Below are 453,521 nucleotides of genomic sequence, written 5' to 3' on the forward strand. Positions count from 1 at the left end.
CGCCCGCAGCCACGTGGCGAGCGGCGTCGACCTCGTGGTGGCCCAGGGCTACGAGGCCGGCGGGCACACCGGCGAGATCGCCAGCATGGTCCTGGTCCCCGAGGTGGTCGACGCGGTGGGGGAGCGGGTGCCGGTGCTCGCGGCCGGCGGGATCGGCAGCGGCCGGCAGATCGCGGCGGCGCTCGCGCTCGGCGCGCGCGGCGTCTGGATGGGCTCGGTGTGGCTCGGCACGACGGAGTACCACAGCGGCCCCGCGCTGCGCGAGGCGCTGCTCAAGGCGCGGTCGTCGGACACCGTCCGCAGCCGGATCTACTCCGGCAAGCCGGCCCGGCTGCTGCGCAACCGCTGGACCGACGCGTGGAACGACGAGCACGCGCCGGGGCCGCTGCCCATGCCGCTGCAGAACCTGCTGGTGGCCGAGGCGCACGCCCGGCTGATGGAGTCCGGCGACCCGACCGTCGTGCCGATGCCGGTCGGTCAGATCGTCGGCCGGATGAACGAGGTCCGCCCGGTCGCGGAGGTGCTCGCCGACCTGGTGACCGAGGCCGACGAGACCCTGGCCCGCCTCGGCAAACTCGCCGGCTGATCCGACGGGCTAGAGCTGGGTGACGGTGAAGTCCTTGAATTCCGCCTCCGCACCGCGGGCCGAGGGGTGCATCTCGACGGCGACGCCGACCGTGCCGGACCGCAGCGGTGCGGTGCTGTCGGTGGCTTCCAGCACCGGTCTGCCATTGGCCCACAGCACCAACTTCGTCGCGTTGCCGGCGGGCGCGGTGGTGCAGTCGGCCTGCAGTCGCACGCCGGCTCGCAGGTCGACTCCCGGCACGCGCCCGTCCGCGAGCGCTGGGAACTGCGGGTTCTCATCGACCATCTTCACGATGTGGGCCTCGCCGTCGGTCAGAAGGAGGTGGTAGGCGTCCCGGTCGCCGACGACGCGGCACGTCACCCCGAACCAGGCCAGATCGTCGGGTGCCGACCACCGGGCCCACACCGAGATCCGGATGTTCGATGGCGCGGTGGGATACACCGCGGCCGCCGACCGTGGGCTGCTACCCCACAGCGATCCGGGTGTGCGGTTCTGGAAGCGGTAAGCGTCGGACATGTAATAGCCACCGTGGGAAGCGGCGGCGCCGTCGTCGGCCCAGCCGCCCTTCTTGGTGGTGAAATCGTCGTGGAACAGCACCGGACCCGCCGGGAGCGCTGACGCGGCTGCCGGTGCCGGCGAAGGGCTCGGCTGTGCCGAGTGACGCTGAGTGGCGGTGATGATGCCCGCGAGCAGTCCGCCGACGGTGAGGGCGGCAGCGGCCCACCGCCATCGCGTGCGGCGGGAAGGCCGTCCGGACACCGGCGGGGTCTCGGCGACCGGGCCGGTCGCGCGCCGTGCGATGTGCAGGCTGCCCTGCATGTCGAACATCCACTTGCTCGGCGTCTGGTGGGGGGTGATTTCCCGTACGCCCGTGTAGACGTAGTCGTATATCTCGTCGAGCGTCACGACGCCGTCGCCGTCCCGGTCGGCCGAACCGGTCTCCAGTCCGTGCACCAGCACGCTGGTGAAGACACTCGGGCCGGCCGTCCGGTCCGTCCCCTTGGTGAGCCGGTTCTCCTCGAAGGAGTACTCCATGGCGTTGGAGGAGGTGATCACCGCGCGCCCGCAGCCGCCGAACTGCTCATCGATGCCCACGTCCGCGGCGCCACGCGGTGTCAGGCCGCGCGCGAACGCGCCGGCGTAACAGCAGTCGAGAATCAGGACGATCCGACGAGACCGGCTACGGTTCATCTGCTGATTGAGGAACGCCGCGGACACACTCGTGGCGGCCAGGCGGTGCACCTTCGTGTTGGCGGCGGCCAGATGCAGCGTGCCGTCCTCGTCCTTGAGCCCGTGCCCGGAGAAGTAGACCAGTAGCACGTCGTCGCGGTCCCGGTCGGCGAAGAAGTCCTCCAGGGCCTCGCTGGCCGTGTGAGCCGGCTCGTTGCGCAGCTGCCGGACGTGAAATCCGCCGATGTCGCGGTCGCCCAGCACCCGGGCGAGCGCGTCCGCGTCGTGGCTGGGCGCTCGGAGACGACTCAGACCGGGGTCCTCGTACTCGTGGACGGCGATGATCAGCGCTTCCCGGCGGCCGCTCACTCGCCCGTCCCGTGACGGCGCACCCAGGCATCGACGATTTGCTGCTGCTGGGCCGACGTCGCCCTGCCGAGGTCGAGGACATCGCCGTCGATCTCGACGCGGACGGCGCGGCCGAGCCGGCCGACCCAGCCTTGCACCGCCTCCAGCACCGTGGCCAGCACGTCCGGATGCGTAATGGCCACCGACAGCGCGGCCACCAGACCGTCCACTGCCTTGCTGCCGGCCGGCGGCGGGACACGCGACAACGTCCTGGCGTCGGCAACGCCGGAATGGTCGAGCAACTCGCGCCGCAGACGGACCAGCGTCTCCTCGGCCTCACCCGGATCGGGATCCGTATCGACAATCGTCATCAACATCGGGCCGGCCGTCCTTTCCAAGACAACGTCGGCCAAGGTAACCAGGATCGGCGGAGGGTGTCGGGGATTCCGCCCAATTCCACCTTCCTGGTCCTCTTCACCGGGGCCGTCGGCACCCGGCGTCGGTACGGCGATGTACGAGGCCCTTCGTGGTGCGGGCGGCAGCCGGAGGAGTTGACATCCGTTGCGACGATGTGCGGGGTGACGACGGTGAACTCGTCACACGGCGCGCGCGGGGGCGGGGCGTCATCATCGCGGAGGTCGACATGATGGTCATGCGCCCATGGTGAACCGGTCGAGGCGAGAGGCCTCGCGGGAGGAAGAGCTCATCCGGGCTCTCCAGCGGCCGCCGGAACCCATCGACGTGCGCGCTGTCCGGCGGTGGCGATGGGCGGAGGAGGGCTGGCGGGAGTGGCTGCGCCGGTCCACCACCGCCGTGGAGTTGTTCACCCGGCGACACGAGAGCGACGAGTACGAACACCTCTTGGGCGCGGGTGCCTACCGGGACCAGCTGGTGGAGGTGCTGTCCCGCGCTGCGCCCAGGGACTGCGCGGCCGCCGGTCTCGGCTGCACCCGGCGCCTCGACCGCGCCTGCCGCGAACCGGAGATCTGCTCCCAGGACCGTGCGGAGGGCCCCGACGAGCAGGTCGGTAGGGAGGGGCCGCTCCCCGGGGCCTGTGACTCGTTCTACCTGTCGCACCGCCACAGCCAGGTCTGGATCCAGTTCAGCGCCGGAGCCCGGCACCGCGCCGTGCTGTGGTCCGAGAGCCCGCAGGGCGGGACGCTGTGGGTCGACGGCACGCGGGTCGGTGAGGATCAGACGCTCGACGTGTCCGGGCAGTGGCTCGATGATCGGTTCTACGCGGTGCGGGCGGACGGGCCCGTGGATCATCCGGCGCAGGACTACCAGATGGGAAACCTGGCTTCCCGGATCAAGTCCCTGCTGCTCCACGACGCCGAGCAGTCCAGAACGCGGCTGCTCGTGCCGGGTCCCGACGAGGCCTGGACCTGTCCCTGGATCGTCAGCGACGGGCGCACACTGCTGGTTTACGCGCACGACGACGACGTCAGGAGCGGAATCCCGCCGACCCGGATCCTGCCGGTCGGATGACCGACCTCTCCCGAGGGCGGCAGGCGAGCGTCAGCCCGGCCGCCGGCGTTCCGTCGGATGATCTCCGTGCGTGGCGTGCCGCTATTCAGCCAGCCACGACAGGGACGGCGCGGGGGACTCCCGCAGGGTCGCGTCGCGGATCTGCCAGGTGACCGCTCCGCCGCGCTCGTCGGTGATCAGGAACAGACCGCGAGGACGGTCACCGTCCTCGTCGACAGCGGGCAGGGCGGCCAGTTCGGCGAGCTGTGCGCGTAGCCAGGGCAGCTGACCTTCCCGGAGGTCACCGCCGTAGAAGAGGTACCGCGTCCAGTTGACCGGATGTGCGGGGAAGGCCCAGCCACCGGAGTAGTGCCCGTCCTCGTGCCGCCGGAGGACCTCCTCGGCGCTGGCCCGCTGCTCGGCATCGATTTCGATCCAGCCGCGAGCCGACACGTACATCCCCATGACGGACGACAGTACCGAGTCCTCCTCGGCGGCCGATCGTGCGCGCCGGGCGGGAGCGGCCCGCGCTCGGTTCGCCTTCGCTGGTTAAGCTGGGCCGGCCAGGCCGGCACGCGGTGGGAGGGCTGTGGAACAGAGCACGGCCCTCGCGGCCCGGGTGGACCATTGGGCTCGGGTCCGTCCGCTGCTGGTGGACGGGCTCCTCGCCGGCTTGATCTGGCTGGTCTTCGGCCTGTTGAGCGTTCTCGTCGGCGGGTTGACAGGTCTTGTGGTCGCCAGCGCGACAATCCTTCCGCTCGCCGTGCGGCGCCGATGGCCGACCGCCGTGCTGGCGTGGTCGGTCGCGATCTTCGTGATCCAGCTCGGGGTGCTGCCTATTCCGTTGCCGGGCAACATCGCCCAGGCCCTGGTGATTTTCACGGTCGCCGCGCACGTGGCGTCGCTGCCGGTCCGGCTGTGCGCGCTGGGCACGGCGCTGGCGGGCAGTCTGGCGGCCGGCTTCCGGTGGAGCACCGAGCCGGAGTACACCCGCAACGCCCTGGTCATCGCCGCGTTCCTGGCCATCTTCGCCGGCTTGATCTGGCTGATCGGGAACGTCGTGCGCGGTCGCGAGACCAACACGAGGGCGCTGCGCGAGGCCTACGCGAAGCTGGCGGAGAGTCAGCGGCAGCGGGAGCGGTTCCTGGCGCAGCGGGAGCGGGTCGCGGCCGCCCGGGAGATCCACGACATCGTCGCCCATTCGCTGACCGTCGTCATCGTGCAGGCCGATGGGGCCGAGTACGCCGCCGAGCATGCGCAGCCATGGGACCGTACGGATGCCCGGACGGTCCTCGCCACCATCGCGCGAACGGCGCGGACCGCGCTGAGCGAGGTGCGCGACGTCATCGACGTGCTCCGCGATCCGGAAGCGGCGGACGACCCGGCCGGGTCGTCGGTCGGGCTCGCCGACCTGGGGCAGCTCGTCGCGGCGGTCCGGGCGGCCGGGCTGCCGGTCGAGGTCCACGCCGACCCCGCGGTATTCGAGGAGACGCCGGCCGCGGTGGGCTTCGCCGTGCTCCGCGTGGTCCGGGAGGCGCTGACCAACGTGCTCAAGCATGCCGGGGCCCAGGCCACGGCGAGGGTGGTCGTCGAACGAGAACCGGCGGCCGTTCGGGTGCACGTCGAGGACGACGGTGTGGGCCGCGATGACGGCGTGGCCCCGGCCGGGCCTGGTCACGGCCTCGCCGGGATGCGGGAGCGGTTGCGCGCCCTGGACGGTGTCGTGCTGGCCGGTCCGCGCCCGAGCGGCGGCTTCGGTGTCGAGGCCACCATCCCGGTCGCGGCCCGGAGCGCCCGGCGATGAGGCCTGCCGAGCCGATCCGGGTCTTTCTCGTCGACGATCAGGAACTCGTCCGCGCCGGTTTCGCGATGATCCTGAGCGCGACCCCGGACCTGCGGGTGGTCGGGTCGGTCGGCGGCGGGCAGGCCGCACTCGAGGCGCTGCGGCAGCCCGAGCACCGCGCCGACGTCGTTCTGATGGACATTCGCATGCCCGGGCTCGACGGGGTGGAGACCACCAGGCGATTGCTCGCCGGGGAGGATCCGCCGCGGGTCGTCATGCTGACGACCTTCGAGTCCGACGACCTGCTCGTCGCCGCCCTGCGGGCTGGGGCGTCCGGATATCTGGTCAAGGACGCCGGCCCGGCCGAACTGCTGAGCGCGATCCGGGCCGCGGCGGCCGGCGACTCGCCCGTCTCCCCCCGGCTCGTCCGTCGGCTGATCGACTCGTTCGTCCTCGTGGCGCCGGCCGCGTCCCCCGGCGACCGGCCGTCCGCCGCACCGTCCACCCTGGCGCGGCTCACCGTCCGCGAGCGTGAGATCCTCGCGGCGATCGGGCTGGGACTGACCAACGTCGAGATCGCCGCGCGACTGCACGTGGCGGAGTCCACCGTCAAGACCCACGTCGGCTCGGTGCTGCGCAAGCTGGAGGTGCGCGACCGGGTGCAGGCCGTCATCCTCGCCCAGACGCTGGGACTGGCAGACGGTTCGCGCGCGCCCGGCTGACTCCGACCGCGACAGCGCACGCGGCGGTGCCGAGGAGCACGAACAGCCCCGAGTCGCCGCTGAGGTATTCGTCGACCACCACCGGCTGCTCGGTGGCGATCGGAATGGTCAGCGCGGCGAAGGTGGCATTGTGCGCGAAGTGGGCCAGCACGGCCGGCCACACGCTGGCGGACACGGTCCGCAGGTAGCCGATCAGGAACGAGAACGCGAGCACGGAGCCGCCGAACAACGTGAGAACCACGGCCCGGTTCCCGCCGCTGTGGTAGTTCGGCGTGAAGAGGATGTACGGCAGGTGCCAGCCGATCCAGACGACGCCGACGGTGAGCATCGCCGCCCGTTCGCCCAGAAAGGACAACCGCGGCTGCAGGTAGCCGCGCCAGCCGATCTCCTCCGCGAACGCCAGGATCGGGCCGGCGACGCACAGCGCGAGCACGTCGGCCAGCCACGGTCCCCGCGGGGCAGCGAACCGCGCGAAGCCGAACGCCACGACCCCCACGGTCGCGAGCAGGCAGACTCCGGCGGTGGTGGCGATCGCCACCGGCCAGTACCGCAGGCCGAGCCGGCCCAGCCCGAGCCGGCGCCAGCCGTCACGCGCATAGCCCTCGCGGGTGACGACCAGGAGCATGAGCAGCACCACGAGCAGCGGCGAGAACGCCAGGATCAACCCATCGGCGATGGTGGCGGTGCCCAGCGAGGCACCTAGGACCAGCAGGACGAAGACGATCGAAGCGGTGCGATCGGAGAGCGTGGCGAACACGGACGGACCTGCTTTCGGTAAGGGTCCGCCCAGTGTCGTGAAGTATCCGCTCACCGCCATCCACCTACGATCGGAACCCCGCGGGCTCGCCGCGCAGCGCCTCCGTCCCAGGTACTAGCACCAAGGTCGCACCCGGCGGTGGCCTCCTGCCGGCGGAGCGAGAGATCAGCGTCAGAGCAGGACGACGGCTCGGCCGTTCAGGGTGCCGGCCGCCAGGCTCTCGTACGCCTCGGCGGCCCTCTCGAACGGGAACTCCCGCACCTGATTGCGGATCAGCCCGGCATCGGCCAGCGCGATCACCTCCTGCGCGTCGGCGATCGAGCCGCCCTGGAAGGTGAAGACCTCGCCGTCGCGGGGCAGCGTCCCGAACCACTGCCGGTCCAGCCGGCCGCCGCCCGAGCCGACCAGCCCGTACGCCCCGCCGGGCCGGACCGCCGCGAGCCCGGCGGCGATGGTCTCGTCGGTGCCGACGAAGTCCAGCACGGCGTCGGCCCGCTCGTGCAGTTCCGCCGTCGCCTGGTGCGCGCCGACCGACTCCGCGTACGCCCGGCGGTGCGCGTCGACGTCGACGGCCACCACCCGGGCGCCGGTCAGGATCCGCAGGAACTGCACCGCGAACGCGCCGAGCCCGCCCGCGCCCAGCACCACCGCCGTGCCGCCCGGTGCGATCCGGGGCCGGGCCCGGCGTACCGCGTGGTAGGCGGTGGCGCCCGCGTCGGTCAGCGGCCCGGCGTGCCGCGGATCCAGCCCGCCCAGGGTCAGCACCGCGCGCCGGTCGGCGACGACGTAGTCGGCCAGCCCGCCGTCCGCGCCGTAGCCGCGCCCGGTCGTCCCGCGCGGGCAGGCGTTGTCCAGCCCGCGCACGCAGAGCCGGCAGGTGCCGCAGGAGGTGGCCGCGACCAGCGCCACGGCGGTCCCGTCGGGCAGCCAGCCGGCCGTCTCGTGGCCCAGGGTGAACGGCATCCGCCAGCCGAGCCGCTCGCCGGCCGCCCGGGGCATCTGCCGCATGGTGAGGTCGGAGCGGCACAGGCCGCACCCGGCGACCCGGACCAGCACCTGCCCGGGCCCGGGTACCGGCTCGGCCACCTCGCAGTGCTCCGGCGGGGCGCCCCAGGCCGTCATCCGATACGCGCGCATGCCCCTCAGAGTGAAACGTGTTCCACCTATGGTCAAGGCGACGATTGACCAGAAAATAGAACGCGTTCTAGCATGAGTCGTGATTACCCAGCCGTTCGCCGACGCCATCGCGCGGGCCGAGCGCGTCATCGCCGAGGCACCGCACGTCAGCGGCGCGCAGGACCTGATCGAGGGCTACGACTACCTGGCCGGCGGCATCCGGGCGTCCCTGCAGATGGCGTGGGCCTACGACCGCGACTATCCCTACTTCGTGCGCTCCACCGGGCCGTACACCAAAATGGGTCTGGATAATCCGGACACGCTCTACTTTCACGCGTGGCTGCGCGACGACGCCACATACGTGGTGACCGGCCGCCGGGGCAGCACCGCCGACCTGAGCTTCCAGATCCTCGACGGGTCCTACTCCCCGGTCGAGGTCCCGGGCAGCCTCGCCGCCTTCGACGACCGCGAGATCGACATCGCGCCCGACGGCACCTTCGAGATCCGGTTCGGGCCGGGCCTGTCCGGGCGCAACGCGGTCCCGCTGGCACCCGGCTCGGCCATGCTGGTGGTCCGCGAGGTCTTCAGCGACTGGGCGAGCGAGCAGCCCGGGACGCTGCGCATCCAGCGGGCCGACCGGATCGGTTCGGCGCCGCCGCCACCCACCGAGGACACCCAGACCAGACGGTACGCGGTGGCCGCCAAGATGCTCGTCGGCCGGATACACACCTTCCTGGCCTTCGCCGAGCGCTTCTACCTCAACCTGCCGGTCAACACGCTCACCCCGCCCCGGCTCACCCCCGGCGGCCTGGCCACGCAGTACTCCTCGGCCGGCCACTACGCGCTCGGCGACGACCAGGCCATGGTGGTCACCGTCCCGGTCGCCGGCGCCCCCTATCAGGGCCTGCAGCTGGGCAGCATGTGGTACGTCTCGCTGGACTACGCCAACCACCAGACCAGCCTCACCGTCCCGCAGGCGCGGGTCGACCCGGACGGCATGATCCGGTACGTGATCAGCGAGCGCGACCCCGGCGTGGCCAACTGGATCGAGCGCACCGGTCACGACCGCGGCTACGTGCAACTGCGCTGGCAGCGGCTGTCCCGCGCGCTCACCGAGGCGGACGGGCCGCGCACCGAGGTGGTCGCCGTCGACGACCTGCCCAAGCAGCTGCCCTACCACGAGCCGATCGGCCCGGCGGCGTGGCGGCAGCGGATCGCCGCCCGGCAGGCCGCCACCGCGGCCCGGATGCTGGGCTGAGCCGTGCTGGCCGACAAGGTGGTCCTGGTCGCCGGGGTCGGACCCGGCCTGGGCCGGGCGGTCGCGATCCGCGCCGCCCAGCACGGCGCCGACGTGGTGCTCGCCGCCCGCACCGAGTCCTGCCTGACCGAGGTGGCCGGGAAGGTGACCGCCGCCGGCCGCCGCGCGCTGGTGGTGCCCGCCGACCTGACCGACGACGCCGCCAGCGCCGGCCTGGTCCGGGCCGCGCTCGACGAGTTCGGCAGGGTCGACGGCCTGGTGAACAACGCGTTCGCGATGCCGCCGATGCGCAGCCTGGGCAAGGTCGACCTGGACGACCTGCGGGCCGGTTTCGACGTCAACGTGCTCGCCGCGCTGCGGCTGACCCGGCTGCTCACCCCGGCGCTGGTCGCGGCCCGGGGCGCGGTCGTGATGGTCAACTCGGCGGTGCTGCGCCACTCGCGGCGCCCGTTCGGGCCGTACAAGCTGGCCAAGGCCGGGCTGCTCGCGGTCGCGCAGAACCTGGCGAGCGAGCTGGGCCCGCAGGGCGTCCGGGTCAACTCGGTGGCGCCCGGCTGGATCTGGGCGGACAGCCTGCGCACCTGGTTCGACTACCAGGCCAACCAGCGCGGGGTGCCGACCCAGCGGATCTACGACGAGATCGCCGCCGGCACCGACCTGCGCCGCCTGCCCGAGCCGGACGAGGTGGCCGACGCCGCGCTGTTCCTGCTCTCCGACCTGGCCCGCGGCGTCACCGGCCAGTGCCTCGACGTCAACTGCGGCGAATTCCACCACTGAGGAGGCGGCATGCGCGGCACCCGCACCGACGTGGGGACCGTCGATGACCTGCACGCGTCGGCGACCCGGCTGACGGGACTCGACGACTTCGGCGAGGACGACTATCGCGAGGGGCTGGGGGTGCTGCTCCGGGCGTACCGTGAGCAGGCGGCCCTGACCCCGGTGGGCAGCAGGATGAGCCGGAGCCTGTTGCGTGCGGCGCTGGTGTCGCGACTGCTCAGCGAGGTCGGCTGGCGGCAGTTCCCGGAGCACGCCGGGGTCGCGGTGCGCCGGCCGGTGTTCGTCACCGGGCTGCCGCGGACCGGGACCACCGCGCTGCACCGGCTGCTCGCCGCGGATCCGGCGCATCAGGGGCTCGAACTGTGGCTGACCGAGGCGCCGCAGCCGCGACCGCCACGGGCGACGTGGGACGGCAACCCGGTCTACGCGATGCTGCGGGACGAGTACGCGCGGGTGAGCCCCTCGCTCATCGGCGCGCACCACATCGCCGCCGACCAGGTCGAGGAGTGCTGGCGGCTGCTGCGGCAGTCGATGATGTCGGTGTCGTTCGAGTGCCTGGCCTACCTTCCCAGCTACGCGGAATGGCTCGCCGGGCAGGACTGGACCGCCGCCTACCGACGGCATCGGCGCAATCTCCAGCTGATCGGGCTGCCCGATCGGGAACGCCGGTGGGTGCTGAAGAACCCCAGCCACCTGTTCGCCCTCGACGCGTTGCTGGCCGCCTATCCGGACGCGGTGGTGATCCAGACGCATCGCGCGCCGCGGACCGTGATCGCCTCGGTGTGCAGCCTCAACGCCAAGGCCACGGCCGGGTGGTCGTCGTTGTTCCAGGGCGAGGTGCTCGGGCGGGCGCAGCTGGCGTTGTGGTCGCGCGGGCTGCGGGAGTTCGCGGCGTCGCGAGCGCGCCACGACCCGGCGCACTTCATCGACGTCGACTACGACGACTTCGTGGCGGACCCCCGAGCAACCGTGGAGATGATCTACGAGCGGCTGGGCACGCCGCTGGACCCGTCGGTGGTGGCTGCCTGGCAGGCGCCGCCGCGCGGACCGGCGCACCGGTACGACCTCGCCGACTTCGGACTGACCGAGGCCGAGGTGGACGCGGCGTTTCCGGTGCGGGGTCGTTGAGCGGACGAGGGTCGTGCGGTTTACTGGGGACCGATTCCGGCTCCCTTCCGACAGGGCGGTTCCATGTCTGACGATCTCCCGAGCGCCGACGCCACGCTGACCTTCCTGGTCGCCGCCGACGACGATCCGGACGGGGGTAGCAAGGGCATCTTCAGCCGCGGCGACCGCGATGTGGCGCTCCGCCAGATCAGCGTGGAGACCGTCCAGCGCAACCTCGCATCGACGATCGCCGGCCTGCGGCAGGCGTTCGCCGGCCTGCGGGACGCCGCCGGCGACCTGCCTCTCAAGAGTGTCGAGGTGTCGTTCGAGGTGAGCGCGACAGGCACGATCACCATCCTGGGCACCGGGGTCGAGACGAGCGGGACCGGCGGAATCACGCTGACGTTCGAACGCGCGTAGCGCACATGGTCAGGCGACCGCGGCGCGCGCTGCTGATCGGCGTGTCCGAGTACGACGACTCCTCGATCGACTCGCTGCGCTTCATCGACGACGACCTGGACGATCTGGGTGAGGCCCTGACCTCGGTCGGCTACGAGGTCGTCAGGCATCCGCGGCAGCAGAACGACCGCGACCGGATCGACACCGCCATCGAGCAGTTCTGCCGGCAAGCCGAATCCGGCCAGCAACTGCTCATCTTCGTGAGTGGTCATGGCATCCACCGCGACGGCCGGGACTTCCTGCTGCCCTCCAGCGCGGACACGACCAGCCGGAAGTTCACCGAGAAGTGCCTGGAGATCGAGTTCGACGGGCACATCGAGAGCACCCGGTGCGGCGACGTCCTGGTGGTGGTCGACGCCTGCCGCGAGGGCGTGCGGCTGCAGGAGAAAAGCGGCTACAGCTATGTGCACAGCTGGGGCCAGCAACAGCGAAAGCGGTCCGCCGCCCGGACGATCGCCTACCTCTATGCCTGTTCCAGCGGTGAGTACGCGCACTGGAGGAAGACCGCGGACGGGACGTTCAGCCTGTTCACCCGGGCCTTCAGCCGGGCGCTCACGGACCCTTCGGTGCCGGGCACGCTGACCGGCGTACGCGAGGCGGTCCAGGTCCGCCTGGAGACCTTCAGCGCCGAGTTGGGTGTGCCCCTGCAGAAACCGCACCTCGACGGTGACGGTGATCGATGCGCGCGGCTGGTCCTGGTGGACCGGACGGTGCCCGTGCTGGTGTCACGAGGCGCGGCCGGCTGGGCCGACTACGCCAGGACCCACGCCGTCTGGGACCTGGTCCACGCCAAACCCGGTGCTCCCGAGCTGCCGGAGTCGGCCGCCGGCCTGCGTGACGCCACGGTGGAGTGCGTCGAGACCTGGTCACGGGAGTACCGGCGACTGCGCGAGTCGCTGAACGACGACCCCTGGTGGGACGAGGAACTCGCCAGCCGGATGCACGACCGGCTGTCGTGGATGATCAAGCACCTGCTCAACCGCGGCAAGCTGGCCGAGGCGGACAAGCCGCCGCTGAGTCCGGCCGAGGCCGCCGTTCTGGTCCTGATGCCGTTCGCGCAGCAACTGCACCGGGCGTCGGCCGCCGTCGCGTACCGGTCGGTGCTGGACGAGCCCGACCCGGCGGACGACAGGTGTGCCGAGTTCGCTCGTTACGTCGAGGGGCGCAGTCGCATCCGGCGCCGGCTGCGTCGCCTCGTCGCGGACGGCGACCAGGCGCACGCGAGCACCATCCGGTGGGCGGCCTACCACCGGTGGCTCGCGCAACGAGCCCAGCTCTATCGCACCGAGGTGATCGCGGAAAGCCTGCTGGCCCCGCTCGCGCCGCCGGGCAACCAATCCGCGTCGCTGCTGCGTGACGTGGCCTCCGCCGAGCGGCTGGCCCGGCTGCTGCGCGCCCTGCGCAGCGATCCGGAGGCGGCCGGCTCCGGCGATCCGGCGCTGGACGCCCTCGGTGGGACCGACATCCCGGCCGGTGCCCAGACGGTGGCCGGCGGATCGCCCGACGAGCAGACCGTACGGGACCGGCTCCTCGCGCTCATCCTGCTGGTCGCCGAGGAGTTCACCATCGACGCGACGGCGCTGCCGAGCATGGTGACCGACCACATCGGCCTCAACGACGGCATCGAGCCGGTCGAGGTGCTGCGCGCCGTCCAGGGCGCCCGGTGGTCGGCGCGCGGCCGCACCCGGGTGCTGGAGGCGCAGTGCCCGCACCAGGCGGTGGAGCTGGCGCTCGCCGAGCATACGAACGGGATCGCCGAGGTGCTGCGGCGCGTCGACGCCGCCGCGGAGGCCGACCGTACTCTGGAAGCGCTGCGGGATCTGCCCACGCACGTCGCGGCCGACGGCTTGCGGCCGCTGCCCGGACCCGACGGCCAGCCCCGGTACGACATGGTGGGCTTCCGCTTCCGCCTGGACGACGACCAGGTGCAGGAGCTGCTCATGGGCGAGCAACTGTACGGTGATCCGGCGCTGGCCATCCGGGAGCTGTACCAGAACGCCCTGGATGCCTGCCGGTACCGCCGCGCGCGAACGCAGCACCTGCGCAAGCAGGGACGGTGGACTGCCGACTGGGACGGCCAGATCGCGTTCACCCAGGGCGTCGACGAGCGTGGCCGGGCATGGCTGGAGTGCCGCGACAACGGGATCGGCATGTCCGAGCGGGAGTTGGGCAGCGTCTTCTCCCACGCGGGGGCACGCTTCGCGGACCTGCCGGAATTCCTCGAAGAGCGTGCCGTCTGGGACAAGGAGGACATCGAGTTCCACCCGAACAGCCGGTTCGGGATCGGTGTCCTGAGCTACTTCATGCTCGGTGACGAGATCGAGGTGACGACGGCGCGGTTCTCCCGGGACGGGTCCATCGCGGCACGGCTGCGGGTGGACATCGACGGGCCGGGCTCGCTCTGCCGGATCCGTACGGTCGATGCGGGTTCCGCCGAGTCCGGCACGACCATCCGCGTCTACCTGCGGCCGGACATCTCGGTGTCCTGCACGAACCTGCTGTCCCGGCTGCTGTGGGTCGCCGAGTTCCCGGTCACGGCCTCGGACGGGGCGACCACCCTCACCTGGGAGCCGGGGGAGCTGTCCCCCTACGCGCCGGCCGGCGGTGACCGGGTGATCGGCAGGAGCCGGGACTACGGCTACGAGCGTTCCGCCCGGATCCTCGATCAGGTTCTCCCGTCCACCACCGCACATGTCTGGTGGTGCAAGGGACCCGGCGGGATCCTCGCCGACGGTCTGTGGGCCGGAAACGCGCCTTTCGGGTACGTCGTCAACCTGGTGGGTCCGAAGGTTCCGCGGCTGACGGTGGATCGTCGTCGCATCCTGTCGATGGACGAGAGCCACGTGGAGCGTCTCCTGCGCGGTTCCCTGGACGACCTGTTCGCCGAGAACGGCCGCCTGCTCACCCTGGACTGGCTCAGCCGGGTCGCGGACAAGTATCTGGGGCTGGCCGACGAGATCGCGGAGCGGATGATCGATCGCGGCATCGAGCTCGCCGTCGGCTACGGCATCACGATCAAGACCGCTCTCGTCGGGGTCTTCCCGACCGATCGCCTGCTCTTCTCGACGGACGTCCCGTCGCGCGCGACGGACACCTTCGACGACGCCCTGCCGGAGAGCGAACGACTGTCGGTGGGCCGGTGGCGGCTCTACCAATACCTGCGGGCCGGATGCGTTGCCGGGGTCCGTCTCGCCACAGCGCAACCGGCCGTGGCGCCGGCCCGCCCCTCGGACGTCTGGGTCCTGTCGCTGGGTACACAAGGACCGCATCCCTGGCCGGATCCCGCCCGGCCGGTGCCCGTCCGGCACGTGTTGACGGCCGCCGCGCGGCTGGGCTGGCCCATCCGACGCGTTGTCGAGCGGCTGATCGAACTCGGACTCTCCGCCGCGGAATTCGACTGGCCGGACTGCACCCTCGGCACCGACGACGCCCGGCTGCTGGCGGAGTATCCCGCGGGCCAAGACGATCTCACCCGGCCGGCCCCACCCGGGTGTGTCTCGGTGGCCGCCATGCGGCTCGGGTGGTCACCCCGCCGGGTCGCCGAGCGACTGGCCGAGATGGGCCTGCCGGTGCCCGATCTCGCCTGGCCGGCCACCGCCCTCGGTGACGACGACGCCGAACTGCTGCCGATCCGACGTGTCGGCATCGCTCCCTGGCTCGATCCCGCGCAGCCGGCCCCGATCAGGCACGTGTTCGTCGCCGCGGCCAGGTCGCGCAAGTCGCCTCGGCAGGTGGCCCGGCGCATGACGGAACTCGGTCTGTTCGTACCCGAAGTCGACTGGCCGGACGTGGTCCTTGGCAACGACGACGTCCAGCTTCTGCCGCGGGAGCCCATCGGCCAGGAGTCATGGCTCGATCCCGCGCGGCCGGCCCCGATCAGGCACGTGTTCCTCGCCGCGGCGAGGTTGCGCACGTCGCCTCGACAGGTGGCCCAGCGGCTGACGGAGATCGGCCTGCCGGTCTCCGACTTCGCCTGGCCGAGCCTCGTCATGAACAATGCCGACGCTCGGCTTCTGCCTCAGGATTCCGACAGCACGTTCCCGTGGTTCGAGCTCGACGAGCCGGCGCTGCCCGGATACATCTCGGTAGCCGCCGCGCGCGTGGAGTGGTCCCCGCGCCGGGCTGCCGAGCGCCTGACCGAGCTCGGCCTGCCGGTGCCCGCGGGCGACTGGCCCGACCGCGCCCTGAGCATCGACGACGCCCGGCTGCTGTCGTTGGACCTCGACGGCCGGGGGCCCTGGCTCGATCCCGTGGAGCCGGCACCGCCGGGGCGTGTCTCGGTGGCCGCGGCCCGGTTGGGGTGGTCGCCTCGCCGGGTTGCCGAGCGCCTGATGGAGCTCGGCCTGTCGGTGTCCGGGTCGGACTGGCCGGAGACGCTGCTCAGCAACGATGACTGCCGCCTGCTGTCACAGGACCTCGACGGCGAGAGCCCGTGGCTCGATCCCGAGGTGCCGGCACCGCCGGGGCGTGTCTCGGTGGCCGCGGCCCGGTTGGGGTGGTCGCCTCGCCGGGTTGCCGAGCGCCTGATGGAGCTCGGCCTGTCGGTGTCCGGGTCGGACTGGCCGGCCGGCCCTCTCAGCAACGATGACGCCCGTCTGCTGTCCGAGGGCTTCGACGGTGAAGGCCCGTGGCTGGATCCCGAGCAGCCGGTCTCCATCGGTCACGTGTTCGTTGCGGCGGCGATCCTGCGGCGGTCACCCCAGCAGGCGGCGCTGCGCCTGCTGGAACTCGGCCTGGGCGTGCCGGATTTCGCCTGGCCGGATGTCACCGTCGGCGACGATGACCGCGCGTTCTTCGGTGGGATGCTCGCCGGGGACGAGGATGACCAGGAGGAGTTGGAGAACGCCCTCCGATCCCCGGTGAATCCCGGTGTCCTGCTGCCCGGCGTCAACGGTGGCCGCTGGTCCATCGGACGCGTCGCCCTGCGACTGCGGCATCTGGGGTTCCGGCTCCCGGAGGAGATCGAGGTCGTTCCGGCGGAGCTGCCGAGGACCGACCGACTGCGGCGCGCGCTCGACTGATCCGGTCGCCGGTGCCCGACTACTTGACGGCGGCCGCCGGTGGGTGCACCCGCAGGTCGCCGTGGCGGGACAGGGCCGCGGGCAGGTCGCCGGGGCGGCCGCGCAGGGTGGCGTCGAGGAACGCGGCGGTGGTCTCGGTGGTCATCCGGACGCTTCCGGTGCGGCCCAGCGAGCCGGTCAGGGCGGGGAGCGGCGGCAGGAAGAGCGGGGCGTCGGTGAAGGTGAGGTGGGCGCTGCCGGGCACGGTGAGCCGGTAGCTGGTCGCCGTGCCGCGGTCCAGGATTGCGGTCAGCAGCGCGAGGTAGTCGGTGTCGGCCCGGTCCTCGATCGGGTGGGTGAGGGCGAGCACCGGCTGGCGCAGGGGGCCCTGGTCCGGGTCGGGGCCGCCATCGAGGTTGATGACGGCGGTGAAGCGCGGGTCCCGCTCGGCGGCGCGCATGGCGGCGGCCCCGCCGACCGAGTGGCCGGTCGCCGCGGCCCGTGCGGTGTCGAACCGTCCGGTGAAGGGGCCGGGCAGCTCACCACGGTCGAGGCGGCCAAGCTGGGTGAGCACGAAACTGAGATCCGCGGCCCGCACGGCGACCCAGCCGGCCCGCCGGCGGTCGTCCTCGGCCCGGTTGCCGGTCGACGCGATCCGGGTCCGCAGGACGCGTCCGTCGGCGAGCACGACGGCTGCCGAGTCGTACGGGTGGTCGACGCCGGCGACGAGGTAACCGCGGCTGGCCAGGTCCTCAGCCCACGCGGTGTTCTGGGTGCGGGTGCCGCCCAGACCGGGGGAGAACAGCACCACCGGGAAGCGGCCGGCGGCCGGGGCGGCATCCGGCGCCGCGTGGCTGTGCGCGCGGGTCGGCCCGTCCAGCAGGAACGCCGGCGCTCCCAGGTAGCCGGCCTCCGCGCCGGCCACGATCTCCGCCTCGTGCCGGGTCCGGCCCAGGTACTGCGCTCGCGGCGCATCCGGGCCGGGCGACTGTGCCGGGTACCACAGTTGGACGACGACGGTGCGCCGATCCGGCTCGGTCCACTGCATGACCGTGGTGCCGACCGCGGACGGCCCGGACGGCTGCGGGAACTCCGGCACCGGCAGCGCCCATGCCGCGCCCGTACCCGAGGCGACCAGCGCGAGACAGGCCACGGATCCGGGCAGCGCCAGTCTCCAGCCGGCCCGGCCGCGGCGCCGGCGCAGCAGCCAGGCCACGCCGACCAGCAGGTCGGCGGCCAGCACCGGTAGCAGTTGCCAGCGTGGGTCGGGCAGGGTCAGGGCGGTGCCGAGCACCACCACACCGGCCGCGGTGAGGGCGGTGGGGCGGCGGGCGACGGCCGGCAGCCAGCGGCTCAGCACCAGGGCGACGGATCCCAGCACGACGACGATTTCCCAGACGGTCACGACAAGATCGTTCTATGCGGCTGCTGAGAGTCCGCTGAGGCGACAGTTACTCCGTCCGGGGTGACAGGGCCAGGAAGGTGAGTACCGCGCCGACGGTGGACAGGGCGGCCAGCACGAGGCCGAGAGTGTGGATGGCGCCGGTGAAGCCCACGGTCAGGCCGTGCTGATGGGCCGCGGCGACGTGGCCCTGGACGGCCTGCGCCGCGGTCCGTGCCATCTCGTCGGGGGTGAGGCCGTGGCCGCTCAGCCGGGTCGCGGTCAGGGTGCTGAGGAGGGCGGCGGTGGGCGGCCGCAGCGTCCTGGTCAGTGGCCTGCTCCTGCTGCCGATGACGGCGCCGGTGTTGCTGCTGCCGCTGGTGGCCGCCCGGCTGGCCTCGATCAGCTCGGTCCGGGCCGTGCTGACCGGGGCCTCCGCGTTGATCGCGGCGGGTGCGCTCCTGCTGGTGACGGTGCGCAGCACCGCGTCGTGGCCGGCGCTGGCGCTGCCGCTGCTGCCGTTCGGGGCCGGTGTCGGGCTGGCGTTCGGGGTGATGGACAACGCGGCCGTCAGCACCGTTCCCGTGACGAACGCGGGAGCCGCGGCGGGCATCTTCAACACCATGCGGATCACCGGAGAATCCGTCGCCGTCTCCGGGGCCGCCCCTGCAGATAGGCCGGCAGGTAGACCAGCAGCACCACGAAGCCGAGGGTGACGGTGAACGGCTGGCACACCACGGCGACGAACTCGGGCCTGCGGAACAGGCGGACGTCGAACATGGCGCGCTCGCCCCGGCGGGCTTCCACCAGGGCGAACAGGACGACCAGGAGGATCGCGCCGGCGAGCGGCAGCAGGGTGCTCGGTGCCGTCCAGCCGGCGGTGACAGCCCGGACCAGCGCGAGCGACAGGGCGGCGAGGCCGGCCGTGAAGCAGAACAGCCCGGCCACGTCGAAGCCGGGATGGCCGGGATCGCGGGACTCCGGCGCCCGGGTGGCGTACCACCACGCGGGTACCGACATCGCCGCCACCAGGAGGAACACCGAGCGCCAGCCGGCCACCTCGACCAGCGCGCCGGCGGCCAGCGGCCCGGCCGCCAGACCCGTACCGAAGCAGGTGCCGAGCACGCCGAAGGCCACCCGCCGGCGGCGCCCGGTGGTGGCGTGGGCGAGGACCGCCGCCCCGGAGGCGAGGACCGCCGCGGCCCCACAGCCCTGGACCGCTCTGGCGAGGTCCGCCACGACCATCGACGGGGCGAGCGCGACCAGCAGGGACATGACGCCTACCAGCGTGATACCGGTGCGGAACACGCGTCGCCGGCCGACCCGGTCGGCGAGGCTGCCGGCGGCCAGCGGCAGGGCGGCAAAGGTGATGTTGAAGGCGTTCAACATCCACTGGGCGGCGCCGACCGAGGAGCCGAGGTGGGTGGCCATGCTGGGCAGCGCCACCGCTGCCCCGGTCACCGAGAACGGCAGCATCATGCTCGCGCCGCCGACCGCGCTGACCGTGGCCCAGTAGTGCCGTTCGGGGCGGCGTACGACGTCGAGTGGAGGTGAGATGACCATGACACCGATCGTGAGCGGGCACCGGCCGGGCAGGAAGAGAGCTTGGTTCCCTGGGTATGACAGGGCCACCCAGCCGTCCGGCCGGCCACGCATACTGGAGCGCATGGCTGACGTGATCACCATCGCCGGTAGCCTCGGTGACTATCTCCGGACCCGGCGAGCACTGCTGTCGCCCGCCGACGCGGGACTGCCGCCGACCGGTCGCCGGCGAGTGCCCGGCCTGCGCCGCGAGGAGGTGGCGGAACTGGTCGGTCTCAGCACGGACTATTACGTACGCCTCGAGCAGGGGCGCGCGGACCGTCCCTCCGACGAGGTGCTCGACGCCCTCAGCCGGGCGCTGCGGCTCGACACCGCCGAGCGTGCCCACCTCTATGACCTGGCTCGTCCCTCCCGCCGCGCGGTGGTCGCCGGCCGGGAGACGCTGCGCCCCGCGGTGCGGCAGCTCGTCGAGGCGATGCCCGGCACGCCGGCCCTGATCATGAACGATCGCAACGACGTCCTGGCCTGGAACCGGTTGGCGGCAGTGTTGATCGCGGACTTCGCCAACCTGGCGCCGGCCGAGCGGAACATGGCCCGCCGGATCTTCCTGGACCCGGCCGCCCGCGACGTCCATCCCGACTGGGCGGACGCGGCCCGGACCACCGTCGGCATTCTGCGGATGGCCGCTGGCCGGCGACCGCGCGACCCGGAACTGGTGCGTCTGATCGGCGAGCTCGCCCTCGACAGTGCCGCCTTCCGTACGCTGTGGGCCAGTCATCACGTGCACGAGAAGACCCATGGGATCAAGCGGTTCCGGCACCCGGCCATCGGTGACGTGACGTTGCGCTACGAGACGTTGCGGATTCCCGGACCCGAGCGGCATCTCCTGGTCGCCTACGCGGCCGAGTCCGGGAGCCCGGCCGAAGACGCGCTGGACTTCCTCGCCAGCTACACCGGGTGACGGCGTCAGTTGACCTTGGACATCACCTCGTCGGCGAAGCGGCGGAGGCCGTCGCGTTTGGCGTTCAGGTCGCCGTCGAAGCCGGTGCCGTAGAAGCGCCATGGCACCACGATGGCGTCGGTCACGCCGGCCTCCGCCTGCTGACGGAAACCGTCGACGCCGAAGCGGTCGACGCACACCGCCTGGATCTCGAACGGCTGGTCGGCGCGGCCGTACTCGGCGCGCAGCCGGGTCAGGCGGTCGATGGTGGCGCGCAGCTCGTCGAAGCGCATCATCGCCGACGACCAGCCGTCGCCCACCCGGGCCGCGCGGCGCAGCGCCACGTCGGCGTGCCCGCCGACGTAGATCGGGACCGGCGACGTCGGCGCCGGGCTCATCTGCAGCCGGCCGAAGTCGAAGTGCTTGCCGTGGTACTCGACCATGCCGCCGCCGAGGATCAGCCGCAGCACCTCGATCGCCTCGTCGCCGCGCGCGCCCCGGTCCTCGAACGGCGCGCCGCACCACCGGGACTCCTCCGGTGACCAGCCGAGCCCGACGCCCAGCCCGAAGCGGTTGCCGGTCAGGTGGGCCACCGAGCCGACCTGCCGGGCCAGCAGCACCGGGTTGCGCGGGCCGAGCTTGAGCACCTGCGTGTAGAACCGGATGCGGGTGGTGGCCGCGCCCAGTGCCGCGGCCGTCACGAGCGGGTCCGACCAGGGCGTCTCGGCCGTCCAGAACCGGCTCCCGTCCGAGGTGTACGGATATTTCGCGCTGACCTGCTCGGAGTAGAACAGCGAGTCGGGCAGGGCGATCGACGCGAAACCGCACTCCTCGGCGGTCCGCGCCAGGTCGATGAGTTGGTCGAGCGGGCTGAGCGCGATGCCGAGGCTGAACTTCATCCCTGAACTGTAACGTGTTCTAATTCTGTCGGGAAGGTGCCGGCCAGGTCGAGGAGTTGCCGGGTCGCCCCGCCGAGCAGGAACTCGTGGTGCTTGGCGGCCAGGAAGTACCGGTGCAGCGGGTAATCCAGGTCGAGTCCCACGCCGCCGTGCACGTGGACCGCGGTGTGCAGCACCCGGTGGCCCGCCTCGGCCGCCCAGAATCCGGCGGTGGCGACCTCGGCCCGGCCCGGCCGGCAGGCCGCCTGCCACAGGGCCAGGCGCAACCCCTCGACATCGAGGTACGCGTCGGCGAGGCGTTGGGTGACCGCCTGGAACGAGCCGATCGGGCGGCCGAACTGCACGCGGGAACGGGCGTACTCGGCGGTCATCTCCAGGGCGCGCTCCACCACGCCGAGCTGGGCCGCGCAGGCCCCGACAGTGGTGTGCGCGGCGAGCCAGGCGGTGGCGTCCGGGCCGTCGGGAGCCTGTGCCGCGGTCAGCACGAGCCTGCCCTGCCCGGCCGGGACGGCCAGGGTGGCGACCTGCTCTTCGGTGCCGAACCGGGCGATGGCCGACGCCGCGCCGACGATCGACGACAGGTACGGCACGTCGGCGGCGGCGCGGCCCAGCTCGATCAGGATCGCGCACTGCTCGATCAGGCCGTAGCCCTCGCCGCCGGCGCGCTCGGGCAGCGCGGCGGCGAGCACGCCGGCGTCGGCGAGCGCCGGCCACAGCCGGCGGCCGGAGGCGGCCAGGTCGCGGGTGAGCGCGGCGAGGTCACGTGCCTCGTCGGTGAGTGTGAAGTCCATCGAGTCCCCTGACCGTACTCGGGTCGTACCGAAAGCGGGTTTGCTATCTCCTGACCGGCAGGCCGAGCGCGCCGGCCGCGATGATGTCGCGCTGCACCTCGTTGGCGCCGCCGCCGAAGGTGAGGATCAGCGAGGCGCGGTGCATCCGCTCGATCCGGCCCTGCAGCAGCGCGCCGGGCGAGCCGGCGCGGATCGTGGCGGCCGGGCCGAGCACCTCCATGAGCAGGCGGTACGCCTCCACCGCCAGCTCGGTGCCGTACACCTTCCCGGCCGAGGCGCGCACCGCGGCGGGCGGGCCGTCGCCACCGGCCGCCACCCGCCAGTTCAGCAGTTTGAGGACCTCGGTCTTGGCGTGCACGCGGGCCAGGTGCAGCCGCACCCATTCCCGCTCGATCGCCCCGGTCCCGACGGCCCACGCGGTGACCTCGTCGAGCGCGCGGCGCAGCGGGGCGGCCGAGGTGAGCGCGACCCGCTCGTGGTTGAGCTGGTCGGTGATCAGCCGCCAGCCGTCGTTCTCCGCGCCGACCCGCGCCGAGACCGGCACCCGGACGTCGGCGTAGTAGGTGGCGCTGGTGGTCGGGCCGGCCACGGTGCGCACCGGCGTCCAGGAGAAGCCGGGCGCGTCGGTCGGCACCACCAGGATGGACAGGCCCCGGTGCCGGGGCGCCTCCGGGTCGGTGCGGCAGGCCAGCCAGACGTAATCGGCGTACCGGATCAGGCTGGTCCACATCTTCTGCCCGTTGATCACGTAGTCGTCGCCGTCGCGGACCGCGCGGGTGCGCAGCGCCGCCAGGTCGGTGCCGGCCTCCGGCTCCGAGTAGCCGATCGAGAAGTGCGCCTCGCCGGCCGCTATCCGCGGCAACAGCTCGGCCCGCTGCCGGTCGGAGCCGTGCCGGGCGATGGTGGGGCCGACCGTGTAGATGGTCAGGAACGGCACCGGCACGCCGGCCATGGCCGCCTCGTCGGCGAAGATCAACTGGTCCATCCGGGAGCGCCCGCCGCCGCCGTGCTCGACCGGCCAGCCCAGCGCCAGCCAGCCGTCGCGGCCCAGCCGGCGCACCACGGCGCGGTACGCCTCGCCGTCGCCGTACTCACCCTCGTCGTCGATGAGCGCGGCGCGCAGTTCCGGCGTCATCAGGCCGGCGAAGTAGGCCCGCAGCTCCTGGCGCAGCTTCTCCTGCTCCGGTGTGTATCCCACGTGCATGACTGCCGCCCGGGGTCGTAGATTAGAACAAGTTCTAGCTTGGTCTCCGGGTGGAGGGGCGTCAACAGTGGAATCGGCTTACCTGGTGTCGGCGGCCCGCTCACCGGTCGGCCGGCGTGGTGGCGGCCTGTCCGGGGTGCACCCGGCCGACCTGGCGGGCCAGGTCATCGCGGCCCTGCTCGACCGGGCCGGCGTGGACCCGGGCGCCGTCGACGACGTGGTGCTGGGGTGCGTGGACACGCTCGGGCCGCAGTCCGGGGACATCGCGCGGACGAGTTGGCTGGCCGCGGGTCTGCCCGAGCACGTGCCCGGGGTGACGGTGGACCGGCAGTGCGGGTCCGGGCAGCAGGCGGTGCACTTCGCGGCGCAGGCGGTCATGAGCGGCACGGCGGACCTGGTGGTGGCCGGCGGGGTGCAGAGCATGAGCCGGGTGCCGATCGGCAGCGCTATGGCGCCCGGCGGGCCCTATGCCGGATCCGCCGGCTGGGCGGCCCGCTACGGCGACCGGGAGGTCGACCAGTTCCGCAGCGCCGACGAGATCGCGGTGAAGTGGGGTCTGCGGCGGGCCGAGCTGGAGGAGTGGGCGCTGGCCAGCCACCGGCGGGCGGTCCGGGCCATCGGCGAGGGCCGGTTCCGGGCGGAGATCGTGACGGCCGGCGTCGACGAGGGCCCGCGCCGGGACACGAGCGCCGAGCGGATGGCCGGGCTGGCCCCGCTGCGCCCCGGTGGGGTCACCACGGCCGCCACCTCCAGCCAGCTCGCCGACGGGGCCGCGGCCCTGCTGGTCGCGTCCGGCCGGGCGCTGCGCCGGCACGGCCTGCGGCCGCGGGCCGTCGTCCGGCACCTGTCCGCTCGCGGCGGCGACCCGGTGCTGATGCTGACCGCGCCGATCGAGGCGACCGCTCACGCGCTGGACCGGGCCGGCCTGCGGGTCGCCGACATCGACCGGTTCGAGGTGAACGAGGCGTTCGCCAGCGTGGTCCTCGCCTGGCTGCGGGAGACCGGTGCCGACCCGTCCCGGGTCAATGTGAACGGAGGTGCCATCGCTCTGGGGCATCCGCTCGGGGCGACCGGGGCCCGCCTGCTGACCGGCCTGCTGCACGAGCTGGAACGCTGCGGCGGTCGCTACGGTTTGCTGACCATGTGCGAGGGCGGCGGCCAGGCCAACGTCACCGTCCTCGAACGCTGTTGAGGGCGGCCAGCCGGGCGTCGGCCTCGGCCATGACCCGGTCGATCAGGTCGGCGCAGGACGGCAGGTCGTCGATCAGACCGGTCACCTGGCCGGCCGACATCACTCCGGCGGAGAGCCGGCCCTCCACCATCGACGCGCGCAGCATGGCCGGCGTGTTCGCGGCCAGCAACGACTGGGTCCGGCCGGCCCGCAGCAGATCCGGCCAGGACATGCCGGACTCGCGGCGGAACGCGGCGGCGTTCCGCACCGAGCGGATCAGCGTCGCCAGGCGGCCGGACCGCTCCAGGGAGTCGACGAACGGGGTGCGCAGGACCCGGTGCGGCACCCCGTCGATCCGGGTGGTGACCACCGTGCCGGTCACGTCGGCGGCCAGGTACCGCCGCTTCACCTCGAGGGCGACCGGGCTGTCCGAGGTGAGCAGGAACCGGGTGCCCATCGCGATCCCGGCCGCGCCGTAGGCGAGCGCCGCCACCAGCCCCCGCCCGTCGAAGAAGCCGCCCGCCGCCACCACCGGGATGTCCACCGCGTCCACGACCTGCGGCAACAGCAGCGTCGTCGGGACCGGGCCGGTGTGCCCACCGCCTTCCCCGCCCTGCACCAGGACGGCGTCGGCACCCCAGTCGGCCACCTTCTCCGCGTGCCGGCGAGCACCCACCGACGGCATGGTGAGCACGCCGCCGTCGGCGCAGCGGCGGAGCAGGTCGCGGTTCGGGGCCAGGGCGAACGAGGCGAGACCGATCCGCTCGCGTACCAAAAAATCGATCTTGTCGGGGGCGTCGGGGGCGTCGGCGCGGATGTTGACGCCGAACGGGGCGTCGGTGCGGGCGCGGATCTTGTCCACGGTGGCCCGGAGCTGGTCCAGGGTCATCGTGGCGGAGGCGACGATGCCGAAGCCGCCGGCCGCCGAGGTGGCCGCGACCAGGCCGGCGCCGGCCACGTAGCCCATGCCTGTCTGCACGATCGGATGCGGACAGCCGAGCAGCTCGGTGAGTCGGGTCCTCATCGGCGGCCGGCCGGGTCGAGCCTGTCGATGATCTCCAGCTCGGCCGGGGTCGGCTCCCGCGTGACGGGCACCTCGCCCGGCACGGCCAGCGGGAAGCCGGTCGCGGCCAGCACTTCGGCGACCGACACCCCGGGGTGCGTCGAGCGCAGCCGCATCGACCGGTCCGGGGTGGCGAAGTCGAGCACCGCCAGGTTCGTCACCACCACGCGGATCTCGGCGGCGCCACGGTCGTGACCGATCCCGGACACCATGTCGACGTGTTCGACGAAGACCCGCGGCTCGTGGCGAGGCACCCAGTAGCTGGTCGTGTGGTTGATCGTGTTGCCCGGCGCGCCGCGGACGCCGAGCAGCTGCCGGGTGGGCCGATGCCAGTCGCCCACACAGGAGATGTTCTGGTTGCCGAAGCGGTCGAGCTGGCTCGCGCCCATCATCACGTGCCGGGTGCCGGCCGCCACCACCCCGAACACCGCGCGATAGGGCAGCCACCCCTCCGGCTCGCCGCCGTGCAGCAGCGTGGCCTCACCGTCGGTGAGCAGCAGCGCGGGTGCGAAGGTGAGCTGGGCGAGCTGCGCGCCGAGCCGGGGGATCAGGCCGGTCGTGGACGCCAGCACCGCGCCGTCGCCGCGCCACGCCTCGGCGCACGCCACCACGCAGACGTCGGCGCGGCTCATCGCGCGGCCACCGCTTTCTGGTAATGCTCCTCGTCGCCGTCCAGGTAGGCGGCCCGGAACGTCGCCCAGTCGGCGGTCGCGTACTCCCGCTGGAAGGACTCGTCGCGGTCGTAGTCGGGGACACAGCTGGTGAAGTGCGCGCCGTGCGGCGTCTCCACCACCGCGTCGACCATCATCCGGTTCAGCAGCAGGCCCTGCGGCGGCCCCGCCGCGATCAGCTCCGCGGTGCTGACCAGCCGCTCGCAGGAGACGAACCGGCGCCGGGCGGCCAGGCAGAACAGGTCGTCGAAATAGGGGTCCGGGCCGAGATACCGCGCGTTGCCGCGCCGGTCGGCGCGATGCAGATGCACCAGGGCCGCGTCCAGCGTCACGGCGGGCATCGCCACCAGATCGCCACCATCGGCGTACGGCGACCGCACCGTCCGCAGCTCGGGGTTGACGCGCATCACGTCGGAGCCCAGCCCCGCCCGGATCGGCAGGAACGGCAGCCGGTTCGCCGCGGCGAGCAGGCCCCAGTGCAGCATGCCCTCGTCGTACTCGGTCAGCTCGATGGTGCCCTGCTCGCGGGCCCGCCGGAAGTGCGGCTCGAGCGGGATGCTGTCGAGCGACACGAACCCGGTGACCACCCGCCGCACGCAGCCGGACGCGACCAGCAGCCCCACGTCCGGCCCGCCGAACGAGACCACCGTCAGGTCGCGCAGCCCGGCCCGGCAGATCGCCCGGATCAGCGCCATCGGCTTGCGGCGCGACCCCCAGCCGCCGACGCCGACGGTCATCCCGTCGCGGAGCTCGGCGACCACGTCGTCGACGCCCACCACCGTCATCGCCCCTCCTCGAACCGCTGCCGGGCGCGGTCGCCGGCCCCGGCGAGGTTGAGCTCGAAGGTGAAACCCTGCTCGAACCGGTACGACCGCTTCACGTCGACCGGGTCGATGCCGTTGAGCGACTCCTTGGCCCGGCGGATCACCACCGGGTCCTTGGCCGCGATCGCGTCGGCCACGGCTCGCGCCGCCGCCGGCAGCTCGGCGGCCGGCACCACCTCGTGGACGGTGCCGAAGCGGTGCAGGGCGGCGGCGGTGACCGGGCGGCAGGTGTAGACCATCGCCCGCATCAGCTGCGGCGGCACCAGGCGGGCCAGGTGGGTGGCCGCGCCGAGGGCACCCCGGTCGACTTCGGGCAGGCCGAACGTGGCGTCGTCGGCCGCCACGATCAGGTCGGCGTTGCCGGCCAGGCCGACGCCGCCGCCGAGGCAGAAGCCGTGCACGGCGGCGATCACCGGGACCGGGCAGTCGTAGACCGCGGCGAACGCGGCGGCGCAGCCCCGGTTGGCCGCGAGCAGCGTCTCGTGGCTCGTGTCACGCCGCATCTCCTTGATGTCGACACCGGCGCAGAAGCCGCGGCCGCGCGCGGACAGCACCACGACCCGGGTCGCCGGGTCCGCTCCGGCCGCGATGATCGAGTCGGCGAGGGACTGCCAGCCGGCCGCGGGCACCGCGTTGACCGGCGGGAAGTCGATCACCACCTCGGCGATCGGGTTTTCGCCCATGGCCCGAGGCTAACCTAGCGCTTGCTTGGTGAGCTAGCCTCGCGTCATGGATCCACTGGACTTCACCGGCCGCGGTGTGGTCGTCACCGGCGGGACCCGGGGGATCGGCGCCGCCATCGCGTCGGCCTTTCTCGCGGCCGGGGCGCGAGTGCTGGTCTGCGGCCGCGGCTCCTACACGGGGCCGGCCGACTTCCTGCGCGCCGACGTCCGCGATCCCGAGCAGGCGGCCGCCCTGGTGGCCGCCGCCCGGGGCCGCCTCGACGTCCTGGTGAACAACGCGGGCGGCGCCCCGCCGGTGCCGGCCGCGGCGGCCTCGCCCCGCCTGCACGCGAAGATCGTCGAGCTCAATCTGATCGCCCCGCTGCACGTCTCGCAGGCGGCCAACGCGGTGATGCAACAGCAGCCGGGCGGCGGCGTGATCCTGATGGTGGGCAGCGTCAGCGGCACCCGTCCGTCGCCGGGCACCGCCGCCTACGGCGCGGCCAAGGCGGGCCTGCACCACCTCGCGACGAGTCTCGCCGCCGAGTGGGCCCCGGCCGTACGGGTCAACTGCGTCGTCCCCGGACCGGTCGCCGGCCTGCTCGACCCCGAGGCGGTGGCGCGCACCGTGCCCATGGGACGGCCGGCCACGCCGGAGGACGTCGCCGGTGTCTGCCTGATGCTGGCCTCGCCGCTGGCCTCCTACGTGACCGGGGCATCGATAGCGGTGCACGGCGGCGGCGAGTGGCCGGGGTACCTGGCGGACCCGCGCGATGCGGCGTACCGTGCGCAGAAATAGAACCTGTTTCAAAAAAGAGGTGCCGGATGGTTCTCTCGATCAAGACCAGGCGGGACGCGGTCGGACTGGCGACCGGTGAGCTGCTGATCGGCGGCTCCTGGCGGGCCGCGGCCGACGGGCGGACCTGGACCCACCGGCACCCGGCGACGGGGGAGCAGGTGGGCGACTTCGCGGTGGCCTCCCCGGCCGATGTGGACGCGGCGGTGCGCGCCGCCCGGCAGGCGTTCGACGAGGGCTCGTGGCCGCGCTCGCGGGCCAAGCAGCGGATCACCGTGTTGCGCCGGGCCGCCGAGCTGATCCGCGCACACACCGACGAGCTGCGCACCCTGCAGGCGCTCGACAACGGCGTGCCACTGACCTTCGGCGACGAGTACGCGATGTCGATCGAGTGCGTCGCCGACGTCTTCGACCACCACGCCGGCTGGGTCGACAAGCTGGCCGGCGAGACGCTGCCCGGCTACCAGGGCGGCGACCACCTGGTGATGACCCTGCGCGAGCCGGTCGGCGTGGTCGCCGCCGTGGTGCCGTGGAACGGGCCGCTGCTGCTCGCCGCGCAGAAGGTCGCACCGGCCCTGGCAGCCGGCTGCACCGTCGTGCTCAAGCCGTCGGAGTTCGCCACGTTCGCGGCGCTGCGCCTGGCGAGACTCCTGGAGGAGGCCGGGCTGCCGCCGGGCGTGCTGAACGTGGTGACCGGGCCGGGCGACCCGACCGGCGAGGCGCTGATCACCCACCCGCGGATCGACAAGATCACCTTCACCGGCAGCCGGGCCGTCGGCAAGCGGGTGCTGGCCGCCGCGTCCGAGCGGATGACCCGGGTCAGCCTCGAACTCGGCGGCAAGAGCCCGTCGATCGTCTTCCCGGACGCCGAGGTCTACGCGGCAGCCACGCTCACCATGGGCACCGTGACGCTCGGCCTGTCCGGCCAGGCGTGCGTGGCGCACTCCCGGGCCTTGGTCCACCGGGACGTGTACGACGAGTTCCTGGCCATCGCCGAGGGCATGACCACGCTGGTCACCTACGGCGACCCGTTCGACCCGGCGGTCACCGCCGCCCCGCTGATCAACGAGCGGCAGCTGACCCGGGTGCTCGGCTACATCGAGCGCGGGCAGGCCGAGGGCGCCCGGCTGGTGTGCGGCGGCGGCCGCCCGGACGGTGAGCTGTCGGCCGGCAACTTCGTCGCGCCGGCCGTCTTCGCCGACGTCGCCAACAGCGCCACCATCGCCCAGGAGGAGATCTTCGGGCCGGTGCTGGCGGTGGTGCCGTTCACCGACGAGGAGGAGGCGATCCGGCTGGCCAACGACACCTCGTACGGCCTGGCCGCCACCGTTTACACCTCGGACGTGAAACGCGCGATCCGGATGGCCCGGGCAGTCCGCGCCGGGACGGTCGGCATCAACGGCTACCAGCTGGAGCCGCACGTGGCGTTCGGCGGGTTCGGGCAGTCCGGGCTCGGGCGCGAGGGCGGGCGCACCGCGATCGAGGCGTACACCGAGGTCAAGACGGTGCTGATCCCGACCGGCGACGAGATGATGTGAGCGACCGGCGTCAGAACTTGCTGTTCTCCAGCCAGCGGCCGAGCAGCTCGCGGTCGCCGGCGGACGGGCCCGGTTCGCGGCGCCGGTTCAGCACCAGCAACAGGTCGAGCGCGGACGCCGCCTGGTAGACGACGTCGGCGGGCCCGGCGCCGTCCCGCCAGGTCACGCCGTCCGGGGTGAGCGTCACGTGCCAGGAGCGGTCACCCGCGCCGAACCGCAGTGTCTCCCCGGCGCCGCGCAGGCCGGCCATCGGCGACCCCGGCCCGCGCCCGCTGATCGTGGCGAAGCACAGCAGAATGTCCGCCACGCCGTCCACCGCCAGGTCGTCGTCCAGGTCACCACCGACGTGCACGGCCGCCACGCCGTCCACCGCCAGGTCGTCGTCCAGCTCACCACCGACGTGCACGGCCGGCACGCGGGCCGACGTCGCGTCGAAGCGGTGAATGATCAGATCATGGAGCATCCGGCGCACCCAGAAGCCGGCCGTCGGATACCGCGGCACCCACGTCCACACGTGAGCGCCGAACCCGTGCTCACGGACCGCGGCGATCAGCCCGGCCGCACCCGCGGTCAGCCAGCCGGGCCACTCGGCGGCCGCCTCCGGCGCGGCGACCAGCTCGTACGCCGGCGGGGCGGTCGCCTCCCGCTCGATCACCCCGGCCGACAGGCGATGACCGGTGCCCACGTGGCTGACCAGGTCACGCATGGTCCACTCGGGGCAGGTGGGCACCCGCTCGCCCGGATCACGACCGGTGACCGCGGCGGCCAGCAGAGCCGTCTCGGACTCCATGGCGGACAGATACCGGTCGGCGGTGAGCCAGTCCATCAGCCGATGCTAGCGGCATGGCCGCCGCGGCATCGACCTCACCGCCGCGCCGTTCGACCCGCCGGGACGGCGCCGGTCACGGCTGGTCGTGAACGGAGGTGTCGGATCCGGGCGGCATCGTTCGTAGGTTGGGTGAGCGGGCACCCAGCGAGGTGCCACCACGACTACGGGAGGAGCCGGCCATGCCGCACCCACCGGTCCAGGTCCACCGCGTGTTCGAACTGGTCGAGCCGATCGCCGCCGTCACCTTCTCCGAGGTGCCGAACGAGGCGTTCCTGGCGCTCGGCATGCGCAACTACTGGGACGGATACTTCGCCGGCCGGGCCGCGCCGCTGGGAGCGGCCCCGGCCGAGGTGGTGCACGCGGTCTTCTACAACTTCGCCGACGGCGAGGTCGCCCGCCACATCCCGTGGGTCTGGGGCAAGGTCACCCCGCAGGAGGCGATCAGGGTACGCGAGCGCGGCAGCACCGCGGCGCTGCGTCAACGGATCGGCGACCTCGCCGAGTCGCCCGGCCTGGCCCGGGCGGCCGACCTCGCCATCCGGGCGGCTGTCAGCGCCCCGACGGCGGGACGGGCCCTGTACGCCGGGCTCCGGACGCTCGACGTGCCCGAGGAGCCGGTGGCCAAGCTGTGGCACGCGGCGACGCTGCTACGCGAGCACCGCGGGGACGGCCACAACGCCGTCCTCCTCGCCCACGGGGTCGGCGGCACCGAGGCGCACGTCCTGCTCGCTCTCGCCCTCGGCATGCGGGCCGAGGAGTTCGGCCGGGTGCACCACCTGCCCAGGCAGCAGCTCGCCGCGGTGGTCGACGGGTTGCGCGGGCGCGGCCTGGTGGACGCGGACGGCGGGTTCACCGACGCCGGGCGGCAGCTGCGGGAGCGGATCGAGGCGCTGACCGACGAGCTGGCGGCGCCGGCTTACCAGGTGCTCAGCACGGCGGAGTTGGAGGAGCTGATCGCGGCACTGGAGCCGATCGCCGCCGCGGCCGGGGAAGCGTAGCCGGTCCATGTCCCGGAACCCGACCGTGTCTCGCACTCGGCCGGATTCCGGGCCACGTGCCGGCATGGTGGGTCATCGGGACTGCCGGAGTTCCTCCAGGGAGGCGCCGTTAAGGATGCGTGCCACGTTTGTCGTGTGGTCGTCGGTCACGAGTTTTCGCGCCAGGTCGTCCAGGTCGGGGAAGTCGCCGAAGCGGGTCTGGAGGAAGAGTTCCATCGAACGGATCAGCCCTTCCTCGCGTCCGCGCTCCCGGTTCTCCTGGGCGATCTCGCGGCCGGTCTCGGTTTCTGCCAGGTTGAATTTCATACTCTTGCTCCTCAACGCGTTGACTACTTGAGCTGCGATGGTGTGCTCGGCGAGCATGCTCAAGTCGATCAGGACGAGTCGTTCTTCGGGGTTGGTCAGTTCAGCGATCCGGTCGGCTACGTCGGGTGGGCGCCGGCTCGACCAGAGGGCGAGCGGAGCCAGGGGGCTGCGCAGTAGCGTGTCCGGGTCGAGGTCGTCGGGGACGTTCACCGAGTGGTATTCCAGGCGCAGGTGATCGCGCTGGAAGGAGCCGGGGTAGCCGCCGCCGGCGGGCCACACCACGGTTTGGTGGATCCGGTGGTGTGGCTCCTCGTATCGGCTGGCCAGTCCGGCCCAGTAGGCCACCATCCGGACTTGGAAGTCGTGGGTCCGTTTCACCTGTACTTCGATGTGGTGTACGTCGACGGTGCCGTCCGGGCCGGAGACGACGAACACCTTGTCGCGGTGCAGGCTGCGTAGCCGGACCTGTTCGGTGGGCCCGTCGACGATCACGGCGCCGTCGTCGACGTGGACCTGGCACAGCAGGCGCAGTGTGTCGTGGGGATGGGCTGTCAGCAGTGCCTTGTACAGGCCGTCGTAGTCCCGGGTGGCTTCTCGTGGTCGCGGTATCTCGGGGCGGTTGTCAGCCGGAGTGCGGGCCGTGTCCTTTGTTGTCCGTGCGTTCCCCGATGTGCTGGATGGCATGCGACAACTGTACGCACGTCAGCTGTCGCACGACAAGGGGTGGTGGGGTGCTTGCCCCGGCAGATCGCGGACGGCCTGCCGGTGATCACGCCACCACCGGCGCGGGATCGGCTGGGCCCGCGGCAGCGGTGCCGGCCCATCCTGCCTCGTCGGAGCACCACACCAGTTCAACGACCGGATTCACCGGGTGGCGCGGATCGCGGCGGCGGTCCTGCGGGGGTCATAGTCCTGCGGGACGCCGTCGACCAGCACGACGTCGCCGGAAAGGTGGTCGGTGCGCAGCGGCAGGATCTCCCGGTAGGCCGGGGAGGCATACCAGGCGCGGGCGTTCGCCCCGTCCGGGAAGGCGATGATGACGAGCGCGCCCGGCCACGTCCCCTCGACGACCTCGACCGGCGAGCCGTGCACCAGGAACCGGCCGCCGAACGGGTCCAGGGTGTCCTGGATCCGCTCGATGTAGGTCACCACGTCCTCGTGGCTGCTGGTGGTGTGCAGGTGGGCGACGGCGTAGGTGGTCATTCTCGGTCCCTCCGGCGGGCCGCTCCGGGGCGGCGGCGTTGTCTGCGGATCCGATCCTGTCGCCGCCAGGTCATCGTGACGATTACCTGCGGGGTAAAGGTCGCCGGAACGACCTGGTGCGGATCGCTGGGCTGCCGCTGGTGATCGAGGTGGGGACCGCTGTCGAGGCGGCTCCCCGGCAGGTGTTCGCGGTGGCGCGCGCCGCCACGGCCGGCCGGGTCGTCGCCGACGAGCCACCGCACCGTCTGGTGGCGGAGCGCGACGCCGGCCCGCTCGGCGTGGTGCGGCACGAGCGCGTGTCCGAGCACGCCGGGGACGGCAGCACGCGACTGGTCGATCGGGTGACGGTCGGGTCCGGGCTTGGCGGGTGGGTGCTCGGGGCGTACCTCAAGCGGGTCTGATCCGGCGGCCCGCGCGCAGCGGCGAACCGGGTGGATCGGGCGGGTCTTGCCGAGGTCGTCCGCGCGGCCGCGAACGAGACGGGCCGGCTCACCGGACGGGAATGGCAACAGGTCGCGGTGCGGGTGCGCGCGGCCATGATGCGGGAGGTGTGGGCCGAGCATCGCCTGGCCGGATCCTGCGCCGAGTTCGGCGGACACGGTGGTCCGGGCTACGACGAGGAGGAGCTGCGTGTCCGCGGCGATCGGCTGATTCCGGCGGACAGCGTCGACGGGCCGCTCGGCGTCATCCTGGCGGAGGTGCTGCACGGGTGACCAGCCGGCGATGGTCCCAGCTGATCACCCGGCGTGGCTCGACCAGGTAGGCGATCCGCTTGGTGGCCGCGTGCGCGACGTAGTCGTCGAGGGCGGCGTCGATCTCGCCGGCCGCCGGGCTGGGCATGCGCGCGGCGACCAGGCGTCCGACTTCGGTCACCCCGGCCAGGTCGCCGACCGGGTGCACCACCCCGGTGACCTGCACACCGCGCAGCTCGAAGTAGTCCTCGCCGTCCTCGACCAGGCAGGTCACCCGGGGATCGCGGGCCAGGTTGCGGGCCTTCTGCGACGCCCGGTAGGTCCAGAAGGCGATCCGCCCGTCCTTCATCGCGTAGAACATGCTGACCAGGTGCGGCGTGCCGTCCGGCTGGATCGTCGCGAGGTGCACCTTGCGACCCGCCGCCAGCAGCGCGACCACGTCGGCGTCCGGCATCGAGACGACATCGCGCTGTTTCACCGGATCTCCCCGAACGTCGCGTCGGCCAGCGGCAGGGTCTCCTCGCAGACGAACCCCGGGCGCGGCGGGTCGGCGGTGAACACCTTCCCCAGCGTCGCGTCCAACTCGTCCACCGTCCACCGCTCACCCGGGGCGCGGAAGGCCGCCCGCACACTGGGCGGTCCCAGCAGCGCCACCACGTCACCATGCGCCACGAACACCTCGCCGGTGATCCGCTCCCCGGCCGGCCCGGCCAGGTAGGTGACCAGCGGCGCGACGCACGCGGGCGAGAGCGGATCGGCTCCCCCCGGCGGCGGGCCCATGAGCGGGGCGGTCATCCCGGTCCGCGCCCGCGGACAGATCGCGTTGGCGCGCACCCCGTACCGCCCGCACGCCCGAGCCGTGGCGAGGGTGAGCGCCACGATCCCGCCTTTCGCCGCGGCGTAGTTGGCCTGCCCGGGCGAGCCGAGCAGGAACGCCTCGGAGGCGGTGTTCACGATCCGCGCGTAGACCGGCCCGCCGGCGGCCTTGCTCCGCTCCCGCCAATGCGCGGTGGCCAGCCGCGTCGTCACGAAGTGCCCGCGCAGATGCACCCGGATCACGGTGTCCCACTCCTGCTCGGACATCGAGAAGATCATCCGGTCCCGGAGCACGCCGGCGTTGTTCACCAGGATGTCGACGCCGCCGAACGCGGCCAGCAGCGCCTCGCCGGTCGACCACTCGGCGATGTCCCCGGCGACGACGGCGGCCCCGGCGATCTCGGCGGCGACCCGGTCGAGCGCGGGGCCGGGCAGGTCGTTGAGCACGACCCGGGCGCCCGCGGCGGCGAGCGCGCGCGCCTCGGCCGCGCCGAGACCCTGGCCGGCGCCGGTGACGACGGCGATCCTGCCGTCGAGGGAGGCCACGTCAGTACCCCGGCCCGGAGAGCAGCCCGCCGTCGGCCAGGAACTCGGCGCCGGTGGTGTAGGACGACTCGTCCGAGGCGAGGAACGCCACCAGCCGGGAGATCTCGATCGGCTCGGCGAACCGTGCGATCGGCAGCGCCTTGAGGAACGCGGCGGGGTCGACGTCGGTCAGCTGCCCGGCCGCCGTCATCACCATCGAGGTGAGCACGCCGCCCGGATGCACCGAGTTGACCCGGATGCCGGACGGCCCTAGTTCCTGCGCCGCCGACCGGGTGATCCCGCGGATGCCGAACTTGCTGGCGCTGTAGGCGGACAGCCCGGCCGCACCGGCGAACCCCTCGACCGACGACACGTTCACTATCGAGCCGCGCCCGGCCGCGATCATCGGCGGCGCCGCGAAGTGCACGCCGAGCCAGCATCCCACCAGGTTCACGTCGAGCACCCGGCGGAACTCGGCCGGGTCCATCTCGGCGATCCGCCCGTGCCGCAGGATCCCGGCATTGTTGATCAGAACATCCAGTCTCCCGTACGCGTCCAGCACCGTCCCGATCGCGCCGGCCCAGTCGTCCTCACTGGTCACGTCGTGGTGCACGTAGACGCCGCCGACCTCGCCGGCGACCGCCGCACCCCGCTCGTCGAGCACGTCCCCGATCACCACCCGGGCGCCCTCGGCGGCGAAGTGCCGGGCGTGCGACTTGCCCATCCCTCGGGCGCCGCCGGTGATGAGAGCAACCTTGCCGTCCAGCCGCATCGCCCCTCCTCACCAAGCGCTTGCTTGGTAGGCTACCGGTACGGCCCCCGATGCGAAATAGACCGATCGATGCCGGCCCGGGCGGGCCGCGGTGCATGCGGTCCGCGCGCCACCCTCCGGCCAGCCGAGATGCGAGGATTCAAAAGCGATTTCTGGTACGACTTGGCGTCCCGTGCCCGATCGGCTCGCGAGGCGGCGGCCACTGCGGACCGCAACGCGTGTCGTGCGGGCCCGCCGCGCGGTCTTGAGGGCGTCGCGTTCCTGCAACTCGGTGCTGGCCGCGACGGCCGCTTTCAGCCGGGGGCCGAGCTCGCGGTTGAGCGGGCCCATCGTGCTCGACGCGCGCTCCAGCCCGAGCGCCACCGCCGCCAGCGGGCTGGCCCCGGCCGGCGCCTCGGCGATGCCCTCGGCCAGCAGCCGGCTCAGCGTCTCCTGCCCAGCCACCAGCAGCTCCCGCTTGTCGGGGAAGTCTCACCGGGGGCACCGGCCTCGTGGGTTCCGCCGTCGTCGCCGAGCTGCTCGGCCACGGCCACACCGCGCTCGCCCTGACCCGTTCGGACGCCTCCGCCCGGGCCGCCGAGCAGGCCGGCGCCGAGACCGTCCGGGGCGGCCTGACCGACCTGGACACCATCCGGACCGCCACCGCCGATGCCGACGGCGTGATCCACCTGGCCTTCAGCAACGACTTCAGCAGCCCCGAGGCCCTCGCGAAGGCAATCGCCGAGGAGACCGCCGCCCTGACCACCATGGGCGAGGCTCTCGTGGGCAGCGACCGCCCGCTGGTCACCGTCTCCGGGACGCCGTGGGTGCCCGGGCGCCCGTCGACCGAGGCCGACCCGGCTCCGACCGACGGGCCGGTCGGCGGCCGCGGCCGTACGGTGAACGCGATCCCGGGGCTGGCCTCGCGCGGCGTGCGCAGCACCGCGGCGCGCCTGCCGCGCACGGTCCACAACAACGGCGAGGGCGGCTTCGCCGGCCTGCTGACCACCATCGCCCGCCAGCGCGGTGTCTCCGGATATGCCGGCGACGGCACCCAGCGCTGGCCGGCCGTGCACGCGCTCGACGCGGCGGTGCTCTTCCGGCTCGCCCTGGAGCGGGGCCCGGGCGGTACCGCCTGGCACGCCGTCGCCGACGAGGGCGACCAGGTTCGCGACATCGCCACCGTGATCGGCAAGCAGCTCGGCCTGCCGGTCGAGTCGGTGCCGGCCGAGACCTACGGCCCGCTGGGCGCGATCTTCGCGGCCGACCAGCCCTCGTCGAGCGCCCACACCCGCGCGGCGCTGGGCTGGGAGCCGACCCACCCGAGCCTGCTCGACGACCTGACCAACATCAAGTCCTGACGATGGCCCCGCCGGGTGCTGGGCGGGCGGACGGGCGAGCTTCCATCGCTGGCGGGATGTGACCATGGTCACGGAACTCATTGCCGCGGGCGGACAGGATCGGTAGTGAATCTCTCTCAGCGAGCCCGGATACGCGCCGGTGACACCGCGGCGTTCGGGCAGCTCTTCGAGGACCACGCGCACGAGGTGTATCGCCACGTCGTGCGCAGTTCCGGCAGTTGGAGCGCGGCCGAGGATGTGGTGTCACTGACCTTCCTGGAGGCGTGGCGGTTGCGCGCCAAGCTGCGACCTGAGGGTGACAGCGTGCTGCCCTGGCTGCTCGGCATCGCCACGAACGTGCTGCGCAACACCCGGCGTACGGCCCGCCGGCACGCCGCCGCGCTGATCCGGCTACCACCGGCCGAGGCGATGCCGGACTTCGCCGACGAGATCGTCAATCGCCTGCGCGACAGCGAGCAACTAGCCGCGGCGACTGCCGCACTGGCTCGGCTACGGCCGGCCGAGCGGGAGGTCTTCACCCTGTGCGTCTGGTCCGGGCTCGACTACGCCCAGGCCGCGGAAGCACTCGATGTGCCGATCGGCACGGTCCGGTCCCGGCTGTCGCGCGCCCGGACCAAGTTGCGGGAGATGACCGCGCACGTCCCGGGGCCACGGGAACCCGGCGCGGGCAGCGGACAGGAACTGGGTGGCCGTACTGGTATGGCCCGGTCGAATCAGGAGCGGAACCGATGAACCGAACCTCAGGGCCCGATCCTGCGGAGCGCGCCGAACTGGCCCGGATGCTGCCGGCACCGGGGGAACCGGAACTGTCCGCCGACCGCCACCTCCTGCTCAAGGACGCCTTCATGAAACAGATCACCGAACCGCCCGTCGTCACGCCCCGCCGCCGACTCGCCCTGCTCACCGTGCCGGTCGCGGCCGCGGTATTGGTCGCGACCCTCGTCGGGGTCACGGTGCTCCGCCATCGTGCGACCGGCGGGACGTCCATCGCCGCCAACAGCCCACGGGTGGCGGTCGCGGCCGGTGACGCGGCCGGAGTGGCACCGCTGATGGAACGGGTGGCGCTGGTCGCCGGCAAGAAGCCGCAGGTGCCGGTCGGCAAGGACGAGTACGTCTACATCAGGAGCAAGGTTGCCTTTCTGGACTTCGTCCAGGACGGCAACTCCGGTAACAAGGACGCCGGTATCGACCCGATGGCCCTCAGCCCGGTGCGCACCCGCGAAATCTGGATACCCGCGTCGCAGGGCGACGAGGGTCTGATCCACGACCGTGGCGAAACGTTCGGCCTGTCCGGCGCGGAGCCGAACAGCCACTATGCCGGCCTGCCCACCGACCCGACCACGCTGCTCGCGAAAATCCACGCCATCACCAAGGGCCACAGCCACAGCGATGAAACCGCGGCGTTCCTTTTCATCGGCGATGCATTGCGCGAGTCGCTGCTGCCCCCGCAGGTGGCTGCTGCTCTCTACCGGGCCGCCGCGAAGATCCCCGGGGTGGTCCTGGTGGCCGACTCCGTCGACGCGGTAGGTCGCCACGGCGTCGCGGTCGCCCGTACCGACGAGGAAGGCGAGCGACGCGAATGGATCTTCAACCCGGCCACCTTCGAGTACCTCGGCGAGCGGTCGTACCTGGTGCGTGACACCGACCTGGGCAAGGCCGGCATGCTCACCGGCACCACCGCCGTCCTGCAGCGCGGTGTCGTCCACAAGAAGGGCGACCTTCCCGAGTGACCGCCCGGCGGCCGGGCCCGGTTCAGCCGGCGCCCGGCGCGGCGCCGTATCCATGGACTCGGATGATCGGTGCGATCGGGAAATGTCGTGGGGTCGCCCATATCATCTGTCCCCCATCGAAGCGCCATCTGTCGCCCGTCGAAGCCCGGAGACAGATCGCGGTTGACCGCCGGCGGCTCTGATCCAACAATCAGCGTCAATATGCTGGGCGGGATCGGGGGATGGCGATGCGACGGTGGGTCCGGGGTTTGCTGGCCGTGGTTCTCGCGCTCGGCGGGGGCGCGGCGATCACGGTGGTGGCTTCGCCGGCGGCGGCGGCCGCGCCGCGGGCCGCCGGCGAAGCGGGGCGGGTGGAGGTCGGGCTCGCTCTCGTTCCCGGGCGCCGCCAGGTCGCGGTGACACTGCTGGCGGCGGGCGGGCAGCCGGCGGGACTGTTACGGCTGATCGCCTATCGCGGCACGCGGGAGCTCAGCCGGGTCGACCGGCCGCTCGCGGCGCTCCGGCCGGGCCGCGCGGTCCGGGTGGTGCTCGCGCTGCCGGCGACCGGGGAGGGCGACTTCGGCCTCACGGCGGTCGCGCTTCCCGGTTCATCGTCGAAGTTCCTGGCCGTACGCCCGCATGCCGGCTCTCTGATCCCGGCGCCGGCCTACGGCCTGCTGGACGACGCGGTGGCGGCCGCCGACCGCGATGCGGGGCGGATTACCGGGACCGCGTACGCGGCCGAGACAGGTCGCCGTCACCAGGTCGCCGGCTCAGTGGGCACGATCCGGCAGTCTCTCGCCGAGACGACCACGGTAACCGGGTCGGCCAGCTACCGGGACGCCGACGACAAGGTCCATCCGGTCCGCGGCGGCCTGGTCGAACTGGTGGACACGGCCGGGCTGACGTGGGCCAGCGCGTACACCCGGGACGCCGGCACCTTCACGATCAGCACGGCGACCGCGGCGGGCGGCAGCTACCGGGTCCGGTTGTCGACCAAGGGCACGTTCGGCTGGGTCAGCGCCGGCGGCGGCGACGCCACCTACAACGCCTTCAGCGCCGTTCAGACGCTCCCGGCCGGCGGCACCTGGGACGGCGTCACCATCGCCCTGACCCGCGACCCGCTAGCCGGCCGGGCCTTCGCGCTGTTCGACGCGTTGCGGTCGGTCGGCGGCTTCTACCAGAGCATCCGCGGCTCCTCCTGGCAGACGGCGCTGAGGGTCGACTACCCATCGGGCGACGAGGGCTCGCACGCCGGCGGCGGGACCATCCACACCAGCGGCGGCCTGACGATGTGCGACGGTGCGCTCTGCTCGGAGGACGGCTTCGACTGGGACGTCCTCGCCCACGAATCCGGGCACATCGTGGCCGACCAGGCCGGGCTGAACGGTCCGGCGGACAGCGGCCACCACTCCAGCTGCGTGCAGGCCTGGGGCTCGGACGGCGGCACCGGCACCGGCATCCGCGACAAGCAGGCCGGCATCCAGCTCGCCTGGTCCGAGGGCTGGGCAACCTTCTACGGGCTGAAAGCACTCGCGGCCGGCGTGCCGAACATCCGGAACGCGGGCGGCGTCACCTACGACGACGACTCCGGGCCGCCCGCGAACACGTCCGACCAGTCCTACAGCCTGGAGGAGAACAGCGACAGTTGCGGGGTGCGGGGCGACGACAACGAGCGGGCCGTGATGCGCGCGCTGTGGGACTTCTCCGACAGCGGCGAGGACGCACTGGGCGGTGGCGAGACCGACACGGTCTCGTGGACCTTCGCCGACATCCTCGGCAAGCTGGACGCGGCGAACGCCGTCACGTTCTCTGCCGCGTGGACGGCCCTGAGCGCCGGGCGCGGTTTCAGCGAGCTCGAGACGGCCAAGAGGATCCTCGAGGTGCACGGCATGGCGCCGACCGGGCTGCGGCCGACCGGATACATCCCCGCCGCGCGGCAGGCGTTCCAGTGGACCGCCGGCGGGATCCCCGGGCATCTCAACAACAGCTTCCAGCTGCGCGTCCGCAACGGCTTCACTGGCGCGGTGCTGCTCAACAAGACGAACCTCGCCACGACCAGCTACACCCCGACCACCGCGGAGTGGGCCGCGATCGTCGCCGCCAAGTCGGTGAACGTCGACGTGTTCGGCAGCCAGACCACGGCGCCGGCCACCGGGCCGTACCCGTCCGCCCAGGTGTCGATCCTGTTCGATCAGCCCGCCTCCCAGTCGCGGAAGATCATGGTGGTCGGCGACTCGATCAGTCAGGGTCTGGAGGGTGACTGGACCTGGCGCTACCGCCTCTACCAGCACCTCGTCGCGGCGGGCGCGGGCGCCGACTTCGTCGGGCCGTACACCGGAACGACCAAGACCCCGTCGACGCCGCCGGTGTTCAACGGCGCCTACCGCAACCACATCGGCTTCGACAGCGCCCACTTCGCTCAGTGGGGGCGACAGGCGCACCAGGCGATGAACGACGTGCGGGCCCAGGTCAGCACGTACCAGCCGGACTATCTGCTGGTCGAACTGGGCTTCAACGATCTCGGCTGGGGCGTCTCCAACCCGGACGGGCTGATCGCCGACATCAAGACGCTGATCGCCCAGGCCCGGGCCGGTCGCGCCGGCGTCAAGGTGCTGGTGGCGAACGTGCCGCACCGCAGCCCGCTGACGCAGTTGCCGCAGCTCGATGCCGTGATCAGCGAATACAACGGCAAGCTGGGTGCCGCGCTGGCGTCGGTGAGCACGGCGGCGTCGCCGGTCGCCCTGGTCGACATCTCCACCGGGTACGCGTACGCCACCGACGCGTACGACGGCCTGCATCCGAACAGCAACGGCGAATACAAGATCGCGCGGGCGTTCGCCAATGTGCTCGCGGGCACGTTCGGGGTCGGCACCACGTTCACCGCGACGTCACCGGGCCCCGACCTGCTCGTCCCGGCCGCGCCCACCTCGATCACGGCGACCCCGACCGGCACCGGCGTCCTGGTCTCCTGGAGTCACAGCTTCGGTGCGGGCGGATACTGGTTCGAGCAGCGGCTCAAGGACAGCGGTCAGGCCTGGCAACGCCTGCCGCTGCCGATCCCCGCCGACCAGTGGGACACCGGCTGGCTGTCTCGCGGCAGCACGTACGAGTTCCGGGTTCTGCCGGTCCGCGGCGACACCACCGGCCCCGCCTCCGCGGCCGCGAGCGCGGTTGCCGACCCGCTCACCGCCGACGGCCCGCCGAACATCACCACCACGTCCGGCCCCGGCTCGCTCACCGTCTCCTGGAGCCCGGCGACCGGCCTGTACAGCGACACCGTCAACGGATACGTCGTCTACTACCTGGACCGGAACGACCCGAACGCGTTCATCGCCAGCGTCAACACCAGCGGCCTGACCGCCACCATCACCGGGCTGACCAGCAACCACAACTACGCGATCGCGGTGGCCTCGGTGAACGCGGCCGGCGCCGGCTCGCCGGTGGGTGGCCCCGACATCAACGTGCCGCAGTGACCCTGTGGGGTGCGAGACTCCTCGACTCGCACCCCACGGGACACCCGGCGCACGGCCGCAGAACAGGCCCGCACCCGATTGTGGTCGTCGCCGCCGCCTCGGACAGCGCCTGGACCCGGCCGTGCTCTACTTCGACGGCGGCCCCGATCTGCGGACGCCGATGGACAACCCGACCGGTGTCGTGGACTCGATGACCATGGCGCACCTCCTCGTTCTTCCTGGTACCGCTGAGGAGTTGGCCGCCTTGGCCACTGCACTATCCCCGTCAGCTTCCTAACGCGCTCCGCGTGCGGCGCCCTCATCTGACCGCGATCCGCGCGTCCTGCGACCAGCGGCGGTCCGCCCGCTGAAGGCGTTGTGGCGGCGGGTGAGCCACCGGCCGGGAGTCGCATCCCGGGGCACGGCGGACCCGTCCGTGCGGGGCAGCGGACCCGCACGACACGCGCGGCGGTCGTGCGGGGGCCGGGCCTCGCGAGCCGACTGCCAGGGGACACCGAGTCGTACCGGAAAATGTCGGCGAATGACCCGCAGCGGCCCGTCAGCCGGTCCGGGCGGTGGTGAATCTCGACGGTGTTGTCAGCGGGCGACGATGCCGTCGAAGAGCAGCCTCAGCAGGCCGTCGACGATCTCGTCGGTGGTCCACGACCGGCCCCGCGCCTGTTTCCACGAGGTGGGGATCCAGAGGATGTCGCGCAGCAGCCGGTACGCCAGCCGGGCGTCCAGATCGGCCCGGAACTGCCCGGTCTGCTTGCCCCGCTCCAGCTGGTCGAGCCAGGTCTGCTCGATCTCCCGCATCGCGGTGCGCAGGTAGGCGAAGCGCTTCTGGGCGCTGAAGTACGCCCAGTCGTTCTGCAGCATGGTCAGGGCGGCCCGGTGCCGGCTCAGTGCCGCGGTACTGAAGCGGACCATCCGCTCGATCGCGGCGCGCGGGTCGTCGACGCCGGTGACCGCCTCGCGGTAGCCGCCGAGCACGTCGTCGAGGAAGCCGCGCAGGATCTCGTCGCCGATCGACTCCTTGGAGTCGAAGTGGTGGTAGAGGCTGCCGGAGAGGATGCCGGCGGCGTCCGCGATCTGCCGGACCGTGGTGGCCCGGAACCCCTGCTCGGCGAAGAGGTCGGCGGCCAGCCGGACCAGATGTGCCCGGCGCTCCGACGGCGGGGCGGCCTTCTTGGTGGTCGTCACCTGGCCGATTATCGCGCACTACCGGCCAATCGCTTGCTCGGGTGGCGGCCCGGCGCCTAACCTAGAACGCGTTCTATTTTTTCAGGAGGTGGCCAGGTGCGTGCCGCGGTACTCCACGATCTGGGCGAGAAACTCGACATCCGCGACGATGTGACGGTGCTCGGGCCCGGCCCGGGCGAGATCCGGATCCGCGTGCGCGCGGCCGGTGTCTGCCACTCCGACCAGTCCGCCCGCGACGGCGGCCTGCCCCAGCCGATGCCCGCGGTGCTCGGGCACGAGGCGGCCGGCGACGTCCTCGAGGTCGGCGACGGGGTGGACGACCTCGCCGCCGGCGACCGGGTGATCGTCAACTGGCTGCCGTCCTGCGGCACCTGCGCCGAGTGCCGGCGCGGCGAGCCGTACCTGTGCATGACCCACGTCATGGCCGGCTACGCGATGCCCCGCTTCATGGCCGGTGACCTGCCGATCTTCGGGATGGCCGGGTGCGGCGCCTTCGCCGAGGAGATGGTGGTGCCGCGGATCGGCGCGGTGCCGATCGAGCCCGACGTGCCCTACGAGATCGCCGCGCTGGTCGGCTGCGGGGTGATGACCGGGGTGGGCGCCGTCGTCAACACCGCCCGGGTCCGGCCGGGTGACAGCGTCGTGGTGATCGGCTGCGGCGGGGTCGGCATCTCGGCGATCCAGGGCGCCCGGGTCGCCGGCGCCGCGCTCATCGTCGCCGTCGACACCGTGCCGGCCAAGCTCGACGTGGCCCGCCGCTTCGGCGCCACCCACGCGGTGTCCCCGGACCGGCTCAGCGACCTGGTCACCGAGGTCACCGGGGGCGAGGGGTTCGACTACGCGTTCGACGTGGTCGCCCTGCCGCAGACCCTGCGGACCGCGTGGACCGCGGCCCGCCGCGGCGGCACCGTCGTCGTGGTCGGCGCCGGCCGGGCCGAGCACCAGGTGGCGTTCAACCCGTTCGAGCTGCTCTTCGAGGGCAAGAAGATCGTCCCTTCGCTGTACGGATCGGCCTACCCGCCCCGCGACTTCCCCCGGCTGATAGCGCTGTGGCGGGCCGGCCGACTCGACCTCGACGGCATGATCACCCACCGGCTGCGCCTGGATCAGGCCGACGAGGCACTGGCCGCGCTCGGCCGGGGTGACGTGATCCGGCAGGTGATCGTCTCCGGCGTGGACGCCTGAGATGCGGCTGGGCATCCAGCTCGGCTACAGCGGCGAGGGCTTCGCGACGGCGGTCGAGGAGGTCGCCGAGTTCGAGGCGGCCGGCGCCGACCTGGTGGTGGTGCCGGAGGCGTACAGCTTCGACGCGGTCAGCCAGCTCGGCTACCTGGCGGCGCGGACCCGCACGATGGAGCTGGCCTCCGGGGTCATGCAGCTCTACACCCGCACGCCGACGCTGACCGCGATGACGGCGGCCGGCCTGGACTACGTCTCCGGCGGCCGGTTCTCGCTCGGCCTGGGCGCCTCCGGCCCGCGGGTGATCGAGGGATTCCACGGGGTCACCTACGACGCGCCGCTGGCCCGGACCCGGGAGGTGGTGCAGATCTGCCGGACGGTGTGGCGCCGGGAACCGCTCGTGCACGCGGGGCGGCGCTACCGGATCCCGCTGCCGCCGGCCCGGCCACTGAAGCTGATCAACCGGCCGGTCCGGGACCGCATCCCGATCCTGCTGGCCGCCATGGGACCGCGCAACGTGGCGCTGGCGGCCGAGATCGGCGACGGCTGGCAGGCGCTCTTCCTCGACCCGGCCGCGGCGCCGGAGGTGTTCGGCCCGGCGCTCGCCGCCGGGCTGGCCCGCCGCGACCCGGCGCTCGGGCCGCTCGACATCCTGGCGCCGATGCCGTTCGCGCTGGCCGAGCCCACCGAGGAGCTGCTGGCCCGGCATCGCGCGCAACTCGCCCTCTACATCGGCGGGATGGGGACCTTCGCCAACGATCTGGTCCGCCGGTACGGCTACCCGGGTGAGGCGGCGACGATCCGGGAGCTGTTCCTGAGCGGGCGACGGGTGGAGGCGGCCCAGGCCGTACCGAAAGAGCTCGTCCAGGCGACCGCGCTGGTCGGCGGCCTGGACGAGGTGCGCGGGCGGGTGGCCGCGCTGGCCGCCGTGGGTGTGACGACGCTGCTGGTCTCGCCGTTGGCGGCGACCCGGGCGGACCGGGTCGACGATGTCGCCGAACTGAAACGTGTTCTCGTGTGAGGAGTTCCGATGCCCGGTCACCTCAATCGCCGCCAGGTCCTGACCGCCGCCGCCGTCGTCACCGGCTCGGCCGCGCTGGGCAGCCCGGCGCGGGCCGCCCAGCCGTCCTACGACGTGGTGGTCGTCGGGTGCGGCGCCGCCGGGATGACGGCGGCGCTGCGCGCGGCGAGAAGCGGCCTCAGCGTCCTGGTCGTGGAGAAGGCGCCGACCTTCGGCGGCTCGGCCGCCCGCTCCGGCGCCGGCATCTGGATCCCCAACAACCAGGTCATCCTCGCGGCCGGCGTGCCGGACACCCCGGCCAAGGCCGCCGCCTATCTCGCCGCCGTCGTCGACGGTGACGTGCCGACCGCCAAGCAGCAGGCGTTCCTGGACAACGGGCCCCCGATGATCGCGTTCGTGATGGCGAACAGCCCGCTGCGCTTCCGCTACATGGACGGTTACTCCGACTACTATCCCGAGCTGCCCGGCGGCATCGCGCGCGGCCGCTCGATCGAGCCGGACCTGTTCGACGGCAAGCTGCTCGGCGCCGAGCTGGCCCACCTCAACCCGGCGTACCTGCCGACCCCGGCCGGCCTCACCGTGTTCAGCGCCGACTACAAGTGGCTGAACCTGTCGCTGGTCAACGCCAAGGGCACGGCCGTCGCCGCCGAGTGCGTCGCCCGCTACACCGCCGCCGTGCTGGCCGGGAAGACCCCGCTCACCATGGGCCAGGCGCTGGCCGGCGCGCTGCGCGCCGGGCTGGCCGCCGCCGGCGTGCCGGTCTGGCTCGACACCCCGCTCACCGACCTGCAGGTGGACGCCGGCGGCCGGGTCACCGGGGTGGTGGTGACCCGCGACGGCGTCGCGACCGGCGTCACCGCCACCCGCGGCGTGCTGGTGGCGGCCGGCGGCTTCGAGCACAACCTGGCGATGCGCCTGGCCTACCAGCGGCAGCCGATCGGCGTGGACTGGACGGTCGGCGCCAAGGAGAACACCGGCGACGGCATCCGGGCCGGGCTGCGGGCCGGCGCCGCCACCGACCTGCTCGACGACGCCTGGTGGGGACCGGCCATCCCGCTGCCCGGCGAACCGTACTTCTGCCTGGCCGAGCGGACGCTGCCCGGCAGCATTCTGGTGAACTCCGCCGGGCAGCGGTTCGTCAACGAGGCGGCGCCGTACAGCGACGTCGTGCACGTCATGTACGACAAGAACGGCGTGACACCCGACATCCCGGCGTGGCTGATCTTCGACCAGAACTACCGCAACCGGTACCTGTTCCGGGACGTCGCTCCGGCGCTGCCGTTCCCCGACTCCTGGTACTCCTCGGGGGCTGTGGTCAGGGACCTCACGCTCGGCGGGCTGGCCGGCCGGATCGGGGTGCCGGCGGCAGCGCTGTCCGCCACCGTCGCCCGGTTCAACGGGTTCGCCCGGACCGGCAGGGACACCGACTTCCATCGGGGTGACAGCGCGTACGACCACTACTACACCGACCCGGCGGTCGTCCCGAACTCCTGCCTCGCACCGCTCTGGCTGCCGCCGTTCTACGCCTGCAAGATCGTGCCGGGGGACCTCGGCACCAAGGGCGGGCTGCGTACCGACCCGCGCGCCCGGGTGCTGCGGGCCGACGGCTCGGTCATCCCGGGGCTGTACGCGGCCGGCAACTCCAGCGCCGCGGTGATGGGGCACAGCTACGCGGGCGCCGGCTCCACCATCGGTCCCGCGATGACGTTCGGGTACATCGCGGCCGGCGAGCTGGCTTCCGCGGCCGCCGGCTCACTCGGTTCCCCGGCCGGTGGAGGTGCGCGATGACCAGCCGGCGTACCCTGCTGCGCGCGGCCCTGCTCGGCGTCCCGGCCGCCACGCTGCTCCCGGTCGACGACGGCGACCACGTGCCCGCCCTGGTCATCGGCAGCGGTTACGGCGGCGCGGTCACCGCGCTGCGCCTGACCCGGGCCGGCATCGCCACCGTCGTGGTGGAGATGGGCATGGCGTGGAACACCGCCGGCCCGGACGGCAGGATCTTCTGCGACATGCTGAACCCGGACCGGCGCTCGTACTGGTTGCGCACCCGCACCGACCAGCCGGTCGGCTACTTCCTCGGCATCGACGCCAACAAGCCGATCGGCAGGTACACCGGGGTGCTGGACGCGGAGAGGTTCGCCGGCATCCGCGTCTACCAGGGCCGGGGCGTCGGCGGCGGCTCGCTGGTCAACGGCGGCATCGCCGTGCTGCCCCGGCGCGACTACTTCGCCGAGATCCTGCCGTCGGTGGACGTCACCGCGATGTACGACACGTACTTCCCGCGGGCCACCGCCGCTCTCGGCGTCAACGCCATCGACACCGCCTGGTTCGAGACCGCCGACTGCTACCGGTACGCGCGGGTCAGCCGCGACCAGGCCAGGGCGTCCGGCTTCGCCACGACGTTCCTCGGCAACGTGTACGACTTCGACTACATGAAACAGGAGCAGGCCGGCACCGTCACCCGGTCGGCGCTGGGCAGCGAGGTCATCTACGGCAACAACCACGGCAAGCGGTCACTGGACAAGACGTATCTGGCCGCGGCGGCCGCCACCGGACGGCTGTCGATCACCGCCCAGCACATGGTCACCGCCGTCGCCCCGGCCTCGCTCGGCGGCTACGCGGTGACGATGAACCAGCTCGACACCACCGGCGCCACGATCGCGGTCAAGACCGTCCGGGCCGACCGGGTGTTCTTCGCCGCGGGCAGCGTCGGCACCAGCAAACTGCTGGTCGCCATGCGCGCGCAGGGCAGGCTGCCGGACCTGCCGGGCGCCGTCGGGCAGGGCTGGGGCAACAACGGCAACGTGATGGTCGCCCGCGCCCAGCACCTGTGGAACACCACCGGCGCCCTGCAGTCCGGCATGCCGGCCATGGGCATCGACAACTGGGCCGATCCGGCCGGCCCGGTGTTCGCCGAGATCGCGCCGTTCCCGGCCGGTGCCGAGCTGTGGATCAGCCTCTACCTGGCCATCACCAAGAATCCCAACAGAGCAGGATTCGCGTACGACTCGTCCACCGGCACCGTCGGGCTCACCTGGCAGACCGCGCAGAACCAGCCGGCCGTCACCGCCGCGAAACGGGTCTTCGACAAGATCAACAAGGCGCAGCTCACCGTGTATCGCAGCGACCTGTTCGGGGGCGACAAGGTGTGGGGCGACGACTTCACCTACCACCCGCTCGGCGGCTGCGTGCTCGGCCAGGCCACCGACGACTACGGCCGGCTCCCCGGTTACCCCGGCCTGTACGTGATGGACGGCTCGCTGATCCCGGGCAGCACCGGCGTCAACCCGTTCGTCACCATCACCGCCCTCGCCGAACGCAACATCGAGAAGGTGATCGCCACCGACGTCGGCTGATCGGCGCCACCTCCCGGTGGTGCGGCGGCCCGGCACCCCGCTGGTCGCAGGGCTCACCCGCACCCGTCGGGTGGGTTCGCCCGGCAGCGCGGCACGAGATCCGCAAGGATTGCTGATCCGCCGTCAGTGCCGTACCCCGGCGCTGAGACCGCACACGGTCCGGGCGGTACCTGATCGGTGTACCTCCGCGATACCGGCCGCCTGCCGAACTGTTCCGGGCTAACTTGGTCCCGAAATGTGGCTTTGTCGGCGAAGTGGAGAATGTGATGAGGAAGCCCGTATGGTCGGCGATCGCGGCGGCCACCGCATTGTCGGTCGCCTTCGGCGGCCCGGCCGCCGCGGCGCCCGATGTGGCGGACGACGGCTACTGGTGTCACGACTGCGAGGTGAGGTCGGTCGGGCCGGCCGCCGACAGCGACACCGTTTACGTTCTGCTCCGCGATCATTCCTCGGATCCCGGACATTTCGCCCGTGACATCTGGTTCGACGGGAAGCTGAATCCCGAACAGTTCCTCGCCACCGGTCTGGCCGCGCTGACATTCCGGAAACGGGTCGAGGTGCACCTGGCCAGCACGAGTGACTACAGCCTCGTCAACCGCATGTATCTCAAGCAGCCGTGACGAACGCGACCGTCCCCCGCATGTCGATGGTGAAAACGAGATTCGCAGCAGGCCTGCTCGCGGCCATGATCGTGGGATGCTCCCCATCGCCGGTGGCAGCGTCACCCGACCCGGCGACCGCGGCGGCGAAGAAATGCAAGAACGGTCTTCCGCTGCCCGGCGGAACCTGCATCCGCGTACTTCCCACCGACCCGATTCCCGGTCCTGCCGAAATCCTCCGGGAGGCGCAGAAGAGAATCGGCGATTACGTCGACAAAGTGGGGCAGGGCGGCCGGTTGCCGATGCCCGCGCTGATCGATGCGCTGAAAAATGGAAGAATTCCCGGGATCGACTTCACCGGCGCCCGCCTCGCCGACTGCGACCCGACCACCTGGCACCCCGTCTCGCCACAATTGGTCGACGACATCAAGAAATGCGGCGAGGCGGTGCAGCCATTCGTCGCCTTCCTGCCCGGAACCACAATCGACGAACAACTCGATCTGAACGCCGCACAGAAATTCGTCATCCACCTCGCAGAAACCGGAAAGGGTCTGATCGTACCTATCGCCGAAGTCATCCAGGCATGGAAGGACGACATCGTCCCGTACGCCGACCTGATCGACACGGGGCTGTCCAGCTGCGATCCGAGCGGGTGGCACGACTCCGGGGTGGAACTCGTCCTCGACATCGACAAGTGCCGGCAGGTGGTGCAGACCTATGCCGAGGTGCTGGCCGGAGCGTCGCTGACCGAGAAGATGGGGCTGATCGACTGCGTCGAGCATCCGGAGATGGCCGGCGACATCCGGTGTGACTGGCACTGAGCTTGTCGTTCAACCAGTTCGGCGGGGTTTGGTGCCCTTCTTGTGGTGGGTCGGTCGTTGGTGTGCCTGGCCGGTGACCAGGATGAGTCCTACGTCGTGGCGAGCGGCGGGCTGCCGGTTGCGGGAGCCTGGCGGCCGTCCGGGGCCCGGGCGGCTGGGTTCAGGTGCACGCGCTGGCGAGACGCTGGTCGCGCAGGTTCCGCCCGCCTGGTCCTGCATCGGTAGAGCTGCTCACGGAACCCCGCCAACACATCGATCGCATCCGCCCTGTCCGTCACGACCGCCACGACGAGCGTCGATCGGTGCCCGATACGCCCATCCTCATCGGATGGCGCGCGGTCACCGCCAGCAAGAGCGGAGGCGTGTCCTGCGAACGCACGGATTTGGCTCCTCTCTGTGTCAAGACGTGGTCTGGATTGAGGTTCTAAGATTGCTGTCGGCGGGTTCGGGAAGTGACTTCTCCGAAGAGCCGGTGTAGGGATGAGAGCCGGTCACGCTGGAGTTCGCTGACGTTCCCCGGTGTCCTCCCGGACCCGTCGCCATCGCCGCGGTGGCGTCGTTGATCATCTGTCGGTAGACGATGTCGGACAGGCGCCGTTTCAGTGCCCGCATGGCTTCCATCGACGTCTTCCCCGCTGCTTTCTTGCGGTCGAAGTAGGCGCGGCCTTCGGTCGGACGGCGTAGCTGGACGGTGGCCATGATGTGCAGGACTCGGTTGATCTGCCGATTGCCCGCCCGGGAGAGCCGATGGCGGACCTGGTCGCCGGAGGACGCGTCGATGGGTGCGGTGCCGTTCCAGGAGGCGAAGTGCCCGCGGTCCGGGAAACGGATGACCGCACCGACTTCGATCAGCAGCCGGGCTGCGCCGGACGGGCCGATGCCGTGCAGGTCCATCAGCGTGGTGCCGGTGGCGGCGACCAGATCCTTGAGCTCCTTGTCGGCCTGCTTGGACCGCTGGTAGATCCGCTCAAGGTCAGCGATCAGCTCCGCAGCCACCCGCCGGCGGGCTTTGCCGGCGGCGTCCCGCGGTCGGACGGTGGCCAGCAGTACTTTGGCCTGAGCGGCGGACAGGCTCTTCTTCGCCCCACCGGGGATCAGCTCCAGCAGCAGTTGGTGCAGCTGCGACACCATCCTGGTGTGGTCCTCGCCGAGGGAGCGGCGCCGGTCGGCCAGGATCCGTAGCACGGCCAGTTGTTCATCGTTGACCAGCGGACGCAGCCCGGCCATCCGGGTGCCGACCAGCGCGATGGAGTGCGCGTCGGTAGCGTCTGTCTTACGGCCCTGACCGGTGGCGAACACCCGGGCGCGGGCGGACAGTTTCGGTGGGACGTCGACGACCTGCTCGCCGTCGGCCAGGAGCCGGTTGGCGATGTGCCGGCCGATTCCTTGGCAGCCCTCGATGGCCCAGACCCGGTCTGGCCACTGTTTGGCGTACGTGACCATGTCCTTGTAGCCGTCTCGATCGGTGCCGAACCGGCCGGTGCCCAGGATGGTCTCGTCGCTGGTCATTACCTCGATGGTGGCAGAGCGCTTGTGCGGGTCCATGCCGATGACCACACGCTGCGACCGGTTCATGTATCCCTCCGGTGCTCGATCCGACGGTTCGTCGAGCTGGGAGGGCATCGCTACTTTGAGCTGTGCAAACCTCTCTTGAGCCTCTCCCTGCCCTGTGGCGACGCCCGGGACTGCGCAGGCCAAATGAGAGCCACACCTAGGTGGGCAGCCGAAATGAGAGCGACAGCCCGGACGTCTAGACCGAAGCCTGGCCGGGCCGCGGTCCTAGGGCAATGAAACAAGTAGCCGATAGCCGTGCGTTTGAGGGCGGCGAGCGCGTTCGTCGGGAGCCGGTCGACCGGCGTCGGGAACGTCGGTTACAGTGATCGCCTCAGGTGCTGAGGGGCGCCTGCCCGCGCAAGAGGCTCTCACCCTCATGGCGTACTCATCGTCTCCTCGACAGCCCAATGAGTCGTTTCCGGTCAACGCGGGTGGCCACAGAAGCGCATTGGAGTTGTCATGTCTTCCCTGTTGCCCCTTGCCGTGGTCACCGGTGCCGGCTCCGGTATCGGCTACGCCCTCACGCAGGACCTGCTCACCCGTGGCGTGGAGGTGGTGGCCGTCGACCGCGACACCAGCCGCCTGGACGAGCGCGTCCAGGCGTACGAGTTCGACGTCCGCGACGGTGCCGCTATGCAAGAGCTGGCAGAGTCGCTGTCATCGCGGCCGGTGCACTACCTGTTCGCGAACGCGGGTGTCGGCGTCTCCGGCGATGTGCTGTCCTCGCCGGAGCAAGCGTGGCAGTGGGCCTGGGACGTCAACGTGCTCAGCGTCATCCGTACCCTTCGTCTGTGGTGGCCCCAGTTGGTCGCCGGCCGCGGCAAGGCGGTGGTCACCGTGTCGGCGGCGGCCTTGCAGAGTTACCCGGGCGCGGGCCCGTACCGCGCTACCAAGGCGGCCTTGCTCAGCGCGCTGGAAGGTCTCTACTACCAGGCTCTCGGTGACGGTGTCGGTGTCCACGCCCTCTGCCCTGGTCTCGTACGGACCGACATCACCGAAGTGAACCGCTACGCCGAGGTTGCCCACGCCACGCCCGCCGAGCCCAACCCGTTTGAAAGTTTCATGAGAACCGCGATGCGCGAGGCTGAGCCGGCCGATGCGTTTGCCCGCCGAGTTCTCGATGGCCTCGACAGCGGCGCACCGTTCTACTGGTTCACCCATCCGGAAACCATGGACTGGACCGAAGCGCGCCACCGTGCCGTGGTCGGCGCCGGCACGCCGTTCACCGACTTCGGGGCACTGGCATGAACGCCCTGGTCACCGAACTCAAGACCCGAGCCCGCCTCGCCCTCAACGCCGCCCGCCGGGGCGACTCCAGCCTTCTCGGTCAGTTGCAGGCCCGCTTGGGGCCTGACCCGTTGCCGGTGACCGACTGGCGTCTACGGCACTGCCTGACCCTGGTCGCCAAGAACGCCGGCTTCGCCAGCTGGGACCAGGCGCGGAAAGTACTCGGCGGCGGCGCGCAGATCGGCGACGACCTGGGCACGTTCTGGCATGCGCCACGGTGCACCGGGCTGCTCAGCCACTGGTTTCCCAGCTATTTGCAGGCCAGGACGTTTCTCGCCGACAATGACACATTGGTGCTGTTGCCGTACCGCCGCCACTTCGTCCTCGCCGACCGTGAATACCTGCACGCCATCGGCGTACCCCCCGCCGCGGAACAATGGCGACACACGCGGCGCGACCTTGTCGCCGCCTACGGCACACCGCACTGGGTCGCGCTCGCCCAGCACCGCCTGCACGCTACCCGTAGGCCAGGCCCGTCATCGAGGGGCAAGGAAGGCGATATCGATAAGCCAGCCTGACGAATATCCGGATCCGCCGCAGATAACGCGCGCTCCGCTTCGGTCTCGACACGCACCGGGCCCGCCTACCGGCAGGGAGCGTAGCTGGCCTCGGTGACGGCAGCGGGTCGTCCGCGGCGACCAGGCCGGCTTCAAGGTGCTGCCCCGCCGGTGGATCGTCGAGCGGTCACTGTCCTGGCTGATGGGTGCACGGCGCAACGCCCGAGACTACGAACGCCTCCCGGAGCATTCCGAAGCCCACATCACCTGGGCAGACATCACCCTTATGACCCGCCGGATCACCCGTGCGGATGGTCGGCGGGCCGCCCTGCACAAGCTCGTTGCCGCCTGATCAGCCGGACATCCGAAGACGCGCGGATCGCAGCAGACCCGGACGCGAGCCGGCGTGCAAAGTCTCGGCCCCGGGCCGCCGAGCGTACGGACGGCCCTGCGTGACGCGCGTGGGCGGGTTCAATGGGGTGGCTTGCCGCGGGAAAGGAATTCGAGCACCGACTCGGCCACCGAGCCCGGCGCCTGCTCGGCCTGGTGGTGTCCGCTGTCGATCACGCGGTGCTGAAGTGGTTGGGCGAGCCACGGAGCCCAGATGGCGGCCGGATCGCCGTGGATGTCGAGGTCGTCGTCAGCGGATTCCAGGAGCAATGTCGGGCACATGACCTGCCGTCTGGCCACCCGGTCGGCGTCATCGTGCTCACGGTCAATGCCCAGGCCGGCCCGGTAGTCCTCGCACATTCCGTGGACGACCGCCGGATTGTGAAGGGCTTCCCAGAGATCAGCGTGATTACCGCTGCCCATCTCGGCGGGCTCGGGGGTCGAATACCACGCGTCCGGGTCGGCGCAGATCACGCGTTCGGCGGGCATGTCGGTCTGCCCGAGGAACCACCAGTGCCACCAGGTGCGGGCGAAGACGGCGTCCGTTCGCTCAAGGTGCTCAATGACGGGTAGCCCATCCATGACAACCAGGTGCGAAACCGCGTCCGGGTGGTCCATGGCCGCGCGAAACGCTACCAGAGCCCCACGATCGTGCCCGACCACAGCGAATCGGTCATGACCGAGGTGGGACATCAGTAGTACGACGTCGCGGGCCATCGCCCGCTTGCTCGACTGCGCATGGTCCGGCGCATCCTGCGGAAGCGTCGATCCACCGTATCCGCGCAGGTCGGGCGCCACGACGAGGTGGCTCTCAGCCAGTCTGGGAGCCACCTCGTGCCAGGTCGTATGGGTCCGGGGATGACCATGCAACAGGACTACCGGCGAGCCGGCACCTCCGTACCTGACTCGCAGTGTGACCTCACCCAGGTCCACGCGATCGAGACGGAATCGGTCAAACATCAGTCGGACGCTACCCGCCAGCCGGGCAGCCCGCATCCGCTCATCGGCCGCGCACCCAGCCGAGCCCGGGCGCTGACGCGGGCGTACGCCAATCGGGTTCTGATCCTGGGGTTTCGCCGACAGTGAACGCTGGAAGAGAGCGGGGATCTTTCTAGTTGAGCACGGCAGACTCAACTTTCGGAGGTGCCGGGTGACCAGCAAGCGACTCCCCGTATTGTTCCTAGAAGACATCGTTCTGCTTCCGGGCATGGTCGTCCCGATCGAACTCGACGAGGCCGCCCAGGCCGCCGTCGACGCGGCCCGCACCTCGGCCGGTTCGGAACTGCTCATCGCGCCGCGCCTGGAGGATCGGTACGCCTCGCACGGCGTGGTGGCCAGCGTCCGGCAGGTCGGCAAGTCCCGCGGCGGTGCCCCGGCCGCGGTGTTGCGGACCGGTGTGCGCGCCCGCATCGGCAGCGGCGTGACCGGTCCCGGCGCGGCGCTCTGGGTGGAGGCCGAACCGGTCGCGATCGGCGCGCCGAGTGAGCACGCCCGCGAGCTCGCCGCCGAATACAAGCAGCTGGTGGTCAACGTGCTGCAGCGCCGCGAGGCGTGGCAGGTGATCGAGTCGGTGAGCGCCATCGACGATCCCGGCGACCTGGCGGACACCGCCGGCTGGGCGCCCTACCTGTCCAACGACCGCAAACGCGAGCTGCTGGAGACACCCGATGTGGAGGCCCGGCTGCGGCTGCTGATCGAGTGGACCCGCGACTTCTTGACCGAGTCCGAGGTCAACGACACCATCGAGGCGGACGTCCGCGAGTCCGTCGAGAAGCGCAACCGCGAATACCTGCTCCGCGAGCAGCTCAAGGCGATCCGCAAGGAGCTCGGCGAGGGCGAACCGGACGGCAACGACGACTACCGGGCCCGGGTGGAGGCCGCCGAGTTGCCCGACGCGGTCCGCGAGGCGGCGCTGGGCGAGGTCGGCAAGCTGGAACGCGCCGGCGACCAGAACCCGGAGGCCGGCTGGATCCGGACCTGGCTGGACACGGTGCTCGATCTGCCGTGGACGGTGCGCACCACCGACACCACCGACCTCGGCGCGGCCCGCGCGGTCCTGGACGCCGACCACCACGGCCTGGACGAGGTCAAGGAGCGGATCGTCGAATACCTCGGGATCCGCGCCCGCCGCGAGGAGCGCGGCCTGTCCGTCGTCGGCGGCCGCGGCTCCGGCGCGGTGATCCTGCTGGCCGGCCCGCCCGGCGTCGGCAAGACCTCGCTCGGCGAGTCGGTCGCCCGGACCCTCGGCCGCAAGTTCGTCCGGGTCGCCCTCGGCGGCGTCCGCGACGAGGCGGAGATCCGCGGACACCGCCGGACCTACGTCGGCGCCCTGCCCGGCCGGATCGTGCGCGCCATCCGGGAGGCCGGCTCGATGAACCCGGTGGTGCTGCTCGACGAGGTGGACAAGGTCGGCAGCGACTACCGCGGCGACCCCGCGGCGGCACTGCTGGAGGTGCTCGACCCGGCGCAGAACCACACCTTCCGCGACCACTACCTCGATCTCGACCTGGACCTGTCCGACGTGCTCTTCATCGCCACCGCGAACGTCCTGGAGACGATCCCGCAGGCGCTGTTCGACCGGATGGAGCTGATCTCCATCGACGGGTACACCGAGAACGACAAGGTCGCCATCGCCCGCGACTTTCTGGTGCCCCGGCAGCTGGAGCGGGCCGCCCTCCGGGAGGGCGAGGTGACCGTCACCGACGACGCCCTGCGCGAGATCGCCGCCAATTACACCCGGGAAGCCGGCGTACGCTCGTTCGAGCGCCTGCTCGCCAAGGCGTTCCGCAAGGTGGCCCTCGGGCAGCTGCCGGCCACCGTCGAGGCCGGCGACCTCAAGGACCTGATCGGCCGGCCCCGGTTCACCCCCGAGTCGGGCGAGCGCACCGCGGTCCCCGGCGTGGCCACCGGTCTCGCCGTCACCGGGATGGGCGGCGACGTGCTCTACATCGAGGCGTCGCTGCTGCCCGGCGACAAGGGCGGGCTGTCGGTCACCGGGCAGCTCGGCGACGTGATGAAGGAGTCGGCGCAGATCGCCCTCTCCTACGTCCGGGCGCACGCCGAGGAGCTCGGCATCTCGCCGGAGCAGCTGGACCATCCGATCCACCTGCACGTGCCGGCCGGCGCGGTGCCCAAGGACGGGCCGTCCGCCGGTGTCACGATGACGACGGCACTGGTGTCGCTGCTGCTCGGCCGCAACGTGCGCGCCGAGGTGGGGATGACCGGCGAGGTGTCGCTGACCGGCCGGGTCCTGCCGATCGGCGGGGTGAAGCAGAAGCTGCTCGCCGCCCAGCGGGCCGGTCTCACCGAGGTGTACCTGCCGCGGCGCAACGAGCCCGACCTGGACGATGTCCCGGCCGACGTCCTCGCGGCGCTGACCGTGCACGTCGTCGCGGACGTGCGGGAGATCCTCGCCTCCGCGCTGGAGCCGGTCTCCACCGGCGTCGCCGCGGCGGCCTGACCGGCGGGTGCGCCGGAGCCGCACGGCTCCGGCGCACCCCGCCGTCAGGCGGCGTTGAGCCGGTAGGACCGCGGCTCCCGGTGGGTGATCACCCGGTCGGCGAGCCCGTAGGCGACCGCGTCCTGCGCCGACAGGGCCAGCTTGCGGTCGGTGTCCTCGCGGATCTTGGTGGCCGGATGTCCGGTGTGCTCGGCCAGGATCTGGTCCATCTCGGCCCGCACCCGGGCCACCTCCTTGGCCTCCACCGCCAGGTCCGGCAGGGTGCCCCGGGCCTGGCTGGACATCTGGTGCAGGGTGACCTTGGCGTGCCGCAGCACCGAGCGTTTGCCCGGCGTGCCGGCCGCCAGTAGCGCCGCGGCCGACGACGCGGCCTGCCCGACGCAGATGGTGGCGATGTCGCAGCGGACGAAGTTCATGGTGTCGTAGATCGCCGTCAGCGCGCTGAACGAGCCGCCGGGGGAGTTGATGTACAGCCCGATCTCCTGCTCCCCGCTGGACTCCAGGTGGATCAGCTGGGCGATCACCACGTTGGCGACCCCGTCGTCGATCTCGGTGCCGAGGAAGATGATCCGGTCCGCCAGCAGCCGTGAGTAGACGTCGAAGGCGCGCTCCCCGCTCGGCGTCTTCTCCACCACCGTCGGGATCGTGTACTGGCTCATGCGCTCAGTCCCATCGGCTGGCGGGCCATTTCCGGGCGTACGTCGTCCACGCTGTCGATGATGTGGTCGATCAGGCCGTACGCCCGTGCCTCCTCGGCGGTGAACCAGCGATCGCGGCGGCTGTCCAGCTCCACCGTGTCGTACGGCTGGCCGGTGTGCTCGGCGGTCAGCCGCAGCAGCATCTGGCCGAGCCGTTCCAGCTGGTTGGCGTAGATCTCCACGTCCGCCGCGGTGCCACCGAAGCCGGCCGAGCCCTGGTGCATCAGGACCTGCGCGTGCGGCAGCGCGAACCGCTTGCCGGGGGTGCCGGCGGTGAGCAGGAACTGGCCCATGCTGCCGGCCAGCCCGAGGGCGAGGGTGCTGACGTCGTTGGGGATCAGCCGCATGGTGTCGTAGATGGCCAGCCCGGCGGTGACCGACCCGCCGGGCGAGTTGATGTACAGGCTGATCGTGCTCTGCGGGTCCTCGGCGGACAGCAGCAGCAGTTGCCCGCAGATCCGGTTGGCGATCGGGTCGTCGACCTCGGCCCCGAGCACGATGATGCGCTGGTGCAGCAGCTGGACGGCTACCTGGTCGTCGACGGAACCACTGATGGCCTGTTGCATGGCCTTCTCCTTCGGATAGGTCGGACGGGCCGCCTTCACCCTCGCGGGGAAGGCGGCCGTCCGCCCAGCCGATCTGCGGTCAGCAGACCCGCTCTGCCCTCAGCAGAGGCCGGCGTGCCGACCAGGCAGTGGCGGCGCCGGTGACCGTGTCACCGGACCCACTTCTGGTTGTCGCCGCCGTTGCAGGTCCAGATCTCCAGCCGGGTGCCGTTGGCCGTGCCCTGGGCTGTCGCGTCCAGGCACTTGCCAGAGCCGACGCCGACGACGGTGCCGTCCGGGTTCACGTTCCACTGCTGGTTGGCGCCGCGGTTGCAGTCCCAGATCTGCACCTTCGCGCCGTCGGTTGTGCTCGCGCCGTCGACGTCGAGACACTTGGCGCCGTACACCTGAAGTTGCTTCGCGTCCGTCAGGGTGAAGTTCTGGTTGCTGCCGCCGTTGCAGTCCCAGAGGGCGACCTGGGTGCCGTTGGTCTGTGCGGCGCCGGGCACGTCGACGCAGCGACCGGACTGGACGCCGCGCAGGGTGCTGAGGACCGGGCCGGTGTTCGGGGTGACGCTCAGGTTGTCGAACTGGTCGGTCTGGTAGCCGACGACGCCCACGCCGGCCTGGCCGCTGCCGTAGGAGAAGTCGTTGGCCGTGCCGAGCGTCGTGTTGTCGATGCTCGCGGTGATCTGGCTGCCGGAGAAGCCGAGCTTGAGGTTGTGCCAGCTGTTGAGTCCGAGGGCGGCGCGGGTGCCGGAGGCGAGCGTGGTGTCGGTGTTGCCGGTGGTGTGCTTGACGATCGCCCAGCCGCCGTTGTTGTTGACCCGCAGCTGGTAGGCGGCCTGCCGGTTCTGCGGCCGGTTCTGGGTGTTGGCCCGGCCGAGCAGGGTGACGGTGCCGGCCTGCTGCATGTTCACGTCCAGGCCGACCGTGTAGTTCGTCCAGCCGGCGTCGCCGAACAGCGTGAACGCGTCGCTGTCGTCCTGCCAGTTGATCGGCCGCTGCGGCGTGACCTGCTGCAGGCAGATCCCGGACCGCCCGGCCGAGCAGGCGCGCGTCTCGAACGAGCCCTGCATGTCCTCGGTGTAGCGGGGCAGCTTGCGCACCGCGTACCCGTCGAAGTCATCGGTGTAGGGCAGGGCGAGACCGTGCGGGGCCGGGCCGGCCGCGGTGCCCTTGGCCTGCCCGGTCGTGGTGGTGACGGTGTAGATCCGGTTCGGCTGCAGGGTCAGCGTGTAGGAGCCGCCGGACGGCGTGACGTCGGCCTGCCTGACGAACCAGTCGGCGGTGTCCGGCGAGCCCATGTCGGTCGACCAGACGTGCACGGTGCCGGTGCTCAGCCCGCCCGAGACGGTGACGTTCACGGTCTGCGCGGCGGTGCTGCCACTGGTCTCGTAGATCGTGCTGTAGTCACTGTTGTTCGTCGACTTGAGCGACACGTAACTGCCGTTGGCCCGGTTGCCGCCGAGATAGCCGCTCGCCGAGCTGTTGAGGTAGCGCCAGCCGGGCTTGGTGAACTGGGCGTAGTGCGCGTTCGCCCAGAGGTTCCGGCCGACGCGATAGGCCCCGGACCAGGGCGAGCCGGCGTCCATCAGGCCCACCGTGGCGTACGGGAGATTGGGGGTGATGGCGGCGATCAGCGGCCAGTTCAGGTATCCGGTGATCTCCGCGTCGAGATAACCCCGATTGACGGTACGGATGTAGGGCACCACCCCGGCGTTGTCGTCCTGGGAGCCGAACTCGCTGGCCCACAACGGCTTTCCGCTGCCGCGCGCGTTGCCGGTGGTGCTGCACGAGTCGGCCTGCGACAGGTACCCGCACACGTAGTGGTTGCCGAGCACGCCGACCGCGTTCTTGAGCGCCAGATCCGCGGCGAACTCGTCGGCCATGCCCCAGCCGCTGTCGTCACCGACGATCCGCACCGACCCGTAGCCGGCGTTGTCCAGCCCGGTCCGCAGGTTCTTGTACCAGGTGCTGTCGTGCCCGCGCTCGTTCCAGCCACCCAGGTAGCTGATCGTGAGTCCGTGCCGCTTGGCGCAGTTCAGCCACGAGATGTCGTAGTCGATCATGTCCGAGGACCAGAAGTTCCCGCCGCCGATCCAGCCGGGCGCGGTCCACGGCAGGGCGACCAGCTTGAGGTCCGGATTGCGGGCGACGGCCTGTTCGCCCAGCCAGAACTCGTAGCCGGCGTCGCAGTTGACGTCGCCGCGCACGTGCTGGTGGCTGGGCTCGGAGCCGTCGGTGGAGTTCCCGTCGCCGCCGATCTCCAGCTTGAGCAGCTGGACGGCGGCGCCGTAGTCCGGCTTGAACAGGTAGTCCAGGATCTGGGTGCGTTGCGGCTCGGGGTAGTCGATGAGCAGGCGGGAGTTGCCGCCGCCACCGCTGATCGCTCCGACGCCGTCGAAGGTGCGACCGGCGACCGTGCCGTTGATCGCGATGGTGGTGACGGCGGCCGCGGCGGGGGCCGGAGCCGCCACGCTGCCGATGGTGACCGCGGCGACCACGGCCATGACCAAGTGACGCATGAGTCACTCCTCGGGGAAGCCCGCGTGTGATAACGATCGACAATGTCGCATCATGGTTGGTTGCGGGTATCCCGAAGCCTTTCGCCTCCGCATGCATCTGTCAACGTCGATGTCTTACGGAAGGTCGAGCGGTTCGCCACCGTCGCCGAACGGTCACTTCGCATCGTTGAGTGGTTGCGTTGAAGTGTGTGCAGTCAAGTCGGTACCGGCGGCCGATCGCTGCGCGCACGTCGGTCCGTGCCCGGGCCGGCCCGGCCCGCTCGGCGGTGACCGGGGCGCCTGATGCGAGCGTGCCTGTCCAGTAGCGGCTCCTGATGGCCGACCGAGATGGTTTGTGGGTTGCCACGGCTTCTTCGGACACGGTTCCCGGCCGGTGTCCACGTCCGCTTCGACAACGCCGGCGACGGACAGTTCCGCGGGCGGCAGCGGTGTGGACCAAATGGTGGCGCCGCGAATCGGGGCTTGACTCTCACCTCGTGTCAGGCCGGAAGGTACGAGCATGACGCGCACTGTCGAAGAGTTCGCCGGCCTGCCGCTGCTGACCGGCTGCACGGCGGAGATGGCAGCCGGGGAAGGGTCAATCATGCGCTGGACCGGGTGGCCTTCTTGATCGATGAAACGGATCTCGCCGTCGCCGGGAAGGCATCGTTGGTCGTCCCGGCGATCCGGTTTTCCGCGTCCATTCTGGTGGGGCTGCTGGCCGGCCTGGTGCTGCAGATCTTCACCCTGGCTTTCCTGGGCCGGCTGGGCGAGGACGCGCTCTACGTGCGTGCGATATATACCCCGATCGGATTTCTGGTCCTGGCCGTCACCGAAGGGCTCGTGGTCGCCACGCAGGTATCGGCGGGAATCGCGACGCGCTCGGGGCGGCGCGACACCCTCCGGCCGTTGCCGACCTTCCTGGTGCTGGGCGGCGGCGCGTTGATCCTCACCGCCGGGGTGTTCGCCGCCGCGGCGACCCCGATCCTGAACGCGCTCGAGGTCGATCCGGCGGACCGCGGGGCAGTGCTGATCTTCGTGGTCGCGGTCTGTCTGGCTACGGTGGTGAGTCTGGTGCCGCTGGCCGGGGGCGCGGTGCTGCGAGGCATGGGACGCACGGTCGCGTCGTCGGTCCTCGCGGTCGGATTCACCGTCGTGTCCATCGGGGCCATGGTGGTGCTGCGAGTCTGGACGGACCTGGGCATGCTCGCGGTGCCGGGCGGCACGCTGACAGCCGGCGTGGTCGCCGGCGCCGCGTCATGCTGGCTGCTGCGCGGGCACCCGGCCGCCAGTTCCTGGTTCCGGCGGGACGCGGCGGCGGAACTGTGGAGGTTCGGAGCGCCGGTGGCGGTCACTTTCCTGATGCTGTCCTCGGTGAACTTCGGTTACCTGCGGGTGCTCCGCGACGCCACCAGCGCGGACATCGCCGGATTCAATCTGGGGCAGGGCGCGAGTTCCCTCTTCATGGTGGTGGCGATCGCGGTCGGGTCCGGCACGGCCATCGTCGCGAACCTGCGACAGGGGGAGGTGCGGCGGCCGATCGACGCGGCCGGCCTGAGCGCCGCCGTGCGAATCTCCCTCCCGGCCTACGCGGGGATCGGCATCCTGGCCGTCGTGCTGCGCGATCCGCTGAGCCGGCTGCTCGCCGCGGACGAGGACGTGGCGCGGACGACCGCCGACTACTTCCTGTGGATGGGGCCGACGTACGCGGTCTTCGGCGGGACCCTGGCCGTGCTGACCTACCTGGAACAGGTGGGCCGGGCGCGGACCGCGCTCCTGCTCAACGCCGTCTACTTCGCGGTGCTGTTGGTGATCGCGTTTCTGCTTCCTCAGCCGGTCGGCAGCAACACGCTGACGAAACTGCTGGCGATCAGCAACGTCGCCGGGTTTCTGACGTGCTGGCAGAGTGCCCGATATCTGATCGATCGCGGCCGCCGGTAAGCGGGGAAGCGGGCGCTCACCGCCTGAACCTCACGGGTGGGTGGGCTCCGAGCTGACCGGGGAGAGGAAGAACTCGGCGAGGGCGTCGATCAGGTGTTTCGGAGCGCGATTCAGGGCGTCGTGATTCGCGCGCGGCACCACCAGGGTGCGGGCGTGCGGCATGACTGCGGCCAGGGCCTCGTTGGTCGGCGGCCAATAGGGCGGCCCGTCGGCGCCGCTGGCGAGCAGCACCTCCGCCTGGACGCCGGCCCACTGCCCCGGTGGACCGTCGAAACGGTGGATCAGCGCGGTCTCGTCGAGCGTGGTCGGCAGCAATTCGCCCATGGTGCGGCCGATGGGCGTACGCAAGAAGAGCTTGCACATGGCGATGCGCAGGGCGAGTGGCAGGCGGGAGGACGCCGATTCGGTGTGGACGCCGGCACCGACGATCGCCATGGCGCGGGCGATGTCGCCGGCGTCGGCTGCCTGCCGGGCGGCGGGCAGCCACCGGTACGAACCGATGCCGTCGACCTGGACGGCCGCGTCGTAGAGGGCGAGCCGGGCGATCGGCAGCCGGCGGGCGGCGGCGCGCAGAGCGATGAAGCCGCCGCCGCTGTGGCCGATCACGTTCCCGGCTCCGGTGTGCGCCAGCAGGGCCGCGAGGTCGTCGATGTCCTGCTCGCCGTCGTAGGGCTCGGCGCGGGCGGCGGCGTCGGCGCGGCCGCGGCGGTTGTAGAGGTGCACGGTGAAGCGGTCGGCCAGCCGGCGCGCGGTGCGCCGGTACATCTCGATGGTGACACCGCCGCCGTGGACCACGACGAGGCCGGGCCCGGCGCCGGTCGAGTGGAGCACGATCTCGGCGCCGTCGGCCGCCGGGACTCGCTGGATGGTCCAGTGCTGATCCATCTCACCCTCCCTAGAAACTGCGAACGTAGTTCGCGGTTTTAGAGTGTAGCGGTGACGACACCCGCTGAACCAGTGCGGCAGTCCGTGTGGACGCGACCGGCCAGAGGTACGCGTGGACCGGCGCCCGCGCACTCCCGGGACGAGATAGTGCGTGCCGCGATCGCGATGGCGGACGCCGACGGCATCGGCGCGGTCTCCATGCGGGCGGTCGCGGGCGCGCTGAACACCGGCGCCGGGACGCTCTACCGCTACCTGTCGTCCCGCGACGACCTGCTCGACCTGATGGCCGATCAGGCGGCGGGGGAGCTGCTGCCGTACCCGGAGATCTCCGGTGATTGGCCGGACCTGATGCTGCGGGTCGCCCGGGGGCAACTGGACCTGTACCGCAGGCATCGGTGGCTGGTGGAGATCATGCCGCGGCCGACCGCGTTCGGACCGCGTTCCCTGGCGTGGTTCGACCACTGCCTGGGAATTCTGCGGCCGGTCCCGGCCGCGACGGCCGCCAAGTTCGAGGCGATCGCGATGATGACGGGTGTGGTGACGCTCTTCGCCCGCGGTGAGTCGCGCGGTGAGTCCGGCGGATCGCCGGCCGGCTTCGGCGGGATGGACCTGGCGGCGTTCCCGAACCTGCTCGCCGCCCTCACCACGCCGTCACCGCCGCCGGCCGGACGCGATCTGTTCGACGTGACGGTGCGCGGCGTCCTGCGCGCAGTCCTGGGTCAGGGCTGAGCGCGCCGGGTGATCGTGCGGTGGTAGACAATGTGGCCGATGATCGCCGGCCTCGTCCCATCCCAGCCCGCGGGAGCAGATCGAGTCAAACCCTCTTCGCGTACGTGTCAGCGCGCCGCCCGCCGCACGAGCGGTCGGCCGGCGCGATCGGGACGCGCGATCGTACCGAAGCTCCGCGGTTGATCGAACCGCACCACCACAGCGCGGCCGCCGGCGGCGCGTACTGAAAGGCAGCACCAGCTCATGCCCAACCTCATGGTGATCATCGGCTCCACCCGCCCCGGCCGGGCGGGCCTGCCCATCGGCCAGTGGTTCGCCGACTTCGCCACCAAGCACGGCGGCTTCGACGTGCAGGTGGCCGACCTCGCCGAGATCGGCCTGCCGCTGCTGGCCGACCCGCACCACCCGCGGCTGAAGAAGTACGTGCACCAGCACACCTGGGACTGGAGCGCCAAGGTGGAGTCCGCCGACGCGTTCGTGATCGTGACCCCGGAGTACAACTACGGGTATCCGGCCGCGGTGAAGAACGCGCTGGACCACCTGTCGCAGGAGTGGGCGTACGCGCCGGTCGGGTTCGTCTCCTACGGCGGGATCGCGGCCGGCACCCGGGCGGTGCAGCAGCTCAAGCAGGTCGTCACCACGCTGCGGATGCTGCCGGTCTTCGAGAGCGTCAACATCCCGTTCCACGCGCCGTTGATCGCCGACGGGGTGTTCACGCCCGCCGGCTCCACCGAGGACGCGGCGACAGCGATGCTGGACGAGCTGGTCAAGGTGGAGGCCGGGGTGCGGCAGCTGCGGTCCGGGGTCCGGGCGGGCTGACCGTCACCTCGCGCGGGCGTGCGCACCGTACGCCCGCGCGAGCGTGCGGAACGCCTCCTTCGGCGCCCAGTGCCAGTCGGAGCCGGGGTCGCCGGGCCGGTCCCTGATCGGTTTGACGATGGCGTAGCTGGCCATGTCCAGGTCGTAGCGGCGCTCGCGGCGGTGCTCGGCCTCCGGGGTGACGAAGGTGTACGCCAGCGCGGCGTACAGGTTCAGCGACTCGAACGCGGCGAGGACGTTCGCCAGGTAGCGGGCCTGGGTGCGCTCGCTGCGTACCAGGCCGGCCTGCACCTCGGGCGGTTCCTTGGTGTAGTCGACGGCCTGCCATCCCAGGCCGCCCCGCTCGGGTGCGCCCGCGAAGGTGCAGGTGCCGAACTCCAGGACGGCCAGCGGCTTGCCGGGGCGCAGGTGGCGCCGGATGTCGCGCACGTAGCCGGCGTGGTCCGGGAAGTATCCGTAGTAGTCGAGGCCGACGATGTCGAAGAGGTCCCAGTCGACGTCCTCGTCCTCGGCGGCGGCGTAGGTCAGCCGGCCGTGGAACACCGCCCGGCCGGTGGCGGCGGCGCGTGCGGTGAAGCGCCGCAGGCGGCGGACCATCTTCTCCGGGTCGAAGGTGCCCTTGCGCAGGTTCTCGATGCGTTCCAGGGCGTTGTCGCCGGGGACGATCCCCGGTACGTACAGCACGAACTCGCAGCCGACGCTCAGGTGGACGGCGGCACCCTGGCGGCGCAGGCGTTCGGCGACGCGGCCGGTTTCGGCGAGGTGGTCGAGGATCTCCGCGGCCGGTCGGTCGCCGAGTGTCGGTTCCAGCCAGACGTGCAGCCCGCGCTGTGCGGCCTCGGTGGCGGTGGCGGCGAGCCGGTCGACGCCGGTGCCGGTCACCTTCACCGTGCCGGCGTGCAGATCGTGCCGGATGGCCCGGAGGTCGCGGCGCATGCGGTGGGCGTTCCAGGTGTCGTCGATCTCGTAGACGACGCCGCGCAGCCGCAGGCCGCGTCGTGTCGCACCGGTCGCGGCGGCGGACGGGAGCAGTGCCGCGCCACCCGCCGCCGCGGCCAGGCCGAGAAACTGTGCTCGATTAAGACCCATGCGTCACAGCCTCGGGTACGGCCCGGTGCGGCGGCGACGGCCGATGGTCTATCCGGCGCCGACCAAGGTATACGGCTCGGCCGCCCGGGAGGCATTCAGCGGCGATACATCGCCGGCGTGCTGCCGACGGCGTCGCGGGTGGGTCAGCGGGTCGCTCGGTGACGGGCCGGCACCCGGTCGTACGGTAGCGGAGTGACGCGTGCCGTGAGCATCGAGAACCTGGGGGCCTGGCTGCTCAAGGCCAACGGCGTGAGCTCCGACATCGCCCAGGTGGCCGCGCGCCGGCAGCCGGTCCGGACCTGGTGCGTGCGGCCGGGCTATCGCGCCGATCTGATGGCGGCCGGGCAGCCGGCGCTCCTCTGGGTCAGCGGTGATCGCCGCCGGGTGACCCCGGGCATCTGGGCGGTCGGCGAGTTGAGCGGCCGGCCGGCGGTGTCCGGCGGCAAGCTGCGCGTGCCGCTGGCGTTGCGCTGGCTGGACGAGGACCGGCGGGTGCACCGGGACACCGTGCGGGCCGACGGGGAGCTCGCCGCGCTGGAGGTGCTGCGGCAGCCGCAGGGTGCCAACCCGTCCTTCGTCACCGCCGAGCAGATGGTCGTGCTCCGGGCGTACCTGCCGGCCTGAGCCCGTCGGTCAGCTCCGGTCGCCGGCGGCCGGCGGACCGCGCGGACCGGGCAGCGCGGCTCGGCCGTTCGGGCGGCTTCGGTCGGCGGCCGGAGGATCTGAGGAGGGAAACGTTGCGGTTCGGGAGTGCCCTGCCGACGGTGCGGGCCGACTTCACCACGAGCGGCAACGCGAGGAGCCCCCATGTACCTGACCGGAACCGGTAGCAGCACCGCGATGCGTATCGCCGCCTACCAGGCGCAGGCGCTGATGGCTGTCGACCAGTCCACGGCCCGGATCGCCTCCAGCCGACGGTTCACCTCGTTCGCCGAGGACTCGGTGGCCGCCACCGTGGAGATCTCGCTGCGCACCCAGCGGGGCGCGGCCACCCTCTACCTGCGGGCGACGCAGGACGCGGTGACCACAGCGGACGCGGCGTCGGCCGGGCTGCAGACGGCGTCCGACCTGCTCATCGAGCTGCGCAACGACGTCCTAGCGCTGAACGCCGCCGACCCGGCCTCGGTCAGCGCGGTGCAGGAGCAGGTCGACACGCTGACCGCTGAGCTGACCCGGATCAGCGCGACCACCACCGCGGCGGACGGCACGAAGCTGCTCGACGGCTCGATCGCGTCGACCCCGCTGTCGTTCAAGGTCGCCGGCACCGGCAGCGCGTCGGACGACGTCCAGCTGACCGCGATCGCCGTCGACGCCGCCCACCTGGGCACCGGCCCGCTGAAGCTGGACTCCATCGACTTCACCGCCGGCTCGCCGACCACCCAGAGCGATGCCCTGGCGGCGATCGACGCGGCGCAGGCGGCGGTCACCGCGAGCCTCGCCTCGACCGGCGGCGTGTCGGCCGCGATGGGCTACCACGCCTCGGCGATCGGGAGCCAGATCAGCGGGCTCGACTCGGGGCTCGACACGATCAGCGGCCTGGACGTCGCCCAGGAGACCGTCACCCTGACCGCCGCCCAGCTGCGCGCCGAGGCGGCCTCGGCGATGCTGGCCCAGGTCAACAACCTGCAGCTGTCGATGGTGCGGCAGCTGCTGATGGCGCCGTGAGCGGTGGTCACGCCCGCTCGGCGGCCGGTTTCCGGCCGCTCTCGGGAAACAACAGCAGGGCGCCGACGAGAAAGCACAGCGCACCCAGCGCGGTGCCGGTGTTCACCACGGCCGGGCCGCGCTCGCTGCCGGCCGACGGGATGACGTACGACGCCACCGCTGCCGCCGCGAAGGCCAGGCAGCCGAGCAGGTTCACGCCGGCGATCGCCGACTCCAGCGTTCTGTCCGGCAGGGCCAGCAGGTGCCCGGTGACCTCGGCGTAGGCCAGGTAGCCGGAGAGCAGGAAGCAGAGCGAGCCGAGGGCGTCCGGCCGCCACACCAGGCGGTCGTAGCCGGGCGAGTCCAGCCCGACCGACAGCGCCCGGAACGTGGTCACGTTGAAGAACAGCGTCCCGGCCAGCTGCAGGCCGCAACTCCACCAGTCGATCCGGCGTGGCTCGAAGGTCAGCAGCCGCCACCGGTGCCCGGCCGCCGGCCGGCCGGGTGCGCGGCTGGTGTTGATCGTCTCCAGCCATTGCAGACCGGCCGCCGAGGTGAACAGCAGCGACCCCACGAAGAAGACCGTGCCGTCCGCGGCCGGGCCGGCGAGCCGGAGAAACGCCGGGAGCGGAGCGACGAGGAAACACAGCGACCCCGCGGCGAAGAGCACGGCGATCCACCAGGACGCCCCGGACAGCCGGGAGGCGTGCTTGCGGTGACCGCGGGAGGACCATACGACGGTACGCCCGTCGGAGCGCCGATAGGTGACGTGCGTGAGGAACGGGCCGACGTGGCGGTGCCGGGCCGTCGACCACTCGGCCGGCGTCGTCGGATAGCGGGTCGCGTCCATGGACAAGTCCATCCCGGCGGTGCCCGCTGCCGCGTCACCCCGGCCGGATGAGGCGCCGGCCCGCCCGGCGCGTGCCGCCGGCCGGGCCGGGCTCGGGCGTCACCCCTTGACCGCTCCGGTGAGCCCGCCGACGATGCGGCGCTCGAAGAGGCTGAAGAAGATCAGTGCCGGGATCATCGACAGCGAGGTGAACGCCAGCACCTTCGCGGTGTCCACCGAGTACTGCGAGGCGAACGCCTGCACACCCAGCGGCAGCGTGAAGGTGTCCGGGTCGTTGAGGATGAACAGTGGCAGCAGGTAGCTGTTCCAGCTGTTGACGAACGCCAGGATGCCGGTGGTGATCAGCCCGGGCACGGACAGCGGCAGCACCATCCGCCAGAAGAAGCCGAGCCGGCTGCACCTGTCGATGGCGGCCGCCTCCTCGATCTCCTTGGGGATCGCGCGCAGGAACGGGACCAGGATGATGATCGTCGTGGGCAGGCCGAAGGCGATCTGCGGGAGGATGACGCCGGGCAGGGTGTTCACCAGCCCGATGGTCTTCACCAGGATGTACAGCGGAGTGATGGCGACGGTGACCGGGAACATCAGGCCGGCGGCGAACAGCGCGTACATCGCGCCGCGGCCGCGGAAGCGGTATCGCGCCAGCACGTAACTGGCCATCACCCCCAGTACGACCACACCGGCGGTGGTGGCGAGCGCAACCATCGTCGAGTTGCCGACCTGGCGCCAGAACGTACCGCTGGTCAGTACGCCGGTGTAGTGGTCCAGCTGCCACGGGTCCGGCAGGCCGGCCGGGTCGGTGGTGATCTGCGAGTTGGTCCGGAACCCGCCGATGATGATGTAGACGACCGGCCCGAGCATCAGGCCGACCAGCAGCAGGGCGCCGACGTAGACGATCGGGTTGCCCCAGGTGCTGTCTTTCCTGCCGGCCATGCCTACTGTCCTCCGGTGAGCGCGCCGTCGGTGTCCCGGCGCAGAACGAAACGCTGGTACAGCAGCGCGATGGTCATGGAGACGGTGAACAGCACGACGGCGACCGCGCTGCCGTACCCGTAGTTGCTCGCGTTGCGGCCCTCGTTGACCATGTAGGTGACCATCGTCGAGGTGCCGGCGGTGGACGCCACGTACTGGCCCCAGATGATGTAGACCATGTCGAACAGCTGCAGCGCGCCGATGATCGACAAGAAGGCCCAGATCCGGATGGTCGGCCCGAGCAGGGGCAGCGTGATGCGCCGCTGGATCTGCCAGTAGGACGCGCCGTCCACCGCCGCCGCCTCGGCCAGTTCCTCCGGGATGTTCTGCATGCCGGCCAGGAAGAGGATCACCGCGAACCCGATGTACTTCCAGGTCAGGATCATTATCAGGGTCCAGAGGGCGAGTTTCGGGTTCGCCAGCCAGTCCTGTGCCAGCCAGCCGAGACCCATCGATCGCAGTACGCCGTTGACCGCGCCGTTGGCCTGTAGCAGCAGCGCCCACGCCGTCCCGGCGATGACCTCGGCGATCACGTACGGCACGAAGATCAGCACGCGGATCGCCGAGCGGCCCCGGATCCGCTGGTTGAGCAGCAGCGCGAGGCCGATCGCGATCGGCCCCTGGAACACCAGCGAGAGGACCAGGATCAGGCCGTTGTGCCACAGGGCCTCGCGGAACGCGGTGTCCTGCAGGATGGTCCGGTAGTTGTCGAGGCCGACGAAGTTGGTCGGCGGCCCGAAGCCCTTCCACTTGTAGAAGCCGTAGTAGGCGGCCAGCAGCACCGGGAAGATCACGAACGCGAGGAACACCAGGATCGCCGGGCCGGACAGCGCCGCGATCTCCAGGCGCTGCGCCCAGCCGATGCCGCGCCGGCGGGGACGCGCCGGAGGCGGCTGCTGGCCACCTCCGGCGCGTACCCGGTCGGCCACCAGGAAGCTGCCGGCCACTCTCAGCCCTTCTTGGCCGCGTCGTTCACGGCCTGGATGATCCCGGCGACGTCACCCTTGCCGGCCAGCAGGTTCACCACGCCGACGTTCAGGGCGTTGCCGACGTTCTGCCCGTAGAGGGTGTCGAGCCACTGCGAGACGTACGGCGCCTTGTTGTAGGCGTCGAGGACCGCCTTGAGGTACGGCTCGGTGACCGCCGCCTGGGCCTCCTTGTTGACCGGCAGCGAGTTGAAGCCCTTGTAGAAGCCCACCTGCACATCCTTGGTCAGGATGTAGTTGAGGAAGTCGGTGCACTCCTTCGGGGCGTCCGCCGCGCACGAGTAGCCGTCCGTGCCGCCCATCACCGCGGCCGGGTCGCCCTGCCCGCCGGGAACCGCCGGGAACGGGAAGAAGCCGAGGTCGGGCAGCGGCTTGGTGTCCTTGGTCAGCGACGCGATCACGCCGGGGTCCCAGGCGCCCATCAGTTCCATGCTCGCCTTGTGGTTGGCCAGCAGGCCGGCCGAGCTGCCCGCGCCCTGCTGCGCCGAGGTGGTCAGGAACCCCTCGTTGAACGGCTTGGTGTCGGCGAACGCCTTGAGCTGCTCACCCGCCTTCGTCCAGCACGGGTCGTCGAAGGTCTTGCTCTTGGCGGTGGCGTCCAGGGTGGCCTGGCTGCAGGCGCGCAGGGCGAAGAAGTAGAACCAGTGGGCGGCCGGCCAGGCGTCCTTGGCACCCAGGGCGATCGGTGTGCCGTTGGCCTTCAGCTTGGTCACCGCGGCGTTGAGGTCGTCGATCGTCGCCGGGGGAGTGGTGACGCCGGCCTTCTGGAACAGGTCCTGGCTGTACCAGAGCCCGCCGGGCAGGATCGAGACCGGTACGGCGTACGCCTTGCCGTCGATCTGCCCGGTCTTCAGGGCGGCCTCGCCCACCGCCTGCTTGCTCTCCGCGCTGATGTCGCCGGTGATGTCCTTGAGCTGGCCGGCCTCGACCATGGCGGCCATCTTGCCGCCGCCGCGCTGCAGGAAGATGTCCGGCGCGGACCCGGAGTTCAGGGCGGTCTGCAGTTTGCCGTCCAGGTCCTCGTTCTGGATCGACGACATTTTGATCTTCACGTTCGGGTGGGCGGTCTGGAAGTCCGCGACGGTCTTCTCCCAGAACGCCTTGCCCGGACCGGTGGTGGAGTTCTGCCACAGCTCCATGGTGACGTTGCCGCCCGCGTCGGCGTCGTCGTCGCCGCCCCCGCAGGCGGCCAGCCCCACAGCGCTCAACGCCAGCACGGTAGTGGCGACGGCGAGGGTCCTCTTCAATGCCATGAAAGTCTCACCTCTCGAAACCGAAAGTTTCGAAGTTGTTTCGGTAGATGGCGCTCAAGCTATGAAGCGGCGCATCGAGCTGTCAAGATATTGCTCTGATCAAGTTGGCGGCCGGCGTATGACGGAAGGCCTGTCCGGAAGGGGATCTTCGCCGTCGGTCGTCACGACGGTGCGCCGCGCCCCGCCGTCGTAAGTTGTGGAATTTTTACCGAAACTATCGGTGACTCTGGGAAAGGCAATTCGATGACCATCGACGCCGTCGTCAATCTGGACCTCGACGGACCCCGGATCAGCAGGCACCTCTACGGGCACTTCGCCGAACATCTGGGTCGCTGCGTGTACGGCGGGTTCTACGTCGGCGAGGACTCCGCGCTGGCGCACGAGGGCGGCATCCGCCTGGATGTGGTGCAGGCGCTGCGCGACCTGGGCATCCCGAACCTGCGCTGGCCGGGCGGGTGCTTCGCCGACGAGTACCACTGGCGCGACGGCATCGGCCCGAAGGATCGGCGGCCGGTCATGGTGAACACGCACTGGGGCGGGGTCGAGGAGAACAACCACTTCGGCACGCACGAGTTCATGGCGCTCTGCGAACTGCTCGGCGCCGAGCCGTACATCAGCGGGAACGTCGGCTCGGGCACGGTCCGCGAGATGAGCGAGTGGGTGGAGTACCTGACCCGCGGCGGTGACTCACCGATGGCCCGGCTGCGCGCGGCCAACGGGCGCGCCGAACCGTGGCGGGTCCGGTTCTGGGGACTGGGCAACGAGGCGTGGGGCTGCGGCGGGAACATGACGGCTGAGCACTACGCGCAGGAGGCCCGCCGGTACGGCACCTACTGCCGCGACCACGGCGACAACCGGCTCTACAAGATCGCCGCGGGTGCCAACGGCGGCGATTACGCCTGGACCGAGACGCTGATGCGGCAGATCGGGCACCTGGGCTGTCAGCACATCGACGGTACGCCCTACCACGCGCTGTCCCTGCACTACTACACGATCACCGGGCCCACCTGGGAGGACAAGGGTTCCGCCACGGCGTTCTCCACCGACGAGTACTACGCGACGATGGTGTCCGCGGCGCGCGTCGAGGAGCTGATCGCCGGGCACGCGGCGGTGATGGACTGTTACGACCGGGCCAGGACCATCGGGCTGGTCCTCGACGAGTGGGGCACCTGGTTCGACGTCGAGCCGGGCACCAATCCCGGCTTCCTGTACCAGCAGAACACCCTGCGCGACGCGCTGGTGGCGAGCGTGCACTTCGACGTCTTCCACAGGTACGCCGACCGCCTCGTGATGGCCAACATCGCGCAGACGGTGAACGTGCTGCAGGCCATGATCCTGACCGACCCCGACTCGGACGCGATGGTCCGCACCCCGACCTACCACGTCTTCGCGATGAACCGCGGGCATCACGACGCGACCTCGCTGCGCGTGGACCTGCGCACCGCGCCGCCGTCGCGCCGGGTCGGTGACGCCACGCTCACCACCGTGTCGATGTCGGCCAGTCGCAAGGACGGCCGGCTGCTGGTGTCGCTGTCGAACCTGGACGCCGCCGAGCCCGCCGACGTGACCATCGACCTGCGCGGCGGGACCGTCGAGGCGGTCGCCGCGCGGATCCTGACGTCCGGCGCGGTCCAGGACCACAACACGCCGCAGGCGCCCGAGACGGTCGCGCCCCAGCCGTACGACGGGGCGTCGGTGACTGGCGGCAAGCTCTCGGTGCACCTGCCGCCGCACTCGTTCGTCACCGTCAGCGGTGCGCTGTGAGCGCTGATCAGTCGATGCGGTACACGGCCCTGTCGAAGTCGGCGTAACCGCCCTCGGCGCCCAGATCCTGTACCCAGAGTCCGACGAAGGCGCCGGTGAAGCCCCACGCCTCGGGCTCGCCGGCGACCACCGTCGCGGCGTACTCGTCGGACAGGGTGGTGGCGTCGAAGGTCTGGCCGAGTTCGTGCCAGGCCGGCGTGCCGTCCGGGTCGAGGGTGTAGGCGAAGGTCAGCGCCGGGCCGTCCAGGCGGGCGCGCAGTCCGACCCGGCGTACGCCGCCGAGCGGGACCCGCAGGCCGGGCACCTCGCTGACCCGGCCGCTGTCGCAGCACAGCACGTCGAGCGCCGGAGTGCCGTCGTCGCCGGCCGTCACGTGCAGGTAGTACCAGTTGCGGGTGTTGTAGTAGGCGGTGATCCCGGCCAGCTGCCGGTAGTTGCCCGGCTCGAACTCGCAGGTGGCCTCGAACGTGCAGCGCTGCGCGGTGACCCGGCGGGCCACCAGGCTCGGCCGGTGCCGGGCCATCGGCGACTGGCCGCCGTGAATGCGCAGGTGCGAGGGGCGCGCGGCCAGGTCGATCCAGTCCGGCGTCGCCGGGCGGCGCAGCGTCGACCAGTTCGGGCCGAGCACCGGGGCGTCGAAATGGTCGTCCTCGGCCCGGTCGTCGCCGGGCGCCGCCACGGCGCCGGCCGGGGCCGGGACCTCCTCGGCCGGGACCCCGCCGGGAATTCGCGGCCAGTCGCCGGCCGGCCAGTCCACCCGCTGCAGGGCGCTCTCCCGGCCGAGCACGCACCGGCCGGTCGGCGGGTACGGCCGGGCGGCCAGGTGCGCCAGATACCACTGACCGTCCGGGGTCTCCACCAGACTGCCGTGCCCGGCCTTCTGCAGGGTCAGCTCCGGGCGTCCGGTCGAGGTGAGCAGCGGCCCGGCCGGATCCACCCGGTACGGGCCGAGCAGCTCCCGGGAGCGGGCCACGGTGACCTGATGCGTCCAGGTGGTGCCGCCCTCGGCGGTGACCAGGTAGTACCAGCCGTCCTTGCGGTAGATGTTGGGTGCCTCGGTGAGGCCGGCCTCGGTGCCCTCGAAGATGAGGTGCTCGGGGCCGGTCAGCCGGCGTTCGTGGCAGTCGTAGCGCTGGGCCGAGATGCCGGCGAAGCGGTTGCGGCCGGGCCGCCAGTCGGCGCGCATCGACAGCATCCAGGTGGTGCCGTCCTCGTCGTGGAACAGCGAGGCGTCGAAGCCGCGGCCGTGCAGCACCACCGGGTCCGACCAGGGTCCGGTGATGCTGGGCGCGGTGACCAGGTAGTTCTGCGGGTCCCAGTAGCCGCCCGCGAACGTCGCCACGTCGGTGAACAGCAGGTGGAACAGCCCGTGGGCGTAGGTCAGGTTGGGCGCCCAGATGCCGCACGAGTCGGCGGTCCCGGTCAGGTCGAGCAGCCGCCGCTCGGTCAGCACGCCGCCCAGCGGCCGCCAGGTGACCAGATCGGTCGAGTGGTGCACCCGCACGCCGGGGAACCACTCGAACGTCGACGTCGCGATGTAGTAGTCGGCTCCGACCCGCAGGATCGACGGATCCGGGTGAAAGCCCGGCAGCACCGGGTTCCGGATCACGGGATGGCCGGTCCCGCCGTCGTCGGTCGGGGCAGTGGCCGCGGTGATCGTCGTGGCGCCATCCAGGTCCGTCATTGCGAGATCGTGGCCCGCCGACCGACGGCGTGTCAACAACTATCGGACTGAAACCGGAAATACCGAGGTCATCCAGCCGTGGTGACGGCGCCGGGGCGGAGCCTTACTCCGAAAGTGACGCGGGCTGCCGCCGAAAGTTTCGGCGACAGCCCGGGATGCTCAGACGGCGTTACAGGTCAATGGTGGCGCGCTGGCCGACCCACCGGCGGCGATCAGGCCGAAGGTGGTCGTGGCACCCGGCGCGATCGAGCCGTTGTACGTCGCGTTGGCCACCGTCGCGGTGCCGCCGCCGGTGGTCAGCGTGCCGTTCCAGACCTGGCTGACCGACTGGCCGCTGGGCAGCGTCCAGGTCACCCGCCATCCGGTGACTGCCGCCGACCCGGTGTTGGCGACGGTCACCTCCGCCTGGAACCCGCCCGGCCAGTCGTTGACGACGCGGAACGTCGCCGTGCAGCCGCCGGGTGTCGTGGACGGCGAACTGGACGGCGAACTGGACGGCGAACTGGACGGCGAACTGGACGGCGAGGTGGACGGTGTCGTGGTGCTGGGCAGTTGCGAGAAGAACTTCCAGACCTCGCCACCGACCCAGGTCCGCGCGCCGCTCGTGCTCGTCGATCCGTCCACCGGCTCCGGGGTGTGGTCCCCGTCGAACGCCGCCCACTCCACCGGGTAGCCCGCCCGGCAGCCGGCGTAGGCGGTGACGATGTGGGTCAGACTGCCCCGGGCCGGTTCCGGCGGGTTCTGCGGGGTGCAGCCGTTGACCCGGACGAACGTGTCCCGCAGCGCGCGTCCCTGCGAGATGTCCAGGACGCTGTCGTGGGTGCCGTGGATGCCCAGGTAGGCGATCGGCTGGGTGGCACCGGAGCAGCCGCTGAGGTTGGCCCCGGAGAGCACGGCGACCGCCCGGAAGACGGCCGGGCGGGCGCACGCGACGGCGTAGCTCATGGCGCCGCCGTAACTCCAGCCGAGGGCGAACAGCTGCGAGGTGTCGACGCACAGGTCACCCTCGATCAGCGCGGTCAGGTCGTCGACCAGGGTCAGGTCCCGGCCGCCGGTGTTCGCCCAGCCGTTGTCGATGCCCTGCGGGGCGACCAGGATCGCGCTGTTGCCGGAGAGGCCCTGCAGCCCGTAGTAGCCGGCGCTGGCGACATTGCCGGCGGTGCCGTTCAGCCAGTGGAAGGCGAAGATCAGTTTGTACGGGCGGTTCCGGTCGTAGCCGTCCGGTACCCGGAGGATGTAGGTGCGGTTCTGGCCCCCGCTGCGGATGGTGCGGGTGCCGCTGGCCAGCGTCGGCGTCTTGCCGCATCCGGCGGTGGTGGCCGCGGCGCCGACCGGGGCCGCGGTTGCGGTTCCGCCCAGCACGCCGGTGAGCATCGCGGTGGCCAGTGCCAGCGCGGCCAGGACCGCGGTCAGCTGCGGGAGACTGCGTCGGTACGCCATCGCTCAGCCCGCCGCGCAGGTCGGTGTGGCGGCCGGCCCGGTGCCGGTGCCCTGGAAACCGAACTCGGTGCTGCCGCCGGCCGGGATCTGCCCGTTGTAGGAGACGTTGCGGAAGCTCACCGTGCCGGTGCTCGCGCTGTTGGTGGCGCTCCAGGCGTTGGTCACGGCGCTGCCCGCGGGTAGCGCCACCCCGACGGTCCAGCCGTTCACGGCGGCCGAGCCCGCGGTGACCTTGATGGTGGCGACGAATCCGCCGTTCCACGAGTTGAGCGACACCGAGGCGGTGCAGGCGCCGCCGGGCTGCGGCGAGGACGGCGACGGCGAGGACGGCGACGGCGACGACGGGGAGGGCGGGTTGGTGGTGCCACCGGCGTTCAGCGCGTTGAGCACCGCGGTGTACGCGGCCTTCTTGTTGCCGGAGTTGTCGAACAGCAGGGGATTCTCGCCGGTACGCCAGGAGTCGCTGTCCCGGATGCCCCAGACGGTGATGCCGGCGCACCGGGACACCGCCAGGCAGGCCCGGGTCACGCTCGCGTAGATGTTCGCCTGGTTGCCGCCCTGCGCCACGTCCAGCTCGGTGATCTGCACGTCGACGCCCAGGTCGGCGAAGCGCTGCAGGTTGGCCTGGTAGTCACCGGGGATGCCGGTGCCCAGGTGGGACTGGAAGCCCACGCAGTCGATCGGCACGCCGCGCGACTTGAAGTCGCGGACCATGTTGTACACGCCCGTCGACTTCGCGTTGATCCCGTCGGTGTTGTAGTCGTTGTAGCAGAGCTTCGCGTTCGGGTCGGCGGCCCGGGCGGCGCGGAACGCGGCCTCGATCCAGTCGTTGCCGGTGCGCTGCAGGTTCGAGTCCCGCCGGCCACCGCTGCCGCCGTCGGCGAACGCCTCGTTGACCACGTCCCAGGCGTAGATCTTGCCCTTGTAGTGGGTGGCGACCTGGGTGACGTGGTTGATCGCCGCGGTGCGCAGCGCGCTGCCGGACAACGACTGCGCCCAGCCGGGCTGCTGGGCGTGCCAGAGCAGGGCGTGGCCGCGGACCTTGGAGCCGTTGGACAAGCCCTGGTTGAGGATCCGGTCGCCGTTGGTGAAGGTGAACCGGCCCTGGGACGGTTCGGTGGCGTCCCACTTCATCTCGTTCTCCGGCGTCACCGCGTTGAACTCGCGGGTCAGGATGCCGGTGTAGGTGGCGTCGCCGAGGCGGCCGGCGGCGATCGCCGCGCCGAAGTAGCGGCCGGTCTGCGCCGCCGAGGCGCCGAGCGTGCTGGCCGCCTCGGCGGTGCCGACCACGGCCACGCCGGCCGCGACGGCGACGCCCACCGCGGCCGAGGCCAGCAGCACGGAGCGACTCTTCTTGAGCAGGGGCATGGTGAACGACCTTTCCGGATGGGGGAGTGCGCCGTGGGAGCGCTTCCATCAAGGGTGGCCAATGTTGCCAGCGCATTTCCCGCAATGACAAGACGCGACCATTGCCACAACGGCGACATAACAGGTTCGCCGGACCGGCGAATCGCGGCGCGTGAAATCTCGCGGCGCGAAAAGTGTTATGTGCGCGAGTGCCGGCGAGTCGGGATTTCGGCGGCACGGATTCTCGGCAAAAGACCTCTTGAATGTCTGGAAACATCCTGGCAATCTTCGGTTTCAGGCTGTTAGCGCTCCCATCACCAGCCGTCATCCCCCTTGGTCGTGGCTGGACCAGTGATCTTCGCGGTGTGAGCGATAACAGAACCCCCGCCGAGTCAAGGAGGCACCCCGATGCCCAGAAGCAGAGGGTGGATGCTCGCAACCGTCCTCGCCGTCGTCCTGGCCGCCGTCGGTGCCGTCGCCCGGCCCGGTGCCGCCGCCGCCGAATCCAACGGCGGTACCCGGGTCATGCCGCTCGGCGACTCGATCACCGAGGGCACCCAGGTGCCGGGCGGGTACCGGATCGGGCTGTGGCAGCGGATGGCAGCCGCCGGCTACCGGGTGGACCTCGTCGGATCGCAGTTCAACGGCCCGGCCGCCCTCGGCGACCACGACCACGAAGGACACCCCGGCTGGCGGATCGACCAGATCGACGCCAACGTCAGCGGCTGGCTGCGCACCACCGGCCCGCGCACCGTGCTGCTGCACATCGGCACCAACGACATCCTGCAGAACTACAACGTGGCGGGTGCGCCGGGCCGGCTGTCCGCGCTGCTGGACCACATCATCGCGGCCGCCCCGTCGGCCGACGTCTTCGTGGCCACCCTCATCCCGCTGGCCAACAGCGGACAGGAGGCGGCCGCACGTACCTTCAACGCGTCACTGCCCGGCATCGTGCAGGGCAAGGGCGCGCGGGTTCACCTGGTCGACATGCACGCCGCACTGACCGCCGCCGACCTGGTCGACGGCGTCCACCCGACCGCCGGCGGCTACGACAAGATGGCCGCCACCTGGTACGCGGCGCTGCGCACGGTCCCGGGATCGATCGGCGACCCGGGCACCGGCACCGGCGAGGCCCTGGTCGGCACCGCCTCCGGCCGGTGCCTGGACGTGCCGAACGGCACCACCGCCAACGGCACGCAGCCGATCATCTGGGACTGCAGTGGCGCCGCGAACCAGCGGTGGGCCTACGACGGGCAGACCCTGCGGTCGCTGGGCAAGTGCCTGGACTCGCCGACCGGCGCCACGGCGGGCGCCAAGGCGCAGCTGTGGGACTGCAGCGGCGCCACGAACCAGCGCTGGACGTTCGCGTCCGGCGGCACGATCCGCAACGCGCAATCCGGTCTGTGCCTGGACGTCAGCGGCAACGCCACCGCCAACGGCACCGCCGTCCTCCTCTGGACCTGCACCGGTTCCCCCAACCAGCTCTGGACAAGGCGATGATGAAGAAACTCAGGACGCTGCTCGCGACGGGACTGCTGCTGCTCGCCGGTACGGCGACGGTCCTTCCCGGCACCGCCGCCCAGGCCCTGGACAACGGCGTGGCCCGTACCCCGCCGATGGGCTGGAACAGCTGGAACACCTTCGGCTGCAACATCAGCGAGACACTCATCCGGCAGATGGCCGACGCGATGGTCAGCAGCGGCATGCGCGACCTCGGCTACCAGTACGTCGTCGTCGACGACTGCTGGTTCAACCCGAACCGCGACGGGTCCGGCAACCTGCAGGGCGACCCCACCCGGTTCCCCAGCGGCATGAAGGCCCTCGGTGACTACCTGCACGGCAAGGGCCTCAAGTTCGGCATCTACCAGGTCCCGCTGGACAAGACCTGCGCGCAGTACTTCAACAGCTATCCCGGCGCCACCGGTAGCGGCGGCCACGAGGCGCAGGACGCCCGGCAGTTCGCCGCCTGGGGCGTCGACTACCTCAAGTACGACTGGTGCTCGCCCACCGGCACCATCGACCAGCAGGTCACCACGTTCGCCAAAATGCGTGACGCGCTCGCGGCCACCGGCCGGCCGATCGTCTACAGCATCAACCCGAACAGCATCCACGCCAAGACCGGGCCGCAGCGCAACTGGGGCGACGTGGCGAACATGTGGCGCACCACCGAGGACATCAGCGCCGCCTGGGACACCGGGCAGACCAACGGCTATCCGATGGGCGTGAAGAACATCGTCGACGTCACGGTGCCGCTGGCCGGTTACGCCCGGCCGGGACAGTTCAACGACCCGGACATGATGGAGGTCGGCCGCAGCGGCCTGACCGACACCGAGCAGCGCAGCCACTTCGCGCTCTGGGCGATGCTGGCCTCCCCGCTGATCGCCGGCAACGACCTGCGCTCGATGAGCGCTGCCACCCAGACCATCCTGAAGAACCCGCGGCTGATCGCGATCAACCAGGACACCCTCGGGTTGCAGGCGACCCAGGTCGCCAATGACGGGACCCGTCGCGTGCTGGCCAAGCGGCTGGCCAACGGCGATGTCGCGGTGGCGCTGTTCAACCAGGGCGGCTCCACCACCACGGTGTCGACCACCGCCGCCGCGATCGGCAAGTCCGGCAGCTCGTTCACCCTGCAGGACGCGTGGAGCGGCGCCACCACGACCAGCACCGGTGGCATCAGCGCCAGCGTGCCCGCGCACGGCACCGTCGTCTACCGGGTCAGCGGCGGGACCAGCACCCCGCCGACCAGCACCACGCTCGTCAGCGCCGCCTCGGGACGCTGTCTCGACGTGCCGAACGGAGCCACCGCCAACGGCACCCAGCCGGTCATCTGGGACTGCAACGGTGGCACCAACCAGCGCTGGACCAGCACCGGCCAGACCCTGCAGGCCCTCGGCAAGTGCCTGGACTCACCGGTGGGGGCCACCGCCGGCAGCAAGGTCCAGCTCTGGGACTGCAACGGCGGCACCAACCAGCAGTGGACGCTCAACGCCGACGGCACCATCCGAGGCACCGCCTCCGGCCTGTGCCTGGACGTCGACCACAACCTGACCGCCAACGGCACGCCGGTCCTGCTCTGGACCTGCACCGCCGCCACCAACCAGCGCTGGAGCCGTGTCTGATGCGCAGCAGATCCCTCCTCGGCATGCTCTGCACGGCGGCCCTGGTGCTGCTGGGCGCCGCGGTCCCGACCGCCGCGCACGCCGACAACCCGATTGTGCAGACCGTGTACACCGCCGACCCGGCGCCGCTGGTGTACAACGGCCGCGTCTACCTCTACACCGGCCACGACGAGGACAACTCCACCTACTTCACGATGAAGGAGTGGCGGCTGTACTCGTCGGCCGACATGGTGAACTGGACCGACCACGGCTCGCCGATGAGCCTCGCCACGTTCAGCTGGGCGAAATCGGACGCCTGGGCCGGCCAGGTGGTCAACCGCAACGGCAAGTTCTACTACTACGTCCCGGTCACCAACCGGGCGACCGGGCGGATGGCGATCGGGGTGGGTGTGGCGTCCAGCCCGACCGGCCCGTTCACCGACGCCCTCGGGCATCCGCTCGTGGAGAACGGCGAGATCGACCCGACGGTGTTCATCGACGACAGCGGGCAGGCGTACCTCTACTGGGGAAACCCCAATCTCTGGTACGTGCGGCTGAACTCCGACATGATCAGCTACTCCGGCGGCGTGAACCAGATCCCGCTCACCACCGCCGGTTTCGGCACCCGCACCGGCAGCACCAGCCGCCCGACCCTGTACGAGGAAGGGCCGTGGGTCTACAAGCGCAACGGCCTGTACTACAACGTCTTCGCCGCCAAGTGCTGCTCGGAGTTCATCGGGTACTCCACAGCGCCCGGGCCGACCGGGCCGTGGACCTATCGCGGCACCGTGATGCCCACCCAGGGCAGCAGTTTCACCAATCATCCGGGAGTCGTCGACTTCAACGGCGGATCGTATTTCTTCTACCACAACGGTGCGCTGCCCGGCGGCGGCGGATACACCCGGTCGGTGGCCGTCGAGAAGTTCAGCTACAACGCGGACGGCACCATTCCGACGATCAACATGACGACGAATGGCGCTCCGCAGAACGGGACGCTCAATCCCTATGTGCGGCAGGAGGCCGAAACCATCGCGTGGAGCTCCGGTGTCGAGACCGAACCGGCGAGCGAGGGCGGCATGGACGTCGGCTATCTCAACAACGGCGACTACATCAAGGTGAAGGGTGTCGCCTTCGGGTCCGGTGCCACGTCGTTCTCCGCGCGGGTGGCCTCGGCTGCCGCCGGCGGCCGGATCGAGGTACGCCTGGGCGGCCCCACCGGCGCGCTCGCCGGGACGTGCACGGTACCGGCCACCGGTGGCTGGCAGACCTGGACCACCGTCAGCTGCCCGGTCAGCGGTGCCACCGGCACCCAGGACCTGTACCTGCGCTTCACCGGCGGCAGCGGCTACCTGTTCAACATCGACTGGTGGCGCTTCGCCGGCACGGCACTGGGATAGGGCAGGATCCAGGGTGCTCACGGTAGGAAAGCGGCGCGTGGTGGTGACGACGAACATGGCATCGACCCGGATCGGTGGCGCCGGCCTCGTGCGGGCGGCGCAGGCCGGTGACCGTGCCGCGCTCGACGAACTCGCCGCCACGCACCTGCCGATGGTCTACACGATCGTCCGGCAGGCGCTCGACGGGCATCCGGACGTCGACGACGTCACGCAGGACATCATGCTGCGCGCCCTGCGGCAGCTCCCGTCACTGCGGGCACCGGAGAGCTTCCGGCCCTGGCTGGCCGCCATCGCGCTGCGCCAGGTGGGCACCTACCAGCACCGGGCCGACCGGGCCGCGGCCCAGCTGGTGCCGCTCGACGAGGCCACCGGGATGCCGGACGCGGAGGCGGAGTTCGAGGGCGTCACCGACCTGCGCGCCGACCTGTCGGCGCAGCGCCGCCGGGTGCAGCGGGCCGGCCGCTGGCTGGACGCCGACGATCGCCGGCTGCTGGCGCTGTGGTGGCTCGAGGTGGCCGGCCGGCTGTCGCGAGCCGAGCTGGCCGAGGCCCTCGGCGTCACCGTGCTGCACGCGGGTGTCCGGGTCCAGCGGATGCGCGCCCAGCTGGAGATCAGCCGGTCCATCGTGGCGGCCCTGGACGCCCGGCCCCGCTGCCCGCTGCTCGCGGCCGAGGTGTCCGGCTGGGACGGACGACCCGGCCCGCGCTGGCGCAAGCGGCTGGCCCGGCACGTCCGGGACTGTCCGATCTGCGCCCGGGCCACCGGTGACCAGGCGCCGATCGATCGGCTGCTGCCCGCGCTGGCGCTGGTCCCGGTGCCGGCGGCGGTGCTGTCCAAGACCGTGAGCCTGACCGGCACCGCCGCCGCCGGGAAGGCCGGGGTGCTCGGCCACCTGATGGCGCTGGCGGCGGCGCACCCGGTGGTGACGGCGGTGGCCGCCGGAACCCTGATCGCCGGTACCACGGCCGGCGCGGTGGTGGTGTCCGGCCCGGCGACGTCGCAGCCGGCCACCGTCGCGCAGACCCCGCATCCGACGACCATCGCGGCGCCGGCGTCCAGCGCCCCGGCCGGCCGGGCGGCCACCACGAGCGCCGCGCCGAGCCGCTCGGCGACCAGTGCGGCGGCCCCGCTGCGCCCGGGCCCGGTGTCGCTGGAGCCGGCGAACACCACCGGCCGCTACGTCACAGTGGCCGGCGACTACGGCATGCTGACCCGGGTCGGCCCGGACGACACCCGGGCGGCCCGCCGGCAGGCCACCTTCCAGGCGGTGGCCGGGCTGGCCGATCCGGACTGCTTCTCCTTCCGGGCCGCCGACGGCCGGTACCTGCGGCACGCGTCGTGGCGGCTGCGGGTCAACCCGGACGACGGTACGAAGCTGTTCCACGGCGACGCCACGTTCTGCCCCGGGGCCGGGGACACCCCCGGCTCGGTGACGCTGGAATCGTCCAACTACCCCGGTTGGTTCCTGCGGCACCGCGGCGACGAATTGTGGGTCGATCAGTTCGACGGCACCGCCGATTTCCGAGTCGACGGCTCCTTTCTGATACGCCCCGCACTAGCCGGCTGACCCGACTCCGGCGAGGACCGCCGGATAACAGAAAAACGAAACCGCAAAACCGTTATGCGTACGGAATCAGCCGGGTCGTACGTAGAAACCTTTGAATCAGTGGTAACCGTCTGGCAATATCGCTCACGAATGTGAGCGCTCCCATTGGTGCCGGAACCGGCGCCGCCATTCGCGCGTATCCGATGCGAGGAGCTGACGATGGCACTACCCGTCCGATCATCCCGCCGGCCGTGGCGGCTGCTCGCCGCGGCCCTGACCGCCGTGCTCGGCGCGGCGCTCACCTTCGCCGTCAGCTCCGTGGCCCAGGCGGCGACGATCGACACGAGCGCCTCCTACGTGCTGGTCAACCGCAACAGTGGCAAGGCGCTGGACCTGTACAACCTGGCCACCAATGACGGGGCCAAGATCGTTCAGTGGGCGCGCAACGACCAGGCGCAGCAGCAGTGGCAGTTCGTCGACTCCGGTGGTGGTTTCTACCGGCTCAAGTCGAAGCTGTCCGGCAAGGTGCTCGACGTCTCCGGCGCCTCCACGGCCGACGGCGGCGCGGTTGTGCAGTGGACCGACAACAACGCCACCAACCAGCAGTTCAGCGTCCAGGACGTGGACGGTTACATCCAGCTGATCAACCGCAACAGCGGCAAGGCCGTCGAGGTGCAGGGCGCCTCCACGGCCGACGGCGGCGCCGTCGTGCAGTACGCCGACTGGAACGGCGCCAACCAGCAGTGGCAGCTCGTCAAGCTCGGCACCGGCGGCACCCCGTCCACCGGCACCTTCACCAACCCGGTGGTGTGGCAGGACTTCGCCGACGGCGACATCATCCGGGTCGGGGACGCCTACTACTACTCGGCGTCGACCATGCACTACTCGCCGGGCGCGCCGATCCTGCGCTCCTACGACCTGGTGAACTGGGAGTACGCGGGACACTCGGTGCCCCGGCTGGACTTCGACTCGGCGGCCTACGACCTCAACGGCGGGCGCGCGTACGTCAAGGGCATCTGGGCGTCCGCGTTCAACTACCGGCCCAGCAACAGCACCTACTACTGGCTGGGTTGCACCGAGTTCAACCGCACCTACGTCTACACCGCGTCGGCTGTCGACGGCACCTGGTCGAAGAAGGCCCGGATCAACAACTGCTACTACGACGCCGGCCTGCTGTTCGACAATGACACCCCGTACGTCGCGTACGGCAACGGGACGATCAGCGTCGCCCAGCTCTCCAGCGACCTCACCTCCCAGGTGCGCGCGCAGGCCGTCTACACCACGCCGTCGAGCATCGGCACCCTCGAGGGCTCCCGGATGTACAAGCGCGGCAACTACTACTACATCTGGGTGACCCGCCCGGCCAACGGCCAGTACGTGCTGCGCTCGACCAGCCCCTGGGGCCCGTACGAGCAACGCCAGGTCCTGCTCGACCTGCCCGGCCCGATCTCCGGCGGCGGGGTCCCGCACCAGGGCGGCCTGGTGCAGACCCAGAACGGCGACTGGTGGTACATGGCGTTCACCGACGCGTACCCCGGCGGCCGGGTGCCGACGCTGGCCCCGATCACCTGGAGCAACGACTGGCCGGTGCTGAGCACCGTCAACGGCCGGTGGGGCGCGAGCTACCCGAAGCCGGCCATCACCACGTCGAAGACGGTGCGCTCGATGATCGGGCCGGACACCTTCACCGGCGGCACGCTGGACCCGCGCTGGGAGTGGAACCACAACCCGGACACCAGCCGGTTCAGCGTCGGCAACGGGCTGCGGCTGGCCACCGCCACTGTCACCGGCGACCTCTACAACGCCCGTAACACGCTCACCCACCGGATCCAGGGCCCCACCTCGACCGCCACCATCGAGCTGGACTACTCGCAGATGGCCAACGGCGACCGGGCCGGGCTGGCGATGCTGCGCGACTCGTCGGCCTGGATCGGCATCCGCAAGGACAACGGCGCCACCCGGGTGTCGATGACCAACGGGCTGACCATGAACTCCAGCTGGGCGACCACCGGCACCGGCACCGAGGCGGCCGGCGCCGCGGTGAGCGGCGGCAAGATCTGGCTGCGGGTCAGCGCCGACATCAGGCCCGGCACCGGGCGCACCGCCACCTTCTCCTACAGCACCAACGGCAGCACCTTCACCACCCTCGGGCCGGCGTTCACCCTCACCAACGCCTGGCAGTTCTTCATGGGCTACCGCTTGGCCCTGTTCAACTACGCCACCCAGGCCCTGGGCGGCGCGGTCACGGTCAACCGCTTCGACCTGACCACACCCTGATGTACGCCCGCCGGCCCCGAACCGGCGGACATCCCCCCTCTGTAGGAGTTCACGATGACAGTGCACCTGCCCGCCGTACCGAAAGAAGAACCGGAAGCGAAGCCACCGGCGACGCGCCGCCGGACCTGGCGTGGTGCCCTCGCCGCGCTGGTCCTGCTGGCCGGCGCCGGAGTCGTGGCGGTGACCGCCTCGGCCGCGTCCGCCGCGACGATCGACACGAGCGCCTCCTACGTGCTGGTCAACCGCAACAGTGGCAAGGCGCTGGACGTGTACAACCTGGCCACCAATGACGGGGCCAAGATCGTTCAGTGGGCGCGCAACGACCAGGCGCAGCAGCAGTGGCAGTTCGTTGACTCCGGTGGTGGTTTCTACCGGCTCAAGTCGAAGTTGTCCGGCAAGGTGCTGGACGTCTACAACCTGTCGACGGCCGACGGTGGCGCGATCGTGCAGTGGACCGACAACAACACCACGAATCAGCAGTTCAGCGTCCAGGACGTGGACGGCTACATCCAGCTGATCAACCGCAACAGCGGCAAGGCCGTCGAGGTGCAGGGCGCCTCCACCGCCGACGGCGGCGCCGTCGTGCAGTACGCCGACTGGAACGGCAGCAACCAGCAGTGGCAGCTGGTGAAGGTCGGTAGCGGCACGCCGAGCTCACCGCCCCCGTCCGGATCGTGCACGCTGCCGTCGAGCTACCGCTGGTCGTCCACCGGCGCGCTGGCCACCCCGAAGTCCGGGTGGGCCTCGCTCAAGGACTTCACCGCCGTGCCCTACAACGGCAAGCACCTGGTCTACGCCACCACGCACGACACCGGCTCGTCGTGGGGCTCGATGAACTTCGGCCTGTTCACCAACTGGTCCGACATGGCCTCGGCGAGCCAGAACGGGATGAGCCAGGGCACCGTCGCGCCGACGCTGTTCTACTTCGCCCCGAAGAACATCTGGGTGCTCACCTACCAGTGGGGCGGCTCGGCGTTCTCCTACCGGACCTCGAGCGACCCGACCAACGCCAACGGCTGGTCCGCGGCGCAGCCGCTGTTCACCGGCTCGATCTCCGGCTCCGGCACCGGGCCGATCGACCAGACGATCATCGGTGACAGCACGAACATGTACCTGTTCTTCGCCGGGGACAACGGCAAGATCTACCGGGCCAGCATGCCGATCGGGAACTTCCCGGGCAGCTTCGGCTCGTCCTACACCACGATCATGAGCGACTCGACGAACAACCTGTTCGAGGCGCCCCAGGTGTACAAGGTGCAGGGCCAGAACCAGTACCTGATGATCGTCGAGGCGATCGGCAGCCAGGGACGCTACTTCCGCTCGTTCACCGCGACCAGCCTGGGCGGATCCTGGACCCCGCAGGCCGCCAGCGAGAGCAACCCGTTCGCGGGCAAGGCGAACAGCGGCGCCACCTGGACCAACGACATCAGCCACGGCGACCTCGTCCGGTCCACCGCCGACCAGACCATGACGATCGACCCGTGTCACCTGCAGCTGCTCTACCAGGGCCGCTCGCCGAGCTCCGGCGGCGACTACGGGCTGCTGCCGTACCGTCCCGGCGTGCTCACCCTGCAGCGGTAGGCGGCGTCCACGATGACTCCGTTTCCGATCAGCCGGCGCCGGCTCCTGCAAGCCGCCGGCGCCGGCGCGGTCGCCACCACCCTCGGCGCGGTCTCCCGCGCCGAGGGCGCGGTGGCGCCGGCCCGCCCCGACCTCGGCGTCGCGGCCTACCCGTTCGAGTTCGGGCGGGTCCGGCTGACCGCCGGACGCTGGCTGGACAACCAGGCCCGCACCCTCAACTACCTGCGCTTCGTCGACGTGGACCGGCTGCTCTACAACTTCCGGGTCAACCACGGCCGGTCCACCGGTGGCGCCGCCGCCAACGGCGGCTGGGACGCGCCGAACTTCCCCTTCCGTACGCACATGCAGGGCCACTTCCTGACCGCCTGGGCTCAGGCGTGGGCCGCACTCGGTGACACCACCTGCCGGGACAAGGCCACCTACCTGGTCGCCGAGCTGGCCAAGTGCCAGGCGTCCAACGGTTACCTCTCGGGCTTCCCGGAGTCCGACTTCGCCGCCCTGGAGGCGGGCACCCTGTCCAACGGCAACGTGCCCTACTACTGCGTGCACAAGACGCTCGCCGGGCTGCTCGACGCGTGGCGGCTGATCGGCGACACCACCGCGCGCGACGTGCTGCTGCGGCTGGCCGGCTGGGTGGACACCCGGACGGCGCGGCTCAGCGGCAGCCAGATGCAGGCCGTGCTGGGCACCGAGTTCGGCGGCATGAACGAGGTGCTGGCCGCCCTCTACCAGCAGACCGGGGACGCCCGGTGGCTCACCGTCGCCCAGCGCTTCGACCACGCGGCGGTGTTCAACCCGCTGGCCGCGGGCAGCGACCAGCTCAACGGGCTGCACGCCAACACCCAGGTGCCCAAGTGGGTCGGCGCGGTCCGCGAGTACAAGGCGACCGGGACGACCCGGTACCGCGACATCGGCGTCAACGCCTGGAACATCACCACCGGCGCGCACACCTACGCGATCGGCGGCAACAGCCAGGCCGAGCACTTCCGCGCGCCGAACGCCATCGCCGGCTATCTCACCAACGACACCTGCGAGCACTGCAACACCTACAACATGCTGAAACTGACCCGGGAGCTGTGGCTGACCGACCCGGACCGGGCCGCCTACTTCGACTACTACGAACGGGCGCTGTTCAACCACCTGATCGGCGCGCAGAACCCGGCCGACAGCCACGGCCACATCACCTACTTCACGCCGCTGCGGGCCGGCGGGCGGCGCGGCGTCGGGCCGGCGTGGGGAGGTGGCACCTGGTCCACCGACTACAACAGCTTCTGGTGCTGCCAGGGCACCGGCGTGGAGACCAACACGAAACTGATGGACTCCATCTACTTCTTCAGCGGGACCACGCTGACGGTCAACCTGTTCACGCCGTCGGTGCTGTCCTGGGCCGAGCGGGGCATCACCGTCACGCAGAGCACGTCGTACCCGGTCGGCGACACCACCACGCTGACGCTGTCCGGCACGATGAGCGGGTCGTGGAGCATCCGGGTCCGCATCCCGGGCTGGACGTCGGGGGCCACGCTCGCCGTCAACGGGGTGGCGCAGGACGTCGGCGTCACGCCGGGCAGCTACGCCACCGTCACCCGGACCTGGGCGGCCGGCGACGTGCTGACCGTGCGCCTGCCGATGCGAGTGATCATGCAGGCCACGCCGGACAACCCGGCGGTGCAGGCCATCACGTACGGCCCGGTGGTGCTGGCCGGCAACTACGGCAGCACGACGCTGTCCGGCAACCCGTCGCTGACCGTGTCGTCGATCGCCCGGACCGGCTCCGGCAGCCTGGCCTTCACCGCGACGGCGAACGGCGCCACCGTCAACCTCGGGCCGTTCCACGACGCGCAGGGCTTCAACTACGCGGTCTACTGGAACACCGCCGGCGGCACCGACCCGGTCTACAAGCTGGTGAACGTGGCCTCCGGGCTGGTCCTCGGCGTCAAAGACATGTCCACCGCCGACGGCGGGACGGCCATCGTCTGGGGAGACACCGGCACCGCCGACCACAACTGGGTGCGGATCGCCGACGGCTCGGCCGTCCGGTTCCGCAACGTCAACAGCGGCAAGGTCCTCGGCGTGGAGAACATGGCGACCGGTGACAACGCGCGCGTCCTGCAGTGGGCCGACAACGGGACCGCCGACCACCGCTGGACGCTGGTCGCCAACGGCGACGGCTCCTACCGGGTGCGCAACGTCAACAGCGGCAAGGTGCTCGCCGTGCTGGGCGCCTCCAGCACCTGGGGCACCCAGGTCGTGCAGGAGTCCGACAACGGCAGCGCCGACAACAACTGGCGCCTGGTCCAGGTCGGCTGAAGGGAGAGAACGTGACGAAGTCAAGAGTTCTGGTGTCGGCCGGCGCGGCACTGCTGGCCTCGACGGCGGTGGTGGTGGCGCTGCCCGCGGACGCCGCGGCGGCCGGCTGCTCGGTGAGCTACGCCGTGTCGTCGCAGTGGCAGGGCGGCTTCGGCGCCAACGTGTCCATCACCAACCTGGGCGACCCCCTCTCCGACTGGACGCTCACCTGGTCCTACGGCGCCGGGCAGACGGTGACACAGGCGTGGAACGCCACGGTGACGCAGAGCGGCGCCGCGGTGACCGCGAAGAACATGAGCTACAACGGCTCGGTCGGCACCGGCGGCACGGTGTCGTTCGGCTTCAACGGCTCGTGGACCGGCAGCAACCCGGCGCCGACCGGCTTCAGCCTCAATGGGGTGAACTGCACCGGCGGCACCGGGCCGACGTCGCCGTCGCCGTCCACGTCCCCGTCGTCGCCGTCCGCGTCCCCGTCCACCTCGCCGTCGACGCCGACCACCTGCGCGCTTCCGTCGAGTTACCGCTGGACCTCGACCGGCTCGCTGGCCAACCCCAAGTCGGGGTGGGTCTCGCTGAAGGACTTCACCAACGTCGTCTACAACGGCAAACACCTGGTGTACGCCTCGAACGTCTCCGGCTCGGGCTACGGCTCGATGAACTTCGGCCTGTTCACCAACTGGTCCGACATGGCCTCGGCGAGCCAGAACGGGATGAGCCAGGGCACCGTGGCACCCACGCTGTTCTACTTCGCCCCGAAGAACATCTGGGTGCTCGCCTACCAGTGGGGGCCGACCGCGTTCAGCTACAAGACCTCCACCGACCCGACCAACGCCAACGGCTGGTCCGCGCCGCAGACGCTGTTCACCGGCTCGATCTCCGGCTCCGGCACCGGGGTGATCGACCAGACGCTGATCGGTGACGGCACGAACATGTACCTGTTCTTCGCCGGGGACAACGGCAAGATCTACCGGGCCAGCATGCCGATCGGGAACTTCCCGGGCAGCTTCGGCTCGTCCTACACCACGATCATGAGTGACTCGACGAACAACCTGTTCGAGGCGGTCGAGGTCTACAAGGTGCAGGGCCAGAACCAGTACCTGATGATCGTCGAGGCGATCGGCAGCCAGGGACGCTACTTCCGCTCGTTCACCGCGACCAGCCTGGGCGGCACGTGGACGCCGCAGGCCGCGAGCGAGAGCAACCCGTTCGCGGGCAAGGCGAACAGCGGCGCCACCTGGACCAACGACATCAGCCACGGCGACCTGGTGCGTACCAACCCGGACCAGACCAAGACCGTCGACCCGTGCCACCTGCAGCTGCTCTACCAGGGGAAGGACCCCAGCGCCGGCGGGCCGTACGACCAGCTGCCCTGGCGGCCCGGCCTGCTCACCCTGCAGCGGTAAGGAGCAACCAAGACCATCAATCGGTGGGGAGCCGGCCCGGTGCGCTTTTGGGGACGCTAGCGCACCGGGCCGGCGCGTGTCCGGGCAATTTTCCGGTTTCTGTTATGCGCCGCCAATCCTGCGAGTCATGACGGGTGCAATTCTCGGATTTTTTGTCGAAAGTTTCGGAAGCGCTATTCCAGATAGTGTGGCGGAACTCGGTATCGGTGCTGCCGGCCGGTTGGGGAGAGGCTTAAACCCGCAGTTCAGAGCGCTGAGAGGCCCAATTCTGGCGATACCAGGCGGCTCTGATAGTTCCGGAAGTATTCCGGAACTACTTGTTTCAGGGATGTTGCCGTGCCAGCATTGCGTGGCATCGAGGTCCGTCTCTCAGTGATGGCTCTGCGTCCACCGAATCCCCACCCCCCACGCGAACGGAGATCCCCCGTGGCAACCAGATCCCCTGTCCCACGCCGATCGTTGCGGGCAGCCCTGACCGCCGGCGTGGTCGCCGCCGTCGCGGCGACCGGCGTCCTGCTGGTGGCACCCGACGCGAGCGCGGCGAGCACGCTGGGTGCCGCCGCCGCCCAGTCGGGCCGCTATTTCGGCACGGCGATCGCCGGCGGCCGGCTCAACGACAGTACGTACAGCTCGATCGCCGCCCGCGAGTTCAACATGGTCACGGCCGAGAACGAGATGAAGCCGGACGCCACCGAGCCGCAGCGGGGCCAGTTCAACTTCAGTGCCGGTGACCAGATCTACAACTGGGCGACCCAGCGCGGCCTGAAGGTCCGCGGGCACACCCTGGCCTGGCACTCGCAGCAGCCCGGCTGGATGCAGAGCCTCTCCGGCAGCAGCCTGCGCCAGGCGATGATCGATCACATCAACGGCGTGATGGGCCATTACAAGGGCAAGCTCACCGCCTGGGACGTGGTCAACGAGGCGTTCAACGAGGACGGCAGCCGCCGGCAGTCCAACCTGCAGGCCACCGGCAACGACTGGATCGAGGTGGCGTTCCGGACCGCCCGGGCCGCCGACCCGTCGGTCCGGCTCTGCTACAACGACTACAACATCGAGAACTGGTCGTACGGCAAGACGCAGGGCGTCTACAACATGATCCGGGACTTCAAGTCCCGCGGCGTGCCGATCGACTGCGTCGGCCTGCAGACCCACTTCACCGGGGGCAGCTCGCTGCCGGGCAACTTCCAGACCACGCTGTCCAGCTTCGCCGCGCTCGGCGTCGACGTGGCGCTGACCGAGGTCGACGTGACGAACGCGTCGACGTCGCAGTACGCCGGCCTCACCCAGGCCTGCCTCAACGTGCCGCGGTGCATCGGCATCACGGTCTGGGGCGTGCGGGACAGCGACTCGTGGCGCTCCAGTGAGAGCCCGCTGCTGTTCGACGGCGGCGGCAACAAGAAGGCGGCGTACACCTCGGTGCTGAACGCGCTCAACGCCGCCGGCCCGGGCCCCTCGTCGCCGGCCCCGAGCGACCCGTCGCCCTCAGTCACCCCGGGCGGCGCCAAGCGGATCGTCGGCGCCCAGTCCGGCAGGTGTATCGACGTGCCGAACGCGTCGCAGAACAACGGCACCCGGGTCCAGCTCTACGACTGCAACGGCCAGGCCAACCAGGCGTGGACGCTCACGTCGAGCAAGCAGCTGACCGTGTACGGCTCCAAGTGCCTGGACGCGGCCGGTTCCGGCAACGGCGCCGCTGTGCAGATCTACAGCTGCAACGGCCAGGCCAACCAGCAGTGGAACGTCAACAGCAACGGCACCATCACCGGCGTGCAGTCGGGACGCTGCCTTGACGTCTGGGGCACCGGCAACGGCCAGCAGGTGCAGCTCTACGACTGCAACGGCCAGGCCAACCAGCGGTTCAGCCTGAGCTGACCGGTCCCCGGCCGGTGTGGGGCAGGTGGCGCCCCGCACCGGCCGGCCCGGCCCGGATCACGCCGCGGTCAGACGGCCGATCATCGCGTGCGCGGCGGCGGTGACCAGCGTGCGGTCGTAGGTGACGACGAACTCGAACTGCCGGTCCGGGTCCGGGCCGCTGTCGCCCAGGTCGCGGGCCATCAGCGCGGCAGCGGTGTGCGCGCCGAGGACCACCACCGTCCATTCGGTGGCGAGCGGGTCGTGCGCGGACAGGCCGGCGCCCCGTACGCCGGGAGCCGGCTCGGCGGGCATGTCCACGCCGAGCGCCGCGACGAACGGCAGCCGGGCGGCGAGCTGGGTGAACCGCCGGGTGGTGGACGGCCGGAAGAACCGCACGTGCTCGAAGGCGGCGAACAGCACCGGCGGCACGGCGGCCTGCTCGGCCATCAGTTCCAGGGTCTTCGACACCGGCACCAGCAGGTGCTTGGGCGCGTGCCGGATGTGGCGGCCGGCGCCGATCAACCCGTACGGCGTGGTCCGCAACGTCGCGCCGATCGGCCGGGCCGCGAACCGCTCCGGCCGGAACGTCGACGGCGTGAACCGGCGCTCCCCACGGCTCCACAGCCAGCCCTGGCCCAGCGTGGCGCCGAGCACCAGCGCCCGGGTCAGGTCCTCCGGCGTCTCGATGCCCTCCGCGACCACCTCGGCCCCGGCCTGCTCGGCGTAGGCGCGTACCGCCCCGGCCACCGTCACGGTGAGCGGGTCCTTGACCGTACGCAGCAGCTTCAGGTCGAGCTTGACCACCTCGGGGCGCAGCAGCGGGATGAAGGCGAGCGACTCGGGGTGCACGCCCACGTCGTCCAGGGCGATCGCGCAGCCCGCCGCGCGCAGCCGCTCGGCGCCGGTCAGCACGCCGGACAGGTCCTCGGCCAGCGCCCGCTCGGTGATCTCCACGACCACCTGGACGTGCGGGGCGCGCTCGGCGAGCGCGTCCAGGACGACGTCCGGGCGCTGGGTCAGGGTGCTCGGTTCCAGGTTGACGAAGAGGGTGACCGGCCGGCCCCCGGAGAAGGCGGCGGCGTCGGCGAGCGACGACCGCAGCGAGGCCCGTTCCAGGTCGGCGAGCCGGTCCGCCGAGCGCGCGGCGTCCAGCAGCGCCATCGGCGACTGCCAGGGGGAGTCCGCGGGACCGCGCAGCAGCGCCTCGAAGGCCAGCACCGCCCCGGAGTCCACGTCGACGAACGGCTGGTACACGCAGTGCAGGCCGTCCCGCAGCACCTCGTCCAAGCTGGCGACCTTCATGATCAGCCCTTCGGCAGCCACGCCGCCGAACTGAGCCAGCGACGCCGCGAACTGAGCTAATGCCCTGACCAAGAACGTTCACGGTGTTGGGTGACACGCCGTCCGGGATGACGGGCGGTCGGCGTTGTGGCGTTCAGGCTGTGGTGGTGGCAGAACCAGTACGCGTGCGGCGGCTGACCGATCATGAAGGTCAGACGCTGCTGCGTATCACTCGCCGGGGTACCGGCTCACCGATCCGATTACGCCGGGCCATGGTCGTGCTCGCGTCCGCCGGTGGGAACACCGTGCCGGCCATCGCCCGTCTCGTGCAGGCCGACGAGGACACGATCCGGCAGGTCATCCATCGGTTCAACGAGACAGGGATGGCCAGCCTGGACCCTCGGTGGGCGGGTGGCCGTCCCCGCCAGATCAATCCTGACGACGAGCAGTTCATCGTCACGACGGCCACGGCCTGCCCCGAAACGCTGGGGCGGCCGTTCACCCGGTGGAGCATCCGCAAGCTCGCCGAGTACCTGAACCTGCAGCCCGCCCGGTCGATCGAGGTCGGGCGGGAACGGCTGCGGCAGATCCTGCACCGCAACGGCATCACCTTCCAGCGGACCAAGACCTGGAAGGAATCCACCGACCCGGGCCGCGACGCCAAACTCGCCCGTATCGAGTACGTGAGCAGCCACATGCCGCAGAGGGTGTTCGCCTTCGACGAGTTCGGGCCCCTCGCCATCCGCCCGCACGGCGGCGCCGGCTGGGCAGCCGCCGGGCATCCCGACCGGCTGCCGGCCAACTACCACAAACTGCACGGGGTGCGGCAGTTCCACGGCTGCTACAGCGTCGGCGACGACCAGCTCTGTCGGCACTAGCTCAAGGGCAGCGCGGCGTCGACCACCCAGCCGCCGTCCACGCCGGGCCCGGCCGACATCTGCCCACCGACCGCACGGATCCGCTCGGCCAGCCCCGCCAGACCGTATCCCGAGCGATCCCGGGACGCGGGCGGGCGGGGCGGGCCATCGTTCGCCACCCGCACCAGCAAAACCTTCGGGGTACGCCGGAGCAACACCTCCACCGCCGGGGCGCCCGGAGCGTGCCGCCGCACGTTGGTCAGCGCCTCCATCACCACCCGGTACGCCGAGGTCGACACCTCCACCGGCAGCCCGTGAGCGTCGCCGTCCAGGTGCAGCCGGGCCACCGGGCCTCCGGCCGCGGTGAACTGCTCGACGAGCGCGGGCAGGTCCGGAACCCCGGCGATCGGGGCGAGCGGCGCGTCGGGCCGGGAATGGGGGTCGCGCAGCACGCCCACCATCCGCCGCATGGACGCCATGGTCTCGGCGCCCGCCTTCTCGATCTGCTCCAGCGCCAGCAGCACCTGCGGGTTCTGCCCGGCGATGAAACGGGCGCCCTGTGCCTGCACGACGATCCCGGTCACGTGGTGGGCGATGAAGTCGTGCAGGTCACGGGCGAACTCGGCGCGCTGTTCCGCGCGTACCGACTCGAGACCTAGCCGCCGGTTGGTCTCCAAGTTGCGCAGGATGAAACCGACGCTGATGGCGGCGGCGCCGCCGAGCGCCTGGACCAGGCAAAACGTAATGAGAACGGGATCGGTGCCGCTGCGCAGCGGCATGAGGCTGACCGCCACGAGGCTGACCAGGACGGCCGCGGCCGCCCAGCGGGCCGGCGCGTTGCGGGTCATCACCCCGAGCATGCCCAGCATCCCTACGGTTTCGGCCAGTCCCCACAGCGAACTGCGCGTCTCGTCGAGCACTAGGACCGCCGTGATCAGCAGCGAAACCAAGGAGACCACGATCGCGCCGACCGGCAACACCAGCGCGCCGGGCGGGCGCAGCGGCAGCCAGACGACGGCCACCGCGATGGCGACGGCCACCTGCAAACCGATGAGCGGGCTCGAACGCAGCCCGCCGGATGTCATCTCGACGAGACCGAGGAGCGCCATGGTGCCGAGCACGCCGATCTGACCGGCCCGCAACAGAAGACGATTCAACATCGTCACCTAGCGTAGGCGCAGGCCAGCCCGGCACCATCGGCCGATAGTAGATAGAAGTCATCCCCCGGCTGAGCCGGTCCTGGGCGGATGTGGCCCGCCGGACGGATCGAACAGGGTGCCCTCTGCCAGTTCCCGGTTGCGCATCGTGTCCGCCCAGCGGATGCGGCAGCCCGCCGGGCCACACCGGGTGGCCATTCAACATCGGGTTCGGCCGTTGCTAGTCCCATTCGGCGGCGAGCCGGCCGATCTGGGCTAGCTGGTGAGGATCCGCACCCGGGCCTGGCAGCCAGGCGTGCAGCACGTCGAGTTGCTCGGCGGGTTTGCCGTCCTGCCGGGCCGTCCAGGACAGCCTGCCGGGACCGCCTCGCCCGGAGCCCGGACCTCGACGAGGTGGGCGTCCCAGAGCGGGAAGCCGAAGGTGCCGAAACGGAACATGATCCCGTCGCCGAACTGCGGTCCGCCTCCGCCGGGAAGGATTCCCAGTTCACGCCGCATGGCTCCTCCTGTCCTCGGGCCGCGACGGTCCGCGGCGGTGACAAGACACTGTCATGCGACGGTGTGCCACCGCCTCTGACCAGAGACGGACTGGGGAAGTGCCGCCACTAAGCCCTTCGGCAGAGGAGCACCGGCCGGGATCCCGCCGCAGGCCGGTTCCCGACCACGCCGCGTGACCGGAGCGCCCTTACCTCCGGCATCACCAGGCTGACGGCAGGAAACTCAATCCGAAGCAACGCCAGTTTCGGCGCTACGACGCCTGGTACGCCCACGGCCTCGTCTAGTTTCCAGGGAAAACAATGATCCATACCTGCTGGCGCAACCAGCTGCCGTACGATCTCCGCCGGCGCCAACTCGCGCCCGCGTGAGGCCCGCGCGTCTGCGAGGTACCGTGTTCCCGTCGGCCGAAGCGAGCACGACAATCGCCCGCCGTAATCGGATCGGTGAGCCGGTTCCCCGGCGAGCAATGCGCAGCAGCGTCTGACCTTCCTGGTCACTGAGCCGCCGCACGCGTACTGGATCTGCCACCACCACAGCCTGACCGCCGCATCGCCGCCCAGCTGTCAGCCCCGACGGCGTGTCATCCAACACCCTGAACGTTCTTGGTCAGAGCACTAGCGGCGCCGCGAACTGAGCCGGCGGCGTCGCGAACTGAGCCGGCGGCGTCGCCGAGCCGATCAATTACGCCGCCGAGCTGAGCGGATCACCGCGGGATCAGGTCGGCGACCTCCTCCGGCAGGCCGGGCGAATAGCGGACATGACCCATTTCCGGTACGACGTGCAGCCGCGCCCCCGGGATCGCCGCGGGCCGGGACGGATCGCCGAACCGTTCGGTCCACAGCCGCAGCGGTCCGGAGGTGACGAATCGTTCCTCGGTCGCCAGCGCGCCCGGCACGCTGGCGTGCCGGGCGATGGAAAAGCGACCCCGCCAGAATCAGCGGATGCTGTTGCAGACCGTCTTCCAGGTCTTCACATAGTCGCGTTCCTGCGAGAAAAGTGTCGCGCAGTGCTGGCCGAACCGGGGTGCCGAGTAATATCCCCGGAAACCCCAGGCCTGCCCGGCGACGCTGAAATCGCCGAATTTCTTTGGGCCCTGGATGTGGTACACCCGTTTGCCGTCCGAGTCGTAGAAGTCGTGGTCGATCCAGAGGTTGTGGATCTGCCCGAAGTAGGTGAAGTTCGCGTCCACCGAGACGAGCCGGTTCCCGTGGCCGCCGAGGCTGCGGGTCTCCAGGGTCATCGTGCCGCGCGGCAGGCAGATCCCTTTGGCCACGTAGCAGGGGCCGAAGCCCTGCGTACGCTTCGCGTTCGCGCTCGCCGGCTGCCCGGCCGAGACCGCGGCGATCGCGACGGCGGCCGCGAGAACACCGATCCGCCGGCCCCAGCGTAGTTTGCCACCCATTGATCCACTCCCCATAGTCGATCGCACAATCGCGAGTGCGGCTGTGCTGGAAACAACCATATGGGCGTCGGCCAGAATCGAAATCGTCGGCGCAGTTCGAGGGCGCTGACCGGCGCGTCAGGACCGCCGTCATTTCGGTTTACCCCGTTGGTGAATGGCGCCGCCCGAAAAGTGAACGGCGCATTCACCGACGTTTCGCGTTACCGCTGCGAGAAAAGCTCGGCCCGGGTCGGCGGGGCGGCTCCGGCGCGGGCGACGGTGAGCCCGGCGACCAGCGCCGCGTGGGACAGCACCGCCCGCACCTGGTCGCCGGTCATGGTCCGCAGCCGGGGACGGGCGGCCGCGCCGAGCAACCCCCGCTCGCCCAGGGCGTCGAGCAGGCCGGACATGAAGGCGTCGCCGGCGCCGACGGTGTCGACGACGGTGACGGCCTCCGGTGGGACGGTCACCCGGGTGGTCCCGGTGACCGCCAGCGCGCCCTCCGCGCCCAGCGTCACGCAGACCAGGGCCGGCCCCAGGGCGAGCAGGTGCCGGGCGGCGCCCAGCGCCGGCATCTCCGGGTAGAGCCAGGCCAGGTCCTCGTCGCTGGCCTTGACCACGTCGCTGCCGGCCGCGATGGCCTCCACCCGGAGCCGGCAGCCGGCCGCGTCGCCGACCAGCGACGGCCTGATGTTCGGGTCGTAGCTGATCGTGGTGGTGGCCGCACGGTCGCGCGGCAGCCGTGCGACGTCGTCGCCGCCGGGCGCCATCAGCGCCGCGATCGACCCGGTGTGCAGGTGCTCGGCGGCCTCCTCCGGTGCCGGGCCGCCCGGCCAGCGCGGCCAGTCGACGGTGAAGTCGTAGTGCGCCGACCCGTCCGGCCGCAGCCGGGCGAGGGCCCGCGACGTCGTCCCGGCGACCGGGGCCAGCAGCTCGACACCGGAGCCGGTGAGGTGCTCGCGCAGCAGGTCGCCGGCCGGGTCGTCGCCCAGGTGGGTCCAGAGCCCGACGTCGTTGCCGAGCCGGGCGAGCCCGGCGGCGACGTTGGCCGGGCTGCCGCCGGGCAGCTCGCGAGGCGCGGCGCCGGGTTCCGCGATGACGTCGAGGATCGACTCGCCGACGACCAGGAAGCGCCTCATCGCACGGCTCCCGTCGCGCACGCCGCGGCCAGTCCGGGGGCGAGCGGAGCGCGGGGGATCAGGGTCGCCTGCACGGCGTGGTAGAGGTCGGGTTTGCCCGGCCAGGTCGAGGTGGCCGGCCGGTTGGCGGTGTCCAGCTCGTGCCACCACGAGCCCTGCCGAAGATCGAGGAAATGCTCGCGTACGTACGCCGACCAGGTCCGATACCACTGGGCGAAGTCCGGATCGCCGGTGCGCCGGTACAGGGCGGCGGCCGCGGCGATCGCCTCGGCGGCGACCCAGTGCATCCGCTGCCGCACCACCGGGGTGCCGTCCCAGTCGGTGGTGTAGACGAAGCCGGCCGCGCCGTCGGCCGCCCACCCGTCGGCGACCGCCCGCCGGAACAGCGCGGTCGCCGCGGGCAGCAGCCAGTCCGGTGCCCGCTCGCCGAGGGCCGCCTCCACGTGCAGGATCAGCCGCGACCATTCCAGGGCGTGGCCGACCGTCGCGCCGAACGGCTTGAACGGGTCCCGCGGGCGGTCCCGGTGCTGGTCCAGCCGGGGCTGCCATGCGGCGTCGTAGTGCTCCGGCAGCCGCCAGCCGTGCTCGCGGCCCCAGCCGATGGTCCGTTCGGTGATCGCCAGTGCCCGGTCCAGGCACTCGCGCTGCCCGGTCGCGTCGAAGGCGGCGAGCATCGCCTCGACCGCGTGCATGTTGGCGTTCAGCCCGCGATACTCGTCGAGCCGCTGCCAGCCGGTGTCCCACTCGTCGGCGAACATCCGCTGCGCCGGGTCCCAGAACCGCCGCACCAGCGTGTCGATCGCCTCGGTCAGCAGGGCCGGCGCGCCCGGGCGGCCGGCGAGCGTGGCCGACGCCGCGGCCAGCACCACGAAGGCGTGGTCGTAACAGGACTTCCCGGCGGCCGGCACCCCGTCGGCGGCGACCGAGGGATGCCAGCCGCCGTGGCGGCCGTCGTGCAGCACCCCGGTCAGCCCGGCCAGCGCGGCGTCCGCGAGCGCTGCGGCGCCGGGGACGCCGAGCAGCTCGGCCAGGCTGTAGACGTGCGCCATCCGCGCGGTGATCCAGGTGTGCACCGGCGCGCTCGTGTCCGGCGTGCCGTCGGCGCGCAGCCAGGCGGCGCCGCCGAGCGGATGCGCGAAGTCGCGGCCGAAGTCGAACAGCCGCCCGGTCTCCGCGGCGAGCCAGCCGGTGTCCGGCAGGGGTGTGGCCGAAGGCATCACAGATCTCTTTCTCTCAGAGGATCGAACACGATTCCGGTACGGTCGCCCGTGCTGTCCCGCTCCACGATGTGGGCCTGCGGAGCCTCGTACACCTGGTGCGCGGCGTGCTCGCGCATCGCGTCGAGCACGGCGTGCGCGGCGATCTCGCCGATCCGCCCGACGTCGTGACTCATCGCCGACAGCGCCGGCACGGCGAGCTGGCACTGCGCCGAGTCGTCCCACGCGACGACGGAGAGGTCCGCGGGCACGCTCAGCCCGTGCCCGCGGATCGTCGCCACGCCGCTGAGCGCCATGACGTCGTTGTCGTAGACGATCGCTGTCGGCCGTGCCGGCCCCGTGGTCAGCAGCCGTGCGGTGGTCACCCGCCCGGACTCCTGCGAGTAGTCGCCCTCGGCGCTGATCAGGGTCACCCCGCGCGCGGCGGCCTCGGCCCGGAAGCCGCCGAGCCGCAGCTGCGTGTGCGCCAGCGTGAGCGGCCCGCTGACGTGCCCGAGCACGGTGTGCCCGCGATCGGCGAGGAAGCGGACCGCCTCGCGGGCCGACCCCGCGTCGTCGGTCCAGACGGTGGGCAACCCGCCCGCCGTCGACGGGTCGCCGATCACCACGGCCGGCAGGCCGAGCCGGCGGACCAGCTCGACCCGCTCGTCGCCGGGGCTGAGGTCCACCATGATCACCCCGCCCACCCGCCGCCCGGCCGACCACTGCCGGTACGTGGCGCTCTCCGCCGCGTGGTCGGTGACCACCTTGACCAGCACCGAGATCCCGGCCCGGATCAGCAGCCGCTCCAGCCCCTCGAGGAACTCGTGGTAGTACGGCTCCTCGCCGAGCACCTGGGAGGCGCGGGCCAGTACCAGCCCGACCCGTCGTGGCGGCGGTGCCGCCGATTCCGTCACCTGGGACTCCTTTCTCATGGGGTGCGCCCGGGGGTGTGGCCGGGTGCGACGGACGCCTGGATCACCAGCACCGCCGCGCCGATCCCGGCGGCGTCGCGGGGCTGGGCGGAGATCTCGACGGTCACCCGGTGCTGCCGCCGGGAGTGCGCGGTGCGGTCCAGGTGGGTGCGCAACCGGCGGGCGAAGATCGACCCGGCCAGGGCCACGCCGGGGCCGGTGAGCACCAGCCGGCCCAGATCGAGCAGGTTCACCACCGACGTGGCGGCCACGCCGAGCCGGCCGGCTGCCTCGTCCAGCACCGCGTACGCGTCAGCGTCGCCGTTCACCGCGGCCCGGGCGATCGCCTCGTACGCGCTGGACTCGCTGCCGTCCAGGGCCAGCCGGTCCCGCAGCGCCGGGTTCCGGCGGGCGGCCAGCACCGTGGCACCCATCGACGCGTACTGTTGCACGCAGCCACGGTTCCCGCAGGGGCACGGGCGTCCCCGGTCGTGGATGGACAGGTGGCCGAACGCGCCGGCCCCGAACCCGGCGCCGCGGAACAACGCGCCGCCGAAAACCAGCCCGGCGCCGATCTCGCTGCCCAGGTAGACGCAACCGAACGCCTGCTCGCGGGAGACCCGCCGGCTCCAGAACTCGCCCAGCGCCGCCGCCGCGGCGTCGTTGTCGACCAGCACCGGTACGCCGATGCGCCGCACCAGCCCGGGCCGCACCCCGCCGGGCAGGGCGTCCGGCGCCACCACGGCCAGCCCCTCGATCCGGTCGGGGTCGAGGCTGAGCCCGGTCGTGAAGTGCTCGAACAGCTCGGCCAGCCGGTCCGCGCGCAGGGCCTGGTCCGGCGCCCGCGGCACGACCTCGCGGCCGACTACCCCACCGGTCAGGTCGACAGCGACGCAGGTGACCGTCTCCGGGCCGACGTGGAAACCGACGCCGAACCGGCTGGCCGGATTGATGGCGACGAGCCTGCGCCGCCGGCCGTGCGCCGAGTCCAGCGAGCCGATCTCGTGGATGATGCCGTCCGCGATCAGCTCGCGGACGATGTTGGAGATGGACGGCTGGGTGAGGCCGGTCAGGTCGACGAGCTCGCCCCGGCTGATGGTCACCGCCGAGCGGATGACGTCGACGACGAGGGCCCGGCTGCCCGGACCCGCCGCCGGCGCTTCTCGACGTGCCATGGCCCGCCACCTCCGATTCCGCACCCGATCGCGGGGTGGCGGACGGCCGCCCCGGCAGGAGACGGCTCAGATTACAGCACCGGATAAATTAATAATCTAATCTTGACACCGTCGTAACGCCGGTCTCATGCTGGGCGCTCCCAAGGGCTGCACCAGCAGGACGGATACCGGCATGATCAATAGAAGGACGTTCCTCGGCCTCGGCACTGTCGCGGCGCTGGCGCTCACCGCCGGCTGCACCGGCGGCGCGAGCGACGACACCGCCTCGACCGGCGACTTCTCCGGCGACATCAAGGGCGCCATCACGGTGCTGACCAACCGCACCGACCTGGTCGGCACCACGCTGCCGGAGTACGCCAAGAAGTTCGAGGCCAAGTACCCCGGAACGAAGGTCACCTTCCAGGGCGTCACCAACTACGACGACGACGTCACCACCCAGCTCGGCAGCGGCGACTACGGCGACGTGCTGATGGTGCCGAACCCGGTCGCCATCGACCAGTACAGCCAGTTCTTCGAGCCGCTCGGCACCCAGGACGAGCTCAAGGCCAAGTACCGGTTCCTCAGCCCGGCCACCTACCAGGGCAAGGTCTACGCGCTGTCGGTCGGCGGCGTCGCCAAGGGCTTCGTGATCAACAAGCGGATCTGGGCCAAGGCCGGGATCACCGCGCCGCCGAAGACCCCCGAGGAGTTCCTGGCCGGGCTCCAGGCCGTCGCCGCCAAGACCGACGCCGTCCCGTACTACACCAACTACAAGGACGGGTGGCCGCTCGCCGAGTGGAACACCCACCGGGCGATCCTGGGCGACCCGGGCATCAACGACAAGTTCCCGGCCGACGCCGAGCCGTGGCAGCCCGGGAAGATCCAGTACATCGAGGACAGCCTGCTCTTCGACATCGTGCACGACAAGCTCAGCGAGAAGGACCCGCTGACGACCAACTGGGAGAGCTCCAAGCCGATGATCGCCACCGGCAAGGTCGCGACGATGCTGCTCGGCTCCTGGGCCGTCCCGCAGATGCAGGCCGCCGCGAAGGACGCCGGCGCCGACCCGGCCGACATCGCGTTCTGGCCGTTCCCGTACCAGACCGGCGGCAAGTTCCACGCCAACATCGACGGTGACAAGCTCGCCGCGGTCAGCAAGAACTCCAAGAACAAGGCGACCGCCAAGGCCTGGCTGGACTTCTTCGTCAACGAGTCCGGCTTCGCCACCGACCAGCAGGCCATCCCGCCGGCCGTCGACCAGGCGCTGCCCCAGTCGCTGCGGGACTTCACCGCCACCGGTGTCGAGCTGGTCGAGACGCCGGCCGCGACCAGCAACGCCGGCAAGGAGGACGAGATCATCAAGGAGTCGGAGATCGACCTGAAGGGCCCGATCTACCGGCAGAAGATGGTCGACGTCGCGCGCGGCGCCGCCAAGGGCGACAAGGACTCCTTCTTCGCGGACCTGAACCAGCGGTGGAACAAGGCGCAAGCCAAGGTCATGAAGTGACGAGACCTGTCGTCGCCACCCGGCCCGCCGTCGCGGCGGGCCGGGCCCGGCGGAAGATCCCGCACAGCCCCTGGCTGTACGTCGCCCCGGCGCTGATCCTGCTGGTCACCTTCACCTACGTGCCGGTCGGCAACATGATCTGGTACAGCTTCCACAAGTGGGACGGCCTGGACGTCACCATGGACCCGGTGGGCCTGGACAACTACGTCCGGGTCTTCACCGACGAGCAGTACTGGCGGGTCTTCCTGATCAGCCTCTACTACTTCGTCGCCTCGTTCGCGCAGATCGCCATCGCCCTGTATTTCGCCGTGGTGCTCTCGTTCAACGTCCGGTTCAAGAATCTGTTCAAGGGCATCCTGTTCTTCCCGTACCTGCTCAACGGCGTCGCGGTCGGCTTCGTCTTCCTCTACCTGTTCCAGCCGGACGGCACCCTGGACACCCTGCTGCGGGTGGCCGGCCTCGGCGAGCACACCCACCTCTGGCTGGGCGACCCGGACATCGCGAACATCTCCCTGGCCGGCACCTCGGTGTGGCGGTTCACCGGGCTCAACTTCGTGCTGTTCCTCGGCGCGATCCAGTCCATCCCCGGCGAGATCTACGAGGCCGCGGAGATCGACGGGGCGAACCGCTGGCACCAGTTCCGGCACATCATCGTGCCCGGCATCCGGCGGATCATCAGCCTCTCGTTCATCCTGGCGATCTCCGGCAGCCTCAGCGTCTTCGAGATCCCGTTCATCATGACCGGCGGCGCGAACGGCACCCGGACGTTCGTCGTCCAGGCGTACCAGACCGCGTTCCAGTTCCGGCAGATCGGCCTGGCCTCGGCGATGGCGGTGGTGCTGCTGCTGATCGTCCTGCTCATCACCTGGGTCCAGCGCCGGGTGCTGCCCGACGAGGAGGTGACCCTCTCGTGACCACGATGACCCGCGCGCCCCGGCACGCCGCCGGCCACCCGGCCCCCCCGGCCAGGGCCGGCCGCGTCCGCGTCCTGGCGGCCACGGCGAGCACCGCGAAGTACCTCTCGCTGGCGCTGGCCTCCCTGGTGGTGCTCATCCCCCTGGTGGTCGTGCTGTTCGCCTCGCTCAAGACGCACGCCGAGTACAACACCACCGGCCCGCTCACGCCGCCGGCGAACTGGTTCAACTTCCACAACTTCGCCACCGCGTGGACCGCCGGCGACATGCTGCGCGGCTTCTGGAACACCACGTTCATCCTGGTGGTGTCGCTGACCGGCACGGTTCTCATCGGGACGCTCGCGGCGTACGCGATAAGCCGTTTCGTCTTCCCCCTCAAGCGGCTGATCCTCGGCCTCTTCCTGGTGGCCGCGCTGGTGCCCGGCGTCACCACCCAGGTCGCGACGTACCAGATCGTCAAATCGATGGGCTTGGTCAACACGTCGTGGTCGGCCATCGTGCTGTTCATGGGGACCGACATCGTCTCCATCTACATCTTCATCCAGTTCATGCAGTCGATCCCGCAGAGCCTCGACCAGGCCGCGATGATCGACGGCGCCGGCCGGTTCACCATCTATCGCAAGGTGATCCTGCCGCTGATGAAACCGGCGATCGCCACCGTGGTGATCATCAAGGGCATCGCCGTCTACAACGAGTTCTACATCCCGTTCCTCTACCTGCGCTCGCCCGAACTGAGCGTCATCTCCACAGCGCTATTCCGTTTCAAGGGCCCCTACGGCGCGCAGTGGGAGACCATCGCCGCCTGCACCATGATCGTGATCGTCCCGACCGTGGTGATCTTCCTGCTGCTGCAGCGCTTCATCTACAACGGCATCACCGCGGGAGCCACCAAGTGATCTCTGGACAAGACCTCGCCGGCGCGTGGGAGCTGCACGGTGACGACCTCACCGTGGCGGCCACAGTGCCCGGCTGCGTGCACACCGATCTGCTCGCGGCCGGCCGGATCCCGGACCCGTTCCTGGACGACAACGAGCACGCGGTGGCCTGGGTGGGCCGCGCCGACTGGACCTACCGGCGCGACGTGACCTGGACCGGCCCGGCGCACGAGCGGATCGACCTGGTCTTCGAGGGACTCGACACGGTGGCGACGGTGGAACTGGCCGGCACCACGCTCGGCAGCACCCGCAACATGCACCGTGGCTACCGGTACGACGTGACAGCCCTGCTCGACGGCACCCCGCAGCCGTTGACCGTGCACTTCGAGTCCGCGTACGCCGAGGCGGAACGGGTGCGTGAGCTGCTCGGGGCGCGCGACAACGCGTACCCGGAGCCGTTCAACTTCATCCGCAAGATGGCCTGCGGCTTCGGCTGGGACTGGGGACCGACCCTGGTGACCGCCGGCATCTGGCGGCCGGTGCGCCTGGAGGGCTGGAGCACCGCCCGGCTCGCCGAGGTCCGCCCGCTGGCGACCTTCGACGACGGCGTGGGGCGCCTGGACATCACCGTCGGTGTGCGGCGCACCCGCGAGCGAGACCTGCGGGCCCGGGTGCTGCTCGGGGACCGTGAGCTGGCCGTACTGGAAATCGGTTGTGATGAATCGGTGGCGACGGCGGCCGTCGACGTCCGCGGTGTGACGCCGTGGAATCCGCGCGGCTACGGGGACCCGGCGCTCTACACGCTGACCGTCGAACTGCTCGACGGCGACACCGTGCTGGATCGCTGGGAGCGGCGCACCGGCTTCCGCGGCGTCACCATCGACCGGACCGGCGGCGGGTTCGTGTTCCACGTCAACGGCGAGCCGGTGTTCGTCAAGGGCGTCAACTGGATCCCGGACGACATCTTCCCGTCCCGGATGACCCGGGAACGCTACCAGCGGCGGCTGCGCGACGCGGCCGGCGCCGGGGTCAACCTGGTCCGGGTCTGGGGCGGCGGCATCTACGAGGACCGTGCCTTCTACGAGGTCTGCGACGAGCTCGGCCTGATGGTCTGGCAGGACTTCCTGTTCGCCTGCGCCGACTATCCCGAGGAGGAGCCGATCTTCTCCGAGGTGGTCGCCGAGGCCCGGGAGAACGTGGCCCGCCTGGCCCCGCACCCGAGCCTGATCACCTGGAACGGCAACAACGAGAACCTGTGGCTGCACCAGGCCATGCCGTGGAACGCCGACGGCGCCTACCAGACCTGGGGTTCCCGCTACTACCTCGAGACGCTGCCGGCGATCGTGGCCGAACTGGACCCGTCGCGTCCCTATCAGGCCGGTAGCCCCTGGTCCGGGTCCTGGGAGCACGAGCCCAACTCCACCGAGCACGGCACCTTCCACTCCTGGGAGGTGTGGAACCGGGAGGACTACCTCCACTACCGCGACTCGACGCCGCGGTTCGTCGCCGAGTTCGGCTGGCAGGCGCCGCCGGCCTGGACCACGCTGCGTGACGCGGTCTCCGACGAGCCGATGCTGCCGGACTCGCCGGGCGTGCTGCACCACCAGAAGGCCGAGGACGGCAACGGCAAACTGGCCCGGGGCCTGGCCCCGCACTTCGGCGATCCGGCTCCGCTCAGCGTCGAGGCCTGGCACTACCTCACCCAGCTCAACCAGGTGCGGGCGGTCCGGACCGGCGTCGAGCACTGGCGCTCGCACTGGCCGCACACCGCCGGCACGATCCTCTGGCAGCTCAACGACCTGTGGCCGGTCACCTCGTGGGCGGCGATCGACGGCGCCGGGCGCTACAAGCCGCTCTACTTCGCCCTGCGCGAGATGTACGCGACGCGGCTGCTCACCATCCAGCCCCGCGACGGCGGCCTGGTCGTCGCGATCATCAACGACGAGCCCACCGAGTGGACCGGAACACTGCTGGTCTCCGCAGCCTCCCAGCAGGTCTCGGTCGCCCCGCGTTCGGTGACCCTGGTGCCGGTGCCCAGCGCCGACCTGCTCGTCGCCCAGCTCGACGACGCGCGAGCGATTCACTTCGGCACCGATGTCTCGTACGACGATCCGGCGCTGACCATCGACGTCGAGTCCGTGCCCGGTGGCCTGGACGTGCGGGTGCACGCCCTGGGGCTGGCCCGCGACGTGCTGTTGCAGGCCGACCGGATCCATCCGCGGGCCACCGTCGACCGCGGTTTCGTCACCCTGCTGCCCGGCGAGTCGGTGGTGTTCCACGTCCGCGCCCCGCTGGACATCGACCTCGACCCCGGCCTGGTGAAGGCGCCGTGGGTGCTCACCGACCTTGCCCGCGTGATGGCGTCCTGACGACCGCGGCGGTGCCCGCCGCCGGGCGGGCACCGCCGACTGTCATCGGCCGAGGTCGACGGCCCGGCGGCGCTCCAGGGCCTCGATGACGGTGACGCAGGCGTCGATGTCGTAGAGCCATTCGATGCTCTGCAGGCCGCCCGGGCTCTCCGCGTTGATCTCCACCACCTTGTCGCCGATCAGGTCGATGCCGACGAAGAACATGCCGTCGGCGACCAGCTTGGCGCTCATCGCGTCGATCACGCCGCGCTCGACCTCGCCGATCTCGAACGGCACCATCCGGCCGCCCTTGCTGATGTTGGCCCGGGGGTCGTTGCCGGTCGGCACCCGGCGGAAGGCGGCCGCCTTGCCGTCGTGCACGAGCAGCTCGCCCTCGAGGAGGAAGATCCGGGCGTCGCCGTGCTCGCCGCCGTCGACGAACTCCTGCGCGATGGCGTACCCGTCCTGCAGCACCGCCTCGGTGATCTGCGCGAGGTTCGGTTCCGCCGCGCTCGGCACCAGGAAGACGTTGCGGCCCTTCGCGCCGTACAGCGGCTTCACCACGCTGCGGCCGACCTCGGCGACGAACCGTCCGATCGCCGCCGGATCCCGGGTGACCAGCGAGCGCGGCCGGATCTTCTCCGGGAACTCCTCCAGGTAGAGCTTGCTCGTGGCGCGGATCAGCGACATCGGGTCGTTGACCACGGTGACACCCCGGTCCTTGAGCATCTGGCCGAAGACCGCGCCGAGCGGACTCGCCCACGGCCGCTGCTGCAGGTCGTCGATCGACTCGTTGCGCAGCCACAGGACGTCGAGGTCGTCCAGCACGAGGCGCTCGGCCTCGTGCTCCTTGACCGCGCCCAGGAAGCTCGCCAGGGTGTCACCCGCGCGGAACGGCGCGGGATGCGCGTGGGCCACCAGCCGCCCGTCGCTCTCACCGAGCTCGACGTCGCCGACCCCGAGATACCAGACCTGGTGACCGCCTCGGCTCGCCGCCAGGGCGAGCCGGGTCGTCGCGTACTCGTCGATCTCAGCGGCGACGTCATTGACGAAAAACGCGAGCTTCATGCGGATTTCTCTCCCTCGTAGAGGTCGGTGATGGACGTGCCGGCACGCAGCCGTTCCAGGCGCTCCGGAGCACCGGGCGCCTCCAGCCAGCGCGGCCGGATCCAGGGTTTCCGCAGCACTCCGCGGTCGAGTAGGTCCTGAACGAGCGGAAGATGATCGAGGGCGAGCTTGCCGACCAGCAGCGCGTCCAGGCTGACGCCGTCGGCGAACGCCTCCAGCAGGCGGCTGACGCCACGCAGGTAGATCGCGTCCTTGGCGGAACCGCCCGCGACGACCACCCGGATCGCGATGATCCAGGCGGTCCGGCGCGGGATCCGGTGCTTCTTGCGCAGCGACTCGAAGATGTCCAGGAAACCGGCCCCGGAGATCATCTGGTCGACGGCCACCACCCGTGCCGCCAGCACCCGCAGCCGCCGCGGATCGAGCCCGCCGGTCAGGTACTCGGCGAGCACCGCGAGACCCTCCTGCGTCTCGTCGTAGCCGGGCAGGCCGATGGTCAGCAGCTTCAGCGGCTGCCGGGCGCCGTTCTGGTAGGTCACCACGTGGGTGCCGACCTCGTGGTGCAGCAGCGGCTCCACCCGGTCCGCCCGGAACGAGGCGTTCGCCGGGATCAGCAGCCGGCCGAACGACACCATCAGCTCGGAGATGTCCTCCCGGACGTCCACGTTGACCGGGAAGTCCGGGTAGACGGCCCGGTACCGCTGGAACTCCTCGCGCGCCGCCTCGGCGAACGCGCCGGCGGTGACGGCCGGCGCGGTGGGGGACTGCGCCGGGATGGTGGCCAGCAGCTGCTCAGCGGCCGCCACCAGCGCCGGGGTGACCCCGCCGTAGAGCTGCAGCGACCCGTGCACGAACCGGGTGGTGTCCCGGTCCTCCAGGGCGGTGATCTGCCGCGCGATCTCGTCCCGCTTGGTCCGGAACAGCGTGTGCAGCGCGGGGTCGGTGACGTCCTCGACGGCGAGGTCGTACAGTTCCCGCCGCACCAGGTCCGGCTCGAACTCCAGCGGCCGCAGCCGCAGGGTGGGGACGGTGCCGAAGTCACTGCGCTCGAAATCCGCCCAGGCCTCGGCCGCGTTGACGGGCGTGAGGTTGAGCAGCAGGTCCACCCGCCGTTCGATCTCGGTCAGCCGTGCGTCGATGTCCAATGCGGGCCCGAGCCCGGTCACAGATGCCACGCCACCCACTTGCCCAGCCAACCTGCCGCGCAACCGTCGCCGGTCGAGCCTTCGGCGTAGTCGGCACGATCGGTCGCAGGTCCGGTGGCGGCGAAGCCCGGCAGGGGTGGGGACCGGGCCGGCCGGGGCACTGTGGATCCGTGCGAACTGATCGTCGTCGGCCGGATGGGTCACGACGCGGGCCCCGTGGACGACGGGCTCCTTCGACGGCTGCGGGTCGAACAGGCCCGGGCGCTGCTCTCCGAGGCCGACCCGCGGCGAGCCCGGCTCGCCGGGCTGGCCCGGACGATTCTGGACCGCTCGGGGTGAGGGCCGGCTAGCCGATGGTCAGCGGAGCGGTGTCCGGGGCGTGGGTGGCGGCGACCGCGGTGGCGGCGCGGACGAAGGCGGCCACCGACGGTGAGTGCGAGTTCTGCGGCCAGGCCACCACCAGGGTGGACGGTGCCAGGTCGGATACCGGCCGGTACGCGATGCCGGGGCGGTGGTGCCGCCGGGCCAGCGAGAGCGGCGGGAACCAGACCACGGTGCCCAGCTCGACCAGGTGGAAGATCTGGCCCAGGTCCTTGCAGGGCGGCCGGGTCCACTCCGGTGGCACCGCGCGGGTCTCGTCGTCGGCGTGGGCGCCGTCGGGCAGGACACGCCCGGCCAGGTCGGCCAGACGCAGTTCGGTACGGGCGGCGAGCGGATCGCCGGCCGCGAGCGCCACCAGGCGCGGCTCGCTCAGCAGCGGCTCGAAGTCCAGGCCACGCTCGTCGAAGGGCATCGGCAGGATCGCCACGTCGGCGCGGCCGTCCCAGAGCGCCGGCACCTGCTCGCCACGGCCGCCCATCAGCAGTTCCACCGGCTCGGCGGCCGGATCGCTCTGGTACTCGGCGAGCATCCGGGGCAGCAGACCGGCGTCGTAGTCCGGTTTGAACGCGAGCCGCAACGCCGGCGCCGCACGCCCGGCGTTGCGGGCCCGTCGATCGGCGGCGGTGACCGCGTCCAGCGCGGTGCGGGCGTCGCGCAGCAGCACCCGCCCGGCCGGGGTCAGCGTGACCTGTCGGGTGGTCCGCTCCAGCAGCTGGACGCCGAGCTGCCGCTCCAGCTCGCGGATCGCCCGGGACAGCGGGGGCTGCGCCATGCCGAGCCGCTCGGCCGCCCGGCCGAAGTGCAGCTCCTCGGCGACGGCGACGAAATACCGTAGCTGCCGGACCTCCAGGTCACTCATACCGCCACGGTATCAATGGCGACCGGATCGGTCCTTCAGTGTCGGCCGTGCCCGGCGTTGACTGATCGCATGTTCGTAGTGACCACACCCAGCGGAAACATCGGCCGTCAGGTCGTCCAGCAGCTCCTCGACCGGGACCAGCCGGTCCGGGTGGTCGTCCGGGATCCGGACCGGCTGTCCCCGGCCGTTCGCGAGCGGGTCGAGGTCGTCGCCGGCTCGCACGCCGAGCCCGACGTGATCACCGAGGCCTGTGCCGGTGCGGACGCCGTGTTCTGGCTCGTGCCGCCGGACCACCGGGTCGACGACCTGCGGCGGTACTACCTCGACTTCACCCGGCCGGCCGTCGACGCGTTCGGCAAGCAGGGCGTCGCCCGGGTGGTCGGTGTCTCGGCGCTCGGCCGTGGCACACCCTGGGAGCGTACGGCCGGCCACGTGACCGCCGCGCTCGCCATGGACGACCTGATCGCCGCCGGCGGTACGCCCTATCGTGCCCTCGCCAACCCGTCGTTCATGGAGAACACGCTGCGCCAGCTTCCCTCGATCATCGGGCAGGGCGTGCTCTCGTCGGTGCTCGCGCCCGACCGGCGGGTGCCCACCTGCAGCACCGACGACATCGCCACGGTCGCCACCCGGCTGCTGCTCGACGACGGCTGGACCGGGCACGGCGAGGTGCCGGTGCTCGGCCCGGAGGACCTGTCCGGGACCGATCAGGCCCGGATCATCAGCGAGGTGCTGGACCGGCCGGTCCGGTACGTGAGCGTGCCCGCCGACGAGTTCGAGGCCACTCTGCTGTCCCACGGCATGTCCGCGGCGGCGGCGGCCGGGATGCGGGAGATGGCGGTGGCCAAGAACGCCGGTCTGGACAACGGCGTACCGCGTACGCCGGAGAACAGCACACCCACCACGTTCCGTGACTGGTGCGAGCGCGTCCTCAAGCCGGCCGCCGATGCGCGGTAGTGCGCGTCGCCGCTACTCGGCGGCGCGACCGCCCGGATATTCCGCGTGAAGATCGCCGTCGAACAGGCGTGAGCAGAAGTGGTTCATCCGGGCGGCGGCCGGGGCGTGCCTGGCGATGATCTCCGCCACCGGCCGCGGCACGTCGACGGGGAGATCGCCGGCCGCCTACCGGTCGCCGGTGGGTGTCGCCGCGACCTCCGCCGGCTTCGCCGGAGCGTCCGCGATCCGGTCGAGCCACTCCACCAGCAGGCGCCGCTCGCCGTCGCTGAGCACCCCGAGCCGCGGCGCGAGAGCCCGCAGGGCCACCGCCGTCGCGGTGGGCCCCTGCGGCGCCCCGGCCGGGGCGTCCGTCAGGATCCGGCACAGCACCGCGTCCATCATCGCCTCACCGAGGCCCGGGTCCCGCACCTGCGGCGGCGTCGCCAGCAGGGTCTGCACGGTCCCGACGCCGGCGGCCTGGATGAGGTCGACCGCCCGCGCCTCGGGCACCCGGAGCCGTCCGGCCGCCGCCAGCCGATGGACACGCGCCTGTAGCACCTGCCTGCCCATCCGGGCGGCCGGTGAGCCGGCGACCCGGTCGGGGTCGCTCAGCAGGCGGAACACCGCCGGGTTGGCGAGGCCGAACGCGATCTGTTTGCGCCAGCTCTCGCGGAGATCGTCGAGCGGGTCGACGTCCGCCGCGGTGGCGGCCGCCGCGCCCGCCACCTTCTCGGACACGAACGCGGCCATGACGTGCTCGGCCACCGCCTCCAGCAGACCGTCCTTGTCGCCGAACAGCCGGTAGATGGTCGGCGCCTGGACCCCGGCCCGCTCGGCCACCCCGCGGGTCGTCACCGCGGCGGGCCCGCCGTGCCGCAACAGCCACGCGGCGGCGTCGACGATCGCCGCCCGTACGTCTGCCCGGCTCTTGGCCTCGTCACTCATGAACCAACGATAACACCACGTTGCTATCGGCGATTGCGGCTGCTACGGTCGGTCTGTTTCCACCGATAACAAAGAAGGCGGATCAATGATTATCGTGACCGGAGCAACCGGTGCCCTCAACGGTGCCACCGTCGATCACCTGCTCGAACACCTGCCCGCGAGCGAGATCGTGGTGGTCGCGCGCGACACCGCCAGGGCCGGCCGCTTCGCCCGGCGTGGCGTCCAGGTCAGGCGCGGTGACTACGCCGAACCGAATTCCCTGCCGGCGGCGTTCGCCGGTGCCGACCAGCTGCTGCTCGTCTCCTCCAACGACCCGGCGGCTGACGCGCCGGCTCTGCACCGCGCGGCGATCGACGCCGCGGTCACCGCCGGGGTGAAACGCATCCTCTACACCAGCCACCAGGCCTCGGCGCCGGACAATCCGTTCGTCCCCGGCCGGGACCACTTCGTCACCGAGCAGCTGCTGGCCGCCTCCGGTGTCCCGTGGACCTCGCTGCGCAACGGGTTCTACGCCCACAGCCTGCCGTTGCTCGCCGGCCCCTGGCACGAGACGGGGGTGATCGCCGTCCCCGGTGACGGCCCGGTGTCCTGGACCGCTCGCGAGGACGCCGCCGAGGCGGCCGCCGCCGTCCTGATCTCCGACGGCGCCTACGACGGCCCGGTGACCCTCACCGCGCCCGCCGCTCCCACCTTTGCCGAGATCGCCGAGCTGGCCTCGGAACTGTCCGGGCGGACCATCCGCCACCAGCTGATGGACGAGCGGGACTGGTGCGCGGCGCGGCTCGCCGCCGGGCAGCCGGAGCACATGGTCCACTTCCTGCTGGGCTTCTACCGGGCCGCACGGGGCGGCTACTTCGCCGGCGTCGATCCGCTGCTCGGCGAACTCCTCGGCCGTCGGCCGCGGACCGTGCGGGACGTCCTGCGGGCGACGACCGCATAGGCCGGCGGTCGCAGGCCCGCCGCCACGGCATCGCACCCCACGTGCCGCTCGGCAACCGAACAAGATCAAAACCGATTTACGGTACGCCCGCGGCACCGCCCGGCCGCCCGTCTCGCCGCAGGACGGCCCAGAGGAACCGCCAGCCGACCGTTTCGACATCCGCGTGCCAGCCCAGCGGCGCCAGGCGTGCCCGCAGCTCGCCGGGGCTGTAGAGCACCTTGACGGCACGGAACGCCCGGCCGCCGGCGACCTCGCGGTGCACGGCCGGGGCGGGCTGCCCGGGGGCCGGGCGCTCCTGGGTGGCCACCGCCGGCAACTCGTCGATCACGAACACCCGGCCGTCCGGGGCCAGGCAGTCGGCGACAAGCGTCCAGAAGTCGTCGAACCGCTGCGGTGGCACGTGGGACAACCAGCCCGAGAAGAAGACCAGGTCGTAGCGCTGGCGCGGCCGCCACGTGAACAGATCCGCCTCGACGAGGTACACGTGAGGCGCGCCGGCCCGCCGGCGGCAGATCTCCAGCACCTCGGGCGCGGCGTCGACAGCGGTCACACTCGTGGCGTGCCGGGCGAGTTCGACGGTCCACTGGCCGGTCCCGCAGGCCAGCTCCAGCACCCGGCCGTACGGCGCGAACGTCTCCAAGGCGGCCACCAGCCGGGCCCGGGAATCCGCGTCGGCGTGCACGTCCAATGGGTAGGTCGCGTCGTATTCGCCGGCCCGCGCCCGGTAGTAGGTGATCTGCTCGGCCAGCAGATCCGCCAATTCGTCGTCTGCCATGAGCGCCATTTTCGCAGGTGACGCGGGATATCCGAACACTCTGTTCGCGTTTGCTCTTTTCCGGACGGCAAGATAGGGAGGGGGAATGCGAATTCTGGTCACCGGGGGAACCGGAGACGTGGGGCGGCTGGTCGTCGAGCAGTTGACGCGAGCCGATGCCGGGGTGCGGGTGGTCAGTCGCCGTCCGGAGGGCGGACCATCCGGAGTGGAGACGGTCCGCGGCGACCTGGCCCAGCCGGAGACGCTCCTGCCGGCCCTGCGCGGCGTCGACCGGATGTATCTGTTCCCGTGTCCCGATACGGCGGCCGACATCGTCCGGCTCGCCGCCCGGGCCGGGGTCGGGCGCGTGGTCACGCTCTCCTCGGGCGCGGTGACCACCGGCTACGACACCGACTTCCACCTGCCGGTGGAGCGAGCGGTCGAGGCGTCCGGGCTGGAGTGGACCCACGTGCGACCGGCCGAGTTCATGCTCAACAACCTGTGGCTGTGGGGCCCGTCGATCCGGGCCGAGCGCACCGTGCGCGAGCCGTTCCCGGACCGGACCGGGCGGCCCGTGCACGAGCGGGACGTCGCCGACGTGGCGGTGGCGGCCCTGCTCGGCGACGGCCACCACGGCGCGGCGTACACGATCTACGGCCCCGACGCGATCAGCTGCCGTGACCGGGTCCGGGCGATCGGCGCCGCCCTGGGCGAGCAGATCCGGCTCGAGGTGGTGACGCCGGCCCGGGCGCGCGACCTGTACCTGGCCCAGGGCGGCTTCGCGGCCGCCTCCGCCGACTTCCTGACCGGCTTCCGGTCCTATTCGGCCGGGACACCCGATCCGGCGCCGGTCGGCCGTCCGGAGCCACCGGCGGACCTGCCCACCGCCGAGCAGGTGACCGGCAGACCGGCGCGCACCTTCGCCGAGTGGGCCCGCGATCACGCCGCGGATTTCGGCTAGATTCGGGATCATGACGTATCCGCCGCCGCTGTATCACGGGGAAAAGGGCGAGGTCTCGGCGACCCATCGGCCCAGCGACAGCAAGCCCGAACTCGTCTATCCGAACGGCACCCGGATCCACTACCTGTCCACCGGGGAATCGACCGGCGGGCTGTTCGGTCTGTACCGCTGGGAGTGCGGCCCCGGCGTGACCGGCCCGGAGCCGCATTTCCACCGCAGTATCGCCGAGTCGTTCTACATTCTCACCGGCGTCATGAGCATCTATGACGGCCATCGATGGATCACGGCCGAGCCCGGCGACTGGGTGCACGTCCCCCCGGGCGGTATCCACGCCTTCAAGAACAAATCAGGCGAGCCGGCGTCGATGCTGTTGCACTTCTCCCCGGGCGCCCCGCGCGAGGGCTATTTCGAGGGACTGGCACACCTCGACGAGATGAGCGAGCCGGAGAAGGCCGCCTTCTACCGGGAACACGACAACATCTGGATCTGACCCGCGCCGCGCATCGCGCTCCCGCCGATCTCTGGGTGGTTCGCGTGCGGGCGCGGTGCCTTCGGGCGCGCGCCCGCACGAGCCCGCCAGGCTGGCCCGTACGCGGCATCATCGTGGCATGACGGCACAACCCGCATCGCTGCGCCACGCCCTGCGAAGCTGCGTCGAGACAGGCGAGAAACTCGGTTTCACCTTGCTCGACGGCCGCGAGTTCCTCGGCTGGGCCGCCGACGTCGACGGCGACCGAGTGCTGCTGAGTTGGGCGCCGAGCCCGATGTACGCCATGTCGACCGACGGCGCCGAGTGGAACCTCGACGACGAGTGGGTGCGGCTGGACGCGATCGACGCCGGCACCGTCGCCCGCTACGACGAGGCCGCCCGGCGATGGATGCCGTTCTACTGACCCGCGCCGTCGGCCTCACCGCGCAAGCGCGCGACCGAGCGGACGCCCACCGCGCCGGAAGAGTCGACCACGGTGACCTCGCGGCCGAGCCCGCCGACCGTCCGCGCCGTGGCTTTGCAGGAGAGTTGGCGGCCTGCCCTACTCTCCTGGTCATGAACGAGCGGTCGCTGAGGTTGTCGAGCAGTCCTGGTCTGGCCGGGCGCGTCTTCGGTGCGGTCGTCGGCGCCGTGTTCATGGCCGGTGGGCTGTTGTTCGCCGTGATGGCGGTGGTCGGTGAGCGGTTCGTCGATGATTTCGGCGGCATGGACCAGTGCGTGGACTCGGACAGTCTCGGCGGGGTGCCGGAGGATGTGTTGCCGCCGGACATCGCTGTCTGCTCCGGGTGGCTACCGTCGCACATCGGCTTGTTCGGGTGGTTCGGGCTGGTGCTCGGTGGCGGCTTCGCTCTGCTCGGGCTGTTCCTCACCCTGCGGTGGCTGCGCGCGGCGGCCTGGCTGGACGGCACCACGCTGCGGGTCCGCGGGGCGCTCCGGTCCCGCGTGGTTGACCTCGCCGTCGCGGACGTCACGCTCGGGACCGTCACGTACACCCACGACGACCACCGCTCCAGCCGGGTGCCGATCCTGGTGGCACGTGATCCGGCGAGTGGCAGCAGTGTGAAACTGCCGCTCAGCGGGGGTGGCATGGACCGCCTGCCGCCGCGGGAACTGCGCGCCCTGGCCGATGCCGTGACCACCGGCCGTCCATCGTCACAGGTGGACGCCTGGCAGGCCGCCTCGTATCTGCGGCAGATGGCTGACAACCCGTTGGACCTCCCGGCGCGATAGCCAGGGATGTCGCGTCCGGCAGGCACACCGGCGGCAGGTGAGTGCCGGCATTTCGACGCGGCACATCGCAACGGCCCTCGGCGGAACCGAAGATGTTCGAAAGGCAGCCCGAGGCCGGCCGCAGCCCCGGTCAGCCGACCGGCATGCGCTGGGTGCCGATCACGGAGAGCAGGCGCAGGGACTGCTCGGCGGGTGAGCCGGGCTCCGCGGTGTAGATGATGACGCGCTGGTCGCGGTCGGTGATGTCGAGGACGTCGCAGTTCACCGTGATCGGGCCGACCACCGGGTGCCGGAACGTCTTGACCAGCGTCGGCTCGTCGGAGACGTCGTGCGAGTCCCACAGCTCGCGGAACCGGGCGCTGCCGGCGAGCAGGTCACCGACCAGCGCGGCCAATTCCGGGTCGGCGGGGTACCGGGCCACCGTGGCGCGCAGCCGCCGGGCGGCGCGCGTCGCGAAATGATCGGCGTCGGACAGCCCGTAGAGGCGCCGGCCGTCGCGGTGCGGGCCGAGGAAGACCCGCCGGACCAGGTTGCGGTCGCGTCGCGGGACGGCGGAGAAGTCCTCCATCAGCGCGGCGGCGAGGTCGTTCCAGGCGATCACCTCGAAGCCCGCGGAGAGCACCGTGGCGGCCGCCTGAGGGAGCCGATGCAGCAGGTCCAGGATGCTCTGCCGGACCTCCCGGGACGGGCCGGAGCGCGGGGCGGGCGGCGCGCCGGCGAGGTGGTGCAGATGGTCGCGCTCGGGGCCCGACAGGCGCAGGGCCCGGGCCAGGCCGGCGAGCACCTCGCGGGACGGGCGCGGGGCGCGGCCCTGCTCCAGGCGGGCGTAGTACTCGGTGGAGATGTACGCCAGCTGGGCCACCTCCTCGCGGCGCAGCCCGGGGGTGCGCCGGCGCGGGCCGGCCGGCAGTCCCACGTCGGCGGGGCTGATCCGCTCCCGCCGGCTGCGCAGGAATCCGGCCAGCTCTCGTCGATCCACGCCACCCAGTCTGCGTGACCCGGTGCCGGCCCAGCCAGGTACCGCCGGTGCCTGGACGCGGGCGGCGCGGCGGCGCAGGTTGGCCACATGACCTATCTGCTCGAGGACAAGGTGGCCCTGATCAGCGGCGCGGGCCGGGGGATCGGTGCGGCGGCGGCCCGGCTGTTCGCCGGTGAGGGCGCCCGGGTGCTGCTCGCGGCGCGGACCGAGGACCAGCTGAAGGCGGTGACCGAGGAGATCCGTACGGCGGGCGGCGTGGCCGACTACGTGGTGTGCGACCTCGCGGACCCGGACAGCGTGCGGGCCGCCGTGGAGCGGGCGGTGGCGTTGCACGGCCGGCTCGACGTGGCGTTCAACAACGGGGCGGCGATTACCCCGCCCGGCCCGATGGATCAGGTCACCGTGGCCGACTTTGATCTGCTCTACGAGGTGAATCTGCGCGCGGTGTGGCTGGCGATGGCGGCCGAGGTGACGGCGATCCGGGCCACCGCGGGCACCGGGGCGATCGTGAACAACTCCAGCGTCGGCAGCCTGCGCGGCAACCCGCGGCTGCCCGCCTACGCGGCGATGAAGCGGGCGGTGAACAGCCTGACCGAGTCGGCGGCGGTCACCTACGGGCCGGAGGGCATCCGGGTCAACGCGATCGCGCCCGGCAACACCGCCACCGCGATGATCGACGCCTGGCAGTCGCACTCACCCGGCCTGGTGGAGCGGCTGGTGGCGGCCACCCCGCTGGGCCGCCAGGCCGCACCGGACGAGATCGCCCAGGCGGCCGCCTGGCTGCTCAGCGACCGCGCCTCGTTCGTGACCGGCGCGATCCTGCCGGTCGACGGAGGCGCCCGCGCCTGAGCCCACGGGCGGCGGCCGGGGCGGGCGGCGGCGATTCGGTGCCGCCGCTGAGCTCAGGCTCGCAGCCCGCCGGCCGATAGCCGCGGACGTGAGCAGCATGGTGCGAACCGCCGGCCGGTCGATCGGCCGGGTCCTACGGGACCGGCTCCACGGTACGACCGTCGGGGCCGGCGGAGCGCGGGGTGATCAGGCGGTCAGCTCGCGGGTGGAGATCTCGCGCATCTCGACTTTGCGGATCTTGCCGGTGACGGTCATCGGGAAGTCGTCGACGATGCGGACGTAGCGTGGGATCTTGTAATGGGCCAGCTTGCCGGAGCAGAAGGTGCGCAGGCCGGCCGCGTCGAGCGGCGTCGTGCCCGGTTTCATCCGGACCCAGGCCATTACCTCCTCGCCGTATTTCTCGTCGGGGACGCCGATGACCTGGGCGTCGATGATGTCCGGGTGGGTGAGCAGGAACTCCTCGACCTCGCGGGGAGAGATGTTCTCGCCGCCGCGGATGATCAGATCCTTGATCCGGCCGGTGATGCGCAGGTAGCCGTCGGCGTCCATCACCGCGAGGTCGCCGGTGTGCATCCAGCCGTCCGGGTCGATCGCCTCGGCGGTCTTGTCGGGCTGCTCCCAGTAGCCCAGCATCACCGAGTAGCCGCGGGTGCACAGTTCGCCGGCCTCGCCGATCGGGACGGTCGCGCCGTGCGAGTCGACGACCTTGACCTCCAGGTGCGGGCCGACCCGGCCGACGGTGGCGACCCGGCGGTCGAGGCTGTCGTCGGTGCGGGTCTGGCAGGAGACCGGGGACGTCTCGGTCATGCCGTAACAGATCGACACCTCGGTCATCCCCATCCGGTCGATGACCTGCTTCATCGTCTCGACCGGGCAGGGCGAGCCGGCCATGATGCCGGTGCGCAGCGAGGACAGGTCGAAGGTGGCGAAGTCCGGATGGTGCAGCATGGCGATGAACATGGTCGGCACGCCGTAGAGCGAGGTGCAGCGCTGTCCGGCGACAGCCCGCAGGGTCAGGGCCGGGTCGAAGCCGGGCGCCGGGATCACCATGGCGGCGCCGTGGCTGGTGGCGGCCAGGTTGCCCATCACCATGCCGAAGCAGTGGTAGAACGGCACCGGGATGCAGATCCGGTCCGCCTCGGTGTAATCGATCAGCTCACCGACCAGGTACCCGTTGTTCAGGATGTTGCGGTGCGAGAGCGTCGCGCCTTTCGGGAAACCGGTGGTGCCGGAGGTGTACTGGATGTTGATCGGGTCGTCCGGGTGCAGCGTGGCCTCGATCTCGTCGAGCACCGCCGGGTCGTCGCCGGCGCCGGTCAGCTCGGTCCAGGACGGTTCGCCGATCAGGATCACGTCGCGCAGGTCCGGGCACTCGCCGCGGGTCTCGGCGATCATCGCGGCGTAGTCGGAGGTCTTGAACGATCGCGCGGCGACCAGGGTGCGGATGCCTGACTGCCGGAGCACGTAGCGCAGCTCGTGGGTGCGGTACGCCGGGTTGATGGTGACCAGGACGGCGCCGAGCCGGGCGGTCGCGTACTGCAGGAAGACCCACTCCGGGCAGTTCGGCGCCCAGATGCCGACCCGGTCGCCCTTGGTGACGCCGAGCCGGCGCAGGCCCAGCGCGACCGCGTCGACGACCGCCCGCAATTGCGCATAGCTCCACGTGCGGCCGGAGGCGCAGTCGACCAGGGCGTCCCGATCGCCGTGCCGGGCCACGGTGGCCAGCAGGTCGGTGCCGATCGTGCGGTCCAGCAGCGGCGGCTCGGCCGGGCCGGTGCTGATGCTCAGCGGGGAGTCCACGACTCCATCTTGACCCGCCCCGCAGCGGATTGTTAGACCCAAATAACCGTTGCGGTCGATGTCGGGAGGCGCACGTGCTCGGACTGATGCAGGACCGGCCGCTGACCCTGCGTTCGGCCTGGGCGAGCGCGACGTCGTGCTCCCGGTCGTCCCGATGTTCCACGCCAACGCCTGGGGGATGACCGAGACGTCCCCGGTCGCCACCGTCGGCAGCGCGCGCTCGCATCTCGACGGCGGCACCGAGGACGAGCGGGCCGACGCCCGGGCCCGGCAGGGTGTCCCCGCGCCCCTGGTCGAGCTGCGTATCACCGACCCGGACACCGGCGAGGAACTGCCCTGGGACGACGTGGCGACCGGCGAGTTGCAGGCCGCGGGACCGTGGGTGGCGCGGCAGTACCACCGCGGCGAGGGCGAGGGACAGTTCACCGCGGACGGCTGGCTGAAGACCGGCGACGTCGCGGCGGTGGATCGATACGGGTCGGTGCGGCTCGTCGACCGGACCAAGGACCTGGTGAAGTCTGGTGGCGAGTGGATCAGCTCGGTCGAGCTGGAGAACGAGCTGATGGCACATCCGGCGGTGGCCGAGGCCGCGGTGATCGGGGTGCCGCACGAGAAGTGGTCCGCCCGCTGGTCTCTGAACGGTCATTAGGATCAAAACCAGTTTTCGGTACGTCGATCGAGGGGTTTTCTGACATGCCTGAGCTCTCCGCCGTCCATCAGCGGCTTGTCGACACCGTGCCGGCCGGGGCGGGTGCCCGGATCGAGACGGCGACGGTCGCGTACGAGCACGACGGTCAGCCGCTGGAGGGCTACGTCGCCCACGACGCGGCGATCACCGAGCGGAAACCGGCGGTGGTGATCGTGCACGACTGGTCGGGGCTGCGGGAGTACCCGAAGGCGCGGGCGCAGATGCTGGCCCGGCTCGGCTACTACGCGTTCGCCGCCGACATCTACGGCACCGGGCGGCGTTTCGAGTCCGAGGACGACTGTTTCGCCGAGGCCACCAAGTACTACGGGGACCTGCCGCTGCTGCGGGCCCGGGTGCGGGCCGCCTACGACGAGGTCGCCAAGAACCCGGCCGTCGACCCGGAGCGGATCGTCGTGCTGGGCTACTGCTTCGGTGGATCGGCGGCGCTGGAGTTCGCCCGCACCGGGGCGGCCCTGCGCGGCGCGGTGTCGCTGCACGGCCGGCTGATCGTGCACGAGCCGGCCGAGGTGGACGGCATCACCGGGTCGCTGCTGGTGCTCACCGGCGGCGCCGACGAGGTGGTCCCGGACTCGGCGATCGCCGCGTTCCAGGACGAGCTGCGCACCCGCGAGGACCTGGACTGGCAGGTGAACGTGTACTCGGGGGCGCCGCACGCGTACACGATCGCCGGCACCGAGTACTTCCACGAGACCGCCGACCGGCGCAGCTGGCAGGCGCTCACCGCGTTCCTCGGCGAGGTTCTCGGACGGTGAGCGGCGGCGGTGGGCGTACCGTAATCGGGTTTGCCGCCTGAACCGGCATGGGGCCGGCCGCTCGCCGCGGCCGGCCTCGATGGTGTCCGCCGCCTCGCGGCGATGTGATCAGATCAGCCAGGGGTTGCGCCGGACCAGCGGCAGGCTCGCCCACCAGCGGCCCAGGCCCCAGGTGTGACCGGCGTAGGTGAGCGCGGTGACGATCACGCCGAGCGCGTAGACGATGTGGTAGTCGACGAGCGGGTTGGTCGAGTGGGTGGCCTCGCCCGCGCCGGTGGTCTTGGCTGGCGGGAACTCGGCGAACCACATGAGCAGCATCATCAGCGCGCCGGCGCCGGCCGCGATCCGCATGCCGATGCCGAGGATCAGCGCCAGGCCGATGCCGAGCAGGCCGAGCATGAACAGCCAGTCGGCCCACGCCTGGCCGGCGATGCCGGTGAAGAAGCTCTGGAACGGGCCGACGTCGACGCCGGCGAGGAAGCCCTTGGTGGGGGAGCCGCCGTTGAGCCAGGAACGCTCGGCAGGGGTGGCGTAGCCCCAGCCGAAGGTCTTGTCGAGGAACGCCCACAGGAAGACGAAACCGAGGGCGATGCGCAGCACGGCGAGGCTGCGGGCGGCGGTGTGGGTGAGCATCGAGCCGGGTGCCGGGACGTGTTCCAACGAGGTGGCCGCGTCGCGGCCGGTGGCAGTCATGGTCTCCTCCTCACAGATGAACTTCTATGGACGACTATTCGCCGCCGGGCGCATGGTCACCGGAGGCTGATGTCCCGTCTCGTCCGGGCCGAACGTCCCGCCCAGCACGGTCAGCGCCGGAGCTTCGGCGTCCACGGTCCGCGCCTGGGGCCAGTCGTCGGCATCGCGGGCAGCCGCGGCGGCGAGCCGGATGCCGAGGTCGTCCGGGGCACAGCCGGTCCATCGGCCGGCCGGCCGGTCCGGATCGGGGGCACAGCGCAGCTCGACCAGTTCGCTGTGTGTGCAGCCGGCCAGCTCGCGTGCCCGGCCCCGGTGCCGATCCCGGCTCCAGGAGGCGTCCAGGATCACGGTCTCACCGTGCTCCAGCAGCCGGCGCGCCCGCCAGATCAGCTCGGCGTAGGTCCGCTCGGTCCACTCGGCGGTGTAGATCCCGGTGCGGAAGTCCGACGCGCTGCTGCCGTCCGGGTCGATTCCGGCCAGTTCCCGCCGGATCCGATTGCCGGACAGCACGGTGGCGCCGAGCCGATCGGCGAGCCGGCCGGCCAGCCCGGACCGGCCGGTCGCCGATGGGCCGCCCAACAGCACCAGACGGACCGTGCCGGCGCGCAGGTGTCGCAGTGCGAGGCCGAGGTGAGCGGCGACGTCGCCGGCCGCCGACGGATCGCCCTGTTCGTGGCGCAGACAGCCGAGTTCGGCTCGGGAAAGCGCCCGGTATGCCGAGTAGTGGTGCCGCAGGGCGGCCGGGCCCGGATCGCCGCTGAACGCCAGGTAGGCGGTGAGGAAATGGTCCGCGAGCGCGGGTGCGCCCAGCTGTTCCAGGTCCACCGTCAGGCTCGCCACGTCGTCCAGCACGTCCAGGCAGCGCAGCCGGTCGTCGAACGCCAGGCAGCCGAGTACCCGCGGGCCGTCGTCGAGCAGGAAGATGTCGTCGGTGTTCAGATCGCCGTGGCCGTCGACGATCCGGCCCTGCGCGACCCGCTCGGCCAGCAACGATTCGCGTCCGGCGAGGAACTGGTGAGCACGCTGGTGGGCCTCGATGGCGTCGGTGGCGCTCAGCATGCCGCAGTGGAATCGACCCAGCCGGCCGGCCAACGTGTCCCAGCGATCCTGTAGCTCCGTGAGGGTCGCCTCCGCGTCGATCGCCGTGCCGCGCCGGGCGCCGGCGTGGAAGACGGTCAGCACCCGGGCCAGGCGGCGCATCTCGTCGTCGAGCGGCGTACGCGACCGGACCAGCGTCGACAGGCGGCGGTCGGCGGGCATGCGGCGCATCACCACCAGGTGCTCGCAGGGCTCGCCGTCGACGCCGAGCAGGTCGGTGACACCGAGGTGGACGTCCGGGGCGAGCCGGCGGTTGAGCTGTACCTCCCGGTGGCAGAGGTGGAACCGGTCGGTGCGACGGCGGAAGTCATGGCGGCCGAGTTCCACCGGCTTCCTGAGTTTGTAGGCCCGTTCGCCGAGCAGGAACAGCACCGCGGCAGGCGTCTCCACCACCTCGGGGTGGCCGAGCGAGGTCATGGCATAGCCTCCTCCGCTTCCTGCCTCCACCATCGGCGCTCGCGCGGGTGTCGGGTAGGGCTGATCGGAACCGGGTCCGGGACCAACAGCACTGGGCGCGTCCGGCGGGGTGCGCCTGGATGGGGAGAGGAGGCACGATCAGGGAGGGAGAGCGATGATGCACACGCGGACCTGGACGGTCGAGATCACCATCGACGAGCACGAGGACGAGCGGCGTACGCACGCGGTTGCCGTGCTGCGCACCGAGGCCCGCCCGCAGGTACGCGGCGAGGGAACCGCCCAGCGGGCGCCGCGGGACCTGGAGGTGCCGGAGATCGGGGACGAGCTCGCCACCGCGCGGGCGCTGGCCGATCTGGCGTACCAGTTGCTGGATGTGACCGCCGCCGACATCGAGGGCATCGTGCACCGGCCGGTGTTCCTGGACAGCTGACCCGACGGGGAAGGGAACTCGGTGTTCGGATGCCGGTGGCCCGCCGCCGGGCCGGAAGTCCGGCAGGCGCCGCGGCGGGTCACCATGCCGGTGCCTCGCGACGGCGTCGCGGTGCTGCCGCGGTAACCCTGGGTCAGCGGGCCACTAGCACCGGGCAGTCGGCGTGCCGCATCAGCTGGGACGCGGTGGTGCCGTGGATCGGGCCGTGCCGGCGGCTGCCGACGACGATCAGCCGGGTGCCGTGCGAGATGTCGGTCAGGGTGGTCGCGGCGCTCTCGGCCGAGAACATCAACTCGACCGCGACCCGCGGGTACTTCGACTCCCACGGGGCGAGCCGTTCGGTGAGCCGCCTGCGTTGCGTGGCCTCCCGGTCGGGCGCACAGGAGCCGACCGCCACCAGCTCGGTGCCGAACCCGCTCGCCGCGGCGAACGCCGCCGGCAACACGTCGTCGACGGAGCCGGAGTCGTCCACGTCAGCCGCCACCAAGCCGGTGCCGGGGTCGGCGCGGCCCCGGACCACGACGACCGGGCAGTGGGCGCGGGCGGCGACCCGCCGGCTCACCGAACCCAGCAGGAGTCCGGCGAACCGGCCGTGGCGGCCGGTGCCGATCACCAGTCGGGAGGCGTCCACCGCGGCGTTGAGCAGCTGACCGGCCGGGTGACCGACCGCGATCTGCGCCCGCAGGGCGATGCCGGGCGCGGCCCGCAGGGCCACCCGGACGGCGTCCTCGGCGACGAGCCGGGCGCTCTGCCGGGCCAGTTGGAAGGTCTGGCCGCCGACGTCGTATCGCGACACGGCCCAGTCCCACTCCAGCACGTGCACGATGCGCAGCGGCAGGTTCCGGCGATCGGCGTCGAGTGCGGCCCACCGGACGGCGGCGGTACCGGGCTCGGTGCCGTCGGTGCCGACGACGACGGCCGGGGTTCGCATGATTTCTCCCTCACCTTCCATCGCATCGATCCTCGGGCATCTGTGCGGTACCGGGCAGGGCATGAGGTCCCGCGTACCGCGGTCGGCCGGCCCTGCCCGACGCCCGGTGCGCGCGCTGCGATGGAGGTGGACAAGCCGGAAAGGAGGAGAGGAATGACGTCGCTGCTGCCCCGTCTGTTCGGGGACATGACCGACTGGCTGGAAGTCGACTTCCCGCGTCCGCTGCCGGCGATCCGCGTCGAGGACCGGATCACCGACAAGGAGTACGTGCTGCGCGCCGAACTGCCCGGGTTGGACCCGGAGAAGGACGTGCAGATCACCGCGCTGCACGGCGTGCTGACCGTCAACGCGGAACGGCACGAGGAGAAGACCGGCACGGGCCGCTCGGAGTTCCGGTACGGCATGCTGCACCGCGCGTTGCGGCTGCCGCCCAACGCCGACGAGGCCGGGATCACCGCGAGCTACGAGAAGGGCATCCTGGAGATCACGGTGCCGCTGGTCGGGCCGGAACCGGCCGGCCGCAAGATCGAGGTCAGCGCGAAGTGACCTCGGCGTCTCGAGAGGACACCGGCCGGCGCGGCGCGCCGGCCGGTGTGCCGTCCGTCCCGTGGAGCCGGGACGTCGGACCCTGACCCCGCCCGGCCGGGCGGGCCGAGGCTGAGGGTATGGCCCAGATGACGACGGCTCCGGCCGAGGTCGACGAGCGACAGCCGCCGACCGAACTGTTCCGGCACCTGCGTTCCGGACCTACCGGGCTGCGCTCGCGTGAGGCGGCCCGCCGGCTCACCGTGTACGGCCCCAACGAGCTGTCCCGGCGGCAGACCCGGCACTGGCCGCGGCAACTGCTCGCCCAGTTCACCCAGCCGCTCGCGGTGCTGCTGATGGTCGCCGCGGTGCTGGCCTGGTTCGGGCACACCGTCGCGCTGGCCGCGGCCGTGGTCGCCGTCATTCTGCTCAACGCCGGGTTCGCGTTCGTCCAGGAACAGCAGGCCGAACGCGCGGTCGAGGCCCTCGCGGCCTTCCTGCCGATGTCCGCGCGGGTGCTGCGCGACGGCGAACTGGTCGAAGCCCCCGCCCGGGAGCTGGTGCCCGGCGACGTCATCGAGGTAACCGAGGGCGACCGGGTCTGTGCCGACGCCCGGCTGATCGAGGGCGCGGTGGCGGTGGACCTGTCGGCGCTCAACGGCGAGTCGGCGCCGGCCGTCCGGACCGCCGACGGCGACCTGGTGCCGGGGCCGTTGCTGGAGGCGCGGGAACTGGTGTTCAGCGGCACGTCGTGCACGGCGGGGCAGGCGCGGGCGGTGGTCACCCACACCGGTATGCACACCGAGATCGGGCGGATCGCCGCGCTGTCGCAGCGTGGCCGCGTCGAGGCGAGCCCGCTGGAACGCCAGGTCCGCCGGGCCACCTGGATCATCGCGGCCGCGGCGGTCGCGGCCGGAGTCGCGTTCCTGCCGATCGGTGTGCTGGCCGGGCTCGGCTGGGCGGCGGCGATCAGTTTCGCCATCGGTCTGATCGTGGCGAACGTGCCGGAGGGGCTGCTGCCGACGATCACCCTGGCGCTCGCCGCGGGCGTGCGCGAGCTGGCCCGGGCCGGCGCGGTGGTGAAACGGCTCTCGGCGGTGGAGACGCTCGGCTCGACCACGGTGATCTGCACCGACAAGACCGGCACCCTGACCGAGAATCGGATGCGGGTGACCCAGCTGTGGCTGCCCGGCGGCGAGCAGGACGCGGCGGCGCGTGCCCTCGCGCTGGCGGCCGCCACGTGCACTACGGCGCACGCGGCCGACCGGGGCGATCCGACCGAGCTGGCGTTGCTGCGGCTGGCCGCCGAGCGGGGTGTGCCGGTGGACGCCGCGGCCCGGGACGCCGCCCGGACCGCGTTGTACGCCTTCGACCCGCGCACCAAGCGGATGTCCACGGTGACCGGCGACCGGCTGTACACCAAGGGGGCGCCCGAATCGGTGCTGCCGCTGTGCACCCGGGTCCTCGACGCCGGCGGTATCGCGGAACTCACCGAGGCGGTGCGGGCCGAGGCGACCGCGACGGTCGACCGGTACGCCCGGGCGGGTCTGCGGGTGCTGGCGGTCGCGCAGCGGGTCGCCTCCGCCGGCTTGCTGGCCGCCGGACGCGAGAACGCCGAGGCCGGGCTGACCCTGCTCGGGCTGGTCGCGATGGTGGACCCGCCCCGGGCGGCGGTACCGGCAGCGGTCGCCGACGCGCACCGGGCCGGCATCCGGGTGCACGTGATCACCGGCGACTACGGGCCGACCGCGGCGACCATCGCCGCCGAGGTCGGCATCGGCGACGGCCACCAGCGGGTGGTCACCGGCGCCGAGCTGGACGCGATGGGCGACGCCGACCTGGACCGGCTGCTCGGCGACGGGCAGGAGATCGTGTTCGCCCGGTCGTCGCCCGAGGGCAAGCTGCGCATCTGCGAGGCGTTGCGCTCCGAGGGCCACATCGTGGCGATGACCGGGGACGGGGTGAACGACGCCCCGGCGCTGCGGCGCGCCGACATCGGGGTGGCGATGGGTCGCTCCGGCACCGACGTGGCCCGCGAGGCGGCGACCATGGTGCTCACCGACGACAACTTCGCCACCATCGTGCGGGCGATCGAGGCGGGGCGGCGGGTCTTCGACAACGTACGCAAGTTCGTGCTGTACATCTTCGCGCACGCCGTACCGGAAGTCGTGCCGTTCTTGATCTTCGCGTTGTCCGGTGGCGCGGTGCCGTTGCCGCTGACGGTGCTGCAGATCCTCGCCATCGACCTGGGCACCGAGACGCTGCCGGCACTCGCGCTGGGCCGTGAGCGTGCCGAGCCGGGCCTGATGGCGCGGCCGCCGCGGTCGCCGAAGGCCGGCGTGATCGATCGGCGGCTGCTGTGGCGGGCCTGGGGGCTGCTCGGCGTCACCTCGGCGATCCTGGTCACCGCTGGATTCTTCTGGAGCCTGTGGCGGGCCGGCTGGCAGCCCGGTGCCGCGCTGAGCGGCGCGGACTACGACCGCGCCACCACGATGACCTTCGCCGGGATCGTGGCCTGCCAGATCGGCACCGCGTTCGCCGCCCGCACCGATTACGCGTCGCTGCGCTCCATCGGCGTGTTCAGCAACCGGCTGCTGCTCGGCGGGATCGCCTTCGAGCTGGTCTTCGCCGCCGTCCTGATCTATCTGCCGCCGCTGCAGGCCGTTTTCGGCACGGCCGCGCTGGGCGGCGCCGAACTGGCGTTCCTCGCCCCGTTCCCGCTGCTGGTGTGGGGCGTCGACGAACTGTACCGCGCGTGGCTGCGCCGCCGCGGATCCCGAACCGCGCACCAGGAGGCACCATCATGCGAGTCCTCGACATCATGACCAGCCCGGCGCAGGTCGTTCCGGCCGACGCGCCGGTGGAGAGCGCCGCCGAGCTGATGATCACGTACGCCGTCACCGCCCTGCCGGTGGTGGACGCGGACAACCGGCTGATCGGCATGGTCAGCGACAGCGATCTGCTCTGGCACCGGGTACCCGCCGAACCGCGGAGCGACCCGGCCCGCCATCCCGACACCATGGTGCATCCCGGCTTCCGGCCGGGCGTCGTGGTCGAGGTGATGTCGGAGTACCCGGTCACCACCACGCCCGGCGCGGATGTCGCCGACGCCGCGCAGCTGATGCTCGATCACGACGTGCGCAGCCTGCCGGTGCTGGTGGACGACGAGCTCGTCGGCGTGGTCAGCCGCCGCGACATCCTGAAGGCGATGGTCCGGGACGACCGGGTGCTGGCCGCGGACGTGCAGCGCCGCCTGGACGGCTACGCCGGGCGGCGGGGCCGGTGGACCGCGACGGCCGCGGCCGGCGTCATCACCGTCACCGGCGGTTTCCCCAACGAGGAGCAGCGCACGGTCGTCACGCTGCTGGCCGGCGCCGTTCCCGGGGTGGCCGCGGTCCGGGTGCCGGAGCAGAGCCCGAACGGCACTGTCGCCGATGAGGCGGCGGTGCCTGCGTAGAGGGGGAGGTGGCCGCCATGAACTGCCTGATCCAGGGTATCGGGGTGCCGTTGTGGACACCGGTTCCGGCACCGGCCGGGCGGGTGGTGCCGGGCGTGCGCCGGGACCGGGTGCCGGAACCGATCCGCCGTGTCGACCCGTGTCTTGGCCCGCTGCTGGGGCTGCCGCCGGCGCCCGGTGACGTCCGCGGGCGCTGATCGCCGGAGGTCCCGGACGGTGTTCCCGTCCGGGACCTCCAGTGCGGGCGCGATCGTTCGTCGGCCCCAGGGTGCGGTCTGTGCATCGGACAAGCCGGCGCTGTCTCCGGGTGTCGTCCCGGTGTCAAGCCTGCCTCCGGCGGCGGTTCCGCGATAGGGCCGATGGTCTCACTTTCTTTCCGGTACGCCGGACGTCGCGCGCCCGTGCCGGTGGCGATCCCGCCCCGATCACTGGCGGGCGATCAGGATCGGGCAGTCGGCGTGGTGCAGCAGCTGCTGGCCGACCGAGCCCAGCAGGGTTCCGGCCACCGTGCCGAGTCCCCGGCTGCCGACCACCACCAGCTGTGCGTGGTGTGAGGCGCCGACCAGCAGCCCGGCTGCCGTACCGGTGGCGACCTGCACCTGTACCGGTACGTCGGGGAACCGGTCGATCCATCCGGCGAGGATCTCGTCCACCGCGGTGACATGCGACTTCGCGATTTGCTCCGGGTCGGGCGGCGCGATGGGGGCGAGGCCCGGGCCGACCGGCGGCAACGGTGTGGCGTAGGCGTGCACCGCCAGCACCGGTCCGTGCCGACGGCGGGCGGCCTCGAACGCCGCGCTGATGGCCAGATCGCTGCCCGGGGAACCGTCCACGCCGACCACGACCGGGCCGTCGATGGCCAGCGCCCGGCCGCGGACCACCACCGTGGGGCAGCGGGCGTGGGTCGACACCCGGGAACCGACCGAGCCGAGCATCAGGCTGGTGAAGCCGCCGCGGCCGCGGTGGCCGACCACCAGGAGCCCGGCGTCCCGGCCGTGCTCGAGCAGCACGGCGGCGGGGTCGCCGGGTGCGACGACGGTGTGCACGGTGAGGGAGGGCGCGAGTGTGCCGATCGCCGTTCGGGCTTCGGCCACGACGGCTTCGGCCTCTTCGGCCGCCTCGGTGAGATCGCGGCGCGGCGGTCCCGGCGCGGCGGCCCAGGTCGGGTCGTACACGCTGAGCACGGTCAGCGCGGCGTTGCGGCGCTGGGCCTCCACGGCGGCCCAGCGCACGGCGGCCTGTGCCGGCGCGGAGCCGTCGGTGCCGACCAGGACCGGTTCGACGGTGTTCATCGGGGGACCTTCCAGGTGTGCGAAATGCGGTCAGGATCGGGCCGGGGTGGCCGGGGGTGCGCTTCCGCCGTTGGTGGCCGGTGTTGCCGGCGGGGGCCGGTGGCTGGCCTCGGCCTCGTGGGTGAGGAAGTTGCCCAGTTCGCCGATGGTGCTCATCAGCGGCGCGGGGAAGACGACCGTGGTGTTCTTGTCGACGCCGATCTCGACCAGCGATTGCAGGTTGCGCAGCTGCAGGGCGAGGGGATGGGCCATCATGGTGTCGGAGGCGGCACCTAGCGCGGCGGCGGCCAGCGACTCACCCTCCGCGTTGATGATCTTCGCTCGCTTCTCCCGCTCCGCTTCGGCCTGCTTGGCCATCGCCCGCTTCATCGCGTCGGGCAACTGGATGTCCTTGAGCTCGACCAGGGTCACTTCGACGCCCCAGTCGACGGTGGTGACGTCGAGGATCATGCGGATGTCGTCGTTGATCCGGTCGGTTTCGGAGAGGGTCTCGTCCAGGGTGTGCCGCCCGACGACTTTGCGCAGGGTGGTCTGGGCGATCTGGTTGATCGCCGCGCGGACGTTCTCGATGGCGACGACGGATTTGACCGCGTCGACGACTCGGAAGTAGGCGACGGCGGAGACGTCGACGCTGACGTTGTCGCGGGTGATGATGCCCTGCGACTGGATCGGCATGGTGACGATGCGCAGCGAGACGCGGTGCATGATGTCGATGATCGGGATCAGGAAGCGCAGACCCGGGTCCCGGGCGCCGACGACGCGGCCGAGCCGGAAGACCACACCGCGCTCGTACTGCTTGACGATCCGCACCGACAGCACCAGCAGCAGGATCGCCACGGCCGCTGCGATGATCAGGACGATGGCGGGGGTACTCATCGAGAAGCTCCTTCCACACGGGCCGGCGCGGACGGGGAGCCCACTGCGGCGCGTGCCTACCTCCACGGTCGAACGTCCGGTATGTCCCCGCCAGGGCCGAAAGTCTCGGGTGGGCGGGGAACGAGGCCCCGGCTTGTCGGGACCAAGAAGCCGGTGCCCGAGTCGGAACCTGTGGTATCGCGAGCGCCCGGCAGCCGTTGTGCGCGCGGCGGCGAGGAGGGCCGAGGTGACGCTCGTGGGCGGAGCGCCTGCGACGTCCGGGGAGGCGATCCGGCACTGCGTTGTCAGGCCCAACGGCGCTGAACAGCACGGCGGCAGCTGCCCCGACCGAGGCCGCACATCGATGGAAATGATCCCGGAGCGTCTGCTCGCCGGCGACGTCGGACCAGGTGCGGCGGCGACGATGTCGTGGCGAGGTGCCTCAGAGACACCGCAGCGGTGAACGATCCGCGTAGTCGTTGGCGACCGGGTACACCGTCCCGCGCGTTCGGTTACCTCGGCCCGTGGCGGGCGGGACCGGTCTCAGCCATTGTGGAGTTCGATGAAGCCGTTTCTGATCCATCCCGTCGAGGTGCCACCGGGCTACCCGAGCGAGTACGAGCGGGAAGTGCGGCTGGCGGAGGGACGTGTGGCGCTGATCCGCCCGATCGTGCCGGCGGATCGGCTACCGCTGGCGTGTGCCATTCTCTCCGCCGATGCCGATACCCTGTACCGCCGCTTCCTGGGATCGCCGCCACCGCTGACGCCGGCGCTGCTGACCTATCTGTGCACCGTCGACTATCAGAAACGGTTCGCCCTGGTTGCCGGCGATCCGCGGACTGAGGAGGGGATCGCCGTCGCTCGGTATGAGGCGACGGGCGGTGCCAGTGCGGAGATCGCCGTTGCGGTGGACCCGCGATGGCGGCGCATCGGTCTGGCCACTGCCCTGGTCGAGATCCTTGCCGAGGCCGCCCTCGACCGTGGGATCCACACTTTCACCGCCTCCTACCTCGCCGAGAATCGGCCGGTGGCGGCACTGCTCGCCCTGCTGGGCAGCGACCGGATCGAGAAGATTCGCGAAGGCCTGGCGGAGGCCGTTGTCGCACTGGACCCCGCCAGTGTGTCGATGGCCGTGAAACGTCTGGAGGCTGACGGACCCACGACGCCGAGCTGATCGGCTCGGCTCAGCCGAGCCTGCCGATCTCGGGACCGCGGGGTAGCGGCAGCCCGGTCACGCCCTGTTCCCGGACCCGACCCGGTGTGGCCGGCGGACGCCAGCCGGGGTAGCGGTGATCGCGGCGAGCCCGGAGACCATCTCGGCAGCCGATGCGGTACTTGTCCAGAGGCTGCGCTGCCGTTGTGCGCCGGTCCCGCGTAGGTGCAGCTGATCGAGCAGGCCGGCGGCGGTCGCCGCGTCACCGAGATCGACGAGCGCGTCTCCCGCGTGATCGACGAGGTCGGCGACGAGGTCCCGGGCCGGCACCGGACAACCGGTGATCGGGTCGACGCCGGGACCGGTGAGCCCGTGGCGGGCAGCGGCGAGGAGGCCCGCGTTCAGTCGGGCGGACGGGACCGGAGTCAACGGCATCCCCGCCCGGATCTCGCTCACCGCGGTCGCCACCAGCGCGCGGACCAGGATGGCGATGAGCACCGTCGTGTCGGCGTCCGCGCAGACGTCGGCGATGCGTACCTCGACGGTCGGAAAGCGGGGCGACAAGCGGGCCAGGAGGTAGACGCCGCGTTCGTCCATCGCGGCGCCGCGGCGCAGGAACTGCTGGACCACGCGATCGTATTCGGCTGCGTCCTGCCACTCCCCGGGCGGCCGGGCGGTTGGCCACTGGCTCACCAGCGCGTACCGGTGGCTCGCCCAGCCGGTGTCGTGACCGTCGGCGATGGGCGAGTTGGCGCTGATCGCCAGCAGGGTGGCCAGCCACGGCCGCAACCGGCCGAGGACCTGTACGCCGAGGTCACGGGTCGCGACACCGACGTGAACGTGGCAGCCGCATACGCCGAACCGCGCGGTCAGCGCCGGATGTCGCAGGGCCAGCCCGCGGTAACGGGGTACGTCGCTGAGCGCGGACAGTCCCGGCGCGCCGTAGGGCGCCGTTCCGGTGGCGACCAGCGCGCACCCCAGGGCTCGCGCCCCGGCCGTGCCCAGTGCCCGCAGCCGGGAGATCTCCTTCCGCAGCTCATCAGCGCTTGTGCAGACGGAGGTGACGGTCTCGACCTGGTAACGCATCAGTTCCGGCCGTGGACCGGGATGGTCGCGCAGCACCCGCAGCAGGGCGGGGCCGGCTGGTACGGGCCGGCCACGGTGTGGATCTAGCAGGAGGAACTCCTCCTCCACCCCGAAGGTGACGGCGGTTGTCTCCGGTGCTGCCGACCGGCCCGCGAACAGGTGCCGAGCAGGGTGGGACATCAGGTGGCTTCTCTCTGACGGTTCACGAGGACGTTCCGGGTCCGCCGGTCAGTGGACGACGGCCACGGTGCAGGCCGAGTGGCGCAGCAGGTGCTGGCTGACCGAACCCATCAGCAGTCCCCGCACCAGGCCGCGCCCGCGGCTGCCCACCACGAGCAGTTGCGCTGACGCGCTGGCCCGGGTCAGTGCGGCGGCCGGGTGCTCCACGACCGCGTCGGCTGTGATCTCGATCTCCGGGTGCGCCGCGCGCAGCTCGCCGACCAGGTCGTCGAACGGCTTGCGCTCCTCGGCGGTCACCGAGCGGGTGATGACCGGCCCGGTCTCCCACAGTGCGGTCGCCGGCGGAAAGGCGCTGATCACGCGCAGTGGCACGGTGCGGGCGGCGGCCTGTTCGGCGGCGAACCTCAGTACGGCCGCTGAGGTGGCCGAGCCGTCGATGCCGACGAGTACCGGGGTGCTGGACGCGGCGTCGCCGCGGACCACCACGACGGGGCAGTGGGCATGCGCGCTGACCGCGGCGCTGACCGAGCCCAGCAGTTCCGCGACGGCGCTGTGCCCGTGGCAGCCGAGCACGACGAGCGAGGCCCGGTCGGACCGGTCGATCAGGGCCAGCCCGGCGAACGCGCGCACGGTCGCGGCCTCGGCCTGCACGCCGGGGTGGGTCTGCCGGGCAGTCGCGACGAGCTGGTCCAGCATGGCGGAGACGCTCTGTTCGAGATCGGCGGGCGGGCGTACCGCGGGGGCGGGGACCATGCTCGCCGCCGGCATCCAGAGCGGCTCCTCGAAGGCGTACAGGAACTCGACCGGCTCGGCGGTGCGGGAGGCCTGCTCCAGCGCCCACGTCGCGGCGGCCCGGGCGGCGGGCGACCCGTCGTACCCGACGATGATCTTCTGCTGGTTCATGGCTGCGCTGTCCTTCCGGAGCTCGCCGCCGGACCCGGCGGCCCTCGCCTCCACCGTCATCGTGCGAGGCATCGACGGTCAGGGTCCGTAGACCGGATCGGGCGGGCCGGATGGCCCTTGTCGCCAGCCCAGAAAAGATCCTTTAGGGTACGCACCGGCGTGGTGCCGTAGCACCTCGACGCCCGAGGTTGTTTGTCATGGTGTCTCGTATGTGGTCACTGCCGTGACGACACGGTCTCCGGCCCATGGTCGCGAGACCCCGTGCCGGGCGGCTACTTCAGCGGGTACCGGTACCGCTATCCGAGTACGCCACGCCGCAGGATCGTCAGCCTGGTCCGGCCCGATCAGGTCCTCCTCCCACATGATCGGCACGTCGGTGATCCGCGTCGTAGACCGCCGGCTCGGTCGCTGTGCTGCTGTGCTGCTTCATCAGCCCCTCCTTCGAGATCCCGGCCCACCGTCAAACCATGGATTGTCATCGATTTCTCTGGCCAGGGCCGGACGACCCTTGCGTGCGGATGCCCCGACGTCCGCGAGGGCCCGGCCCGGCACCCGGACAGCGCAAGCCTGTCCACCGCGATCGCAATGAAGATTGTCGGGAGAACTTGTGCCGCTGTGGCGAAGAAGGTGCCGGTATCGCCCGTCATGGCCAGTGATTATCGCTGGTGTGTGCGGATCAAAGCCCGAACGATCTCTCCATCCGGGAGCTGTGCGACGCCCTAGTGGGTACGGGCCGCCGTGATGACCCACAGTCCACGACCGGGACCCGCGGGTGCCTCGGGCCGAGGCCGGCGCCCAGCACCGGGTCGGCTCGGGTGCGCGGGACCTTAGCCCCTTGGCGCGGTGGCGCCTTGCGGCCCAGGCTGGGGTGGAAGGCAAGCGCCGCCCAAGACCATACGGCGCCTCTCCAGAGGGGAGATCGGCCATGAAAGCTCGTACCGGTGACCGCATCGTCGTCGCGGGAAATCGGGAAGGCAACGTCCGCCGAGTCGGCGTGATCACCGCCGTCGGGCACGCTGACGGACGTCCGCCGTACCACGTGCGCTGGCTGGAGGACGGCCACACCAGTGTCGTCTTCCCCGGCCCGGAGGCGCACATCGAGCCTGCCACCGGTGTCGAGCCGGCAGCGGGCAGGTGACGGGCGGCGCCTGTGGCACATAGCCGCCGCTCATGCCGGGCACCACCGCCTCGGCGGGAGTCAATCCACGGCGCTGATCGAGGCGGTGGTGCCGTTGTTCCACAGGACTGCCTGGCGCAGTTGCGGGCTTGTGGTGATCTCCACCGGAAGCGGAGAACAGGGAGACAGCCGGCCGGTCCGACATCGCGCACCTCCTGTGCCGCGGCACCCGGCCATCGCCTCCATGCCGAGCTGGGCGGCACGCCGGGGCCAGGGCCGGAGGAGGCCGCGTTTCACTGGCGGACGGCCTGCTGCCGGGTCCGGCATGCCGTGCCGGGGTTCGGCAGCTCCCGCCCCGCCGGTGTCAGGCCGCGTTGCCGTGGGTGGCGGTGTGCGCCTCGTAGAACTCGCGGAACGCGTCGTAGGCGCGGGCGCCGTAGACGGTGGCGGGCCCGCCGTTCATCAGGAACGTGACACCGATCGCCTCGGCGGCCTCCGGCGGGGTCGCGCCGTGCCGGACGGCGGCGTGCGCGTGTGCGGCGATGCAGCCGTCGCATTCCTTGCTGACCGCGATGGCCAGGGCGATCAGTTCCTTGGTCTTGGTGTCGAGCGTGCCGTCGGCGAGCGCCGCGTCGTGCAGCTCCCGGTATCCGGCGTACACGTCGGGAATCGCCCGTCGTAGCGCCTGGGTGGGTTTGACGAGTGCCTCGCGTACCGCTTTGCCATAGCTCATCGTCTGGCTCCTTCACAGAGGTGCGGTCGTCCACCTCCAAGCGTGGGCCGATGACCGGGGCGTAGGCTGCTGCGTTTGGCCCTGTCCCGCGGTGCCGGATGCCCTGCCGTGCCCGGGGCTGGCGCCGTGCCCAGGGGCCGAAGGTCCCGTGCGGTGCGTGCCTAAGCACCTGACCACCTGACCGATTTACGCGCAGTCTGGAATCGAGCCCAGCTCTGGCTGGTACGCGACGGATGGCAGGTGGCCGGTGGAGGACGGCGGCCGACGCGTTCCACCGCCGGACGAGCTGGGTTTTGTGTGCGATTCGGATGACGACCTGGGGGAATGACATGAGCGCGACCCTTCTTGACGCGACCATCACCGGGCTTGACCCCTGGCGGGGATTCACCGGTGACGGCTGGCGCACCGGTATCGCGGTCCGCGACTTCATTCAGGCGAACTACACGCCGTACGAGGGTGACGCGGCGTTCCTGACCGGGGCGACCGACCGTACCCGCGGCATCTGGGCGAAGCTGTCGGCGATGTTCCCGGCCGAGCGCGAGCGCGGCGTCCACGACATCGACGCGGCCACCCCGTCGACGATCACCAGCCACCGGCCCGGCTACATCGACGAGCCGAACGAGCTGATCGTGGGCCTGCAGACCGACGCGCCGCTGCGCCGGGCAATCATCCCGAACGGCGGCTGGCGGATGGTCGAGAACGGTCTCAAGGCGTACGGATTCCGCCCCGACCCCGCGGTGGCGGAGATCTTCACCAAGTACCGCAAGACCCACAACGCCGGTGTGTTCGACGTCTACACCCCGGGCATCCTGGCGGCCCGCAAGTCGCATCTCATCACCGGCCTGCCGGACGCCTACGGCCGTGGCCGGATCATCGGCGACTACCGGCGGGTCGCGCTCTACGGCGTCGACGCGCTGATCGCCGCGAAGCAGGACGACCAGGCGGCCTGCGCCGACGGTCCGATCACCGAGAGCGTCATCCGCCGCCGCGAGGAGCTGGCCGAGCAGATCCGTGCTCTCGGCGAGCTCAAGCAGATGGCGGCCGCCTACGGCTACGACATCTCCGGCCCGGCGAGTACCGGCCGGGAGGCGATCCAGTGGCTGTACTTCGCCTACCTGGCCGCGGTGAAGGAGCAGAACGGCGCCGCGATGTCGCTGGGCCGCACCTCCACCTTCCTCGACATCTATCTGGAACGCGACCTGGCCGAGGGCCGGCTCACCGAGGCCGGGGCCCAGGAACTGGTCGACGACTTCGTGATCAAACTGCGGATCGTGCGTTTCCTGCGCACCCCGGAGTACGACGAGTTGTTCTCCGGCGACCCGACCTGGGTGACCGAGTCGCTCGGCGGGATCGGTGCGGACGGCCGGCCGCTGGTCACCCGGACCAGCTTCCGGTACCTGCAGACCCTGTACAACCTGGGGCCGGCCCCGGAGCCGAACCTGACCGTCTTCTGGTCGCCGCGGCTGCCGGCTGGCTTCAAGAGCTTCTGCGCCCGGGTCTCCATCGACACCAGCGCCATCCAGTACGAGTCGGACGAGCTGATGCGCCCCCGGTTCGGCGACGACACCGCCATCGCCTGCTGCGTGTCGGCCATGGCGGTCGGCAAGCAGATGCAGTTCTTCGGCGCCCGGGTCAACCTCGCCAAGACCCTGCTGTACGCGATCAACGGGGGCCGTGACGAGATCTCCGGCGCCCAGGTCGGCCCGCAGCTGCCGCCGCTCGACGGTGACGTGCTCGACTACCCGACGGTGGCCCGGCGCTTCGACGAGATGATGGAGTGGCTGGCCGCCACCTACGTCAACGCGCTCAACATCATCCACTACATGCACGACAAGTACGCGTACGAGCGCATCGAGATGGCTCTGCACGACACGGACGTCCTGCGGACGATGGCTTGCGGCATCGCCGGTCTGTCGGTCGCCGCCGACTCGCTGTCGGCGATCAAGTACGCCACTGTCCACCCGGTCCGTGACGAGCGCGGCCTGATCGTCGACTACACCGTCGACGGCGAGTTCCCGGCGTACGGCAACAACGACGACCGGGTGGACGGCATCGCGGCCGGCCTCGTCGAGACGTTCATGGCCAAGATCCGCAAGCACCCGACGTACCGCGACGCGGTGCACACCCAATCGGTGCTGACCATCACGTCGAACGTGGTGTACGGCAAGCACACCGGCAACACCCCGGACGGCCGCCGGGCCGGTGCGCCGTTCGCGCCGGGCGCGAACCCGATGAACGGCCGGGACCGGCACGGCATGGTCGCCGCGGCGATGTCGGTCGCGAAGCTGCCCTACGAGCACGCCCAGGACGGCATCTCGCTGACCACCACCGTCACCCCGAACGGTCTGGGCACCAGCCGGGAGGAGCAGATCCGCAACCTGGTCGGAGTGCTGGACGGCTACACCAGCGTGGACGGTTTCCACATGAACGTGAACGTGCTGAACCGGGCCACCCTGGAGGACGCCATGGCGCACCCGGAGAACTACCCCCAGCTGACCATCCGCGTCTCGGGGTACGCCGTCAACTTCGTCCGGCTGACCCGGGAACAGCAGCTGGACGTCATCTCCCGCACCTTCCACGGTGCGCTGTGAACCACGCCGGCATCCAGCGTCCCGGTCTGGGGATCACCCCGGCCGGGGCGCACCACCCGGGCGACCTCGTCGCCTCGGTGCACTCGTGGGACGTGGTCACCGCCGTCGACGGTCCCGGCACCCGGTTCGTCACCTTCTTCGCCGGCTGCCACCTGCGGTGCCTGTACTGCCACAACCCGGACACCTGGGAGGGGCACAACGGCCAGCGTGTGACCCTCGACGACCTGGTCGCCAGGATGCTCGGCTTCAAACGGTTCATCGAGGCGTCCGGTGGCGGCGTCACGGTGTCCGGCGGTGAGCCGTTGCTGCAGGACCACTTCGTCCAGGCGTACCTGCGCCGGTGCAAGCGGGAGGGGATGCACACCGTGCTGGACACCTCCGGGTACCTCGGCGCCCGGGCCACTGACGCCCTGCTCGACGACACCGATCTGGTGCTGCTCGACGTCAAGAGCTCGGATCCGGCCACCTACCGCCGGGTCACCGGCGTCGAGCTGCGGCCCACGATCGAGTTCGGCGACCGGCTCGCGGCCCGGGGCAACCTGATGCGGGTGCGGTTCGTGCTGGTGCCCGGCCTCACCGACGATCCGGCGAACATCGCCGGCGTCGCCGAGCACGCCGCCCGCTGGGGCAGTGCCGAGCGGGGCGGGGTGGTGGAGCAGGTCGACATCCTCGGCTATCACCGGCTGGGTGTGGCGAAGTACGCCGCCCTGGGACTGCGCTATCCGCTGGCGGACACCCCGCCGCCGGACGAGCGGCAACTGGCCGCCGCGGCCGCCCACTTCACCGACCGCGGCCTGCGGGTGACCATCTCCTGACCGCGCCGTTGACCGGTCCGAGCGGGGCGTGAGACGCGCAGCCGGCGCCGCCACCCTCACACGGGGAGGGGAACCGGTCGTTCGTCGCGGTGGTCCTGGAACGCCCAGTCCAGGTCGGCGATGCTCTGCCCCTCGTCGGCGAGGGCCTTGGGCAGCGCCTCGGCGAGCTCGCCGACGATTGCCGCGATGTCCGCGGGGGTGTGGTGCGTGGTGATCGTGATCCGGGCGCCGGAACGCTTGGCGGGCACCGCCGGCAGGGTGGCCACGTCGGTGAAGTAGCCGGCGGCGTGCAGCCGGGCCGCGAGGTTGTATGCCACGGCGGGGCTGCCCGCGGCGACGCAGCGGATGGGCGCCTCGCTGTGGCTCACGACCGGCAGCCCACTGTCGGTGGCGAGCCGGTTGAACAGCCGGATGAGGTGCAGCAGGCGCTCCTGGCGCTCGGCGACCTCGGGCGTCCGGTGCAGGTGCAGGGAGGCCAGGACGGCGCCGAGCATCGGTGGCTGCACCGGGCCGGAGAAGATCAGCGTGCCGCCGAGGGTGAAGACGCGTCGGCGGCTCTCGGCGTCGGGCAGGCTCAGCGCGCCCCCGGCGGCGGCGAAGGACTTGTTCAGCGATCCGGCGACCACGGTGCGCTGCGCCGCGAGGCTGCCGAGTGCGTCGAGCGCCCGGCCACGGCCATGCCGTCCGGTCCACGAGAACGAGTGCGCGTCGTCGACGTACAGCCACAGTTGCTCCTGCTCGGCCATCAGCTCGTCGAGTGCCGCGAACGGGGCGAAGTCGGCGTACATGCTGTAGAGACCGTCCAGGGCGTACCAGACGCGCCGATGCGTACGCCGCAGGTGGTCGACGCGTTCGCGCAGCGCGCCGAGGTCGCTGTGCGCGATGACCTCGACGTGGGTGCCCTGGGCCTGCGCCAGTTTGGCGGCGGTCCGCACGCTGTTGTGCACCTGGTGGTCGAGCAGCAGCGCGTCGTCACCGCCGATGAGGACCGGCATCGCGGCCAGGTGGCCCATCGTGGTGCTCGGGGTGAGGATGGTGGGCCGGCCGAGCAGCTCGGCGAGCGCCGACTCCGCCGCCGGGTAGGCCGGCGAGGAGAGGTAGGCCCGGGACGAGGAGAATTGCGTACCGAAACGGTCCACCGCGTCGATCACGCCGGCTCGCAGCGCCGGGTGGGTCTCCAGCCCCAGGTAGCTGCAGGAGCCGAAGTTGACCATCGGGACGCCGCCCAGGGTGACCGTCCGGCCGTCGAGCCGCTCGTCCTCGGCGCTGTTGTGCAGCAGCCCGCGCTGAACCCCCTCGGAGATCAGCCGGTCGAAGCGGTCCAGTACCTCATCGGCTTTCGCCACGTCAGCTCCTCACTGTCGGATCGACGAACCATCGGAACCGCCGGGGCCGACTTGAGATTCCGTCATGTGACCCGGGGCGCAGCCGCCGTACAGCCGGTGTTCCTCGGCTCGCCGGACCTGCCGGGCGATGTCTCGCGACCGGCGTGGTGCTCGATCATCTCGGGGTTCGCGGCCGTGCGGCGCCACGGCCGACCAGGGCATCAGCGCGATCAAACTGGTGAACTCGGGCACGCGGGATCACTTCCTCGGCGTCTGGGGACACGCCGTACCGGAGGTTCTGCTGGGGGAGTGGCGTGACGTCGTCGCGGACGTCGGGCAGGCCGCGCCGCGGCGGCCTGCCGTGCGGACAGGTACCGCTACGCGGCGATGACGTCGGCGACGACGCAGGCGATGTTGTCCGGTGCGCCGGCAGCGTAGGCGAGGTCGACCAGTCGTTGCGCCGTCGCCGCGGGGTCGTCGGCCTCGGTGAGGGCGGCGTGCAGGTCGGTACGGCCGACGACGGCGGACAGGCCGTCGGAGCACAGCAGGTAGCGGTCACCGGCCAGGGCGGTGCGCAACGCGAGGTCTGCCTCGACGGGCTGGCCGCCGGCGCCCAGCGCCCGGGTGAGCAGGGCGCGCCGCGGGTGGGCGGCGGCCTGATCGGGGGTGAGCCTGCCGTGCTCCACCTGACTCCGCACCCAGGTGTGGTCCTGGGTGAGCTGCGAGAGTTCACCGCCGCGCAGCAGGTAGGCGCGGGTGTCGCCGATGTGCACCAGGGCCAGTTGCGAGCCGCGTCGCAGGATCGCGGTCAGGGTGGTGGCGGGCTGGTCGCCGCCCGGGCCGGCGGCGCGGACCGCGCGATCGACGTCGTCGACGGCCGAGGCCAGCATGGCGAGCAGATCGGCGGCCGGCTGGTCGGCCAGTTCGAGCGCCTTGAGGGCGTCGACGGCGGCGGCGCTGGCGGTGGCGCCGGCTCCTCGGGTGCCGTCGGCGACGGCCAGCAGCCGGTCGCCGGCGTAGGCGACGTCCTCGTTGCTGTCCCGGGCGTGGCCGGTCTCGCAGCGCGCGGCGTAGCGTACGGTCAGGGTGGGTTTGCCGTCCGACATGGTGACGCCCTTCCGGGTCAGGTGCTCGACGAGGCGGGCGACGTGGTGGGCCCGGGCCGCGGTGTCGGCGGTCACCCGCTGCCAGTAAGCGGTGACCGCGCGGGCCGCCGCGGCGGGATCCAGGCCGCACACGGTGCGGATGTCGGCCAGCGGCATGCCGATGCGGCGCAGCTGGGCGATCAGCCGGGCGTGCGCCAGCTGTTCCGGGGTGTAGAACCGGTACCCGGACTCGGGGTCGACCGCGGCGGGCGGTAACAGCCCGACCTCGTCGTACAGCCGCAGCGCCTTGGGGGTCAGCCGCGCCGCTCGGGCGAACGCGCCGATCGTCAGCAGCTCCACGGTGTCATCCTCCTCGTGCCGGCCAGGCGACCGGCACGCACCACGCTGCGGCTTGCCCCAGGGGCAAGGTCAAGCGAGCTGGCTCCGGCGGCTCGCCGTAGCGCTGCCCGTCACCCCTCCCGCGACAGCCCGGACCGGTCGCGGAGCACGCCGTCGATGATGCCCGCCAGCCCCCGGCTCACGTGGTCACCGGCGATGAGCTCGCTCCATTCCTCGGACAGCGCCGCCAGGTGCGGGTACTCCTCGGCGGGCAGCGTGGTCAGCAGCCGGTTGCGCCGCGACGGCTGGACGGGCTCGGGGGTGCCGGCATTGATGATCAACTCGCCCGCCACGAAGCTCCACAGCAGTTGGTAGAGCTCGACCGCCTGATGCCGGTCCAGGCCGCACCGGATGGCCGCCTCCAGCACGTGCTCGACCGCCGGCAGGGTCACCACGCCGACCAGCTCCTGCGACCCGAGGATCTCGGGCAGCCACGGGCAGCCGTCGAGCATGTGGTGCAGGTGCAGTGCCGCGGCCAGCAGGTAGGCGCGCGGCTCGGCCGGGAAGTCGGGCAGTGGCGTGCTCTCGGTCTTGGTCGCCAGCAGCATCAGCAACAGCGCGTCCCGGTCGCGAACGTAGTGGTAGAGCGCCATCGGCGTGGTCTCCAGCTCACGTGACAGGCGGCGCATGGACAGGTGCTGCACGCCCTCGGCGTCCACGATGGCCTGTGCCTTCGCCACGATCATCTCCTGCGTGATGCGGGCCGGCCGGCCCAGTTTGGTGCCGCGTGCGGGGTTGTCAGGTGGCACGGCGATTCCTTCGTGTCCCGGGGTGGCGATAGACTTATCGTACGCGTATAACTTATGTGTAAGAAAACAACGAGGGAGTGCGCATGGCTCAGTCGGAGCCGAGAAGGGGCGGGGCTCTCGCCGCGGTCGCCCTGGCCCAGTTCATGGTCACGCTCGACATGACCATCGTGAATGTGGCCCTGCCGTCGCTCGGCGGCGACCTGGGATTCGAGCAGACCCAGCTGCCCTGGGTCGTCAACGTCTACGCCCTGCTGTTCGGCGGTCTGCTGATGCTCGGCGGCCGGGCCGCCGACCTGTTCGGACAACGTCGGATCCTGCTGTCCGGCACGGTGCTGTTCGCCCTCGCGTCGCTGGCCGGCGGCCTGGCGCAGGCGCCCTGGCAGTTGATCGCGGCCCGGGGGGTGCAGGGCGTCGGCGCCGCCCTGATGGCCCCGGCCGCGCTCGCCCTGCTCACGCTGACCCAGCGCGAGGGCCGGGAACGCACCCGCGCCCTCGGCGTCTACGCGGCCGTCTCGGCTGTCGGCGGTGCCGCCGGCGTGCTCAGCGGCGGTCTGCTCACACAGTTCGCCGGGTGGCGGTGGGTGATGCTGGTCAACGTCCCGATGGCGGCCTGCGTCGTGCTGCTCGCCCTGACCGGCATTCCGGGCGGGCTGCTCAGCTCCGGTCCGCGCCGGACACTCGACGTGCCCGGCGCCGTGCTGGTCACCGGGGGCGTCGGCGCGCTCGTGCTCGGCCTGCTGCGCACCGACCACTACGGCTGGGGCTCGGCCACCACCCTGATCACCCTGGGCGTCGCCGTGGTGCTGCTCGCGCTCTTCGTGCTCTGGGAGGCCCGCGGCATCAAGAGCGATCCGCTCATCCGGCTGGGCCTGCTGGCCAAGCGCAACGTCGCCGGCGCCAACCTGTTCATCCTGCTGCTCTGTGCCGGCCAGTTCGCGGCGTTCTACTTCATCTCGCTCTACCTGCAGGACGTTCTACGCCTCGACGCGGCGCGCGCCGGCGCGGCCTTCCTGCCGCTCACCCTCACCGTCGTCGTGGCGATCAACATCTCGACCCGGCTGGTTCCCCGGCTCGGGCCCAAACCGCTGCTGGTGACCGGCGGCCTGCTCGCCGCGGCCGGGTTCGCGTGGTTCGGCGCCCTCGACGCCGACGGCAGCTTCCTCGCCGACCTGCTGGGTCCCTCCCTGCTCACCGGGCTGGGCATGGGCCTGTCGTTCGTGCCGCTCACCGGGGCCGCGGTCGGCGGCCTCCCGCGCCACGAGGCCGGCATGGCGTCGGCCGTGCTCAACAGCTCCCGCCAGATCGGCGGGGCTCTCGGCCTGGCCGCCCTGGTCACCGCGCAGGCCTCGCGCACGGATGCCCGGCTCGCCGCCGGTGATCCGCCCCTGGACGCACTGACCAGCGGTTTCGGGATCGGTCTAGGGCTGTCGGGTGCCCTGCTGCTGGCCGCCGCGCTGGTGGCCCTGATCGTTCTCCCCGGTAAGCGGGCCGCCGGTGTCCCGGCCGGTAGCCCCGCGGCCCAGCGCGGCGCGTCGTCGTCTCCCCCCGGGACGGCGGCCGCGCCCGCTGGGCCGCCCACCATCCGCGACGCCTCCCCCCTGAGCGAGTCGAGGTGACGATGCCGATGACCCAGCCGATCGGTCTCTGGCCACTGCTGCGACCGCAGCGCTACCAACTGCTCGGCGCCCTGCTCCTGCAGATCGTCAGCGCCGTCGGCGGCGTCGTGCCCTACCTGGCCGTCGTCGAGCTCGGCCGGGTGCTGCTGGCCCCGCACGCCCCCGACCGGCACCGGGTCTGGCTCATCGTGGCGGCCGGCGCGGCCGGCCTGCTGGTGCGGCTGGTCGCGGGGGCGCTGGCCTCAGCCGTCGCGCACGCCGCCGACAGCAGCCTGCAGCTGTCGTTGCGCCGGCTGCTGGCGCGTCACCTGACCGACGTGCCGATGAGCTGGTTCTCCCGGCAGAGTGCGGGTGGCCTCAACCAGGTCGTCCAGAACGACGTCAACGATCTGCACACGCTGGTCGCCCACACCCCGGGCGAGCTGACCTCGGCCGTGGTGGTCCCGGGCCTCGCGCTGGTCTACCTGGGCGCCGTCGACTGGCGGATGACGCTCGTGGCGCTCGTGCCGGTCCTGGTCGGTCTCGTCCTGCGTTTTGCGCTCGCCACCGAGCGGCGCAAGCGCGACGAGCGGGAGGTGGACGCCGCCATGGGGCGCATCGCGGTCGCGGCGGTCGAGTTCGTCGAGGGCATCGCGGTGGTCAAGACGTTCGGTGGGGCCGGCCGCGCCCACCGGCGCTTCGTCGAGGCCGCGGACGACTTCGCCGAGCGCTTCCTGCGGTGGGTGGGCAGCGCGGCCTGGCTCGCGTCCCTGGCGACCCTGGTGCTGTCGCCGATGGTGGTGCTGCTCGTCGTGCTGGCCGGCGGTGCCACGATGATCGGTGCGGGCGCCCTGGCGCCGGCCGATCTTCTGCCGTTCCTGCTGCTGTCGCTGGCGTTGACCGCACCGGTCGCCGCGCTGGCCCACGGCCTCGACAACGTCAACGCGGCCCGCCGGGCGGCCGGCCGGATCGGGGCGGTGCTGGCCGAGCCGCCCGCGCCGCGCCCGGCGGCGCCGCGGGTGCCCGACGGCCATCTCATCGAGCTGCGCGACGTCGGGTTCACCTACGACGGGGAGCACCCCGTGCTACGCCACCTCGACCTGGTGATTCCGCCCGGCAGCAAGGTGGCGCTGGTCGGTCCGTCCGGGGCCGGCAAGTCCACGATCGCGCAGCTGCTGCTCGGCTTCCTCACCCCGACCACCGGGTCGGTCCGGCTCGGCGGCGTGGACCTGCGCGACATCGAGCCGTCGGTGCTCTACCGGCGGGTCGCGTTCGTGCCGCAGGACGTACGCCTGTTGCGCACCAGCGTGGCCGACAACATCGCGCTGGCCTCGTCGTCGGCCGGGCGCGACGAGGTGGTGGCGGCGGCCCGCGCGGCGGGTGTCGACGCGCACCTGAGCAGCCTGCCGCGCGGCTACGACTCGGTGGTCGGCGAGGACGCCGGCCTGTCCGGCGGCGAGGCGCAGCGGGTCTCGGTGGCCCGGGCCCTGCTGCTCGACGCGCCGGTGCTGGTCCTGGACGAGGCGACCGCGTTCGCCGACCCGGTGACCGAGGCGCGGACCCGCGCGGCGATCGACCGCGCGGGGGAGGGCCGCACCCGGGTGGTGATCGCTCACCGGCTGGCGACGATCCGCGACGCCGACCTGGTCCTCGTCCTGTCCGATGGCCGGATCGCCGAGCGCGGCACCTTCGACGAGCTGGTCGCCGCCGACGGGCTGCTGGCCGCCATGTGGCGCGCCCAGCGGGAGGATGCCACCGGGGCGGCCGCCGCGCCGACGAGAGGAAGCCTGCTGTGATCACCCTGCTGTCGCGCATCCTCGGGCCCGAGTACGCCCGCCCCCTGCACCGGGCGATCGTCCTGATGGCGGTCGCGTCCGTCGCCGAGGGCCTGGCCTACGCGTTGCTGATCCCGCTGCTGCGGGCCTTGCTGGCCGGCGACACGCCGGGCGCCTGGCCGTGGCTGGGCGCGTTCGCCGGCGCGTCGGTGGTCGCCGTGCTGCTGCGTTTCCGCAGCGACGTCGCCGGTTTCGCCACCGGGGCCGCCCTGTCCCGGGGGCTGCACCACCGCCTCGGCGACCACCTGGCCCGTCTGCCGCTCGGCTGGTTCACCCGTCGCCGGCTCGGCGAGGTCGGCATGCTGGCCAGCCGCGGGGTGCTGTCCACGATGGCGGTGCCGGCCCACCGGCTGCAGCCGATGATCAGCGCCGTGCTGACCCCGGCGACCGTGGCGCTCGTGCTCTTCCTGGTCGACTGGCGCCTGGCCCTGGCCGCGTTGCTGGCCGCGCCGTTGATCCTGCTGGCCCAGGTCTGGACCAACCGGACCACCGCGAGCCTGGATCGCGAGCGGTCGATCAGCGCCGACGAGGCCGCGAGCCGGGTCGTGGAGTACGTCCGGGCTCAGCCGGTGCTGCGGATGGGCGGCACCACCGGCCGTGGCTTCGGGTTGCTCGACTCGGCGCTGGTCGAGCAGCAGCGCACCGGGCGCCGGGCGGCGATCAGGGCGATCCCCGGGGTGCTCGCGCTGTCGCTGACGGTGCAGGCCGGGTTGACCGCGTTGCTGGTGCTCGGCGCCGATCTGGCCCTCGGCGGGCGGATCGCGACGGTCGACATGCTGGTCGCGCTGATCCTGGCGACGCGATGCGTCGATCCGCTGCTGTCGCTGTCCGACCTCGCCGGCCAGATGCGCAATTCCCGGGAGGAGCTGGAACGGATCGACGCGGTGCTGTCCACTCCTACGCTGCCCGAGCCCGCCGAGCCGGTGGCGGTACCCGCCGGTGATCTCGAACTCGACGACGTCACGTTCCGGCGCGACGGCCGCGAGGTGCTGCACGGCGTCTCGGCCGTTGTCCAGAAGGGGTCACGCGTGGCGTTCGTCGGCCCGTCCGGTGCGGGTAAGAGCACCATTCTGCAGCTCATCGCCCGATTCCATGATCCATATTCGGGGAGCGTCAAACTCGGCGGAATCGATCTTAAGATGCTGGCGTCGGAGCAGCTTGCCCAGAACGTTTCCATGGTGTTTCAGGATGTCTATCTCTTCGACGGAACCATTTCCGACAACGTACGTATGGGCCGACCCGACGCCACCAGCGAAGAGCTTTCCGCCGCGGCCCGCTCGGCGCATTTGACGGAGGTGATCGACCGTCTTCCGCAGGGCTGGGAGACCAGGGTCGGCGAGGGCGGTGCGGCGCTGTCCGGCGGTGAGCGGCAGCGTGTCTCGATAGCGCGCGCGCTGCTGAAGGACGCGCCCGTGCTGCTGCTCGACGAGCCGACCGCGGCGCTCGATCCGGCGAGTGAAGTCGCAGTTCAAAGTGCGTTGGACGGCCTCATGGTGGGCCGCACGGTGGTCATGGTGGCGCACCGGTTGCGTACCGTGCGACATGTCGACCGCATCTACTTCGTTGAGGAGGGGAATATTGTCGAGTCAGGAACCCATCATGAGTTGCTGGCCCGGGGAGGTCGGTATGCGAAATTTTGGAGCATGGCGCATATGACGCGTCCTTAATAGGTGTCAAGCCATTCATAAATCTCCACTCCTAGGTTAGTCTGGGCCGAGTTAGAGTCACCGCTCCGTGTGAGCGCGACATCTAAAGGAGGTCCCGGGTGCCGATGGATTCCACGCTTTCCGAAAACAGTGATACCACGGATCCTGACTCTTGTTCAGGAGGTGTTGCCGACGAATTACGAGCCTTCGCCTCAACACTATTGGGCCGGTCGCTGACGCCCGGCGCCGACGACACGTCACTGTTTGAACTCGGACTGCAGTCACTGCAGCTGATGCGGTTCGTCGGGCGGCTGCGGCGTGCCGGCCGGACGGTCGGTTTCGCCGAGCTGGCCGCCGATCCGACCATCACCGCATGGGCCCGGCTGCTCGGCGACGGTCCCACCGCGGAGCCGCGGCAGGACCGGCCGGCCCGGGCGCCGGAGCACGACGGGCCCACCGGCGACGCACCTTTCCCGCTGACCCCGGTGCAACAGGCGTACTGGGTGGGCCGTGGCGACGACCAGCTGCTCGGCGGCGTCGGGTGCCACGCCTACCTGGAGTTCGAGACGACCGGCGTCGATGTCGCGCGGCTGGGCGAGGCCTTCCGCGCCCTGCTCGCGCGGCACCCCATGCTGCGCGCGGTGTTCGCCGAGGACGGCACCCAGACGATCGCCGCCGAGTCGAGCTGGTCCGGCCCCGAGGTGCACGATCTGCGCGCGAGCACGTCGCCGGAGGCGGAGTCGGCGTTGCGCCGGCTCCGGGAGGGCTTGTCGCACCGCCGGTTCCAGGTGTCCCGCGGCGAGGTCGTCGACCTGCAGGTCAGCCGCCTGCCCGGCGGGGACCGGCTGCACCTCGACGTCGACCTGCTCGTCTGCGACGTCCACAGCATCCGGGTACTGCTGGCCGACCTGGCCGCGCTCTATGACGGGCGGCGGCTGCCCGAGCTGGGCCTCACCTTCGCCGATTACCTGCGCCGGCGGGCGGCCGCCGAGGGGCCGGCCCGGGCCGTGGCCCGCGACTACTGGCAGGCCCGGCTGGCGGACCTGCCGGGCGGGCCGCGCCTTCCCCTCGCGGTCGAGCCCGGCCGGCTGGACACCACCCGATTCACCCGGCGGATCCAGCGGCTGAGCCCGCGGGAGTGGGCGGCGCTCGGCCAGCGCGCCGCGGCCTGCGGAGTCACCTCGGCCACCCTGCTGCTGACGGCCTATGCCGAGATCCTCTCGCGCTGGAGCGGCGACCGGCGGTTCCTGGTCAACATTCCGCTCTTCGACCGGGACCGGGAGGTCCACCCGGACGTCGCGCATCTGATCGCCGATTTCACCAGCCTCACCCTGCTCGACGTCGACCTCGACGCGGCCGGGGACTTCGCCGGACGGGCCCGAGCGATCCAGCGTCGCCTGCACGCCGACCTCGACCACAGCGCCTACAACGGCGTCGAGGTCCTGCGCGACCTGTTGCGGGCCGACCCGGACTCGCCGCGGACCGCGCCCGTCGTGTTCGCCTGCAACGTGGACGCGCCGCTGGTGCCGGCCGCGTTCGCCGACCGGTTCGGCGACCACACCTTCATGCTGTCGCAGACCCCGCAGGTATGGCTGGACAACCAGGTCTACCTCGACCGCGACGGCGGCCTGACCATCGCCTGGGACGCCGTGGAGGACCTCTTCCCGGACAGGCTGCTGGACCAGATGCAGATCGCGTACGCCGGCCTGCTGCGGTCACTGATCACCGCCGAGTGGGCCGGGGAGCCGGCCATCGGGCTGCCCGAGACGACCCGGCGGCGCCGGGCCGAGGTCAACGGCTCCACCCGGGCACACAGCGGACTTCGCCTGCACGACGGGTTCTTCGTTCAGGCCGCGCGGGACCCCGGCCGACCGGCGCTGCTCTGGGGCGACCACGGCCGGCTGAGCTACGGCGAGCTTGCCGACCGGGCGTGCCGGATCGGCGCCGCGCTGCGCGCCAGGGGCGTCGGCCGCGGCGACACTGTGCTGGTGAACGCGCCCAAGGGGCCGGATCAGATCACCGCCGTCCTGGGAGTGCTCGCCGCCGGCGCGGTGTATGTGCCGGTCGGCGTCGACCAGCCGGCGTTGCGCCGTGACCGGATCGCCGCCGTGTGCGGCGCCGCGGTGGTGCTCACCGCCGGCCCGGCCGCCCTGGACGACTCCGAGCTGACGATCGCCGAGGCACTGCGTGAGAGACCCGCCGCGCCGGTGGCCGGCGAGCCAGGCGACACGGCGTACGTCATCTTCACCTCCGGCTCGACCGGCGAGCCCAAGGGTGTGCAGATCAGCCACCGCGCGGCCGTCAACACTGTGGAGGACGTCAACGAGCGCTTCGCCCTCCGGGGCGACGACCGCGTGCTGGCCGTGTCCGCGCTCGACTTCGACCTGTCCGTCTGGGACATCTTCGGTCTGCTCTCGGTCGGTGGGGCGGTGGCGCTGGTGGCGGAGGACGAGCGCCGGGACGCCGCCGGCTGGCTGCGGCTCTGCGCCCGTCACCGGGTGACGGTCTGGAACTCGGTGCCCGCCCTGATGGACATGCTGCTGACCGCCGCCGAACCGGATCCGCTGCCCCCGACGCTGCGGCTGGCCCTGCTCTCCGGCGACTGGATCGGGCTGGACCTGCCCGAGCGGCTGGCCAAGCAGACCGGCGGCCGGTGCCGGCTGGTCGCGCTCGGCGGCGCCACCGAAGCGGCGATCTGGTCGAACGCCTGCGTGGTGGAGTCGGTGCCGGCGCACTGGCGCTCCATTCCGTACGGCACCCCGCTGCGCAACCAGAGCTACCGCGTGGTCGACCCGGTCGGCCGGGACTGCCCCGACTGGGTACCCGGCGAACTGTGGATCGGCGGGGACGGCGTGGCCGACGGCTACCGGGGCGACCCGGACCTGACCGCCCGGCGCTTCGTCCAGCGGAACGGGCGGCGCTGGTACCGCACCGGCGACCTGGGCCGCTACTGGCCCGACGGCACCCTGGAGTTCCTCGGGCGCGTCGACCAGCAGATCAAGGTCAACGGCTTCCGGGTCGAACTCGGTGAGGTCGAGGCCGTGCTGGTGGCCCACCCGAGCATCGCGAGGGCCGTCGTGGTCGCCGACGGCGAGCGCAACCACCGGCTGTCCGCTCTGGTGGTCGAGGAGACGCCGACGACCGACCCGGCGCCGCCGCCGGGACCGGCCGCGGAGCCCTCCGCCGGCGGCACGGACGCGGCCGCGGCCACGCTCACCGCGCTGCTGGCCGGCCTCGGCGCGGGCGGCGACCCGACGCCGATCGCCGGCCTGCCCGTGTCCGCGCGGCACAGCGAGGCGCTGCACGCGTGGCTGGACCTGCTGTCCGAGCGGGGCCGCGCCCGGGTCGAGGCCGGCATGATCCACGAGCTGCGCCGGCCGGCCGAGACGCCCGGCGGCGCCGATGCCGAGACGACATCGATCGACCGGGCCCGTCCCCTGCTTGCCGCGGTACTGGCCGGCACGGCCGACCCGGCGGCGCTGCTGGACGATCCGGCGCTGTCGCCCGAGGGCGTGCACCTGCCCGGCGTCGCCGACTGCCTGCGGGCGGCCGGCCGGGTGGTCGGCGCGGCGGTGACCGCGCCCGGTGCCACCGGTCTGGTCGTGGAGTACGCCGCGCACGGCGGCCGGACAGCTGACCTGCTGATGGCCGGCCACCCCGGCGGCGGGAGCCCGACCTACGTGACGGTCAGCCGCTTCCCCGAGGTGCCGGCGGCCGCTCGGACCCGGCTCGCCGGCGCGGCCACGGTTCGTGGCGAGGACGGTACGACGGTGCCGGACGACCTGCTGCACCGCGCCGACATCGGGCTGATCAACGACGCGTTCGCGCTCACCTCGCCGGCCGAGGCCCTGGCCGGCCTGCGGCCCATGCTGCGCCCCGGTGCCCGGGTGCTCGTCGTGGCCGGTGCCGCCGACAGCACGTCCGCGCTGGTGCTCGGTCCGCTGCTGCGCGGCCCGGGTTCGCGCCGGACCGATGCGCCGGTTGCCTCGTGGCTCGCCGGGTTCGCCACGGCCGGCTTCACGGTCCGCGAGATCGTCTCCGCCGGTCAGGGCGCCGCTCTGCTCACCGCCTGCCTCGACGAGACGGCCCCGGTCGTGGCCGCCGATCGGATCCTGGACTGGGCCGCGGCGCGGCTGCCCGGGCACATGGTGCCGGCACGGCTGGTGGTGACCCCGGCCCTGCCGCTGAACGCCAACGGCAAGGTGGACCGGGGCGCCGCGTTACGGCTGGCCTCGGCCGCCGCGGTGACGGCGGCCGCACCCGCGGCACCGCAGGGGCACCTCGAGGAGGCCGTGGCCGAGCTGTGGCGGCGCTCGCTCGGGCTGACCGCGGTGGGCCGCCACGACAACTTCTTCCGGTCCGGCGGCGACAGCGTGCTGGCCACCCGGATGCTGGCCGACATCCGGGCGACGTTCGGCACGGCGCTGCCGATGGCCGACGTCCTGCGGGCACCGACGGTGGCCGGTATGTGCCGCCTGATCACCGAGCGATCCGGCGCCGGTGCCACCGAGGACATCGAGTCCGGTGTGCTTTAGCCGCCGGGTCACCTTGTGCCAGTACATGGGGGATTCATGACAACGACCGCAGAAACCGATTCCCGGGCAGCGGAGGGACCGCTGCGCCGATTCGCCGTACGCCGGCACGCCCAGGCCCGGCTCGTCTGCCTTCCGCACGCGGGCGGATCGGCCGGCCAGTTCCGCCGGTGGGCGGTGGACGCTCCGTGGGACGTGGAGATCCTGGTGGCCCAGTACCCGGGCCGGGAGGACCGGTACGGCGAGCCGGCCCACGAGGCGATGCCGGCCCTGGTCGCCGAGCTGCTCCCGGCGGTCATGGCCGATCGCGGCTCGTCCGCCCGACGGCCGACCGTCCTGTTCGGGCACAGCATGGGCGCCTCGGTGGCGTACGAACTGGCGTGCCGGCTCACGGCGCTGGGCGACCCGCCGGCCGGGCTGATCGTCTCCGGTCAGCCCGGGCCCGCCCGCCTGCGCCGCACCCGCCTGCACACGGCCGGCGACGACGAACTGATCGCGGACCTGACCCGGCTCCGGGGCACCGGCGAGGCCGTGCTGCGCGACCGGGCGATGCTCGGTGCGCTGCTCCCGGCGATCCGCAGCGACTACCGGGTGATCGAGACGTATCGGCCGCCGGTTCACCGTCCCCTCGGCATCCCGGTCACGGCGTTGCGCGCCGGCGACGACCCGGAGGCCGACGCCGAGGAGGTTCGGGCCTGGCGCGAGGTCACCACCGGCCGCTTCCAGACGTGTGTGCTGCCGGGCGACCACTTCGCGCTGCTGGACCCCGGTGGCCCGGCGCTGGCCCGGACCATGTCCGCCGTGCGCGCGGCGGTGGGCGCCACCGTGTCCTCGACCTTCGCGCCCTGATCCCACCGCACCGCACCGACCCTCCCTCCGCCCTGGATCGACCCTGCACAGAGACGGACAGCCGCGTGCTCGAAAACTGTGTTCCCTGGCCCGACGAGACCGCCAGCGCCTACCGGCAGGCGGGCTACTGGACCGACGAGGTCCTCGGCCGATGGCCGGCCGGTGACCCCGGCCGCGCCGGCCGCCCCGCCGTGGTGACCGCCGGACGCACCCTGACCTACGCCGAGCTCGACCGGGCGGCCGACCGGCGCGCCGCCGGGCTGCTCGACCGCGGCATCGGACGTGGCGACCGGGTGATCGTCCAACTGCCCAACGACATCGACCTGGTCGTGTGCCTGTTCGCGCTCCTGCGGATCGGCGCGCTGCCGGTCTTCGCGCTGCCCGCGCACCGCACCATGGAGATCGGCGACCTGGTCGAGGCGTCGGGCGCCCGGGCGTACCTCTGCGCCGACGTGGTCCTCGGGCACGACTTCCGGGCCATGGCGGCGGAGGTGATCAAGCGAACCTCGACGCTCACCGAAATCTTCGTGGCCGGTGAGCCCGGCGACTTCACCGCGCTCGCCGACGTCGACGCCGAGCCGCGGGCGATCACTCCGCCCGCCCCCGGCGATGTGGCGATGTTCCTGCTCTCCGGCGGCACCACGGGCAAGCCCAAACTGATTCCGCGCACGCACGCCGACTACGCGTACCAACTGCGCGCCAGCGCCGAGGTCTGCGGCGTGGGCCCGGACAGCCGGGTGCTGGCGGCACTGCCGGTCGGGCACAACTTCCCGCTGGGCTGCCCGGGAGTGCTCGGGGCGCTGCGCGCCGGTGGCGTGGCCGTCCTGGCGCCGTCGCCGGCGCCCGACGACTGCTTCCCGCTGATCGCGTCGGCCGGCGTGACGATGACCGCCCTGGTGCCGCCGATGGTGCCGCTCTGGCTGGAAGCCGTCGAGTGGCTGCCGGACGACCTCTCGTCGCTGCGGGTGCTGCAGGTCGGCGGCGCCCGCCTGGATCCGGTGACGGCGGCACGCGTCGCCGACGGGCTCGGCTGCCGGCTGCAACAGGTCTTCGGGATGGCCGAGGGCCTGCTGAACTACACGCGCCTCGACGACCCGCCGGAGCTGGTGCTCACCACGCAGGGCCGGCCGCTCTCGCCGGCCGACGAGATCAGGATCGTCGCGCCGGACGGCACCGAGGTCGCCCCCGGCGAGCCCGGCGAGCTGCTCACCCGGGGGCCGTACACGCTGCGCGGCTACTACCGGGCGCCGGACATCAACCGGGTCCGTTTCACCGAGGACGGGTTCTTCCGGACCGGCGACGTCGTCCGGGCCCGGCCCACCGGTCACCTGGAGGTGGTCGGGCGGATCAACGACGTCGTCAACCGCGGCGGCGAGAAGGTGCCCGCGCAGGAACTGGAGGAACTGCTGACCGCACTGCCGGCCGTCGCCGGCGCCGCCGTGGTGCCCGTGCCCGATCCGGACATGGGTGAGCTGACCTGCGCCTGCATCGTGGCCCGGGGGGCGCAGCGCCCACCGGAGCTGCACGAGATCCGGGGCGCGCTGAGCGAACGCGGGGTGGCCGGCTTCAAGCTGCCGGACCGTCTCGTCGTGCTGGACCGCTTGCCGGTCACCGCCGTCGGCAAGATCGACAAGAAGGTGCTCGCGGCGCGCGCCGCCGCGCTGACGAGCGGAGGAGAGGCCCGATGACCAGGCACTATCGGACCGCGGTGGTCGAGACGGGCGACGAGCCGATCGTCTGCGCCCTCGAGGTGGCCGCACTGTTCGACGACTACGTCGTCTACGAGTCGCCGGACGGCTGGTACGTCGCCGGTGGCTGGGCCGCCGAGATCGTGGTCGGGCCGCGTACCGTGCGGTGCGTCTACGACGGACAGGTGATCGAGACGCCGTGGGAGGACGACCCGCTCGGGCCGGTCCGCCGCTTCCTCGACGGTCTGCCGCTGGCCGGCTGGCGGGCGTACGGGTGGTGTGCCTTCGAGCTGGGTGCGGCGATCGCCGGCCTGCAACCCCCGGACGACGTGCTGGCCCACTTCCTGATTCCCACCGTCGAGACGCGGTTGCAGGGAACCCGGGCCACCGTGCGCAGCCTCACCGCGGAGGACCTGGCCGTGGTGGAGCGCCGGCTCACCGCGCCGGCGCGCCGGACCGGCCGGGCCGCCGGGCACGCCCGGGTCGACCTGAGCGCCGCCACCACCGAGTACCAGGACGCGGTGGCCACCCTGGTCGGCGACATCCGGGCCGGAAAGCTGGAGAAGGCGGTGCTGTCCCGGGTGATCGGCGTACCTGAGAAGATCGATTTTCCGGCGAGCTTCGAAGCCGGGCGCCGCTGCAACACGCCGGCCCGCTCGTTCCTGCTCGACATGGGTGGCCTGCAGGTGTTCGGCTTCAGCCCGGAGATCGTGCTGAGCGTCGACGCCGACGGCACCGTGGTGAGCCAGCCGCTGGCCGGTACCCGGGCGTTGTCCGGGGACACCGAGACCGACGAACGGCTGCGCCGCCAGCTGCGGACCGACGCCAAGGAGATCCACGAGCACGCCATCTCGGTCCGGGTCGCCGTCGAGGAGCTGCACGAACCGTGCCGGCCGGACACGGTCGCGGTGTCGGAGTTCATGGCGGTGAAGGAACGCGGCTCGGTGCAGCACCTGGGCTCGCAGGTCACCGGCCGCCTGGCCGAGGGCCGGGACGCGTGGTCGGCGCTGGCCGCCGTCTTCCCCGCGGTCACCGCCTCGGGGGTGCCCAAGCAGGCCGCTTACGAGGCGATCAGCCGGCTCGAGGGTCAGCGCCGGGGACCGTACGCGGGCGCCGTGGTGACCGTCGGCGCGGACGGCACCATGGACGCCGCCCTCGTGCTGCGCAGCGCGTACTCGCGGGACGGAGTGACGTGGCTGCGGGCCGGTGCGGGCGTCGTCGGGCAGTCGCGGCCGGAACGTGAGCTGGAGGAGACCCGGGAGAAACTCGGCTGCATCGCCGGTTATCTCGTGGTCAGCGAAGGGTGAGGCGGCCCGGCCGCATTTCGTCGTCAAGAGGTGACCGCACGTGTCTACGGGGCTGAACATCCATATCGAATTGCTGGGGCCGGTACGGGCCTGGCGCGACGGCCAGGCCGTCCACCTCGGCCCGCCGAAACAGCGCGCCGTTCTCGGGCTGCTGGCCAGCCGGGCAGGGGAGGTGGTCGGCGTCGAGCAGATCGCCGACGCGGTCTGGGGCGCTGACATTCCGCAGACCGCGGCCAACGGCGTGCACACCTACGTGGCCGGCTTGCGCCGGGTGCTGGAGCCGAGCCGCAGCCGGCGGCAGACCGGCGAGGTGCTGGTCTCGGCGGTCGGCGGCTACTCGTTGCAGACCGACGCGCGGGCCGTCGACACCGCGCTGTTCACCCAGATGATCGGTGAGGCCCGTCAGCTGCGCGGTGGCGGCGACGTGGCCGGGGCGGTGGAGGCGTTCGAGGCCGCGCTCAAGCTCTGGCGCGGTGAGGCGTTCGGCGGCGTGCCCGGCCCGTTCGCCGCGCTGGAACGCAGTCGCCTGCAGGACCTGCGCCTGACCGCGGCCGAGGACCACGCCGCATGCCTGCTCGACGCGGGCCGGCACACCGAGGCTGTCGGCTGGCTGACCCAGGCGATCGGCGAGGACCCGCTGCGCGAGCGGCTGCGCGGGTCCCTGATGATCAGCCTCTACCGGTCGGGCCGGCAGGCGCATGCCCTGCGGGTCTTCCGCGAGACCTGTGAGCTGCTGCGCGACGAGCTCGGCATCGACCCGAGCCCGGAACTGCGCGAACTGCACCGCCGCATTCTGGTCAGCGACCCGGCCCTGGGCGCGGCGGCCGCGCCGCCGAGCCGTCCGGCCGCCGTGCGGCCGCCGGTGCCGGCGACCCCACCGGTGCAGTTGCCGACGATGCCGTCCGGGTTCGCCGGGCGTGACGAGGAACTGGCCCTGCTCAGCCGCGAACTGCTGCGCGAGGACGACGGGGGAGAGGGCGCGGTCCGGCTCGCCGTGGTCGACGGGCCACCCGGGGTGGGCAAGACCGCCTTCGCGCTGGAACTTGCCAAACGCATCGGCAGGTCCTTCCCGGACGGTCAGCTCTTCGTCGACCTGCGCGGCACCGATCCGGCGAGTGCGCCCGCCGGCCCGGCCGACTGCCTGCTGTTCCTGCTGCGCAGCCTCGGTGTGGAGGACGCGCGCATCCCCGGTGACCTGGCCGGCCGGATCGCGCACTACCAGAGTCTGGTGCACGCGCGGCGCCTGCTGATCATCCTGGACGACGCCCGCAGCGCGGACCAGGTGCGTCCCCTGCTTCCGCGTGGTGCGTCGTGCGTGCTGGTGACGAGCCGGGTCCGGCTCAGCGGGCTGGTCGCGCGCGACGGGGCGTACCGGGTGCCGATGCGGCCGCTCGATCCGGAGGTGTCGGCGGAACTGCTGGCACGCCTGGCCGGGCGGGAGCGGATGCGCCCGGACAGCCCGGTGACCCGGCGTCTGGCGCACCTGTGCGGCCACCTCCCGCTCGCGCTGCGGCTGGCCGCCAACGCGTTCGCCACCGATCCCGGCCATCCCCCGGCGGAACTGCTCGAACGCTATGTCGCCGAACCCAGCCGGCTGGACCGGCTGGCCGTCGCCGACGACGCCTCGACCAGTCTGCGGGCGGCGCTGGACGTCTCCTTCCAGGCGCTGCCGGACGACGCCGCCCGGATGCTGCGGAGCCTGGGCGCCGCTCGACGCGAGACGATCACCGCCACGTTCGCCAGCGCGGTGACCGGCGCTCCCCGCCAGCACGTACAGCAGCAGCTGACCGTCCTGGCCGACAACCGCCTGATCGAGGAGGCGGGCCCGGGCGAGTACCGGCTCAACAACCTGGTGGCCCTCTACGCCCGGGAGTGCGCTGGGCGGACCAGCCGCGAGAAGGCGTCCTGAGCGGCGTTCCGGGAGGTACAGAGCGAAACCATAGGCCCTACAGACGACGCTGCCAGGCTGGTACGGGACGTGCGCGAGACGGGAGCGGCATACATGCGTGTCTTGCTGATGAGCGGGCTCGGCCCCGCCAATCTCAACTCGGGATACCTTTCCGGGTCACTGCTCGAGAGGGATCGCAGTCCCCGCGCGACGCAGGTGCTGCAGCGCGCCGATCGGCCGGACCTGGACGTGAGCCAGCTGGCCTTCGAGAAGGGCGGTCGCCGGTACGCGCTGTTGCGTCCCCGCCCCGACTCGGTGCCCCACCTCACCTCGGTCACCCTCACCTCGATCCTGGCCTCCAGCGGTCACGATTTCGTCCGGGTGCCGCTGGAGGAGGTGTGGACGTCGCAGGCCCGGCCACCCTCCGGCGACATCGACGTGGTGCTGCTCTCGTCGACCTTCATCTGGAACGACGGGATCGTGGCCGCGGCGCTGAACTGGATCGGCACGCACGTGCCCGACACCCCGGTGATCATGGGCGGCCAGTACACGAACCTCAAGTTCATGCCGGTGATGCGCGATCACCCCGAGGTCCTCGCCGTGGTGCGCGGCGACGCCGAGGAGAGCCTGCCCCGGGTGCTCGACGCGCTGCAGGCCGGGGCCTCGCTCGACGGCATCCCCAACGTGGTCTGGCGCGACGGTCCCCGGATCCAGATCAATCCCATCGCGTACGTCGACATGGAGCGGTTCCCGTCGCCGACCGTCGCCGGCCCGGCGCCGATCGTGCCCTACGAGTCGATGCGCGGCTGCCCGTTCGACTGCAAGTTCTGCTCGTTCCCGGCCGCGTCGCCGAAGTGGCGGTACAAGTCGGCCGAGAAGATCGTGCACGACTGGACGGCGTACGCCACCGAGAACCACGCCAAGATGATCTCGGCGATGGACTCCACCTTCACGGTGCCGCCGACGCGCATGCGCCGCCTGCTGGAGTTGCTGCCCGGCGCCGGGACGCCGCCGTGGGAGGGCTTCAGCCGGGCCAACACCATCAACTCGCCCGAGCTGGTGGAGAACCTGGCCCGGTCGCGGTGCCAGCAGCTGCACATCGGTTTCGAGTCGATGAACGACGAGACCCTCAAGCGGATGAGCAAGCGGGTGAGCGTGCGGCAGAACCGGCGGGCCGGCGAGCTGCTCAGCCGCAGCGACATCGGCTACTACGTCTTCTTCATCGTCGGCTACCCGGGTGAGACCCCCGAGGCGTTCGCCGACACCAGCGCATTCCTGGTCGACGAGTACGTCGGCCACTTCGCGCTCAGCAAGTTCTCGATCACCGACGAGACGATGCCGCTCTGGCAGGACCGGGACGAACTGCGGATCGTCTCGGACGACCCGACCGATCCGACGGCGGCGTGGTCACACATCGGCATGGACAGCGCCGAGGCGTCCCGGCTGCAGAAGGAAACCCTGGACCGGGTACGCCACGGCAGCGAGACGGCCGTTCTGCACCTGTGGCAGCACGCCTTCCAGCACTGGCTCATGCCGCACCGGGACCGTCTCACCAACATCCGGGCGGAGAAGTGCGTCGAACGGATGGCGATGGCGCCGGTCGACTATCCCGACGTCGCCCAGGCGGCGAAGGTGGTCAACGACGAACTCGACAAACTGCGTGACCTCGGCATCGAACGGGTCGAGGACTCCCGGACGCTGTGCCGGGACGCGATATAGCGGTAAACAACCCAGAGTGGGCGCCGGCTGTTGCCGGCGCCCACTCTTTTCTGTCCAGTGACAAGACCTTAGAAAAGGTCCAGACGGTGTCCAGAGAGAAGGCAGCGGGCGCGACAAAGATAAAGACGTACGTGGATCGAAGGCGGAATCCGCTACCGGTCTGTTCGCCGTCAGGAAGGTCGGTCTCGATGTCCTCCCAGCTATTCGGTGTCCCCGACGAATTCGACGTCATCGTCATCGGCGGTGGGCCGGCCGGTGCGACCACGGCCGGACTGCTCGCCCAGCGCGGGCGCAGCGTCCTGGTCCTCGATCGCGAGCGGTTCCCGCGCTACCACGTCGGCGAGTCACTCATCCCCGCCTTCATGCGCCCGATGAAGGAGCTCGGGCTGACCGAGCGGATGGACGCCCGCGGCTTCGAGCGCAAGTACGGCGGCAGCCTCATCTGGGGCAACGAGCAGGTGCCGTGGCAGTTCTCGTTCATCGAGGGCGGGTACGAGTACGCCTACCACACCCGTCGTGCCGACCTGGACGCACTCATCCTCGACCGGGCTCGTGAGCTGGGCGCCTGCGTCATCGAGGACGCCACGGTCCGCGAGACGATCGACGTCGACGGCCGGGTCACCGGCGTCCGCTACGCCCTGCGCGGCGGCGACGGCCTGGTCGAGGCCCGGGCCCAGCTGGTCGTCGACGCCTCCGGGCAGGCCCGGGTGATCGGCCGCCGGCAGACCGGCGTCAAGTGGCACGACGAGCTGCGCAACGTCGCCGTCTGGACCTATTTCGACAACTGCGAACGGCTGCCCGGCGACGAGTACACCAACATCCTCATCGAGGGCCTCGACGAGGGCTGGTTCTGGGGCATCCCGATCGACAAGGGCACCATCAGCGTCGGGTACGTGACGCGCGCGTCCACGGTGGGCGAAGGTGACCAGAAGCTCGAGCAGATCTTCCGCGAGCAGGTCGAGCGCACCACCAAGCTCAAGAAGATGCTGGCGCCCGGCCGGCGTTCCGCGGGATTCCGGACAGCCCGGGACTGGTCCTATCACAGCGACCGCTTCTACGGCGACGGATGGGTTCTCGTCGGTGACTCGGCGGCCTTCGTCGACCCCCTCTTCTCGACCGGTGTAGCGCTGGCCACGCTGGCCGGCAGCACCCTCTCGAAAATCCTCGACAAGGTCATCGAGCACCCCGAGATCGAGGAGAAGGCGCTGGACCGTTACGCCACCGCGTACTCGAATTTCTTCGACGAGATCCGATCGTTCGTCGAGCGGTTCTACGACCGTACGAAATACAAGGAGTTCTATCACAGCCTGGCCCAGGAAATGGTCGATCCGGAGCAGAAGAACAAGCCCTCGTCCGACTTTGTCACGCTCATCTCCGGAATGAGCGGCAAACATCCCATGTTCCACATCGACCTCAGCGACCTGATCTCCGCGGACGACGGCGCGACGCGATGACCAGCGCCCAGGCGCAGCTGCTCTTCGTCGATCTGGCGATCATCCTGGTGCTCGCGCAGGGACTCGGGCGGCTCGCCGCCCTGGTGCGCCAGCCGCCGGTGGTGGGCGAGATCCTCGCAGGCATCCTGCTCGGCCCCACCCTGTTCCACGGCCGAGTGTCGGACACGCTGTTCCCCGGCGGCGTACGGTCGCTGCTGGGCGCGATGGCCGCCCTGGGCGTGTTGCTGTTCATGTTCGGCGTCGGGGTGGAGGTCGAGCACCACGTCCTGCGCGGCCGGGGCCGGGCAACCGTGCTGTGCGCCCTGGGCTCGATGTGCGTGCCGTTCGCGCTCGGCGCCGGGCTGGCCTGGACGCTGCTGTCCGGCCACCGCACGGCCAGCCCCACCTGCTACGTGCTCTTCGTCGGCCTGGCCGTCTCGGTGACGGCCTTTCCGGTGCTGGCCCGCATCCTGAGCGACCGCGGGCTGGCGGCGACCGCGGTCGGCGGCGTGGCGCTTGCCGTGGCCGCGCTCGTCGACGTCATCGCCTGGACCGGGCTGGCCGGCCTGCAGGCGATCGGTGGCGGCGCCGGGCAGCACTGGCGGGTGGCGCTGATCCTGCCGTTCGCCGCGTTCCTGGCCTTCGTGGTGCGCCCGCTGGCCCGCCGTTGGCTGCTGTCGCCCCGGGCGGGCGCCGACCCGGGGGAGCCGTCGCCGGTGCGCTTCGGCGTGGTGGTGATCGGCGCGCTGCTCAGCGGCGCGGCGACCGAGGTGATGGGCCTGCACTACCTCTTCGGCGCGTTCATGTTCGGGCTGGTCATGCCGCGCGAGGGTGCCCGAGGGCTGCGCGACGGCCTGCTGCGCCAGGTCGGGCGGGTCTGCGCGCTGCTGCTGCCGGTCTACTTCGTCGTGGCCGGTCTGCAGGTCGATCTGAGCCACCTGGGCGCCGACGAGTTCCTGGAACTGGGCGCCATCCTCGTCGTGGCCGTCGCCGGCAAGTTCGCCGGCGCCTACCTCGGCGCCCGCACGCAGGGGCTGGCCGCGCGGCCGTCGGCGGCGCTGGCGGTGCTGATGAACACCCGCGGCCTCACCGAACTCATCATCCTCGGCGTCGGGCTCCAACTCGGCCTGCTCGACGGTGACCTCTACTCACTGATGGTGGTCATGGCGCTGGTCACCACCGCGATGACCGGACCGCTGCTGGCCCTGGTCTACCGCAAACCCGTCGAGATCACCGCCCCGGCCCCGGCCGCGTCCCCCGCGCTGTCCGGCGCGTCCGGACGCGCCAGCTGACCGTCCGCCTGTCCAGACCGGAGGAAGGTACCGATGAACCACCATATTGCCGGTAAACGAGACACCTACCACGTCGCCATCCTGGGCGCGGGGATGGCCGGCGGCATGCTCGCCGCGGTGCTGGCCCGCCACGGCGTACGGGTCCTGCTGCTCGACGCCGGCGTCCACCCCCGGTTCGCCGTGGGCGAGTCCACCATCCCGTACACCTCCGGCATGACGCGGCTGATCGCGCAGCGTTACGACGTACCCGAACTCAAGGCGTTGTCCAGTTTCAAGGGCATCCGCACCAAGGTCTCGCGCTCCTGCGGCCAGAAGCAGAACTTCGGCTTCGTCTACCACCGGGAGGGTGAGCCGCAGGACCCGGGCCAGATCAACCAGTTGGTGGTCCCGTCGGCGATCCGGACCGAGACGCACCTGTTCCGGCAGGACGTCGACGCCTACCTGTTCCACCTGGCGGTGGCCAAGGGGGCCACCCCGCGGCTGGGCACCAGGATCGAGCACATCGAGATCGACCCGGACCGCGGGGCGGTGCTGCGCAGCACGTCCGGCGAGGAGTTCCGGGCCGATTACGTCGTCGACGGCAGTGGCTTCCGGTCCCCGTTGGCCGACGCGTTCAACCTGCGGGAGACGCCGACCCGGGCCCGCACCCACAGCCGGACGATCTTCACCCACATGGTCGGGGTCACGCCGTTCGACGACGCGCCGGCGGCCCGTCACCACAAGAACCCGAACCCGTGGCACCACGGCACCCTGCATCACGTCTTCGACGGCGGATGGCTCTGGGTGATCCCGTTCGACAACCACCCGAGCTCGCTCAACCCGCTCTGCAGCGTCGGCCTGACGCTCGACCCGCGCAGGTACCCCCAGGACGGCCGGTCCGGGCAGCAGGAGTTCGACGACTTCCTGGCCCGGTTCCCGCAGATCGCCCACCAGTTCCGCGGAGCGTCCGCCGCGCGGCCCTGGGTGAGCACCGGACGGCTGCAGTACTCGGCCAAGCAGGTGGTCGGCGACCGGTTCTGCCTGACCTCGCACGCGGCCGGCTTCATCGACGCCCTCTACTCGCGCGGTCTGACCAACACGATGGAGCTGGTCAACGCGCTGGCCTGGCGCCTGATCGCCGCCGCCCGCGACGGCGACTGGTCGACCGAGCGCTTCGCCTACCTGGAGGCGCTGCAGCAGGGCCTGTTCGACTTCCACGACGACCTGGTCTACGCCTCGTTCGTCGGGTTCGGCGACTACGAGCTGTGGAACGCCGTCAACCGCACCTGGATGCTCGGCACGATGCTCGGCAACGTCATGCTCGAGGACGCGTACTACCGCTTCCTGCGGACCGGGGACGACGCGGTCTTCCTCGATCTGGAGAACAGCGCCCGGCCGGGCTCGCCGCTACCGGTCAGCGACGGCTTCAACCGGATGGGTGTGCTGACCCGCGAGCTGTGCGAGGCCGTCGAGGCCGGCACCGCCAAGCCGGGTGACGCCGCCGCCGCGATCCTCGGCCACATCGGCGGCGCCGACTTCATCGCGCCCTCCTTCGCCTTCGGGGAACGCGACACCCGCTGCTTCAACATGACGCCCGCCAAGATGGCGCGCAACGCGGTGTGGTGCCGCCGGGAGGCCCCGCCCGAGATCGGCCCTCGAATGATCAACGCCAGCAAGGGTCTCGTGCGGATGCGGTTGCGCGGCGGCGAGTGACTCCTCGCCCGGCCGACCAGAAGTGAGGAGGAGCGGCATGGACACACATCACCACCGGGACGAGGCGCCACTGGCCGTGGTGGGCATGGCCGGCCGGTTCCCCGGCGCCGCGGACGTCGACGGTCTGTGGAATCTGCTGATCGCCGGCGCCGACGCCATCGGCCCGGTCCCGGCCCGGCGCTGGGACGCGAGCGCCGTGCTCGACCCGGAACGGGCGATCCAGGGCGTCGGCGGCTTCATCGACGGCGTGGAGGAATTCGACGCCGCGTTCTTCGGCGTCTCACCGCGCGAGGCGGCCGCGATCGACCCGCAGCAGCGCCTGCTGCTGGAGACGGCCTGGCGCACCCTCGAAGACGCCGGTATCCCGGCGGCCGGCCTCGCCGGATCCCGCACCGGTGTCTACGTCGGCGCCTCCTGGCACGACTACGAGCTGGTCCGCGGGCGCAGCGCCGCACCGGCGACGCCGCACAGCCTGGTCGGCAACGCGCTCGACGTGATCGCGGCTCGGGTGTCGTACTTCCTCAAGCTGCGGGGCCCGAGCCTGACCGTCGAAACCGGCTGCTCGTCGTCGCTGGTGGCCCTGCACCTGGCCGGGCAGGCCCTGCGCTCGGGCGAGATCGGGGCGGCGCTGGTCGCCGGGGTCAACCTCATCCTCGACCCGCACGTCACGGTCGGCCTGACCCACTTCGGCGCGCTCTCGCCGGACGGGCGCTGCGCCACCTTCTCGGACGAGGCCAACGGTTTCGTCCGGGGCGAGGGGGTCGCCGCGCTCTACCTCAAGACCCTCGACCGGGCGCTGGCCGACGGCGACCGGATCCACGGGGTCATCGCGCGAACCGTGGTGAACAACGACGGGGGCGGGGAGAGCCTGGTCACCCCCAGTCCCGAGGGTCAGGAGGATCTCATCCGGGCGGCGTACGGCCCGCCGGGCGAGGCCACCGGCCGGGCACCGTTCTACGTCGAGGCGCACGGCACCGGCACCGACCGCGGCGACCCGATCGAGGCCACCACGCTCGGCCGGCTGCTCGGCCGCCCCGGCGGTGAGCCCCTGCACGTGGGGTCGATCAAGACGAACATCGGCCACCTCGAGGCCTGCGCCGGCCTGGCCGGGCTGATCAAGCTGCTGCTCGTGCTGCGGCACCGGGTCGTGCCGCCGAGCCTGAACTCGCCGCGGCTCAACCCGGCGATCCCGTTCACCGAGTTGGGCGTACGGGTGGTGCGCGAACCGGTGCCGGTGCCCGCCGGTCCCGTCCGGCTGGGCGTGAGCTCGTTCGGCTGGGGCGGGACCAACGCCCACGTGGTGGTGCAGGACCCACCGGCGGCCGGGCCGCCGGGCGTACGCGAGGAGCGTCCGGCCGGACTTCCCGCCGTGACCATGCTGTCGGCCAGGGACTGGCCGTCGCTGACCCGCCGGGCCGCTGACCTGGCCGCCTGCGTGCCGGACACCGAAGAGCAGGTGACGAGGCTGGCGGGCACCCTGGCCTGGCGACGTGATCACTTCGGCGTGCGGGCCGCCGTGCCGGGTTCCCGGCCGCGGGAGCTGAGCCGGCTGCTCGGCGCGCTGGCCGGCCGGACCGAGGACGTCCAGGACGAGCCCGGCCTGGTCACCGGCCGCGCGGTCCAGGCCGGCCGGGTCGCGTTCGTCTACCCGGGCCAGGGCGCGCAGTGGGGCGGGATGGGCCGCGAGCTGTATCACGACAGCCCGCTGTTCCGGGATGTGATCGACCGGTGCGCCGCGGCCCTGCGCCCGCACATCGAGTGGAACCTGCTGGACGTGTTCGCCCCCGGCGGCGGCGACGGCTGGATGGACCGGCTCGATCAGCTCCAGCCGGTCCTCTGGGCGACCGCGCTGGGCCTCACCGCGCTGTGGCGTGCCGCCGGCCTGGAGCCCGACGTGGTGATCGGCCACAGCCAGGGCGAGGTGGTGGCGGCCACCGTCACCGGCGCGCTCAGCCTCGAGGACGCCGCCCGGGTGGTGGCCAGGCGGAGCCGGATCGCGGCCCGCACCAGCGGTCACGGCCGGATGCTCATGGTCGACCTCGACGTCACCGCGGCGTACGCCGCACTGGAGGGTTTCGAGGACACCGTCGCGCTGGCCGCGCACAACGGACCGACCTCCTGTGTGCTCTCCGGCGACGCCGACTCGGTGTTGATCCTCAAGGAACTGCTGGAGGCCGAGGGCACGTACTGCCGCCTGGTCAACGTCGACTACGCCTCGCACAGCCCGCAGATGGACGCGTTGCGGCCCGATCTGCTCGATGCGCTGAGCACCGTCCGGCCCCGGGCGGGCCGCATCGCGATGATGTCCACGGTCCGCCGGGCGCTGGTGTCCGGTCCCGAACTGGACGCCGCCTACTGGGCGGACAACCTGCGCCAGCCGGTGCTGTTCGCCGACGCGATCGGTGACCTGCTCGACGACGGCGTCACGCACATCGTCGAGGTCAGCCCGCACCCGATCCTGGTCACCCCGATCAAGCGGGTCTCGGCGCGGCGTGAGCACGCCCCGGCGGTGCTGGCCACCCTGCGACGTGGTCAGGGCGCCGCCGCCGACTTCGCGACGGCGATCGCCGGCGCCTACGTCGCCGGCCTGGAGCCGTTCGGTGGCCTGCCGCGCGAGGGTGTGGTGTCCGCGCCCGGATATCCGCTGCGGCCCGAGCCGTACTGGCCGGCCGAGGTCCCCGGCGGCCGGTCCGGCACGCAGGGCTTCGCCGCCGCGCTGCGCCCGGCACCGGACGACGCGGACAGCTGGACCGCCACGTTCACGCTCTCCTCGGCCGGGGTGCCGTGGCTGGCCGACCACCAGGTGCACGACGTGCCGGTCCTGCCGGGCGCGGCGGTGCTGACGGTCCTGTTGTCCAGCGCGTGGCAGCGGTGGCGGGCGGCCCCGGGACTGATCACCGGACTGCGGTTCACCGGCGCGGTGGCTCTCGGCGACACCCCGGTCGAGCTGGCCGCCCACTGGCGCGACACCGCCCGTGGCGCCAACGTCCGGCTGCTCGCGCTGCCCGAGGGGGCCACGGCGTGGGAGGAGAGGGCGACCGCCCGTCTCGTACGCGCCCAGCAGCCCCGCCTGGCGCCGGCCTTCCCCGGCGATCTCGCCGCCCGGCTCGGCCCGGACGCCGACGACTTCTATCGTCGCTGGCACGAGCGCGGGCTGCGGTACGGCCCCGCGCTGCGCGGCATCCGGCGGCTGGCCGCCGGCGAGGGGCGGGCGCTGGGGGAGATCGCGCTGGCCGAGCGGCTGCGCGCGGCCCCGGCCCGCGGCGCCCCGCACCCGGCCCTGCTCGACGCCGCGCTGCAGGTGGCATTGGCCGCCTGCGAGCCGGACGGCGACACCGCGGTGGTGCCGGTCGAGGTGAACACGGCCGAGATCCTGCGGGCGCCCGGGGAAACCACGACGACCCTCTGGTCGTACGCCGAACGCCGCGGTCCGGCCCACGCCGACGTGATCCTCTTCGACGAGGCCCGGCACCCGCTGATGGTGCTGCGCGGCCTGCGTTTCGAGCCTCTCGTCGAGCGCGGTGCCACCGCCGACGACCAGCTGCGCTACCACCTCGCCTGGATCGAGCCGACCGGACCGGAACCCGCGCCCGTCCCCGGCCGCTGGGCGCTCTGCTCCCCGCCGGCGGAGTCCGATGAGGCGCTGGCCGAGGCCATGGCGAAGCTGGGCGCCGAGATCGTGTCCCACCGGCCGGGCGACGCCGTGCCCGACGGCCTGGACGGGCTCGTCCTCCTCGCGCCGCCCGCGTCCGCGGGCAGCGATACCCAGGAGCGCGGGCTCGGCGTGCTGGCCCGCCTCGCCGCGTCCTGCACCGCCGCCGGAACGGCACCGCGGCTGACGGTGGTGACGGCCGGCGCCCAGGCCGTCACGGCCACCGACGTCGTCGACCCGTCCGCCGCGCTCTACTGGGGCTTCACCCGGGTGCTGCGCCGCGAGCACGGCGAGCTCGGCGCGCGCCTGATCGACGTCGACCCGGCCGATCCGGAGTGGGCGGTCCGGGCCGCCGCCGAAGTGCTCGGGGACTCACCCGACGACCAGGTCGCGCTCCGCGGGCACCGGCGTCTCGTCGCCCGGCTCAGCCCCGGTCCGGGCGCCCCGCCCCCGGCCGCGCTGCCGCCGCCGGTCACCCCGCCGCAGCCGTTCCGCGGCGCGGTGACCACCGACGGGCGGCTGATCTGGGTGCCGGACCGCCGGCGTCGCTCCGGCCCCGGCGAGGTGAGCGTCGCGGTGACCGCGGTGGCCGTCGACGACCATGACGAGGCCCGGCTGCGCGGCGCCGTCACCGACGCCGAAGACACCTGTCTCGGCACCGCCTGCGCCGGCGTCGTCACCGCCGTCGGCCCGGACATCACCGGCATCGCGGTGGGCGACCGGGTCGTCGCCTGCACCCCGGGCGCGCTGGCCGCCGAGGTCACCGTCCGGGCCGATCACACCCGGCCGGCGCCGCCGGGGCTGAGCGACGCCGAGGCGGCCGTCCTGCCCCTGGTGCTCACCACCGCCTGGCACGCCCTGGTCCGCCTGGGTGGGGTGGAGACCGGCGACACCGTCCTGATCCACGCGGGTGCCGACGGCGCGGCCCTGGCCGGGGTGGCGCTGGCCCGGCTGCGAGGTGCCCGGGTCCTGGCCACCGCCGGCGACACGGCCGCGGGAGAGCTGGCCGAGGCGGCCGGCGCCGCGCTCGTGGTCGACATCCGCGACCCGGACTGGGCGGTGGCGGTGCTGACCGCCACCGGTGGCCGCGGCGTCGACATGGTGCTGCACCCGCAGTCCGACCCGGACGTGGAGATCGAGGACAGCCTGACCGTGCTCGGCGCCGAGGGCCGCGTCGTGGTGCTGGGCACCGGCACCGTCCGGATGCACCGTCCGGACCTGCTGCGCCCCGGCGTAGGGCTCAGCGTCTGCGACATCCGGCAGCTGCTCGGCCGGCACCCGCACCGCTTCGCCCGCACCCTGGAACTGGTGTGGGACCTGGTCGCCGACGGCCGGGTGCCCGCCCCGCCGGTGCGGACCATGACGTACGCCCAGGCGGCCCGGACGGCACCGGACTGGAACCGCCGCGGCGCGGAGCGGCTGGCGCTGACCGACCCGGCAACCGCCACCGAGGTGACCCCGGTGCCCCGCCCCGGCGGCCAGTTCCGGGCCGACGGCGCCTACCTGATCACCGGTGGACTCGGCGCGCTCGGTCTGTCGCTGGCCGAACACCTCGCCGACCGGGGAGCGGGCGCCTTGGTGTTGCTCGGCCGCTCCGGCCCGGACGCCACCGCGGAACTGCGGGTCAAGGCGCTGCGCGCGCAGAACGTCCAGGTCGAGGTCGTGGCCGGCGACGTCGCCGACATGGGCGCGCTCGGCCTGGCCCTGGCCGGCGTCCGGGACCGGATCCCGCCGCTGCGCGGCGTCGTGCACGCGGCCGGCGTCCTCGCCGACGCCACCGTCGCCACCCTCACCGACCGGCACGTGCACACCGCGGTCGCCGTCAAGCTCGGCGGCGCCCGGCACCTCGACGCGCTCACTCGCGACGACCCGCTCGACTTCTTCGTCCTCTTCAGTTCGGTGGCCGGGTTGCTGGGCAACCCGGGCCAGGCCGCCTACAGCGCGGCCAACGCCGCCCTCGACGCGTTCGCCGAGGCGCGGCGCCGGGCCGGGCGGGCGACCCTGAGCGTCCAGTGGGGGCCGTTCACCGGCGTCGGGCTGGCCGCCGCCGAACAGGGGCGCGGCGACCGGCTGGCCAGCCGCGGGATGGGTGGCATCGCAGCCGAGGCGGCGTGGGCGGCGCTGACCGCGGCGCTCGACGAGGACCGGCCGGTCACCGCGTACGTCGACCTGGATCTGAGGCGATGGTTCGACGCGAACCCGGAGACGGCGGCCCTGCCCAGCTGGCGCACCCTGCTCGAACTCTCGCGCCGCGACGGCGGCCCGGCGGTTGCCGACGGCGACTTCCTGGCCCGCCTGCACGCCGCGGCCGGCACCGACCGGCTACGCGTGGCCGAGGTCAAGGTGCGCGAGCTGACCGGCCGGGTGCTGCGGCTCGACCCGGCCACCATCGAGTCCGACGCCGGCTTCAAGTCCCTCGGCCTGGACTCGCTGCTCAGCCTGGAACTGCGCAACCGGCTGGAGTCGGTCTTCGGCCTGCGGCTGTCCCCGACCGTGCTCTGGGCCCACAGCTCGGCCCGGGCCCTGGCCGCCGCCCTCTGCGAGCGCCTGGCGGCCCCGCCCACCCCGGTGCCCGAACCGGCCCGACCGGCGCCCGCCTGACACCCCACGGAGGACCGACGTGACATCCGAGACCGAATCCGCCGACCGGGGTCCGCTGCACCGGGCCATGGCCACGATCCGTACGCTGCAGGGCCGCCTCGCCGCCCGGGAGGAGAACCGGCCGGTGGCGATCGTCGGCGCGGGCCTGCGGCTGCCGGGCGGGATCACGAACCTCGCCGGCTACTGGGACGTGCTCGCGGCGGGCCGCGACCTGATCCGCCCGATGCCGGCGGCCCGGCAGGACCGGTTCGCCGCCGAGTGGCAGACGCTGCCGCGGCGCGGCGCCTTCCTCGACGACGTCCTCGGCTTCGATGCCGCCTTCTTCGGCCTGAGCCCGCGGGAGGCCCGGCATCTCGACCCGCAGCACCGGCTGCTGATGGAGGTCGCCTGGGAGGCGCTGGAGGACGCGGCGCTGCCCACCGACCGGCTCGGCGCCCACTCGGCCGGCCTGTTCCTGGGCATCATGTGGCAGGACTACCGCGACTGGCAGGCCGGCGAGCCGGACGCCTTCTGGACCACCGGCAACGGCCACAATTTCGCGGCCGGGCGCATCGCCTACACCCTGGGGCTGACCGGACCCACCCTGGCCGTCGACACGGCCTGCTCCTCGTCGCTGGTCGCCCTGCACCTGGCCGTGCAGGCGCTGCGCCGGGGCGAGTGCGAGGTGGCCCTGGCCGGCGGGGTGAACCTCATCCTGTCGCCGCGGTCGACGCGGCTGGTCGCCGAGACACGGTCGCTGGCACCGGACGGCCGCTGCAAGACCTTCGACGCCGCCGCGAACGGTTTCACCCGCGGCGAGGGCTGCGGTGTGGTGGTTCTCAAGCCGCTCGACGCGGCCCGGCGTGACGGCGACCGCGTCCACGCGGTGATCCACGGATCGGCGGTCAACCAGGACGGCCGGTCGGGCGGCTTCACCGTGCCCAACGTGCTGTCGCAGGTTCGCCTGATCGAGGACGCCCTTGCCGACGCCCGGCTCACTCCGGCCGACATCGGGTTCGTCGAGACGCACGGCACCGGCACCGCGCTCGGCGACCCGATCGAGCTGGAGGCGCTGGCCGCCGCGCTGGGGCGCCGCAACGCCGGCGCGCCGCTGCCGGTCGGCGCGGGCAAGACCAACCTCGGGCACCTGGAGTCGGCGGCCGGCGTCGCCGGGCTGCTCAAGGCGGTGCTCAGCCTGCGGCAGCGGCAGATCCCGCCGGTCGTGCACTTCCGCACGCTCAACCCACGGATCGACCTCGACGGCACCGGCATCGTCGTGCCCGCGCGGCTCACCGACTGGGCACCCGGGGCGGGCCGCTACGCCGGGGTCAGCTCGTTCGGCATGAGCGGCACCAACGCGCACGTCGTGCTGGGCGCCGCGGAACCGCCCGGCGCGCCGGCGGACGACGCCCCGGCCCCGGCCGGGTTCGAGATCTCGGCCAGGACCGAGCCGGCACTGCGCGACCTCGCCGCCCGGTACGCCGCCCGGCTGGCCACGCTGCCCGCCGCGGACTTCCCCGCCCTGGTGTCCACCGTCGCGACCGGCCGCAGCCGTCTCGCCGAGCGAGCCTGGATCGCCGCGGCCGAACCCGCGACGGCCGCCGCCGCCCTGCGCGAGCTGGCCGAGGGCCGTCCGACGGCGCGGGTCGTCCGGCTCGGCCCCGCCGATCCGGCTCCGGAACAGCCGCCCGCCACCCGCCGGGTCGTCGACCTGCCGACCTACCCGTGGCAGCGCAAACGCTACGAGCCGGAACAGCCGGCCGAGCCGGCGCCGCTGTTCACCCTCGACTGGCGCCCGCTCGCCCCGGCCGGACCGGCCACCCGGCCGGACCCGCTCGTGGTGGCCGGGGACGACACCCGGCTGCTCACGTCGATCGTGCGCGAGGCGGCCGCGGCCGGCCTGGCCGGCACCGTGCTCGGTCCGCTCGCCGGGCCGCCGCCGTCCGGCTGGGACACCGGCGACCTGCCGGCCGGCCGGGACGGCTGGAACGCCTTCTGGTCGGCGCGGGCCGGCCGGGCCACCACCATCCTGGCGCCCGCCGCCGCGCCGCTCGCGCAGGCCACCTCGACCGGGGCGGCCCGGTGCGCGGCGGTCGTGGCGGCGGTCGGTGTGGCCGCCGAGCGCGGCGGCGGACGGACGTACCTGGTCACCCGCGCGGTCCGGCGGACCGGGGACGGCGACCGTCCCGAGGCCACCGACCACGGCCTGCTGCACGGCCTGGCACCGACCCTGGGCCTGGAGTACCCGGGCGGCTGGGGCGGCGTCGTGGACCTGCCGGCCGATCCGCTGCCCACCGACGTACGCCCGATGCTCGACCTGATCGCCGCCGGTGACCCGCCGGAGCTGGCTGCCGTCCGCGGCGGCGTGGTGCTCGCCGCGCGACTGACCCCGGCACACCCCGGCGCCGGACTGCCGGAGCTGCGCCCGGACGCCACCTACGTCGTCACCGGCGGTCTCGGGGCGGTGGGCCGGCAGCTGACCGCCGAACTGGTCGACCGAGGCGCCCGGCACCTGCTGATCGTGGGCCGGCGCCCCCGCACGGCGCTGCCCGGGGTGGCCGCCGGCTTTCTCACCGAGCTGGCCGCGCGGGGCGTCGACGTCCACTACCGCGGCGACGGCTGCGACACCGCCGAGAACCTGGCGCTGGCCTGCGCCCCGCTCGCCGCGCTGCCGCCCGTACGCGGAGTCCTGCACGTGGCCGGCACCGTCACCAGCGTCGCGGCCGCGGACCTGGACACCGCCGCGTTCAGCGCGGCCGTCGCCGCCAAGGCGGGTGGCGCCTGGCTGCTGCACCGGGCCGCCGACGACTGGCCGCTCGACTTCTTCGTGCTGGTCTCCTCGGTCTCGGCGCTCTGGGGTGCCAAGGGGCACGCCGCCTACGCCGCCGCGAACGGCGCACTCGACCTGCTCGCCGCGTTCCGGCGCGGGCGTGGCCTGCCCGCCACCAGCGTGGCGTACGGGCCGTGGGCCCTCGACGGCGACGGCATGGCCGACCGGGAGATCCGGGAGCGCGCCGAGCGCATCGGCATCGCCGCGATCGGCCCGGCCGAGGGCCGCCTCGCCCTGGCCGCGGCGGTACCCGGCCCGGCCGGACAGGTGATCGCCTGCCGCGCCGACCTGCCCCGCCTCGGCCGGATCCTGCCCCGGTCGCGCACCGGCCTGCTCGCCGGGCAGACCGGTCCGGCTGCCGAGGCGACGGGTGAACCGGCCCCGATCCCGGCGCCGGCCGATGCCGCCGCGGTGCGCGCCACGATCGCCCAGCTGCTCGCCGCGCAACTGGGCTACGACGGCGCCGCCGACATCCGCCCCGACATGGGCTTCGCCGACCTCGGCCTCGACTCGATCAACGCGGTCGACCTGGCCGAGCGGCTCACCGCCCGGCTGGGCCGGGCGGTGGAGGTCACCGCGCTCTTCGACCACCCCAGCGTCGCCGAGCTCGCCGCGTACCTGACCGGCGGTGGGCGACCGGCCGCTCCCGCGCCGCCGGTGCGGCCGGCGCCGGCCGAGGCGCCGGAGCCCGCCGCGCCGGCCGGGGCCCGGCCGCCGCTCGGCGGCGAGCCGATCGCGATCGTCGGCATGGCCTGCCGTTTTCCCCGGGCGGACTCGACCGGGCAGCTCTGGGAGCTGCTCGACGCCGGAGTCGACGCGGTCGGCGAAGCGCCCGCCGACCGCTGGGGCAGCGAGATCCTGCGCGGCGAGCGGGTCACCACCGACCAGGGTGGCTACCTCGGCGGCATCGACCTGTTCGACGCCGGCTTCTTCGACGTGCCGGCCCGCGAGGCGCGCAGCATGGATCCACAGCAGCGGCTGCTGATGGAGACGGCCTGGCACGCGCTGGAGGACGCCGGCATCGACCCGGCGGCGCTGCGCGACACCGCGACCGGGGTGTTCGTCGGCATCAGCTACGCCGACTACGCCCGGCTGCTGGCCCAGGGCGGCGCCGCCGACGTCGACGCGTACTACGGCACCGGGACGGCGCTCAACGCGGCGGCCGGGCGGCTCGCGTACGCCCTCGGCCTGCACGGCCCGGCGCTGGCCGTGGACACGGCCTGCTCCTCCTCGCTGGTGGCCGCGCACCTGGCCGTACGCGCGCTACGCGCCGGGGACGCCGACGCGGCCCTGGTCGGCGGCGTCAACATCCTGCTCGACCCGATGTCGTCGGTCGCGGTGAGCCAGGCCCACATGCTCGCGCCGGACGGCCGGTGCCGGACCTTCGACGCCGGCGCCGACGGCTTCGTACGCGCCGAGGGCTGCGGTGTGCTCGTGCTGAAACGTCTCGCCGACGCCCACCGTGACGGTGACGACGTGCTCGCGGTGATCCGGGGCAGCGCGGTCAACTCCGACGGCGCCTCGTCCGGCCTGACCGTACCCAACGGCAGCGCCCAGGAGCGGCTACTCACCGCGGCGCTGGCCGACGCCGGGCTGCCCGGCCACGCGGTGTCCTACCTGGAGGCGCACGGCACCGGCACCCGGCTCGGCGACCCGATCGAGGTGGCCGCGGCGTGGCGCGCCCTCGGCCCGGGCCGGGGCCCCGACGAGCCGCTGCTGGTCGGCTCGGTCAAGAGCAACATCGGGCACTGCGAGTCGGCCGCCGGGATCGCCGGGATCGTCAAGGTGCTGCTCGCGCTGCGCCACGACCGGATACCGGCGAACCTGCACTTCCGTACGCCCAATCCGCACGTGGACTGGGCCGGGACGAACGTCCGCGTGGTGGCGGCCGGGACGCCGTGGCCGCGCGGCCCGGTGCCGCGGGTGGCGGGCGTCTCCGGTTTCGGCTTCACCGGGACGAACGCGCACCTGGTGCTGACCGACCCGGACCGGGTGCCGCCGACGCCGCCGGCGCGGCCCGGCGGAGCGCACCTGGTGACCGTGTCGGCGCCCGACCCGGACGGCCTGGCCCGGGCGACCGCGGCCTGGCGCGACCGGCTCACCGGCGCGGCCGACGGCGAACTCGCCGCGCTGGCCGCGGCGAGCGGGCGGGGCCGCGCACACTTCCGGTACCGGCGGGCGGCGGTCGGGCGTACCGGCGCCGACCTGGCCAAGGAGCTCGCCGCCGGCGGGCCGGTGTCCGGCGCGTCCGAGCCACCCCGGGTCGCGTTCCTCTTCACCGGCCAGGGCAGCCAGTACTTCGGCATGGGGCGCGACCTCTACGAGACCGAGCCCGCCTTCCGCGAGGCGTTCGACCGGTGCGACGACCTGATGCGCCCGCGCCTGGGCGCGAGCCTGACCGAGCTGGTCTTCACCGGGGAGGACGCGGCCGCGCTGCACCAGACGCGAGTGACCCAGCCGGCGATGGTCGCCCTGGCCGTGTCCCTGGTGGCCACCTGGCGCAGCTGGGGCGTGGAACCGGTGACCGTCCTCGGGCACAGCGTCGGCGAGATCGCGGCGGCGGTCTGCGCGGGAGTCCTCGACCTGCCCACCGCCTGCGCGTTCGTGGTCCGGCGGGCGGAGCTGATGCAGAGCACCGAGCACGGGCGGATGCTGTCGGTGGCGGCGCCGGAGAAGTCGGTCGAGGAGTGGATCCGGGGCACCGGCCTGGACCTGGCCGCGGTCAACGGGCCGGCGGCGACGGTGGTCGCCGGTCCGGCCGAGGCGGTCGAGGTCCTGACCGCGCGGCTGAGCGCCGCGAACGTGCGGCACCGGCCGCTGGCCACCTCGCACGCCTTCCACTCCCGGCTGATGGAGCCGATCCTGGAGGAGCTGCGGGGCGAACTGGCGGACCTGCGCACCGCACCCGAGACGACGCCGCTGGTGGCCAACCTGACCGGGCGCACCGGCACCACCCTCGACGCCGCGTACTGGTGCGAGCAGGTCCGCCGGCCGGTCCGTTTCCACGACGGCCTGGTGCGCCTCGGCGAGATCGGTGCGGACGTGCTTCTGGAGATCGGGCCGGACCGTACGCTCACGAACCTCGCCGCCGCCGCCGGGCTGGTGCCGGCCGGCGGGGCGGTGGCCTCGCTGCGCCGCGGGATACCGGCGCGGACGGCCATGCTGACCGCCGTGGCCACGCTCTACCGGGCCGGGCAGCGACTGGACTGGCGCCGCGTCCACCCGAGCCGGCCGGGGCGGGTGGACGCGCCGCGCTACCCGTTCGCGCGTACGTCGTACTGGGCGCGGCCACAGCAGGTGCCCGCCGGGGAGCCGGCCGCGCCGGCCGGCCCGGCCTGGGGGACCGAACTGCGCTCGCCGGCGCTGCCCGGCCGGGTGTTCGTGAGCCACCGCAGCACCACCTACCCGGCTCACCTGACCGACCACCGCCTCTTCGGCACGGTGTCCGTGCCGGGCGCCTCCCAGCTGGCCACCGTCGTGTCCGCGCTCGCCGGCGACCACGACACCGTGCGGCTGCACGACGTGCACTTCCCCCGGGCGCTGGTGTTGCACGAGGGCGAGCGCTACGAGCAGCAGGTGATCGAGTCGCCGGGGCCGGACGGCCGCCGGGTCACCGTGCAGAGCCTGGTCGACGACGAGGCCGGGCGCTGGCAGGAGCACCTGGTCGCGCGGGTGCCGGCCGAGCCGCCCGCGGCCACCGGCCGCCGGCCCCGGACCGGCCACCTGCGCCACGAGGCCGAGCGGGAGCTGACCGGCGAGCAGTTCTACCGGCACCTGCACACGCTCGGCTACCATCTCGGCCCGTCGTTCCGCTGGATCGACCACGTCTGGATCGACGGCGACCAGGCCCTCGTCCGCCTGATCCGGCCGGCCGAGACACGGGAGGACCCGGCCGGGTACGCGGTGCACCCGGGACTGCTCGACAGCTGTCTGCAGAGCGCCGTCTGCTTCGCGGTGGACGGCGAGCCGGACGGCGACGGCGCGGGGCTGGCCATCCCCTTCTCGATGTCCCGCCTGGCCTGGCACGCACACCCGGCCGGCGACGCGGAGTGGTGGGCGCACGTGCGGGTGCGGCGCGACGCCGGCGGGACCGGGCTGCTGCGGGTCGGCTCGGCCGACATCCACCTGACCGGTCCGGGCGGGCAGACCAGCGTGCTGATCGAGGACTTCCGGTTCCGGCACGCGCCGCGCGCGCTCGTGGAAGCCTCGCTCAGTGCCCGGGCCACCGTGCGGCGCGTCGATTGGACGCCGGTGTCCGGCGACGGCGCACGACCGGGCAGCGTGTCGGTGCTGGGCGCGCCGGCGGTCGCGGACGCGCTCCGGCAGGCCGGCCTGGAACTTGCCGACCCCGCCGCCGGCGCCGTACTGGTCGACGCCCGGTTCGCCACCGATCGCCAGGCCCCCGATCAGGTCGCCGCCGAGGTGGCCCGGACCCTGCGGACCCTCCCGCCGCACCGTGGCTACGCCTTCCTCGGCCCGCCCGGGCCGGACGGCCGGCCGGTCGTGGAGGCGATCGCCGGGCTGCTGGCCGGCCTCCGGGCCGAGCAGCCGGACCGGCGGGTCCGCGTCATCGAGCCCCGCGAGGCCTGGCGCCCGGAGCACCTCGCGGCCGCGCTGGCGGTGCCGGTGCCGGACGACGGCGTGCTGCTGGCCACCGGCCCGGACGGCCTCCGGGCCCGGCACCTGACCGACCTGGAACCGCCGGCGTCACCACCGGTCTGGGATCCGGCCGGGTCGGCGCTGATCACCGGTGGCCTCGGCGCCCTCGGCCTCAGCGTGGCCTCGTTCCTGGTGGCCCGCGGCGTCCGGCATGTCACCCTGATGGCCCGGTCCGCGCCCGACGAGCCGGCCCGGCGGGTGCTCGGCGACCTCACCGCCGGTGGGGCCACCGTCCAGGTCGTCACCGGCGACGTGGCGGACCCGGCGGACTGCCGCGACGCGGTCGGCCGGGCCGGCCGGGACGCGCCCCTGCGTTTCGTCTTCCACCTTGCCGGCGTCACCGACGACCGGGCCTTCGACACGCTGACGCCGGACTCGTTCGCCTCGGTGTTCGCGGCCAAGGCCGACGGAGCGGTTCAGCTCGCCGCCGCCGTCGGCACCCGGCAGCTCACCGCGTTCGTCCTGTTCTCCTCGGCGGCGGCGGTGCTCGGATCGGCCGGGCAGGCCAACTACGCCGCCGCCAACGGCTACCTCGACGGCCTGGCCACGGTGCTGCGCGAGGCCGGTGTCCCGGCGACGAGCGTGGGCTGGGGGCCGTGGAGCACCCGCTACCGGGAGGGGCTCGCCGACACACCCGCGGTGCGCAGATCCATGCGCGTACGCGGTCTGCGCGCCCTCACCGACGACCAGGCCTGGCCGGTGCTCGACGCCGTGCTGGCCGGCGGCCCCGATCGGCTGGTCGTCGTGGCCGGGGGCGCCGAGCCGGCCGTCCCGCGGTCTCCGGCGGCGCGGGCCGGGGCGCCGGGCCGTGGCTGGCTGTGCGACCGCCTCACCGATCCGGCCGCACTGCGGGGCGAGATCGGCCGGATGGTGGGGGAGGTGCTCGGCGAGCCGGAGCCGATCGATCCCGGTCTCGGGTTCATGGACCTGGGCCTCGACTCGATCATGACGGTCGACCTGCAGCGGCGCCTCTCGCACGCGATCGGCCGGGACCTGCCGGTCACCGTGGCGCTCGACCATCCGACGGTCGACCGGCTGGCCGCCTACGTCGAGGCTCCGGCGGCCGGGCCGGCCCCGGAACCGGTGGACGACCTCGCTCCGCTCGACCGGGCCGACCTGGCCGAGCTGTCCCTCGACGACCTCGTCCGCGCGGTCCGCGCCGACGTCGCGACGGAAGGGTGAACACATGGACGAGCAGGAGATCCGGCAGCTGATGGCGACCCAGCTGGAGAAGTCGCGCCGGCTGCAGGCCCGGATCGGCGAGCTCGAGGCGGCGTCGCGGGCCCCGGTAGCGGTGATCGGCATGGGCCTGCGGCTGCCCGGCGGGGTGACCACACCGGAGGACTACTGGGACCTGCTGCACCGGCCCGGCGACGTCGCCCGTGAGATCCCGGCGGACCGGCCGGGGCTGCGCGCGGTCTTCGACCCGGTGCCGGGCCGGGCCGGGCGGTCGTACGTGGATCGCGCCGGGTTCCTCGACGACGTGGCCGGTTTCGACGCCGCCTTCTTCGGCATCTCGCAGCGGGAGGCGGCCCGGCTCGACCCGCAGCAGCGGATGCTGCTCGAGACGGCGTGGGAGGCGCTGGAGCGGGCCGGCCTGGCGGTGCGGCGTTCCGACCGCCTCGACGTCGGCGTCTACCTGGGCATGATGGCCTCGGAGTACAACGAGCGGCTGGCCGACCGGGGCGACGCCAGCCGGGTCGACCCCTACTACACCACCGGCGGCGGCCTGTGCTTCGGTGCCGGCCGGATCAGCTACGTGATGGGCTTCAAGGGCCCGGTGATCAGCGTCGACACCGCCTGCTCCTCCTCGCTGTCGGCGCTGCACCTGGCCGTCCGCGCGCTTCGCTCCGGTGAGTGCCGGTACGCCCTGGTCTGCGGCAGCAACCTGCTGCTGTCGGCCAACCTGATGGTCTCGCTGAGCCAGGCGCGTGCCCTGTCACCCGGCGGCCGGTCGCGCTCGTTCCTGGCCGGAGCCGATGGGTACGGGCGCGGCGAGGGCGTCGGCGTGCTGGTGCTGCAGCGCCTGGCCGACGCCGAACGCGAGCGTCGTCCCGTCCTGGCCGTGGTCCGGGGCACCGCGATGAACTCCGACGGCGCCGCCTCGGGGCTGACCGCCCCGAACGGCCCGGCCCAGCAGGAGGTGGTCCGGGCCGCGCTCCGCGACGCCGGCACCGACCCGGCCGAACTCGGCTGGGTCGAGGCGCACGGCACCGGAACCGCGCTTGGCGATCCGATCGAGGTGCACGCGCTGGCCGAGGTGCTCGGCGAGAGCATCCGGCGGCGTGGCGTCCCGCTGGCGATCGGCAGCGTCAAGGCGCGCCTGGGCCACCTGGAGGCCGCGTCGGGGATCGCCGCGGTGATGAAGACCGTGCTGATGCTGCGGCACGGCGAGATCCCGGCGGCGCTGGACCCGGAGGACGGGCCGCTCAACGAGCACATCGACTGGGCCGCCCTGCCGTTCACCGTGCCCCGCGACCACCAGCCGTGGCCCGCGACCCTGGCCGGGCGGGTGGCCTCGGTCAACTCGTTCGGGATGAGCGGGACGAACGTGCACGCGGTGCTCGCCGCCGGCCCGCCCGTCCCCGACGGCGACCCGGTCCCGCCCGAGCGGCCGCACCTGCTCACCCTCTCGGCCCGGAGCGAGCCGGCGCTGACCGCGCTGGCCCGGTCGGTCGCCAGCCGGCTGAGCAAGGCGGCGCCGGCCGAGGTCGCCTCGATCTGTCACACCTTGCGGTGCGGGCGCGCCGCGTTCGCGTACCGGATCGCCGTCGTCGCCTCGACCGGAGCGGACCTGGCCGTACGCATCGAGGAGGCGCTGTGGCGGCCGATGACCGCCGTGCCCCGAGGTGGCCCCGGACCGGTACGCCTGCTGTCCGGTGACGCCGGTGTGCCCGCGCTGCTGCACGACCTCGGGGTGCCGGCCGTCCCCCAGCCGGGCACCGGCGCGGCGCAGCTCGCCTGGGGTGGCCGGCGGTTTCCGCTGACCACCCTGGAAGGCACCCTGACCGCCGTGGCGGCCCTCTTCGAGGACGGCGCCGACCTGCGGTTCGACGCCCTGCGCGGGCCGCACGACCGCTTCGTCGCCGACCTGCCGACCTATCCGTTCCAGCGGCGGCGCTTCTGGGTGGACGAGCCGGTACCCGGCGGTCCGGCCGTGGCCGGCGCGCCCGAGCCGACCGGCGACGGCGCGCCCGACGTCGCCGACCGGACGGCCGTGCACGACTATCTGGCGGCGCGGCTGCGGGAGGTGCTCGACGCCGACGAGCTCGACGAGCAGCGTTCGTTCCTGGACAGCGGCGGGGACTCGTTCGCCTCGGTGCTGTTCGTGCAGCGGGTCGAGCAGGCCTACGAGGTCGGCCTGCGCCCCGAGGACCTGCCGCTCGACCTGCCGCTGGCCGAGTTCCTCGGACGGCTGGCCGCCGGTGTCGTCCGGCGCACCGGGACAGCGTCGTGACGAGCCTGTTCGTGCGGCCCCGCCGGGTGGCCGACCCGGAACTCACCCTGGTCGTCTTTCACCACGCGGGCGGCTCGGCGGCCGGGTACCACCCGCTGACCCGGTGGCTGCCGGAGCGCTGGGACCTGCTGATCCTGGACATGCCGGGGCGCGGCAAACGCGTTGGCGAGCGCCTGCCGGACACGCCGGCCGGGTTCTACGCCGGGCTGCGCCGCGACATCCTCGGCCTGTCCGGCACCGGGCCGTACGCGCTGTTCGGGCACAGCCTCGGCGCCGTGGTCGCGGTGGAGGCGGCGTACGCGCTGCGGGAGCGCGGCACCCCGCCGGTCTGGGTGGGAGTCTCCGGACGTCTCCCGCCGGGCCGGTCCCTGGCGGCCCCCGGCCTCGCCGCGGACATGCCGGACGACCGGCTGCTGCGGGCGCTGCACGCCCTCGGCGGCCTGCCCGACGGCCTGGCCGCCGCGCCCGCCTTCCAGCAGCGGTTTCTCGAGCTGCTTCGCCACGACCTGCGGGTCCTGGCCGGGCACCGGCCAGACCCGGCGCGCGGGCCCCTGCCGGTGCCGCTGACCGTCTTCGGGAGCACGGAGGACCCGCTGACCCCGGTTCCGGAGCTCGCCGGCTGGGCGGCGATGACGACCGCACCGGTCCGGCAGCGGATCTTCCAGGGCGGCCACTTCCCCTTCCGCCGCGACGGCTTCCGGGAACTCGGGGCGGCGATCACCGCCGAGATCCGCGCGCTTTCGCTGACCGACGGGAGATGAGCAGTCCCATGACCATCGATCCGACACTCGGCACGCCCCCGGCCACCGACCTGCGCCTGCTGATGGCGTCGTTCCCGACCGGGGTCAGCGTGGTGACCGCGCTGGGGGAGCCAGCCGTTCCCCGCGGCATGACCTGCACGTCGCTGTGCAGCGTGTCGCTGGACCCGCCGGTGCTGCTGGTCTGCCTGCGCTCGGACAGCCCGACCCGGGAGGCGGTGGCGGGCAGCAGCCGGTTCGCGGTGAACCTGCTGCACGCCCGGTCGCAGCAGGTGGCTCGCATGTTCGCCTCCGGCCGGGCCGACCGCTTCGACCTCATCCAGTGGCGCCACGGCGCCGAGGCGGCCGGGCCGCACCTGGTGGCGGACGCGCACACGGTCGCCGACTGCTCGGTCCTGGCCACCCACGTCGTCGGGACCCACACGGTGGTCATGGGCCGGGTCGAGCGGGTCACCGCGCTGCGCGAACAAAACCCGCTGCTGTACGGCCTGCGCCGCTACGCCACCTGGCCCGACGCCCCCGAACCGGCCTGAGCCCGCCGACAGAGAGGACCCCTCATGGTTGCAGGACCCACCCGGCACGCTCTGGTGCTCGGCGCCGGACTGGCCGGCTCGCTCGCCGCGGCCGCGCTGGCCCGCCGGTTCGACACGGTGACGATGGTCGAGCGTGACGACCTCCGAACCGCCGCCGGTCCGCGCCGTGGCATCCCGCAGGCGCGCCAGTCCCACCTGCTGATGGGCGCGGGGGCCCGGGCGATGGAGAGCCTCGTGCCCGGGGTGCTCGGCGACCTGCGCGCCGCCGGTGCCCACTTCCTGGCCGCACCGACCGAGGTGGCCTTTCTGACCAAGTACGGCTGGCTGCCCCGTACGCCGCACGACGAGTACGTCGTCTGCTGCGGCCGTGACCTGCTCGACCGGGTGGTCCGGAACCGGGTCCTGGCCCGGCACCGGATCGAGGTGCTCGACGCGCACGACGTGGTGGGGCTGCTCGGCGTGCCCACCGCGGTCGGCGGTGCGGTGGTGCGCAGCCGGCGGACGGGCGAGCAGTCCGTCGTCGCCGCCGATTTCGTGGTCGCCGCGACCGGGCGGTCGAGCCGGGTCGCCTCGTGGTTGCGGGATCTCGGGCTGCCCGAGGTGCCGGACGAGGTGGTCGACGCGGGCACCGCCTACGCGACCCGGATCTTCGATGCCGGGCTGCCCCCGGGGCAGCGGGCACCGGCGATCGTCATGATCGCCAACGTGACCGGAGACGCGGTCGGCGGCGTGCTGCTGCCGATCGAGGACGGCCTGATGACCGCCACGATGATCGGCATGCGCGGGTCGGAACCGCCGACCGGCGACACCGAGTTCCTCGCCTTCGCCAAGCAGCTGCCCCACCCGGAGATCGCCGACGTTCTCGCCGCCGCGCAGCCGGTCGGCCCGGCCCGCGGCTTCCGGGGCCTGGTCAACCGCCGCTCGCTCTTCGAACGGCTGCCGGCCTGGCCGGAGCGGTTCGTGGCGGTCGGCGACGCGGCGGCGGTGCTGAACCCGGCGCACGCGCACGGCATGTCGGTGGCGGCGTTCGGGGTGGCCGCGCTGGCCGCCGGGCTCGAGCGGCACGGCAACACGCCGGGTCTGGCCGGTCGCGTGCAGCGGGCGGTCCGGCGGCGCGGCCGTGACGCGTGGGATCTCGCGGTGAGCGACGACCTGCGGCATCCGCGGGTGCTCGGCCCGCGGCCCGGCCCGGCCGGGCGCGTCCAGAACCGGTACGCCGACCGGATCACCCATGTCGCGACCGCCCGCCCGCCGGTGACCCGGGCGCTCGTGGACGTCATCGCCCTGGCGAAGCCGGTGTCGGCGCTGCTGACACCGCGGCTGCTCTGGGCCGCGGCCCGCGGACCGGGTCAGACACGACAGCAGGAGGCCGGGAAGTGATCGAACATCACGACGTCGAACTGAGTGGAATCCGTCTGCACGTGGCCGAGCAGGGCGCCGGGCCCCTGGTGGTGCTGCTGCACGGGTTCCCGGAGTTCTGGTACTCATGGCGCCACCAGCTGGCCGGCCTGGCCGCCGCCGGCTACCGCGTGGTGGCGCCGGACCAGCGGGGGTACGGCCGCAGCGACCGCCCGGCCGACGTCGGTGCGTACACGCTGCCGCAGCTGGCCGGGGACGTCATCGGCCTGATCCGGGCGCTCGGCGAGAAGCAGGCGTTCGTGGTCGGCCACGACTGGGGTGCCATGGTCGCCTGGGCCGTCGCCACCATGCGGCCCGACATGGTGCGCGCGGTGGCCGGCGTCAGCGTGCCGCCGTTGCCGCCGCGCGAGCCGCAGCCGCCGCTGCGCGCGGCCCGTGAGCGGTTCGGCGGCCGGTTCTACTGGAACTACTTCGAGACGCCGGGCGTGGCCGAGGCCGAGTTCGGCAAGGACCTCGACACGACGTTCCGCCGGATGCTGTTCGGCGCCTCGGGCAGCCGGCCGGCCGACCGGGAGCCGGTGCCGCCTCTCGTGCCGCCCGGCGGCGGGTTCCTGGACCTGGCCCCCGAGCCGCCGGCCACCCTGCCCGCCTGGCTGACCGAGGCGGACATCGCGGCCTACGTCGAGGCGTTCACCGAGTCCGGTTTCACCGGCGGCCTCAACTGGTACCGCAACCTGGACCGCAACTGGGAGCTGACGGCCGTGTACGACGGCGCCGTCATCACCGCGCCGGCGCTGTTCGTCATCGGCGAGCGGGACAGGGCGTTCGCCGGTGTCGAGGCGATGGACGCCGCGGTCGCCACCCTCGCACCCGGCCACCGGGGAACGGTTGTCGTACCCGGCGCCGGTCACTGGGTCCAGCAGGAGGCGCCGGAGCGGCTGACCGGGATCCTGCGGGACTTCTTGGATGGAGTCTGAGACCAGGTGGGCCCGCTCCGGCACCGGAGCGGGCCCACCGGTCAGGCCCGGGTGAACCGCACGGGCAGGTGGTGCGGCCCGCGGACCAGGATGCCGTGCCGCCACGCCAGCGCCGCCGGGTGTGCGGCCAGCTCCAGATGGGCGAAGGCGCGCAGCAGGCTCGCGAACGCGATGCGGACCTCCATCCGGGCCAGCGCGTTGCCCAGGCAGTGGTGGATGCCGTGACCGAACGCGACGTGGCCCGTGGTGGCCCGCCGGATGTCGAAGCGCTCGGCGTCGGCGAAGCGGCCGGCGTCGCGGTTGGCCGAGTTCAGGGCGACCATGACCGCCTCGCCCGGCGCGATCTTCACGTCCCCGATGGTGATCGGTTCGAGGGCGAAGCGGAACGTCGCGCTCTCCACCGGACCGTCGTAGCGCAGCATCTCCTCGACAGCACCGTCGAGCAGGCCGGGGTCGGCCCGCAGCGCCGCCATCTGCTCCGGATGGGCCAGCAGGGCGTACGCGCCGTTGCCGATCAGGTTGGTGGTCGTCTCGTGCCCGGCCACGATCAGCAGGAAGACGGTGCCCCGCAACTCGTCGGCGCTGAGCCGGTCGCCGTCGGTATCGGTGGTCCGGATCAACGCGCTGAGCAGGTCGGAACCGGGCTCGGCGCGCTTCTGCTCGATCAGCGCGTCGATGAAGCGGGCGGCGTCGCGCGCGGCGGCCTGCCGCTCGGCGGGCACGCTGGACGAGACCGCGGCGTCGGCCCAGCGGCGTACCTCCTCACGATCGAGGAACGGCACCCCCAGCAGCTCGCAGATGACGGCCATCGGCAGCGGGAACGCGAAGTCGTCGATCAGGTCGAACCGGTCGCCCGGCCGGGCCAGCACCGCCCCCAGCAACTCGTCGGTGAGCTGCTGGACCCGCTCACGCAGCCCCTCCACCCGGCGCGGGGTGAACTCTCCGGCGACCAACCGGCGCAGGCGGGTGTGCTGCGGCGGGTCGGAGTTCATCATGTGGCTGCCGGACGGGCTCTTGATCGGGAACGACTCGCCCGCGGAGTGCCACTGCTTGGACAGACGCGGGTCGCTGAGCGCCGCGCGTGCCTCGTCGTAGCCGACGACGAGCCACACCTCGGCGCCCTCCGGCATCCAGACGCGGTGCACCGGACCCTGCTCGCGCAACCGCGTGTAGACCGGGTACGGATCGCGAGCGAAATCGTCGCCGAGCGCGGCGAGATCGAGGGGAGTGGTGGTCACAATTCCTCCAGAACGCTGCCGTGGGAACCGGTAATTCAGGCGTCCTCAAATGCTATGAAGGGTGACCAGGAGACCTTCTAAAGGAAATCTGGAGAGCGGTTTTCCGTACGCGACGAGCGTCCCGCCGTTATCCGGTGGTCTGGCCCAGCAACCCGTCGACGATCGCGATCAACCCCGATCGGTGCATGTTGCGCGAGGTCAGGGCCGGCCACAGCTCAGAGAGCGAGGACAGCCGCGGGAACTGCTCGGCATCGAGGTTGGCGAATGCCTTTTCCCGATGTGCTCCGGCGTCGGGCCGGGCGTAACGCTGTTCCCGGGCGACGCGCAGCATCAGCTCACCGGCGGTGTAATACCAGATCACCCGGTAGGCGTACACGGCCTGCTCGGGCGTCATGCCGCAGCGCACGGCGCCATCGATGATGTTCTCCACTATCCAGAGCGCGGAGACCGCCATCAGGTCGTCGGACGCGAGCACCTCGACGATCCACGGGCAGTCGGCCAGGATGTCGTGCAGCAGCTGGGCCGCCTTGATCAGGTGGTCCCGCGGGTCGTCCGGCATGTCGGTGCGCGGGAACTGCTCCGCGTGCGCCTCCAGCAGCAGGAGCAGGAGTTCGTCCTTGTCCTTCACGTGGTGGTAGAGCGCCATCGGGGTGCTCTCGAGGTCCTTGGCGAGGCGGCGCATCGAGAGGTTCTTGGCACCTTCCTCGTCGAGGATCCGCTTGGCCGCCTCCACGATGGCCTCCCGGGACAGGCGGGGCGGGCGTCCCATCCGGCTGCCACGTGACGGCGAAGACTGCATACTGCTCGGTACCCCCTGCGGTTACAGGACGCCTTCGACCTGCTCCGTTGATGTCGTCGAACACGGGACGTCCCCGGTGAACCGCACCACCGTATCCGGCAGCCGGTGCTGAAGGCCCGTCAGGAGCCGCCGCGAGTCGACGATGTCGGACGCGTACCGGACTCCGGGCCGTGCCCCGCCGGCCAGCACGGCCAGCACCGCCTCGGCCGCGACCACGCCGGTCAGCGCGGAACCGTCGGTACCGCGGATCACCACCGAGCGGCGCACCGGCCGGCCGTCGGCCGTGTGACCGGTGAGCTCGCCGTACAGCACCTGGTAGGGGCGGCGGCCGGCGGCGTCGAGCCGGCTGGCCCGGACGAGCTCGGCGATCGCGTCCGCGCCGGGCGACCCGGCCCCGCGGCGCCGGGTCGTCGCGGCCAGCACGTGCGGGCCGTCGAAGGCGTTGAACCACGATGCCCGGGCCAGCGGCAGTGTGAGCGCCTGGCGGCGCAGCTCCGCGGTCAGGTACGGATAACCGGTCAGCGCCCGGTCGACGGTCGGCACCTGGAAGTCCTCGTCGACCCGCAGGGCCCGCGGCACCTCGCGCCCGTGCCAGGCGGCCAGGGCCATGCCGTACCCGGCGTCCAGGCTGAGCAGGTAATCGGCGGCGGCGCCGGCGGTGAGGGCGCCGAGGCCCGCGTACGCTCCGGTGAAGTCCAGCGGCCCGGTGAGTCCCTCGGCCAGCAGCCGCGGCAGCAGCCCCGACAGGCCGGGCGAGACGCCGGCGGCCAGCACCACCGTGCGCCCGGCGGGCGGCGGCGGTGTCCGCCCGTCGTCCATCACCGACACGTAGTCGGCACCCGCCCCGAGGACGGCGGCCCGCACCCCGGCCATCAGCGTGTACGCCGGGGCCGTGCAGTCCAGGACCAGCCGGCAGCCGCTGGCGAACCGCCGTACCGCGGCCGGGTCGGTCGCGTCCACGACCGCCGGGCGCACCCCGGCCGGCGCCGGGCCCGGGCGGCGGCAACCGGCCCGGACCCGTACGCCGCCTCCGTCGAGCAGACAGGTCACCGCCACCGTGCCCACCGCGCCGCCGGCGCCGAGCACCCCGATCACGGCCGGCTCAGGCATGCCCGCCCCGCGGGACGGCGAGGCGCACGGCCCGGGCCACGGCCGGCACGTTCGGCGGTCGCATACAGGTGAAGTGGTCGCCGGGCACGTCGACGACGTGCAGCTCGCCGGTGCACACGTCGTGCCAGTAGTCGCTCATGTCCCGGTGCATCCCCGGGAAGACCTGTGCCTCGCCGCTCTGCCGGACGAAGGTCAGCTCGCCGTCGTACGGCGTGGGCCGGTGTGCGGCGACCGCGACCAGGCTGTGTTTGACGATCCGGAACTGGCGGCGCAGCCGGTCCAGCGAGGTCAGTCCGGCGTCGGCGACCGGCATGGCCGCCCCGATGGCGGTCAGCCGCTCGTCCGGGTCCATCGCGGCCAGCCGCCGGAACCCGGCGACGGTCTCCGGGCGTACGCCCGCCGCGCCCGGTTCCAGCAGGCTGCCCTCGGGCACTCGCCCGCCGTGGCGGGTGACCGCTCCGGCGACGATCCGCTGAGTTTCGGTCTCGTCGGCCGGGTAGCCGAGCCGGATCGGGTCGGCCCGCATCACCCGGGCGAAGATGTACTCGGCCAGCAGGTCGTCCTCGACCAGGTAGGGAACCCGGTAACTGCTGATGATCGTGGTCGCGGCGACCCGGATGCCGGCCGCCGCGAGAAGGGTGGCCAGTTCGGTGACGAGCAGCCCGCCCATGCAGTACCCGATCAGGTGGACCTCCTCGTGGCCGGCCGCGACCAGGGTGGCGGCGTGCCGCCGCGCCAGCGTGCCGGTCAGCGTGTGCGGGTCGCTGTCCAGGTATTCCTGCTCGTCGTCGAGGACGAGACCGGCCATCGGCACGTCCGGGGAGAGCTCGTGGACCAGCGATCGGTAGGGGATGAGTGTGCCGGTGCCGTCGTGCACGAGCACGTGCAGCGGCTGCCCGGGGCCGGTGGCCGGCCCACGGGCGCGGTCGCCGACGGAGACCAGCGACGAGGGGGCCGGCGCCGGGCCGGACGCCTCGAGCGAGCGCAGGTAGGTCGCGATGTCGGCGATCGTCGGCCGGTTCAGCACCCGGCGCAGCAGCTGGTCCCACTCGACCTCGCGGGCGGCCGGCAACCGGTCCCGGATCCGCCCGACCAGCTGGGCGACGAGCAGCGAATCGCCACCGGCGGCGAAGAAGTCGGTATCCCGGCCGACCTGGGTGACCGGCAGGATCTCGCACCAGACGCCGGCCAACAGCCGTTCCGTGTCGTCCGCGGGCGCCGACGCGACCGAGCCGGCCGTGTGGTGCCCGCTACCGGCCGTCCACCGGGCCAGCCGGCCGCGGTCCACCTTCGCGTTACCGGTCAGCGGGATCCGGTCGAGGGTGTGCAACTGGGCCGGGAGCATGTACTCCGGCAGGCGTTCGGCCAGGTGACGGCGTACGTCCTCGGCCTCCAGCGGAGCCCGGTCGGCCTTGAACCTGGACACGAAGACGTGTTGCCCGATCAGGGACAGCGCGTCATCGGCGGCCGGCAGGGTGGCCACGACCTCGGCGCCGGCCTCGTCGAGCAGGGACAGCCAGCGGTCGCGGGGGACGAACGTGGTGCCGGTCTCGCGCCGCTCGTCCTCGAACCCGGTCAGCCCGGCGTTGAACTCCATCGAGGTCATCACGTGGTACGCGTCCCGGGTGGCCTCGATGAAGACCAGCCAGCCGCCCGGCCGCACCAGCCGGCGCAGCAGGTCCAGCGCCCGGCCGGCGTGCACGGCGTTGTGCAGCACGTTGGCCAGCAGGATCACGTCGAACCCGTTGTCCGGCATCCGCTGCTCGACGTGATCGGCGTTGAGATCGAACAGCCCGAAGCGGACCCAGGGGTAGGCGGCGAAGCGCTCGGCCGCCGCGTTGAGGAAGAAGTGCGACAGGTCGGTGAACAGGTACTCGACGTCGAGACCGTCCAGTGCGGGGATCAGCTCGGTGCTGGTGCCGCCGACACCGGCGCCGATCTCGAGGATCCGCAGCGGGGCACCGCCGGCGTGCCCGGCGGCGATCGTCCGCAGCGCGGCGATGACTGCCGCGTTGTTGTGGCGGCTGATCAGGTTGTCGCGGTAGGCGGCCTCGGCGGTGTCGAGCCGCCCGTGCGGGAACAGCAGCGTCTTGAGGTCGATGTCGTTGCGGACCAAGGCCTGCAGGTGCTCCTCGGAGGCCCGGTGGTAGCGCACCAGCTCGGCGCCCCACCGTACGGCCGGTTCGAGGGTGTCGATGCGGTCACGCAACCGCCTCGCCTCGGCCTCGTCCGGCCGGGTCAGGTCGTGGTAGGCGCCGGTGTCCGGGTCGCGCCGGACGAGACCCTCGTGCTCCAGGGCGCCCAGCCATCGGCGTACCAGATAGTGGTTCGCCGGAGCGGCCTTGACCGTCTCGATGATCTCCTGGTCGGTGTGCCGGGCCCAGCCGCCGGCGAACAGCCCGCAGTCCACGAGCAGCCGGCTGATCGACTGCAGGGCGGTCCGGTCGAGCAGCTCCACCATCTCGGCGACCTGATCTTGGTCGACGGCACCGATGCGGGCCGCGGCCGCCGCGGCCATGGTCTCGGGTAGCCGCTCCGGCAGCGGGGCGCGGGCCGCCGCCGCGGGCTCGACGAACGCGGCGAGATGGCGCCCGGCCTCGTCGTCGTAGGGGATGACCGCGGCCGCCTGCACCCCGGGATGGGCGAGCAGTGCCGCCTCGATCTCGGCGACCTCGATGCGGTGCCCGCGAATCTTGATCTGGCCGTCCTCGCGCCCGAGGAATTCGATCTCGCCGTCGGGTAGCCGCCGGCCGAGGTCGCCGGTGCGGTACAACCGCCGCCCGTCGCGGGGATGGTCGACGAACCGCTCGGCCGTGCGCGCCTCGTCGCCGAGGTAGCCGAGGGCCACGCCGGCGCCGCCGATGTACAGCTCGCCGACCACCAGCTCCGGGCACTCCCGCAGCATGTCGTCGAGCACGTGGAAGCTCTGGTTGGCCAGCGGCCGCCCGTACGGGATGCTCGGCTGGTCCGGATCGACAGTGCCGACCCGGTGGTGGATCGACCAGATCGAGGCCTCGGTCGCCCCGCCCAGGCTGATCACCTCGGCTGTGGGTGCGTGGTGGCGCACGGTGTCGGGCAGGGTGACCGGGATCCAGTCGCCGGAGAGCATGACCACCCGCAGCCGGCTCAGATCGTGGCCGGGTGCCGCCGCGAGATACTCGGTCAGCAGCTGCATCTGGGCGGGCACCGAGTTCCACACGCTGACCCGCTCGGTGACCATCAACTCGGCCCAGTGCGACGGATCGCCGCGCCGCTCGGCCCGCGGCAGTACCAGGGCACCACCCACCGACAGCGGGCCGAACACGTCGTAGACGGAAAGGTCGAAGCCGAGCTGGGCGAGCCCGAGGACCCGGTCGTCGGCGCCGACGCCGAAGCGCCGGTTGATGTCGTCGACGGTGTTGCGGGCCGCCTCGTGGCTGATCATGACGCCCTTGGGCGTCCCGGTGGACCCCGAGGTGTAGATGACGTACGCCAGGTCGGCCCCGGCGGGCTCGGGCGCCTCGGCGGGCCGCCCCGGCACCGCGGGGAGCCGGTCCGCCTCGATGGTGGTCACGCCGGACGCGGCCAGCTCGGCGGCGTGCGCCGAGTCGGTGACCACGATCCGGACCCCGGCGTCGCGCAGGATCGTGTCCCGCCGCCGGGCCGGCTGCCCCAGGTCGACCGGCAGGTACGCGGCGGAGGCGAGCAGGATTCCCAGCACCGCCACCACCTGTTCCACGCCCTTGGGGGCGATGACGCCGACCCGCTCGCCCGGCTCGCACCCGGCGTCGTGCAGCAGCCGGGCCAGCGACTCGGCCCGAGCCAGCAGCTCGCCGTAGGTCAGCGTGCGCCCGGCCGCGATCACGGCGACGCGGCCGGGATCGCGGCGCGCCCGGTCCACGAACCGCGCGTGCAACGGCCCGCGCACCCGGGGCTCGGCGGTGTCGTTGGCCGCGGCCACCAGCTCTCGCTGCCGGCGCGGCAGCACGACCGGGTCCACCTCGTCGGTGGCGTCGCCGTCGGCGAGCCGTTCGACGAGTGCGGTGAAGGCGGCGAACATGTCGGCGGCGACCCCGTCCGGCAGGACGCCGTCGCGGACGTCCCAGTGCAGCAGCAGGCCGCCGTCCTCCGCCATCATCTGGCAGTCGATCCACACCTGCGGCGTCTGGCTGATCCCGTACGTCAGGCGTGCTCCCGGCATCAGGCCGGCACCGGGGGCCGGGGCGCCGCTCACCGTGCTGGTGAACGTCACCGGCATGGCCGCGGCCGCCCGGCCCCGCCGGCGCGCGATCTCGCGCAGCACCTCGACGCCGCCGCAGAGGCGGTGGTCGAGGTCCTCCCACAGTCGCGCGTGCAGCGTGGCCAGGCGCTCGCCGAACGCGGTGGACGGCGTCGTGTCGACGTCGAGCAGGCTGACCGAGCTGAAGTCGCCGATGATCCGGGGCACGTCCGGGTGCAGCGGCAGCCGGTTCTGCACGGTCAGGCTCAGGGCGAAGCGGGGGTGGCGGCTCCAGCGGCCGATCGTCTCGGCGTAGGCACCCAGCACCGCGGTGGAGGCGGTGACCCCGAGCTCGGTCGCGCGGCGGTGCAGTTGCTGCCAGCGGGCCTCGGTGAGACGGGTGGCCAGGCGGGTGAAGCGCGGTGCCGCTCGTGGCGCGTCCGCGCGTACCGGCAGCTCGGGCGCCGCCGGCAGGTCGTCGATCCGGCTGAGCCAGTACTCGCGGTCGCACCGGTAGCGTTCCGTCTCCCGGAGGCCGCGCAGGGCGAGGACGTAGTCGCGGAAGGTCACCGCCGGGGTGACCTCGCCGCCTTCGCCGGTCACCTCGCGCCGCAGCTCGTCCAGCAGCAGCCGGAAACTGCTGTAGTCACAGATCAGCAGGTCGATGGAGAAGTGCAGCAGCAGGCCGTCGGGGGTGCTGGTCGCGCGCAGGTCGAACAGCGGCCAGCGATCGGTGGGCCGGACCCGGTGGGACAGCTGCTCACGCACGTCGGCGATCGCCGACCGTACCGCCTCCGGCCCGGCGTCGCGCAGGTCCGCGTGCACCACCGTGTAGTGCGGCACCTCGGCGGCGACCTGCTGGAACCCCTCCGCCGCGACGGTCGCGCGAAGCATGTCGTGCCGGGCCACCAGCCGGTTCCAGGCCGCCTCCACCTCGTCCACCGGCCAGTCCGGCACGGCCAGTTCGAGGTAGCCGTGGCAGGCCACCCCGCCGAACTCGAACGCGCTGCCCCGGCCGAGCAGGTACGCCGACTGCACCTCGGTCAGCGGGAACGGCTCACCGGACTGCTCGGGGGCGGCGGTCAGGGTGACGCCGAACTCGTCGCCGCCCGCGCGCAGCACCGCCAGGATCTCCGGCTTGTGGTCACGCAGCCAGCGCAGCCGCTCCGGGGTGGCCACGCCTTTCGGCGCCTGATAGCGGAGGTTGTCACCCTCGGCGTACAGCACCATGCCGGCCGCCCGCAGGGCCGTCACCGTCTCCACAATGGCCATGTTCTTCCTTCCCGGAAGCCCGTCGTCACTGTCTCGACACACCTTCGCAAAGGTGACTGGGGAAACTCTGGACGACAGCGATCGGGTCAGCGGCGATGTGCCGCCGGCGTGACGTCGAGCCCGGTGATCGCCTCGGAGCGTGCCCAGAGTCGTCGTGCGAGGTCCAGGTCGGTGGCCGGGCCGGCGAGTTTCTCGAAGGTCGGCCTGGCGGGGCGGAACGGCCGGCCCGGGCCGATGTGCCGGCCGGTGGGCGCGGCGGTCTCGGTGGCGGCGTAGAGGATCGGGGTCACCGCTTCGTCGATGGGGCGGCGCAGGACGAGTCCCAGGACCGTGCCGACGATCCGGTCCAGCGGGGGCGCCTCGCGGTCGAGGCGGGTCTTGGCCATGCCGGGATGGGCGAGCAGGCTGCGCACCGGCGATCCGGCCTCGCGCAGCCGGCGGTCGAGTTCCAGGGCGAACAGCACGTTGGCGAGTTTGGACCTGGCGTAGGCGCGGCCGGGTGAGTAGCCGCGTTCGGCGGCGAGATCGTCCGGGTCGAGGTGGCCGATGCGGTAGAGGCCGGAGCCGACGGTGACCACGACCGGGTCGCGTCCGGCGCTCAGCCGGTCCAGCAGCAGGGCGGTCAGGGCGAAGTGGCCGAGGTGGTTGGTGGCCAGCTGGCTTTCGACGCCCTGCGGGCTGAGTCGCCGCGGCACGTTGCCGATGCCACCGTTGTTGATCAGCGCGTCGACGGTGACGGCGTCGGCGCGCAGGCCCTCGGCGAACGCGTGCACGTTGTCGAGGTCGAGCAGGTCCACGTGCCGGATCCGCAGATCGGCTGCCGGGTGCTCGGCGATCAGCTGGTCCCGGACGAGGCCGGCCTTCTCGGTGTCCCGGACCGCCATGATCACCCGGCCACCGCGGGCGGCGAGGTGACGGGTGATCGCTGCGCCGAGGCCGCTGCTGGCGCCGGTGACGACGAAGGTGCGGCCGGTCTGGTCGGCGAGGTCGGCGAGGGTCCAGTCGACGGCTTCCATGGGGCCTCCAAGGTTAAGCGGATGACTTATCCGATTGAAGGCCAGCGGAAGCGGATTGTCAATCCGGTTGGGTAGAGTGGCGTGGTGACTCCGCAGCTTCGCGCCGACGCCGCCCGCAATCGTGAACAACTGCTGGCGACAGCGCGCGGTGCGATGGCCGAGGGCGACCTGGCTCTGCAGCTCAACGACATCGCCCGGCGGGCGGGGGTGGGTGTCGGGACGGCCTACCGGCACTTCCCGACCCGTCGGGCGCTCGTCGAGGCACTCGCCGACCACTGCTTCACCACGCTGGTCGAGCAAGCTCGCGGCGCGAGTCGCCACGAGGACCCCTGGACCGCGGTCGAGCTCCTGCTGCGTGCTCTCCTGCTCGGACAGCTGACTGACCCCGCCTTCGCCGAGGTCATCGCGACCGGCCCGGATCAGGACGCCGTCGCCCGCACCACCACCCATCGCGAGGAGTTCATGGCGTCGGCTCGTGCTGTGCTCGACCGCGCCCAGCGGGCCGGCTGCGTGCGCCCCGACCTCTCTCAGGACGACCTGCACCGCCTGGTCTGCGGCACCGCGTTCGCCCTGCGCATCGGGGCGGATCCGACCGGCCGGCTCGAGCTCTACCTGCGCGTACTCCTCGACGGCATCCACGCCGGACGACCGGCCCGGTCGTGAAGCGCGGCCTGGGCGGTCCGCCTTCTCGCTGGTGCGGATGCTCGGTGATCGGCGGTGGCGGGCGTCGCGTCAGCACTCGGCGGCTCCGGCGCTGAGGTCGCCGGCGTGGTGGCGCCCCAGCGGCCGGGACCCGAGCAGGCGCTGCTGGCGGGCCCGGGCCGCCCACCAGCGCTGCGGCCCGGCGATGTGGTGGACCGTGCGGTGGCCGAGATCGAGCAGGTGGCGGGTCAGCGCGGTGGCGGGGACGACGGGACCGTCGGGGCGCCGAGCGGGGTGCTGTCTGCCGCTTCCTTGGCGGTGTGGGATCGGCCGGCGTCCGGACACCTGATCGCGTCCGGAGGCGGGCGTCGTCCTGTCGCGGCAGCGGGTGCGGTCACGTGCCTTTCAGTCCGAGCACCCCCGCGACGGTGCGGACGGCCAGCGTTTCGAGGTACGGCGTCGGGGTGGGCGGCGTCTGCTCGTCGAACGCCCGGCTGGCCAGTCCGATGAAAAGTCCTTCGAGCGCGCCCAGTAAGGCGGTCGCGAGTACCTCGGCCGGCGTGTCGGTGGTGATCGAACCCGCCCCCTGCCCGTCCGCGACGAGGTCGCGGCAGCGCTCGATGAGCAACGCGTACGTCCGTTCCACCTCGCGCCCGACCGGATGGTCTTGGCCGGCGAAGCTCATCCGCAGGGCGATCAGCACGCGTGCCACGTCGCGGCGGCTGAAGGCGGCCTGGCCGCGGGCCAGCACCAGAAGCGCCGCAACCGGGTCCCGCTCCTCGGTGACCAGGGCGCCGACCTCCCGCAGCCAGGTGTCACGAGTCCACTCGATCACCGCGAGGATGAGGTCGTTCTTGTCGGTGAACTGGTGGTACAGGGCGCCGCGGGTGAAGCCGGCGGAGCTGGCCACCCGTGCGAGGTTGAACTGTCCGTACCCGTAGCGGGACAGCTCGACGGCCGAGGCTTCCAGCAGAGCCTGGCGGGTGCGCTCCCGGCGCTCGGCCTGGGTGAGCCGGTCGGGCCGCCTCATCCGGGTTGCTCCTGGCCGGCGACGATCCGCATCGCGATCCGGCGATGGCGCGGGCCGATGAGCCGCCACACCAGGCGGGCCAGCACCGGCCGGTTGAAGAAGAGCACCGTGGTGAGCGTACGCCGAGTCGGTGCCACCTGACGCCCCACCATGACCGCCCGCAGCAGCCGCAGTGAGGTTTCGAGCCGGACCACCTCGGCGGTGGACTCGACGATGCGCAGCCCGGCGATCTGGCCCGGCCGCGTGTCGCCCGGGCGGAAACCCAGCAGCCGGACGACGCGCTTCACCGACGGGGGAAAGGCGGCGAACCCGTCTCGCACCCACTGCTCCGGCGAGCGCTGGTCCGGCTCGGCCAACCGCGCCTCGAAAGCGTCCGAGTAGTCACCGGCTCGAGCCAAGGCGACCGGATCCGTCACCGCGACCCGGCGTACCACGCGACCGCCATTTTGCAGGTCCATCCCGCACCTCCCTGTTCGTCGAGCATACTTACATACATGCACGCACGTATGTAAGAGGAGTGGGGGATGAGACTCGTGCCATCTGAAGATCAGTTGCCGGGTGCGGACGTTGTACTGTCATCCGCTGACGCAGGCCGGCACCGTCAGGTGAAGGGGTACGCATGATGCGCTACTGGCCGCGGCGCGCCGCCGGGCTGCCGCCGGGGCAACGCCTCCTGGCGGAGATGCCCCGATTCAGCGATCTGCCCCACCTTCCTCCGCCCGCCATGCCGGTTGAGCCCCGACTGGAGATCAGGTACGAAGGCGAACTGGTCGCCGTTCTGACCTCCGCTGACCTGCTGGCGCTCGGACCGCGCGAATTTACGGCTGACTTCCACTGCGTCACGACGTGGTCGGTGACGGGGCTGGTGTGGACCGGCGTTCCACTGCGCGATGTTCTCGCCTCGGTGGGGATGTCAAACGCGCCCGCACCGTACCTGGTGGCCCGTGCCGGCGACCGTCGTAAGGCCGCCTTCACCTGGGAGGACGCCGTCGCCGACAACGTCCTCCTGGCGACCCGTCTCAACGGCGCCGTCCTCGACGACAGGCACGGTGCTCCGCTGCGGCTCGTGTCCCCCAGTCAGTACGGCTACAAGAGCGTCAAGCACCTCATCGCCCTGGATCTGCGCGCGGAACAGCCCCGGGTCATGTCGAAGGAGCACCTTCGCGCTCGCGTCGCCCTCGAGGAACGGCACCCGCGACTGCCGAGTGCGGTGGTGAGACTGCCGTACCGGATGATGATCGCCCCGACCGCGTACCTGGCCGAGCGAGCGCTGAGCCATCGTCGAACCCGTCAGCGGCCCTGATCACCTCCGTGGCCGCGAAGTCATCGAGAACACGAAAGGGTGACCGCTTTAGGCTTCTTATGGCTTTCAGGACTTTGGTCCCTGTCATTCGCCGCCGATAGCGGCAAAGCTGAGGGTGAGCATGCGGTCACCGCATGAGAGCTTCATCGTGATCACGTGGAGGAGACCATGACATCCGCGCTCACCGCACCGCCCGCGCCGAGTGACGGCCGTGGCCCTCGCCCAGGTCCCAGGACGGTTCATTTCCCCGCCGGCGCACCCGGCGGTACCGGCGGGTCGATCGTGGTAGCCGCCGTCGACGACGACGACAACGCGGCCGTGGTGCTCAGCTACGCCGCGACCCGAGCCCGCGAGTTCGGCGTACCCCTGCGCGCCGTCCACGTCTGGGGCCGGGCCGGCGAACGGATCCCCGACGCGGACCTGTTGCTGACCTGCCTGCTGTACGACTGCCTCCCCGAGGCCGAGGCGTCGGCGGCCGAGCGGGAGATCCTGCACGACGACCCGGTGCCGGCCCTCGCCGCCCTGAGCCGAGAGGCGCTGTTGCTGGTGGTGTCGGCCTCCAGCGCCGCGGTCACGGCCGACCGGCCGCTCGGCGACACCGCTCACGGGCTGGCCGGGCGTACCGCGTGCCCGCTCGTCGTGGTCGCACCGCGACAACGTCGTCGTTGAGGTGACCGATTCGGCTGGACGCGCGGGAGGGGCTGCTCGGCCCGGCACCGCGGTCCGCGGCGGCTTCCGGAGAGTGATTCAGGTGTCGCCGGGGGCCGCGGTCGGGAACAGCCGTTGACCGGCGCCGACGATGGTCGCGCGGCGCTCGGCGGGAAACGCTCCGCGTCATCGTGTCCGGGACGCCTTCGGCCGCGGCCCGAGCCCCGACGGAACGCGGATCAGGCCCTCCGTCCAGGGCGGCCCCGAGCATCGTCGTCGACCTCCGCGCCGGCGCGAAGTTGGGCGCGGGTACGCATCAGGATCCTGCCCAGCATGTTCTTTCCGGCGCCGGTCCGTCCTCTGCCCCAGTAGTGGTCGGTGTCGGTGTCCTCGACGATCGCCGCATCGCCGGTGCCCAGCAGAACGGCACGGATGTCGGCGTGGGCACGGAATTTGGCCAGCACCGCACGGCGCATCACGTCGTCCCTGACCCGTACCCAGTCCCGGCGCAGCGGCCGGCTCCGGTCACGGCCCAGCTCGGCGGCACGCAGCGGATCGGGCGCCCGGCGGACGACGTCGGCGTGGCGGGTACCGGCGAACTTCTGAGCCTGGAAATAGTGCTCGGCGGTGGGCCACCAGCACTCATCGAGGTCGAACCCGTGGGTGGAGAAGTTGGAGAAGCAGCCGTACGGGACCTCGTCGGCGCCGTAGAAGTAGATCGTCACCTGAACCTCGAGCGGTGGTCGTGAGCGCTGAACCGTGCCACGGACCTCGCTGAACAGACAACCGGAATTCGCCGGCCGGGCGGGTCAGGCCGGACCGTCGGCACCCCGGACGGTCGGGTCGTGGGAGTCGCCGCCAATGGTGGCGGCTGCTATCGGGCGTGCCGATGAAATGAGCGGATTCGGAGTCCGAAATCGTCGGATGACGGGATGCGCGGTGTCTCTGTCGAAGGTTGACGCGGAACACCGATAGCACGTGTAAGGATTGATCGGAATGGATTGTGCCTGTCGCGCTGCCGACAGTGCCGGCCTTCGTGCATGTGTTTATCATCCGAGAGGAATTCGGATTGAGGAGGCGATGCGCGATGGATTCGGAGACCCTCGTCGCGGAGTTCGGAAAAGATCCGAACTCCGTGTTTGTCGACATCATCCGGACGTCGCCCGAGCCGATTCCCGCTCAGCTAATCAAAAAACGGCTGGTCGACGCGGGCATGAAGAAAGGGGACATTGATCGCCACTGGAAACGGATCCAGCGCGTGATCGCCCTGCACCCGCAGATCGGTGTGGCGAACCGGAAATACGAGTGGCTCGCCGAGCGCCGGTCGGCGCGGAGTTCACTCGATCTGCTGGCCGGCCGCCTCGACGCGAGGCAGCCCCGGTGGCTGACCACCGCATGGACGCGGCACGTCGCGGACGCCCTGGATCGGGCCGTGCCCGCCGCCGGCTGGGCCGAACACCAGTTTCAGCAGGCCCGGCTGGTCGCCGGGCTGGCCGTGGCGGTCGAGAAGCTGCAGGCGGCCGGTGCTCCCTTCGCCGAAGTGATCGAGCTTCTCGCCGAGGAGTCCAGGCGGAAGCGGCTTTGGCGGGTGGGCGAGCCGGGCGATACCGTCCCGTTCGATCCGGAGGCGCACGAGGCCGAGCCGGAGGCACCCGAGCCCGGCACAGCGGTGCGGGTGGTTCGTCCGGGTTATGTCTGGCGCGGCAGCGGTAAGCAGCTGGTGGCGGCCAAAGCTACCGTAACCCTATAAGCGACCGCCATGGCCAAGCGAAGAAACAAATCCGGCAAGGGCGAGGTAAAAGAACTGGTTCGGGCTCGCGATCAGTCGGTCGAGGCGGCGTTCAGCAACAAGTGGTTCCTTCTCGACTTCTATCAACGGGAATACGTTTGGGAGGAGCAGCAGGTCACGCGGCTGGTGAATGACCTCTCCCGCAAATTCCTCGATCAGTGGCGAGAGTACCATTCGCTGAACGACGTCAAATCCTACGATCCCTATTTTTTGGGCCCGTACATCGTGCATTCGGAGGGTAGCAAGGTCTATCTGGTCGACGGCCAGCAGCGGGTCATCACTCTCATGCTTCTGCTGATCTATCTTCAGCGGCAGCTGACGGCGATGCCGAGTGCCAAGAGCAAAGCCGCCCAATTCCACACGTTGATCATGAACGACCGGTTCGGTAAGAAGCTCTTCCGGGTTGATGCCGATGAGTACGCCGACTGCTTCGACGCCCTGTTGAGTGGCCGCAATCCGCACCTGGACAACGCCCCGGAGGCAATCCGCCGGATCTGGCGGGCATACCTGGTCATCGAGGCCCACTTCAAGGAGAAGTTGCGCAGCGGCGCGCTGGTCCTGTTCGCGGAATGGTTGCTCAACCGGGTGTCGCTGGTCGCCATGGACGCGGGGGATCGCACGCGCGCCGAGGAGATGTACCAGTCCATCAACGACACGGGTCTCCGCCTCTCGCCGATGGATCTTCTCAAGCGTTTTCTGCTCAGTGATGCCGAGGACCCTCGCGCCATGGAGGGAACGTGGACCGAGATGGTGACGGCCCTGGAAGGGGTCGAGCGGGGTGCCGCCTTCGCGTATCTGAGGACCGTTCTGCGGGCCAGGTTCCCCGATGTCGCGCAGATGCCCGGGCCGAGTCTGAACGACGCGACCTTCGAGTGGGTCCGGGTGCACGAGGACGACATCTGGCGCACCCGGGAGCACGGGGATCGAACCCGCCTGGTGACCGATGTGCTCCACCGGTTCCATCAGCCGTACGGCAGGCTTCTGACGGCGCGGTCCGAGTTCGACCCGGCACTTCCGGCCGTCCGGTACAACGCCTTCAACGGCATCGTCGAGCAGTTCGACCTGACCATCGCCGCGCTGCGCCCCGGTGACGAGGATCTGCTGTGGGAGCGCAAGGCCGGCCTGGTGGCGAACTTCCTCGACCTCTTCTACGTGACGCGAACCCTCTACGACGAGCCGGTCGAGCAGAAGGACGTCGACGAACTGGTGTCGGCGGTCATGCCCAGGGTGCGGCAGTCCGAGACCCCTGACGAGCTCGGTCGCGCGCTCGGCGACCATGCGACCGGCTGGCCGGACCGGCTCGACCGTATCCCGGAGCTTCGCTATGACACCAAGCGCAGATTCGTCCACTACGTGCTGGCGCGTCTCACGGCCTGGGTGGAGATGGGTGCCACCAACGGCAAGCCGGATCCGACTGAGAGCTTCCTTAAGCGCCGGGAACAAGACCGCGACTTCGAGATCGAGCACCTGTTCACCAGCAAGGCCTCGGAGTACGCGCACAAGGTGCCGAACGAACAGCTGTACAAGTATCTGCGCAGCCGGATCGGTGGCCTGCTCCTGCTCGACGGGCCGGAGAACGGCAGATACGGCGGGATGCTCCTCGAGGACAAGCTCGTGCGCTATCGGAAGGACACCCGGCTGGCTGGGATGATCAATCCGGACTTCTTCCAGCGCAGCAACAGCACCCTGGAGAAGTTCCTCCGGGACAAGGGGCTCTTCTCGATGGTGGCGACCTACGACGCGAGCACTCCGCTGGAGCCGTTCATCGAGGCTCGTGGCCGGCTCTACCTCGAGATGGCCAAGCACGTCTGGAGCCTGGACGAACTCGGGCTGACAGCTCCGGCTCCGGCCGGGCCCGCCGCGCCGGTCAGGCGCACCCGCGCGAATGTTCGGTTCCGCGATCTGGTGGAGGCGCGGCTCCTCGACGCCGGCGTCCGCCTCATCGGTCGCCGCCGCGGCGAGGTGCACTATGCCCGCGTCCGTCCGGAGGGAACCATCGAGACCGAGGAGGGCTCTGTCGCGGCCTCGCCCACCGAGGCGATGCGAAACGTCGTCGGGTCGGCTCGCGATCCCTGGAGCTTCTGGAAGGTGGAGGGAACGGATGAGGAACTCGACGTGGTCCGGCAGCGCTACCTGAGGCGTGATTCATGAGCGGTGCCGGTGCTCGGCGACATCGCGCGATGGTCAGGCGGTCACCGCTCGCGGCGACCGCAGTTGCTCCCGCAGCCGGGCCAGCGCCGCGGCGAGGGACTGCGCGAACTCGGCCGGGGCACCGACGGCTCCGGGTGGGCGGCCAGCACGCGCAGGTCGAATGGGCTCTTACGTGGCCGCCGACGGGGAGCCGGCGGCCACCGGGACTGGCGAACGGGTCAGCTCACGTGGACTTCGCCCTGGTTGAGGACGCGGGGGAGGAAGTACGCCGTCTGGATCTCGGCGTTGGTGTTGCTGCCGCGCAGCTGCTCGGACCAGATCATGAAGTAGGCCCATTTCGGCTGGCTGCTGAGCAGGGACGCCGTCGGCACCTTGCCCATCTCGGCGATGGCGATCGGCTTGCCGGCCGCTATCGACTGGATCTGCGCGTAGTCGGCTGACGACGGGTAGCTCTTGTACCAGGCGTCGAGCGTGACCACGTCGACGTAGTTGCTGCCCGGGTAGTACTGCGACCAGTTGGCCGTCGGGTTGTCCTGGACGTTCCACACCCAGATCAGGTTGGTCAGGCCCTGGCTGTCGAAGTAATCACGCATCTGCTGGTAGATCTTGGCGGAGCCGTTGGCGCCCGGCCGATGGCCCCACCAGTTCCAGCTCTCGTTCATCTCGTGGAACGGCCGCCAGAGCACCGGGACACCGGCGTCCTTCAACTGCTTCAGATACGGTACGACGGCGGCCATCCGGTTGCGCCACGTCTGGTTGAGCGCGGTGCCGCCGGTGACGATCTGCTGGAACTGCGCGTCGGTGATGCTGGTCTTCACGCCGCCGTCGAAGTCGCAGCTCGCGCCGACGGTGGGGGAGCAGGCGTGCCAGGTGAGCGCGACCAGCGAGCCGTTGGCCCACTCGGTCTTGGCCTGGTTGATCACGCTCTGCCGGTTGGCGATGTCGGTGCTGGTGAACATCATGTCGCCACCCCACAGGCCCGGCCACTGGCCGGTGATGTCGTGCACCTGCTGGGTGTACTGGCCGGGCTGGCTGGCCGGCTCCTTGTTGTGCTGCCCGGAGACGATCGACGTGCCGGTGATCGACTTCAGGTAGTTGACGACTGCCGATTTCGGGGTGGCCGGGAACGCCGAGGCCGTCGGCGCGTCGATCAGGCTCGTGCCGAGCAGCGCGAGCGCGGCGCCGGCGGTCCAGACGGGACGGGGGATTTTCATCAGGGAACCTCCGTTGGGGACGGACTTCCTCGTTGCGCGGCTCAGCATGCGACCGTCGTTACCAGCCTGTCAAGATTAGATTATTAATTTAAGCAATGCTGAACCGCAGGAACCCCATGGAGTCGATGCGCCCGGCCGGCTACGCGACGCAGCAGGACGGCGACCGGTTGAGCGGCTGTCGCGCCGGTCGTCCGGCGGCTGCCCGTGGCGACGTGACCGGACGAGGCCGGGATCAGTTGGTGCTGTCGCGGGCCACCAGGTGGGCGAGCGGCGCCTGGTAGACCGCCGGCGGCTTGCCGGCCATCGCGTCGAGCATCGCGTTCGCCGCGATCTCGCCGATGCCGGCCACGTCGTGGCTGATCGCGGAGAGGGCCGGGGTGGCGAGCTGGCACAGCGCCGAGTCGTCCCAGGCGACCACCGACATGTCCGCCGGCACGGCCAGCTCGCGATCGCGCAGGGTGTCCAGGGCGGCCAGGGCCATCAGGTCGTTGTCACAGATGATCGCGGTGGGTTGGCGGGGGAGCAGGCCGGCCGTGGCGGCGCGGCCCGACTCGTACGAATAATCGCCCTCCGCCTGCACCACGGTGACGCCCAGCGCCTCCGCCTCGGACTGCGCGCCCTGCTGGCGCAGCCGGGTGTGCACCAAGGAGGGCGGACCGCTGATGTGCCCGATCACCCGGTGCCCGCGGCCGGCCAGGAAGCGGACCGCCTCCCGCGCGTAACCGGCGTCGTCGGTCCACACCGTCGGCAGCCCGGACGCCGCCGACGGCGCGCCGAGCAGCACCGCGGGCAGGCCGAGCCGGTCCACCAGCGCCAGCCGGTCGTCGTCGGCGGCGAGGTCGACCAGGATCACCCCGTCGACCCGCCGGCGCTCGGCCCACCGCTCGTACGTCTCGTTCTCCGCCTGCCTGTCGGTGACCACCTTGACCAGCACGGAGACCCCGGCCGGAGTCAGCATCCGCTCCAGGCCCTCGATGAACTCGTGGTAGAACGGCTCCTCGCCGAGCACCCGCGACGCACGCGCGAGAACCAGACCGACCCGCCGCTGCGCCTGTCCCACCGGTTCCTCCGCTCTCGTTCCGACGACAGGTACGGTATCGCCTGACAGTCGGTGGTTCGCGAAACGGAGACCATACGTCCATGGCACGTCGGGAGACCTCGGTGGCCGGGCCGGGCAGCCGGGCACTGGTGGTGGACGTCGTCCGCTCCGCGGTGTCGATCAGCCGGGTGGAGCTCGCCGAGCGTACCGGCCTCACCCAGCCGTCGATCTCCAACATCGTGCGGGACCTGATCGCCGACGGGGTCATCCACGAGACCGGGTCGGCCGACTCGGTCCGGGGCAAGCCGCGCAAGCTGCTCGCGATCACCGCCGCCAACCGGTTCGGCATCGGGTTCCAGCTCGGGCCGGACACGGTGACCTGCGTGGCCATCGACCTGACCGGCGGCGTGGTGGGCCGCGAGGTGGTCCCGTTCGACGGGGTGGACCTGACCGACCGGCTGGCCGAGCGGTTCGACGACTTCATGGCCGATCTGGACCTGCCCCGCGACCGGATCGAGGGCCTGGCCATCGTGGCGCCGACCGCCCGCCCCGGTGACGAGGCGGCCGGCCCGGAGCTGTCCGCCGTGCGGGCCGGGCTCGCCGACCGGCTGGGCCTCCCGGTGCTGGTGGAGAACGACGCCGCGGCCGCCGCGCTGGGCGAGTTCTGGAGCCGCCGGGTGTCGCGGGAGCAGGCGTTCGGCAGCGTCTACCTGTCCGCCGGGATCGGCGCCGGGCTGGTCTTCGGCGGGGCGCTGCACCGGGGCGCGAGCTTCGACGCCGGCGAGCTGGGGCACGTGTCGATCGCGTACGACGGACGGCCCTGCCCGTGCGGCAACCGGGGTTGTGTCGAGCGGTACGCCTCGATGGCGGCGACCGTCGACGCGGCACGCGACGCCGGTCTGCCGGTCGAGCAGAGGAGCATGTTCACCGCGTACGACGCGATCGCGCACGCCGCGGTGGGCGGCGACCCGAAAGCCTTCGCCATCCTGGACCAGGCGGCCACCTACCTGAGCGTCGCGGTGGTCTCCATGGTCAATCTGCTCGACCTGGGCCGGGTCGTGCTGACCGGGCCGGGCGTGGCGGTCGCCGGGTCGATCTACGCCCGCCGGCTGCGCGCGGCGCTGGCCGGCACCGCCCATGCCCGGCTCCGCCACGAGATCGTGGTGGAGCTGTCGGCGCAGCCCCGGGACGCGGCCGGGATCGGCGCGGCGGCGCTCGTCGTGCAGGCGTCGATCGCGCCCGGGCACACCGCCGGGCCGCCCGCCGGCGACAGCTGACGGCGTTCCGAACACTTTTCGCCGCTGCGGCGAAGTACCCGTGTGAAGCACACGACGGGGAGAGGTTCGGTGGTGACGTGGTCGTGACGCAGCCGGATATCACGGGCGTGGAGACCGATGCGGACCTCATCGAGCAGGCCGGACGGGCGCCCGAGCGGTTCACCGCCATCTTCGACCGGCACTATCAGGCGATTTACCAGTACGTGACGCGGCGCCTCGGTCCCGACCTGGCCGAGGACGTCGCCTCCGAGACCTTTCTGATCGCCTTCGACCGGCGGCAGAGCTTCGACGCGGATCACGGGGATGCGCGGCCCTGGCTGTTCGGCATCGCCTCCAACCTTGTCGCACGCCACGTCCGCGCGGAATCGCGTCGTTACCAGGCCCTGGCCCGGGCCGGCGGGCAGGACCTGGGCGAGCGGCGCGGCGCCGAGGACGCGCTGGCCGACGGCCATGCCGGCGCGGTGGCCGGGCGCCTGGACGCGGCCGCCGCCCGCGGCCGGCTCGCCGAGGCGCTGGCGGCGCTGCCGGAGCCGGTGCGCGCGGTGCTGCTGCTGGTCGCCTGGGCCGGGCTCAACCAGCAGGAGGCCGCGGCGGCGCTGGGCATCCCGGCCGGTACCGCCCGGTCCCGCCTGCACCGGGCACGACAGGCGATGCGGCAGGCGCTGGGCGCCGAGATCGAGACGGAGCGGTGATGGACGAGATCAGCATCCTGCGCGACACGTTCGGCCCGGACGCGGCGCCCGCTCCGGAGGCACGGCAGCGAGCCCGGGCCGCGCTGCGGGACCGGATCGCCGAAGCCGGCCGGCCCGGCCGTCGCCGGCACTGGCACTGGCACCTGCGGATCCCGATCGCCGTCGGGCTGGCCGGGGCCGCGGCCGCCGCGGTGGCAGTGGTGGTCACCGGCCACGACGGCGGCATGCCGGCACCGGTGATGCCCGCGGTACACCAGGGGCAGGGCGACCGGCCGGCGACGATGCCGTACCTCGAGCCGGTCAGCGCGGCGCAGTACCTGGAGAACGCGGCGTGGACCGTGGAGCGGCAGCCGTGGACCGATCCGGAACCGGACCAGTTCATGTATGTCGAGACCCGTGAGCTGCGCAACCCGGCGGGATACGAGAACCAGCACCCGAACGGCAGCCTGCTTCCCGGCAAGGCGAAGTACCGCAGGATCCAGGAGTGGCAGCGGATCGACGGCGAAGTATGGGCCAGGACCCGCAACACCGGCAAGATCGAGGTGGACCGGCAGGGCGAGGACGGGGTGAGCTGGGGCGTGCTCGACTACTCCCGGCTGCGCGAGCTGACGACGCCGGAGAAGGTCCGCGACTACCTCGACCACCCCGGACCGATCTCGATGGATCCCGCCGCACTGATCGGCCGGTACGTGCTGCCGCCGAAGGTCGAGGCGGCCTTCTTCCGATACCTGGCCCAGCTGCCGGGCATGAAGGTCAACCAGGACGCCGTCAACATCGACGGCCGGCCGGCGATCGGCATGGGCCGGATCGAGGAGGGCAACCTGTCGAAGGAGCTGCTCTTCGACAAGCGGACCTACCGGCTGATCGGTGACCGGCTGATCGTGGTGGCCGACGAGAGGAAGGATTCCGACGACGGGTTCCGGGTCGACCACAAGGGCGACGTGTTGCGGCAAGTGATCTACACCAAGCAGATCATCGTCGACAAGCTCTTCGACACGAAGTAGCCGGCCGGGGCGGACCTGGGCCGGGCCGGCCCCTGGGCCCGGGCGGGCAGCACTACCGGTGCTCCGCCCGGGCGGCGCGGCGATGAGTGGCCGGCATCGTGCTTTTCCGGTACGCCCGGCGCCCCGGCTCTACTGCAGCGCGCGGACCTCGATGCGGGACCGGGCGGCGGCCGAGCACCGTTCGGCCCAGCCGAGCGCGGCTTCGTTGTCCGGGACGTCGATGATCCAGAACCCGCCTACGTAGTGCGTCGCGTCAGCGAACGGTCCGGGGACGCGTTCCGCCTCGGAGCCGGTGGCGTCGATGGTGACCGCCGTCGACGGTGGCTGGAGCCCACCGGCGTGCACGAACGCGCCGGCCTCGCGCATCGCCGAGTTCACCCGGCCGACGGCGGCCACCAGGGCGGCCAGCTCGGCCGGGTCCGCCTCCCGCAGGGAGGTCAGCGTCGCCTCCTCGGCGGTGTCACCGGGCACTGTCAGGAAGTACTGGGTCATCGGACGGATCCTCCGCTGTCCTGCCAGGCCGGGCGCCTGGGCGGTTCTCACTGTCCGCCGCGCGGACCGGCCCCACTACGCTTTCGATGTGGATCGAAAGGCTGTGGAGTTCCGGCTGGGCTCGGCCGACATCACCGCGGTCCGGTTCGGAGTCTCGCCGGGATACGAGCTGGTCCACGCGGTGCGCGTGGTGCTCCGCCCCCAGGTCGCTCCGCTGCACTGGGGCTGGTTCCGCACCCTGCGCGACGAACCGGCGAGTGCGGCGTTCCGCCTGCTGGCGACGATCAGCGGCGTCGAGGGATACCTGCCCGACTTCCTCACCTCCGCACCGTCCGGCGACATGACGCCCGAGGAGGAGCTGGACCGGCTGCGCCAGGTGCCCGACGACCAGTTGCGGTACGACCTGGGCAAGATGGTGCTCCGGTCGAGCGGCGCCCGGCAACACGAGATCCGGGACCTGATCGCGCACCCGGCCCGGGCCCGGTCGGCGATCGTCGAGGCCTGGCAGCAGGTGTGGGAGACGCTGCTGGCGCCGGTGTGGCCGCAGATGCTGCGCCTGCTGCGCGCCGACATCGCGGTGCGGGCGCGGCGCAGCAGTGATGCCGGGCTGGCCGAGATGGCCGCCACCCTGCACTCGACGGTGACCTGGCAGGACGACGTGGTCCGGGTACGACTGCCGCACTACGCCAACACGGTGGACTGCGGCGGCACCGGGCTGGTGCTGGTCCCCTCGGTGATGGCCACCCGGCGCTGCTCGGTGCCCCGGGACCCGGGTCCTGCACACCCGGACACCGCTCGGTGAGGCGCTCGCGGGCGGGCACTGAGCCGATTCTGGCCGTCGTCGCGACACGAGGGCGCGCAGGCCACCGGTCATGGAATTGGCCATCAAGGTTTCCGTCTCCGCTCAATACGCTTTCACCATGACCGTCATAGCGCATTTCAGCGACATCCACGTCGACGGCGAGGACCGGAGCGCCGAACGGACGAGTCGCATCGTGCGGTACCTGAAGGCATTGCGGACATCCGTCGACGTCGTACTGGTGACCGGCGACCTGGCCGACCATGGTGCCGAGTCTGAATATGAGCGGATGGCCGAGCTCCTGGATCTCCCTGGGCCGGTGCTGTATTGCCCGGGGAACCACGACTCACGTGAGCCCCTCCGCAAGGTGCTGCTCCGTGAAGCTCCACATGGAGCGCCCGTCAACAAGGCGTACCAGATCAGCGGAACGTTGTTCCTGATGTGCGATTCGAGTATCCCGGATCGTGACGACGGCCGTCTTGCCGAGCGCACGCTCGACTGGATCGAGTCCGAACTGGTTGCCTCGGCTGCCCTGCCGGCGTTCGTCTGCTTCCATCACCCACCGGTAACGCTCGGTATCCCCTACGTCGATGCGATCAGGCAGTTCGCCACGGACAGGCTCGCCCGCCTGATCGCCCGCCACGACAACGTTGTCGCTGTGCTGTGCGGGCATGCCCATACCCCGGCCAGCACCACGTTCGGCGGCAAGCCTCTTCTCGTGGCTCCCGGCGTGGTCTCGACCTTGATGCTGCCGTTCGAAAGTGACGCTCTCGTGGATGAAAGCTTGCCGCCCATGCTGGCTCTGCACATCCTCGATGAGGAACGACGCTTGACCACACACTTCCGAGTGGTCCCCTGAGATAGACCGACGACCTCCGCAGCTGTTCTGGCTCGCTTTCCGTGAACGGGTTCGGCTCCTCGGGCGTTCAGCCTCCGTCTGTCAGAGTCACTGAATGGATGACAGCGGAGTGGTGACGCCCGATGGTTGTGCCGTCGAGGTGTATCTGCACCTACCCGAGAACGGGGAGCCGGACCTGATCGACAGGGTTGTTCCGGTGGGCTCGCGGATTCTGGAACTCGGGTGTGGCACCGGGCGGCTGGCCAATGTGCTCGCCGCCAGAGGTCATGACGTCGTCGGCGTGGACGAGTCAGCCGCCATGATCAGCCACCTTCAGGGCGTCACCCCGGTGTGCGCGCGGATCGAGAGACTGCACCTGGGGCGCACTTTTGACGCCGTCGTACTTGCCGCCCATCTGCTCAGCACAGTGGATCTCGAGCAACGCCGACTGTTTCTGAACACGTGCGAGCGGCATCTCGCTCGAGACGGCATCCTGGTTGCGCAATGGTTCCCACCGAGCTGGTTCGATGGGCTCGTTCGCGCCGGACGGCGTTCCGGGACGCTCGGCGCAGTGCGCGGGACGCTCGAGGTGGTGCGCGACGACGGCGAAGTGCTGTCAGCGCGAACCGTCTACGAGATGGGCGACCGTTCCTGGAGCCAGGTTTTCCAGGCACATCGCGTCACCGAGGACCGGCTCGGTGCGGAACTCATCGCTGCCGGCTTGTCGCTGGATCGCTGGCTCGACGACGCTCACGGTTGGTTCGCCGCTGCGAGACGCAGGTCCGGGCCAGCTTCCCTCCCTTAGGCGAGGAGGATTCGCTTCCGGTGAGGGTCTGGCCGGCGGTGACAGCGGCCCGGTCGGCGTTCAAGCGCTCGGCGAAGGTGCCGATGCCAGGCGGTCCGGCAGTGGCGGACGGGGTGTCGTCGCGGGATACGGCGGTGGGGCCAGCCGGGCGGCGAGGAACTTCGGGGCCAGTTCGCGATAGCTGTCGGTGAGCAGCTCGTCGATCTCGGTCCAGTCCGTGTGCGGGCCGAGGATCGCGGCGGCGACGTTGTGGCCCCACGGGGCGCGGAAGAACGGGAAGCCGGCCGCGGTGAGGCCGAGCAGGTCGTCGACCGGGACGCGGAACGTCAGGACGGTCGGCGGCTCGCCGCCGGTCACGTGCGCGGCGTAGACCGGGAAGCGGTCCGGGTCCGGGGTGTAGACGTGGGCGACGGTGCGCCGGCGGATCCGCCAGCGCACGCCGATCCAGGCCGGCTCCTCATAGGTCTCGGGCAGCTGCCGGCAGATCGGGCGCAGGCGGTCCAGCATCTCCGACGGTACGTCTCCGGGATCCGGCATGGGTCGACAGTAACCGGTGCCGGTGGCCGGCGCGCGCCCGTGAGAATCGTTCGCGTTGTTCGATCCGCGTCGATGATTCATCCGTACGGGCCATGTCGTTCCGTACCCTTCGCGGGGAACATGTCCGGGTGCCGCGATGGTCCCGACAGCCCCGTTTCTGGTTCGGCGTCTCCCTGGTCGTCCTGCTGCTCCTGGTCTGCGCCCTGGCCTGGTTCCTGCAGCACCAGGGACTGGACCGGGCGGACAAGTGGGCGAGCGTGGTGTTCGGCGGGGCCGGCACCGCCGCTGTCGTGGTCGGGGCGCTCTCCTGGCTGTGGCGGCTCGGCGGCCCGCGGGCCGTACCGGTCGGCGACGACACCACCGTCGCCCTGGACTGGCTGGCCGGCGCGCAACGCGAACAGTGGCAGGCGGAACAGGCCGCCCGCCGGGTGCGTGACCCGTGGCCGTTGAACGTACGGTGGCTGTCCAGCGCCCGCGCGCAGGCCGTGATGGCGAGCTGGGCGTCGGTGCGCGGCCGGCCCGGCGCTGCCCCGGCCGAGCTCGCCGGGGAGTACGCCGGGATCGCCGACCTGTTCACCGTCCCCGGCGGGCCGCGACGGCTGGTGGTGCTCGGCGAGCCGGGCGCCGGCAAGTCCATGCTGGTGGTGCACCTGGCGCTGCAGCTACTGGCCCGGCGCACCGCGCACGAGCCGGTGCCGGTCGTGCTGTCGGCCGCCGGGTGGAACCCGGTGCTCGGCCTCGACGACTGGGTGGCCGAGCAGATCGTCATGATCGACCGGCGGCTGGCCCGGCAGGTGCCCGGCCCGGGCGGCGCGCCCCGGTCGCTCGCCCGTGACCTGGTCGCGCGGGGCTTGATCCTGCCGGTGCTGGACGGCCTCGACGAGATGGCGGACAGCCTGCAGCAGGCGGCGATCCGGGGCATCGCGCAGTCCGCCGGCACCGGTCACGGGCTGGTCGTCACCTGCCGCACCCGGCCGTACGAGGCGGCGGTGGCCGGGTCCGGCCCGGTGCCCGCCGCAGCGGTGGTGGAGATCCAGCCGGTCGCGGCCCGCGCCGCCGCCCGGCACCTCGCCGACAGCGCCGCGCTGACCGACCGCCGCTGGCAGCCGGTGGTCGTCCACCTGACCGAGGTGCCGGACGCGCCGCTGGCCCGGGCGCTGTCCACGCCGCTGATGATCTGGCTGGCCCGGACCGTCTACCAGGACCCGGTCCGGGACCCGGGGGAGCTGCTCACCGCCGGGTGGGCGACCACCCGCGGCGGGATCGAGCAGCACCTGCTGGAGCACCTGGTCGGCGCGGCGTACGCGAGCGCGCTGGGCCGGTACCCGGCCCGTACCGCCGAGGACGCGGCGCGGGTCCGCCGCTGGCTCGGCACCGTCGCCGCGCACCTTCGCGAGCAGCGGACGTACGAGCTGGCCTGGTGGCATTTCAACGAGCTGCGCCCGGTCCCCGACGCGCAGTTCGTCTCGGTCGCGTTCAGCGTGATCGTCGCCCTGTTCACCGCGTGCGCCGCGATGCCGGCCGGCATGGCGGCGTTCGACCACGGGCGGGTGTCGCCCTGGCTGATGTCCTGGTACAGCGGTGCCACCATCGGCCTGGTCACCGCCTACGCCCGGCTGCTGTTCACCGACCGGTCCGTGCCGCGGCAGCTCACCCTCGCCGGCGCGGTCACCATGTACCTGGTGGTCGGCGCTCCGCTCGGGGTCGTCGCCACCCTGGCCGGGCAGCCGGTCGTCGGGCTCGGCCTGATGCTGTCGGCCGGCACCGTCAGCGCCCTGGTCGCCGGGTCGTCGGTGGCCGCGGCGGCCACCCGGCCGAGCCGCTCACTGCACGTCGACCGGCGGACCGCCCTCGTCGCTGGTCTCACGGCCGGGCTGGCGACGGGCTTCCTGTGCGCGGTGGCGCTCGGCGACAGCAGCCCCGGCATCTGGGCGGCGATCGCGGTGATCGCCGCGGCGGCGGTGGTCAGCTTCAGCGCGTGGGGGCAGTTCTGCCTGGCCCGGCTGGTCTCCGCGGTGGCCGGCGGGATGCCGCTGCGGATGATGGGCGCCCTCGAGGAGGCGCACGCCCGCGGGGTGCTGCGCCGCGCCGGTGGCGTCTACCAGTTCCGCCACAACCTGCTGCAGGACCACCTCGCCACCCACCGCTGACGGCCGTCCGCGGGACGCCGTGTCAGAGGATGGACATCGGGTCGGGCGGGAAGAGGTCGTGGCCGTCCCAGGGGTCGATCGGCTCGGGGTATTCCGGCTTCGCCGCCGCCGGCGCGGCGGGGACCGGTGCGGAGACAGCCGTCTCGGCGGGAGCCGGTGCGGAGACAGCCGGCGCGGTGGGAGCCGGCATAGGAACAGCCGTCTCGGCGGCAGCCGGCATAGGAACAGCCGGCGCGGTGGCAGCCTGCTCAGCGCTGGACGGCGTGGCCAGTAACCGCGCGGCCTCGGCGCGTTCCTCGTTGAGCCGGGTGCGCGCGGCCTCGAAGATCGTCCCGGTCATGCCGGTCAGCGGCTTGTCCTGCCACAGGCCGAGCGCCCGGTGCACCACCAGGGTCGCGGTGTCGGCGTTGCCGGTCTGTTGCTCGCGGCGCGCCTGGGCCAGGCCGGCGCGGAACCGGCCGGCGTCGACTGCGCTGTCGCCGACCCGCAGCACGTAGCCGCCGTCGGTGAGCGTCAGCAGCGACGTCCGCTCCGGATCCAGGGTCCGCCGCAGCGCCCCGATGCAGCGCAGCACCACGTCGACGCCGTTCTCCGGCGGGTCGCCGTCCCAGAGCGCGGCGACGATCCGCTCCATCGGCACCGGCCGGCCGGCGTGCAGCAGCAGGATCGCCAGGACCGCCCGCCGGCTGGGCGGGCCGAGGTCGATCGGCTCGTCGCCCCGGTAGGCCCGGATCGGGCCGAGGACTTCGAACCGCAGCGCGTCGGTCATCGTGGCGATCCCATGAAACGGCAGCATACGGCGGGACGGCGGCGAACCGGAGACACCCGTCCGGGTGTTAACTTTTACATCCATGTAGATGTTTGTGTGGCGGAAGGCTGCTCGGCGTCATGACGGCAACGCTCGGGGACATCCTGCTCGTCTTCCTGGCCGACCGGCCGGCGACACCGCACGAGCTGCAGCAGCGGCACGCCACCACGTTCGGCCCGGAGCAGGTGGTCGGGATCAATCGCGTCGTGGCCGCGCTGAACCGGCAGGAGAAACTGGGTCACGTCCGGCCGCTGGACGGCGCCGCCCGCCGGGGCCCACGGGTGTGCGCGCTGACCGACGCCGGCCGGGACCGGCAGCGCGCCTGGCTCCTCGACGTCCCGGACCGGCTCACCCGGGCGGAGGTGCTGGACCGGGTGCTGCTGACGATGGCGGCCACCGACCGGGCGACGTTCGAGGCGGTCATCGCCGGCTGCCTGGCCGTGCTGGAGCCGCAGCGCCGGCGCCGGCCGGCCCGCGCCAGGGTCTCCGCCCCGTACGCGCTCGCGGAATACGAGGACGCCGTCACCGCCACGCTCTGCGAGTGGCTGCGCGATCTGGCCGGCCGGACCAGGGAGCGAGACGCGGCGTGACTCCCCGCCGTACGCGAATCGGCTTTTTGGTCGGATCTTGTTATCCGAATGGGTGGTTTGGCGATTCTGCTCAGTGGAGAACAGGGGTCACACGTTCGCCGATGTTGAGGAGCCCTACCGATGACCGTCCTGGTTGACACCGCCGTCGAGACCGATGCTTCGACCAGCACGGACCGGGCCAGCGAACTGATCAACGCGCTGGCGGCCCTGCCGGCCGGGCACCCGTCCCGCCCCGAGCTGCGTGATCGCGCGATCGAGGCATGGCTGCCGCTGGCCCGCCACCTGTCCAACCGGTACGCCAACCGCGGCGAGCCGCGCGACGACCTCTACCAGGTCGCGGTGATGGGGCTGATCAAGGCGGTCGACCGGTTCGAGGCCGACCGGGGCGTCGACTTCGCCGGGTTCGCCATCCCCACCGTGATCGGCGAGCTGAAGCGTCACTTCCGGGACAAGACCTGGTCGGTGCGGGTGCCGCGGCGGCTGCAGGAGCTTCGCCTGGCGATCACCAGCGCCAACAACACGCTCACCCACGACCTGGGCCGCGCGCCGACGGTGACCGACATCGCCGAGTACCTCAAGATCACTGAGGACGAGGTCATCGAGGGCCTGGAGGGTGCCCGGGCCTACAACTCGACGAGCCTGTCGACGCCGATGACCGACAGCGGCACCGAGCTCGGCGACACCCTCGGCGGGATGGACGCCGGTTTCGAGGAGGCCGAGCTGCGGGTCGCCCTGGGCCCGGCGATGGCCACCCTGGACGAGCGCGAGCAGAAGATCATCAGCCTGCGGTTCTACGGCAACCTCACCCAGTCGCAGATCGCCGAGCAGGTCGGTGTGTCGCAGATGCACGTGTCGCGGCTGCTCACCAAGGCGCTCGCCAAGCTGCGCAAGCAGCTCGACGGCATGACCGTCTGAGCATCGCTCCGAGGCGGCCCGCTCCGGGCCGCCTTCTCGTGCGGGCCGCTTTCCTGCGCGGGCGCGACCGTTCTGAAGGGTGAATTCATCATTGACGCGCGTCCGCCGGGGTGCGGACCGCATGCTCCCGCGCGGGCCGAGGGCGGCGATCTGGCCGCTGCGCGTCCAGAGCGATCGCCGCCCTCTTCACTGTCCGTGGCTGGTCACGGTTACCCCGGAACCCGGCCCGCACCCTGCCCGCCGTGGCTCAGCAGGGGCCCTTGTCGGCCCAGACGTCCCACTGCCCACTGTGGGTGGCCGGTGACTCGCCCCGGGTCCACCACTTGGCGCGGTAGAGCCGCCCGGCGAACGAGACCTGCGAGCCGCCGGTGTAGACGCTGGTGGCGTTCCACGCCGGTGCGGTGCAGGCCGGACCGCTCGACGGCGGGCTGCTGGGTGTGGTGGAGACACTGGTGGACGGCGACGGCCCGGTGCCACCGGAGGTGAACGCCTCGAAGGCGTGGCTGAACTGCCACGTCGACTGGCTGACGCCCGAGCAGCTGTCACTGCCGCCGACGCCCGGGCAGCCCCCGTTGTCGCGCTGCAACGCCCAGAACGACAGCAGCCCGAGACCCTTCTCGGTCGCCCACTGCGCCACCACCGGCGCGTCGGCGGTGGTGAACGTCTCGGCCGGCCCGTAGTCGTCGATGCCGATCATCTCGGTCACCCCGACCATGTTCCACAGCTGCGCGTCGGTCCTGCCCGGGTAGAGCTGACGCAGCTGGTCATGCAGCCCGGTCGCGGCGGTCTTGGTGTCGGCGGCCATCTGGTGGGTGGCCCCGTCGTAGTAGTCGAAGGTCATGATGTTGACCAGGTCGACGCGCGCGTTGTTGGCCACCGCGTTGCGCAGCACGGCCAGCCCGGAGTCGGCCAGCCCGGTGGTGGTGGTCGGCAGCGTGTAGGAGAACTGCACGGTACGCCCCTGCGCCGCGGCCCAGTCCTGCACCTGCTTGATCGCCTTGTTGCGCCGGTCGATGCCCGCGCTGTTGGTCAGCGAGTTGTCCTCGATGTCGAGGTCGATCCGGGTCACGTCGTACGTCGTGATCACGTTCTCGAACACCGCGGCGATCGAGCCGACACTGGTGCAGCTGTCGGCGATCTCGGTGCCGGTGTTGTCGGCGGTGTACCCGCCGAACGACGGGATCACGTCGCCGCCGCCGGCCCGGATCGCGGCGATCTGGCTGCCGAAGACCGCCGTGGACACCGGGCTGCCGCTGTCGCCGTTCCAGTACGCGGTGCACGACCCCTTGGTGGCGGCCTGCAGGAACGCCATGGTCAGGTGCTTGGCGCCGGACTGCTGCGCCAGGGTGGCCGGGTTGTCACCGGTCCACGCCTCGAAGTAGGGGGCGAAGACATGCGCCGGCAGCGGGGCGGCCGCCGCGTCGGCCGCGTGCACCATCGCCACCGCCGTGGCGGCTCCGGTGACCGCCGCGAGCAGCGCGGCGGACAGGCGTTTTCGGATCATCGGAACGGCCTCCGAACTCTTAGAAAACCTTACTAACAGTGGGACCGTAGGAAGAAGGATCGGGATCTGTCAATGCATGACATCTGTCATGGGCATCGATGCGGCGAATCATTTAGGAAACTTTGTTAAAGATTCGAAACCTGGAGACGTCATGAAGAGATTGCTCGCCGTCGCCGCCGGCGCGGTGGCCCTGGCCGGAGCCGGGATCGCGGTGGCCGCCCAGGCCGACGCCGCCACCCTGGCCAGCAACTGGTACGCGTCAGCGCCCTACCTGATGCCGTTCGACAACAGTCCACCCGACCCGATCGAGGTCATGAACGCCACCGGGCAGAAGGCCTTCCAGCTCGCCTTCATCCTGGCCCCGAACGGCGGCGGCTGCACGCCCACCTGGGACGGCACCCGCCCGGTCGCCGACGACACCGCGGCGGCCGCGCTGATCGGCAAGATCCGTGACAACGGCGGCGACGTCAGCGTCTCGATCGGCGGCTACGGCGGCACCAAGCTCGGGCAGACCTGCGGCACCCCGGAGGCGACCGCCGCCGCGTACCAGCAGGTCGTCACGAAGTACGGCCTCAAGGCGATGGACTTCGACCTGGAGGAGCCGGAGTACGAGAACACCGCGGCCGTGCACAACGAGATCGGCGCCGCGAAGATCCTGCAGAGGAACAACCCCGGCCTGTACATCTCGATCACCACGGCGGGCACCTCGGCCGGCACCGGCTGGTTCGGTACCCAGATGCTCAACGACGCGAAGGCGCAGGGCTTCACCCCGGCCAACTACTCGATCATGCCGTTCGACGGCGGGTTCAACGGCGGCGGCGCGCAGGTGTCGGCGCTGGAGGCGTTCCACACCATCCTGATGAACACGTTCGGCTGGGACAGCGCCACCGCGTACGCGCACGAGGGCATCTCGCAGATGAACGGGCGCAGCGACGCCGGCGAGTACTTCCGGCAGGCCGACTTCCAGGCCACCCTGGACTACGCGCTGAGCCACAAGCTGGCCCGGTACACCAACTGGTCGGTCAACCGGGACCGGCAGTGCGCCGACCCGAACCAGAGCACCACCTCGGGTACGTGCAGCAGCGTGCCGCAGACGCCGTGGGAGTTCACCAAGTTCTCCGCCCGGTTCGCCGGGGCCACGCCGCCCACCACGCCGCCGTCGTCCTCGCCGTCGCCAAGCTCCCCGCCGACCGGCTCGTGCGCCGTGCCGGCCTGGAGCGCGACGGCGGTCTACACGCAGGGCAACCAGGCGAGCCAGAACGGCCACAAGTACACGGCCAAGTGGTGGACGCAGGGCGATTCGCCGGCCACCCACAGCGGGCAGTGGGACGTCTGGACCGACAACGGCAACTGCTAGGAGCTCTTTCGTACGCCGGTCCGCGGGCACCGTGCCCGCGGGTCAGCGGTCGGTCAGGCGCTCCATCCCGGCCTTCGACGCCCACCCCAGATACGTCACGACCGGTGGCCCGTCCGGATCGAGCACGAAACCGGTCAGCGGCCCGACCTGTTCGTCGGTCAGCAGTCCCCGGCGCCGCCGCAGCACCGCGCTGACAAGCCGTCCGATGCTCGCCGGCCGGAAACCACACACCTGCCCGCCGGACAACCCGTGCGCGGCCAGCGCCGCCCGGACCTCGCCGGGCGGCCGCAGCCGGGCCGCCGCGTACCGCCCCGGCGGCATGATCCTGGTGAACGGAACACCCTGGAACGCGCCCAGGTACACCACCCGCGCGGGCACCGTCCGATTGACCGTGTCGTAGACGAGCACCCCGCCCGGCCGCAGCACCCGGGCCACCTCGCCGAGCACACCGTCCAGGTCGCCGGTGATCTCGAACGTGTCGGCACAGTAGACGAGGTCGAAGGACTCGCCCGGAAACGGCAGCTCCTCGCTCGGCGCGGTCACGAAATCGACCCCCGGCACCGACTCCCTGGCCAGCTTGGTCGCGGCCGCCGACGGGTCGACGCCGGTGACCTTCAGGCCGAGCCCGGCCAGACCGGCCGGCAGCACCCCACGGCCACTGCCGACGACCAGGGCACGAGCCGCCGGCGAGACACGATCAAGAGCGATTTCCCGTACGTACTGAAGTCGCACCTCGTGAAAAGCGGCAGCCCGCAGATGTCGCCCGTCGATGGCGTCCGCCGAACGTGTGTCGAGCTCCAGGCGTGGACCGGCCATGACACCTCCATGAGTTCCCTCAGGGAACTCTACTCGCACTATGCTTCCGTGTATGACCCGCACGCGACTCGCCGAGGTGGCCTGCTCCATCGCCCGGGCGACCGACCTGTTCGCCGACGCCTGGACCGCGCTGATCATGCGCGACGTGCTGGTCGGCATCACCCGGTTCGACGACCTCGCCGACGACCTGCGGATCTCCCGCAAGGTGCTGACCCTGCGCCTGACCCGGCTGGTCGACGAGGGCGTGCTGGCCCGCGAGCGCTACCAGGACCACCCGCCCCGCGAGCACTACGTGGCCACCCCCAAGGGCAAGGAACTCTTCCCGGTCCTGCTGGCCCTGATGAACTGGGGTGACCGCTGGTACGGCCAGGACGGCCCGCCGGTCCGCGTCCACCACCGCGACTGCGGGCACGACACCACGGCTGTCACCACCTGCGCCCACTGCCACCAGCCGCTGACCATCGACAACACCACGCAGCTGCCGGGCCCGGGCGGCCGGCTGGGCCCGGGCACCTCGGTGATCGGCCCCCTGCTGGCCGCCCGCACCGCCCGCCCCTGACGGCCGGCCGGCGGAGTCCCAAGCGCGACATGGCGGTTCCTCGCGTTCCGTTTCCGTGGGAGTGTGGCATCGACACTCGTGAGTGATCGGGGAGGCGAGCAGGATGCGGATACGTGGGGCCACGGTGGCCGTACTCGTCGCCGGTGCGGCGCTGACCGTGCCGGGCGCGGCGCTGGCCGACGTGCCACCGCCGGCCAGGGTGGTGTCGCGGTACGAGACGGCCAGCGGCAACACCCTGGGCCGGGACTGCGGGTTCAGCGCGCCGCTGCCGTCGGCGAGCGGGCAGGCGCTGTGGACCTTCTGCGACACCGCCGTGGTCAACCCGGCCGGCACCGTGATCGGCTTCATCGGCGGGTCGACGGCCGCGGTCGGGTCGTACACCGCCGGCCAGGTGCCCAGCACGCTCAGCGAGCTGCCCACCCCGCCCGCCGCGCCGGCCGTGCCGAGCAACCGGGGGCCGGCGCCGTTCCTGCCCACCCCGACCGGGCTGGTGCTGCCCGGCACCACCACCGCCTGCGGCGCTGCCGACACCGGCTCCTACGCCGCCTCCTGGATCACCGGCCTGACCCGCGGTCCGAATCGCACGATCAGCGGCCGTAGCGGCTCGTCGCTGCTGTTCCTGACGTACACCAACGTCTGCGTGTACAACAAGGCCTGGACCACGCAGAGCTACGGGGTGACGTTCTACGACCCGGCGACCAACCAGCTGGTCGGCCCGGCCACCGTCTTCCCGCGCCCGGCCACCGGCGAGCTGGCCTGGCAGCGCCGCCTCGGCTCGCCCACCTTCGCCGCCGACGGCTACCTCTACCTGTACACGTTCCTGTGCACGTCGTCGGCGTACGGCGCGTGCGGAGCGGGAACCGTCGCGCTGGCCCGTACCCCGTGGTCGTCCAGTGCGGGCTGGTCCTCGGGCGGCAGCTACCGCTACTGGACCGGGTCCACCTGGTCGTCGGACTCGGCGGCCGCGACCTCGGCCCTGCCGGGCGCCCGGCCGTTCGGCATCGACGTGCGGGTCTTCCCGGGCCGGGGCTACGTCGCCGTCGAGCAGACCACGATCGCCGGGCACTACCGGGTGTGGACCGCCCCGGCACCGACCGGCCCGTGGACCGCCGGCACCGAAGCGGTCCTGCCCGGCTGCGCCAGCACCACGAAGAGCTGGTGCTACGCCTTCATCGGCCATCCCGAGCTGAGCACCACGAGCGCGCTGTTCATCTCCCACTTCCACCCCGACGACAATCACGTACGCGTGGTCGCCGTCCCCTGGTGACCGACCAGGCAGCGGCCGAGGAACGGACGGGTCCGGGCGCCCCTGTCGCCCGGACCCGGCGCGGGCCAACCCTCCGAACCCGAGCGTGAGCGACACGCGGCCGGTCCGGTCATGCCACAATCCCGTCGATGCATGAGATCGTCACCGCGGCGCTGATTCGCGAAGGTCGTGTCCTGCTCGTCCACCGGAGCCCGAGCCGCCGTGTCTACCCGGACGTGTGGGATCTGCCCGGCGGCCACGTCGAGGCGGGCGAGACGGAGCTGGCCGCTCTCGCCCGGGAGATCCACGAGGAACTCGGCGTGCGGATGGCAACAGGCTCGGCGACTCACCTGTGCCGGCTGGAGGTGGGCCGGGGCGAGGAATCCGTGCGCTTCAGCGCCTGGCTCGTCGACGAGTGGGCGGGAACACCGGCGAACGCCGCTCCCGAGGAACATGACGAGATCCGTTGGTTCCGCCCGGAGGAGATGCCTCCGCTCGCCCACGAACCCGTGGGCACGGCGGTGCTGGAGGCGATGCGGGCTGCCCGCGCCTGAGCCGTCACGCCCTCTTCCCGCTGGTCTCGCCGCCAGTGCCCCGTCGGCCGCACCCGAGATCACCTCGCCTGATCGCAGGTCTGGCTCCTCGCGGTGGCTGCGAGCGGGTCGTCCGCCGGCCGGTGCCGAAGGTTGCGGACGTCCGGGCTGGCCATGGACGCCAGGGTCGACGCGGCGATCAGGGCCGCGGCGCCGGTCAGCACCGGCAGGTCGCCGAGGTGGGTAGCGAGCGGCCCTGCCAGGGTCTGCCCGACCGGCACCGCCGCTGTCGCACCGAGAAGCTGATAGGAGGCGACCCTGGCCAGCCGGTCGGGCGGGATGTGGTCCTGGACGGCGACGGTCGCGGCCACACCGACCTGTTCCATGGCCGCCCCGACCAGGAAGGCGACCGGAACGAGCAGGGCGAGGTTCGGCGCGAGCCCGAGGGCCAGTGGCAGGGCGGCGCTCACCCCGGTCAGGGCGACACCGTACGCCACCGCCCGGCTGGGCTGCCATCGAAGGGCGAGCAAGCCACCCGCGATCGCGCCGGCCATCTGTGCGCCGAGCAGGGCGCCCCAACCCGCGGGCCCGAAGTGCCGGTCGGCGACGCCGGGGCCGATGACCAGGACCGCCCCCGCCCAGACCGCCTGCCAGACGGTCGCCTGCGCCACGACGACACACAACCAGGTGTGCGACCGGAACTCCGTCCAACCCCGCACCAGGTCGGGAACGGTGCTGATTCGAGGGGCTTCCGAATCTCTTTCTGAGCTGTCATCCAACGGCTTTCCGTGGCGTCGCCGCGAGGCGGGGGCAGGGCGGAACGATTCCGACGGTGCACGGTACCCACCAGGCACGCGGTCCGCTGATCCGCTGGCAAACCGGCGATCACCTGCGCCCGCCCCGGCGCGCTCCCTATCGTCCAGATGATCGCGTCTGGACGGGGATTTGCGCTGCTCACACCACCTATCGAACCGATGCGGGCCGTGCCGACCGGCGGCCTGCACGAGCCGCGCACCCGTGGCACCCCGCAGTACGAGGTCAAGTGGGACGGGTGGCGCTGCGTCGCGTTCTGCGGCAAGGACATCCACCTGCAGTCGCGGCAGGGCAGCGACCTGACCCGCTTCTACCCGGACGTCGTGGCCCACCTGGACGCGGCGCTGTTCCCGGACACCGTGCTGGACGGTGAGCTCGTCGTCTGGGATCCGGCCGCCGGGCGTACCTCGTTCGCGGCGCTGCAACGCCGGGCGGTCGCCGGCCGGGACCTGTCGGCCGAGGTGCGCGCCCGTCCCGCCTCGCTCGTGGTGTTCGACCTGCTCCAGCTCGACGGCGTCGAACTGCTCGACCGGCCGCTGCTGGAACGCCGCATGCTGCTCGAAGAACTCTGCGACGGCCTGGCCGGCATCACCGTGTGCCCGGCGACCCGCGACCCGGACGAGGCGCGCCGCTGGTTCGACGACCTCGCCGCCACCGGCTGCGAAGGCCTCGTGATCAAGGACTTGACCAGCCGATACGCGCCGGGTGGCAGGGGTTGGTGGAAGTGGCGGCGGCGGACCACGACGGAGGCGGTGGTCGGGGGAGTGGTGGGCGCCGCGGACCGGCCGACCGGCCTGCTGCTCGGCCGGTTCACGCCGTCCGGACGGCTGCACTACGTCGGCCAGAGCACGCCGCTGACCGCCCGCGCCGGTGCGGAGCTGGGCGCGCTGCTCACCCCGGCCGGCCCGGACCATCCGTGGCCGCAGCCGTTGCCGGCCGGGTGGACCGGCCGGTTCGATCGCCGGGAGCCGCAGCCGTTCGTCGCCGTCACCCCGGACACGGTCGTCGAGATCGCCGTCGACGAGGCCGCCGAGAACGGCCGCTGGCGCCACCCGGTCCGCTACGTCCGCCCCCGGCTGGAGTTGCCGGCGTCCCGGCTGCCGCCGTGGTCACCGGCCGGTCTGGACGCCGACAGGATCAGCTGATCGGCGATCGCCCATCCGGCCGGTCCGCGCGGTGGAACGGCGTGGCGGCGCGGGCCAGGATGCCGGCGGCGGCGATCAGGCACAGCCCGCCGACGGTGGCCAGGACGGCCGGATAGCCACCGGTGCGGGTGTAGAGCCCGGCGGCGGCCAGCGGCGCGGCCGCTTTGGCGATGGTCACCGGGGCGGCGAGGGTGCCGGCGATGCTGGCATAGGCGGTGGTGCCGTACCGGTCGGCGAGCAGGGCGGGGCTGGTGAGGCTGGACACGCCGAACCCGATGCCGAAGCCGGTCACCGCGATCACCGCACCGAGCCGGGTGCCGGCCGCCCAGGGCAGGCTGAGCGCGGCGGTGGCCTGCACGGTGAAGACGACGGCGACCACCCGGGCCAGCGGCACGCGGCGCTGTGCCACGGTGAGCACGATGCGGCCGGTGACCGACAGGACACCCAGCAGCCCGGCCACCGTCGCCGCGAACGTCGCCGGATGTCCCGCCCGGGTCAGGACGCCGACCAGGTGCACGGTCATCGTGCTCATCGCCGCGGCGTGCGCGACGAAGGCGGTCGCCAGGCACCAGAACCGGCCGTCCCGCAGCGCCGCCCGCACCAGGGTGCGCCGCAGCGCTCCGCTGGACCGCTCGGCCGGCCGTGCGGGGTGGTGCGGTGGCCGGCGTATCAGCAGGGCGTGCAGCGGGATGGCGATCAGCCCGTAGACGGCGGCCAGCACCAGCAGGGTGACCCGCCAGCCGAGGCGTTCGTTGAGCAGGCCGGTCAGCGGCATGAAGATGGTGCTGGCGAACCCGGCGACCACGATCATCGCCAGGATCGCCCGCGAGCGCCGGGAGCTGTCGAACCAGGAGACGACGACGGCGGTGGCCGCGTCGTAGAGCGCCATGGCCATCGCGGCACCGAGGCCGGCGAACACGAGATACAGCTGCCACAGCGTGTGCACCCGGGACCAGGCCACGAGCAGAACGGTGCCGGCGACCGACCCGGCGGTCATCAGGGAGCGCCCGCCGTGCCGGTCCAGCCACCGTCCGACGGGCACCGCCATGGCCGCCCAGGCGAGCACCGCGATGGTGAGCGCTCCGGTGGTCGCCGCGGTGGAGGTGCGCAGGTCGGCGGCGACCGGGTGCAGCAGCACCGCGAAGCTGTAGTAGAGGGCGCCGTACCCCACGGTCTGGGTGATCGCGAGCGCCGCGACGATGCGCCAGCCGCGCCGGTGACCGCGCGTGGGCGCGGCCACCGGCGATTGCCGGGTGTCCACCGGTGGTCAGCCGCAGCAGCCGTCACCCGCCCGGGCCGCCGGCGGGGTGCGGTCGACGACGGTCAGCGGCGAGCTGAGCAGGCCGCCGGCGATACCGGTGGCCAGGCCGCGCCCGGCCGGCTGGGCCACCGGGTTGCTGTTGCAGACGCCGGTCTCGGGCAGGTCGAGCTGGACCTCGCGGGCGGCGTCCCAGTCACCGGCCAGCGCGGCGACCACCGACCGGGCCTGCTCGTAGCCGGTGGCGAGCAGGAACGTCGGTGCCCGCCCGTAACTCTTGGAGCCGATGGCGTAGTACCCGGGCTCGGGATGGCTCAGCTCGTCGGCGCCGTGCGGCGGCACGGTGCCGCAGGAGTGCTCGTTCGGGTCGATCAGCGGTGCGAGCGCCCGGGTGGACCCGACGACCGGGTCGAGGTCCAGGCGCAGCTCGCCGGTGATCGTGTGATCCGGGCGGAACCCGGTCGCCGCCACGATCCGGTCGACGGTGACCTCGCGGGTTCCGTCGGACACCACCACCGCGTCCCCGGTGGGCGTGAGGCGCTGCACGCCGAACCCGGTGAGCAGGGTGATCGCGCCGGACTCGACGTGCTCGCGCAGGCGGCTGCCGATCGCGCCGCGGGCCGGGAGCGCGTCGGCGGTCTGCCCGCCGTAGGTGCGCGCCGGGCTCGCCGCGCGGATCGCCCAGGTCACGCTCGTGCCGGGCGCCCGCTCGGCGAGATCGGCGAGGGCGAGCAGGGTGTTGGCTGCCGAGTGCCCGGCGCCGGCAACGAGGATCCGGCGGCCGGCGAAGCGGTGGCGGTCGCGGCCGAGCACGTCCGGCAGGGCCGTGTCGATGCGGTCGGCCACATCGCGTTCGCCGTGGGCCGGGATGCCGGCCGCGCCGAGCACGTTCGGCGTGGACCAGGTACCGGAGGCGTCGATCACCGCGCGGGCGAGCAGGTCCTCGCCGGTGGCCAGCCGGACCAGCAGCGGGGTGTCCGCGCGGCCGGTGCTCCGCAGCCGGTCGAGGCCGAGCCGGGTGATCGCGGCGACGCGGGCGCCGTACCGGATATCGTCCTTGATCGCGGGCAGGCCGGCGAGAGGCCGCAGGTAGTCGTCGGCGAGCTGGGCCCCGGTGGGCAGTTCGTCGTCGCCGGGCCGGATCCAGCCGGCGGCGGTGAGCAGCCGGGCGGCGGCCGGGTCGATGTTGAACCGCCACGGCGAGAACAGCCGGACGTGGCCCCACTGGCGGATGGCGGCGGCCGGGGCGTCGCCGGCCTCCAGGACGATTCGGGGCAGGCCGCGTTCGGCGAGGTGGGCGGCGGCGGCCAGGCCGACGGGTCCGGCGCCGATGACGACGACGGGCAGCTGGTCAAGCGGGATGGTCACGAGAAATCGTCTCCTGGACTCGGAGCGGAACAGGTCAGTGGATGTGTGGGCTGCGGCGTTCGATGAAGACGGTGTCCCGCCATCGGTTGCCGCGCGCCGGGTGGCGGGCCACCTTTTCGCGTACGCCGACGACGCGGAACCCGGCAGCGCGGTGCAGCGCGAGGCTGGCGGTGTTCTCCGGGAAGATCGCTGACTGGACGGTCCAGATCCCGGCCGCCTCCGTCGAGGCGATCAGCGCGTCGAGCAGGGCGCGGCCGACGCCCCGGCCGCGCGCGCCGGGGTCGACGTAGACGGAGTGCTCGACCACCCCCGCGTACGCGGGCCGGGCCGAGACGGCGGACACCGCGACCCAGCCGAGCAGAGCCCCGGCGGCGTCGATGGCGACGTGCCGGTGGCCGGGCAGCCGGCTCGCGTCGAACGCCGCCCAGGACGGAGCACGGAGCTCGAAAGTGGCGTCACCGCCGTCGATCCCGGCCTGGTAGATGGCGAGCACCTGGGCGGCGTCACCGGCGTCCATCGCCCGCAGGGTCACCAGGCTCATCCGCAGCTCCCGGCGACGGCCGGCGCGGGCTTGCCCATGACGAGGTCGGCGGCGGACGGGAAGCACTCGACGCAGGCGGTGTTGATCCGGTAGTGGCGGGCGTTGCCGACCGCCTCGACCAGGACGAACCGCACCTCGGTGAGGATTTTCAGGTGCTGCGAGACGGTGGACTGGGCGAGCCCGGCGGCGGCGACGATCTCGCCGACCGGCATCGGCCGGTGCTGCCGGGCCAGGTATTCCACGATCTGCACCCGTGACGGATCCGCGAGCGCCCGGAACCAGGACGCGTACGTCTCCGCTGTCGTCCGATCGAGAAGGTCTGCCATCCCCAGCACCGCCTTTATCGTCAATCGCCGATCAACGATTGAACTCTACGCGTAGCCTGCGCCGCGAACCAGCGGGTCATCCGCAGCAGCCCTGGTTCGCGGCGACCGCCTCGGTCTTCGCCGCGCTGCCGCAGCAGGAGCCCTCCGCGGTGGCCTCCGCCGCGGTGCCGCAGCACGGGTCGGCCGCAACCGGCGCCGCGGCTGTCGCCGTGCTCCCGCAGCAGTCGCCCCGGCTCGGCGTGGCGGCCAGGTCGCCGGTCGTGGCGGTGGTGTCGCTCATGTCGCATCTCCCTCGAACGCTGGACTCGATTCGACAGCCATCGGATTCGACGTCTGTCGAAACCGAGCTTGCATCCGGATTCGATATTTGTCAAACTCGCCTTGTGTCAAAGCCAGCCGTTCCGGTGACCCTCGCAACGCCCTGCTGCCCGCCGATGGCCGTCCAGCGGGTCGAGGCCGCCGTCGCGGTCACCCTCTCCGGCGCGTTCAAGGCGCTCGCCGACCCGGTCCGCCTGCAGCTCATGTCGATGATCGCGTCGGCGCCCGGCGGCGAGGTCTGCGTCTGCGACCTCACACCCGCCTTCGAGGTCTCCGACTCGACCATCTCGCACCACCTCAAGGTGCTGCGCGAGGCCGGTCTGGTCGACGCCGAGCGCCGGGCCAGCTGGGTCTACTACCGGCCCCGGCCGGAGCTCATGCGGCAGCTGTCCACGCTGCTGTCGCCGGACGCCTGACGACCGTCACCCCGACGACCCCAGGCCAAGACCGGTGATCCGGGATCCGCGTGAGCGCTGATCAGGTGCTGACCCTGACGGCGGCGTCGGCTGCCGCGTTCGGGCTGGCGGTGCTGTCCGCGGTCGCCGGGTTCGGCGGCGGGGTGTTGCTGCTGCCGGTGTTCGGCGCCCTGTTCGGCCTGCGGGTCGCGGTACCGATGCTCACCCTGACCCAACTGTCCAGCAACGGCTTCCGGGTCTGGCTCAACCGCCATGACCTGCACGGGCGGCTGATCGGCTGGTTCGCGCTCGGCGCCGTCCCACTCGCCGTCGCCGGCGGCCTGCTGCTGGCGCGTGCCCCGCTCGGCGCGCTCCAGCGGCTGCTGGGCGCCTTCCTGATCGGTGTGGTGATCTGGCGGCGGCGGCATCCGCAGCCGCGCCGACCGGCCGACCGGAGTTTCGTCGCGGTGGGCGCGGCCTCCGGCCTGGGCTCGGCCCTGCTCGGCTCGACCGGTCCGTTGACCGCCCCGTTCTTCCTGGCCTACGGCCTGACCCGGGCCGCCTACATCGGCACCGAGGCGGCCGGCGCGCTCACCATGCATCTGTCCAAGATCTTCGGGTACGGCGCGGGTGACCTGCTCACCGAGCAGGTGCTGCGCTACGGCCTGGCGCTGACCCCGGCCACCCTGGCCGGGGCGTGGGTGGGCAAGCGGATCGTCGGCCGGATCAGCGAGCGCACCTTCGTGTTCCTCGTCGAGGCCGGCCTGGTCGTCGCCGGCGCGCTCTTCCTCATCGGCTGGTGACCGCCCGGCCGGCTCCCGGTGCGGTGGTCAGGGCCGCAGCGCCAGTTTGCCCACGGTGGCCCGGGCCTCGAGGTCGGCGAGCACCTTCGGCCCCTCGGCCAGGTCGTGGACGGCCGGCCGGCCGGGGCCGAGCACGCCGGCCGCGATCAGCCCGGACATCTCGCCCATCAGTTCACCGAAGAGTTCCGGCGAAGCAAGGAAGACCTGTTCCGCAAGGTCATGGAGCGGTATGGCGCGACGGCGGGCAAGCCGCCGCGGCGCGCGCTGCGCGAGGAACCGACCGCCCGCGCCGCCGTCCACGCCATGCTGCGGGCCACCGCCGACCAGGTCACCGGCCCCGACACGCCGCACTACTGCATGCTCGTCCTGGCCGCGCCCACCGGGGCCGTGGAGAACCACGCCGTCCGGGAGTTCCTGGCCGAGCGCCGGCGTGGCCAGTTCGCGGCGATCAGGGACCGGCTGGCCCGGGGCGTCGCCGACGGGGAGCTCACCGCGTCGCCGGCCGGGCTCGACGCGGCCGCCCGGTACTACGCCACGGTGGTGCAGGGGCTCTCGGTGCAGGCACGGGACGGCGCCAGCCGTACCGATATCGAATCGGTCATCGAGTGCGCGATGGCCGCCTGGGAGACGATCACGGGAAGGTGACCGGCCACGATGCCGGGTGGCCCGCGGGGGAGCGCGGACCGGCGCCGCCGTGATGGGATGCCCCGCATGATCGAAGCGTCAGCGCCCGCGCTGGAGATGCTCTGGGAACCCGCACGACCCCCATCAGGTGCTCGACCACCGGTTCGGCTTCGTCGACGGCCGGGCGGCCGGCCGCTGGCTCGCCCACCTCCTGGACGAGCACTGGGAGGTCCGCGTCGACACCTGCGAGCGGATCGTGATGAGCGCCGGCAACGCGCTGGCCTGGCTCGGCACGCCCGCCGGCCGGCTGATCGCCAAGTGGTCGGTGGTGCGCTGGCCGGGTACCCGGAGGCCGGCGACCTCGCCGGCACGTCCGAGCCGTTGCCGCGGCGGATCCTCGGCTGGCTCGACACCGGCGCCGGCCACCTGCCCGCCGCGCTCCGTGCCGAGCTGCGCGAGCTGGTCACCAGCGCACCCGCCGGCGAGCTGCCGCGGCAGCTGCTCCACTTCGACTTCCGCTCCGCCAACCTGCTCTGCGTGGCCGGCGAGATCACCGCGGTCCTGGACTTCGAGGAGGCCGGGCACGACCACCGGATCGTCGAGCTGGCCCGCGCGGCGACCCTGCTCGGCACCCGTTACCACGACTGGGCGCCGGTGCCGGCCGCTGTCCGGTCCGGGTTCCTGGCCGGCTACCAGGCGGTACGCCCGCTGGCCCCGGCCGAGGCGGGCTGGTGGGACACCGTCCTGCTCTGGCAGGCCATGGCCATGGTCCCGCCCGGCGGCGACCCGGCCGGCTGGGGAGCGGCGGCGAGAGGCCTGCGGTGAGCGCGCGCCGCGTCAGAGCCGGCGGGCGGCCGGGCGCCACGCCCAGGACAGCAGCGCCAGCACCGCGAAGAGGGTGGGCGCGAGCAGCGTCACCCACGCCTGGCGCATCGCGGCGTGCGAGGCGGCGGCACCCACCATGTTGATCAGGACCCCGGCGTACGCCCACTCCTTCACCCTCGGCAGCCGCGGCGCCACCAGGATGACCGCCGCGATCACCTTCGCCGTTCCCATGATCGTGGCCAGGTAGCCGGGATAGCCGAGCGCCAGCATCACCGGGTAGAACGGCGGCGCCCGCATCAGGTCCAGCGCGCCGCCGATCGCGCACTCGCCCACCACCAGCACGGTGGGCAGCCAATAGGCCTGGGGTCCGAGTCTCATCGGATCCTCCTAGCGAAACGGATCCGTTCCTTTATCGGTACGCTACCGTCTCGATGGAGGTGGTGGCGGTGACCGAGTCCCGGAACCCGGCAGACGCGGGAACACCCATTTCGCGCGGGATCGGCGCCCGCCGCCGGGTGCTGCGCGCCGCCCTCGACGTGCTCGACGAGCGCGGCCTGGCCGGTTTCACCATGGAGGCGGTGGCCCGGCGTGCCGGGGCCAGCAAGGCGACGCTCTACCGCCACTGGTCCAGCTCGGGCGCGCTGCTGGTCGACGCCATGGACGCGACCTTCCAGCCCCTGCCGATCCCGGACACCGGCCGCGTCGAGGCCGACGTGGCGCAGGTCCTCACCGCGTTCGTGGCGCTGCTCGGACACCCGCGGTTCCCGCGCCTGCTGGCCGCCTTCATCGACGCGGCCGAGCGTGACCCGGCCCTCGGCTCGCTGCACGCCGAGCTGACCCGCCGCCGGCGGGAGCCGCTGCTGGTGGTGCTGACCCGGGCCCGGGACCGCGGTCAACTGCCCGCCGGCCTGGACCCGGATCTCACTGTCGACCTGCTCGCGGCGCCGTTCTTCTACCGGCGGTTCGTGGCACACCGGCCCATCCCGCCGACCCTGGTCACCGAGGTCATCGCGCGGGTCCTGGACATCCGGCCGCCGGAGTGAGGGCGGGCGCCGGGGCTGATGCGGCCCGGAGCGATTTCGCGAGCAGCCGGGTCGGCGCCGATGCCGAGGCCTGCCCGGCGCGGACCGGCTCGGCGTATGCCCGGCAACGGTTCTGGTGACCGGAGGACACGTCGATCGCTTCAAGGAAACAAGTGGCCGCGAGTCGGGCTGTGCCACACTGCCCCACGTGGATCATGACCGGACGCCGGCGGCGCGGGCGCTGCTGGAGCACTTCGACAAGCTCTTCCCGGCGGGTGACGCCACGCTCCTGCCGCCCTGGCCCGGGCCGATCAGCGACACCGTTCCCAGCCTGCGCATCCTGTGCCTGACACCGCCGGAGGGCGGCCGGCTCTACGCGACAGTGGGCCTGTGGGACGTCACTCAGCGGGAGGGGCACGGCTTGGAGTTCCTGCTGCACGCCCCGGCGGCCGACGACGTCCATGTCGAAACACTCAGCATGGTCGCGCACTACCACGCCGGCGGCGGCGACTACACGCTCGGCCTCGGTCACACCGTCCCGATCGGCCGTCCGTGGCTCCCCGGTTCCCAGTGCGATCACCTGCTGGTCAGCCTGCCCTACCCGTGGGGTCCCGACCTGGAGCTCTGCACCCTCCCCGCCGGTCACGCGCAGGTGCTGTGGCTGCTGCCGATCACCGAAGCCGAGAAGATCTACCGGCACGCCCACGACCTGGAAGCCCTCGAACAACGCCTGGAGACCGCCGCCATCCACCCCCGCGACCCGCTCCGGCCATCCGCCGTCTGAAGATCAAAACCCGCTTGGGGTACGCCCGGAGCTCCCGCCCAGCGCAGCGCTCGCAGCCGGTACCCGGGTACCGCTCGGGGCCGAGTAATAGCGGTGATCTTCGCGCCGATACAGGCGGAGATCCATTGCCGTGCCCGTGTCGGCGGGTTCCGGAAGGGGAGAAGCCGTGGAGTTTCCGGGTGCCAAGCCGGACGACGAACGCGACACCTGGGTAGCGGCGCCGCTGGTCAGTGTGGGGCCGCTCCGCTTCGGAGCCACCCACGCCGAGGTCACCGCCGCGCTAGGCGGGGCTTCATCGGTGCCGACGCCGGGTGACCGCCATCTCGGCGGCGCCCGGTTCGACAGCGTCGGCGTCACCACGTACTACGTTGGCGGGCTCGCGGACGGACACCTGTCCTGCGTCGCGGTCGACGCGTTCACCGGTCCGCAGGTGCTGCTGGACGGTGTCGCGCTGACCGGCCGGGACCCGTCGGTCGTCGAGCGGTGGACGTGGACCGAGGCCGAGCGGGACGAGCGCACCCTGTACTACTCGGGCGACGCCGATCCCGCACTCGCTGAGCTGGGCCTCGTCGTCCGCTCCCAGCGGGCCGGCGACGCGGCTCTCACCCGCCCGGTCTTCGTGGGCTACGTGATCGAAGTGCTGGACGAAGCCCTTCCCGATCCGGAGTGGGCGACCCGCTGAGCGGGTAGGTCCGAAACGGAAACACACGTTGACCACCGGTTCGGCCGACGCGTGTGCAGCGATCGCTCTCGGCGCCTTCACCGAGCCATTCTCCTGCGACCTCAACGACCAGGGGGCCGACGAGTCCGGATGGCATTGTCAGCTACGCGAAGATCCGTCTCTGGCCGGCGTCGGTCGGCTCGTCAGCGAGCAGGGTGCCGGCGCAGAGCCGTGAGGGCGTCGATCGAGTCGAGGTGGGCGGTGAGCGGGTTGTCGCGATGCGGACCACTGACGAGCACTAGCGTCTGAATGCCGGGGTGGTCGCCGTCGTAGAAGTCGTCTTCGTCGTCATCGCCGGGAATCGCGTTGGGTTGAATTTCGACGCGCTGAGTGCCGGCGTCCGCGACCAGGTAGACGCCTCGGTAGCAGCTGTCGCGCTCGATGAAACTCACGCCCAACTGCTCGGTGAGTAGGCGCGCCAGCTCGGCAACCGGGTATGCGCTGGTGCCATAGGTGTCATAGGCGTCCATGGAGTTGACCGTATCGCCAGGACAGTCGCAGACCCAGGTATTACTCGGGGGTCACGGTGCAGCAGCGGCGGCAGGCGGGGGCTGGTAGCGGGTGCCGTCGCGGCCCAGAGCACGTTGGTGCGGCGCCGGACCAAGCAGAACACCCGAACCGAACCGGCCGGGGGCGTGCCGAGGTCGAGTAGATTCCGCGGCATGCTCGCGGGGTGGCATTTTCTCTTCGGTACGATCGTCGGCGCCGTCGTCCTCGCGACGGCGGGGTTGCCGCTGGCCGGGCTGGTGGTGTGGGTCCTGGCCCGCCGGCGGGGCGCGGTGCGGACCGCGCTGGCCGAGGTCGGCATCGTCTACGGGACGGTGCCCTGGCTCTGGATGATCATGCTGCCGGGCAGGCGGGCCGGGGTGAACCTGGTGCCGTTGCGCGACCTGGCGATCGTCGTCGCGGCCGGTCCGGTGACGGCGACCGTCCAGATCGTCGGCAACCTGCTGGTGTTCGCGGCGCTCGGGTTCTTCGCGCCGATCCGGTTCGCGGCGCTGGCCTCCGTGCCGCGGATTCTGGCGCTCGGCGCGGCCGGCTCCGCACTGGTCGAGGTCGCGCAGTACGTGCTGCGCCTGGACCGGGTCTCCTCGGTGGACGACGTGCTGCTCAACGCGGCCGGCGCGGGACTGGCCGCGCTGGCGTCGCGTCGCTGGTGGTGTGCCGAGCCGGTGCTACCTGAGGTACCCGGCGAGCGGGATGCCCTGCTCCCGTAGCGCGGTGGCGATCAGCCCGGCGATCTGTTTCGCGCCGGCCGCCTCGAAGTGGGTGTGGTCGTTGCAGAAGAACGCGCCGACCGCGCCGGTGGTGTAGTCGCCGTTGTTCGGGCAGAGCCGGAGCCGGTTGTACAGCGCGACGCTGCGGGCGTGCAGGTCGATCACCGGTACGCCGTTGGCCGCTGCCGCGTCCTTGGTCTCGGTGACGAAGCCGCGGTTGCCGACCGCCGTGCTGCCGCTGCAGGTGATGGCGGCCACCGGGGTGACCAGGATCGGGCGTACGCCGCGGGCCTTGGCGGCCGACGCCATCACGCCGAGCAGCTCCTTGAAGCGCGCCGGGCCCACGTGCCGCGGGCACGCCGGGTCGCCGTCGTTGATGCCGAACTGGACGATCAGGTAGTCGCCGGCGGCGAACCCGGTCAGCATCGCCGTCCACCGTGAGCTGTACGCGGTCGAGCTGAGCGCGCACTCCCCGGCGGCGTTCTTGGTGCCGGTCACGTTGCCCTCGTAGAGCCACGTCTGGATGCTGCGCCCGCCGACCGCGCTGTTGCGCACCGTGGCGTCGGTGGTGAGGTACGACGGGAACTGGCTGCCCCAGCCGATCGGGCAGGTGCTGGCGTTCATCATCGTCGAGTCGCCGGCCATCCACACCTTGATGGCCGGAGCGGCGGCGGCCGGCCGGGTCGTGCCGCACGGCGCGGCGGCCGCCGGCGTGGTGCTGATACCGGAGACGGCGGCCGCGGTGGTCAGCGTGGCGGCGGCCAGCGCCGCGAGGAAGGTCTTCATGAGAGGGCTCCGGCGAGGATCGGGGCCAGCCGGTCGGTGATCGCCCGGTGGCCTTTGTCGTTGGGGTGCACCGAGTCGCTGAGGCCGTCCGCCGGCAGCCAGCCGGTCGTGTCGACGTAGAACACGTTCGCGTCACCGGCGGCGTTGCGAGCTTGCACCGCGGCGCGCGTCTCCGTCGCGTAGCGGCCGATGAACGTACGCAAAGCAAAGATCTTGGTCGGTGGGAATTTTGCTCTGATCCTGGTCAGGAAGCTGAGATAGGTCGCCTGGAAGGTGGCGGCGCTGACGCCGTGACTCTTGTCGTTGGTGCCCAGGTTGATCACCACGGCGGCCGGGGTGTACCTGCCGAAGTCCCACGGGTCGGTGCCGGCCTGGCCGCCGCTGGCGAGCCAGTAACGGGTCTGGTGTGCCCAGCATCCGTCGGTCGTCTCGGACAGGCACATGCCGCCGATGGCGATCTGGGTGTGGTCGGCGCCGAGCCGCTCGCCGGTCTGGAACGCGTAGTCGGTCACGGCCAGCTGACTGCTGGTGGCCCCCGCCGTGATCGAGTCACCGACGAACTCGACGAGCCGCGGGCGGGCGGGTGCCTTGACCGTGGTGGCGCCGGCGTCGAGGATCAGGCCCTGGAAGACGGCGTCGCCGGTGTAGGAGCCGGCCACCTGCCGGTAGCTGACGACCAGCGTGTGGGTGCCGGCGGCGAGCGGGGCCGGCGTCAGGTTGATCGTGCCGGCGCCCCGGAACGCGGTGAACGCCTTGCCGTCGATGCTGGCCCACAGGTCGACGGTGTTGCGCTGCCTGAGCTTCACGGTCCGGCCGGTGAAGCCGGTCCGCAGGTAGGCGCCGGCCCAGTAGGGCACGTACGCGGCCGGGTTCGTGGTGTTCCAGCGCCCGACGAAGCTGATGTCGGGATCGGTCGGCGTGCCGTCGCCGGCGGCGCCCCGGGCCGGGGCGACCGGGGCGAGCACGCCCAGCAGCACCGCTGTGGCGATGGTTACCAGTCGTCGCATGACACCTCGTCTCCTCTTGGCGGGAGCGCTCCCATCGTCGCGCCGAGAATTATCGATGTCAATCGATACCCAAGAGGGGGCGCCCGCCGGCCGCAGCCGGCGGGCGCGACGGATCAGGGCAGGCGGCGGCGGTCGCCGATCATGTCGTCGAGTGGCAGGTCCAGGGCCCGCACGCCGGCCAGGGTGGCCGGAACGCCGGCCCAGCGGCGCAGCATGGCGGTGGCCGCGGCGGCGTCCGCCGGGGTCAAGCCGGCGATCTTCGCGCCGTGGTTGGCGCCCGGCGCCACGTACCGGGCGGAGTCACGCCTGCTCGGGGTGAAGCGCTCGGCACTCCACGGGTCGTTCTCGCCGTAGACGAACAGCATCCGCTCGGCGGCGGTCCGCACCCACAGGTCGACGTCGATCATCGGCAGCGGGTCGTGCTGACGCCGCAGCTCCGGCGGGAGCGACGAGTTCGCGGTGTAGATGCCGGGGTGGTGCCGCAGCCCGCGCAGGTGCTCGAAGCGCAGGCTGGGCCAGCCCAGCTGACCCGCCGCCTGGTAGTAGTACGGCCAGTACGGCTCCAGGCCCTGGTCGGTGTAGAAGCTCCAGCCGGCCACCGTGTCGATCCAGGTGTACAGCTCGTCGTCGGTCGCCGTGGTGGCCGGCACCGTCGCGCAGTCCGCGGCCGTGCTGTACTGCCAGAACGCCCACACCGAGTCGAGCACCGTCATCTCGAACGAGCGGTCGGCGGTGCCGATCGAGCCGCCGAACGTCCAGCCCTGCGCTGCCGCGTCCGCCTCCAGGTGGGCGACGAGCCGGTCGCGGCGCCGCAGCGCCTCCCGCTGGACACCGTCCAGGGCGGCCCGGCAGGACGCGGTGCCGACCCGGTCGAAGAACCTGTCGTACGCCGTGTCGGCCGGGTTGATCACGTCGTCCGGCGCCACGTAGGCGACCACGCCGTCGACGTCGTCCGGGTAGAACCTGCGGTGGTAGACCGAGGTCATGCCGCCCTTGCTGCCGCCGGTCTGGATCCAGCGTCCGGAGTAGACGCTCTTGAGCGCGGTGACGAGCCGGTGCTCGTCGCTGGCCTCCTGCCAGATGGTCAGGTCCGACCAGTCGGCCGGGACGGGCCGTGACGGGGTGAAGAAGCGGTGTTCGAGCGAGACCTGGTTGGCCCCGAGCAGGGCGGTCGGCTCGGTCTGGGTCGGCCGGGGGCTGGCGGCCAGCCCGTACCCGTTGGTGTACAGCACGGTGGGGGAGCTCGCCGACCGGTGCAGCAGGGTCAGCCGCTGCTCGTAGCCGCCCCGGGAGGGGTGGTGATGGTCGGCCGGCTGGCGGTAGGTCAGGACGAAGAACCGGTAACCGGTGCCCTGGGTCTCGGAGACGACGGAGAGGCCGGGGATGGCCGCCAGCTGGTCCAGCAGCGGGTCGTCCGCGGCGCGAGCGACGGTGGCCGGGGATAGGACCACCAGTAGCGAGGCGAGGATGGCAACGATGCGTGATCTCACGCCCGCCACCATATCGACGAACCGCTATCTCAGGTCGACCCGCGGGTGATCAGCCTGGTGGGCAGCGTGGTGGGCTCCGGTGGTGCGGCGGTGCCGGACAGCATCGCCAGCAGCGACTCGGCGGCCGCGGTGCCGATCCCGGTCTTGTCCTGCGCGACGGTGGTGAGTCCGGGAGGGATCAGCGCCGCCACCTCGATGTCGTCGAAGCCGACGATGGCGATGTCGGCCGGCACGCGCAGGCCCGCCTCGTGCACGGCGCGCAGCGCGCCGACCGCCATCTCGTCACCGGCGGCGAACACCGCGGTCGGCCGCGGATAGCGGGCGAGCAGCTGTTTCATCGCGGCGTGGCCGCTGTCCAGGTACCAGTCGCCGGACACGACGGCATCCTCGGCGAGCGGCACGCCGGCCTCGGCGAGCGCCGCGCGGAACCCGTCCAGCCGTTGCACGGCGGGGTAGGCCGGCAGCGGCCCGGTGATGGTGGCGATCCGCCGGTGTCCGCGTTCGATCAGGTGCTGCGCGGCCAGCCGGCCGCCACCGGTGTTGTCCGACGTGATGTACGTGCAGGTCGGCCCGGTGTAGCGCAGGTCGAGGGCGACGCACGGCACCGCGGCGTCGGCGAGGGCCAGCACGGCCGGGTCCCGGCTGCCGTTGTCGATGATCACCACGCCGTCGACGTTGTGCCGCTGCACCGCGCGCAGGAACCGCTGCTCGCGGTCGAGCCCCGGGCTCTGGTCCGGAGCGAGCATCAGCAGGTGCAGCCCGTGCGCGCTCAGCGCGCTCTTCAGTGCGACCAGGATGTCCTGCAGGAACGGGTGCCGCCAGCCGGGGCGGCGGTGGTCGGTGTCCCAGACCAGGCCGACCATGTTGGACTTCTTGGTGGCCAGGGTCCGGGCCGACTCGTTCGGCAGGTAGCCGATCTCGGCGGCGATGCCGAGCACGAGCTGGCGGGTCTGCTGGCTGACCACCTCCGGGGTGTTGAAGACCCGGGACACGGTGGCGACGGAAACGCCGCACCGGCGTGCTACTTCCCTGATGCTCGACACGGTGACGCCCCTATGTAACCGGTTTCATCACCGTAACAGGGCGATGTCGTGGCGGTCAACACCGGTCGATCTCGTTACCGTCTCGTGACTTGACATCGGACCCATTGATGTAGGCAAACTCTTGCCTCGAGGACGCACCCCGTCCCGTGAGATCTTCCGGCCGCGTACCCAGACCGGCTGTCGGCACCTCGGTTCACCCTTGCGACTTTCTTGCTCTGCCTCGTGTAACCGGTTTCATGAAACCGGTTACATCGAATGACTTGGGGAGATGTACATGCGTTTGTCTCGATCGGCGCGCGTCGTCGCGGCGGCTGCGGCCACCGCGCTGGCGCTGACCGCCTGCGGCTCCGGCAGCGGTGGCGACAGCGGCAGCGACAAGATCACCTTGTCGGTCAGCCTGTTCGGCAACTTCGGCTACCAGGAGCTCTACAAGCAGTACGAGAAGGACCACCCGAACATCAAGATCCAGGAGCGGACGGCGGACTACAACGCCCACCACCGCGACCTGGCCACCCACCTGGCCACCAACGCGGGCGCCGCGGACATCGAGGCGGTCGACACCGGCTTCATCGCCCAGATGCGCGAGGTCGGCAAGCAGTTCACCGACCTGGGCACCGAGCGCGAGTCGGAGTACCTGCCGTGGAAGTGGCAGGCGTCGCTGACCAAGGACGGCCAGCAGATCGGGTACGGCACCGACGTCGGCGGCCTGGCCATCTGCTACCGCCGTGACCTGTTCCAGCAGGCCGGCCTGCCCGCCGACCGGGACCAGGTCTCCGCGGCGTGGGCGTCCGGCTGGGACAAGTACATCGAGCTCGGCCAGCAGTTCACCAAGAAGGCGCCGAAGGGCACCGCGTTCTTCGACGGCGGCGGCGCGCTCTACAACGCGGTCATCGGCCAGGCGCCGGTCGGCTTCTACAACCCGGACAACACCGTCGTGGTGTCCACCAACCCGGAGGTCCGCAAGGCCTGGGACCTGGTCGTCAAGGCGATCCAGGCGAACCTCTCGGCCAAGCTGGTGGAGAGCTCGCCGGAGTGGAACAACGGCTTCGCCAAGGGCCAGTTCGCCACCATCGCCTGCCCCGCGTGGATGATGGCCAAGATCAAGGACCAGTCCAAGGCGTACGCCGGGAAGTGGGACGTGGCTGCCGTGCCCGGTGGCGGCGGCAACTGGGGCGGCTCGTACCTGACCGTGCCGAAGCAGGGCAAGCACGTCGACGAGGCCAAGAAGCTCGCCGCCTGGCTGACCGCTCCCGACCAGCAGGCCAAGGTCTTCACCACGCAGGGCCTGCTGCCGTCCATCCCGGCGCTCTACGACAAGCCGGAGGTCGGGGCGCTCAAGGACCCGTTCTTCAACAACGCGCCGGTCGGCAAGATCTTCACCACCGCCGCCAAGGAGTTGAAGCCGCAGTACCAGGGCCCGCGGGCCGGCGACATCCAGACCGCGATCCGTGACGGCCTGCTCCGCGTCGAGCAGGGCAAGCAGAGCTCCGACCAGTCCTGGACGCAGACCGTCAGCGACGTCGAGCGTCTCGCCAAGTAAGCCCACCCCGTCCGGCCGGCGGCCACCCGGCCGCCGGCCGGCTCCGGCGACGAAGGATCGACAATGGCGCTCAAAGCCACCTTGAACCGGCTCGACGCGAAGGGCTCGCCCTACCTCTACGTGGTGCCGTTCTTCCTGCTCTTCGGCATCTTCGGGCTGTACCCGCTGATCTACACCGGGTACGTGTCGTTCAACGACTGGAACCTGCTCGACGGCGGCGAACACCAGTGGGTGGGCCTGGCGAACTACCGCGAGATGCTGCAGGACGCGTACTTCTGGAACTCGCTCGGCAACACGCTGAGCATCTGGGTGCTCTCCACGGTGCCGCAGCTGCTCGCCGCCCTCTGGATCGCCCACCTGCTCAACCACAAGCTGCGCGCCCGCACCAGCCTGCGGATGGGCGTGCTGCTGCCCAACATCACCTCGATCGTGGCCGTGACCATCGTCTTCACCCAGCTCTTCGGCCGCGACTTCGGCATGATCAACTGGCTGCTCGGCCTGGTCGGCGTCGGGCCGATCGACTGGCAGGCCGACACCTGGAGCTCGCACCTGGCCATCGCGACCATCGTGATCTGGCGCTGGACCGGCTACAACGCGCTGATCTACCTGGCCTCGATGCAGGCCATCCCGCACGACCTGTACGAGGCCGCCGAGCTCGACGGCGCGTCGTCGACCCAGCAGTTCTGGCGGATCACCGTGCCGAACCTGCGCCCCACCATCATCTTCACCACCGTCATCTCCACCATCGGCGGCCTGCAGATCATCGCCGAGCCGCTGCTGTTCGCCGGGACCTCGACGCCCACCGGCGGCTCCGACCGCCAGTTCCAGACCATCGCGCTGTTCATGTACGAGCAGGGCTTCCGGGAGTTCCGGTTCGGTTACGCCTCGGCGATCGCCTGGACCCTGTGCCTGATCATCGCCGTCTTCGCGATCGCCAACTTCCTGCTGACCCGGCGCATCGCCAACGACGAGGAGTAGCCGCCGTGACCGTTCTCGCCAACCCGCCGGCGACCCGTACCGAGCCGCCCGCCGCGCCGAGACGCCGGGCGAACCGCCGTGGCTTCGGCTTCCCGCGCCGCGGCTCGGTCTGGACCTATGCCGCCCTGCTGGCCATCGTGGCCGGCTCGCTGTTCCCGCTCTACTGGTCGTTCGTGGTGTCGTCGCAGACCAGCGAGGCGGTCGCGAAGACGCCGCCGGTGCTGATCCCGGGTGGCCACCTGTTCGACAACATCGCCCGGGTCTTCGACAGCACCAACTTCGGCAAGGCGCTGCTCAACTCGTTCATCGTCAGCGGGTCGATCACCATCTCGGTGGTGTTCTTCTCCACGCTGGCCGGGTTCGCCTTCGCCAAGCTCAAGTTCCGTGGCCGCAAGCTGCTGCTGGTCCTGGCTATCGGCACCTCGATGGTGCCGCAGCAACTCGGCATCATCCCGCTCTACATGCTGATGACCAAGCTCGGCTGGACCGACCAGCTCGCCGCCGTGATCGTGCCCGGCCTGGTCACCGCGTTCGGCGTCTTCTTCATGACCCAGTACCTCGGCCGGGCCGTCCCCGACGAGCTGCTGGAGGCCGGCCGGATGGACGGTTGCACCACGTTCGGCCTGTACTGGCACGTGGTGCTGCCGGCCGCCCGGCCGGCGGCCGCGGTGCTCGGCCTGTTCACCTTCATGCAGGCCTGGAACGACTTCTTCTGGCCGCTGGTGGTGCTGCAGAACAACGCCACCGTGCAGGTCGCCCTGTCGTCGCTGGCCAGCGGCTACACCACCGACTACACGCTGACCCTGACCGGCACGCTGCTGGCCACGCTCCCGATCCTGGTGATCTTCATCGTCCTCGGCCGGCAGATCGTCGGCGGCATCATGCAAGGAGCGATCAAAGGTTGACCAGCTCATTCGACATCCCCGACATGCCGGACGGCTTCGTCTGGGGAGCCGCCACGGCGGCCTACCAGATCGAGGGGGCGGTGGCCGAGGACGGCCGCGGCGCCTCGATCTGGGACACCTTCACCCGGCGCCCGGGCGCCGTCGCCGACGGGACCTCCGGCGAGGTGGCCTGCGACAGCTACCACCGCTGGCGCGACGACGTGGACCTGCTGGAGAAGCTCGGCGTCGACGCGTACCGGTTCTCGGTGGCCTGGCCGCGGGTGCTGCCGGCCGGGCACGGCACGGTCAACCGGGCCGGCCTGGACTACTACGACCGGCTGGTCGACGCGCTGTGCGAGCGGGGCATCCGGCCGTTCGTCACGCTCTACCACTGGGATCTGCCACAGGCCCTGGAGGACGCCGGCGGCTGGCGGGTGCGCGACACCGCCGACCACTTCGCCGACTACGCGGCTGTGGTCGCCGGGCGGCTCGGTGACCGGGTACAGGACTGGATCACGCTCAACGAGCCGTACGTCTCGTCGATGGTCGGGTACGCCGAGGGCCGGCACGCGCCGGGCGCCACCGAGGGGCACGGCGCGCTCGCGGCCGCCCATCACCTGCTCGTCGGGCACGGCGGCGCGGTGCGGGCGCTGCGGGCCGCGCGGGCCGGCGCCCGGATCGGCATCACGCTCAACCTGTCCCCGGCGGTGCCGGCCACCGGCAGCGCGGCCGACCGGGCGGCGGCGCACCGGATGGACCTGATGCTCAACCGGCAGTTCACCGACCCGGTGCTCGGCCGGACCTATCCGGACGGCTTCGCGGAGCTGTACGCCGGGGTGAGCGACCTGTCCTTCCGGCGCGACGGTGACCTGGAGCTGATCGGGGCGCCGCTGGACTTCCTCGGCGTCAACTACTACTACCGGATCCACGCCGCCGACGCCCCGCGCGAGCGGGACGACCCGGCGCGGCGCAGCGCGTTCGACATCGGCGTGCGCTCGGTGACCCGCGAGGGCGTGCCGGTCACCGACCTGGGCTGGCCGATCGAGCCGCACGGCCTGTACGAGACGCTGACCGGGCTCGCCCAGCGGTACCCGGACCTGCCGCCGGTCTACGTGACCGAGAACGGGATCGCCCAGCTGCGCGACGACCCGGATGCCGATCCGGAGCGCATCGCGTTCGTCGCCGGGCACCTGGCGGCCGCCGCCCGGGCCGCCGCCGACGCCCCGGTCGACCTGCGCGGCTATTTCTACTGGTCACTGCTGGACAACTTCGAGTGGGCGCGCGGGTACGGGCCGCGGTTCGGGCTGGTGCACGTGGACTATCCGACCGGGACGCGGACGCCGCGGGCCAGTTACCACTGGCTGCGGGAGCGGTTGTCCGGGCGTACCGGAAACCGGTTTTGATCAAAATAAGTGCCGTGGCGGTGCAACAGATCGGGTGCCGTGGAACGTCATAGATGTATGGGCTTCACGCGCCTGCGGGCATATCTCGTCTTCGGTGTCCTGGCCATCGCCGCGGCCGTGGTCGTGGCGGTCGCCGTGGTCCGCGACAGCCAGGGCGGCGCGGCGGCGAGCGGTTGCCCCGCGGGCACCACGCTGGTGAATGTGACGTTGCCGCGCGACGCGGCGCAGGTCAGCCTCCGGGTGCTCAACGGCACCCGGCGGGCCGGCCTGGCCGAGCAGGTCAGCGCCGAGTTCAAGGATCGCGGCTTCAAGATGCAGCCCACCAGGACCAGCAGGACCAAGTCCGCCGAGGTCGCGGTGATCCAGTTCGGGCCGAAATCGGTCGGCGCGGCCCAGTGGATCAGGGCCTACTTCCTCGGCGAGGCGAAACCCGAGTACAACGCCAAGCGCACCACCGATGTCATCGACGTGGTGCTCGGTGACCGCTATCAATCGCTGGCCACGGTCACCGAGGTCAACCAGTCGATGGCGCAGATCGGGGCGCCCAGCGCGCCGCCGGGCACGTGCCCGGGCAGCGTCGCCTGACGAGCCCGCCGCTGAGGCATACTGCAGAGATGCCGGCCGATGAGTCGCCGGTCCGGCCGCCGACGCTGAACCAGGTCGCGGCTCGGGCCGGGGTGAGTCTCAAGACCGCGTCGCGGGCGCTCAACGGGGAACCCTACGTGTCCGGCGCGACCGAGCGGCGGGTCCGGCAGGCCGCCGACGAACTGGGCTACCGGCTCAACGGGCTGGCCCGTGAGCTGCGGACCGGGGGGACCTCGGCGCTGGTCGGGCTGATCAGCGGTGACCTGGCGAACCCGTTCTATTCGGCGGTCGCCAGCGGGGCGGAGCGGGAGCTGCGCCAGCACGGGCTCCTGCTGATCACCGTCAACAACGACGAGGACGGCGAGCTGGAGAGCAGCCTGCTCACGGCGCTGGTGGAGCGACGGGTCCGGGCCCTGCTGGTGATCCCCAGCGGTGGCGGCCTCGTCGCGAACAGCGCGAGCGCCCACAACGTCCCGTTCGTGTTCGTCGACCGGCCACCGGTGGGGATGGCCGCCGACTGCGTGCTGATCGACAACACCGGCGGCGCCCGGGCCGCCGCCGAGCACCTGCTGGCCGGCGGCCACCGGCGGATCGCGCTGGTCGCCGACCTGGTCCGGACCGCCTCGCAGCGGGCCCGGATCAGCGGGTTCGCCGCGGCGATGCGCGCCGCCGGCAACCCGGCGTGGGAGTCCTACCTGCGCACCGACGTGCACGACGCGGCCACCGCCACCCGGGTCGTCGGCGAGCTGCTCGATCTGCCGGAGCCGCCGACCGCGCTGTTCACCACCAACAACCGGCTGACCATCGGTGCGCTGCGCGCCCTGCGCGGGTGCCGGCGGCCGCCGGCGCTTGTCGGCTTCGACGACTTCGAGCTGGCCGACGTGGTCGGAGTGACCGTTGTCGCGCACGACATGACGGAGCTGGGGCGCGCGGCGGCCCGGCTGGCGTTCGACCGGATCGGTGGTCACACCGGCCCGCCGCGGACCGTCGTCATTCCGGCGACGCTGGTGCCGCGCGGGTCCGGCGAGCGGTGACCCGCCGTCACCGCGGTGACTGATCGCTGTCGGCACCACCTCGCGGACCCGAAGCCGGCCGCGGTCAGCCGCGGTCCGGCCGGGGGATCCGGATGCCGGCGGCCCGGAGCTTGCCCTCGAAGAGCGCGGTCAGCCGCGCCGTGGCAGGTGTCGGCTCGTCGCCGTGGCGGGCGATCAGCGTGTACCGGGTCGCGGCCTCGGTACGGGCTTGCAGGCCGGTCACGGTGTTCAGCAGCGCCGGGTCGGCCAGGTAGTGCTCGGCCGCGGCGGTGGCGAGCTCGACCAGCCGCGGATCATCGGGTTCCCAGGTCGCGGCCTGGGCCGCGCGTCTGGTCAGGGCGACGAGCCGGGTGTCGTGCAGCGCCTGCTCGACATGGGTGAGGTAGTCGTCGAAGCCGTCCGGCACGAGGGCCCTGGCCAGCACCCAGGAGTCCCTGGTGGCGGCCACCTCGTTCGCGGTGAAGCCGAGTCCGGGCATCCGCTCCAGCAGCGCCACCGCGCGGTCGGGTAGCAGTGCCCGGTCGCCGTCGGCGAGGCGATGCAGCGTGGCCCGGCGCGCGGTCAGCTCGTCGATCCGTGCGGTGAGCTGCCGCTCGACGCCGGCGAGCGTGGTGGCGAACCGCTCGGCGTCGCCGTCGATCATGGGCCCGATCTCGGCCAGTGGCACCCCGGCCTCGGCCAGCGTCCGGACCCGTACGAGTCGTAGCAGGTCGGCCGATCCGTACCGCCGATAGCCGGACCTGTCGCGTTCCGGCTCGTCGATCAGTCCGACCTTGTGGTAGTGGCGCACCGTCTTGACGGTGACGCCGACGAATGCCGCCGCCTGCCCGATCGTGACTCCGTTGGTCATCCGGTCAGCCTGCCTCGTGTTCCAGCCCGGCGGCCACGCCGGGCTCGACGAGCCCGGCGTGGCCGCGGTTCGCGGTGCGGATCACGGGTGCTCGGCTCGTCCGCCGCCGAAGACCTCGTCGACGAGCCGATGCTGGGCGTGCCGGAATGCCGCCCCGATCGACAGCTCGGCGTCGTCCACACAGCTCAGCGTAGCGGTCAGGGTCCTGCGGCCGTCGGGTGTGCTGTACATCAGCGCCGCGTGGCCGACGGTGGCGCCGTTGTGGCAGATGACGGTGCCGCCCGCGTCCGTGGTCACCACGAACACACCCAGGCCGTAGCCCATGTTCGGGATGCCCGTCGGGTACGGGGTGCACATCTCGGCCAGCAGCGGCGCCGGCAGGAGTTCGCCGCCCATGAGCGCGGAGATGAACGTGTGCAGGTCCTGAGTGGTGGAGATCATGTCGCCGCCGGTGGAGAGCCAGGACGGGTTCTGCCGGGTGACGTCGACCGTCGTGTCACCGTGACGGTAGTAGGCGTGCGCGTGCGGCTCGGGAAGCTCCGGCGAGGCGTCCGGCACCACGGTGCCCGACAGCCCGAGCGGCCCGATGATCAGCCGCTGCATCTGTTCGGCGTACGTGTGACCGGTGACCTTCTCGATCAGCAGCCGGGCGAGGACGTAGTTGGTGTTGGAGTAGCTCCACCCCGCTCCGGGCTCGAACCGTGCCGGCTCGGCCACCGCCAGCCGGACCAGGTCCTCGGGCTGGTAGGTCGTGAACCGGTTGGCCAGCCACTCCGGGCCCGTGGTGCCGTAGGGGATCGGGATCCCCGGGGCGATCGTCCCGTCGTCGTGGACCTCGCCGGTGAAGTTGAAGATCCCGCTGGTGTGCCGCAACAGCATGCGCACGGTGATCCGCCCGTCCAGCCCGAACTCGGGCAGGTGCCCGGCGACCGGATCGTCCAGCCCGAGCCGGCCCTCGGCCACCAGCCGCAGCACGACGGCCGCGGTGAACGTCTTGGTGTTGCTGCCGACGCGGTGATGCCCGTCGGCCGGTGGCTTCGCGGTCCCGCCCAGCTCGGCCGTCCCGGCGGTGCCCACCCACTCGCCCTGTTCGTCGTGCACCCGCAGCGCGACCCCGAGGAACCCGGAAGCCACGATCTCCTCGATCGCCTTCCGCAACCGCGGACGATCGGAGGTGGCGGTCCGCGGAACGCTTGCGTCGTGGCCGGTAGGAGTGGTGTTCATGGTGGTCGCTCCCCGAGGTCGGTTCGGCTCGTCGTCGGCGTGCCGCTGCGACGAGCGTCGACCCTGCCCCTAGGTCAACCTCAACCGTGTTGTGGACCACAGCCGGGCACGGCAGGTGCCGGCCGGTCCCGGAATCCGGCCGGGGCCGACCGGCCATCCCGCGCGGCCGGTCGGATTCCGGGACGGTGCTGTGCCGATCAGCCGCGGACGTCGAACTCGTAGATCCGGGCGGCCCCGTTGCCGTCGCTGGCCGGGGTGATCACGCTGAGCCGGACGTACCGGGCATCCGCGTCGACCGTCGTGCTGGTGCTGTCCGCGGTGTTGCCGCGGACCGTGGCCCGGGTGGTCCACGTCGTACCGTCGTCCGAGGTCAGCACGTCGAAGTCCCGGGTGTTCCAGGCCGGGTACTCACCACCGGCGCCGGCGTGCCGGATCACCACCGAGCCGATGTGCCGGGTGCCGCCCAGGTCGGTCTGCAACCACTTGGTGGCGCCGCCCGAGCACCACTTGTCGGTCCAGCCGCCCAGCCAGCTGCCGTTGACCGCCTTGTCGGCGCCCTCGGCCGCGCCGCACGCCGAGTCGGCGGCGGCCGGGCGGCTCAGCGCCAGGTCGGCCGGGAAGCTGCTCGACCCGTACACCTCCAGTTCGTAGATGCGGGCGGCGTTGTTGCCGTCGTTGGCCGGGGTGGTGACGTCCAGCCGGACGTACCGGGCCGTGCGGGCCGGGATCGGCGCGTAGGTGCGACTGGCCCGGGCGTTGCCGACAGTCACCGCGTTCGACCAGGTCGCGTTGTCGGTGCTGGTCGCGATGGTGAAGGCGGCGGTGTTCCAGTTGGTCCGCTCGCCACCGAGACCGGCGTGCTTGACGATGAACGAGGACACGTTCCGCTCCGAGCCCAGGTCGACGGTCAGGGTGCGCGGGGTTCCGGTCGTACACCACTTGCTGTTGTCCTTGAGCAGGTCGTCCACGGCCTTGGCCGGGGTTTCCGCGCCGCAGGCGGCCGCGCCGCCGGTGGCCGGCTTGTTCAGCGCCAGGTCGGGACCGAGGTCCGGCTCGGCGGGCGGCTGCTGTGCGCCGTCGCCGAAGCTGGGCGGGACGTCACCGGCGGCGGTGCCCCAGCCGCCGGGGGAGGAGCCCATCGTGTACGCGATGGTGGCCCCGTCGCCGATCTGCGGATACCGGATCCAGTTGTGGCTGGTCGCGGTGCCGTCGACGGCGAGCGACTGGACGTACCGGTTGGTGGCGCTGCCGCCGGTGATGGTGATGTCGCCGCCCGGGCGCCGGATCAGCGCCTGCGGGAAGAGGCCACCGTGCACCGCCAGGGTGTCGGCGCCCGGGGTGACCGGGTAGAGGCCGAGGGCGGCCCAGACGTACCAGGCGCTGGTGGCGCCGAGATCGTCGTTGCCGGGCAGGCCGCCGGCGCCGGTGGTGAACGACTCGCTCATCACCCGGCGCACCGCGTCCGAGGCGCCGGCCGGCCGGCGGGCGTAGTGGTAGGTCCACGGGACGCCGTGCTCCGGCTCGTTGCCGACGTAGAAGTACGGCCGGGACAGACCGCCGTTGAGCTCGGTGAAGTGGTGGTCGAGCCGTTGCGCCGCGGTGTGCGGGCCGCCCATCAGGGTGACCAGCGCGCCCAGGTTGTGCGGCACCATCCAGGTGTACTGGGCGGCGTTGCCCTCCACGTACGGCTTTTCGGTCGCCGGGTCGAGGGGCCACGAATAGGCGCCGTTGCCCTCCCGGTTGTGGATGTACGCCGATTCGCCGTTGAACAGGCTGCGCCAGTACTGCGCGTGCGTCGCGTAGGTGTCGTAGGCGGTGGTGTCGCCGAGCGCCTTGGCGAACCGGCTGATCGCGAAGTCGCTCGACGCGTACTCGAGGGTCTCCGACGGATTTCCGGGAATGTAATGGCCGCTCTCGTAGGAACCGCGATTGCCGCGCAGCACATAGCCCTGCGTGCTGCCGCCGGTGGCGCTCTTCTTCATCAGCGCGAGGGCCGCCGCGGTGTCGAAACCGCGCACCCCGAACGCGTAGGCGCTGGCCACGATGATCGGCCCGGGGTCGCCGGGCATCACGAAGTCCTCGATGCTCTGCTGCGACCATTTCGGCAGCAGGCCGCCCTGCTGGCCGTCGAGCACCATCGACGCGACGATGTCGCTCATCACGTCCGGCGCGATCAGCGCGGTCAGCGCCGCCCACGAGCGGTAGATGTCCCAGCCCGAATAGTTCTGGTACACCGGATGCGAGGCGGTGTGCACCGCGCCGTCGAATCCCATGTATTGCCCGTTGGTGTCGCTGGCGACGTTCGGATTCATCAGCACGTGATAGAGCGCTGTGTAGAACTTCTGCAGGTCCGTCGTGCCGCCGCCGGTCACCTGGATCCGATTGAGTGCCGCGTTCCAATCATCAAGGGCATGCTGGCGTACGGCGGGGAACGCGCCCGCCTCGGCGGTGGCGTTGTTCTGCGCGTTCGCGACGCTGACGAACGAGATGCCGACGGTCGCGGTGACCACCGGGTTCGCGCTGGTGTCGAATGTGACGTAGGCGCCGGCCTGGTTACCGCTGACGCTTGTCGACCCGGCGGTGACGGTGCCGCCGTTGAACGTGCCGACGCCGGTGGGCGTGCGGTCGAACAGGATCGAGTAGTACATCTTGAACGTGCGCCCGCCGCAGAAGCCGCCGGCGGTGTGCTCGCCCCAGACCCGGTTACCGCTGATCGTCACGTTGCCGGCCCGGTCGCCGGTGGCCGACCGGGAGGCGTTGATCAGCACGCGGGCACTGGTCGTGGCGGGGTAGGTGAGCCGCAGCGCGCCGGTGCGGGTCGTGGCGCTCAGCTCGGCGTCGATCCCGTACTTGTCGAGGCGGTTCTTGTAGTAGCCGGGGACGGCCGACTCGTTGGACTTGGTGTAGCCGCTGGCGTATGAGGTCCAGGCGCTGCCCGGCGAGGAGCCGAGGTTGCCGGTGATCGGCAGGATCGGCAGGTCCTCGTTGTTCGGGCAGCCGGCGCCGTTGAAATGGGTGAGGCTGAACGACTCGATGGTCCGGTCCCGATCGCGGTAACCGGACGGCGAGCCGGTCGGGGTGTCCGGGCTGAACTGCACCATCCCGAACGGCACGGTGGCGCCGGGGAAGGTGCTGCCGCCGGCGCCGCCGCCGACCGGGTTGGGGGAGTTGCTGTCGTCGGTGCCGACGAACGGGTTGACGTATCCGGTGAGGTCGAGGTCGGCGGCGTGGGCCGTCACCGGGATGGAGAGGCCCGCGGCGGTGAGGAGGGCCGCGGTGGCGAGGGTACGGAGCATTGTTGCCGTCCCTTCGGAGCGTGACATGGGTATGACAACGTTGTCAGCACAGATCAACGAATGTCAATGCATGCCTGGTTCCGGAACCTCGCCGCCGGGTGTCTTCACGGCGGCCAGGTGGGGGCTCGGTCAGGGCGCCCGGCGGCGCGGCTCACCCGTAGGCGCCAGTCGGCGTCGCCGGTTGCGGCCCGCCGATGGCGGCACTGCGGCCTCGGCGCGAGGCTCAGCCACAGTCGGTCACCTGGACTGTCGCGACGACCGCCGGTGGGGCCGCGCGACTGGCCCGGGCCGGGCGGGCTCGGAGCGAACCGGTCAGAGGCCGGCGATGGAGGCCGGGGCTCGTTCGGCTCGGCTGAGGGCTCGGATCAGGGCGGGCTGGCCGTGGCGGCGGGCGGCCAGGTGGCAGAGGACGCTGATCACCGGGTCGAACCAGGACGGCGGGAACGGAGGAGTGTCGGCGCCGATGCTGGTGGCCAGGTCGTCGCAGTGGACGGCGAGTTCCAGCAGGCGGGTCACGAGGAAGTCGTCCAGGGAGAGGGACCACGGGCCCCACGGCAGCTGGATGACGCGGTCGGGTGGTTCGGCGGGCAGCCGGCGGCGCAGGGCGGCCAGGGCGGTGGTGGCCGCTTCGGTCACGGCCGCTGCTCCGGCGGTCGCCGCCTCCTCGGCCGAGCAGCGGATGTAGACGTTGACGTCGCTGTCGAGGCCGCTGTCGATCCAGGTCGACCTGGCGAAGTGCTCGGCCAGCCGAATGTGTTCGTCGACCACTGGCGCGTCCAGCACCGGTGGCACCTGGGTGACCTGGCCGGCCAGGTGGGCGGTCAGGCCGCCGACGCGTAGTCGCGCCAGCGAGCTCGGGGCGTCCCAGCGTTCCGCCACGGCCGGCTGGGCCAGGAACGCGGTGACCACCTCGGCCGACTCCAGGTAGACCTCTCTGACGCTCACGGACACCAGTCTGGGGACGGCCCGGCCGGTACTCAACGGGAAGAACCCGGCTGGGCGACTGAAGCGAAACCGGGTGGGGTCCGTGCGCGACCGTCTTGATCAAATAGGCGGATGACCGATGAGGAGATCGCCGAGCGGATCCGCCGGGCGCGGCGGCGCGAGCAGACGCCGGGCAGGATCGGGCGGCACGAGGTGCTCGTCGACACGGTGCGGCTGCCGGGCGGGGTGGTCACCACCGTCCACCGGGTGCTCGACGGGCGGGTCACGGTGCTGCGGGCCGGCGCTGACTCGTTCCGCGAGGACGTGGCGCTGGCGTTGCTGGACGTGCCGGCGGTCGCGAGCGGCACTGTCGAGCCGGTCGCCATCGACGTGCCCGGGCTGCGGCTGGACCGGGCGGTCGCGCTGGGACCCGCCGGCGACTCGGGGCTCGACCCGGAGCTGGACACCCGTACGGTGACAGTGGTGGCCGTGCACCACAGCGAGATCCGGCCGGGCGAGGCGGAGGCGGACTTCCACACGGCGATCTCGTCCCGCGGCACCGGCCTGGTGCACCACCTCGACGACTGGCATCGGCACCCGGCGCCGCGGGCCGACGCGCGGCTGCTCGACGACTGGCCGGGCGGCATGATGCGGCGGTCGGCGAAGTTCCACCCGTGGCAGGCCGAGCGGATGCTGACCCGGGTCGCGCCGGACGGGCCGGCCGGGGTGCGCGTCGAGATCCGGAGCATGGGCGGCCACGTGCTGGTTCTGCGGCGCGAGTGGGACCGCGGCGTCGGCACGCTCACCTTCCCGGACGGCACGACCACGCCGGTCGACCTGCCCCGGCACGAATTGTGGGCGCGTCTGAGCCCGATCTTCCTCGGCGAGGAGCGCGAGGTGCCAGAGGCGCCGGAGGTGCCAAGAAAGCCCGAGGTGCTCGAGGGGCGAGAGGAATGGAGGGAGTCAGAGAGGCGCGAGGACGGCGCGGACCGGGACGGTGGTGCGCAGCCGGCCGGCTTGGCCACTGTCGCGCCGGGCACCCCGGAGCTCGACGTGCTGGAGATGCGCTACCAGACACGGGACCACGGCTGGGCGGCCCTGCCACGGATGGAGGCCCTGGACAGCTGCGTAGCCCGGCTCGACCACCACATCCTGCGGGCGCCGGGCAACTGGGCGGTCTTCACGTCCCGGTCGGACGCGGTGATCCAGGTGGAGTGCACCGAGGCCGGCCGGCTCTGGCTGGAGACCCCGGACCCCGCCACGAAGCAGTCCCGGGGCCGCCTGGTGAGCGTCCGGGAGGCCACCACCCTGCTGGAGATCCTGGCCCGCGAGGACCGCAGCGCCGTCGCCGAACTCCCCGGCGTCGAGACGATCGCCTGGGACTGATCTCGGCCGGCCGCCGGTGCGGACGTGTCCGGGCCGACCGGCCACGTCCGCGTGGATACCCGCCGGTGCGCGTTTCGCCCGCCGTACCGGTGGTACTCGCAGGTCATGGACCAGGACACGACACCGGTTCTCGACGCGATCGAGCAGTATCGGGACGAGGGCGATTACACGTTCGCGCTGCCGGGGCACCGGCTCGGCAAGGGTATCGACGAGCGGACCGCGGCGGTGCTGTCGCGCGGCGCGTTCGCCGCCGACGTGATCACCGCGAAGCAGGTGGTCGGCGACGCCGAGAAGCTGTTCGCCGAGGCGGTCGGCGCCCGCGACGTGATCTTCACGACCTGCGGTTCCAGCATCTCCATGCACACCGCGATGCTCACGCTGATCGGGCCGGGCAAGAAGATCCTCGCCGACCGGAACGTGCACAAGTCGGTGGTGGCCTCACTGATCATGGCCGGTGCCGAGCCGATCTGGCTGCGCCCGCGCTGGGATCACCGGCGGCAGATCGCCCACCCGGCCACCGTCGGCGACGTCGAGGCCGCGCTCGCCGCGGACCCGGACATCAGCGCGGTCCTGGTGATCACCCCGACCGAGTACGGCTGCGGCGCCGACGTGCGCGGCATCGCCGACGTGTGCCACGAGCGCGGCCTCCCGTTGCTGGTCGACGAGGCGTGGGGCGCGCACTTCGCGTTCCACGACGGGCTGCCGACCGCGGCCGTGCGGGCCGGCGCCGACCTGGTGGTGCAGAGCCTGCACAAGGCCGGTGGCGGTCTCTGCCAGGCGTCGATGATCCAGGTCGGCGGGGATCTGGTGGACCCGGTGGACCTGCGGCTGCGGCTCGACCTGATCACCACGACCAGCCCGTCGGCGCTGTTCTACGGCTCGATCGACGGGTTCCGCCGGCACATGGTCGGGCACGGCCGGCGGCTCCTCGACGCGGCACTGGACCGTGCCGGCCGGCTCCGGACCAGGCTGTCCCGGGTGCCCGGGCTGAGCGTGATGGACGCCTCGATCATGGACGAGGACGGCGTCGCCGAGTGGGATCCGCTCAAGCTCAGCGTGGACGTGTCCGGGCTGGGCATCACCGGTTACCAGGCCAAGGAGTGGCTGCAGACGGAGAAGCGGCTGACCGTGCAGCTCGGCGACGCGCGCCGGGTGGTCTGCTCGCTCACCTACGCCGACGACGAGGCCGCGTTCGAGCGGCTCACCGGGGCGCTGGAGGAGCTCGCCGCCAAGCCGCCGCGGCCGGACCGCCCCGGCCCGCACATCCCCGCGATGGAGGATTTCGACCTGGAGCAGGCGATGAACCCGCGGGAGGCGTTCTTCGCCGAGACCGAGCAGGTCGCCGACCCGGTCGGGCGGATCAGCGCTGAGATGATCAGCCCCTATCCGCCGGGGGTGCCGGCCATCCTGCCCGGTGAGCGGTTCAACGCGGAGGTGGTCGAGTACCTGCGGGCCGGACTGGCGGCCGGCATGGTGCTACCGGACGCCGCCGACCCGGAGCTGTCGACCTTCCGCGTGGTGCGAGCCTGACCCGGGGGGAGACCCCCGGGAACGGCGCGGACGGGCGTACCCCCATCGGGTTTTGATCTTGGAAGGGGGCTAGCGGGGGAGCTTGACCCGCACGACGGTGCCGGTGGGCTGGTTGTCGTCGAGCGCGATCGTCCCGTGGTGACGCCGGACGATGGCGTGTGCCAGGCTGAGCCCCAGTCCGCTGCCGGGGATGCCCTGGTGGCGCACGTTGCTGCCGCGGAAGAACCGGTCGAAGACCCGGTCGTGTTCGGTCGCCGGGATCCCGATCCCGGTGTCGGCGATGCTCAGCTCGACGGTGTCGTCGCCGGGACGCAGCACCACGTGGATGTCCCCGTCGGCCGGGCTGTACGCGGCGGCGTTGGCGAGCAGATCGTCGACGACCTGCCGCAGCCGGCCGGCGTCGCCGTCGACGAGCAACTGCTCCGGGAGTTCGGTGGTGATCGTCGGGGCGGTGGTCGGGCGGGCCGTCTCGACCGAGTCGGCGACGAGCCGCGCCAGGTCGACGCGACGCATGGTCAGTGCGGCGCGGCCCGAGTCGAGCCCGGCGAGATCCAGCAGGGTTTCCACGATCTGCTGCAGGGCCGACGTGTTCCGGCTGATCACTTCGAGCATGTACCGGTGGTCCGGGTCGAAGGCGGCGCCGTCCTCGACGAGCAGCCCGGCGTTGGCGGCGATCGAGGTCAGCGGGGTACGCATCTCGTGGCCGACCAGCGCGATGAAGTCGTCCTGGGACCGGCCGAGCTGGCGGGCGTACTGTTCGGCCCGGCGCAACGCCACGTAGACGCCGATCTGCGCGGCGACGCCGTCCAGCAGCACGGTCAGCAGGTCCTCGTGGAACTCCGGGCTGTCGGCGTAACAGGTGAGCACGCCGAGCAGGGTGCCGCCGTCGCGGACCGGGACGGCGAGCACGGTGCGGATGCCACGGTCGCGGCAGATCCGGATCCGGTCCCGTTCGTAGGGAGTCGGATTCTGCAGGTACTCGCCGATGTCCGGGACCCACAGCGGCTCACCGGTGCGCCAGACCCGGCCGGTGATGCCCTGCCCGCGCACCGGCATGTGGCCGAAGAACCCGTCGTCGGGAGTCTCGGTCGCGCAGAAGTGCCCGGCCGAGCGCAGCAGCTCGGTGGTGTCGTCGACGAGGAACAACTCGGCGCACGGCCAGCCGAGCGCCTCGGCCACCGCGCGCAGGATCTCCGGCGTGGCGGCGGCCGCCGATTCGGCGGTGCGCAGCGCGTGCTCGACCTGCTTGTGGCACTCCCGGAACCGTTCGGCGCGATGCAGCGCGGTGACCTCGTGGGCGACCGCGACGGCGCCCAGCCGGGAACCGTCGGTGCCGGTGATCGGCTGGGCGGTGGTGGCGAACCGGCGGATCCGGTGACCCGGTACGACGGTGAGGACGTCCACGTCGACGACGTATTCACCGCGGAAGGCGCGCATCAGCGGGGTCTGTTCCCACGTCATCGGCGTCATGTCCGCGTAGCGCAGCATGTCGTTCAGGGTGGCCGGATAGTCGGCCGGGATCTCGTAGGTGTCGTCCCAGCCGCGAACGGCGCGCAGCGCCCGGTTGAGCACCACGACCCGGCCGGTCTCGTCGCAGGCGGCCACCCCCACCGACAGGCTGTTCAGCAGCGCGGTCAGGAAGCTGCTGTGCCGGTCGGCGAGTTCCTCGGCGGCGTTCTGGTCGGTCAGATCGGTGAGGAACATGCAGGCCAGGGCGCCGGATGCGCCGCGGACCACGGACAGCGCGGCGCGTACCGGCAGGCGGTGGCCGTCGGCGTGCCGCATCGTCAGATCGCGCGGCACGGGCCGGCGCGGGGCGGCCTCGAAGAGCCGGCCGAGGGCGGCGCTGATCGGCTGGTCGTCGTAGCCTGGCCGCAGGGTGTCGTCCAGGCGCCGGCCGCACACCTGCTCGGCGGTGTAGCCGAGCAGGCGGTGGGCGGCATGGTTGAAGCCGACCACGACGCCGTCCGTGTCGATCGCCAGGAACGCCTCCTGCACGCTGTCCAGCAGCGCGGCGCTGTCCAGGCTGGTGAGCTCGCCCGGTCGGGCCACGGCGACGGCGGTGGGCCGCAGCAGCTCGGCGATCTCACCGAGGATCGTGGTGTCGCCGGCGGTCCACTGCCGGGCCACGGTGTCGAACACCGTCAGCGAGCCGATCGCCTGATCGGTACGGTCCCGCAGCGGCACGCCGGCGAACGAGCGCACGCCGAACCGCTGTGCCAGCGGATGGCGCCGCAGCTCGGGGAAGTCGGCGACGAGCAGGTCGGGCTGGAGCATCGGCTCGTTCCGGCTGACGATGTACTTGCACACCGACACGGAGAGGGGTGCCCGCCCGGTGTCGATGAGCGCCGGCGGCAGCTCGTGGGATCCGGCGAAGTGTTCCTCCAGATCGTCGACCAGGGTGACCGCCGCCATCGGCGCGTTCAGCAGCCGGGCGGCCAGCCGGGCGATGGCGTTCAGCGGCAGCGGCGCGGCCGGTAGTGACCGCCGGGCCCCGGCCACCGCGGCCAGCCGCCCGGGGTCGTTCAGTGTCGTTTCGTCGAATGCCGCCATGAGCGAGGCAACGACCTCGTTCCCCTCAGAGTGACGCAAGATTGCCGAGCAGCAATGCCTCGGCCAGGCAGGTACGGGCGAAGTCGGTCAGGTGCAGGCTCTCGTTCGGCCCGTGTGCCGCGCAGTACGGGTCCTCGATGCCCGGCACCAGCATCACCGCCTCCGGGAACCGGCGCTGAAAGGCGGCGACGCACGGGATCGAGCCGCCGATCCCGATGTCGGCCGGGGCGGTCCCGTCCCAGGCGGCGGTCCAGGCGGCGCGCGCGGCGTCGTACGCCGGCCCGCTCGTCGCCACGACGCTCGGGGCGGTCCCGCTCTCCAGGGTCACCGTGAGGGCGGCGCCGCCCGGCAGGTGGCCGTGCAGGTGGGTGCGGACCGCGTCGTACGCCAGGAGCGGATTGTCCCCCGGAGCGAGCCGCAAGCTGACCTTGGCCGTCGCCCGGCGCGGCCGGTCCCGGTCGATGCCGAGCACCGTGAGCGACGGCTTGGCCCAGAGCCGGTCGGCGATCCGGCCCCGGCCGACCAGCCGGACGCCGTCGAGCACGCCGGCCTCGCGCCGTAGCCGCTCCTCCGGGTAGTCGACGGTGGCGGTCTCCCGGGCCACCAGGCCGGCCACCGCGACCTCGCCGGCCTCGTCGTGCAGCGTGGCCAGCAGGCGGACCAGCACGGTGAGCGGGTCCGCGGACCGCACCTCGACGAGGCAACTGAGCTGCCCGCGCAGCGACGTGGTGAAAGCCGGCCAGCCGGTGTCCCAGTTGTCGGAGTCGGCCACCACTATCACGTCGGAGCGCAGCGTCTCGGCGTGCTCGTCGAGGATCCGCTCCAGCGAACCGGAGCCGTACTCCTCCTCGCCCTCGATGAACACCGTGACGCCGACCGGCAGGTCGTCGCCCCAGGCCCGCAGCGCCGCCACGTGCAGCAGCACGCCGGCCTTGTCGTCGGCGGCGCCCCGGCCGTAGAGGCGGCCGTCGCGCTCGACCGGCTGGAACGGATCGCTGTCCCACAGCGTCAGGTCACCCGCCGGCTGCACGTCGTGGTGGGCGTAGAGCAGCACCGTCGGTGCGCCGGGCGGTGCCGGCCGGTGCCCGATCACCGCGGGCCGGCCGCCGGCCCGGACGATGCGCACGCGCAGGCCGCAGCCGGCCAGCAGGTCGGCGACGGCCGTGGCGGACCGGTCGACCTCCGCGTGGTCGAAGCCGTCGAAGGCGATCCCCGGGATGCTGACCAGCCGTTCCAGGTCGGCGCGCACCCCGGGCATCGTCCTGTCGACAGCGGCGCGCAGGTCGACGCCGATGCGCATCGTCGGCATCGTGCTCAGTCCGGCATCTCGTCCGGCGCGAGGCCGACCGAGCTGCGGATCTCCGAGATGTTGCGGTAGGTGGCCGGCGGCATCGCCCGCAGCGCCCGCACCGCGGCCGAGTCCGTGGACCCGCCGTTCCGCTCCGCGTGAGCGACGATCGCGTCCTTGTCCGCCGGAAAATCAAGATCCTCGAGCATTTCCTGTACGTCGGTGAACGCTAGCTCAGTCATGCCCGGCAGGTACCCGTCCCGAGCCTGGTTAACCGCGCGTTGGCACCGAGTCGCGGCACCGGCCGGGCGAGCCTGCGCCGGTTGTTCCGCGGTGCGCGCTCTCCCGCGAACGAGTGGTGTTCCGCGCGCGCTTCGGCTGCGAGAATGGGTCGGTTGAGGAGGTGGCGGATGGAGTGGGTGAACACCACCGCGGACGCCGAGGGTAACCTGGTCGTGGCGCTGCGCGGCGACATCGACTTCACCAATTCCGCTGACGTCATCCGGACCATCCGGGCGGGCGCCGCGGACGCCGCCGGTCCGGACATCGAGGTCGACCTGGCCGCGGTGACCTTCCTGGACTCCTCCGGGATCGCGGTGCTGGTGCGCCTGCTGCACCTGGCCGAGCAGCGCGCCGGGCAGCTGCGGCTGCTGCACCCGCCGGAGAAGGTGCGTGACCAGCTGTACCTGGCCGGCCTGGCCGAGCTGCTCGGCGCGCCCGACGCGCCGCCGAGCTGGCTGGGCTGATGAGCGGCGCACCCCGGGAGTACCTGCAACGGCTCGCCGAGATCGACGATGCCGTCGCGCGCGCCCGGCCGGACCCGATGGTCCTGGTGGAACGCGCCGCCGGGCTGCTCGCCGGCCGGGTCGGCTGCCGGGTCGACGAGGCGCAGGCCCAGCTGCGGCAGATCGCCGCCGAGCGGGGCCGCGCCCCGGCCGAGGTCGCCCAGGACCTGCTGGCCGCGCTGGAGAGCCGGCCACCCACCACCCGGCAGACGGTCCGCACCGCTGTCGAGAAGGCCCTGCGGCGTCCGTCGCCCGCCGCCCGCGCCGCGCCGCGGAAACCGGCGGCCCACCCGACCGGCCAGCAGTGGGCGGGCTCGTTGCGGCAGGTGCTGGCCGCCCTGCCCGGCAATCACACGGTGCTGCTGCCGGTCCGCCGGCCGGACGGCACGATCACCGACTACGACATCGTCGCGGTCAGCCCCGCGGCGGTCGACCTGTCCGGCCGCCACGGCGACACGATCGTCGGCGGCCGGGTCTCCGAGATCTATCCCGGCGTCGCCGGCGGCCCGATCTGGCAGGCCTGGGCGGACACCCTGGCCGACGGCGTGGCCCGCGAGGTCGGTCCGATCACCTACGAGGGCGGGGACGGGCCGGCGCCGTTCGCGATCAGCCTCGTGGTCCGGGTGCACCCGATCGGGCCGGGCCTGCTGCACAGCTGGCTCCGCCCGGACGAGCAGCAGCGGATGGGCGAGCGGATCGCGCAGACCGAGCGGCTGGGCAACCTCGGCTGGGGCGAGTGGGACCTGCTCTCCGGCCGTACCGTCTGGTCCGACGAGATGTACCGGATCTACGAGCGGGAACCGGAGGAGGGCCCGCTCACCGACGAGGAGGCCGAGGCGCTGCGGCTGCCCGAGGACGAGGCGATCCACCAGGAGGCGGCCGCCACGTTCGGGCGGGGCGAGACCGTCGACATCACGTACCGGGCCCGGATCGGCGGCCGGATCAAGCACCTGCGCTCGGTGGTGGACGCGGTCCGCGACGTCGAGGGCCGGCCGGTCCGGATCTACGGCATCACCCAGGACGTGACCGCCCGGGAGACCAGCCGGGCCAAGCTGGCCGAGGTCGAGCAGCAGCTGCACCGCCAGCGGGAGACGCTGGAGGCCGAGCACCAGCTGGCCGGGCAGCTGCAGCAGGTGATCCTGCCGCTGCCGCCCGGCGTGGTGGACCTGCCCGGCCTGCGGATGGCGGTCCGCTACCTGCCGGCCGAGCAGGCCAGCCAGGTCGGCGGCGACTGGTTCCACGCCGCCGCCACCCGCGACGGCAAGGTCCTGCTGGCCATCGGTGACGTCGCCGGGCACGGGATCCGCGCGGCCACCACGATGGCCCGGCTGCGGCACGCCGTGGACGCGCTGAGCGTCACCAGCACCACCGATCCCGCCGAGCTGCTGCGCCACCTGAACCGGCTGCTCTACACCGACTGGCCGGACGCCGACACGGCCACCGCGCTGATCGCCCGCTTCGATCCGGCCGAGGCGACACTGACCTGGTCGCAGGCCGGCCATCCGCCGCCGCTGCTGGCCCGCGACGGCGCGGCCCGGCCGCTCGACCGCCCGACCGGCATGCTGCTCGGCGCCCGCACGGATCCGGTCTACGAGACGACGAGCGTACGGCTGGCCCCCGGTGACCTGCTGCTGCTCTACACCGACGGGTTGATCGAGGACCGTGGCAAGAGCATCACGCAGGGTTTCGCGCCGGTGCTGTGCGCGCTGGGTGGCAGCGCGCCGGACGAGCCGCTCACCGACATCCTGGCCCGGCTGCGACGTGCCAACCCGCAGGACGACACCTGCATCCTGGCGCTGCGCCGGACCGCGGACGGATCGTGATGCCCGAGATCACCCGCGACTTCACCCGGGCCGACCTGCCGGCGCTGCGCACCGAGGTCGAGCGCTTCGGCACCGCGCAGGGCCTCGACGGCCTCGCCCTCTACCGCTTCGTGGCCGCCGTCCACGAACTCGCCACCAACGCCATCCGGCACGGCGGGGGAGCGGGCCACCTCTATCTGGGCCATTCCGGCACGGCGCTGCGCTGCCGGGTCACCGACCGCGGCCCGGGTTTCCCCGATCCCGGCCACGAGCTCACCCCGCCGGACTCGCGGGCGCTCAACGGCCGCGGGTTGTGGTATGTCCGGAATGTCGCAGCCACCCTCGACATCAGCAGCGACCCCACCGGCACCAGCGTCACCGTCACGATGCCCGGCTGAGAACCACTGTTCGGTACGCCTTCCGCGCCCGCCCGTGTGGCATGCCGGCCTCCCGGTCCGCGCCGCCGCGGCCCGGCGCCTCCCTCGGTCAGGCTGACCGGTTGAGCGCCGGTTCGATCACGGCGAACGCGCGGTCGGTGAGCTCGTGCGGGTCGGCGGCGCCGTCGCTGGCGCTCCAGTGGTGCATCGCGGCCTCGAACGCGGCGAGGGCCATCCCGGCCGCCATCTCGGGGAACAGGTCGACGGCGGGGTCGCGGCCCAGGCGGGCGGCCAGCTCGGTGGTCAGGGCGGCCCGCCACTGCGCCTCCCGCTCCAGCATGCGGGCGTGCAGGACGGGCGTACGCAAAATCAGTTGAACGACCCGTAACGATTTCAGCGGCTGGTCGACGCAGTGGTCGATGGCCATGCCGACGGCGTGGCGCAACGCGGTGGCCGGCGGCTCACCGGCCGGCCGCGACCGCAACTCGTCGCACATGTCGGCGCCGAGCGAGGCCAGCAGCTGGATGGCGACGTCCTCCTTGGAGGCGAAGTAGCGGAAGAACGTGCGCCGGGAGATGCCGGCCGCCTCGACGATCTCGTCGACCGTCGTGGTGTCGAAGCCCTTGACCGCGCAGAGCTGCAGTGCCACCTCGGTGATCTCGGCGGCCACCAGCTGCCGTTTGCGTTCCGCCATGCTCGTCACCGCGCCACGATACTACGCGCCTCGATTGACACCGAGTGCCACTAAAGGCATGCTGTGGCGCATGACGGTATCGCTGATCACCGGCACCACCAGCGGGCTCGGCCTGGCCACCGCCCGCGCCCTCCTCGACCGCGGCCACCAGGTCATCGCCGCGGTCCGTGACCCGGACCGCGCCGCCCGCCTGCTACCCGGCGCCGAGGCCCGCCACCTCGACCTGGCCGACCTGGACTCGGTGCACGACTTCGCCACCGAGCTGCGCGCCGGCCACCGCCACCTGGACCTGCTGATCAACAACGCCGGCGTGATGGGCATGCCGCGCACGCTCACCGCGCAGGGCCACGAGCTGCAGTTCGGCGTCAACCACCTGGGCCACTTCGCGCTCACCGGCCTGCTGCTCGACCTGCTCGCGGCCGGCCGGGCGCCGCGCGTCGTCACCGTCTCGTCGACTCTGCACCGGAAGGGCAAGCTCCGCTTCGACGACCTCACCGGCGCCCGCGAGTACCAGCCGATGGCCGCCTACAACCAGTCCAAGCTCGCCAACGCCGCCTTCGGCCTGGAACTGCACCGCCGCCTGACCGCGGCCGGCAGCCCGATCCGCAGCGTGCTCGCCCACCCGGGCTTCAGCCGGACGAACCTGCAGCAGGCCGGCACGGTCGGCGGCAACCGGCTGCTGTTGCGGATCACCGCCCCGCTGATCGCGCAGCCCGCGGAGCGCGGCGCCCTGCCGATCCTGCACGCCGCCGCCGGTGAGCCGGTGCGCGGCGGCGAGTTCTACGGCCCGTCCGGGGCCGGCGAGCTGCGTGGCGCGCCGAAGCTCGTCGAGCCGTCCGCCGAGGCCCGCGACCCGGAGCTGGGCGCCCGCCTGTGGACGGTGTCCGAGCAGCTGACCGGGGTCCGATACGCGATGGAGAGCGTCTAGCGGCCGGCCTCGTCCAGGCGTGCGGCCAGGCCGCCCCGGCGGCGACCCGGTCCGTCGCGTCGACGGGTCCCGGACGAGTCCGAGCCGCGTCAGGGCGTCGCTTCGCCGGTCTCCACGAAGCTCCGCAACCCGTCGCGGAGCGCGGTCAGCTGCGCCGGGTCCATCTCACCGAAGAGCCGCCCGGCCACCTCCCGGGCCACCGCCTGCGCCGCGGCCAGGCATTCCTGCCCGCCCGGCGTCAGCGCGATCATCCGGGCTCGCCGGTCACCCGGCACCGGCTGCCGTTCGATCAGTCCGCGCCGCTCCAGATCGTCGACCGTGCGCAGCATCGTCGACTTGTCCGCGCCCAGCTCGGCGGTCAATTGCGCCTGCGTGGAGGGCCCGCGCCGGCCGACCGACGACAGCACGCCGAACAGCCGTCCGTCGATGGCCAGCGGCGACACGACCGTCGGGTCCCGCGACTACACCTATCCGATGCGGCAGCCGGCGGCCACCCTCTGGTACCACGACCACCGCATGGACTTCACCGGTCCGGCGGTCTGGCGGGGTCTCGCCGGCTTCCACCTGATCCGCGACGCCACCGAGCGCGGCCTGCCGGACGGTGCCCGCGACCTGCCGCTGATGATCGCCGACCGGTCCTTCGACGCCGACGGTTCGTTCCGCTACCCGAGCGTCGACCCGTCCCTGCGCGGCGCCCCCGGCGTCACCGGCGACCACCACGCCGGGGTGCTCGGGGATGTCCTGCTGGTCAACGGTGTGCCGTGGCCGGTCGCCCGGGTGCCCCGGGCCCGGCACCGGCTGCGCCTGCTCAACGCCTCGAACGCCCGCCGCTATCGGCTCCGGCTCGACCCGCCGCGCCCGCTCGTGCAGATCGGCACCGACGGTGGCCTGCTCACCGCCCCGGTCGAGCACGACGCGATCGAGCTGGCCCCGGGCCAGCGCTACGACGTGATCGTCGACTTCGCCGGCTACCGGGAGGGGCAGCGGGTCACCCTGCGCAACGACTTCGGCTCCGGCGCGACGGACCGCGTCATGCGGTTCGACGTGGGCGCCACGGTCCAGGACACCAGCCGGATCCCGGACCGGCTCGCCGCCGCGACCACGCTGGCCGGGCCGGTTGCCGCCGCCCGGTCGCTGCACTTCCAGCGGGGCGGCGACAGCTGGACCGTCAACGGCCGCCCGTTCGACCCGGACGTGCCGATCGCCTCACCCCGCCTGGGCGCGGTCGAGGTGTGGCGGCTGACGTCGGACTTTCACCACCCGGTCCACGTGCACCTCGGCCGGTTCGAGGTGATCTCGCGGGGGCTCGGCGGGCCCGGCCCGTTCGACGCCGGGCCGAAGGACACCATCGACCTGCGCCCGGCCGAGGAGGTCAGCGTCCGGGTCCGCTTCGACGACCACCCGGGCCGCTACGTCCTGCACTGCCACAACCTGGAACACGAGGACATGGCGATGATGGCCACCATCCGGGTCACCGCCTGACGAGGGTCAGTCCAGCGGCTCGCGGGCGAGCGCCGCCGGCTCCCGGCCGGCCAGCTCACCGGCCCCCGCCTCGGTGATCCGGAAGCCCTTCCGCGGCCCCGCCTCGCCGTCCTCATCGGACTCGACGAGCCCGTCCCGCTCCAGCCGCTGCAGCGTCTGATAGACCTGCCCGACGTTGAGCGGCCAGACCTCCCCGGTCCGCGCCTCGAACTCCTCCCGCAGCTGAAGCCCATACTTCGGCCCCTCGCTGAGCGGTCCCGCGAGCCGCGCCTGCGGCAAGGCACTTTTCGGTACGCCCAGGGCACCGTCCCGCCGGCCGCGTGGTGCCTGCCGCCAGGAGAAGCACCGGCCCGCACCGACCCTCCGGGGAGGGCCGGAGCGCACCGTCGAACCTCGGACGTCGTAGCGGAGGCCTGACCGACGCCAGCTGCCACCGTCCCGCCCAGCCAGCTTCTCGCGGCTGGTGCTGGTGGTGGTGTCGCGGGCCCGGACACCACCGTGGCGGCCAGCCGGGTTCTTGCGGCTGGTGCTGGTGGTGGTGTCGTGGGCTTGGATGCCACCGTGGCGGCCAGCCGGGTTCTCGGGGCTGGTGTTGGTGGTGGTGTCGTGGGCTTGGATGCCACCGTGGCGGCCAGCCGGGTTCTCGGGGCTGGTGTTGGTGGTGGTGTCGTGGGCTTGGATGCCACCGTGGCGGCCAGCCGGGTTCTCGGGGCTGGTGCTGGTGGTGGTGTCGCGGGCTCGGACACCACCGTCGTGACCAGCCCGGGGGTCGGCGAGGCTTGGGTGGCGGGGTGGAGATCCGGGCGGCGTGCGCCGGACCGGCTCAGGCGTCCAGGTTCAGCTCGGGGTGGCGGCCGGCGATCGACCGCATCCGCCACTTGTTCGGGAACAGTGCCAGCAGCGTGTCGTCGCGGACCCGGGTCATCACCTCGACACCGGCCTCGCCGCGCAGGATCTCCCGGCCGGCGGCGTCGGTGCGGGCCGTCGTCTCGTACGGCAGGTGATCGACGTGCACCTTCACGCCGAACTCGGACTCCAGGCGGAACGTCGCGACCTCGAACTGCATCGGCCCGACCGCGGCCAGCACCGGCGACTGGTCACCGCGCTGGTCGGAGCGCAGCACCTGCACGACACCCTCGGCGTCGAGCTGCTCGATGCCGCGCCGGAACCGTTTGAACGCCGACGTGTCGGTGGTCCGGACCACGGCGAAGTGCTCCGGCGGGAACGACGGCAGCTGCGGGTACCGCACCGCCTTGCCGACGTACAGCGTGTCGCCGATGGCCAGCGCGGTCGCGTTGACCAGGCCGACCACGTCGCCCGGGAAGGCCTCGTCGATGGTGTCGCGGTCCTGCCCGAACATTTGCTGGGCGTACTTGGTGGTGAACGGCCGGCCGCTGCCGCCGTGGGTGACGATCATGCCGCGCTCGAACCGGCCGGAGTTGATCCGGACGAAGGCGACCTGGTCGCGGTGTGCCCGGTTCATGTTCGCCTGGATCTTGAAGACGAAGCCGGAGAAGTTCGCGTCGACCGGCTGCTCGGCGCCGGTGTCGGTGGGCCGGGCGGCCGGCGGCGGGGCCATCTCCAGCAGGACATCCAGGAGCTGGCGTACGCCCAGGTTCGCCACCGCCGCGCCGAACAGCACCGGCGTGGTCGTCGCGGCGAGGAACCCCGCCTGGTCGTGGTCGGCGCCGGTCAGGGCCAGCAGGTCCAGCTCCTCCACGGAGGTGTCCCAGTCCGTACCGAAAAGGGTCTTGGCCTCGTCGGCGGACATCTCCTCCTCGATGGCCAGGTCGGCGCCGCCGGGGGAGCGCTGCATCCGGATGAACGTGCCGGTCCGCCGGTCGATCACGCCGTGGAACTGCCCGGCCGGGCCGACCGGCCAGGTCAGCGGCGTCGGGCGCAACCCGATGCGCTGCTCGATCTCGTCCATCAGGGCGAGTGGGTCCAGGCCCGGCCGGTCCCACTTGTTGATGAACGTGATCACCGGGATGCTGCGCTGGCGGCACACCTCGAACAGCTTCAGGGTCTGCGGCTCCAGGCCCTTCGCCGCGTCCAGCAGCATGACCGCGCTGTCCACAGCGGTCAGCACCCGGTACGTGTCCTCGGAGAAGTCGGCGTGGCCGGGGGTGTCCAGCAGGTTGATCACCGCGTCGCGGTAGGAGAACTGCAGCGCCGCCGAGGTGACCGAGATGCCGCGCTGCTGCTCCATGGCCATCCAGTCGGACACCACGCCCTTGCGGTCACCCTTGCCGTGCACCGCGCCGGCCTGCCCGATCACCCGGGCGTGCAGCGCCAGCGCCTCGGTCATCGTCGACTTGCCGGCGTCCGGGTGCGAGATCACCGCGAACGTCCGCCGCCTGCCCGCCTGCGCTGCCACACCCGTCGCCGACGCCAGCACACTCTGACTCACGTTCCGCCCTCATCGCCCCGCGGATCCGCTACCTGCGGATCTTCCGGAGCAACTGTAACGTCAGGCCGGAGCGATCATCAGCGGCCGTACTTGTCGAAGGACACCGTCCAGTCCCCGAGACCGTTCCAGATCTCCAGGGTGCGCGGGCTGTGCTTCACGTCCACCACGTCGCCGAGGATGAAGTTGTCGTACACCCACTTGGCGTCGTGTGTGCTCAGGTTCACGCAGCCGTGCGACCGGTTCGCCTCGCCGAGCTGCGGGTTCCACGGGGCGGCGTGCAGGAACTCGCCCGAGTAACTGATCCGGGTGCAGAACTCGATGTCGGGGGAGTCGTAGTAGTTAGGGTCCTTCGGGTCGGTGATGCCGAAGCTTGCCGAGCTCATGCTGTGCTTGCGCTCCTTGGAGAGCACGACGTGCGGGCCGCCTGCCGTCCAGAAGCTGACCTTCTGCCCCTTCGACCCGGTGGCGCCGCCGCCCCTGCCGAAGCTGCTCTTCATGGTCCGCACCAGCTTGCCGTCGATGTACACCTTCGTCATGTGGGTGCGGGTGTCGGCCAGCGCGATCAGCTGACGGCCGATGGTGAAGTGGGTGGCGGCGTTCTTGCCGTACACGTTCTTGCCCAGCTTCACGCCGAGGCCGTTGACCTTCACCTTGATCGTGGTGCCTTTCGCCCAGTACTTCGCGGGGCGCCAGTGCACGGTGCGGTCGTCGGCCCAGTAGAACTTGCCCTCGACGGACGGCGACGTGGTGATCTCGATCGCTCGCTCGGCCGCCTTCTTGTTGACCGAACGGCTGAAGGCGACGATCACCGGCTGACCGGCACCGTACGTGTGGCCGGTCTTGATGGCGTTCATGGCGTTCGCCTGGAACGTCACCCGCGCCAGGCCGTCCGGCTTGATGGTGGTGAACGTCGAGGTGTGCGCGGCGGTGGTGCCGGTGCTGTCGCTGGTCGTCGCGACCACCTTGTAGGTCTTGCTGTAGTCCAGGTCCTCGGTCGATTTCCACGACCCGTCGGACTGCATCGAGCCCTCGACCTTCGACTTGCCGCTGGTGACGGTGACCGATTTCAGCGTGCCGTTGGACGCGGCGACGGTGATCGGTTTCACCGGGGAGACCTCTTTGGTGCCGTGCGCGGGCGTCACGGTCAGGGTGACCGGCGCGGCGGGCGGCTGGGTGGCGGACTCGGCCACCGGCTCGACCCAGTTGGTCGTCGTGGTGGCGTCGCCGGAGCTCGCCTTGCTGTGGGAGGAGCACCCGGCGGCGGTGGCGGCTGCGGCCGCACCCAGTGTGCCGATGATGACCTTACGTCGGTGAATCATGACTCTCGCAATCGAGGGGGTCCCGGCCGGCGCCGTCGGCCGCCGCACACCATAAGACGTGGCTGAGGCCCGAGAAGTTGCCTGTCGAGTCGATCAATTTTTAAATGTCCCGCTGTTGAGGCAGTCATCTTGACAGATCTTGTTTCGAGCCGGTAGGCCGTAACGAGCCCGGGCCGTACCGAAACGCCCCGCGCGGAGGAGATCGCCGTCACACCGGCCGTCGGCGACCAGCTTCGCACTGAACCCCCGCTCGCGAGCTGTGCGATCGGTGCCAGCGCCGGGGATACGCTTCTGCTCCTGGGCGGCACCGGCAACTTGATCGGACGCCGCCCCGGTTCCCGCGACGCCCCGGCTCGGCTCTCCGGCGGCTGGTCGGTTCTGCCGCGCGACTCGCTCGAACGCTAGCTGCCAGGGATGGCCGTCGACGCGATCACCTCCGGAGCCCGGAGCGTGCGGCTCGAATCTTCCGGGTCCGGAAAGGACTGTTGTGCCTTCGCGGCGGAGGCTGACCGCGTACCGGAAATCCGAGGCGGCCGGGTGAAGGGCGGACCGGTGGCGTTGTCGCGGTCCTACGGGTTGTCCCAGGTGATGACCGCGAGCGGGAGGGCGGCGCGGGGCTCGACCCGGACGCCGCCGGGCAGGACGCGGGGGAGGTGCTCGCCGAGGGCGGCGCGGTCGCGCCGGCGCGGACCGGGACGGTGAAGGCCGGGTGTCTTCCTCGGCGCAGACGTAGTCGACGCAGGGGCCGGTCACGTGGTGGCGGCCGGACCGGTCACCGCGGTGTTGCGGGTTGTCGCCTGCACTACGGCGCCCAGCACCTGGCCGGCCCGGAGACGGGCGCCAGCCCCACCTAGTGCAACCAATGGTTGCGTTACGCCGCCGCGGTGGCTACCGTGTTGTGCAACCAAAGGTTGCGCGAAGCGAGGAGGATCACGATGGCGGACATCCTGCACCGGATCGGCGTCAAGGACATCGCCCCGGAGACGGTCTACGAGGCGCTCACCACCGTCGACGGCCTGGCCGGCTGGTGGACCGAGGAGACCACGGGCAGCGGCACGGCCGGTGGGCGGCTGGCGTTCCGGTTCCCGCCGGTCGGCGGGTTCGACATGGAGGTGCTCGAGACCCGCCCGGCCGAGCACGTCAGCTGGCGGGTCGTCGACGGCCCGGAGGAGTGGATCGGCACCACCATCGACTGGCGGCTGCGCCGTGACGGCGACTACACCATCGTGCTGTTCGAGCACCGGGGCTGGAAGGAGCCGGTCGAGTTCATGAGCCACTGCAGCACCAAGTGGGCGTCCTACCTGCTCAGCCTCAAGGCTTTCGCGGAGACCGGCACCGGCGCCCCGGCACCCGGCGACGTACCGATCAGCGACTGGCACTGACCCGCCACGGAGCGCGCCGGCCGGCGGGCGCCGGCGGTTCTGTCGGCGGGATGATTGCCGGACCGGCCGGCCGGGTGGCACCGTCGTCGGGGGAGACATTCGCTGATGGCCAAGCGCGCGCGACGGAACCGGCCCCGGCGGCGCACCGAGGTGCCGCCGGGCACCGTCGCGTCGAAGCGCTCCTGGCTGACCGCGAAGGGCCTGGCGCTGCTCGGGATCGTGGTGACCGCGGTGGTCGGCTCGGGGGTCGCGCTGGCCGTCCAGCGCCTCGACGCCGCGGACCGGCGCCGTACCCAGGCACGCGTCCCGCTCCTGGTGGTCACCGCGGACTACGCCTTCGCCGACGACGCCGGCGAGGTCTGGGCGCTGCCGCGGGCGGTGAGCGCGGCCGGGGCGGGGCGGCTCGTTCAGCAGTTCGACGACCCGGCCGCGTGGCGGGCGAACATCGTGGCGGTGGCGCGCGCCGAGGGCGGCACGAAGCTCGGCCAGCAGATCGACGGCGCGGCGACCAGCATCACCCCGATCCGGATCGCGCTGACCACCACGGTCGAGGACACCGTGCTGGTGGAGGACATCACCGCGCGGACGCTGGCGTGCGCCGACCCGCCGCGGGCCTCGATCATCTTTGCCGGGAGCCAGGGCGTGGTGGCGACGGCGCGGATGAGCGTCGAGATCGACACCGGGAATCACCAGGCCGTGACCGAGGAGTCGGGCGCGCCTCGCCGGCCGTACTTCGACGAGCGGTTCCTCACCGTCGGGCGAGCCGATCCCCAGGTGGTGACCGTGGACGCGGTCACCCGGCGGCAGGCGTGCACGTGGGAGCTGGTGATCACGGCGTCGGCCGGTCAGCGCCGCCAGAGCGTGCCGGTACGCCTCGCCGGCGGCCGGCCGATGCGGTCCTCGGCCTGGGTGCGCGACTACGGCGAGCGCTTCCTCTGGACCGACGGGCTCCAGCTCAGCCGGCTCCCGGCCGGAACGGTCCGGCCGGACATCCCGTCGTGATCCGCCCGGCCGGACGGTGGCGGCCGTGGCTGCTGGGCGAGGTGATCACCCTGGCCGTGGCGACGGTGCTCGCCGTACCGGCCGCCGTCGTGGGCCGGGAGCATCGGATCACCGCCGCCGCGCGCCGGGACGTCGCGGTGTCCGCCCTGCTGCTGGAGGCCGAGCAGCGCCGTGCCGGCAATCCGGCGCTGGCGCTGCGGCTGGGCATCGCCGCCGTCCGGCTGTCCGCCACCCCGGCCACCCGGGCCGGCCTGCTCGCCACCCTGGCCGGCACCCGGTACGCCGGCCTGCTCCCGGTCCGGCACGACGGGGTCGAGGCGGTGGCCTTCGGCGACGACCCCGTGGTGGTCGCCACCGGCACCCGCGACGGCACCACGGTGCTGTGGGACATCGCCGAGCCGGGCCGTCCGCGCGAACTCGCCAGCCTGCGCGGTCATCGGTCCGCCGTCGCCGGCCTCGCCTACCGCCCGGACGGTGACCTGCTCGCGACCTCCGCGGGGGACGGCGCCACGCTGCTGTGGGACGTCCGGGACCCGCGACACCCGGTGCGGATGGCGACCTGGCACGTCCCGGCCGGGAGCGACGCCTGGGACACCGTCCACCGCCTGGTCTTCAGCCCGGACGGCAGGCAGCTGGCGAGCGTGACCCTCGACGGCGCGGTCACGGTCCGCGACGTCGCCGACCCGCGCCGCCCGGCCGTCGCGTTCCGGCTGCCGGAGGTCGCCGACACCCTGGCGTACAGTCCGGACGGTCACCGGATCGCCGCGGCCGGTGGCGACGGCGACCTGACGATCTGGACGATCGACTCGGGCCGGCCACGCCGTACGGCCGGGGTCCGGGCGCACTCCCGGACCGTCACCGCCCTGGCGTTCAGCCCGGACGGGCGTCGGCTGGCGACAGCGAGCTACGACGAGACGGCGAAGGTGTGGGACGCCGGCACCGCCGGCCGGATCCGTCCGGTCGCCACCCTCCGCGGCCACCAGGACGGGCTGTCCGCCGTCGCGTTCAGCCCGGACGGCCGGCGGATCGCCACCGGTGGCCTGGACAAGACGGTGCGGCTCTGGAACGCGGACGGCACGGCGGCCGCCCTGCCGGTGCTGGCCGGCCACCTCGCCCGGGTCGAGGCGCTGGCGTTCGGCCCGGACGGGCACACCCTGGTCAGCGGGGGCGCGGACGGCACGGCAATGCTCTGGGACACCGGACCGGGCACCGCGGAGTCGCCGGTGGCGAGCGCCCAGCAAACCGGCGGGATCTCCAGCCTCGCCGTCACCCCCGACGGGCGCGGACTGTACGCCGGCGATGTCGAGCAGGGCGCCGGAATCTGGACGCTGCGGGCCGGCCTGCCCCCGCAGCGGTCGGGAACCTTGACGGTACGCCGGAGCGAGTACCGCTTCCCCCTGGCGCTCACCCCGGACGGCACCACCCTGGTGATCGGCGACGGCGGCAAGGGCGTTGTCGTCTGGGACGTCGCGGACCGCTCCCGGCCACGCCGCCTGAGCGCGCTGGCCGCCGACGGCTGGACGCCCTGGCTGGCACTGAGCCGGGACGGCCGGTGCCTGGCCGTCGCCGACGGTGTCGCGCCGGTCCTGTGGGACCTGACCGACCCGGCACGTCCGGCGCGGCTCGGGCCGGTCCGCGGCCACTCGGGCTCGGTCGCCGGCGCCGCGTTCAGCGCGGACGGGCGGATCCTGGTCACCGCCGGCGACGACCGCCGGGTGATGCTCTGGGACGTGGCGGACCCGCGCCGGCCGCGCCGCCTGGCGGAGGTCGCCCTGCCCGGCCGGGTGGGCGGCGTCGCGATCAGCCCGGACGGCGGCACGCTGGCAACCGGGAGCGACGACGCCGCGGCCGTGTTGTGGAACATTCACGACCCCGGGCGTCCCCTGCGGATCCGGACCCTGATCAACCATCACCGGGACGTGACGGTGGTGCGGTTCAGCCCGGACGGCCGGATCCTGGCGACCGGCGGTGCGGACGGGATGGTCGCCGTCTGGGAGGTGACCGATCCGGTGCACCCGGCTCTGATCACCTCCCGGGTGAACGCGGCCGACTTCGTGTGGGCGCTCGCGTTCACCCCGGACGGCCGGACGCTGATCAGCGGGGAGAGTTCCGGCGGGCTGCGGGTCTGGGACCTGGCCGGCTGGACGGCGACAGCGGCCGACCCGGTGCGGCGGGCCTGCGCCCTGGCCGGCACCGGGCTGTCCGGACCGGAGTGGGGACAGTTCGCGCCCGGTGTCGCGTACCGCCCCACCTGCCCGCCCTGAGCCGCCTCGGGCCTACCGCTCCCGGCGCAGCGCGGTCAGCGCCGTCACCCCGCCGGACCCCGGTTCGATGGTGACGAAGCGGAAGTCGCCGCCACCACCACCGTCGAACAGCCGGTCACCCGCCCCGGCCACCACCGGGAAGGTGACCAGCCGGTACTCGTCGACCAGGTCGGCGGCCGCGAGCGCCCGCACCACGCTCAGGCTGCCGATGACCACGACGTCCCGGCGCTGCCGCTCGTCCTTCGCCCAGGCGACCGGGTCGCCGTCGATCGCCGCCGAGTTCGGCCAGGCGCCCGCGTCGATCCCGGTACGGGTGGCGACCCGCTTGGCCGCGGCGTTCATCAGCCCCGCGAACTCGCCGTCGCGAGCCGGCCAGAGCGTGGCGAACGCCTCCCAGGTGCGCCGCCCGTACAGGTGAACGCCGTCCGCCAGCCGCGACCCCAGCCGGAACTTGTCGCCGTCCACCGGCCCCGACCCGAACTTGAACGCCCACCCGCCGTGCCCGGTGCCCCCGCGCCCGTCGGGGTCGGAGACCACCCCGTCCAGGGTGATGAACTGAATGACGATGATGTCGCCCATGGCATGCTCCCGGCATCCTCGGCGGCCCGGCGGACCGCCTCTCACCGACCACATACCGGGCCGCGCCCGCGAACTCATCGCTACGCTTCGCCCGTGGTGACGAGTCCCGAGCAACACGAGGCGTTCCGCGGCGACCTGCTCGCGCACTGCTACCGGATGCTCGGGTCGTTCCAGGAGGCCGAGGATCTGGTCCAGGAGACCCTGCTGCGGGCGTGGAAGGCCGCCGACCGGTTCGACAGCGGCAAGGCGTCGCTGCGCACCTGGCTGCACCGGATCGCCACGAACGCCTGCCTGACCGCCCTGGAGGGCCGCGCCCGGCGCCCGTTGCCGAGCGGACTCGGCGGTCCCGGCGACCCGCTGGCGCCGCTGACCCCCAGCCTCGACGTGCCCTGGCTGCAGCCGTTCCCGGACGCCCGGCTCGGCGACCCGGCCGAGGCCGCCCAGCAGCGTGCCGGCCTGCGCCTGGCCTGGGTCGCCGCCCTGCAACTGCTGCCGGCCCGGCAACGCGCCGTGCTGGTGCTGCGCGAGGTGCTCCAGCTGTCCGCCGCCGAGGTCGCCGATGTGCTCGACACCAGCGTCGCCTCGGTGAACAGCGGCCTGCAGCGGGCCCGGGCCGCCCTGCGCGCCGCCGCTCCGGCGCTCGACGAGCTGCGCGAGCCGGGCGATCCGGGGGAGCGGGCGGTCGTCGAGCGCTACCTGGTGGCGTTCGAGGCGGCCGACGTGCCGGCGCTGTCCCGGCTGCTCGCCGACGACGTGGCGCTGGAGATGCCGCCGGTGGCGCTCTGGCTGCTCGGGCGGGCGCACTACCGCGCGTTCGTCGAGCGGGTGTTCGCGATGCGCGGCCCGGGCTGGCGGCTGCTGCCGGTGGCGGCCAACGGGGGCCCGGCGCTGGCCGCCTACGCCCCGGACGGGCGGGCGCACTCGCTGCAGGTGTTCGAGGTGGCCGGCGGGCTGATCCGGCGCGGTGTGACCTTCGTCGACCCGGCGCTCTTCGCGTCGTTCGGACTGCCCGCCGCCCTCGGCGCGTGATGGTGTTCGTCGATGCGTTGACAGTCGTGTTACCGCAGTGTTTCAATCGGCGACGTACCTCCTGTGAGCGGTAACACATCATCATCCCCATCCGGTGACACCGGATCGCGCTCGCAGTTGTTAGCGCTCACAACGCTGTGTCCCCGACAGAAAGAGCCCGCCATGCCATCCCGAACCCGCAGGCTGGTCTCCGGCGCCGCAGTCCTCGGCGCCGTGCTCGCCGGCATCCTGGTCAACGCCGCCCCGTCGGTCGCCGCCGGCACCGGCCCGTGCGACATCTACGCCTCCGGCGGCACCCCCTGCGTCGCCGCGCACAGCACCACCCGCGCCCTCTACGGCGCCTACTCCGGCTCCCTCTACCAGGTGCGACGCAACTCCGACGGGGCCACCACGAACATCGCCCCGCTGACCGCCGGCGGGGTCGCCAACGCCGCCGCCCAGGACAGCTTCTGCGCGAACACCACCTGCCTGATCACCGTCATCTACGACCAGTCCGGCCGGGGCAACCACCTCACCCAGGCGCCGCCCGGCGGTTTCCAGGGGCCGGACGTGGGCGGCAAGGACAATCTGGCCAGCGCCACCGGCGCCCCGGTCGCCGTCGGCGGCAAGAAGGCGTACGGCGTCTGGATCTCACCGGGCACCGGGTACCGCAACAACAACACCAACGGCATCGCCACCGGGGACCAGCCCGAGGGCATGTACGCGATCTTCGACGGCACCCACTTCAACGGCGGCTGCTGCTTCGACTACGGCAACGCCGAGACCAACAGCCTGGACACCGGCAACGGCCACATGGAGGCCATCTACTTCGGCAACAGCACCGGCTGGGGCAGCGGCGCCGGCAGCGGCCCGTGGATCATGGCCGACCTGGAGAACGGTCTCTTCAGTGGCTACAACCCGGGGAACAACGCCGGCGACCCGACCATCACCCACCGGTTCCTGACCGCCGCCATCAAGGGCGGCCCCAACCGGTGGGCGATCCGCGGCGGCAACGCCCAGTCCGGCGGCCTGTCCACCTTCTACAGCGGGGTCCGGCCGAACAAGTCCGGCTACAACCCGATGCACAAAGAGGGCGCCATCATCCTCGGCATCGGTGGGGACAACAGTGTCAGCGCGCAGGGTACCTTCTACGAGGGCGTGATGACCTCCGGCTACCCGTCGGACGCCACGGAGAACGCGGTCCAGGCCAACATCGCCGCCGCCGGTTACGCCACCACCTCGCTGACCAGCGGCCCGGCCGTCACCGTCGGCTCGTCGGTGTCGCTGCGCGCCACCACGGCGTGCTGCACCACCCGGTACCTCGCGCACTCCGGCACCAGCGTGGCCACCCAGGTGGTCTCCTCGGCCAGCTCCGCGACCCTCAAGGGCCAGGCCACCTTCGTCGTCCGGTCCGGCCTGGCCAACGGCGGCTGCGTCTCCTTCGAGTCGAAGGACACCCCCGGCAGCTACCTGCGCCACAGCGGCTTCCAGCTCTACCTGAACGCCAACGACAACGGCACCCAGTTCAAGCAGGACGCCACTTTCTGCCCGCAGGCCGGCCTCAACGGCCAGGGCAACGCGCTGCGCTCGTTCAACTATCCGACCCGGTACATTCGGCACTACAACAACGCCGGCTACATCGCCAGCCAGGGCGGCGTGCACACCTTCGACGCCACCGGCCTGTTCGCCGACGACGTCAGCTGGGTCGTCGGCGCCGGCTGGTCCTGACCCGCCGGGCCGACCCCCATCACCATGACCGCGGCCGGGCGGGATCCGCTGATCCCGCCCGGCCCGCCGCTGCTCGCGCCTGCCCGATTCCGGTACGCCCGGAGCGCGGGTCACCAGCGCCTGGCCGGAGCGGCGCCCCCACCTGCCAGCGGCCGCGCGACACGGGAGCGCGGCGGCCCACTTCGCTCGCGCCCGCCACCACCCGTTCTCGTGCGGAGCGCGCTCCGGGCGTATCCACATAGGATCTGACCCGGACCGCAGCGGTCCGCGAGCGGCGAGCCTGGTGGAGAACACATGTCAGAGGTCCTCATCGATCACCGGCGGCGGGCGCGCCGCGGGCGGGTCGCCACCTCGCTGGCGTTCCTGCTCTTCGGGACGGCGCTGGGGGTGTGGACGGCGCGGCTGCCGGCGGTCAAGGAGAAGCTCGGTCTCAGCGACGGGCGGCTGACGTTCGTGCTGCTGGCGTTCGCGGCCGGGTGCCTGCTCGGGCTGGCCGTGCTGGGGCGGCTGTCCGACCGGGTCGGGAGTTCCCGGCTGCTCGTGGTGGCGGCGGCGCTGGAGGGGACGCTGCTGGCGGCGGCCGGGTTGGCCGGCACGCTGGTGCTGCTGTGCGTCACCGTGTTCGCCTTCGGCGCGGTGCACGGGACGCTCAACATCGCGATGAACGCGAACGCGGTCGAGGTGCAGCGGGCGTGGGGCAGTCCGATCATGTCGTCGTTCCACGCGATCTACAGCGTCGGCGGGTTCGCCGGGGCGCTGCTCGGCGGCCAGTTCGCCCGGCACGCGGTCGGGATCGGGCCGACGTTCCTGCTCACCGGCGCCGGCCTGCTGGTGCTGACCGGGTGGGCGGCGCTGTGGGTGTTGCCGTCCAGGGCAGTGGTCGCCGAGCCGCGCGTCGTGAGCCCCGGCGGGCGCGGGTCGCCGCTAGTGGTGTTCTTCGGCGTGCTGGTGCTGTTCACGCTGGTGGGTGAGGGGGCGGCGGCCGACTGGAGTGCTGTCTACCTGCGGGACGACCTGCACGCCACGCCGGGTTTCGCGGCCTACGGATACGCCGCGTTCGCCATCATGATGACCGTGGGCCGGATCTTCGGGGACCGGCTGGTGGTCGCCCTGGGCCCGGTCACCCTGGTGCGGGCGGGCGGCCTGCTGGCCGCGGGTGGTCTCGGCGTGGCCCTGCTGGTGGACCGGCCGGTGGCCGGGGTGGCCGGTTTCGGCCTGCTCGGGCTGGGGCTGTCCGGGATCGCGCCGCAGGTGTTCTCCGCGGTGGGTAGCCGGGATGCCCGGCGCTCCGGGCGTGACCTGTCGACGGTGGTGAGCATCGGGTACGTCGGCTTCCTGATCGGACCGATCGTGATCGGGGCGGCGGCCACCGTGGTCGGCCTGCCCGCCGCGCTGTGGATCCCGGCGGTCCTGGCCGTGGTGGTCGCGGCGAGCGGCAGCGTGATGCGCCCGGCGCGGAGCGAGGCCGAGGTCGTGCCGCCGGATCGGTGATGGGAGACCGCGGCGGAACCTGATCGGCGCCTCGACCCGCGAACCGGACCCGTACGCGGGCATGGTCACCTATCCGCCGTGTCCCTGCGGGTCCGGATGGACGAGATCGTCCTGGCGGCGGGTCCAGTGCAGGGTGCCGGCCAGGGCCCGGTAGAGCGGATGCCCGCACAGCACCCCGAGGGCGATCGCCACCATCGACCCCGCCGCGTCGATCAGGTCCTCGGCGCCGCGGACCGTTGACTGGCCGAGGTACTCGGTCACGCCGATCAGGGACAGGGCGCCCGGGACCAGGAGCCAGAAGCCGGGCAGGAACGAGACCAGGGCGGGTGGGGCGCCCGGCGCCCGCTCCACCAGGTAGGCGACCACGGTCAGGGCCACGGCGCCGACGAAGCCGCTCAGGTAGCCGCCGAGGACCAGCCCGCCGAGGTACTGGCCGATCCAGCCGGCGTAGAGGACCAGGCACAGCCAGCCCAGGGACCGGGGCGGCCCGGCCAGCATCAGGTAGTTGCCGACGCCGACGACGGCGGTGCCGAGCCAGGGTGCCCACCAGCCCAGCGTGTTCGCGGCGACGTCGGCCGGTGACCCGGGCGGTGGCACGCCGACCGCCTGGGCGGCGCCGATGATGCCGAAGGCGAGCAGCCCGAGCTGCAGGATGCCGGCGACCAGGCGGCTGGCGCCGGTGACCATCTCGTACGCGGACAGCTCCACCACCGCCATGGTCAGCATCGCCCCGGGCAGGAACGTGCACAGCGGCGCGACCAGCGCGCGCAGGTCGGCCTCGGCCCACCCGGTCCCGGCCAGCACGAAGGTGATCGCGGCGACGGTGAACGAGGCCACCACCGGCATGATCATCTGGACGCTGGCCCAGCGGGCGCCGGTCAGCTTGAGCACGCCGATCAGCACCCCGAAGAGGGCGGCCAGCAGCAGGTCACCCCAGGTCGGTTTGAGGATCATGCAGATGCCGGCGGTCAGCACGGCGTGCCCGAGGACCCGTACCGGCGAGCCGAAGCGGGGCGGCGTCCGGACCACCTCGAGCACCCGCCGGCTGCCCTCGGCCGGTGCGACCTCACCACGCTCGGCGGCGCGCAGCAGCCGGTACAGCTCGGCGGTCTGGTCCAGCCGCAGGCCGCCGCCCAGCTGCCGGGTCGGTTCCTGGGTCACCGGCCGCCCGGGGGCCAGCGACACCACCAGGAACGTCGGGAAGACGCTGATCCGGGCGTCCGCCGCGCCGTACGCCGTGGCCACCCGCAGCAGATGCTCCTGGATCTGGTTGACCGCCTCGCCGGCCGCCGTCAGCCCGCTGCCCAGGTACAGCAGGAACTCCAGGAGCAGGCGCTCGTCCCGCGCGGTGAAGTCGCCGCTCACCGGCCGGTCCTGCCGCCCGGCGGGCCGGCGAACCGGAAGCGCGTCAGAGTCATGGTCACCCCCGTCCCGGAAGCCTGACGGCTGATGCCGCCGGTGGGTTCCTCCACGGCGGATGAGATCGGGTTCGCCGGCAGCCCACTCCCTCGGCCGCCCCGCAGCCCGTCCTGCGACCACCTCTGATCGGATCCGCCCCCGGCCACCGGCCGCGCGGGTCGACAGCCGGCCGGCCGTGGCGACATCCGTCCGCGGGCCGGGAACGGCCCGAGCCGCCCGGGCCCCGGCCACGTGAGTCACCGGACTCGATGGCGAAGCTCCCCGCCCGTCAGCCCCGACGATCCGGGCCGGACCGGTGAGCTCACGGCGCCGGTGACCACGTCCCGTCGTCGGCGACGCGTGGCGGCTCGGTGCCGGTGATCAGGGTGGTCAGGGCGGCGTCGAGGTCGTCGCCGAGGTGCCATTCGCCGGCCGGGTCGAGGGCGAAGACCCGGCCCCGCTCGTCGATGGCCAGGATGGCGTCGTCGGTGCCCTCGACGCCGAGGGGAAAGAGCCGCACACCCAAGACCCGTCCGAACGCGGCCAGGGTGGCGGCGGTCGGGACGGCCATCGTCGGGTCGATGGCGAACGGGGCCCGCCGCAGCGCGACACCGGGCCCGTCCTGGTCGACATACACGCCGGCGAACTCGGTCAGCGCCCGCTCCGCGGCGGGAAACGGGGTGTGCCGGCTGCCGTCGCCGGCGGTGTAGGCGCACACCGTCCGGATGACGCGCGCCGCCACCTCGGGGACCCGGCGGCCCGCCGCCCAGCCGGCGTCGCGCAGCACCGCCTCGACCGGTGCCGGGAATCGCATCAGGGGTTTCCCTTCGCCGCCGCGTCCGGGCTCAGCCCGAGAAAGTCCAGCAGGAGCAGGACCGGTAGCCGGGAGCTCACCGGCGTGCCGCCGGTCGGGTCACCGTCCTCGCGGATCCGGAAGGTCTCCAGCCGGGCGCCGCGGACCAACTCCCGCATCTCGGGCGGGGTCAGCCGCGGGCGGCCCGCCCCGGTCCGCGCGTTCTCCTGCTCCCAGAGGAACCGGGAGAAGACGGCGGCCTCCGCCGAGCGCTCGCAGCCGCGTTCCCGATAGTGGGGCGGCATCGCCTCGAAGAACGTGGCGACCGCCGGGTGCGGTGGCAACCCGGCCTCCGAGCGGCCGCTGAGCGCCACCCACGAGCGGTCACCGACCGTCAACCGGCTCATCATCGCGGGAAAGCGCCGGGGCTGGGGGATCACCCGCGGCGGGCGCGGCGGTGGCCGGAAGTCGCGGACGTACCACTCGGCGATGTGCGACGGGGGCAGCGTGCCGCCGATGGTCATCTCACCGGTCCGCCGGTCGAGCACCACGCTGGGCACGCAGCTGGGGTCGCCGGGCGGGAACCGGGCGGAGATGACCCAGCCCAGCTCGAACTCGGTCAGCACCGGCTCGGCGCCGGGCGCGGCCTCCTCGATCCAGCGGCGGGCTCGCTCGTCCGCATCGGCCTGGGTCACTGCCGTCATGATCGTCACTGTACCCATGTCGATCCAGGACCGCGGCGACGAAGCGATGGGCCGGGTCGATCCTCGGCGCGGTGGTCGCGCCGGCCGGGGTCGGTGGCTCGCGGGCTGTCGGGGGAGGCGGCTACTCGCGGGAGGAGGCCCAGGCCAGCGCCACCGCCGCGGCGTCCTCGGCCACCGCACCCGGCACCGCGAAGTCATGCCGCGCCGCATAGGATCGCCAGCGGGCCCCGGCGAAGCTGGCCGCCCCGGCCGTCAGCCCGGCGACCACCGCCGGTCCCGCGATCGGCACGCCGCGCCGCCGGGCATAGGTGGCCCCGGCAACCGCGCCCAGCAGGACCCGCCCGGCCAGTGGCGCCGGCTTGAGGCGGCTCGGCGCCTTGGCCGACTTGTCGAACACCATCTCGCCCAGCGCCGCGGCTCCGGCCGCCACCCGGATCCAGCCGCGCCGGCGCAACGCCAGCCGGGCCAGCGGAGTGAGGCTGCGGGCGCCCGCCGAGGCGCCGAGAACCGCGGAACGCACCAGAAGACTGTCACCCATGCCCGACAAGTGCCCCGCGCCGCTGCCACCAAACCGCGCCCGGAAGCGCCCGCAACCCGCCCGCAACCGACCCGCACCCCACCGGCCCCGCACCGGGCCGAAGAGCCGGGCGTCACCCGCGGAACCCGCCTGCCGACACAGCCCGGAGGAACCCTCATGAACCAGCCCCTGGTGGTCATCGCCGAGGACGACCGTGACGTCCGCGAGTTGCTGACCTTTGCCCTGGAGAACGCCGGTTACCGCACCGTCGCGGCCCGGGACGGTGCCACCGCGGCCCGCCTGGTCGCCACCGCCGGCCCGGCCGCGCTGATCACCGACGTCCGGATGCCCGACATGAACGGCATGGACCTGTGCCGCCTGGTCCGGCGCAGTCCCGCCACCCGGGACCTCGCCATCCTGATGTTCTCGGCGAGCATCCACCCCCTACGACGTCGACGCGGGCCTGGCCGCCGGCGCCGACCGTTACCTGCCCAAGCCGCTGGCCCCGCGCCGCATCCTCGCCGAACTGCACGACGTGCTGACCGGCGACCGCACCGTCCGCCTGCCCGCCCACCCGGCCGCCCGGGTCGGCGGGGTCTTCTCCCTGGCCGTCACGTGAGCGCGGGGTGGCCGGCCGGCTGCCGGTGCGGGTGATGGCGGGACGGTGCCCCGGGCGTACCGAAAGGGGGTCGGTGGGGGACGCGGCCCGGGCCGCGGCATCCTCCCGTGCCACGGCGGACGCCGCGTCCGACCGGTCCGAAAGTTCCCCACTACTTCTCAGATTCCCGCGGAGCCCGGCTCGTTAACGTTCACATAGGAAACCCGCGTGCGGTGCGGGATGGCTATTGACATCGACGAAACAAGCATGAAAATCGATGTTAACTTTCACATCCGTGCATCCCCCCAGCGGCTGTCCCCGCCGCTGTCGCACACGTACGCGAAAGGTCCCCCCATGATCCGAAGGTTCCTCGGCGTCGTCGCGGCCGCCCTCCTCGCCGCGACCGCCCTGGTCGCCACCGTCGCCCCGGCGACCGCGGCCGGCACCCTCCCGTGCGACCTCTACGCCTCGGGCGGCACCCCGTGCGTCGCCGCGCACAGCACCACCCGCGCCCTGTCCGGCTCCTACGGCGGCTCGCTCTACCAGGTGAAGCGATGGTCGGACGGCGCCACCGCGAACATCGGCGTGCTCAGCGCCGGCGGGTACGCCAACGCCGCCGCCCAGGACTCGTTCTGCTCCGGCACCTACTGCACGATCGTCAAGATCTACGATCAGACCTCGAGGCACAACGACCTGACGATCGCGCCCGGCGGCGGCGCCAACCCGACCGCCGACCAGGGGGCGAACGCGGCCGCGCTGCCGATCACCGCGGGCGGCCACAAGGTCTACGGCGTCTACATCTCGGCCGGCAACGGTTACCGCAACAACGCGACCAGCGGTGTCGCCACCGGCAGCCAGCCCGAGGGCATGTACATGGTCACCGAGGGCACGCACGTCAACGACCGCTGCTGCTTCGACTACGGCAACGCCGAGACCAACAACCTGGACACCGGCAACGGCGACATGGACGCCATCAACTTCGGCACCGAGTGCTGGTTCGCGCCGTGCGCCGGCGGTCCCCGGGTGCAGGCCGACCTGGAGAACGGCCTGTTCGCCGGCGGCAACGGCTCGTGGACCTCGAACACCGGCCGGAACAGCGCGTTCGTCACCGCGATGCTGAAGAACAACGGCACCACGACGTACGCGATCAAGGACGGTAACGCCCAGTCCGGCAGCCTCGCCACCCGGTACAACGGCTCGCTGCCCACCCAGTCGGGGTACCAGCCGATGACCAAGCAGGGCGCCATCATCCTGGGCATCGGCGGTGACAACAGCAACGGCTCGGTCGGCTCGTTCTTCGAGGGCGTGATGACCAGCGGCTACCCGAGCGACGCCACGGAAAACGCGGTCCAGGCCAACATCGTCTCGGTCGGTTACGGCAAGAGCGTGACCTTCCCGGTCGACGGCGCCACCTACCGCCTGACCAACCTGCGGAGCGGCAAGGTCCTGGACGCGACCAACTGCGGCACCGCGAACGGCACCTCGATCCAGCAGTGGCAGTCGCTGGGCAACAGCTGCCAGCAGTGGAAGTTCACCAGCGTCGGCGCCAACAAGTGGACGATCACCAACGTGAACGCCGGCAAGGTCCTCGACGCGGTCAACTGCGGCCAGGCCCTGGGCACCGCCGTCAACCTGTGGCAGTCGCTGGGCAACACCTGCCAGCAGTGGGCGGTCGTCCCGGCCGGCAACGGCCGCTACGAGCTGGTCGTGGAGAACAGCGGCATGGTCCTGGACGACCAGGACTGCGGTACCGCCAACGGCACCCCGGCCCGGCTCTGGATGTGGCTGAACAACACCTGCCAGCTCTGGTCGTTCGGCTCGTAACCCGATGGTGAGGTGGCGGCCCGGGCCCGGGCCGCCACGGAACCGTCAGGCGGTCAGTTCCAGCACGTACGACTCGCCGCTGCGCCGGAAGCCGAGCCGGTCGTAGTACGGCGTACGCATCCCGGGCGGAGTGATCACGGTCCGGCAGCCGCGCTCGACGAAGTAGCGGCTGCGCCGGAAGACGAACTCGCCGGGGGTGAAGTCCCGATAACGCTCGGTCACGTAGTCCAGGTCGACCTGGGCCACCCCGTTGCCGGTCATGTGGAACGCCACCACGCCGGCCACCTCGTCCCCGTTGACCACCAGGAACGCCGACTGGTCGCGGCGGGTGAGCCCCTCAGCGGTGAAGCCCGGGGTGAACCGGGTGATGTCGGCGTGATGGCTGCGCAGCAGGTGGGCGAGGAAGCCGTCGTCGGTCCGCACCTCGACCACCTGGTACGTCTTCTCGTCGTGCCGGGTCGCCAGCATCCGGGCCAGATACCAGATGTTGATCACCGCCAGCACGACGTTGAGCCCGACCATCGGCCAGACGCCGAGGGCCGCGTTGAATCCGATGAGCACCAGACAGCCCACCAGATTGAGCGCGCGCAGGCGCAGCAGCCGGTTTTGCAAGAGGGACCAGACGAGCAGGCACGAGCCCGCCCAGCCGATCAGATCAAGTGGTTCCACCAGGTCAGCGTAATGATCCGGAAATCCGCCCGACATCGAACCTTCCGGTTCGGGTGTTCGCCGTGCCGGTGGACCCGGCCCCCGATCGCCGGGGCATGCTCACGCCGCGGTCAGATGGAACATCTCGGTGAGGGCGCAGATGTCCAGGACCTGACGAACGTTCCGATGTGCCCGGCTGATCGCCAGCCGGGTCGTCCGCCGCTCGGCGATCTCCCGGCAGCGCAGCAGCGTCAGCACGCCGGCCGAGCCCAGGAAGGTGACCGCGGCGAGGTCGAGGGCGACGTCGCCGTCACCCGGCAGCAGCGTGGTGACCTCGTGCAGCAGCTGGGCCGCGTTGTCCATGTCGACCTCGCCGGCCACCTCGATGACCGTCATGGCCTCGGTGCGGGACCGGAGCCGCACGACGAGCGCCGAGGGAGAATCCAGGGTGATGGTGGGCATGGGGCCTCCAGACCGTGATCGCTTCGTCCGACCCGCGCCCGCGTCTGCGGAGCGAGTGCCGAGAAGACGACCTCGGAGGCCGGGAACCCGACGTGGTGCAGTACCGCGACCACGCTACTCCCGGTGCCGGCGCGGAGCCCAGGCCACCGCCGTTTCGCCGGGGTGAACAGTCGATCCCGGCGCTGGTGGCGAGCGGCGGAGGGTGCCCCCGGGCGTACCGGAAACCGGTTCGCCCGGGAGCGGCGGTCAGCGGAGGTCGGCGGGGCGGGACAGGGGGGAGCCCTGGCCGTTGGCGATGCCGGGCTCGCGCAGGCGGGCCAGTTCGGCGGACCGGTGACTCAGACCCCGGCGGTGGCCCGGCGGGCGAAGCCCTCGCTCTCCCGGCGCAGCGAGCCCCGCATCATGCCGCCGAACAGCACGGACGCCAGGCCCGCCGCCCAGCCCGCGGTCTCCAGGACGAGCGTCATCCGGGTGCCGGCGCCGACCGGCTCCAGCAGGTGCCGGCCGGTCAGGCGCAGGCCGGGCCGGTGGGTCTCCCAGGTGAACTCGCGGTCCGGTTCGAGATGGGTCACGGTCCAGACGGCGCTGCTCTGCCCGGGCTGCTCGAGCCGGGCGGCGCTGCCGACCCGCAGCTCGCCCGTGTCGAGACGGTCCAGTCGCCGGACGGTCGGCAGGAAGTCCGGCCAGTCCTCGATGTCGGTGGTCAGGCGCCAGATCAGCGCGACCGGCGCGTCGATGTCGATCGTTTCCCAGTAGCGCATGCGGTGACTGTACCATTTGGTACATGTCTGAAGCTCGCGCCGAACTGCTCGCCAGGATCCTCGAGTTCGCGGCCCGCGACGGGCTGGCCGACCGCAGCCTGCGCGAGATCGCGGCCGGCGCCGGCACCAGCCACCGCATGCTGCTGTTCCACTTCGGTTCGCGGGAGGGCCTGCTCACGGCAGTGGTCGGCGCGATGGAGGAGCGGCAGCGAGCCACGATGGTCGCCCTGGCGGAGAGCGCGGCCACCCCGGCCGAGCTGATGACGGATGTCTGGCGGGCCGTGTCGAGCCCCGAGGTCCGGCCGTTCGTGCGGCTGTTCTTCGAGGTGTTCGCGCTCACCGCGCGCGGGGCGGCGCCGGGCCCGGCCGGGCTGACCGCGAGCTGGCTGGACGACGCCGAGGAGGCGGCGCGGCGGCTCGGGATCGCGCCCGACCGGGCGGCGTTGCGGCTGGGTGTCGCGGTCAGCCGCGGCTTGCTGATCGACCTGCTGGCCGGCGAGGACCCGGCCGAGGTGGACGCGGCGCACGACCTGTTCGTCCACCTCGCCGGCATCGGTCAGCCGGCGACCGTTCCGTCGGCGGGTGGCGGCTCCACCGGGTCACCGAAATCCGGCGGATAGACCAGCCCCGCCCGCCGGGCGTGCTTTTCGCCCTCGGGCACGCCGTCGGCGACCGTCGGGGTCGAGACCCGCACCGACGTGGTACCCGGCGCGATCGGCAGGAGCAGCCCGAGAGCGGTCTCGGACAGCGGCCGCGACGGCAACGGGTCCGCGCCGGTCATCTCGGTGAATCGAGCAGCAGGGTGCTCGCCACCATCGCGGCGGCCATGATTCTTCGCATGCGGCCCGTTCCGCTCGATGTGTGCAAACGCATCGATCGAGCGGAACGGGCCGCGACGCGCCGATCAGCAGGTGGGCTCGCCGGACTGGGCCGGCAGGCTGACCGCGTTCCACGCGGCCTTCACCGCGTTGAAGTTGGTGCAGCTGCCCGGGTACAGGTTCTTCGCCGCCTGCAGCGTCCACACCCGGTACTTCGCGTACGACGAGCTGGACGTCTTCAGCAGCATGGCGTTGTACATGATCTTGATGGCGGTCTGCACGCCGACGCCGGTCACCGACGAGCCGTTGCAGGTCGGGCTGGCCGGCTGCCCGTTGCCGCCGCTGCCCTGGGCGAGCAGGTAGAACCAGTGGTTACCGGGCCCGGCCGCGGCGTGCACCTCGTCGCGCGGGGTGCTGCTGGAGTAGCAGTTGTCGTCACCGGCGAGCGACGGGTTGTACATGTACCGGATCGGGCCGCTGCCGACCAGGTTGACCTCCTCGCCGACCTGGTAGTCGGCCGGGTCGTTGGGGTTGTTGGCGTACGCCTCGGTGGCCGCGCCGAACGTGTCGGCCACGAACTCCTGGGTGCCGCCCTTCGAGATGCCACCCGGCGTCTTGTCGTCGATGCCGTGGCCCAGCTCGTGCCCGACCACGTCGGCCGAGGAGATCCACTTACCGGCGGTGTTCTTGCCGATCTGGACCTGGGTGCCGTCGTAGTAGGCGTTCTGGTCGTTCAGCCCGACCCGGATCGGCCACGCGCCGCCGGAGCCGTTCTGCCCGTTGCGGCCCAGCCACGCCGACAGCATCGCCGTCTGCTTCTGCGCCACGTACAGCGCGTCCACGCAGCCGGTCTCCTTGCTGGTGCCGTTGCCGTTGCCCCACACGTTGTCCGGGCCGCTGAAGGTCACCCGGGTGGAGGCGTCCTGGCAGCTCAGGTTGGTGGTCGACGGGTCCTTCAGGGAGTACGTCGAGCCGGACTGGGTGGTGTTCAGCGACACCGTGCCGTTGATCCAGCCGGTGCCCGTGCCGGTCGCCTCGGTGACGTGCTCCTCGGTGGCGAGCACCTTGCCGCTGATCGCGTCCACGTCCACGGTGAGCCGGCTGGCGCCCTTGGCCCCGGTGCCGTTCACCGTCGTCTCGTAGGCCAGCGCCGCCGACCGGCCCGGCGCCGCGAGCACGACCAGGCGGGTCGCCTCGACCCCGGACACGCTCCTCAGCTGCTGCTTGGCGGTCGCCACGGCCGCCTTCGCGGAGATTGCCGGTACGGTGGACAGCTCGCCGATCGGGTTGCTCTGCGCCACCGAGGTGTACCTGGTCCGGCCGGCGGTGTCGGTGACCACCACGAGGTCGCCGCCCTTGACGGTCAGGCCCTTGTACGTCCTGTCGTACGCCGCGTAGGTCAGCCCCTGCGACTGGATGACCTGGCTGCGCTGGAAGGCGTCGTGCGTGCCGGCCTTGAGGGCGGCCGGGCGGGCGGCGACCACGGCGTCGGCCTGCGCGACCGGGTCCACCGCCGGGGTGGGCGCCTGCGCCGCTGCCGGACCGGACACCGCGACCAGCGCCGAGGCCGCCGCGGTGCCGGCGGCCAGCGCGATGCCCAGGGGGATTCGTGCCATCTCGTACTCCTTCCCCGCCCGGGGGGTGGCGGGCGGGCTCGACGTCCGGTGCGGCGAGGTGGCCGGACCGGATCAGACAGGAGTGACGCTATCTACACGCATGAATTTGCGGAATGGGGGAAACCCTCGCTGTCCGCACCATCCCGCGACAAACGACGCCGGTCGCCCGCTGCCTCAGGAGCGCAGGAAGGTGAGGACGGCCAGGACGCGACGGTGGGTCTCCTCGTCCGGGGGCAGACCGAGTTTGTGCAGGATGCTGCGGATGTGTTTGGCGACCGAGGCCTCGGCGACGGTCAGCGCGGTGGCGATGGCGAGGTTGGAGCGGCCCTCGGCGATCAGCGCCAGCACCTCGCGCTCGCGGGCGGTCAGTGACCGCACCGGATCGCGGCGGCGGCGCAGCAGCTGGCGGACCACCTCCGGGTCGACGACGGTGCCGCCGCCGGCCACCCGGCGCAGGGCGTCGACGAACTCGCCGACGTGGCTGATCCGGTCCTTGAGGAGATAGCCGACGTGGGTGCCGTCGCCGGCGTCGAGCAACTCGGTGGCGTACCGGGTCTCGACGTACTGGCTGAGCACCAGGATCGGCAGGCGCGGGTGGTCGCGGCGCAGCGCCACCGCGGCTCGCAGGCCCTCGTCCTGGAAGCCGGGTGGCATCCGGACGTCGGTGACCACCACGTCCGGCTCCCGCTCGGCGACGGCCTGCCGCAGCGCGGTGCTGTCGGCGACGGCGGCGACCACCTCGTGGCCGAAGCGGGCCAGCAGCCCGGTCAGGCCGTCGCGGAGCAGGACGCTGTCTTCGGCGAGGACTACGCGGAGTCCGGAAGGGCCTGGCAAGGAATCTCCATGATCACGCGGGTGGGGCCGCCCGGCGGGCTGGCCAGCGACAGTCTGCCACCGGCGACGGAGACCCGGTCGGCGAGTCCGAGCAGGCCGGTCCCGGCGCTCAGGGCGGCGCCACCGCAACCGTCGTCGGAGATCTCGACGGTCAGCGCCTGCCCGGTGTAGCGGCCGGTGATCGCGCCCCGGTCGGCGCCGGAGTGCTTCGCCAGGTTGGTGAGCGCCTCGGCGACCACGAAGTAGGCCGTCGACTCCACCGCCCGGGCGAAGCGGTGCGCGACCGGGAAGTCCACCTCGACCGGTACGGTGCAGCGCTCGGCCAGGTCGGTGACCGCCGCCTCGAGGCCGAAGTCGGTGAGCACCGGCGGCTGGATGCCGCGGATCAGCTCGCGCAGCTCCACCAGGACCCGTTCGGCCTCGTCGTGCGCGCGGGCCAGCTGGTCGCCGAGCGGGCCGGGCGGCACGTCCAGCCGGGCCAGCCCGAGCATCATGGCCAGCGCCACCAGCCGCTGCTGGGCGCCGTCGTGCAGGTCCCGCTCGATGCGGGTGCGCTCGGCCTCGAACGCGTCGACCAGCCGGACCCGGGACCGGGTCAGCTCGACGACCTGCCGATGCTCGTCACCCGGGGTGAGCACGAGCCGGGCCAGCGCGCCCCGGGCGGCGGCCAGCACGACAAGCCCGTAACCGGTGGCCACCAGGGCGAGCAGGCCGGCGGCCGCGGCGAGGATCGCTTCCGGCCAGGACGTCACCGGGTACGCCTTCAACACGTTGACCTGCTCGCCGTCGAACATCAGGGGTGTGGCGAGCAGTGCCGCCGGAACGGTCACCGCGAGTGTCACGGCGAGCAGGTCCAGCGGCCACAGCACGGTCATCAGCAGCGCCACGAAACCGAGTTCACGCCAGGTGGCGCTTTCCGTGTACCGGGTACGCAGCCAGGGCGCGAGCCCGGGCCGGGGCGGCACCCGGTGCCCGTGCGGCAGCGGCCGGTGGTCGATCAGCGGGTGCAGACGGCGTTCCAGCGCGGCCGCCGGAAGGCCGATCAACGCCAGGGCGGCCAGCAGTGGAAGGCCCACCAGGACCACCGCGAGGACCCCGCCGGCGGCGAACAGCAGCAGCGAGACGAGTAGGGCGAGGAGTCCCGCGACGCCGTTGGCCAGCAGGTAGAGCAGAGCGCACAACGGTCGCCACGACGCCACTAACGACATGGCCGCCACCCTATGCGGTAGCCCTGGCACTACCCCGGAGACGCCAGCTGGCGAGGATGTGACAGGTCCGGCCGCCCGGCAGGGTGGACGCATGACCCGTGACGCGATGCGGCTGCACCGTGTCGTCCGGACCTTCGGTTCCGGCGACGCGGCGGTGACCGCCCTGCACGACCTGTCCCTGTCCTTCGCCCCGGGCACCTTCACCGCCGTCATGGGACCGTCCGGCTCCGGCAAGTCGACGCTGCTGCAGTGCGCGGCCGGGCTGGACCGGCCGACCTCCGGGTCGGTGCTGCTGGGCGACACCGAGCTGACCACGCTGAGCGAGAACCGGCTGACCCGGCTGCGCCGGGACCGGATCGGTTTCGTCTTCCAGGCGTACAACCTGCTGCCCACGCTGACCGCGGAGCAGAACGTGGCGCTGCCGCTGCGGCTGGCCGGGCGCCGGCCGGCCCGATCCGAGGTGCGCGACGTGCTCGCCCGGGTGGGGCTGGTGGACCGGGCCCGGCACCGGCCGGGGGAGCTGTCCGGCGGCCAGCAGCAGCGCGTCGCGATCGCCCGGGCGCTGATCACCCGCCCGGACGTGCTGTTCGGGGACGAGCCGACCGGCGCCCTCGACTCGGCGACCGGCCGGACGGTGCTGCGGATGTTGCGCGGGCTGGCCGACGACGAGCGGCAGACGATCGTGATGGTCACTCACGACCCGGTGGCGGCGTCCCACGCCGACCGGGTGGTCTTCCTGGCCGACGGCCGGCTCGCCGGTGCCCTCGACGCGCCGTCGGCGGAGGCGGTCGCCGCCGAGATGACCCGGATGGCGGCGACCCCGTGCTGATCGTGACGCTGAGCAGCCTGCGCACCCGGTGGAGCACGCTGGCCGGCACCTTCGTGGCGCTCGCCCTCGGAGTGGCTCTGCTGGTCACCATGGGTCTGGGGCTGGCCGCCACACTGGACGCTCCGCGGCAGCCGCCGGAGCGGTTCGCGGGTGCGCCGGTCGTGGTCCGCGGCGCCGACGAACTGCGGGTCCCGTCGCGGATCGGGGATCGGGTGCAGCGGCTCGCGCGACCGCGCGCGGTGCCGGCCGCCGTCGCCGAGCGGCTGGCCACGGTGGGGCGGACGGTTGCCGACCGGTCGTTCCCGGTGGCCGGCGGGCTGGTCGGGCACCCCTGGTCGGTGGCCGGTTTCGGGGGCTACCGGCTGGTTGCCGGGCGCGAGCCCCGGGGGCCGGCCGAGGTGGTCATGGTGGGTGCTCCGGAGTTGGCCGGGCAGAGCGTGCGGTTGCGGACGCCGGTGGGCTACGACGAGTACACGGTGGCCGGGGTGCTGGGCGCCGTGCCGTACGAGAAAGCGGTGTTCTTCAGCGACGACACGGCCGCCCGGATCGCGCCGCGGATCGACAACCTGGTCGTGGCGGCGGCGCCGGAGGCCGTCCGGGCGGCGGCCGGCGACGCCGGGGTGCGGGTGCTCACCGGCGACGAGCGGCGGCGCGCCGATCCGGATCCGGACCGGGACCGGGACGCGCTCGTGGCGATGAACGCGCTGCTCGGCACGGCCGGCGGGGTGACCGCGTTCGTGTCGGTGTTCGTGGTGGCGTCCACCTTCGCGTTCGCTGTGGCGCAGCGGCGGCGGGAGATCGCGCTGCTGCGCACGGCCGGCGCGACGCCCCGGCAGGTGCGCCGGACGGTGCTCGCGGAGGCGGCGGTGGCCGGGGTGCTCGCGTCGGCGGCCGGGTGTGCGCTCGGCGCGCGGGGTGCGCCGCTGCTGGCCCGGGTCCTGGTCGAGGAGCGGCTGGCGCCGGGCTGGTTCGCCATCGGCGAGCAGCGGTGGCCCTACCACGTGGCGTTCGGGACCGGGCTGGTGGTGGCGCTGGCCGGGGTTGCCGTCGCCACGGTCCGGGCCGGGCGGGTCCGGCCGGTGGAGGCGCTGCGCGAGGCGTCGGCCGACACCGGGGCGATGCCGCTGAGCCGGTGGATCTGCGGGGCCGGGCTGCTGGCCACCGGACTGGGGCTGCTCTGCTGGCGGCTGCTCGGCGATCCGGGTGAGGCGCTGCACCGCAAGACCTACACCACCCAGCCGATGCTGCTGATCACCGCTGTCGCGCTGCTGGCGCCGGCCCTGGCCGGCCCGCTGACCGGGCTGGTGGTGCGGCTGCCGGGGGTCACCGGGATGCTGGTGCGCGCGAACGCGCGGGCCGGGGCGCGGCGGACGGCGGCCGTCGCCGCGCCGGTGCTGGTGACGGTGGCGCTGGCCGGTTCGCTGCTGGGCACGCCGGCGACGATCGCCCGGGCCAAGGCGGCGGAGCTGGCCGGGCAGACCACCGCCGACGTGATCGTGACCGGGTCTGGCCTGGACACCGTGACCGCTCCGGGCGCGCGGGTGATGGCCAGCGCCGCCACGACGGTGTACACGCTGGAGGACGGTGTCGCCCTGATCCGGGCGGACGCCCAGGCCGTCGATCCGCGGACGCTGAGCGCGGTCCGCCGCCTGCCGGTCGTGGCGGGCAGCCTCGACGACCTGGACGACGACGGCATCGTGGTCAACGAGGAGTGGGCCGAGCACCGGGTCGGGCGGCGGGTCGGCGTGTGGCTCGCCGACGGGACCAGCCGGTCGCTGCGCGTCGTGGCGGTGCTGGCCGCCGGGACCGGCGACAACGGCGTCTACGTGACGACGCGCAACGCCGGCGGGGCTGCCCCCGGCCGTCTCGACCTGGTGTGGCCGGCCGGGACGCACGCCGGGCCGGTGGTGCCGCCCGGGGCCCGGGTGTGGACGCGTGAGCAGTGGCTCGCCGGTCAGCGGCCGGTCGGCAGCCGCCAGACGCGGGCGGGTTACGCCGTGGTGCTGGGCATCGCGCTGGTCTACACGGGCATCGCCGTGGCCAACACGATGCTGATGGCCGCGGCGGGACGGACCCGCGACCGGCGGCTGCTGCGGCTGGCCGGGGCGAGCCGGCGGCAGGTGCGGCTGGTGGTGATCGCCGAGGCCGTGGCGGTGGTGCTGGTGGGCGGGCTGCTTGGGCTCCTGGTCACGGCGGTGAACCTGCTCGGTGTCGCGGGCGCGCTGGTGCGGCTCGGTGCGGGTGCGGTGGTCGTGGTGCCGTGGCGGGCGCTCGGCAGCACCCTGCTGGCCTGCGCCGCCGTCGCGGTCGTCGCGGCGGCCTGGTCGGGACGCGGCCGGACACGGGGTGGTACGGCGACCGGCAGCCCGGACTGACGCCCGGACCGGTGGCGGCGGTGCGGCGGGGTCAGCGCCGGCCGCCCGGCTCCCAGACGTGCACCTCGATGCTCGCGTAGCGGTCGGTGGTGAGCGGGGCGCGGGCCGCATCCGGGTGCGGCGCCTGGACCAGCATGGCGGTGCCCAGCCAGGTGTCGCCGTCGTCGGACAGCAGCGGCCCGTACGCGATCAGCCGGTCCGTCTCGGCCGGCACGCTCAGGTCGGCGGCCGGGCCGGCGCCGAAGCCCAGCACCAGGTACCGGTTGCCGTCGGTCAGGTCGCCGGGGAACTGCCACATGGTGCGCCCGAGCAGGTTGCGCCAGCGGCGGATCAGCACGTCGCGGTACGCGCCGGCCTGGTAGTTCGGCTCGTCGAACGCGAAGGCGCGGGCCGCCGCCGGGCCGGGCAGGTCGATGATGTGCACGCTGCCGGTGGCGGTCTCGCCGTCCTCGGTGAGGGTCGGCCCGCGGGCGATCAGCTCCGCCGCGAACCGGTCCATGTAGGTCCAGTGCTCCTCGATCAGCTCGTCGCGGAGTGCCCCGGAGGCGGGCCGGTCACGGTGGTAGCACAGGAACTCCATGCCGACGATCTTCACCGGAGGGCCCGCCGCGGGGCAACGCGTTTCGGTCATCGGTAGCGGCGGACGGCGGCCGGGCTGGATCCATGCCGAGATCGAAACATAGGAAAGGGTTGTTGACTAGAGCGCTCGGCGGTCGTAATTTTCATCGACAACGACAGGCGATGAAAAGGATGACCAACGTGACGGGTGAGAGCGGCGGACTGCTCGGTCGGCTCCGGATCGAGGGGCCCGGCATGCCGGAGGCGCTGGCGCGGATCGCCGAGACGATCCTCGACGATCCGGAGACGGCGGCCCACGCCAGCATCATCGACCTGGCCGAGCGGTCCGGGACGTCGACCGCGACGGTGACCCGGTTCAGCCGGACGCTCGGCTTCAAGGGGTACGCGAACCTGCGGGTCGCGATCGCCACCGAGACCGGCCGGGCCGAGCAGGCCCGCTGGGAGACCGACATCAGCGGCGACATCGCCCCGGACGACCCGCTCACCAACGTGCTGAGCGTGGTCACCGCGGCCGACACGCGGGCCATCCAGGACACCGCCGCCGGTCTCGACATGGCCGCCGTGGAGCGGGTGGCCGCCGCGATCGCCGAGGCCGGCCGGGTGGAGATCTTCGGGCTGGGCAGCAGCGGCACGAGCGCCCGGGAGATGGCGTTCCGCCTGGAACGGATCCGGATCCCGATCTGGCACCGGGTCGACTCGCACACCGCGCTCACCAACGCGGCACTGCTGCTGCCCGGCGACGTGGCGATCGGCCTGTCGCACTCCGGCCGCACCCGCGAGGTGATCGAGACGCTGGCCGAGGCGGCCGACCACGGCGCCCTCACCGTGGCGCTGACCAGTCACAGCCGCTCGCCGCTGGCCGAGGTCGCCGACGTCGTCTTCACCACCAGCGTGCAGGAGACCACGTTCCGGCTGGCCGCGCTCTCGGCCCTGCACTCGCAGCTGCTGATCCTCGACATGATCTACGTCGCCGTCGCCCAGCGCACCTACGAGCGGACCGCCGAGGCGTTCGACGTGACCGGCCGCGCGGTGGACGCCCACCGCCTGCCGGAGAAGAGCCCGACCCGCAACCGGGGCCGGAACAAGAGCCAGTGATGCGCCACCCCCCTTGATCGAAGGAGCTCCCTGTGTATAGACGCCGCCACCTCGCCGCCGCCGCACTGTGTACCGCGACCCTGATGACGCTGGCCGCCTGCGGGGGCGGCGGCGGGGGGTCGTCGTCGGATGACGACGGCTCGCCCAGGGCCGTGCCGAACACCAAGGGCGACGGCAAGACGCTCACCGTCTGGATCATGGACGGGGACTACACCGAGGCCACCATCAAGGCCGTCAACGACCAGTTCACCCAGGCCACCGGCGCGCGGGTGGACGTGCAGATCCAGCAGTGGGAGGGGATCACCACCAAGATCAGTACGGCGCTGTCCACCTCGGGCACCCCCGACGTGCTGGACCTGGGCAACACCCAGGTGCCCGGCTTCGCCGCCAACGGCGGGCTGCTCGACCTCACGCCGTACAAGAATGATCTGAAGCAGGGCCGCACCTGGCTCGCGGGCCTGGAGGAGCCGGCCACCGTCGACAACGCGCTGTACGCGGTGCCCGGTTTCGCCGGCGCCCGTGCCGTCATCTACAACAAGAAGACCTGGGCGGCCGCCGGGGTGACCGCCGCGCCGACGTCCTACGCCGAGCTGACCGCCGCCCTGGACAAGGTCAGGGCCAAGAACCCGGCCGCCGACTTCTCGCCGTTCTACCTGCCGGGCCAGTACTGGTTCGCCGGCCTGCAGTTCCTGTGGGACGCCGGCGGCGACATCGCCACCACCGGCGGCGGCACCTGGCAGGGCGGCTTCGCCACCCCGGCCGGGCAGAAGGGCCTCACCGACTTCAAGACCTTCCAGAACGCCTACTCCAGCAAGGCCTCGCAGGCCATCGACACCATCACCCCGGACCAGAACCAGGTCTTCGCCGACGGCAAGACCTCGGCCATCCTGTCCACGACCGGCTCGCTCGGCCTGATCCAGAAGGCCAACCCCAAGATCAAACCCGCCGACCTGGGTACGTTCCCGCTGCCCGGCCTCTCCGGTAAGGCGCAGCCCGTGATGCTCGGCGGCTCCGACTGGGGCATCGCCACCAAGAGCGACACCCCGGAACTGGCCCTGCAGTGGGTGAAGATCGCCGCCAGCCCGGGCGTGCAGGACAAGAACGTCTTCGGCGTCGACGGCTGGATCCCGAACAGCACCGAGGGCATCCAGGCCGCCCAGGGCAGCGTCGACGAGCTGAAGAAGGGCTTTTTCACCGCCGCGCTGAACTCCAAGGCCACCCCGGCCGCCGCCCAGTGGCCCACCCTGGAGGGCGACAAGAGCATCAACCAGGTGTTCTCCGCCGTCGCCTCGGGCGCCAAGTCGCCCGCCGACGCCGGCAAGGAGTTCGACTCGCACCTGGAGACCACCCTCAACGGCGGCAAGTGACAGCCGTGCCCGCCACCACCACCGTCCTCGACGCGGCCGGCGCCCCGCCGGCCGCGTCGGCCCCGCGGTCGCCGGGGCCCCGCCGGCGCACCCGCGCGCCGCTGTGGCTGCTGAGCCCGGCGGGCCTGGTACTCGCCGTCGTGACGCTCGCGCCGATCGGCTTCCTGCTGTTCACCTCGTTCACCGACTACAACCAGCGCACCCTGTTCACCGGCCGGTACTCGTACGTCGGCGCCGACCAGTACACCGAGCTGCTCGCCGACGGCGCCTTCTGGATGTCGCTGGTACGCACGGTGCTGTTCACCGCGGCGATGGTGGCCGGCAGCGTGCTGATCGGGATGGGCGTCTCGCACCTGCTCACCCGGCTCGGCCGCGGCCTGCGGCTCACCGTCACGGTGGTCCTCATCGTCGCCTGGGCGATGCCGAACGTCGCCTCCTCCCTGGTCTGGAACTGGCTCTTCCAGCCCGGGTACGGCGTGGTCAACTGGTTCCTCGACCAGCTGCGGATCTTCGGGGACACCACCGACCTGAACTGGGCACAGGACCCGGCCCGGGCGTACGCCAGCATCTGGCTCCTGATCGTCTGGCAGGCGGTGCCGTTCATCGCGCTGACCGTGAACGCCGCCGAGACGCAGGTGCCGCCGGAGTACCAGGAGGCGGCCCGGCTCGACGGCGCCGGCGAACTCGCCGTCTACCGGATCGTCACGCTCAACCACGTGCGGCCGACCCTGCTGCTGGTCACCATCCTGTCGGTGATCTGGGACTACAACGTCTTCAACCAGATCTGGCTGATCTCCCGCGGCGGGCCCGGTGACGCCACCGCCACGCTCGGCGTCTACACGTTCAAGACGGCGTTCGTCGGTTTCCACATCGGCCAGGGCGCGGCCGTCTCGGTGGTCACCACGCTGCTGCTGCTCGCCCTGACCGCCGTCTACATCCGCCGCCTGCTGCGCTCCGGGGAGGACCTGTGATGCCACGCCGACGCTGGGTCGTCAACTCGCTCGCGGTGCTGTTCTGCCTGGTCTGGACATTCCCGGTCTACTGGATGGTCAACACGGCGGTCAAGCCGCGCCCCGAGGTGATGACCGCCACCCCGCACTTCGTGCCGGCCCACCCGACCGTCGACAACTTCGTCAAGGCGGTCGGCCAGGACCAGTTCCTGACCAACCTGGGCAACAGCGTCATCGTGGTCGCCTGCACCGTGGCCACCTCGATCGTGCTGGGCATCTTCGCGGCCGCCGCGCTGTCCCGGTTCCGGTTCCGCGGCCGGCGCACCATCATGGTCGTCATCCTGGCCGTGCAGATGCTGCCCGCCACCGCGCTGCTGATCCCGATGTTCGTCATGTTCAACAGCCTCGACCTGCTCGGCACCTACCTGGCGCTGGTCCTCGCGTACGTCGCCACCGTGCTGCCGTTCTCGATCTGGGTGATGCGCGGCTTCTTCGTCGCCATCCCCGTCGAGATCGAGGAGGCCGCGCACCTGGACGGCGCCACCACCTGGGAGGTGCTGACCCGGGTGCTGTTCCCGCTGGTCGCCCCGGGCGTCATCGCGACCGGCATCTTCTCGTTCATCGCCGCCTGGAACGACTACCTGTTCGCCTACACGTTCATGCAGGACCAGAGCCGCTACACGCTGCCGGTGTGGCTGGCCTCGTTCACCAACCCGCACACCGGCACCGACTTCGGCGGGCAGATGGCCGCCTCCGTCCTGTTCTCCCTGCCGGTCATCGTCTTCTTCCTGATCATCCAGCGCAACCTCGTGGCCGGGATGTCCGCCGGCGCCGTGAAGGGCTAGGTTCCCCCTTGTTGATCCCGCGCCCGCTCTCCCTCTCGGCACGCGACGGGGAGCTCGTCCTGGACCACGCCACCACCGTCTCCGCGGCCGGCGAGCTGAGCGGCGTCCTCGCCTGGCTGCAGCAGGCGCTGCGCCCGGCCACCGGCCTGCCCTTTCTCCCGTCGGCCGACGGTGTCGTCGTCCTCGAGCTGGCCGGCGATCTCGGTCCCGAGGCCTATCGGCTCACGGTCACCGCCGACCGGGCGGTGGTCACCGGCGGAACCCCCGCCGGCGTGTTCTACGGCTGCCAGGCGCTGCTGCAGCTGCTGCCGCCGGCGATCTACCGGCGTTCCCGGGTGGCCGGGCAGCGCTGGGCGGTGCCGGCCGTGCGGATCGAGGACGAGCCGCGGTTCGCCTGGCGCGGGGCGATGCTCGACGTCGCCCGGCACTTCATGCCCAAGCACGACGTGCTGCGCTTCATCGACCTGATGGCGCTGCATCGGCTCAACACCCTGCACTGGCACCTCACCGACGACCAGGGCTGGCGGCTGGAGATCAAACGCTATCCGCGGCTCACCGAGGTGGGCGCGTGGCGGTACGAGAGCCAGGTCGGGGCGACCCGTACCGCGCCCGGCGACGGCCGGCCGCACGGCGGGTTCTACACCCAGGACGACGTACGCGAGATCGTCGCCTACGCGGCCGAGCGGTTCATCACCGTGGTGCCGGAGATCGAGAGCCCCGGTCACGTGCAGGCCGCCCTCGCCGCGTACCCCGAGCTCGGCGTCACCGGGGAGCCGGTGGGCGTCTGGACCCGCTGGGGGATCAGCACCAACGTGCTCAACGCCGAGGAGTCCACGGTGGCCTTCTTCACCGGCGTCCTCGACGAGGTGCTCGAGCTGTTCCCGTCCCGCTACATCGGGGTCGGTGGCGACGAGTGCCCCCGCGACCAGTGGAAGGCCGACGAGCGGACCGGGGAGCGCGTCGCCGAGCTCGGCCTGGCCGGCGCCGAGCAGATCCAGTCCTGGTTCATCGGCCGGCTCGACGCCCACCTGACGGCGGCCGGCCGGCGTCTGTTCGGCTGGGACGAGATCCTGGAGGGCGACCTGGGCCCCGCGGCCACCGTCGCGTCCTGGCGGGGGATGACCGGCGCGATCGCCGCCGCCCGCCGCGGCCACGACGTGGTGGCCTGTCCCGACGATCTGGTCTACCTCGACTACCGCCAGTCCGAGTCGCCCGACGAACCCATCCCGGTCGCCATCCCGCTGACCCTGCGCGACGTCTACGCCTTCGACCCGGTGCCCGGGCAGCTGACCCCGGAGCAGGCCCGGCACGTGCTCGGCGGCCAGGCCAACATCTGGACCGAGCACGCCGACTCGCCGCGCACCGTCGACTACCTCGCCTTCCCGCGGCTGTGCGCGGTGGCCGAGGCGCTGTGGACCGCCGGCGAGCGGGACTTCACCGAGTTCGAGGCCCGGCTCGGCGGGCACCTGGCCCGCCTGGACGCGCTCGGCGTGGAGTACCGGCACGCCGGCGGCCCGCGGCCCTGGCAGAAGCGGCCCGGCGTGCCCGGCCGCCCGCAGACCCGCGAGCAGCGCACCCGGCACATCGCCCACCTGGTCGCGACCATCAGTCAGAGGTGAGGACCCCATGTCGGAAGATGCCCTGGCACCCCACCGGCGGACACTGCTCGTCGGTGCCTCCAGCGCCTTCACCGCGTTCCTGACCGGCGCGATGCTGCCCAGCCCGGCCTGGGCGGCCGCACCGGCCTGGATGCGCGGCGCGAGCGGCACCGCCGTCCGCAAGGCCTTCGACTTCCTGGCCGCCAGGTTCGACGAGTACGGTTCGGGTGCCGCCCTGCGGGTCCCGCGCAGCTACACCGGCGGCTTCTTCGGGACCACCTTCGTCAGCTCCTTCGTGTACGACGACGCCCTGGTGATCTTGGCCTGGCTGGCCCGGGCCACCGCCGAGGACGTCGAACGCGCCACCGTCCTCGGCGACACCCTGCTGTACGCCCAGCGCCACGACCCGATCGGCGACGGCCGTACCCGCGCCTCCTACCAGCCGGACTCGTTCACCACACTCGACGGCACCCTGGACATCGGCTCACCGGCCGCCTACACCGGCAACCAGGCGTGGGCCGGGATCGCCCTGGCCCACCTGTACGCCCGCACCGGGCAGCCCCGCTTCCTGACCGGCGCGCTGCGCGAGGCCACCTGGATCCAGGAGCACACCTGGGACGGCGCGCGGGCCCCGTACGGGTACACCGGCGGCCGCGGCGCCACCGGCCAGCCGCTCACCTTCAAGGCGACCGAGCACAACATCGACGTCGGCGCGTTCTTCACCATGCTGGCCCGGCTCACCGGCGACCACGGGTGGCGGGCCCGGGCCGGGGCGGCGTTCGCCTTCGTCGCCGCGATGCGCGACCGCGCGGACGGGCACCTGTGGACCGGCACCGACCCGGACGGCGTCACCACCAACCGCGCGCCGATCCCCGAGGACGTGCAGACCTGGGCCTACCTGGCCACCCTCGACGACCGGTACCGCCGGTCGGTCACCTGGGTGCTGGACCGGCTGGCCGCCCGGGACGCGGGTGTCGCCGGGGTCAGCTTCAGCGACGCCGACGTCAGCAAGGTCTGGCTGGAGGGCACCGCGCACACCGCGCTCGCGCTGCGGGCCCGCGCCGCCAAGGGCGACACCCTGCTGGCCCGCCGGCTGCTCTGGAACATCCAGCAGGCCCAGGCCACGACACCGGCCGGGGACGGGCGCGGGATCCCGGCGGCGTCCAGCGACGGCCTGGACACCGGGTTCGGCGACCTCTATTACGCCAGCCCGCACACCGGCACCACCGCGTGGTTCCTGCTCGCCGCCCTCGACAGCAACCCGTTCCGCATCTGACGGCCCGCTTCGGCCGCCGGCCGCCATTTTCCGGTACGAGTGACGCCCGCCCGCCGGACGACGTGGCCCCGAGTCCACCCCCGCGACCGCGCGGACCATCGGGTCGCGGCCGCGCGCCCGGACCGCCAGCAGTGGTTCCCCTGCACCGGCGCGATCCCCGCGAACCGGTCACGTGTCACCGAGGAATCGGCTGCCTCCGGATACTTCACGGCCAGGTCGCATCCCTCGCCTGAGGGAAGCCATGCGACCGCGGCATCGCGCACGGGCGGCCGCCCGGCACACCTCTGTTAGGGGCCCGCGCCGTCACGGGGGGAACGACGCGGGCTCGACCACGATAACCGCCGATACCGTCTGAGATCTACCCACCTAACGTGAATGTCACTTTCGACATAGTTCCGGATGGGCCGAACCCGAGCTCCGGGGTGCGGCCGTGATCGACCTGCTCGAGCTGCCCGTGACGGTGTCGAACCCGCGCGGCCACACCGGGCCGGGGTGGGAACCGGGCCGGTCCCACCCCTCGATCGGGGACCGGGCTCAGCACTGACCGTCGGCCAGCACGTAGTAGCCCGGGCCGGTCTGGCGCAGCGTGTGGGTGGTGAAGGTGTTCCACAGGCCCATCGCCTGGCCGGAGCCGCTGGCGAAGGTGTTGCCGCCGGACTGCGTGGCCCGGCCCGCGACGGTGTGCGCGTAGTTGCTCGCGGTGAAGCACGGCTGAGCGGTGGCGGTGGGCGTCGGCGTGGGCGTGGGCGAGGTGGAGGGTGCCGGTGACGGGGTGGACCCGCCGCCGGGCAGCCCCCACCACCGGGCGATGTAGTACGACGAGCAGATCGAGGCCAGGTAGTACGACCCGGTGGCCCCGCACTGGTTCTCCGCGCTGCCGGGTGCCACCGGCGTGCCGTGCGCGATCCCCTGCACCCGGTAGAGCGCCACCGCGTCGCCGTAGTACTCGACAGTCGTCGAGCCGGGCAGCGACGCGGTCGACGACGGCGTCTGGCCGATGCCCCACACGTCGGTCCACTGGTCGCGCAGTTCGGTGGCGTTGGCCGGTACCACTGTGGTGTCGTTGGTGCCGTACCAGACGCTCACCCGCGGCCACCGCCCGGCGTACCCGGCGTTGGCAGCCCGGACCAGGTCACCCCACTGCTTCGGGGTCTTGCTCTGCGCCTGGTACTGGCAGATCGTGCCGCAGTGGTACGGCAGCCCGGCGACCACCGCGCCGCCGGCGAACACGTCCGGGTACGCGGCCAGCATCACCGCTGTCATGGCGCCGCCGGCGGACAGGCCGGTGACGTAGACCCGCTTCGCGTCCGAGCCGTACGTCCGGATCGCGTAGTCGACCATCTGCTTGATCGAGAGCGCTTCGCCCTGGCCGCGCCCGATGTCGCCGGCGGTGAACCAGTTGAAGCAGGACATCGGGTTGTTCGACGAGGTCTGCTCGGGGAAGACCACCGCCGCCTGGTACAGGTCGGCATACTTGGGCCAGCCGGAGTGGCTGTAGTAGTCGGAGGCGCTCTGCGTGCACCCGTGCAGGGCCACGACCAGCGGACGGCCGCCGGCCAGCCCGGCCGGGACGTACGAGTACATGCGCAGCGCGCCCGGATTGCTGCCGAACGAGCCGACCTGGGTGAGGGTGGCGGCCGCGTTCGCGGGGGAGAACGGGGACATTGTCACACCGGCGACGACCAGCACCGCGGCGAGCAGTGCGAGCCACAAGCTACGGGGATTCATGACGCGGACGTTACGGACCTGTTAATCGCGCGCCCATGTGGCGGCTCGCCACAACGACACATCCGGATGTGTGGATGACTCGGGCGGCGCTCGCCCGGTGAGTGCATGCTGAACGCGATGAACCCGTCGGCCAAGGTCAGCTGCACCGCTCGGCTCCGGCACGACGCCGAGCGGATGCTGGTGCACGACTCCGAGCGGGTGCTCGCCGTCGCGCCGCTGGCCTACGTGGCGGTCGACGCCGACGGGAACGTCGCCGCCTGGAACCCGGCCGCGGAACACACCTTCGGCTACGCCATCGACGAGGCCTGCGGCCGGGAGCTCGCCGAGCTGATCGTGCCGCCGCGCTACCGGAACCAGCACCGGGCGGCGCTGGCCCGGCTCGCCGCCGGGGGACCGCCGCGCCTGCTCGGCCGGCGCCTGCAGCTGGCCGCCGTGCATCAGGACGGCCACGAGTTCCCGATCGAGATGACCCTGGCCGCCACCGAGGAGACGTCCGGCCGGCTGTTCCACGCCTTCCTGCAGGACGTGACCACAGCGCAGCGGGTGAGCAGGTTCATGACCGTCGAGGCCGCCGTCTCCGCCTCCCTGGTCGAGTCGGACACCAGCGAGTCGGCGGCCGCCGGTGTCGTGCACGCCGTCGCCGCGCACATGGGCTGGCCGGTCGCCGAGCTGTGGCTGGTCGACGACGCCCGGCACGTGATCACCTGCGCCGCCCGGGACGTCACCCCCGGGCTGGTGCTCGGCTCGTTCGCCGTCGAGCAGCTGGAACCCGGTGTCGGGCTGCCCGGCCGGGTCTGGCAGCGGGCCAGCCCGGTGTGGATCCCGGACCTGGCCGCCGACACCGGGTCGTTCCGCAGCCGCGCCGCGGCCAAGGTCGGCCTGCACGTCGCCGTCGGCGTGCCGGTGTCGACGGCCGGACACATCCTCGGTGCGTTCTGCGTGTACGGCCACCGCATCGAGGACCCCGAGGAGACCCTGTCCGCGCTACTCACCGGCATCGCGGCCCGGGTCGGTCAGTACCTGGAGCGGCGCCGGGCCGAGGAACTCGCGGTGGAGCTGGCCCGGACCAAGAACGAGTTCCTCGCCATGGTCACCCACGAGCTGCGCAACCCGCTCGCGGTGATCACCGCGGCCACCGACGTGCTCGACGAGGACCTGGAGACGCTCACCAGCGAGGAGCAGCGCGACCAGCTCCGGGTGATCACCCGCAACGCCCAGCGGCTCGCCGTGATGGCCGAGGACCTGCTCGACCTGGCCCGCCTCGAATCCGGGCACCTCAGCATCGAGCCACGCGACACCGACCTCTGCGCGGTCATCAGGGACGCCGTCCGGGCGGTGGCCGCCGCCGCCGAGGACAAGAAGCAGATCGTGCTGACCCAGCTGCCACAGCGACTGGATCTGTACGCCGACCCGGACCGCCTGCGCCAGGTCGCCGACAACCTGCTCTCCAACGCGGTCAAGTACACCCCGGCCGGCGGCACCATCGTGGTCACCGCCGAGGCCGACAGCATGGGCCCGGGCATCGTGTGGACCGTCGCGGACACCGGCATCGGCATCCCGGCCGCCGACCGCCCGCACCTGTTCCGCCGCTTCTACCGGGCCTCCAGCGCCGTCGAGCGCCGGATCCCCGGCACCGGCCTCGGCCTGGTCATCACCCGCGCCATCGTGGAACGTCACCACGGCACCATCACCCTCGCGGCCGACCAGCCGATCGGCACCACCTTCGTGATCCGCCTGCCGCGCCCGGAGGGCCCCTGACGGACCGCGGCCGGTCCCGGTGGCCGCGAGGTCACCGTCCGCCGGCCCACGGACGTGCCGTTTTCCGGTACGCCACCAGGTGCACGCCGCCCGGACAGCGCCGCCCGGCTGCCCCAGGAGGGCCGGGTGAGCCGCGTGGCGGGCGGGCGGTCCGGCGTACCGGAAATCGGGCTCGCGAAGCGCGAGGGGAGCAGCGGCCGTGACCGGGCAGCCACCGGAATCGATCCGGCGCGGCGGCTGGGAGCAGCCGCCGCGCCGGGTGTGGGTACCGCTCAGGTGGCGCAGGAGACCGACGGCCAGGTCCAGTTGCCGTTGGTCTGGATGGTCAGGCCGAAGTTGTTACCGCTGCCGTTCGGCTTGGCGACCAGTGTCTGCGCGTTCGGGTAGCTCGCCGAGATGTTCCAGGTGGCGATCACCTTGGCCGGCGAGGGGACGGTGAGCGTCACGGTCCAGGTGGTGGAGCCGGAGACCGCGACGTTGAGGTTGTACCTGTCGCTCCAGGACGAGCCGGCCGAGAGCGTGGCGGTGCAGTTGCCGGTCTGCGGCGGAGGCGTCGTCGTCCCGCCACCACCACCGGTCGGCGCGACGGCCCGGCCGGTCTGCGGTGAGATCATGCCGGCGCACAGCCCCCGGCTGGCCAGCCCCTGAGCGATGCGCGGGATGGCGGCGACCGTGTTGGCCGGCCAGTCGTGCATCAGGATGATCTGCCCGTTGGTGAGCCGGCCGGCGGCCGCCACTATCGCGTCGGTGCTGGCGTTGTTCCAGTCCTGCGAGTCGACGTCCCAGATGATCTCGGTGAGGCCGTACCTCTGCTCCACCGATCGCACCGTCGCGTTCGTCTCCCCGTAGGGCGGCCGGAACAACTGGGGCGTCCCGCCGCCGGCGTTCGCGATGGCGGTCTGCGTCCGGGAGATCTCCGAGTCGACGGTGGCCTGGCTCTGCTGGGTCAGGTGCGGGTGGGTGTAGCTGTGGTTGCCCACCCACATGCCCGCGTCCACCTGCGCGCGGACCAGCGCCGGGTTGGCCGCCGCGTACTGTCCCTCGTTGAACATGGTGGCCCGCAGCCCGTTGTTCCGCAGCGCGGTCAGCAGGTTCTGCGTGTTGCCCGCCGTCGGGCCGTCGTCGAAGGTGAGCCCGACGTACCCCGAGCAGGTGGCGGCCTCGGACGGGCTCGCCTGCACGGTGACGGCGACGACCCCGGCAGCCGCCACGATGGTGGCCAGCGTCGCTGCGATTCGCATCGGTCGCCGCCCGTCTAACCGGCGCTGCACGAGACGGACGGCCAGGTCCAGGTCCCGTTGGTCTGGATGGTCACGCCGAAGTTGTTACCGCTGCCGTTCGGCTTGGCGACCATCTGCTGCGCGCTGGGCCAGCTCGCGCTGGTGTTCCAGGTGGCGATCACCTTCTCCGGGGACGGCACGTTCATGGTCACCGTCCAGTTGCTGGAGCCGGAGACCGAGACGTTGAGGTTGTACCTGTCGCTCCACTGCTGGCCGGCCGAGAGCGTCGCGGTGCAGCCGCCGCCACCGCCACCGGTCGGCGGGCTGGTGGTGGTGCCGGTGGTCGGCGTGGTGGTGCCGCCGACGGTGATGTTCGAGCTGCCGCTGCTCTGGTATCCCTCGGTGGCCAGGATCTGGTAGTTGAACGTGCCCAGATTCATGCCCTTCGAGGCCCACGCGTCGAAGTGGTTGCCGGCCGTGATGGTGCCACCGGTCCGCTTCGACTGGCGCACGCTCCAGTACTGGTAGAACGTCGCGGTGCCCTGGATGGACGGCTGGTTCACCCGCTGCGTGCGGTAGATGTCGTAGGTGCCGCCGTCACTGGTCACGGTGCCCATGAAGGTGCCGGTCGGGCGGTACGTGCCCCAGTTGTCGACGATGTAGTACTCGATCAGCGGGCTGGTCGTCCAGCCGTACAACGTCAGGTACGCGTTCCCGTTCGGGTTGAACGACCCGGAGTAGCTGACCGCCCGGCGCGCGCCGGTGGCCCAGCCCTTGCCGGCCACGAAGTTGTTGATGCCGCTCCACTGGGTGCTGTACTGGCCGCCGGCACCCATGGTCATGCTGACGTTGCCGCTGTCCTTCCAGAACGAGTAGTAGTAGCCGTTGTTCGTACCGGTCTGGTTCGTGGTGATGGTGGTGTCCGCGTGGGCCGTGCCGGCCAGCATGGTGCTGGCCGCGGCGACCACGACGGCGCAGGCGGCGCCGAAGACCAGTCGGATCCGGCCGCGACGGGTGGGTGGTGCGGGAGCGTCGGACATTTCGGATTCCTTAGGGGAGGCCTGGGTGGGGACTCCAGGCGGCGGGATGGGAGCCGACGACGGCGGCGGGATCGACGATGGGCGATCCCGGTCGACAGCGTGAGTATTGGCCCGCCCGTCGAGGCTGTCAACAACTTACGGAAATGTATCGGTAGCAAATTTGTCGCGCTGTTCGATAGAGCAGCAGCTCAGTGTGATCTGAAACGATGGCAAGGCCGTAACAAACGCGAAGTTGCGTAACCCTATTCCGAAAGTTTCGGAGCCCCGCCCTGGGTGCGTCGACCGTGCCGGCGCGTTCGCGCAGCGGCGGCTCTGATCGGCGCTCACTGCTCGACGCCCGTCGCCGCGTCGCCCTGAGTGAACCAGTCCTCCAACAGCCGCTGATGCGCGGTCACCGCCTCACTCAGGCGGTCGAGCTCGTCCTGTTTCGACCCCACTGCCGCGGGCAGATCATCAATCTGCGCTTGCATCTTCGCCACGGCGCCACCCAGTCCGCAGGGTCGGCTTGTTCGCATCGAGCGAACGCCTTGCCGTTCGCTCGCTCAGACATCCCTCCAGGCGTGTGTCCCTCGGGAGAAGTTCCCCTCGCTGGACCATTCGGAGCAGATCTTCGTGCGGGTGGAGGGTCCCGGCGCAGAGTTATGCGGCAAGCAGCTCGGCGAGTTCACGCGCGTCCGTGGATTCCCGCTGGTCGGCGGGGACACTGGCGTACAGTTCGACCGCCCGCTGCCGGACCAAGCCCTTACGGAACCGGCCCGGTGCTTGTGTGAACGCCTCGACGGCGGCCCCGCACGCGGCGACCGGGTCTCCGTCCCGCCGGATGCACATCGCGCCGTCGAGTAGCAGCAGCGTGCGGGTCATGCCGGAGGTGGTCGACAACGCGATCCCGGCCTGCTGGCAGGAGTTCTTCGTCGAGCGCGGCGAGGCCGGCTTCAGCCGGATGCACCAGAAGGTCTACGAGATGATCGGCATCCCGCCGAGCGCGATCACCATCCAGCACTTCCTCGCCGCCGACTTCGCCCGGTTCACGGCGCTGGAGACGGTGCCGGAGACGCCGGCCGCGCTGACCGCTGGCGCGACGGCCTGACCTGGACAGCTCGTCCCGCGCCTGAGCCGGGCGCGGGACGAGCACCGGGTCACGAGCGGCTGGCCACCGGCTCGGCGACGCTCGCCGGGACAACCCGCCGCCCGGCGGCCCCGGCGATCCCCGCGGCGGTCAGCAGCAGCAGACCGGCGCCAGCGAACGTGGTCGCCGGCGCCGCGTCGACGGCCATCGGGAGGGTGAGCATGCCGACGGTGCCGGCGGTGCGGATGACGGTCTGGTCGACGGTGAGAAGCCGCAGCCGCTGCGGCGCGGCGAACCCGGCCAACCTGGTGCGCAGCGTGACCGCGGCCGCCGGGGTGGCCAGCCCGGACACGAACCCGGCCGCGAGCACGGCCGGCAGCGTTGGCGCGGCGCTGTACGCGATCAGCGCCAGGCCGGTGACGCTCCAGGCGCAGCAGTACACGGTCAGCCATCGGCCCAGCCGCAGATTCCCGACGAGCAGGTTCCCGGCCAGCGCACCGGCGCCGACAGCGGACAGGGCCAGCCCGTATCCGGTCGCGCCCTGGCCGAGCCGGACCGCGAGCAGGGCGGGCAGACCGACGGCGGACACCGCGGCGACGAAGAAGCCGACGCCGTGCAGGCCGATGGCCAGCGCGACGTCCGGGTGCCGGCGCAGCACCGGCCCCGCCGCGACCGGTGCGGCCGGGCCGGCCGCGGGCGCGACCGTGTCAGGTACGGCCGGGTGGCCGGCTGCGGCGCGGCGGGTATGGGCGCGCAGCCACCACATCGCGGCGGCGCTGACCGCGAACGTGACGCCGTCGAGGGCGAACAGCTGCACCTCGGAGACGGCCATCAGGATCAAGCCGACGCAGCCGGGCCCGGCGATCACCGCGAGCCGGTTGGTCAGGTCGAGCAGCCCGGTCACCTGCCGCACCTGACCGGGCTCGACCAGGTCCGGAACCAGGCTGCCCAAGTTCGGGTCGAACAGCACACCCAGGGTGCCCAGCGCCAGGACCAGGGCCAGCAGGACGACCAGGCCGCCGCGTCCGGGGGTCCAGAGCAGCGGCACCCCGCACGCGATGACGGCGCGGCCGGCGTCGAGCCAGCCGAGCCGGCCGAACGAGGCGAACCGCGCGATCAGGCCACGGCCGAACGCGCCGATCAGGATGTACGGCAGCGACTCGACCACCGCGGCGATCCCCATCCACGCCGCCGACCCGGTCGCCTCGTAGACCACCCACATGATCGCTAGGCCGTACAGGCGGTCACCCAGCACACTGAGCGCCGCCGAGCTCCACAGCACCAGGATCGGCCGTTGCCGCAGCAGCCGTAGGTACCCCACGCGCGCCATACCTCCAAGGTCGGATGTTGCGGTGCCGGGCAAAGCAGATCCGAGCCGGCAGGCCACCCGGACCGGGTCACCGCGGCAACCTACCGAGGTCCGGACCGGCGTAGGGGCCGTGACACACCTGCGGCGGACCCTGTCACCCATCCGCGCGGACTCTGGAGATGATCAATGGCGGACACCGGCCGTTCGGTCAGCAGGCCAGCCACTGGGACCTGTGGGTGGCGCACCACGACGCCGACTCCGCCGGCTGTCTCGACCCTGTGCCACCGGTGCGGATGCTCGCTGACCTCGCCGGGTCCGGCCCGGTCCTGGAGCTGGGTATCGGGTCCGGCCGGCCGGCTCTCGCTGACGCAACTGGGGATCCTGGTCAGCGGCATCAACGCGTCCCCGGAGATGATCCGGGTGATGCGGGAGCGTCGTGGCGACCTGCCGTTGAACGCGCCCTCACGGAGGAGAGAAGGCCCGCGGCGGCCCGGAGCCGCGTCGAGGCATTCTCGGTGAGAGGCTGGCCGTGGCCGAAGCAGACGATCTCCGTGTCCAGTCGCGCCTGGCGTCTGAACGAGGTGATGGCCTGAACGGGGTCGACGTTGAACACGCCGAGGATCACCTCGCCGTCCGGGCCACGTGCGATGGTGTCGCCCGTGAACAGCACGCGGGGCTCGGGGAGATGGAAGGCGATGCTGCCGGGGGTGTGACCCGGCACGGCCAGGGCCACGGCTCGCACCCCGTCGCCCAGCTCGATCAGGTCGCCGTCGTCAAGCTCCCGATCCACCCGCACGGGCGCCGGTGGGACGGGCGGAATCCGCGAGTGCACCTGGTCGAACAGGGGCCGCTCCCAGTCGGCGAGTTCCGGTGCGGGCCCGGGTGCCTCTCCGCGTATCACCGGCGCGTCCGCCCGGTGCGCGTACACGGTGATGTCGTCCCCCCAGGCGGCGACGTCGGCCGCCGAGCCGGCGTGGTCCTGGTGGGAGTGCGTCAGGAGCAGACGCCGGAGGTCGGATCGGCGATGGCCCAGTTCCTCGATCGCCGCGGCGAGTTCCGGAGCGGATCCGGGCAGGCTCGTGTCGATGAGGGTGAGGCCGTCGGCGCTTGCCCACAGATACGCGTGGCCGATCGGGAAGTCGAACATGTGCAGTCGGGGAAGCAATTCGATGACCCTCATACCGCGACGCTAGGCAACCGTGCCGTTGAGAAGAATCCCCTTATGCTGGCGGCAAATCTGCCAGCAGCAGAGGTGTCAGGAATCGCCTTTTCGTCTTCAGCGGGCCGCGAAGGGTGTGTTCCGCGTGAGATGGGTCGCCGGGCGGTGACCTGGCCGGCCCTCGAACGGATCACCCGCGGCGTTGGATTTGACGGGGTGGTGCACTGTCGTGATGATCTTGGGGCCGTTGATGCCCGGGGCGGATCGGCGACGTTGAGGCAGGCTTTCGAGGGGGACGACAGGTATGACCGGTGGCACGCGTGCGCCTTGGTGCGGGGCGTTGATCGCTCTCGGGTCGATCGCTGTGGTCAGCGCCATCGCGGTGGTCCGTGACTGGGACTTCGACTCCTGGATGCGGGCGGTCGCCATGTGCGCCCTCGCCGGCGTCATGTCCGCCGTCACGGAGGCGGGCCGGAATCGGCGGCTCGACCGCTCGGCCCGGCAGGCTCGCGCCATCGACGACGAGCCGGCGTCCGAGCGAAGCCCGCGGTGAGGCACCCGCGCCCGCGGTGAGTCGAGAGCGGGTGCGGGGCTCCGGGCGTACCGGAAAACGGCGGACCGCGGCGCGGGCGGACCGGAAGTGAGGCGGCGGTCCGGTGCCCGGGGTCATCGGCCGCAATGGATCACTTGCTGTTCTTCCTGCCGTGGCGGGAGGGGCTGGAGAAGGTCTGCGACGGCTTCCCGCCCGTGATCCACCTCCCGGCGGACGGCGCCATCGCGCCGATCTGGCCGCCGGCAACGTCGCCGCCACGTTCTTCACCGTTGACGGCCACGGATCGAGCGACTCGCTGTTCTAGTGTTGCAAAGATTCGTTCAACTATTGCGTACGCCAGTCCGCCACTGCCACGATGGCCATCGATCCCTCGCCGTCCCCCTCCCGGCTGGACTGGAGTCCCCATGGCTGTTTCCCGGCGTACCCTGCTGTCCTCGGCCGCGCTCGCGCCCGCCGCCGTCGTGCTCACCGGCGCCGCCCCGGCCGCCGCCGCGTCCCCGCCCGGCGACGTGGTCGGCAAGGTCACCGTGGGGTACCAGGGCTGGTTCGCCTGCCCGGGCGACGGCGCGCCGATCGGCGGCTGGTGGCACTGGAGCCGCGACCGGTTCCAGCCGCCGTCGCCGGCCAACACCACGATCGTGTCCTGGCCGGACGTGCGCGACTACGCGCACACCTATCCGACGGCGTACCCGAATCTCGGCAACGGACAGCCGGCCGCGCTCTTCTCCTCCTACGACCAGCAGACCGTCGACGTGCACTTCGACTGGATGCGGACCTACGGCATCGACACCGCGGCGCTGCAGCGGTTCAACCCGGTCGGCGACGAGGGGCCGACCCGCGACGCGATGGCACAGAAGGTGCGCGGTGCGGCGGAGCGGACCGGCCGCAAGTTCTACATCATGTACGACGTCAGCGGCTGGACGAGCATGCAGTCGCAGATCAAGAGCGACTGGACCGGCAAGATGGCGGCGCACGCCGCGTCCAGCGCCTACGCCAGGCAGAACGGCAAGCCGGTGGTCTGCGTCTGGGGGTTCGGCTTCAACGACACCAACCACGACTTCACCCCGGCCGCCTGCCTCGACGTGATCAACTGGTTCAAGGCGCAGGGCTGCTACGTGATCGGCGGGGTGCCCACCTACTGGCGCGAGGGCAGGAACGACAGCCGGGCCGGGTTCCTCGACGTTTACCACGCCTTCCACATGATCTCGCCGTGGATGGTCGGGCGCACCGGCGACCTGGCCGGGCTGGACTGGTTCCACGACAACGTGAACACCCCCGACCAGGCCGACTGCGCCGCGCACGGCATCGACTACCAGCCCTGCGTGCTGCCCGGTGACCTGTCGGCCGGGCATCGGCGGCACGGCGACTTCTACTGGCGCAGCGTGTACAACATGGTCCGGCTCGGCGCCCAGGGCCTCTACGTGTCGATGTTCGACGAGTTCAACGAGGGCAACCAGATCGCCAAGACCGCCGAGACGGCCGCGTCGGTGCCGGCCGGAACCGGGATCCGCGCGCTCGACGAGGACGGCACGTTCTGCTCCGCCGACTACTACCTGCGGATCACCGCGGACGCCGGGAAGATGCTCAAGGGCCAGATCCCTTTGACTTCGGTACGCCCGACGCCGCCGGTCACCGGCTCCACGCCGCCACCGGTCACCGACCTGGCGCGGGGCCGCGGCACGTCGACCAGCGGGTACACGCAGATCTACGGTCCCGGCAACGCCGTCGACGGCAACGCCGGAACCTACTGGGAGAGCGTCAACAACGCCTTCCCGCAGTGGATCCAGGTCGACCTGGGCGCCGCGGTCACGATCGGCCGGGTGGTGCTCACCCTGCCGCCGTCGTGGGGTGCCCGCACCCAGACCCTGGCCCTGTCCGGCAGCACCGACGGCTCGACCTTCAGCACGCTGTCGGCGGCCGCCGGGCGTACCTTCGATCCGGCCTCGGCGAACACCGTGACGGTCACCTTCGCGCCCACGACCAGCCGGTTCCTCCGGGTCACCGCCACCGCGAACACCGGCTGGCCGGCCGGGCAGGTGGCCGGCCTGGAGGTCTACGCGTCCTGAGATCGTCGTTCGGCCAGCCCGGTGGCGGCAAGTGTTTCCGCGTGCTCGACCCGCCGCCGTGCTCGGCCGGGCACCCGCCCAGTGGCGTCGAGTAGTGCGGTCCACGAGGTTCGACCCGTCTTCAGAGCGGCCAGCCGGGATCCATCGATCGCTTCCCGCCGGTCTTCCCCGGCCGTGACAACGAACACCGGCAGCGGCCCACGGCGGCCCAGCCAGCTGCGAGACCGGGACCGACCGGGACGCGGTGGCGCACGTCGCGGCGCTGCGGCCCCTCACCGGCGACGTGGTCCGGGCGCTGAACCCGAAGTCGAGCCTCGTCGCGGTCCGCACGGAGGTGGCCGCGACCGGCTACCCGATCGCAACGGCGGTCAGCTGGCGCAGTCCGGGCTGAGCACGCGGGCGGTCAGTCCGCGCCGGCCCTTCCGCGATGACGTTGGGAGAGGATGAACGTCAAACTGCTCCCGGCGCCGCCGCAGGACCGAGCGGCGACCGCCGGGGGCGCAGGAACCGGCGGATGGCGGCCAGCCACTCGGCCGGATTGTCGAAATGCGCCATGTGGGCGGCGTCGGGTATCTCGGCGAGCGTGCTGGCCGGCAGTACGGCGTGCAGACGTCTGGCCGTTTCCAACGGGAAGCTCATCTCCTTCTGGCCGTGCAGGATCAACACCGGCCGGCCCCAGTCGGACAGCACCTCGGCGGCGTTCTCGGGTCCGCCCGGCGGCCACGATCCGCTCAGGTACGGCCGGTCGTAGTCGCTGCTGAAGCGGACCCGGTCCAGGACCTCGCGCCAGCGGTCGAGGCGGTCGAGGCGCCACACCTGCAAGGGTGCCTCCGCGTCGGCCATCGCCCTGCTCAACGCGCCGTCCGGTGCCGCCGGACCGGTCAGCAGCGGGTCGTCGAAGCCGACCTCGGTACACAGACGGCGGCGCTGTTGGTAGTCGGCGGATGCGGCCAGCTCACTGTCGAAGTCGGTGTACGCCGTGGTCGACGCCAGGATCAGCCGGTCGACGACCTCGGGATGTCGCTGTACCAGGCGCATGGCGATCCGGCCACCGTAGGAGAAGCCGAGCACGTCGACGGGCCCGGTGCCCAGGGCGTCGACGAGCGCGGCGACGTCGTCGGCGAGCAGGTGGGGTCGCAGCTCGCTCTCCGGGAGGTCCCCGAGCGGCGGCGTACGGTGACTGCGCCCGCAGCCGCGCAGGTCGAACAGGACGACGTGGGCCGTGTCGACCAGCTCGGCGAGAGCCGGCAACAGGTAGCTGTGGTCCCAGCTCGGACCGCCGTGGATCACCACCAGTGCCGGCAGATCGCGATCCCCGAGGCGGCGGACGAACAGGTCGACGCCGTTGAGCCGGACGACGGCGCCCTCCGCGGTGACGTCGTCCAATGTGGCAGCTCTCATTGTGGTGATCTCACCCCGTGACGTTTTCCGATCGAGGAGGCTACGAACCCGGTCAGTTCGCGATGTAGGAACGTCAGAAAGTTCTGCAGGTTCGCGGCTATCTCCGTTGCACAGTCCGCTTCGTACGCCCCGCCGAGGAAGGACCCGTCCGCCAACCTGAGAACCGGCGAGCCCGATCCGCCGGCGAGGGCAAACAACGCTCCGCCGCCGTCGCTGCCGAACACCACCACGGCTCGCCCGTCGCTCAGCCGGCGCGGATGGCCCGGGTCGGCACCCGGTAGCGGCGGGCGGTGGATCCAGTAGCCGTTGTTGACGTCCGGCAACTCCACCTCGGCTACCACTCGGTGGAAGGACAGCAAGTCGCCCGGCACCGCGCCGCCGTGCAGCCGAGCCAGTCCGTCCAGTTCGGCTGCCGTAGCCGGCCCGCTGACGCCATGATCGCCAGGTGGGAACCCGAACCGCGATGCGAAGGTATCCAGCAGCACAGCGATATCCGAACGCATGCCGGCGCGCCACCGCTCGATCCACGCGTCATCCACGCCGGTCTGCCCTTCGTGCTCGGAGTCGAAGGCCAGCCTACTCATGACCCTGGATGGGACCCGGGCCGGCAAGGCGCCGGGCCGGACCACACTTCGTGTGCCAGAACCGCGTTGTGACATCGGATGTCATCAACCGACCGGACCTTCTCCCTCCCTGCGTGCTCGTCGAAACAACGGCAGCACTAGCTTGCCGTTTAACCTCCGACCCTCTCGCCGACGTCGCTGCGGACGAGGTCGGTGCGCCATCAAGGGTGACTACGGTGCGTGCTGGCCAGCGCGCTGGGCGCGGGCAGCGACGGGACCCAGCGCACGTTCTCTGCGGCAGATGTGCGCGCCGATGCGGCGTCAGCGGTGGACGTCGAAGCTGCCATTCTTGAAGACGAAGACGGACACCTCGTCGGTGTCGAACTCCTCCCGCATGTGGCCGCCGTATCCCTCGTCGGAGACATGCGGCGCAACGAATTCCAGGAGGGCAAGGGCCTCACCCAGTGCATCGTCGAGGCAGAGGGTTCGGGCATACAAGCCCCACCCGTAGACGTCCCCGCCCGGAGTGAAGCCACGCCTCTGACGTTGTAGCCGGGCAACCTCGCCGCCGGGCAGATAGCTGCTCGGGTCGGGGATCCACAACGGGAACGGCGAGCGTTCCCTGTGAAGGTGGTCCGGCCGCTCTTCGATCAAGCCGAGATGCCAACGTAGCGCCTCGAGGACGTGCTCTGGGGTGCGATCGTCGAGGAAGCAGCTGACGACGATCTCGTAGTGAAGGCTCACGCCGAGTGAAGATAGATCATGCCGGCACCCGCGCGATGATTAGCGCAGATCGCAGACTGTTCGCCTTGCGACATGGAGGACGCCTCGCTCAGTGACGAGAAGCCGCCGGACAGCGCGATCATCGACACAAGCCGGCCCTCCATCGGCGCTCGACAGCCGTGACGCTGGGTGGCGAGCGGACTGCGGCAAATGAGCGCTTCAAATTCGGGTGCATGTCGATGGCGTGGCCCGAGCAAACGACAGATCTGGATACCGGTTCTGCGCTCGCGGAAGCCGGCACCCACGAGCCACATCCGTTCGGCGCTGTGCTTAGCAAACTCATGGACAATCGGGGCCCCTCCGTGATGGACGTGGCCATGCGAACCTATCGCGCGATGTCGACCATCCACGCAGTCCAACGCGGAGGACGCAATCCGCACCCCGTTCTCGTCCGAGAGATCGCTCGCGCCCTGGACTTACCGGAAGCGGACTTGACCGCGATCGCCGGTCTTCATGATGAGGCGTTCGACGTTGCTAAAAACGCCGGTAAACGATCTGATGGACCATGATAGCGACGCACTCTCTTCGGCAGATCCGTGTACTCGTCGGATCCGTCTCCGAGCCGGCTGCTGTGACTGAGCGTCATGCGGTGCCGGAGGTAGGTGACGCTTCGGCACGCTGAGGCTCGCGGAGCCGTGTCCGCGGCTATCGATCATCGTTGTGGCGGTCATGGCGGATCGAGTAGCAGCGATCGATGTGTTGGCGGAGTTCCGTGAGCAGCTCTACCGGTGCATGACCCGGCGGCCGGACGCCTTGTTCGAGCTGACCGACGCGCTGCTGCGCACCGATGGGCCGGTCAAGATGCTGGTCGGACTGGTCCCTGCGGCCCGCTGCCGATCATCGCCGGCACGGTCATCCGCCTCACCGTCGAGCACCTGCCCAGCCGGGGTGAGCCGAAGCCGCTCTGGTTGTGGCGGTCCAAGGTCGACGCCGCCGCCGGCGATATCGACCGGTGCTGGCAGGCGTTCCTACGCCGCTTCGACATCGAGCACACCTTCCGCCTGCTGAAACAGACGCTCGGCTGGACCGCCCCGCAACTGCGCGAACCGGCCGCCGCCGACCGCTGGACGTGGCTTGTGCTGGCCGCGCATACTCAGTTGCGTCTCGCCCGGCCCCTGGCACAGGACCTGCGCCGGCCCTGGGAACGCCCGCTGGCGCCGGAGCGGCTCACCCCGGCCCGGGTGCGGCGCGGGTTTCGGAACCTCCGCGCGACCAGCGCCTCGCCAGCGCGTGCGCCTAAACCCAGCAGGCCCGGTCCCGGACGCCCGCCAGGCTCCCGTCACGCGCAGTGATCTGGTCCCTGACACTCAGGTGCTTAAGCGCCGTAGCCACCATTTGACGACGGTCATTACACCGATGGTCGTCCACACTGTGCCCTGTACCACGTAGATCATGATTCTGAGCCAGTCCGGGAAACCGGGGAGCAGGGACGGCAACAGAACAGTGAACCCACTCGCCGACAGAGCGAATCCGGTCACCACCGCCGTGAAGGCTGCTCCTCGTTTCAGTAGTACGCCGAGCGCGTAGAACAACAGCGCGGCCGTGGCCAACAGCGTCGCTGCCGCGGCGATGATTGCGGTGCGCTGATGCGGCAGTGATCCGATGCCCACACCGATCAGATACAGGATCGACGCCGCGATCAGGTTGGCCAGGACATTGACGCCTACATCTCGAACAAGTCGCGTGAACCCAGGTCGCGGGCCGGCTCCTGGACGGGGCGTGACGGTCATGCGTGACAACATACGGCGGTTGTCGCCAGCTCGAAGCGATCTGTTCGTGCTCCTGTTGAGCGACAGCAGAAATAGGCTGGCGGTCATTTCTTCGGCGATGTAGCGCCGGTTCGTTGGCCCGCCGAATGCCGGCTGCTTCCGATGGATGTCCGAGCCGCCTGCGATCGACACTCGGGACCACGCGCGATGGGGTCCACCAAGAGTGAGCCAGAGCCCCTTTCCGCCGTCGCTCGGCAGCCGGCCCGGCGGCGTGACGCCTCAGAGGCTGCGAGCCACGATGTCGCCGTACGCCGTGGTCGCGTGGATGGCCAGGCTGGCCGCGCCGTCGTTCTTCAGGTTGTTGTCGATGCGGCCGTAACCGGTGCCGGCGTCCAGCGCCGCCGAGACGCCCGGCGCGGCGTTCACGGCCACGTCGCCCATCTCGGTGCGCAGCACGACAGTGCCGCGGGCGGCCTCGGCGATGCTGATGTCGCCCTGCCCGGTGCTGATCTCCGCGGGTCCGGTCAGCCGGCCGATCGAGACGTCGCCGCCGGTGGTGGTGACCCGGACCCGGGTGGCCTCGTCGATGGTGATGGCGGCCTGCGCGCCGTCGAAGGCCACGTCGCCGAACCGGCCCTCGGCCCGGAACCCGGCGCACGCCGACTTCGCCTCGACCCGGGAGCCGGCCGGCAGTTCCACCGTCACCTCGATCACGCCGGACGGGCCGAAGAGCTGGTTCCTGGCGGTGGCCTCGATCCGCAGGACGCCGTCGGCGTACGCGATCCGGGTCTGTTCGGCGACCTTGACGTCGCGCGCCTTGCCGGCATCCGCGGGGCGCACCTCGACGGCGGTGTCGGCCCGGTCGCCGGCGATGAAGTGGATGTGCCCGGCCGGGATGTCCAGCATGGCGGAGATCGGGGCGGGGGTGTCGAAGTTCGGCATGGTGTCCTCCTGAGGTGATCGGTTCGGCGACGGTGACTGTCAGGGCAGGGTGAGTTCGTAGAGGTGCGACTTCCGCCGGATGCGGAAGCCGAGGTCGGCGCGCGCGGCGAGCAGCCCCGGATCGTCCGCGCCGGCGACCGCCTCCACCTCGTCGATGTGCGGGTGTTCCGCGCGCAGCCGTTGGATCAGGGCGGCGTTCACCCAGCGGCCCAGCCGGCGTCCGCGATGGCCCGGGAGCACCGCCGGCCCGTACTGGCGGGCCCGCCGCCGGGTGAGCATCCCGACCACTGCCACGGCGTACGCCGCCAGGTCACCGTCCGCGTCGGCGGCGGTCAGCACGGTGGTGCCGGGGCCGCTCGGGCTGCGGATCAGCTCCGCCACGTGCGGAGTGCCGGGCAGGTCACCGGTCCAGTGCAGCAGGCGGTATCCGGGGTGCTCGGTGTCGACCAGCTCACCCAGCCAGGCCTGGTGGACGTCGCCGTAGGTGAGCAGGTCGTGGCGCCGGCACCGGGCGTGCCGGAAACCGTGCCACTGGCAGAACGCCTCGGCCGGCGAGCCGGCGGGTACGTCAGCGACCAGCAGCGGCCCGGTCGCCCGGTCCCGGATCGCGGTGAGCAGCCGGGAGCCGATCCCGCGCCGCCGCCACTCCGGGCGCACGTAGAGGCTCAGCTCGGGGACGTGCGGCCGCACGCCGGGGACCGGCCACAGGCCGGCCGTCCCGACCGCCGCGCCGGGTGGCGCCATCGCCTGCCAGCGCGCGACCCCAGGGTGCGCCGGGACCGGCACGACGTGGATCGGAGGTTCGCTCACCGGGACACGATCGCCCGGCCCGGCGGCGAGAACAATGCGAAAGATCGTACCGCTGCTTAAGGCGCCGGTTATCGATCGGCCGTGAGGTCCCGGAAGCGGTCGACGACCAGATCCGGACCGCGGGCACGCGCCGGGTCCGCCGCGTCCAGCGGTCCGCCGCTTTCCGGTACGGTCGCGGCTCCCCGGCCGGCGGGAAGACCGGTCGTCGCATGCCGGCCGAGTCGGCTCGGCTCGCCGCTGTGACCGATGACCCGCCGCCGCGGGGTATGCCGCGAGCGGTGACCCCGTCAGAAGTGGGCGGCCAGGGTTTCGCCGACGGAGGTGATCACACCGTCGACGGCGTCGTCGTCGATGCCCTCCAGCTCGATGATGAGCCGGCTCACGCCCAGGTCGGCGTATCGGCGGACGGTGTCCGGGCCGGGCGGGCCGGGCGGGGTGATGGTGATCTCCAGATCGCCGAGGGCGGGTGGTCGCTGCTCGCGGCGGGCGGTCTCGGCCAGGGCGTGCAGTGCCTGGCCGGTCTGTTCGACGTCCAGGCCCCAGCCGTACCAGCCGTTCCCGTGCCGGACAGCCCGGCGGTACGCGGCGGCGGAATGGCCGCCGACCACGATGGGCGGATGCGGGCGCTGGACCGGCGACGGGTGCTGAACGACGCCGGAGAATGACACGAACCGGCCGGTGAACGCGGGCGCCGCGGCCCACAGGGCGCGCATCGCGGCCAGGTACTCGTCGGTCCGGGCGCCGCGCTCGGTGAGCGACACGCCCATCGCGTGCAGCTCCGGCTCGACGTAGCCGGCACCGACGGCGACGGTCAGCCGGCCACCGGACAGCACGTCCAGCGAGGTGAGCTGTTTGGCCAGCAGCACCGGCTGGCGTTGCGGGAGGACGATCAGGCCAACCCCGAGCCGGACGCGGCTGGTCACCGCCGCCAGGTAGGTGAGCGCGACCATCGCCTCCAGCCGCGGCGGGTTGCCCTCGCCGGCGGGCAGCGCGATGTGGTCACCGACCCACAGCGACTCGAAGCCCGCCTCCTCGGCCAGTACGGCCCGCCGGGCCAGGACGCCGGGATCGACGTTGCGGTCGCGGTGCAGCCCGTACAGTCCGAACTTCATCTGATCAGCCGCCTCTGCCGGATTCCGATGAGCGGAGGAGCCGCTCGTCGTCCCGTCAGCATGGTCCACCGGCCGCCGTCCGTCCACGGCCGAGAGACGGGTCCCGGTCCACCGTGGAAGATCGCCATGGCTACCCTGCGGCCATGGCCTTGACTCCTGACGAGTTTCATCAGCACGCGCTCGCCGCCGCGGACGGCGAGCACCGGCTGCCGCTGTCGCGCATGACGGGCTGGGAGGTCAGCCCGTTCGAGGAGGCGGGGCTGCGGGTCACGCCGCTGCGGGCGCCGGTGGTGCCGGAGCGGCCGCGGCACGGGGAGGACCCGGCGCAGTGCGAGATCTGCGGGGAGCGGGACAAGGGGATCTGGTTCACCGAGAGGTGGCGTCTGGACCGGGTCTCCGGTGTCGGGGTGCCGCTGGTGCTGATGCTCTATCCCCGCGAGCACTACGACCTGGCCGAGCTGCCGGATGAGATGGCCGCGGAGATGGGGCTGCTGAGCACCCGGATCGTCCGGCACATGCAGGCGCTGCCGCACGTCTCGCGGGCACACGTGTACCGGTTCGGCGACGGGGCGGCGCACCTGCACCTGTGGTTCTTCGCCCGGCCCGAGGGGCAGGCCCAGCTGTACGGCTCCTGGATGCTGGTCTGGGACGACCTGCTGCCGGAGTACCCGGCGGACGTGGCCGACGCGGACGCCGCCCTGGTCGCCGACGCGCTGCTGGCCTCGTCGGGCGGCTCCCGCACCCCGTAGCCGGCGATGGCCGTCACCCGATACTCGCGGACCGCAGCCCGTGCCGCGGGCGGAGGGGTCAGCCGCGGATCGGGGCGGTGGCGTTGGTCAGCCACGGGACCGCCGGGCTCGACTCCGGAACCGTGGTCACCTCCACCGCGAGCTCCCCGCCCGAGCTCCCGGCCGGCCGGCGGAAGGCGAACCTGTGCGTGACGCTCCCACCCGCCGCGGGCCCCGGCACCGTCACGCTGAACGAGTCCGGCTCGGTGGTCACCTTCGGCCAGTCGCCGGAGCGCCGCAGCCCGTCCGGCGGGTAGAACAGCAGGGTGACCTGCCGCGGAACCGCGCCCCGGCGGTGTGTCACGGTCACGTCGACGCTGCCGTAGCGGTAGCCGCCGGTCGCCGGGCCGAACGTCAGGGGACCGGTGCTGACCCCGGTCTCGGTGACGTGCGGGTTGACGGGCATCCGAGCCGGCCCGCTGACCTGGCTGAACCGGTCGGCGCGCAGGGCGTACCCGCGGGTCTGCCAGATCTGCGGGGTCGGGTCGGCGCAGCACCGCTGGTAGTCGGCGACCAGCGCGGTGATCACACCGTCGGCGCCGACCCGCGGGCTGGCGTCGCGGATGTCCCGGATCTCGCCGGTGGTGGCGGCCACCCGGCCCAGCGACACGATCCGGCCGGCCGCGTCCCGGTCGTAGGCGACGATCTGCTTGCTGCCGCCCTCGATCAGGCAGCCCAGCACCACGATGGTCTCGTCGGCGCCGTCGTGGTCGACGTCGCCGTAGGCCACCGACAGGATCATGACCGAGTCACCGTACGGCGGCTGCCCGGCGGGCACGGTCCTCGGCGCGATCGGCACCTGGCCGCCGTGGAAGCGCAGCCTGCCGGACGGGCCGCGGACGTCGTCGGCGGGCCAGGCCGGCACGTCCAGGGTCGCCTCGCGCAGCACGGACAGGGGGATGCGGCCGTCCGGCGCGGCCTGCGCGGCGGGCGGCGACAGGGCGAGGGGGAGTGACGCCGCCGCGATGACCAGCGTGGCGAACAACATGCGGGGGGCACGGAGAGAGTCCATGGTGGTGACATTCTGCGGCAGGCGGGCCGCCGATGCGGCCCGCTTCACCGGAATTCACCCGATATGGGTCAGGCGATCACGATGGTGCCGCCGGACTCCTTGACGGCCGTCTCGGTCAGCGGTTTCTGTGCCGGCCCACCGGTCGGCGCCCCGGTCGCGATGTCGAACGTGCTGTGGTGGCAGGGGCACTTGATCACCTTGTCGGCCACCTCGGCGAGCTTGCAGCCCTGGTGCGTGCAGAGGTTGCTGAACGCCTTGAACGTCCCCGGCTCCGGCTGTGTCACCACCAGGGCGTCGGTGATGACGCCGCCGCCCACCGGGACCTCGGCGGCCTTGGCGAGGGCTCCGCCGGTGGCGGTGCCGGTGGTGGCGGCGGTGGTGCTGCCGGCGCCGGCCTCGGTGCCGGGGGAGGAGGTCGAGCCGCACCCGGCCAGCACCGCTCCCGCGCCGGCGCCGCCGATCAGCACGCGCCGATTCACCCCGCTCATGCGGCGCAGTCTACCCAGGATCACCCGGTGGCTCGAACTCCTCGAACACCAGGAGGGTCCGGGTGTTCACCACCCCGGGCATCCCCTGGATCTCGTCCAGGACCAGCCGCCGCAGGTCGGTGTTGTCCTTCGCCCGCACCAGCAGGATCACGTCGAACTCCCCGCCCACCAGGGCGATGTGCACCACGCCCGGCAGCCGGCGCAGCCGCTCGCCCACCGGCCGCCAGTCCGCCTGGTGCAGGTTCACCGTGACGTACGCCGAGGTGCTCATCCCCGCCGCCACGTGATCGATGTCCGCCCGGAACCCGCGGATCACGTTGGTCTCGCGCAGCCGCTGCACCCGGGCGTACGCGTTGGCCCGGGAGATGTGCAGCGTCTCGGCGAGCTGACGGATCGGCATCCGCCCATCCCGGCCCAGCTCCGCGAGGATCCGCTGGTCGATGTCGTCGAGCGTGCCGGCCACCTGTCTTCAACTCCCTGTCCGATTGCCCGTCCGGTTGGACGTTTGGCTCCCCGCGGGCTCCCGCGGAACGCAATCTTCTCGATCTGTCCCAGATTATGGAACATCAGTGACCGGGGACACACGATAGCGGCATGACGCCTGACCCACGCCGGCTCTTGCCGTCCGACGCACCCGTGACCCTCATCGACCCCGACGGGAAGGCCGTCGGGAACGCCGTCCCCGACGACGCCACCCTGCTCCGGTCGCTCGGCGCGCTGATCACCGCCCGCCGGCTCAACGATCAGGCATACGCACTGGTCCGCCAGGGCCGGCTGGCCGTCTACCCGTCCTCGCACGGCCAGGAGGCCTGCCAGGTCGCTGCCGCCCAGGTCCTCGACGCCGACGACTGGCTGTTCCCGACCTACCGCGACACCGTCGCCGCGGTGGTCAAGGGCGTCGACGTGGTCGAGGCGCTCAGCCTGCTCAAGGGTGACTGGCACTGCGGTTACGACCCGCACGAGCACAAGGTTGCCCCGCACACCACCCCGCTCGCCACCCAGTTGCCGCACGCCGTCGGGGTGGGGCACGCGGCCCGGCTGCGCGGCGAGCCGACGGTGGTGATGGCGATGTGCGGCGACGGCGGCACCAGCGAGGGCGACTTCCACGAGGCGCTCAACTTCGCCGCTGTCTTCCGGGCGCCGGTCGTCTTCTTCGTGCAGAACAACGAGTACGCGATCAGCGTCCCGCTGGCCCGCCAGTCCGCCGCCCCGTCGCTGGCGCACAAGGGCGTCGGGTACGGCATCCCCGGTGAGCGGGTCGACGGCAACGACATGGCGGCCCTGCTCAGCGTCCTCGGCGAGGCCGTGCGGCGGGCCCGCGCCGGGGAGGGGCCGCAGCTGGTCGAGGCGCACACCTACCGGATCCAGGCGCACACCAACGCCGACGACGCCACCCGCTACCGGGACGAGGCCGAGGTCGCCGCCTGGGTGCCCCGCGACCCGATCACCCGGCTGCGCGCCTACCTGCAGGACCGCGGCGTGCTCACCGCCGAAACCGAGACCGCGTTCAGCGAGGCGGCCGAGCGTGCCGCCGGCCACCTGCGCGACGGTCTCAACCGGGACATCACCCCCAACCCCCAGGACCTTTTCGCGTACGTCTACGAGCGTCCCACCTCGCAACTGCGCGAGCAGGAAGCCCTGATCGCCGACGAGCTGAGCCGGGAAGGAGCCCTCTGATGAGCACCGTGGTGCACGAGAAACTCTCCATGGCGCAGGCCCTCAACCAGGCCCTGCGCGACGCGCTGGCGGACGACCCGGCGGTGGTCGTGTTCGGCGAGGACGTCGGCGCGCTGGGCGGCGTCTTCCGGATCACCGACGGGCTGACCGCCGCGTTCGGCGAGAACCGCTGCTTCGACACGCCGCTGGCCGAGTCGGGGATCGTCGGGATGGCCGTCGGGATGGCGATGAACGGCATGCGCCCGGTCGTGGAGATGCAGTTCGACGCGTTCGCCTACCCGGCGTTCGAGCAGATCGTCAGCCACGTCGCGAAGATGCGGAACCGGACCCGGGGCCGGGTGCCGCTGCCGATGGTGATCCGGGTCCCGTACGCCGGTGGCATCGGCGGCGTCGAGCACCACTGCGACTCCTCGGAGGCGTACTACGCGCACACGCCGGGCCTGCAGGTGGTCGCGCCGGCCACCCCGGCCGACGCGTACGCGCTGCTGCGGGCGTCGATCGCCAGCCCGGACCCGGTGATCTTCCTGGAGCCCAAGAAGCTCTACTGGAGCAAGGAGGAGATCGAGTTCCCGGTCCAGGCGCCGGGCATCGGCACCGCCGTCGTGCGCCGGTCCGGGACCGACGCGACGCTCATCGCGTACGGCCCGAGCGTGCCGGTGGCCCTGGAGGCCGCCGAGGTCGCCGCCGCCGAGGGCCGCAGCCTGCAGGTCGTCGACTTGCGCTCGATCGTCCCGTTCGACGACGAGACGGTGTGCGCCGCGGTGCGCTCCACCGGCCGCGCCGTGGTCGTCACCGAGTCGGCCGGGTTCGCCGGCGTCGGCGCGGAGATCGCCGCCCGGGTCGGCGAACGCTGCTTCACCAGCCTGGCCGCCCCGGTGCGCCGGGTGGCCGGCTTCGACATCCCGTACCCGCCGCCGAAGCTGGAGCACTTCCAGCTGCCCGGCGTGGACCGGGTGCTCGACGCCGTCGACGACCTCAACTGGGAGCAGTGATGACCACGCGTACGTTCGTTCTGCCCGACCTCGGCGAGGGCCTCACCGAGGCGGAGGTGGTGCAGTGGCTGGTCGCCGAGGGCGACGTGGTCGCCGTGGACCAGAGCATCGCCGAGGTGGAGACGGCGAAATCGGTGGTCGAGGTGCCGTCCCCGTACGCCGGCCGGGTCCGCACGCTGCACGCGAAGGCGGGCAGCACCCTCGCGGTCGGCGAACCTCTGATCAGCGTCGAGGCGGCGGAGGTGGCCGCGGAGACGGCGGCGGCCGAGACCTACCGGGAGGAGGAGAAGGCCGGCTCCGGCAACGTCCTGGTCGGATACGGCACCTCGGACGCCCCGGTCCGGGCCCGGCACCGCAGGCCGCGCGCCGGCGTGCGGACCGCGACCGGCCCGGCCGCGCGCCCGCCGCAGGTCGTCTCGCCACTGGTCCGCAACCTCGCCCGCAGCAACGGCGTCGACCTGACCACGGTGGAGCCGACCGGCCGGGGCGGGGTGATCACCCGCGCCGACGTGGAACGGGCGATGGCCGCCCCCGCCGCGACCGCGGCCGCCCCCGCCCCCGCCGCGACCGCCCCCGCCGCGGCCGCGGGCTCGGGGGAGCGGCGCACGCCGCTCACCGGGTTCCGCAAGGCCGCGACGGCCGCGCTCAGCCGTAGCCGCGCCGAGATCCCCGAGGCCACCGTCTGGGTCGACGTGGACGCGACAGCGCTGTGGCAGCTGCGCGAGAGCAACCCGGACGGTCCCGGCCTGCTCGCCTACCTGGCCCGGTTCACGGTCGCCGCGCTGCGTGAGTTCCCGGTGCTCAACGCCCGCTTCGACGCCGACCGGCAGGAGATCGTCGAGTACGACCGGATCGACCTCGGCATCGCCGTCCAGGGCGAACGCGGCCTGGTCGTGCCCGCCGTCATCGGCGCCGAGGCGATGACCACCGCTCGGCTCGGCGAACAGATCCGCCGCCTGACCGCAGCGGCCCGCGCCGGCAAGGCCACCGCGCAGGAGCTGTCGGCCGGCACGTTCACCCTCAACAACTACGGCAACCTGGGGGTCGACGGCAGCGCCGCGATCATCAATCACCCGCAGGTGGCGATCCTCGGCTTCGGCCGGATGATCGACCGGCCGTGGGTGGTCGACGGCCAGCTCTGCGTTCGTAAGATCACGCAGATGAGCTTCGTGTTCGACCACCGGGTCTGCGACGGCGGCACGGCGGCCGGTTTCATGCGCCGCGTCGCCGACGCGATCGAGAACCCGGCCTCGGCGATCGCCCGCCTGTGACCGGCGTCGTGCTGCTGGCCGCCGAGGTGGCCGGCGGCCCGGCGTTCGACGCCGCGCTCGGGCCGCTGCTGCTGCGCCACGGCCTCGGCGACGCCCGCGACATCCTGCGGGTGTACTCGCCGGAGCCGACAGCGGCGTTCAGCCGCCGCGACACCCTGCGCCCCGGCTACGAGCGGGCGGCCGCCGCCGCCCGCTCGGCCGGGTTCACCCCGGTGGTCCGGCCGCAGGGCGGCAGCCTCGCCGTCCAGCACCCGGGCAGCGTGATCATCGACCACGTCCACCGCTCGGGCCCGCAGCCACCCGACCCGGCCGGCCGGTTCCGGCACTTCGCCGCCATGCACGCCGGGATGCTGCGCCGGCTCGGCGTCGACGCGCGGATCGGCGCGGTGCCGGGGGAGTACTGCCCGGGCGAGTACAGCATCAACGACGGCCGCGCCAAGCTGGCCGGCTCCGCCCAGCGCGTCACCCGCGACGGCTGGCTGTTCAGCACGGTCATCCAGGTCACCGGCTCGGCCGTGCTGCGTGGGGCGCTGACCCCGGCGTACGCGAATCTGGGTTACGCGTTCGATCCGGAAACAGTGGGCGCCATCGCGGACCGCACCCCGGCGGTGTCGGTGGCGATGGTGATCGCGGCGGTAATGGCCGCCTACGGAGTGCCGGGTGACCCGGTCACACTGCCGGAGCGGGTGCGCGCCGAGCTGCCGGCCGGGGCTCGCTGATCAGGGACAGGCGGCCGCGGCCAGCCGCTGGAACTCGTCGGCGCCGCCGTTGAAGAGGAAGTCGACGGTCTGGGTCAGCGCTATCGCGGTGAGGTCGCGGTTCGGGTCGTTGAACCAGACGGTGCCGTAGCCGCCCTCCCAGCCGTAGCGGCCGGGCTGGGAGATCGCGTCCGGGACGACGCTGACGCTCATGCCGTATCCCCAGCCACGGCCGGTGAGCGGGTACGGGCCGGCCTCGGCGAGCTGCGCCGGGGTCAGCTGGTTGGTGGTCAGCAGGCGGACCGACTCGGCCGACAGCAGCCGCCGGCCGTGATGAACGCCCCGGTCGAGCAGGAACCGGCTGAACGCGGCGTAGTCGTCGAGGGTCGAGGCGAGCCCGGAGGCGCCGGACGGGAACGCCGGTGGCCGGGTCCACTCCCGCGGCGGCGAGCCGGGTTGCCGTGCCAGCCGTCCGGTCGCCGGATCGGTCGCGTAGAGGCCGGGCAGCCGCGCCGCCTCGGCGCGGGGCAGGGTGAAGCCGGTGTGGTCCATGCCCAGCGGCCGGAACAGCCGGTCATGGAGGAAGTCGCCCAGCGGCCGGCGCGCGGCCCGGGCGATCAGCACACCGAGTACGAGCGCCGCGGTGTTGTACTGCCAGCGGGTGCCCGGCTGGTACATCAGGGGCAGGGTGCCGAACCGCCGGGTCCACTCGTCCGGATCGAGCGGCGTGCGCGGGTCCGGTTGCGCCAGCACCAGCCGCAGCTCGTCGCCTCTGGTGACGATCGGGTACGGCGGCTGGAAGCTGGGCTCGAAGATCATGCCGTGGCCCATCCGGAAGGTGAGCACGTCCGCCACCGTGATCGGGCGCGCCGCCGGGACCGTCCGGTCGAGCGGAGCGTCGAGGCGGGTGAGGACCCGCCGGTCGGCCAGTTCGGGAAGCAGCCGGTCGATCGGCTCGTCCAGGGCCAGCCGGCCGTCCTCGACCAGCATCATGGCGGCTGCCGCGACGATCGGCTTGGTCAGGGACGCGATCCGGAACGGGGTGGCCCGCCGCATCGGCTCGGCGCTGTCCAGTGCCACGGTGCCCACCGTGCCGACGTGCCGGCGTCCGCGGTGCGCGACGAGGTAGACGGCGCCGACCAGTTGGCCCCGGGCGACGCGGGCGGCCATCGCGTCGTGCAGGTCGGCGAGGCCGGCCCGGCAGGACGCACCGGTGCCGGCCGAGGCGCGTACCGCCCCGCCGCCCGTCACCACGCCGACGGCGCCCGCGGCGGCGGTCAACAGTGTTCGTCTGAGCATTGCCGGTCCTCCTGACGCATGTGTTCGGTCATACCGATGGAGACGGTCGGCAGGATCCGGACTCGACGGTGGTGACCACTCGCTTCGCTATGACTCACGTCACAGCTCGGGTCGGCAGGGTGAACCGGGCGCTCCGCTGATCATCCGACGGTGACCGGGCACGACTCCGTTGTGGACCGTCCGCCGGGCGCGTGCGATGATCGGCCGCGCTCGGGCAGACCGGCGGGGGAGGGCACTGATGGGCGACGACGACGGTGATCGGGTGGAGCTGAACACCGGCCGGCCGCATCCGGCCCGGGTGTACGACTACCTGCTCGGCGGGAAGGACAACTTCGCCGCCGATCGGGAGGCCGCCGAGCGGGGGCTGAAAGCCAACCCGGACAGCCGGATCCCGCCCCGGGAGAACCGGCTCTTCCTGCGGCGGGCCGTGCGGTTCCTGGCCGAGCGGGGCATCGACCAGTTCCTCGACATCGGGACCGGGATCCCGAGCGCGCCGAACGTTCACCACGTCGCGCAGGGCATCAACCCGCGCGCCCGGATCGTCTACGTCGACAACGACCCGATCGTGCTGACCCACGCCCGCGCGCTGCTGACCAGCCACCCGGACGGCCGGACCGACTACATCGACGCCGACCTGCGCGAGGTCGACACGATCCTGGACGCGGTGCGGCGCAGCGACACGCTGGACCTCGACCGGCCGGTCGGACTGCTGCTGATCGCGATCCTGCACTTCATCGGCGACGAGCACGACCCGGCGGGGATCGTCCAGCGTCTCCTGGCGGCCCTGCCGCCGGGCAGCTACCTGGCGCTGTCCCACCTGACCGGCGACTTCCGGCCGGAGGCGTGGGCGCAGGTGGCCGAGATCTACCGCAAGCAGGGCGTCACCATGCGGGTCCGGTCCCGGGCCGGGATCGAACGGTTCTTCACCGGTCTGGAGCTGGTCGAGCCGGGACTTCAGGTGGTGCCCGCCTGGCGGCCCGACCTCGGGGAGCCGACCGGGCTGCCGGATCCGTCGGACGCACAGGTCTCGGTCTACGGCGCGGTGGCCAGGAAGCCCTGATCCCCTATCGTCGAGCGGGTGCGGATACGAGAGATCACCGAAGCCGACTGGCCGCAGGTGTGGGTGATCATCCGGGACGTGATCCGGGAGCGGGCGACCTTTCCGTACGACCCGGAGATGACCGAGGAGCAGGCCCGCCCGCTGTGGATCGAGTCGCCGCCCGGCCGGACCGTGGTCGCTGTCGACGGTGAGCGGGTGCTCGGCACGGCGAAGATGGGGACGAACCGCCCGGGCCCCGGATCACACATCGCCACGGCGAGCTTCATGGTCGCCGCCGCCTCCCGCGGGCGGGGCGTCGGCACCGCGCTCTGCCGGGACGCGCTGGACTGGGCGAGGCGGGCCGGTTACGCGGGGATGCAGTTCAACGCGGTGGTGGCCACCAACCGGTCCGCCGTCGAGCTGTACCAGCGGCACGGCTTCGCGATCCTCGGCACGGTGCCGGAGGCGTTCGAGCACCCCACACTCGGCCGGGTCGGCCTGCACCTGATGTATCAGGCGTTCTGAGCGACCGCCAGGAAACTCGCGGCGGTCCCCGGGCCGAGGCGCAACCGTTTCGGGTACGCCGTACCGAAACCGTCCCACCCAGCGCGGACCGTCCGCGCCGGGCGATCCCCGCGCCCAGCGGATCGCGGTGATCGTGCGCGCCGCGCCACCGTGCGGCGACGCCGAGCAGCACGCCGGCCGTGTCGTGCCGCCCGGAAATGTCGGGGGGTGCCGCTAGCCTCCGGGGCGTGATGACGAATGGTGTGGGACGCGTGCCGACCGCGGCCGAGGAGGACCGGTTCTGGGAGCTGGTCGAGTCGGCGTGGGTGGCGTGCGGACCCGAGGCGGCGCGGCTGCGCCGGGCGCTGGCCGAGCGTGACCCGGCGGCGGAGGACACCGACGCCTATGGGCTCGAGGGCTGGACGGAGCAGTTCCTGACCCGGCTCCGGGAGCTGTGCGACGGACTCTCCGCCGCCGAGCTGACCGATCTGGACCGGGTGGTCGAGCGGAAGCTGTTCGACCTCGACCGGGCGGAGGTCCACGAGTACACCGACGGGTCGGACGACGGGTTTCTGTATTGCCGGGGATTCATCGTCGCGGCGGGCCGCCGTTTCTACGACGCGGTCGCCGCCGACCCGTCGATGGCCCTGATGGACGCGGAGTGCGAGGAGATGTGCTACTTCTTCGCGCACCTGCACGACAAGCGGTTCGGCGGGCATCCCGACACCGGCTCCGGCATCAGCCGCGAGACGGGTGGCAACTCCGCGGGCTGGTGACGCTCCGGCGGTCGGCTACCGGTTCGGGGGCCTTCGGGGCGCTCTCACGCCAGCGTGAGCCACCGGATGCCGAGCCGTTCCACCCGCTCAGCGTCCGCCGGCTCGAGCGGCTGCCGGCCGGTTGCCTTGCGCAGGAAGGTCAGCCGGTCCCAGCCCAGCTCGCGGATCGCGCTCTCCCCCTCCCGGCCGAGCTGCAACTCCATCACCACGTCTCCCGCCTGCCGGGTCAGCCAGGGCACGTGTCCCAGCGCGTCGGCGATGTCGAGGCCGTGGACGGCGATCTCCACCACCCGAGTGAGCAGGAACTGCGACAGCAGCATCGCGTCCCCATGCCGAGTGCGCACCACGCGGTCCGTCCGCTCGGCGCGGCACTGCCGTTCCACCGCCTGCCATGTCGCGGTGAAATCGTCGAGAAGCGCGGCACCGCTTCCCCACCCGGCCGCATGGTCCTGCGCCAGACCGATCCGGGCCGTATTGGTCTGCACCGCGAAACGGTCGTCCGGCCGGTAGTAGTCGACCGCGGAGACCTCTGCCGTGGCCGGCTCGGCAGCGGTCAGCATGCCCGGCAGCCAGGCGATCACCACCCGGACATGACCCAGCAGCTCCCGGACCGTCCATGGTTCGCACCTCGTCGGGAGGTGCCATTGCCTCTCGGACAGACCTGTCACCGCCCGAGAGAGACTCGCGGCCTCCAGACGGAACGCCTCCAGTGCACGGCTCAACGGCATGTTGATCAAGCTAGCAACCGGGCTCCCGCGGCGGCCGCCCGTGCACCGCATCGCTACGACCGGGCGCACGAACCGCGGCCAGATCGTGAAGTCGGCTTCGGCGACTCGCGGACTGTGGGCGTATGGCGTTGCCGTGAGAGGTACGACGCGCCGTCTCCTGCCGCGTCGACGGCGACCGCGCTCGTTCCGCCGTGTCGCGTTTTCGCGAACCGGGAAGACAGCCACATACCGCCGCGGGCTCGGGAAGACTTGGGCTCGTGTCCGAGGATGAAACACGCCCCGCGGTTCCGGGCGAGGAGATCCTGCGCGGCCAGATGGTCGCTCCCCTTCCCGACGGCGCCGCCCTGTGTTCCGCCTTTCTTCTGGTGAAGCTCGACAACGGTGAGTGGTGCGCCCGCTCCATCGGGGCGGGGTACAACCGAGTCGAATTCCTGGGCCAGCTCGTGGCGTACACGAGGGCCCTGGCCCAGGACGAGGCCCAGGGATGGTTCCTGGACGAGGACTAGCCGAACTGTCGACCGCTCACGCCGCTGACCGAGTGGCCGGGAGCGATGGAGGCAGACGAACTCTTCCGCCTCCGGCAGCCGCGGGCGCGGTCCCGCCGCCGGGCGTGAGTGGGGCGTTGGTGTCAGGCCGGGACGCGGGTGGTGTTGACGCACTGGGCGACGTCGAGGACCAGCAGCAGCCGGCCTTCGGTCTTGTAGGCGCCGGTGACCAGCGAGCGGGACGGGCCGGTCAGCGTCGCCGGCGGCTCCTCGAACATGTTCTCGTCCAGGTAGGCGACCTGCCCGATGCGGTCCACCAGCAGGCTCACCGGCTCACCGGCGTACCGGACGATCACGTTCATCACCAGGCCGGACATGTCCCGGCGCGGCAACCCGAACTGAACACGCAGGTCCACCGCGGCGATCACCTGCCCGCGCAGGTTGAACAGGCCACCGACCGCGTTCGGAGCCATCGGCACCGGCGTGTACTCGCTGTACGACAGCACCTCCTGCACGGCGTCCACGTCCACGCCGAAGAACTGGTCGGCGACCTCGAAGGTGACGAACTGGCGACTCGACATGCGTGACTCCCGGGATGATGTCCGCCGAGAGGGATGCCGCGACGGTTCAGCAGGATTATCGGTAGGTCTGGTGCCGAGCCAAGGAGTCCGGCGGAATCAATCGGCAACGCCTGGCCGAGGCCGTCACCATCCACGCCGGCTCGGTCGTCGGTGCTCTCCGTGGCGGTCCCTGGCGACGGAGCGGGCGGCCTTCCCGGAGGACGCGCTCGCCCGGCGGGAGATCGGTGTCCACGAACGCGGCATGATCTTCGCGCGGCCGGATGTCGAGGGGCCGGGTTAGCTCGGCCACTCGAGATAGCTGACGTGTCAACTACTTCGTAGTGTTGGGGCATGGACGGTGGGCGGACCACGGTGGTGGTCATCGGTGCTGGTCAGGCGGGCCTCTCCGCGGGCTACCACCTGAAGCGGCGGGGCTTCGGCAGCGCGCTGGACACCGATGGCGGCGACCGGGGCCGGACCTTCGTCGTGCTCGACGCGGCGGACGGGCCCGGGGGAGCGTGGCGGCACCGGTGGGAGTCGCTGCGGATGGCCACCGTCAACGGGATCTTCGACCTGCCCCGCTTCCCGAAGCCGGTGCTCGATCCCACCGAGCCGAGCCGGACGGCGGTGCCGCGGTACTTCGCGGACTTCGAGCGGGCCGCCGGGTTGCCGGTGCTGCGGCCGGTGACGGTGCACGCCGTACGCGAATCGGGTCTTGATCTTGAAGTGGAGACCGACCGCGGGACGTGGGTCACGCGGGCGGTGATCAATGCGACCGGCACGTGGACCAATCCGGTCCTGCCGCACTATCCCGGGCAGGACAGCTTCGGCGGGCGGCAGCTGCACACCCGGGACTACGTGGCGGCGGACGAGTTCGCCGGGCTGCGGGTGGCGGTGGTCGGTGGCGGGATCTCCGCGGTGCAGCAGCTGGAGGAGATCTCGCGGGTGGCGACCACCTACTGGTACACGCGCCGCGAGCCGGTGTTCCGGGCCGGCGGGTTCGAGCCGGAGGTGGCCGGCCGGGAGACGATCGCCAAGGTCGTGGCGGACGTCGAGGCGGGCCGGCCGACCGGGAGCGTCGTCTCCTACACCGGGCTGGCTTGGACGCCCTACGCGCTGGCGGCGAAACGGCGCGGTGCCCTGGAGCGGCGGCCGATGTTCACCTCGATCGAGCCGGCCGGGGTGCGGGAGGCGGACGGGTCGTTCACGGCGGTCGACGTGATCCTGTGGGCGACCGGCTTCAAGGCGGCGCTCGGCCACCTCGAGCCGCTCGGGTTGCGCAGCGAGCGGGGCGGGATCCGGACGGCCGGCACGCAGGTGGCCGGGGAGCCGCGGGTGCATCTGATCGGATTCGGCCCGTCACAGTCGACGGTGGGTGCGAACCGGGCCGGGCGGGACGCGGTGAACGCGCTCGTGAAGTATCTCGATATTGAGATCTTGGACCACTCCGAGCCTTTCGCGACGTCCGGCCGTATGAAAGATTAGGCGTCATCATCGACGGCCTGGGGGAGGTCTGGCGCGACATGGCTGGTGCCGCATCGCGATGGGTTCTGGCGCTGCTGCTCGGATCGAGCACGGCGCTCGTGGCGGCGACGCCCGCCGAGGCGGTTCCGGCCGCCTCGTGCGCTGTCGGCGCCGTGAGTGCGGCGGATCGCGCGATAGCGGCCCAGTTGAAGCCCTCGATGAACGGGCGGCGGCTCGGCCAGTCGGTCAGCGGGCGGGCCATCGCCTGCGCGCGGGTCGTCGTCGGCGTCGTCCAGCAGCGCAAACTCGGGCAGCGGGCGGCGCTCATCGCGATCACCACGGCGATCGCCGAGAGCGAGCTGACCAACCACATCGTCGCGGTCGACCACGACAGCCTGGGACTGTTCCAGCAGCGGGCCTCGCAGGGCTGGGGGCGCCCGGAGCAGCTGATCGACCCGACGTACGCGACGAACGCCTTCCTGAACGCGATGCTCCGCAAATACCCGGACAGCCGCTGGATGAGCGGGGACATCGGGGCGATCTGCCAGAAGGTGCAGATCTCGGCACGGCCGGCGGCGTACGCGCCGGAGGTGCACGACGCCGCGCTGATCGTGGCAGCGGTCTGGTCCCGGCCCGCCGGGACGTCGACGCCCCGCCCGGCGACCACGACGACGCCGATCGGCCCGTTCCAGAAGACGCTCGTCACCGCCCAGGTCCCGACGGCCGGGTGGGACGGCCGGCACGCGCTCGCGATGGCCGACTGGAACGGCGACAACAAACCCGACCTGTTCGTGGTGACCGGGGCGGGTGCCACCACCGGCCGGACCGAGATCCGGATCATGGACGGGGCGACGAACTTCCTGTCGCTGCTGCTGGTGACGGCGACGGTGCTGGGACCGACCGACGAGCGGCACGCGTACGCGTTCACCGACTGGAACGGCGACAAGAAGCCGGACCTGATCCTGACGCAGCGGTCCGGGACGGCGAGCGGGCGTACCGAAGTGCGCGTCGTCGACGGCGCGTCCAACTTCCAGAAGGATCTGCTGAACACGGCGACCGGGCTGCCGGCGACCGACGACCGCTACCAGTTCGCGGTGGCGGACTGGACCGGCGACGGGCGGGCCGACCTGGTCGCGGCGCAGACGGCCGGGACGAGAAGCGGGAAGGTCGAGGTCCAGGTCCTCGACGGAGCGTCGAACTTCCAGCAGGTCGCGCCGGCCGTGGTCAGCGGCACGCCGGCCGGGGCCGGTGTGCAGGTCGCGGCGCTGGACTGGAACGCCGACAAGCGGCTCGATCTGGTGACCCTGCAGAACGGCGGCCTGCGGGCCTGGGACGGGACGGGGCTCGGACGGTCACTGGCCCAGGCGAACGCCGCCGTCGTCGGCAAGGAGGTCGTGGTCACCGACTGGAACGCCGACGGGCACCCGGATCTCGCGGCCGTCCAGGCGGCGGGCACCACCCCGGGCCTGGCCGAGGTGTCGGTCCTCGCGGGGCAGTAACGCGTCAGCCGGACCGCTGGCGTTCCTCCGACGGTGGCGACATCCGAGACGGATGGGTCGGCTTCGGGCTCTGTCGCCGGTGCTGTGCGGGTGACCGAGGCGGGGTGGCGCCGGGATCTCCGCTGGCGGTGGGCTGCCTTCGCGACGAGCGAGGTCGGCAGCGCGCTGGGCTACTCGGCGTTGCCGATCGTCGCGGTCCTGGTGCTCAGGTCATCGGATTTTCAGGTCGCCCTGTTGAACGTGCTCGCCGGTGTCGTCAGCGCTGTACTGGCGTTGCCCCTGGGCCCCTGGATCGAGCATCACCGCAAGCTGCCGGTGATGGTCGCGGCGGATCTGCTGCGCTTCGCGGTGATCGTGTCGATACCCGCTGCTGCCCTGCTTGGCGTTCTGACCTACTGGCAGCTGTGCCTGGTCGCGGTCGTGCAGATGGTGGCTCGTTTGGTGTTCAACTCGGCCGGAGTCGCGCAACTGCGGACGTTGGTGCCGATCGAGCATCGGCCGGCGGCCAACGGCCGATTCGAGACGACGTTGTGGACCGCGAACGCGATGGGCAATCCCGCGGGCGGCGTGATCGTTTCGTGGTTCGGCGCCACCGTCACGATGGTTCTCGACGCCGTCAGCTTCCTCGCCTCCGCTCTGCTGCTGCGCCGGCTTCGAACGACCGAGCCGCCGCCAACCCGGGCCACGGAGCACCACTGGGCGCGCGACATCACGGCGGGATGGCGCTACATCCTCAGGCATCGTGGACTGGCGGACCTGTTCTGGAACTCGATCATTTTCGGGGGCTGCCTCATGGCCCTCACTCCGCTGCTGACCATCATCGTCCTGCGTGATCTCGGCTTCGCTGCATGGCAGTTCGGACTGATCAGCGGCGTTGCGGGAGTGGCCGGAACCCTCGGGTCGTTGCTGAGCAAGCCATTGACGACACGGCTCGGCGGCCACCGGCTCTTGCTTCTCGGCGGTGTCGGCCGCAACCTGTGGCTCTGCCTCATCCCGTTCGCGCCGTCGTCGACTATCGGATTCATCATGATCGCCGCCTCAGAGTTCTTGCTGGTGTTCTTCGCTGGCATGTTCAACCCGGCCTTCGCGACCTACCGCATGAACGCCACCGATGACGCGCACATGTCCCGGGTGGTCCTGGCGTGGTCCGTCACCAACAAGACGATCCAGCCGATATTCACTGCCGCCGCCGGCGCTCTCGCTGCCGCCACCAGCGCGAAGACATCGGTGATCGCCCTGGCCGTGATCCTGGTGTTCGGCATCGTGTTGCTGCCGTGGCGCCACGACACGCAGGGCAAACCAGCCCAGCCATCACCCGACACGAAGGCACCGCGCCGCCAGCGTCACTAGGCGGATGGTGACGGATGCTGGTGGACAACGGCGCCATCGGGAACGCGACCGGCGTGCTCTGCCTGCTGGCATCGCGTCAGTCGAACCAGTTGAACAACAGATCGCCGCGTCGAGACGGACGATGGTAGGCGACATCACGCCGCTCATCCGCCATGAGCGCGTGCAGATCGCGATCACTGAGCGGTTCATTGAGCTGCGCCGGGCTGGCCACCTGGAGTCCTCGCTCCGAGAAGACCCCGCTGCCTGGCACGGCTGTGAACACCAGTGCGGTCTCCTGAGGATCGGCCGCTTCGGCCGCAGCGACCAACACCGCGGCCGCGTTGAACAAGATGACCCCTGCGACACCGTCACGGGCTTTCACCGCCACCCGGTAGTAGTTGCGGCCCACAGTCGGTTCCTCGGCAGCGGTGACGACGGCACCGCGGACGCTCCTCATCGCCTCGTGCACGGCGGCGAGCCAGGAAGCACGCGCGGCGTGATCGACGTGTGGCTTGGTCACGCCCGGCTGCAGCAGTTCGAGGATCTCCACGAGCTCATCGTCAAGCATCTGCCGTGAAGACGGAACTCATTCGCTTCGTTCTCATGGCCGAAGCCAGGGGTGGCCGGTCGATCCGGGCTCGCCGCAAAATGGCTGGCGGCGGCGACGGATCGGGGCGAGGATCCGGCTGTGCCTGAAGTTCGTGTGACAGCGGGTGTGGTGCGCGGCCGGGTGGAGGCCGGGCTGGCGGTGTTCCGCGGGATTCCGTACGCGGCACCGCCGGTCGGGGTCAACCGGTTCGGCGCGCCGCGACCGGTGGAACGCTGGGACGGGACACGGGCGGCGGTGTCGTTCGGGCCGCCGGTGCCGCAGAGCGAGGTGCTCGGCCGGGACGCGGCCCGCGAGGCCGACGACGGCGACTGGCTGACCCTCAACGTCTGGTCACCGGCTCTCGACCCGGCGGCGGGACTGCCGGTTCTGGTGTGGATCTACGGCGGCGGGTACGCGGTCGGCATGTCGAGCCGGCCGGAGTACGATGGCGGCCACCTCGCCCGGGACGGCCAGGTCGTCCTGGTGACCTTCAACTATCGGCTCGGCGTGGAGGGTTTCGCGCACCTCGCCGGGGCGCCGGACAACCGTGGGCTGCTCGACCAGGTCGCCGCCCTGGAATGGGTGCGGGACAACATCGCCGCGTTCGGTGGCGACCCGGGCCGGGTGACGGTCTTCGGTGAGTCGGCCGGTGCCGGCTCGGTGGCCGCCCTGCTGGCCATGCCCCGTGCGGCCGGGCTGTTCCGCGGCGCGGTGGCGCAGAGCGTGCCGGGCACGTTCTTCTCCCGCGAACTCGCCGCCGACGTCGCCACCGCCTGCGCGGCCGAGCTGGGGCTGCGTCCGACCGTCGCGGACCTCGCCGAGGTGGACCCGGCGCTGCTGGTCCTCGCGGGTGACGCGGCGGTGGCCGAGCCGCCGGACCGCTGGGGCCAGGCCGGGTACCGGTCGATCGGGTTCGCGCCGGTCGTCGACGGCGACACCCTGCCGGACACGCCGTGGCGCGCGGTGGCGGCCGGCTCCGCCCGGGACGTGGTCCTGCTGACCGGGCACACCCGGGACGAGCAGCGGCTGTTCACCGCGATGGCCGGCCTGCTCGGGCAGGTGACCGCCGGGCAGGCGGCGACCGCTCTCGACATGCTCGCGCCCGGCCCGGACGGCGCGCGGCGCTATCGGGAGGCCTACCCGGAGGCCGGCCCCGAGCGGCTCTACGAGCTGGTCCACTCCGACTGGCTGTTCCGGATGCCCAGCCTGCGTCTGGCCGACGCGCAGGTCGCGGCCCGCGGTCGAGCTTTCCTGTACGAGCTGAGCTGGCCCGCCCCGGGTATGGGCGGAGTCCTGGGTGCCTGCCACGGCCTGGACGTCCCCCTCGTCTTCGGCAACCTGACCAGCGGCCAGCCCGCCCTGCTCCTCGGCGACCGCGGTGGGCGGCGCGGCGACGGCGGTGACCGGCGCGGTGATGAGAGCGAGCGGTCCGTGGATGGCATCGCCGAGCCCGGCGACGACACTGCTCGGCCTGTCGATGAGGCGGCCGTCCTGTCCGCGCGGATGCGGGCCGCCTGGACCGCCTTCGCCGCCGACGGCGATCCGGGCTGGCCCGCCTACACCGCCGACCGGCGGAGTACCCGGATCTTCGACGTCCCGGATGCCGTCGCCGCCTATCCCGAGGAGCGCTCCCGGCTGATCTGGGCCGGTCACGACTTCCCGCCGCTCACCAGGAGCCTGCAATGATCGGCTCATGGAGCCGAGAGCGCTGACCGAGCGCGAGCGAGCAGTGCTCGACGCGTTGCTGGCCGTGGACTTCGAGGGTGTCGAGGAGCTGCGACGCCAGGCTGCCGAGGCACAGGTCGTCGGCGCGTGCGGGTGCGGCTGCCCGTCCGTCGACTTCCAGGACGGGGTGGGGATGACGGTGCGGGTCGACGGGGCCGTCCGGGGTACCTACGACGCGCTGTTCCTCTACACGTTCGGGGACGGGCGGCTCGGCGGGATCGAGTGGGCCGGCGTCGAGGCGAAGCCGGCCGAGTTCCCGCCGCCCGAGCTGCTGGACATCAGCGTCCCGCCGCCGCCTTCTTCCACATAAGGCGGACGGCGGGCAGCACCTCGGAGACCGCCGGAAGGCCCGGCCCCGGCTCCCGGACGCCCACGGTCAGCGCCGGGGCGGACCGCTCCAGCGAACCGGCCATCCGGTCGATGTCGGTGATGATCGAGCCGGTGAGGACCAGCACGCCGGTGTCGTCGATCTCGGTCCGGACCGTCCGCAGCGTCTGCTGCCGGGCGTCCCGCAGAGCCTGCAGCGATTCCTCGAGGCTGCGCTGACCGGCCCGCGAGGCGGTGTCACCCGGCGCGGCCGAAGCGGCCCGAGAGGCGGACGCGGCCGGCGACGCGGTGTCATCCTGCGCGGCGGAAGCGGCCCGCGAGGAGGCACCGGCCGGCGAGACGGTGTCCTCCGGCGCGGCGGAGCTGGTCGGCGCGGACGAGCCGGCACAGGCAGCGGACTCGGCCCGCGCGGACGAGCCGGTTCGCCCGGGGGAGTCCCCGGTCGCGGGCGTGCCGCCGAACGACACGGTGGTGCCCGCGATCGACGAGGTGCCGGCGTGCCAGAAGCCATCGTGCGGCGCGACACCGGCGTGTGCCGCGAACGCCTCCGACGCCGCGGTCAGCACCGGCCCGATCTGGGCCGGGACCCCGGGTGCCTGCGGTGTCGCGGCCGCGTCGAACATCGTCCGGGCCACCGAGTTGACCTGGTGCACGCCGTGCTCCAGCGCCCGCAGCGTGTCGCGCAGCGGCGTCACCCGGGCGATCGGGGTGGTCAGCGACCAGCGCGCCTGCCGGAGCAGGTCGTCCACTGCCGCGGCCGCCTCGTCCCGGTCGTCGCCGAGTTCGCGGGAGCGGGCCAGCCACTGCGCGGCCTGCTCCCGGCTGTAGCCGTCGCGCGCCCCGGCACCGAGCCGGCCGAGCAGACCGGCGATCTCGGTGGCGAGCCGGGTGAGGTCCCGCCGGGCCCGCTCCAGCGGTGTCATGCCGCCGACCAGCGGGGACAGGATCGCGCCGACCACGATGCCGAGGGCGGTCGCGCCGATCCGCTGCCAGACGAACGTCTCGGTCACCGCGGTGCCGCCGACCATGATGCCGAGCGAGGTGATCGGCACGGCGACCGAGCTGTCGCCGAGGCGCAGCAGCCGGCCGGCGGCCAGGCCGCACCCGGTGATCACCGCGATGGACAGCGGGCTGAGCCCGACCGTGCCCCACACCGCGACGGTGACGGCGATCCCGGCGAGCGTGCCGATCAGCCGCTGGGTGCCCTCGCGGACCGAGGCGTGCGAGCTCAGCTGCACCGACAGCGTCGCCGAGACCGCCGCGGTGACCGGCCCCTCCAGCCGCAGGGTGCTCGCCGCCGACCAGGCGATCCCGGCGGCGACAGCGGTCACCAGTCCGGTGCGGGCGGCGGCCGGATCGATCCAGCCGCGGCACCGGCGGGCCACCCGGCGCAGCCGGGCCGGCAGGTGCGGTCGCAGCCGGGCGAGGGCGGCCCGGCAGGCGGACTCGACGGCGGGCCGGACCTTGCGGCGCAGCACGGCGGTGGTGAGCGCACACAGCAGGAGGCTGGCGGCGACGACGGCGATCGGACGGAGGTGATCAACGAGCTGATGGGGCAACGGAGCGGCTTTCTCTTCCGGGTTCGACACGTGCTTCGGTTCGAAAGCTATCGCCGCCGAGTCGGCATATAGGAGAAATAGCCGGATTGTGACGGCCGTCGCCCCCGGACGAGAAGGCCGGCGCGAGCCGGCATCACCGGCCCTCAGGTCATCCGGAAGACCGGGTGCTCCGGCGTCCAGGAGAGTTTCTCCCGGGCCAGCGCGTTGTCGGCGCCACGCTCCCAGCCGGCCCGCACCGGAGTCACCGGCGGCGCGGGCGCCCCGATCGCCTCGGCGAGGGCGCCGGCCCACACCGGCCCCGGCAGCGGCTGATCGTCCACGATGTTGTAGACCCCGGCCGGCCACTGTACCGCCAGCGCCGCCGCGCTCGCCGCGTCCTCGATGTGCAGGAACGACGTCACCCCGGTACCGACGGTGAAGCCCCCGTCGAGCAGCTGCCGCCCGATCCGCCCATCGCGGTGGTACCAGGTGCCGGGCCCGTAGAACATGCCGTACCGCAGGATCACGTGCTCGGCGATCTCCGCGGCCTGGGTCTCCAGCGCGTGCACCCCGCCGACCGTCACCCCGCGCATCCCGTCGGCGCCCAGGTCGAGCGGCGCCTCCTCGCCGGCCGGCGTGTCACCGGCCTGGTAGGCCCAGGCGATCGACTGCGCCACGATCCGCCGCACGCCGGCTGCCGCCGCCGCGTCGACCAGGTTCCGCGTCCCCGCCCGCCGGATCCGTGCGTTGTCCGCCAGGTTCCCCGCGCCCAGCGCGGTCAGCTGATGCATCAGCACGTCCGGCGCGGCCGCGCGCATCGCCGCGGTCAGCGCCTCCCGGTCGTAGACGTCCACCCGGACGCCGGTGGCGCCCTGCTCGGCCAGCGCCCGCAGGGCGGTGTCACCACGCCTGATCCCGGTGACCTCATGGCCGTCGGCGATCAGCTTCGGGACGAGCAGGCGTCCGATCTGGCCGGTCGCCCCGGCCACGAAGATCCGCATGCGGTAACGCTAGGGCGTCCCGGGGCCGCCACCATGGTCCAATTCGGCATCGGCCGGTTGGGCCATTCCGTCGCCGGTCGCACCTTCCGCGGGAAGCCCCGGCGACTCCAGCCGCTCGCGCCAGAGGCGCAACCCGTCGGCCAGCTGAGCCAGCACCGGTCCGGGCAGCGCGGCGGCCTGCTCGGCCCAGGCCGCCTCCAAGGTGGGCGTCGCCGTGGCCAGGGCCTGCTCGCCGGCCGGGGTCAGGAACAGCAGCGACGAGCGGCGGTCGTCCGGATTGGCGCGCCGCTCGCACCAGCCGCGGGCGACCAGGCGGTCCACGCCCTTGCTGGTGGCGCCGACGGTGATGTCCACCTCGTGGGCGATGTCATAGACCCGGCAGCCGGGCCGGGTGCTGATGATCCGCAGGAACTCCAGGGTGCCGAGCGGCATGTCGTGCCCGGCGCGCAGCCGGGCGTCGATGCGGTTGTAGAGCCGGGTCTCGGTCCGGACGAGATCGGTGAACAGCGATGTGAGGTCCGTCACGCGCGCAACCTTCATTCCAAGGAATTAGCTTCCAAGGAAGCTAGTTATGGAGATAGCTTCCTTGGAAGGAATCTTGCCAGTCCATCGTCTTGGAGGTCGACATGAGCCGACAGCAGCAGCGTGACGCGGTCCGGGCGGCGCTCGCCGCGACGCCGAAGGAGCGCGGGACCGTGGAGCAGGAGCGTGCCGGGTTCGAGCTGTTCGGGACGTCCCGGCCGCTCGCCGACGGCGTGCGCGCGGAGGAGGTGACACTGGGCGGGCGGCCGGCCGTGCGGCTGCGTGGCGATGATCAGTCCCGGACGGTGCTGCTCTATCTGCACGGCGGCGGCTATGTGGTCGGTTCGGCCCGGACCGGCGCGCGGCTCGCCTCGGCGCTGGTCGCCCGGACCGGCGGGACCGGGTACTCGCTGGACTACCGGCTCGCCCCGGAGCATCGGTTCCCGGCGCCGGTCGAGGACGCGCTGGCCGCCTACCGCGAGCTGCTCCGGACCACCGCGCCCGGTGACATCCTGGTCGCGGGTGACTCGGCCGGCGGCGGGCTGGCGGTCGCCCTGCTGGTCGCGGTGCGCGAGGCCGGGTTGCCGCAGCCGGCCGCGGCCGCCGTGTTCTCCCCGTGGACCGATGTGACGGTCAGTGGCGACAGCGTCCGCACCCGGGCCGCCGCCGATCCGCTCTTCGACGCCGCGGCGCTGCGCTGGTACGCCGATCACTATGCGCCGACCGCGGAGGCGGCGCGGGCGGCGAGCCCGATCTTCGCCGACCTGTCCGGGCTGGCGCCGCTGCTGGTCCAGGTTGGCGCCGACGAGCTGTTGCTGGACGACGCGGTGCGGCTGGCGGCGCGGGCCGCCGCCGGTGAGGTCGAGGTGACCCTGGAGGTCGGCCCCGGCCTGCCGCACGTCTACCAGCTCAACTTCGGCGCGCTCGACGACGCCGACGACGCGCTGGACCGGGCCGGCGCGTTCCTGGCCCGCAGGCTGCCGGCCACGGTGGCCGCCTGAGCGTTCCCCCTGCACGATCAAAACCCGTTCGGCGTACGCCGGGAGCGCACCCGCCGTGATCACCACGGGAGGCGCTCCCGGCGTACCGAAAGCGGTCTTTGATCTTGGGGTGTCCGGTCGCGATGCGGGAGAGCATCCGCCGCGCCCGGTGACGTGCGAGGATATGGGCGTTATGTCGAGTATGGCGGTGGGCCGGGGCGGTAGCGAGCTCGACTACCGGTCGCTGTTCCAGGGCGCACCGGCGGCGCTGCTCGTGCTCGACACCGACCTGGTCATCCGCGAGGTCACCGACGCCTATCTGGCGATCACCATGCGCGAGCGCGACGAGCTGCTCGGGCAGCACATCTTCACCGCCTTCCCCAGCAATCCCGGCGAACCCGGCGAACAGGGGGTGGCCCGGCTCGCCGCCTCCCTGGAGCGGGTCTGCCGGGAAGGCGTCACCGACGTGATGGGCATCCACAAGTACGACATCCGGCGGCCCGGCGGCGGCTTCGAGACCCGCTACTGGGCGCCGGTCACCTCGCCGGTCTTCACCCCGGGCGGCGAGATCGCGCTGCTCGTGCACCGGGTGGAGGACGTCACCGAGTACATGCTCGCCCAGCAAGACGGCGCCCTCGGGCGGCTGGCCGGCGAGCTGCGGGCGCGCACCGAGCAGATGGAGTCGGCGCTCTTCGCCCGCCGGCAGGCGCAGGAACGGACGGCGACCATGCAGGCCGCGGTGGACAGCCTGGACATCGCGATCTTCGCGTGCGACGCGCACGGCCGGCCGGTGCTGCGCAACCAGATCGCCCACGACCTGCTCGGCGACCACTGGCCCGAGCAGCTGCGGCCGCCGCTGCGGCGCGCGGTGCGCGGCGAGGTGGTGGACACCGAGGCGGAGCTGCGCCTGCCCGGCCTGCCCCGCCGGATCCTGCGGATCAACGCCCGCCCGATCGCCGGGCAGCCGGGCCTCAGCACGGTGGTGGCACTGCGTGACATCACCGCCCGCCGGCTCGCCCTCCGGCTGCAGGAGGGCGAGCTGGAGGTCACCCACCTGATCGCCCAGGGCCAGCCGTCCGGGGAGACGCTGCAGCAGGTGATGCGCATCGTGGGCACCTCGATCGGCTGGTCGGCGACCGAGTTCTGGGTGCTCGACGAGGTGACCCGGTCGCTGCGCCGCGAAGCCCGCTGGGTCTGGCCGCACCGCGAACCCGGCCGCGCCGGGCCGGCCTGCCTGGGATCGACCGACCGCGGGCCGGGCGACCCCCGGCAGGCGCTGCCGGGACGGGCGTGGCGGGCCGCCGAGCCGGTGTGGGAGCCGACGTCGCCGGACGGCGGCACGCTGGCCATCCCGGTACCGGCCGGGCCGAAACCGCTCGGGGTGCTGGTCTGCTACAGCGACACCGACGACATCCCCGAGGTGCTGCGCGACGGCGTGGTCACCGGGATCGGCGCCCGTCTCGGCGAGTTCCTGGAACGCCGCCGGGCCGAACGCCTCTCCGCCGAGCTGGAACGCACCCGCGACGAGTACATCGCGCTGGTCGGCCACGAGCTGCGTACCCCGCTGACCAGCATCCAGGCGCACACCGAGCTGCTGCTCGACGAACCCGGCCTGGACGAGGACCAGCGCGACGCCCTCGAGGTGATGCGGCGCAACACGGTGAGCCTGCGCGACATCGTGATGCGGCTGCTCGACGTGGCCGGCCTGCGCTGGGGACACATCGCGCTGAACCGGGCGCCGATGGACCTCGCCGGCCTGGTCCGCGAGGTGGCGGCGGCCCGGCCGGACCCGGCCGCCACCAGCCTGTCCCGGACCGGCGCGGCGCTGTCCCGGACCGACGCGTCCGGCGCCCGGACCGGCGTGGTCGTCGCCGAGGCCGGGCCGGTCATCGTCGACGGCGATCGCGACCGGCTGCGGGAGGTGCTGGACGAGCTGCTGGCCAACGCGGTGACCTGGGCGGCCGGCGGCAGCACCGTCGAGGTCACCGTGCGGGCCGACGCGGGGGCGGCGGTGGTGACCGTGTCGAACCTGGGGAAGGGCATCCCGCCCGACGAGCGGGGCCGGCTGTTCGACCTGTTCTTCCGCGGCGAGGCGGCCCGGCACCAGGGCGTTCCCGGCCACGGGCTGGGGCTGACGGTGGCCCGGGCCATCGTCGAGCAGCACGGCGGCACCCTGACGGTGAGCGGGCCGGGGGAGCCGGCCACCACGTTCACGATCCGCCTGCCGGAACGCCGCGACACGGCCTAACTCAGCACGGCGATGTCGGCGGCGGTCAGGCTGCCGGCGACCACCAGGCCGTCGCGCTCGGCGACCGAGGTGACGAAACCGTACGACCCGTCGGTGGCCCGCAGGTCGTGCACCCGCCGGCCGTCCAGGTCGAACGCCATCACCCAGGCGATCGGGGCGGCCTTCGGGCGGACCGCCTCGGGCAGGTTCCAGACCAGCAGGCGCAGCAGGCCGTGGCCGGGCAGCAGCCGGTCGATCAGCGGGTTGCGGGGCGCGGCGATCGCCACCCAGAGCAGGCCGTCGCTGCCCAGCCACATGTTGTCCGGGAATCCGGCCAGCCCGGCCACCAGTGTCTCGGTGCGCCCGGCCGCCGGACCGGACAGCCAGTGCCGCCGGATGCGGTAGCCGGCCGTCTCGGCCACCAGCAGGTACGACTCGTCCGGGGCCAGCACCAGCCCGTTGCCGAACTTCAGCTCACCCAGCAGGGTGGTGACGGTGCCGTCCGGGTCGCGGCGGATCAGCCGGCCGGTGCAGGTGTGCTCGACGATGTCGCCCAGGTGATCGGCGAGGTCCCAGCGGCTGGTCGAGGTGGTGAACCAGATCGTGCCGTCCCGGCCCTGCACCACGTTGCTGGCGAAGGTGAGCGGCTCGCCGTCGACGGTGTCGACCAGGACGTGCACGGTGCCGTCCGGGCGTACCTCGAGGAGCCCGCGGTCGTGGTCGCAGACCAGGACGCCGCCGTCGGCCCGCGGATGCAGGCCGAGCGGGCGGCCGCCGGTGTCGGCCAGCACGGTCCGGTCACCGGTCGCCGGGTCGATCCGGACGATCCGGCCGTCCCCCAGGCCGGTGACGATCCGTCCGTCGTGGTCGAACACGACGTCCTCGGGGCCGCGGCCACCGGTCGGCAGCAGCCTGGCGACGGTCAGTGGGCCGGTCGGGCCGGGGTCGCTCAGCGGCGGCGGCGTCCAGGGGCGCGGCTTGATCAGACGGCGGGCCACGGCGACTCCTTCGATAGGCATCCGTAGCCCCGAATCTAGGCGGCGCCCGTGGCCGCGGTCATCCGTCGCGGGTCATAGGATCGTCCGGTGATCCGATCGTGAGCCTGGGCATCATCGGTCAGGCGGTGGGCCTGTTCGCCGTCACGAACATCGACGACATCCTGGTTCTCGCGCTCTTCTTCGCCCAGGGCGCCGGGCAGCCGCACGTCACCCGCACCATCATGATCGGTCAGTACCTCGGTTTCGCCGGCATCCTGGCCGTCGCCGTGGCGGCCGCGCTCGGCGCCACCTTCCTGCCCGAGGCGGCGCTGCCCTACCTCGGACTGCTGCCGCTCGCGCTCGGCGTCAAGGCGGGTGTCCAGGCCTGGCGCCACCGGCACGACGACGAGGAGGCCACCGCCCGGCCCGCCGACGGCCCGCGGAGCCTGGAAGTGGCGGCGGTGACCTTCGCCAACGGCGGCGACAACATCGGCGTCTACGTCCCGGTCCTCGCCACCGCCGGGGCCGGCGGGATGACCACCTACGCGATCGTCTTCCTGATCCTGGTCGCCGTCTGGGTCGTCGCGGGCCGCTTCTTCGCCACCCGCCCGGTGATCGCCGAGGCACTCAGCCGCTGGGGCCACGTGCTGCTCCCGGTAGTCCTGATTGGTATCGGTCTCCTGATCCTCAGCGAAGGACTTTAGGCCGAAGCGACCCGGCGTCTCAGCGATCCAGGCCGGTCAGGCGGCTCAGGGCGGCGAAGCCGTCGTCGGTGCCCGGCCAGTGCCGCCGGACCGCGCCGAGGCCGGCGCGGCGGACGGTCGAGCGCAGCACGGCGACCACGATGATCGCGTCGTCGGCGTAGCCGAGCACCGGGATGAAGTCCGGGATCAGGTCGAACGGGACGGCCAGGTAGCCGATCAGCAGCCCGAGCCGGATCCGGACGCCGCGCGGCAGGCTCCGGTCGGCGGCCAGGCGGCGCAGCAGGCGCAGCAGGTCGGGCAGCAGCCGGAGGGCCTCGGTGAGCTGCGCCTTGCCCGGCTTGGCGGCGAGCAGGGCGATCAGCAGGGCGATCCAGGTCAGCACCAGCGCCACTCCGACACCGATCAGCGTCCGCCACCACCAGTCCACGCCTGCCATCTTGCCCCAGCGATCCCCGGATGTGGCGGGACCCGCTCACCGACGACGACCGGGTCGCCCATGACCGGCTGGTGCGCTCACCGGCACGGCCGAGTTCGTCGACTGGCTCCACCGGTTGAACCGGTACCCCTAGTCACTTTCTTTAGTATGCAACTCTTTGTATAGTCGCCCCCATGACGAGCCGCTACCCGACGTTGCTGAGCCCGCTGGACCTCGGCCACACGGTGCTGCGCAACCGCGTGGTCATGGGGTCGATGCACACCAAGCTCGAGGACCGCCTCAGCGACCTGCCGAAACTCGCCGCCTACTTCGGCGAGCGGGCCAAGGGCGGGGTGGGCCTGATGGTGACCGGCGGGTACGCGCCGACCTGGCGGGGCTGGCTGGCCCCGTTCGCCAGCCGGATGACCACCCGGCGGCACGCGGACGCGCACCGGGTCGTCACCGACGCCGTCCACGAGCACGACGGCAAGATCCTGCTGCAGGTGCTGCACGCCGGGCGGTACGGCTACCACCCCTTCACCCAGGGCGCCTCCAACCGGAAGTCGCCGATCACCCCGTTCCGCCCGCGCGCCATGTCCACCCGGCAGGTGGAGCGGACCGTCGACAGCTTCGCCCGCGCCGCCGAGCTGGCCCGCCGCGCCGGCTACGACGGCGTGGAGATCATGGGCTCCGAGGGTTACCTGATCAACCAGTTCCTCGCCGCCCGCACCAACGACCGCACCGACGCCTGGGGTGGCTCGGCCGCCAAGCGGATGCGCTTCCCGATCGAGGTGGTCCGCCGGACCCGCGACCGGGTCGGCGCCGACTTCATCGTGCAGTACCGGATCAGCCTGCTCGACCTGGTCGACAACGCCCAGTCCTGGGAGGAGACCGTCGAGCTGGCCCGCGAGCTGCAGACCGCCGGCGTGTCCCTGTTCAACACCGGCATCGGCTGGCACGAGGCCCGGGTGCCGACGATCGTCACCTCGGTGCCGCCGGGCGCCTTCACCTGGGTGACCGGCAAGCTCCGCAAGGAGGTGACCGTCCCGGTCGTCGCCTCCAACCGGATCAACCGGCCGGAGGCCGCCGAGCAGATCCTGGCGGCCGGGGAGGCCGACCTGATCTCGATGGCCCGGCCGCTGCTGGCCGACGCCGAATGGGTGGCGAAGGCCGCGCAGGGGCGGGAACGCGAGATCATCACGTGCATCGCGTGCAACCAGGCCTGCCTGGACCACACGTTCGCGAACCAGCGGGCCACCTGCCTGCTCAACCCGCGTTCCGGGCGGGAGACCGAGCTGGTGCTGCTGCCCACGCGTACCGTGAAGAATCTCGCCGTGGTCGGTGCCGGCCCGGCGGGCCTGACCGCGGCCATCGAGCTGGCCGGGCGCGGGCACCGGGTGACGCTGTTCGAGGCGGCCGGCGAGATCGGCGGGCAGTTCAAGCTGGCCGCGCGGATTCCCGGCAAGGAGGAGTTCGCCAGGACCCTCGACTACTACCGGCACATGATCGACGTCCGCGGCGTGACGCTGCGGCTCGGCGTGCGGGCGACGGCCGAGGAGTTGGCCGGGTTCGACGAGGTGGTGATCGCCACCGGGGTGCGGCCGCGGGTTCCGGAGATCCCCGGCGTCGACCACCCCACGGTGGTCACCTATCAGCAGCTCATCGACGGGGCACCGGTCGGCGACCGGGTGGCGGTGATCGGGGCCGGCGGCATCGGGTTCGACGTCAGCGAGTTCCTGCTGCACGAGCCGCACGAGCCGCTCGGCGACTGGATGCGGCGCTGGGGCGTGACCGACCCGCAGACCGCGCCGGGCGGGCTGGCCACCAAGGTCAAGGTCGAGGCGCGCCGCGAGGTCTACCTGCTGCAGCGCAAGACCACGACGCCGGGCAAGGATCTCGGCAAGACCACCGGGTGGGTGCACCGGACGACGCTCAAGGACTCCGGCGTCACCATGCTCAAGGGCGTGACGTACCGGCGGATCGACGACGAGGGACTGCACCTCACCGTGGGGGAGGAGCCGCGGGTGCTCGCGGTGGACACGGTGATCCTCTGCGCGGGTCAGCTCTCGGTCCGCGAGCTGGTCGCGCCGCTGCGGGAGCGGGGCGTCACCGTGCACGTCATCGGTGGCGCCGACGTGGCCGCGGAACTCGATGCCAAGCGGGCGATCAAGCAGGCCACCGAGCTGGCCAGCCGGATTTAAGGATTGATCATGAAGTATGTGGCCGTGTCCGTCGAGAACGGTATCGCCCAGGTGCGGCTGAACCGCCCGGAGAAGCTGAACGCCCTCACCCTCGACACCCTGGACCAGCTGATCGCGGTGGCCCGCCGGCTGCGCCGCGACCGTCAGCTGCGGGCCGTGGTGATCGCCGGCGAGGGTCCGTCGTTCAGCGCCGGCCTGGACATCGCCGGCACGCTGAAGTCGCCCGGCCGGGTCGCGCGCGCCTTTGTCCCGGCGCCGTGGCGGGGCACCAACAAGTTCCAGGAGGCCTGCTGGGCGTGGCGGCGCATCCCGGTCCCGGTGATCGCCGCGGTCCAGGGCCACTGCTACGGCGGCGGCATCCAGATCGCGCTCGCCGCCGACCTGCGCTTCGCCACCCCCGACTCGAAGTGGTCGGTCCTCGAAGGCAAGTGGGGCATCATCCCGGACATGACCGGCGTACGCACCCTCACCGAGGTGGTCGGCGTCGACGTGGCGAAGAGGCTCACCATGACCGCCGAGCAGTTCAGCGGCACCGAGGCCGCTCGCCTCGGGCTGGTCACCGAGCTGAGCGACGAGCCGGTCAAGGCCGCCACCGCGTTCGCCGAGAGCCTGCTCGCCAAGTCCCCGGACGCGCTCGCCGCCGCCAAGCGCCTCATCGACGGTGCCCTGACCAGCAGCGCCCGCCGCACGTTCGCCCGCGAACGCTGGGAGCAGCTGCGGCTGCTGCGCCTGCCGAACACCGGCGTGCTGCGCCGCGCCGTGCTCAAGAAGGAGACTCCGGCCTTCCGTCCGAGGGCCCGTAAGATGCGCCTGTGGCTCTGAGGAACGCCCTGCTGGCGGCGCTGATCGATCGGGAGTCCTCCGGTTACGACCTGGCCAAACGGTTCTCCGTCTCGGTCGCGAACTTCTGGACGGCCACGCCGCAGCAGCTCTATCGGGAACTGGAGAAGATGGAGGCGGAGGGGCTGCTCACGGCCCGTGTCGTCAAGCAGGACAGGCGCCCCGACAAGCGGTTGTTCTCGGTCACCGAGGCCGGCCGCGAAGCCCTGTACACCTTCACCCGGCAGGACCCGAAACCGACGACGGTGCGGGACGAGTTGCTGGTGCAGGTGGAGGCTCTCGCGTACGCGGATCTGCCCAGCGTCCGGGCGTCGATCGAGTCCCGCATCGCGCAGAGCAGGCAGCGGGTGGCCAGCTACGAGGCTTCGCTCGCGGAGATCCTGGGGGCGCGCAGCCACGAGGACTTCCTGGCCACCGGGAACCGGATCGGGCCGTATCTGACGCTTCAGCGTGGCATCAGCTTCGAGCGGGACAACATCGCCTGGGGGATCCTGGCTCTGGAGATTCTCGCGCGCCGCTTTCCCACCTGATTTCGCTTCCGTACGCCCGGGGCACGGTCCCCGGTGGCGCCGGCTCCCGTCGCGGTCCACAGGTCGCGCGTCGCTGCCGCCCTCTGCCGCTCGTCGCGGTCCGCGCTGCCGCTCGCGGGTCCGCTGCCGGTTTGGTGAGCTGGTGCTCATGGTTGTCTCCCGGGCTGGGATAGGGCCTTGGTGACCAGCCGGGGTTCTTGGGCTGGTGCTGATGGTTGTGTCCCGGGTTGGGATAGGGCTCTGGTGACCAGCCGGGGTTCTTGGGCTGGTGTTCACGGTTGTCTCCGGGGCTGGGACAGGGCCGTCACGGCCAGCTGGGGTTTGGCGATTGGCGGGCGGCGCGGTGCGGGCTGCGTGCGCCGCGCTGGCAGACTGGCTCCGCGAGGCAGGATGTCGGACGGGGTGGGCGGGCGCGAGTACATGGTGAGTGGGAGCGACAAGACGGGGCGATGCCGGCGGTTGCTGGCGGCTCTACTGGTCTGCGGCGTCGCGGCGGGTTGCTCGGGCAGCCCGACTCCGCCCGACTCCGCGCCGCCGCCGAGCGCACCGGCCGGGGTCTCGTCGCCAGGCGCCGGTTCGGCGGCCGGGGTCACGCCGCCGGGCGGCAAGTCGCCGGTCGGGGGCACCTCGCCGGGGATCGGTTCGCCGGCCGGGGACGCGACCGCCGCGCCGGGCTGGCTCGGCACGCGGGTCCTGCCGGTGGGATCGGATGGTTTCGCGGCGGCCGGGGACACCCCGCCGGAGCTGCGCCGGCGGTCCATCGTGACGACCGATGTGCTGTCCCCGCCGGCGGACGGACGGTTCCACGCGACGATCCAGGCGGTGCCGGCGAGTGTGCTCGCCCGTTCGTCGTGGACGTCGGCGTGCCCGGTGAAGGCCACCGACCTGCGCTACGTCACTGTCGGCTTCCGCGGGTTCGACGGGCTGGCGCACACCGGTGAGCTGCTGGTGCACAAGCGGGCGGCGACCGGACTGGTCACGGTGTTCGGCCGGCTGTTCGCCGCGGGCTATCCGATCGAGGCGATGCGGGTGACCGGCGCCGACGAGCTCAACGCGCCGCCGACCGGGGACGGCAACGGCACCGACGCGTACGCCTGCCGCCCGGTCCGCGGGCGCACTTCCTGGTCACAGCATTCGTACGGGCTGGCGGTGGACATCAATCCGTTCCAGAACCCGTACCACCGCGGCAAGGTGGTCCTCCCCGAACTGGCCACCTCCTACCTGGACCGCGGCGACGTCCGGCCCGGCATGATCGAGCCGGGTGGGCCGGTGGTGCGGGCGTTCGCCGCCATCGGCTGGAAGTGGGGCGGCGACTACCGGTCCCTGAAGGATTTCATGCACTTCTCGGCAACCGGCGGCTGAGAGCCTGTTCCTGAACTCGTTTTCGCAGCTCAAGGCATCCACCGACCGTGGGGTGACGCCGTCTGGATGGTCATCAAGACGAGGGCGGTCGGCAGCTGACACCTGAGATTCGTCAGCTACGCGGCGTGACGGTGAGCGGGCCCGCGACATCCGGATCTAGCCGATGTGAGTGCGTTCGGGTCGCCCCGGCGAAACCCTGTTGGGCCTCTCGCTATACCTTTGCGACGGTCTACGCGCCTGCGTATGCGCCATGAATTCGCGTAGTTCAGCCTCGAACTCCCGGGAGTACCGTGCTCGCTCCGCTGATCCTGCTCGCCTTGGCCGGGAACCGCGCACTGCAGCCGGAACACATCGATGCCCTCTTGGCGATGAACGACCCAGATTTGTCACGGGAAGTGGCCCGGGAACAGCGCCTCAGCTCCGCGCAAATCGACCGGCTTGCCGGTAGTGGTCAGCGCGACATCCTGGTGGCGCTGGTCGAGTCAGGTAGCCTAGCGGTGGAGCGTATTCCGGACGATGACCCGTGGGCGCTTCTTGCCACCATCGGCCGGGCCGACGCCCCCGACGACTTGCTGCCCAGGCTTGCCAGCTGGCCGGACCCCGCAGTCCGCCTGGCGCTGGGTGAGCATGCGTCGGAGCGGGCTGATATCGCGTATCTCGTGGCAAACGATGAAGACTGCTCGGTGGCTGCCTGCGCGGCTCGCCTCTGGGAACTTCCCGAGAAGCTGGCGCTGCTGCTATCGGGGCGTGCCGAGGCCTGCGTCCGGACCGCCCTGGCATCGAACATCCATGCTCCAGGCACCATTCTCGCTGACCTGATACGCAATGGCGGCGAGCCAGGGACAACCCCGTGCCCACACCAGCCCGGCGACGCCGCGGCGGTCACGAGACAGGTAAGACTGCTGGCTGCAGGTAATCCCGCGAGTCCCGTAGCCGCAGTCGAGCCGTTGGCAGCCCGACCCGATTCCACATGGGCGCTGACGCTCGCGAGACGATCAGACTTATCTGACGAGACCTATCGGCACCTTCTGGAGCTTCACGACCACGACGTGATGGCTAGCATCGCGGCGAACTGGGCAGCACCTCCCGATCTTCTCCGTGCGCTCTACGACCTCGAGGGCGGCCGGTGGCGACACTGGGTCCTGGCGAATCCACGCACCCCGCTAGACCTGCTGGTGCGCTACAGCCGCGAGGGCGGCTCACCGCCCACCGAATATCACCCTGACCTTGACGGGTTGCTCACGTTGGCCCGAGACGCCGACCCGCGGGTCAGGCTCGTCGCCGCTGCAAGCTTCAGGCTGCCGGCAGACGTCCGCGCAACCTTGATCGACGACGCGGACTTCGAAGTCGCATGCCGAGCAACCCGCTACTACACCGTGTCCGCCGAACAGGTCCGTACGCTCGTGACACGATACGGTTCACGCGTCTTCTCGCAGGTGGCCGGTCACCCCGCTTGCCCGCCCGACGTACTGCTCACCATCGCAACGGACCCGACCAGCTCAGCCGAAGAAATCCTCGACGTCGCGGTACGCGAGTCGGCGCCACCCGCCGCCTTGGCTGCTTGCCTCAGACATCCACATGCGGCCGCCGGCATCGCGGGCAATCCGTCGACGCCGCCGGACATGCTCATCAAACTTGCAGCTCATTCAGATCCCCAGGTCCTATGGGAACTCGCGAGAAATCCGAGTCTCCCCACCGCAGCCGTCGATCTCATCCTCAAGAACTTCGCCGCCAGCTGACCGGCTGCTCTCTCGCCCACGCCATACTTAACTGCCGCCGCCCGTGCTGGCACCGTCGACTCACACCGTATGGCCGCAGCGCACCAGGTCTTCATATATCGTCAGGCATTGTGGCCGCTAGAGAGCGCAGCGCCGGAAGTTGTTGAGGAGCGTCGACGACTCGCGGATGCTGCGCGGGACGTGCTCCTGGCTGCCGGCTTGCCCGTATGGCGCCTCGACAACGGAAGCATCGACTCCGCTGACCCGGTCGTGGGCGCCACCGTTAACGTGGACCCATTCGTAGAGGGTGGTGTCTTCGTCGCCTGGAAAGCGTCGATGGCGATCGTCAACTCCGCTATCAAGGCCCTTGAGGAGAATCGCCTAGATGATCCGGCAATGGAGCGCTACGGCGCCATCATTGCCGCCATGATGCCAGCTGTCGCCCAGTTGCTTACCACGGCCGGGTTCACGGTCGCCGGAACCGACCCGGCGGGCTTTCGGCCACTGGAGCTTGAGATCACCGCAGGCCCCAAGCATGCTAAATAGGCGACGGCTAGCGCCTGCCCCGATTTCGGCCAAGGTGAGGTAGTAGCACTCATCCGCCGCGATCCGGGCGTCGACCCGCTTTTCCTGGTCATCCAGAGTCGCGTTCGCGCCAGGTCGCCTCGCATCCGGCGTCCTGGTCGTCGAGGACCTGGCCGCGCCGTTCGCCATTTTGAGGCCAAAGACGCTAGTCAGGGCATGATCAGCGGTTCAGGAAACAGGCTCTGAGCCGGCGCGGCAGGTGCCGCCCCTGTTCGCGCGATCGCACCCACCACCTCGGACAGCCCGTCGCCGGCGGGGGCCGCCTCGACGAACGGCCGGGTCCCGTCGTGGCCGGCGACCCCCGAGGCGACGGCGTGGGTGAAGCCGGATCGGGCCGCCCCGGAACTGCCGCACCGCGGCACGGACGGGTGCCGGCGACAGCCGCCAAACGGGGTCGGGTCGGCGCGCCGTCGTCAGCCATCGCGCCACGGTAGGACAGGTGGGGGCGGTCGCCGTACCGGAAAGCGGCGGTCCGCTGCTGAAGCGGACCGCGAGCGGCTCGATGTCCGGTAAGGGACAGCGGTGGCGTCGTCCCATACGTATCGTTACCGGGCCGTGTCCTCTGCGTGGTTTGGGGTTTTCGGGCGGCGGGCAGACTGGCAGCGCTTGATGATCTTTCGGCCTGGGGGAGGACCGGATGACCGCGGTGGCGGAGACCGAGGACCTGCAGAAGCGGCGGGCGGAGTTGCGGCGGCGGGAGCTGCTGCTGATCCTGGAGCGGTGGGCGCCGGCCTACCGGGAGGTGGCCGGGGACGCCCTGGCCTACGTGTTCGAGATCGCCGGGGCCGACGAGGGCGAGCAGGCGTTCCTGCGCGAGCACGTGGCGCAGAACGGGATGCCGCAGGTGGTCGGGCGGACCGCCGACGAGATCCTGGAGGCGGGCCGGCAGGCGAACGCGGCGTCGAGCGCGGCGTTCCTGGCGGGCGACTACGACCGGGCCCGGGACCTGATCGACGACGCCCGGCTCTACGGGGCGCTGCTGGAGACCGAGTGGGTCAAGCTGCACCGGTTCATCGCCGCGAAGGCCGCCGCGAGCTAGGCCTCTTCTGGCAAGCTCTCCAGGAGTGCTGGTCAGCGGCGTGAACGGGGAGACACCATGCATCTGAGCCCACCCCTGCGGCATTGGCATCCGGCCCGCGACACCCGGCGGCTGGTCGCCGAGCTGGTGCACAGCCCGAGCGAGCTGCTGGTGCTCATCGGGGTCTGGCTGACCGCGGCGCCACTGATCTTCAGTCACAACTCGGCGGTCAACACGTACGCCGGGTGGAGTGACGTGATCTCCGGGCTGGGGCTGGTGGTGCTCGCCTACCTGCGGGTCATGACGCCGGCCGGGACCACCTGGATGATGCTGCTCACCGCCGCACTGGGCGCCTGGGTGATCGCCGCGCCGTTCGTCCGCGGCTACGCCGAGGTGCGCTCGACCACCTGGAACGACGTGCTGGTCGGCACCGCGGTGATCGCGCTCAGCTTCGCGAGCTGGTGGCTGGGACGCCGGAAGGGCTGAGATCGGTCCGCCCGGAGACTGGTGGGATGTCGAGTCATCTCGCGCTGGCCGTTCTCGAACTGGTCGGGATCTTCGTGTTCGCGATCTCCGGCGCCCTGACCGCCATCCAGAAGGGTTTCGACGCGATCGGGATCCTGATCCTGGCCGAGGTGACGGCTACCGGCGGCGGCGTCGTCCGGGATCTGATCATCGGGGACACCCCGCCGGCGGCGTTCCGGCAGGCCGAGTACCTGCTGGTGCCGTTCGCGGCGGCGGTCGTGGCGTTCTTCGGGCACCCGGTGATGGAACGGCTGACCTTCACCGTGCTGCTGTTCGACGCGGCCGGGCTCGGGCTGTTCTGCGTGACCGGCACGCTGAAGGCGCTCGACCACGGGCTCGGGCCGGTGCAGTCGGCGGTGCTCGGCGTGACCACCGGGGTCGGCGGTGGGCTGCTGCGCGACGTGATCGCCCGGGAGACGCCGGCGCTGGTGCAGGTGGACACCGACCTGTACTCGATCCCGGCGATGATCGGGGCGGCGGCGGTCACCGCCGCCCAGCGGATGGACGCCCCGATGAGCGTGGCGGCGCCGGCCGCCGCGGTGTTCGTGTTCGCGTTCCGGGTGGTGGCGATGGTCCGGCACTGGACGGCGCCGCGGGCCTGGACCCGCCGCCGGGACCGGGCCGGCTGAGCCGGGCACCGGACCGGGTCACGACGGGTGGCCGGGGGACGCGCCCAGCCAGGCCACGCCGCACACCAGCACGACCAGCAGGACGAAGATCCCCAGGAGCCCGAGAACGAACGTACGGCCGCTTACCGTCGGCTTCTCCGGGAGGGCCGGCTCCGCCGCCGCGACGAGTGCCGGATGGAACCACCCGGCGGCCCCGGCGAAGTCGGCCGGATGATCCGCCGGGACCCGGCCGATCGGGGTGACCGGCAGCGCCGCCTCGTCGAAGTCGTCCCCGGCGCCGACGGTGATGACCGAGGCGGAGATCCCGTGACCGGCGAGGGCGCCCAGCGCCAGCGTCGTGTGGTTCACCGCGTCCGGCCCCGGACCGGTCACCACCAGCGCGGCCGCCCCGAGCGCGGCGACCAGGTCGGCGAGCGCCCAGTCCGGCGAGCCGACCGGCACCAGCGGTCCGGCCGGGGCCGCCACCAGCACCACGCCGTAGGCCTGGCGGACCGCGAGCACCAGGTCACGGGCCTGCTCCAGGGTCAGCCGGTCGGCGGCGGACAGCTCCACTATCGCTGCCATCCGGGGCCGGACCGGATCGTCCTCGGTGACCGGCGTCCCGATGATCACCAGGGCCGCCGGGACATCGACCGCGGCGGCCACCGCCGCCGCTCCGAGCCGCCAGTCGACCTCCGCCGAGGTGGCCATGATCATCCACAACCGTCGACGCGCGTCCACGCGGCCACACTAACGGACGGCGATCTCTCGACGCTCACGACGATCACCCGCCAGCGGCCGCACGAGCCGCAGGACTGGTAGTGCACCAGACCGTCGCTGGTCGGGTGGGTGGAGCGGGTCTGCCAAGCATGGTCATCCATGCGGCAAGCGTGCTGTAATGGTCCTGTGCATATCAACCCTTACGGCGAAGACCCGGTGCGGCTCGCGCTCGGCCTGGTGACCGACCCGCCGGTGAGCGCGGCGGATCTCCAGCGGCGGTGCGAGGCGGCCGGCCTGGTCGTCGACGTGCCGGCGAGTGAAGCCGACCTCGCCGAAACCACCCGGTTCCTCGAGGCCTGGCTGGGCGTCGTGGACGCCCCCGGCGAGAGCGCCCGCGCCGACCGGCTCAACGCGCTGCTGGCCGAGGCCGCCGCTTACCCGCGCCTCACCAACCATGCCGCCGACGGCTGGCACCTGCACTATCGCGACCCGGATCGGCCGCTCGCCGCCGCACTGCGCGCCCTGATCAGCGTCGGCACCGCGCTGCACCTGTCCGGCCGCGGCATGCACCGGCTGGGGCGCTGCGCGACCACCGGATGTGAACGGCCGTTCGCCGATCTGAGCCGCACCGGCCGGCAGCGTTACTGCTCGCCGGCCTGTGCGAACCGCGACGCGGTCCGGCGTCACCGCAGCCGCGCCGTCCCGGTCTCCGCCGACAAGGTCACATCTTCCGGTACGACCTGAGCGTCCGCACCGCCTGCAGCGTCACGATCCCCCGCCACTCCAGCCGGGAGGCCGCACCCGGCGGCTCCCAGGCGATCGGCCACCCGCCGTCCGGCTGCTGCGCGCCCGCCAGCTGGTCGAGGTGCGCCGCCAGCTGGGCGTCGTCGAAGAGCCGCCGCCACGGCGAGTCGGCTGTCGCGGCCACGTGCAGCGGGGTGAGGCCGTACTCGCCGGGCTTCGGCATGGACTGGAACATCGGCGACGACGTCATCCGCTCCAGCACCACCGGCGCCGCCTTCTCCGCGCGGGCCCGGTCAGGCACGTACGCCAGGAACGTCATCGCCTCGCCCAGCGCGTGCACCTCGTCCGGCAGCTCCCCGGACTCGATCACCCGCCAGCAGTACGCCGTCGCCGCCTCCCGCCACTGATGCTCGAACCCCAGCCGGTGCAGCAGCCCGGCCAGCCCGGCCGTCGGGTTGAGCCCCGGCGCGTAGGTCCACTCGGTCCAGTGCGCGGCCCGCGGATAGTCCTCGATCACCGGGAAGGCCAGCGGCACCGACCCGTCGGCGGCGGCCACCCCGCTCAAGAAGTCACACGCCGCTTCGAGCAGGCCGGCATCGGCCGCCCCGGCTGCGGCGAGCGCCTGGACCGCTACCTCCACGTCGACCGGCAGGCTGGCCGGGCAGCGCTTGTCCGGTTCCAGGCCGTGCCCGAACCCGCCGTCCGCGTTCCGATAGCCGCGCAGCGCCGCCACCACCCCGTCGGCGGGCGCGTCCCGGAACAGTGTGTCGAAGAGGCGGCGCTCCAGCAGGCGGGCTTCGGCCCGCAGGAAACGCTCGGCGGCGAGGAACTCATCGGTCATGACAGGCAGGCTAGGTGCGCCGGCTTGGGCTCGTCTTGTAAGAATCGGACATGAGCTACGTGGAGTTGGCGCCGCCGGCAGCGCTGCGGGGAGTCGCCACCTGCCTGTGGCGCAGCACGATCCCGGACCGTCCGCGGCGCGCGCCGATCCTGCCGGACGGGTGCGTCGACCTGATCTGGGAGAGCGGGCGCGGTGCGTTCCTGGCCGGCCCGGACACCGGCCCGGTGCCGGATCACACGCCGGGCGGGCGCACGCTGGTTGGGGTGCGGCTGCGGCCGGGGGCGGGCGGGACGCTGCTCGGCGTACCCCTGGAACCGCTCCGGAACCTGCGCCCGGATCTGACCGACCTGCGTCCGGGAGCGGCGCTCCGGCTGCCGGGCGACCTCCCGCCGGCCGAGGCGTTGCGCCGCCTGGTGGCGCTCACCGGCGCGCTGTCGCGGGAACGGCCGCCGGATCCGGCGCTGCTGGAGGCGGTGCGGCTGCTGAGGGACCCGCGGGTCCGGGTGCCGTCCCTCGGCGATCGTCTCGGCATCGGTGACCGGCAGCTGCGGCGCCGGTTCAGCGCGGCGGTCGGTTACGGGCCGAAGACGTTGCAGCGGATCTTCCGGTTCCGCCGCTTCCTGAGCCTGCTGGGCCAGGGGAGTGCCGCCGAGCTGGCGGCCCTGGCCGGATACACCGACCAGGCCCACCTCACCCGGGAGACCGTCGAGTTCGCCGGGCTCACCCCGGCGGTGCTGGCCCGCGCCCGGACCGTGGATCAGCAGTAACCGGACGGGCACTCGCCGCTGGCCAGCAACTCGTACTGCCGGCAGCGGGGGCAGATCGGCCGGTCCGGGCGTGGCGCCGGCTTGCTCGCCCGGGTCGACGCCGGCTTCGGCGCCGCAGCGGCCCGCGGCGTGCGTGGCGCCTTCGCCGGACCGCCCGCCTTGCGCATCTCGACCGCCTGCACGGCGGCGGTCAGGATCGCGTCGTAGTTGGCGTCGATCAGGTCACCGTCGACACTGACGAACGGCACCGGGTCGTCCGGGTCCTTCACCGTCGCGCCGACGATGGTGCCGGCCACCTCGTCGGCCTGGGCACGCGCCACCGCGATGTCGACCCCGCCCGGGTGGATGTGCACCGCCGTGTTCCGCGCACCCTGCGGCCGGACCTGGATGCTGCGGCCGACCGGCTTGACCTCGACGGTCGTCCGCCCGCGAAGCTCCAGAAGCAGTCGCGCCACCGACGGCGCCGCTCCGATCCCCTCGGATTCCGCTTCCACGTCCTGGTAGTCCATGTGTTCCTCCCGATCCCCGTGCACGCCCATGTCCGGCACCGAGATGCCGCGCGTGAGGCCGCCGTTGGCGAGCCTACCCGGCGCGATGATCGCCCATCGGCAACCGGGCTCCCTCCTTCGCCGCCGGGCCGTTTCCCTCGAGGTTCACCGATTCGGGTACGCCCTGAGCACCGCACCCCGGTCGCCGCCGCGTCCACCGCCCGACCTGCGCTCATGACCGTGAAGCCGGCGGCCGGCCGGGCCGTTCGCCGCCGCGCGCCAACGCCTCATCGGTGCTGGCCATCCCGCGTGGCCCGCCCGCTCGTGGCCGCTGCGGCCTTCGATCTCCCCGCCCGCCCTGCCCGCCCCGCCTGCTCGTGGCCGCTACCGCCTTCGATCTCCCCGCCCTGCCCGCCCCGCCTCGACCGACGACCTGCCGAACCGGAGTCAACCTATCTTCCTAGGATGCCCTACGGGATGCGAGGTACACGGCACCGGTGCCGTCGGGAAAGACGCCTGGGCGGCACTCGACCGGGGTGACGTTCCGGCCCGCAGCCGGTGGGTCCGTCCGCGGGGTGGTACCGGGAGCGGCCGGCTTGCCCGACGAGGCTTTCCGCCCGGCGCGGCTGGGCTTGGTGGCGTGCTCCCCGTAGCGTCTAGCGACGCCGGTCGATCGGCGTCGCGGGAGGGGGTGCCGATGGAGGGGGACACCAGGCGGGGCTGGCTCGGCTTCGGCGCTGCCGTCGCGCCACATCTCGCCCTGCTCGGCTGTCTGCTGGTGCAGTCGGTGCGGCACGGGTGGGTGGCCTACTACGGCGTACTGGAAATCTTTCTGGCGCCGCTCGGGGTGATCGCCTCGCTTCTGCTGTGGTTCTCGAAGCCGGCCCGGGCCTTCGCCGGCGGGGTGGCCGGCGGCACGGCGGCCGGCTTCGCGCTGGTGGGCCTGTTCGTGCTGGCGGTGGGCGCCGCGGGCGGTGGCTAGGCCCTTGATGCTGGTGAGACCGCTTGTTCGAGTGTCGCGAGTGCGTTGCTGATGAGCGAGCAACGCGGTCCAGGAAAGGGCCAGAACCCGGGCAACGGCAACGCGGGAAACAACGCGCGAGCAGGTCTGCGACGGCTCGGGTTGGACCTTTCGGGCCCGTGCTGAGGCGCGGGCCCGGATCATGCTGTCGGCCCGAACGGCGCCGGAAAAGACCACGACGCATCTGGTGGCGCGGGCTCACGGACACCGGGGCGGCCTTGGGCGTGCCGACCGGTGGCGGCGCCGCGATGGCCGCGGTGCTGGTCACGGTGTTCGGGCCGACGCTGTCCGGCTGGCAGACCGAGCTGCTCGCGCAGCCGGCCGTGTGGACGGTGCCGCTCGCGTTCACGGTGATGGTGGCGGGCTCGCTGCTGCCCCGCGGCCGGGTGCCGACCGACGTGGGCGCGACGATGCTGGCGGCCGCACGCCCCGGGGATTCCCGTTAAAGAAACTTTAAGGAACGCTTGCTCAGCGTCATGAACGGCTGCCACATCATCGCTCGTATATCTCGGCACAAGCAGTACCGAAACGAAAAGGAGCCGTGCATGTATCGACGCGGAGTCAGCAGCCGGACGCGCAAGCTGGTGATGGGAGGTGTCGCCGCAGCGCTGCTCGGCTCGGCGCTCGCGGTCGGCACGGGGATGAGCCAGGCTGCCGTCCAACCCGGAGCCGGCTCTGGTGACATCAACGCGTTGGTGCCGGCGCTGGGTTTCAGCCCGGGCAATCCGGACGCGACGGCCGACCGCGTAGGCCCTACCGGGGTGAAAGTTCCCGGTCGCTGCCCACCCACTCAAGCCCAGGTGAACGCGCAGGTTGCGCTCAAGAATGCGAACTTTCCGAGTGGAGCGGACCTGGAAAGCCGCATTCAGCGTTTTGAGAAAACCTTGTCGGCGATTCAAGACTTGAAATGCCCCGCAGCTTCCACGACTTTGCTGGGCCGGTTGAAATCTTTGACCGCGCTGCGCGCGAACGCGGACCGCGACAACATCCTGCGTGGTTTGGGTTTGAACGAAACGCCAGCGGACAGAGCCGCCGCGGGATCCGGTGACGCGGCCGGGAGCGGAGCGACGGGGAACACCGGAGCCGGCTCCGGTGACATCAACGCGTTGGTGCCGGCGCTGGGTTTCAGCCCGGGCAATCCGGACGCGACGGCCGACCGCGTAGGCCCTACCGGGGTGAAAGTTCCGGGTCGCTGCCCACCCACTCAAGCACAGGTGAACGCGCAGGTTGCGCTCAAGAATGCGAACTTTCCGAGTGGAGCGGACTTGGAAAGCCGCATTCAGCGTTTTGAGAAAACCTTGTCGGCGATTCAAGACTTGAAATGCCCCGCAGCTTCCACGACTTTGCTGGGCCGGTTGAAATCTTTGACCGCGCTGCGCGCGAACGCGGACCGCGACAACATCCTGCGTGGTTTGGGTTTGAACGAAACGCCAGCGGATAAAGCCGCGGGGAATGCGGCGCCGCAAAACGCGCCAGCGAAATAAGCGGCTCGCGGGGCGGCGCCGCGGACAACGGCAACCTGATCCTTCGCGGATCCTGATCCACCGCACGGCACCACCGCGCCGGAGGCCCTCGCACCACGGGGGTCTCCGGCGCGTCCGTGTGCGGGCCATGCGCGCGGTGATCTTCGGCTACTTCGGCACGCTGACCGACCCCGGCGCTGAGGAGTATCACGAGCCCCTCGCGCACCGAGACCTGGGTTCCGAAACCATTGATGAACATTGTTAATGGGAGCGCTCCCATGTAACGATGTCGGGAACGCCTTCCGTTCTCGAAGGAGCTCCCAACCCATGAATCCCCGTAAATGGCTGGCCGGGGGCACCGCCCTCGCTGCCGCGGCCGTCGCCACGGCCATCGCGCTGGCCCAGCCAGCAGCCGCCGCCTCCGGCGGCACCGGCACGGGTTACCTGCACACCAGCGGTAACAAGATCGTCGACAGCACGGGCGCCACCGTCCGGCTGACCGGGATCAACTGGTTCGGCATGGAGACCGACAACAAGACCTTCCACGGGCTGTGGTCCAGCAACCCGTGGAAGAGCCAGCTCGACACGATGGCCTCGCTCGGCTACAACACGCTGCGGGTTCCGTTCTCCGACGACGCCCTCAAGCCCGGCGCCACCGCCACCGGCATCAACGACTTCACCAACCCGGACCTGGTCGGGCTCTCCCCGCTGCAGATCCTGGACAAGGTGGTCGCCTACGCCGGCACCAAGGGCATGCGGATCATCCTGGACCGGCACCGGCCGACCTCGGCGGGACAGACCCCGCTGTGGTACACCGCCGCCGTACCGGAAAGCACCTGGATCGCGGATTGGAAAGCGCTCGCCCAGCACTATGCGGGCAACACCACCGTGATCGGTGCCGACCTGCACAACGAGCCGCACGCCGAGGGCACCAACCCGGCCGCGACCGGCGCCTGCTGGGGTTGCGGTGACACCGCGCGGGACTGGCGGCTGGCCGCCGAGCGCGCCGGTAACGCGATCCTCGCGGTCCAGCCCAACTGGCTGATCTTCGTGGAGGGGGTCAGCTGCCCCAGCGGCGGGCTGTCCAACGTCTGGGACAACGACACCAGCAACGACGAGGACTGCGGCTGGTGGGGTGGCAACCTGTCCAAGGCGGGCCAGTTCCCGGTACGCCTGGACGTCGCGAACCGCCTGGTCTACTCGCCGCACGAGTACGCCACCTCGGTCTACCACCAGGCGTGGTTCGACGACCCGTCCTACCCGGCGAACATGCCGGCCATCTGGGACAAGTACTGGGGTTACCTGTACAAGCAGAACATCGCCCCGATCATGATGGGTGAGTTCGGCACCACTTTGCAGGCCAACGTCGACAAGATCTGGCTGCAGGAGCTGCTCAAGTACACCGGCACCGGGGTCAACGGGATGTCGTTCACCTACTGGTCGTGGAACCCGAACTCGGGTGACACCGGCGGCATCGCCAACGACGACTGGACCACGATCAACCAGGCCAAGCAGGCGATCATCTCGCCGTACCTGATCCCGCCGGTCGGTGGCGGCACCAATCCGCAGCCGTCCGGTTCGGCCTCCTCGTCGCCGTCCACCTCGACGCCCCCGGTGCCCAGCGGCGGCTGCAAGGCCACCTACACCCAGACCAACGCCTGGCAGGGCGGTTTCCAGGGTGAGCTGAAGGTGCAGAACACCGGCGGCGGCGCGGTCAGCCCGTGGCAGGTGACCTGGACCTGGCCGTCCGGCGTGACGCTCGGCAGCGGCTGGAACGCCACCGTCACGCAGAGCGGGACGACGATCACGGCGGCGGCGCCGAGCTATTCGCCGTCGCTCGCGGCGGGCGCGTCGGTCACCGTCGGCTTCACCGCCAACGGTACGGCCAGCGCCCCGGCGACCGTGAAGCTCAACGGTGTGGCCTGCTCATGAGGCTCGTACCGATAGCCTCGGCCGTGGTCCTGGCCGGTGCCGCCCTCGGCGTCGCCGGCCTGGGCCCGGCCCACGCGGCCGCCGCCACCTGCGCCGTCACCTGGACCGCCAACAGCTGGAACACCGGGTTCACCGCCGACGTGAAGGTCACCAACCTGGGCGCCGCGGTGTCCTCGTGGACCCTGGCCTGGGACTTCGTCGGCAACCAGCAGGTCACCTCGGCCTGGAACGCGACGGTCAAGCAGACCGGCGCGGCGGTGACCGCCTCCAGCGTCGGGTGGAACGGCTCCCTCACGACCGGCGGGTCCACCAGCTTCGGCTTCCAGGGGACGTACTCCGGCAGCAACCCGGCGCCGTCGACGTTCCGGTTCAACGGGGTGACGTGCGGGCCGGAGCCGGTCCCCAGCGACGCCTCCGGTCTGCCGTCGCCGTCGTCGCCCTCCCCGTCGTCGCCCTCGCCCTCGTCGTCGTCGACGCCGCCGAACCCGGCGGGGTGCGGGAGCGGGGCCCGCTGTGACGGCTTCGAGGCGCAGTCCGGCGCGGTGCCGGCCGGCTCGTGGGCGGTGACCAGCCCGGACTGCTCCGGCGCGGGCACCGCCGCCATCGACCGGACGGTCGCGCACAGCGGCACCACGTCGCTGCGGATCAACGGCGCCGCCGGTTACTGCAACCACGTGTTCGCCAGGAACACCGACCTTCTGGGTACGTCCGGCACCCGGTACATCCGCTACTGGGTGAAGCACACGACCGCCCTGCCCGCCGCGCACGTGACCGCGGTGGCGATGGCCGACGCCAACGACGGTGGCCGAGACCTGCGCTTCGGCGGTCAGAACGGCGCGCTGCAGTTCAACCGGGCCTCCGACGACGCCACGTTGCCGGAGCAGAGCCCGGCCGGGGTGGCCCTGTCCCGGCCGCTGCCGGTCGGCACCTGGAACTGTGTGGAGTTCAAGATCGACGGTGCCGCCGGCACCATCGAGACCTGGCTCAACGACACCGCGGTGCCCGGCCTGCTGGCGGACGGCACCCCGACGCACGACATCGACAGTCAGTGGCTCAACCGCACCTGGCGGCCCGCCCTGACCGACCTGCGACTCGGCTGGGAGAGCTACGGCGACGGCGCCGACACCCTCTGGTACGACGACGTCGCGGTCAGCGGCACCCGCAACGGTTGCTGATCGGCGGATCGGGCGTGGCCAGCGCCACGCCCGATCCGCTCAGCTTCCGATTCGCCCGGCCGAACGGGATCGCATGCGAGCCGTACTGGTCCCGGCGTACGTCGCCGCGGCCCTGTGCGCGGCGCTGTACGCCCTGCTCTCCTGGCACCGCCGGCACGTGACGCCACTGGCGAAGTCGCTGGCGCTGATCACCTCCGGGGCCGCGCTGTGGTCGCTGGCGCAGGCCTTCGCCGCGGTGGCCTCGCCGACGGTGGCGGTCGCCGCCACCTACGCCATGTTCCCGGGCGTCGCCATGCTGGTGGCCGGCTTCCACTGGCACATCACCGTGTTCACCGGCTACGGCCTGGACCGGTTGCGCCGATGGCACGCGCTGCTGTTGATCCATCCGGTGCTGCTGACGTCGGCGGTGGCGACCGACCCGTGGCACCACGCGTTCTTCACCTCGGTCACCAGCCACCCGGACGGTGGGGTCACCCCGCACTTCGGCCCGCTGTACTGGGTGCACACCCTGTACAGCTACACGATCATCGGGATCGGGATGGTCCGGGCGGTGGCGGCGATGCGCAAGGCGGTGCGCGGGCACCGCCGGGTCTTCCTGATCTTCCTGGTCGGTGGGCTCGTCCCGGCCGCCGGGAACCTGGTCAGCATCCTGCTGCTCACCAAGGACCGGCAGCTGGACCTCACGCCGATCCTGTTCCTGATCACCGCCTCGATGTGGTGGTGGGCGGAACGGTTCGGCACGCCCGCCCGGCGGACGCCGGTCTCCTACAAGCAGGTGATCGCCGCGCTGCGCGACGCGGTGATGGTCCTCGACGCGGACGGCCGGTTCCTGGACGTGAACCCGGCAGCCGTCGAGTTGCTCGCGGTGCTGCGCGGCTGCGGTGGCAGCGTGGTGGGCCGGCGCTGGCAGGACGTGCTCGGTCCGCGGCTGGCGTCCGCGTTCGCCGGGATCGACCAGCAGACCGTGGCCTCCGCCGACGGGCGCACCTACGACGTACGGGTGGTGCGGATGCCGGCGGAGAACGGCGCGGTTGTGGTGGTCCGCGACATCACCGAGCTGGAACGGCTCCGCGCCGAGCTGACCGACCAGGCCGTACGGGACGGCCTGACCGGGGTCTACAACCGCCGGCACCTGACCGCCGTGCTACGGGAGCAGGTGACCGGCAGCCAACCGCTGGCCGCCGTGATGATCGACGTGGACCACTTCAAGGCGGTCAACGACACCTACGGGCACGCGGTCGGTGACGAGGTGCTGATCCGGCTGGCCCGGGAGATCGGCGACGCGGTCGGTGCGGCCGGCACGGTGGCCAGGTACGGCGGCGAGGAGTTCGCGATCCTGCTGCCCGGCGCCGACGCGCGGACCGCGGCCGGCCTGGCCGAGCAGTGGCGGCACCGCTGCGCGCAGATCACCGTGGCGACGCCGGTCGGCCCGCTGCGGGCGACGTTCAGCGCCGGGGTGGCGCAGTTGGAGCCCGGCGAGAACGCCGAGGACCTGCTGCGGCGCGCCGACCGGGCGCTGTACGCCGCCAAGGAGCGGGGCCGCGACCGGGTGGTCACCGACGGCCCGGAACGGCTCACGGCCGTGCTGCCGTAGCACCGGGTCAGGCCAGTTCGGCCCGGGCGACCAGGTGCGCGAGCAGGTCCACCGGGAACTTGGCGAGATGGTTGGTGGCGGTCGGGGTCAGCAACAGCATCTCGAGGGCGGTGTCGCCGTCGGTGGTGTCGTGGGTCGTACCGTCGAGGCTCATCAGCTCGGCCAGGACGGCGGCCTGTCGTTCCGGGTCGCCGATCCGCCGGGCCGCGGCGACCGCCCGCCGGGCGGCCCGCGCGGCGCCGGCGTCGTGGGCCGCGCGCTGTTCCAGCCGGGTGAGTTCGCGCAGGATCCGGCACTGCGTCTCCGGTGACCCGATCGCGTCACCGGCCAGCAGGATCCTGGCGCCGGCCAGTGCGGCCTGTTGCGTGGCGCCGGCCTCGTGCAGCACGGCGGCCAGGCGCAACAGGGCGTCGCAGCGGTCCGCCGGGTCGGTGATGGTGTCGCCGGCCGTGAGGGCCTCCCGGGCGGCGTGCGCGGCCTGCTCGGTGCGGCCGATCGTGTGCAGGTCACGGGTGATGTCGGTGAGCGTCGCGCAGCGCGCCACACCATCGGTGATCGCCTCGGCGGTTCGCACGGCGGCGTCGCCCTGCCCACCGGCGGCCAGGGTGGCGGCGACGGCGGCGAGCACGACGGTACGCCGGTGCGGGAGTGGCATCGCTGAGGCGGCGGCCCGGGCGGCCTCCGCGTGGCCGAGGGCGGCCAGACAGCGGGCGACGGCGCTGAGGATGTCCACCCGCCTCGGCCCCCGTAGGTCGGCGGCGGACCGGGCGGCGGCGTCGGCTGACTGGCTCGCCGCGCTCTCGCTGTCGCGGGCCGACTGGCCCGTCGCGCTGTCGGCGGTGCGGGCCGATGGGCTCGCCTTGCTGCCGGCGGCGTTGGCTGACTGGTTCGCCCTGCTGTCGGAGCTGTCGGTGCTGTCGGGGCGGGCGGCCGCGGTGACCAGGCGGCGAACCTCGATCTCCGGCTTGCTCCGGCACAGCGAGGCGAGCGTGGCGAAGGGCGATGACGTGGACGACGGCTCCGGCGGCGGCGCGGTGGCGGACGGTGCCGGTCGGAGTGACTCCCTGGTCATCGGCGTCGAGCGGCCTCCGGCGCCGGTGCGCGTCGCGATGATCGTGGCGACGTCCCTTTCGGTGCGCCTGACGTGCGAGTTCATCTCGGCCCGGGTGGGCAGGTCGATGATCTGGCCGGCGGCCTGGATCGCCTCATCGAGGGCCTTCCGCGCCGGTTCCGGGCGGCCGGCGACGCTGAGCTGCCGCGCGACGTTGCTGAGGAGCAGGGCTCGCTCGTGGGGCTCGCGTGGCTGCCGGGCGAGGCGGAGTGCCTCCGCCGACGCGGCGGCGCCGTTCGCGGTGATGCTCGGGTGCTGGAAGGCGTGGGCGAGCGCGCACATCCCGTGGGCCCGCTGCGTCAGCTGGGCGAACCGGAGCACCGCCGCCTGGGCGAGTTCGGCCGCCTCGCTCGCCGGTTCGGCGAGGCCGGCGTCGGCGAGGCCGGTGGCGATCCTGGTCAGGGTGCTCACCCGGCTCGCCACGTCGCTCTGTTCCGTCGCGCTCCGCACGGCGAGTGTGGCCGCCCGGCCGGCGACGGCAAGCTGCTCGGCCCGCTGGCCGATGGCCTGCGGGGGAGAGGCAGCCGTGCGCTGGCCGGCCTGCGGGGGAGAGGGAGCCGTGCGCTGGCCGGCCTGCGGGAGAGGGATAGCCGTGCGCTGGTCGGTGGGGTGTGGGGGAGACGTGACGGCGTGCTGGTCGGTCGGTGGGCCGGTGGCGAGTCCGAGAGAGGCGATCGCGCGGTGACCCGGGTCGTCGATCAGGGTGGCGGTGTCGAGGGCTGCCGCCGGGTGCCCGCCGTCGGCGAGTGCCCGGGCCACCTCCGCGAACAGGTCGTCCCGATCGGTCCGCTCGGTCGCCGCGCCGACGGCCGTCCGGGCCAGGCCGGCCTGACCGGCCCGGGCCAGGTCCAGGCTCAGGCGGCGGACCGCGTGGGTGCGCTGTGACGGGTCGGCGATCGCCGCGACCGCCTGGAGCGCCTGCGCCATGGTGCGGCCGGCCGGCCGGTCCTGACCGGCCCGGGCCAGCGCCACCGTCAGGTCGGCGAGCGTCCCGGCCCGCCGCTGCGGGTCGTAGATCGCGCCCGCGACGGTGGCGGCCGCGGTGGCCGCCGCGTTCGCCTCGTCGGTGCGGCCGGCCGCGGCGAGCGCCCGCGCCAGCCGGCCATAGCTCTCCGCCCGCAGCGCGAGGTCGTCGATCCACTCGACGGCGGTCCGGGCCTGGTCGAGGTAGCCGGCCTCGGCCAGCCGGATCGTCACCGCGCCGATGATCTCCGGGTCACGCCAGTGATACGTGCCCATCATCGCCTGCACCGCCTCGTCGGCGGTGGCCTCGGCCGCCTGCCGGTGACCGCTCTGTGCCAGTCCCAGCGCCACGTGGCTGAGCACCATGGCGCGGTACTCGTCGCCGGTGACCTGCCGGGCCGCCGCGATCGCCGTCTCCGGCCGGCCGGCGGCGGCCGCCGCGCGGGCCAGCACGTCGATGGACCGTTCGCGCGCCGACGACTCGGGCAGCGCGGCGGCGGCCCGCAGCGCGAGCGCGAACCAGCCGGCCTGGGCCAGGGTCGTGGACACCGTGCCGAGCAGCCGGTTGCGGGTGTCCGGCCGCTGCTCGTCCTCGGCCGCCCGGACGGCGCTCTCCGCGATCGGCGCCGCCTCGGTCTCCAGGCCGCCCGCGGCCAGCTGGGCGGCCAGCTCGGCGAGCCTGGTCGCCCGGTCGGTCGAGCTGGTGATCTCCAGGGCGAGCCGGTGCGCTCGGTCCACCGCGCGGGCGGCCTCGTCCGCGCGCCGCTGCTCGCGCAGCGAGCAGGCCAGCACACCCAGGCCGTGGATGCGGCGGTCGGCGGCGTCGATCCGGTCGACCATCTCGTACGCCCGGCCGGGCTCGCCGTCCCGGGCGTACGAGATCGCGACCTCGGTGATCACCTTGGCCCGCTGCCAGTGGTCGTCGAGCCGTTTCACCTCGGCCATCGCCTCGACCGGCCGTCCCGCGTGGGCCAGCGCGTCCAGTGCCGACCCGAGCATCCGGATCCGGGTGCTGCGGTCCTTGATCTGGTACACCAGGTCGACCGCCCGCTGCGCGGTGGCCGCGGCCTTCTCCTGGTAACCGGCCCGCACCAGCGGGCGTACCGCGGCCACGAGCGTCGCGACCTCGTCCTCCGGCGTGGCGTCCCGGGGTGCGGCGACCATCTCGTCGATCAGCCGAGCGGCGTCGCGGTCCCGGCCCGCCTCGGCGAACGCGTGGGCGAGCCGGCCGAAGGCGTCCATCAAGGCGAGCCGCTCGGCGGTGTCGGACGGTATCGCGGGGGCGATCCGGGCGATCTCCGAGCCGAGCGCCGGGTCGCCGGCGGGCGCGGACCGCAGCAGGCCGGCCAGCGTCTCGATCCGGCCGACGGGGTCGATGACGCGGCCGGCCAGCCGCACCGCGGGCGCCGTCCGGCCCGCCTCGGCCAGGGCGCGGGCCGCCGCGGCGAACGCCCGGTCCTCGTCGGCCGGGCGGCCGGTCGCCCGGGCCACGGCGAGCCGCACGACACGCTCGACGAGGTCCGGCCCGGATCGGGCGGCGAGGGCGGCGGCCAGGCCGGCCAGGCTGATCGCGGCCAGGTAGGCGGGCCACCGGGTGCTCACCGTGGTGACCAGGTCGGCCGCCTTCGCCGCGTCGCCCAGCCCGATCAGTGCCCGCACCATCCGGTCGACCACCTGGGCCTGCCGGACCGGATCGGCCAGCGCCGGCACGTCCGCGCCGGCCTTGTCGACGGCCGCCGCGGCCAGGTCCGGCCGGTCGGCGCAGAGCCGTTCCGCCACGTCGGCGAGGGCGAGCGCCCGCAGCCACCGGTCGGCGATCTGGGTGGCGATGGCGTACGCCTCCGGCTCGGCGGACGTCTCGGCCAGACCGGTGGCGACGTCGCGGGCGACCGTCTCGGCGTCCGGATGGCCGCCGAGTTCGGCGAGGGCGCGCAGCGCCGGCTCGACGTCGCCGCGCGCGGCCAGCAGCCGGGCCACGTCGGCCAGGGCCATGCCGCGTTCCAGCGGGTCGTCGATGCCGGTGGCCAGGGCGACAGCGGCCGGCGAACGCCCGGTGCGCGCCCAGGTCCGGGCGATGGCCGAGGCGACCCCGGCCCGGGTGGTGGTCAGCGGCTGCCGGCGCAGGGCCAGCGCGGCCAGCCGGAACGACATCTCGGCCGGGTCGAGGCCCAGGCCGGCGCCGAAGTCCACGATGATCTGCTGGGCCGCGGCGATGTCGGCGTCCGGGGCGGCCGGATTGCCGACGTACTCGAACAGCCGCAGCAGCCGGTCGCGGTCGGCGACCAGGGCGAACAACCGGTCCAGGGCGGCTCGCCGCCGCTCGGTCGGCGCTGTCGTGTCGCGGACCCGTTCGGCGAGCTGGCGCGCGTACGGCCGGAGCAGGTACCGCGGCGTGGCCAGCGGCCAGTGCCGGCCGGTGTACTCGTCGGCCCACCCGTCCAGCAGCTGGTAGTAGCGCGGCAGATCGCCGGTGAACCGGTGCTGGGCCTCGACCAGCAGCCGGTCGTGCGCGAAGACGAAGACGGACATCGGGCCGCCCTCCGGATCGGCGATCTCGATGACGCTGCGGCCCAGTCCGTGCCGCAGCGACTCCTCGATCTCGCTGACGTCGAAGTCGCGCCCGCGCCGGCGCAGGATCTCCTCGAGTTCCGCTGCCGACAGGCCGGTGTACGACATCGCGAGGCAGCTCAGGATCGGCGACAGGTGCCCGCCGGGATGGGTCCGGATGCGGTCGATCTCGGCGCGGACCACCTCGTGCATGTCGTTCGCGATCTCGGCCGGGGCGATCGGGGTCTGGTGGTGGCGCAACGGGTGATCGGCGGGCAGTTCGACGGTGGCGCCGGACCGGCTGGCCGCCACCAGGGTCACCCCGGCCGGCAGTGACGTCCGATCGGGCAGCCAGTCCAGGCCGCCCCGGGTGGTGTCGTACTCGTCGAGGCCGTCCACGACGAGCATGAGCCGCTGGCCCCGCTGCCGGACCGCGGCGGCCGCCTCGGGCAGCAGCACGAGCAGGTCGTCGACCAGGTCGGCCAGGTAGTGCGAGGGACGGTACTCGGGCCGGCCGGCGATGGCCGCGAGCTGGCGGGTCAGCAGGTCCAGGGCGTACTCGGCGGTGTTCTCGCCGGTCGGGCGGCGCAGGAAGCAGGAGGCGACCTCGATCTCCGGTGGCGGCCGCAGCGTGAACCAGGCCAGCAGCGCGGTCTTGCCGGCGTACGCCTCGGCCACGATCCACCGCCACGCGGTGTCGGACGCGGCCAGCGTGCGCAACTCGTCCTGCTCCCGCTCGCGGCTGAGCAGGTAGACCGGGGCGAGGCGCCCGGCCACCCGCTGGGCACGGCGCACCTCGCTCTGGCGCAGGCTCGGCGGGTCGATCGGCACCAGCCCGTCCACCGACTCGGGAAGGTGCGCGAGCGCCTGCCGCCACCGGGCGATCGCGGCGGCGTCCGCGCCGGCGTAGAGGTTCGCCAGCGGACGGACGGTGAGGACGCCGGCGCCCTCGGCCGGGTGGTGCTGCCCGACGACACCGAGCAGCCGCTGGCCCGACCACACCGGCCCGCCCGACATCCCCTCCCACGGCGAGTGCGGGTCGCCGGGGTGGTCGGCCGGGGCGGCGTCGACCCTCAGCTCCAGCGTGCCGGTCTTGTAGTTGGAGGCGGGAGCGATGGTGCCCAGGGCATGGCGGTGGTCGCGGACCAGGTCGTCGGACGCGGCGCCAGGCCGCAGCTTGAAGCGGGGGAAGCCGACCGCCGCCACCGGGATCTCGTTCGGTGCGGACCGGCGGACCCGGCCGAAGATCACCGGGTCGCCGCCGGTCAGGCCCGGCACCGGGACCAGTGCCAGGTCGGCCCAGGGCGCGGCCACCACCTGGTCCAGGTCGACCGGCAGGCCGGCGCCGGGATCGAGCCGGGCCGGTGCGCCGAGCCACACGCCGGCCGCCCGCGCGCCCGCCACCACGTGGTACGCGGTGAGCACCCAGCCGGGGGCGACCAGGTAGCCGGAGCCGCGGGCCATCGGCTCGCCCGGCCGCCGGACCGCGATCTCGGCGAGGCGCTCCCGCGCCGGGTGCTGATCCACCTACGGCTCCCGGACCCGGCGTGCCGCGCGGGTCAGGAGTGGTGCCCCAGCGAGGGGAGCTCCTCGCCCGGGGCGAAGGCGCCGTGCACGTCCAGCCCGCGGGTGACCACTGTGGTGGCGCCCGTCTGGTCCACGGTCGCCACCTCGACCCTCGGCTTGAGCTTGAGGGAGATGCGCTGGGTGTTGGCCTGGGCCGAGCCGAGCGCGCCCTTGACGGCGGCCTCGGCCGAGGCGACCACCCAGAACTTGGCGCCGATCTTGCCGGACGTCTCGGCGGACCGGGTGGTCGTGTAGACCACGTCCATGGTTATCTCGATCTCGTCGATGCCCAGTCTCAGCTGCTGCCCGTCGGCGGCGCTCTGTGCCTCGGTCAGTTCGGCCCGCAGGTCCCGCAGGAAGTCGGCCAGGCCGATCAGGGTCGCGTCGTCGGCCACCGCGTGTCCTCCCGCTCCGTCAGCGTGCACTGAGCCGAGTTAATACCCCGGGCGAGCCCGTTGTCCACGGTTTCCCCGCGTGCCGGGAGGGATGACCGGTGGCAGCTGTCCGCGGGCGGGGATCAGGCGGTGCCGAACGGGTTGTCGATGACGTAGCGCCAGCGGCCGTCCGGTCCGCGCCGCAGCACGTCCGTGGCGACGCCCCGCAGGTCGAGCGGGGAGCCCCGCCGGCTGGTGCCGCGCATCGACCAGTCGACGACGGACAGTGCGATGTCGCCGGTGGTGTAGAGGTGCCTGACCTGGGCTCGCATCGGCACCCCGAAGCCGAGTAGATGCTCGAGGGCCGCACGCCGCTCGCCCCCGCCGCCTCTCGGCGTGCCCGGTTGCGGCACCACGAGCGCGTCCGGCTCGTAGAACTCGTCGAGCAGGGCGCCGGACCCGGACGCGAACGCCGCGGTGTAGGCGGTCAGGTGGGCTCGCAGGTCGGTGGGCGGAGCGAGGTGCTCGGCCGGCATGTCGTCGCTGCCAGGTGGTGGCGGAAAGTTCGTCATGCCCGGTCAGGATAACCGCCGTGGCCAGGCGGCCGCCCGCTCCGGGCGTACCGTAATCGGGTTGTGCCCGGGAGGGGCCGCGAGGCGCGGACCCTCCCGGTGGTGGGATCAGCTCGCGGTGCAGGTGGGGATGGGCGCGGTGTTGGTGCCGGTCCAGGAGCCGAGGAAGCCGAACGAGGTGGTGGCCTTGGCGGCGAGGCTGCCGTTGTAGCCGGCGTTCCTGGCGGTGACGGCGGCGCCGCTGCTGGTCACGGTGGCGGACCAGGCGTTGGCGACGGTCTGGCCGTTGGCGAAGGTCCAGGTGACCGTCCAGCCGCTGATCGGGGCGCTGCCGGCGGTCACCTTCACCTCGCCCTGGAAGCCGCCGGGCCACTGGCCGGTGATGGCGTAGGTGGCGGTGCAGGTCTTGCCGGTGGGCTGGGACGGCGACGGCGACGACGGGGAAGGCGACGACGGCGACGGCGAGGCGGGGGAGGAGGTCGAGGTGCCGCCGAAGACGGTGGCCTCCCGGGCGGTGGCCTTGATCCCGTTGGGGCCGTCGAAGACCCGGCTGTACCAGGTGGTCTTCTGGTTCACGTCGAAGTTGAGCACCATGTCCAGGACCGGGTCGGTGTTGCCGGACCACGACCAGCCGAGGTAGCCGAGGCCGCGCTTGACCGCCTCGGAGATCACCGTCTGGTCGTCGACCTCACCGGACGCGAACTGCCAGCCGAACTCGCCGATCAGCAGCGGCCAGCCCTTGGACCGGAAGGTGTCCAGGTACGAGGTGATCGTCGAGGCCTGGTTGTAGACCGCGTACATGTGGATGGACAGGATGGTGTTGTGCTGGGTGTCGGCGTCCAGCACGGCCTGCCCGTTGGCGAGCATGACCTGCTGCCAGTCCTGTCCCCAGTTCGGGGCGTCGACCATCAGCAGGTGCTGGAAGCCGTTGTCGCGCATCTTCTTGATCGCGGCGGTGGTGGCGGCGGTCCACTGGCTCGGGTTGGTGTTGCCGATCGGCTCGTTGCCGATGTTGATCGCGACGTAGTCCTCCTGGCCGGCCAGGACGCTCTTCAGGCTGATCCAGTAGTTGACGGCCTGGTCCAGGGTGTATGCGGCGCTGTCCTCGCCGTACCCGGTGGTGTCGTGGTCCTCCAGGACGCAGATCAGTCTGCTGGCCTTGCACAGGGAGATCACGTTGGCCACGTCGGCGGCGCTGTTCGCGGTCCACCGGCCGCCGGAGAGCACCACCCGGACGGTGTTCGCGCCGGCCGCCTTGATGTTGGCGAACGAACTGGTCTGTGAGGTGTACCAGGTGTGCGCGTGGTTGACGCCGCGCATGACGAACTTGTTGCCGTTCGCCTCGTAGATGTCGGTGCCGACGACGTGCAGGCCGGTGGCGGCGTACGCGGGGCTGCCGAGGGCGATCACCGCGCCGACGGCGGCGAGCAGGGCGGCGCAGAGTGCGAGGAGGACTCTTCGCATGATCTGCCCCTTTCTCTATCGATGGGGGACGTTGTCGGGAGCGCTCCCACCAGGGTCCGCATGTTTCTTCAGTTGGTCAAGTTAGTCACCGGAGTATTTCCGCGGGCCGATGTCCGGGGCTGGTGATCAGGGGGACGGGGTGCCACTATTGCCGTCGTACCGGCGGTTCGCGGAGAGGGATGGTTGTGGCAAGCACCGGATCGGATGTCGACGCCATAGGTGAGCTACGCGGGCGGATCGACCGGGCACGCGCCGAGATGGCATCGCTCAACCCGAGGTCGCCGAGGTACCGCCAGCTGCGGCGGGACGTGGTGCGCGCCTCGGGCCGGCTGCGCGACCAGCAGGTGCGGGCCGAGCGGCGGGCCGGCCACGTCCGGGACCTGCGACTGCTCTACCTCGTGGCGAGCGCCGTCTGCGCGGTGGCCGGTTGGGCCGGCACCTGGCTGTTCTTCCTGGCGGCCGGTCTGCTGCTGGTCCTCGCGTGGTTCGTCGGCCGGCTGCCCGAGCACGCGTACCGGTGACGTCCGGGCTGGCCGTCAGCCCTCGGCCAGCGGGCTGAACTGCAGGCCGGCCAGCCGCCAGTCGCCGCCGTGGCGCACCCAGGTCTGGCTCGCCCGCACGGTCAGCTCCATCGGCTGGCCCTGCCAGGCCGAGCGGCTGCGCTGGAAGTCGTCGGCCAGCAGCGAGCGCAGGGTGGCGGTGTCGGCGTGCAGCTCGGCCTCGTCGAAGGCCCGGACCAACCGATCGGCGTCGAACGTCATGACCGCTCCAGCTGCCGGAGCCGGTCGGCGGCCGGGCTGCCCGGCGGGGCCGTGTACAGCACCAGCAGCTGGTCCGGTTCGCCGGGCAGGGTCAGGGTCTCGAACGCCAGGTCCAGCTCGCCGGCCACCGGGTGACGCAGCAGCTTGGCGCCGAACCTCTTCTCCGCGACCCGCCGCTGCGCCCACAGCTCGGCGAACTCCGGGCTGGCCGCCGACAGCTCGTCCACCAGGGCGGCCAGCAGCGGGTCACCCGGGTGACGCCCGTTGTCGAGCTGCAGGTAGGCCACCGTCTCGGCGGCGACCGCGGCCCAGTCGCGGTAGAACGTGCGCGCCGCCGGTTCCAGGAACGTGTACCGCACCAGGTTGACCGGGCCGGTGAAGCCGTTGACGGCGGCGGCCAGCGGGTTCCAGGCCAGCACGTCCAGCCGGCGGCCCACCACGAACGCCGGCACCTGCCGCATCATGTCCAGCGCGGTCCGCATGCCCGGACGGATCCGCTGGGCCGTCTGCCGGGTGGCACCGGCCGGCCGGGCCAGGTTGAACAGGTGCCGCCGCTCGACGTCGTCGAGGCCCAGCACCCGGGCCACCGATTCCAGCACGGCGTCCGACACGTTGCGCCCGCGGCCCTGCTCCAGTCGCATGTAGTAGTCCGGGCTCACCCCGGCGAGCTGGGCCAGCTCCTCGCGGCGCAGGCCGGGGACGCGGCGGCGGCCGTACACCGGCAGGCCGACCTGCTCGGGCCGGATGGCCGCACGCCGGGCACGCAGGAACGCGCCGATGCCGGACTCGGGGATGGAAGTGGAAGCGACAGCCACCGCCCGATCCTAGGTCTGCCAGACCTAGGTGACGACGCGCCCCTGCCTGACCCCGGCGCGCTCGGCGACGCTCGACGGCATGAACAACTACGACCTGCACAGCCGGACCGCCGTCGTCACCGGAGCCGCCAGCGGCATGGGCGCCGCGACCGCCGCCCTGCTCGCCGCCGGCGGTGCCCGCGTCGCCCTGCTGGCCCGGCGCCGGAACCGCGTCGAGGAACTCGCCGCCAAGATCGAAGCCGCCGGCGGGACGGCCCTGGCGGTGACCGCCGACGTCACCGACCAGGCGGCCGTGACGGCGGCCGCCGACCGGATCGGCGCGACGCTCGGCCCGGTCGACCTGGTGGTCAACGCGGCCGGCGTGATGCTGCCCAACCCGATCGGCGAGGCCCGCCGCGAGGAGTGGGCCCGGATGATCGACACGAACCTGACCGGTGCGCTGGACGTGATCAGCGCCTTCCTGCCCGGCCTGCGCGCCGCCGCGGCCGCCGGCCGGCCCGCCGACCTGGTGAACATCTCCTCGATCGGGGCGCACGTGCTGTTCCCGAACTACGCCGTCTACTCGGCCACCAAGGCGGCACTGACCCAGCTCTCCGCCGGGCTGCGGGCCGAGCTGGGTCCCGAGAGCGTCCGGGTCACCAACATCGAACCCGGCCTGACCGACACCGAACTCGGTGGGCACATCGACAACGGCGCCCTGTCCGGCCAGCTGGACGCGATGTTCCAGGCGCTGCCGGCGCTGAGCGCCGACGACGTGGCCGACCTGATCGGGTACGTGACCTCGCGTCCCCGGCACGTCAACCTGCGCCAGGTCATCGTGCTGCCCACCCCGCAGTAGCCGGCGATCGGTCGAGCGCCGTCACCCGGTCGCGCAGCTTGTCGGCCCGCTGCCGCCGCCCGTCCCGGCGGCTGGCGCCGGGGCGGGTCGTCACCCCGCCGGAGGCCACCCACGACGGCCGGAGTCCACGATGTCGTGCCCGCCACGCGGGCATGGTGGTGAGGTCAGGCACGCTTCTCCTGGGAGGCGCGTACCGCGGCGATCGCCTCCTCGCGGGTGTCGCCGAAGTGCAAGGGCACGAACTGGCCGGTACCGGACCGCCCGCACCTGACGAGGATGCCCGCCACCAGGCCGCCGCGCGGCGGGTCCCACGTCACCAGCGGGGAGAAGCGCGCCTCGGCGCCGGAGGCGGCAGTGGCGTCCGCCACCTTCTCCGCGGCGACCACCTCCGGCGACGGCTGGTCCGACATCCAGCCGAACACCCGGCCGGCCCGCACCTCGTTGCCGTCCTGGGTCGCGCACCACAGCGGGTACGCCTGCGGAATGACCGACACAGCGACCTCCCCGTCCTCGTCCCGTCATTCTGCGGCACAGCGGCAGGCCACCTGGCCGGTATCCGGACACCCGCGGCTAAGCTCCGGTGGTCGAGGGGAGCGGTATGACGGACGTGGTGCGGACGCTGCGGTGGTGCGGTGCGGCAGCCGTTGTGGTGTTCGGCGTCCTGCCGGCGGTGATGCTGAGCCTGCTGGTGGCCGGCGGGCACACCCCGCGCTCGGTCGGGCTGCTGCTGATCCCCGGTGTCGGGCTGGTGGTGTGCGCGCTGATCTGCGCGGTCCGCGGCATCACCACCGCCGATCCCGACGCCGGCGCCCAGCTGATGCGGCGCGGCATGGCCTTCGTCGCCGGCGCCGACCTGATCATGCTTGGTGGCAACGCGCTGATCCGGATGGCGACCAGCTGACCTCACCGGAACCGCGACGCGGGCTGGAGAGGCCCGCCGGTGGCGACAGGGTGGCCCAGACGACCTTGCCGCCGCGGGCCGGCAGCACGCCCCAGGCGTCGGCGGTGGCGTGCACCAGCAGCAGGCCCCGTCCTCGTTCGCTCAGCGCGCCCGTCCCGCCCTGGCCGGCCGGATGATCCAGATGCGGGTACCGGGTGTCGGCGTCGCGGACGGCCAGATGCAGCAGCTGGTCGCGGCGTGACACGGTGACCACGAGGTCGGTGCCGGCGTGCTGCACGGCATTGGTGGTCAACTCGGACATGATCAGGCCGGCGTCGCGGCGCATCAGGGGCAGTCGCCAGGCGTCACAGGCTCGGACGACGAGACCCCGGGCGGCCGGCACCGAGATCGGCTCGGGGCGCAGCCGGACCTGCAGCCGGTGACTGTGCGGCGGTCGTACCGATGTCGCTCGGCGCGCATCCGGCAGGGTGGTGAAGATCGGCGGCCGGTGCACGTCGTGATGTCGCAACCGGTAACTCAGCATCGTCTCGGCCGGCAGGCACAACACGATCTGGACCGGCACCGGCCGCAGGCGCGCCGCGCGCACCGTCGTCATCCAGAACTGCCTGCTGAGCCCGTGCTGGTCGGCCAGGTGGTGCAGGTCGATGATGATCGTCGCGACCGGGCCGGCCAGGCAGAGGTGCAGCACGCCGGTGACCTGGCTGCCGAGGTCCGGTGACCACTGGCCGTGCACTGTCATCTCGACCACCGAGGTGCTCGCGTCGGCCGTGACGCCCACCGCTATGCCGCGCCGGCCGGTCGCGGTGGTGACCAGGTACGGCGGCTGTGCCGGGTGCGCCCGCCGCGATGGGCCGGCGGCGGCAGGATGAATCGGAACGGTCACAGCGGCTCCAGGGCGCACGACGGGCGGTGCGCTGCCGAGGTCTGGAGCAGCGGACGGTGATGACGGGGCATCGCCGATGGCTCAACGGTACGCCACCCGGCCCGCGAGCGCCGGATGGGAACGACCCGTTCGTGGCGCCGGCGACGGGACCGGCCGTTACCGCCGGCGCCCGGATGGCGGGCCGGTCAGGCCCGGGATGGCCGAGCGGCTGGTCACCACGGTGCGGGCGACCTCGGCCAGGCGCAGGTTCCGGTTCCGCGCGTACGCGCGGATCGCAGTGAACGCGTCGTCGACGCTGATCCCGCGGGCCTGCGCCACGACTCCCTTGGCCTGCTCGATCGCGACCCGGCTGTCCAGGGCGTCCTGCAGCTGACCGGCCAGCACCTCGCCGCGGTGGATGGTGCGCTGCTGGAGCAGCCCGATCGTGGCGATGTCCGCCAAGGCCTGCATGACCGGTATGTCGGTTCCGCTGACGTCGCCGCCGGGGTGCGTGCCGAAGACGTTGAGCGCGCCGATGACGTCGGACCGCAGGCGCAGCGGGAAGGCGTGCACGGAACGGAAGCCGGCCGCGGCGGCCCGCGGTGCGAACCCCGGCCAGAGGCCGGCGGCGGTGTCCAGGTCGACGTTGACGACCGGCCGGCCGGTCCGGAACGCCTCCAGGCACGGCCCCTCCTGGGCCTGCACCTGGAAGACCTCGACCAGCCGGGCACTCTCGTCGGAGGCGGCCAGGAACGCCAGTTCACCGCCCTGGTCGGCCAGCAGCACGCCCACCGCTGCCGCGTCCACCAGGGTGACGGCCCGGTCGGCCAGCATGGTCAGGAACTCCAGCACCTCGAACTCGGCCACGAGCGTGTCGGCGATCTCGACGAAGATCGCCGCGAGGCGTTCGGAGGAAACCGATGTCATGGACGTGCGTCCCCACCGTCGTGGCGCGATCGCTGGCGTTTCGACCCTTTCACGAGGGGGCGACCGGCGCATGTCGTGGCCGGCGCGGTCCGGATCTGCAACCGATCGTGGCGCTGGCCCGAAGTGCCGTCGAGGCGGGTCCCTGTGATAGGCGTAGGCTAAAGGGTAATCTGCCGCAACCGGTGGGGGGCCGATGGGATGCCGGCGAAATCTGCTTCCGGTCCGAAGCCGCGCCACAGTCCGCCGGGCAGGTTCGGAGGTTGGGTCATGGTCACATCCTGGTACCTGCGCGTGTCCGGGGCCGGCCGTGATCGATGTGGATGACCCCGGCCATCGGCTGCAGGTGGAACAACTGTTGGCGGCGTACGGCCTGGATATCGACGGCCTGTGCCGCGCGTGCCTGACCGGTCTTCCCGGCATCGGCGGGGTCGGTGTGACCATGATGACTCCGCGAACCCAGCAGGTGCGTTACGCCAGTGACGCGGTGAGTGCCCGGGTGGAGCAGCTGCAGTTCCTGCTCGGCGAGGGGCCGTGCCGGGACGCGTACGCGACGGCGGGCCCGGTCCTGGCCGATGATCTGCGCGCGCCGATCTGGCTCGAGCGGTGGCCGGCGTTCGCGCCGGCGGCCGTCATGGCCGGGGCGCAGGCGGTGTTCGCCCTGCCCTTGCGCGTCGGCACGACCGGCGTGGGCGTCCTGGACCTGTACCGGGACAGCCCGGGGGAGCTGGCCGGCCGGACGCTGACAGACGCCCGGGTGCTCGCCGAGGCGGTGGTCGAGCTCATCCTGGTCGAGACCGTGGCGTACGAGGACGGCGACAACCCGGCGGGTGCCGGCGATCGCCTGCTCCAGGGAGCCGCCGTGCATCAGGCGACCGGCATGATCAGTGTGCAGGTGGGCGTGCCGGTGGAGGACGCCTTGGCGCGGTTGCGCGCGCACGCCTACGCCACCGGGCGGGATCTCGACGAGGTGGCTGCCGACGTGGTGGCGCGGCGCCTGAGGTTCGACAACCTGACCGACGACGAAGACAGGTGACCCCGGTGAACGCAGCGCAGGACCCGGCGACGTTGGACCTCTTGGCGGAGTTGTCCGATGCCCTCGTCGCCGACCTCGACGTGGACGGACTGCTCGAACGCATCACGCACCGGTGTATCGAGCTGCTCGACGCCCAGGCCGCGGGGGTCATGCTGGCCGACGATCGTGGCGTGCTGCGGCTGCTGGCGGCCGCACCGGAGTTCACCACCTGGATCGACCTGGTCGAGTCCGCCCCCGCGCCGGCCACCTGGAGCTTCGCCACCGGCCTGCCGGTGACCGACGCGGACCTGGACATCCCCGATCCGCGCTGGGCGGCCTTCGCCCGTCAGGCTCGCGAGGGCGGATTCCGGTCGGTGGCGGCGCTGCCGATGCGGATCCGTGGCGAGGTGATCGGGGTGTTGAGCCTGCTCCGCCACCGCGCCGGGTGGCTCACCCCGGAGCAGCTGAGCCTGGCCCAATCGCTGGCGAACGTGGCCACCGCCGGGCTGCTCACCCAGCATGATCAAGGCTACCGCGCGGTCCTGGCGGCGCAGTCGCAGCGCGTGCTGAGCGGCCGCGTCGCCGTCGAACGGGCCCGGGGCATCCTGGCCGAGCTGCTCGACATCGGCGTGGACACCGCCCTGGACGAGCTGCGCCGCCACGCGTCCCGGACCGGACAGGGCCTGAGTGCCGCAGCGGACCAGGTCGTCGCTAGCGTGCCGCTCGCCCGGGAACTCGCCGCCGGCCCACCGATGCTGCTGGTCCACCGCATCACCGTGGACACGCTGCCCGAACTGCGCGCGCTGGTCCGGCAGCGGATCGCCGACGCCGGCCTGTCCGGGTCCGCCGCCGACGCGTTCCTGCTCGCCGTGCACGAGGCCGCGGCGAACGCCGAGGAGTACGCGGTCGGCGGCCGGCTCTGGCTCTGGCACCACCGGGGCAGCGTGTGGTGCGAGGTCAGCGACGACGGCCCCGGCCTACCCGTGGATTACCGGGACCGTACCGACTCGCCCCGCCCCGGCGACATGCGGCACGCCGGCCTCTGGCTGATCCGCCGGATCTGCCCGGACTCCGAGATCACCAGCACGCCGCAGGGGACCCGCTTGTTGCTGCGCCAGCCGTTACCGGGTCACCCCGGCACGCCGTTCACCCCCGGGGACGCCGGCGGGTAACCGAGAAGCGACGCCGTGTCGGTGATCTGCATGAGCATGCGCACCACGCCGGAGGCCGCGACCACGCTGACCGTACGGCCGGTGACGGTGGCATGCTCCCGCAGGTCGAGCAGGACGCGCAGGCCGGTGAGATCGCAGAAGCGCAGCCCGGTCAGATCGAGCTCCAGGGTTGTCACCGGCTCGTCGAGCAGGGCGGTCAGCCGGGTCGGAACGTCGATGGCGAGGGGGGCCGCCAGCTCGCCGTTCAGGGCGACCACCATCGTGGCGCCGATGGGCGGCCGGGTGGTGACGTGTACCCCGGCGCCCGGAACCGGCATCACCGTGGCGAGCACCTCGGTCGCGGTCGTGGACAACGTCGCGTTCCTGGCGGCGGCCCGTTCCCGCAGCATGCGGCGGGCCTCCGCGGCATCGCCGCCGTCCCACGCCATCAACGCACCGAGCGCCCGCTGAATGGTGACCCTGACCTGCAACGCCCGCCCGAGACCGACGAGCAGCTGCCGCGCGCCGGCGTCGTCGCACGCCTCCAGCCCGCTCTCCGGCACCTGCTCCGCGGCGAAGACGGCATGCACCCCCGCCAGCAGGCCGGCCAGCGCCGACGGCTCCCGTCCGTAAAGGTTCAGCACGCCCACCGGGATGCCGCCGCCGGCGAACAGCGGCACCGACACCGAGGTCCGCAGCCCCAGCTCGGTGGCCTGGCGGTAGAACCCCGGCCACGCCATCGTCGCGGCGATCTCCGGCACGCCCACCGGCTGGCCGGTCCGCGCCGCCTGCACACACGGTCCGGCCTGTTCGGCATGCTGCGCGTCGTCCACCGCCCGCGCCAGGTCGCTGCTGGCCGCCACGGTCGTGTAGCCGGCGCCGCGCCACGCCGTGATGGATGCGTAGAACACCCCGGCGATCGTCTCGGCGGCCGACGTCGCGATCTCGACGAGGAGCGCGTCGACGGCCGGCTCGTCGTCAGGTGTCTCGGCCAGTGACACCACCGCCCCGGCCAGCGAATCTCGCACGTCGTCGCTCGACGCGGCGGTTGGCTCCGAATCGCTCATCCTACTGGCCGCCCCTCAGTGCGGACTCTGCCGGCTGCCGCCGGCCCGGAAACAGGACCTCGTCACAGCACAGCACCGCGAGGTGCCACCTCGAGCGCGGCGACGCCTCGGCCGTAGAGCACCACGAGCCGATCACCGTGTGCGGTACGCAGCACTCCCGCGTCCCGCGCCAGAGTGGCGATCACGTGTTCCACCAGTTGATCCTCGTCGGATATGTCGCCGTCGGCGTACGTCAAGTCCATCCGTTCGCCGCCGATCAACCGCACGCGTAGCACCGTAGTGGCCATGCATAGAAGCTAGGCCGAGCCGGGCCGGGATGCCACGTACTCGATCGGAGGCGCGCCCCGCGACGGGGCCGCCACCGCCCGGCCGGGCCGGGAACCGGGCCTCGCGGGTGCGTGCGGACCGGGGCCGGATGAGATCATCGACGGTGTGTGGATCCCAACCGACGAGGAAATCAGGTCGCTGCACGAGCGGGCCGCGCCGACGCCGGAGGCGTTCGCGTCGGTGTACACGCACTGCCGGATCGTCTGCCGGATCGCCGAGCAGCTGCTCGACCGTCTCGGCCTCGGCCTGGACCGGGAACTGGTGCGGGCCGGCTGCCTGCTGCACGACATCGGCGTGTACCGGCTGTACGACCGGGACGGCGTCCTCGACTACCCGAACTACATCCGGCACGGCCTGCTCGGCCACGAGCTGCTGGCCGCCGAGGGCTTCCCCGAGGAGCTGTGCCGGTTCTGCTCCTGCCACACCGGCGTCGGCGTCACCCGCGCCGACGTGCTCGACCAGGGCCTGCCGCTGCCGCCGGCCGACTACGTCCCGGCCACCGGCGAGGAGACCCTGGTCATGTACGCCGACAAATTCCACAGCAAGAAGAACCCGCCGGTCTTCGTGTCGGCGGCGGCGTACACGGCGACCGTGAGCCGTTTCGGCCCGGACAAGGCGGCCCGCTTCACCGAGCTGGTCGCCACCTACGGCGAGCCGGACCTCGCCCCGCTCGCCGCGGAGTACCGGCACACCATCGTGTGACGCAGGCGCGGTCAGCGCTTGCCCAGGCGCCGGTCGACCTCCTCGGCCACCCGCCGATTCAGGTCGGCCAGCTGCTCGTCGGTGTACTTGGTCAGGTCGCCGGCCGCCTCGGTGGCCCGGGCCCGCTCCTGCTGCTGTTTCTGCTGCTCCAGGCGTTGCAGCTCCTGCTCCTCCGGTGAGCCGGGTGCCGCGTACGCGCACCGCACCAGCGCTCCCTCGGCGGTCCGCAGGCAGGTGGCCTCCCGCCCGTCGATCTGGCCGCGGCCCTCCACCCGGTAGCGGATGCTCTGCTCGCTGCCCACGGTGGCCGTCCAGGTGCTGCCGCCGGTCGGGATGACCTCGAAGACGCGGTCGTCGTTGTAGCAGCAGACGTCCCGGTACTCGGCCTTGATCAGCGCCACAATGGCCTGGGGGGAGGACCACGTCGGGTTGAGCCGGTGCACGGTGAGCCGGGCGAGTCCCGGGCCGGTCTGCCGGGTCGGCACCATCGACACGGCCACCACCGAGCTGGCCTCGCCCTGCGGGGTGAGCGGAGTGACGTACGCGCTGCCCGCCCCGTCGCTGTAGCGCAGCGTGAACTCCGAGTTGTTGCCCTCGTTGGCGCCGTCGTCGGAGGCGTCCCAGCCGGAGCGGTCGAACCACCAGTCGGCGAAGCCGCCGAGCCCGGCGGTGGCCTCGCGCTGCCGTTTGGCCAGGCTGATCGGGTACGTCGGCCCGGGCACCGCGGCGGTGTCGGTGGTGATCCGCAGCTGCCCCGTCCGCCCGTTGTAGAGCGCGACGCCGGCCGGCCGCTCGGTCACCGTCAGGATCCCGGCCTGGCGTTTCAGCGGCACCACGACGATCGGGGTGTCGCCGTCGCAGTACCCGTAGACGTCGCGGGAGTCGAACCGGACCCACCGCCGCTCCGCGGAGATCCGGCGCCCGAGGTTGTGGGTGAACCAGCCACCGACCCGCGCCCCGGCCGCGTCGAGGTCGAAGGCGCAGCGCTGCGACGTGCGGCCGTTGCTGCCCAGCGGCACCTGCTGGACGACGTTCACCTCGTAGCCGGAGAGCCAGCCGCGCCGCTTGACCAGTGTGCCGAACCGGTCCAGGTCCGGCAGGTAGGTGATGTCGGAGACCTCGCCGGTGACGTCGCCCAGGTTCGGCGCGGTCTGCGCCTTGCCGACCAGGTAGGGTGCGCGGGCCGCGAGGCCGGGCACCGGGTCGTCGACCACGCTGATCGCGGTGGCGTAGTCCCGGTCGCGCAGGTACGCGTCGTACACCAGCCAGCCGATCCCGAGCAGCAGCCCGGCCACCGCGCCGAACCAGGCCAGCCCGGTGAGCGCGGCCCAGCGCCGTTCCCGGCGCCGGAACTGCACCGCGCCGACCAGGTGCGGCACGGCGGCCGCGAGGATGACGAGGGCGAGCAGCACCAGCCACGGGCTGAGCTTGCGGAGCTCCCACACGACGACGGTGGAGGCGTAGGACGCCCACCAGACGAACAGGGCGGTCAGAAGCCCCAGCGGAATCACCCATCGCAGCGCACGCACCATCGGCTCCCCCTCGTGTCGGCATCGGAGATTCCGAGTCTGCGGCACCGCGTCCACACGCTACCGGGACGGCAGGCGCAGCCCGGACATCCCGCCGTCGACCGCCAGCGACATCCCGGTGGTCGCGCCGGACGCCGGGCTCACCAGGTACTGCACGGCCGCCGCCACCTCGTCGGCGGTCACCAGCCGGCCGGTCGGCTGCCGGGCGGCCAGCCGCGCCTTCTCGGCGTCCGGGTCGTCGGTGCGGGCCAGCAGCCGCGTCACCCACGGTGTGTCCACGGTGCCCGGCGCCACGCAGCACACCCGGATGCCCTCGCCGACCAGGTCCGCCGCCATCGCCAGGGTCAACGCGTGCACCGCGCCCTTCGACGCGCCGTACAGCGCCCGTTCCACCAGGCCCGCCGTCGCGGCGATGGACGACAGATTGACGATCACCGGGGTGCGGGAGCGGCGCAGGTAGGGCAGGGCGGCGCGGCTGGCGCGGGCCACGCCGGTGACGTTCACGTCGAGCACCCGGGCCCACTCCGCGTCGTCGTTGGCCTCGACGGTCCCGACCGCCGAGATGCCCGCGCTGTTCACCAGGATGTCGACGCCACCGTGCGCCTCGGCCAGCCCGGCGAACGCCGCCCGCAGCGACGCGGTGTCCCGCACGTCGGTCTTCAGCGGCAGGCCGGGGGAGTTGGCCGGGTCGAGGTCCAGGATGCCGACCTTCGCCCCGGCGGCGGCCAGCCGGCGGGCGCACGCCGCGCCGATGCCCGAGCCGCCACCGGTGATCGCCGCGACCAGACCGTCCAGATCTCTCATCGCCATGCCTCGCCTTCCGGGTAGGCGTACCGGGCCGGCGACTCGGGACGCGTCGGGGTGAACCAGCCCGGCGTGCCGGGCGCCGGGTCGAGCAGGTCCCCCGGTTTTCGGTACGCCGCGATCCTCATCCCTTGACCACGCTGCGCTGACGGCCCAGCCCGTCGATCTCCATCTCCACCACGTCACCGGCGGCCAGGTAGGGGAACCGCCCGCTCAGTGCCACTCCCTGCGGTGTCCCGGTGTTGATCAGGTCGCCCGGCTCCAGCACGGTGAACTGGGAGAGATGCCAGATCAGGTAGCCGACGTCGAAGATCATGTCGGCGGTGCTGGAGTCCTGCCGGGGCGACTCGTTCACCCAGGAGCGCAGCCGCAGCGGGAAGCTCAGCTCGTCCGGGGTGACCAGCCACGGCCCGAGCGGGTTGAACGTCTCGCAGGACTTGCCCTTGGACCACTGCCCGCCGGAGCGGTCCAGCTGGTAGTCGCGTTCCGACACGTCGTTGGAGAGCACGTAGCCGGCGACGTGCTCCAGCGCGGTGGCGGCGTCCGGGATGTACCGGGCGGTCCTGCCGATCACCACGCCCAGCTCGACCTCCCAGTCGGTGCGCTTGGAGGCGGGCGGGATGAGGATGTCGTCCTCCGGGCCGACCACGGTGTTCGGTGCCTTGTAGAAGACGATCGGCTCGGCCGGCGGCGGGGCCCCGGACTCGGCGGCGTGCGCCGCGTAGTTCTGCCCGACGCAGAGCACCACGCCGGGCCGGGCGATCGGCGGGCCGATCCGGCGGTGGTCCAGGTCGGCCGGGGGCAGCTCGGTCGGGTCGCCGGTGAAGCCGCCGGCGGCCAGGAAGGCACCGTCGATGTCGGCGGTCACCTCGGACAGGTCGCGCAGCATGCCGCCGGCGTACAGCACCGGACGTTCCGCGCCGGGTGCGCCGATGCGCAGGTACCTCATTGCTGCTCCAATCGGTAGACGCGAATCGCGGTGCGGCCGAACACTTCGCCGGGGCGGCCGCCGAGGATGCCGGTCAGGACGGCGGCGACCTCCTCGTACGTCGCCACCACCTCGCACACCGGCCAGTCCGAGCCGAACATCAGCCGGTCCGGGCCGAACAGGTCGAGCGCGGTCTCCACGAACGGCCGCAGCAACGCCCGGGTCCAGCCCGGCCCGGCCTCGGTGACCAGCCCGGAGATCTTGGCCGTCACGTTCGGGCAGGCGGCGACCGGGGCGATCAGCTGCTTCCAGCCGTCCAGGTCGCCGAACGGCGGCTTGCCGAGGTGGTCGAGGACGAACGGCGCGTCCGGCAGGGCGGCCACCGCGCGGGCCACCGCGGGCAGCTGGGAGGCGCGTACCACCAGCTCGTTGACCAGGCCGGCGTCGGCCACGGTGGCCAGCCCGGCACGGATGCCGGGCTGGTCGAGCAGGTCGTCCGGGCCGGCCTGCACCTGGTCGCGGATCCCGACCAGGCAGTCGCCGCCCGGCCCGGAGCGGTGCCGCGCCAGCATCGCGCGCAGATCGGGATCGGCCAGGTCGGCCCAGCCGACCACGCCGGCGATCTCCGGGGTGCGCGCCGCCAGGGCCAGGAAGCGGCTGGTCTCGGCGGCCTGGCAGAGTCCGGCCTCGACCAGCACGGTGCGCTGCACGCCGCAGGCGGCCAGGTGCGGCCGCAGATCGGCGACGGTGTAGTCGCGCCGGATCGGGGCCAGGCCGTCGGCGGCCAGCCACGGGTAGTCGGCGGTCCACAGGTGATGGTGCGCGTCGACGATCATGGGTGCGGCACGTCCGCGTCGAGCAGTCCGGCTCTGACCAGGTCCCGCCAGAGCGCGCCGGGAATCTCCAGGGCGGCCATCGCGGCGGCGTCGGCCGCCTCGGCGGCCGACCGCATGCCGATCAGGACCGAGGCGACAGCGGGATGCGCGAGGGGGAACTGCAGTGCGGCGGCCCGCAACGGTACGCCGTGCCGCGCGCACACCTCGGCCATCGCGCGCGCCCGGGCGAGAACCGCCGGCGGCGCGGGACGGTAGTCGAACGTCGCCCCGTCCGCGGGATCGGCGAGAACCCCCGAGTTGTAGACGCCGCCGCAGAGCACCGAGATCCCCCGCCGGTGGCACTCGGGCAGCAGATCGGCGAGCCCGGACTGGTCCAGCAGCGTGTAGCGCCCGGCGAGCAGGAAACAGTCGAAGTGGCCGGTGCGGGCGAACTCGGTGAGCATCGCGGACTGGTTCATCCCGGCCGAGACCGCGCCGATCGCGCCCGCCGCGCGCAGCTCTACGAGCGCCGGGAGAGCATCGTGCAGAGCCGGGCCGAAATGGTTGTCCGGGTCGTGCAGGTGCAGGATGTCGATCCGCTCCAGGCCGAGCCGCTCCAGGCTCTCCGCGTGCTGGCGCCGGACGCCCGCGGCGCTGAAGTCCCACACCCAGGCGGCTCCGGACCGCTCGGCCCAGATGTCGTCGCCCGGGTCGTCGCCGGTGATCAGGCGTCGGCCGACCTTGGTGGCGAGGGTGAACACCGACCGGCTCCGGCCGTGCAGGGCCGCGCCGCCGCGCCGCTCGGACAGGCCCGCCCCGTAGAACGGTGCCGTGTCGAAGAAACGAACGCCCTGCTCCCAGGCGGTGTCGACAGCCACGCGCGCCTCGTCGTCGCCGACCGGCGTGAACAGGCCGGCGATCGGGGCCAGCCCCATGCCGAGGCGGGTCACGGTGACACCGGTGCCGCCCAGCGACACCCTTGCGAACGGATCCACTGCGCGGTCCTCTCGTAGATCCTATAGGATCCGCGTATCTGTCTAATGGGTTTCGATGGGCCAGTCAACTAATGGGTTTCGATGGGCCGGTCAACCTTTCTATAGAGGAAGGTGGATGTGTCCGGGCCGACCCGCCGTTCGGTGCTCAGCGACAACGTGTACGAGCGGCTGAAATCGCTCATCCTGGAGCACCGGCTGGCCCCGGAGGACCGCGTCAACATCGACGGCCTGGCCCGTGAGCTGGAAGTTTCCCCGACGCCGGTGCGCGAGGCGCTGGTCCGCCTGGAATCCGAGGGACTCCTGCGGAAAAGGCCGCTCGCCGGTTACACGGTCAGTCCGCTGCTGACCCGCGAGCAGTTCGACGACATGTTCGACATGCGGCTGGTTCTGGAGACCGCCGCCGCCCGGTGGGCGGCCACCAGGGCCGATGAGGCGGCGCGGGAGGCGCTGCGGGCCGAGGCTTCGCTTTTTTCGTACGCGGTGAGCGCGCCCCGTGCGCACGCCGCGTTCACCGCGGCCGACGCCCGGTTCCACGACCTGGTCGCGACGGCGGCGGTCAACCCCCTGCTCCGCGAGGCGATCGGCCGGCTGCACGCGCACCTCCACCTGCACCGGCTCTATTTCCCCTATGCCGAGACCGGCTCCACCCGGGACGAGCACGGGGTGATCGCCGCCGCCATCGGGGTGGGCGACCCGGACGCCGCGGAGGCGGCGATGCGAGCGCACCTGACCGCTGCCCGTGCCCGGCATCTGTCCGCCTTCGACGGCTGACCCGGGCCCGGCGCGGAGCGCGCCGGGCGATGAGCCTGGTCGTCGTTGTCGGATCGGACGCGGGGTGCCCGGGCCCGGCCGGGCGGTGGTCGGTGTGTCGGGATCTGGTGTGGGGTCGCGACCGGAAGTGGTCAGCCGCCTCCAGGATGCGCGCCTCCTGGGGCGGACGCCGGTCGGGCGCGGGGTCGTGCGGTCGGCCTGGTCCGATTCGGGGTCGTCCAGGGGTCGTGCGGTTGGCCTGGTCCGATTCGGGGTCGTCCAGGGCGGTGGTGCGGGTGAGTTCACGGTCGGCTCGTCGGAGCCGGCGTGCGCATTCCGGCGGGGTCAGGCTCGGGCGGGCTGGCTGCGGTGCAGGCGGATCCAGTCCTCGATGTCCTCGGCGAGCCAGACGCGGCCCTGCTTGAGCTCGGCGATCGGCTTGGGAAAGTGCGTCTTGGCGGTCAGCTGGTTGATCCGCTGCCGGCTCAGCTCGCCGCCGAGCCGGATCTGGATCTCATGGGTGCCCATCAATCGGTGCTTGGTTCGCTTCATACAAGCGACTATAGGCACTGAGCAACTGTCTGATAACCCCAGTGGGCCGGGCAGTCGCGGAAATTCACCGGATAGCTCGCCTCCGGAGCGCCTTGTCGCGCGGCCAGATGCCCAATGACCAGCGAAAGTCCGGCCTTGAGTCGACATGCATCGACAGTCACCGTTTCGAGTGACGCCGGTCGGGCTCGCCGGGGCGGTTCCGAGCGGCGGGGGACCACGTCCGGGTGTCGCGCGGGGTGCGGGTGGCGTTCGGGGGAGGGGGAATGCCGATGGCCGCGCCCGGGCGCGGCCATCGGCGTACCGGAAATTGGTTGTGATCTAGGTGGTGGGGGCGGTGACGAGGATGCCCAGGCACATCTCGTCGCTGGTGCCCTCACCCCAGACGACGTAGCGCGGGGGCAGTTGCCGCAGCTGGGGCAGCATCTTGCGGAGTTTGGCGTCGTGGGTGCAGGTGACCCGGACGGTGTCGCCCGGTTTGACGGCGATCGGCTTGGCCAGCGGGACCAGGGCCTGGTTGTCGAAGTTGTACTGCGGGACGTCCAGGATGGTCTGGGTGCCGGGCTTGCCCGGGTTCAGCTCGATCTTGATGGAGCGGCCCAGCAGGTGCATGTGGCCGGCCGCCATGTAGATCGTCCCGGCCTCCTCGACCGGCTGGTCGCAATGCTGGGTGTCGCCGGCCGTCACCTTGCCCTTGCTGCACCCCTGGACAAGGTATTTCTCCTGCTCGCCGGCCTCCTTGCCGAAGCGGCTGCCGACATCGGCGATGGCGGCGTCGCGGTCGCAGAGCGGGCCGGACTCGCCGGCCGCGCAGGGCAGCTCGATCGGTGCCGGGAACAGCTCGGTGGAGAGCGACTTGAGCGGGGTGGTCGCGGCGGCCACCCGCAGTTTGATGCCGGACTGGTCGGTCTGCCCGGCGGCGCCCGGCTCGAGCAGGTTGTAGTGCACCTGCATGACCAGCTTGCTGCCGGGTGGCATGGCGAAGCCGGAACCGGCCGGCATCAGGGTCTCGCCGGCGCCCGGCGCCCAGTGCGCGACCCAGGCGGTCTGCCCCTGCACGCCGGAGTCGCCGAAGCAGGTCCAGCCCTCACCGGGGGTCTGCTCGTCGACCTTGGCGGCCTCGGTGGCCTGCGTCGGGTCGAGCCGGTAGAAGATCGCGTGGTGCACGATGGCGGCGTTCTGCGGCTGGAACTGGCTGCCGGTGAGATAGGCGTTCTCGGTGAGACCCGGGTCGACCAGGAAGCAGCGGTAGTCGTCGGTGCCGCCGCTCGGGGCCTTCGGGGTGTAGGGCTGCGGGAGCGCCAGGTCGACGAAGCGCTCACCGCCACGGAGTGGTTTGGCCGGTGGTGCGGAGCCGGCGGTGTGCCCGGAGTGCGGGTTCGAGGCGGCCGGCGCGGCGGCCGGGGTGTCGTTGGTGCCACAGGCCGCGACGAGCAGCAGCGCGGCTGCCGGTAGCAGGACTCGCTTCACAGCGCCCTCCCTGAGCGAACTTCGAGACATCCGGAATCGTCCCGATTCACCTTTCGTGATCACATCGGGGATGACCCGGAGATGGTCCCGCAGGGGACGATAGTGACATCGGTCAAATCGCTGAGTGGCAATCTGGCGATCGGCGTCGCGGCCATCACCGGATCCGCCTCCATGCTCGCCGAGCGCGTGCACTCGGTGGCGGACTCGACGAACCAGGTGCTCCTGCCGGTCGGCGGCCGCCGCGCCAAACTTCCCGCCTCGGCCCCGCACCCGTTCGGATACGCCCGGGAACGCTACGTCTACGCGTTCAGCCCGGGCCTTTCAGCGGTTCGTTTCATCGGTCCGGGCCTTTGTCGGTCCGGCTTCATCGGTCCGGGCCTTTGTCGGTCCGGCTTCATCGGTCCCGGGCCTTTGTCGGTCCCGGGCTTCTTCGCCGGTCCCGGGCCTTTCTCACCGGCCCTGGGACAGCACCCAGATCGGGATCGGGGCGGTCGCCGAGGCGATGACCTGCCAGCCGGCCCGCTCGTACATCCGGACGTTCCCCTCGGTGCCGGTCTCCAGGATCGCCGGGAGGCCGGCGTCGGCGGCCCGCTTGAGCCCCTCGGCCATCACGGCGTGCCCGAGGCGGCGTCCATGGTGGTCCGGGTGGGTGCCGAGGACGCCGAGATACCAGTACGGCTGCTCCGGCAGCAGCGTGTGCATCATCCGGTCGTAGGCGTCGAGCCGCTCCTGCACGTCGGCGGGCATGCTCGGCGCGGGTAGCGGGGTGAGCGGGCCGCCGTCAGCGGGCGGTTCCCAGATGGCGACCGCGTTGCCGCCCTCCGCGACGAACACGGCACCCCGCTCGACCCGCTTGTCGAACAGGTGACCGAAGAAGGCGGCCGCGTGCTCGGGGTAGGTGTCGTCGCTGGGGAACAACCATCGGATCACCGGATCCCTGGCGAAGGTGGCGACCAGCGAGGCGACGATTCTGGAGCGATCGGCCGGCGTGGCCACCACGATCTCGGGAGCAATCACAGCTCCCCAGCCTATCGGCGATCGCCGCACCCGATCCTGCCCACCCAACCACCGCAGCCGCCCACGCCCCGGCCTGAGGTCGCCGAGCGGGCCCGCCAGCCGCATCCGACAGTCCCGGCTGGCCCTCACGGTGGTCTCAGCACCCCGGATACCACTGTCAGGCCCAGCCGGTGGTTGTGGCTGGTTTTCACGGTGGTGTCAGCACCCCGGATACCACTGTCAGGCCCAGCCGGTGGTTGTGGCTGGTTCTCACGGTGGTGTCAGCACCCCGGATACCACTGTCAGGCCCAGCCGGTGGTTGTGGCTGGTTTTCACGGTGGTGTCAGCACCCCGGATACCACCGTGAGGACCAGCCGGGACTCAGGGGCGCTCGGGCTTTGGGTGCTGTGGGGGCTATTGGGAGGCCATGACCTGTGGGAACCCGGGCTGGGAGGTGACGCCGGCCAGGGCGCGTGGTTGCTGGCGACTGGCGGGAGTCTGCTGGTGGCGACGCGGGGCTTGACGATCTTGCTCGGGGACGCGCCTACGGCTTCGGCGGTGACGGGACGGCGGGGTTTCGGTGACCAGCGGCGGACCTTGAAGGGTGCGGCGATTGTTTTGGACGCGCAGCGGCCAGATCGCCGTGCCCGGCCCGCGCGGGAGCATGCGGTCCGCACCACAGCGGACGTGCGCATATGAAGGTCTTGATCTTGAAGGCTCCTCAGGATAGGCCGATCCGGATGGCTGTTCGGGAGGTGCTGGTCCGGAGGGCTGTTCGGGAGGCGCTGGTCCGGAGAGCTGTTGAGGAGGCGTCGCTTCGGAGGGCTGCTCGGGAGGCGCCGACTTGGAAGGCTGTCAGGAGGCGCCGATTCGGTGTGAGATGCGCAGGTGGTGCTCGGCGCCCGGATAGGTGGCCGGGTCGACGTGGACGGTCGCCTCGGTGAGCCTGGGCACCGCGTGGGTGAGCTGGTGTTCGGCGTCGGCGGCGATCTCGTGGGCGGCGATCAGGCTGAGGTGCGCGTCGACCACCACGGCGGCCTCGGCGTGCAGGTGGTGACCGATCCAGCGCATGCGCAGGCCGGAGATGTCGCGCACGCCGGGGATCAGCCGCAACGCGCGTTCGGCGCGGTCGACCAGGTCCGGGTCGACCCGGTCCATCAGGCGTCGGTAGACCTCGCGGGCGGCGTCCTTGAGAACGAACAGGATCGCCGCGGTGATCAGCAGGCCGACGACCGGGTCGGCCCAGCGCCAGCCCAGCGCGGCGCCGGCCGCGGCGAGGACCACGGCCAGGGAGGCGAAGCCGTCGGTGCGGGCGTGCAGGCCGTCGGCGACCAGGGCGGCCGAGCCGATCCGCCGGCCGACAGCGATCCGGTAGCGCGCCACCAGCTCGTTGCCGGCGAACCCGGCCACGCCGGCCGCGAACACCCAGGGCAGATGGGTCATCGCCTGCGGCTCGACCAGGCGGCGCACGGCGACGAGCGCCGAGGCCGCCGCGGAGGCGGCGATCACCAGGACGATGACGACGCCGGCCAGATCTTCGGCACGACCGAAACCATAGGTGTACGCCCTGGTCGCGGCCCGGCGGCCGAGCAGGAAGGCGATGCCCAGCGGTACGGCGGTGAGCGCGTCGGCGAGGTTGTGCAAGGTGTCGCCGAGCAGCGCCACCGAGCCGGAGACCGCGACAATGGCGGCCTGGACGCAAGCGGTCAGGGTCAGGACGGCCAGGGAGATCCACAGTGCCCGCATGCCGGCCCGGGAGGACTCCAGCGCCGGGTCGACCTTGTCGGCGGTGTCGTGCGAGTGCGGCGTCAGCCGGTGCCGGAGCCGGTGCCACCACTCCCGCATGGCGGTGCCGCCGTCGTGCCCGTGCCCGTGCTCGTGGTGATGCGTGGCCATCGATGCTTCCCCGCTTCTGTCGCTCGCCCCGACCATAATATGTGCTCATGCACGCACGCGACAACGTTGCAGAAGCCAATGACCTGCAGGAACCTCCTTCGGGCGACACCATCGCCGTGGCAACGACAATGCTTTCGATGCTGGCCGACCCGACCCGCCTGCGGCTGCTGGCCGCCCTGCTCCCGGGCGAGCGGGACGTGTCGGCGCTGACCGCCGCGACCGGCTCGGCCCGCCCGGCGGTCTCTCAGCACCTCGGCAAGCTGCGGCTGGCCGGCCTGGTCCGGGTCCGCCGGGAGGGGCGCCGCCAGGTGTACGCGGTGTCCGGCCCGCACGTCGCCCGCCTGGTCGCCGAGGTCCTGCGCGCGGCGGCGCGGCACTGAGATGACAATCGCCGCCATGCTCGCCGTGGCCCTGATCCTCGGCGTCGCCGCGTGCGCGCAGGTGGTCACCGGATTCGGGTACTCGCTGCTCTCCGTGCCGCTGCTCGGCCTGGTCGTCGGGCCGGTGGACGCCGTGGTCGGCTCCACGATCCTGGTGCTCTTCGTCAACCTGGTGATGGCGGTCCGGGATCGATCGCACGTCAGGTGGGCCGTCGCGCGGACCGTGCTCGTCGCCGGCCTGCCCGGCCTGCCGATCGGCCTCTGGCTGCTGCACGTGCTCACGGCCCGGACTCTCAGCGTCCTGATCGCCGTGGTGGTGCTGGCCGGCACCGTCGCGATCGGGGCCGGGCTGCGGATCCGACCGCGATCCCTGACGCTCGCCGCGGCCGGCCTGCTCTCCGGCGTGCTGACCACCTCGGCCGGGGTGAACGGCCCGCCGATGGCGGCGGTCTTCTCCGCGATGGGCCTGCCGCCGCGCCCGTTCCGCGCGACGCTCGCCGCGGTCTTCGCGGTGGCCGGGCTCGGCGCGGTGGCCGGGTTCGCGGTGACCGGGCAGATCACGTCCACCGCCTGGCTGGTCACCATGGTCGGCGGTCCGGCTGTCGTGGCCGGCTGGCTGGCCGGCGACCGGATCTTCACCAGGCTGACCAACTTCCGCACGGTGGTGCTGTGTGCGCTGGTGCTGGCCTCGCTGACCACGCTGGGCCGGGCCGTCGCGGGTTGACAGGATTCGATTGCTTATCGATTATCGATAAGATGAACGTGATGAAGTCACTGCGCCGGCCCGACTGGCTCGACGAACTGCACGGGTTGCTGCTGGTCGCGCTGGTGCTGACCGGCATCGGCACGGCCCTCGGGGTGGTGTCGATCCTGGCCGGTCAGCCGGTCGAGGCCCAGGTCGCGGTGACCGGGGGGAGTGCCGCCGGCCCGCCGGCCGGGGTGACCTTCGGGTCCTGGATCGCGGTGGACATCGTGCACCCGTCGGCGGCGCAGAAGGGCTGGGCGCTCGTCGCGATGCTGCCACGGCAACTGCTGATCGTGGCGGCGCTGGCGCTGCTGTGGCGCGTGGTGGGGCGAGCCCGCCGGAGTGACCCGTTCGGCCCGGGCATCGCTCCCGCGTTCCACCGGCTCGGGCTGGTCCTGGTGCTGGGCGGGCCGGTCGTGTGGATCGTGGACTTCGTCGCCCGGACCCGGCTCAGCGACAGCGCCGGTGTCGGCGGGACGTACGCGGTCCTCGACTTCGTGGTGCCGCTGGCCTGGGGCTTCTGCGGGTTCGGGGCGTTCGCGATCGGGGAGATCCTGCGGCGCGGCCGGGCCATGCGGGTCGACCTCGACGGGGTGGTGTGATGCCACCGGAGGAGGAGCACCGGGTCGAGGTCCACCTCGACAAGCTGCTGGCGGAGCGCGGCCTGACGCTCACCGAACTGGCCGAGCGGGTCGGGCTGACGCTGGCCAACCTGTCGATTCTGAAGAACGGGCGGGCGCGGGCGATCCGGTTCAGCACGCTGACCGCGCTGTGCGACGTCCTGCGGTGCCAGCCGGGTGACCTGTTCACGGTTCGGGAGCCGGTCGCCTGAGGGTCGTCGCGGAAGCGCTCGATGAACCAACAAGACCGAGGCGCGCGAATCCCGGTCACTGATCGCTGACGACCGCTGACCGGGATTCGGAACTGATCGTCTAGCGGGCGTCCCACCGGACGTTCGTCGCGTAGCCGCTGCCGCAGCCGGCGATGCTGGCCTGGGTGGACTGGTTTTCTTGCCGGTAGATCCAGTCGCCGCCGATGGTGGAGACGCGACCCACGTTGGCGCAGTCGACCAGAACGCGGAACGAACCCGTGCCGGCCCAGCAGACCGCGTAGCCGGCGTTGTTGGATGTCCATGCCTGACAGTTGGAGACATACGCCTGCGCCGGTGTCGCGGCGAACAGCACGCCGCCCATGCCGAGCAGGGCGGCCGATGCGACGCCGGCCAGCTTTGTTGCGATCTTCATTGGCGAACACCTTCCCCGTGATCCCCGTTACCCCGCAGAACCGCGAAGCAGGGCGAGCGTATTGTCCGAGCCGCGAGTCCGTCCATCCATGTTCGACAATCTGACAAACCAGCCTGTTGATTCTCCGCGGGCGATAATTGGCGTAAGAAGACCCATACCCCGACTCGAGAAGATCAGTAGAAGGGTGGTTCTCCGGGCTCGTGGTCGCCTGATCAATGCATGGCGGGGTCGAGGCGGCCTTCGAAGGCGGTTTAGGTGCTTTCAGGGTGCCTTCCATGACCGACGACCGCGATCGCTCAGAGCGCAGTCGATCTGCACCTCCGCTTCCTTGATCGGGTAATGCCTGGTTCCCCGCCTACCTGCGGGATCTCGCCGTCAACGCGCTGGCTCGAACCACCGCTGGCAGAAACGCTTTTCGCGCGCTGACCGGCACGTCCAGCAAGACAGGTGGCGCCGCGCCCGCGCCGGTCACCTGCTAGCGCACCCACTTCGAGACGGCCTGGAAGCCCTCGGCCTGCTGCATCCAGAAGTAGCCGTACGCCACGGTGCTGCCCAGATAGGAACCGACCGGGGCGAGCACCGCCCGGGTGCCCGCCCGGTCGTGGCCGGACAGGTAGTTGGCCAGCGCCAGCCAGTGGCGCAGGGTGACCCCGCGGGCGATCAGCCGGGGCTCGCCGGCCGCCCGCCACTTGGCCGCGCACCAGGCGATCTCCTGGATCACGTCGGGACGGTGGAAGTACTCCATCTTGGCGCCCAGCGACTCGGCGCGGGAGTCGAAGCCGAACTCGCGCAACGCGTACTCGAAGTGGGCGAGCAGCGGCAGCATCACCACCGACGAGCCGGCCGGTGCGGCGGCGGCCGGGGTGCGGGCGGCCGCGAACATCTCCTCGTGCGAGCCGTACCACTTCTGGCAGAGGAAGGTGACAGCGGTCAGGTGGGCCTCGAAGTGGTACGGGTCGCGGGCCAGCGCCTCACCCAGGGCGACCCGGAAGTCGTCGTGGTGCTGGTGCCCGTTGGCGAGCATCGCGTCCATCCGGGTCACCCACGGGTACGGGTCCTCCGGGTTCAGCTCGACCGCCCGCCGGCCGGCCTGCGCGGCCAGCGCGGAGATCCGGTGGAACTCGGCGAACTGCTCCGCGGTGGTGTGCCGCGCCGACGCCCCGCCACGCGCCTGCCCGGCCAGCTCGGTCAGGCCCTCGGCACGCAGGATGGCGACGGTCGGGTCGCCGGGCATCGCCGCCTCCCAGGCGTCCACCCAGTACGGCGCGTGCCCGGCCGCGATGCCGAGCACCGCGAGCCGCCGGCTGCGCAGCTCCCAGTCGCGGCCGGTGGCGTGCAGCAGGTGCAGGGCCGCGGTCCAGTCTCCGGCCACCGCCCGGTCCCGCGCGGCGCGCAACTGCAGGTCAGCCTGCGCGTAGTCGGTGTCCGGAGTGAACGGCTTGCGGAAACGTTCGAACATCCGCCGATCATAGGAACGAAAGGAGTTGACGAACGTGATGGGGTGGACCTCATGATCGAACTTAGTGCGGGGCTGCCCCCGGCCACCCTCGACGCGATCGCCGGCCTGGAGCGCCGGGTCGTCGCCGCCGACGGTGGCCGGCTCAAGCTCGAATGGGAGGCTCTGCGCGGGCGCGGCGGGCAGCGGGCCGAGGACGTCCTGTGGTGGGAGGGCGACCGGCTTCTCGGCTTCCTGGGCGTCTACTCGCACAGCGCGCCCACCCTGGAGCTGACCGGCATGGTCGACCCGGCGGCCCGGCGGCGGGGGATCGGCACCGCGCTGCTCGACGCCGGCCTGCAGCTGTGCGCGCGGCGGGAACACTCGGCGGTCCAGCTGGTCGTGCCGCGCTCGTCGGCCGGCGGCCGGGTGCTCGCCCAGCGGCGTGGCGGCAAGCTGGAGGGCAGCGAGCACGCGCTGCGGTTGCCGGGCGAGCCGGTGGAGGTGCCGGCCGACCCGCGCGTCACGATCCGGGCCGCCGTCCCGGCCGACCAGCAGGCGGTGCGGGAGGTGTCGCTGCGGGCGTTCGGCTGGGCGCCGGCGGCCACGGCGGCGTTCGACCCGCACACCCTGGTGGTGGAACGCGACGGTGCGCTGATCGGCACGATCCGGCTGATCCCGGAGCCGGGCGGTGCCGGGATCTACGGCTTCGCCATCGACCCCGAGTATCAGGGCCGGGGGATCGGGCGGGACGTGCTGCACCGGGTGTGCCGGACGGCGGCGACACCCGTCCACCTGGAGGTGGCCACCGGCAACGACCGCGCGCTGCACCTCTACACCTCGCTCGGCTTCGAGCTGGTGACCACCGAGGACTACTACGGACTGCCTGGCCGGCTCCCGATGTCGTCCTGACCGCGGCCGTCGGGAAAGCGGCACCGCCGATCCACCCCGGGATCGGCCGCCACGGCGGTTCTTGCTCTGGTGCGCACCGGGCGTCGCCGCATCGCGCACGTCACCGGCCTGGAGTCGCTCGGCGAGCCCCGGGACGGGGGCGCCGACCGGGACGGGGTCGAGGGGAGCGGGCCGGCGGCCTATCGTGGCCGGATGTGGATGGTGGAGCTGGGGTTCGAGCCGGCGCCGGAGCGGCTGGCGGCGCGGCCGGCGCATCGGGAGCTGCTGAGCGAGCTGCACGCGGCGGGGACCGTGCGGATGGCGGGGCCGTTCGCCGACGACTCCGGGGCGGTGATCGTGCTGGACACCGCCGATCCGCGGGAGGTGCTCGCGAACGATCCGTACTTCACCACGCCGGGTGTGACGGTGGTGAGCGTCCGGGAGTGGCGGCCGTTCCTGACCTGACGGGGCGGGGACCGTGCTCCGGGCGTACCGAAATCGGGGGTTGATCTCCAGGGGGTGGTGGTGTGGTGACTCGGGCGGAAGCGGTGGCGCTGGCGGAGCGGATGTACGCGGCGGCGAGTGCCGGGGATGTGGACGCGGTCGACGAGATCTTCACCGAGGACTTCCACAGTCATCCGATGGGTACCCGCGGGCGGGAGCACATCCGGTCGGCCTGGCAGCTGATCCTCGGCAGGTTTCCGGGCATGCGGATCACGGCGGAGGACGTCCTGGTGGACGGGGACCGGGTCGCGGTGCGTGGCGCGTTCCGGGCGGGTGACCAGGAGGGGACGCTGATGGAGATCTTCCGGGTGGCGGACGGGCGGATCGCGGAGTTGTGGGGGGTCAGCACCCTGCGGCTGCGCTGACCCCCCGGGCGGCGCGCGGCTAGTCGCGGGTGTAGCGGAGGCCGGCCGCGAACCGGACGACCTCGTCGTGGGTCAGCGGGATCGCCTCCGGGTCCCAGGTCACGTCGATCGCCGTGTCGCCGCCCCACTGGACGGAGAGGCTGGCGGCGTCCGGGTAGTAGGCCACCTCGCGCCCGTTGATGTCCCAGGTCTCCTGCGCGTCCGCGTGGTCCCAGTTGTCGACGTCGAGGGTCAGGCACAGGCCGGACGGCTGCCGCTCGGTGGCCGCGACCTGCGGGGTGGCGAAGCACAGGGCGTCGCTGGACTGGTGCTGCCGGACCAGGCCGGGCGGCAGGAACGGCACCGTGAACACGGGGTCCAGCCGGTTCGGCTCCCGCCCGCCGGCCAGGCCGCGAGCCCACTTCAGCACGTCGCCCTCGGACATCGGGCCCAGGCTCAGCACCGAGACCCAGCGCCCGTCGGTCAGCCGCCAGCGGACACCGACGAAGTGGTCGCCCGGCCCGGCCGAGTCGTAGGTGTCGGCGAGGCGCACCTCAGCCGGCCGGCCGTGGATCTCGGTCTGCTGGACGTCGGTCGCCTCGACCTCCCAGTCCGCCCGCAGCGGGCCGATCTCGGTGCTGAGCGTGCCGCCCTGCTCGTAGTCCAGGCGCACGTTCGGACCCATCTGGGTGATGTACGGCAAGTCGCTCTTGAGCCGGTCCGGCGTCCACGTCGGCCGGAGCGGGAAGACCACCGGCTCGAGGACCGGCACCGGGACCGTCGAAGCCGCCGGCGGGGTGGGTGCCGCCTGGTCGTGGTCGTGCAGCAGGGCCGGCACCGCGGCACCGGCGGCGACCACCGCGGCGGCCGCGGCGGCCACCAGGATCCGGCGGCGGCGCCGGTCGCGCCGCACCCCGGCGGTGACGCTCGCCCACAGGTCCGGCGCCGGTGCGGGCGCGGCGGCCCGGTCGAGCAGTGTGGTGCGCAGGTCGTCTTCCAGGGTCATCGGGTCGCCTCCGAGATGGTCACGGGCAGGGCCGGGCTCAGGTCACCGCGCAGCCGGGCCAGGCCGCGGGTGGCGTGTACCCGCACGGTGCTGGGCGCACAGCGCAGGATCTCGGCGATCTGCCGGTCGTCGAGATCCTCGTAGTAGCGCAGCACCAGCACGGCACGCTGGGAGCGGGTCAGGCCGGCCAGCCGGTGCCACAACTCGTCGCGGTCGGCCTGCTGGCTCGCGAAGTCGCCGGCGGCCGGGCGCTCGGTGCTGATCGTGGCCGGGCGCTCGGTGTTGGACAGCCGGCGCAGCCAGGAGACGTGCGACCGGACGAGCGCCGTGCGCAGGTACCGGTCCGGTTGGTCGGTTTCGATGCAAGACCATCTTCGGTACGCCTTGACCAGCACTTCCTGGACGAGATCCTCGCCCAGGTGCCGGTCGCCGCAGAGCAGGTAGGCGAAGCGTCGTAGCGCGTCGCCCCGTGCCCTGACGTAGTCCTCGAATCCGCTGTGCACTCGTGTCCCCCCGGGTTGCGTACGTGCCGTCACCCCGGTAGACGCGGTGAGTGCGCCGCGGCGCTTACGGCTCGGCGGAATTCTGGTCGCTCCGGGTTCCCGGCGCTGTCGGGATCCGGCCTTTCGCCATCGGGCGCGTGTCGACCACCGGCCCGGAACTGCTCGACGGCGCGGCCGCCGCCGGGGCCGGCCTCAGCCGCGCAGGACCCGGGCCAGGGCGGTGAACGCGGCCTTGGGCGCCAGGTTCCGGTCGAAGATCAAATCGTCACCGAACCGCGGCGGATAGGTGCCGGACTCGGTGGTGGAGCCGTACCGGTCGGTGACCCCCCAGGTGGTGTACGAGGTGCAGTTCGGGGCGGCCAGGCAGGCGGTCAACGCGGTGGCGTACTGCTCGGCCTGCCCGGCCGCCGAATCGCCGTACACATCGATCTCGGAGATTCGGGCCGACAGCCCGAGCCGGGCCAGGTCCGCGAAGTGATCCTGCAGGACGGCCGCGGTGACCCGGTCGCCGACCTCGTGGATGTGCGCCTCGAACCCCACCCCGTCGATCGGCACGCCCCGCCGCTTGAGCCGGCCGACCAGGCCGAGCAGCGCGTCCCAGCGCTCACCGTCGGCTTCCAGGCCGAAATCGTTGAGGTACAGCTTGGCGCCGGGGTCGGCGGCCCGGGCCGCGGCGAACGCCCTGTCGATGTACGTCTCACCCATCGCCTGCTGCCACAGGTGCCGGCGCAGCCCCGTTCCCCCGTCCTCGTAGTCCTCGCTGTCGGTGGACAGCGGTTCGTTGACGACGTCCCATTCGGCGACCCGGCCACGGTAGTGACCGACCACGGTGCTGATGTGATCGAGCATGATCCGCTCGCGCCGGCCGGCCGGGGCGTCCCGCATCCAGCGCGGGTTGGCCTCGCCGAAGACCAGGGTGTGGGCGTGCACCGCGATGCCGTTGGCCGCCGCGAAGTCGGCCAGCAGGTCGCCCCCGGTGAAGTCGTAGCGGTCCGGCTGCGGGTGGACGAACTGCGGCTTCACCGCGTTCTCCGTGGTCAGCATGGAGAACTGGGCGGCGGTCAGGCGGCGGTATCCGTCGTCGGCCAGCAGCGGCTCGGCGGCCACGGCGGCGCCGATGGGCAGCGCCCGGCGGGTCGCGGCGAGCACCCGCAGCGACCCGGGCGCGGGCGCTGGCTGGTCGAGCGCCGGGGCGTCGACGACGGTGGCGCTGCCACCGTCCAGCCCGGCGGCCCGCAACGAGGTCAACGTCCAACCGGCCGGCCCGCCGTCCTCGGCGTCGGCGCCGAAGAACACCCGCCCGGAGCTGAACACCCCGGGGTCGGTGACGGACAGGCGGGCGTCACCGAGCCGGACCGTGAGCCGCCCACCGGCCCGGGTGACAATCACCGTGGCCGCGGCCGGTGCGGCCACCCTGGCCCGGCGGCGGACCGCCGGATCGTTGCCCCGCCCGTCCCAGACCGCCAGGCGCAGCTCCCCGTCGGTGACGGTGACGGCCAGCCCGGGCGGATTGTGCCGCCACTCGTCGTAAACCACCGGCACGTCGCCGTACAGGGTGAGCACGGCCGACTGGCCGGCCGGCCGATCCACCCCGGCGGCGATCTCCACCGGGCCGCGCACCGCGAGCCGCGGCCCGCGCAGATTGACCGGCGGGTTCGGCTGGCCGCCAGAGCCGTCCTGTCGCACGATCCGCCCGCCCAGGCCGACGATCCGCACCCCGCCGGGGCCGACGGTGGCCCCGGCGAAATGCGTCCAGTCGTGACCGGTGAGAACGTCGGCGGCGGTACCGTCATCGGGCGATGCGTCGTCGCCGGCGCTGACCGCCGCCCATCCGCCGGCCGCCACCACCACGACCGCGACCGCCAGCCAGGCCCGGGGATGCATCCGCATGCGTTTTTCCACCATTCAGAGTGTGCGGTCACGCCGCACGGGCGCAGGCACAACCCCTGCTGCCCGGGGCCGGCCAGCCACCGGGAAGTCGACGCCTTGCTACCCGCCCGGCATGTCACCGGCGGGCCGGGCTGTGGCTGTCGGGCTCGCGCTGCCGGCCGTGGAGGGAACCGCCAGGTCGGTTCCGCGCGCGTCGGGGATCCGGGCATCTCACGGGGCTAGCATCGCGACTATGTGGATCATGGAGGGCGCCGAGGAGCTCGTGCACGCGACAGTGAACGAGGTCACCGGCGGCGTCTGGCGGGTGCCGCACGACGGCGGGTCGGCGGTGCTCAAGGTGGTGAACCGGCGGCGCGCGGGTGCGGCGGCCCACCTGGCGGCCAGCGACGATCCGGGGCACTTCAACTACTGGCGGCGGGAGCCCACGGCGTACGCCGAAGGTCTTGCCCGGACCGCCTTCGCGGCCGGCGGACTGTCCGTCCCGGAGCTGTACTCGATCGAGGAACGCCCCGACGGGTCGGTGGCCATGTTGCTGGCCGACGTGCGCGGGACGCCGATGAGCTCGTGGCGGCCCGGGGACCTGGGCGAGATCGCCCGGCGGCTCGGTGCGGGGCAGGACCGCTGGGTGGGCGCTCCGCCGGCGTTCCCCTGGCTGGCCCGGGACTTCCTGCGGGACTACACCCTGGCCCAGCCGGTGCCGGACGATCTGGACTGGGACCACCCGACAGTGGTGGCGGCCTGGGAGCCGGACCTGCGGGCGCGGCTGCGGGAGCTGTGGCAGTGCCGGCACGAGCTGCTGGCGGCCGCCGACCGGCTGCCGCGCACGCTGTGCCACCACGACGTCTGGCCGATGAACATCGTGCTCGCCGAGTCCGGGCCGGTCCTGCTCGACTGGGCGTTCGCCGGGCCGGGGGCGATCGGCGAGGACGCCGCGAACCTGGCCCTCGACACGTTCCTCGACGGCCTGATCGACCTGTCGCTGATGGACGGCGTCGTCGCGGCGGTCATCGACGGATACGTCAGCGGGCTGTCCGGCGTCGATCCGTCGCTGGTCCAGCGGGCCATCATGATCACCGGCGCGGCGAAGTACTTCTGGCTGGCGCCGCGCATGATCGACAGCTTGATGCGGGACGGATCGGCGGCTGCCTATGATGCGCGGGACTGGCCGGCGCGGTTCGCCGGGCGCGCGCCGGTCCTCGAGGTGGTGGCCCGGTGGGCGGGGGAGGCGTCGCGGTGACGGACTGGCGGGCGGACCGGATCGGGTCGGCGGCGCGTGGCGAGAACCCGACGCTGCTGGCCCGGATGCCGGGCGGATACGCGGTGATCGGCGACACCCAGTTCCTGCCGGAATACTGCGTGCTGCTGACCGACGATCCGGCGGCGACCCGGCTGAGCGACCTGCCTCACCCGGCGCGGATGGCGTTCCTGGCGAGCATGGATCGTCTGGCGGAGGCGGTGGAGCGGGCCTGCGCGTCGCTGGATCCGGCGTTTCTCCGGGTCAACCTGGAGATCCTCGGGAACACGGATCCGTTCCTGCACGCGCACATCTTCCCGCGCTACGCCTGGGAGCCGGAGCAGATCCGCCGCGGCCCGGTCTGGCGCTATCCGGCGGCCCGGTGGGCGGAGGCGCCGGTCGGGCCGGAGCACGACGAGCTGCGCGCCGCGATCACCGGTTTTCTGGTCTAGATCGCCGCCCGCGGTGGAAGGCGCATCCGGACGCTTGCACGTCGACCCGCGCGGTGCCAGGTCCGCTGTCAGCGTCCGGCGAGTTTTCGGTACGCCGTTCGCGCGCACGTGGCAGCGACCACCGCAACCGGCACGCTCAGCGCCCGCCCGGACACCCGACGCCGGCCCCGGGGTCGGGACTACCCTACGTGGATCCTTCTTCCTATCGTCCTAGGATGCTCTAGGGAGCGTTCGCCAAGCCATAGGGAGCGTTCGCCAAGCCATAAGGACGGCTTCGCCGACGACCCCAACGGTTTTAGGATGTTCGACCCTTACGGCCTGCCCGTAGTTTCCAGACCAAAAACAACGCTAAGCAGTTGATCTAGGTCCGGGCCTGGGGTGATCGCCTCAGGGGGTAGGTCTCCGGAGAGTCACTTCGCGGCTTCCGTCGTTCCGGCATGTGGAACAAGGGGCCCGGCTGGGGAGGGAGCGCTCCGGCGCCGGGACCACGAGTGGTGGAGCGAGCAGATGTGGTGTGTTGGGCCGGGAGCAGCACCGTGACGGCATCCGGCCGGCCAAAGCAGGTTGAGGTCGTCGGCCATCACCGACAGGCGCTGCGCGCCACGCTGGATGGTGTGCACGTAATGGCGCTGGTCGGCGTCGAGCAACCCGTCGAGTTCCTCCTCCAACAGCGACGCGGTCGAGATGATCACCGCGAGAGGATTGCGCAGTTCGTGTGTGACCAGAGCCAGGAACTCATCCTTGGTGCGGGCCAGTTCCACGGCCAGCTCCTCGGCCCGCCGACGCTCCAGATACTGCCCCACGTGCGCAGCGATCCCGACCAACAGGGTGGTCAGAGCGTCATGAGGGTCTTCAGCCCGATCGCCGTAGACACACAACGCCCCGATCGTGCAGGCGCCGGTACTGATCGGCACACCGACCGCGACGCGATGTCCGTTAGCCGAACCCTCAACGGACACATCTCGCCGCTGCTTGATGACACGCGCGAGCGGGCGATGAGGCGTCTCACATAAGGTGTCCGGTGACCTGTCCGGTGAGCGGGGGCTATCCGTTACTCGATAAGGTGATCGACATGACCGGCGTCTCCATCGGCTACGCCCGCTGCTCCACCGACAAACAGGACCTCGAGGCCAACCGGCAGATCCTGCTCGACCTCGGCGTGCCCGCTGATCAGATCTACCTCGACCGGGCATACTCCGGCACCACCCGCGAGCGGCCCGGCCTCGACCAGGCCCTCGCCGCCGTTCGCGCCGGCGACACCCTCGTGGTGCCGAAACTCGACCGGCTCGCCCGCTCCGTCCCGGACGCCCGAGCCATCGGCGACTCACTGGCCGCCCGCCGCATCCGCCTGCAGCTCGGCACCATGATCTACGACCCGACCGACCCGATGGGCAAGATGTTCTTCAACATCCTGGCCACCTTCGCCGAGTTCGAGGTCGACCTGCTGCGCATGCGCACCCGCGAAGGCATGGCCATCGCCAAGGCCAAGGGCAGACTCAAAGGCCGGGCGCCGAAACTGTCCGCACCCCGTCAGGCGCACCTGCTCAAGCTGCACGCCGCCGGCGAGCACACCATCGCCGAACTCGCCGAACTGTTCGAGGTCTCCCGGCCCACGGTGTACCGAGTTCTCGAACGCGCCAGCACCACGAAAGCCCCAGCGGATGCGGCATGACCGCCGCAACCACGTACTCCGCCCCGGCCTGAACACCCCATGAGAAGCGAGCACCACACCGTGTCGATCACCGCTGACAGAACCGCCCTCACCGACCCCGCCCGGCTAGCCGCGGTACGCCGTTACGAGATCCTCGACGCCCCCACCGACGGCCAGTTCGACACCATCGCGGCGGCCGCCGCAGCGGTGTGCGGCACCCCGATCGCCACGGTCAGCATCGTCGACGCCGACCGGGTCTGGTTCGCCGCGGCCAGAGGACTCGATGGCGTCGCGCAGGTCGGCACTGAACCGGGACTGTGCGCGTCGGCGTTCTGCGCCGAGGGCCCGTACGTGGTCAACGACGCGGTCACGGATCCGCGCACCCTCGACCATCCTTTGGTCCGTGGGGAGCTGGGGCTGCGGTTCTATGCCGCCGCCCCGATCGTCACCGCCGACGGGCACCACCTCGGCACCGTCACCGCGATCGACGCCATGCCCCGGGAATTGACCGAGGCGCAGACGACCGTGCTCGGCCACCTCGCCGACCAGGTCGCGCAGCACCTGGAGCTACGCCTGGCCACCATCAAGGCGGTACGCGCCGAACGCCAGCTCCGGGCCGAGGCCGAGCAACGCGCTGCCGCCGCCGCCGAGCTCGCCGCCCAGATACGAGCCGCGGCTGCCGTACAGGCCACCACGCCGCACCCTGAACACTGCCAGCTCGGCGGCACCACCGCCTGCACCGAACCAGCCGAGATCAAGATCGCCGACTCGTGGGGCGACTCGGCCTGGGGCTGCACCACCCACGTCGAGGAAGCCATCCTCACCGTCCGATCGGTGTTCATCGCCAGCGAAGAACTCGGCGGCCTCGATGCCTATCTGCACCGCGCCAGCAAAAGGTGAACATCACCGTCACCACCAACGCCGGCTTCGTGCGTCTGCACGTCGCCGGCGAGCTAGACATGGCCACCGCCGACCTTCTACGCCAAGCCCTGCACAGTGCGATCACTCAACCTGGCGTCACCAGGATCGAAGTCGACTTCGGCCAGGTCAGCTTCTGCGACTCCACCGGCATCGAGGTCCTCGACCGCGCCTACAGCGACGCCAGCGGCGCAGGCATCAAGCTGCGGCTCGTAAACCCTCAACCGATCGTCCCTCCGCCGAGTCCTGGGCCTGGTCGGTGTCCTGCAGGCCCTCACCGATCCACGCTGACCTTTCGGCGGAAGCTACGAGCAGGCCTGTCCGGCCCGGCTCTTCCCATCATGGGCCGAGGTACCGGCGACGTTGGCTGGCGCGTTGTCCCGGATGCGGCGGCTGGCTTCGGCCGCCATATTTTGCAGGAAGACCACCTGATCGGTGGTGAACTGCCGAGGTCGCAGACCCAAAGCGCACAGGCCGCCGAGCACGTATCCACGTGGTGACATCAGTGGAGCACCGATGTAGGCGCGGACGCCGGCGACGGTTACCAGCGGGTTGTCCTGCCCTGCCGGATCGGCGGTCAAGTCGTTGATGACGCAGATGCTGCGCTGGCCCAGCATCGCGGTGCAGAACGACCACTCGATGGGAGTGCCACCGGCTTCGGTGAGCCAGCCGGGCAGCCCGTGTCCGGCGGCGAAGGCCTGCGCCCGGTCGAGCAGGATGGTGGCCAGGGCAATTTCCGCCTCCAGTTCGACCGCGACCACCTCGACCAGATCACTCAGCCAGGGGCGGGATTGCTCGCGGTCGAGTCCGAGCTCAGCGATCTCGTTAAGCCGGCCGGGCTGGTCAAGCTCGGGGCAGGTGGCAGACATGTCGCCAGCTCCTTAGTCAGCGCGTCGTAGGTGATGACCCGGATCTTCAGCGAGCGGCTGGCAACCCGGGCCAACTCCGTCACCGTCATCAGATGTTCGGCAATCCGGCGGAGATCTGACGTTTTCCGTACCGGCCGGGCGATGCCCAGATGCCGGGCCGCCATGCGCCACAGCTCCTCGGCCATCTCCCGGCCGACCTGGTCGGCCAAGTCGTGTATCGCACTGCTCTCGGTGGGCGCCTCAGGATCGCGGCCATCAATCTTCATCATGGGTGTCCGGCCGGGGCCCTGTCAGCACGCCGGTAACCTGCCCGACCGAGTCGCCGGTCCGCGAAGATCCCGCCGTTGGTCCGGTGGACAACTCACCCCCTCGTCTCATGGATCATGCGCCTGACGGAGAACTGCAGGCCGACAAATCGCCGAGATCGGGACCTTAGGCCCCTATCCTAGTCCCTCGACAAGCATGCGGCTGCGCAGAGCAAGGCCCGCGCAGCGCACTGGTCACCACGACGGGGGCGGGCATCCCGGCCAGCCACACCGTTCGGCTGCCGTGCGCCGCGCTCCGCCGGCCCGCCACAGGTCATCGAGTCGTCCTCGCACCGTCGCCCAGCCGCGGCGGCCGGTAACCGTCGGTGTCGAGTTGAGCGAGTTCGCCGTCGATGTCGACGGAGTGGGTGCCGTAGAAGTGCACGTTCTTGTGGTGGGTCGGCCAGATATGCGCCAGGACCTTGTCGTCGACCTGGCGGCCGGTCCGGCGCAGAGCGGCCACACCGAGGCCGTGGTACTCGGTCGACCAGCACACGATCGCGTTGGTAGCCAAGGTCAGATACCACATCTGCTCGCTCTGCTGCTCGTGGTGCCGGCGCCGCAGCGCCCCCTCGCCCGCGTAGGCCGGGGAGCGGCGCAGCGCGTGCAGGTTCTCACCCTTGTTCAGCTGCCGGGCGATCCGGCGCCGGTACGTCTCGTCGGCCAGGTACCGGGCGGCGTAGGCCGTACGGCGCAGCGCCCCGTACTCCTTGATCGCGCTGGCCAGCGCATTCTGCTGCCGCTTCGACGAGCACAACTTCCCGACCACCAGCGCTGCGGTGGCATGTCCGCCCTGCACGCTGGCAGCAACGCGCAGCAGGTCGTCCCACATGTCCGTGATCAGGTCCAGGTTCAGCCGCCGGGTCAGCAGCGCCCCGGCGCGCGGATAGCGGTCCAGGAAGTCGGCACGGGGGCCGGTCCGGTACAGGGTGATCTTCCCGAGGTCCCGGATCCGCGGGGGCAGCTGCTTGCCGACCAGGTCGAACAGGGCGAAGTTCGCCAATGTCGCGCCGTGGGGCGGAAGTACCACTCGGCGGTCCAGGCGAGCACGTCGTACGGCACGCCGCAGGACTCGGCCATCGCGGACAGGCCCATGTTGGTGGCCTCGGCGATGATCACGTACATCAGGTTGCGTTTGAGCTCGGCCGGCCGGGCGACCTTCCCGCCGGCGTGGACCAGGTGGTCGGTGAACCCGGTCCGGGCGTCGACCTCCACCAGCACCGAGGCGATCGGCACCCGCGGCAGCATCCCGGCCAGTTCGGCGCGCAGCGCGTCCGCCTCGGCGGTCAGCGGCGGGATGATCAGCTCGCCGTCGTCGGTGAGCCGGACCTCGCCCGGGTTGCCCTTGGCCAGCTGGGTCTCCAGGTCCGCGAGGGCGGTGTGCAGCTCGTCGCCGGCCTGCGCGAGCGCGGCGGCCGGCTCACCCGGCTTACCCACCAGGTGGCAGAACTCCACCTTCCGCGGCGCCCACGCCTCGGCCGTGCGCAGGAAGGAAGCGGGATCGGCGTACCGGCGCGAGCCGGGCACGAACACGTCGCCGGAGCGCAGCGCGTCGCGCAGGCCGACTAGCACGGCCAGCTCCCAGTACCGGCGGTACGCGGTGACGTCACCGCCCTGTTCCGCGGCGATCAGGTAGCCGGCCCACTTCGTCGGCACGAACCCGGCCGGCGCGCCGGCCGGGACCTTGCGGGCGCCGGTGGCATACAGCGCGGCCAGCATGCTCACCGCCTGCAGCAGCTGCTCGGTGCCCAGACCGCCGGCGAACTGCACCGCGGCGAGCACGGCCGGGGCGAACTGGCGCAGATACGACATCGACGCGTCCAGCATGCTGAGCTGGCCGTGGTCGCGGGGCAGGCGCTCGCGGCGCTCGGCCCACGCCGCGCTCCGAAGACGCGCCAGTTCCTCCGCTGAGAACACGTCCTGAGTCGCCGCGAACCACCGCCTGAGCATCGATCGTCACCAAACGGGACGGGACGCTAGAGCTCAGGACAGACCTTGATCAACCCCCAACTCTTACCGTTGTTTTTGGTCTGGAAACTACGGGCGGCCCCCTTACGGTCGGTCTGGCCGACGACTCCGGCGACTGGCCTTGACGGCCTGGCATGTCCCTCCGGACGGGCGGGCTGGTGGGGCCGTCGGGATCAGCACGGCGACCGGCCGGTTCGCTCGGCGGGTGCGGCTGGTTTCAGGTCTTCGTGGTGGAGAGCAGCGGGTCAGGCGCGGTGAGGCGGTGGTCGGCGGCCGGATCCCTCGAATGCCGGGCGTTCAGCGCGGCGGCGGTGGTGGCCAGGTAGTGATCGAACAGGCGGGTCAAGGCGGCGCGGCGCTCCGCTGGGCGGACCTCGTCGTGGGCGCTCTGGGCGGCGAAGGTTCGGACCAGGTGGTGGAAGGTGTACCGGCCGGGCGTGGCTTGCTGCAGCAGGTGGTTGCGGTGCAGGGTGTCCAGGCCGGCGCGGGCGGTGGTGAGGTCGGTGCCGGCGAGGGCCGCGGCGGCGCGGGCGGTGAAGTCGGGGCCGGGGTGCAGGGCGAGCAGGCGGAGCAGCCGTTGTTGATCGGCCCGGAGGCGCTGGTCGGACACGGAGAAGGCGAGTTCGACGCCGGTGTCCAGGCGCCGGGCGTGGTGGCGTTCGTCGAGGCGGTCGGCGTGGTCGGTCAGGGTCCAGCCTCGGGTGCCGTGGATGTGAGCGGTGACCAGGGTCAGGGCCAGCGGCAGATAGCCACAGCGGTGCGCGATCCGGGCGGCGGCGCGGGGGTCGGCGCCGACGGGAACGCCGGCGACGGTCCGGGTGAGGAAGGCGAGGGCCTCGGCGGGGGTGAACACCTTCATGGACAGGTGGGTCGCGGGGCGCAGATCGGCGAGGCTGTGCCGGCTGGTGACCAGGGTCAGGCATCCCGATGTGGCCGCCGGGAGGAGGGTGTGGGCCTGTGCGGGGGTCGCGGCGTTGTCCAGCACGATCAGGGCGCGGGTGCCGGCGAGGCGGTCGCGGCAGAGGGCGGCGCGTCGTTCGAGACCATGGGGTATCAGCTGGCCGGGCATGCCGAGCAGGCGCAGGAATCCCGCCAGGACGACGCTCGGATCGGCCGGTCGTCGCGCCGGGTCGGGATCGAAGCCGCGGAGGTCGACGAACAGGGTCCGCTCGAACGGCTGCTCCCGGTGGAGTGCGTGCCCGGCGTGGACGGCGAGCCGGGTCTTGCCGATGCCGGCCATGCCCTCGATGGCGGCGACCGGTGTCGCCGTGCCGGCCCGCGCCGCGTGGCGGAGCCGGTCGAGTTCGGCGGTGCGGCCGGTGAACCCGGGCGGCTCCGGTGGCAACCTGTCGTGGACAGTGACCTGGGAGACCGCCTCGATCTCCCCGTCGACGGCGCGCAGCGCCTGACGCCACCGCGTCACGTAGCCGGTGTCCGGGTGTAGCGCCTGGATCACCGCGACGACCAGGTCGGTGTCCAGCCGGGACCGGCCGCGTCGGAAGCAGTAGGCGACCGTGGACTTGCACACCCGCTCGCGGGCCGGTCGGCCGTCGGCGGTCCACGCCGTGTTGATGCGGTCCTTGATGGTGTCGTAGGAAGGATTGCCGGCCCAGACCTTCAGCCGGCGCAGCCGGTCGGCGAGGTCGGCGTGGCTCCTCGCCTGTCCCGGATCGGGCAGCGTGGTGAACACCGTGTCCGGCGTGGTCGCCGGGTCCGCTGGCAGTGGCATCGCCCACCCCCGTGCATCGGGTCGATGTCTCGGCATCCGAGGCTAGCGATCCGATCAGTGCCGCCGCGGGCCGGCGTCCTAATTCGTCCGAAAGTTCGTCATCGTCAGGTGTCGATGAGCACACTCGGGGCAGGCCCCCGCGGTGTACGCGGGGCGCATCGACGAGCACGGGGGTGGATATGAGGGCGTGGCGAGCAGGGGTTGTTCTGCTGCTGCTGGTGGCCGCGGGATTGTTCGTGCAGTCGCCCGGGGCGGCGTTCGCGGACGGGACGCGCTGGCGCATCCAGCATCGCAACTTCGCCAACAAGTGCATCGACGGCAACAGTGGTGCCGGGGGCCAGGCCTACCTCTGGAGTTGCGTGCGTGCCAGGAATCAGTACTTCCATTTCGATCTGGTCGAGGGGCTGTATTACCACCTGCGCAACGACAAGACCGGCCTGTGCCTGGGCAGCAACGGCCAGTGGACGGACTCGCCGATCTACAACCTGCCGTGCGATGGCAACTGGGCCACGCATTGGTCGGTCTACAACCAGGAGGGTGACTACTACACGTTCGTGCCGCGATACCTCGCCGGGTTCTGCATGACGCCGACGAGCGAGACCGATGGCACGGGGATCGCCCAGCATGTCTGCCAGTCGAGCTTCGACCAGTGGACCTGGTACCGCATGTGATGCTCGGGCCGGGTGACGGCCCGGCCGCCGGTCGGCGTGCGCGCCCCGGCGGCCGGGCCGTCAGCGCGTGGCACCCAGGTCAGCCGGCGTGGCCGGCTGGGGACGGCGGCTGGTGTGGACGAGCAGGGCCACGGCGGTGAGGAGCAGGGCGGCCACCGCTGTGGTGACGTGCAGGCTGGTGGTGAAGGCGGCGCGGGCGTCGTGCAGCAGGAGGGTGGCCTGCTCGGCGGGGAGGTGGCGGCTGGTGGCGAGGGCGCCGGGCAGCGAGTCGGAGGTGCCGTGTGTTCCGGTGCGGTAGATGACGGCGGCGAGGACGCCGAGCAGGGCGAAGCCGAGGGAGCCGCCGAAGTAGTTGGCGGTTTCGGACAGGGCGGCGGCGGCGCCGGCGCGTCCGGGTGGGACGGCGGCGAGGAGGTGGCCGGTGCCGAGGGCGAACAGGGGGCCGGTGCCCAGGGCCTGGACGGTGATGCCGAGCAGGACGGCCGGTAGCGAGCCGGCGAGCAGCAGCAGGGTGCCGAGCGCGGACAGGGTGAGGCCGGCGGCGATGGCGGTGGGTGTGGGCAGGTGGCGGGCCAGCCAGGGTGCGGTCATCGTGCCGGCGGCGACGCCGAGACCCATCGGGGCGAACAGGACGGCGGCCACGGCGGGGGAGTGGCCGAGGACGCCTTGCAGGTACTGGGTGACGAGCAGGCCGGTGCCGGCCATGGCGATCCCGGCGCCGACGAGCGCGATGATCACGGCGGTGACGGTGCGGTCGTGGAAGAGGCGCAGGTCGAGCAGTGGGGTGGACAGGCGCGCTTGGCGGCGTACGAAAAGAGTTGTCAGGGCCGCGCCCAGCAGCGCGGCGGTGAGTGTTGTCGCGGTCGGGCCGCCGGCGGTCCCCTGTTTGAGGCTGTAGATCAGCGGCAGGACGCCGGTGAGGCAGAGGGCGACGCTGGCCGGGTCGAGCCGGCCGGCCTGCGGTGCGCGGTGTTCGGGGAGCAGGAACGGGCCGGTGAGCAGCAGGAGCAGCATCGGCGGGACGGCGAGCAGGAAGATCGAGCCCCACCAGAAGTGCTGGAGCAGCAGGCCGGCCAGGACCGGGCCGAGGGCGCCGCCGGTGAACTGGGCGGTGGCCCAGAGGGCGATGGCGCGGCCGCGCCGGCGGGGGTCGGGGAACATGTTGGTGATCAGGGCGAGGGTGCACGGGGTGAGGGTGGCGCCGGCGACGCCGAGCAGGGCGCGGATCAGGATGAGTGGGGTGGGGCTGGTCACGGTTGTGGCCAGCAGGGACAGGGCGGCGAATCCGGCGGCGCCGATCAGGAGCAGTCGTCGCCGGCCGATCCGGTCGCCGAGGGTGCCCATGGTGATGACCAGGGCGGCGACGACGAGGCCGTAGCTGTCGCTGATCCACAGCTGTTCGACGTTGCTGGCGCCGAGGTCGGCGGCGAGGGCGGGCAGGGCGAGCAGCAGTGCGGTCAGGTCCATGGCGACGATCAGGGTGGGCAGCATCAGGATGATCAGTCCCGGCCAGGTGCTGTTGACTCTCATGCCCGGGGGTCGGTGCGGGCCGGGAATTCTTGACGCGAGAAATGTCGGTGGGGGATGTCAAGGTGGGCGGGTCGGTTCCGACCACCTGGCGAGAGGGCCCCTGCCGGGGCCTGCGAGATCTTTGGGGTACGCGATGAAGTTCCTGATCATCATGCATATCAACCCGGCCGTGCTGGACGCCCTGACCGAGCAGGAGAAGGCGGCGATCGGTGACGGGCACGGGCGGTTCATGGAGGCGCTCAAGGAGTCCGGGGAGCTGATCACGACGCAGGCGCTGGTGGATCCGTCGCAGGCGGCGGTGGTGCGGGTGCGTGACGGGCAGCCGGTGGTGACCGACGGGCCGTTCCTGGAGGCGAAGGAGTTTCTCGGCGGGTTCTACTTCGTCGACGTGGAGAGCAAGGCGCGGGCGATCGAGCTGGCGGCGCGGATCCCGGATGCGGCGATCGACGGGCTCGGGGTCGAGGTGCGGCAGGTGATGTTCGCGGACGGGCTGCTCGAGGCGTGACCGGGCCGGCTGTCGAGGACCTGCTGCGTCAGCTGATGCCGCAGGTCCTCGGGGCGCTGGTGCGCCGGTATGGGCAGTTCGAGGGCTGTGAGGACGCGGTGCAGGAGGCCGGGCTGGCGGCTTCGGTGCAGTGGCCGCGGTCCGGTGTGCCGGACAATCCGCGGGGCTGGTTGATGACGGTGGCGTCGCGGCGGCTGATCGACGCGGTGCGCAGCGATCAGGCGCGCCGGGAGCGCGAGTCGGTGGTGGAGCCGCCCGTGCCGGAGGTCGCGGACACCGATGACACGCTGTTGCTGCTGTTCCTGTGCTGTCATCCGGCGCTGACCGCGGCGTCGCAGACGGCGTTGACGTTGCGGGCGGTCGGCGGGCTGACGACGGCGGAGATCGCGCGGGCGTTCCTGGTGCCGGAGCAGACCATGGCCGCGCGGATCAGCCGGGCGAAACAGCGGATCCGGGCGGCGGGTGGCTCGTTTCCGCCGCCGTCCGGGGCGGAGCGGTTGCCGGTGGTGCTGCACGTCCTCTATTTGATCTTCAACGAGGGTTATACGGCTTCGTCCGGGTCGGCGCTGGACCGGCCGGATCTGGCGGCCGAGGCGATCCGGCTGGCGCGGCTGGTGCACGCGCAGCTGCCGGCGGACGGGGAGGTGTCCGGGCTGCTGGCGTTGATGCTGCTCACCCATGCGCGGCGGGCGGCGCGCACGACGGCGGGCGGGGATCTGGTGCCGCTGGCGGAGCAGGACCGGTCGGCGTGGGACCGGGATCTGGTGACGGAGGGGATGGCGCTGGCGGCGTCGTCGCTGGGTGCGGCGGCGCTGGGGCCGTACCAACTGCAGGCGGCGATCGCTGCCACGCACGCGGACGCGGCGACGGCCGCGGAGACCGACTGGCGGCAGGTGTACGCGTTGTATCTGATCCTGGAGCGGATCGCGCCGAATCCGATGGTGACGTTGAACCGGGCGGTGGCGCTGGCGGAGCTGTCCGGGCCGGCGGCGGGGCTGGCGGTGCTGGCCGGGCTGGAGGCGGACGAGCGGATGGCGGGGCATCACCGGTTGCTGTCGGTGCGGGCGCATCTGCTGGAGAGGGCGGGGGAGGTGGAGGCGGCGTACGAGTGCTATCGGCGGGCGGCGAGGGCGACGGCGAGTCTGGCGGAGCGGCGTCACCTGGAGTCGCGGGCCGCGCGGCTGCGGTAGTGCCAGGTCTACCCGGGGAGTCGAACCAGCGTGCTGTCGGTGGTTGTGGGTGGCCGTCTAGCTTGGGCGCATGACAGACACGCTGCTGGGGGCGGTGACCGGGCGACGGTTTCTGGTGTCGGCGTGGCCGTGGCGCGGGTTCGCCTACGCGGCCACCACGGCGGTGGCGTGCGGCCTGGTGTGGCTGGTGCTGGCGGTGCCGTTGACGCCGGTGTTCTCGGCGGTCGTGGTGCTGCGGACCGGGCGGAGCGGTGGTCATCTGATCGTGGCAGCCGGTCTCGGCCTGGTCGGGGTGGGCCTGCTGGGTCTGCTCGGTCCCCGGCTGGCGCTGTCGACGGCCCGGGCCGAGCGGTGGCGGTTGCGGCTGGCCGGTGCGGTCCCGCTGCCGCCGGGGCGTCGTGGTGACCTATACCGGGATCCGGCGACCTGGCGGGCGGTGGCCTACATGGTGCTGCTCGGCGTCGTCGGCCCGATGTGGCTGGGGGTGCTCGGGGCGGTCGGGCTGATCGTCGTGTCGACGCCGATCTCGGTGCAGTACCGGATGTCGGTGATGGACTCGGTGGCCGGTGTTCTGGGGCGGGCCGGCGGCGGGTTGCTGCTGATCCCGGTCCTGCTGTACCTGACCGCGTCGTTCGGCGGGGCGCATGCGGCGCTGGCCCGGCTGCTGCTGGCTCCGGAGCGCTCCGACGAGCTGGTGGAGGTGGCCCGGTCGCGGCGGCGGCTGGCGCACGCGTTCGACGCCGAGCGGCTGCGCATCGAGCGGGACCTGCACGACATCGCGCAGCAGCGCCTGGTCGCGTTGACGATGCAGATCTCGATGGCGCGGCTCGACCTGCCGGCCGGCTCGCCGGCGGCGGCCGCGATGGCCGCGGCGCACGAGCAGGCGAAGACGCTGATGGCCGAGCTGCGCGATCTGATTCGCGGGATCAGTCCTCGGACGCTGCGGGAGCTGGGCTTGCGGGCGGCGGTCGAGGAGCTGGCCGCGGCGAGTTGCCTTGAGGTACGCGTCGACGTCGACGGGTCGCGGTTCCCCGACGAGGTGGAGTCGGTGGCGTACGCGGCGGTCGCCGAGGCGCTGTCGAACGCGGTGAAGCACGCCGCGGCCGGCGAGGTGAACGTCTCGGTCCGGCGGGTGGGTGGCCGGCTGCTGGTCGAGGTCCGGGACGGCGGTGCTGGTGGCGCCGATCCGCGTCGCGGGTCGGGGCTGACCGGGCTTGCCGACCGGGCGGCGGCGGCCGGGGGCCGGCTGTTGATGTCGAGTCCGGCCGGTGGTCCGACGGTCCTGCGGGTGGAGCTGCCGTGCGGGTCGTGATCGCCGAGGACTCGGTGCTGCTGCGGGAGGGTCTGACGGCGATGCTGCCGCGGTTCGGGGTGCGGGTGGTCGCCGCGGTCGGGGATTCGCCGGCGCTGCTGGCCGCCGTGGCCGAGCACCGCCCGGAGCTGGTGGTGACGGATGTCCGGATGCCGCCGGGCTACACCGACGAGGGGTTGCGGGCCGCGGTGGCGCTGCGCACCGAGGATCCCGAGCTGGCGGTGGTGGCGCTGAGTCAGTACGTGCAGCACAGCTATGCCGGGGAGCTGCTCGCGTCGGGTTCCGGGCGGTCCATCGGGTACCTGCTCAAGGACCGGATCGGTGACGTGGCGGAGTTCGCCGGGCAGCTGCGCCGGGTGGCCGAGGGCGGCACGGTGGTCGACCCGGAGGTGGTGCGGCAGCTGATGCAGCGCCGCCGTGATCCGCTCACGCTGTTGTCGGCCCGCGAGCGTGAGGTGCTGGCGCTGATGGCGCAGGGGCATTCGAACGCGGCGGCGGCCCGGCTGCTCTCGCTGACCGAGGCCGGTGTGGCCAAGCACATCGGCAACGTGCTCACCAAGCTGAACCTGCCGGTCAGTGACGACACGAACCGGCGCGTGCTGGCTGTGCTGGCGTATCTGCGCAGCCGATCCGACTAGGAGAGTCCTGTGTTCACCACCAGTGCCCGGCGGCGTGACGCCGGGCTCCTCATCGTTGCCGTTTTCCTGGCCGTCGCGTTCTTCGTGGCCCCGCTGCTGATCGGCACCGGGCGGGTGGCCGGCTTCCCGCGGGTCTTCGCCGGCTATTGGTCGTCGGGTGCCGCGGCGTTCCCGCCGGACCTGCAGCGCCTCGTCGACCAGCAGTTCGGCGGTCACCTGGTGCGGGCGGTGATCGCCCTGCTGCTGCTCGCGGTGCTGGTGGTGCTGGCCGTCCGGGTGCGGCGGTTCGCGGTGCCGATCGGGGCGGCCGCGCTGGGCGCGGCGGTGCTGCTGATCGCCAGTGTGCAGGGGGTGGTGTCGCCGTTCGGCACGCTGCTGCCGGTGCTGGCGTCCGGCCCCGCCGACGCCGGGCTGGCGGTCGTCCTGGCGCAGGCCCGCGATCAGCTGGTGCATGGACCGGTGTCGCCTGCTCTGGCCGTGATGCTCGCCGAGTATGTGCGGTGGCATGTGGTGAAGGCGGTGCTGGTCGGTGTGCTGGCGGTGGTCCTGATCGGGCTGTCGGTGCGGTCGTGGCGTCGGTTTCGGCTGGTCGGCTTGCTGACGGCGGCGCTGGCTGTGGCGGCGCTGGTGGTCGTGGTGGCCAACGTGAGCACCGTGGTGGAGCCGGTTCCGCCGTTTCTGCTTCTGCTGCGCGGCAGCTGGTGAAGGGATGCGGTCCGAGCTCATTCCTATCTTCCTAGGACGACCTAGAGTCGGTGCGGCAAGCCGCACCGACAACCAAAAGGACGGCTTCGCCGACAACCCGGCTTTGGTTGTGGGTCCGGATGCGGGACGGTGCGACGGTGTTCCGCATCAGCGAGGGCCGCGCTCACTGATGCGGCGCTCGCTCGGCTGACGCCGTGGCGGCGTTAGACTCGCCGGCCATGGGATCGCTCACGTTCAGCCTCAACCTGACCCTGGACGGTTGTGTCGACCACCAGGAGGGGATCGTTGACGACGAGACGCACGCCTTCTTCACCGGTCTGATGGACGCGGCCGGGGCGATGCTGTGGGGTCGCGTCACCTACGAGATGATGGAGGGCCACTGGCCGGCCGTCGCCAGCGGCGCCACGGAGGCGCCGCCGGCCATCCGGGAGTGGGCGGTCAAGCTGGAGGCCAAACCCAAGTACGTGGTGTCGTCGACGCGCACGGATTTCCCGTGGGCCAACAGCCGTCACCTCGCCGGTGATCTGCGCGAGGGTGTGCGGAGGCTCAAGGACGCGACGCCGGCCGGGGTGCTTCTGGGAAGCGGCAGCCTGGCGACCGAACTCGACCGGCTGGACCTGATCGACGAGTACCGGATGCTCGTGCATCCCCGGATCGCCGGGCACGGCCCGACGCTGCACCAGGGCGGGCTGCCCGGCGCGCGCCGGCTCGAGCTGCTCTCGGCGCAGCCGCTGCGCAACGGCGTGGTGGCGATGCACTACCGCCGCGCGCGCTGAGTCACGGGGCGCGGCCCGGGCTTCCGGCCGGGGTAGCGGGTGGCTGTCGGCGGGTCAGGTGCTGGGTGGGGACTCGTAGAAGGCGAGGATCTGGTCGGCGACGCAGGCGGGGCGGCGTTCACCCTCGATCTCGGCGGTGGTGCGGACGATGAGGCGAGCGCCGGTGGGCAGGCGGCGGGCTTCGAGGAGGCGGACCTTGCCGCGCAGGCGGGCGCCGCAGCGGACCGGGGTGTGGAAGCGGACCCTGTCGAAGCCGCCGTTGACGACGAAGGTGGTGTTGTCGACCTGGACGACCTCGGTCAGGAAGGTCATGCACAGGGAGAGGGTGAGGGCGCCGTGGGCGATGGTGGTGCCGAACGGGCCGTCTTTCTGGGCGCGTTCGGGGTCGGTGTGGATCCACTGGTGGTCGCCGGTGACGGTGGCGAAGGCGTCGATGCGGTTCTGGTCGACGAGGTGCCAGTCGCTGGTGCCGAGCTCGTCGTGGCCGAGCAGGTCGTCGATGCTGGTGAACCGGGGCATCGCCTCACCTTAGAGGAAGCGCCGCGCGATCCGGGTCGCGCGGCGTCCGGTGGGTCAGGCGTCGGCCGGTTGGTGGGTGGTGGTGGCGGCTGATGTGGTGCTGGTGGTGGCCAGGCGGTGGAGCAGGCCGGCGAAGGCCAGGCCGAGGGCGGTCCACAGGATGGCTTGGGTGCCGAGTGAGGCGATCCGGAACTTCCAGAGCAGGACCGGCGGGAAGGTGTCCGGCACCTCGTTGATGGTGGGTAGCAGCAGGTAGGCGATGGCGACCACGACGGCGAAGGCGAGGACGCCCGCGGTGGCGCGTCGCCACTCGGGGGTCTGGGTGCGGGCGGCGAGGACGCCGGCCCAGATCGCGACCAGGCCGAGGACGAGGACGGCGAGGTAGCTCCAGGTCCGTTGGTTGATGGTGGCGGGGTCGCCGATGGCCGGTGGGTTGGGTGGGTATTTGAGGAAGGGGACCAGGACGATGCCGGTGAGGGCGGCGGCGGCCAGGCCCAGGGCGGCGCGGGTGTCGCTGCTGGTGTGCAGGCGGCGGCGCAGCAGGGTGTACGCGGTGGCGAGGAAGCCGCCGACGGCGATGCCGTAGAGGGTGGTGGCGAGGATCAGGCCGACGTTTTTCTGGGTGTCGCGGCTGACGAGTTCCTCACCGCCGTGTGCCTCGCCGTGGGCGAGGGTGTTCTGTTCCTCGATGGCGATGGCGGCGTCGATGCGGGGTTCGCCGGCCAGATAGGCGAAACCGCCGGCCAGCAGGCCGGCGATGAGCCCGGCGAGCAGTCCGGCGGTCAGCAGGCGCCCGAAGCTGAGCTTCAGTGGCACGGGACGCCCAGCAGGTGGCGGCCGTCGTGCATGAGCTCGTGCATGTACATGCCGCTGCGGGACAGGGCGCCCTGGTCGAAGGCGACCAGGTAGGCCAGGGCGAGCAGCAGGATGGTGACGCCGGCGGCGGTGAGCAGCAGGCGGGTGGAGATGGCGGGGATGGCAAGGGGCCGCACGGACTGGACCTTGGGCATGGCTGATCAACCTCCTACGGGATGACGCGTCCCGGTGGACAGGCTGCGGTCGCGTGAGCGTCCTGACTCATCACGTCCCCGTGGCCGGGGGGCGATTCACAGTGGCGCGACCGCACCGGAATTGCACCGGTTTCCCTCACGACGCCGCAGATGGCCTTCACAACCTATCTGGCGTGGTGGTGGCGGCACAACCGGGATCGCCAGGCCCGGGCTACATTCACGCACGTCTCTGTTGCGCGGGTGGATGGTGTGGCACCGGTCGCCTCCGGTGCCGGGGTGCGGATGGCGGGCGTCGATTCCGGGGTGGACCCGGCGAACGCGCAGGTGGCGGGCCGGGGTCTGCTGGTGGGCCGCCGGGACTGTGTGGGTCACGGGACGGCGGCGCCGGTTGTGGCGGTGCTGGTGGCGGGGCGAGCCGGGATGTGGCCGGGGGTGGCCGGGGTGTTCGGGCCGCGCTCAGGTGATCAACATCTCTCGCGCCGGCCGCCGATGATCGGCCGCGGCGGAAGCGGTCCGGCGGGGCGGTCGCGGTGGCCCGCAGCGAGATCCTGGAGGTGTCCGTAGTTTCCGGCGAAAATCAACGCTAAGCTCGGCGCCACCCTGCCCGTGGACAAGGCCGCCGACGGGCCTCACCACCGGGCAAGCCTGCGGCAAGTGGCGTTCGGGCAACCGCTACATGCTGGTGGGTGGGGCTGCGGCGTATTCGCTGTCGGTGACGGGTTCGAGCCAGTGGACGACGGCGTGGTGCTCGTCGGCTTCGTTGATGGCCAGGTGGACCATGAGCCGGTCGGGTGCGGCGCCGTGCCAGTGTTCCTCGTCGGCTTCGAACAGGACCCGGTCGCCAGGGCGGATGACTTCGACCGGGCCGCCGCGGCGCTGGCACAGGCCGACGCCTTCGGTGACGAACACGGTTTGGCTCAGCGGGTGGCGGTGCCAGTGGGTACGCGCGCCCGGCATGAAGTGCACCAGGTTCGCCGTCACCCGCGACGGCGGCGGCGCGGCGGCGACCGCGTCGATGTACACGTCGCCGGTGAACCAGTCGGCGGGGCCCTTGGCGGTGGCGGTGGAGCTGCGGGTGATCTGCATCAGGTTCCTTCGGTGGTGCCGGCGGCTGCGGTCGTGGTGGTGGCGGCCCAGGAGGCGAGCAAGCGCAGGCGTTCGGCGGACGGCGAGCCGGGTTCGGCGGTGTAGACGAGCAGCACCAGGCCGGGTTCGACGGTGATCGCGAGTTCCTCGTAGGCCAGGGTGAGCTCGCCGACGACGGGGTGGTGGAAGCGTTTGGTGCCGGTGCCGTGGGTGCGGACGTTGTGGTCGGCCCAGAGCCGGCGGAAGTCGTCGCTGCGGGTGGACAGCTCACCGACGAGGTCCTGCAGGCCGCGGTCGTGGGGGTCGCGGCCGGCCTCGGCCCGCATGATCCCGACGCACATCGCGGCGAACAGGTCCCAGTCGGGGTAGAAGTCGCGGGAGGCCGGGTCGAGGAACTGGAACCGGGCCAGGTTGGGCGTGCGGCCGCCGTCGCCGATTACGGGGGCGTAGAACGCGCGGCCGAGCGCGTTGGTGTTGAGCAGGTTCTGCTGCGGGTCGCGCACGAACGCTACGCCGTCGGTGATCGCTTCCAGCGCCCATCGCAGGCTCGGGCGGGCGGCGGCCTTGCCGGCGGCCCGACGCCGGGGCCGGCCGGAGGTGGGGATGCCGTCCGCGGCGCGGGCGAGGTCGTACAGGTGGGCGCGTTCGGTCTCGTCGAGTTGCAGTGCCCGGGCGAGAGCTTCGAGGACGCTGGACGACGCGCCGGCGATCTGGCCGCGTTCGAGCCGGGCGTAGTACTCGACGCTGAGCCCGGCGAGGGTGGCGACCTCGCTGCGCCGCAGCCCGGGCACGCGCCGGCTGCCTGTCGCGGGGAGTCCGACCTGCTCGGGGGTGAGGTGGGCGCGGCGGGTGGTGAGGAAGTCGCGTACCTCGGATCGGTTGTCCACGATTTCGAGCGTAGGCCGGGCGGGGCGGCCCAGGGGTGCCCTGTCAGTACACCCCTTTGCAGGGACTTCTTCCCGCCCGAGCGGGCACGTTGACTGGGTGTCACGGCCCTGCGGGCTGTCTCGATCGAAGCGAACGGAGCACACCACCATGCGTGGAGTTGTCATGTATAAGCCGGGGGACGTGCGCGTGGAACAGCGCCCGGACCCGATGATCGTCGAGCCGACCGACGCGATCATCCGGCTGTCGGCCACCTGTGTCTGCGGGTCCGACCTGTGGCCGTACCGCGGGGTCGAGAAGCTCGACGGGCCACGGCCGATGGGTCACGAGTACGCCGGGATCGTCGAGGAGGTCGGCTCCGAGGTACGTACGGTGCGGCCCGGGCAGTTCGTGGTCGGGTCGTTCTTCGCCTCCGACAACACCTGCGAGATCTGCCAGTCCGGCTACCAAACCCACTGCGTGCACCGCCAAGGCGCCGCCCCGGACGGGGCGCAGGCCGAACGGGCCCGCATCGCCCTGGCCGACGGCACCCTGGTCGCCACCCCCGAGGCGCCGTCGGACGACCTGGTGCCGTCGCTGCTGGCCGCCTCGGACGTGCTCGGCACCGGCTGGTTCGCCGCGATCGCGGCCGAGGTCGGGCCGGGTAAGACGGTCGCGGTGGTCGGTGACGGCGCGGTCGGCCTGCTCGGCGTGCTCGCAGCCAAGGAACTGGGGGCCGAACGCATCATCGCGATGAGCCGGCACGCCGACCGGCAGAAACTGGCGTCGGAGTTCGGCGCCACCGACATCGTCACCGAACGCGGCGACGAGGGCGTCGCCCGGATCAAAGACCTGACCGGCGGGCTCGGCGCGCACTCGACGATCGAGGCGGTCGGCACCCAGGAGGCGATGATGCAGGCCATCCACTCCACCCGGGCGGGCGGGCACGTCGGCTACGTCGGCGTGAACCACGACGTCAGCCTGCCCGGTGACCAGCTGTTCTTCTCCGGCGTGCACCTGCACGGCGGCCCCGCACCGGTCCGGCGGTTCCTGCCCGACCTGATCGGCCGCATTCTCCGCCGGGACATCGACCCGGGCCGGGTCTTCGACCAGACGTTACCGCTCGAAGAGGCCGCCGAGGGTTACCGGGCGATGGACGAACGCCGCGCGATCAAGGTACTGCTCCAGCCGTGACGACCAGCGACACCACGCCAACGTCGCGCAGCGGCGCGGCAGGCAGGAGCACCGTCCGCGCGCCCGGGTCTGTTCGCCCGACGTCACCGCGCCTGCCGGTGCTCACCTACGTGCTGGCCGCCGGGACGTTCCTCATGGGGACCACCGAGTTCGTCGTGGCCGGCCTGCTATCCGAGATGGCCGACGACTTCGGCCGTACGGTCGGGCAGACCGGACTGACGATCACCGTGTTCGCCATCGGGATGATCGTCGGGGCGCCGGCGATGGCGCTGCTCACCCTGCGGATGCCGCGCCGGCTGACCCTGACCCTCGCGCTGGGCCTGTTCGCCGCCGGCCACGTGGTCGCCGCGTTGACTGACAGCTTCCCGGTCCTGCTGGCGGCCCGGTTCGTCACCGCGGTCGCCACCGGCGCGTTCTGGGCCGTCGGCTCGGTCGTCGCGGCCCAGGCCGCCGGCCCCGCGGCAAGTTCCCGGGCGCTGGGCATCGTGCTCGGCGGGGGCATGCTGGCCAACGTCCTCGGCGTGCCGGTCGGGCCGGGCTGCCGCCCTCGGCGGTACCGCTGAGCCTGATGGCTTTCGGCGTGGGCGCGCTGCTGGGCAACATCATCGGCGGCCGGCTCGGCGACACCCGCCCGTTCACCACCACCTTCACCACCGCCGGCGTCACCGTCCTCGCCTCGGCCGGCATCCTGCTGTTCTCCCGCCACCCGATCCCGCTCGTGGCCCTGTTCACCCTGCTCGGCCTGGTCGGGCTGTCGGCCAACCCGATCCTGGTCTCACTCGCCGTCCGCTACGGCGGTGCCGCCCCCACCCTGGCCACCGCTATGCCCACCTCGATCTTCAACCTCGGAACCGCCATCGGCACCGGCATCTCCGGCATCGCCCTGGAATCATCACTCGGCGCCATCGGCCCGACCGTCGTCGGCACCATCGGCGCAGTGTTGATCCTCGCGCCGCTCGGGCTCCTCGCATTCCTCGAATCACCGCGTCACCAGGTGGCACTGGAGCAGAGGTGACGTGTCGAAAGGCGGCCGACAGCGCGGCCGCGAGCAGGCCGTCCCGGAAACGAGGGTTTCCGGGACGGATCTTTCCGGCGTGCCGGCGTTGGTCATCTCCGCAGGTCGAGGAGTCCCGAAACCGGTGTGTCGCTGACGGTGTTGCGGGACGTTTCCGAGACGAAGGTCGGTGTGACGATCGCCTCCGCGGTGGCGCCGGCCGGTACCGGGCAGCCGCACAACCGGATCCGTGTCGGCTACGCCCGGGTGTCGACGCGCGCCCAGGATCGTCAGGCATAGCTCGACGCCCTCGCCGGCGCGCACTGCCGGGAGGTGGTGACCGAGACGGGGAGTACCCGCGGTGAGCGGCCGAAGCTGCGCGCCGCCCTGGACCGGCTTCAGCCCGGCGACACCCTCGTGGTGTACAAACCGGACCGGGTGGACCGAAAGCGGGTCTGAGCGTGACCGGCCGCGGTCCGCAACGGGCGGGGTGCTGGTCAGCGGCGGTTGAGCAGGGAGTGTTTGCGGCTGTAGGTGAAGTAGACGACCAGGCCGATCAGGAACCAGACGGCGAAGCGCAGCCAGGTGATCGGGGCCAGGAAGGTGATCAGCCACAGGCTGAAGACGACGCCGAGGGCGGGGATGACCGGCATCCACGGCAGGCGGAAGGTGCGCGGCAGGTCGGGGCGGCGGTAGCGCAGGACGATGACGGCCACGCAGACGACGACGAAGGCAAGCAGGATGCCGATGTTGGTCAGTTCGGCGGCTTCGCGGATGGGCAGGAAGCCGGCGATGGCGGCGGAGGCGATGCCGGCGATCCAGGTGACGCGGGTGGGTACCCGGCGTACCGGGTGGAGGTGGGCGAACCAGGACGGGAGCAGGCCGTCGCGGCTCATCGCGTACCAGACGCGGGTGACGCCGAGCATGAAGGTGAACATGACGGTGAGGATGCCGATGATGGCGCCGACGGCGATGACGTCGGCGAGGCCGTTGAGGCCGACGGCGGCGAAGGCGCTGGAGAAGCCGCTTTCCGGGTCGATGTCGCGGTAGTCCTGCATGCCGGTCAGGACCAGGGTGGCCAGCACGTAGAGGATCATGGAGACGATCAGCGAGTAGATGATCGCCTTGGGGAGGTGGCGGCGGGCGTCGGCGGATTCCTCGGCGGCCGTCGACATGGCGTCGTAGCCGAAGACGGCGAAGAAGACGGTGGCGGCGCCGGTGATGGCGCCGCTCACGCCGAACGGGAAGAACGGCGTGTAGTGGCCGGTGTTGATGTGGAACCAGCCGACGACGACGATCAGCAGCACGATCAGGACCTTGAGGCCGACGACGGCGGTCTCGGCGCGGGCGGCGGCGCGGATGCCGAGGTTGAGCAGGCCGGCGATGAGCAGGCAGAGGATCAGGGCGAACAGGTCGACGACGTGGCCGTGGCCGCTGCCGGGGGCGCCGAGCATCCAGGCGGGCAGGTCGGCGCCGAGTTCGCCGACCAGGAAGCCGAAGTAGCCGGAGATGCCGATCGCGACGACCGAGACGATGGCGGTGTACTCCAGCAGCAGGTCCCAGCCGATGAACCAGCCGGCGATCTCGCCGAGCACGGCGTAGCCGTAGGTGTAGGCGGAGCCGGCTTTCGGGATCATGCCGGCGAATTCGGCGTAGGAGAGGGCGGCGGCCGCGGAGGCGACGCCGGCGATCAGGAACGAGACGAGCACGGCGGGGCCGGCGGTCTCGTGGGCGACGGCGCCGGCCAGGGCGAAGATGCCGGCGCCGATGATGCCGCCGACGCCGATCGCTGTCAGTTGCCAGAGCCCGAGTGTGCGGGTCAGGCCGGTGTCGCGGTCGTCGGTGATGTCCTCGACCGGTTTCCTGCGGAAGATCTCCGAGCGCATGGCACCTCCTGAAGCTTCCCTAAGGCATTTAAAACCATAGATCAATTATTTAGGAACGCTCGTTCTTGACTGCTCGTTCCTAAACGGTCTAGCGTGGTCGGCATGGGAAGACCACGAGCGTTCGACGAGACCGAGGCCGTGCAGGCGGCCGCCGCGCTGTTCGCCCGGCGCGCGTTCGACGGCGTCTCGGTCGACGACCTGGTCAGCCACCTGGGCGTGCACCGCAACAGTCTCTACCAGGTGTTCGGCAGCAAACGCGGGCTCTACCTGCGGGCGCTGCGGTGGAGCCTGCAGCACCAGGTGCGGCCGCTGCTCGGGGCGCCGCCGGCGGTGCTGGCCGCCGAGCCGGCCCTGGACCTGCTGCTGATGGCCGCCACCGAGCGGGCCCCGGAGGACCCGGAGGTGGCCCAGGAGGTCGGCGCGATCCTGGCCGAGCTCGACACCGCCCGCGGCGGCGGGCCCGACACCACCGCCACCCTGCTCGGGATGCGCCTGCGCGCCCGGGTCACCCGCGAAGGATAGGAGCGTTCCCCATGTCCGCAGACGTGCGCATCGACGGCGACACCCTGGTCGTCGAGATGATCGGCATCGACAAGCTCTGGGCGCTCACGAGCCGCTTGGAGATCCCGCTGGCCAACGTGGCCGGTGCGACCATCGACCCGGGTGCCGCCCGCGAGCCCAAGGGGATCCGCACCGCCGGGGCGCACATCCCGGGCTGGCTGACCGCGGGCCGGTTCCGCCGGGACGGCGAGAAGATCTTCTGGGACGTGCGCGACGCGAACAAGGCGGTCGTCATCGCGTTGCGCGACGAGACCTACGCCCGGCTGATCATCGAGGTGGAGGATCCCCGCGCCACCGTCGACCTGGTGGAGCACGCCATCGTCCGGCCGTAGGCTGTGCGGCATGTCCACAGAGATCAGTGAGCAGCTCGCTGTCGCCGCGGCCGCTGTCGGCCAGCTGGTCGCCGGCGTGCGCGACGACCAGCTGGAGCAGGCCACGCCGTGCGCCGACTACACCGTCCGGGACCTGCTCGGCCATCTGCTGCAGGTGGTGGAGAACTTCCAGGTCCTGGCCCGCCGCGGCACCGTCGACTGGACGACCGCGGCGGACCGGGTCACCGGCGACTGGCGGGCCGGTTTCGCCGCCGAGACCGCGAAGCTGACGGCGGCCTGGTCGGACCCGGCCACCCTGGAGGGTGTCTCACCCGGCATGGGTCTGCCGCAGCGCACCGTCGGGCAGATGATCCTCGGTGACCTGGTGGTGCACGGCTGGGACCTGGCCCGCGCCACCGGCCAGCCGTACCAGGTGCCGCCAAGCCTGGTCCCGGCGGTGCGGGAGTTCCTGGACACGATGGTGGAGACCGGGCGCACGATGGGCGCGTTCGGTGACCCGGTCGAGCCGCCGCCGGACGCCGACGAGGTGGCCGAGCTGCTGGCCCTGACCGGGCGCGACCCGGCCTGGTCGGCCGGCTGAGCTCACAGGGACGCCAGCCAGGCGCGGACCTCGCCGGGTGTGCGCAACAGCAGCAGCGGCGGCATGCCCGGATCGGTCTGCCAGGCCCGCATCCGGGCCCGCTTGCGCGGCCACGACCGCCACTGCTGCAGCACTATCGAGTTCCGGCCGAACGCCGCACGCAGCGACTCGACGTTGCCGTTGCAGATCGGGGTTCGTGTCACCGCCCGGTGCACCGTGCGCCGCAGCAGCTGCCACAGGCACCGCCAGCGCGGCAGGTCCAGGCCGACGACCAGGTCGGCGCGGGCCATCGGTACGTCCAGCCACGGCAGGTACGCGCTGTCGAGCACCCAGGCGTCCCCGGCGCAGATCGCGGCGATCCGCTCGCGTTGCACCGGCAACGGCACCGGCGTCCAGCCGGGCTCCCAGGTCAGGTCGTCGACCGGGTGATAGGGCAGGCCGGTGCGCTCTCCGATGGCGCGGGCCAGTGTCGACTTGCCGGACCCGGCCACCCCGTAGACGACCACTCGTCTCATGCCGGGTGCAGGAACCGGTGGATCTCGGAGACGAACGCGGTCGGCTGCTCCACGTGCACGTGGTGCCCGGCGGTGACCGACACCAGGGTGGCGTCCGGGATCCGCTCGGCCGCGTCGGCCAGCAGCTCGTGCGGGATCGGGCTCTCCGCCCCGCTGATGATCAGGGTGCGTACGCGCAACCCGGCGAGCGCCTCCCACCAGGCCGGATCCGGATCGTTGAGCTGGGCGCGGAGCTGGTTGACAGCGGTGGCGTCGAACGCGACCGGCTCGGCCGGTGGATCCAGCGGCGGCCGGGGCAGGGCGCCCGGCCGGGGCAGGGCGATGTCCTCCAGGACCAGGTGGGTGACCCGGTGCGGGGCCATGACGGCCAGCAGCGCCGCCGCGACACCACCCATCGCATGGCCGATCATCAGGCACTTGTCGACACCGGTGGTGTCGAGGAAGGCGAGCACGTCGTCACGCAGCAGCTCGAAGGAGTAGACCCCCGGGTGCGAGCTGGCGCCGTGCCCGCGCAGGTCCACCACGTACACCAGGTGGGTGTCGGCCAGATCCGGCAGGACCGTGTCCCAGACGGCGCCGCTGTCGCCGAGCCCGTGCAGCAGCACCAGCGGCGGGTTGCCGGCGTCGCCCACCGTGCGGTACGCGAGCGTCACCCCGTTGACGTGCACCGTCGTCGTCACGAATACCTCATCCCGGTCGGCGCAGCAGCCACCACGCGCCGCCGAAGAACGTGATCATCACGATGCCGGACATCGCGCCGGCCGCGGCCAGGCCGCGCAGACCGGCGACGGCGACGAGCACACTGCCGGCGAAGGCTATCAGGCAGAGCACCAGCAGGGGGCGCGTCGGCAACCGCGGCCGCGGGTCCAGGCGCCGCCACCCGTAGAAGCAGGCGCCGGTCACCAGTACGTCGGCCAGCCACTGCCGGGCGAACGGCCAGTCGGCGAACGGCGTCAGCGCGACGGCGAGCACCGCGATCCAGACCCCGCACAGGGCCAGCGATCGGGCGGCGGCACGGTTCGGCGACCGTCGCATTCCCGCCACGGTAGGCAACGCGGGCAAGCGGGTAAGGGGAGAGGATGAGCAGCAGCGAGCACGTGGCGGGAGCCAGCACCGACCAGCACATCTCTGGGCTCGAGGAGGAGGGCGCGTTCCAGACCGACGAGCCGCCGACCTCGGCGACCCCGGCCGACGGCAGCACCAACGCCGGCATCAACCGGTCGGCGGCGAACCGTCCCGCGCCGGGCACCGACCCCGAAGCCATGCACGACCCGGCGGGCGACCCCGGCGATCAGTAGTGCAGCAGCGTCACCACCAGAGTGGCGACGGTGGTGACGAAGAAGACCGCCCAGCCGGTCAGGTCGCGCGAACCCACCCGCAGGTGCGCGATCAGCGCCCCGGCGAAATAGAGCACCAGCCCGCCGGCCGCGAGGGTGCCCAGCAGCGGGACGGCGAACCCCAGCAGCAGCCCGAGCGCCCCGGCGGCCAGCATGCCTGCGAGCATCCACCGCCACCACATCGGCAGCCGCTTCATGCGCAGCTGCGCCCGCGGATAGTCGTGGCCGATCAGATAGGTGACGGCGGCGGCGCCGGTGAACACGGCGGTGACGACGGTGAGCGTGACATAGGCGGCGGACACGGAGCCTCCCTGCGACAACGGTGCGGTCACCTGTCCCGACGAGACACCGTCACCGGATGTCAGGCGCGTCCAGGGTCCACAGGTGCACCGCCGCACCATCGGCGGCCACCGTGTACCAGCGGCCGTCCGCCGCGGACCGGGCCGGGCCGCACACCGCGATCGGGTAGCCGATCGGCCCGCGCACCGTCATCGCCGCCAGGTCCACCAGCCAGTGCCGGGGCGCCGGGGTGTAGTCCTCGGTGCCGACCACCGCGGCGTCGTCCCACGGCACCGCGGCCACATAGTCCCAGCGGGCCCGGTCGTCGCCGGGCGCGGCGGGCACCGCCGGGTCGGCGCCGAGCTCGCCCAGCAGCACCCCGTCGGCGGATCGGTGCAGGTAGAGCGCCCACTGGCCGGGATCGGTGGACAGCAGCCGCCCACCGGACGGGGTCACCCCGAGCAGCACCTGCTCGTCGAAGCGCCGCACGTACAGCTCGCCACCGTCGAAGTGCCCCCACAGCGCCGGCGAGCCCTCGTCGCCCTCGCCGACGGTCAGCCCCATGAACGCCGGGTCCGGATGCGGGGCGTGCGTCGAGTCCGAGCCGGCCGTGCCGGTCGTGGCGCCCGCCAGGACCGTGCCGTCGGCGGCGTCCACCACCAGCCACTGCTCCTGCTGGTCGGTGCCGCGCACGTGGGCCCAGAGCAGCCGGCCGTCCGGCGAGAACGCCACCGACCCCCGGTCGGCGTAGACGTGAGCGGTGTCGTCGGCGTACTCGGCGAACGACACGTGCGCCACCGTGCACACCGCCGCCGACCAGCAGCCGTGCCGCAGCTCCCAGCGCAATCGGCCGCTCGCGTCGACCGCCCGCAGTGCGTGCACCCCGGCGAACACCGCCAGCTCGCCGTCCGGGCGCACGGCGACCGCACCGAACGGTCGCGGCCACGGCGCCGGGAACCGCCGCGGCGGCCGCGACCCGGCCAGGTCGCCGGCCACCAGCTCGGTGTCGCCGCGCTGCACCAGCAGCGAACGCGCCACCATAGGCGGGTCGGCGGACACCGGGCTCAACGGTGCGGGAACCGTGGCGACGAGACGAGCTTCGAGCACGCCTCACGATAAAGGTCGCTCCCGGCAGCCCGGACCCGGGCCGAACCGGTCACTCGTCAGCGCAGGACCAGCAGATCCAGCGTGTCGGTCTGCGGCCCGGCCACGGTCCGCGCGGCCTCGCGCAGACGATCGACACCCCTGGCGTACGCGGTGTCGCTGATCAGTTGCAGCAGCGTGTGCGCCTCGCGTCGCAGCCCGGCGGCGGCCACCGCCAGCGACGGCGCGGACACCTGGGTGACCGGTTGCAGCGCCACCCTGGCGAAGCCGGCCGTGGCGAACGCCGCCTCGACCGTCGCGACGCTCGGATAGCGCTCGTCGAGCACCGCCGCCGTCTCCGGCCAGTACCGGCACAGGGTCAGCCCGGCGTGCCGGCCCGGGAACGCCGAGCGGATCAGCACCGGGCCGCCCGGGGTGAGCACCCGCCGGATCTCCCGGGCCGCCGCGGCCAGGTCCGGCACGTGATGGATCACCGTGGACAGCCACACCGCGTCGACGGTGGCGTCGGCGGCCGGGATGCGCGTGGCGTCACCGGCCAGCACCGGGCCGGCCACGGAACGTTCGCGCATCGCGGGGGACGGGTCGACGGCGAGCACGGTGACGGCCGGCCACCACGTACCGAAAGCCCTGGTCCAGCTGCCGGTGCCGCAGCCGAGATCGAGCAGCCGCAGACCCGGCCGTGGCCGCAGGTGCCGGGTGATCGCCTCGCGCCACGGGGCGAGCCCGTCGCCGGGCAGGTGCCGGGTCGCCTCGAAGGCGGCCGCGTCGGTGTCGTCATAAGCGATGAGTGCCATACCGCCGAGCCAACCGGCCACCCGGCCCACCCCGCAAGCGTGACCCTCGCCTCGAAAGCGGGGCCGGACACGCCTACCGTGACATCCATGAGTTTCGACAGCGCGAAGGCGTTCCTGCGCGAACACGGCGCGGAGGCGATCGAGCATCCCGGCGGCACCCTGTACGCGCACCTGTGCCGGGTCGCCGACCGGCTCGCCGAACTGGGCGCCGGCCCCGACCTGCAACTGGCCGGGCTGACCCACGCGGCATACGGCACCGACGGGTTCGCCCGGGCGCTGCTGGAGATCACCGCACGAGACCGGTTGCGCGCGGTGATCGGCCCGGCCGCCGAAACCCTGGTCTACCTGTACGGCGCCTGCGACCGGGACCGGACCTGGCCGGTGCTGGCGGAGACCGCGACCGTGCACGACCGGTTCACCGGCAGCGCGGTGCGTCTCGACGGGGCGCAGCTGATGCCGTTCGTCGACCTGAGCGTGGTCAACAAAATCGACGTGCTCGAACACCAGCCGGCGTTGCTGGCCGAGCACGGCCCCTACTTCCACGACCTGTTCGACAGGTGGGCGCTGGTGACCTCACCCGACGTCGCCGACGAGGCCCAGCGGATCCTCGCCGGCATCTGACACCGTCGCCGGCGCGGTGGGCCGAATTGTCGTTGACCGGCGCGGCCGGGCGCGCCCACAGTGGGCTGATGAGCGATCGAGCCGTGCCCGGGCTGACCCTGCGCACCGCGGTGCCATCCGACCTGCCGGGGCTGCGGCACGTGTACCGTACGGCGTCGCTGTCCAATGCCGGCGACGCCCCGATGCTGCTGGCCCGGCCCGAGTTCCTGCACTTCGCCGGGGACGGCGTCGCCGCCGGCCGGACCGTGGCCGCGCTGGCCGGTCCGCCGGGCGAGGGCCGGATCGTCGGGTTCGCCACCGTCGTCGCCGGTCCGGACGGCGAACTCGAACTCGACGACCTGTTCGTCGATCCCGGCTGGCAGCGCCGTGGCATCGCCCGCCGGCTGGTCGCGTGGATCGCCGGCACCGCCCGCGCCGCCGGACATCGGCGGCTGTGGGTCACCGGTAACCCGCACGCGCTGGCGTTCTACCGGGCCGCCGGCTTCGCCGAGGTCGGCCGGATCGGCACCGAACTGGGCGAGGGCCTGCGCATGTCGCTCGACCTGACCCGTTAGCGGCGGCGGCCCGGGTCGCGCCGGTCGGAGAACAGATGCCGGAGCCCGCCGGTCTCCTGCAGCAGGCCGATGATCTCCGGTGGCAGGAACCGCACCCGCGCCAGCTCCGCGAGCGGCACCCAGCGGAACCGGTGCCCGGCGCGGTCGCCGAGCGAGCCGGCCGGGATCCGGTCCGGCCAGCTGATCGCGTAGTAGAAGCAGACCTCCTGCTCGATCAGCCCGCCCTCGTCCCGGATCCCCTCGGCGACCAGCATCGGCGCGGCGGGGACGGTGAACTCGATGCCGAGCTCCTCGCGCAGCTCCCGGGCCAGGGCGGCGGCCGAACTCTCCCCGAACTGCACCCGGCCGCCGGGCAGGAACCAGCCGTCGATCTGCTCGACCGCGCACACCAACAGCCGGTCCCCGTCCCGGATCACGCCCGCCGACCGGCACTTGAAGCAGCCGGCGGCATGCGTCCAGGAGATGTCGTCGTCTGCCACGCCCCCATCTTGCCGTGGCCACCACCGTTGTCGGGCGCCAGGTCAACAGCGCGGTCGGTTGCCTGGTGTGTTCCCGCGACGCCCAACCCGGGATCCAGATGCGACCTGTCGCTTTGCCGTAGCAGCCCTTCCTCCGTTCCTACAACATAACTGTCACTATGATGTACCCAAGATTTGTCCGTTTTGGGCATCTCGGGGAATTGCTGGATTACCGGTATTAGTAATCCAGTAATTCAGGAACGGATGCGCGGAGCCGACCTCCACAGGGTGTCGGTAAGAAACGTGTCACCAGATCTGGACGGTTGATGATCGTGACGTAGTCCAGCTACCGCTTGGCGGGCGTGATCAGCCGGCTCCTTTCCGCCACGGAGCCTTGGGTCGGCGAGCGTGTCGACGATGAGCCGGCATGAGGTGGACCACCGAGCGGCCGAGCCGGTCCCCAAGGGACTACGAGGTTGGAGGCGGACCATCGAGGCTGTCGGCTGCTGGCCGCGACGAACGGGATGACGGCAGGGTTCGCTGTTGCACCGCGTGCCGGAACACGGCCGTGGTGCTGGGGTCCTTGCCGAGGCGGGGGTGGGTTTCGTACATGCGTGTCCAGGCCAGCAGGCCGGAGGCGGCGGTGAGGGCGGCGACGACCCAGATGGCGGTGCGGATTCCGGCGAGGTCGGCGACGATTCCGGCGAGCAGGGCGCCGGCGGCGAACCCGCCGTCGCGCCACAGCCGGTAGACGCCGACGGCCCGGGCCCGCCAGGTGGGGTGGGCGACATCGCTGATCGAGGCCAGCAGGGTCGGGTACACCGCGGCGGTGCCCGCGCCGAGCAGCACCGCGGCGCCAGCCCAGGCGGCGAAGCCGTCAGCAAGCGCGATCAGAGCCAGGGCGACGGCTTGGGCGATCATGCCGACGACGATGAACGGTTTGCGGCCGTAGCGGTCGGACGCCGAGCCGGTGGCTAGTTGCCCGAGGCCCCACACGGCCGGGTAGAGGGCGGCGAGGGCGCCGATCTGGGTCAGCGACAGCCCGGTGGTGGTGAACAGGATGGGGAACAGTCCCCAGGCGAGGCCGTCGTTGAGGTTGTTGACCATGCCGGCCTGGCTGGCCGAGGACAGGGCGGGTTCGCGCCAGCTGACCAGGGCGAACACCTGCCTGGTGGACAGCTGTCCGCTGTGCGGGCCGGCGGTGTGGGTGGCGGCTTCGTGGTGGGCGTGGCCGCGGGTCTCGCGGACGAACACCGCTGACAGGCCGAGGCCGAGGGTGATGTAGGCGGCGGTGAGCAGGAACGGCGCCGGGCGCAGCCCGTAGGCCGCGGCGAGGACGCCGGTGGCCATCGCAGTCGCGGCGACGGCGAGGTAGCCGGCGGCTTCGTTCAACCCCATGGCAAGGCCACGGCGGTGCGGGCCGGCGAGGTCAATCTTCATGATGACGGTGGTGGACCAGGCCAGGCCCTGGTTGATGCCGAGCAGCACGTTCGCCGCGACGATCCAGCCCCAGTTCGGTGCCCAGATCAGCATGGCCGGGATCGGGATCGCGGCCGCCCAGCCGGCGAGCAAGACCGGTTTACGCCCGCAGCGGTCGGACAGGGTGCCGGCGAAAAAGTTGGTGGCGGCCTTGCTGACGCCAAACGCGAGGATGTAGGTCAGCCCCGCGGTGTAGGCGGCTAGCGCGAACTCGCGGTCGGCGAGCAGCGGCAGCACGGTACGTTCGGAGCCCAGCACACCGCCGACTAGGGCGTTGACCACGACCAGCAGCGTGAACTGGGCGGCGTTGGCCGCCAGACCCAACCGGGGCGCGGCAGCGGCGGTGGTCATGAGCCCTCCTGCAGGCGACGGCCGGTTGCGGCGGCCCAGTCGTCGGGCCCACCGGTCAGCACGGCCAGATCGCGGCGGCCGGTGCGCTCGAGCACGGTGGCGGCGGTCATAGCCCGTTCGCCGTGCCCGCACATCACCACCGCGGGCCCGGTCGGCACCGGGTCGCCGGCGCCGGGCAGCTGGCCGAGCTCGACGTGGACGGCGCCGGGCAGGTGCCCGCCGCCGTATTCGGCGGCCTGCCGGATGTCGAGCACCGGCGCGTCGACCTGATTGGGGCGGACCAGCCGGGTGGTGATGACCTCACCGGCCCACGCGGGCATGCCACCGGCGAGCTCGCCGGCCAGGCGCTCAAATCCGATGTTCAGCGCCGGCCACAGGATGTCGGCCGGGTTCTGGTCGTGGTTGCGCACGATCACCACAGGGACCTCGGGGCTGACGAGCCAGCCGAGCCAGGTGGCGAACTGCGTGCGCAGCGGTATCGCGATCGCGCCGGGAATGTGCCCGGCGGCGACATCGGCCACCGGCCGCACGTCCACGATCACCGCGCCGTCGGCGAGCAGCCGGCGGACCTCGCCCTCGGACAGGTGCGGCAGCGCCGGGGTGGTGTCGACGACGGCGGGGCCGCGCCGGTTGACCTCGGCCAGCCACCGGAAGTACGCCGGGTAGGAGCCCAGCGAGCCGACGAGTTGGGCGACGAACGCGTCGACGTCCGGCGCGGCCAGCAGCGGGTTGCCGGCCCTCTCCGCACCGATGGTGCTGGTGCGGGCAGCGCCGGGCGGGGCGGAGCAGAACGAGCCGGCGCCGTGGGTGGGCCACACATGGGTGGCGTCCGGGAGCGTCGCGAGGCGGTGCACCGACGCGTACTGAGCCCGGGTCAGCTCGGCGGTGCGGTCGTCGCCGAGCAGGTCGGTGCGGGCGGCGGACCCGACGATCAACGACCCGCCGGTGAACACCCCCACCGGCGCCGGGCCGTCGAGCAGCAGGAACGACAGGTGCTCGTCGGTGTGCCCGGGCGTCGCGAGAGCGCGCAGCGTGAGCCCGCCGAGGTCCACCTCGTCACCGTCGGCCAGACCGCGATGGTCGAACGCGCGCATCCCGGCCACCGAAGCCAGGATCTGCGCGCCGTCGGTCGCTGCCAGCTGCACGGCGCCGGAGAGGAAGTCGGCGTGCAGGTGGGTGTCGGCCGCCCAAGCCACCGTCAGGCCCCGTCGGCCCGCTGCGGCCCGTAGTGCCCGCAGATCCCGGGGCGCGTCCACGGCCAAGGCCCGGCCGTCGCCGGTGTCGAGCAGGTAGGCGCTGTTGCCTAAACCCTGGTCCACCAGCGGGATCAACCGCTCTTGCTGCATCTGAACCACACCCTCCGGCCCGGGACGGCGGATCCCGCCCACATCTACTACACTATTCCACAGAACATTGGAGGATGGTCATGGGTGATCCGGTTGCCAAAGCCGAGCTGTTCGACTCCCTCGCCCGCGTCGGCAAGGCCCTGGGCAGCGGCAAGCGCCTGGAACTGCTGGACCTGCTCGCCCAAGGCGAACGCAGCGTCGAGGCTCTGGCCCGCGCCGCTCACCTCGGGGTGACCACCTGCTCGGCGCACCTGCAGACGCTGCGCCAAGCCGGGCTGGTCGCGACCCGCCGCGACGGCACCAAAATCCACTACCGGCTCGCCGGGCCGGATGTGGCCGCGCTGTACGCGCTGCTGCGCGACGTCGCGGCGAACCGTTCCGCCGCGGCCGCCGCCGCACGCGACGCCTACCTCGGCGCCGACGACACCGACATCATCGGCCGCGAGGAGTTGCAGCGGCGCCTGGCCGCGGGGGAGGTGATCGCCGTGGACGTGCGCCCGGCCGAGGAGTACACCGCGGGCCACATCCCCGGCGCCGTCTCCATCCCCCTGGACCAGCTCGCCAACCGGCTGGCCGACCTACCCACCGGCGTCGACCTGGTGGCCTACTGCCGCGGCGCGTACTGCGTGCTGGCCCACGACGCTGTCCGACTCCTGACCGCCCGCGGCCGCCACGCCGCCCGACTGGCCGACGGGATGCTCGAATGGCGGCTGGCCGACCTGCCCGTTGACGTCACCACCGCGGCGTAACCGCCGGCCGGCGCGCACCTGGACGCGGTGGCCACCGTGCAAGGCGGGTCAGCGGCCCGGATCGTGCGTGCCGTCCGGCGCTCACCAGGAAACCGACGCCGAGCGTCTCACGATGATCACTGTCCTGCTCCCAACGCGAGACGTCTGGTCATGTCGAGCTTGACCTCGCCGTACGCGGCCACGTGGGCTCAGAACAGCGCGCCGGTCGGCGTCGGTGAGCTGGCCTACCCACGCCGAAATGCGTGGAGTCCGAGCCACCGCCGTGGAGCTGGCACCCCACATGTGCCGTACCGTCGGCGGCCGGTCCGTCCACCGGGTGCTGAGGCCACCGGCCCGGCGCGATCCGCCCGATGTGGTCACGGAGTTGGCCCAGGCGGGTTGCCGGCGGCGAGCCGGCGCGCCAGCTGGTTCAGGCCGGCGCGGATCAGATCGCCGTACGCGTCGTCGCCGAGCGCGCCGATCGCAGTCCGGGCCAGGTCGAGCTGCTCGCGGGCGCGGTCGAGGTCACCGAGCCGGCGGTAGCAGTCGCCCAGGTTGAGATGCAGGGACGGGTACAGGGCGGCGACCGTCATGGGCACCCCGGCGTGGGCGAGACGCTCGTCGGTGAGCGAGCCGGCGGCGGTGAGGGCTCGCTGGTCCCAGAGCAGTTCCTGGTGGGGGTCGTCCTGCACGTCGGCCATGGCGTGGGCCAGGACGCAGACGTGCAGCGGGTCGCCGCGGCCGGCGCCGATCTCCGCCCAGATCCGGGTGAAGAGGTCGCGGGCGGCCGCGCGCCGGCCCCGCTGGTGGTGCAGCGCGACGCCGTGGTTGATCCGGGAGAGCGTGACGTCGGTGATCATGCGTGGCTCCCTGATCGCGAACATGAAGATCTTGATGTTGATCGGTATCGGTCGGCCTTAGCGGCGTGGGCTGACCTTGGCGGCAGCGTCCAGGCGCGCTTTGATCACTGAGGCGATCGCGGTGAGCACGAGGGTCGCGGCGATCACCGACAGGGACACGCCGATGCTGATGTGCGGTGCCCAGCCGACCGGGCGGCCGCCGTTGAGAAACGGAAGGTTGTTTTCGGACAGTGCCTGGAGGACGAGTTTGACGCCGATGAAGCCGAGCACCACCCCCAGGCCGACCGACAGGTAGACGAAGCGGTCGAGCAGGCCGCCGAGCAGGAAGTACAGCTGGCGCAGGCCCATCATGGCGAAAACGGTCGCCGTGAAGATCAGGTAGGGCTGGTCGGTGAGGCCGAAGATGGCCGGCAGCGAGTCCAGCGCGAAGATCACGTCGGTGGTGCCGATCGCGATGAGGACCACGATCAGCGGGGTGAGCCGGCGGCGGCCGCGGGCGTCGCGGGTGGTCAGCCGGGCGTTGTCGTAGGTGCCGGTCATCGGCAGCACGCGCCGCGCCCACCGGATGATCAGGTTCTCGGTGTACTCCGGTTCGTTGCTGTCGTAGCCGAAGATCCGGACCGCGGTGTAGATCAGAAAGCCGCCGAAGATGTAGAAAACCCAGGTGAACCGGCTGATCGCGGCCGCGCCGAGGGCGATGAAGGCGCCGCGCAGCAGCAGCGACAGGATGATCCCGACGAGCAGCACCTTCTGCTGGTGGCGGCGTTCGATCCGGAACCGCGCCATGATGATCACGAAGACGAACAGGTTGTCGACCGACAGGCTGTACTCGGTGAGCCATCCGGCCAGGTACTGCCCGGCGGCCTCGCCGTCGAAGCGCAGCCAGAGGAATCCGGCGAACAGCAGCGCCAGGACGATGTAGCCGGTCACCCACAGGGCGCATTCGCGCAGCGACGGCTCGTGCGGGCGCCGCCCGACCATGGCCAGGTCGGCCAACACCAGGGCACCGAGACCGACCAGGGTGACCGTCCACAACCAGCCGGTGATCTCCACGGGCGGCAACCTCCCAGCAGTACCACGGCGACGGGGAACCACCAGCAGCGTCCCAGAGATCTGCCGGGTGAGGAACCCCGCCGGACATCAGCCGCTATTTATCCAGCGGCCGGGCCGGCTACCATCCCGGTCGGATATCCGACGCCGCTCGCGGACATCCCGGTGCGAGGTCCGCGCGATTTCCGGTACGCCCTGAGCGGTGCACCGGGACGTCCACCGCGACCCGCGCAGGCGCTCGCCGACCGGACCCGGTGCCGACGGCGCAAGCCTCCACCTCGGATGCTGCCGACGGTGCTGCCTGGCAGGGGCGCTCAGGGCGCGACGAGTTCGCGGACCCACGCGACGGCGACGGGCGCCTGCTCGGCTGACCCGCCGTGCAGGCCACCGATCAGCAGCCAGATGCGGTCCGCGTCGCGCGCCGGCTTGCCGAGGGCGGCGACGAGGTCGTCGACCTGGGCGCGGGTGTCGCGCAGGTACGTCTTCGCGATGCGGGCCGGCTCGTCGTCCTCGCCGGGGAACTCGGTCAGGTAGTTGCGGAAGGCGCAACCCCGGTACGCCGGGTCGCTGACCAGCTCGGCGACCTCGCTGACCAGGGCGACCAGTCGCGCGGCCGGGTCGGTGGCCGGGCGCAGGGCCGCACCGATCGACCGGTCGCGCTCGGCGCGGACCAGGCTCAGATAGGCGGCGGCCAGGTCGGCCTTGCTGGGGAAGTGCCGGTAGAGCAGGTTCTTGCCGCAGCCGGCGGCGTCGATGACCTGGGCCATGCCGACGGCGCGCACGCCGTGGCGGTAGAACAGGCCGCTGGCGGTGCGCAGGATCGCGTCGCGGGTTCCGGGGGTCGGTGTGCGCGGCATAGTGACGATGGTAACGGACCACTCGGTCCGCTACCCCGCTAGGCTGGGACCGATCGGTCCGGAACGACATTGCAGGAGGAACCCGATGCGAGACGCCGTCATCGTCGACGCGGTGCGCACCCCGGTGGCCAAGGGAAAGCCGAGCGGCGCCTACGCCGGCGTGCACCCGGTCACGCTGCACGCCCACGTCTTGCGGTCGCTGGTCGACCGGGTGCCCGGCCTCGACCCGGCCGCGCTCGACGACGTGATCGGCGGGGTCGTCGCCCAGGTGGGGGAGCAGTCGACAAACGCCACCCGGCTCGCCGCGTTCGCCGCCGGGTTCCCCGAATCGGTGCCCGGGGTGACAGTGGACCGGCAGTGCGGCAGCAGCCAGCAGGCGCTCAGCTTCGCCGCGCAGGGCGTGATCTCCGGAGCCTATGACATCGTGATCGCCTCCGGCGCCGAATCCATGTCCCGCGTCCCGATCGGCAGCCAGACCCTGGTCGACGGGGCGCGCGCCGACGTCGGCGGGCCGCTGATCACCGACCGCTACCCCGGCGGCCTCATCCCGCAGGGCGTCGCCGCCGAGCTGATCGCCCGCAAGTGGGGCCTGTCGCGCACCCAGCTCGACGAGTTCGCCCTGCTCAGCCACCAGAACGCGGCGCGCGCCTGGTCCGCGGGCCGATTCGCGGCGCAGACCGCGCCACTCACGGATCTCCAGACCGACGAGACGGTACGCCCGGACGCGCACCCGGCAGCGATGGCGGCGCTGCGTCCGAGCTTCGCCGACGAACGGTGGGAGCAGCGCTTCGGCAGCATCGACTGGAAGGTCACCGCCGGCAACTCGAGCCCGGTCAACGACGGTGCCGCCGCCCTGCTGATCACCACCAGTGAGATCGCGGCCCGCAACGGCTGGCGCCCGCGCGCCCGGATCCACACCGCGGTGGCCGCCGGCGACGACCCGATCTACATGCTGACCGGGATCATCCCGGCCACCGCCAAGGTGCTGCGCCGGGCCGGGCTGAGCCTGGCCGACATCGACGCGTTCGAGGTCAACGAGGCGTTCTCCTCGGTCGTGCTGGCCTGGCTGGCCGAGACCGGCGCGGATCCGGCCCGGGTCAACATGGACGGCGGCGCGATCGCCATCGGCCACCCGCTCGGCGCCAGCGGCGCCCGGCTGGCCACCACCCTGCTCGGCGTGCTGGAACACACCGGCGGCCGGTTCGGCCTGCAAACCATGTGCGAGGCCGGCGGCACCGCCAACGCCACCATCATCGAACGCCTGTAAGTGCCTTTCCCACTTCACCATCGAGTGGGAGCCGGATCTGAGCGTCACCGGGACCGATGGCGTCACCGCTTGCACGCGTTCCCCGCGGTATTTCGGCCACGATCGCTATTTCACCCGGCCGGAGCAGGAGTTCGCTCCGGCCGGGCAGCGACCCCCGGGCTTGTCGTCCATCCGGACGCTCGTCCAGTACACGGCGCGTGGGTGCGGCGTCAGGGTCTCCGGTGACAGGCATGGTTCCGGTGGCTTCGGAGCGTCGGAGTAGCCAGCCGTAGCGACGAGCACCGTCGGGCCGGTCACCAGCTCGGCAAGGAGCGTGTGGTGCCGAGCCAGAACCATGTCGTCCTCGACTTCTGAGGCTGGATAGCGCTTGTCACCAGGAAGGGCGTGGAACCGTATCCACCGCTCCCGGACCGCTCCGCGGTCTGCGGGCAGCACCTGCAACCGGTCGGGTGACGGCTCCGTGCTGCCCTCCGAAGGGCGCGCCTTCAGCTTGATCCGTGGGTCGTGTCACAGCTCCGCCCGGCCCACCGGGCAGCGCCTATGGTGTCGTGATGCACAGCTTCGCCGAGGCCACCGCCGTCCACCCCGCCGCCGGCGGCGGGTTCCGCGCCGACCTGGACCCGCAGTGGGCCGTCGGGGACAAGTTGCACGGCGGTTACTTGATGGCAGTCGTCGCCCGCGCCGTCGCCGCGTCAGCGACAAGCACGGCGTCAGCGACAGGCACGACGGCCGTGGCCACGAGGAGCTCGGCCGACGCCACGAGCACGACGGCCGTCGCCGCCACAGCGGACAGCGCCTCGGCCGGTGGTGGGCATCCGCACCCGATCGCCATGAGCACGACGTTCCTGCGACCGCCCCGGCCCGGTGCCGCCACCGTCGCCGTCGAGCTGCTGCGCGCCGGCCGCAGCGCCGCGCAGTATCGCGCCCGGCTGCTGCAGGACGGCGAGCCGTGCGCCGAATCGCTGGTCACCCAGGGTCTCCTCGACGACGCGCCGCCGTGGTGGACCGGCCAGCCCGCCCCCGAACTGCCCGCCGAGGACGAGTGCCTGCACCTGCCGTCGAACCCACCCGGCGCGGCCTTCCCGGTCCACCTGCTGGACGTGGTCGAGCACCGCCTCGATCCGGCCTGCCTCGGTTTCGCGATGGGGCGTCCCTCCACGGACGGCCTGGTCAGCGGCCATCTGCGGTTGGCCGACGGGACGGACTGGGATCCGTTGAGCCTGCTCGTCGCGCTCGACCCGAGCCCGCCGGTGTCGCTGGCCCTCGGCATCCAGGGGTGGGCGCCGACGCTGAGCCTCACCGCCTACCTGCGACGGCTGCCCGCCCCGGGACCACTGCGGATGACCATGCGGGCCGCCGAGGTGACCAGCGGGCGGATGGACGAGACCGCACTGCTCTGGGACGCCAAGGGGGCACTCGTCGCCCAGGCGACCCAGCTGGCCGCGGTCCGCCCTTAGCAACCCCCTCTCCGGTACGCCCCGAGGCCCGGCCGCCCCCTGGTGACGCCGGCGGCCGGGGCCGTGGGGGCGTCACGGCGAAGTTCGGCAAGTGACAGCCACGAACAGGGCTCGGCGGCCGGAGCCATGCCGAGGTGCACGGTCGTGGCCGTCAGTACTCGCAGGGATCCCAGTGCGCCGCCCACCGCAGCAGCGACCTGGCCAGCAGCGGATGGGCCGCCGCCCAGTGCGTGTCGAACAGGAACCACTGGTCGTACCCCCAGAGGTCGTCGATGTAGCGGGCCACCTGCGCGATGTGCGGCTCCCGCGCGACAAGCGTCCGAGGATGCGGCTCGCGCGGAGGCTGCCCGGCGAGGTCCGCTGCCGGCTGGTGGCCGTCGAGCCAGGCGAACCGGTCCAGCGCCGCCCCGGCGTCCTGCTCGCCGGGCGGGAGCAGCGCCCGCAGGAACTGGGCGTCGCGCGGCCACCGGGCGGCCTCGGCGTCATCGGTGCCGTGCAGGTGCGCGGCGAGCCGCGGCAGGGTCAGCCCGGGGAACATCACGGCGCCGTCGAGGTCGAGACGGCCGCCGCTGCTCGCCAGACCGGCGCGGACCGAGAAGACGGCATCCGGCCCGTCGCCGGCCGCCGGGAGGGCCCGCACCGGCACGTCGTGAACGAAGCCGGCGTCGACGGCACCGCCCGGCAGCGGCCAGCTGTCGTGCAGCGGGAACGCGAACGTCTCCGGATAGTCGGCGGCCGGCTGGTCGTCGACGAGGTAATAGGCCAGGTCGGTCTCGTCGGCGCTGGTCCGCACCCGCACGGTGTGCCAGCCGACCCGCGGATCGTCGTCGGTCCGCGCCACCCGCAGGTGCTCGATCAGCAGCTCGCGCAGCTGGTCCATGCTCTCCGGCCGGGGCAGGTCACGCTCCCGGGCCGCCTCGAAGATCGACGCCAGCCCGGACGGCCCGCCGTCGAGCTGCTCGTCGACCCATTTCTCCGGGGCCTCCTGCTGCCAGCCCTGCCGGAACCAGTCAAGAACTGTCACGCCGGGGACAGCGGTCACCCGCTTGCCGAGCGGCGTCTCATCACGCCAGCGCTGAATGAAGTACACACCGGAACCCTAGGCCGCGGGTATGACAAAAATCAGAACCGCTGGATCCGCAGCCCGTCCGGCCGGACCACACTGTCCGGTGAGATCGCCCGGGCCAGGTGGACGGTGACCCGCTTGCCGCGCAGCGGCGTCAGGTCGAGGCCCGGTGCCGGCGGGGTGACCCAGAGATCCTTTAGCGCCGGCAAGGCGGTCAGCGGAGCCAGGTCGAGCACCGTCTCGGGTGCGGCGGTCAGGTGCCGGATCCCGGCCAGCCGGTGGGCGAAACGCTGGACGGCTTGCGCGCGGGTCGGCTCGGACTGGCTGTTCTGGGTCATCCACCAGGCCAGCTCCTGCAGCAGCTGCGCCTGGTCCCGGCTGGTCAGCTCGGGCAGCGGGGTGGGTACGCCGCGCTGCGAGTCGCGCCGCCGGCCGGGATGTGTTCACCACACGCAGGCCGGGATAGGCCGCCAGCAGCTGGCGCAGCCAGTCCCGGACGGCGCGCCGCTGGGCGTCGGGCACCTCGTCCACGCCGTCGACGCACAGGATCGCTCCGGCTTCCAGCTGCCGGTGCACCCAGCCGGGCGGCATCAGCCCGGCGACGGTCGCCGCGGTCAGGTCGAGGAACCGTTCGGGGGCGGCAGCGGGCCGGTGGCGTGGTTACGCAGGCGGATCCATCGATGGGTGCCCGCGCTGGGCGTACCGGAAAGGGGCGGGCCCGTTCGCCGCGCAAACCGCTGGCGAACGGGCCCGCCCCGTGGACCGGTTGATCAGTGTTCGTGCAGCAGGGCGTGGGTCTGGCTGATCTGCGCCCACGACTTCGGTGCCACCGGCGCTTTCGCCGAGGCGGAGCGGGCCAGCGACGCCGCGACCACCGGCTTGGCCGGCGTGTACAGCCAGGCCTGGAACAGCGCGTCCAGGTCCTTACCGGAGATCTTCTCCGCCAGCGCGGTGAACTCCTCGGTGGTGGCGTTGCCGTACCTGTGCTGGGCGGTCCAGGTCCGCAGGATCTCGAAGAAGTCGTCGTCGCCGACCGCGAGGCGCAGCTGGTGCAGCGTCATCGCGCCCCGGTCGTAGACCGCGTCACCGAACAGTTCGGCGACCCCGGGGTCGGCCGGCGCGGTCGTCCAGATCGCCGCGTCGTCCGGGTAGGTGGCGTACAGGTAGTCGAAGATCTCCTGGGCGGTGCCCTCGTCGTTCTTCTCCGACCACAGCCATTCGGCGTAGCTGGCGAAGCCCTCGTTGAGCCAGATGTTCTGCCAGTTGCGGACCGAGACCGAGTCACCGAACCACTGGTGGGCGTTCTCGTGCACGATCACCGAGGTGTTCGAGCCGCGGCGGAAGAAGCCGGCGCTGAAGTTCGGCCGGGTCTGGTTCTCCAGGGCGAAGGTGAGCGTGTTCGGCGGCGCCACGACGCCACCGCGGGCCTCGAACGGGAACGGCCCGAACAGCGTCGACTCCCAGTCGGTGATCTCCGCGGTGCGTTCCACGCTGGCCTGCGCGGCGTACCGGAAGTCCTGGGGCAGCAGCTGGGAGTAGGCGTTGTAGACCGGCGAGCCGTCCGCTGTGGTGTCGGTGGTCACGTCGTACTGGCCGACGGTCAGGAACGTGAGATAGGTGGCCTGCGGTTTCAGCGACCGCCAGCTCCACCGGGTGTAGCCGAGCGTCTCGCGCACCGGCGGGCGCGGCTGCACGCCGTTGCTGATCGCCTCGACCCCGTCCGGGACCGAGACCGACACGTCGAAGGTGGCCTTGTCCGACGGGTGGTCGTTGCTCGGGTACCACCACCAGGCGATCTCCGGTTCGCCGACGGCGAGCGCGCCGTCCGGGGTGCGGATCCAGGCGGTGTACCCGGCGGCGACCTTGCTCGACGGTACGCCGGAGTACTGCACCACGATCGTCAGCGCCCCGCCCTTGGCCACGGTCCGGGCCGGCGTGACGACGAGTTCGTGATCGCCTTCCCGGGCGAAGGTGGCCGGCCGGTTGTTGACCTGGATCGACGACACGTCCAGGACGAAGTCGAGGTTGAGCCGGCTCAGGTCCTGGGTGGCGGTGGCCAGGATCGTGGTGGTGCCGGTGAGCCGGTCGGTGGCCGGGGTGTAGCGCAGCCGGATGTCGTAGTGGGAGACGTCGTATCCGCTGTTGCCGTAGTCCGGGTAGTAGTTGTCGCCGATTCCCGGTCCGCCCGGGCTGGGCGCGGCCTTCTGGTGTGCCTGGGCCGCGACGCCGGTGCCGGCGAGCGTCAACGCTGTGGCAAGGGTGGCCACGAGCAGTCGTCGCACTGTCGAACTCCTTCCGATGGGTTAGAGCGATCGGCCGTAACCTATCGAAGTTCCTCGACGTTGGGGAGCGGCTGGACGTTTACGTCAGTGAATGGCTCGCGAACCAGGTGACGCTCTGCCCGTGTCCGCGCACCCAGGCGAGCGGCTCGCCGTCGAGGCTGAGCACGTTGTGCGGCGCGGGCCACCTCGATCGCCTGGCGCGCCCCGAAGGCGGCATGGACATCCGTGACAGTCACTGTCGCATCATCGCAAGACCGACACTTTCCGGTACGCCCGGAAAGGCGCTTGCCCGCCGTGACCCGTCCCACCACGATCACATCCATGGACACGTTCACGGATCTCGTGGCCGAGGGTGAGGCCGCCCCGGTCGACGGCTGGGATTTCTCCTGGTTCGCCGGTCGCGCCACCGAACAGCGCCCGAGCTGGGGGTACGCCCGCCTGATCGCCGCCCGCCTGGCCACCGCCGGGCGCGCGCTGGACCTGCAGACCGGTGGCGGCGAGGTGCTCGCGACCGCCGCCGCCGGCACGCCGCCGCCGGTGCTGGTGGCCACCGAGGGCTGGCCACCTAACGCGGCACTGGCCCGGGACCGGCTCGCCCCGCTCGGCGGGACCGTGGTGGAGGCGTCCGAGAACGACCCGCTGCCGTTCCCGGACGCCTCGTTCGACCTGGTGGTGAGCCGGCACCCGGTGACCACCGACTGGGCCGAGGTGGCCCGGGTGCTCGCGCCGGGCGGCACCTACCTGTCCCAGCAGATCGGCGCCGGTTCGGTGCACGAGCTGATCGACTTCATGATGGGCCCGCAGCGGGTCGGCCCGGTGCGGGACCCGGCCACCCACCGCGCGGCTGCCGAGGCGGCCGGCCTGACCGTTGTCGATCTGCGCGACGAGTGGCTGCGCATGGAGTTCTTCGACGTCACCGCCGTGATCGTCTTCCTGCGCAAGGTGATCTGGACGGTGCCGGGGTTCACCGTGGCGGCCTACCGGGACCGGCTGCGCGCCCTGCACGAACAGATCACCGCCGAGGGCCCGTTCGTCGCGCACTCGCGCCGTTTCCTCATCGAGGCGCACCGGCCGGCCTGACGAGTCCGGCGGCGGCCCGCGAAAGAGTCAGGCGGCCTGACCGGTCAGGCCGCGAGCAGGGCGGTGGCCTGCGCATACGCGCGGGTCACCCCGGCCGCCCCGGCGCTGCGGGCGATCTCCCGGGCCAGCATCCGGGCGCCCGCCTCGTCGCCGTTGTCGCGGGCCAGCACGGCGAGCAGGATCTGCTGGGTGAGCAGGCCGGGCAGCATGCCGGTGGCGCTGCTCAGCTCGGTCGCCCGCGCCCACCGCCGGTACGCCGCGTCCAGGTCCCCGTTGTCCCGGTCGTGGTCGCCGAGGTGGCGCAGCGCTTCCCGTTCCAGGCGCGGGTCGGTGCCCTCGCCGGCCCGCAGCGCCGCCGCGTAGTGCGCGACCGCCTGATCGGGGCGGGCCAGCAGGTTGTCCGCGATCAGGCCCTGGTACATCCGCGCCCAGCCGTGCCGTACCGGATCGCCGGCCCGCGCGGCCAGCCGGGCGGCCCGGTCC

At 72.1% G+C, this 453,521-nt stretch carries 419 protein-coding genes, 11 pseudogenes and 1 riboswitch (2 of these 431 running past the window's edge); of the genes and pseudogenes, 228 read left to right on the forward strand and 202 right to left on the reverse strand.

Features of this window, described 5'->3' with window-relative positions; all coding sequences use genetic code 11:
• Positions 1–586 carry the 3' portion of an NAD(P)H-dependent flavin oxidoreductase gene (locus Actob_RS20805; protein ID WP_284921980.1) on the forward strand. It extends 512 nt beyond the left edge of the window, so the window shows 586 of its 1,098 coding nt (coding positions 513–1,098); its start codon lies off the left edge, out of view; it ends in the stop codon at positions 584–586.
• 9 nt (positions 587–595) lie between these two features.
• On the opposite strand, the gene Actob_RS20810 is transcribed toward Actob_RS20805, so the two are convergent.
• Together Actob_RS20810 and Actob_RS20815 are read right to left on the reverse strand one after the other, a co-directional pair.
• The gene (locus tag Actob_RS20810) at positions 596–2,125 is read right to left on the reverse strand and encodes a caspase family protein (protein ID WP_284921981.1); all 1,530 of its coding nucleotides are present in this window, start codon (positions 2,123–2,125) and stop codon (positions 596–598) included.
• Positions 2,122–2,517, reverse strand: coding sequence for a hypothetical protein (locus tag Actob_RS20815; RefSeq protein WP_284921982.1), 396 nt, complete (start codon positions 2,515–2,517; stop codon positions 2,122–2,124). The genes Actob_RS20810 and Actob_RS20815 overlap by 4 nt, the downstream gene beginning before the upstream one ends.
• A gap of 328 nt (positions 2,518–2,845) precedes the next feature.
• On the opposite strand from Actob_RS20815, the gene Actob_RS20820 reads away from it, so the two are divergent.
• Complete coding sequence (locus Actob_RS20820) at positions 2,846–3,592, forward strand: hypothetical protein (RefSeq protein ID WP_284921983.1); 747 nt, start codon at positions 2,846–2,848, stop codon at positions 3,590–3,592.
• Between the two features lie 81 nt (positions 3,593–3,673).
• Here Actob_RS20820 and Actob_RS20825 read toward each other — a convergent pair whose 3' ends face one another.
• Entirely contained in the window at positions 3,674–4,036 is a 363-nt protein-coding gene (locus Actob_RS20825; RefSeq protein ID WP_284921984.1) for a hypothetical protein, read from the reverse strand.
• A 124-nt stretch (positions 4,037–4,160) separates the two neighbouring features.
• On the opposite strand from Actob_RS20825, the gene Actob_RS20830 reads away from it, so the two are divergent.
• Together Actob_RS20830 and Actob_RS20835 are read left to right on the forward strand one after the other, a co-directional pair.
• Positions 4,161–5,375, forward strand: a complete 1,215-nt coding sequence (locus Actob_RS20830) for a sensor histidine kinase (protein ID WP_284921985.1) — start codon at positions 4,161–4,163, stop codon at positions 5,373–5,375.
• Positions 5,372–6,076: a response regulator gene (locus Actob_RS20835; RefSeq protein ID WP_284921986.1), complete on the forward strand. Its 705-nt coding sequence runs from the start codon at positions 5,372–5,374 to the stop codon at positions 6,074–6,076. The genes Actob_RS20830 and Actob_RS20835 overlap by 4 nt, the downstream gene beginning before the upstream one ends.
• Here the strand turns inward: Actob_RS20835 and Actob_RS20840 are convergent.
• Entirely contained in the window at positions 6,024–6,833 is an 810-nt protein-coding gene (locus Actob_RS20840; RefSeq protein ID WP_284921987.1) for a CPBP family intramembrane glutamic endopeptidase, read from the reverse strand. The genes Actob_RS20835 and Actob_RS20840 overlap by 53 nt on opposite strands.
• Positions 6,834–7,004: 171 nt before the next feature.
• Positions 7,005–7,970 carry an alcohol dehydrogenase catalytic domain-containing protein gene (locus Actob_RS20845; RefSeq protein ID WP_284921988.1) on the reverse strand — a complete coding sequence of 322 codons (966 nt, stop codon included), beginning with the start codon at positions 7,968–7,970 and terminating at the stop codon, positions 7,005–7,007.
• A gap of 79 nt (positions 7,971–8,049) precedes the next feature.
• Here Actob_RS20845 and Actob_RS20850 point away from each other — a divergent pair, with 79 nt between their 5' ends.
• The 5 genes from Actob_RS20850 to Actob_RS20870 all read left to right on the forward strand — a co-directional run bounded on the left by Actob_RS20850 (position 8,050) and on the right by Actob_RS20870 (position 16,571).
• Entirely contained in the window at positions 8,050–9,207 is a 1,158-nt protein-coding gene (locus Actob_RS20850) for a hypothetical protein (protein WP_284921989.1), read from the forward strand.
• 3 nt (positions 9,208–9,210) lie between these two features.
• Positions 9,211–9,984 carry an SDR family oxidoreductase gene (locus Actob_RS20855; protein ID WP_284921990.1) on the forward strand — a complete coding sequence of 258 codons (774 nt, stop codon included), beginning with the start codon at positions 9,211–9,213 and terminating at the stop codon, positions 9,982–9,984.
• Between the two features lie 9 nt (positions 9,985–9,993).
• Positions 9,994–11,112, forward strand: a complete 1,119-nt coding sequence (locus Actob_RS20860) for a sulfotransferase family protein (protein ID WP_284921991.1) — start codon at positions 9,994–9,996, stop codon at positions 11,110–11,112.
• Between the two features lie 63 nt (positions 11,113–11,175).
• Positions 11,176–11,511, forward strand: coding sequence for a Pepco domain-containing protein (locus tag Actob_RS20865; RefSeq protein ID WP_284921992.1), 336 nt, complete (start codon positions 11,176–11,178; stop codon positions 11,509–11,511).
• A 5-nt stretch (positions 11,512–11,516) separates the two neighbouring features.
• Positions 11,517–16,571 (forward strand): wHTH domain-containing protein, encoded by a 5,055-nt coding sequence (locus tag Actob_RS20870; RefSeq protein WP_284921993.1) that lies wholly within the window; start codon positions 11,517–11,519, stop codon positions 16,569–16,571.
• A gap of 19 nt (positions 16,572–16,590) precedes the next feature.
• On the opposite strand, the gene Actob_RS20875 is transcribed toward Actob_RS20870, so the two are convergent.
• The 3 genes from Actob_RS20875 to Actob_RS20885 are packed head-to-tail and all read right to left on the reverse strand — an operon-like array spanning position 16,591 to position 19,494.
• The gene (locus Actob_RS20875) at positions 16,591–17,955 is read right to left on the reverse strand and encodes an alpha/beta hydrolase family protein (protein WP_284921994.1); all 1,365 of its coding nucleotides are present in this window, start codon (positions 17,953–17,955) and stop codon (positions 16,591–16,593) included.
• A 46-nt stretch (positions 17,956–18,001) separates the two neighbouring features.
• The gene (locus Actob_RS20880) at positions 18,002–18,565 is read right to left on the reverse strand and encodes a hypothetical protein (RefSeq protein ID WP_284921995.1); all 564 of its coding nucleotides are present in this window, start codon (positions 18,563–18,565) and stop codon (positions 18,002–18,004) included.
• Positions 18,562–19,494: an MFS transporter gene (locus Actob_RS20885; RefSeq protein WP_284921996.1), complete on the reverse strand. Its 933-nt coding sequence runs from the start codon at positions 19,492–19,494 to the stop codon at positions 18,562–18,564. The genes Actob_RS20880 and Actob_RS20885 overlap by 4 nt, the downstream gene beginning before the upstream one ends.
• A 103-nt stretch (positions 19,495–19,597) precedes the next feature.
• Here Actob_RS20885 and Actob_RS20890 point away from each other — a divergent pair, with 103 nt between their 5' ends.
• Entirely contained in the window at positions 19,598–20,434 is an 837-nt protein-coding gene (locus Actob_RS20890) for a helix-turn-helix transcriptional regulator (RefSeq protein WP_284921997.1), read from the forward strand.
• Between the two features lie 5 nt (positions 20,435–20,439).
• On the opposite strand, the gene Actob_RS20895 is transcribed toward Actob_RS20890, so the two are convergent.
• Genes Actob_RS20895 through Actob_RS20905 form a run of 3 tightly spaced genes read right to left on the reverse strand, consistent with a single transcriptional unit; the run spans position 20,440 to position 23,307 of the window.
• Positions 20,440–21,312, reverse strand: coding sequence for a TIGR03619 family F420-dependent LLM class oxidoreductase (locus tag Actob_RS20895; RefSeq protein ID WP_284921998.1), 873 nt, complete (start codon positions 21,310–21,312; stop codon positions 20,440–20,442).
• Positions 21,309–22,103, reverse strand: a complete 795-nt coding sequence (locus Actob_RS20900; RefSeq protein ID WP_284921999.1) for an acyl-CoA dehydrogenase family protein — start codon at positions 22,101–22,103, stop codon at positions 21,309–21,311. The genes Actob_RS20895 and Actob_RS20900 overlap by 4 nt, the downstream gene beginning before the upstream one ends.
• A 43-nt stretch (positions 22,104–22,146) precedes the next feature.
• Positions 22,147–23,307 carry an acyl-CoA dehydrogenase family protein gene (locus Actob_RS20905; RefSeq protein ID WP_284922000.1) on the reverse strand — a complete coding sequence of 387 codons (1,161 nt, stop codon included), beginning with the start codon at positions 23,305–23,307 and terminating at the stop codon, positions 22,147–22,149.
• Positions 23,308–23,374: 67 nt separating this feature from the next.
• On the opposite strand from Actob_RS20905, the gene Actob_RS20910 reads away from it, so the two are divergent.
• Positions 23,375–24,499, forward strand: a complete 1,125-nt coding sequence (locus Actob_RS20910) for an acetyl-CoA C-acetyltransferase (protein ID WP_284922001.1) — start codon at positions 23,375–23,377, stop codon at positions 24,497–24,499.
• On the opposite strand, the gene Actob_RS20915 is transcribed toward Actob_RS20910, so the two are convergent.
• Genes Actob_RS20915 through Actob_RS20930 form a run of 4 tightly spaced genes read right to left on the reverse strand, consistent with a single transcriptional unit; the run spans position 24,477 to position 27,719 of the window.
• A complete protein-coding gene (locus tag Actob_RS20915) occupies positions 24,477–25,502 on the reverse strand; it encodes an NAD(P)H-dependent flavin oxidoreductase (protein WP_284922002.1) in 1,026 nt (341 codons plus the stop codon). The genes Actob_RS20910 and Actob_RS20915 overlap by 23 nt on opposite strands.
• Positions 25,499–26,173, reverse strand: coding sequence for a CoA-transferase subunit beta (locus Actob_RS20920; protein WP_284922003.1), 675 nt, complete (start codon positions 26,171–26,173; stop codon positions 25,499–25,501). Before Actob_RS20920 ends, Actob_RS20915 begins: the two co-directional genes overlap by 4 nt.
• Entirely contained in the window at positions 26,170–26,997 is an 828-nt protein-coding gene (locus Actob_RS20925) for a CoA transferase subunit A (RefSeq protein ID WP_284922004.1), read from the reverse strand. The genes Actob_RS20920 and Actob_RS20925 overlap by 4 nt, the downstream gene beginning before the upstream one ends.
• Positions 26,994–27,719, reverse strand: a complete 726-nt coding sequence (locus tag Actob_RS20930; protein ID WP_284922005.1) for an enoyl-CoA hydratase family protein — start codon at positions 27,717–27,719, stop codon at positions 26,994–26,996. Before Actob_RS20930 ends, Actob_RS20925 begins: the two co-directional genes overlap by 4 nt.
• A 46-nt stretch (positions 27,720–27,765) precedes the next feature.
• On the opposite strand from Actob_RS20930, the gene Actob_RS20935 reads away from it, so the two are divergent.
• Both Actob_RS20935 and Actob_RS20940 read left to right on the forward strand, forming a co-directional pair.
• Positions 27,766–28,497 carry an SDR family oxidoreductase gene (locus Actob_RS20935; protein ID WP_284922006.1) on the forward strand — a complete coding sequence of 244 codons (732 nt, stop codon included), beginning with the start codon at positions 27,766–27,768 and terminating at the stop codon, positions 28,495–28,497.
• 26 nt (positions 28,498–28,523) lie between these two features.
• A complete protein-coding gene (locus Actob_RS20940; RefSeq protein ID WP_284922007.1) occupies positions 28,524–30,032 on the forward strand; it encodes an aldehyde dehydrogenase family protein in 1,509 nt (502 codons plus the stop codon).
• Between the two features lie 10 nt (positions 30,033–30,042).
• On the opposite strand, the gene Actob_RS20945 is transcribed toward Actob_RS20940, so the two are convergent.
• The gene (locus tag Actob_RS20945) at positions 30,043–30,858 is read right to left on the reverse strand and encodes a maleylpyruvate isomerase N-terminal domain-containing protein (RefSeq protein ID WP_284922008.1); all 816 of its coding nucleotides are present in this window, start codon (positions 30,856–30,858) and stop codon (positions 30,043–30,045) included.
• Between the two features lie 182 nt (positions 30,859–31,040).
• Between Actob_RS20945 and Actob_RS20950 the strand changes: the two genes are divergently transcribed.
• Positions 31,041–31,859, forward strand: a complete 819-nt coding sequence (locus Actob_RS20950) for an SCO6745 family protein (protein WP_284922009.1) — start codon at positions 31,041–31,043, stop codon at positions 31,857–31,859.
• Between the two features lie 72 nt (positions 31,860–31,931).
• Here the strand turns inward: Actob_RS20950 and Actob_RS20955 are convergent, their stop codons facing one another.
• Positions 31,932–32,657: an RpnC/YadD family protein gene (locus Actob_RS20955; protein WP_284922010.1), complete on the reverse strand. Its 726-nt coding sequence runs from the start codon at positions 32,655–32,657 to the stop codon at positions 31,932–31,934.
• 372 nt (positions 32,658–33,029) lie between these two features.
• A complete protein-coding gene (locus Actob_RS20960; RefSeq protein WP_284922011.1) occupies positions 33,030–33,368 on the reverse strand; it encodes a DUF1330 domain-containing protein in 339 nt (112 codons plus the stop codon).
• Positions 33,369–33,484: 116 nt separating this feature from the next.
• Between Actob_RS20960 and Actob_RS20965 the strand changes: the two genes are divergently transcribed.
• Entirely contained in the window at positions 33,485–33,769 is a 285-nt protein-coding gene (locus Actob_RS20965; protein ID WP_284922012.1) for an SRPBCC family protein, read from the forward strand.
• A gap of 30 nt (positions 33,770–33,799) precedes the next feature.
• Entirely contained in the window at positions 33,800–34,081 is a 282-nt protein-coding gene (locus tag Actob_RS20970) for a hypothetical protein (protein WP_284922013.1), read from the forward strand.
• Here Actob_RS20970 and Actob_RS20975 read toward each other — a convergent pair.
• From Actob_RS20975 to Actob_RS20990, 4 genes are read right to left on the reverse strand one after another with little or no spacing between them, the layout of a single operon-like run.
• A complete protein-coding gene (locus Actob_RS20975; RefSeq protein ID WP_284922014.1) occupies positions 34,053–34,538 on the reverse strand; it encodes a pyridoxamine 5'-phosphate oxidase family protein in 486 nt (161 codons plus the stop codon). The genes Actob_RS20970 and Actob_RS20975 overlap by 29 nt on opposite strands.
• Complete coding sequence (locus Actob_RS20980; RefSeq protein WP_284922015.1) at positions 34,535–35,422, reverse strand: SDR family NAD(P)-dependent oxidoreductase; 888 nt, start codon at positions 35,420–35,422, stop codon at positions 34,535–34,537. The genes Actob_RS20975 and Actob_RS20980 overlap by 4 nt, the downstream gene beginning before the upstream one ends.
• A gap of 1 nt (position 35,423) precedes the next feature.
• The gene (locus tag Actob_RS20985) at positions 35,424–36,173 is read right to left on the reverse strand and encodes a glucose 1-dehydrogenase (RefSeq protein ID WP_284922017.1); all 750 of its coding nucleotides are present in this window, start codon (positions 36,171–36,173) and stop codon (positions 35,424–35,426) included.
• Positions 36,174–36,182: 9 nt separating this feature from the next.
• Positions 36,183–36,617, reverse strand: coding sequence for a Tim44 domain-containing protein (locus Actob_RS20990; RefSeq protein WP_284922018.1), 435 nt, complete (start codon positions 36,615–36,617; stop codon positions 36,183–36,185).
• Positions 36,618–36,664: 47 nt separating this feature from the next.
• Between Actob_RS20990 and Actob_RS20995 the strand changes: the two genes are divergently transcribed.
• The 4 genes from Actob_RS20995 to Actob_RS21010 all read left to right on the forward strand — a co-directional run bounded on the left by Actob_RS20995 (position 36,665) and on the right by Actob_RS21010 (position 42,698).
• Positions 36,665–37,513 (forward strand): SDR family oxidoreductase, encoded by an 849-nt coding sequence (locus Actob_RS20995; protein WP_284922019.1) that lies wholly within the window; start codon positions 36,665–36,667, stop codon positions 37,511–37,513.
• 105 nt (positions 37,514–37,618) lie between these two features.
• Complete coding sequence (locus Actob_RS21000) at positions 37,619–38,245, forward strand: RNA polymerase sigma factor (RefSeq protein WP_284922020.1); 627 nt, start codon at positions 37,619–37,621, stop codon at positions 38,243–38,245.
• Positions 38,242–39,243, forward strand: coding sequence for a CU044_5270 family protein (locus tag Actob_RS21005; RefSeq protein WP_284922021.1), 1,002 nt, complete (start codon positions 38,242–38,244; stop codon positions 39,241–39,243). Before Actob_RS21000 ends, Actob_RS21005 begins: the two co-directional genes overlap by 4 nt.
• 221 nt (positions 39,244–39,464) lie before the next feature.
• Positions 39,465–42,698: an SGNH/GDSL hydrolase family protein gene (locus tag Actob_RS21010; protein WP_284922022.1), complete on the forward strand. Its 3,234-nt coding sequence runs from the start codon at positions 39,465–39,467 to the stop codon at positions 42,696–42,698.
• A gap of 576 nt (positions 42,699–43,274) precedes the next feature.
• Here the strand turns inward: Actob_RS21010 and Actob_RS21015 are convergent.
• Complete coding sequence (locus Actob_RS21015; RefSeq protein ID WP_284922023.1) at positions 43,275–43,880, reverse strand: TetR/AcrR family transcriptional regulator; 606 nt, start codon at positions 43,878–43,880, stop codon at positions 43,275–43,277.
• A 96-nt stretch (positions 43,881–43,976) separates the two neighbouring features.
• Between Actob_RS21015 and Actob_RS21020 the strand changes: the two genes are divergently transcribed.
• The 6 genes from Actob_RS21020 to Actob_RS21045 all read left to right on the forward strand — a co-directional run bounded on the left by Actob_RS21020 (position 43,977) and on the right by Actob_RS21045 (position 50,856).
• A complete protein-coding gene (locus tag Actob_RS21020) occupies positions 43,977–45,065 on the forward strand; it encodes a Zn-dependent alcohol dehydrogenase (RefSeq protein WP_284922024.1) in 1,089 nt (362 codons plus the stop codon).
• A 1-nt stretch (position 45,066) separates the two neighbouring features.
• Positions 45,067–46,080, forward strand: a complete 1,014-nt coding sequence (locus Actob_RS21025) for an LLM class F420-dependent oxidoreductase (protein ID WP_284922025.1) — start codon at positions 45,067–45,069, stop codon at positions 46,078–46,080.
• Between the two features lie 144 nt (positions 46,081–46,224).
• Positions 46,225–47,868, forward strand: coding sequence for a 3-oxosteroid 1-dehydrogenase (gene kstD, locus Actob_RS21030; RefSeq protein ID WP_284922358.1), 1,644 nt, complete (start codon positions 46,225–46,227; stop codon positions 47,866–47,868).
• A complete protein-coding gene (locus Actob_RS21035) occupies positions 47,865–49,436 on the forward strand; it encodes a GMC oxidoreductase (protein ID WP_284922026.1) in 1,572 nt (523 codons plus the stop codon). The genes kstD and Actob_RS21035 overlap by 4 nt, the downstream gene beginning before the upstream one ends.
• A gap of 266 nt (positions 49,437–49,702) precedes the next feature.
• The gene (locus Actob_RS21040) at positions 49,703–50,056 is read left to right on the forward strand and encodes a hypothetical protein (protein ID WP_284922027.1); all 354 of its coding nucleotides are present in this window, start codon (positions 49,703–49,705) and stop codon (positions 50,054–50,056) included.
• Between the two features lie 20 nt (positions 50,057–50,076).
• Positions 50,077–50,856, forward strand: a complete 780-nt coding sequence (locus Actob_RS21045; RefSeq protein WP_284922028.1) for a hypothetical protein — start codon at positions 50,077–50,079, stop codon at positions 50,854–50,856.
• A gap of 9 nt (positions 50,857–50,865) precedes the next feature.
• On the opposite strand, the pseudogene Actob_RS21050 reads toward Actob_RS21045, so the two are convergent.
• Positions 50,866–51,048: pseudogene (locus tag Actob_RS21050) on the reverse strand (NF041680 family putative transposase); the annotation flags it as partial.
• A gap of 207 nt (positions 51,049–51,255) precedes the next feature.
• Entirely contained in the window at positions 51,256–52,365 is a 1,110-nt protein-coding gene (locus Actob_RS21055) for an IS110 family RNA-guided transposase (RefSeq protein WP_284920015.1), read from the reverse strand.
• Between the two features lie 504 nt (positions 52,366–52,869).
• Here Actob_RS21055 and Actob_RS21060 point away from each other — a divergent pair.
• From Actob_RS21060 to Actob_RS21070, 3 genes and pseudogenes are all read left to right on the forward strand, one after another.
• Positions 52,870–53,658 carry an SDR family NAD(P)-dependent oxidoreductase gene (locus Actob_RS21060; protein WP_284922029.1) on the forward strand — a complete coding sequence of 263 codons (789 nt, stop codon included), beginning with the start codon at positions 52,870–52,872 and terminating at the stop codon, positions 53,656–53,658.
• Entirely contained in the window at positions 53,655–54,215 is a 561-nt protein-coding gene (locus Actob_RS21065; RefSeq protein WP_284922030.1) for a hypothetical protein, read from the forward strand. Before Actob_RS21060 ends, Actob_RS21065 begins: the two co-directional genes overlap by 4 nt.
• Positions 54,216–54,348: 133 nt before the next feature.
• Positions 54,349–54,501, forward strand: a pseudogene (locus tag Actob_RS21070) (IS5-like element IS4811 family transposase); the annotation flags it as partial.
• A gap of 164 nt (positions 54,502–54,665) precedes the next feature.
• Here the strand turns inward: Actob_RS21070 and Actob_RS21075 are convergent.
• The gene (locus Actob_RS21075) at positions 54,666–55,544 is read right to left on the reverse strand and encodes an alpha/beta fold hydrolase (protein ID WP_284922031.1); all 879 of its coding nucleotides are present in this window, start codon (positions 55,542–55,544) and stop codon (positions 54,666–54,668) included.
• Positions 55,545–55,791: 247 nt separating this feature from the next.
• On the opposite strand from Actob_RS21075, the gene lon reads away from it, so the two are divergent.
• Entirely contained in the window at positions 55,792–58,044 is a 2,253-nt protein-coding gene (gene lon / locus Actob_RS21080; protein ID WP_284922032.1) for an endopeptidase La, read from the forward strand.
• 44 nt (positions 58,045–58,088) lie between these two features.
• Here the strand turns inward: lon and Actob_RS21085 are convergent, their stop codons facing one another.
• The 3 genes from Actob_RS21085 to Actob_RS21095 all read right to left on the reverse strand — a co-directional run bounded on the left by Actob_RS21085 (position 58,089) and on the right by Actob_RS21095 (position 61,815).
• On the reverse strand, positions 58,089–58,703 hold the full coding sequence (locus tag Actob_RS21085; RefSeq protein ID WP_284922033.1) for a ClpP family protease: 615 nt from the start codon (positions 58,701–58,703) through the stop codon (positions 58,089–58,091).
• Positions 58,700–59,308 (reverse strand): ClpP family protease, encoded by a 609-nt coding sequence (locus Actob_RS21090; RefSeq protein WP_284922034.1) that lies wholly within the window; start codon positions 59,306–59,308, stop codon positions 58,700–58,702. Before Actob_RS21090 ends, Actob_RS21085 begins: the two co-directional genes overlap by 4 nt.
• Before the next feature lie 149 nt (positions 59,309–59,457).
• Entirely contained in the window at positions 59,458–61,815 is a 2,358-nt protein-coding gene (locus Actob_RS21095; protein ID WP_284922035.1) for a ricin-type beta-trefoil lectin domain protein, read from the reverse strand.
• Positions 61,816–62,412: 597 nt separating this feature from the next.
• Here Actob_RS21095 and Actob_RS21100 point away from each other — a divergent pair.
• Positions 62,413–63,735: an MATE family efflux transporter gene (locus Actob_RS21100; RefSeq protein WP_284922036.1), complete on the forward strand. Its 1,323-nt coding sequence runs from the start codon at positions 62,413–62,415 to the stop codon at positions 63,733–63,735.
• A 30-nt stretch (positions 63,736–63,765) separates the two neighbouring features.
• On the opposite strand, the gene Actob_RS21105 is transcribed toward Actob_RS21100, so the two are convergent.
• Positions 63,766–64,620: an alpha/beta fold hydrolase gene (locus Actob_RS21105; RefSeq protein WP_284922037.1), complete on the reverse strand. Its 855-nt coding sequence runs from the start codon at positions 64,618–64,620 to the stop codon at positions 63,766–63,768.
• Positions 64,621–64,767: 147 nt separating this feature from the next.
• Between Actob_RS21105 and Actob_RS21110 the strand changes: the two genes are divergently transcribed.
• A complete protein-coding gene (locus Actob_RS21110) occupies positions 64,768–65,349 on the forward strand; it encodes a TetR/AcrR family transcriptional regulator (protein ID WP_284922038.1) in 582 nt (193 codons plus the stop codon).
• A gap of 243 nt (positions 65,350–65,592) precedes the next feature.
• Positions 65,593–66,168, forward strand: coding sequence for an NADPH-dependent FMN reductase (locus Actob_RS21115; RefSeq protein WP_284922039.1), 576 nt, complete (start codon positions 65,593–65,595; stop codon positions 66,166–66,168).
• Between the two features lie 3 nt (positions 66,169–66,171).
• Here the strand turns inward: Actob_RS21115 and Actob_RS21120 are convergent, their stop codons facing one another.
• Positions 66,172–67,257: a hypothetical protein gene (locus tag Actob_RS21120; protein WP_284922040.1), complete on the reverse strand. Its 1,086-nt coding sequence runs from the start codon at positions 67,255–67,257 to the stop codon at positions 66,172–66,174.
• A 192-nt stretch (positions 67,258–67,449) separates the two neighbouring features.
• On the opposite strand from Actob_RS21120, the gene Actob_RS21125 reads away from it, so the two are divergent.
• Positions 67,450–67,881, forward strand: a complete 432-nt coding sequence (locus Actob_RS21125) for a hypothetical protein (protein ID WP_284922041.1) — start codon at positions 67,450–67,452, stop codon at positions 67,879–67,881.
• 183 nt (positions 67,882–68,064) lie between these two features.
• Entirely contained in the window at positions 68,065–68,922 is an 858-nt protein-coding gene (locus Actob_RS21130; RefSeq protein ID WP_284922042.1) for a flagellin, read from the forward strand.
• A gap of 7 nt (positions 68,923–68,929) precedes the next feature.
• Here Actob_RS21130 and Actob_RS21135 read toward each other — a convergent pair whose 3' ends face one another.
• The 4 genes from Actob_RS21135 to Actob_RS21150 form a co-directional block, all read right to left on the reverse strand.
• Positions 68,930–69,751 carry a hypothetical protein gene (locus Actob_RS21135; protein WP_284922043.1) on the reverse strand — a complete coding sequence of 274 codons (822 nt, stop codon included), beginning with the start codon at positions 69,749–69,751 and terminating at the stop codon, positions 68,930–68,932.
• A gap of 99 nt (positions 69,752–69,850) precedes the next feature.
• Positions 69,851–70,684, reverse strand: coding sequence for a carbohydrate ABC transporter permease (locus Actob_RS21140; RefSeq protein ID WP_284922044.1), 834 nt, complete (start codon positions 70,682–70,684; stop codon positions 69,851–69,853).
• A 2-nt stretch (positions 70,685–70,686) separates the two neighbouring features.
• On the reverse strand, positions 70,687–71,670 hold the full coding sequence (locus Actob_RS21145; protein ID WP_284922045.1) for a carbohydrate ABC transporter permease: 984 nt from the start codon (positions 71,668–71,670) through the stop codon (positions 70,687–70,689).
• 2 nt (positions 71,671–71,672) lie between these two features.
• Positions 71,673–72,962 (reverse strand): ABC transporter substrate-binding protein, encoded by a 1,290-nt coding sequence (locus Actob_RS21150; RefSeq protein ID WP_284922046.1) that lies wholly within the window; start codon positions 72,960–72,962, stop codon positions 71,673–71,675.
• Positions 72,963–73,205: 243 nt separating this feature from the next.
• Here Actob_RS21150 and Actob_RS21155 point away from each other — a divergent pair, with 243 nt between their 5' ends.
• On the forward strand, positions 73,206–74,726 hold the full coding sequence (locus Actob_RS21155) for an alpha-N-arabinofuranosidase (protein WP_284922047.1): 1,521 nt from the start codon (positions 73,206–73,208) through the stop codon (positions 74,724–74,726).
• 7 nt (positions 74,727–74,733) lie between these two features.
• On the opposite strand, the gene Actob_RS21160 is transcribed toward Actob_RS21155, so the two are convergent.
• From Actob_RS21160 to Actob_RS21170, 3 genes are all read right to left on the reverse strand, one after another.
• The gene (locus Actob_RS21160) at positions 74,734–76,410 is read right to left on the reverse strand and encodes a glycoside hydrolase family 43 protein (RefSeq protein ID WP_284922048.1); all 1,677 of its coding nucleotides are present in this window, start codon (positions 76,408–76,410) and stop codon (positions 74,734–74,736) included.
• A 159-nt stretch (positions 76,411–76,569) separates the two neighbouring features.
• Positions 76,570–77,850 (reverse strand): cellulose binding domain-containing protein, encoded by a 1,281-nt coding sequence (locus Actob_RS21165; protein ID WP_284922049.1) that lies wholly within the window; start codon positions 77,848–77,850, stop codon positions 76,570–76,572.
• Between the two features lie 3 nt (positions 77,851–77,853).
• Complete coding sequence (locus Actob_RS21170) at positions 77,854–79,218, reverse strand: endo-1,4-beta-xylanase (RefSeq protein ID WP_284922050.1); 1,365 nt, start codon at positions 79,216–79,218, stop codon at positions 77,854–77,856.
• Positions 79,219–79,626: 408 nt separating this feature from the next.
• Here Actob_RS21170 and Actob_RS21175 point away from each other — a divergent pair, with 408 nt between their 5' ends.
• The 9 genes and pseudogenes from Actob_RS21175 (at position 79,627) to Actob_RS21215 (ending at position 94,681) form a co-directional block, all read left to right on the forward strand.
• Positions 79,627–80,697 carry an RICIN domain-containing protein gene (locus tag Actob_RS21175; protein ID WP_284922051.1) on the forward strand — a complete coding sequence of 357 codons (1,071 nt, stop codon included), beginning with the start codon at positions 79,627–79,629 and terminating at the stop codon, positions 80,695–80,697.
• Entirely contained in the window at positions 80,697–82,319 is a 1,623-nt protein-coding gene (locus Actob_RS21180; RefSeq protein WP_407653678.1) for a glycoside hydrolase family 27 protein, read from the forward strand. Before Actob_RS21175 ends, Actob_RS21180 begins: the two co-directional genes overlap by 1 nt.
• Positions 82,320–82,342: 23 nt before the next feature.
• Positions 82,343–83,692: pseudogene (locus Actob_RS21185) on the forward strand (glycoside hydrolase family 43 protein); the annotation flags it as partial.
• 16 nt (positions 83,693–83,708) lie between these two features.
• A complete protein-coding gene (locus tag Actob_RS21190; RefSeq protein ID WP_284922055.1) occupies positions 83,709–85,262 on the forward strand; it encodes a sigma-70 family RNA polymerase sigma factor in 1,554 nt (517 codons plus the stop codon).
• Positions 85,263–85,460: 198 nt separating this feature from the next.
• Complete coding sequence (locus Actob_RS21195) at positions 85,461–87,518, forward strand: family 43 glycosylhydrolase (RefSeq protein WP_284922056.1); 2,058 nt, start codon at positions 85,461–85,463, stop codon at positions 87,516–87,518.
• A 54-nt stretch (positions 87,519–87,572) separates the two neighbouring features.
• A complete protein-coding gene (locus Actob_RS21200) occupies positions 87,573–89,099 on the forward strand; it encodes a non-reducing end alpha-L-arabinofuranosidase family hydrolase (RefSeq protein WP_284922057.1) in 1,527 nt (508 codons plus the stop codon).
• A gap of 12 nt (positions 89,100–89,111) precedes the next feature.
• Entirely contained in the window at positions 89,112–91,406 is a 2,295-nt protein-coding gene (locus Actob_RS21205; protein ID WP_284922058.1) for a beta-L-arabinofuranosidase domain-containing protein, read from the forward strand.
• 11 nt (positions 91,407–91,417) lie between these two features.
• The gene (locus Actob_RS21210) at positions 91,418–92,809 is read left to right on the forward strand and encodes a non-reducing end alpha-L-arabinofuranosidase family hydrolase (protein WP_284922059.1); all 1,392 of its coding nucleotides are present in this window, start codon (positions 91,418–91,420) and stop codon (positions 92,807–92,809) included.
• A 426-nt stretch (positions 92,810–93,235) separates the two neighbouring features.
• The gene (locus Actob_RS21215) at positions 93,236–94,681 is read left to right on the forward strand and encodes an endo-1,4-beta-xylanase (protein ID WP_284922060.1); all 1,446 of its coding nucleotides are present in this window, start codon (positions 93,236–93,238) and stop codon (positions 94,679–94,681) included.
• A 57-nt stretch (positions 94,682–94,738) separates the two neighbouring features.
• On the opposite strand, the gene Actob_RS21220 is transcribed toward Actob_RS21215, so the two are convergent.
• A complete protein-coding gene (locus Actob_RS21220; RefSeq protein ID WP_284922061.1) occupies positions 94,739–95,986 on the reverse strand; it encodes a sensor domain-containing phosphodiesterase in 1,248 nt (415 codons plus the stop codon).
• A 125-nt stretch (positions 95,987–96,111) separates the two neighbouring features.
• Between Actob_RS21220 and Actob_RS21225 the strand changes: the two are divergent.
• Positions 96,112–96,810, forward strand: a pseudogene (locus Actob_RS21225) (IS630 family transposase); the annotation flags it as partial.
• Between the two features lie 8 nt (positions 96,811–96,818).
• Here Actob_RS21225 and Actob_RS21230 read toward each other — a convergent pair.
• The 8 genes from Actob_RS21230 to Actob_RS21265 form a co-directional block, all read right to left on the reverse strand.
• Positions 96,819–97,961 (reverse strand): sensor histidine kinase, encoded by a 1,143-nt coding sequence (locus Actob_RS21230; RefSeq protein ID WP_284922062.1) that lies wholly within the window; start codon positions 97,959–97,961, stop codon positions 96,819–96,821.
• Positions 97,962–98,213: 252 nt separating this feature from the next.
• Positions 98,214–98,456 carry a hypothetical protein gene (locus tag Actob_RS21235; protein WP_284922063.1) on the reverse strand — a complete coding sequence of 81 codons (243 nt, stop codon included), beginning with the start codon at positions 98,454–98,456 and terminating at the stop codon, positions 98,214–98,216.
• Positions 98,457–99,159: 703 nt separating this feature from the next.
• On the reverse strand, positions 99,160–99,351 hold the full coding sequence (locus Actob_RS21240; protein ID WP_284922064.1) for a hypothetical protein: 192 nt from the start codon (positions 99,349–99,351) through the stop codon (positions 99,160–99,162).
• A gap of 39 nt (positions 99,352–99,390) precedes the next feature.
• Positions 99,391–99,858 carry a hypothetical protein gene (locus tag Actob_RS21245; protein ID WP_284922065.1) on the reverse strand — a complete coding sequence of 156 codons (468 nt, stop codon included), beginning with the start codon at positions 99,856–99,858 and terminating at the stop codon, positions 99,391–99,393.
• A 200-nt stretch (positions 99,859–100,058) separates the two neighbouring features.
• Positions 100,059–100,976, reverse strand: a complete 918-nt coding sequence (locus tag Actob_RS21250; protein WP_284922066.1) for a carbohydrate kinase family protein — start codon at positions 100,974–100,976, stop codon at positions 100,059–100,061.
• Positions 100,973–102,193: an AGE family epimerase/isomerase gene (locus tag Actob_RS21255; RefSeq protein WP_284922067.1), complete on the reverse strand. Its 1,221-nt coding sequence runs from the start codon at positions 102,191–102,193 to the stop codon at positions 100,973–100,975. The genes Actob_RS21250 and Actob_RS21255 overlap by 4 nt, the downstream gene beginning before the upstream one ends.
• Positions 102,193–103,089, reverse strand: a complete 897-nt coding sequence (locus Actob_RS21260; RefSeq protein ID WP_284922068.1) for a LacI family DNA-binding transcriptional regulator — start codon at positions 103,087–103,089, stop codon at positions 102,193–102,195. Before Actob_RS21260 ends, Actob_RS21255 begins: the two co-directional genes overlap by 1 nt.
• Before the next feature lie 14 nt (positions 103,090–103,103).
• Positions 103,104–104,261, reverse strand: a complete 1,158-nt coding sequence (locus Actob_RS21265; RefSeq protein WP_284922069.1) for an ROK family protein — start codon at positions 104,259–104,261, stop codon at positions 103,104–103,106.
• Between the two features lie 172 nt (positions 104,262–104,433).
• On the opposite strand from Actob_RS21265, the gene Actob_RS21270 reads away from it, so the two are divergent.
• Genes Actob_RS21270 through Actob_RS21285 form a run of 4 tightly spaced genes read left to right on the forward strand, consistent with a single transcriptional unit; the run spans position 104,434 to position 109,905 of the window.
• Positions 104,434–105,747, forward strand: coding sequence for an ABC transporter substrate-binding protein (locus Actob_RS21270; protein WP_284922070.1), 1,314 nt, complete (start codon positions 104,434–104,436; stop codon positions 105,745–105,747).
• Positions 105,744–106,661 (forward strand): carbohydrate ABC transporter permease, encoded by a 918-nt coding sequence (locus tag Actob_RS21275; RefSeq protein WP_284922071.1) that lies wholly within the window; start codon positions 105,744–105,746, stop codon positions 106,659–106,661. Before Actob_RS21270 ends, Actob_RS21275 begins: the two co-directional genes overlap by 4 nt.
• Before the next feature lie 5 nt (positions 106,662–106,666).
• Positions 106,667–107,557: a carbohydrate ABC transporter permease gene (locus Actob_RS21280; protein WP_284922359.1), complete on the forward strand. Its 891-nt coding sequence runs from the start codon at positions 106,667–106,669 to the stop codon at positions 107,555–107,557.
• Entirely contained in the window at positions 107,554–109,905 is a 2,352-nt protein-coding gene (locus Actob_RS21285) for a glycoside hydrolase family 2 protein (protein ID WP_284922072.1), read from the forward strand. Before Actob_RS21280 ends, Actob_RS21285 begins: the two co-directional genes overlap by 4 nt.
• A 42-nt stretch (positions 109,906–109,947) precedes the next feature.
• Here the strand turns inward: Actob_RS21285 and Actob_RS21290 are convergent, their stop codons facing one another.
• Complete coding sequence (locus Actob_RS21290) at positions 109,948–110,952, reverse strand: ATP-grasp domain-containing protein (protein WP_284922073.1); 1,005 nt, start codon at positions 110,950–110,952, stop codon at positions 109,948–109,950.
• The gene (locus Actob_RS21295) at positions 110,949–112,127 is read right to left on the reverse strand and encodes a flavohemoglobin expression-modulating QEGLA motif protein (RefSeq protein WP_284922074.1); all 1,179 of its coding nucleotides are present in this window, start codon (positions 112,125–112,127) and stop codon (positions 110,949–110,951) included. The genes Actob_RS21290 and Actob_RS21295 overlap by 4 nt, the downstream gene beginning before the upstream one ends.
• A 165-nt stretch (positions 112,128–112,292) precedes the next feature.
• Between Actob_RS21295 and Actob_RS21300 the strand changes: the two genes are divergently transcribed.
• Positions 112,293–112,436: a hypothetical protein gene (locus Actob_RS21300; RefSeq protein ID WP_284922075.1), complete on the forward strand. Its 144-nt coding sequence runs from the start codon at positions 112,293–112,295 to the stop codon at positions 112,434–112,436.
• 7 nt (positions 112,437–112,443) lie between these two features.
• Here the strand turns inward: Actob_RS21300 and Actob_RS21305 are convergent, their stop codons facing one another.
• Entirely contained in the window at positions 112,444–113,337 is an 894-nt protein-coding gene (locus Actob_RS21305) for a LysR family transcriptional regulator (protein WP_284922076.1), read from the reverse strand.
• Positions 113,338–113,406: 69 nt separating this feature from the next.
• On the opposite strand from Actob_RS21305, the gene Actob_RS21310 reads away from it, so the two are divergent.
• Positions 113,407–114,294 (forward strand): NAD(P)H-binding protein, encoded by an 888-nt coding sequence (locus tag Actob_RS21310; RefSeq protein ID WP_284922077.1) that lies wholly within the window; start codon positions 113,407–113,409, stop codon positions 114,292–114,294.
• A 165-nt stretch (positions 114,295–114,459) separates the two neighbouring features.
• On the opposite strand, the gene Actob_RS21315 is transcribed toward Actob_RS21310, so the two are convergent.
• On the reverse strand, positions 114,460–115,218 hold the full coding sequence (locus tag Actob_RS21315; RefSeq protein ID WP_284922078.1) for a TetR/AcrR family transcriptional regulator: 759 nt from the start codon (positions 115,216–115,218) through the stop codon (positions 114,460–114,462).
• Between the two features lie 85 nt (positions 115,219–115,303).
• Between Actob_RS21315 and Actob_RS21320 the strand changes: the two genes are divergently transcribed.
• Positions 115,304–116,158 (forward strand): NmrA family NAD(P)-binding protein, encoded by an 855-nt coding sequence (locus tag Actob_RS21320; RefSeq protein ID WP_284922079.1) that lies wholly within the window; start codon positions 115,304–115,306, stop codon positions 116,156–116,158.
• Positions 116,159–116,234: 76 nt separating this feature from the next.
• On the opposite strand, the gene Actob_RS21325 is transcribed toward Actob_RS21320, so the two are convergent.
• Positions 116,235–116,933, reverse strand: a complete 699-nt coding sequence (locus Actob_RS21325; protein ID WP_284922080.1) for a class I SAM-dependent methyltransferase — start codon at positions 116,931–116,933, stop codon at positions 116,235–116,237.
• A gap of 85 nt (positions 116,934–117,018) precedes the next feature.
• Between Actob_RS21325 and Actob_RS21330 the strand changes: the two genes are divergently transcribed.
• The 4 genes from Actob_RS21330 (at position 117,019) to Actob_RS21345 (ending at position 119,593) form a co-directional block, all read left to right on the forward strand.
• A complete protein-coding gene (locus tag Actob_RS21330; RefSeq protein ID WP_284922081.1) occupies positions 117,019–117,873 on the forward strand; it encodes an NAD(P)H-binding protein in 855 nt (284 codons plus the stop codon).
• Between the two features lie 10 nt (positions 117,874–117,883).
• Positions 117,884–118,363 carry a cupin domain-containing protein gene (locus Actob_RS21335; RefSeq protein WP_284922082.1) on the forward strand — a complete coding sequence of 160 codons (480 nt, stop codon included), beginning with the start codon at positions 117,884–117,886 and terminating at the stop codon, positions 118,361–118,363.
• A gap of 118 nt (positions 118,364–118,481) precedes the next feature.
• Positions 118,482–118,766 carry a hypothetical protein gene (locus tag Actob_RS21340; RefSeq protein WP_284922083.1) on the forward strand — a complete coding sequence of 95 codons (285 nt, stop codon included), beginning with the start codon at positions 118,482–118,484 and terminating at the stop codon, positions 118,764–118,766.
• Between the two features lie 152 nt (positions 118,767–118,918).
• Positions 118,919–119,593: a hypothetical protein gene (locus tag Actob_RS21345; protein WP_284922084.1), complete on the forward strand. Its 675-nt coding sequence runs from the start codon at positions 118,919–118,921 to the stop codon at positions 119,591–119,593.
• A 130-nt stretch (positions 119,594–119,723) separates the two neighbouring features.
• Here the strand turns inward: Actob_RS21345 and Actob_RS21350 are convergent, their stop codons facing one another.
• Positions 119,724–120,572 carry a helix-turn-helix transcriptional regulator gene (locus Actob_RS21350; RefSeq protein WP_284922085.1) on the reverse strand — a complete coding sequence of 283 codons (849 nt, stop codon included), beginning with the start codon at positions 120,570–120,572 and terminating at the stop codon, positions 119,724–119,726.
• Positions 120,573–120,659: 87 nt separating this feature from the next.
• Here Actob_RS21350 and Actob_RS21355 point away from each other — a divergent pair, with 87 nt between their 5' ends.
• Entirely contained in the window at positions 120,660–121,421 is a 762-nt protein-coding gene (locus Actob_RS21355) for an SDR family NAD(P)-dependent oxidoreductase (RefSeq protein ID WP_284922086.1), read from the forward strand.
• A 186-nt stretch (positions 121,422–121,607) separates the two neighbouring features.
• Here Actob_RS21355 and Actob_RS21360 read toward each other — a convergent pair whose 3' ends face one another.
• Complete coding sequence (locus Actob_RS21360) at positions 121,608–123,221, reverse strand: AMP-binding protein (RefSeq protein WP_284922087.1); 1,614 nt, start codon at positions 123,219–123,221, stop codon at positions 121,608–121,610.
• 136 nt (positions 123,222–123,357) lie between these two features.
• Here Actob_RS21360 and Actob_RS21365 point away from each other — a divergent pair, with 136 nt between their 5' ends.
• Both Actob_RS21365 and Actob_RS21370 read left to right on the forward strand, forming a co-directional pair.
• Positions 123,358–123,870, forward strand: coding sequence for an AMP-binding protein (locus Actob_RS21365; RefSeq protein WP_284922088.1), 513 nt, complete (start codon positions 123,358–123,360; stop codon positions 123,868–123,870).
• A gap of 44 nt (positions 123,871–123,914) precedes the next feature.
• Positions 123,915–124,682, forward strand: a complete 768-nt coding sequence (locus Actob_RS21370) for a dienelactone hydrolase family protein (protein ID WP_284922089.1) — start codon at positions 123,915–123,917, stop codon at positions 124,680–124,682.
• Positions 124,683–124,790: 108 nt separating this feature from the next.
• Here the strand turns inward: Actob_RS21370 and Actob_RS21375 are convergent, their stop codons facing one another.
• Both Actob_RS21375 and Actob_RS21380 read right to left on the reverse strand, forming a co-directional pair.
• Complete coding sequence (locus Actob_RS21375) at positions 124,791–125,375, reverse strand: DoxX family membrane protein (RefSeq protein ID WP_284922090.1); 585 nt, start codon at positions 125,373–125,375, stop codon at positions 124,791–124,793.
• Positions 125,376–125,399: 24 nt separating this feature from the next.
• Positions 125,400–126,890 carry a bifunctional aminoglycoside phosphotransferase/ATP-binding protein gene (locus tag Actob_RS21380; RefSeq protein WP_284922091.1) on the reverse strand — a complete coding sequence of 497 codons (1,491 nt, stop codon included), beginning with the start codon at positions 126,888–126,890 and terminating at the stop codon, positions 125,400–125,402.
• Positions 126,891–127,044: 154 nt separating this feature from the next.
• Here Actob_RS21380 and Actob_RS21385 point away from each other — a divergent pair, with 154 nt between their 5' ends.
• Entirely contained in the window at positions 127,045–127,320 is a 276-nt protein-coding gene (locus tag Actob_RS21385; RefSeq protein ID WP_284922092.1) for a DUF1876 domain-containing protein, read from the forward strand.
• Positions 127,321–127,453: 133 nt separating this feature from the next.
• On the opposite strand, the gene Actob_RS21390 is transcribed toward Actob_RS21385, so the two are convergent.
• Positions 127,454–128,251, reverse strand: coding sequence for a universal stress protein (locus tag Actob_RS21390; protein ID WP_284922093.1), 798 nt, complete (start codon positions 128,249–128,251; stop codon positions 127,454–127,456).
• Between the two features lie 153 nt (positions 128,252–128,404).
• On the opposite strand from Actob_RS21390, the gene Actob_RS21395 reads away from it, so the two are divergent.
• From Actob_RS21395 to Actob_RS21410, 4 genes are all read left to right on the forward strand, one after another.
• Entirely contained in the window at positions 128,405–128,797 is a 393-nt protein-coding gene (locus tag Actob_RS21395; protein WP_284922094.1) for an Hsp20/alpha crystallin family protein, read from the forward strand.
• Positions 128,798–128,925: 128 nt separating this feature from the next.
• On the forward strand, positions 128,926–131,601 hold the full coding sequence (locus Actob_RS21400) for a cation-translocating P-type ATPase (RefSeq protein WP_284922095.1): 2,676 nt from the start codon (positions 128,926–128,928) through the stop codon (positions 131,599–131,601).
• Positions 131,580–132,233: a CBS domain-containing protein gene (locus tag Actob_RS21405; RefSeq protein ID WP_284922096.1), complete on the forward strand. Its 654-nt coding sequence runs from the start codon at positions 131,580–131,582 to the stop codon at positions 132,231–132,233. The genes Actob_RS21400 and Actob_RS21405 overlap by 22 nt, the downstream gene beginning before the upstream one ends.
• 17 nt (positions 132,234–132,250) lie before the next feature.
• Positions 132,251–132,430, forward strand: coding sequence for a hypothetical protein (locus Actob_RS21410; RefSeq protein ID WP_284922097.1), 180 nt, complete (start codon positions 132,251–132,253; stop codon positions 132,428–132,430).
• 228 nt (positions 132,431–132,658) lie between these two features.
• On the opposite strand, the gene Actob_RS21415 is transcribed toward Actob_RS21410, so the two are convergent.
• On the reverse strand, positions 132,659–133,525 hold the full coding sequence (locus Actob_RS21415; protein WP_284922098.1) for a universal stress protein: 867 nt from the start codon (positions 133,523–133,525) through the stop codon (positions 132,659–132,661).
• 30 nt (positions 133,526–133,555) lie between these two features.
• Entirely contained in the window at positions 133,556–134,401 is an 846-nt protein-coding gene (locus Actob_RS21420; RefSeq protein WP_284922099.1) for a slipin family protein, read from the reverse strand.
• Between the two features lie 541 nt (positions 134,402–134,942).
• Between Actob_RS21420 and Actob_RS21425 the strand changes: the two genes are divergently transcribed.
• A complete protein-coding gene (locus Actob_RS21425) occupies positions 134,943–135,554 on the forward strand; it encodes a GNAT family N-acetyltransferase (RefSeq protein ID WP_284922100.1) in 612 nt (203 codons plus the stop codon).
• A 57-nt stretch (positions 135,555–135,611) separates the two neighbouring features.
• On the opposite strand, the gene Actob_RS21430 is transcribed toward Actob_RS21425, so the two are convergent.
• On the reverse strand, positions 135,612–136,799 hold the full coding sequence (locus Actob_RS21430) for a carboxylate-amine ligase (RefSeq protein WP_284922101.1): 1,188 nt from the start codon (positions 136,797–136,799) through the stop codon (positions 135,612–135,614).
• Positions 136,800–136,847: 48 nt separating this feature from the next.
• Positions 136,848–137,774: a universal stress protein gene (locus tag Actob_RS21435; RefSeq protein WP_284922102.1), complete on the reverse strand. Its 927-nt coding sequence runs from the start codon at positions 137,772–137,774 to the stop codon at positions 136,848–136,850.
• 853 nt (positions 137,775–138,627) lie between these two features.
• Here Actob_RS21435 and Actob_RS21440 point away from each other — a divergent pair.
• Entirely contained in the window at positions 138,628–138,840 is a 213-nt protein-coding gene (locus Actob_RS21440) for a DUF1918 domain-containing protein (RefSeq protein WP_284922103.1), read from the forward strand.
• A 343-nt stretch (positions 138,841–139,183) separates the two neighbouring features.
• On the opposite strand, the gene Actob_RS21445 is transcribed toward Actob_RS21440, so the two are convergent.
• Positions 139,184–139,552 carry a carboxymuconolactone decarboxylase family protein gene (locus tag Actob_RS21445; protein ID WP_284922104.1) on the reverse strand — a complete coding sequence of 123 codons (369 nt, stop codon included), beginning with the start codon at positions 139,550–139,552 and terminating at the stop codon, positions 139,184–139,186.
• A 329-nt stretch (positions 139,553–139,881) separates the two neighbouring features.
• Between Actob_RS21445 and pflB the strand changes: the two genes are divergently transcribed.
• Both pflB and pflA read left to right on the forward strand, forming a co-directional pair.
• Positions 139,882–142,143, forward strand: coding sequence for a formate C-acetyltransferase (gene pflB / locus Actob_RS21450; protein ID WP_284922105.1), 2,262 nt, complete (start codon positions 139,882–139,884; stop codon positions 142,141–142,143).
• A complete protein-coding gene (gene pflA / locus Actob_RS21455) occupies positions 142,140–142,958 on the forward strand; it encodes a pyruvate formate-lyase-activating protein (RefSeq protein ID WP_284922106.1) in 819 nt (272 codons plus the stop codon). The genes pflB and pflA overlap by 4 nt, the downstream gene beginning before the upstream one ends.
• Positions 142,959–143,014: 56 nt before the next feature.
• Here the strand turns inward: pflA and Actob_RS21460 are convergent, their stop codons facing one another.
• The 3 genes from Actob_RS21460 to Actob_RS21470 form a co-directional block, all read right to left on the reverse strand.
• Positions 143,015–144,304, reverse strand: coding sequence for an aminotransferase class I/II-fold pyridoxal phosphate-dependent enzyme (locus Actob_RS21460; RefSeq protein WP_284922107.1), 1,290 nt, complete (start codon positions 144,302–144,304; stop codon positions 143,015–143,017).
• A 356-nt stretch (positions 144,305–144,660) separates the two neighbouring features.
• The gene (locus Actob_RS21465) at positions 144,661–145,728 is read right to left on the reverse strand and encodes a MerR family transcriptional regulator (RefSeq protein WP_284922108.1); all 1,068 of its coding nucleotides are present in this window, start codon (positions 145,726–145,728) and stop codon (positions 144,661–144,663) included.
• A 110-nt stretch (positions 145,729–145,838) separates the two neighbouring features.
• Complete coding sequence (locus Actob_RS21470; protein WP_284922109.1) at positions 145,839–146,516, reverse strand: TetR/AcrR family transcriptional regulator; 678 nt, start codon at positions 146,514–146,516, stop codon at positions 145,839–145,841.
• Between the two features lie 83 nt (positions 146,517–146,599).
• On the opposite strand from Actob_RS21470, the gene Actob_RS21475 reads away from it, so the two are divergent.
• From Actob_RS21475 to Actob_RS21565, 19 genes are all read left to right on the forward strand, one after another.
• Positions 146,600–148,132, forward strand: coding sequence for a DHA2 family efflux MFS transporter permease subunit (locus tag Actob_RS21475; RefSeq protein WP_284922110.1), 1,533 nt, complete (start codon positions 146,600–146,602; stop codon positions 148,130–148,132).
• 8 nt (positions 148,133–148,140) lie between these two features.
• A complete protein-coding gene (locus Actob_RS21480; RefSeq protein WP_284922111.1) occupies positions 148,141–149,907 on the forward strand; it encodes an ABC transporter ATP-binding protein in 1,767 nt (588 codons plus the stop codon).
• Positions 149,904–151,613: an ABC transporter ATP-binding protein gene (locus Actob_RS21485; RefSeq protein ID WP_284922112.1), complete on the forward strand. Its 1,710-nt coding sequence runs from the start codon at positions 149,904–149,906 to the stop codon at positions 151,611–151,613. Before Actob_RS21480 ends, Actob_RS21485 begins: the two co-directional genes overlap by 4 nt.
• Positions 151,614–151,717: 104 nt before the next feature.
• On the forward strand, positions 151,718–156,127 hold the full coding sequence (locus tag Actob_RS21490; protein ID WP_284922360.1) for an amino acid adenylation domain-containing protein: 4,410 nt from the start codon (positions 151,718–151,720) through the stop codon (positions 156,125–156,127).
• 36 nt (positions 156,128–156,163) lie between these two features.
• Positions 156,164–156,973, forward strand: coding sequence for a thioesterase II family protein (locus Actob_RS21495; protein ID WP_284922113.1), 810 nt, complete (start codon positions 156,164–156,166; stop codon positions 156,971–156,973).
• Between the two features lie 65 nt (positions 156,974–157,038).
• Positions 157,039–158,661, forward strand: a complete 1,623-nt coding sequence (locus Actob_RS21500; RefSeq protein ID WP_284922114.1) for a (2,3-dihydroxybenzoyl)adenylate synthase — start codon at positions 157,039–157,041, stop codon at positions 158,659–158,661.
• Positions 158,658–159,968 carry a salicylate synthase gene (locus Actob_RS21505; protein ID WP_284922115.1) on the forward strand — a complete coding sequence of 437 codons (1,311 nt, stop codon included), beginning with the start codon at positions 158,658–158,660 and terminating at the stop codon, positions 159,966–159,968. Before Actob_RS21500 ends, Actob_RS21505 begins: the two co-directional genes overlap by 4 nt.
• 40 nt (positions 159,969–160,008) lie before the next feature.
• Positions 160,009–161,877, forward strand: coding sequence for an AfsR/SARP family transcriptional regulator (locus Actob_RS21510; RefSeq protein WP_284922116.1), 1,869 nt, complete (start codon positions 160,009–160,011; stop codon positions 161,875–161,877).
• A 93-nt stretch (positions 161,878–161,970) separates the two neighbouring features.
• On the forward strand, positions 161,971–163,575 hold the full coding sequence (locus tag Actob_RS21515) for a B12-binding domain-containing radical SAM protein (protein WP_284922117.1): 1,605 nt from the start codon (positions 161,971–161,973) through the stop codon (positions 163,573–163,575).
• Positions 163,576–163,763: 188 nt separating this feature from the next.
• Positions 163,764–165,029: an NAD(P)/FAD-dependent oxidoreductase gene (locus Actob_RS21520; protein WP_284922118.1), complete on the forward strand. Its 1,266-nt coding sequence runs from the start codon at positions 163,764–163,766 to the stop codon at positions 165,027–165,029.
• The gene (locus Actob_RS21525; protein WP_284922119.1) at positions 165,026–166,300 is read left to right on the forward strand and encodes a cation:proton antiporter domain-containing protein; all 1,275 of its coding nucleotides are present in this window, start codon (positions 165,026–165,028) and stop codon (positions 166,298–166,300) included. Before Actob_RS21520 ends, Actob_RS21525 begins: the two co-directional genes overlap by 4 nt.
• A 33-nt stretch (positions 166,301–166,333) precedes the next feature.
• Positions 166,334–167,992, forward strand: coding sequence for an NAD(P)/FAD-dependent oxidoreductase (locus tag Actob_RS21530; RefSeq protein WP_284922120.1), 1,659 nt, complete (start codon positions 166,334–166,336; stop codon positions 167,990–167,992).
• Positions 167,993–168,029: 37 nt separating this feature from the next.
• On the forward strand, positions 168,030–174,245 hold the full coding sequence (locus tag Actob_RS21535) for a type I polyketide synthase (protein ID WP_284922121.1): 6,216 nt from the start codon (positions 168,030–168,032) through the stop codon (positions 174,243–174,245).
• Between the two features lie 19 nt (positions 174,246–174,264).
• Positions 174,265–182,895 (forward strand): type I polyketide synthase, encoded by an 8,631-nt coding sequence (locus tag Actob_RS21540; RefSeq protein WP_284922122.1) that lies wholly within the window; start codon positions 174,265–174,267, stop codon positions 182,893–182,895.
• Between the two features lie 4 nt (positions 182,896–182,899).
• Entirely contained in the window at positions 182,900–185,170 is a 2,271-nt protein-coding gene (locus Actob_RS21545) for a type I polyketide synthase (protein ID WP_284922123.1), read from the forward strand.
• Positions 185,167–185,931 carry a thioesterase II family protein gene (locus tag Actob_RS21550; protein ID WP_284922124.1) on the forward strand — a complete coding sequence of 255 codons (765 nt, stop codon included), beginning with the start codon at positions 185,167–185,169 and terminating at the stop codon, positions 185,929–185,931. Before Actob_RS21545 ends, Actob_RS21550 begins: the two co-directional genes overlap by 4 nt.
• 8 nt (positions 185,932–185,939) lie before the next feature.
• Positions 185,940–186,461 (forward strand): flavin reductase family protein, encoded by a 522-nt coding sequence (locus Actob_RS21555; RefSeq protein ID WP_284922125.1) that lies wholly within the window; start codon positions 185,940–185,942, stop codon positions 186,459–186,461.
• 24 nt (positions 186,462–186,485) lie between these two features.
• Complete coding sequence (locus Actob_RS21560) at positions 186,486–187,841, forward strand: FAD-dependent monooxygenase (RefSeq protein ID WP_284922126.1); 1,356 nt, start codon at positions 186,486–186,488, stop codon at positions 187,839–187,841.
• Entirely contained in the window at positions 187,838–188,797 is a 960-nt protein-coding gene (locus Actob_RS21565) for an alpha/beta fold hydrolase (RefSeq protein ID WP_284922127.1), read from the forward strand. The genes Actob_RS21560 and Actob_RS21565 overlap by 4 nt, the downstream gene beginning before the upstream one ends.
• A gap of 41 nt (positions 188,798–188,838) precedes the next feature.
• On the opposite strand, the gene Actob_RS21570 is transcribed toward Actob_RS21565, so the two are convergent.
• From Actob_RS21570 to Actob_RS21590, 5 genes are all read right to left on the reverse strand, one after another.
• Positions 188,839–190,035 carry a cytochrome P450 family protein gene (locus tag Actob_RS21570; protein WP_284922128.1) on the reverse strand — a complete coding sequence of 399 codons (1,197 nt, stop codon included), beginning with the start codon at positions 190,033–190,035 and terminating at the stop codon, positions 188,839–188,841.
• A 127-nt stretch (positions 190,036–190,162) separates the two neighbouring features.
• Complete coding sequence (locus Actob_RS21575; RefSeq protein ID WP_284922129.1) at positions 190,163–190,804, reverse strand: TetR/AcrR family transcriptional regulator; 642 nt, start codon at positions 190,802–190,804, stop codon at positions 190,163–190,165.
• 51 nt (positions 190,805–190,855) lie between these two features.
• Positions 190,856–191,944, reverse strand: coding sequence for a saccharopine dehydrogenase family protein (locus tag Actob_RS21580; protein WP_284922130.1), 1,089 nt, complete (start codon positions 191,942–191,944; stop codon positions 190,856–190,858).
• Positions 191,937–197,414: a non-ribosomal peptide synthetase gene (locus Actob_RS21585; RefSeq protein WP_284922131.1), complete on the reverse strand. Its 5,478-nt coding sequence runs from the start codon at positions 197,412–197,414 to the stop codon at positions 191,937–191,939. The genes Actob_RS21580 and Actob_RS21585 overlap by 8 nt, the downstream gene beginning before the upstream one ends.
• Before the next feature lie 86 nt (positions 197,415–197,500).
• Complete coding sequence (locus Actob_RS21590; protein ID WP_284922132.1) at positions 197,501–198,430, reverse strand: SDR family NAD(P)-dependent oxidoreductase; 930 nt, start codon at positions 198,428–198,430, stop codon at positions 197,501–197,503.
• Between the two features lie 84 nt (positions 198,431–198,514).
• Here Actob_RS21590 and Actob_RS21595 point away from each other — a divergent pair, with 84 nt between their 5' ends.
• Positions 198,515–199,093, forward strand: a complete 579-nt coding sequence (locus Actob_RS21595) for a TetR/AcrR family transcriptional regulator (protein WP_284922133.1) — start codon at positions 198,515–198,517, stop codon at positions 199,091–199,093.
• A 373-nt stretch (positions 199,094–199,466) separates the two neighbouring features.
• On the opposite strand, the gene Actob_RS21600 is transcribed toward Actob_RS21595, so the two are convergent.
• Positions 199,467–200,102: a TetR/AcrR family transcriptional regulator gene (locus Actob_RS21600; RefSeq protein ID WP_284922134.1), complete on the reverse strand. Its 636-nt coding sequence runs from the start codon at positions 200,100–200,102 to the stop codon at positions 199,467–199,469.
• Entirely contained in the window at positions 200,099–200,560 is a 462-nt protein-coding gene (locus Actob_RS21605; protein ID WP_284922135.1) for a hypothetical protein, read from the reverse strand. Before Actob_RS21605 ends, Actob_RS21600 begins: the two co-directional genes overlap by 4 nt.
• Before the next feature lie 164 nt (positions 200,561–200,724).
• On the opposite strand from Actob_RS21605, the gene Actob_RS21610 reads away from it, so the two are divergent.
• A complete protein-coding gene (locus Actob_RS21610; protein ID WP_284922136.1) occupies positions 200,725–201,405 on the forward strand; it encodes a molybdopterin-dependent oxidoreductase in 681 nt (226 codons plus the stop codon).
• A 282-nt stretch (positions 201,406–201,687) separates the two neighbouring features.
• Positions 201,688–202,074, forward strand: coding sequence for a universal stress protein (locus tag Actob_RS21615; protein ID WP_284922137.1), 387 nt, complete (start codon positions 201,688–201,690; stop codon positions 202,072–202,074).
• 218 nt (positions 202,075–202,292) lie between these two features.
• Here the strand turns inward: Actob_RS21615 and Actob_RS21620 are convergent, their stop codons facing one another.
• Positions 202,293–202,778: an NADAR family protein gene (locus tag Actob_RS21620; protein ID WP_284922138.1), complete on the reverse strand. Its 486-nt coding sequence runs from the start codon at positions 202,776–202,778 to the stop codon at positions 202,293–202,295.
• Positions 202,779–203,140: 362 nt separating this feature from the next.
• On the opposite strand from Actob_RS21620, the gene Actob_RS21625 reads away from it, so the two are divergent.
• The gene (locus Actob_RS21625; protein ID WP_284922139.1) at positions 203,141–203,803 is read left to right on the forward strand and encodes a nucleotide exchange factor GrpE; all 663 of its coding nucleotides are present in this window, start codon (positions 203,141–203,143) and stop codon (positions 203,801–203,803) included.
• Positions 203,804–203,812: 9 nt separating this feature from the next.
• Complete coding sequence (locus tag Actob_RS21630; protein ID WP_284922140.1) at positions 203,813–205,993, forward strand: GmrSD restriction endonuclease domain-containing protein; 2,181 nt, start codon at positions 203,813–203,815, stop codon at positions 205,991–205,993.
• A gap of 218 nt (positions 205,994–206,211) precedes the next feature.
• Here Actob_RS21630 and Actob_RS21635 read toward each other — a convergent pair whose 3' ends face one another.
• A complete protein-coding gene (locus Actob_RS21635; RefSeq protein ID WP_284922141.1) occupies positions 206,212–207,207 on the reverse strand; it encodes a glycosyl hydrolase in 996 nt (331 codons plus the stop codon).
• Positions 207,208–207,439: 232 nt separating this feature from the next.
• Complete coding sequence (locus tag Actob_RS21640) at positions 207,440–208,267, reverse strand: LacI family DNA-binding transcriptional regulator (RefSeq protein ID WP_284922142.1); 828 nt, start codon at positions 208,265–208,267, stop codon at positions 207,440–207,442.
• A gap of 80 nt (positions 208,268–208,347) precedes the next feature.
• Here Actob_RS21640 and Actob_RS21645 point away from each other — a divergent pair, with 80 nt between their 5' ends.
• From Actob_RS21645 to Actob_RS21655, 3 genes are all read left to right on the forward strand, one after another.
• Positions 208,348–209,523, forward strand: a complete 1,176-nt coding sequence (locus Actob_RS21645; RefSeq protein ID WP_284922143.1) for an ROK family transcriptional regulator — start codon at positions 208,348–208,350, stop codon at positions 209,521–209,523.
• An 83-nt stretch (positions 209,524–209,606) separates the two neighbouring features.
• Complete coding sequence (locus Actob_RS21650; RefSeq protein WP_284922144.1) at positions 209,607–210,215, forward strand: RNA polymerase sigma factor; 609 nt, start codon at positions 209,607–209,609, stop codon at positions 210,213–210,215.
• Positions 210,215–211,219 carry a CU044_5270 family protein gene (locus tag Actob_RS21655; protein ID WP_284922145.1) on the forward strand — a complete coding sequence of 335 codons (1,005 nt, stop codon included), beginning with the start codon at positions 210,215–210,217 and terminating at the stop codon, positions 211,217–211,219. The genes Actob_RS21650 and Actob_RS21655 overlap by 1 nt, the downstream gene beginning before the upstream one ends.
• Before the next feature lie 129 nt (positions 211,220–211,348).
• Here Actob_RS21655 and Actob_RS21660 read toward each other — a convergent pair whose 3' ends face one another.
• Positions 211,349–211,711, reverse strand: coding sequence for a YciI family protein (locus Actob_RS21660; RefSeq protein ID WP_284922146.1), 363 nt, complete (start codon positions 211,709–211,711; stop codon positions 211,349–211,351).
• 88 nt (positions 211,712–211,799) lie between these two features.
• Between Actob_RS21660 and Actob_RS21665 the strand changes: the two genes are divergently transcribed.
• The 3 genes from Actob_RS21665 to Actob_RS21675 all read left to right on the forward strand — a co-directional run bounded on the left by Actob_RS21665 (position 211,800) and on the right by Actob_RS21675 (position 214,153).
• The gene (locus Actob_RS21665) at positions 211,800–212,513 is read left to right on the forward strand and encodes a DUF5937 family protein (protein ID WP_284922147.1); all 714 of its coding nucleotides are present in this window, start codon (positions 211,800–211,802) and stop codon (positions 212,511–212,513) included.
• 70 nt (positions 212,514–212,583) lie between these two features.
• The gene (locus Actob_RS21670; RefSeq protein WP_284922148.1) at positions 212,584–213,369 is read left to right on the forward strand and encodes a phosphodiesterase; all 786 of its coding nucleotides are present in this window, start codon (positions 212,584–212,586) and stop codon (positions 213,367–213,369) included.
• 94 nt (positions 213,370–213,463) lie between these two features.
• Positions 213,464–214,153 (forward strand): class I SAM-dependent methyltransferase, encoded by a 690-nt coding sequence (locus Actob_RS21675; RefSeq protein ID WP_284922149.1) that lies wholly within the window; start codon positions 213,464–213,466, stop codon positions 214,151–214,153.
• A gap of 60 nt (positions 214,154–214,213) precedes the next feature.
• Here the strand turns inward: Actob_RS21675 and Actob_RS21680 are convergent, their stop codons facing one another.
• Positions 214,214–214,690 (reverse strand): MmcQ/YjbR family DNA-binding protein, encoded by a 477-nt coding sequence (locus tag Actob_RS21680; protein ID WP_284922150.1) that lies wholly within the window; start codon positions 214,688–214,690, stop codon positions 214,214–214,216.
• A 128-nt stretch (positions 214,691–214,818) separates the two neighbouring features.
• Between Actob_RS21680 and Actob_RS21685 the strand changes: the two genes are divergently transcribed.
• On the forward strand, positions 214,819–216,840 hold the full coding sequence (locus Actob_RS21685) for an NACHT domain-containing protein (protein WP_284922151.1): 2,022 nt from the start codon (positions 214,819–214,821) through the stop codon (positions 216,838–216,840).
• Between the two features lie 22 nt (positions 216,841–216,862).
• Here the strand turns inward: Actob_RS21685 and Actob_RS21690 are convergent, their stop codons facing one another.
• A complete protein-coding gene (locus Actob_RS21690; protein ID WP_284922152.1) occupies positions 216,863–217,609 on the reverse strand; it encodes an AfsR/SARP family transcriptional regulator in 747 nt (248 codons plus the stop codon).
• Positions 217,610–217,728: 119 nt separating this feature from the next.
• Here Actob_RS21690 and Actob_RS21695 point away from each other — a divergent pair, with 119 nt between their 5' ends.
• Both Actob_RS21695 and Actob_RS21700 read left to right on the forward strand, forming a co-directional pair.
• Complete coding sequence (locus Actob_RS21695) at positions 217,729–218,238, forward strand: hypothetical protein (protein WP_284922153.1); 510 nt, start codon at positions 217,729–217,731, stop codon at positions 218,236–218,238.
• A gap of 120 nt (positions 218,239–218,358) precedes the next feature.
• The gene (locus Actob_RS21700; protein WP_284922154.1) at positions 218,359–219,153 is read left to right on the forward strand and encodes an RNA polymerase sigma factor SigF; all 795 of its coding nucleotides are present in this window, start codon (positions 218,359–218,361) and stop codon (positions 219,151–219,153) included.
• Positions 219,154–219,400: 247 nt separating this feature from the next.
• Here Actob_RS21700 and Actob_RS21705 read toward each other — a convergent pair whose 3' ends face one another.
• A complete protein-coding gene (locus Actob_RS21705; RefSeq protein WP_284922155.1) occupies positions 219,401–220,657 on the reverse strand; it encodes a chitinase in 1,257 nt (418 codons plus the stop codon).
• Between the two features lie 1,204 nt (positions 220,658–221,861).
• On the opposite strand from Actob_RS21705, the pseudogene Actob_RS44085 reads away from it, so the two are divergent.
• Positions 221,862–222,011 (forward strand): annotated as a pseudogene (locus Actob_RS44085) (carbohydrate-binding protein); the annotation flags it as partial.
• Positions 222,012–222,056: 45 nt separating this feature from the next.
• On the opposite strand, the gene Actob_RS21715 reads toward Actob_RS44085, so the two are convergent.
• Positions 222,057–222,830 carry a class I SAM-dependent methyltransferase gene (locus Actob_RS21715; protein WP_284922157.1) on the reverse strand — a complete coding sequence of 258 codons (774 nt, stop codon included), beginning with the start codon at positions 222,828–222,830 and terminating at the stop codon, positions 222,057–222,059.
• A 52-nt stretch (positions 222,831–222,882) separates the two neighbouring features.
• On the opposite strand from Actob_RS21715, the gene Actob_RS21720 reads away from it, so the two are divergent.
• From Actob_RS21720 to Actob_RS21730, 3 genes are all read left to right on the forward strand, one after another.
• A complete protein-coding gene (locus Actob_RS21720) occupies positions 222,883–223,389 on the forward strand; it encodes a winged helix-turn-helix transcriptional regulator (protein ID WP_284922158.1) in 507 nt (168 codons plus the stop codon).
• Positions 223,390–223,492: 103 nt separating this feature from the next.
• Positions 223,493–224,656, forward strand: a complete 1,164-nt coding sequence (locus Actob_RS21725; RefSeq protein ID WP_284922159.1) for a hypothetical protein — start codon at positions 223,493–223,495, stop codon at positions 224,654–224,656.
• Positions 224,657–224,784: 128 nt separating this feature from the next.
• Positions 224,785–225,189 (forward strand): NUDIX domain-containing protein, encoded by a 405-nt coding sequence (locus Actob_RS21730; RefSeq protein WP_284922160.1) that lies wholly within the window; start codon positions 224,785–224,787, stop codon positions 225,187–225,189.
• Between the two features lie 59 nt (positions 225,190–225,248).
• Here Actob_RS21730 and Actob_RS21735 read toward each other — a convergent pair whose 3' ends face one another.
• Positions 225,249–225,887, reverse strand: a complete 639-nt coding sequence (locus Actob_RS21735) for an MFS transporter (RefSeq protein WP_284922161.1) — start codon at positions 225,885–225,887, stop codon at positions 225,249–225,251.
• A gap of 255 nt (positions 225,888–226,142) precedes the next feature.
• Between Actob_RS21735 and Actob_RS21740 the strand changes: the two genes are divergently transcribed.
• Positions 226,143–227,126: an ATP-dependent DNA ligase gene (locus Actob_RS21740; RefSeq protein ID WP_284922162.1), complete on the forward strand. Its 984-nt coding sequence runs from the start codon at positions 226,143–226,145 to the stop codon at positions 227,124–227,126.
• Here Actob_RS21740 and Actob_RS21745 read toward each other — a convergent pair.
• The 5 genes from Actob_RS21745 to Actob_RS21765 all read right to left on the reverse strand — a co-directional run bounded on the left by Actob_RS21745 (position 227,119) and on the right by Actob_RS21765 (position 230,899).
• Positions 227,119–228,387 (reverse strand): MFS transporter, encoded by a 1,269-nt coding sequence (locus Actob_RS21745; RefSeq protein ID WP_284922163.1) that lies wholly within the window; start codon positions 228,385–228,387, stop codon positions 227,119–227,121. The two genes, Actob_RS21740 and Actob_RS21745, sit on opposite strands and share 8 nt — an antisense overlap.
• 6 nt (positions 228,388–228,393) lie before the next feature.
• Complete coding sequence (locus Actob_RS21750) at positions 228,394–229,752, reverse strand: FAD-dependent oxidoreductase (protein ID WP_284922164.1); 1,359 nt, start codon at positions 229,750–229,752, stop codon at positions 228,394–228,396.
• Between the two features lie 34 nt (positions 229,753–229,786).
• A complete protein-coding gene (locus tag Actob_RS21755; RefSeq protein WP_284922165.1) occupies positions 229,787–230,293 on the reverse strand; it encodes a GNAT family N-acetyltransferase in 507 nt (168 codons plus the stop codon).
• Positions 230,290–230,619, reverse strand: a complete 330-nt coding sequence (locus Actob_RS21760; RefSeq protein ID WP_284922166.1) for an ArsR/SmtB family transcription factor — start codon at positions 230,617–230,619, stop codon at positions 230,290–230,292. The genes Actob_RS21755 and Actob_RS21760 overlap by 4 nt, the downstream gene beginning before the upstream one ends.
• Positions 230,620–230,695: 76 nt before the next feature.
• On the reverse strand, positions 230,696–230,899 hold the full coding sequence (locus tag Actob_RS21765; RefSeq protein WP_284922167.1) for a hypothetical protein: 204 nt from the start codon (positions 230,897–230,899) through the stop codon (positions 230,696–230,698).
• A gap of 103 nt (positions 230,900–231,002) precedes the next feature.
• Between Actob_RS21765 and Actob_RS21770 the strand changes: the two genes are divergently transcribed.
• Positions 231,003–231,353: a metalloregulator ArsR/SmtB family transcription factor gene (locus Actob_RS21770; protein WP_407653679.1), complete on the forward strand. Its 351-nt coding sequence runs from the start codon at positions 231,003–231,005 to the stop codon at positions 231,351–231,353.
• A gap of 50 nt (positions 231,354–231,403) precedes the next feature.
• Positions 231,404–232,135: a sulfite exporter TauE/SafE family protein gene (locus Actob_RS21775; protein ID WP_284922168.1), complete on the forward strand. Its 732-nt coding sequence runs from the start codon at positions 231,404–231,406 to the stop codon at positions 232,133–232,135.
• Positions 232,136–232,162: 27 nt separating this feature from the next.
• Here the strand turns inward: Actob_RS21775 and Actob_RS21780 are convergent, their stop codons facing one another.
• Positions 232,163–232,303: a hypothetical protein gene (locus Actob_RS21780; RefSeq protein ID WP_284922169.1), complete on the reverse strand. Its 141-nt coding sequence runs from the start codon at positions 232,301–232,303 to the stop codon at positions 232,163–232,165.
• A gap of 51 nt (positions 232,304–232,354) precedes the next feature.
• On the opposite strand from Actob_RS21780, the gene Actob_RS21785 reads away from it, so the two are divergent.
• Positions 232,355–232,780 (forward strand): hypothetical protein, encoded by a 426-nt coding sequence (locus Actob_RS21785; protein ID WP_284922170.1) that lies wholly within the window; start codon positions 232,355–232,357, stop codon positions 232,778–232,780.
• Between the two features lie 66 nt (positions 232,781–232,846).
• Positions 232,847–233,584: pseudogene (locus Actob_RS21790) on the forward strand (phosphotransferase).
• A 12-nt stretch (positions 233,585–233,596) separates the two neighbouring features.
• Here the strand turns inward: Actob_RS21790 and Actob_RS21795 are convergent.
• A complete protein-coding gene (locus Actob_RS21795; protein ID WP_284922171.1) occupies positions 233,597–233,962 on the reverse strand; it encodes a DoxX family protein in 366 nt (121 codons plus the stop codon).
• A 68-nt stretch (positions 233,963–234,030) separates the two neighbouring features.
• Between Actob_RS21795 and Actob_RS21800 the strand changes: the two genes are divergently transcribed.
• The 3 genes from Actob_RS21800 to Actob_RS21810 all read left to right on the forward strand — a co-directional run bounded on the left by Actob_RS21800 (position 234,031) and on the right by Actob_RS21810 (position 236,072).
• Positions 234,031–234,627: a TetR/AcrR family transcriptional regulator gene (locus Actob_RS21800; RefSeq protein WP_284922172.1), complete on the forward strand. Its 597-nt coding sequence runs from the start codon at positions 234,031–234,033 to the stop codon at positions 234,625–234,627.
• A gap of 187 nt (positions 234,628–234,814) precedes the next feature.
• Positions 234,815–235,390, forward strand: coding sequence for a suppressor of fused domain protein (locus Actob_RS21805; protein WP_284922173.1), 576 nt, complete (start codon positions 234,815–234,817; stop codon positions 235,388–235,390).
• Between the two features lie 166 nt (positions 235,391–235,556).
• A complete protein-coding gene (locus Actob_RS21810; protein ID WP_284922174.1) occupies positions 235,557–236,072 on the forward strand; it encodes a hypothetical protein in 516 nt (171 codons plus the stop codon).
• Positions 236,073–236,254: 182 nt separating this feature from the next.
• On the opposite strand, the gene Actob_RS21815 is transcribed toward Actob_RS21810, so the two are convergent.
• On the reverse strand, positions 236,255–236,581 hold the full coding sequence (locus Actob_RS21815) for a hypothetical protein (protein WP_284922175.1): 327 nt from the start codon (positions 236,579–236,581) through the stop codon (positions 236,255–236,257).
• A gap of 192 nt (positions 236,582–236,773) precedes the next feature.
• On the opposite strand from Actob_RS21815, the gene Actob_RS21820 reads away from it, so the two are divergent.
• Positions 236,774–237,328, forward strand: a complete 555-nt coding sequence (locus Actob_RS21820) for a VanZ family protein (RefSeq protein WP_284922176.1) — start codon at positions 236,774–236,776, stop codon at positions 237,326–237,328.
• Here Actob_RS21820 and Actob_RS21825 read toward each other — a convergent pair.
• The 4 genes from Actob_RS21825 to Actob_RS21840 form a co-directional block, all read right to left on the reverse strand.
• Complete coding sequence (locus tag Actob_RS21825; protein WP_284922177.1) at positions 237,287–238,114, reverse strand: GDSL-type esterase/lipase family protein; 828 nt, start codon at positions 238,112–238,114, stop codon at positions 237,287–237,289. The genes Actob_RS21820 and Actob_RS21825 overlap by 42 nt on opposite strands.
• Positions 238,111–239,121, reverse strand: coding sequence for an SGNH/GDSL hydrolase family protein (locus tag Actob_RS21830; RefSeq protein ID WP_284922178.1), 1,011 nt, complete (start codon positions 239,119–239,121; stop codon positions 238,111–238,113). The genes Actob_RS21825 and Actob_RS21830 overlap by 4 nt, the downstream gene beginning before the upstream one ends.
• A 113-nt stretch (positions 239,122–239,234) precedes the next feature.
• A complete protein-coding gene (locus Actob_RS21835) occupies positions 239,235–240,611 on the reverse strand; it encodes a S28 family serine protease (protein ID WP_284922179.1) in 1,377 nt (458 codons plus the stop codon).
• Between the two features lie 29 nt (positions 240,612–240,640).
• The gene (locus Actob_RS21840; protein WP_284922180.1) at positions 240,641–241,603 is read right to left on the reverse strand and encodes a LacI family DNA-binding transcriptional regulator; all 963 of its coding nucleotides are present in this window, start codon (positions 241,601–241,603) and stop codon (positions 240,641–240,643) included.
• A 325-nt stretch (positions 241,604–241,928) separates the two neighbouring features.
• Between Actob_RS21840 and Actob_RS21845 the strand changes: the two genes are divergently transcribed.
• The 6 genes from Actob_RS21845 (at position 241,929) to Actob_RS21870 (ending at position 248,078) form a co-directional block, all read left to right on the forward strand.
• Entirely contained in the window at positions 241,929–243,194 is a 1,266-nt protein-coding gene (locus Actob_RS21845; protein ID WP_284922181.1) for an ABC transporter substrate-binding protein, read from the forward strand.
• A gap of 63 nt (positions 243,195–243,257) precedes the next feature.
• Positions 243,258–244,172 (forward strand): carbohydrate ABC transporter permease, encoded by a 915-nt coding sequence (locus Actob_RS21850; RefSeq protein ID WP_284922182.1) that lies wholly within the window; start codon positions 243,258–243,260, stop codon positions 244,170–244,172.
• 5 nt (positions 244,173–244,177) lie between these two features.
• Complete coding sequence (locus Actob_RS21855) at positions 244,178–245,077, forward strand: carbohydrate ABC transporter permease (protein WP_407653680.1); 900 nt, start codon at positions 244,178–244,180, stop codon at positions 245,075–245,077.
• Between the two features lie 23 nt (positions 245,078–245,100).
• Positions 245,101–246,459 (forward strand): GH1 family beta-glucosidase, encoded by a 1,359-nt coding sequence (locus tag Actob_RS21860; RefSeq protein WP_284922363.1) that lies wholly within the window; start codon positions 245,101–245,103, stop codon positions 246,457–246,459.
• A gap of 57 nt (positions 246,460–246,516) precedes the next feature.
• Positions 246,517–247,044, forward strand: coding sequence for a LytR C-terminal domain-containing protein (locus tag Actob_RS21865; RefSeq protein ID WP_284922183.1), 528 nt, complete (start codon positions 246,517–246,519; stop codon positions 247,042–247,044).
• Between the two features lie 29 nt (positions 247,045–247,073).
• Positions 247,074–248,078: a LacI family DNA-binding transcriptional regulator gene (locus Actob_RS21870; RefSeq protein WP_284922184.1), complete on the forward strand. Its 1,005-nt coding sequence runs from the start codon at positions 247,074–247,076 to the stop codon at positions 248,076–248,078.
• Between the two features lie 64 nt (positions 248,079–248,142).
• Here Actob_RS21870 and Actob_RS21875 read toward each other — a convergent pair whose 3' ends face one another.
• The 4 genes from Actob_RS21875 to Actob_RS21890 form a co-directional block, all read right to left on the reverse strand.
• Complete coding sequence (locus Actob_RS21875; protein WP_284922185.1) at positions 248,143–248,928, reverse strand: MerR family transcriptional regulator; 786 nt, start codon at positions 248,926–248,928, stop codon at positions 248,143–248,145.
• An 81-nt stretch (positions 248,929–249,009) separates the two neighbouring features.
• Positions 249,010–250,086, reverse strand: a complete 1,077-nt coding sequence (locus tag Actob_RS21880; protein WP_284922186.1) for a serine hydrolase domain-containing protein — start codon at positions 250,084–250,086, stop codon at positions 249,010–249,012.
• A gap of 263 nt (positions 250,087–250,349) precedes the next feature.
• Positions 250,350–253,448, reverse strand: coding sequence for a GH92 family glycosyl hydrolase (locus tag Actob_RS21885; protein WP_284922187.1), 3,099 nt, complete (start codon positions 253,446–253,448; stop codon positions 250,350–250,352).
• A gap of 312 nt (positions 253,449–253,760) precedes the next feature.
• Positions 253,761–254,393: a maleylpyruvate isomerase N-terminal domain-containing protein gene (locus Actob_RS21890; protein ID WP_284922188.1), complete on the reverse strand. Its 633-nt coding sequence runs from the start codon at positions 254,391–254,393 to the stop codon at positions 253,761–253,763.
• A gap of 111 nt (positions 254,394–254,504) precedes the next feature.
• Between Actob_RS21890 and Actob_RS21895 the strand changes: the two genes are divergently transcribed.
• Positions 254,505–255,758, forward strand: a complete 1,254-nt coding sequence (locus Actob_RS21895; protein ID WP_284922189.1) for a hypothetical protein — start codon at positions 254,505–254,507, stop codon at positions 255,756–255,758.
• Positions 255,759–255,863: 105 nt separating this feature from the next.
• A complete protein-coding gene (locus tag Actob_RS21900; RefSeq protein ID WP_284922190.1) occupies positions 255,864–257,288 on the forward strand; it encodes an aminotransferase class I/II-fold pyridoxal phosphate-dependent enzyme in 1,425 nt (474 codons plus the stop codon).
• Between the two features lie 69 nt (positions 257,289–257,357).
• Here Actob_RS21900 and Actob_RS21905 read toward each other — a convergent pair whose 3' ends face one another.
• Genes Actob_RS21905 through Actob_RS21915 form a run of 3 tightly spaced genes read right to left on the reverse strand, consistent with a single transcriptional unit; the run spans position 257,358 to position 261,371 of the window.
• Complete coding sequence (locus Actob_RS21905) at positions 257,358–259,841, reverse strand: sensor histidine kinase (protein ID WP_284922191.1); 2,484 nt, start codon at positions 259,839–259,841, stop codon at positions 257,358–257,360.
• 25 nt (positions 259,842–259,866) lie between these two features.
• Positions 259,867–261,141 (reverse strand): M20/M25/M40 family metallo-hydrolase, encoded by a 1,275-nt coding sequence (locus Actob_RS21910; RefSeq protein WP_284922192.1) that lies wholly within the window; start codon positions 261,139–261,141, stop codon positions 259,867–259,869.
• A 14-nt stretch (positions 261,142–261,155) separates the two neighbouring features.
• Complete coding sequence (locus Actob_RS21915; protein WP_284922193.1) at positions 261,156–261,371, reverse strand: DUF2795 domain-containing protein; 216 nt, start codon at positions 261,369–261,371, stop codon at positions 261,156–261,158.
• A gap of 168 nt (positions 261,372–261,539) precedes the next feature.
• Between Actob_RS21915 and Actob_RS21920 the strand changes: the two genes are divergently transcribed.
• The 3 genes from Actob_RS21920 to Actob_RS21930 are packed head-to-tail and all read left to right on the forward strand — an operon-like array spanning position 261,540 to position 264,114.
• Positions 261,540–261,875, forward strand: coding sequence for an STAS domain-containing protein (locus Actob_RS21920; RefSeq protein ID WP_284922194.1), 336 nt, complete (start codon positions 261,540–261,542; stop codon positions 261,873–261,875).
• Entirely contained in the window at positions 261,875–263,737 is a 1,863-nt protein-coding gene (locus tag Actob_RS21925) for a SpoIIE family protein phosphatase (RefSeq protein ID WP_284922195.1), read from the forward strand. Before Actob_RS21920 ends, Actob_RS21925 begins: the two co-directional genes overlap by 1 nt.
• Entirely contained in the window at positions 263,737–264,114 is a 378-nt protein-coding gene (locus Actob_RS21930; protein ID WP_284922196.1) for an ATP-binding protein, read from the forward strand. Before Actob_RS21925 ends, Actob_RS21930 begins: the two co-directional genes overlap by 1 nt.
• 88 nt (positions 264,115–264,202) lie before the next feature.
• On the opposite strand, the gene Actob_RS21935 is transcribed toward Actob_RS21930, so the two are convergent.
• Entirely contained in the window at positions 264,203–264,787 is a 585-nt protein-coding gene (locus Actob_RS21935; protein WP_284922364.1) for an acyl-CoA-like ligand-binding transcription factor, read from the reverse strand.
• A 70-nt stretch (positions 264,788–264,857) separates the two neighbouring features.
• On the opposite strand from Actob_RS21935, the gene Actob_RS21940 reads away from it, so the two are divergent.
• Positions 264,858–265,715: an oxidoreductase gene (locus Actob_RS21940; RefSeq protein ID WP_284922197.1), complete on the forward strand. Its 858-nt coding sequence runs from the start codon at positions 264,858–264,860 to the stop codon at positions 265,713–265,715.
• 89 nt (positions 265,716–265,804) lie between these two features.
• On the opposite strand, the gene Actob_RS21945 is transcribed toward Actob_RS21940, so the two are convergent.
• Positions 265,805–266,158 carry a MarR family winged helix-turn-helix transcriptional regulator gene (locus tag Actob_RS21945; RefSeq protein ID WP_284913655.1) on the reverse strand — a complete coding sequence of 118 codons (354 nt, stop codon included), beginning with the start codon at positions 266,156–266,158 and terminating at the stop codon, positions 265,805–265,807.
• Between Actob_RS21945 and Actob_RS21950 the strand changes: the two genes are divergently transcribed.
• Positions 266,142–267,197: a multicopper oxidase family protein gene (locus Actob_RS21950; protein ID WP_284913656.1), complete on the forward strand. Its 1,056-nt coding sequence runs from the start codon at positions 266,142–266,144 to the stop codon at positions 267,195–267,197. The genes Actob_RS21945 and Actob_RS21950 overlap by 17 nt on opposite strands.
• Before the next feature lie 6 nt (positions 267,198–267,203).
• On the opposite strand, the gene Actob_RS21955 is transcribed toward Actob_RS21950, so the two are convergent.
• The 3 genes from Actob_RS21955 to Actob_RS21965 form a co-directional block, all read right to left on the reverse strand.
• Entirely contained in the window at positions 267,204–267,476 is a 273-nt protein-coding gene (locus tag Actob_RS21955; protein ID WP_284913657.1) for a PadR family transcriptional regulator, read from the reverse strand.
• 544 nt (positions 267,477–268,020) lie between these two features.
• On the reverse strand, positions 268,021–269,607 hold the full coding sequence (locus Actob_RS21960; RefSeq protein WP_284913658.1) for a peptide chain release factor 3: 1,587 nt from the start codon (positions 269,605–269,607) through the stop codon (positions 268,021–268,023).
• A 77-nt stretch (positions 269,608–269,684) separates the two neighbouring features.
• Positions 269,685–270,926, reverse strand: a complete 1,242-nt coding sequence (locus tag Actob_RS21965; protein ID WP_284913659.1) for a L,D-transpeptidase — start codon at positions 270,924–270,926, stop codon at positions 269,685–269,687.
• A 935-nt stretch (positions 270,927–271,861) separates the two neighbouring features.
• Here Actob_RS21965 and Actob_RS21970 point away from each other — a divergent pair.
• The 3 genes from Actob_RS21970 to Actob_RS21980 all read left to right on the forward strand — a co-directional run bounded on the left by Actob_RS21970 (position 271,862) and on the right by Actob_RS21980 (position 275,574).
• Positions 271,862–272,308 (forward strand): SRPBCC family protein, encoded by a 447-nt coding sequence (locus tag Actob_RS21970; RefSeq protein WP_284913660.1) that lies wholly within the window; start codon positions 271,862–271,864, stop codon positions 272,306–272,308.
• 105 nt (positions 272,309–272,413) lie between these two features.
• Entirely contained in the window at positions 272,414–273,310 is an 897-nt protein-coding gene (locus Actob_RS21975) for a hypothetical protein (protein ID WP_284913661.1), read from the forward strand.
• The gene (locus Actob_RS21980; protein WP_284913662.1) at positions 273,307–275,574 is read left to right on the forward strand and encodes a WD40 repeat domain-containing protein; all 2,268 of its coding nucleotides are present in this window, start codon (positions 273,307–273,309) and stop codon (positions 275,572–275,574) included. Before Actob_RS21975 ends, Actob_RS21980 begins: the two co-directional genes overlap by 4 nt.
• Before the next feature lie 12 nt (positions 275,575–275,586).
• Here the strand turns inward: Actob_RS21980 and Actob_RS21985 are convergent, their stop codons facing one another.
• Positions 275,587–276,153, reverse strand: coding sequence for a dihydrofolate reductase family protein (locus Actob_RS21985; RefSeq protein WP_284913663.1), 567 nt, complete (start codon positions 276,151–276,153; stop codon positions 275,587–275,589).
• 93 nt (positions 276,154–276,246) lie between these two features.
• Between Actob_RS21985 and Actob_RS21990 the strand changes: the two genes are divergently transcribed.
• The 3 genes from Actob_RS21990 (at position 276,247) to Actob_RS22000 (ending at position 280,380) form a co-directional block, all read left to right on the forward strand.
• Positions 276,247–277,182, forward strand: coding sequence for an RNA polymerase subunit sigma-70 (locus Actob_RS21990; protein WP_328518383.1), 936 nt, complete (start codon positions 276,247–276,249; stop codon positions 277,180–277,182).
• A 162-nt stretch (positions 277,183–277,344) separates the two neighbouring features.
• On the forward strand, positions 277,345–278,889 hold the full coding sequence (locus tag Actob_RS21995) for an alpha-L-arabinofuranosidase B (protein WP_284913664.1): 1,545 nt from the start codon (positions 277,345–277,347) through the stop codon (positions 278,887–278,889).
• Positions 278,890–279,183: 294 nt separating this feature from the next.
• A complete protein-coding gene (locus Actob_RS22000; RefSeq protein WP_284913665.1) occupies positions 279,184–280,380 on the forward strand; it encodes an MFS transporter in 1,197 nt (398 codons plus the stop codon).
• Positions 280,381–280,449: 69 nt separating this feature from the next.
• Here the strand turns inward: Actob_RS22000 and Actob_RS22005 are convergent, their stop codons facing one another.
• From Actob_RS22005 to Actob_RS22020, 4 genes are all read right to left on the reverse strand, one after another.
• The gene (locus tag Actob_RS22005; protein WP_284913666.1) at positions 280,450–281,745 is read right to left on the reverse strand and encodes a threonine/serine exporter family protein; all 1,296 of its coding nucleotides are present in this window, start codon (positions 281,743–281,745) and stop codon (positions 280,450–280,452) included.
• A gap of 355 nt (positions 281,746–282,100) precedes the next feature.
• Complete coding sequence (locus Actob_RS22010) at positions 282,101–282,592, reverse strand: SUKH-3 domain-containing protein (protein WP_284913667.1); 492 nt, start codon at positions 282,590–282,592, stop codon at positions 282,101–282,103.
• Entirely contained in the window at positions 282,592–283,275 is a 684-nt protein-coding gene (locus Actob_RS22015; protein ID WP_284913668.1) for a YwqJ-related putative deaminase, read from the reverse strand. The genes Actob_RS22010 and Actob_RS22015 overlap by 1 nt, the downstream gene beginning before the upstream one ends.
• 121 nt (positions 283,276–283,396) lie before the next feature.
• Positions 283,397–283,795 (reverse strand): hypothetical protein, encoded by a 399-nt coding sequence (locus tag Actob_RS22020; protein WP_284913669.1) that lies wholly within the window; start codon positions 283,793–283,795, stop codon positions 283,397–283,399.
• A 174-nt stretch (positions 283,796–283,969) separates the two neighbouring features.
• On the opposite strand from Actob_RS22020, the gene Actob_RS22025 reads away from it, so the two are divergent.
• Complete coding sequence (locus tag Actob_RS22025) at positions 283,970–284,446, forward strand: response regulator (protein WP_284913670.1); 477 nt, start codon at positions 283,970–283,972, stop codon at positions 284,444–284,446.
• 298 nt (positions 284,447–284,744) lie between these two features.
• The gene (locus Actob_RS22030) at positions 284,745–286,214 is read left to right on the forward strand and encodes an arabinofuranosidase catalytic domain-containing protein (RefSeq protein WP_284913671.1); all 1,470 of its coding nucleotides are present in this window, start codon (positions 284,745–284,747) and stop codon (positions 286,212–286,214) included.
• A gap of 45 nt (positions 286,215–286,259) precedes the next feature.
• Here the strand turns inward: Actob_RS22030 and Actob_RS22035 are convergent, their stop codons facing one another.
• The 3 genes from Actob_RS22035 to Actob_RS22045 all read right to left on the reverse strand — a co-directional run bounded on the left by Actob_RS22035 (position 286,260) and on the right by Actob_RS22045 (position 288,085).
• Positions 286,260–286,883: a hypothetical protein gene (locus Actob_RS22035; protein ID WP_284913672.1), complete on the reverse strand. Its 624-nt coding sequence runs from the start codon at positions 286,881–286,883 to the stop codon at positions 286,260–286,262.
• A 99-nt stretch (positions 286,884–286,982) separates the two neighbouring features.
• Positions 286,983–287,324, reverse strand: a complete 342-nt coding sequence (locus tag Actob_RS22040) for an STAS domain-containing protein (protein ID WP_284913673.1) — start codon at positions 287,322–287,324, stop codon at positions 286,983–286,985.
• A 338-nt stretch (positions 287,325–287,662) separates the two neighbouring features.
• Positions 287,663–288,085 (reverse strand): SRPBCC family protein, encoded by a 423-nt coding sequence (locus tag Actob_RS22045; RefSeq protein ID WP_284913674.1) that lies wholly within the window; start codon positions 288,083–288,085, stop codon positions 287,663–287,665.
• Between the two features lie 23 nt (positions 288,086–288,108).
• Here Actob_RS22045 and Actob_RS22050 point away from each other — a divergent pair, with 23 nt between their 5' ends.
• Positions 288,109–288,705: a TetR/AcrR family transcriptional regulator gene (locus Actob_RS22050; RefSeq protein ID WP_284913675.1), complete on the forward strand. Its 597-nt coding sequence runs from the start codon at positions 288,109–288,111 to the stop codon at positions 288,703–288,705.
• A gap of 284 nt (positions 288,706–288,989) precedes the next feature.
• Here the strand turns inward: Actob_RS22050 and Actob_RS22055 are convergent, their stop codons facing one another.
• From Actob_RS22055 to Actob_RS22065, 3 genes are all read right to left on the reverse strand, one after another.
• Positions 288,990–290,519 (reverse strand): M4 family metallopeptidase, encoded by a 1,530-nt coding sequence (locus tag Actob_RS22055; RefSeq protein ID WP_284913676.1) that lies wholly within the window; start codon positions 290,517–290,519, stop codon positions 288,990–288,992.
• A gap of 174 nt (positions 290,520–290,693) precedes the next feature.
• Positions 290,694–291,353 (reverse strand): response regulator, encoded by a 660-nt coding sequence (locus Actob_RS22060; RefSeq protein WP_284913677.1) that lies wholly within the window; start codon positions 291,351–291,353, stop codon positions 290,694–290,696.
• A complete protein-coding gene (locus tag Actob_RS22065; protein ID WP_284913678.1) occupies positions 291,326–292,561 on the reverse strand; it encodes a sensor histidine kinase in 1,236 nt (411 codons plus the stop codon). Before Actob_RS22065 ends, Actob_RS22060 begins: the two co-directional genes overlap by 28 nt.
• Before the next feature lie 91 nt (positions 292,562–292,652).
• Here Actob_RS22065 and Actob_RS22070 point away from each other — a divergent pair, with 91 nt between their 5' ends.
• Complete coding sequence (locus tag Actob_RS22070; protein WP_284913679.1) at positions 292,653–293,390, forward strand: ABC transporter ATP-binding protein; 738 nt, start codon at positions 292,653–292,655, stop codon at positions 293,388–293,390.
• A complete protein-coding gene (locus tag Actob_RS22075; protein WP_284913680.1) occupies positions 293,384–295,765 on the forward strand; it encodes an ABC transporter permease in 2,382 nt (793 codons plus the stop codon). The genes Actob_RS22070 and Actob_RS22075 overlap by 7 nt, the downstream gene beginning before the upstream one ends.
• A 31-nt stretch (positions 295,766–295,796) precedes the next feature.
• On the opposite strand, the gene Actob_RS22080 is transcribed toward Actob_RS22075, so the two are convergent.
• Positions 295,797–296,345: a YciI family protein gene (locus Actob_RS22080; protein WP_284913681.1), complete on the reverse strand. Its 549-nt coding sequence runs from the start codon at positions 296,343–296,345 to the stop codon at positions 295,797–295,799.
• A 170-nt stretch (positions 296,346–296,515) separates the two neighbouring features.
• Here Actob_RS22080 and Actob_RS22085 point away from each other — a divergent pair, with 170 nt between their 5' ends.
• The 6 genes from Actob_RS22085 to Actob_RS22110 are packed head-to-tail and all read left to right on the forward strand — an operon-like array spanning position 296,516 to position 303,475.
• Positions 296,516–297,439 (forward strand): MurR/RpiR family transcriptional regulator, encoded by a 924-nt coding sequence (locus Actob_RS22085; RefSeq protein ID WP_284913682.1) that lies wholly within the window; start codon positions 296,516–296,518, stop codon positions 297,437–297,439.
• A 32-nt stretch (positions 297,440–297,471) separates the two neighbouring features.
• Positions 297,472–298,806, forward strand: a complete 1,335-nt coding sequence (locus Actob_RS22090) for an extracellular solute-binding protein (protein ID WP_284913683.1) — start codon at positions 297,472–297,474, stop codon at positions 298,804–298,806.
• Positions 298,803–299,777 carry a carbohydrate ABC transporter permease gene (locus Actob_RS22095; RefSeq protein WP_284913684.1) on the forward strand — a complete coding sequence of 325 codons (975 nt, stop codon included), beginning with the start codon at positions 298,803–298,805 and terminating at the stop codon, positions 299,775–299,777. Before Actob_RS22090 ends, Actob_RS22095 begins: the two co-directional genes overlap by 4 nt.
• On the forward strand, positions 299,777–300,601 hold the full coding sequence (locus tag Actob_RS22100; protein ID WP_284913685.1) for a carbohydrate ABC transporter permease: 825 nt from the start codon (positions 299,777–299,779) through the stop codon (positions 300,599–300,601). Before Actob_RS22095 ends, Actob_RS22100 begins: the two co-directional genes overlap by 1 nt.
• Positions 300,602–300,609: 8 nt before the next feature.
• Positions 300,610–302,220 carry a beta-N-acetylhexosaminidase gene (locus Actob_RS22105; protein ID WP_284913686.1) on the forward strand — a complete coding sequence of 537 codons (1,611 nt, stop codon included), beginning with the start codon at positions 300,610–300,612 and terminating at the stop codon, positions 302,218–302,220.
• A gap of 7 nt (positions 302,221–302,227) precedes the next feature.
• Positions 302,228–303,475: a hypothetical protein gene (locus Actob_RS22110; protein WP_284913687.1), complete on the forward strand. Its 1,248-nt coding sequence runs from the start codon at positions 302,228–302,230 to the stop codon at positions 303,473–303,475.
• Positions 303,476–304,009: 534 nt separating this feature from the next.
• Here the strand turns inward: Actob_RS22110 and Actob_RS22115 are convergent.
• Positions 304,010–305,203, reverse strand: a complete 1,194-nt coding sequence (locus tag Actob_RS22115; protein ID WP_328518384.1) for an extracellular catalytic domain type 1 short-chain-length polyhydroxyalkanoate depolymerase — start codon at positions 305,201–305,203, stop codon at positions 304,010–304,012.
• 105 nt (positions 305,204–305,308) lie between these two features.
• Between Actob_RS22115 and Actob_RS22120 the strand changes: the two genes are divergently transcribed.
• Positions 305,309–306,961, forward strand: coding sequence for an ATP-binding protein (locus tag Actob_RS22120; protein WP_284913688.1), 1,653 nt, complete (start codon positions 305,309–305,311; stop codon positions 306,959–306,961).
• A gap of 272 nt (positions 306,962–307,233) precedes the next feature.
• Here Actob_RS22120 and Actob_RS22125 read toward each other — a convergent pair whose 3' ends face one another.
• The 4 genes from Actob_RS22125 to Actob_RS22140 all read right to left on the reverse strand — a co-directional run bounded on the left by Actob_RS22125 (position 307,234) and on the right by Actob_RS22140 (position 310,082).
• On the reverse strand, positions 307,234–308,202 hold the full coding sequence (locus Actob_RS22125; protein WP_284913689.1) for a polysaccharide deacetylase family protein: 969 nt from the start codon (positions 308,200–308,202) through the stop codon (positions 307,234–307,236).
• Positions 308,203–308,216: 14 nt separating this feature from the next.
• Positions 308,217–309,221: a glycoside hydrolase family 11 protein gene (locus tag Actob_RS22130; protein ID WP_284913690.1), complete on the reverse strand. Its 1,005-nt coding sequence runs from the start codon at positions 309,219–309,221 to the stop codon at positions 308,217–308,219.
• Positions 309,222–309,544: 323 nt separating this feature from the next.
• Positions 309,545–309,700, reverse strand: coding sequence for a hypothetical protein (locus tag Actob_RS22135; RefSeq protein ID WP_284913691.1), 156 nt, complete (start codon positions 309,698–309,700; stop codon positions 309,545–309,547).
• A gap of 160 nt (positions 309,701–309,860) precedes the next feature.
• Positions 309,861–310,082 (reverse strand): hypothetical protein, encoded by a 222-nt coding sequence (locus Actob_RS22140; RefSeq protein WP_284913692.1) that lies wholly within the window; start codon positions 310,080–310,082, stop codon positions 309,861–309,863.
• Here Actob_RS22140 and Actob_RS22145 point away from each other — a divergent pair.
• Entirely contained in the window at positions 310,081–310,308 is a 228-nt protein-coding gene (locus Actob_RS22145; protein WP_284913693.1) for a hypothetical protein, read from the forward strand. The genes Actob_RS22140 and Actob_RS22145 overlap by 2 nt on opposite strands.
• A 49-nt stretch (positions 310,309–310,357) precedes the next feature.
• Here Actob_RS22145 and Actob_RS22150 read toward each other — a convergent pair whose 3' ends face one another.
• Together Actob_RS22150 and Actob_RS22155 are read right to left on the reverse strand one after the other, a co-directional pair.
• A complete protein-coding gene (locus Actob_RS22150) occupies positions 310,358–311,617 on the reverse strand; it encodes an MFS transporter (protein WP_284913694.1) in 1,260 nt (419 codons plus the stop codon).
• A 373-nt stretch (positions 311,618–311,990) separates the two neighbouring features.
• Positions 311,991–312,776: an MBL fold metallo-hydrolase gene (locus Actob_RS22155; protein WP_284913695.1), complete on the reverse strand. Its 786-nt coding sequence runs from the start codon at positions 312,774–312,776 to the stop codon at positions 311,991–311,993.
• Between the two features lie 319 nt (positions 312,777–313,095).
• Between Actob_RS22155 and Actob_RS22160 the strand changes: the two genes are divergently transcribed.
• The 3 genes from Actob_RS22160 (at position 313,096) to Actob_RS22170 (ending at position 315,765) form a co-directional block, all read left to right on the forward strand.
• Positions 313,096–313,308, forward strand: a complete 213-nt coding sequence (locus Actob_RS22160) for a hypothetical protein (protein WP_284913696.1) — start codon at positions 313,096–313,098, stop codon at positions 313,306–313,308.
• A gap of 404 nt (positions 313,309–313,712) precedes the next feature.
• On the forward strand, positions 313,713–315,374 hold the full coding sequence (locus tag Actob_RS22165) for a discoidin domain-containing protein (RefSeq protein WP_284913697.1): 1,662 nt from the start codon (positions 313,713–313,715) through the stop codon (positions 315,372–315,374).
• 244 nt (positions 315,375–315,618) lie between these two features.
• On the forward strand, positions 315,619–315,765 hold the full coding sequence (locus tag Actob_RS22170) for a hypothetical protein (RefSeq protein ID WP_284913698.1): 147 nt from the start codon (positions 315,619–315,621) through the stop codon (positions 315,763–315,765).
• Between the two features lie 59 nt (positions 315,766–315,824).
• Here Actob_RS22170 and Actob_RS22175 read toward each other — a convergent pair whose 3' ends face one another.
• From Actob_RS22175 to Actob_RS22190, 4 genes are all read right to left on the reverse strand, one after another.
• On the reverse strand, positions 315,825–316,775 hold the full coding sequence (locus Actob_RS22175) for an alpha/beta fold hydrolase (RefSeq protein ID WP_284913699.1): 951 nt from the start codon (positions 316,773–316,775) through the stop codon (positions 315,825–315,827).
• The gene (locus Actob_RS22180) at positions 316,772–317,359 is read right to left on the reverse strand and encodes a hypothetical protein (protein WP_284913700.1); all 588 of its coding nucleotides are present in this window, start codon (positions 317,357–317,359) and stop codon (positions 316,772–316,774) included. Before Actob_RS22180 ends, Actob_RS22175 begins: the two co-directional genes overlap by 4 nt.
• A 300-nt stretch (positions 317,360–317,659) precedes the next feature.
• On the reverse strand, positions 317,660–318,082 hold the full coding sequence (locus Actob_RS22185; RefSeq protein WP_284913701.1) for a hypothetical protein: 423 nt from the start codon (positions 318,080–318,082) through the stop codon (positions 317,660–317,662).
• Complete coding sequence (locus tag Actob_RS22190) at positions 318,079–318,210, reverse strand: hypothetical protein (protein ID WP_284913702.1); 132 nt, start codon at positions 318,208–318,210, stop codon at positions 318,079–318,081. The genes Actob_RS22185 and Actob_RS22190 overlap by 4 nt, the downstream gene beginning before the upstream one ends.
• Before the next feature lie 84 nt (positions 318,211–318,294).
• On the opposite strand from Actob_RS22190, the gene Actob_RS22195 reads away from it, so the two are divergent.
• Together Actob_RS22195 and Actob_RS22200 are read left to right on the forward strand one after the other, a co-directional pair.
• Positions 318,295–318,630 (forward strand): helix-turn-helix domain-containing protein, encoded by a 336-nt coding sequence (locus Actob_RS22195; protein WP_284913703.1) that lies wholly within the window; start codon positions 318,295–318,297, stop codon positions 318,628–318,630.
• A gap of 309 nt (positions 318,631–318,939) precedes the next feature.
• Positions 318,940–319,404: pseudogene (locus Actob_RS22200) on the forward strand (NF041680 family putative transposase); the annotation flags it as partial.
• A gap of 24 nt (positions 319,405–319,428) precedes the next feature.
• Here the strand turns inward: Actob_RS22200 and Actob_RS22205 are convergent.
• From Actob_RS22205 to Actob_RS22220, 4 genes are all read right to left on the reverse strand, one after another.
• On the reverse strand, positions 319,429–320,022 hold the full coding sequence (locus tag Actob_RS22205; RefSeq protein ID WP_284913704.1) for a hypothetical protein: 594 nt from the start codon (positions 320,020–320,022) through the stop codon (positions 319,429–319,431).
• Between the two features lie 87 nt (positions 320,023–320,109).
• Positions 320,110–320,772 carry a DUF4097 family beta strand repeat-containing protein gene (locus Actob_RS22210; RefSeq protein ID WP_284913705.1) on the reverse strand — a complete coding sequence of 221 codons (663 nt, stop codon included), beginning with the start codon at positions 320,770–320,772 and terminating at the stop codon, positions 320,110–320,112.
• A gap of 39 nt (positions 320,773–320,811) precedes the next feature.
• Positions 320,812–321,582 (reverse strand): GNAT family N-acetyltransferase, encoded by a 771-nt coding sequence (locus Actob_RS22215; protein WP_284913706.1) that lies wholly within the window; start codon positions 321,580–321,582, stop codon positions 320,812–320,814.
• 287 nt (positions 321,583–321,869) lie between these two features.
• Positions 321,870–322,694 (reverse strand): TIGR03619 family F420-dependent LLM class oxidoreductase, encoded by an 825-nt coding sequence (locus tag Actob_RS22220; RefSeq protein WP_284913707.1) that lies wholly within the window; start codon positions 322,692–322,694, stop codon positions 321,870–321,872.
• 143 nt (positions 322,695–322,837) lie between these two features.
• Between Actob_RS22220 and Actob_RS22225 the strand changes: the two genes are divergently transcribed.
• The gene (locus Actob_RS22225) at positions 322,838–323,443 is read left to right on the forward strand and encodes a hypothetical protein (RefSeq protein ID WP_284913708.1); all 606 of its coding nucleotides are present in this window, start codon (positions 322,838–322,840) and stop codon (positions 323,441–323,443) included.
• A 58-nt stretch (positions 323,444–323,501) separates the two neighbouring features.
• Here Actob_RS22225 and Actob_RS22230 read toward each other — a convergent pair whose 3' ends face one another.
• From Actob_RS22230 to Actob_RS22240, 3 genes are all read right to left on the reverse strand, one after another.
• The gene (locus Actob_RS22230; RefSeq protein ID WP_284913709.1) at positions 323,502–324,494 is read right to left on the reverse strand and encodes a hypothetical protein; all 993 of its coding nucleotides are present in this window, start codon (positions 324,492–324,494) and stop codon (positions 323,502–323,504) included.
• A gap of 68 nt (positions 324,495–324,562) precedes the next feature.
• The gene (locus tag Actob_RS22235; RefSeq protein ID WP_284913710.1) at positions 324,563–324,982 is read right to left on the reverse strand and encodes a Rieske (2Fe-2S) protein; all 420 of its coding nucleotides are present in this window, start codon (positions 324,980–324,982) and stop codon (positions 324,563–324,565) included.
• Positions 324,983–324,992: 10 nt separating this feature from the next.
• Complete coding sequence (locus Actob_RS22240) at positions 324,993–325,445, reverse strand: Lrp/AsnC family transcriptional regulator (protein ID WP_284913711.1); 453 nt, start codon at positions 325,443–325,445, stop codon at positions 324,993–324,995.
• 131 nt (positions 325,446–325,576) lie between these two features.
• Between Actob_RS22240 and Actob_RS22245 the strand changes: the two genes are divergently transcribed.
• From Actob_RS22245 to Actob_RS22260, 4 genes are read left to right on the forward strand one after another with little or no spacing between them, the layout of a single operon-like run.
• Complete coding sequence (locus Actob_RS22245) at positions 325,577–326,659, forward strand: thiamine pyrophosphate-dependent dehydrogenase E1 component subunit alpha (RefSeq protein ID WP_284913712.1); 1,083 nt, start codon at positions 325,577–325,579, stop codon at positions 326,657–326,659.
• Positions 326,659–327,651 carry an alpha-ketoacid dehydrogenase subunit beta gene (locus Actob_RS22250; RefSeq protein WP_284913713.1) on the forward strand — a complete coding sequence of 331 codons (993 nt, stop codon included), beginning with the start codon at positions 326,659–326,661 and terminating at the stop codon, positions 327,649–327,651. Before Actob_RS22245 ends, Actob_RS22250 begins: the two co-directional genes overlap by 1 nt.
• Entirely contained in the window at positions 327,651–328,922 is a 1,272-nt protein-coding gene (locus Actob_RS22255) for a dihydrolipoamide acetyltransferase family protein (protein ID WP_284913714.1), read from the forward strand. Before Actob_RS22250 ends, Actob_RS22255 begins: the two co-directional genes overlap by 1 nt.
• The gene (locus Actob_RS22260; protein WP_284913715.1) at positions 328,919–329,641 is read left to right on the forward strand and encodes a lipoyl protein ligase domain-containing protein; all 723 of its coding nucleotides are present in this window, start codon (positions 328,919–328,921) and stop codon (positions 329,639–329,641) included. Before Actob_RS22255 ends, Actob_RS22260 begins: the two co-directional genes overlap by 4 nt.
• Here the strand turns inward: Actob_RS22260 and Actob_RS22265 are convergent, their stop codons facing one another.
• On the reverse strand, positions 329,642–330,919 hold the full coding sequence (locus Actob_RS22265) for a serine hydrolase domain-containing protein (RefSeq protein ID WP_284913716.1): 1,278 nt from the start codon (positions 330,917–330,919) through the stop codon (positions 329,642–329,644).
• Positions 330,920–331,157: 238 nt separating this feature from the next.
• On the opposite strand from Actob_RS22265, the gene Actob_RS22270 reads away from it, so the two are divergent.
• The 3 genes from Actob_RS22270 to Actob_RS22280 all read left to right on the forward strand — a co-directional run bounded on the left by Actob_RS22270 (position 331,158) and on the right by Actob_RS22280 (position 333,238).
• Positions 331,158–331,979 (forward strand): SAM-dependent methyltransferase, encoded by an 822-nt coding sequence (locus tag Actob_RS22270; protein ID WP_284913717.1) that lies wholly within the window; start codon positions 331,158–331,160, stop codon positions 331,977–331,979.
• Positions 331,980–331,997: 18 nt separating this feature from the next.
• Positions 331,998–332,483 (forward strand): GNAT family N-acetyltransferase, encoded by a 486-nt coding sequence (locus Actob_RS22275; protein ID WP_284913718.1) that lies wholly within the window; start codon positions 331,998–332,000, stop codon positions 332,481–332,483.
• 230 nt (positions 332,484–332,713) lie between these two features.
• Entirely contained in the window at positions 332,714–333,238 is a 525-nt protein-coding gene (locus Actob_RS22280) for a DUF4240 domain-containing protein (protein WP_284913719.1), read from the forward strand.
• Positions 333,239–333,282: 44 nt separating this feature from the next.
• Here Actob_RS22280 and Actob_RS22285 read toward each other — a convergent pair whose 3' ends face one another.
• Positions 333,283–333,966: a maleylpyruvate isomerase N-terminal domain-containing protein gene (locus tag Actob_RS22285; RefSeq protein ID WP_284913720.1), complete on the reverse strand. Its 684-nt coding sequence runs from the start codon at positions 333,964–333,966 to the stop codon at positions 333,283–333,285.
• A 257-nt stretch (positions 333,967–334,223) separates the two neighbouring features.
• On the opposite strand from Actob_RS22285, the gene Actob_RS22290 reads away from it, so the two are divergent.
• A complete protein-coding gene (locus tag Actob_RS22290; protein ID WP_284913721.1) occupies positions 334,224–334,472 on the forward strand; it encodes a hypothetical protein in 249 nt (82 codons plus the stop codon).
• Positions 334,473–334,594: 122 nt separating this feature from the next.
• On the opposite strand, the gene Actob_RS22295 is transcribed toward Actob_RS22290, so the two are convergent.
• Positions 334,595–335,032: a chemotaxis protein CheW gene (locus Actob_RS22295; protein WP_284913722.1), complete on the reverse strand. Its 438-nt coding sequence runs from the start codon at positions 335,030–335,032 to the stop codon at positions 334,595–334,597.
• Between the two features lie 330 nt (positions 335,033–335,362).
• On the opposite strand from Actob_RS22295, the gene Actob_RS22300 reads away from it, so the two are divergent.
• The 3 genes from Actob_RS22300 (at position 335,363) to Actob_RS22310 (ending at position 339,324) form a co-directional block, all read left to right on the forward strand.
• Positions 335,363–336,496 carry an NAD(P)-binding domain-containing protein gene (locus Actob_RS22300; RefSeq protein ID WP_284913723.1) on the forward strand — a complete coding sequence of 378 codons (1,134 nt, stop codon included), beginning with the start codon at positions 335,363–335,365 and terminating at the stop codon, positions 336,494–336,496.
• 38 nt (positions 336,497–336,534) lie between these two features.
• Entirely contained in the window at positions 336,535–337,974 is a 1,440-nt protein-coding gene (locus Actob_RS22305; protein ID WP_284913724.1) for an FG-GAP repeat domain-containing protein, read from the forward strand.
• Positions 337,975–338,064: 90 nt separating this feature from the next.
• Positions 338,065–339,324 carry an MFS transporter gene (locus tag Actob_RS22310; RefSeq protein WP_284913725.1) on the forward strand — a complete coding sequence of 420 codons (1,260 nt, stop codon included), beginning with the start codon at positions 338,065–338,067 and terminating at the stop codon, positions 339,322–339,324.
• A 76-nt stretch (positions 339,325–339,400) separates the two neighbouring features.
• Here Actob_RS22310 and Actob_RS22315 read toward each other — a convergent pair whose 3' ends face one another.
• Positions 339,401–339,853 (reverse strand): hypothetical protein, encoded by a 453-nt coding sequence (locus Actob_RS22315; protein WP_284913726.1) that lies wholly within the window; start codon positions 339,851–339,853, stop codon positions 339,401–339,403.
• A gap of 138 nt (positions 339,854–339,991) precedes the next feature.
• Here Actob_RS22315 and Actob_RS22320 point away from each other — a divergent pair, with 138 nt between their 5' ends.
• Positions 339,992–341,578 carry a carboxylesterase/lipase family protein gene (locus tag Actob_RS22320; RefSeq protein WP_284913727.1) on the forward strand — a complete coding sequence of 529 codons (1,587 nt, stop codon included), beginning with the start codon at positions 339,992–339,994 and terminating at the stop codon, positions 341,576–341,578.
• A 7-nt stretch (positions 341,579–341,585) separates the two neighbouring features.
• Positions 341,586–341,927, forward strand: coding sequence for a hypothetical protein (locus Actob_RS22325; RefSeq protein WP_284913728.1), 342 nt, complete (start codon positions 341,586–341,588; stop codon positions 341,925–341,927).
• Here the strand turns inward: Actob_RS22325 and Actob_RS22330 are convergent.
• The 3 genes from Actob_RS22330 to Actob_RS22340 all read right to left on the reverse strand — a co-directional run bounded on the left by Actob_RS22330 (position 341,896) and on the right by Actob_RS22340 (position 345,008).
• Positions 341,896–343,533, reverse strand: a complete 1,638-nt coding sequence (locus Actob_RS22330) for an FUSC family protein (RefSeq protein ID WP_284913729.1) — start codon at positions 343,531–343,533, stop codon at positions 341,896–341,898. The genes Actob_RS22325 and Actob_RS22330 overlap by 32 nt on opposite strands.
• Positions 343,534–343,646: 113 nt before the next feature.
• Complete coding sequence (locus Actob_RS22335) at positions 343,647–344,483, reverse strand: NAD-dependent epimerase/dehydratase family protein (RefSeq protein ID WP_284913730.1); 837 nt, start codon at positions 344,481–344,483, stop codon at positions 343,647–343,649.
• Between the two features lie 9 nt (positions 344,484–344,492).
• On the reverse strand, positions 344,493–345,008 hold the full coding sequence (locus Actob_RS22340) for a MarR family winged helix-turn-helix transcriptional regulator (RefSeq protein ID WP_284913731.1): 516 nt from the start codon (positions 345,006–345,008) through the stop codon (positions 344,493–344,495).
• A gap of 101 nt (positions 345,009–345,109) precedes the next feature.
• Between Actob_RS22340 and Actob_RS22345 the strand changes: the two genes are divergently transcribed.
• On the forward strand, positions 345,110–346,006 hold the full coding sequence (locus Actob_RS22345; RefSeq protein ID WP_284913732.1) for an alpha/beta hydrolase: 897 nt from the start codon (positions 345,110–345,112) through the stop codon (positions 346,004–346,006).
• A gap of 172 nt (positions 346,007–346,178) precedes the next feature.
• Entirely contained in the window at positions 346,179–348,233 is a 2,055-nt protein-coding gene (locus Actob_RS22350; RefSeq protein WP_284913733.1) for a PAS domain-containing sensor histidine kinase, read from the forward strand.
• Here the strand turns inward: Actob_RS22350 and Actob_RS22355 are convergent.
• Entirely contained in the window at positions 348,230–349,210 is a 981-nt protein-coding gene (locus Actob_RS22355; protein ID WP_284913734.1) for an SMP-30/gluconolactonase/LRE family protein, read from the reverse strand. The two genes, Actob_RS22350 and Actob_RS22355, sit on opposite strands and share 4 nt — an antisense overlap.
• Before the next feature lie 98 nt (positions 349,211–349,308).
• On the opposite strand from Actob_RS22355, the gene Actob_RS22360 reads away from it, so the two are divergent.
• On the forward strand, positions 349,309–349,893 hold the full coding sequence (locus tag Actob_RS22360; protein WP_284913735.1) for a cadmium resistance transporter: 585 nt from the start codon (positions 349,309–349,311) through the stop codon (positions 349,891–349,893).
• Positions 349,894–349,912: 19 nt separating this feature from the next.
• Here Actob_RS22360 and Actob_RS22365 read toward each other — a convergent pair whose 3' ends face one another.
• Positions 349,913–350,320, reverse strand: coding sequence for a YkvA family protein (locus tag Actob_RS22365; protein ID WP_284913736.1), 408 nt, complete (start codon positions 350,318–350,320; stop codon positions 349,913–349,915).
• A gap of 182 nt (positions 350,321–350,502) precedes the next feature.
• Between Actob_RS22365 and Actob_RS22370 the strand changes: the two genes are divergently transcribed.
• The 9 genes from Actob_RS22370 (at position 350,503) to Actob_RS22410 (ending at position 359,716) form a co-directional block, all read left to right on the forward strand.
• Positions 350,503–352,509: an NADPH-dependent 2,4-dienoyl-CoA reductase gene (locus Actob_RS22370; RefSeq protein WP_284913737.1), complete on the forward strand. Its 2,007-nt coding sequence runs from the start codon at positions 350,503–350,505 to the stop codon at positions 352,507–352,509.
• Positions 352,510–352,518: 9 nt separating this feature from the next.
• Positions 352,519–353,331 carry a crotonase/enoyl-CoA hydratase family protein gene (locus tag Actob_RS22375; protein WP_284913738.1) on the forward strand — a complete coding sequence of 271 codons (813 nt, stop codon included), beginning with the start codon at positions 352,519–352,521 and terminating at the stop codon, positions 353,329–353,331.
• Entirely contained in the window at positions 353,322–353,879 is a 558-nt protein-coding gene (locus Actob_RS22380; protein WP_284913739.1) for a PadR family transcriptional regulator, read from the forward strand. The genes Actob_RS22375 and Actob_RS22380 overlap by 10 nt, the downstream gene beginning before the upstream one ends.
• 390 nt (positions 353,880–354,269) lie before the next feature.
• The gene (locus tag Actob_RS22385) at positions 354,270–355,241 is read left to right on the forward strand and encodes a M15 family metallopeptidase (RefSeq protein ID WP_284913740.1); all 972 of its coding nucleotides are present in this window, start codon (positions 354,270–354,272) and stop codon (positions 355,239–355,241) included.
• Positions 355,242–355,531: 290 nt separating this feature from the next.
• Positions 355,532–356,980, forward strand: coding sequence for a hypothetical protein (locus tag Actob_RS22390; RefSeq protein WP_284913741.1), 1,449 nt, complete (start codon positions 355,532–355,534; stop codon positions 356,978–356,980).
• Positions 356,981–357,049: 69 nt separating this feature from the next.
• A complete protein-coding gene (locus Actob_RS22395; protein WP_284913742.1) occupies positions 357,050–357,505 on the forward strand; it encodes a hypothetical protein in 456 nt (151 codons plus the stop codon).
• A gap of 676 nt (positions 357,506–358,181) precedes the next feature.
• Positions 358,182–358,583 (forward strand): hypothetical protein, encoded by a 402-nt coding sequence (locus Actob_RS22400; protein ID WP_284913743.1) that lies wholly within the window; start codon positions 358,182–358,184, stop codon positions 358,581–358,583.
• A 57-nt stretch (positions 358,584–358,640) separates the two neighbouring features.
• Positions 358,641–359,048 (forward strand): SPW repeat domain-containing protein, encoded by a 408-nt coding sequence (locus Actob_RS22405; RefSeq protein WP_284913744.1) that lies wholly within the window; start codon positions 358,641–358,643, stop codon positions 359,046–359,048.
• A gap of 26 nt (positions 359,049–359,074) precedes the next feature.
• Entirely contained in the window at positions 359,075–359,716 is a 642-nt protein-coding gene (locus Actob_RS22410) for a trimeric intracellular cation channel family protein (protein ID WP_284913745.1), read from the forward strand.
• 18 nt (positions 359,717–359,734) lie between these two features.
• Here the strand turns inward: Actob_RS22410 and Actob_RS22415 are convergent, their stop codons facing one another.
• On the reverse strand, positions 359,735–360,436 hold the full coding sequence (locus Actob_RS22415) for a hypothetical protein (RefSeq protein ID WP_284913746.1): 702 nt from the start codon (positions 360,434–360,436) through the stop codon (positions 359,735–359,737).
• Between the two features lie 165 nt (positions 360,437–360,601).
• Here Actob_RS22415 and Actob_RS22420 point away from each other — a divergent pair, with 165 nt between their 5' ends.
• Positions 360,602–361,159 carry a CGNR zinc finger domain-containing protein gene (locus Actob_RS22420; RefSeq protein ID WP_284913747.1) on the forward strand — a complete coding sequence of 186 codons (558 nt, stop codon included), beginning with the start codon at positions 360,602–360,604 and terminating at the stop codon, positions 361,157–361,159.
• Here the strand turns inward: Actob_RS22420 and Actob_RS22425 are convergent.
• Positions 361,137–362,000, reverse strand: coding sequence for a hypothetical protein (locus tag Actob_RS22425; protein ID WP_284913748.1), 864 nt, complete (start codon positions 361,998–362,000; stop codon positions 361,137–361,139). The two genes, Actob_RS22420 and Actob_RS22425, sit on opposite strands and share 23 nt — an antisense overlap.
• Before the next feature lie 50 nt (positions 362,001–362,050).
• Between Actob_RS22425 and Actob_RS22430 the strand changes: the two genes are divergently transcribed.
• The gene (locus Actob_RS22430; RefSeq protein WP_284913749.1) at positions 362,051–362,767 is read left to right on the forward strand and encodes a helix-turn-helix domain-containing protein; all 717 of its coding nucleotides are present in this window, start codon (positions 362,051–362,053) and stop codon (positions 362,765–362,767) included.
• Here the strand turns inward: Actob_RS22430 and Actob_RS22435 are convergent.
• Positions 362,758–363,276 (reverse strand): hypothetical protein, encoded by a 519-nt coding sequence (locus Actob_RS22435; RefSeq protein ID WP_284913750.1) that lies wholly within the window; start codon positions 363,274–363,276, stop codon positions 362,758–362,760. The two genes, Actob_RS22430 and Actob_RS22435, sit on opposite strands and share 10 nt — an antisense overlap.
• 676 nt (positions 363,277–363,952) lie before the next feature.
• Here Actob_RS22435 and Actob_RS22440 point away from each other — a divergent pair.
• From Actob_RS22440 to Actob_RS22465, 6 genes and pseudogenes are all read left to right on the forward strand, one after another.
• Positions 363,953–364,237 carry a hypothetical protein gene (locus Actob_RS22440; RefSeq protein WP_284913751.1) on the forward strand — a complete coding sequence of 95 codons (285 nt, stop codon included), beginning with the start codon at positions 363,953–363,955 and terminating at the stop codon, positions 364,235–364,237.
• 221 nt (positions 364,238–364,458) lie between these two features.
• A pseudogene (locus Actob_RS22445) lies at positions 364,459–364,722 on the forward strand (cation acetate symporter); the annotation flags it as partial.
• A 99-nt stretch (positions 364,723–364,821) separates the two neighbouring features.
• Entirely contained in the window at positions 364,822–365,760 is a 939-nt protein-coding gene (locus Actob_RS22450) for a hypothetical protein (RefSeq protein WP_284913752.1), read from the forward strand.
• A gap of 306 nt (positions 365,761–366,066) precedes the next feature.
• Positions 366,067–367,671 (forward strand): cellulase family glycosylhydrolase, encoded by a 1,605-nt coding sequence (locus Actob_RS22455; RefSeq protein WP_284913753.1) that lies wholly within the window; start codon positions 366,067–366,069, stop codon positions 367,669–367,671.
• Positions 367,668–368,846, forward strand: a complete 1,179-nt coding sequence (locus Actob_RS22460; RefSeq protein ID WP_284913754.1) for a cellulose-binding domain-containing protein — start codon at positions 367,668–367,670, stop codon at positions 368,844–368,846. The genes Actob_RS22455 and Actob_RS22460 overlap by 4 nt, the downstream gene beginning before the upstream one ends.
• Positions 368,847–368,919: 73 nt before the next feature.
• A complete protein-coding gene (locus Actob_RS22465; RefSeq protein WP_284913755.1) occupies positions 368,920–370,440 on the forward strand; it encodes a histidine kinase N-terminal 7TM domain-containing diguanylate cyclase in 1,521 nt (506 codons plus the stop codon).
• Between the two features lie 7 nt (positions 370,441–370,447).
• Here the strand turns inward: Actob_RS22465 and Actob_RS22470 are convergent, their stop codons facing one another.
• The 4 genes from Actob_RS22470 to Actob_RS22485 all read right to left on the reverse strand — a co-directional run bounded on the left by Actob_RS22470 (position 370,448) and on the right by Actob_RS22485 (position 379,037).
• Positions 370,448–376,588, reverse strand: a complete 6,141-nt coding sequence (locus tag Actob_RS22470) for a S1 family peptidase (RefSeq protein WP_284913756.1) — start codon at positions 376,586–376,588, stop codon at positions 370,448–370,450.
• Positions 376,589–376,620: 32 nt separating this feature from the next.
• Positions 376,621–377,022 carry a trypco2 family protein gene (locus Actob_RS22475; RefSeq protein ID WP_284913757.1) on the reverse strand — a complete coding sequence of 134 codons (402 nt, stop codon included), beginning with the start codon at positions 377,020–377,022 and terminating at the stop codon, positions 376,621–376,623.
• A 122-nt stretch (positions 377,023–377,144) separates the two neighbouring features.
• Entirely contained in the window at positions 377,145–377,573 is a 429-nt protein-coding gene (locus Actob_RS22480) for a YybH family protein (protein ID WP_284913758.1), read from the reverse strand.
• Positions 377,574–377,681: 108 nt separating this feature from the next.
• Positions 377,682–379,037 (reverse strand): cellulase family glycosylhydrolase, encoded by a 1,356-nt coding sequence (locus tag Actob_RS22485; protein ID WP_284913759.1) that lies wholly within the window; start codon positions 379,035–379,037, stop codon positions 377,682–377,684.
• 185 nt (positions 379,038–379,222) lie between these two features.
• On the opposite strand from Actob_RS22485, the gene Actob_RS22490 reads away from it, so the two are divergent.
• On the forward strand, positions 379,223–379,558 hold the full coding sequence (locus Actob_RS22490; protein ID WP_284913760.1) for a hypothetical protein: 336 nt from the start codon (positions 379,223–379,225) through the stop codon (positions 379,556–379,558).
• A gap of 15 nt (positions 379,559–379,573) precedes the next feature.
• Here Actob_RS22490 and Actob_RS22495 read toward each other — a convergent pair whose 3' ends face one another.
• On the reverse strand, positions 379,574–379,798 hold the full coding sequence (locus Actob_RS22495; protein WP_284913761.1) for a hypothetical protein: 225 nt from the start codon (positions 379,796–379,798) through the stop codon (positions 379,574–379,576).
• Positions 379,795–380,613: a helix-turn-helix transcriptional regulator gene (locus Actob_RS22500; RefSeq protein ID WP_284913762.1), complete on the reverse strand. Its 819-nt coding sequence runs from the start codon at positions 380,611–380,613 to the stop codon at positions 379,795–379,797. Before Actob_RS22500 ends, Actob_RS22495 begins: the two co-directional genes overlap by 4 nt.
• Before the next feature lie 28 nt (positions 380,614–380,641).
• On the opposite strand from Actob_RS22500, the gene Actob_RS22505 reads away from it, so the two are divergent.
• Entirely contained in the window at positions 380,642–381,451 is an 810-nt protein-coding gene (locus tag Actob_RS22505) for an SDR family oxidoreductase (RefSeq protein WP_284913763.1), read from the forward strand.
• A gap of 164 nt (positions 381,452–381,615) precedes the next feature.
• On the opposite strand, the gene Actob_RS22510 is transcribed toward Actob_RS22505, so the two are convergent.
• The gene (locus tag Actob_RS22510) at positions 381,616–381,945 is read right to left on the reverse strand and encodes a hypothetical protein (RefSeq protein WP_284913764.1); all 330 of its coding nucleotides are present in this window, start codon (positions 381,943–381,945) and stop codon (positions 381,616–381,618) included.
• A gap of 104 nt (positions 381,946–382,049) precedes the next feature.
• On the opposite strand from Actob_RS22510, the gene Actob_RS22515 reads away from it, so the two are divergent.
• Positions 382,050–382,352 (forward strand): hypothetical protein, encoded by a 303-nt coding sequence (locus Actob_RS22515; RefSeq protein ID WP_284913765.1) that lies wholly within the window; start codon positions 382,050–382,052, stop codon positions 382,350–382,352.
• Here the strand turns inward: Actob_RS22515 and Actob_RS22520 are convergent.
• Both Actob_RS22520 and Actob_RS22525 read right to left on the reverse strand, forming a co-directional pair.
• Entirely contained in the window at positions 382,309–383,235 is a 927-nt protein-coding gene (locus tag Actob_RS22520) for an ATP-binding protein (protein ID WP_284913766.1), read from the reverse strand. The genes Actob_RS22515 and Actob_RS22520 overlap by 44 nt on opposite strands.
• A 156-nt stretch (positions 383,236–383,391) precedes the next feature.
• Positions 383,392–384,141, reverse strand: a complete 750-nt coding sequence (locus Actob_RS22525; protein ID WP_284913767.1) for a GAF and ANTAR domain-containing protein — start codon at positions 384,139–384,141, stop codon at positions 383,392–383,394.
• Between the two features lie 307 nt (positions 384,142–384,448).
• Between Actob_RS22525 and Actob_RS22530 the strand changes: the two genes are divergently transcribed.
• Together Actob_RS22530 and Actob_RS22535 are read left to right on the forward strand one after the other, a co-directional pair.
• Positions 384,449–385,174: a GAF and ANTAR domain-containing protein gene (locus Actob_RS22530; protein WP_284913768.1), complete on the forward strand. Its 726-nt coding sequence runs from the start codon at positions 384,449–384,451 to the stop codon at positions 385,172–385,174.
• 5 nt (positions 385,175–385,179) lie between these two features.
• Positions 385,180–386,325 carry a GAF domain-containing protein gene (locus tag Actob_RS22535; RefSeq protein ID WP_284913769.1) on the forward strand — a complete coding sequence of 382 codons (1,146 nt, stop codon included), beginning with the start codon at positions 385,180–385,182 and terminating at the stop codon, positions 386,323–386,325.
• Here Actob_RS22535 and Actob_RS22540 read toward each other — a convergent pair.
• Both Actob_RS22540 and Actob_RS22545 read right to left on the reverse strand, forming a co-directional pair.
• Entirely contained in the window at positions 386,283–387,371 is a 1,089-nt protein-coding gene (locus Actob_RS22540) for a GAF domain-containing protein (RefSeq protein ID WP_284913770.1), read from the reverse strand. The genes Actob_RS22535 and Actob_RS22540 overlap by 43 nt on opposite strands.
• Before the next feature lie 62 nt (positions 387,372–387,433).
• On the reverse strand, positions 387,434–387,658 hold the full coding sequence (locus Actob_RS22545) for a hypothetical protein (RefSeq protein WP_284913771.1): 225 nt from the start codon (positions 387,656–387,658) through the stop codon (positions 387,434–387,436).
• 145 nt (positions 387,659–387,803) lie between these two features.
• Between Actob_RS22545 and Actob_RS22550 the strand changes: the two genes are divergently transcribed.
• Entirely contained in the window at positions 387,804–388,400 is a 597-nt protein-coding gene (locus Actob_RS22550) for an HD domain-containing protein (RefSeq protein ID WP_284913772.1), read from the forward strand.
• 11 nt (positions 388,401–388,411) lie between these two features.
• On the opposite strand, the gene Actob_RS22555 is transcribed toward Actob_RS22550, so the two are convergent.
• The 6 genes from Actob_RS22555 to Actob_RS22580 are packed head-to-tail and all read right to left on the reverse strand — an operon-like array spanning position 388,412 to position 393,471.
• Positions 388,412–389,932 carry a hypothetical protein gene (locus Actob_RS22555; protein ID WP_284913773.1) on the reverse strand — a complete coding sequence of 507 codons (1,521 nt, stop codon included), beginning with the start codon at positions 389,930–389,932 and terminating at the stop codon, positions 388,412–388,414.
• Positions 389,933–389,989: 57 nt separating this feature from the next.
• Positions 389,990–390,739: an SDR family NAD(P)-dependent oxidoreductase gene (locus Actob_RS22560; protein ID WP_328518385.1), complete on the reverse strand. Its 750-nt coding sequence runs from the start codon at positions 390,737–390,739 to the stop codon at positions 389,990–389,992.
• Positions 390,730–390,861, reverse strand: a complete 132-nt coding sequence (locus tag Actob_RS22565; RefSeq protein WP_284913774.1) for a hypothetical protein — start codon at positions 390,859–390,861, stop codon at positions 390,730–390,732. Before Actob_RS22565 ends, Actob_RS22560 begins: the two co-directional genes overlap by 10 nt.
• Positions 390,858–391,682, reverse strand: coding sequence for a fumarylacetoacetate hydrolase family protein (locus tag Actob_RS22570; protein ID WP_284913775.1), 825 nt, complete (start codon positions 391,680–391,682; stop codon positions 390,858–390,860). The genes Actob_RS22565 and Actob_RS22570 overlap by 4 nt, the downstream gene beginning before the upstream one ends.
• Positions 391,679–392,497, reverse strand: a complete 819-nt coding sequence (locus Actob_RS22575) for an amidohydrolase family protein (RefSeq protein WP_284913776.1) — start codon at positions 392,495–392,497, stop codon at positions 391,679–391,681. Before Actob_RS22575 ends, Actob_RS22570 begins: the two co-directional genes overlap by 4 nt.
• Positions 392,494–393,471 carry an aldo/keto reductase gene (locus Actob_RS22580; protein ID WP_284913777.1) on the reverse strand — a complete coding sequence of 326 codons (978 nt, stop codon included), beginning with the start codon at positions 393,469–393,471 and terminating at the stop codon, positions 392,494–392,496. The genes Actob_RS22575 and Actob_RS22580 overlap by 4 nt, the downstream gene beginning before the upstream one ends.
• A 117-nt stretch (positions 393,472–393,588) precedes the next feature.
• On the opposite strand from Actob_RS22580, the gene Actob_RS22585 reads away from it, so the two are divergent.
• Positions 393,589–394,242 (forward strand): GntR family transcriptional regulator, encoded by a 654-nt coding sequence (locus Actob_RS22585; RefSeq protein ID WP_284913778.1) that lies wholly within the window; start codon positions 393,589–393,591, stop codon positions 394,240–394,242.
• A 324-nt stretch (positions 394,243–394,566) separates the two neighbouring features.
• On the opposite strand, the gene Actob_RS22590 is transcribed toward Actob_RS22585, so the two are convergent.
• Positions 394,567–394,773 (reverse strand): helix-turn-helix transcriptional regulator, encoded by a 207-nt coding sequence (locus tag Actob_RS22590; RefSeq protein ID WP_284913779.1) that lies wholly within the window; start codon positions 394,771–394,773, stop codon positions 394,567–394,569.
• Between the two features lie 318 nt (positions 394,774–395,091).
• Positions 395,092–396,240, reverse strand: coding sequence for a monooxygenase (locus Actob_RS22595; RefSeq protein WP_284913780.1), 1,149 nt, complete (start codon positions 396,238–396,240; stop codon positions 395,092–395,094).
• A gap of 81 nt (positions 396,241–396,321) precedes the next feature.
• Here Actob_RS22595 and Actob_RS22600 point away from each other — a divergent pair.
• A pseudogene (locus Actob_RS22600) lies at positions 396,322–396,549 on the forward strand (cation transporter); the annotation flags it as partial.
• A gap of 141 nt (positions 396,550–396,690) precedes the next feature.
• Here Actob_RS22600 and Actob_RS22605 read toward each other — a convergent pair.
• Positions 396,691–397,257: a GNAT family N-acetyltransferase gene (locus tag Actob_RS22605; protein WP_284913781.1), complete on the reverse strand. Its 567-nt coding sequence runs from the start codon at positions 397,255–397,257 to the stop codon at positions 396,691–396,693.
• 834 nt (positions 397,258–398,091) lie between these two features.
• On the reverse strand, positions 398,092–399,132 hold the full coding sequence (locus Actob_RS22610; protein ID WP_407653381.1) for a cation diffusion facilitator family transporter: 1,041 nt from the start codon (positions 399,130–399,132) through the stop codon (positions 398,092–398,094).
• Between the two features lie 128 nt (positions 399,133–399,260).
• Between Actob_RS22610 and Actob_RS22615 the strand changes: the two genes are divergently transcribed.
• The 4 genes from Actob_RS22615 to Actob_RS22630 are packed head-to-tail and all read left to right on the forward strand — an operon-like array spanning position 399,261 to position 401,089.
• Positions 399,261–399,512 carry an ArsR/SmtB family transcription factor gene (locus tag Actob_RS22615; protein ID WP_284922369.1) on the forward strand — a complete coding sequence of 84 codons (252 nt, stop codon included), beginning with the start codon at positions 399,261–399,263 and terminating at the stop codon, positions 399,510–399,512.
• A 16-nt stretch (positions 399,513–399,528) separates the two neighbouring features.
• Positions 399,529–400,236, forward strand: coding sequence for a sulfite exporter TauE/SafE family protein (locus Actob_RS22620; RefSeq protein WP_284913782.1), 708 nt, complete (start codon positions 399,529–399,531; stop codon positions 400,234–400,236).
• Positions 400,237–400,277: 41 nt separating this feature from the next.
• Positions 400,278–400,859 carry a DUF2975 domain-containing protein gene (locus Actob_RS22625; RefSeq protein ID WP_284913783.1) on the forward strand — a complete coding sequence of 194 codons (582 nt, stop codon included), beginning with the start codon at positions 400,278–400,280 and terminating at the stop codon, positions 400,857–400,859.
• The gene (locus Actob_RS22630) at positions 400,859–401,089 is read left to right on the forward strand and encodes a helix-turn-helix domain-containing protein (RefSeq protein ID WP_284913784.1); all 231 of its coding nucleotides are present in this window, start codon (positions 400,859–400,861) and stop codon (positions 401,087–401,089) included. The genes Actob_RS22625 and Actob_RS22630 overlap by 1 nt, the downstream gene beginning before the upstream one ends.
• A gap of 100 nt (positions 401,090–401,189) precedes the next feature.
• Here the strand turns inward: Actob_RS22630 and Actob_RS22635 are convergent, their stop codons facing one another.
• A complete protein-coding gene (locus tag Actob_RS22635; RefSeq protein ID WP_284913785.1) occupies positions 401,190–401,501 on the reverse strand; it encodes a hypothetical protein in 312 nt (103 codons plus the stop codon).
• Positions 401,502–401,976: 475 nt separating this feature from the next.
• Positions 401,977–402,960, reverse strand: coding sequence for a hypothetical protein (locus Actob_RS22640; protein WP_284913786.1), 984 nt, complete (start codon positions 402,958–402,960; stop codon positions 401,977–401,979).
• Between the two features lie 51 nt (positions 402,961–403,011).
• Between Actob_RS22640 and Actob_RS22645 the strand changes: the two genes are divergently transcribed.
• The 3 genes from Actob_RS22645 to Actob_RS22655 all read left to right on the forward strand — a co-directional run bounded on the left by Actob_RS22645 (position 403,012) and on the right by Actob_RS22655 (position 404,696).
• Positions 403,012–403,848, forward strand: a complete 837-nt coding sequence (locus Actob_RS22645) for a GNAT family N-acetyltransferase (RefSeq protein WP_284913787.1) — start codon at positions 403,012–403,014, stop codon at positions 403,846–403,848.
• Positions 403,849–403,917: 69 nt separating this feature from the next.
• The gene (locus Actob_RS22650; RefSeq protein WP_284913788.1) at positions 403,918–404,292 is read left to right on the forward strand and encodes a YciI family protein; all 375 of its coding nucleotides are present in this window, start codon (positions 403,918–403,920) and stop codon (positions 404,290–404,292) included.
• Positions 404,293–404,357: 65 nt separating this feature from the next.
• Positions 404,358–404,696 (forward strand): ester cyclase, encoded by a 339-nt coding sequence (locus Actob_RS22655; protein ID WP_284913789.1) that lies wholly within the window; start codon positions 404,358–404,360, stop codon positions 404,694–404,696.
• Positions 404,697–404,715: 19 nt separating this feature from the next.
• Here Actob_RS22655 and Actob_RS22660 read toward each other — a convergent pair whose 3' ends face one another.
• From Actob_RS22660 to Actob_RS22670, 3 genes are all read right to left on the reverse strand, one after another.
• Complete coding sequence (locus tag Actob_RS22660; RefSeq protein ID WP_284913790.1) at positions 404,716–405,681, reverse strand: hypothetical protein; 966 nt, start codon at positions 405,679–405,681, stop codon at positions 404,716–404,718.
• Complete coding sequence (locus Actob_RS22665; protein WP_284913791.1) at positions 405,678–406,184, reverse strand: SigE family RNA polymerase sigma factor; 507 nt, start codon at positions 406,182–406,184, stop codon at positions 405,678–405,680. Before Actob_RS22665 ends, Actob_RS22660 begins: the two co-directional genes overlap by 4 nt.
• 192 nt (positions 406,185–406,376) lie before the next feature.
• Positions 406,377–408,074 (reverse strand): endo-1,4-beta-xylanase, encoded by a 1,698-nt coding sequence (locus tag Actob_RS22670; RefSeq protein WP_284913792.1) that lies wholly within the window; start codon positions 408,072–408,074, stop codon positions 406,377–406,379.
• A gap of 232 nt (positions 408,075–408,306) precedes the next feature.
• Here Actob_RS22670 and Actob_RS22675 point away from each other — a divergent pair, with 232 nt between their 5' ends.
• Together Actob_RS22675 and Actob_RS22680 are read left to right on the forward strand one after the other, a co-directional pair.
• A complete protein-coding gene (locus Actob_RS22675; protein WP_284913793.1) occupies positions 408,307–409,311 on the forward strand; it encodes a phosphotransferase in 1,005 nt (334 codons plus the stop codon).
• Entirely contained in the window at positions 409,308–409,760 is a 453-nt protein-coding gene (locus Actob_RS22680) for an HIT family protein (RefSeq protein ID WP_284913794.1), read from the forward strand. Before Actob_RS22675 ends, Actob_RS22680 begins: the two co-directional genes overlap by 4 nt.
• A 410-nt stretch (positions 409,761–410,170) precedes the next feature.
• Here Actob_RS22680 and Actob_RS22685 read toward each other — a convergent pair whose 3' ends face one another.
• Complete coding sequence (locus Actob_RS22685; RefSeq protein ID WP_284913795.1) at positions 410,171–410,719, reverse strand: histidine kinase dimerization/phospho-acceptor domain-containing protein; 549 nt, start codon at positions 410,717–410,719, stop codon at positions 410,171–410,173.
• 113 nt (positions 410,720–410,832) lie between these two features.
• Between Actob_RS22685 and Actob_RS22690 the strand changes: the two genes are divergently transcribed.
• From Actob_RS22690 to Actob_RS44090, 3 genes and pseudogenes are all read left to right on the forward strand, one after another.
• Positions 410,833–411,432: a recombinase family protein gene (locus Actob_RS22690; RefSeq protein WP_284913796.1), complete on the forward strand. Its 600-nt coding sequence runs from the start codon at positions 410,833–410,835 to the stop codon at positions 411,430–411,432.
• A gap of 39 nt (positions 411,433–411,471) precedes the next feature.
• Positions 411,472–412,311 carry a GAF domain-containing protein gene (locus Actob_RS22695; RefSeq protein ID WP_284913797.1) on the forward strand — a complete coding sequence of 280 codons (840 nt, stop codon included), beginning with the start codon at positions 411,472–411,474 and terminating at the stop codon, positions 412,309–412,311.
• A pseudogene (locus tag Actob_RS44090) lies at positions 412,308–412,550 on the forward strand (STAS domain-containing protein); the annotation flags it as partial. The gene Actob_RS22695 and the pseudogene Actob_RS44090, both read left to right, overlap by 4 nt.
• An 84-nt stretch (positions 412,551–412,634) precedes the next feature.
• Here Actob_RS44090 and Actob_RS22700 read toward each other — a convergent pair.
• The 4 genes and pseudogenes from Actob_RS22700 to Actob_RS22720 all read right to left on the reverse strand — a co-directional run bounded on the left by Actob_RS22700 (position 412,635) and on the right by Actob_RS22720 (position 417,200).
• Positions 412,635–413,198, reverse strand: a complete 564-nt coding sequence (locus tag Actob_RS22700; RefSeq protein ID WP_284913798.1) for a GAF domain-containing protein — start codon at positions 413,196–413,198, stop codon at positions 412,635–412,637.
• A complete protein-coding gene (locus tag Actob_RS22705; protein ID WP_284913799.1) occupies positions 413,105–413,467 on the reverse strand; it encodes a hypothetical protein in 363 nt (120 codons plus the stop codon). Before Actob_RS22705 ends, Actob_RS22700 begins: the two co-directional genes overlap by 94 nt.
• A 310-nt stretch (positions 413,468–413,777) precedes the next feature.
• Positions 413,778–415,402: pseudogene (locus tag Actob_RS43905) on the reverse strand (Tn3 family transposase); the annotation flags it as partial.
• Positions 415,403–415,688: 286 nt separating this feature from the next.
• Entirely contained in the window at positions 415,689–417,200 is a 1,512-nt protein-coding gene (locus Actob_RS22720) for an NB-ARC domain-containing protein (RefSeq protein WP_284913801.1), read from the reverse strand.
• A 179-nt stretch (positions 417,201–417,379) separates the two neighbouring features.
• On the opposite strand from Actob_RS22720, the gene Actob_RS22725 reads away from it, so the two are divergent.
• Positions 417,380–417,871, forward strand: a complete 492-nt coding sequence (locus tag Actob_RS22725; protein ID WP_284922371.1) for an RICIN domain-containing protein — start codon at positions 417,380–417,382, stop codon at positions 417,869–417,871.
• Between the two features lie 60 nt (positions 417,872–417,931).
• Here Actob_RS22725 and Actob_RS22730 read toward each other — a convergent pair whose 3' ends face one another.
• Positions 417,932–419,401 carry an MFS transporter gene (locus Actob_RS22730; RefSeq protein WP_284913802.1) on the reverse strand — a complete coding sequence of 490 codons (1,470 nt, stop codon included), beginning with the start codon at positions 419,399–419,401 and terminating at the stop codon, positions 417,932–417,934.
• Between the two features lie 133 nt (positions 419,402–419,534).
• Here Actob_RS22730 and Actob_RS22735 point away from each other — a divergent pair, with 133 nt between their 5' ends.
• The 6 genes from Actob_RS22735 to Actob_RS22760 all read left to right on the forward strand — a co-directional run bounded on the left by Actob_RS22735 (position 419,535) and on the right by Actob_RS22760 (position 424,527).
• Positions 419,535–419,906 (forward strand): YciI family protein, encoded by a 372-nt coding sequence (locus tag Actob_RS22735; RefSeq protein WP_284913803.1) that lies wholly within the window; start codon positions 419,535–419,537, stop codon positions 419,904–419,906.
• Positions 419,903–421,096, forward strand: a complete 1,194-nt coding sequence (locus tag Actob_RS22740) for an RNA polymerase sigma factor (RefSeq protein WP_328518386.1) — start codon at positions 419,903–419,905, stop codon at positions 421,094–421,096. Before Actob_RS22735 ends, Actob_RS22740 begins: the two co-directional genes overlap by 4 nt.
• Positions 421,097–421,166: 70 nt before the next feature.
• Positions 421,167–422,408 carry a sensor histidine kinase gene (locus Actob_RS22745; protein WP_284913804.1) on the forward strand — a complete coding sequence of 414 codons (1,242 nt, stop codon included), beginning with the start codon at positions 421,167–421,169 and terminating at the stop codon, positions 422,406–422,408.
• Between the two features lie 41 nt (positions 422,409–422,449).
• Positions 422,450–423,046, forward strand: a complete 597-nt coding sequence (locus Actob_RS22750; protein WP_284922373.1) for a LuxR C-terminal-related transcriptional regulator — start codon at positions 422,450–422,452, stop codon at positions 423,044–423,046.
• Between the two features lie 9 nt (positions 423,047–423,055).
• The gene (locus Actob_RS22755) at positions 423,056–423,751 is read left to right on the forward strand and encodes a hypothetical protein (RefSeq protein ID WP_284913805.1); all 696 of its coding nucleotides are present in this window, start codon (positions 423,056–423,058) and stop codon (positions 423,749–423,751) included.
• 218 nt (positions 423,752–423,969) lie between these two features.
• Complete coding sequence (locus Actob_RS22760) at positions 423,970–424,527, forward strand: dihydrofolate reductase family protein (RefSeq protein WP_284913806.1); 558 nt, start codon at positions 423,970–423,972, stop codon at positions 424,525–424,527.
• 54 nt (positions 424,528–424,581) lie between these two features.
• Here the strand turns inward: Actob_RS22760 and Actob_RS22765 are convergent, their stop codons facing one another.
• From Actob_RS22765 to Actob_RS22785, 5 genes are all read right to left on the reverse strand, one after another.
• Positions 424,582–425,046, reverse strand: coding sequence for a MaoC family dehydratase (locus Actob_RS22765; RefSeq protein WP_284913807.1), 465 nt, complete (start codon positions 425,044–425,046; stop codon positions 424,582–424,584).
• A 54-nt stretch (positions 425,047–425,100) separates the two neighbouring features.
• Entirely contained in the window at positions 425,101–425,862 is a 762-nt protein-coding gene (locus Actob_RS22770) for a CbtA family protein (protein WP_284913808.1), read from the reverse strand.
• Positions 425,853–426,056, reverse strand: a complete 204-nt coding sequence (locus Actob_RS22775) for a CbtB domain-containing protein (RefSeq protein WP_284913809.1) — start codon at positions 426,054–426,056, stop codon at positions 425,853–425,855. Before Actob_RS22775 ends, Actob_RS22770 begins: the two co-directional genes overlap by 10 nt.
• 57 nt (positions 426,057–426,113) lie before the next feature.
• A riboswitch (cobalamin riboswitch) is annotated at positions 426,114–426,191 on the reverse strand.
• Positions 426,192–426,728: 537 nt separating this feature from the next.
• Positions 426,729–427,142 (reverse strand): (R)-mandelonitrile lyase, encoded by a 414-nt coding sequence (locus tag Actob_RS22780; protein WP_284913810.1) that lies wholly within the window; start codon positions 427,140–427,142, stop codon positions 426,729–426,731.
• Positions 427,142–428,029: a helix-turn-helix transcriptional regulator gene (locus Actob_RS22785; RefSeq protein WP_284913811.1), complete on the reverse strand. Its 888-nt coding sequence runs from the start codon at positions 428,027–428,029 to the stop codon at positions 427,142–427,144. The genes Actob_RS22780 and Actob_RS22785 overlap by 1 nt, the downstream gene beginning before the upstream one ends.
• A gap of 163 nt (positions 428,030–428,192) precedes the next feature.
• Between Actob_RS22785 and Actob_RS22790 the strand changes: the two genes are divergently transcribed.
• From Actob_RS22790 to Actob_RS22810, 5 genes are all read left to right on the forward strand, one after another.
• A complete protein-coding gene (locus Actob_RS22790; RefSeq protein WP_284913812.1) occupies positions 428,193–429,200 on the forward strand; it encodes a zinc-dependent alcohol dehydrogenase family protein in 1,008 nt (335 codons plus the stop codon).
• The gene (locus Actob_RS22795) at positions 429,197–429,763 is read left to right on the forward strand and encodes an MFS transporter (RefSeq protein ID WP_284913813.1); all 567 of its coding nucleotides are present in this window, start codon (positions 429,197–429,199) and stop codon (positions 429,761–429,763) included. Before Actob_RS22790 ends, Actob_RS22795 begins: the two co-directional genes overlap by 4 nt.
• Positions 429,764–429,768: 5 nt before the next feature.
• Positions 429,769–430,215 (forward strand): MFS transporter, encoded by a 447-nt coding sequence (locus Actob_RS22800; RefSeq protein ID WP_284913814.1) that lies wholly within the window; start codon positions 429,769–429,771, stop codon positions 430,213–430,215.
• 126 nt (positions 430,216–430,341) lie between these two features.
• Positions 430,342–430,494, forward strand: coding sequence for a hypothetical protein (locus Actob_RS22805; RefSeq protein WP_284913815.1), 153 nt, complete (start codon positions 430,342–430,344; stop codon positions 430,492–430,494).
• Positions 430,495–430,530: 36 nt separating this feature from the next.
• Positions 430,531–430,653, forward strand: coding sequence for a recombinase family protein (locus Actob_RS22810; RefSeq protein WP_284913816.1), 123 nt, complete (start codon positions 430,531–430,533; stop codon positions 430,651–430,653).
• A gap of 38 nt (positions 430,654–430,691) precedes the next feature.
• Here Actob_RS22810 and Actob_RS22815 read toward each other — a convergent pair whose 3' ends face one another.
• The gene (locus Actob_RS22815; protein WP_284913817.1) at positions 430,692–432,080 is read right to left on the reverse strand and encodes an amino acid permease; all 1,389 of its coding nucleotides are present in this window, start codon (positions 432,078–432,080) and stop codon (positions 430,692–430,694) included.
• A gap of 102 nt (positions 432,081–432,182) precedes the next feature.
• Here Actob_RS22815 and Actob_RS22820 point away from each other — a divergent pair, with 102 nt between their 5' ends.
• The 3 genes from Actob_RS22820 to Actob_RS22830 are packed head-to-tail and all read left to right on the forward strand — an operon-like array spanning position 432,183 to position 433,553.
• Positions 432,183–432,602, forward strand: a complete 420-nt coding sequence (locus tag Actob_RS22820) for a TetR family transcriptional regulator (RefSeq protein WP_284913818.1) — start codon at positions 432,183–432,185, stop codon at positions 432,600–432,602.
• Between the two features lie 11 nt (positions 432,603–432,613).
• A complete protein-coding gene (locus Actob_RS22825; RefSeq protein ID WP_284913819.1) occupies positions 432,614–432,973 on the forward strand; it encodes a hypothetical protein in 360 nt (119 codons plus the stop codon).
• A gap of 10 nt (positions 432,974–432,983) precedes the next feature.
• On the forward strand, positions 432,984–433,553 hold the full coding sequence (locus Actob_RS22830) for a TIGR03086 family metal-binding protein (RefSeq protein WP_284913820.1): 570 nt from the start codon (positions 432,984–432,986) through the stop codon (positions 433,551–433,553).
• Between the two features lie 2 nt (positions 433,554–433,555).
• Here Actob_RS22830 and Actob_RS22835 read toward each other — a convergent pair whose 3' ends face one another.
• The 3 genes from Actob_RS22835 to Actob_RS22845 are packed head-to-tail and all read right to left on the reverse strand — an operon-like array spanning position 433,556 to position 435,103.
• Positions 433,556–434,068 carry a P-loop NTPase family protein gene (locus Actob_RS22835; RefSeq protein WP_284913821.1) on the reverse strand — a complete coding sequence of 171 codons (513 nt, stop codon included), beginning with the start codon at positions 434,066–434,068 and terminating at the stop codon, positions 433,556–433,558.
• The gene (locus tag Actob_RS22840) at positions 434,065–434,748 is read right to left on the reverse strand and encodes an alpha/beta fold hydrolase (protein WP_284913822.1); all 684 of its coding nucleotides are present in this window, start codon (positions 434,746–434,748) and stop codon (positions 434,065–434,067) included. Before Actob_RS22840 ends, Actob_RS22835 begins: the two co-directional genes overlap by 4 nt.
• Before the next feature lie 7 nt (positions 434,749–434,755).
• Positions 434,756–435,103 (reverse strand): hypothetical protein, encoded by a 348-nt coding sequence (locus Actob_RS22845; RefSeq protein ID WP_284913824.1) that lies wholly within the window; start codon positions 435,101–435,103, stop codon positions 434,756–434,758.
• A gap of 44 nt (positions 435,104–435,147) precedes the next feature.
• Between Actob_RS22845 and Actob_RS22850 the strand changes: the two genes are divergently transcribed.
• Complete coding sequence (locus Actob_RS22850; protein ID WP_284913825.1) at positions 435,148–435,366, forward strand: hypothetical protein; 219 nt, start codon at positions 435,148–435,150, stop codon at positions 435,364–435,366.
• Here Actob_RS22850 and Actob_RS22855 read toward each other — a convergent pair.
• Genes Actob_RS22855 through Actob_RS22865 form a run of 3 tightly spaced genes read right to left on the reverse strand, consistent with a single transcriptional unit; the run spans position 435,360 to position 437,582 of the window.
• A complete protein-coding gene (locus Actob_RS22855; protein ID WP_284913826.1) occupies positions 435,360–435,707 on the reverse strand; it encodes a DoxX family protein in 348 nt (115 codons plus the stop codon). The genes Actob_RS22850 and Actob_RS22855 overlap by 7 nt on opposite strands.
• Positions 435,708–435,756: 49 nt before the next feature.
• Positions 435,757–436,791, reverse strand: coding sequence for a hypothetical protein (locus tag Actob_RS22860; RefSeq protein WP_284913827.1), 1,035 nt, complete (start codon positions 436,789–436,791; stop codon positions 435,757–435,759).
• Positions 436,792–436,847: 56 nt separating this feature from the next.
• Entirely contained in the window at positions 436,848–437,582 is a 735-nt protein-coding gene (locus Actob_RS22865) for a class I SAM-dependent methyltransferase (RefSeq protein ID WP_284913828.1), read from the reverse strand.
• An 87-nt stretch (positions 437,583–437,669) separates the two neighbouring features.
• Here Actob_RS22865 and Actob_RS22870 point away from each other — a divergent pair, with 87 nt between their 5' ends.
• Both Actob_RS22870 and Actob_RS22875 read left to right on the forward strand, forming a co-directional pair.
• Positions 437,670–438,203: a DUF6817 domain-containing protein gene (locus Actob_RS22870; RefSeq protein ID WP_284913829.1), complete on the forward strand. Its 534-nt coding sequence runs from the start codon at positions 437,670–437,672 to the stop codon at positions 438,201–438,203.
• Positions 438,204–438,271: 68 nt separating this feature from the next.
• On the forward strand, positions 438,272–438,757 hold the full coding sequence (locus Actob_RS22875; RefSeq protein WP_284913830.1) for a GNAT family N-acetyltransferase: 486 nt from the start codon (positions 438,272–438,274) through the stop codon (positions 438,755–438,757).
• Here the strand turns inward: Actob_RS22875 and Actob_RS22880 are convergent.
• The 3 genes from Actob_RS22880 to Actob_RS22890 all read right to left on the reverse strand — a co-directional run bounded on the left by Actob_RS22880 (position 438,754) and on the right by Actob_RS22890 (position 442,391).
• Complete coding sequence (locus tag Actob_RS22880; protein ID WP_284913831.1) at positions 438,754–439,236, reverse strand: NUDIX hydrolase; 483 nt, start codon at positions 439,234–439,236, stop codon at positions 438,754–438,756. The genes Actob_RS22875 and Actob_RS22880 overlap by 4 nt on opposite strands.
• A gap of 447 nt (positions 439,237–439,683) precedes the next feature.
• A complete protein-coding gene (locus Actob_RS22885; protein WP_284913832.1) occupies positions 439,684–441,045 on the reverse strand; it encodes an MFS transporter in 1,362 nt (453 codons plus the stop codon).
• On the reverse strand, positions 441,042–442,391 hold the full coding sequence (locus Actob_RS22890) for an MBL fold metallo-hydrolase (RefSeq protein WP_284913833.1): 1,350 nt from the start codon (positions 442,389–442,391) through the stop codon (positions 441,042–441,044). The genes Actob_RS22885 and Actob_RS22890 overlap by 4 nt, the downstream gene beginning before the upstream one ends.
• 80 nt (positions 442,392–442,471) lie before the next feature.
• On the opposite strand from Actob_RS22890, the gene Actob_RS22895 reads away from it, so the two are divergent.
• Positions 442,472–443,140, forward strand: coding sequence for an ArsR/SmtB family transcription factor (locus Actob_RS22895; protein WP_284913834.1), 669 nt, complete (start codon positions 442,472–442,474; stop codon positions 443,138–443,140).
• Positions 443,141–443,496: 356 nt separating this feature from the next.
• Here the strand turns inward: Actob_RS22895 and Actob_RS22900 are convergent, their stop codons facing one another.
• The 3 genes from Actob_RS22900 to Actob_RS22910 all read right to left on the reverse strand — a co-directional run bounded on the left by Actob_RS22900 (position 443,497) and on the right by Actob_RS22910 (position 445,886).
• Positions 443,497–443,979, reverse strand: coding sequence for a hypothetical protein (locus Actob_RS22900; protein ID WP_284913835.1), 483 nt, complete (start codon positions 443,977–443,979; stop codon positions 443,497–443,499).
• Between the two features lie 57 nt (positions 443,980–444,036).
• The gene (locus Actob_RS22905; RefSeq protein ID WP_284913836.1) at positions 444,037–445,032 is read right to left on the reverse strand and encodes a TerC family protein; all 996 of its coding nucleotides are present in this window, start codon (positions 445,030–445,032) and stop codon (positions 444,037–444,039) included.
• 311 nt (positions 445,033–445,343) lie between these two features.
• Positions 445,344–445,886: a TetR/AcrR family transcriptional regulator gene (locus tag Actob_RS22910; protein ID WP_284913837.1), complete on the reverse strand. Its 543-nt coding sequence runs from the start codon at positions 445,884–445,886 to the stop codon at positions 445,344–445,346.
• Between the two features lie 85 nt (positions 445,887–445,971).
• Between Actob_RS22910 and Actob_RS22915 the strand changes: the two genes are divergently transcribed.
• Positions 445,972–447,153 (forward strand): acetyl-CoA C-acyltransferase, encoded by a 1,182-nt coding sequence (locus tag Actob_RS22915; protein WP_284913838.1) that lies wholly within the window; start codon positions 445,972–445,974, stop codon positions 447,151–447,153.
• Positions 447,154–447,258: 105 nt separating this feature from the next.
• On the opposite strand, the gene Actob_RS44210 is transcribed toward Actob_RS22915, so the two are convergent.
• Entirely contained in the window at positions 447,259–447,588 is a 330-nt protein-coding gene (locus Actob_RS44210; protein WP_456319256.1) for a DUF3885 domain-containing protein, read from the reverse strand.
• 116 nt (positions 447,589–447,704) lie between these two features.
• Here Actob_RS44210 and Actob_RS22920 point away from each other — a divergent pair, with 116 nt between their 5' ends.
• A complete protein-coding gene (locus Actob_RS22920) occupies positions 447,705–448,610 on the forward strand; it encodes a thioesterase family protein (RefSeq protein ID WP_284913839.1) in 906 nt (301 codons plus the stop codon).
• Positions 448,611–448,761: 151 nt separating this feature from the next.
• Here the strand turns inward: Actob_RS22920 and Actob_RS22925 are convergent, their stop codons facing one another.
• From Actob_RS22925 to Actob_RS22935, 3 genes are all read right to left on the reverse strand, one after another.
• Complete coding sequence (locus Actob_RS22925; RefSeq protein ID WP_284913840.1) at positions 448,762–449,700, reverse strand: hypothetical protein; 939 nt, start codon at positions 449,698–449,700, stop codon at positions 448,762–448,764.
• A 32-nt stretch (positions 449,701–449,732) separates the two neighbouring features.
• Positions 449,733–450,014 carry a hypothetical protein gene (locus Actob_RS22930; protein WP_284913841.1) on the reverse strand — a complete coding sequence of 94 codons (282 nt, stop codon included), beginning with the start codon at positions 450,012–450,014 and terminating at the stop codon, positions 449,733–449,735.
• 432 nt (positions 450,015–450,446) lie between these two features.
• Entirely contained in the window at positions 450,447–451,958 is a 1,512-nt protein-coding gene (locus tag Actob_RS22935) for a M1 family metallopeptidase (protein ID WP_284913842.1), read from the reverse strand.
• Between the two features lie 321 nt (positions 451,959–452,279).
• Here Actob_RS22935 and Actob_RS22940 point away from each other — a divergent pair, with 321 nt between their 5' ends.
• Positions 452,280–453,038, forward strand: a complete 759-nt coding sequence (locus Actob_RS22940; RefSeq protein ID WP_284913843.1) for a class I SAM-dependent methyltransferase — start codon at positions 452,280–452,282, stop codon at positions 453,036–453,038.
• A gap of 44 nt (positions 453,039–453,082) precedes the next feature.
• Here Actob_RS22940 and Actob_RS22945 read toward each other — a convergent pair whose 3' ends face one another.
• Positions 453,083–453,521, reverse strand: the 3' portion of a protein-coding gene (locus tag Actob_RS22945; RefSeq protein ID WP_284913844.1) for a hypothetical protein. 338 nt of this gene lie beyond the right edge of the window; 439 of the gene's 777 nt are visible here — the last part of the coding sequence; the start codon falls outside the window, past its right edge — the gene reads right to left on this strand; its stop codon occupies positions 453,083–453,085.

Origin of the sequence: Actinoplanes oblitus (assembly GCF_030252345.1) — a bacterium.
Classification (GTDB): Bacteria; Actinomycetota; Actinomycetes; order Mycobacteriales; family Micromonosporaceae; genus Actinoplanes; species Actinoplanes oblitus.

Bases quoted from the DNA above. Each gene is read 5' to 3' on its own strand.
- Actob_RS21495 (WP_284922113.1), top strand. From the start codon at position 156,164: ATGACAACGACCGCAGAAACCGATTCCCGGGCAGCGGAGGGACCGCTG.
- Actob_RS21820 (WP_284922176.1), top strand. From the start codon at position 236,774: ATGCTCGCGGGGTGGCATTTTCTCTTCGGTACGATCGTCGGCGCCGTC.
- Actob_RS21925 (WP_284922195.1), top strand. From the start codon at position 261,875: ATGAGCGGCGCACCCCGGGAGTACCTGCAACGGCTCGCCGAGATCGAC.
- Actob_RS22660 (WP_284913790.1), bottom strand. From the start codon at position 405,681: ATGACCCTGGAAGACGACCTGCGCACCACACTGCTCGACCGGGCCGCC.
- Actob_RS21415 (WP_284922098.1), bottom strand. From the start codon at position 133,525: ATGAACACCGTCGAACCGGTCCTGGTCGGCACCGACGGCTCCGCGCCG.
- Actob_RS21930 (WP_284922196.1), top strand. From the start codon at position 263,737: ATGCCCGAGATCACCCGCGACTTCACCCGGGCCGACCTGCCGGCGCTG.
- Actob_RS21270 (WP_284922070.1), top strand. From the start codon at position 104,434: ATGATCAATAGAAGGACGTTCCTCGGCCTCGGCACTGTCGCGGCGCTG.
- Actob_RS22125 (WP_284913689.1), bottom strand. From the start codon at position 308,202: ATGCGAATCGCAGCGACGCTGGCCACCATCGTGGCGGCTGCCGGGGTC.
- Actob_RS21075 (WP_284922031.1), bottom strand. From the start codon at position 55,544: ATGTTTGACCGATTCCGTCTCGATCGCGTGGACCTGGGTGAGGTCACA.
- Actob_RS22015 (WP_284913668.1), bottom strand. From the start codon at position 283,275: ATGACGGCAGTGACCCAGGCCGATGCGGACGAGCGAGCCCGCCGCTGG.
- Actob_RS21305 (WP_284922076.1), bottom strand. From the start codon at position 113,337: ATGAGTGACCTGGAGGTCCGGCAGCTACGGTATTTCGTCGCCGTCGCC.
- Actob_RS20950 (WP_284922009.1), top strand. From the start codon at position 31,041: ATGCCGCACCCACCGGTCCAGGTCCACCGCGTGTTCGAACTGGTCGAG.
- Actob_RS22065 (WP_284913678.1), bottom strand. From the start codon at position 292,561: ATGTCGTTAGTGGCGTCGTGGCGACCGTTGTGCGCTCTGCTCTACCTG.
- Actob_RS22410 (WP_284913745.1), top strand. From the start codon at position 359,075: ATGTCGAGTCATCTCGCGCTGGCCGTTCTCGAACTGGTCGGGATCTTC.
- Actob_RS22910 (WP_284913837.1), bottom strand. From the start codon at position 445,886: ATGCCGCGCACACCGACCCCCGGAACCCGCGACGCGATCCTGCGCACC.
- Actob_RS22440 (WP_284913751.1), top strand. From the start codon at position 363,953: ATGGAGGGGGACACCAGGCGGGGCTGGCTCGGCTTCGGCGCTGCCGTC.
- Actob_RS21140 (WP_284922044.1), bottom strand. From the start codon at position 70,684: ATGGCCGGCAGGAAAGACAGCACCTGGGGCAACCCGATCGTCTACGTC.
- Actob_RS22460 (WP_284913754.1), top strand. From the start codon at position 367,668: ATGAGGCTCGTACCGATAGCCTCGGCCGTGGTCCTGGCCGGTGCCGCC.
- Actob_RS22335 (WP_284913730.1), bottom strand. From the start codon at position 344,483: ATGCGGATCTTCGTGGCCGGGGCGACCGGCCAGATCGGACGCCTGCTC.
- Actob_RS21725 (WP_284922159.1), top strand. From the start codon at position 223,493: ATGCGGATACGTGGGGCCACGGTGGCCGTACTCGTCGCCGGTGCGGCG.
- Actob_RS21680 (WP_284922150.1), bottom strand. From the start codon at position 214,690: ATGCCGGATCCCGGAGACGTACCGTCGGAGATGCTGGACCGCCTGCGC.
- Actob_RS21530 (WP_284922120.1), top strand. From the start codon at position 166,334: ATGAACCACCATATTGCCGGTAAACGAGACACCTACCACGTCGCCATC.
- Actob_RS21875 (WP_284922185.1), bottom strand. From the start codon at position 248,928: ATGACCAACGGAGTCACGATCGGGCAGGCGGCGGCATTCGTCGGCGTC.
- Actob_RS21850 (WP_284922182.1), top strand. From the start codon at position 243,258: ATGGCGCTCAAAGCCACCTTGAACCGGCTCGACGCGAAGGGCTCGCCC.
- Actob_RS22940 (WP_284913843.1), top strand. From the start codon at position 452,280: ATGGACACGTTCACGGATCTCGTGGCCGAGGGTGAGGCCGCCCCGGTC.
- Actob_RS22435 (WP_284913750.1), bottom strand. From the start codon at position 363,276: ATGGACTACCAGGACGTGGAAGCGGAATCCGAGGGGATCGGAGCGGCG.
- Actob_RS21380 (WP_284922091.1), bottom strand. From the start codon at position 126,890: ATGACCTCGCTCGGCCACCCCGAGGTGGTGGAGACGCCTGCCGCGGTG.
- Actob_RS21410 (WP_284922097.1), top strand. From the start codon at position 132,251: ATGAACTGCCTGATCCAGGGTATCGGGGTGCCGTTGTGGACACCGGTT.
- Actob_RS21155 (WP_284922047.1), top strand. From the start codon at position 73,206: ATGACCATCGACGCCGTCGTCAATCTGGACCTCGACGGACCCCGGATC.
- Actob_RS22885 (WP_284913832.1), bottom strand. From the start codon at position 441,045: ATGACCACCGCCGCTGCCGCGCCCCGGTTGGGTCTGGCGGCCAACGCC.
- Actob_RS22345 (WP_284913732.1), top strand. From the start codon at position 345,110: ATGAGCCGACAGCAGCAGCGTGACGCGGTCCGGGCGGCGCTCGCCGCG.
- Actob_RS21175 (WP_284922051.1), top strand. From the start codon at position 79,627: ATGCTCGCAACCGTCCTCGCCGTCGTCCTGGCCGCCGTCGGTGCCGTC.
- Actob_RS21605 (WP_284922135.1), bottom strand. From the start codon at position 200,560: ATGGACCTGCAAAATGGCGGTCGCGTGGTACGCCGGGTCGCGGTGACG.
- Actob_RS20940 (WP_284922007.1), top strand. From the start codon at position 28,524: ATGGTTCTCTCGATCAAGACCAGGCGGGACGCGGTCGGACTGGCGACC.
- Actob_RS22270 (WP_284913717.1), top strand. From the start codon at position 331,158: ATGGGCGACGACGACGGTGATCGGGTGGAGCTGAACACCGGCCGGCCG.
- Actob_RS21165 (WP_284922049.1), bottom strand. From the start codon at position 77,850: ATGGCGTACCGACGCAGTCTCCCGCAGCTGACCGCGGTCCTGGCCGCG.
- Actob_RS22300 (WP_284913723.1), top strand. From the start codon at position 335,363: ATGGACGGTGGGCGGACCACGGTGGTGGTCATCGGTGCTGGTCAGGCG.
- Actob_RS21950 (WP_284913656.1), top strand. From the start codon at position 266,142: ATGGCCAGCGGCGACACGACCGTCGGGTCCCGCGACTACACCTATCCG.
- Actob_RS22070 (WP_284913679.1), top strand. From the start codon at position 292,653: ATGACCCGTGACGCGATGCGGCTGCACCGTGTCGTCCGGACCTTCGGT.
- Actob_RS21095 (WP_284922035.1), bottom strand. From the start codon at position 61,815: ATGCGTCACTTGGTCATGGCCGTGGTCGCCGCGGTCACCATCGGCAGC.
- Actob_RS21170 (WP_284922050.1), bottom strand. From the start codon at position 79,218: ATGCCCCTGCTCAAGAAGAGTCGCTCCGTGCTGCTGGCCTCGGCCGCG.
- Actob_RS22295 (WP_284913722.1), bottom strand. From the start codon at position 335,032: ATGTCGAGTCGCCAGTTCGTCACCTTCGAGGTCGCCGACCAGTTCTTC.
- Actob_RS20930 (WP_284922005.1), bottom strand. From the start codon at position 27,719: ATGGGCGAAAACCCGATCGCCGAGGTGGTGATCGACTTCCCGCCGGTC.
- Actob_RS21580 (WP_284922130.1), bottom strand. From the start codon at position 191,944: ATGCCTGAGCCGGCCGTGATCGGGGTGCTCGGCGCCGGCGGCGCGGTG.
- Actob_RS20945 (WP_284922008.1), bottom strand. From the start codon at position 30,858: ATGGACTGGCTCACCGCCGACCGGTATCTGTCCGCCATGGAGTCCGAG.
- Actob_RS22565 (WP_284913774.1), bottom strand. From the start codon at position 390,861: ATGAGGATCGCGGCGTACCGAAAACCGGGGGACCTGCTCGACCCGGCG.
- Actob_RS21895 (WP_284922189.1), top strand. From the start codon at position 254,505: ATGACCGATGAGGAGATCGCCGAGCGGATCCGCCGGGCGCGGCGGCGC.
- Actob_RS21370 (WP_284922089.1), top strand. From the start codon at position 123,915: ATGCCTGAGCTCTCCGCCGTCCATCAGCGGCTTGTCGACACCGTGCCG.
- Actob_RS20915 (WP_284922002.1), bottom strand. From the start codon at position 25,502: ATGAGGACCCGACTCACCGAGCTGCTCGGCTGTCCGCATCCGATCGTG.
- Actob_RS21760 (WP_284922166.1), bottom strand. From the start codon at position 230,619: ATGGCAGACCTTCTCGATCGGACGACAGCGGAGACGTACGCGTCCTGG.
- Actob_RS21860 (WP_284922363.1), top strand. From the start codon at position 245,101: ATGCCGGACGGCTTCGTCTGGGGAGCCGCCACGGCGGCCTACCAGATC.
- Actob_RS22480 (WP_284913758.1), bottom strand. From the start codon at position 377,573: ATGACGAACTTTCCGCCACCACCTGGCAGCGACGACATGCCGGCCGAG.
- Actob_RS21255 (WP_284922067.1), bottom strand. From the start codon at position 102,193: ATGCCTTCGGCCACACCCCTGCCGGACACCGGCTGGCTCGCCGCGGAG.
- Actob_RS20935 (WP_284922006.1), top strand. From the start codon at position 27,766: ATGGATCCACTGGACTTCACCGGCCGCGGTGTGGTCGTCACCGGCGGG.
- Actob_RS21325 (WP_284922080.1), bottom strand. From the start codon at position 116,933: ATGGCAGACGACGAATTGGCGGATCTGCTGGCCGAGCAGATCACCTAC.
- Actob_RS21245 (WP_284922065.1), bottom strand. From the start codon at position 99,858: ATGGGTGGCAAACTACGCTGGGGCCGGCGGATCGGTGTTCTCGCGGCC.
- Actob_RS22255 (WP_284913714.1), top strand. From the start codon at position 327,651: ATGACCACGCGTACGTTCGTTCTGCCCGACCTCGGCGAGGGCCTCACC.
- Actob_RS22115 (WP_328518384.1), bottom strand. From the start codon at position 305,203: ATGAATCCCCGTAGCTTGTGGCTCGCACTGCTCGCCGCGGTGCTGGTC.
- Actob_RS22590 (WP_284913779.1), bottom strand. From the start codon at position 394,773: ATGAAGCGAACCAAGCACCGATTGATGGGCACCCATGAGATCCAGATC.
- Actob_RS21250 (WP_284922066.1), bottom strand. From the start codon at position 100,976: ATGAGGCGCTTCCTGGTCGTCGGCGAGTCGATCCTCGACGTCATCGCG.
- Actob_RS22150 (WP_284913694.1), bottom strand. From the start codon at position 311,617: ATGGCGCGCGTGGGGTACCTACGGCTGCTGCGGCAACGGCCGATCCTG.
- Actob_RS21200 (WP_284922057.1), top strand. From the start codon at position 87,573: ATGACAGTGCACCTGCCCGCCGTACCGAAAGAAGAACCGGAAGCGAAG.
- Actob_RS21825 (WP_284922177.1), bottom strand. From the start codon at position 238,114: ATGAAGACCTTCCTCGCGGCGCTGGCCGCCGCCACGCTGACCACCGCG.
- Actob_RS22430 (WP_284913749.1), top strand. From the start codon at position 362,051: ATGAGCTACGTGGAGTTGGCGCCGCCGGCAGCGCTGCGGGGAGTCGCC.
- Actob_RS21480 (WP_284922111.1), top strand. From the start codon at position 148,141: ATGACCCAGCCGATCGGTCTCTGGCCACTGCTGCGACCGCAGCGCTAC.
- Actob_RS22305 (WP_284913724.1), top strand. From the start codon at position 336,535: ATGGCTGGTGCCGCATCGCGATGGGTTCTGGCGCTGCTGCTCGGATCG.
- Actob_RS22010 (WP_284913667.1), bottom strand. From the start codon at position 282,592: ATGCGATTCCCGGCACCGGTCGAGGCGGTGCTGCGCGACGCCGGCTGG.
- Actob_RS21160 (WP_284922048.1), bottom strand. From the start codon at position 76,410: ATGACGGACCTGGATGGCGCCACGACGATCACCGCGGCCACTGCCCCG.
- Actob_RS21345 (WP_284922084.1), top strand. From the start codon at position 118,919: ATGAACGAGCGGTCGCTGAGGTTGTCGAGCAGTCCTGGTCTGGCCGGG.
- lon (WP_284922032.1), top strand. From the start codon at position 55,792: ATGGTCGTCCCGATCGAACTCGACGAGGCCGCCCAGGCCGCCGTCGAC.
- Actob_RS21065 (WP_284922030.1), top strand. From the start codon at position 53,655: ATGAACGCCCTGGTCACCGAACTCAAGACCCGAGCCCGCCTCGCCCTC.
- kstD (WP_284922358.1), top strand. From the start codon at position 46,225: ATGACGGCGGCGCTGCGCGCGGCGAGAAGCGGCCTCAGCGTCCTGGTC.
- Actob_RS21715 (WP_284922157.1), bottom strand. From the start codon at position 222,830: ATGGCCGGTCCACGCCTGGAGCTCGACACACGTTCGGCGGACGCCATC.
- Actob_RS21575 (WP_284922129.1), bottom strand. From the start codon at position 190,804: ATGGGACGCCCGCCCCGCCTGTCCCGGGAGGCCATCGTGGAGGCGGCC.
- Actob_RS22825 (WP_284913819.1), top strand. From the start codon at position 432,614: ATGTCCGCAGACGTGCGCATCGACGGCGACACCCTGGTCGTCGAGATG.
- Actob_RS21135 (WP_284922043.1), bottom strand. From the start codon at position 69,751: ATGGACGCGACCCGCTATCCGACGACGCCGGCCGAGTGGTCGACGGCC.
- Actob_RS21740 (WP_284922162.1), top strand. From the start codon at position 226,143: ATGCGGGCCGTGCCGACCGGCGGCCTGCACGAGCCGCGCACCCGTGGC.
- Actob_RS21520 (WP_284922118.1), top strand. From the start codon at position 163,764: ATGTCCTCCCAGCTATTCGGTGTCCCCGACGAATTCGACGTCATCGTC.
- Actob_RS22155 (WP_284913695.1), bottom strand. From the start codon at position 312,776: ATGAGGGTCATCGAATTGCTTCCCCGACTGCACATGTTCGACTTCCCG.
- Actob_RS21090 (WP_284922034.1), bottom strand. From the start codon at position 59,308: ATGCAACAGGCCATCAGTGGTTCCGTCGACGACCAGGTAGCCGTCCAG.
- Actob_RS22865 (WP_284913828.1), bottom strand. From the start codon at position 437,582: ATGGCACTCATCGCTTATGACGACACCGACGCGGCCGCCTTCGAGGCG.
- Actob_RS22220 (WP_284913707.1), bottom strand. From the start codon at position 322,694: ATGAAGTTCGGACTGTACGGGCTGCACCGCGACCGCAACGTCGATCCC.
- Actob_RS21525 (WP_284922119.1), top strand. From the start codon at position 165,026: ATGACCAGCGCCCAGGCGCAGCTGCTCTTCGTCGATCTGGCGATCATC.
- Actob_RS21730 (WP_284922160.1), top strand. From the start codon at position 224,785: ATGCATGAGATCGTCACCGCGGCGCTGATTCGCGAAGGTCGTGTCCTG.
- Actob_RS21280 (WP_284922359.1), top strand. From the start codon at position 106,667: ATGACCCGCGCGCCCCGGCACGCCGCCGGCCACCCGGCCCCCCCGGCC.
- Actob_RS22765 (WP_284913807.1), bottom strand. From the start codon at position 425,046: ATGCCCCGGTTCACCAGCATCGACGACCTGCTCGGCCACGACGAGCTC.
- Actob_RS22045 (WP_284913674.1), bottom strand. From the start codon at position 288,085: ATGCGCTACTGGGAAACGATCGACATCGACGCGCCGGTCGCGCTGATC.
- Actob_RS20985 (WP_284922017.1), bottom strand. From the start codon at position 36,173: ATGCGGCTGGACGGCAAGGTTGCTCTCATCACCGGCGGCGCCCGAGGG.
- Actob_RS21315 (WP_284922078.1), bottom strand. From the start codon at position 115,218: ATGAGTGACGAGGCCAAGAGCCGGGCAGACGTACGGGCGGCGATCGTC.
- Actob_RS21505 (WP_284922115.1), top strand. From the start codon at position 158,658: ATGACCAGGCACTATCGGACCGCGGTGGTCGAGACGGGCGACGAGCCG.
- Actob_RS22425 (WP_284913748.1), bottom strand. From the start codon at position 362,000: ATGACCGATGAGTTCCTCGCCGCCGAGCGTTTCCTGCGGGCCGAAGCC.
- Actob_RS21785 (WP_284922170.1), top strand. From the start codon at position 232,355: ATGGAGCGGTATGGCGCGACGGCGGGCAAGCCGCCGCGGCGCGCGCTG.
- Actob_RS21645 (WP_284922143.1), top strand. From the start codon at position 208,348: ATGGCACGTCGGGAGACCTCGGTGGCCGGGCCGGGCAGCCGGGCACTG.
- Actob_RS22030 (WP_284913671.1), top strand. From the start codon at position 284,745: ATGATCCGAAGGTTCCTCGGCGTCGTCGCGGCCGCCCTCCTCGCCGCG.
- Actob_RS22850 (WP_284913825.1), top strand. From the start codon at position 435,148: ATGAGCAGCAGCGAGCACGTGGCGGGAGCCAGCACCGACCAGCACATC.
- Actob_RS21935 (WP_284922364.1), bottom strand. From the start codon at position 264,787: ATGGCGGAACGCAAACGGCAGCTGGTGGCCGCCGAGATCACCGAGGTG.
- Actob_RS22140 (WP_284913692.1), bottom strand. From the start codon at position 310,082: ATGACCCGCACGCTGCTGCTACTCGACGGCGCGATGTGCATCCGGCGG.
- Actob_RS21330 (WP_284922081.1), top strand. From the start codon at position 117,019: ATGCGAATTCTGGTCACCGGGGGAACCGGAGACGTGGGGCGGCTGGTC.
- Actob_RS22780 (WP_284913810.1), bottom strand. From the start codon at position 427,142: ATGCAGATCACCCGCAGCTCCACCGCCACCGCCAAGGGCCCCGCCGAC.
- Actob_RS21045 (WP_284922028.1), top strand. From the start codon at position 50,077: ATGTCGATGGTGAAAACGAGATTCGCAGCAGGCCTGCTCGCGGCCATG.
- Actob_RS22450 (WP_284913752.1), top strand. From the start codon at position 364,822: ATGTATCGACGCGGAGTCAGCAGCCGGACGCGCAAGCTGGTGATGGGA.
- Actob_RS21610 (WP_284922136.1), top strand. From the start codon at position 200,725: ATGCGCTACTGGCCGCGGCGCGCCGCCGGGCTGCCGCCGGGGCAACGC.
- Actob_RS22025 (WP_284913670.1), top strand. From the start codon at position 283,970: ATGAACCAGCCCCTGGTGGTCATCGCCGAGGACGACCGTGACGTCCGC.
- Actob_RS21690 (WP_284922152.1), bottom strand. From the start codon at position 217,609: ATGACCGACGCGCTGCGGTTCGAAGTCCTCGGCCCGATCCGGGCCTAC.
- Actob_RS21585 (WP_284922131.1), bottom strand. From the start codon at position 197,414: ATGGCCATTGTGGAGACGGTGACGGCCCTGCGGGCGGCCGGCATGGTG.
- Actob_RS20900 (WP_284921999.1), bottom strand. From the start codon at position 22,103: ATGGACTTCACACTCACCGACGAGGCACGTGACCTCGCCGCGCTCACC.
- Actob_RS20865 (WP_284921992.1), top strand. From the start codon at position 11,176: ATGTCTGACGATCTCCCGAGCGCCGACGCCACGCTGACCTTCCTGGTC.
- Actob_RS21120 (WP_284922040.1), bottom strand. From the start codon at position 67,257: ATGGGTCTTAATCGAGCACAGTTTCTCGGCCTGGCCGCGGCGGCGGGT.
- Actob_RS22375 (WP_284913738.1), top strand. From the start codon at position 352,519: ATGAAGTATGTGGCCGTGTCCGTCGAGAACGGTATCGCCCAGGTGCGG.
- Actob_RS21765 (WP_284922167.1), bottom strand. From the start codon at position 230,899: ATGAGCGACACCACCGCCACGACCGGCGACCTGGCCGCCACGCCGAGC.
- Actob_RS21555 (WP_284922125.1), top strand. From the start codon at position 185,940: ATGACCATCGATCCGACACTCGGCACGCCCCCGGCCACCGACCTGCGC.
- Actob_RS22560 (WP_328518385.1), bottom strand. From the start codon at position 390,739: ATGGCGATGAGAGATCTGGACGGTCTGGTCGCGGCGATCACCGGTGGC.
- Actob_RS22750 (WP_284922373.1), top strand. From the start codon at position 422,450: ATGCTGCCGCGGTTCGGGGTGCGGGTGGTCGCCGCGGTCGGGGATTCG.
- Actob_RS22670 (WP_284913792.1), bottom strand. From the start codon at position 408,074: ATGCGGATGCATCCCCGGGCCTGGCTGGCGGTCGCGGTCGTGGTGGTG.
- Actob_RS21910 (WP_284922192.1), bottom strand. From the start codon at position 261,141: ATGCGCATCGGCGTCGACCTGCGCGCCGCTGTCGACAGGACGATGCCC.
- Actob_RS22700 (WP_284913798.1), bottom strand. From the start codon at position 413,198: ATGTCTGCCACCTGCCCCGAGCTTGACCAGCCCGGCCGGCTTAACGAG.
- Actob_RS22350 (WP_284913733.1), top strand. From the start codon at position 346,179: ATGTCGAGTATGGCGGTGGGCCGGGGCGGTAGCGAGCTCGACTACCGG.
- Actob_RS22230 (WP_284913709.1), bottom strand. From the start codon at position 324,494: ATGGACTCTCTCCGTGCCCCCCGCATGTTGTTCGCCACGCTGGTCATC.
- Actob_RS21385 (WP_284922092.1), top strand. From the start codon at position 127,045: ATGATGCACACGCGGACCTGGACGGTCGAGATCACCATCGACGAGCAC.
- Actob_RS21180 (WP_407653678.1), top strand. From the start codon at position 80,697: ATGAAGAAACTCAGGACGCTGCTCGCGACGGGACTGCTGCTGCTCGCC.
- Actob_RS21975 (WP_284913661.1), top strand. From the start codon at position 272,414: ATGGCCAAGCGCGCGCGACGGAACCGGCCCCGGCGGCGCACCGAGGTG.
- Actob_RS22920 (WP_284913839.1), top strand. From the start codon at position 447,705: ATGCACAGCTTCGCCGAGGCCACCGCCGTCCACCCCGCCGCCGGCGGC.
- Actob_RS22645 (WP_284913787.1), top strand. From the start codon at position 403,012: ATGATCGAACTTAGTGCGGGGCTGCCCCCGGCCACCCTCGACGCGATC.
- Actob_RS20845 (WP_284921988.1), bottom strand. From the start codon at position 7,970: ATGCGCGCGTATCGGATGACGGCCTGGGGCGCCCCGCCGGAGCACTGC.
- Actob_RS22245 (WP_284913712.1), top strand. From the start codon at position 325,577: ATGACGCCTGACCCACGCCGGCTCTTGCCGTCCGACGCACCCGTGACC.
- Actob_RS22055 (WP_284913676.1), bottom strand. From the start codon at position 290,519: ATGGCACGAATCCCCCTGGGCATCGCGCTGGCCGCCGGCACCGCGGCG.
- Actob_RS22735 (WP_284913803.1), top strand. From the start codon at position 419,535: ATGAAGTTCCTGATCATCATGCATATCAACCCGGCCGTGCTGGACGCC.
- Actob_RS21435 (WP_284922102.1), bottom strand. From the start codon at position 137,774: ATGCCTCGCACGATGACGGTGGAGGCGAGGGCCGCCGGGTCCGGCGGC.
- Actob_RS21965 (WP_284913659.1), bottom strand. From the start codon at position 270,926: ATGATTCACCGACGTAAGGTCATCATCGGCACACTGGGTGCGGCCGCA.
- Actob_RS22455 (WP_284913753.1), top strand. From the start codon at position 366,067: ATGAATCCCCGTAAATGGCTGGCCGGGGGCACCGCCCTCGCTGCCGCG.
- Actob_RS22485 (WP_284913759.1), bottom strand. From the start codon at position 379,037: ATGCGAAGAGTCCTCCTCGCACTCTGCGCCGCCCTGCTCGCCGCCGTC.
- Actob_RS22280 (WP_284913719.1), top strand. From the start codon at position 332,714: ATGACGAATGGTGTGGGACGCGTGCCGACCGCGGCCGAGGAGGACCGG.
- Actob_RS21600 (WP_284922134.1), bottom strand. From the start codon at position 200,102: ATGAGGCGGCCCGACCGGCTCACCCAGGCCGAGCGCCGGGAGCGCACC.
- Actob_RS21430 (WP_284922101.1), bottom strand. From the start codon at position 136,799: ATGTCCCACCCTGCTCGGCACCTGTTCGCGGGCCGGTCGGCAGCACCG.
- Actob_RS21700 (WP_284922154.1), top strand. From the start codon at position 218,359: ATGACCGTCCTGGTTGACACCGCCGTCGAGACCGATGCTTCGACCAGC.
- Actob_RS21630 (WP_284922140.1), top strand. From the start codon at position 203,813: ATGGCCAAGCGAAGAAACAAATCCGGCAAGGGCGAGGTAAAAGAACTG.
- Actob_RS22465 (WP_284913755.1), top strand. From the start codon at position 368,920: ATGCGAGCCGTACTGGTCCCGGCGTACGTCGCCGCGGCCCTGTGCGCG.
- Actob_RS21375 (WP_284922090.1), bottom strand. From the start codon at position 125,375: ATGACTGCCACCGGCCGCGACGCGGCCACCTCGTTGGAACACGTCCCG.
- Actob_RS22695 (WP_284913797.1), top strand. From the start codon at position 411,472: ATGAGAAGCGAGCACCACACCGTGTCGATCACCGCTGACAGAACCGCC.
- Actob_RS21915 (WP_284922193.1), bottom strand. From the start codon at position 261,371: ATGACTGAGCTAGCGTTCACCGACGTACAGGAAATGCTCGAGGATCTT.
- Actob_RS21515 (WP_284922117.1), top strand. From the start codon at position 161,971: ATGCGTGTCTTGCTGATGAGCGGGCTCGGCCCCGCCAATCTCAACTCG.
- Actob_RS21815 (WP_284922175.1), bottom strand. From the start codon at position 236,581: ATGGACGCCTATGACACCTATGGCACCAGCGCATACCCGGTTGCCGAG.
- Actob_RS21440 (WP_284922103.1), top strand. From the start codon at position 138,628: ATGAAAGCTCGTACCGGTGACCGCATCGTCGTCGCGGGAAATCGGGAA.
- Actob_RS21230 (WP_284922062.1), bottom strand. From the start codon at position 97,961: ATGTTGAATCGTCTTCTGTTGCGGGCCGGTCAGATCGGCGTGCTCGGC.
- Actob_RS22175 (WP_284913699.1), bottom strand. From the start codon at position 316,775: ATGAGAGCTGCCACATTGGACGACGTCACCGCGGAGGGCGCCGTCGTC.
- Actob_RS22285 (WP_284913720.1), bottom strand. From the start codon at position 333,966: ATGCCGTTGAGCCGTGCACTGGAGGCGTTCCGTCTGGAGGCCGCGAGT.
- Actob_RS21795 (WP_284922171.1), bottom strand. From the start codon at position 233,962: ATGAGACTCGGACCCCAGGCCTATTGGCTGCCCACCGTGCTGGTGGTG.
- Actob_RS22100 (WP_284913685.1), top strand. From the start codon at position 299,777: ATGCCACGCCGACGCTGGGTCGTCAACTCGCTCGCGGTGCTGTTCTGC.
- Actob_RS21695 (WP_284922153.1), top strand. From the start codon at position 217,729: ATGACGGCAACGCTCGGGGACATCCTGCTCGTCTTCCTGGCCGACCGG.
- Actob_RS22930 (WP_284913841.1), bottom strand. From the start codon at position 450,014: ATGACCCAGAACAGCCAGTCCGAGCCGACCCGCGCGCAAGCCGTCCAG.
- Actob_RS20905 (WP_284922000.1), bottom strand. From the start codon at position 23,307: ATGCACGTGGGATACACACCGGAGCAGGAGAAGCTGCGCCAGGAGCTG.
- Actob_RS22515 (WP_284913765.1), top strand. From the start codon at position 382,050: ATGACGGACGTGGTGCGGACGCTGCGGTGGTGCGGTGCGGCAGCCGTT.
- Actob_RS21010 (WP_284922022.1), top strand. From the start codon at position 39,465: ATGGCGATGCGACGGTGGGTCCGGGGTTTGCTGGCCGTGGTTCTCGCG.
- Actob_RS22690 (WP_284913796.1), top strand. From the start codon at position 410,833: ATGACCGGCGTCTCCATCGGCTACGCCCGCTGCTCCACCGACAAACAG.
- Actob_RS22730 (WP_284913802.1), bottom strand. From the start codon at position 419,401: ATGAGAGTCAACAGCACCTGGCCGGGACTGATCATCCTGATGCTGCCC.
- Actob_RS22625 (WP_284913783.1), top strand. From the start codon at position 400,278: ATGAAGTCACTGCGCCGGCCCGACTGGCTCGACGAACTGCACGGGTTG.
- Actob_RS21055 (WP_284920015.1), bottom strand. From the start codon at position 52,365: ATGACCAGCGACGAGACCATCCTGGGCACCGGCCGGTTCGGCACCGAT.
- Actob_RS22675 (WP_284913793.1), top strand. From the start codon at position 408,307: ATGTGGATCATGGAGGGCGCCGAGGAGCTCGTGCACGCGACAGTGAAC.
- Actob_RS22705 (WP_284913799.1), bottom strand. From the start codon at position 413,467: ATGATGAAGATTGATGGCCGCGATCCTGAGGCGCCCACCGAGAGCAGT.
- Actob_RS21845 (WP_284922181.1), top strand. From the start codon at position 241,929: ATGCGTTTGTCTCGATCGGCGCGCGTCGTCGCGGCGGCTGCGGCCACC.
- Actob_RS22610 (WP_407653381.1), bottom strand. From the start codon at position 399,132: ATGGCCACGCATCACCACGAGCACGGGCACGGGCACGACGGCGGCACC.
- Actob_RS22570 (WP_284913775.1), bottom strand. From the start codon at position 391,682: ATGAGGTACCTGCGCATCGGCGCACCCGGCGCGGAACGTCCGGTGCTG.
- Actob_RS22720 (WP_284913801.1), bottom strand. From the start codon at position 417,200: ATGCCACTGCCAGCGGACCCGGCGACCACGCCGGACACGGTGTTCACC.
- Actob_RS22640 (WP_284913786.1), bottom strand. From the start codon at position 402,960: ATGTTCGAACGTTTCCGCAAGCCGTTCACTCCGGACACCGACTACGCG.
- Actob_RS22085 (WP_284913682.1), top strand. From the start codon at position 296,516: ATGACCAACGTGACGGGTGAGAGCGGCGGACTGCTCGGTCGGCTCCGG.
- Actob_RS21265 (WP_284922069.1), bottom strand. From the start codon at position 104,261: ATGGCACGTCGAGAAGCGCCGGCGGCGGGTCCGGGCAGCCGGGCCCTC.
- Actob_RS22195 (WP_284913703.1), top strand. From the start codon at position 318,295: ATGTCGATGGCGTGGCCCGAGCAAACGACAGATCTGGATACCGGTTCT.
- Actob_RS21085 (WP_284922033.1), bottom strand. From the start codon at position 58,703: ATGAGCCAGTACACGATCCCGACGGTGGTGGAGAAGACGCCGAGCGGG.
- Actob_RS21985 (WP_284913663.1), bottom strand. From the start codon at position 276,153: ATGGGCGACATCATCGTCATTCAGTTCATCACCCTGGACGGGGTGGTC.
- Actob_RS20860 (WP_284921991.1), top strand. From the start codon at position 9,994: ATGCGCGGCACCCGCACCGACGTGGGGACCGTCGATGACCTGCACGCG.
- Actob_RS21420 (WP_284922099.1), bottom strand. From the start codon at position 134,401: ATGAGTACCCCCGCCATCGTCCTGATCATCGCAGCGGCCGTGGCGATC.
- Actob_RS22225 (WP_284913708.1), top strand. From the start codon at position 322,838: ATGGCCTTGACTCCTGACGAGTTTCATCAGCACGCGCTCGCCGCCGCG.
- Actob_RS22080 (WP_284913681.1), bottom strand. From the start codon at position 296,345: ATGGAGTTCCTGTGCTACCACCGTGACCGGCCCGCCTCCGGGGCACTC.
- Actob_RS22635 (WP_284913785.1), bottom strand. From the start codon at position 401,501: ATGAAGATCGCAACAAAGCTGGCCGGCGTCGCATCGGCCGCCCTGCTC.
- Actob_RS20890 (WP_284921997.1), top strand. From the start codon at position 19,598: ATGGCTGACGTGATCACCATCGCCGGTAGCCTCGGTGACTATCTCCGG.
- Actob_RS21780 (WP_284922169.1), bottom strand. From the start codon at position 232,303: ATGGGCGAGATGTCCGGGCTGATCGCGGCCGGCGTGCTCGGCCCCGGC.
- Actob_RS21235 (WP_284922063.1), bottom strand. From the start codon at position 98,456: ATGCGGCGTGAACTGGGAATCCTTCCCGGCGGAGGCGGACCGCAGTTC.
- Actob_RS22630 (WP_284913784.1), top strand. From the start codon at position 400,859: ATGCCACCGGAGGAGGAGCACCGGGTCGAGGTCCACCTCGACAAGCTG.
- Actob_RS22725 (WP_284922371.1), top strand. From the start codon at position 417,380: ATGAGGGCGTGGCGAGCAGGGGTTGTTCTGCTGCTGCTGGTGGCCGCG.
- Actob_RS21340 (WP_284922083.1), top strand. From the start codon at position 118,482: ATGACGGCACAACCCGCATCGCTGCGCCACGCCCTGCGAAGCTGCGTC.
- Actob_RS21130 (WP_284922042.1), top strand. From the start codon at position 68,065: ATGTACCTGACCGGAACCGGTAGCAGCACCGCGATGCGTATCGCCGCC.
- Actob_RS22555 (WP_284913773.1), bottom strand. From the start codon at position 389,932: ATGGTGCGTGCGCTGCGATGGGTGATTCCGCTGGGGCTTCTGACCGCC.
- Actob_RS21150 (WP_284922046.1), bottom strand. From the start codon at position 72,962: ATGGCATTGAAGAGGACCCTCGCCGTCGCCACTACCGTGCTGGCGTTG.
- Actob_RS21115 (WP_284922039.1), top strand. From the start codon at position 65,593: ATGCCCAACCTCATGGTGATCATCGGCTCCACCCGCCCCGGCCGGGCG.
- Actob_RS22370 (WP_284913737.1), top strand. From the start codon at position 350,503: ATGACGAGCCGCTACCCGACGTTGCTGAGCCCGCTGGACCTCGGCCAC.
- Actob_RS22265 (WP_284913716.1), bottom strand. From the start codon at position 330,919: ATGCTCAGACGAACACTGTTGACCGCCGCCGCGGGCGCCGTCGGCGTG.
- Actob_RS21940 (WP_284922197.1), top strand. From the start codon at position 264,858: ATGACGGTATCGCTGATCACCGGCACCACCAGCGGGCTCGGCCTGGCC.
- Actob_RS22815 (WP_284913817.1), bottom strand. From the start codon at position 432,080: ATGCGCTCGGAGATCTTCCGCAGGAAACCGGTCGAGGACATCACCGAC.
- Actob_RS21195 (WP_284922056.1), top strand. From the start codon at position 85,461: ATGGCACTACCCGTCCGATCATCCCGCCGGCCGTGGCGGCTGCTCGCC.
- Actob_RS21625 (WP_284922139.1), top strand. From the start codon at position 203,141: ATGGATTCGGAGACCCTCGTCGCGGAGTTCGGAAAAGATCCGAACTCC.
- Actob_RS22800 (WP_284913814.1), top strand. From the start codon at position 429,769: ATGGCTTTCGGCGTGGGCGCGCTGCTGGGCAACATCATCGGCGGCCGG.
- Actob_RS22400 (WP_284913743.1), top strand. From the start codon at position 358,182: ATGACCGCGGTGGCGGAGACCGAGGACCTGCAGAAGCGGCGGGCGGAG.
- Actob_RS21885 (WP_284922187.1), bottom strand. From the start codon at position 253,448: ATGCTCCGTACCCTCGCCACCGCGGCCCTCCTCACCGCCGCGGGCCTC.
- Actob_RS21040 (WP_284922027.1), top strand. From the start codon at position 49,703: ATGAGGAAGCCCGTATGGTCGGCGATCGCGGCGGCCACCGCATTGTCG.
- Actob_RS21560 (WP_284922126.1), top strand. From the start codon at position 186,486: ATGGTTGCAGGACCCACCCGGCACGCTCTGGTGCTCGGCGCCGGACTG.
- Actob_RS21670 (WP_284922148.1), top strand. From the start codon at position 212,584: ATGGAATTGGCCATCAAGGTTTCCGTCTCCGCTCAATACGCTTTCACC.
- Actob_RS21320 (WP_284922079.1), top strand. From the start codon at position 115,304: ATGATTATCGTGACCGGAGCAACCGGTGCCCTCAACGGTGCCACCGTC.
- Actob_RS22575 (WP_284913776.1), bottom strand. From the start codon at position 392,497: ATGATCGTCGACGCGCACCATCACCTGTGGACCGCCGACTACCCGTGG.
- Actob_RS21830 (WP_284922178.1), bottom strand. From the start codon at position 239,121: ATGCGACGACTGGTAACCATCGCCACAGCGGTGCTGCTGGGCGTGCTC.
- Actob_RS22235 (WP_284913710.1), bottom strand. From the start codon at position 324,982: ATGAGCGGGGTGAATCGGCGCGTGCTGATCGGCGGCGCCGGCGCGGGA.
- Actob_RS20960 (WP_284922011.1), bottom strand. From the start codon at position 33,368: ATGACCACCTACGCCGTCGCCCACCTGCACACCACCAGCAGCCACGAG.
- Actob_RS22820 (WP_284913818.1), top strand. From the start codon at position 432,183: ATGGGAAGACCACGAGCGTTCGACGAGACCGAGGCCGTGCAGGCGGCC.
- Actob_RS21995 (WP_284913664.1), top strand. From the start codon at position 277,345: ATGCCATCCCGAACCCGCAGGCTGGTCTCCGGCGCCGCAGTCCTCGGC.
- Actob_RS21290 (WP_284922073.1), bottom strand. From the start codon at position 110,952: ATGAAGCTCGCGTTTTTCGTCAATGACGTCGCCGCTGAGATCGACGAG.
- Actob_RS21490 (WP_284922360.1), top strand. From the start codon at position 151,718: ATGGATTCCACGCTTTCCGAAAACAGTGATACCACGGATCCTGACTCT.
- Actob_RS22620 (WP_284913782.1), top strand. From the start codon at position 399,529: ATGCTCGCCGTGGCCCTGATCCTCGGCGTCGCCGCGTGCGCGCAGGTG.
- Actob_RS22835 (WP_284913821.1), bottom strand. From the start codon at position 434,068: ATGAGACGAGTGGTCGTCTACGGGGTGGCCGGGTCCGGCAAGTCGACA.
- Actob_RS21105 (WP_284922037.1), bottom strand. From the start codon at position 64,620: ATGGATCAGCACTGGACCATCCAGCGAGTCCCGGCGGCCGACGGCGCC.
- Actob_RS21035 (WP_284922026.1), top strand. From the start codon at position 47,865: ATGACCAGCCGGCGTACCCTGCTGCGCGCGGCCCTGCTCGGCGTCCCG.
- Actob_RS22830 (WP_284913820.1), top strand. From the start codon at position 432,984: ATGTCCACAGAGATCAGTGAGCAGCTCGCTGTCGCCGCGGCCGCTGTC.
- Actob_RS22775 (WP_284913809.1), bottom strand. From the start codon at position 426,056: ATGCCCAAGGTCCAGTCCGTGCGGCCCCTTGCCATCCCCGCCATCTCC.
- Actob_RS21655 (WP_284922145.1), top strand. From the start codon at position 210,215: ATGGACGAGATCAGCATCCTGCGCGACACGTTCGGCCCGGACGCGGCG.
- Actob_RS21535 (WP_284922121.1), top strand. From the start codon at position 168,030: ATGGACACACATCACCACCGGGACGAGGCGCCACTGGCCGTGGTGGGC.
- Actob_RS21905 (WP_284922191.1), bottom strand. From the start codon at position 259,841: ATGGCGGCATTCGACGAAACGACACTGAACGACCCCGGGCGGCTGGCC.
- Actob_RS21705 (WP_284922155.1), bottom strand. From the start codon at position 220,657: ATGATCCGAAAACGCCTGTCCGCCGCGCTGCTCGCGGCGGTCACCGGA.
- Actob_RS21870 (WP_284922184.1), top strand. From the start codon at position 247,074: ATGCCGGCCGATGAGTCGCCGGTCCGGCCGCCGACGCTGAACCAGGTC.
- Actob_RS22915 (WP_284913838.1), top strand. From the start codon at position 445,972: ATGCGAGACGCCGTCATCGTCGACGCGGTGCGCACCCCGGTGGCCAAG.
- Actob_RS21425 (WP_284922100.1), top strand. From the start codon at position 134,943: ATGAAGCCGTTTCTGATCCATCCCGTCGAGGTGCCACCGGGCTACCCG.
- Actob_RS22875 (WP_284913830.1), top strand. From the start codon at position 438,272: ATGAGCGATCGAGCCGTGCCCGGGCTGACCCTGCGCACCGCGGTGCCA.
- Actob_RS22395 (WP_284913742.1), top strand. From the start codon at position 357,050: ATGGCCGCAGCGCACCAGGTCTTCATATATCGTCAGGCATTGTGGCCG.
- Actob_RS22040 (WP_284913673.1), bottom strand. From the start codon at position 287,324: ATGCCCACCATCACCCTGGATTCTCCCTCGGCGCTCGTCGTGCGGCTC.
- Actob_RS22250 (WP_284913713.1), top strand. From the start codon at position 326,659: ATGAGCACCGTGGTGCACGAGAAACTCTCCATGGCGCAGGCCCTCAAC.
- Actob_RS22000 (WP_284913665.1), top strand. From the start codon at position 279,184: ATGTCAGAGGTCCTCATCGATCACCGGCGGCGGGCGCGCCGCGGGCGG.
- Actob_RS21300 (WP_284922075.1), top strand. From the start codon at position 112,293: ATGGGTCACGACGCGGGCCCCGTGGACGACGGGCTCCTTCGACGGCTG.
- Actob_RS21025 (WP_284922025.1), top strand. From the start codon at position 45,067: ATGCGGCTGGGCATCCAGCTCGGCTACAGCGGCGAGGGCTTCGCGACG.
- Actob_RS20870 (WP_284921993.1), top strand. From the start codon at position 11,517: ATGGTCAGGCGACCGCGGCGCGCGCTGCTGATCGGCGTGTCCGAGTAC.
- Actob_RS21900 (WP_284922190.1), top strand. From the start codon at position 255,864: ATGGACCAGGACACGACACCGGTTCTCGACGCGATCGAGCAGTATCGG.
- Actob_RS21545 (WP_284922123.1), top strand. From the start codon at position 182,900: ATGGACGAGCAGGAGATCCGGCAGCTGATGGCGACCCAGCTGGAGAAG.
- Actob_RS21390 (WP_284922093.1), bottom strand. From the start codon at position 128,251: ATGCGAACCCCGGCCGTCGTCGTCGGCACCGACGGCACCGAGCCCGGT.
- Actob_RS22545 (WP_284913771.1), bottom strand. From the start codon at position 387,658: ATGGCCACTACGGTGCTACGCGTGCGGTTGATCGGCGGCGAACGGATG.
- Actob_RS21060 (WP_284922029.1), top strand. From the start codon at position 52,870: ATGTCTTCCCTGTTGCCCCTTGCCGTGGTCACCGGTGCCGGCTCCGGT.
- Actob_RS22760 (WP_284913806.1), top strand. From the start codon at position 423,970: ATGGGATCGCTCACGTTCAGCCTCAACCTGACCCTGGACGGTTGTGTC.
- Actob_RS21335 (WP_284922082.1), top strand. From the start codon at position 117,884: ATGACGTATCCGCCGCCGCTGTATCACGGGGAAAAGGGCGAGGTCTCG.
- Actob_RS20925 (WP_284922004.1), bottom strand. From the start codon at position 26,997: ATGACGGTGGTGGGCGTCGACGACGTGGTCGCCGAGCTCCGCGACGGG.
- Actob_RS20835 (WP_284921986.1), top strand. From the start codon at position 5,372: ATGAGGCCTGCCGAGCCGATCCGGGTCTTTCTCGTCGACGATCAGGAA.
- Actob_RS21590 (WP_284922132.1), bottom strand. From the start codon at position 198,430: ATGGAAGCCGTCGACTGGACCCTCGCCGACCTCGCCGACCAGACCGGC.
- Actob_RS20920 (WP_284922003.1), bottom strand. From the start codon at position 26,173: ATGAGCCGCGCCGACGTCTGCGTGGTGGCGTGCGCCGAGGCGTGGCGC.
- Actob_RS21920 (WP_284922194.1), top strand. From the start codon at position 261,540: ATGGAGTGGGTGAACACCACCGCGGACGCCGAGGGTAACCTGGTCGTG.
- Actob_RS21400 (WP_284922095.1), top strand. From the start codon at position 128,926: ATGACGACGGCTCCGGCCGAGGTCGACGAGCGACAGCCGCCGACCGAA.
- Actob_RS22130 (WP_284913690.1), bottom strand. From the start codon at position 309,221: ATGTCCGACGCTCCCGCACCACCCACCCGTCGCGGCCGGATCCGACTG.
- Actob_RS22050 (WP_284913675.1), top strand. From the start codon at position 288,109: ATGTCTGAAGCTCGCGCCGAACTGCTCGCCAGGATCCTCGAGTTCGCG.
- Actob_RS20885 (WP_284921996.1), bottom strand. From the start codon at position 19,494: ATGGTCATCTCACCTCCACTCGACGTCGTACGCCGCCCCGAACGGCAC.
- Actob_RS22325 (WP_284913728.1), top strand. From the start codon at position 341,586: ATGGAGCCGAGAGCGCTGACCGAGCGCGAGCGAGCAGTGCTCGACGCG.
- Actob_RS22900 (WP_284913835.1), bottom strand. From the start codon at position 443,979: ATGATCACCGACGTCACGCTCTCCCGGATCAACCACGGCGTCGCGCTG.
- Actob_RS22405 (WP_284913744.1), top strand. From the start codon at position 358,641: ATGCATCTGAGCCCACCCCTGCGGCATTGGCATCCGGCCCGCGACACC.
- Actob_RS21445 (WP_284922104.1), bottom strand. From the start codon at position 139,552: ATGAGCTATGGCAAAGCGGTACGCGAGGCACTCGTCAAACCCACCCAG.
- Actob_RS20825 (WP_284921984.1), bottom strand. From the start codon at position 4,036: ATGGGGATGTACGTGTCGGCTCGCGGCTGGATCGAAATCGATGCCGAG.
- Actob_RS22895 (WP_284913834.1), top strand. From the start codon at position 442,472: ATGGGTGATCCGGTTGCCAAAGCCGAGCTGTTCGACTCCCTCGCCCGC.
- Actob_RS22180 (WP_284913700.1), bottom strand. From the start codon at position 317,359: ATGAGTAGGCTGGCCTTCGACTCCGAGCACGAAGGGCAGACCGGCGTG.
- Actob_RS21310 (WP_284922077.1), top strand. From the start codon at position 113,407: ATGTTCGTAGTGACCACACCCAGCGGAAACATCGGCCGTCAGGTCGTC.
- Actob_RS22845 (WP_284913824.1), bottom strand. From the start codon at position 435,103: ATGCGACGGTCGCCGAACCGTGCCGCCGCCCGATCGCTGGCCCTGTGC.
- Actob_RS21755 (WP_284922165.1), bottom strand. From the start codon at position 230,293: ATGAGCCTGGTGACCCTGCGGGCGATGGACGCCGGTGACGCCGCCCAG.
- Actob_RS21355 (WP_284922086.1), top strand. From the start codon at position 120,660: ATGACCTATCTGCTCGAGGACAAGGTGGCCCTGATCAGCGGCGCGGGC.
- Actob_RS21675 (WP_284922149.1), top strand. From the start codon at position 213,464: ATGGATGACAGCGGAGTGGTGACGCCCGATGGTTGTGCCGTCGAGGTG.
- Actob_RS22525 (WP_284913767.1), bottom strand. From the start codon at position 384,141: ATGACATCGGTTTCCTCCGAACGCCTCGCGGCGATCTTCGTCGAGATC.
- Actob_RS21395 (WP_284922094.1), top strand. From the start codon at position 128,405: ATGACGTCGCTGCTGCCCCGTCTGTTCGGGGACATGACCGACTGGCTG.
- Actob_RS22120 (WP_284913688.1), top strand. From the start codon at position 305,309: ATGCTGAACGCGATGAACCCGTCGGCCAAGGTCAGCTGCACCGCTCGG.
- Actob_RS22145 (WP_284913693.1), top strand. From the start codon at position 310,081: ATGCCGGAGGTGGTCGACAACGCGATCCCGGCCTGCTGGCAGGAGTTC.
- Actob_RS22870 (WP_284913829.1), top strand. From the start codon at position 437,670: ATGAGTTTCGACAGCGCGAAGGCGTTCCTGCGCGAACACGGCGCGGAG.
- Actob_RS21205 (WP_284922058.1), top strand. From the start codon at position 89,112: ATGACTCCGTTTCCGATCAGCCGGCGCCGGCTCCTGCAAGCCGCCGGC.
- Actob_RS22165 (WP_284913697.1), top strand. From the start codon at position 313,713: ATGGCTGTTTCCCGGCGTACCCTGCTGTCCTCGGCCGCGCTCGCGCCC.
- Actob_RS22745 (WP_284913804.1), top strand. From the start codon at position 421,167: ATGACAGACACGCTGCTGGGGGCGGTGACCGGGCGACGGTTTCTGGTG.
- Actob_RS22890 (WP_284913833.1), bottom strand. From the start codon at position 442,391: ATGCAGCAAGAGCGGTTGATCCCGCTGGTGGACCAGGGTTTAGGCAAC.
- Actob_RS21005 (WP_284922021.1), top strand. From the start codon at position 38,242: ATGAACCGAACCTCAGGGCCCGATCCTGCGGAGCGCGCCGAACTGGCC.
- Actob_RS22110 (WP_284913687.1), top strand. From the start codon at position 302,228: ATGTCGGAAGATGCCCTGGCACCCCACCGGCGGACACTGCTCGTCGGT.
- Actob_RS21475 (WP_284922110.1), top strand. From the start codon at position 146,600: ATGGCTCAGTCGGAGCCGAGAAGGGGCGGGGCTCTCGCCGCGGTCGCC.
- Actob_RS21970 (WP_284913660.1), top strand. From the start codon at position 271,862: ATGGCGGACATCCTGCACCGGATCGGCGTCAAGGACATCGCCCCGGAG.
- Actob_RS21635 (WP_284922141.1), bottom strand. From the start codon at position 207,207: ATGAAAATCCCCCGTCCCGTCTGGACCGCCGGCGCCGCGCTCGCGCTG.
- Actob_RS22615 (WP_284922369.1), top strand. From the start codon at position 399,261: ATGCTTTCGATGCTGGCCGACCCGACCCGCCTGCGGCTGCTGGCCGCC.
- Actob_RS22385 (WP_284913740.1), top strand. From the start codon at position 354,270: ATGTCGGACGGGGTGGGCGGGCGCGAGTACATGGTGAGTGGGAGCGAC.
- Actob_RS21865 (WP_284922183.1), top strand. From the start codon at position 246,517: ATGGGCTTCACGCGCCTGCGGGCATATCTCGTCTTCGGTGTCCTGGCC.
- Actob_RS22540 (WP_284913770.1), bottom strand. From the start codon at position 387,371: ATGAGCGATTCGGAGCCAACCGCCGCGTCGAGCGACGACGTGCGAGAT.
- Actob_RS22210 (WP_284913705.1), bottom strand. From the start codon at position 320,772: ATGCCGAACTTCGACACCCCCGCCCCGATCTCCGCCATGCTGGACATC.
- Actob_RS20895 (WP_284921998.1), bottom strand. From the start codon at position 21,312: ATGAAGTTCAGCCTCGGCATCGCGCTCAGCCCGCTCGACCAACTCATC.
- Actob_RS22790 (WP_284913812.1), top strand. From the start codon at position 428,193: ATGTATAAGCCGGGGGACGTGCGCGTGGAACAGCGCCCGGACCCGATG.
- pflB (WP_284922105.1), top strand. From the start codon at position 139,882: ATGAGCGCGACCCTTCTTGACGCGACCATCACCGGGCTTGACCCCTGG.
- Actob_RS22495 (WP_284913761.1), bottom strand. From the start codon at position 379,798: ATGACGTTCGACGCCGATCGGTTGGTCCGGGCCTTCGACGAGGCCGAG.
- Actob_RS21660 (WP_284922146.1), bottom strand. From the start codon at position 211,711: ATGACCCAGTACTTCCTGACAGTGCCCGGTGACACCGCCGAGGAGGCG.
- Actob_RS21720 (WP_284922158.1), top strand. From the start codon at position 222,883: ATGACCCGCACGCGACTCGCCGAGGTGGCCTGCTCCATCGCCCGGGCG.
- Actob_RS21405 (WP_284922096.1), top strand. From the start codon at position 131,580: ATGCGAGTCCTCGACATCATGACCAGCCCGGCGCAGGTCGTTCCGGCC.